Origin of the sequence: Clostridium sp. MF28 (assembly GCF_002969175.1) — a bacterium.
In the GTDB taxonomy this organism is placed as follows: Bacteria; Bacillota; Clostridia; order Clostridiales; family Clostridiaceae; genus Clostridium; species Clostridium beijerinckii.
This window is the reverse complement of sequence record NZ_CP014331.1, coordinates 1,151,545-1,612,917: the sequence shown is the minus strand read 5'-3', so window position 1 is coordinate 1,612,917 and position 461,373 is coordinate 1,151,545. Positions and strand designations below refer to the sequence as shown.

The following is a 461,373-nucleotide window of genomic DNA, read 5'->3' as shown; positions in this document are numbered from 1 at the left end:
GTTTTCTAATAAATTAATGGGCGAAGGCTTTGCAATAATTCCATCTAGTGGAGAACTATATGCTCCAATAGATGGTACAATTGAAATGGTCTTTGAAACAAAACATTCTTTAGCAATGAAGTCAGAAGATGGTACTGAAATTTTATTTCATGTAGGATTGGAGACAGTGAATTTAAAAGGAAAATATTTCAACCCAGAAGTTACTGTTGGAAAGAGTGTAAAGCAAGGGGATTTATTATTAAGCTTTGACTTAGATAAAATTATTGCAGAAGGATTTGATACAGTAACTTCAGTAATTATTACAAATAGACCAGATGCTAAGATAGAAACTATAGAAAGTAAAAAAGTTAATAAGAGCGATAAAGTATTTACAATAAATTAGATAGGAGTTGATGTATAAAATGTCATTTAGAGAAGATTTTTTATGGGGTGGAGCAATCTCAGCTAATCAAGTAGAAGGGGCCTTTGATGCTGATGGGAAAGGAATGTCTGTAGCTGATGTAGCAAGTTATAAGCCAAATCTTAGTGTAGAAGATTATGCTGGTCATAATAAGGTTACTACTAAAATGATTGAAGAAGCTATAGAAGATCAAACTACGAAATTCTTTCCAAAGAGAAGAGGAATTGATTTTTATCATCATTATAAAGAGGATATCGCTTTGTTTGCTGAAATGGGATTTAAGGCTCTAAGAATTTCTATTGCGTGGACAAGAATTTTTCCAACAGGAGAAGAAAGTGAACCTAATCAAGAAGGAATTAAATATTATGAAAATATGTTTAAAGAACTTAAGAAACATAATATTGAACCAATTGTAACATTATCACACTATGAAATGCCTTTGCATCTAAGTTTGAAATACAATGGCTGGGTAGAGCGAAAATTAATTGATTATTTTGTTAAGTTTGCAAAAGTGTGTTTTGAGTCTTTCGGAGAATATGCTAAGTATTGGTTGACCTTTAATGAAATAGACAGTGTTGGAAGACATCCATTTACAACAGCAGGAATTATTCCAGATAAATGTGCAGAAGGAAAGCTTAATGAAGCTGTTTATCAAGCTTTGCATCACCAATATGTTGCAGCAGCTTTAGCAACAAAGGAATGCAGAAAAATCATTAAAGACAGTAAAATGGGATGTATGTTAACAAAGCTTACAACATATCCTAATACTTGTAATCCAGAAGATGTATTGCTTTCGTTAAATAGTAATTTAGGAAATCATGTTCATGCTGATATTCAGATATTTGGAGAATATCCTAGATTATATAAAACCTTCTTGAAAAATAATGGAATTAAAATTAAAATAGAAGAAAATGATGAAAAAATTTTAAAGGAGAACACTGCTGATTATCTATCTTTTAGTTACTATATGTCTAGAACAGAGTCTGCGGATACGACTAAAGAAAAGGCATCTGGAAATACTATAATGGGAGTGAAGAATCCTTATCTGCCTTCTACAGAATGGGGCTGGCAGATAGATCCTGTAGGTCTTAGAATATCATTAATTGAACTATATGATAGATATAGAATTCCATTAATTATAGTAGAAAATGGTATGGGAGCTAAGGATGTAATTGAAGAAGATGGAACTATTAATGATTCCTATAGAATTGATTATTTCAGAGAACATATAAGAGAAATGAAGAAAGCTGTGGAAATGGGTGTTGATTTAATAGGATATACCAGCTGGGCACCTATTGACTGTATAAGTGTTTCAACTTCTCAGATGAGCAAGAGATATGGATTTATATATGTTGATCAAGATGATGAAGGAAATGGAACATTGGAAAGAAAAAAGAAAGATTCTTTTTTCTGGTATAAAAATGTTATAAAAACAAATGGAGAAATTTTAGAATAAAGATAAGGGATGTGAAAGAAAATAACAAGTCAAATATACTAGCATACTGACTTGGTATTTCTTTGAACATCCCTAGTAGGGGGAATGATTATGAAAATAAAAAAAGTACTTAATTCTAGTGTCATTTTAGCTATTGACGAGAATAACAAAGAATTCATTTGTTTAGGAAAAGGTATAGGCTACAATAAAAAAAATGGAGATATCGTTGAAAAAAAGAGTATAGATCAAATTTTTATGCCTGTAGAAAACATTCAAATAAATGAATACTTAAAATTATTGGATTCAATTCCCCCAATATATCTTGATATAACTCAAAAAATTGTTTCAAAAGCTGAAAAAGAGCTAGATTCTAAGCTTAATATGAGCATATATTTTACATTAAGTGATCATTTAAATTTTGCAGTAGAGAGAGCAAAGAAAAATATTAATATAACAAACCGTGTTTATTGGGAAATAAAAAATTATTATTCTGAGGAATTTAAAATTGGAGAATATGCTTTAAATCTTTTAAATGAATTGATAGGGATTAGACTACCTGAAGAAGAGGCTGCCAATATTGCATTTCACATAATAAATGCTCAATCGCAAAGTAATGACTCAAGAGATAGTATGAAATATGCTAAAATGATAGGTGGAATTGTTAATTTGGTAAGGTATTCAATTGGCAGTGACTTAAAGATGGAAGGAATTCACTATCAGCGTTTCATTACACATGTTAAATTTTTTACAGAAAGGTTTTTTAATAGTGAAATGTTGAGAGACGAAAATGATACTATGTTTGAACAAATAGCAACATTATATCCAGAAGCAATGGAGATTGCTTTTAAAATAAAGGATTATATAAAAAAGGTTTATGATGGAGTTATTCCTAAAGATGAATTAACCTATTTAGCTGTTCATATAAATAGATTACAAGCTTATAATGAAATAAATAAATAAGTATACAGTATTATTTGGATTCAACTTACGAAATAATTAAGGTGATTTTACGAAAAAATTATTGATATGTAGTATATGAAATAGCTTGTATAAAATACAGTAAAGTTTATAAATAAGGCTTTACTGTATTTTTATTATTAGATAAATATATTTACAAAGTTGCTAAAACTTTAAGTTCATATCTTCACTAGAAATCATAAATATATTTGTGGAGAAAACATTTGAAAATGAGCTGTTAAAGGTTCTTAGCTGTAGGTTGTTCCATTTTAGCTTGTCAAACTGAAAGTTGGAGCATGCTAAAGTGGATACAACCTGCTGCTTAGAACCTTCAGCGATATTTTCATAGCTTTTCGGAATCAAAATATTTATGATTTCGGTAAGTTACTACATAAGTCTAGTTTTAAAGTCGGATATTGATAAATAAATTTAAATTATTTTATTGTTGCAATGTTTTTTAATTTTTCAGTGGAGCTGGTTATTTCTCCAATGGAAGCAGTTATTTCTTCTGTAGCAGCAGCCTGTGAATCAGCAGCTAAGCTTGATTCTGATATTTCACTTTCTATATGTAAAATTGATTCTTTTATTTGAGACATAATGTCTGATATTTTCTTACCTGACTCACTACTAAGTAGTGCTAATTTTTTCATTTCGTTTGCAACTACACTAAATCCACGGCCAGCATCACTTGCTCTAGCAGCTTCTATAGCGGCATTTAACGCTAGCAAATTAGATTGAGAAGCAATATTTTGAATTGATATAAGTATTGAATCTATATCTTCTAACTTTTTATTAGTAGCTTTTGTATAATTTACTACGTTAGTTATAGTTGAGGCCAATTTTTGAGAAGAACTTGCTATTTCTTCAAGACCCGCATTAGTTTGCTCCATAGAATTGAAAATGTTTTCTGAAGAATCCTGAATAATTGCCTGCTTTTCAAGGCTTTTTGCAACACCAACAGCTCCAAAGACATTTCCATTATCATCAATAAGTGGATAGCATATACCCTGGAATACAAATCCAAATATCTCTTTTGGTAAAATATTTGAAGTAACTCTCTTAGTCCTCATAGCTTCAAGGTATGGATCACCTTCTTGGATCCTATCGTTTACACTTAATTTCATTGGTATTTTTTCATTAGGATAATAAGCTATAAATTTTTCAGTGTCTGTAATTGATATGGCTATATCTTCTCTAAGCATGTCTTTAAGTAATGGAAGTACATCTTTTAGTGAGTTGATTATTTCTCTGTTCATATTATCTCCCCTTATAATTAATTAGTTATTTCATATTATACAACATAATTATACAAATTCCATAAATAATGTAATAAAATGAAATTTTTTGTATAAAATGCAGAAATATTAGTTTTACATATAGATAAACTAATTATAAGTTAGATTTACACCAAGAAATATATCTCAACTAGAAATAAGAATTATGCTTTTGTGAAATGTTTCATTAGAAACTGGAATAACAGCATAATACCTATTTCGGCGAGCCATATACATAAGTTCAGCTCTTAGTTGGAATATTTACATATGATGCATTATTTGAAGTTCCATTAAATAGTCATACTTTGAGGAAACAGATAAATCTACCATCTTTGAGACTAAAAAAGCTGTATCATCAAGTTTCATATTTTTTATATCAGCATATTTAGTTATGTTGTTTATTGCAGACATAGTGTTTTCTTCTGAATAAATAAAACTTTGATTAATATAACGACCTTCACGCAAATTTTTAAATTTTAACTGAGGAATTTTTTTCTCAGAGAATACACCGAAACCTTTGACATTTAAATTTTTAGTCTTCATATATTCGGATAAGGAGAATAATAAACACATAGTATTATGTTCTGTAATATCTATATTAGTTATATTAGTTATATGTCTATTTACATATTTATCGATATCATAAATAGAGGTGTTGAGCTCAAGATAATAAAAGTTTCTGCTCATTAGATATTGTTCATATATTTCAATTTTTTTGGGAGATTTCTTTAATTCTTTTATATCAGATATCATACTATCTGTAAGCTGTTTTGAATATTCGATAGCAGCTATCTTTTTATCTAACTGTTCCTTATGAGACTCTAAAAATGTTAATAGTTTATCATAATCCTTATTTTCATCAAGTATATTTTTGATATCTTCTAATGGAATTAACAGAGTTTTATTTAAATATCGAATCACATCGATTATAAAAAGTTGATCATAACTAAAATATCTATATTTAGTGTCTGGTGAAATATAGCAAGGTTTTAGCAAATTTAAATGGTCATAATGACGCAATATCTTAGTTGATATATTCATATAGCGAGATACTTCTCCGATTGTATATAGATTTGTCATTTTTTTCACACTCCACTATTGACTTTACCATTATGGCAACGTTTATATTAATAGTATAAAGTAATTTTTGTACAAGAGTCAAGAAAATTGGAGGTTAACATGAGTAGTATAAAAGTCATAATAGATAATATAGAATTATGCGCTGATGAAAATAAAACAATTATGCAAGTAGCTGAAGATGCTGATATTTATATTCCACATCTTTGCCATCATCCAGATCTTCATGATGTTGGAGGATGCAAATTATGTGTAGTTGAAATATCAGGAAAAAATGATATACAAACAGCATGTACAACGAAAATTGAAGAAGGAATGATTGTTAAAACAAAATCAGAAAAACTTGATGAGATGAGAAGATTGTCAATGGAACTTATGCTTGCTAACCATGTAGACGATTGTACTACATGTCCAAAGTATTTAAAATGCGAATTGCAATCATTAATTCAATATTTAGGTGTCAGTACTTCAAGATTAAGAAGAACTCTTAATGCTGTTCCTGTTGAAACAGAAAACCCATTAATTATTAGAGACTTAAACCGATGTGTAGCATGTGGCAGATGTGTAAGAGCTTGCCATGATATCAGAGGTGTTGGAATTTTAGATTATGATAAAAATGAAGAAGATAGAATTTATGTTGGAGTTAAAAATGGATTATCATTATCAGATGCAAACTGCCGTTTTTGTGGGGCTTGTGTTGAAGTATGTCCAACAGGAGCTCTTCAAGATAAAAAAGGTGTATTCAAAGATGGAAATAGAGATGATGTATTAGTTCCATGTAAGCATGAATGTCCAGCAGGAATTAATGTTCCTAAATATGTTCGTTACATAAAGGACGGAAATTTTGATGAAGCAGCAGCAGTAATTCGTGAAAAAGCACCATTTCCAAAATCATTAGGTCTTGTATGCATGCGTTTTTGTGAATCTGCATGTAGAAGAAAAGATATAAATGGAGCAGTTTCAATACGTGAATTAAAAAGATTTGCAGCTGAAACTGATTCTTATAAGTGGAAAGATAAATCATTTAAAAAGGATAAAACTGACAAGAAAGCTGCAATTATTGGATCAGGGCCAGCAGGGCTTACAACAGCTTACTATCTTGCAAAACTTGGACATGCAGTAGATGTATATGAAAAGCTCCCAGTAGCAGGAGGGATGCTATCAGCAGGTATTCCAGATTATCGTCTTCCTAAAGAAGTTGTAGAATCTGAAATAGATGTAATTCGCGAAGCAGGAGTAAATATTATTACTAACAGTAAGGTAGAATCTTTAAAAGAATTAAAAGAGAATTATGATGCAGTTGTAATTGCTATAGGAACAGATAAAGGTGTAAGAATTCCAATCCCTGGGTCTGATTTGAAAGATGTATATGTAAATATTGATTTTTTAAGAAGAGATTTGATAGATATAGACATTGAAATGAAGAAATCAGTTGTTGTTTTGGGTGGCGGAAATGTGGCATTTGATTGTGCAAGATCAGCAAAGAGATTAGGAGCTGAAAGTGTTGCAGTTGTTTGTTTAGAAGGAAAGGGAAACATGACTGCTAGCGATGAAGAAATCGAAGAAGCAATTGAAGAAGGAATTCAAATTTACAATAGCAGAACTTTTGTAAAAATTGAAGATAATGATGGAAATGCTTCTGGGATAGTGTGTCAGGAAGTTGAAGATTTCCACTTTGATGAAAATAAGAAATTGATATTAAATATAAAAGAAAACTCAGAACATTCAATCAAAGGTGAAATGATAATTTTTGCAACAGGCCAAAGAGCGGACCTTGGAGTATTTAAAGAAATCGAGCTTAACGGAAGAGGCTTAGTAAATATTGACGATTGTTATAAAACTAATGAAGATGGAATCTTTGCTGTTGGAGATGCAGTGACAGGAACAGCATCTGTAATTCAGGCAATAGCAGGAGCAAGAAAAGCTGTATCAAGTATTGATAAATATTTAGGTGGAGATGGAGTTATAGATGAAGTCTTATCATCTGAACAGCCTTTAGATCCAATGATAGGAATGGAAGAAGATTTTGCTAAAAAGGAATGTAGTCATTATAAATGTGTTCCGGTTGATAAAAGAATAAATAATTTTAATTTAATGACAGTGGGATTTGATACAAAAACTGCACAATGTGAGGCTTCTAGATGTCTTCAATGTGATTTGCGTCCAAAACTTACAAAGGCAAAATTCTGGACTGAATATAAGGTGAAGTAAAGGTGGTGAAAAAATGCTAGCAGAAAATATAAAAATATCAGGACATGGAATAAAAGATACTAATCTCATAGATAGATGGCAAAGCAGGGAATGGGAAGAATTAGCGTGTCTTTTTATTGAAGATAATAGTCAAAGTGAAAATATGAGATATTTATTAGAACAGCACATAAGTAAGGTTATTGATGGAATTAAAAGATGCCAAAAGGAATTAGGAATAGAAAAAGTTAAAATTTATCTTAGTGAATGTTATAGTAATTTCAAAATGCAATTAGAATCATATGAAATAGAAGTAGTGCTAGTTGGGAATAAGAAAGCTTTTGAAAAAGATGTATTTAATGAAATAACATTAGTACATAATGCAGAAACAATGTAGCACTTAAGAATTCATTGGAAGAAAATTATATCCCTAAAAAGATTATTTCAATAACTGGAGATGTTAAAAACTCTGGAATATATGAAATTCCATTTGGAACATCTTTAAGGCAAATTATAAGTGAATATGGCGGCGGAACTGAATCTGAAAAAGCAATAAAATTTGTGCAGGTAGGCGGAAATACAGGTGCTGTTTTCACAGAAGAAGAATTAGACACTCCATTCTTATATTCAAACTTGATGGAAAATGGGACAATGTTAGAAGTATCAAAAATAGAAGTTTATAATATAGATACGTGTGTTGTGAATTGGGTAACTCAAAAAATGCTAGATAACAGCAAAGAGACATGCGGGAAATGCGTATATTGCAGGGAAGGGATTTACCAATTATACAAAATCATTAAGGATGCAACTGAAGGAAAAGGTAAAGAGAGTGACATTAATTTAGCTATCCAGTTAAGTGAAACAATCAAAATCGGAACCTTATGCGATTTCGGAAGAACTGCTTCTAATCCATTATATACAGCTATTAATAAATTTAGAGATGAATTTGAAAAACATATTGATAGAAAAATTTGTAGTACACTAAATTGTATAGCTTATGCTAATTATTTTATAGATCCAAAGGTTTGTAATGGGTGTGGCGATTGTATGGATTGTCCTCAAAAAGCAATCAAAGGTGGAAATAATTTAATTCATATAATTGATATGGATTGTTGTGATAAATGCAAAAAATGCGAAGAGATATGCAGCGTAAAGGCAGTAAAGAGATATAGCTCAGTAAAACCTAAATTGCCAGCAGAACCAATAGAAGTTGGGAGCTTTGATGAAGGTGCTTTAGGCGAAAAGAAAGGCCTTGGACTTGGAAGAAGACGAAGAAAATAGCTCATAATCAAAAATTAATATATATTTTTAATCAATAATTAAATTTGGGAGGTAACAAATATGCGTGAAATGGAATCAGATGTAATTATCGTAGGTGGAGGAGCATCAGGGCTTGCAGCAGCAATTGCAGCTGCAGAACAAGGAGCTGAAGTTATAGTATTTGAAAAAGCAAATACTACTGGTGGATGTGCTAATATGGCAATGGGTCTTTTAGGAGTAGAGACTAAAATGCAAAAGGAAAGACTTGTTGATTGCACAAGAGAGGGAGCATTTCAAAAATTCATGGATTATACTCACTGGAGATCAGATGCAAGGCTTGTAAAAAATTATATTTATAAATCAGCAAGTACAATTGAGTGGCTAGAGGCTATGGGTGTAAAATTTGCGCTACCATCAAAATATTTCCCAGGTTCAGAAGCAACTTGGCATATTGTTCAGCCAAAGACAGGAGCACCTGGACTTAGAGCAGCTGCAACAATGATTAAAGCAATGACAGACAGAGCAGAAGAATTAGGTGTTAAAATCTGTTTAGAATCACCAATTCAAAGTTTAATAAAAGATGATGGTGAAGTTATAGGAGTAGTTGCAAAGGATAAAGATGGTGAAATTGAAGCATATGGTTCAGCTGTAATTATTGCTACAGGCGGATTTGGAGACAGTCCTGAATTTATTAATAAGTATACAAAATTCGAATGGGGAAAAGATTTATTTTCGTATAGAATTCCAGGACTTACAGGTGATGGAATCAGCATGGCATGGGATGCTGGAGCTGCAAGAGATAGAATGGATATGGAATTAGTTTTCTTTGCACCTAATACAGGTGGATATGCTCCAATTGAACTTCCATTTAGACAACCAAATCTTTTCGTAAATCTAGATGGTGAAAGATTCTATGATGAAGCGGTAGTTGAAAATCCAGTATTCTCAGTTAATGCTATCTGTAGACAAAAAAATAGAACAGCTTTCTCTATTATAGACGAAAGTATAATGAAAGAATATGAGAAAAATGGCTTAGACTTAATCAATGTTGTTACTTCTAATATAAGTATGGATGATTTTAAACAAGAAATGAATGATCTTATTAAAAATGGAAATGATGTTTTATTTATAGCAGATTCAATTGAAGAATTAGCAGAAAAAGCAGGAATTGATAAAGAAGGTCTTGCAAAGACATTAAATGAATATAATGAATGTTGTAAATCAACTGATACATTATTTAATAAGAATCCAAAATACCTAAAACCATTAGTTGGTCCAAAATTCTATGCTTTAAAATTTGCTCCAAGTGCATATGGAAGCTTAGGTGGAATTAAAATCAATTATAAGACAGAAGTAATTGACAAAGAAGATAAAGTAATACCAGGATTATTTGCAGCAGGAACAGATGCAAACTCTATCTGTAATCCTGACTATGTGTTTGTACTTCCAGGAAATACTCTAGGATTTGCAGTAAATTCAGGTAGAATAGCAGGAGAAAATGCAGTTCAATATATAAAAGAACACTTTACAGAAGAATAGAAAAGCTTAACTGCTTTTGTGGTGGATTTGAAATAGTATAATTCATCTATTATAGATAGGCAACATATAGTTTAGAATCATGTGATGATTTACCGAAATCATAAATATTTTGATTCCGAAAAGCTATGAAAATATCGCTGAAGGTTCTAAGCAGCAGGTTGCACCCACTTTAGCATGCTCCAACTTTCAGTTTGACAAGCTAAAACGGAACAACCTACAGCTAAGAACCTTTAACAGCTCATTTTCAAATGTTTTCTACACAAATATATTTATGATTTGCTTAAAGTTCAAGCAATTTTGTAAATATGGTTATCTAATAAGTTAAATATTTAAATTGGATATCTATAAGCCCCATGAAAATCTAGAATTTAGATTTTCATGGGGCTTTCTTTTAAAAGATTTATAGAAATACTCTTATTGATAATATTGATTGATTCTGGAATGCCTAGTATTTCTTAAAGTCCAATTTAGTAGAGACTACATAAAAAGATCGTTGTACATAAGTAGTTAGTAAAAAGTATAAACTCTTAGATAAACATGATAAAAAAGTGAAAACATATGATATTTATTTTGCCACTTCTAGAGGTAAATAAGCGACTTTGTTTGCGAGATCTTATGTTATATAATACAGGTGTAAACGATAAGAGGAAGGAGGAAGAGATTAGATGGATAAAGAAAATAGGATAAAACCTAAGCATCATGTTGCACCCAAAACAGGTTTTTTAAATGATCCAAATGGATTAGTACAATTCAAAGGAACATATCATGCTTTTTATCAATGGTTAGAAGAAGTTACACCACAAGGGGCAAAATGCTGGAGACATTGTGTTTCTAAAGATTTAGTTCACTGGGAAGACAAAGGGATAGCATTAAAGCCAGATATGTGGTATGACAAAAATGGATGCTATTCTGGAAATGGAATTGTATTTAATGAAAAAATCTATCTGTTTTATACAGGAAATGTAAGAAAAGAAAATGGAGATAGAGAAACTTATCAATGTTTAGCAACTTCAGAAGATGGAATTACATTTCAAAAACATGGACCAGTTATCTATCTGCCAGAAGGATACACAGCACATTTTAGAGATCCAAAAGTTTGGAAAGATGAAGAAGAAGATATATGGTGGATGATAGTAGGGGCACAGACCAGTGAAAAGAAAGGAAATGTAGCACTTTTTTGGTCAGAAGATTTATACAATTGGAATTATAAAGGCAATTTGCTTCCAGAGACTATGAACTGGGGATATATGTGCGAATGTCCAGATATGATTCGCCTTGGAGAAGAATATATCTTAATTGTCAGCAGGCAAGAGAAGAAGATAGAAAATGGAATAGAAAAAGATAGCTGTCATGCAGTATGGATGAGTGGTGAATTTTCAAAAGAAAAAGGAACATTTACACCATATAAAGAAGGAATTAGAGTAGATGAAGGATTTGATTTTTATGCACCTCAATCTTTTGTAGATGAAAATAAACGAACATTATATATGTCTTGGATGGGGGGCGGTGAATATGACTATCAAATGTCACAGTTATCTGTAAACGATGGATGGCTTCACAGCTTTACATATCCAAGAGAGTTCATATATAAAAATAATTGGTTATATCAGAAACCAATTAAAGAATTACAATCTTTAAGAAATGATAAAATTGAGAAACATATAGAAAATGAAGAAATAAGTCTAGAAGTTAGGGATTACTATAAAGAGATTGAATTCATTTTAGATGATGAAAATGAATTTAATTGTACTATATTAGGAGCGCTTAAACTACATTACAATTCCAATGATAAGATATTAAATATTAAAAGACTTAATTGGCTTACAGGAGAGTTTGATGAAAAATACTTAAATGTTAACGAAAGTTTAAAAATGCTTAGGGTATTTATTGATAACTCATCAGTGGAAATATTTATAAACGAAGGGGAAAAAGTTATTTCTAGCAGAGTGTATTTTCAGGATAATGATATCCGAATAAATTCTAATGGAAAATTAAAACTAAATTTATGGAATTATAAGGGGGAAAATATAAATGAGTGATAATTATGAAAAGATCGCTAAAGAAGTTATTGAAGCAGTAGGAGGCGCAGATAATATTATTTCGGCGGCTCACTGTGCTACAAGATTAAGACTTATTCTTAAAGATAGACAAAAAGTTGATGATAAAGTAGTTGAAGAGATTGAGAAGGTAAAAGGATTTTTCTTTACTTCAGGACAATATCAAATTATTTTTGGTACAGGAACTGTAAATAAGGTATTTGAACAAGTAAGTAATCTTGGCATATCTGGGACATCAAAATCAGAACAAAGCCAAATGGTAGCAGAACAAGGTGACAATAAATTTAAAAGAGCAATTCGTATATTTTCTGATATATTTGTACCAATCATACCAGCAATGGTTGCTACAGGATTGTTTATGGGACTTAGAGGCGTTTTATTACAACAACAGATATTGGCGATTTTTGGATTAACACCAGAAAGCATTCCTAGTTCATTATTAACATTTACTCAAATATTAACAGATACAGCATTTGCATTTTTACCAGTTCTTATTTGCTGGTCATCATTTAAAAAGTTTGGGGGAACACCAATACTTGGTATTATGATAGGACTTATGCTTGTTAGCCCATCACTTCCTAATGGTTGGGCAGTAGCTCAAGGAACAGCTGAACCACTTGTGTTATTCGGTCTTAAGATGTCAGGATATCAGGCATCAGTATTACCAGCTTTCTTTGCAGGATTTATTGGAGCAAAATTTGAGATTTGGCTTAGAAAAAGAATATCAGATACATTTGATTTAATACTTACACCATTTTTGACATTACTTTTTACATTAATTTTTGGATTATTAATTATTGGGCCTATTGCTCATGAAATTGAGGTTTCTCTTGTATACGTTGTAACAATGTTATTTACATTACCTCTTGGATTAGGTGGATTAATTTGGGGAGGAATATCTCAATTAATAGTAGTTACAGGAATTCACCAAGCATTAAGTGTTGTTGAAATTCAGATGCTGGCTCAAACAAACTGGAATCTTGTAAATCCTATAGGTTCTTGTGCAATAGCTGCACAGGCTGGAGCAGCATTTGCAGTAGGTATGAAAACAAAGTCTAAAAAAATCAAAGCTTTATCTTTTCCATCAGTAATATCAGCACTTTTAGGAATTACAGAACCAGCTATATTCGGTGTCAATTTAAGATTTGTAAAACCGTTTATAATGGGACTTGTTGGCGGAGGCGTAGGTGGATTTTTAGCTTCATTATTTAAACTTAAAGCCACTGGTATGGGGATATCTGCTTTACCAGGAATGCTTCTTTATTTAAATAATCAATTTCCATTATATATATTAGTAATAGCGATTTCTTTTGGAGTAGCCTTTGCGCTAACATTCATGTTTGGATATAAAGATAAAGAAGAGCAGTAAGAGAGGAAGCTTATGAAAAATGAAGAGATAAAAACTCTGTTATCTAAGATGACATTGGAAGAAAAAATAGGACAATTAACACAAATCAGAACAAGTTATTATTATAATTCTAATACTTCAGCAACAGGAACGGTTTCTAAGCTTAAATTTACAAAAGAGCAAAAATGGATGATAGGAACTGTTTTAGGTAAATTAGATGCAAAGATGATGTTTGAAATTCAAAAAGAGTATTTAGACAATAACCGTTTAGGAATTCCTCTACTTTTTATGCATGATATTATACACGGATTTAAGACTATATTTCCTATTCCGCTAGCACTTTCATGTTCATGGGATGAGGAATTAATAGAAAAAACTGCAAGAGTTGCAGCAAGAGAAGGCAGTTCTTCAGGATATCAAGCAACATTTTCGCCTATGGTAGATATAGTCAGGGATCCAAGATGGGGAAGAGTTATTGAAAGTTTTGGAGAAGATACTCTTCTTAATAGTATATTCGGAGTAGCCATGGTTCGAGGATATCAGAATGGTGATTTAAAAGATCCAGATACCTTAATTTCTTGTGTAAAACATTTTGCGGCATATGGAGCTGCAGAGGGAGGAAGAGATTATAATACAGTTGATATTTCAGAATGCAGATTGAGAAATGAATATTTCCCACCTTATTATGAAGCTATAAAAGCTGGAGCAAAATCAATAATGTCTTCCTTTAATGTATTAAATGGAATACCAGCTACTGCTAATACATGGCTCTTGCGCAAAATATTAAGAGAAGAATGGGGATATGAAGGTGTCGTGATCTCCGACTGGGGGCAGTAAAGGAACTAATACCTCATGGCACAGCGGAAAATAGTATAGATGCAGCAAAATTATCATTAAAAGCTGGAATAGATATTGAAATGGCTACTACAGCATATTTTGAAGCTTTACCAGAACTATGCAAAGATAAGAGTATGGAAAAACTATTAGATGATGCAGTAGAGAGAATTCTTTTACTTAAAAATGAGTGCGGATTATTTGAAGATCCATACAGAGGGATTTCTTATGAAAAAGAAAAGGAAACATTGTTATGTAGTGATTTCAGAAAGGTAGCAAGAGAAGCAGCCTCTAAATCTGCAGTGTTATTAAAAAATTCCGATGTATTGCCTTTGGAGCGTAGTAAAAATGTAATATTAATTGGACCATATGCAAGTAGCTCATCAATATTAGGCCCATGGTCTTTAGATGGAGACCTTAATGATGTAATTACAATTGAACAAGGATTAATAAATAAGAATATCAGGCTTGAAGGCGTAGAAACGACATCCTTTAGTGAAATTTCGAAAGAAAAATCAGAGGAAATAATAGAAAAAGCTAAAAGAGCAGATGTTATTGTATTAGCATTAGGAGAAGAAGAAGAAAAGAGCGGAGAAGCAGGATGTGTTAGCAATATAACTCTTCCAGAAGCTCAAATAAGGCTTTTACGTTGTATGAAAAAGTTGAACAAGCCTTTGATAGTTCTTCTAATAAATGGTCGTCCACTAGATCTTACTAATGTAATAGACGAAGCCGATGCAGTTTTAGAGTGCTGGTTCCCAGGAACAGAAGGTGGAAATGCAATTGCAGATATTCTATATGGTGATTATAATCCAAGTGGAAAGCTTACTATGAGCTTTCCAAGAGGAGTAGGTCAAATTCCCGTTTATTATAATAATTTAGCAACAGGGAGACCAAAAGAATTGCTTAAGAACGAAAAAAGATATAAGTCCCAATATTTAGATGTCCCAAATGAGCCACTATTTCCGTTTGGATATGGGCTTGGATATTCGAAGTTTAAGTATGATAATTTAAATATAAGTAAAAAAGAACTAAGCAAAAAAGAGCGAATATCATGTAGTATTAATGTTACTAACATTGGAAAGTATACTGGTATAGAAACAGTACAATTGTATATGAGAGATAAAGTTGCAGATATTTCAAGACCAGTTAAACAGTTAATTAAATACAAACAAATTATGATTAATCCTAATGAAACAAAAACTGTAGAGTTTACCATCGATGAAAAAGATCTTCGCTATTGGAATGGTGAAAATCAATATAAAAGTGATGAAGGATTATTTGAATTTACATTAGGAAAGGATTCTTCAGAAGGAACTTCTTTTGAGATTAGATTAATTAATTAGAATTTAAGCATTTCCCTCATTATTTATGGTGAGGGAAATTCTTTAAAAAATATTTTTAAGAACTGTTAAAATATATATCTATTTTTTCATGTGACCTATCTTTCGTATATAATATAGTAAAGAGTCTTGTACAACAAATATATGGAGGAAAAAATGCATAAAACATATTATCTAATGTTGTAGCAAAAAAAGATGATTATATTATAAAAGTGGAGGATTTATGAAATCAAGACAAGTAATTATGCTTAGAGATTTATTACATAATGAATATGTGCGACCCAATGAATTTATGGAAAAGTTAGGTATCAGCTTAAGGACTGTCAGGATGGAAATACATGAGATAAATGATATATTAAGACATAAAGATATGAGGATAAACTCGTCTTCAGCTAGAGGTTATTTTATTCTTAAGGGAGAGAGAACTCAGTTTTATGAATTTTTAAATAATATGATTTTGAGTTTGAAGAAGGTAGAATTGCCAGAAACACCTGGAGAAAGATTTTTATTTACTTTTATATATTTGACATTTATAAAAGAGCCTATTTCAGTTCAGAACTTAGCAGATATTATGTATGTATCAAAAACAGTAATGATAAAAACTCTAAAGGAAATTGATGAATATTTACGAAATTTTAATGGACTTAATATTGAAAGAACAAAAAAAGGCATCTATTTCCGTGGAAAAGAAAGAAGCATAAGGCATATATTATCTGAAACATTAAATTATAAAACATTTGGATCTATTTTAATGTATAAAGTTTTGAAATTTCAGTTTGGAGAGTCATATAGCAAAATATATGAAATTTTGCAAAAGGAATTACCGGTTATTTTATATAAAAATAATTTGATTCTAATTGATAAATCGGTAGAAGGATTTTTGTTAGATTTATTTATAATGATATATCGTAATAAGGCAGGATTACTTTTAGAACCAGAAACTAGTAGACAGTATCCTCAAGTATTTGAAGATATTATAAATGAAATTGAGGGACTTTTAATTCAAAATGATATTAGAATATCTGAGTGTGATAGAAACTTTTTAAAAGATTGCCTTTTAACTAAAAGAGTATTATATGATGAATGTGTTAAATTGGAGCCAAGAAAAGAAATCGCGGAGTTAACAGAAGAATTTTTATCGATAGTAGATAAAAAATATAATTGTAGCTATTTAAAAAATCCAGAGTTAAAGAAAATGTTAAGCATACATATAGATAAAATGCTTTATCGTTCAGAACAAGGACATTTTGAGCACAATGCATCTATAAGAAATGCAAAGGAATTATATAAGCTTCAAACAGAAATGGCAGATATATTATATAAACTAATTTTTGATAAGTATGGTTATAAGATTCAAGAAGAAGAATTGGGTTTTATTATACTTTATATGGGAGCGTTTGCCCAAACAAAAATAAAAGCAATAATAATAAGTGATATTGGACAAAGTGCAGCTTCGAGCATGGCAAAACAAATCAATAATTACTGTGGTGATAAAATCGAAATCATAGGAAGTTTCTCCTTAAATTATATAAGACAGTATTCCATAGATGTAGATGTGATCTTTACGCCAATACGGTTATTTAATGTTACATTACCAAGTAAAACTAAGATCATTTATATTAACTATGTATTGCAGGAAGAAAATATCAAGAGAATACAGGAATTTTTAATAAACTATCATGGAGGTGTAAATGAAGATTAAACTTATAGCATTGGATTTAGACGGGACAGTATTAAACAGTTGTGGTTATATAAGTGACAAAACTCTTACTGCAATTAAAATGGCGATTGAAAAGGGAGTTCAGGTGGTTTTGGCAACTGGGAGAAGTGTTGGATTAATATGTGATGAGATAAAATCAATAGAGGAAATTACATATGCAATATCTTCAAATGGAGCGGCTGTAGTAAATTTAAGAAAAAATGAAATAGTTTTTTCTAACTTTATTACTATAGATATTTTAAAGAAGATAATTGAAATAATTAAGGATTATCCAATCGTTGTTGAGTTTTATTCTAACGGGAATGCTTATATAGATGAAGAGGTTTTTATAAATCCCGTTAAATATGGATTATCAGAAAAATGCTTAAATCTTATGTCAGACAGTCATAATTTAATAAAGAATATTTTTTCGGTAGTTGATGATAGATCAGAATGTGAATGGATAAAATGTGTAGAAAAAATAAATATTCCATTTTTAAAAGATGATATGAAAAATGAAGTATATAATAGTTTGGTATCTATAAATGATAAAGTTAAAATAACCTCATCTGTAGAGGATAATCTTGAGATTAACATTCATAGCGCAAATAAGGGGGCTGGTCTGGAGAAACTAACTGAATTGCTAGAAATAGATTTGAAGGAAATAGCTGCTATTGGAGATAATAATAATGATATAGAGATGCTTCAGATGGCGGGAATTGGCATTGCAATGGGAAATGCAAGTGAAGATATTAAAGCTAAAGCAGATTTCATTACACTAGACAATGATAAAAATGGAGCGGCAGAGGCAATATTGCGAATTTTAGATAAAAATTTGCAATTTAGTTAACTTATATATTGTATTTATGATTTTCTAAGTGGTGCAAAAGTCTAGAGATAGGAATTAGCGGTGCAATAAATATAGAAAAAAGTAGTTTATAAAAGGAAGGCTGGAAAATATGTTTAATTTATTTAATAGGACAAAGTTCAAAATAGTGTCACCAACGGAGGGAAAACTAAAGCCAGTAACATCTGTAATAGATGAGGTATTTGCGTCTAAAGCTTTAGGTGACGGTTTTGCAATTGAGCCTAAACAAGGTGTTGTGTATTCACCTATAGTTGGTGTAGTATCAATGATTTTTCCAACTTTGCATGCAATAGGTCTAAAAGCAAATAATGGAGCTGAAATTCTAATTCATGTTGGTATTGATACAGTCAAACTCAATGGTAAAGGATTCAAAACATTTGTTAGAGAAGGGCAAAAGATAAAAATAGGTGATAAGCTTTTGGAATTTGATATAGAAGAAATAAAAGATAAAGTTCCATCAACTGATGTGATAGTTATATTTACTAGTGGCGAGATATGTGAACTGGTTAATGGCGATATACAGGTTGATGCAGGACAAGCTAACATAGTCAATATTGTTAAGTAAGGTAATGAGGGATAAAAGTTCTGTGAAATAGAATGTTTATAACGGATATGGAACTAAATTATGCGTATTCGATTTTAAAGATTATGCTTTGGGCTGTAGATAAATTTGTGTAAAAACGAAATCTATCTACAGCCTCTTTTATTGATATATTTTTATTTTTGATTAGGCTTTAGTGCGTTTTCAATAGCCTTTAAAATTGTTTTACTGCTATTTGTTGCTCCTGAAATAGTATCTACTTGCAAACTTTGTGCTTTAACTACCATGTCTGGAATAACCTCTGCAGGCTTGCCTCTATCGGTTTTATGTTCTAGTAAATCTATATTTTCAATCTTGTGATTTTTAACTGTAACTGAAACTTTTGCGCTAATTAAATTAACATCGTATGAACCAATATATTTTCCATCGGGAATCTTCAATAAATCTACGTTGTTAATTGTTAATCCTTTAATTGTTTTTTGATAATTTCTAACAGAGATTAGATATTTTCCTCCAACTATGATACTTATGATAACAATAAGACAAACTACACCTAATAATATTTTCTTTACATTTAACATATAAAATACATCCTTTACTTTTTAATAGATTCTAATAAAAGGCTAATTCCATCTTCTGTTAAATTTATAATATTTCTTTTTCGCATAATAATATTTTATCATAAATTTCCAAATTATTGGGTTTGAGACTTTAAAGATAAATTATTGTTGCATTTTTTTATTATGATTAAGAATAGCTAGAAATTAGGGAATTAGTTAAGTTCTTATACAGTTTATTAGCTTATGGATTCTCTATACATAATATGAAATATTTAATTTATTTTCATGTGCCTTATATGATTCAGTTATAATATGATTAGTCTGAAAATGAAATAGAATTTGTACAAAAATGATAACAAATATATTTTGATATAACTTATAATCAAAGTGTAAATATTTACAAAGCGGTTATAGTATATCATGAAATGGGGGAAATATGAGTTCATATATTTTTGAAACAATTGAGCATGAAGAGAAATATCCAGCAAAGGTGTTTGTAACATCAATTGAACATTCTAGTTTTCATTGGCATTATGATTATGAATTAATTTTAGTTCTGAAAGGATCCCTAATAGTAAATGCAAGCCCCAAGATAACGGTTTTGGAAGCAGGGGATATTGTGTTATTAAATTCAAAAGCAGTACATGAATTACAACGTACTAAGGAAGAGAATTTATGCTTATTTATTCAGATGAATGAGAATTTATTCAAAAATACAAAAGATGATAATAGATCGTATTATTTTTACTTAAACAGCAAGCTTAATGATAAAAAGCCTAAGAACGGATATGATGCATACGTTGCTAATGCTGCTAAAATTGGACTTGAAAGTCAGAGTGATGAAATATTTAACACTTATAGGGTAAAATCTTTAGTTTATATGTTAATAGCGGACTTATTTGAATTCACATTATATGATATTCATCAAAAAGCTGTAGATTTGAAAGAAACAGAAAACACAGAATTGCTCATGCAGGTAATAAACTTTATCCAAAAAAACTGTACAAAAGATACAGTATTAGATGAACTATATAAATTTATAGGCTTGTGCGAGAAATCAGTTTATCGTTTCTTAAAGGCAAACATTGGATTATCACCTAAAGATTTAGTACTTAGCAGCAAAATAGAGGCTTCTAAATATATGCTTAAGTTTTCAAACAAGTCAATTAGCTTTATAGCAAATGATTGTGGCTTTTATTCTGAAAGTACTTTTTACAGAGCTTTTAAAAAAGAAATAGGTGTGACCCCTGCTGAATACCGAAAAAGTGGGGCAAGTTTAAATGCGGATCCTAATGTACAAGGCTATTTGCGTTTTGATTTTAAAGAATCTATTAATTTATTAGAAAAATATTGTAAAGGAGATATGTAAAAATGAAATGTACTAAATTAAAAAGATTATCTTATACTGAAAAGGCAAAGGAAATAGTTAACTCTTTAACTTTAGAAGAAAAGGTTTCCTTAATGGGTGGAAATGTTACTCTTAATGATATGCTCTCTGATTTGAGAGATGCTGATGAGCAAAAACATTATAATAGTTATCCTTATCCAGCAGGAGGAATAGAGAAGAATAATGTGCCTCCTATGCTTTTCTGTGATGGGCCAAGGGGTGTAGTTTGTAGTGCAGGAAAAAGCACATGTTTTCCAGTATCAATGCTTAGAGGTGCAACATTTGATACAGCATTAGAAGAAAAAATAGGTAATGCTATAGGTAAAGAAGTTCATGGGTATAAAGGTAACTTATTTGCAGGAGTATGTATTAATCTTCCGTATAATCCAGGCTGGGGAAGAAGCCAAGAAACTTATGGTGAAGAATCTTTTCACTTAGGGGAAATGGGACGAGCATTAGTTAAAGGTGTACAAGACGAAAATGTAATCGCATGTGTAAAACATTTTGCTTTTAACCAAATGGAAATTTCCAGATTTAAGGTAAATGTTGAATGTGATAAACGTACTGAGAGAGAAGTATTTCTTCCTCATTTTAAGAAATGTGTTGAAGCAGGTGCAGCAGCTATTATGAGTTCTTATAATTTATATAAAGGAACTCATTGTGGACATCATGATTACTTATTAAATCAAGTATTGAAAAAGGAATGGGATTTTGATGGATTTGTTATGAGTGACTTTATCTGGGGAGTCAGAGATACGGTTGAAGCAGCTAATGGCGGACAAGATATGGAAATGTGCTGTACTCAGTTTTTTGGAGATAAATTAGTAGCGGCAGTAAAAAACGGACAAGTAAAAGAAAGTAAAATTGATGAATCTGCATTACGTATCGTGCGTACATTGCTAGCATTTGAAGATGCTTATTCAAATGAATATGATGAGAGCGTAATTGGATGTGAAGATCACATTAAACTTGCACTTCAGGCAGCAAGAGAGGGGATTACATTAATTAAGAATGAAAATAATGTATTACCATTAAGCAAAGATAAAGCAAGAAAAATTGTTGTGTTAGGAAAGTTAGGCGATAAGGAAGTAATAGGAGATCACGGTTCAAGTCAGGTAAGACCAGCTTATGTTATAACACCATTACAAGGAATTGCAAATGCAGCACCTAAAGCGCAGGTTGTATATTATAATGGCGAAAATTTGGAACATGCAAAAGAATTAGCTAAAGATGCAGATGCAGTTATATTTGTAGTTGGATATAACTATGACGATGAAGGTGAATATATATCAGAAGATGAATTTGAATCTTACACAGGAGCAGTAGGTGGCGATAGAAAAAATTCGTTAGGTCTTCATGAAAATGAAATTAAATTAATACAGGAAGTAGGTCCTGTTAACACCAATTCTATAGCCGTGTTAATTGGTGGAAATATGATAATGATGGAAGAGTGGAAAGAAAGCGTTGGAGCTATAATGATGGCATATTATCCAGGTATGGAAGGCGGAACTGCAATAGGAGAGATTATATTTGGAGATGTTAATCCAAGTGGAAAACTACCATATGTAATTCCATTTAAAGAAAGTGATCTTCCACAAGTAAATTGGGATACAACATCTCAATGGTATGATTACTATCATGGATATACAAAGTTAGAAAAGGAAGGCATAAAACCATCTGTACCATATGGATTTGGACTATCTTATACTAAGTTTGATTTTAGTGATGCAAATTTTGATGCATCTGATGATAGTGTTATCGCTAAATGTACTGTTAAAAATATAGGAAAAATGGCAGGGGATGAAGTCGTACAAATGTATGTCGGATTCAAAAATTCATCTGTAGAGAGACCTGTAAAATTGTTAAGAGGTTTTGCTCGTGTAAATTTACAGCCAGGAGAAAGCAAGGAAGTTACAATAACTTGCCCTAAAGAGGAGCTTTGCTGGTATAATCCAAAAACAGAACAAATGGAATTAGAGAAAATGGAGTATGAGGCGTATATAGGAAGCAGCAGCGCAGATTCAGATCTACACATGGGAAAAGTTACATTGTAATTGTCTCAAATACAAATGAAATGACAGAGTGAAAAGTATTAGTTTAATGATAGTTAATATTAGTTGGTTGATTAGTTAATATTAACTGTACATAAAAATATAATTACTTTACTCTGCCATATCAAGTCATATTTTTATAATATATAAGTTTTAATTAGAATTCAATGCTTTTTGAATAGGAATTATTGAAAACTCAAAAAAATTTCAGCATTTATTATTTATTGATAAATGTGCATCATTAATTAGAACATATATATTCTTGGAGTAATCGTTTAATTACTTTATATATTGAGTACTATGAAAGGAATGAGTATTTTTATGGAAGAAAAAATTAATTTAAAAGAAAAGATTTCTTATTCAATAGGCGATGTAGGATGTAACTTTGTGTATGTGCCAATTACTTCCTTTTTGATGATATATTATACTAATAGCGTTGGACTTGGAGTAGCAGCAGTTGGGACACTAATGCTGATTGCGAGACTTTTAGATGGTGTAACAGATTTATCAATTGGAGCACTTATTGATAAAACTAATACAAGGTGGGGGAAAACAAGACCTTGGATTTTATGGAGTGCACCATTTATGGGGATTGGTTTGATATTATTGTTTAATGTTCCTATGGGGCTCAGCAATGGTGGAAAGCTGATTTATGCATATATCACTTATATATTTTTAGTGTCAATTGTATACACGGCCTCAAATTTGTCATATTGCACATTGCTATCAAGAATATCAAGTAACATACAAGAACGTTCAGTTTTGAGCTCAATTCGATTTGTTTTTGTTATTTCATTTACTATTATATTATCAATGATTACAAATCCATTGGTTGAAAAGTATGGATGGTCAAAACTTGCAGTTATTTATGGAATAATTTCATGTGCATTTCTATTCATAACATTTGCATTTACAAAAGAAAGAAATCAGGATGAAAAGGGAGAAAAATTCAAGTTAAAAGTAGGAATTGGTTCCTTGATGAAAAATAAATATTTTTTACTTATAGCGATTATGTTTATTATTATTTATACAGATATGGGGTTATTTTCAGGAGCTACTCTTTATTATACAACTTATGTATTAAATAATGCTAATTTAATGGGGATGCTTACTTTAGCACTTTATGCACCTATGATAGTTGGATTTGCACTTTTACCTAAGTTCATAAGTAAATTTGGTAAATGGAAAGTTATGATGTTTGGATTTCTAGTGAAATTAGTAGGTGTTATTATTATGGCAATTAATCCTGCTTCTTATGAGCTTGTTATGGCAGGAAGCATTATAAAAGGGTTTGGTATGGCGCCTCTAATAGTTGGAATTTTCGCAATTGTTGCAGATGCTGTAGATTATGGAGAATGGAAAACAGGAATACGTGCAGATGGATTAATTAACAGTTGTGTAAGTTTTGGAATGAAATTAGGGGGTGGCCTTGGTACTGCAATTCTCGGATGGATTCTTGACTTTGGAAAATATAATGGAACAGCTGCTGTACAGACAGGAGCTGCAATAAAGGCAATTAATATTTCATTTATATACTCAGGAATTGTATTTACCATAATTGGATTAATTGTAATGTATTTTATAAATATGGACAAGTTTTCAAATAAAATGGTAACTGAACTTAATATTAAGAGGACTTCTAAATTTGTAGGGGTAGACTAATTCTAATTATTTTAGATGGCGGACATATGAGAATATTTCCATACACATAATGTTCAGCAAGTAATAATCAAATTGTAGTGGCGGAGAAGTAGTTTATTAGCTTACCAAATGTCTTGACTAGATGTTTAGTTAAGTAAAAATATAAGTGTTATTGCTTAAAAACTTGTATATTAATAATTAATTTTCTTTTGAAATATTTATGTATAGACCCTTGTTTTCATTGCTGTTTACAAACGCAATTAAAACAAGGATTTATCATAAATATTTTTTTGTTTTTTAGGAACTCCTTATGAAGGCAAGATCTTCAAAAAATATAATGGAAATAATTTTATTTAATAAGTATTACCACAAATTTCAAGATAATGTCCCCTAATGTAAGGTTGACAAATTTTACTGATGAATATAAAATAAATACCGACAGCAAATGAAAAACATTATCATTTGAATATAAAAATCAAATAAATATTAATTCAATAAAATACATAACAATTAGGAGGATTATCATGAAATTAAAAGGAATAACTACGATTATTCTTGCTTGTACTTTATTAATAACGGGATGCTCAAGTGGAGCGGCTAAAAATGAAGATAAATCTAATGTGGGACAAAGTGCGACTGTAACGTATCCACTTACTATTAAACATGCTTTTGGTGAAACAGTAATTGAAAAACAGCCAGAAAAGGTCGTTACAATTTCTTGGGGAAATCAGGACGTACCATTAGCATTAGGAGTTGTACCAGCAGGTGTATCTAAAGCTAACTATGGAAAAGCAGATGAAAATGGTTTATTACCATGGACAGCAGAAAAATATAAAGAGTTAGGCGTGGACAAACCTGTTACTTTTGACGATGTAGATGGTTTAGACTATGAAGCTATCAGTAATGCTAAGCCAGATGTTATATTAGCTGCATATTCAGGAATAACGCAAGAGGAATATGATTTATTAAGTAAAATTGCGCCTGTTGTAGCATATCCTAAACTTCCTTGGCAAACATATTGGCGTGATCAAATATCAATTAATTCAACTGCAATGGGTAAAAAAGATGAAGGAGACAAATTGGTTTCAGATTTGGAAAAGCAAATAACAGAAAAAACTAGTAAGTATCCTAAGCTTAAAGGTAAAAAGGCCGTTTTCTGTTACTTTAATCCAGCTGACTTAGGTAAATTTTATATATATCTTCCAACAGATCCTCGAGCAGCATATTTAACTGATTTAGGATTAGAATTACCAGAGAGTGTTAAAAAGCTTGCGCAGACTTCAGATAGTTTTGCTCTTGAAATTAGTTCAGAAAATATTGATAAATTAACAGATGTAGATGTAATAGTAACGTATGGAAATGACACATTAGTAAAACAATTGCAATCAGATGCCCTACTTGGAACAGTTCCAGCAATAAAAAGAGGATCAGTTGCCGTAATAGAAGATGGATCAGCACTTGCAGCATCTTGTACTCCTACTGCCTTATCAATTCCAGCAACAATAGATGAATATCTAAAAATAATTGGAGAGGCAGCAGATAAAGCATAATGAGATTTAGAAAGACAGTAGGAATATATTTAGGTAGTATTTTTTTACTAGGTATATGTGTAGTAATATCACTGGCATTTGGGTCAAAAAACATAGGAATTAGTCAAGCAATAAATGCTTTATTAAATAGTGACGATACGTCTTTTGCTGCATTAGTTGTTCGAGAACGTGTTCCAAGAACAATTTTTAGTATTATGGCAGGAGCTTCTCTTGGAATATCGGGGGCTCTTATGCAATCAATCACTAGAAATCCAATAGCAGACCCAAGCATTTTAGGAGTTAATACAGGTGCATCTTTATTTGTTGTAATTGGAATAGCATTTTTTAATATAAATTCAGCTAACGAGTATATCTGGATTGCACTAGTTGGAGCAGGAATCACATCAATATTTGTTTATACTATAGCTTCCATTGGCAGCGGAGGTATGACACCAATAAAACTTGCTTTGGCAGGCTCAGCTACTAGTGCAGTTTTAACCTCTTTAGTAAGTGTAATAATACTTCCTAGAAGTGAGGTTATAGATGCATATAGATTTTGGCAGGTCGGAAGTGTAAGTGGTGCAACTTGGGAGAGTATTGACTTAATGTTACCATTTTTAATAATTGGATTAATAATAAGCATAATATCAGCACCAGCATTGGATATTTTAGCTTTAGGAGATGAGGTTGCAACTGGTCTTGGAGTAAATATAGGAATTATTAGGATTATATGTGCAATTGCAGGGGTTATACTATGTGGTGCAACCACAGCAATTGCAGGCCCCATAGGATTTGTAGGTTTAATGATTCCTCACAGTATACGTCTCATTTTTGGCTCAAATTTAAGAGGTTTAGTGCCCATGTCAGCTATTGGAGGAGCGGTGCTTTTAACAATTTCAGATGTTTTGGGAAGAGTAATTGGAAGTCCTGGTGAACTTCAGGTGGGAATTATTACTGCATTTTTAGGAGCACCAATTCTTATTATCATTGCAAGGAAAGCGAAGGTGAGGGCTATATGATAAAAACTACTCACTCTATGATAAAAGAAGGTTATATAAAAAGAAAAAAACGCATGATCAGCGTTAATATAATTCTCTTTGCTTTAACATTAGGTCTTTGCGGAGTTATGCTTTTATATGGAAAAACTAATTATTCATTAAGTACAGTTATAAGAGTACTTAGTGGGGAAGAGATACAAGGCGCTGCATTTACTATAGGAACCTTGCGTTTACCAAGAATGCTTTGTGGACTTTTAGCAGGGCTAGCCTTTGGAATTGCAGGAAATACATTTCAAACTATGCTTAGAAATCCACTAGCTAGTCCTGATATCATAGGAATAAGTTCAGGGGCTAGTGTGGCAGCGGTATTTTGTATATTAGTTCTTCACATGAGTGGAAGCGGTGTTTCTATTGCAGCTGTGATTTCAGGAATTTTGGTTTCAACACTTATATATATGTTCTCTAAAGGTTCAGGATTTTCAGGCGGCAGATTAATACTTATAGGAATTGGAATGCAAGCAATGTTAAATGCCCTTATATCATTTTTGCTGGTTAAGGCTTCAGAACACGATGTCTCAAAAGCACTCACATGGTTAAATGGTAGCTTAAATGGGATGAGTATGAAAGATGTCCCAGGCTTACTTGTGGTCGTTATTATATTTGGAGTTATTATTTTATGTTTAACTAATTATCTTCAAATATTAGAATTAGGAGATGAATTTGCAACAACACTAGGTATTAAAATAAATTTAATAAGAATCACACTTATCTTAAGTTCAGTATTTTTAATTGCTTTTGCAACGGCTGTTACAGGGCCTATAGCCTTTGTTGCATTTTTATCAGGTCCAATTTCAGCAAGACTTGTTGGGTTAGGTTCGCCAAATGTTTTAGCATCAGGTTTAGTTGGAGCATTATTAGTACTTGGAGCAGATATGATTGGCCAGTTTGTATTTAGTACAAGATTTCCTGTAGGTGTAATTACAGGAATTTTAGGAGCACCATATATGCTATTGCTTCTAATAACTATAAACAGAAGGGGGCAAGCATAATGAATGAAAAACAACAATTGCTTGAAGCAAAAAATTTAGTAACTGGGTATGAAAAAAAGATTATAGTTGATGGAATTGATATAACTATTCCAAGTAATAAAATCAGTGTTATTATTGGTGCAAATGCATGTGGTAAATCAACTTTGCTAAAAACACTTGCAAGGCTCATTAAGCCAATTTCGGGAGATGTTGTAATTGACGGCAAAAAAATAACTTCAATGCCTTCTAAAAAATTGGCACAAGTTTTGGGACTGCTTCCACAATCACCAGTAGTTCCAGAAGGTATAACAGTCTGGGACTTAGTTTCAAGAGGTAGATTTCCATATCAAGCATTTTTAAAAAGCATGGATAAAAGTGATTTTGATGCAGTAGAAGAGGCACTTGAAATAATGGGAATAACAGATCTTGCTAATCGTAGTGTAGATGAATTATCTGGAGGGCAGCGTCAAAGGGTTTGGATAGCTATGGCGCTAGCTCAGCAGACCGATATACTTCTTTTAGATGAACCAACCACATATCTTGATATTGCTTATCAAGTAGAAATCCTTGATTTATTGACAGATTTAAATCGCAAAAGAGGAACTACTATTGTAATGGTACTTCATGATATAAATTTATCTGCTAGATATGCAGATTATATATTTGCTCTTCGAAAGGGAAAATTAATTGGGAAAGGTGAACCATCAAAGGTTATAACTTCGGAATTAATCAATGAAGTATTTGGATTAGATTGTGTGGTAATACAAGATCCAGTATCTAATTCACCTTTTATAGTGCCAAGAGGAAGGCATCATGTTAATATATAAATAATTGAGATAGATTTGTGCTAATTGATGAGCAAGGCATTTGCAAACTAAGAGCTTTGAGGAGTTTTTTAGAGGAATTAAATCCAAATCTATCATGTAATGCATTGTATATCAAAACGATATAAAATTTATTTATGAATTTTAAGGGGCATGATTTGCCCTATACATAAAGCCCACGATAATTTTTGATTGTCGCGGGTTATTTTTATGAGAAATGTTTATCTATGAAATTTCATTTTATAGCTGAAGAAGAGTTAAAATAGCGTTTTAACTAGAGGTTTTCAGCTGGATAATGAAATGAATTATTTAGTTGGTAGGATGTATTATAAAATTACCTTTTAAAGCAAAGTGATAATAGTTTTGATGTAGTATATTTTAATCCTATGTTTAAAGAACCAAATAAAAAGCCGGCATCAGTAAATTCATTTAGGTATTTTGCGGATCACAAAGGATTAACAAAGGGGATTTTAATGAAAACTCTTAGGGTTTGTAAAAAAAGAGTTGTTATCAAAGAAAGGCAAGGTTCTAATGATTTTGAAAAGCTAGGAATAGAAAAATATTATGGAGGTAAGAAAAGCAGTTCAATTATTTATGGGGTAATTGAAAAAACAACCAATTTAGATATGAAGGATAAATGAGCTAAATAATTGATACCTATAGATCGGATTAGAAATGTAGAAAAATAAACATATATATGCGTATTGAGTACAAATAATGAGTTATATTAAAATATTTACAAAAATAAAGATATAAATTATGGAATAATAGAAGGGAAAATGAAAAAAAGAACGAATTTTATAATTAAAGTATGTATTTGTTGAAAAATAAATTTATTAAAAATAAAAGTTATCATAATGAAGGGAGGTATTTTTAATCCGTAATTTTAGAAAATTATAAATTATTATCGTCATTGATTAAGAACGCAAAATATAATACGATTAAATGCTTTTAAATTAGCTAAAGTATAAAGGGGGATAAGTCGATGAAGAAAATCTTTTACCCTGGAATTAAACTTATGAATAAATTAAAGTATTCAAAAAAGTTTCTACTAATACTTACAATATTTCTAATCCCGATTTTAGCAGTTCTTTCTTTCTTTGTTCATCAGCTAAATGGTGATGTGAAGATTAGTGAAAATCAGATTAAAGGATTGAATTATATTAATGCTACAACATCCTTTGTACGGCATGTTCAACAACATAGAGGATTAACGTCAGTGTTACTTAGTGGAAATAAATCCACTGAAGAACAAGTAATTCAAAAAGAACAAGAAATAAAAAATGATATAGTAGCTATAAACAAATTAGACGAAGATTATGGTAAAGAACTTGGTACAACAAATGAATGGGCAAGTATAAAAATTGATTGGTCTTCATTAGAAATAAAAGATAATAAGTCTGCACTCAGTGAATTAACAGCAAAACATACTGCTTTAATAAGTAAAATACTTGATTTTAATGGTAGCATTGAAGATAGTTCAAATCTGATATTACAAAAACAGTTAGACAGATATTATTTGGTAGATACCATCGTAAATAATCTACCAATGGTTACAGAAAATCTTGGATTGTCTAGAGCTGTTGGATCTGGAGTTGCAGGAAGAAAGTCAATAACAGATGATGAAAGATTTAAATTAGTATACGTGACTAAAGCAGCTACTATTAATTTGAATGCATCTATAAAAGGACTTGATGAAGTATATAAAACTAAGCCAGAAATAAAGGACAAATTAAGTGGAGAGATTACAGGAGCTTTTAACAATTCAAAGGAAATAATTGATATAGTTAATAAAGAACTTTTGGAAACAAATAGTATAACGATTGATTCAACAGAATATTATAATAGGGCTACAACGGCTGTAGATAGTATTTATACTTTAATACATGGTGAATCTACAGAGTTAATGAACATATTACAGCAAGATAATGCTTATACAGTTAAGATTAGATTTTTCGTTTTAGTTATTTCGGTGCTAACAATCTTAAGTTTAATTTATCTATTCGTAGCATTTTATTATGGAATAAGAGGAACTATAGAGTCAATTGAAGAATCAACACACAAAATTTCAGAGGGAGAGCTTAACGTACATATTACTCATGATGTAAAAGACGAGACGGTTTTGATAATTGATGCTCTAAATAATATGACAAAATCTTTTTCTCAAATTATTGTAGCAAGTAAAAATGTTTCAAGTGATGTAATCGATTCAGCAGAAAATCTAGCAAAAACTACAGAACAAACAGCTAAGGTTGCTAATATAATTACTAATTCTATTCAAAATGTTGCAACAAAATCTGAAGAGCAATTACAAATTTCAGAAGACGCATCTGTTGCGATAGAAAAAATGTCAAAAGACATAGAATATATCGCAAAAAATTCTAATGAGGTTTTAAAAGCTTCAAGGCAAGCAGACGAGTTTGCAGAAAAGGGAAATGTATCTATATTAGAGACAGCTAATATGATAAATAATATAAATAACTCAGTAATAGAATCTAATTCTACCATTTATGCGTTGGGAAAAAAATCAAAGAGCATAGGTGAGATTATTGACACTATTACATCTATTGCAGAACAAACAAATTTATTGGCTTTGAATGCATCAATTGAAGCGGCTAGAGCTGGCGAAGGAGGAAAAGGTTTTGCAGTAGTTGCAGAGGAAGTTGGAAAGCTTGCAGAACAGTCATCTAATTCTGCTAGAGAGATTTCTAAAATTATACATTCGATACAAAAAGAGAGCATGGAGTCCATAAACAATATGGATAATGTTACGAAAAATGTTCAGGAAGGACTAAAAGTAGTAAATGAAACAGGAGAGACCTTTCAAAAAATTATATCATCTGTAAGAAATATAACAAAACAGATTAGTGAAGTAACAGCGGCTTCTAAAAATATATCAAATAATTCAGAAAAGGTAACGGCTACTGTTAGGGCAGTAAGTCAAATAGCTGTTGAGTTCTCTGAGAGTGCACAAGAGGTAGCATCGGCTTCAGAAGAACAATTAGCTTCTATTGAAGAAGTATCTTCATTAGCAAGTTTACTTAATGAAAAAGCTGATGAATTAGAAAAGATTATTCAAAAATTTAAGGTTTAAGGTGCTTGGTACTTTTTAATTGTGCCTAAATAATAATTGAAACTCACGGAAATCAATATCTGATTTTCGTGAGTTATTTTTATGCGATATATACATCTTTTTATAATTGAAATACTTAAAAATTATCACTTATTGAGTTATTAGGTGAGATTAAAAAGCTTCTAAATTTTGGCATTAAGTTTCTTATAAATTTCTTTTAAAGCGTATCATATGATACGGAGTCTAGCGGGAAAGTGTAATATAATACTTATAAGAAGTAAATGAGAATGAATTTCAAAGGAGGGTGTTATGAATAAGTTAGGAATAGATATTGGTTATTCAACTCTTAAGTATGTTTACTTAGATAATAATGATAATTTAATTGAAAGTAATTATATATTCCATAAAGGAAATATTAATAAATATTATAGTGAGTTAATTGAGAAGGTTAAAGCAGTTAATAAAGAATCAAATATGGTTATTGGGATAACAGGAAGTTTATCATCAAGAATTAATTTAGATAAAAAATATCATATCAATAATAGTATTTCTCTTATTGAAGGAGCTTTATTTAAAAATAAGAATGTTAAATCTATTATTGAACTTGGTGCACAAGAAACAAAATATATTACAGATATAGACGTTAAAAATGTAAAATTCTTTATGAATACAAGCTGTGCAGCTGGTACAGGTTCTTTTTTAGAAGAGCAGGCTTCAAGATTATCTATAGATATAAAAGATATATCAGCCTACACAGAAAAAGCTACAGAAATTCCTAGAATAGCTGGAAGATGCAGCGTTTTTTCAAAGACTGACATGATACATCATATGCAGGATGGAGTGAAAGTAGAGGATATATTACAAGGATTATGCCATGCACTTGTAAGAAATTATAAAGCAAATGTTCTTCAGAAAAATAAACTTAATAAACCAATCATGCTTTCTGGTGGGGTAATACATAATAAAGGAGTAGTTAAAGCTCTAAAGGATGTATTAAAGTTAGAAGACGAAGACATTATAATTGAAGAAAATTTTGAGTTACTAACATGTTTTGGTGCTTGCAAGATAGCAGAAGAAAAAGGATTAATTATAGATGTAAATAAACTTAGCTCTTCTGAAAAATTAATTATAGAAAAGCCTAAAAATAGCTTATTTGAAAAATTAGATAAATTCGGAGTAAATGATAGCTTAAATAAGCATACTTGTATAAACAATAATTTAAAAGAAGGTTACTTAGGCGTTGATATTGGATCAACAAGTATCAATTTTGTTGTTATTGATGAAGCTAACAACGTGATTGATTATATTTATACAAAAACTAATGGAAAACCAAAAGAAGTTGTTACTGAATATTTTGATATATTAAAGGAAAGATTAGGACAAGACTTTAAATTCAAAGGAATAGGTACAACTGGTTCTGGTAGAGAGTTTATTGGAAAATTAATTAATGCAGATTTAATTGTAAATGAAATTACAGCTCAAGCAGAAGGAGCTATAAATGTATGTGGTGATGTTGATACCATATTTGAAATTGGTGGTCAGGATTCAAAATATATATGTATAGAAAATAAATTAGTAAAAGACTTTGAAATGAATAAAATATGCGCAGCAGGAACAGGAGCGTTTATAGAAGAGCAGATTAAGAAACTTGGAATAAGTATTAATGAGTTTGGAAAGGTTGCTTTAGAAGGCGATAGCCCTTGCAATTTAGGGGATAGATGTACTGTTTTTATTGAAGGAAACATAGGTAAAGCAATAGGAGAAGGCGAAAGTATTGAGAATATTTCAGCTGGACTTGCTTACTCTATAGTAAAAAATTATTTAAATAGAGTTGTTGGAAATAGACCCATTGGAAATAAAATATTCCTTCAAGGTGGAATTGCTCATAATCAAGCAGTAGTAAATGCATTTAGAGCTTTACTTAATAAAGAAATTATTGTTCCAGAATTCTTTAGTGTTACAGGTGCTTTGGGAACGGCGGTTTTAACAAAGGAAAGTATAAAGAATAACGAAAAAGATAATAAACAAAATAACAGTATAGATTATTCAAATAAAGGTGAAAAATTATTCTTAGACGGATATATAACTGATAAGGATGCTAATAAAAAAACAATAGGGATACCAAGAGTATTATTTCTTAATAAAATGTTCCCGATGTTTAATGAGATATTTAAAAAATTAGGATATAATGTTTTACTTTCAGATGCCACTAATGAAGATATAATCGGCCTTAGCCAAGAATATTCATTTGAAGAAACATGCTTTCCAGTTAAATTAATAAATGGACATGTAGCATGGCTTTTAGAGAAAAAGGTTGATTATATATTCTTGCCACATTTATATACTATGAAGCATGCTGGTTCAGATGTAAGAGAAGATTACGCATGTGTGTATATGCAGACTTCACCAAAGATAATTGAAAGCGTGTTTAATTTGGCAGAAAAAAATATAAAGTTAATATCACCAACATTATCATTTAATTTTGGTAAACAATATATGATTAAAACCTTATTAAGTATAGGAAAAGATCTTGGAAAAAACAAAATAGAAACAGCGGCAGCAGTAATGTCTGGTATGAAAAAGTTTATGGATTATGAGAAAAATCTTGAATCACTTGGATCTGATGTTTTAAAGAATATAGGTGAAGATGAAAAAGTATTTGTTATGATAAGCAGAGTGTATAACATAGTTGATCCAGCATTAAACATGGGCATAGAAAATGAATTGAAAAAGCGTGGATATAAAGTGCTTCATTTAACTCATCTTGAAGCCTCAGAAATGGACTTAGGAAAAGAATATTCAAATATGTATTGGCCTTTTGGGCAGCACATAATAACAGGAGCAAAAATTATAAGAAATCATAAAAATATATATCCAATATATATTACTAATCATGGATGCGGGCCAGATACAATTCTTACTCATTATTTTAAAAAGGAAATGGGAAGCAAGCCTTACTTGCATATAGAAGTAGATGAACACTCTTCAAAAGTTGGAGTAATTACAAGGGTAGAGGCATTTATAAATTCGATTAAAAATTGTGATAATAATGGCCTTTTAGAAAATAAAGTTGAAGAGGCAACTGAAGACAATTTGAGTAAAAAACTTGGAATGGTTAATGAAGTTAAATTTGATAATAAACTTCAAAACTCTAAGAATGAAATAGAAACTGAAAATGAAGTGATAATTCCATATATGTATCCATATAGCAATATACTAAAAGCTTTCTTAGAAAGAAAAAATACAAAGGTTACAATATTAGAACCTGTAAGTGAAAGCACAATTGAAATTGGAAAGCAATTTTCAAGAGGAAAAGAATATTTTTCATTAACCGGTTTGATATCAGAGGTCATAAGTAAAGTTAAAGAAAGTGAAAAAGAATATACATTATATCTTCCTACAGATGAAGGAAGTGAAACCTTTGGGCAGTATGGGAAGCTTATACAATATAAAGCCTTAGAATGTGGCAGAAAATTAAATCTCGAAGCACCATTTATAGAAGATTACTTAGGTGATAAAGATTTTGGCCTAGAATTCTTTAAAGCATTGGTAATAGGCGATCTAATTAATAGATTACATGAAGATAAAAAAGAAACATCCTTAGATGATTTAATTAAAGCAATAAAAAATAATAATATATCAGACTCATATTTTGATGAAAAATTAGAAATCCTAAATAGTGAGATATTAAAAGAAAATAAAAAGAAACTGCTTATAATTGGAGAAGCTTTAGTAGTGCATAAAGATTATTTAAATAATAATCTCATAAAAAGGCTAATGGAAAATTATGATGTTGTAAAGCAGCCATTTGCAGAAGAATTATATATGCTATATAAAGATTTTAGCAATAAGAGAAATAAGACTAATAAACAATATTTAAAATTAATAGATGAAGCCAAGAAGATTATTAATAAAGTTAATTTGATTCTAGAAGAAAAATCTCCATTTAATAGGGAAATTGATAGTCTTAATGAAATATTAAAAGATAAACTTCCAAACTATGCAGGAGGAAGCGGAAGATATAGATTTGCTAAATTATTAACAGCAGAAAATGTTGATGGGATTATTGTTGTAAGCTCTATGTATGAAAATACAGCTACAATATTAAAAATACTAAGAGAAAAATACAAAGAAGAAATAAAAATTCCTGTATTAGATCTATATTTTGATAGTAATATAAACAAAAATAATGAAGAACTAATAGAAACATTTACAGCTTATTTATAGATAAATAAACTATTCATCAGACTTATGTGATAACAACCGAAATCACAAATATTTTTATTACGAAAGACTATGAAAATGCCGCTGAAGGTTCTAAGTTGAAGATTGTACCCACTTTAGCATGCTCCAACTTTCAGTTTGACAAGCTAAAGTGGAACAATCTACAACTAAGAACCTTTAACAGCTCATTTTCAAATGCTTTCTTCACAAAAATATTTATAATTTCTAGTGAAGAATATATTACCTAAAAGTTTGTAAATATATTTATCTAGCAAGTAAAATATTTAATCTGTTTACCTACATATAAAAATGAAAAGGAGAATGTAATATGCAAGAATTAATTAAGAATATAGAAAAATCAAAGGCAATAGATTTTGACAGCTTAGTAAGCTGCAAGGAAGGTCAAATAGAAACTGTTACAATGGCTCAAAAGAAAGGTGTAGGACTTACTGCATTAGCATTTGGAAAAGGTGAAGGCGTTGGGCCTCATGCAGCTAAAGGCGATGCTATGATTGTTATTCAAGAAGGAGTTGCTACTGTAAAGATAGGTGATGAAGTAATGGAAGCTCACAAAGGTCAAGTGGTAGTTATGCCTGCAAATATTCAGCATCAAGTGACTGCAAAAGAAGATATGAAGATGCTATTAATAGTAGTGAAAGAGGATTAAGCTTATGAAATATTTAAGAAACATCAAACCATTTGAACCAATGAAAATGAAAGATATGATAAGTCATTCAGGAAATACAATAGCAAGTAAGGCTTTAGTAGATAATGAAAAACATGAAGTTAGATTCTTTTCATATGCAAAAGGAGAAAGCATAGATAAGGAATATTATCAGATGGAATCATTATTTATTGTAATAGAAGGAGAAGTTAAAGTTGTTTACAATGAAAATGACGAATCAATAATAAGCGAAGGCGATATTTTTGCATTGGAAGCTGATATTCAATATGGAATGGAAGCATTAACTGATGTAAAGTTATTGAACATATTAATAAAAGAATAATTTATATAAAAGATTATAGATAACCCAGCTAAGACCTGAACTTATGCATATTACTCATTTCTGGTTGGAAGATATTTCATAGTGTAAGTAGAGTTGATGATTGTGTTATCTATATGAATTAAAAAAGCAAGGCTAGATTTTAGTCTTGCTTTTTAATATTTAAATATTTACTTATAAATTGACAGAACGAAGAAGAATGTAGAACAACTGGTGTAAATTGAATATTTGGTATTTTATATAATTGGAAATTTTACTTCCGGTTATATTTTTGATGTGCCCGTATAGGTACGTGTTATAATCGGTGAAAGTTCGCAATGGGGACTGATAATGTCAACTATTAACTTTAATGGAGATATTCCATAATATATTTAAAGTTAGAATCTAAAATTATTATAATAATTGAACAAGAGACGTTGTAAAATAATACAAAATATATAGAAACTACCCCTGTGCCGTGAAACACGGTGCAGGGGTAATTATTTGAAGAAGTAAAAAACGAAGCCAATGGTTGAGTTAAATCATCTTGCTATAACATAACTTCAGCAGCAGATGAAGAGTTCTCGTTTAAAAATGCATATGAATATTTATGTAAGCCAATTATGTAATTTTTACTCCACTTCATTATTTCCTTTTGCATTAGAGGAGTAAACAATGATGAAACTCCTGGATTTTCAAATGAATATCTTAACTTTCTTATTTCCATATTAAGTTTTCTGTGACACATTTTAAGTTCAGAACAATTGTATTTTGTTTGGGTTATTTCTTCATCAAAATTATTATTTGCATAATATTCAACAGAGTCCAAAGCTTTTAAAATTTCATTACTATCCTTTTCCTTTTCTAAAGCATAAAGAAGTTTATTAACTCGATTAAATAATTCTTTATGCTTATTGTCAATAGCATCAAACTCCATAGAAAAACTAGTATTAAAATTAAAATTCATAAAAACACACCCCTCATAAATTAATATTTTTATATTTATTTACCTATAATTTAAAATTCTTAATAAATTCGAGAGTTCCTTCTTTCTTAAGAATATATTTTAATCTTAATTTCAACAAAATATGCCAATATAAATTATAAAATGTCTTTTATTCGAGCTGGAATACATAGAATTTTGAATTATGTAGATGTATTGTGTCAAAGAATGTAATAAATTTAATTGGAGTCTATTAAAAATGTATATTGTAATTAAGTTTCTAAATTTTAGTTTCAATCGAACATCTGGTTTGCTAAAGATTTAAGTAAAAAAATATAATTTCATATTTCAGCACATAGACTTAAACTTAATAAAATTTAAGTAATTTATAATTGTAATATATGTTATTATTTAGTTATAATGTCAGAATATCTTAGGAGAAAGAAAAGGCTGTAGCAATGCTAAATTTAGGTGATTTATAAAATATTTTTAATAGAAAGGACAAGGCAAAATGAATGAAATATTTAGGCAAATACCATTGTATAGGTTCATCATGTTCTGTAATGAAACAACTATGGATAAAGTGGTTCTAGATTGTGGTGCAGGAGGGAATTTTCCACCGTTAAGCTTATTTTCAGAATATGGATATAAAACACATGGAATAGAATTTGATATTAATCAATTAAAAAAGGCTAATATGTATGCAGATGAAAAAAATCAAGATTTAAATATTGAACAAGGAGATATGAGATATTTAAAATTTGAAGATAAAACATTTAGCTTTGTTTATTCGTATAATTCAGTATTTCACATGAGAAAAGAAGATGTTTTAAAATCAATAAATGAAATGAAACGCGTATTAAAGCCTAGAGGTTTACTTTTTGTAAATTTTCTTACGACAAAGGATTCTCGGTATGGAACAGGTTTAGATATTGGTGAAAATCAATATGAGCAAATGGAGAGAAACACTCCTGTAATACATTCATATTTTGAGGAATGTGAGCCAGATACATATTTTGAAGATATGGAAATATTGCATAAAGAAATTAGGGTATTAGAAAGAATGGATGAAGGTGAAAAAATAAGACAAGGATTTGTTGATTATATTGTTAAGAAATTATAGATTTAGTGGTTACTATTAATTTAATGATATTCTTAAGAAAATAAAAGATGATGGGGAGTTTAGTTATGAAGGATTTTGAAAGTATACTTAAATATTATAAAGAAGAATTGAAATGGAATCCGCCATTCGCTGATGCACTTTCTAAATATTCGCCAGATGGGTTAAGTGGATATTTGGCAATGCGTGAATCAATTGAAAATGGACACCTTCCTAAAAAAACAAGGGAATTGATTTTTACTATATTGGATAGTTTAGATGATGAAGTAAGTGGAGCAAAGGCACATGCTGTTGCAGCTGTAGAATCAGGTTTGACTATGGAAGAATTAGTAGAAGCATATTTAATTGTAACTATTGTTAAGGGAATAAATGTGTTGTGCAAAACAGGAACTCAGGCAATTAAAGCAGCTGAGGAAAGGTTAGAAGAGACAAAGCTAGTTAAAGGAGAGGAATAAAATGAAGTTTTCAAATCCAATGATAGTTGTTTCTAATATGGAGAAATCAAAGAAATTTTATTATGAAGTACTTGGGCTAGAGGTTGTTGTTGACTTTGGAGCAAATGTAACTTTAACTGGTGGTATTGCATTACAAACAAAAGATACTTGGTTATCATTTATATGCAAACAGAATGATGAAATTGCTTTTGGTGGAAATGCAGCAGAATTATATTTTGAGGAAGATGATTTTGACAGCTTTATCCAAAGGCTTAACAGTATCTCAGATATTAATTATGTACATCCTATGATAGAACATTCTTGGGGGCAGCGTGTTGTTAGATTTTATGATCCTGATAAGCATATTATCGAAGTTGGAGAAAATATGGTCATGGTCGTAAAAAGATTCTTAAATAGTGGTCTATCCATAGAAGAAACGGCTATTAGGATGGATGTACCAGTTGATTATATAGAGTCTTGTTTAAAATAGATATAAAGATAGCGATACTACTTATACAGTTAACTACCTATATTTTTTAGATAAACTAATATTTCACTAAAGCTAATTAATACTCTAGTAAAGTTAATTAATATGACATGATGCTGTCAAGTTTTATGCTGTATTATTATACAAAATAGGAGGTGTAGTTATGGAGCAATATGCGGATAAAGAAACTTTCATAAATGAAATAAAAAAGACATCAACACTTTTTATAAAGGAATTTGATGATGTAGCAGAAAATGATAAAAATCTTATTATAGAAGGAGTCGATAGAGCCCCTGGACAAATCATTGCATATCAACTTGGGTGGATGCAGCTGCTTAAAAGCTGGGAAAGTGATGAATTGGCTGGAAAGGAAGTAATAACACCGATAAAGATTTTAAGTGGAATCAACTAGGAAAGTTATATGAAAGATTTTATGCTAAATATAATGACTATTCGTTATCAGAGTTAAAGGAAATATATATTTCAAATGTAGAGGATATTATTTTATGGATAAAAGGTTTTGATGAGGATCAGTTATTTAATCCAGGAGGCAGAAAGTGGGCACAATCAACACCATCTAATTGGCCAGTTTGGAAATGGATTCATATAAATACTGTTGCGCCTTTTAAATCTTTTCGCAGCAAAATTCGAAAATGGAAAAAACTTCGTGCAGCATAATTATAGTGTATTAAGTAAGTATTGCATAATAATCATCAATAAAAATTGTTCTTGAATTTTGTGTATTTTTAAATAAGTTTAAGTCGAATGATATTCAAGTTTTCTTAATTTAAATGTGAATTAGCCTCTATTGTTTGTTATAAAAGGTAAACTTATAATAAATTTATCAAAAGGCATTTTGAAGCCTAAATATCGGAGGTATAGAATTGAACGAATTAAATATAGGGGAAACAATTTTAAAGTTAAGAAAAGAAAGAAAATTGACTCAAGAGGAATTAGCTCTTATGATTGGAATTTCAGCAGGAGCAGTAAGTAAGTGGGAAAATGGAAATTCAATGCCTGATATTTCAATATTAGCACCTTTAGCCAGAGCTTTAAACACATCTATTGATACATTATTATCATTTCATAAAGAACTTTCTGAAGAAGAAGTTAATAATATAAAATCAAAGCTCACAAAACTATTTCTTAATGAAGGGTATGCAGCTGGTGAGAAAGAATGTAAAAGATATTTAAGTGAATATCCAAACAGTATTCATTTAAAAGTCGAAGTTGCAGGGTTATTTAACACATATCTTATGATGTCTGAGGATGAGTCAGAAGAGTTTATAAAAGCAAAAAGACAAGAAGCTTTAGATCTGTTTAATGAGGTAGCTGAAAGTAAAGATCCTAAATATATGCAAACAGCTCTGTTTTTTATTGCTCATATAAATATGATTTTGGAAAATTATGAAGAAAGTGAAAGAGCACTTAATGAACTTCCCAAAAGCTTAGATCCAGTAACTTTATACCCAATTATTCTTGAAAAACAGGGAAAGAAAAAAGAAATTCAAAAATTTTGCAGCAATAAATTATTGAATTATCTAAATAATAGTATCCTTATGCTAATTATAATGGCAAAGACATCAAAGAAAGAAAAAGATTATGAAAAGGCAATACTTTATTTAGATGCGTGCCATAAGATTCAGAATATGTTTCATATTGGATTAGGTTCAGCTGCATATAAATATGTTGAATTATATATTGAAATTGGAGATAAAGAAGCTGCTGCCAAATGGTTTAAAACCTATATTGAAGAAGTAATTTCTATGGGATATGACTACAGCAGCAATCCTTACTTTAATAAAGTTGAATTAGAAATAAAACCTGAAGAACAAAAAATAATTAGAAAGAAAATGCTTAAATCAATTATTGACAATGAAGAATTTAAGATCTTAACTGGAATTAAAGAGTACGATATGGCTATTAAAGAAATTGAAAAAGCCATTCTTAGCAGCTTTCAATAGGATTATATTAGATTTTGGTGAGGATTCACATAAGTTCTATTGCCATTGCTGAATCATATAGATAGCACAATCATAAACTATACGTAAACTATGAAATATCTTCCAACCAGAAATGAGTAATATACTTTTGTGGAATGTTTCATTGGTAATTTTGATGGATGTGATTCTTTGGCTATAAGTTGTTCCAAATGTGCTAGTTCAAAGCTTGTTCTTTGAGACTAGCACTTTGGGTGCAACTTTATAGCCTTAGAATCACCCATCAGAATTACCTAGAAACTGGAACAAAAGTATATTATTCATTTCGGCGAGTTATACGCATAAGTATAGATCATAGTTGAGTTATCTGTAATAGAGCATTTTTATTAGGGGGATTTGAGATGAATTGGCTTGGTATATTACCAATTTTAATGGGAATAATCCATTTAATATATTCTATTTGGTGTAAAGATAAAATTACTTACTACAATAAAAGATTTGCAAGAAAAACAGCAATGACAATTATAAAGCCAAAAGAATTTTTTAGGATGCAGCTAAAGTTTGCGATATTAAATTCAGTGTATATTATTGTAGCTGGAATAGTAATAATCATTTTTAATATTGCTAATATTTTTGTTATATTATCAATTGGAGGATTTCATTTTGTAAATCTTGTATTAGTAATACAAAGTAAAATGAAAGGTTATACTTACTATGAATAATGCATAATTAGCAATTATATTAAAACGTAATTATGATGATTACAATATAAGGGTTTACCCTTAATAAGCATGTGAGAATTCTTGAGGAGGAGAAGTTTTGAAAGTATCATTTACTATTGGTTTAATTATTGCGATGGTTGCATATATGGCAGGATTTTTAATGAATGATTATAATATAACATTAAAAATATCTGGTTTCTTAAGTGCTTTTTGTATTGTTATATGTGGAATTTTAAATGGTTCCTTTATTAGTGGCGATAAATACTTAGCTAATTATCTAAGTGAAGGAAAAGATGAGAGGAATAAAAGAACAAAAATAGTAAGTAATTTATTGATTATATTAATACCTAATATTGTTGTTTGTATAATAGTATTGATGCTTATAAGTTTCCGTCACTAAGATATAAAATTATGAATAAATAAATTTTGAAATATAAAAAAGACACTATTTCTAGTGCCTTTTAGAAGAAGGTAACACTTGAATTACCAACAACTATGATTAAAGAGCCATAATCAAATGGCTTTAAAGTATGTTCAGTAGATTCGGCTTCTAACTTTACCATTTCCTTCATTGAATAATCAGAATCAAGTATAAAGACAATAGCCTTACCACTAGGAGAATCAATCTTAACCGTCATAGGAGTACCTATTAATAAATTTGAATCTCTTGCACTGTAGATCCCTTGAGAAAGAGTTTTACCAGATAGGCCATAAGTAGTGGAGGTTAATGTAGTAAATAATACTAATAAGAAAGCTAATAGCGCTATACGAAATTTATTCATTAAAATCATCCACCTTTCTTAATCAAAATGTATAATTAACATATTATTTTATTATGTGAAAAGTTAGTATATATATTCAGAATAAATACTTATTTATTAATACAAAAATAAGCCCTTAAAAATGAGGGCTTATTCTGGTGGTTCACTTTTAATGAAATTAAATTACTACTATCTTACGAGAATAGTATATGCGTTTTATAAAAAAATATTCGAAATTATAGTGTGATGCGAATAACCATAAGATTGAATAGATAATAAAAAAGAGATAGCAGGGTAATTTAAAATGCTATCTCTTTACCATAGTTGAAAGTTAATACTTCAATGATAATTATTTGCATAAGTTAAATGAAATATTCATCAATATTAAAATTTTTTCACAGATTGGATTTAATAAGTTTTATTTATTCCCCATTAAAGTTAATATTAAAATTTAATGAATTAATATAATCCTCGATTTTACTTTTTGAATCAAGACTTATTTTATATGAAACAGTAAAAACTTTTTCTAAAAAGGTATAATATATCTTTACAATGAAAACCTCATTCTTTTCTTCTATAAAGTCAAGGCTCCTTATATCTATATATTCAATGAATTTATTTCCAATAAAAATTCCATCTTCAAGAAAATACATTTTAGATACAACTTTGTCATATAAAAATAGACACAAAATAATAATAAATATAAGAATACAATTGCTTAGCAGTAAGTATAAAGAAAAGCTTTCTGCAATATTTCTTATTATAAGAAATACAATAAAGATATACATAAAATATGAGTGTTTATTAGAGCATAAATGTGAATCAATTACTAAATTAGCTTTTTTATCTCCAACTAACCTATGGTAGGATTGGATATAATTTATCATAAAAATTAATGAAATGCAGAAAAAAACAAGGAATAGAAGAATATCTAAATATTTAAATATTAAAATCATAAATCACCTCAATCTAAGTCTATTTAAATTATATTATACATAAATATATAACAAAAATAAACATAATAGCATTATGCTTGCACGAAAATAAAAGTATATAATCCATAAAGTTTAAAGATTATATACTTTTATTTTATATTATTAAATACTTTTTAATGCACATCTCAAAGAAATAACTGGATTATATATTAAGGAAATCTGAAAAATAAAGCTTAATTAATCTTAATTTTGATTTCATTTAAAGCTGAATTCATAGAATCTAAAAGATTTAATTTATCAGTAAGCTCCTTAATTATTTCCTGATAGTTTTTTTCTCTTTCTTCCTGTTTTAAGTCTCTGGTTTCCTGTGCTTTTAATATGTATACTATAAGCACACAACTAAGTAATGTCCAGATTCCTTGAGTCATAGCAACCTTTATAAGATCATCATACATAATATCATCCCTCCATATATAACTGAGTTTTTAGTACATTTAAAGAAACTCTTTTAGATTTATTTACAGATTGCCTAGATATTTTAAGAATTTTACCAATTTCAATATCTGAAAGCTGCATATAGAATTTATAATAAACAATTTGTTTTTGATTAGGTTTTAATGATGAAATTAAATCATTGAAGAATACATCTGAATAATCATTGCTAGAATTATTTTCATTAAATGATTCTAATGATTCATCATCACAATTAAAGGTGAGGAAGTTATTATCACGATTGACTTTATATGATAATGTAATTGCTTGATTTCTAAGACATCTTTTTATATACATTGAAGCATCTTCACCAGAAACAAATTTATCAAAATTTATCTTTGTAATTAATTCATAAAGAAATATGATAAGGTCTGTTTCAGCTTCAGGATATTTTAGTTTATAGATTAGGTATTTTATCTTTGAATTAAAATAAGATAAGATTTCCATAAAATTATTTTTATTTTTCTGAAAAATTATAAGTTTTTCTAATAAGTCTATATCCATATTCTAACCTCCAAGCGATTTATTTAGGCTTGCTTATTTCCTATTAAATAAAGTTAATGTCATGACATATATTAATTTTAACGGTTATATTGATAAAGTGAAACTGGCGATATCATAGAAACTGAATTATATTATGAGATAGTATATATGAGACTTATGTTTTCATCTGTTATCTTAAATTTTCTAAAAATATTATCTGTAATAATGATAAAATGTGAAAAGATCAGATTTGAAGCTAAAAATATCATGCATATAAAATATGGTATAATTAACTAATAATAAATTGTTGATTAAAAATTATATGTTTTTTAAGGAGATACTGTTTATGAAGAAATATGATACAGTTATATTTGATTTGGATGGAACGCTTCTTGACACGCTTGAAGATCTTGCTGATAGTGTAAATTTTGCATTAGTAAAATATAATTTTCCATCTAGAAAAAAGGAAGAAGTTAGAAGCTTTGTAGGAAACGGAGTTGGGCGTTTAATGGAGCTTTCTGTACCTGACGGCTTAAATAATCCTTATTATAAAGAATGTCTTACAGATTTTCGCAGTCATTATTCAAAAAATATGCAAAATAAAACTAAGGCATATGAAGGAATTATGGAGCTTTTAGATGTTTTATCAAAGGAAAACTATAAGCTTGCAATTGTTTCTAATAAATTTGATGTAGCAGTAAAAGAGCTTAATAAGATTTATTTTGAACAATATATAAAAGTTGCAATTGGAGAAAGTTCAAATATTGCTAAAAAGCCAGCCCCTGATACAGTAATTAAAGCTTTAAAGGAATTAGAGTCCACTACTGATAAAGCTATATATGTTGGCGATTCAGAAGTAGATGTAAAAACAGCTAGAAATGCTGGAGTTAAATGTGTAGGCGTAACCTGGGGATTTAGAGATAGAGATCTTCTAAAAGAAAAAGGTGCTGATTATATTATAGACAATCCTTGCGAACTTCTGGATATAATTAGTAATTTTGAAAACTAAGGACGAAGAAGCTAATTTTAAGAGAGTTTTTACTTAGTTTTTAATACAGAGATATTGGGCATATAATTAAAATTGGATTTAAGATAAATATATAAATTTTAGTTAGCAAAAAGTACATTTAACATAAATATATGTAGTTTTTGGCAAGAATAAAAAATGGTTGAATAATAAAAAATATTTTTAAATATAAAATTATGTTATGAGGAAGTGTAAATTATGGTTAATGAATATTGTCCTAAATGTCATGCATTAGAATACGTATAGTTCAATTTATTACAATAATATTTTGATATTGTTGAAATGGAAACAAAAGAGTAATATAATATTGTTAATGCGTTAAAAAGTGGGAGGATAGGCCATGAACAAACAAGAACAGGTCTTAATGGATTTTAGGAAAGTATTTAATAAGATGGCTTGGCTTAATAAACTTAAGATGGAAGATAGTCTTAAGGGATATAACCCATCAGAAGTACATTACATTGAATGTATTGGAAGAAACGTAGAGTCCAACGTGACAAAACTTGCAGAGTCTCTTTATATGACTAGGGGAGCTATAAGTAAAATGACAAAGAAGCTTATACAAAGAGGCATTATAGAAAGCTATCAGAAGCCAGATAATAAGAAAGAAATCTATTTCAAGCTCACTGAACAAGGGCAAAGAGTTTATGATGTCCATGAAAAGTTGCACAAAGAGTTTCAGGAGCGAGATAAAGTCGTATTTGAGCAGGTGACTGATGAACAATTTGACAGTATGCTTGGATTCATAGAAAAGTACAGCAGGCATTTGGACGCAGAAATAAAGAAACTTGGAATAGATACTAAGTCGGATAAATCTGAATAATTAAAATAAAACTATAAGCAGCCTAATTCCATTTGGAATGGGCTGCTTATAGTTTTATTTCTTTCAAATTATAGATAAGCAGACTTATGGGATACTACACCGAAATGAATAATATACTTTTGTTCCAGTTTCTAGGTAATTCTGATGGGTGATTCTAAGGCTATAAAGTTGCACCCAAAGTGCTAGCCTCGAAGAACAAGCTCCGAACTAGCACATTTGGAACAACTTATAGCCAAAGAATCACATCCATCAAAATTGCCAACGAAACATTCCACAAAAGTACATTACTCATTTCTGGTTGGAAGATATTTTATAGTCTAAGTATAGTTTATAATTGTGTTATCTACATATAGGGTTCCATATTGATAACAATACATATTCACTGTTTAAATTTCCTTAATAACAGCATATCGAAATTTTATAAGTTTGAATATCATTGTGGAGCCCTATAGATTAACAGAATTGAATTTAGATTTATATCTATAATGATTATCTGTTATTGTTAAAATTTTGTGTGGCTTATACCAGAGATTTCATAATTCCTTTGTAATAAAATTGTATGTAACGTAGTCTTACCAACGCAATGTCAGTAAAAAAATGTAATTAAAGGTAAATTATAATATTTAAAGTGAAATTAACTATAAGTTAACTGGTATTTAAAATAAAAGGAGTAACTTTATATAAGAACAAAATATTTAGAAGGTGGTAAGATTATATGAAAATTAGTAAAAAAGTTAAATTCATGCTTCCAATTGCTGTAGCTACAGTCATGGCTACGTCTGCCAGTATACCTTTTATAAGGAACGTTAATGCTGAAATTACTGGTACATCAGGTATTGAAAATTTCTCATTACCTAAGGTTACAGGACCTTATAATATTAATGCAAATGTTGGTTCTGATCCAAAAGAGCTTGATTTTGCTTGGTTCACACAATCTTCTGGAAAGACACAAATAAAAATTTCACGTACATCTAATATGAATGGTACAGAATTTCCAACTTCTGCAGATATTCAGGATGCTGAACAAACTGTTGTAAAAGCTACACAATCTATTAATCAGAGTGAGGCAGCCATTACAGATATTGATGGAAAGGCTACTCCTGCTAATAATGGGGATAATGTTTATAATGGAAAGAAAACAGCAGGTGCTCCAACTGGTGAATATTCAAATAAAGTGAAAGTAAAGGGGTTAGATCCAGATACACAGTACTCTTATTCTGTAAGTGATGGACAAGGTAATTGGAGTCCGATTTATACAATTACCACACTACCTACAGATAAAGTAACGTTTGCTGCTTTTGGTGATCCACAAATTGGTGCATTTGATAATTCTAAAGGTACTGCTAAATCTAATGCTACAGGTGGTCACAAGAACTTAAATGATGATAAAACAGGCTGGAATAATATGCTGAAACTAGTGACTCAAAATAAGGACTTAAACTTCCTTTTTTCAATGGGAGATCAAATTAACGACTATAATTACTTAGTTCAACCTTCAAATTCATCTGATGGACAATGGTATCAATATAGGGACTTCTTTAATCCTGATTCTACAGTGAATTACATGCAAAATATGCCTTTAGCTGCTTTTTGTGGTAATCATGATCATCAAATGGGTGAATATTATGGCTATCACTACAATCAGCCTAATATAAGTAAGTTAGGTGCTACGCAATATGGAAATGATGGTGACTATTGGTTTACTGCTGGTCCAGTATTATTTTTAGTATTGAATGCAAATAACTATGGTACTGCTGATCATGACCAATTTATAGCAGAGGCTATTAAAGCTAATCCAAATGTAAAGTGGAAGGTTGCTACATGGCACCAATCTGCATACAGCGAAGCTAATCACAATACTAAAAATGAACTTGATGATCCAGTTTTAACAATACGTAATACTTGGACAAAAATGATGGATAAATACAATATAGATGTTGTACTACAAGGGCATGATCACTACTATACTCGTACTGCACAAATGTTAAATGGAAGTGCTGTTGATCCTAATACTGGTGCTCCTGAAACTTTGAAAAATAGTAGCAACGCTTCTGTACCAGGCACTGCAAATCCAAATGCTACTTATGCAAAAAAAGAATATCCAGACAGTGTAACTAATCCTAAGGGAACAGTTTACTTTACTCTTGATTCAGGTACAGGAAGTAAATATTATGACTTCAACAAGGGTAATAATGATACAGTTGGCGGAAGTGCTGACCATTCATTTAGTGTTGTTGGATGGCAGGGGTATGTTCCATCGTACTCATATGTAAGTTTCACTGATGATACATTTACAATCAATACTTATGCAGCAAATGATTATACAATTGGTAATCAATTATTAATTGATAGCTACACTATTACAAAGAAATAATAAATAAGCATAACTTAGTAAAAGACAAAAGTTCAGTTTATATTGACTGGACTGTTTGTCATATAAAATTAAACTGCTTTTTATAAGGCAGTATAGAAGTAGGAGAATAGCATGAATATTATGAATATAAAATTAGGTTGGATTTCATCTATTAAAATAGGGGGCAAAATTATTGCATCTATTGCCATTTTGTCTGTTTACATTATACTGGCTATACTTTTTAGCTCACATACACCTATTTATAATCCATTTAGTTCAGGAGCTGGTGGAGAAGTACATTATGAAAAGGGTAAGGTTCTCTCAATTGATGAACAGGTAATAAATTCATCAGGGTTTTCTGGGCTTTACATTGGAAGGCAAATTGTAGATGTACTTATAGAAAGTGGGCAGTATAAAGGACAGACTTTTAAGGTTAATAATGCCCTTAATTATGATACTAATTTTATTCTTCATAATGGTCAGGATATTGTGGTGTCTGTTAATACATCTACTGATGATAAATCATACGTAAATGTTTATATGTTTGCACCATATCGTGTTGTTCCTTTACTTGTACTTATAGGGCTTTTTATTGGAGCAATCTGCTTAGTAGGTGGATGGCGTGGTTTTCATTCTGTTCTAGGGATAATATTTACTTTGACCACGGTATTATTTATTTTTGTTCCATTACTTTTCATGGGTGTATCTGATGTCTTGGCAACTATATTGCTTGTCATTGTAACTTCTTGCGTAACCCTCTTTCTAGTAGGGGGCTTTGATAGAAAAACTTTGTCCGCTGTATTAGGAACAGTGACAGGTGTTGTTGTATCAGTTGTAATTATGCTTATTTTTAGTAGGATTCTAGGTATATCTGGTTATACATCTTCAGATACAGATGCATTGCTTAACATTGCTGGACAAAGCAAGCTGCAGGTGAAAGATCTTTTATTTACAGGTATTATTATTGCTTCACTTGGAGCTGTAATGGATATTGCTATTTCTATTGCTACCTCAATCAATGAATTAAAGAAGCAAAATCAGGATGCTTCCTTTAGTGAATTATTCAGTTCAGGTATGAATATTGGACGAGATATGATGGGGACTATGAGTAATACTCTTATTCTAGCATTCTTAGGTGAATCCATTTTCTCTTTTATTTTAATGTACTCTTACCAAGTACAGTTTAAGCAATTGATTAACTCAAACGGTGTTGCAATTGATATTCTTAATGCTGTTTGCGGGAGCTTAGCAGTTATACTTACAGTTCCAATTGTATCGGCTATTGCAGCAAAACTGCTTCAAGGAAAGCAAAGTTCCGTTAAAGAACAAGAAACTAGTTCTAATGCACTTTAGATACCGGAACTTATGCATATAATTCACCGAAATGAATAATATACTTTTGTTCCAGTTTCTGGGTAATTCTGATGGGTGATTCTAAGGCTATAAAGTTGCACCCAAAGTGCTAGCCTCAAAGAACAAGCTTTGAACTAGCACATTTGGAACAACTTATAGCCAAAGAATCACATCCATCAAAATTACCAATGAAACATTCCACAAAAGTATATTACTCATTTCTGGTTGTGTTATCTATATAGACAAACAACTTGAAAATTAGACTTATTAGATGAACATATTTACAAAGTTGCTAAGAATTTAAGTTTGTATCTTCATTAGAAATCATAAATATATTTGTGGAGAAAACATTTGAAAATGAGCTGTTAAAGGTTCTTAGCTGTAGGTTGTTCCATTTTAGCTTGTCAAACTGAAAGTTGGAGCATGCTAAGGTGGATACAACCTGCTGCTTAGAACCTCCAGCGATATTTTCATAGCTTTTCGGAATCAAAATATTTATGATTTCGGTAAGTTATCACATAAATATAATTTTAAATTTGGATATCTATAATGAAACAACAGGCAGCCTAAAACTATTTGTAATAGGCTGCATTTTTATTGGTGATATTTTGTTGACAGGTAAACAAAATGATGTTAAGATGGTTTTGTTGAGAGGTAAACAAAAAAAGTATCTGCTACGAAAGGAGAATTTAAAATGAATTTAGAAAGTACAAAACAAATTATAGATATAAAAGATATGCAAGGAGGAAAAAGTATGAATATAATCGGAATTAGTGCTAGTTCACGAAAAGAAGGGAATACTGCCTGGATAGTAAATAAAATACTCGAAGGTGCGAAAGAACAAGGTGCTGAAACTCAATACTTTGATTTCAATAATCTTGATATCAAACCATGTCAAGGATGTTGGGCCTGCCATAAAGGTGATCAGGGGTGTGTTATCAAAGATGATATGCAAAAACTTAATGATGCAATTGACCGTGCAAATGTCATTGTTTTCGGTTCGCCGATTTATATGATGCAGATGAGTGCTCAAGGAAAGATCATCATTGACAGGATGTTTGCACGATTTTCTCCACGATACTCTCCATATTTCAAGGAAGAAAGCGCAGCTGAAAAAAGACTAGTTCTTACATTTAATCAGGGAAATCCAGATCCAGAACTGTTCAAGTCGTACATTGATTATACTAAGCATATGTTTGAGCTGCTTGAATTTGATGTTACAGAGGTACCGGTTGTTACTGGTTTGAGAAATGGACCAGCAAATGAAAGAGAAGATCTTAACATTATGTTAAAAGATGTAGGAAAAACAATTGTTTCGGAAGGGATCTCGAAGTAATAAGGATACTAGGTATCTTTGCTCATTCCTCCATTTTGGAGGGATGGTCAAAAATACCAAATTTGTTACACGGTAATAATAGTTCTTAATGAAACAAAATAACAACTATTAGCAGTAGGATTCACTCAGTTTATATCAACATCACTCATAAATCTTTACAAAATAACAAATATTGATAGGAGGGTTTAAATGTCCAAATTTAAATCAAATAATGAACAAAACTCAGAACAAATTATAGATAAACACGCTTTAATATTCGGTCTTATATCTGTATTTCTTTGTGGAATAGGCTTTACGATCATAGCACCAGTCGTTCCATTTTTAGTTCAGCCTTATACAAGCAATCCAGGAGAACAAGCTATAGTTGTTACACTCCTTACATCTGTTTATGCAGTTTGCGTGTTTTTGGCAGCTCCAGGTCTTGGTGCTTTGAGCGACAGATATGGACGTCGTCCAGTACTCTTAGTATGTCTATTGGGTTCAGCAATCGGGTACGTAGTTTTTGGTATAGGAGGAGCCTTATGGATACTATTTGCCGGGCGTATAATAGATGGTATAACAGGTGGGACTATAAGTACTATTTTTGCATATTTTGCAGACATAATTCCTAGTAATCAGAGAACTAAATACTTTGGATGGGTGAGCGCTATTGTAGGTATAGGTACTGTAATTGGTCCAACTTTAGGTGGATTACTTGCTAAGTTTGGTTATTCTGTACCTATGTATTTTGCGGCAATAATAACGTTACTAAATGTTGTTTATGGAATCTTTTTTATGCCTGAAAGTCTTCACAATGAAGATAGACTAGAGAAGATCACTTTTGTGAGACTAAATCCATTTACACAGCTTGCCAGCATACTTTCTATGAAAAGTATAAAGATGTTACTTATATCAGGATTCTTACTTTGGATACCAAATGGATCTTTGCAAGCAGTATTTTCACAATTTACAATAGATACTTTTAGCTGGAAGCCTACAGTAATCGGACTCATGTTTTCAATTATGGGCTTTCAAGATATCATTTCACAGAGCCTTATAATGCCAAAGCTTTTGCTAAAACTTAATGATAAACAAATAGCGATTCTCGGCATGGGTTCGGAGATTATGGGATATGCTTTTATTGCTCTATCGGCTTTGTTATCATTTTATCCGCTCTTTATCATTGGAATGTTTATATTCGGTTTTGGTGATTCAATCTTTGGACCTTCATTCAATGGGATGATTTCCAAGTCTGTGGATTCCAGTGAACAAGGAAGGATTCAAGGAGGCAGTCAATCTATTCAGGCTTTAGCAAGAATGATTGGACCTATCATTGGTGGACAAATCTATGTATCACTTGGTCATTCAGCACCTGCTTTTATGGGGATACTCCTTATAGCATTGGCAATACCAGTTTTATATAAAAGAACTCATGTAAATATATAAAATACATACTTTATTTTTAGGGGAGTATCCATTTTCATTTTGGATTGTAAGGAATATAAAAATGATAAAAAGTCCATGTCGCCTGAGATTTTGGTATAAGGCAAGGAGATGAATTGTACTCATATTATATAGAATCTGACAGCTTACATTAAATATGTAGGCTGTTTTTTGGCTTGCTTAAAAAGTATAAAACTTTTGAATTTTGAAAGACAATGATATAAATGGTTAAGTGGAAGAGGTTTATAAAAATAAAGATTATTAAAGAATTAATGAGGGCTAGAGAATATCTAACCCTTATTAATTTTACATATTTATCATATATACTGATAAATTAATTAGGAAGATTAAGGGAAAAAGAGAAAATATAAGCATGACTGATATAATTGATAAAAATATCATTATTGACGATAGAAACGGATTTTAATTTTATCGGAAAAACTGATAAAATATAAGTATAGTAAGACAGACAAGCAGCTAAGAAAGTCGATTGAATGGGGGAGAATATATGAAATTAACACCAATAAGATTAAGAAGATTAAACTCTGGTCTTGATAGTGAGGAGGTTATAGAAGCATTAAAAATAAGTAAAAGTACATTTTATAAGTTAGAGCAAGGGTGGACAAGACCATCGCCAGCACTGATAAAAAGACTTGCAGATATTTATAAATGCTCAACAGATGACATATTTAGAGATTTAAAGATAACAGGGTAGACAATAAAAGATTCATCAAAATTTATGAGTGCATTAGAAGAGGTGAAAAACAAAAGTTATCGAGATAGATATTTTATGTCAGGGGGAATTCAAATTGTTAATTAAGTGTAACTGGAGAACCTGTAAAAATTATAAAGATGGAGTATGCAAAGCAGATTCTATTGAATTAAAGAGCTTTGATTACGAAGAAGATAACGAAGAGTTAGAAGGTTTAAAATGTGCCACATATGAATATGATTCCTTTTGGATGTGCGATAAGGGAAGAGAAGTAGATGCAAGATGATATATAAAGAATACGAAAGCTATAAGATGGTATAGGAGTTGATAAGATGAGCGAGGGCTGGTTTAAGATTCACAGAGTTTTATTTGAAAAGGCTATTTGGTTAAATTCAACTTTAGAGCAGAAGGTTATATTGATTACGATTCTAAGTATGGCAAATCATGAAAAAAGAGAGTGGGAATGGAAAGGAACAAAGTTTAAAGCAGAAGCAGGTCAATTTGTAACTTCCCTGGAGGGAATAGTTAAGAAAAGTGGTGATGGTATATCACTTCAAAATGTAAGAACTGCCCTTAAAAAATTTGAAAGATATGATTTTTTAACACAAGAGGTAACAAATACTGGAAGACTTATAAAGATAGTAAACTGGGAACTTTACCAAGGAAAGCAAGAGAAAAATAGCAGTCATTCTAGCAGTGAATTAACAAGCATATCACAAACAGCTGACAAAGAGCTAACAACTAACAAGAATAATAAAAACTATAATAATCATAAGAATAATGTATTTATAGAAGAATTTACTAAAAATAAGCTGCTAATTGAAAGTATATTAGAATTTATAAAAATGAGAGAAAGAATCAAAAAAACAATAACGGATAAAGAATTAAAAATGTTATTGAATAAACTAAAAGATTTATCTCAAGACGAAGAAATACAAATTAAAATTTTAGAAAACAGCATAGAGCATTGTTGGCAGGGATTATATCCATTGAAGGAGGAAAAGTATATTTATGGAGGCTCTTCAAAGAATATTAAATCAGGTGAGAGAAAATTCAATATTAAAATCCCAGAACGGAAACCAAAAGCAGGTGCAGGCTGCACAAGAGACAGGCCATTTTAAATGTGAAAAATGCAAAGATACAGGTTATATTATAAAAGCTCAATTTCATGCACAGCCACTGATGACACCATGTTCGTGCTTAGAGATTGAAAATGTCAAAAGGCTATGGAAAAATAGTGGGATAAACCCAGAAAATTTAGAAAAGACCTTTAGCAATTTTGAAGAATGGTCAAGAACTTCTAAAAAAATGAAATTTATTGCAACAGATTATTATATGAGTTTTGACGAGATAAGATCAAATAGGAAAAATTCAATTCTACTTTGCGGTAATCCAGGAAGTGGAAAGACTCATATTGCCTTAGCTCTTGCAAATAACTTTTTGAAAAATAATATAAAAGTTGTTTACATGCCTTATAGAGATGTAGTTACAAGCCTTAAACAAAATATCCTAGACAAAGAATATTATAAAAAGACCTTAAGTAAATATAAAACCTGCGAAATTCTATTAATTGATGATTTATATAAAGGAAAAGTTAATGAAACAGACATAAATATAATGTTTGAATTGATAAATTATAGGTATTTTAATCACTTGCCATTTATTGTTTCAAGTGAGTTCACAGTTGAAAGACTGCTAAATTTTGATGAAGCAATAGGAAGCAGAATATATGAAATGACCAAGGATTTTATAGTTGAAATTCAAGGCACGGAAAATAATTATAGACTGAGGTGAGAATATGTCCAATATACATTGGTGCATATGCTTAAAAAGTAGCAATATGTCAGGAAAAATAATTTTTAAAAAACACGCCGAATTTGGGGATAAGATAAATAAAATCTTAGAGAAGAAAAGTGCTGAATCGATGGGGAGAGAGGTTTTGAAAGATGAATATAGCTATGCAGATGAAAAGAAATGTTTAGAGTGCGAAAATGATTTTGCTTTAATAAAAGAAATTAATGCATTAGATTATGAAAATAATGAAACAAGCAAAAATGATGAAAATATCAAGAATAAAGTTTTAATTAATAAAGTTGAGGGGAGAAATAATATGGATTCAAAAGGAATTATACAAAGATTAAATACATGTATCATAGCATTAAACAGGAGCAATACACAGTTAAAAACTTTGGGGCTTAAAAAGGCTCAGGCAGAGAAAGAATATAAAGTAAAACAAGCTGAAGAAATATTAAAACTTAGGGAAGATAAATATCCAGCTACCTTAATAATGGAATTAGTCAAAGGAAATAAAGAGGTTGCAGAATTAAGGCTTCAAAGAGATGTAGCAGAAAATGCTTATTTTACATGCTTAGATGGAATAGATAATTTAAGAATAGAAATAGAATTGATAAAGAATAAATTAAAATGGCTTAGAGCTGAACTTAATAGTCTATAAAAGAGACTTACATGGTGATTTTATTTATAGATATCCAAATTTAAAACTACATTTATGTGATAACTTACCGAAATCATAAATATTTTGATTCCGAAAAGCTATGAAAATATCGCTGAAGGTTCTAAGCAGCAGGTTGTATCCATTTTAGCATGCTCCAACTTTCAGTTTGACAAGCTAAAATGGAACAACCTGCAGCTAAGAACCTTTAACAGCTCATTTTCAAATGTTTTCTTCATATTATGACCCTTGTGGTTACAAATATATTTATGATTTCTAGTGAAGATATGAACTTAAAGTTTTAGCAAATTTGTAAATACATTCATCTAATAAGTTGAATTCTTAAAAATGATGAAACATTCCATATTATGACCCTTGTGGTTACAAAAGTATATGGCTCATTTCTGGTTGGAGATATTTCATAGTCTAATTATGGTTTATGATTGTGTTATCTATAAATCATAGTGTGAATATAAAACTTGATTAAATTGAGATCTATTTTGTGGAGATGTATGAGGAAACTTTGAAAGATTAGTAAGTAAGAGGGCTAATGAGTAAGGAGGAGTGATATATATGAATATCACTCTGCAAACAAGGAATTGGGAATGATTACAATTAAATCATAACATATAAATGCATCATTGTAATGGTTTTTAATAACCAAAATTGTGGCATCATTCCCCATTTCTCTTGAGCTAAATTAATCTAGCCATATATGTTGAAATAATATAGTGTTCAAAATCAAATTTACATAAATCTCAACCGAAATTGAATACATACTTGTTCTATAAAGCTATGAAAATTTCGCTGAAATGTTTTAAATTGAAGGTCGCACTTATTACTGCATGTTCCCACTTTCAATGTGACAAGCAGTAAATGGAATAATTTATAATTAAGAAGCTAAGCAGCTTATTTTAAAATGCCTATTTCATATTATGAACTTTGAGGTTACAAACATGTATCAAATTTTCAATGTGGAGACTTATTATATACAAAATGGATTTTAATTATTTTTAGAAATTTAGAAACTAGGGGTGGTTAATATGAACAGTACAATAGATAAAGTAAGAAGATATAGAGAGATTTTAGCAGACATACAAGATATAGAAATAAGAGTTCAGGAGCTTGAGGAAGAAATCATAGGAATAAGTGGAATAGAGATGGGAGAAAGAACAGGAAAAACTTATAAGATTACTTCAAGTGTGGAGCAGCAAGCAGAAAAGTTAATGGAAAGAAAAGAAGATTTATATAAGGAGCAAGCAAATAAGAAAAGAGAATTAAAAAGGATAGAAAATGCGCTTACTATATTGACAGAAGAAGAAAGCGACATTATAAAAATTGTTCATATAGAACATAGAAAATATTATGTCGTTCAGGAAAAATTAAAGCTATCTTATCAAAGGATCAAGCAGCTAGAAAAGCAGGCAGCCACTAAGATGGAAAAGTATATATCATAATGATTTTGGGAAAGGTATTTCCTCGGAAATATTTGTTGTAAAATTGAAAACTTCAAGGGGAATGTGGCTTGTGAATCGCAACATATATAATAATATTATAATCAATAGTCATATTCATGTATATAAAATACCCAAAATAGAGTCTACAGCATTTTACTGTAGACTCTTTGATTTTTCGAAGATCTTATTTCCTAAACTAACTATTAATGATAAGCTTATTACTTCTTTTCAATTATTGCAGTATATTTTAGTTCTTTTTTCTCATCATTAAATTCAAAATTTAATTTTAAGTTAGGGGGATAAGTGTAGCCAGACAAATATATTTCATATTTATTAGCTTCAATTTCATTCATTGTTGAATTTTTTTCAATTAATTGTTTATAGTATTCATAAGATTTTTCTGGAAGCGACCAAGACGCTGAAATTTTACTTGTTGTTTCAAATAACCCGTTATATTTTCTGTAGGAATATTCAATATTTTCAGCATCATCTGGTACTTTTTCAGGGAAGAAATTCTTATAAATGGCTTCATATTTACGCATATCATTACCAACATGTAAGTAATTCTTAGGTGAATTTGTATACGACTCTAATGGTGGAGTTACAAAAACTAACATAAATCCACTAGCCAAACTTAACATGATAGAAATTAATAGCGCTAAAACATTTAATATAATTTTCCATCCGTATGATTTAATATAATTCGTCTTACTTAAAATAATTTTTCCTAAGATACTGCAAAGTAAAGGAAGCATAAACATAATAAATAAGATACTATATGTTTTAAGCCCTAAACTTCCAAAATATAATCTTGGATATTCTAAATCATAACCTATTTTAATAGAAAGATATCCAACAATTATCCCTAATATATTAAGACCAATAATAACAGTATATATAACTTTAAATATTTTTTTTATGGTCTCAAATCGTATATTCTTTTTAGCGTTCAGTAATAAATCTTTCTCTTGGAGATTAGCATAAGTGTCACTATCATCATAACTTTTGGCCTCAACATTTTCTGTAGACTCTTTGAAAAGTTTGCTACACTGTGCACAATCATGTAAATGCTCTTCTACAAGAAGTTTGCTTTCAGGGCTGCATGTATTATCGATGTATGCAGGTAACAAGTCCATAATTACTTCACATTTCATATTTTCATCTCCTTTAGGCTTTTTTGTAACATTAGTTTTGCACGATGAAATGTAACTCTTGCCCAGGTTTCATTTTTACCATATTTTTTACCTATCTCTTTATAACTTAATTCTAAATATGTTCTACTAAAGAATACGGTTTTGTAAGGATCACACATTTGCATAACTATTTTTAAAATATAACTTAATTCATCTTTTTTAACAAAATCATCTTCTAAAAGATTTTCTGTATTAAACTCCATTTCTTGTATGTTTTCAATATCAACTATTTTAGATGTCTTTTTTAAATAATCAAAATATAAGTTTTTTCCTATTTGACACAGCCAAACAATCAATTTACTTTTTCCTTTAAAACTTTCAATTTTATTAAATGCCTTTACAAAAGTCTCTTGCGTTAAATCTTCTGCTAAATCATAGTCTTTAGTTAATTTTAGTAAGAACTTAAATACATTCTTAACATATAATTCATATATTATTTCAAAATCTGTTTTTTCCATCTGCCTCCCCTTTTACAATATAAATCTTAAAATAATTATTCAAAGATTTAGGTGAATTTTTAGTATTTATATATATGACTATCAAAAATAGATTTTGTTACAAAAAAATCAAAATTATTATTCTTTTAAATATATCATTAGAATTTTACCAGTAAAACAATCTAAAAAATTTTGGAGTAAAATTGTTTTCAATACAGATGAAGGATCTGATATTGTAATTAAGTTTTTTTTAATCTCATATAGAACTATAAAATGTAAACTATTTTTGTTAATCTCAATTTGAGCAATGCATGGTAGCTTAATATATTTAAAAGCTTCCACTGATTCTAAGATCACACCTTTAGACTCAAATCCTAAATTTATTGCAGTATCATATAGCTGAAATAAATTTACTCGCATAGTCCTATCGTATTTCATTATACCCTTCAATTTTTTAACTGAATAGTTCTTATTATGGTACATTAGTATTGTTGCTAATGCAGCTATTCCACAATCTTTTTTATCTTCTTGTTCAACAAAACAATATTTATTCATAATATTTACCATCCTTACGCAGTTAATTGATTTATACACTAAAAAGTTATTTATAAAATGATTATTAATTAAAACTTCAAAAAAAGATTTTGCCATATATATAGCAAAATCTTTTTAACTAATAATTTTTTTTATTGTTTAATCTAAATGTTGAAATTTAAAATTCGTCGCCCATAAAAGTCCAAATAGCACTATATGCCATTCTTCTTAGTGTAGTATCTCCACCATTAGCAATATCTACTACTTCAGCATGGTCAACTAGGTAATCTTTTATGCTTTCACCGATTCCAGGAATTTCTTCAAGAGTAGGAGCTGAATAATATGCCACAGCATGAGCAAAGATTTCTTGTGCAACTTGTTTTTGAGTCATACCAGTAACTCTTCCAGTGGAAACTAATCTACGTGCTGTTAGCATACAATTGCTTTTATTTCTGTAATAATCGCTCATATCTAAATGTGCGTCTCCACCGTATATTAATTTCATTTCGTCCTTTGCTAAAAATTGAATACCTTCTAAATTCTTCATCATTTTTCCTCCTAAAATATAATGTTGTACTATTTTTGAAGACTACTTTAACCGGTTGTTTTGTCTTACACTTACTAAAAGAAAATCTAACTTGATTTTGTAAACATAAAATTCAATAAAATTTATATAATTAATAATTGAACTTAATGTGCTTGACTCTTATTATTATTTACTGATAGTTTTTCGCTGAGATAATTTAACAATTAAGGTGAAGAATAATTGCACAGGCACCTTATGAATTTTATTTATATATTAACAACATAATCTGATTTAGTTGTATAGGACAAAATTTGAGAATAATTAAGAAAATACCTGATAGTGTAAAATGTCATATAAATATATTTTTTAAATTAATTTTTCTGAATATATTATTCACTTGGAGCAAAATAAAATTAATAGAAAAATTTTAGAAATCCTAAATAATATCTATAAAAAATTAATATTGAAATCATCTATAATAGTAGATGAACTAAAAACACTTACGGAAATGATATTGTCCCTTCATACTGTCAAGTTTATTATTTTAACTGACTATTATAAAGGGAGCATATCAAAAAGTAGGTGTTTTTATTATATAAAAATAACTAATAAAAGAGGTGTAGTAGAAAGGATGGTATATATGAAAGGCATAGACGTAAGTAATCATAATGGAAGCATAAATTTTGGACAGGTGAAAGATTCAGGAATAGAAGCTGTTTACATTAAAGCTACAGAAGGTACAACATTCAAAGATCGATGTTTAGAGGTTAATTATTCCAATGCACATTGCGAAGGATTAAAAACAGGATTTTATCATTTCTTGGTTGGGACTAGCGAGCCAGAAACTCAGGCTAATAGTTTCTATAATGCTATAAAGGATAAAGCAAATGATCTAATTCCAATGTTAGATGTAGAAAGTAATTTTGATGGATTAATGGACTTTGTATTAAGATTTATTGCTAAATTTAAAGAGATATCAAATATGCAAATTGGTATTTATACTTATACTAGTTTTACAGATAACTTGGATGATAGAATTGCTGGTTATCCACTATGGGAGGCGAATTATAATAATAATCCATGGAAATTAAATTCTAATTTCTTTGCTAATAGAGTGGGCCACCAATATTCTGAAACAGGATGTGTAAATGGTATAGATACTGATTGCGATATGAATGAGTTTAATGATGGAATAATAAATAAAACTAATGGATATGTAAGAACCAATTATCTTCCAATTGGATATAGAGGTGATGGAAGTTTTGCTGGAGTTGACATGGAATATGTGCAAGAATATTTTGAAGATATTCGTATCTATGCTAATTCAAATGAAAATGGAATCTGGGTTGAAACTCAAAATTTGCCTATGAGCAAATGTTTAGAATTAAAAGATACGTTAGGAAGTTGGTTTTGTGATATAAAATAGTTTAAAGGGCATGAGAGTAATCTTGTGCCCTCCATTTTTTTGTACTTTTCTGATATGTTCTTAGTAAAAGAATTATAGAGAGCTATCATATGAGCAGTTTATATGGTATTTTGAAATATATGTTATAATAATCATTATATGGAACAGAGATTTGGTTCAGAATAGTAATTAATATTATTAATCATAGATTTTTATACTGGGGGGAAGAATTTGAATGAGAGTAAAATATGGAAAGTGATTTTTTATTCAATGGGTATTATAAGTGTAATTGTTTTGGGGTTATACATATATGCTATGTCTACATTTTCTGAATCATTTTCATAGATATAAAAATGAAATTAATAGGGGTGGGAGTATAATATGAAAAGAGTTTTGCTTTTAATCTTTACTACCATAATTATGTTTCAATTTTTGATTGCATGCTCGACAAATAAAAATGTAGCATTTAAAGAATTTTATTCTAATGTAATTGGGTTTAGTAAAACTGATGAAGAACAAGCTATTCAGCAAGATACGATTCTAATGTTGACTAATGAAGAGTTTCAAAGGTTTAAAGATAAATATTTTACACCAAGAGAAATTCCAATGAAATCACCTGATAAAGAAATGGCAATTTTATACTTACAAATACCTTCCGTAAATAGTTCAGTACAAGGATATAGAGTTGAAAGTATAAATGTAGGCAATGATACTTTAACAGTAAACCTAAAACAATCATCAGTTGCACAAGTTGATGGAATAGAAGGTTTTGATGGTACATGGAAATGGGTTATATTAGTTCAAGTAGATAAAACTAATTTAAAAGATAATATGAAGATTGTTTTAAATAAATAAATTTAATCTAATACTTTTAAGATTAGAATAAGCCACAAAATAGGAGGTATTATGGAGATAGAGTTTAAAATTTCAAAGGATGAATTAATAGCTTTTAATATGAAGTATATTGTTAACACAAAAACTTACAAACAGCAAATTCGTGCATATGCTGTACTTGCTTTTTTTATACTGCTTGGATTGATGATTTTACTTAGAAGTACCTTATACACTGTAACTATTATTATTATGTACATTATATTCTTCTTTTTTAGAAAAAAAATATTTAACAGATCATTAAGAAGAAGATTTCTAAGAATATATGGAACAAATAAATTAACAGATACATTTGAGACAACGCATTTAAAATTTATAGAAAAAGGAATAAAAACTAATACTAGATTTTCAGAGAAAATTCATAATTGGAACTCCATAAAAGGTTTGTATTTATTAGAACAATATATTTTTATACCTACAATGAATGGTGAAAGTTTAGTAATACCTATATTGTCGTTTTCTTCAATGGACGATAAGAAGTTGTTTTTAGATACTATTATTAAGAATACAAATTTAGAATTAAAATATAGTTATCCTGATTTGGTTTAGTTTTAAATTCTATAAAACCTCCTCAATTTTGAGGAGGTTTTTGATATTTTATAAAGTAAAGTTATGCAATTGCAATGACTGCCGAAATTGCTTCAATTGCTTCTGAAAAAGCAGATATAATTGCAGCACCTAAAGCTGTTTCAGGAAGTGCAAGTAATATAGCAGCAACAACTGCAATGCATATTATGACACCTATAGCGGGATTTTCTTTAACAAAATCAACTACGCTGCTTGCAGCAAGTTTAAGATCTTCAAGCAATTTATCTTTATCTACTCTAAATTCAATTGATAAAGTTTCTGAAAGAGAAAATGTATCATGTTCAGGCACGTTAAATGAATTTTCAAGCTCAATCTTTAAACTAGTACCATTAGTTGATGTTTTAATTGATAGTTCCATATCTTTTGCTTTTGCAAGAATTGTTGACAATTCAATATTATCTTTATTTAAAGATGCTTTAAGATTATCAAGAGGCGTTTGTATATCGGCACCATCAAATTCACCACCTTTAAATTTTATAACTTTTGAGTCATCTCCTAAGGCAGCTTTTACTGCTGCTCCTATAGCGATTTTAACAAATGCATTATTAAATATTTCTATTTCTGCATCAGGGGTTGAGAATTCAACGCCAAATAGTTTGGCAAAACTGTTATCATTAAGTGCTCCTAAGATATCGACTGGAACTACGCTATTAACACCTGGATTCTTTCCAGAAGAAATATTATTATCAATTTCAATATCTGCATTGCCATGTAAAGTAACGGTTGAAATTTGGTCAAATGCCCAATCTTTTGGAAGTGGATATCCAAGATTTCCACTAAAGCCAGTAGACATATCACATACGAAACTACTGCAAGAATAACCGGCATTTTGCACTCTGCTGCATACATTTCTAGGTGCATATATACCTATTTTATAGATGGAATTTGCGTTAGTGAATTTTTCGCTTATTGCTTTAAAATAAGGTAATACATTAGATGTTACATCAGAATCTAGTGCATCAAAATCAACAGCAAAATATATTATTGTATCTTTAGTAAAACCTAATTGGGCTGCAGCAAATATAGCTGAGTCTGCATCGAAGACACCTTGCTCATATGAAAAATAACTTAATTTGTATCCTCCAACTTCAAAGATTGGAATAACTCTTAATCCATTATCAAATATAATTTTTAATTCAGATGAGGTCATTCTAAATTTTCCAGTAAGATATCTGCCAACTACTTCATATTTATTAGATTTAAGAGTAGCCGCAATTGCGTCTGTAATAGTAGTTGAACAATCGCAGGCAGTACCTTTTCTAGTGTTATCTCCAGTACTTACAAGCAGTGATGCAAAGGTTTGGCTTCCAGCAATTCCATCAGCATTTAAGCCGCAAAAACTTTGGAACTTTGTAACTGCATTTTTAACTCCATTTCCATAACCACCATCAAATCCATTAGGATCAAATTCTTTACCGTTACAATATAAAGCAAACTGTAGTAAATATATAAATTTAGTTTTAGTACTTCCTAATGATAAAACAGGACATTTACTTTTAGTTGAAGGTCCAAATACTCCATTTGGTGTAGAAATGCCTTCCTCAATCTGCAGAGCATAAATTAAGGCTTTATTAGTAGAACGGTCATAAATTCCATTGCATGGTACTAAGCCTATATCTATACTAAAAGAAGTATTTGAAATATAATTTTTGTTTAAGTATTGTTGAATAGTACGTATTTTTTGATCACATTTGTCCTTATATTCACCATAAGTAAGCATTTGAAAAGCATCCATAGATAATAAAGATTTCATTAAAATACTATCAACAACACCATTTGCATTAGATAATCCAGCATCAGTTTGAAGTTGTTTTATAGCAGCTTCTGTATTTGTACCAAATGTACCAGTAAATCCGCCGGGGTTATATCCTTTGCAGAATAATGCTCCTTGGAGAATAAATATTTTATGCTGATAAGATATAATAGCGGATTCAGACCAGTCATTTTGTGGCTGAGAGTCAATTGATAAATTTTCAAATGCACTTCTTGTTGCGGGGCCAAAGCTTCCGTTAGGGGTAGATATACCAAGTTCAATCTGCAGAGCAGTTGTTAGTGCTGTTATTGTTGTCCAGCCAGTAGCCCCATCCTCAGGAATTATTTTGTAATTAGAATTATCCTTGTAAATTCCATTTAACCATTGTTGGGTTTTTAATACCATTTGATCCAAGTGAATCACTCCTTTATTTTTGTTTTCATAATATATAAGAGAATAATTTAATAATATGTAAACCTAAAATTAAAGAAATATTTTTATTATGCTAGCAGTACCAAAAATAAAATCTACATGGATATTAGAAATATAGATATAAAATAATCTCAATGGCGTGAAAATAATTTTATGCTCTCCATTTTTTTGTAAAGAATCAAAGATATGCTATAATAAAGTAAACGTTAAAATAAAGATACAATACAAGCTGTTATTAAATTTTATGAGAATATTGTAAACTTAAAGGAGATTGATAATTTATGGTAGAGAACATTACAGAATATTCATTAAATGATGGGCTTAAAGTGCCAAGCATTGGGTTTGGGACATACAGTCTAAATGGTATAGAAGGAGCTAATAGCATCAAAGAGGCAATTGATTTAGGATATAGATTAATTGATTCAGCATTTAATTATGAAAATGAAGGCGCAGTTGGAGAAGCAGTAAGGAAATGCTCTGTTTCAAGAGAAAGGCTTATAATTACTTCTAAATTACCTGGTCGTCATCACTCATATAAAGAAGCTATTAATACAGTTGAAGAGTCATTATTTAGGGCTGGATTAGATTATTATGATTTATATCTTATTCATTGGCCTAATCCAAGAATTAATTTATATGTTGAAGCTTGGCAGGCAATGATTGAATTAAAGAAAAGAGGCTTAATTAGATCAATAGGTGTTTGCAATTTCATGCCAGAACATTTACAGACTTTAATAAAAGAAACTGGTGTAGCTCCTAGTATTAATCAAATTGAGCTTCATCCTTATTTTAATCAAGAAGAGCAACGTGCTTGTAATAAAGAACATGGTATACTTACAGAATCTTGGAGCCCTCTTGGAAGAGGTAATAGTATGTTAAAAGACGAGAAAATTGCTGGAATTGCTGAAGCACATAAAAAATCTATTTCACAAGTAATTTTACGTTGGCATATACAATTAGGGGCAATTCCACTTCCAAAAGCATCATCAAAAGAGCATCAATTAGATAATCTTAATATTTTTGATTTTGAATTATCAGAAGATGAAATGAAAATCATTTCTGGACTTTCTCGTGAAGATGGTCGTACAACTAATCAAGATCCTAGAGTTTACGAGGAATTCTAATAAAATAAGCAGTAGAAATGGGTAACCTGACTACTGCTTATTTTTATGTATATATATCACTTCTCGTGATAAAAGTTAGTAAAGCAGTAGAGAGGGAGGTCCTAACTACTGCTTTTGTCTTTTAGGAAACACAATGTTCTATATCATACATTAGTATGAGATTAAGAATTAATAATGAAAATATATCCACTCCATTAGTATATTATCTGGCAATAAAAATGTGATAAAAATTAGTAAGATAATTGATATTTTCATTATTTCTTTTATAGCAAATCATAAATTAATACATAGTATGGAATTGTAGAGAGATTCTTATGTACCATAACTTAATGATAGTGTAACTATGCTATGAAGAAATAGATATAAAAATAAATTTACACTGTCAAATATAAATGTTTAATTTTATTATTCATTACGGAGGAGAAAAAGATGAGTAACAAAGAGTGCTGTGATTGTGATGATCTTGGAATAATGTATACTATTAATTGCGAAGGAACTCTTAGCGACGATGCCGAGTGCTGTCCAAGAATGGATTACCCTGGAAAAGATGCATTGGAAGATGCGTATAATCAAGGACGTAATAAAGGGTATTGTGATGGTGTGGAAGCTGGACGTGAAGATGGATACTGTAAAGGATACGAGCAGGGAGCAAGGGAAGCATGCGAAAACACAAAGCAAAAAGCTTTAGATTGTGTAAGAAATATTAATTGTCGTTAATTGTTAAAAGAATATTTATTGTTTAGTAAATTTACTAAATAACAAAAATAAGAGATAGCAGAAGATCATGTGAATGATAATAAGGCTATCTCTTTATTTATTGAAAATAGGAAACGTATTTTAATTATTAGCATAATTTTAAAATAATATACATAAATAATAAAAATATTATTAATCTTTTTCGCTTTTGTATTGAATTAATTTTTTATTTATAAGCTTTGCTTCCCTTTCGCCATTTATGCTCATCATAGTATAAACTAAAAATTTTACTATAACTAATGCAAAGATATATGCTAGAAGTAAATTAATATTCATAACCTTACCTGGGCTAAAAAACAACAGCCATAATAAAATCATTAATTCTGAGAGAGTTAAGAAAACATTAAAAGTAATTAGTCGAACTTTTTTATTAATATCGTTTTTATTTATAAAAGCCAATTTGAAAAATACGTACGCCAATGAGAATAACATAATTTGAAAAAGTTGTGAAGTTTCAATTGTTTCCTTTGAATAAATCGCTGAAATCGTTGTAATAAGGATCATTAGGAATCCGCTAGATATAAAGAAATCTTTTAAAGAATTTTTTAAATAACCAATAAATTTCATAGTATAACCTCCTTATTTATAATCCTAATTTTTTCTTAAATACAGGAACATATTGTCTTGAAATGAATATCTTTTCTCCATTTTGTAGTAATGCTTCAAATTTACCATAGAAAATTGGGCTAACAGATTCTATTTTAGAAATATTAATAATTGTTGACTTTGATGCTCTAAAAAAATCACTGTTCTCATATTCAGACTCAATTTCGTAGAGCTTAAGTCTTGATTGGAAAATTTTTTGCTTGCAGTAGATGAAGACTTTATTATCTACAGATTCAAAATAAAATACATCTTTAGGATTGATAATATGCATTTGTAAATCTGTAAATCCAATAAGCTTTTTTGAAGATGATTTGAGAGAATAAATTAATTGTAGTAATGATTCGTCAGGCTCGTTACATTTTATTATTATTTCTGGTTCCGATCCAGCAGGGATATTTTCAATAATAATTTTCATTTCCACGTCCCTCCTTGCTTTATATTTATAGTATATGTCAGCGAATTTCACTATTCAATAGATTTGAAGTGAGATGCAAAGCTAGCTTTGTAAGTTGTATTTTTAGATTGATAGGTTGAAAAATATGCTAATCAAAAGAGAAATCAATTTGATGGATTAATCATTATAGAATATATTTCGCAAAAAATAATATATGTTATAATTTACTTAAGATGGGAAGCAATACTATATCATAAAATTTGAGAGATAATAAGATTTAGAGTCATTTGGATTTTAATAATGAAATTAGTACAATCTTAGAATTGTTAAGATTTATTATTCAAATATAATCAAGAGTGTTTCAATAAATGGAGGGGATTTTATTATGAATACTGAAAACTATACTTATGTGGCAAGCTGTGCTTTTACAAGAGAAGAACCAGAACTTAGCGGAAAAATTCAAGACTATTTAAAACAGAGATTTGATATGCCTATTATAAGGTGCTGTGTTCGAAATTATAAGGTCGAGGAATTTACGGCTGATATGCCGGAATGGATGCAACCACGTTGGAGAGCTACTCCACATTATAAGGAGTTTTCTGAGGATAGTACAATGGTATATGTTTGTCATAATTGTGCTGCTATTTTTCAGGAAACTATGAAGGAAGTGAAGAGGATTTCGCTTTGGGAACTTATTTTGAATGATGAAGAATTTAAGTTCCCAGATTATTCACATGAAAAAATGACATTACAAGATTGTTGGCGCTCTTATGATAACCGTTCAGAGCAAGATGCTGTCCGTGGGTTATTGAAGAAAATGAATGTAGATATTGTGGAGCAAGATGAGAACTATGAAAAAACACAGTTCTGCGGAGTATCTTTGCATGCACCAGCACCAAAACGAAATTTGAAGTTAGCACCGAAACGATTTGTTGAAAATGCAGATGGAAAATTTATTCCTACAACAAGTGAAGAGCAAGAGAGGTTGATGCGTGAACATTGCCAAAATATTACTACTGATAAAGTGGTCGCTTACTGTCATTATTGTGTCAAGGGACTTAAGATTGGTGGGAAGCAAGCAAAGCATTTAGCTAGCTTGTTATTTGATAATTAAGAATATTTAAAAAATCCTAAAGTATGGTTGGAGGGTATTATGAATTTAGAAGAACAGAGACAATTAATTTTATCTGGTAAAATGTATAATGATTTAACGACAGAATTAATTGAGGCAAGAGAGAAAACTGTATTTCTTACAAACGAATATAATAATAGTTTTGGTAAGCCTCAGCATGAAAGAGAAGAAATATTAAAAAGGTTACTGAAAGGTATTGGAAGAGGAGTCCACTTTGAACCAACATTTCGATGTGAATTTGGTTTTAATATTACAATTGGAGATAATTTTTATGCCAATTTCGATTGCGTAATGTTAGATGGTGGAGGGATAAACATAGGGAATAATGTTTTATTCGGTCCAAGAGTTGGAATTTATACATCTAATCATGCAACATATGCAAAAGAACGAGTAGCAGGAGGTTGTTATGCAAAACCTGTAAACATAGGCAGTAATGTATGGATTGGAGCAGGCGTTAATATAAATCAAGGGGTAACAATTGGAGATAATACAATTATAGGATCTGGTAGCGTTGTTACAAAAAGCATTCCAGCCAATGTAATTGCTGCGGGTGTACCATGTAAAGTAATTAGAGAAATTACAGAAGAGGACAAGACAGGATTTGAAATATGAAAAAACAAGTGATTTGATATATATTTTATCAGGTGTTATTGGAGCGCTAGGGATTTTATTCAATATATATCTTTTATCGAAAGAAAAATCCAGAAAAAATGAGTGAGGATTATAAATAAGAAATAGTATAATTCATCATAGATCATGTGATATAAAGAATTAATTTTGAAGCAAAATATTTTAATTGATATTAAGTTTTTAGGAAGAGAATATTCTAATATTCTTTACCATATTTATTCTCGAGAATATATATTCTTTAGAATATTACCAGAGAAGAATATATATTCTTCAGAATATGCTTGAAAAATGCGGGTTTGAAGCTAGTGGTGGTAATGGAGTTGTATGTTCGAAGAATTATTACAACACATATATTTAAAATTAATATTGAATTATTAGAGGTGGAGTATGGAGAGTATTATACATATATGCTTTTCGCAATCAGCGGGAGGAAGTTTAAGACAGGCTGTTAAAAAGAAAAAATTATTTGAAGGGAAAAAAGTTATAGTGTTTCCTGATGATATTTCCATTGGAATAATCCAAAATGGCATAAATTTAGGCGAGAGATTAGAATGGTTAGATAGTATTAATAAAGAAGATGAAAGAATTTACTTAGAAGAAATTGATTATCTTAAAAAAGCTTATAAGGAATTTTGTAAAGAAATTTCAAACATTAAGGATACAGAAGTAATTTATCTATGGTATGGGGAATGCAGCAGTGATATGTGTGGAATGATGTATACTTTAGAATTATTGAAAGATAAGATAGAAAATATATATTTTGTGAATGTTTCAGAAAAAATTTATGAGGATTATGGAATTATACGTACATATAGAGCGGCAGCAGAAATTAGTACTGAGGGGTTAAAAGGATTCATAGAAATAAGAAGGAAAATTGAATATCAAGAATATAGTGATTTAATTAATCAGTGGGAATCATTAAAGGATAATAATTCAATACTTCGTATTTTTAAGGATGGCAAGGTAGAAGCTGTAAGTGAAGATTATTTTGATATAAATATATTGAAGTATACTGAAAATGAATTTAGAAAATGTGCAAGAATTGTTGGAAGTGTAATGGGATATAGTGAAGAGAAAATTTCTGATGACTATATATTTTGGAGGATAGGAGAACTCACTAAGTCTGGAATGTTAGAATACAAAGGGAAATTTGGGATAATGAGAGAAATGGAAGTTAAAATAACACAAAAGGGAATTGAATATATGAGCACTGATTCAGAAGCAATATCATTTTGGAGAAGTAAAGAGACTGAAAAACAATTTGAAAGAGATAAAATAAATGAAGCTAAAAATCAGGGGAGAATGGAAGAAAGAATAAACATAGCTAAAAAGCTTATGGATATTTTAGATGCAGAAGTCATAGCAGAAAAAACAGGTTTAACAGTAATGCAGGTTAAAAATTTAATAAATTGAAATAAAACTCAAAGAATATATTAATTATCAGGTAAAGAAACAATGTATATTATAATTTATTTATAGAGGTTATAGGGTTCATCGATGAGAGTCGAACTTATGTGGATATAAGCCGAAATTGAATACAACTGGATGATTAGAACCTTCAGCGATAGTTTCATAGCTTTTCGGAATCAAAATATTTATGATTTCGGTAAGTTATCACATAAGTCTAAGTTATATATTGTTTATCTATATATGAACAATGAACATATGAATTGATCATGTGTAAGGAGGAGGTATTTGTTTGGAAAAATTAAGTCATTCATTTAGTGGAGCATTAAGAACTTTTTCATTTTGGATTGTAAATGGAACTGTAGGTTATCCGTTGTTAGATGGGATTGATTATTCGTGTATATTTGAAGAACCAAGTGCTATGGAACAAGCATATGCAATCTTTGCTAACGTAATTGAAATGGATGATGAAGGTAATGTGCTAAATGCAAAATATGCCGAGAAGAGAGCTGCGCAATTTATAAGAAGTTATGTTGACGAAAATTATGTAGTAGATCCACCTTTAGAAGGATGGGAAGTACAACTCTATTGTTGTGACAGCAAATTAAATGATATGTAATGGGCGTTACTTAGATATAAATATAATATTGTAGTGAGTAGACGTAGCTTGCATTTGCTGATCTTGTATATATTTTACTTATAAATTCTGTTTTCTATTTACAAAAGCGGTAGTCAGGAGGTCACCAACTACTGCTTTTTTATATTAAAAAATAAACATGAAAGGTGATAATATTTTCTGTTTATTTCTTTTAAGAAATAATGTGCATTGAGAAAATGTCAATTATATTAATTAATATATTGTAGACCAAGAGAAATGTTACAAAATAGAAAAGATAATAAATTAATATAGGAAGCTTAATTTATTGTGGCCGTATATAGATAACCCAACTAAGACCTGAACTTATGCATATAACTCGCCGAAATGAATTACATCCATCAAAATTACAAATGAAACATTCCACAAAAATATATTACTCATTTCTAGTTGGGATATATTTCATGGTGTAATCTAACTTATAATTGGATTATCTATATGTAATTAACAAATCTATGTTTGATAAGTTTTTTACGAGGAGGGATTATACATGATATATAATCCCTTAGGTATATATGATACAAAAGATATTCAGCTATTATAAGTATATTAAGCAGGCCTAAAAAAAGAACAAAAGACAGTAAACTATTAATTAATTTACTGTCTTTAGGCAACCTGCCAAGCTATAAAAGATTAGCATTTATAGCATTAGCAAATTTCCAGTATTTATACTATGGATTATTTTGGATTCATGTAATATAATATCTCATAATAACATCAAGGTGGTGATTTTATTTTATGAAAGATGTAACCATAGATACAATAAGAGATCTTCCAGAAGAAGAACAAGAAATAATACTACACTTGACAGAGATATTTGAAGGAGAAGAATATACTATTAATGAATATGTTAAGAAAGAATTGATTGATAGATAATATAGAACTTTTTATAGTAGTATGATAAAATAATATAAATCCATTGCAAAAGAAAAAATTATATATAAGGAATGCAGTCATTGAGTTGGCTGCATTTTATTTTTAAATGGGCCATAAGAAATGGTAATTAATACGTATTATTTTGCATAATTGAACACGATGATTTTTATATTAAAAAATACTATTAAGAAATGCAAATGAAGATAAATTAGGAAGGAATATTTAGAATATCTCTATTATTTAGCCAAAAATAGAGATAGCGAACACCCAGGAATGCTATCTCTATTTTCAGTAAGAATTTAATAATAATATTATTTTCTTAGGTTAAAAAGAATCTGTAGTTAAAATATAGATTCTTTATTAGTGTAATTCGAAAGACTGACAATCAGTACATTCTACACTTTTAGGACTAGATTCATGAGTACCTACTTTAATTTTGTCTAAAGTGCAGTAATCGTCTTCTTTACAATGATATTTGCAATCTGCTACAGAACATCCAATGCTTTCGTTATGTTTCATATTAATCACTCCTTAAGTTTATTTCTATAATATTATTTGATAAAATTTTTATTTTATACTTTATATATAAGATGCATCTTCAAACATTTTCTGAATATTATGGCTTTTGAGGTTATAAAAATATATGTATTTCTGGTATAAGTGTATACAGAAGTTTAACAATATATAGATATCCAAAACAAAACTTAGACTTATGCAATAACTTACCGAAAGGACAGGTACTCTGTTGTTTCGGTTACTGAGAATAAGTTGAGGCTTTCTAAGAGCATAAGTTGCACCATTTCAGCATGCTCCCGAGACAAGCTCGTGACAAGCAAAATGGAACAACTTATGATGAAGAAATGCTTGCAACATATTCTCTAATGTAACACTGCACAAAAGAGTATCTAATTTCGGTTTTGCCACACATAAATATAATTTTAAATTTGGATATCTATACAGTATAAAATTGAATTGATTTTTTTTACTAAAAATGTTATGGTTATGAATATAAATGTAAATTAGAAAAATTTTATAAATAAAATGTAGGTTTAATTAAAATCAATTTAATTGAATTTTTAAAATGATTTTTAATTAATTAAAAGGGAATTAGGTGAAATTCCTAAACTATCCCGTAGCTGTATTAGAGGAGTTTAAATACATTGGATGCCACTTAAAAATAGGGAAGGCGTATTTAAATGATGATTCTTAAGTCAGAAGACCTGCCTATGTTTTGCACCAAAGGGCACATTAAAGAAAATAGCAAGTCTAAGTGATGTATAATTTTTCGTCAGATGAGGAGATAGATGCATCTAATAGAGGAGTATTATGTGCATGTGACGATAAAGTATGATAGTAAATAAGCTATTATATTGAATTGTTATCTTTTTAATGTGACTAAACTCTACGAGTGATAGAGGGGGCGTTTTAATGAAAATTTATTTACATATTTTATATGAATAAATATGTTTTGTTATTATGTCTTTTTAACACTTCTGTTAGAAGGACTTTTTATTTTGCAGAAAAATATATGAAAATTACAGACAAGCTATAATAAATCACATATTATGCCGTAGTACGCATATATAACTAGCAAACTTTAATTGCTAATTTGTACATAAGCAAATATATATATTGCAAAAATAATTCTTCATCATAATTATAAAAGTATTGCAAGAATTTTAGCTGTAATTGTGAATTGCAACATATATAGATAGAAAATCGAAGGAGATGAGGTATGGAAAAAATAATTATTTTATGCGCTGTGTTTTTGGCGGCTATCTTCTTATTAGTATTTATATGGAAACATCAAAATATGAATGATAATAGGAAGCGAGTTCATAAACATAATCATAAAATTGGACATAAACATGGAGAGGGATATTCAATTGATTTTTATGCATATGCTTCAAAGATTAGACATTGGAATGCTGAATTTAAAGTGTATTTATCAGTTTTGACGCTTGTTCTTTGCATTGTATTTAACAATCCATATGTATCTGCTACCGTGATAATTGCAATGGCTTATCTTACAGTTATTAAAGGGAAAATTCCGGCAGCTGAATACCTGTCAATATTGGCAATTCCAATTACTTTTATTTTACTTAGCACTTTTACCATTGCTATTGATTTTTCAAAGCAGCCAATAGGGCAGTGCAATTTATATCTTGGGTTTGGCTATGTTTTTACTTCAACTGTTCAGCTTAAGAAAATGGTGTTTTTAATTTTGAAGATTTTTGCAGCTATAAGTGCTCTGCAGATGATGACCTTATCGACTCCAACTTCTGAGATTATTTATGTACTTAGAAAGGCACATGTGCCAAAACTTATTGTAGAATTAATGAGTCTTATTTATCGCTATATATTTATCTTAATGGATGTATTTACAAAAATGAAAAACTCTGCAAAGTCACGTCAAGGTTATTGTGATTTTAAAACTTCATGCTATACATTTGGGAGCATTGCAAGTAATATGCTTATTATTTCACTTAGGAAAGCAAATGCTTATTATGATGCAATGGAATCACGATGTTATGATGGGGACCTTGTATTTTTAGAGGAAGATAAAAATGTAGAAGTTATGCAGATTGTCTTAGCAGTAGTATTCATAATGTTTTTGGTTTTAATTTGGTATTTTACAAGGTAAGGCACATTCAAAAAATAATAAATCCACTTGCATCCTTGCCTAGCTCAAAGAAAAATATACACATTAAAAAAGGTAGCTATGCTACACATAAGATCATTTTTTTTTAGAAAAGGTAGCTATGCTACACATAAGATCATTTATCTAGAAAGCGTAGATATGTTTTATATAAGAACATTTTGTTAGAAAGATAGGTTATGCTGCATACAAGAAGATTTTTAAATTTTCTATGTATCTTCATATGCTTAGAAAGGAACGATTATGAGAAAATTAATATTAAAAATTGAAGATCTCCATTATGCTTACGGAAATGGAAAGTCTGCATTAAATGGGGTAAATGTAGATATTTATGAAGGTGAGAAAATAGCTGTCGTTGGTTCTAACGGCTCAGGAAAATCCACATTCTTCTTAAATGTAGATGGGGTACTTACCCCAGAACAAGGAAAAATCATCTATAGAGATACTGTTATAAATAAAAAGAATTTAACGGAACTTAGAAAAAATATAGGAATAGTGTTTCAAGATGCTGATAATCAAATTATTGCATCTACAGTTAGAGCAGAAGTTGGATTTGGACCTATGAATTTGAAACTTCCAAAAGATGAAGTATTAAAACGGGTGGATGAAGCACTAGAATATATGAATATTTCTCATTTAAAGGATCGTCCACCTCATTATTTAAGTGGTGGTGAAAAGAAGCGTGTAAGTATTGCTGACATTATTGCAATGAAGTCAGAAATTATAATCTTTGATGAACCAACAGCAGCTCTAGATCCATTAAATGCAATGATGTTAGAAGACGTTTTATTGAAACTTGGGACAGAAGGAAAGACAATGTTAATATCTACACATGATGTGGATTTTACATATAGATGGGCTGAAAGAGTTCTTGTTTTTAATGAGGGGAAAATCATTGCAGATGGGTCACCTATAGAGATTTTTACAAACATGGAAATTTTAAAACAAGCAAATTTGAAACAACCAACCTTGCTTGAGGTTTATGAATCTCTTATAGAAAAAAATATTTTAAAGGATATAAAATCATATCCTAAAAGTATAAAAGAATTTAAAGAAATGCTTTAAAAATAGAAATTTCCACACATATATATAAAGCAGCTATGCTGCAAATAAGATCATTTCACATATATATAAAGCAGCTATTCTGCAATACGGAACTTTCCTGCAAATAAGATTATTTGGCATATAAAAAAAGCAGATATATTACAAATAAGAATTTATATTATTTTATTATTTAGACTTTAATATTAGAAATATTAAAGTTTTATTGAGGGGGAGAAAAATGAATAAGAAAGAAAAGAGAATTGTCGCTCTAGCGGCAGCATTTGCTTTGAGTTTTGGAGTAGCTCCAGCAGCAAATGCAATGCACATTATGGAAGGTTATCTTCCGCCACAATTTTGCATTATATGGGGTGTTATTTGCATTCCATTCATAGCCATAGGCTATTTATCAATTAAGAAGACATTGGCTGAAAATCGTAGAGCAATTACAATTTTGGCTATGGCTGGAGCATTTGTTTTTGTACTTTCATCTTTAAAGATACCATCAGTAACAGGAAGCTGTTCACATATGACTGGTACTGGACTTGGTGCAATATTATTTGGGCCAAGCGCTGTTAGTATCTTAGGAATCATTGTACTTGTTTTCCAGGCAATACTGCTTGCTCATGGGGGAATCACTACTCTGGGTGCTAATACATTTTCTATGGCTATTGCAGGGCCATTTGTTTCTTATGGAATATATAGATTATGTAAGGCTTTAAAAGTTAATAAATATGTAGGCATTTTCTTGGCTGCATCAATTGGAGATTTATTCACTTATTGTGTAACAAGTATCCAGCTTGCACTTGCATATCCATCTGAAAACGGCGGATTTATTGTATCGGCAGCTAAATTCCTTGCAGTATTTGCACCAACTCAAGTTCCGCTTGCAGTTATAGAAGGTATTTTGACAGTTGTTATTATAATTGGCCTTGAAACATATGCAAAATCTGAATTAACAGGCCTTGGATTAGTGAAGGGAGGAGAAAATTAATGTCAAAGACTAAGAAAACAGTTATAATTCTGCTAATTATTGCGGCATTAATTGCTGTTATTCCATTATTCACATTAAGAGGAGCTGAATTTGGTGGTTCTGACGATGCTGGAAGTAAAGTAGTTTCTGAAATTACAGGTACTGAGTACAAGCCGTGGTTTAAGCCAGTTATGGAAACTTGGATTGGTGGAGAATTGCCAGGAGAGGTGGAGAGCCTGCTTTTCTGCGTGCAGACAGGTATTGGAGTTGGCGTAATTGCATTCCTAATGGGAAGGTTTGTAGAGAGACACAAAATAGAAAAAGATAAGAAAAAGTAATATTTCTTTTATCCATTATGAGATATTCTGTGGAGTATATTGGTGTCCTTATTTCTTAATTATAGGTTGGATAAAATAATTAGAAACATAAAATATAAAAATACCTAAGTAAGAGCTGATAAACAATACATAGTCAGCTCTTTTATTAATTTATTTGATGCCTAGCTATTATGACATTAGAGATAGAAGCTTTTATATGAAAGATTTAGCGTAGTAAATAATAAATACTCTTTTAAAATCGTGTAATGTGATATTTGTAAAATATGCTATAATACTAAAGTATGTTCGCTGGGATTAATATACAGGGGTAAGAAGAAATACTTAACTTGTTACTAGTACAAACGGACAAGCTTTTTCATGCAATTATGCACTTATGGGGGTATTGGAATGGATGTCGTCAGCATGTGAATAAAAGTGAGTGTTTAGTTGTAATTTGCTTAAGATTAACAAGATTATAGTTAATCTAGAAATAAGTGTCGGGAGGAATTTATGAATATAAAACAGCTTTGGAATAAAGCTATATCAATTTTAAAAACAGAAATAGTTTTTACTATATCATTATTTTTGGCACTAGGTACGTCTCTGATTTCTATGCCCAAAATAGATTATATAAATTTTGAGGTACTAATATTAATGTTTAATCTTATGATAGTAATAATTGCATTTGAAAAGTTAAAATTATTAGATAAGATAGCAGTTGAAATATTAATAAAACATAAAAACCTTAGAATGGTTTCATTAATATTAACATCTCTATGTTTTTTTTCTTCAATGTTTATAACAAATGATGTGGCTTTAATAACTTTTGTACCGCTTACTATGATTATTGCTCAAAAAGCGAAGTTTAACCCAATGAAAATAATAATTTTAGAAACTTTAGCTGTGAATATTGGTAGTAGTCTTACTCCAATGGGAAATCCACAGAACTTATATTTATTTTCTTTTTTTGATGTTGGAATGTTAGATTTTTTTAGGGATACAATATTTTTTGTGATAATTGGTGCAATATGGTTATTTGTTCTCAATCGCAGGATCTCAAATGTAAATTTGGAATATGATTTAGATAAAATAGAAATTAAAGATAAAAAAAGCGCAATTATTTATTGTAGTTTGTTTATTTTTATATTACTTTCAGTTTTCAATATAGTTGATTATAGAGTTGCTTTTATAATAACTTTAATTATTAGTTTTGTTATAGAAAAAAAGCTCTTTAAGGAAGTAGACTATTTTTTATTACTTACTTTTGTGTGCTTTTTCATAGCGATAGGAAATTTATCTAATATGACAACTATAGATGAATTAATGAAGAAAGCATTAACAAATAGTACAAGTGTATACTTTTATTCAATATTTTTTAGTCAGTTAATTAGTAATCTTCCTTGTGCAATTTTGCTATCAAAATTCACAAATTCTTGGAAAGAGATATTAGTCGGTGTAAACATCGGAGGTATGGGAACAATTATTGCCTCGCTTGCAAGCTTAATATCGTATAAATTTTATGCTAAAGAATATGATGGGAAAAAATATATGTTTAAATTTACCACATATAATTTTGCCAGCCTTATAATATTCACATTAATATTTTATATATTTTTGGTAATTTGATAAATCATAAATAAGATATTTAAAGAAGTATATAATAGAAAAGTTTTGTATTACTTATAATTTCAGTAACCTTTAATATAGGTATCCAATTTAAAATCATATTTATGTATGGCAGAACCGAAATTAGATACAAATTTGTTCCAGCGGACTAGTGAAATTTTAGCTGGATAGTTCTAAGTGAAAGGTTGAACCCATTTCTGCATGCTCCAAAAACAAGTTTAGGACAAGCAGAAAATGGAACAACCTTCAACTAAGAACTATCACAACTCAATTTCAAATGCCGCTTTCACAAACATGTATCCAATTTCTAGTATAATTCACAAAGATTAAAGTTTAGGTATATCTTTTGTTTTTGATACCTATATTATAAGCAATTAAGATCCGATATAAAAATTACTTAATATATATGTTGCAATTGAATTTCTACATTTTGGTCTTAACTTATGACTTGCCTAATTGGAATTTTCAATGTAAATTTATTATTACAACATATAGAATTGATTTCGAGAATTAAATATAGATATCCAATTTAAGAATTCAACCTATTAGATGAATGTATTTACAAAGTTGCTAAAACTTTAAGTTAATATCTTCACTAGAAATCATAAATGTATTTTCAGAGCTTTTCGTAATCAAAATATTTATGGTTTCGGTAAGTTATCACATAAATATAGTTTTAAAGTTTGATATCTATAATGGGGTATTTTAGAAATATTAAATTTGTTTGATAAGCAAGTATAAATTTATGAAAAAGGGGTTATAAATTATGGTTCTTGAGTTTTTTCAAAATGCATGTATTTTAATAGCGTTTATGAGTATTGCTCAGCATCTTCTTAGAAATAAAAGAATTTTTGAAGATATGTCATTGAAAAGTAAGTTTTTATGGGGACTTTATAGCGGGATATTAGGTGTGATACTGATGATAAACAGTGTACATATTACACCAGATACTTTTATTGATTTTAGGTACATACCAATTTTATTTTCTGCTATTTATAGTGGATTTTTCTCTTCAATTATTTCTTCTATTTTGATAGCTATTTTTAGATCTTTAATTTTGGGAGTGTCTGATATATCACTAATTGGATCAGCAATTGCTTTAGCTATGGGGATCGGATTTGGAATTATTTCTTTATTAAAGATATCAAAAAAACGTAAATATATTTATTCTATGATCTTCTTTGTTATAGCATCAGTTATTTCATCATTTACAGTACCTCAAAATATTACATTTGATTTTAAAACAGTGAGTTTATACTTTTCTGGATATTTAATAGTATCGTATATTTCAATTAAATACGCGGACTACATATTTGAAACAGTTAGAATTTATCAAAAGTTAAGAAATGAGGCAACAAAAGATTATTTGACTGGCTTGAATAATGTAAGGCAATTTGACAACAGTTTCAACAATATTTCTCAGAGGGCTGTACGAAAAGAAGAAGATCTATCTATGTTGTTTATAGATATTGATTTTTTTAAGAAAATAAATGATACTTATGGCCATAATGCAGGGGATACTATTTTAAAGAGTTTAGCCTTAATTCTTCTTGATACATGCAGGACTTATGATGTTGTATCTAGAATGGGAGGGGAAGAGTTTTCTGTAATATTATTAGATTGTTCAGACTCTGAAGCTGTTAAGATTGCGGAAAGACTAAGGGAGAAGATTGAAGAAAATGATTTTTATATTTCAGACAATAATTTTATAAAAATTACAATTTCAATCGGAATAGCATCGTATCCTAATACGACAACTCAAATTGATAATTTGCTTGAAATGGCTGACACAGCATTATATCAAGCAAAAAATACTGGAAGAAACAAAGTGGTTTTATTTAACAATGACGAACATAAAATATAAAAAATACCTAAGGAAGAGCTGATTAAATAATACATAGTCAGCTCTTTTTATTTGATGTTCAGTGACTACAACGCTAACGCTAAAAACTTCTTTATGTAAAATTCATCATATCTCTCTTTATGAACTTCTATGCATTTGAAATTTAATAATAACAATAAATCCTTTAAACATATAATTCTGAATATAATGGCTGACTATGAGTTAGCTTGATGTATTAACCTATAGAATAGTCTTTGTAAGTTGGTTAATGAGATATTTATAAGATATTTCATTAACCAATTTTAAACAGTAAAATTGACATACATATATTAAAATGATAAAATGTCTATTGAATTAATAGACAAGGAGAAGAAAATGAAAGAGCTTATTCGTGATGCAACTATTGACGATTTTAAAAGGGGTTACATATGGGATAGCAAAAAAGCAGAATTTATTTGTTTGATATGCGGGAAACATACAGGTAAAAATAGTAATGATATAAGTACTCATACAGCAGAGCATGGGAGCCCTATGGACAGAATACTGATGCTTGATAAGAAATATACTGGACTTACTGAAATTCAGAAAGAGCTTTTGGAAATGGTGTCAAACAAGTATAGTAATAAAGAAATTGGGATTAAGCTTGGATGTGCAGAATCAACAGTAAGAAATATGAGATTTGCACTAAGAGAAAGGGCTAGACAAGCAAGAGCTTTTTTAGCAGCTATAGAGTTAGTTGACGATGGAAATAGTAAAATAGCGAATCCAAAACTTAGAAGTTTTCCGGCTAAAGAGGAAAAAAGAAAAGCATTATTACCAAGGTTTGCTAATTTGTTTGAACCAAATAAAGAGTATACGGAAGCTGAAGTAAAGAGAATTATTAAGCCTATTTATGAGGATGACGCAATAATACGGCGATACTTAGTAGACTATGGATACTTGGGAAGAAATGATGATGGAAGTAAATATTATAAGAAATGTGAGGAAGTTATTATGGATAAAATGAATAAAAAAGAGATAATAAATAATTATAAGCAACAAGAAATAGAAATGGGAATAATTCAAATCTATAATACTGTTAATGGATATTCTTTCGTAGATATATGTACAAATTTATATAAGCCCTTTGAATCAATCAAATTTCAGCTAAATTTGGGGAGAGCTAAATCTAAAAAATTAAAGGAAGATTGGGCAGCTTATGGGGAAAGTGCCTTCGAGTTTAAAGTTGTTGAAAAACTCGAATCTAATGAAGGTGCTACAGATAAGGAAAAGGTTGAGGATTTAAAAGAACTTTTAAACTTGTGGATTGAAAACCAAGGAGACAATTTAAAATTATATAAATAAGCTGATTTCTGACGTTATAAATTAAGATAATAGATGATAGAAAATGAAATTGCACTGTATGGGAAAAGTGAATTTGTGATTTTTAGATATTTAATATCACTAAATCATGTATGAGTTTAATAATTACTTGAAATGAAATAAAGAGTAACATGTCATAACGGGGATATGAATGTTACTCTTTGACTTATATTTATAGGGGAAAAAATTTATGAAAAAAAGTTTTTATTATCTTTATAATATTATTATAATAGCCAAATGTGTCAGGATGGTGGCAAATTTAAATTACAATATGTAGATTTAACTAAGTAATTATAAAAAGCTTATTTGAAAATACAATAATGTAATATTAGAAAATATATTATAATTTACAGTATAAGTTTCATATAGGACAAAATAAGAAAAAAATTAGGAGAATAATATATGAGTGAAAGAATAGGCATGATTTACAAACTTGCACCACAAGAACTAAAAGGAATTTATACATTTGATAAGATAGATTCTAATGATATAGATGGATTAACAGTTTCTATGTTAGACGCATTTAAAGATACAGTAGACTTCAATGGCGAAACAATAGAAGAGTTAAATAAGGAGATTTATAGTATTATTGAAAGTACTTTCGGAACATTTATTCCCGATGCTTCATTTCAAATTAAACAAAATGGAGAAATTGCGGCTGTAGTTCTTATTAGTTTATTTAAAGGGAAACCATTTGTTTCAGAATTATTTACAGTTAAGAAATATTTGAAACAGGGGATGGCAAGTAATCTTTTGAAAAATAGTATAAATGTATTAATGAATTTAGGATACGATGATTTAATTTTATATGTGCACCCTGAAAATGCAGCTGCTGTAAATCTTTATAAAAAAATTGGGTTTATAGAATTATAATTTTATAACCATATTGCATTGGTTTTAAAACATATTGTAATGAGTTCGGTTGAAAGCGGATAGATTGTTTCATTATAAGGTATTCGTTAAGTATGGTGATAAAAGCCATACCACCAGAAACGTTCCGAATCTTATACGGAACACTTGAAGTAGCTTTAAATCCTCAATACTAATATTTAGCATAAAAATGCCCCAATAAAGGGGCGTATACATGTGTAAGTTAATATTTATTTGATATATATCTATACTATGTACAATATATTTTAAAAAATGCAAAATTAAAGTATCATATATTTCTATATTATATGTATCGAAAATTGAGTACTGGTTTAATTATAGATTTTCAATTTAAGAATTCAATTTATTAGATTAATATATTTACAACGTTGCTAAAATTTTAAGTTCATATCTTCACTAGAAATCATAAATATATTTGTAACCACAAGGGTTATAATATGAAGAAAACATTTGAAAATGAGCTGTTAAAGGTTCTTAAGCAGAGAACCCAAATCTTTGATTTGGTGAGAATCGCTTACTCAGTGAACGAACGTGAGCCGAGTTTCCGCTAATGGTTGTTCCATTTTAGATTGTGAAGTGAGAGTCCAAAATTTTATTTTGGGTTCTCGAACTTCCTCAGCGAATGTAATGAGTCGAGCTTCCCTAGGAAAGTTGGAGCATGCTAAAGTGGCTACAACCTGCTGCTTAGAACCTTCAGCGATATTTTCATAGCTTTTCGGAATCAAAATATTTATGATTTCGGTAAGTTATCACATAAATTTAGTTTTAAAGTTGGGTATCTATATATTCGCTCTAATTAGAAAATAAGCATTCAATTAATTCACTTCTTTTACAGATATACCTTATTGCCATTGCTTTAAAGAACTAATCATGAAATTTTTCACGTCTATATTGTATACATTTCTTAAGTTATCTTCTAGAAATACTTCTTTAGGTGTACCTTGGCTGAATATTTCGCCATCGCTTAGTAATATAATTTTTTCACCAAATAAATTAGATAAGTTCAAATCATGTAATACAGCTATTACAATTTTATTATTTTCTTTTGCCCAAAGGCTTAAATATTCTAGGATCTCAATTTGATACTTTAAATCAAGATGATTTGTTGGTTCATCTAATAAAATAATTTCTGGATCTTGGGCAAAGGCTTTTGCTATGAAGACCCGTTGAAGCTGTCCGCCAGATAATTCATTTATAAGTTTATCTTTTGAATCTATAAGGCCAACACTTTTTATAGCCTCCATTATGATTAAATCATCTTCCTTACTTAAAGAGGATAAAGCCCCTTTTAAATAAGCATATCTTCCTAAAGCAACAGTTTCATAAACTGTGTAAGGAAAGTAAACATTGTTACTTTGAGTCATAAGTGCAATGTGTTTTGCAAATTCCTTCACAGGTAAATTTTTTATATTCTTTGAATCAAATGTTAGTGTTCCTTTATATTCAATGAGTCTGCCTATAGCTTTTAAAAGCGTACTTTTTCCACATCCATTTGGACCAACTATGCAAAGAATTTCTCCTCTTTTAGCTTTAAAGTCAATATTCTTTATGATATCTATTTTGTCATATCCACAAGAAAAATTCTTAAGTTCTAACAAAATCATCACCTACTTTGATTTATTATTTTCTTTCATGTGCCTTATTAAAATATATGTATGCAAAAAATGGGGCTCCAATCAGAGCAGTAATAGCGCCAACTGGTAATTCGGATGGTATTATAATTATTCTTGCTACTAGATCAGTGATTACCATAAAGCAGCCTCCTAAAATTATGCATACAGGAATTACATATTTATGCTTTGCTCCAATGATTCTTCTTACTAAGTGAGGAATTATTAAATCCACAAAACCAATAATTCCACTTAAGGCTACAGCAGAACCCGTTAATATAGCAGAGAAAATAAGAAGTCTAGTCTTTATGGTATTAACATCTACTCCAACTGATTTTGCTTGATCTTCACCAAAAGATAATATATCCATTTCAGTGCAGTAGCGCATGACACCAATTATTCCAATTATAAAGAAGGGTATTCCCATTTGTACATATGACCATCCCTTCATAGAAAAAGAACCCATTTCCCAAAGAGCTATGCTTTTTATATCTTCACTATATAAGGCTGTTACAGTTGTAAGTATTGCACTGCAAAATAAAGAAAAAACCATGCCAGATAAAATTATAGTTGAAGTTGACATGCTGTTATCAACCTTGTAGGCAAATTTTATGATAATAAATACAGTCAGAAGCCCACATAAAAAGCCTGTTAAAGGAAGAGTAAGCCTGCCGAGCATAGGTATTGAAAAACCAGATATTATAAGAAATCCAACTCCAAGAGAAGCCCCAGAGGATACTCCTAAGGTATAGGGTGAAGCAAGTGGATTTCTAAGTAATGATTGAACCACAGCACCACTAACTGATAAGGAACTACCTACAAGAAAGGCTAAAAAAACTCTAGGCAATCGTAAATTCCAAATTATCGCCACATCATTAGGGTTAATCTCTTTAAGTAGCGGAATTCCTAAAACTTTATATCCAATTATCGATGCAATATGGATTAAGCTGGTATCAGAACTTCCAATAGAAGTTCCGATACATAAAATTAAAAATGTTAAGGGTATTAATAATATGATAATTTTTTTATACATTTGCATATTCCTCAGGATAAATAGCTTTTGCTATTTGTTTAAGTGCTTTTAGTATATTTTGTGATGGTCTGGAAGAGGAATTATTATCAATAGCAAAGACTTTATTGTTTTTAACTGCAGTAACCTCTTGGAAGCCTTCGCGAGTCTTGATATTATTGATAGAATTACTTGTAGGTTCATTTGTAAGTATTACATCAGGATTGGCTTTTACTACAGCTTCAGGACTTGGAGATATCCACGAATTTTCATTAGCAAAGATATTTTTGGCGCCTACAATTTCAATCATTTCATTTAAAAATGTATTATTGCCAAAACTATATAAACCTGAAGTTGACCCTATTTCAAAATATACATTTTTCTTATCAGTAATAGTATCTCCAATTTTTTTTATTGAACTGATTTCATCCTTTAAATTAGATGTCGTCTCATCACCTTTTTTCTCAGTGCCAGTGATTTTTGATATAAAGTCAATATCTTTATAAAGGTCTTCTATGCTTGAACTAGTAGGTATGTATACAACAGGAATTCCAGCTTCTTTAACAGCTGCAAAGGGGTCTTCACTCCCAGTTTTATTATGTCCTGAAGCTATTATTATGTCAGGCTTTAAACTCACAAGAGTTTCAGCATCTGGATTCTTAAAGTCAATTTTAGGTAAATCTTTATTGATACCATCCACATCTGACGAATATTTGTCTATAGCTACTAGCTTATCTGAAAGTCCCAGCCCAACTAATATTTCGGTATTTGATGGGGCTGTAGATATTATAGTTTTTACTTTTTCAGGAAGCTTAAAGCTGTTACCTTCTCTATCTGTCATTGTTGCAGTCTTATTACCACAGCCGAAAAGTGTACTCATAGCTAATATAACTATTAAAAAGAGTGATAAAAATTTATTTTTTAGTTTCATGATGCCCTCCTAAAATATAGTGTATTTAAGGGTAACAAAAAAAACATACCCATCGAGAGTATGCATAGATTCATAATAAACATGCCTATAAAAATCAGAATAAAACTTAAAAGTCTTATTTTCATAAAATGCATGATTACTTAAGTCACATTCAAAAAATAACAAGTTCATTTACCATCTTATTTTCAACTATCCTTCGGAAGTAGATTGAGATAATAGACCTAATATGATGAGATCAATTTACCTTCTTGACTGATGAAAAATATTCATGGTAGCGTTGTACTTGAAATTTATTTTCATGTGCCTAATATCCCACCCTCAGAGGATATTATCGTTGTATAAAAACAAGGTATCCCGACTTAACTTCATCCTAATTTCAAGCCTTCCCAATTTCTCAGTGGCACGTTAGACATAATCAAAAAATAAAAGATTGGACTTGTTATTTTTGATTATGCCTTTGATTTCGTCAGTTTCACGGTTACTGGGGTAGTTGAAGAATTTCACTCCATTCCCTTATTACTTAAATGCAGACTATAGTTTGCATTCATATAATTAAAGTATTTGACATAAAAAGATTATACTATTCATAGTAAGTTTTAGCAATAAACCACTTAAATAACTAAGGGGGACTAAGCCCTGAACTTATGCATATAACTCGCCGAAATAAGGATTATGCTGTTGTTCCAGTTTCTAAGGAATTATGATGGATGATCCCAAGATTACAAGTTGCACTCAAGATGCTAGCATCAAAGGCAAGCTTTGAACTAGCATACTTGAAACAACTTATAATCTAGGAATCAGAGCCATCAAATTCCTAATGAAACATTTCACAAAAGCATAATTCTTATTTCTAGTTGGGATATATTTCATAGTACAAATCTAACTTATAATTGGTTTATCTATATCGATAAACAAATCAAGAATTAGATTTATTAGATGAACATATTTACAAGTTTTCTAAAACTTTGAGTTCGTATCTTTACTAGAAATCATAAATATATTTGTGGAGAAAACATTTGAAAATGAGCTGTTAAAGGTTCTTAGCAGTAGGTTGTTCCCCTTTAGCTTGTCAAACTGAAAGTTGGAGCATGCTAAAGGGGATACAACCTGCCGCTTAGAACCTTCAGCGATATTTTCATAGCTTTTCGGAATCAAAATATTTATGATTTCGGTAAGTTACCACATAAATTTAGTTTTAGAGTTGATATCTATAAAATGCTAAATAAAAATATTACTTTATTGGAAAAAATTCTATAAAATCACTCTAAAATGATGTAAAATGTTTGGTAGGTTAATAAATTTATTAAAATGAATTATGAGGGCGATTAAAGTGATTAAAAAAATATCTATGTTAATGACATGTATACTATGTATTCTGATTTTTTCAGGGTGTTCAAAGAATCAGGAGATTATTACTAAAACGGCATTGAAAATGGATACTGTTTTTCAGCTAAAAGCATATGGTCCAAAAGCTAATGAATCTATAGAAGCATCTCTTTCAAGATTAGATGAGATTGAGCAAATGGCAAGTGTGACTATAGATAGCAGTGACATAAGTAAAATTAATCAAGCTGCAGGTAAAGAATATGTACAAGTACATCCTGAGATTATTAAAATGGTTGAAACAGCAGTTAAGTATTCTAAGTTGAGTAATGGGGTATTTGACATAACTGTAGGCCCACTTGTGAATCTTTGGGGAATAGGAACTGATAACGAAAGAATACCTACAGATGAAGAGATTAAATCAAAACTACCATTAGTGGGATATAATGATATCAGTATAAATGAAGAGAATAGTAGTATTAAGTTACTAAAAGAAGGTATGGCAATAGATTTAGGTGGAATAGCTAAAGGATTTGCTGCAGATGAAGTGTTGAAAATTTATAAAAACTACGATATTAAAGGCGGGATTATAAGTCTTGGAGGTAGTTCTATATATACAGTTGGTAAAAAGCCAGATGGAACACCATGGAATGTTGGAGTTAAGCATCCTAGAAAAGATAGCGATCAAGATTATGTAGGCATAATTAATTTATCAGAACAAGCACTTTCTACTTCTGGAGATTATGAAAGATATTTTATAAAGGATGGTAAGAGGTATCATCACATATTAAACCCAAGCACAGGTTATCCAACAGATAATGGTGTAATGAGTGTAACTATAGTCGTAGACAGCAGTATTCCTGATAGCAATATGCTTGCTGATATTTTAACCAAAACTGTTTTTATAGCAGGTGTAGATAATGGTTTGAAATTTATAGACAGTTTGCAAGGTGTTTCGTGCATGGCAATAACTTCTGATTATAATATTTACAAATCTTCAAGTTGGAATATAAAATTAGATAAATTAGATCCAGAATTTAAATTTGCCAATTAATTTTTTTTTTATTATGCCTCAGTCTAGTATAAATTTTACAATATGTTTACATACTGACAATATAGGAGGCTATAATATGAAAATGAAAACTAATCAAAGAGCCTTAATTTTATTAGTTATTATGTTTATAGGTTTTATAATTACTTTGTTTCCACAAAATACACCTATAATAACTATATTGCAAAGTGGATTTGAAGCTGGAGTGGTAGGTGGATTTTCAGACTGGTTTGCAGTAGTAGCACTTTTTCGGTATCCCTTAGGAATTCCAATTCCACATACTGCACTTCTGCCTAGGAATCGTAAAAGAATAACAGAAGGTTTAGTATCAATAGTTGAAAACAATTTGCTCAATAAATCAAGTATTATAAATAAAGTACATGAATTAGAAGTAGTGAAAAAAATATTAAATATATGCAAAAAAATTATATGTTCTAAGCAAGGAATAGAAGCAGGAATGTATGTTATTAAACGTGCCATAGAGCATATTCCTATAGAAAAAGTTTCTTCATCTTTACTTAAACTAATTCAAAAATATTTGAATACATTAGATTCTAAAAACTTTCTTGAAAAATTAATTGGCATATTCTTAAGAAATAATTATGAAGAGAAAATTTTAGATAATTTACTTATTAAGCTTGAAGAGATAGTAAAGCAAGATAAAGTAAAGAATGAACTTGGAAATATAGTATTCAATTCTATAAATAAACTAAAGATAAGTGGAATAATGCAATATTCATTAAATACAGTATTAAATGTTTTAGGAAAAGATAAAGTAGGAAAAATAGCTCGAGATTTAGTCGTTGTAATATTAAAGGATTTAAAAAAACATGATAATACCAGCAGAATTACACTGCTTGAATTAATGCAGAGCAATATAAGAAGCATAAGTAACAATGAAGAAGTTATACAAAAAATAGATGAATATAAAATGAGATTAGGTAGTAATGTTGAACTAAATAACTTTACAATAAAAATATTAGATGAATTAAAAAATACAATATTAGGTTATGTTAAAGAAGATTACATAAGGGATAATATACTCCCAATGCTAAATAATTTAATAGACAGTATATCAGAAGATATTAATTTAATAAATAAATTAGAGCAGCAGATACAGGAACGTGTATCAGGTTACATAAATTCCAATCATGAAAATATAGGCAGATTAGTTAGAGATAATATTGAAAGATTGGATACTGAAACCCTTATAAAATTGATTGAAGAGCGTGTAGGCGATGACTTGCAGTGGATAAGGATAAATGGTGCTATTTGTGGTTTTTGCGTTGGTCTGGTATTAGGGATAATTAGAGTTTTGTAAATATTAAAAACACATGATCAGTATTTGTTAATAAATAAAGAGTATCTATAGGTTGAAAATTTCACTGCTAAAAAATAGAGTTTCACAATGTTTTTTTAGTAGATTTTAGAGCAGATATTATTGCTGTAGAAGGCTGTAGAAGAATGTACTGAACTTATAAAAGAGAATTGCAAATAAAGAAGATCTATAAATGCAATTCTGTATTATTATATGTGTTGCAATGCACAATTCACAATTACAGCTAAAATTCTTACAATATTTTTAGAATTATGATGAAGAATTATTTTTGCAATATATATATTATTATTATTTACATTTCATGAACAAAATTTCTTTTACAGTCTCCTCAAAAGGTATTGAAACACTTTTAATATTTCCTGTGCTATCATAATTAAAGGTCACATCAATCAAGTAATATTCCATTATTGTCATGGTAAAAATGTCATAGCATTTATGATTAAGTGTATAGTCTATATTAGTATAAATTAATTTTAAGATATTATCTTTTACTTCGATTTTTAAAGAACCATATCCTGGATTTTCATATATGCCAGTATACTCTTCAAGGGAGTGAGATGGAGTTGAGTTATCTTTTTTTGAGTCTATTTTAGGCTTAGTAGCATCTTCCATTGCTTTCATCATCTTTTCAGCTTCATCCTCTAGTTTTTCACAAAAATCACTATGTTCATGGCCTAAAAGCTTGTCGTATATATGGTATGCTATAGGCAGTGCACAGACAGGATTATTTAAATTAGTAAGAATAACTACGCCAATATTCTCGTCTGGAAGAAAGCTTGTATAGGAGCAAAATCCATCTATATTTCCACCATGGTTAACATGTTTTCTTCCTCTATAGGCTTCAACAAACCAGCCTAAGGCATAAGATGAAAATTGTAATTCATCAAATTTTAAAGGAATTAGCTCACAAGGGAGCTGAGGTGAATGTAACTCATTTATAGTTTTTTCTGATATAATCTGTTTTCCATTTACTTTACCTTTATTTAAATGAAGGCTAAGCCATTTTAGCATATCAGTCAAACTTGAATTCATAGAACCAGCAGGAGCAACAGAATCTAGTTTTCTAAAGTCTATTTGATTAATTTCCTCGCCTTTTTGCGCATATGGCTTACTGCAATCAGAATACTCTTTTAAAGCATCTACTGAGAAATTTGTGCTGTTCATACCAAGAGGTTCAAGAATTCTTGATTTCACGAATTCTTCCCAGGTCATTCCTGTAACTAGTTCAACAAGGTAGCCAGCTGTGGCATACATCAAATTATTATATTGCCATGTTTCTCTGAAATCTTTACTAAATTCCAAGTATTTAATTTTATCTACCAGTTCTTTTCTGCTTAAAGAAGGATTTGTATACCATAAAATATCATGTCTAGGTAATCCAGAACGATGGCAAAGCATGTCCCTTAATGTAAGATGTTCTTCAGCATATTTATTTTGCATTTCAAAACTAGGCATGTATTTTTTTATAGGAGTATCAAGATCTAGCTTACCTTCATCAACTAATATACCTATTGATAGTGAGGTAAAAGCTTTACTTGCAGAACCTATAGCAAATAAAGTATCTTTTGTAACATTCAAATTTTTGTTAACATCGCGCAGTCCTAACCCATTGCAGTATATTATTTCATCATCTTTAATAATACCTACAGCCATTCCAGGAATTTTCCACTTATTCATATACTCAGATAAAAAGTCATTAAGATCTTGAGAGTTATTAGATAGAATATCATTCATAATTATTGTACCGCCTTTATTTATTTTTTATTTTCCTTCATTTCTCGCTCTATCAAATTCATTTAATGCTCTCTTTTGTATTTCAAGTGTATCTTCACCCATGTCAAATTCAGCTTCTTCTTCAAAACCGTCTTGTTCTTCGCCATCAAATCTATATAATTTCTTTAATAACGTCCATAAGATTTCCATTTCTTCAATGGAAAAGCCTTTAGAAAGCATCCCAAAGAACTCCATAGATTTTTCGGCACCTATCATCATGACATCTGTTCCGGCTTTAGTAATCTTTACATTAACTGCACGTTTATCATATTGGCTTGGCATAGTAAGGACATATCCTTTGTTCTCTAAATTAGTAATCAATTGTTTTACACTCTGTTTTGTTGTACCTAATTTTTTAGCAATATTATTTAGAGTTGTTTCATTTTCAGGTAAATGAATAATAGCAACCATTGCCATAAGCTGTCTGCTAGTTAAAGGCTTACAATATTCATCACCCTTAATTTGAATTTTATTAGTAAGAGAAAACAGAGTTGCGTATATTTGTTGTATTAAAAAAAGCGCTTTATAGTTATCCATAAAATATCTCCTCCTTAGTTTGACAATATACTGTCTAAAATTACAGTAGCATATTATTCCAATGTAGTCAATATACTGTCTATTTGTTTTTAGTTATACTTCATTATAAACAGAGAGGACTTGAATAAGAAAAAAGGAATAGGGGATATTGCTTAATACTAGTACTTGGTACTATAACTATAATATTTCTGAATCTTTTTTGTAGAAAGAATTATTTAATGATATTACCTGAAATAATGTTTTGGATAGGCAGTGCAGTTATATTGTTGGAATTATATTGAGGTGGATTCAGAAAAGATATTAGAAAATAACTTCAAGACACAGCATAAAGAGTACAAGAAGAATACTAAAAGGATTATTCTATTTATTTGGTGAAAAATATAGCTTAATGATATAAAAGCAAGAATATATTAATTGGATATTAATTATAGGCGTGTTAATAAATTAATCTTAATCTATTAATACTGGATTAGAATTCTTCTATATTATTTTTTATATCAAGTACAATTTCTTCAATTATATCTTTAATTTGTAGATTTCTAGTTCCAGGAATATAAATGCCATGTTTTTGTAATGGAAGTATATATTTAGTACAATCCATATTAAATATTGCATTGGAAATCATAGTAGTAATTTCTCCGTTTATACCACCACTACAGATTATTCCGATTGGTCCTATTATACTATCTATTTTAGTTGTCTTGCAAAATGAACTGATCGCCCTTTCACCGCTTATACCAACATTTGCACCAGCTTGTACCATCTTTGAGGTAGCAAATGAGTTGGTACCAAGTGCAATAATATAAACATCATTATCTATTTCTTTACGAATCCTCTTTATGATGTTTTGACCAAGGCCTGCCCCTTGTGCATCTATTACTGCAATTTTCATATTAATGATCATTCCTTTCGCTATGATTAAGAGATATAATTTAATAAAAGTAGTTAATGTATAAATAAACTAGTGCTAAACTATAAATAAGATTTTTATTTATAGTTTATGATATTATTCTATACCTTTGAGTTAACTACAAGTCAAGTGCTTTTTAATAATATTAAGTGATTGGTGGTCACATATTTCATAAAAATACTATATAATTTTAAATTGACTGAAATTAATCTGTGATTTTGTTCTTAACATATATTATTATAGAATAAAGAGAAGAGATTTTATATTATTATTGGAAGCACAAAATAACAAAGTTATTAAAAAATTGCAGATATGAGGTGAATGGATGAAAATTAAAGTTGTAAAACAGCTGCTAGAATTAAACGAAAATTTCAACAATGATATTAAAGAAATTTTAAGAAGAAAAAATGTATATTTAGTGAATGTGATGGGTTCACCAGGGACAGGGAAAACAAGTTTGATTATAGAGCTAATAAAACAATTAAAGGATAAATTTAATATTGCTGTAGTTGAAGGCGATATTGCTGGGCAAGTAGATGCTGAAAAAATTGATTCACTTGGAATTTCTGTTATCCAACTTAATACAGAAGGAGAGTGCCATATAGAATCAAAAGCAATTTATAATATCTTAGGATACTTTGATTTAGATGAAATTGATTTGATTTTTATTGAGAATATTGGTAATCTTGTCTGTCCTGCTGAGTTTGAACTTGGTGAAGATTTTAAAATTGCTGTTTTAAGTATTCCAGAAGGGGATGATAAGGTTGAAAAATATCCATTACTATTTTCTAAAGCTGATGCAGTTGTATTAAGTAAGTATGATATGATGGAATACTTTGACTTTGATGACAATAAAGTAGAAGAAAATGTTAAAGAATTAAATCCATTGGCAGTCACCTTTAGAATATCATCAAGAACTGGACAAGGATTAAATTCATTTGTTACATATATTGAAGAAAAAATAAAAACAAGAATTCAAGGGTAATTTAATATTTACAATTTTGGAATTGTATAGTATCATAAAATTGTATACTACGAGGGTATACAGTTTTCATACAATATATATTGCAAAAATAATTCTTCAGCATAATTTTAAAAATATTAAAAGAATTTTAGCTGTAGTTGTAAAATGTGCATTGTGAATTGCAACATATATAAATTAATAGATTAATTTGGATTATTAATAACCACGAAGGTTGATTGCTTTATTTGTAATCAGTTTTTGTGGTTTTGTTTTTATTAAAAATTGGGCATATTGAGGAAATAACAAGTGTAATTATCTTCACATGCTTTAAAGGAGGAATTAAAATGCATATTCCAGACAATTATCTAAGTCCAGCTACCTGTGCAGTTATGGGTGCGGCAATGATTCCAGTTTGGACAAGAGCTGTAACAAAAGTAAAAAAAGAGGTAACTAAAAAGAAATTGCCGCTTATGGGAGTGGGGGCATCACTATCATTTTTAACAATGATGTTCAATGTTCCGTTACCAGGTGGAACCACTGGACATGCTGTAGGAGGAACATTAATTGCTATTCTTTTAGGCCCTGAGGCGGCATGTATTTCAGTGACGATAGCACTTTTGATTCAAGCATTACTATTTGGTGATGGAGGTATTTTAGCCTTTGGAGCCAACTGCTTTAATATGGCATTCGTCATACCATTTGTAGGCTATTATATTTATAAGTTTTTAAAAGAGAAATTTAAGACAGAGAAAGGAGAATATATTGGGACATTTATTGCATCGTATATTGGAATAAATTTGGCCGCTTTATGTGCAGCAATAGAATTCGGAGTACAGCCATTACTTTTTAAAGATGCAGCAGGTATACCGCTATATTGTCCTTATCCTTTATCAATTACTATACCTTCAATGCTTATTCCACATCTTGTAGTTGCAGGAGTATTAGAAGGAATTATAACTGTTGGCGTATTAAGCTTTATAAAAAAAGTTTCACCAGGAATTATTTATGAGGGAGCTACTACAAAATCAAAGCCTGTATATGGATTAATAATAGCGCTAATATGCCTCTCACCATTAGGGTTATTAGCTACAGGTACAGCTTGGGGAGAATGGGGAACTGATGAAATAAGTTCTGTAGTAACAGGTGGTAATACGTTAGGATTTATACCTAAAGGCATGGAAAATGGATTTAGCTTTAATGCCTTAATGCCAGATTATTCCGTTTCAGGGCTTCCAGATAATTTTGGATATATTTTATCTGCAGTTGCAGGTGTTGCAATACTATTGTTAGTATTTAGAATAATAGCAAGTATGAAAAAGACAACAAAAGTATAAAGTGAAACTTGATTCAGGTGAGGTGATTTAAATCTGAATCTTAGTTTAACTTATATGTGCTCCATCAATTCAGCAATATGTAGTGAAACAAAAGTGAGAGTCCAAATTTTATATTTGGGTTCTCTTTTAAATGTGCCTAATATACGTTATAAGAAAGGAAGTTATTAATGCCAGAATGGCTTTTAAAGAAAGACAATTATACACCGCTAAAAGACAAGAATTCTTTTATAGATAAGAGCATTCTGTCAATATTTAATGTGCTTGCTATGTTTAGGCAGCAAACTAAAATAAGAAACTCTAAATTTGGAATTAACCCATTAACTAAATTAATATCAACGCTCATACTAATTATTTTTGTTTCCTTAAGCAGAAATTTTCACTTTATTGTAATTACAACTGTGTTTATGCTTGTGCTAATAAATCTTTTAAGTATAAAAGAAATAAAATATGTTGTCAAAGCAAGTATGGCGGCGGCAATTTTTACGTTTATTATTTTGTTACCAGCTATTTTTTTAGGGTATAGTAATAATACTTTAATGATCACATTAAAAGTATTAGTTTCAGTTGCTTCTGTCAGTATATTAACTTGCACTACCCAATGGAATGAATTAATAATTACTTTAAAAATATTTAGAATACCAGATATATTTATTTTGGTACTTGATATTACTATAAAATATATTATAATTTTAGGCGAATTTTCATTAAATATGGTTTATGCTCTTAAATTAAGATCAGTAGGTAAAAACAATCATAAAAGTACTGCACTTTCCGGAGTCGTAGGAACTATGTTTATAAAGTCTAAAGAGATGGCAGAAGAGATGTATGGAGCAATGGAATCTAGAGGATTTACAGGAACATATAAAGTATATACGAAATTTAAATTTAAGTTATTTGATTATATTTGTTTTATTCTTACAATAATTTTTGTGTTAACATATTTTTATTTTGATAGGTTGTGATTTAATGATTGATATAAAAGATGCGAATTATTCATATGATGCTGAAGTTACCGCACTAAAAAATGTAAACCTACATATTGATGCAGGTGAAGCCATTGCTTTAATAGGTGTAAATGGAAGTGGGAAGTCTACATTAATGAAATTAATAAATGGATTAATAATTGCTGATAGTGGAAGCTATTTATTTGAAGGTGAAGAAATTAATAATAAAAAAATGCAAAATGAAGAGTTCTCAAAGGCTTTTCATAAAAAAGTAGGTTTTGTTTTTCAAAATTCAGATGTACAGCTATTTTGTTCAAATGTATATGATGAAATCGCATTTGGGCCAAGACAGATGGGGATGGATGAAGAAGAAGTTAGAAAAAGGGTAGAAGACACTTTAAAATTATTGAAAATTGAAGAATTAAGAGATAGACAGCCATATCATTTGAGCGGTGGAGAAAAGAAAAAAGTTTCTATAGCTACCGTAGTAGTTTTAAATCCAGACGTTTATATATTTGATGAACCAATGAATGGACTTGATCCTAAAACTAAGAGATTTTTAAAAGAATTCATGATAGCTATAAATAATGCAGGAAAAACTATTTTATGTTCTACCCATGACTTTGAATATGTGAAAGGGGTATTTAAAAGAGCAATTGTTTTTTCAAGTAATCATGCAATTATTAGAGATGGTAATTATGAGGAGATAATGAACGATAGTGACTTTCTATATGACAATAACATTATATAATGTTTAAGCTATACTGAAAATAATAATATGAAGAAAGAACAATACAAGTTAAGAAAAGCAATATTATTATATGGAATAAAAATTGCAACTAATCTTATCAAATTAGAGGAAGGGTTAACATCTCTTTAAAGTCATTTTTCAAATTAATTATGTCATTAAATTAAATAACATTATTGAATATTAGCTCATGAAAGATTCATAAAAGTAAAAAAGCGGTAGTTAGAAATGAGAAATCCAACTACCGTTTATTTTTGTATGTACAATTTATTCTATATTAATTTCTGTTACTTTATCATTTGTAGGTAAGGTAAATGATAAAACTTGTTGGATGGATTCGAATGCCCAAATTGAAGTAGAAGTACATTTGTCTAGAGGCAATAGAAATATAGAATAAGAAAAAATAAATCTTAGCAATAATGTTATATATGTTAAAATAGATATATGTAAAACATTAGACGTAAATACAATTTCAGGTAGTGATAATCATGTCTATGCTAGAGGGGCCGCAAGAACTCCACGATGCTAGGAAAGTGGACATACACTGCCTCATCACAAAACGTATGGAAGATGAGTTATATCTCAAACTCATAGGTTTAGAAAAAAGCGTATTTACGTGAAGGTAGGCTAGTTCAAAATCAAAATTTAGATAAGAATATTAGTAAAGATCAGTGCGTTACTAATATTCATGTGGAGTAATATATGAATAAATATACTAAGATAGAGCTATTTTTAATAATTGGTTTTTTAGTGTCAACTTTTGCATTTAGTTTAACAGTAAGTATTGTATATTCAAATTATAATAGAGTTACAGAACAAAACCGATTTAATAAAGATTATAAGTATCTAAAAATAGATATAGTACATGAGACTAAATATGTTGATGGAGCTGAAGTTGTAAATAAAGATGAGGATAAAGAAAATCCAAGCTTATCAGAAATAGTAGATGCTGTTCAAGAGGCAGGATATAAGAAAATTATTTTAAAGCCATTTGAAGATCAAATACAAGTTGATAATAAGTTTTATATTAATGATATATGGCCTTGCTCTAATGGGATTGACATAGAAAGTAGAAATTTAATTAAAGGAAGATACTTAAGTCAAGAAGAGTTAATGAGTGATGAAAAAGTTGCTATTATAGGTTTTGGTTTAGAAAGATTAGTTGAAGAGAAAAATGGAGAACGTTATATAAAAATATTTAATGAGGATTACAAAGTTGTTGGGGTTCTTGGAAATACTGAAGTATTTAAATATAGCAGTATAATTCCTATAAGATCTCTATATTTTATAAACACTAAGGTTCCTAATGTTATTTTTTATGAGAATAATATAGGTAATATAGACATCAAAGAAATTAACTTGAAAAATATTAATGCTTCTGAAAAAGAGATTTCGAGAATTTCGGTTATAGAGTATTTATTCAAAAATGTTTACGAACTTAAAAATAGTTTATATCAAATAATACTTGGTATAGCAAATTTACTTTTATTTTCATATTTCTTTGCTAAAAATATACGTGAAAAAGTTGCGATTATGAAAGTATTGGGAGCTAAAAATTCTCATGTATTTAAAGAGGTTTTTGCAAAATTCATAAGAATATCTTCGATTGGAATTATTGCTGGACTAGCTTTATCAAAAATTACAATAGATTTTATGATGAAGTCTTTCCCATCTCAATATTCAGCTGTTAACATTCCAAATATTATATTAAGTTCAATGCTAATATTTATAATATCTATAATTGTATCTATACTAGTGTTGTTTAATGTAATTAGATTTAAAATAATGAAAGAAATAAGGTAAGTAGTATGAAAAGCAAATTTATCTTTTTTGATATAAAAAGAAACTTGATAGTTAATGTATTGATTATATTGGAAGTAGCTTTATGGATATTTTATGCTGCGTCTTTGGTTTCTTTAATTAACTTTGATAGGTCATATAGAAATAGGTATAATAGATCAATTTCCATAGATAATTCTAAGTTCATGACATTTTATAAAATGATCCTTAAAGAAAATAAAGATATTGAAGATTATAAAAATGATATAAAGGAAAGTCTTAAGTTGATATCAAAAAATAATTATACTTATGGTTTTATTCAAAGGGATTTGTATACGGATATTCCAACTGATGTTTTGGGATTAAATTCCAAAGACTTAGAATCAGATTTTACAAAAAAAGATGAAATGGATGAGTTAATACATCCAATTGGATTTAATTATGGAATGATAGAGCATTATCAAAATAATATAGTTCAACAAATTTCAAAAGAAGAATGGATTAGAAGTGAGGACTATATATCGGTAATTGTAGGAAATGACTTGGCCAAAAAGGTTAAGGTTGGTACTAGCTATGTAGTTAATAATATAACTTATAAAATTGTAGGGCAATTTAAGAAGGATGTATTAGCATTTGATTATACAAATAGTGTAGATAGCTCATTTTTATTAAATAAGTCATTTGTTATTCCACTAAGTGAGGAAACATTCTTTCAAAATTTTGGATATCAACCTATAACAATATTTTTCAATGGTGACAAAGAAAATAATTCAACTGAATTAGAATCAAATATAAGAAAAATTTCGGATGACATAGTTATTTCAGATTTTGGTGATGATTTAGACAAATTCTTAGAAGAAATAAAATCAAAAAAGTATTATGAAATATTTAGAATAATTATAATTACTATTATTGCATCTGCATCAATAATTACTACAATTAATTATAAAATAGCCGAAGATGTAGATAGGATTGGAATTCTTTATTCTTTTGGAATTAGTAAAAAAGATATATTTAAAACATTTTCTTCTGAATTTCTTATAAATATACTTGTTGGAATTATAGGAGGAAGCTTATTTTATTTAGAGAACTGTGGAAGTGTTTATGAATTTTTTATTAATGAAAACTTATTATTCAATTTATATATTTCCATGGGGATATTATTATTAACAATTATTTTAATTATGCTAATAAGCTTTAATGAAATAAACAAGTTGACTCCGAAAGATATGATGGGAGGATTTACAGAATGAGTATATTAGATTTAAGAAATATATATAAAACCTATGGAAAAGGTGATAACGAAGTTATAGCTGTAGATGGAATAAGCATAAAGGTGGATAAAGGTGACATTATAGCTATTATGGGGCCTTCTGGTTGTGGTAAAAGCACATTGCTTAATATATTAGGATGTATAGATACCCCAAGCCAAGGTGAATATTATATTGACGATTTTCAAGTAGACTTTAAGAAGCTTAATCAGTTATCTAAAATCAGAAATGAAAAGATTTCGTTTATATTTCAAAATTTTGCATTGATAAAAGATCTTAGTGTACTAGAAAATGTAATGCTTCCTCTTAAATTCAGGGGGATTGCGCGAAAAGAAAGAGTAAATAAAGCAATAAAGTATTTAAATGAATTAGATATATTTAATTTAAAAAATAAAAGTATTAGGCAATTATCAGGAGGGCAGCAGCAAAGAGTTGCCATTGCTAGAGCACTTACTCAAGAAAGCGAAATTATACTAGCTGATGAGCCAACAGGTGCATTAGATCAAGAAAATAGCATTAAAATCATGAAAATATTGCAAGAATTAAACCAAAAACATAATAAGACAATATTAGTTGTTACACATGATAATCTTGTTGCAAGGTTTTGCAATAAAACTTTAAAAATGAAAGATGGAAAATGGGATAGTATTAAATAAAGGAGTTATAATTTATGAAAAAAGTACTTTCAACTATATTACCGAGTGTATTAATATTTTTATTTATATTCATAGACTCTCATTTTCCATATAGTAAGTGGATTTTAATTGGAATTTATATTTTATTTCCGATAATGTTTATAATTCAGACTATTATTTCTTTCAAATCAATAAAAAATATGTTGGCTGGATTTTTGTTATTATCACTATCAATCATACTACCTATTGATCAATGGTATAAAATTGGCAGTATAATGCCAGCCATAATAGTTTATTTAGTATTGTCTTTAATAACATATTTACTGATAGAAGTTATAGATATTATTAAAAGAAATAAGAAAATTACTAAAAATAAATGAGGGTGTTTTCCTAGAAACAACTAAAAATAATAATTAGTGAGTTGGTACGAAGTTTGTTAAAAATATAGATTCTAGATAAGTTATTAAGAAATTTTGGAGTTTGGAGATGGACTTATTTGTGGGAAGTATTTTATTTGCGGGAAATGTTGGAGGAATGAAATGAAGGATACTTTAAGAAAAAATGTATCATAAGAGACACTATAAAAGTATCTCTTATGATATGATTAGTTCACCATCGCCAGTTATTATAATTTTATATCCAGCTTTGAGAGGAAATAAATTAAATTTTTGCGATTGGGGCCATATGCGAATAGCTTGAACAGGAGTTTCAGTAGAATCTAAAATAAATATGTAAATTCGCTCATTAAAAGAATTATTTTGAACTGTATGTGTAGCATCTAGAGATAAATTTAAATCTTCAACTTTGTAGAAACCACGCTTAAGAATTTTACTTTCAGCCATACAAGGTGAAATTATAATATTAGAAGAAATAAAGAAGAATATTAATGCATAAATAAATTTTTTCATAAACATAATCACCTCTAAATTTTTATAGATAACAAGAAAATGAATTGAGCATTTTATCTAGTTTATAATAATGCTACCTTTACTAGATACAATTATTTCAAATTCAGATTCTAAAGGTATTAAAATATACTTGTCTGACTGAGGATCTAATCGCATATATTGCCTAGTTACTTGATTTGAATCGAAAATGGCAATAAAGGCATAATCACTGGTTGAAGTATTTTGTACAGTATGAATGCCGTGGGATAAATTTAAATCTGGAGCTTTATAAAATCCTTCATGTAAGGTTTTGGGTTCAGCTCCAACAGGGATTGTAAAAATATGAAAGATTAATATTAAAAAAAATAAAAATGCCAGTGGGTACTTTTTCATTAGATCACTCACCTTTCTAAATTTAAATATTATGGAATTATAAACTTAATTTTATTATGTGAAAGTGAGGAGAATATATTCTGAAATATTAAAAATAAAAATTAAACTTGAAGAGAGGATAAGACAAGATTTGCAGTTTACTATTTAAAATGTAAAAAATGAATTTTACCAGAGAAAGAGGCATTTATAGAATCTTGGCAAAATTTGAATCAGCATGAGCGTAGAAATCTTAAGCATGGTTTTTCATGAGGTATTAACTTAAATAATTGAATCATTAGATAATAAAGATAATGAAAAAGGAAGCTTATCCACTACAAGATAAGCTTCCTTTTTTAGGTTACTTAAAACTTAAGCTACATCAAATTTAGTAACTTGTCTTTGAGTAACTTGAGCACCAGATTTCTTAACTAAATCACCAGAATTAGTTTTGAAAACATTTTTAGCAATTATAGTATCCATAAGTGCATTAATCTCGTCTTTTGTAAGACTTGGTTTAGCACCAGAAACACTTAAAGTACTTTTTTCACCAGTCGCAGTTAAGAAAGTCATAGATAAAGAATATTCCATTTAATTCACCACCTTTCTGTTTAGATTAGAGCTAAGGAAGCTAACTCATATACATGATTTAACTAAGTTCGAGAAACCAAATCATAGATTTGGACTCTCACTTATCTGCTTAAGCATTTGCTAAACTAGAAGATTCATTTATAAAGTAGTCCCTAGTATTAGCTTCCATAACAGCTTTAATTGCATCAGCAACAGCATAGATATTTTCTGGTGCTGCATCTGTTTTGATGCCTGAGAAAGTTTTCTTAGTATAAATTGGATCGCCAGTTTTATCTACTCCTTTTTCAACTTCAATACTAAGAGAAACAGAGTCAATAGTTTTAGTTACAGCCATATATTTTTACCTCCTTCATTTTGTTTTCGTATATGATATACGCATTAATTCCATAAGTTATATAAATATCCTAAAATTTTTTTAAGCAGCAAATAATAAAAAAGTTGAAGTAAAGACACAAAGAAAACTTTATAGTTGATCTATATGAATTCTAAAAGGTTTAATTCATTAGATCTTAGCGGACAAGCGAAAACTATAAAGTAAATAATTTTATAAAAAATTAATGATGTTATTTAGAATTTATATATTAAAGGAAAGTCAATTAGGTAAAAAAGTATTTCTTAGATTCAGAGAAGGCATCACCATTTTACTAGGAGTCCTTACTTTGATTTAACACGAAGAGGTTTAGTAAATTTAATGAATGTGAAAATCTTTATAATAAGTACTAAAATAGAAATATGTAAGACAAATAAAAATAAAATGAGAGAAAACATTTTTATTTACGTTATATAAAGTGTAAGAGCTTTTACGAAAATAATGGATTGGAGAAATTTCAATGAGGTGTACCGAAAAAAATTATATCAGTAGGCTGAAAAAGAGGAAAGAAGATGCCATAGAATTTATAGTAGATAAATATCTGGCATTAGTTAAATCCACAGTATATAAAGTACTTTCACCACTTAACAAGGATGGAATTATTGAGGAGTGTATAAATGATGTATTTCTTTCAGTATGGAATAATTCAGATAAATTTACAGGTGAAGAAGTTGATTTCAAGAAATGGATATTTAAGATAGCAAGATTTAAAGCTATTGATTATTACAGGAAAGAAGTTAAGAATTTGCATGTAAGCATAGAGGACAAGGAAATAAGCACAAATGAATTAGTGGAAGAAGAAATTATTAAGCTAGAAGAAAGAAATGAATTGATAAACTTAATTAACACTCTTGAGCCTATGGATAGGGACATATTTATTATGAAGTTCTTTCTAGGGGAAAAGTCTGAGGATATTGCTAGAAAGTTTGGAATTACCAGAGCTGCGTTAGACAATAGAATTTATAGGGGTAAGAAAAAACTTAGGCTAAATTTGGAGGTAGTATAATATGAAGGATATTTATGAAATTCTAAATGATATAGAAATAGATGAAGATGAAATGGAGATAATAGATGCAACTGATATTGAAAAAGCAAAGGTAAAAAAGTATTTAAAGAAGTCTATAAATAAAGATAAGTCATATAGAAATAAGGGAATAGCTATAGCAGTTTTGTGCTGTTTGTTAATTGGAGGTGCAGGAACTTTGGGATAGCCTATCCATCTTATGCAGCAGAAATTCCGATAGTTGGAGATATATTTAGGTTTATAGATAATGGTAGAACAGGTGCATATGATAAATATAAGGAATATGCAGATGTGGTAGGGGCTACACAAGAAAGTAATGGTATTAAAGTCACAATAAAAGAAGCAATATTTGATGGAAAAACCTTAACTTATACCTATGAAATAATAAGCGATAAAGATCTAGGCGATAATCCATTTTTCAATATGAATGGACCGAGAGTTACTATAAAAGATTATAATGGAGGGACAGGAGGAAGTTCTGGAGTAAAAAGGGTTGCTGAGGATACTTATGTGGGTGAAGAAACTATTACTATAGATGAAGAAAGAAAAGCCATAAACTTTGAATTAAATTTCACAGATATAGGAGATATGAGCTCTGAAAATTCTAAAGAAATAAGTGGAAATTGGAAGTTTAAAATTAATTTAAAAGCATTAGATAATGTTAAACAAATAGTAAATAAGACAACTGAAAAAAATGGAGTTCAATTAAATATAGAAAGTATTTCTAAAACATCAGCAACATTTACGTTAAATTATTCTCAAGAAACTTCAAAGGATTTACAGGAGAAATACTTTATTGTAGATATTCCTATAGAAGAAGTAAAAGATGATTTAGGAAATGTTTATAAAGCAACAAGTGTTTCAACAAATGAAGGTAGTGAAGGAAGATATGCCGGAAAATCCATGTCAAGTTTTGGGGAGTTAAATCCAAATGCAACTAAATTAATAATAACTCCTAAAGTGCATTTATCAAATAATGTACATCAAGAATCAGGTAATGGAGAGGGAAAAGCTGTTGATACAAGTCCTGCTATAGATGAGAATCACCCTAAAAATAATGAATTTGCATTAGATGATATAGTAATTGAATTAAAAAAATAGATACACTTTTTCTTATCAGAAATAGTTTAACTGAGATATAAGTAGATTTAAAGGTAGTAGAAGTAAATTAATAGTAGAGTATAATAGATACTAAAAAAAGTTCATCATTGTTGTATGGTGAACTTTTTTATTCTTCATAAAATTATAGTACGGTCAAATCTATGGATATTGTGTCATTCGTAAGTGTAGCTTATATATTTTAAATGGTAGAATCAATACTATATTTCTCCAAATTTAATTGGACGCCGTAACTTTCCTAGAGAGATTAGATGAGTACTTTCTTTATAGTTATCCCAAAGGCTTGCTCTTGTAATATTAGGATTATCGTAAGTTTTAAAGAAGTATTCACAAGTATTTGTATTAACAAAGGCAGTGTATTTTGTATAATCATAAGTATCTCTATTTGTTATTACTATCCCTTTTGGAATAGAAACACTTTCCATAATATGAAAGCATGTATTTATTGCTTCTAAACTGTCACTAGGCGCTTTAATATGTGTTTTTTGATATGCTGTTCTTACAAATCGTTCTGGAGATGTGTAGCCTCCAGGTAACTGCATAGTTCCTCCAGCCTGACCAAATGGCCTTAAATGAATGTTACCCCAGCATGCATCGCTAGTCTGAGTTGGAGATACATTCATGTAATTTCGTAAATTAGTCATGTGCCACTGAAGATCAGGACTATTGGCCATTACTCCAATTGAATTTTTGTATAAAGTTAGACCTCTTTCTGTTTGTTCAATGACGACACATTCTCCACTTTTATCTGTAGCAATCCAATGCAAAGGAGCCACTGTTTGCGTTACTGGATCTTCAAGACCTACAATATCTATTTCCATTAATATTTCTTTAAGATCTTTTACTGATTCACATCTTCCTAAAATATAATGAAGAAAATCTAATGAGGAAACAGCTTCCATGGTAATGGAATCTTTATGAGTCTTGTATTTAGCATAACCTGCAAAATATAATGCTGCAGCTGCAAATCCTTTTTCATTTACTCCATCAAAGAAACCAAGCATTTCACCTGCTTCTTGTCCAATTCCTATAAAGCTATAGTAATCGCAAATTTTACTCATGTTGAGAGTATTATTCCATACAAAATTTTTAGGTACAACATAAAGTTCTGGCTCAATATCATAAGAAAAATCCATAGTTCTCCCAAAAAAATTCTCCATCTTTTTTGATTGTAGTGTTATTGCTGTACACATTCTAGTCCTCATCCTCCTTATACTTTATTAACTTAGCACTTGAAATTTATCACTAATGTAAACTTATATTTAATCAATCTAAACCATAAACTGCTTGCTGCTTAAAACCTTTAACGATATTTTCATAGCTTTTTTGAATCAAAATATTTATGGTTTCGACCACATAAATCTAGTCTTAACGTTTGATAGCTATATAAAAGGCCTATAATTTATAGATATACTTACACATGGCATAAAGTTCCACTTATTAATGTGAAACTATGAATGGTTTAGATTTAATATCTTATATTTTGAGGAAGGATAAAAAGTATATAAAATTACAATAAACTTTGTAATGTATTGATTCTAGATAAATACAAATAAAGTAAATACAATATTAAAATATAGATTAAGGTTCAAGAAGAAATATATGATATTTTGAATTTATATGATTTTAAATTACTATTTTGAATAAAAATTATGTTCCTATCGGATACTATCATTATAACTAATGATTATCTAAAAATAGGAGGAACAATATGAATAAAAATTTTAAAAGGATTACAATCTTAACGATGCTGATAGTCAGCATTTTCTCATTTGCAGTGAACAACAATGCAATAGCTCAGGTACCGTCGGACAAGGATAATGGAGTACATCTAATTTTAGACTCAGTTAATTATAATAGTGTTTTACCAAAGCACTTCCGAAAAACTACTGATTTAGCAGTTGTAAAGGACAATAAAGATTTGGATCTTAAGGGGTTAGATAAGCTGAATATTTCTGGCAGTCAACAATTTTCAGGGAATAATATAGATCTTTTAACAAAGGCAATTGATACTTCTCTGCCTATGACAGTAATAGATTTAAGACAGGAATGTCATGGATTCATAAATGGATTTGCAGTTAGCTGGGCAGATGCAAGAAATAATGCTAATGTAGGACTCACAAGAGATCAAGTTATAGCTAAAGAAAAAGAGGATTTAAAAAGTATCAAATTAAATGAACCTATAACTTTTTATAATAACTCTAAACAAACCATGGATGTTAAAACAGTTCAAAGCGAAGAAGAACTTACTAAATCAAAAAATTTAGGATATGAAAGAGTAACAGTTAGAGATGGTGGAATACCTACTGATGATATGGTTGATTATTTTATGGAATTCATAAAAAATAAACCAAAAGATTCTTGGCTTCACTTTCATTGCAAAGAAGGCATAGGAAGAACATCTACTTTCATGATAATGTATGACATGATTAATAATTATAAAGATGTCAATGCTGATGGCATAATTAAAAGACAATTGGCATTAGCAAATTTTGAGGATACTACATTGAAGTCCTTTTATAATAATGAAAGAATGGGATTCTTAAATAAATTTTATGATTATTGCAAAGCTAATGGAGACTCATTTGATACTAAATGGAGTGAGTGGAATAGTAAAGCTTCTAGTATAGATGAAACAGATAAATCTAATGCTATCCAGGTATCAAATGTAAATTCTGTTTATATGAAAAATAATATAGTTCCTAAATCTTTATATGCGATTTCTTTAGATTCTATGACACCTGGTGAAAGAACAATGATAACTAGCCTTCAGGGGCTAGTTAATAATCATTGTTCTTTTCAAATATATACACTTAATTCTTCTCAGCCTGATTATAAAATATGGTTGGAAGATTTAAAAAGTAATCATAATGTACCTTATGAAATGATATCAGATCCTTGGGAGCTAATAAAAATATATAAAGACTATATAAAAGGGTACGTGCTTTATAATGGTGAAACTAAAGATCCTTCAATAAACAATGCTTGTTCCTTAGCAGGCATTAAAAACGCTATAGTTATTGATGAAAAGCTGGAACCTAAAATAAAAGAACTTGGTATAGAAAGTAAAGGAGATTGCAGAAGTACAGATGAAAATTGGGCCTATGATAATTTGTGGAATAAAGGACTAAATCATTCCATGGTAATGGAGCTTTCTCCTGATAGAATTGATGCATTAAGGGACTATGCCATAATGACTAAATCTTTAATATTTTATGAAGGAAGTGTAGATAAAACAGCTCTTAGAGATAAAATATTTTCTTCTGTGGATGATAACGCTACATGTTTGGGCTGGGGTCCAGATGAGTTTATTAACGTGAGTACAGCTTCAAAATATGGTGTAAGCATGGTTGCAGCAGATTGGTCCTATAATTTAACTACATTGAGTGCTTTCAAAGAACCTCATATTAATAAAAACTCTTCATTAAAAGTTCCTAAAGAAGAAAATGTTCATTATGTTACTTTTATAATGTCAGATGGAGACAATCAGCAGTGGAACCTTGGAACTAATTATGGTTCGTCTAAGTGGTTTGGGTATGAGAATAGAGACAAACTTTCTTTAGGTTGGTCTATGACTCCAGCATTATATTATTTAAGTCCTACTGTATTTGATTTATATAACAAAAGCATAAGCAATGAGGATCCAAGGAATAATTTCATAGTAGCTCCTTCTGGAAATGGATACATATATCCAAGCAAATTTCCTCGTAATAAGTTAGGTTCATATGTTGACTTATTAAATAATTACATGGAAAGAGTAAATGAAAATTGCGTATCAATAATAGATGATTCTGCGTTTCATGATATTGAGCTTTGGAATGAGTTTACTAAAAAATCAAATATCAAAGGTTTATTTTATCTTGACTATCATAGACACGATAATTATAAAGGAGAAATTTTATGGTCTAATAATAAACCTTTAGTGTCTTGCAGAGATCTACTTTGGAATTCACTTGAAGACGAAGAAGAGTTAGTAAAAAGGATAAATGATAGAGTTAGTTTAGGACAAACAAATATCCATAGTCCAGAAGCATACTCCTTTGTCTATGTGCACGTATGGACAAAAGAGACAAGTAACGTGGAGAAAGTTACGAAGATGCTAAAAGAAAACAAAAGCGTAAGAGTAGTTCCCCCTGAAACGTTTATGGAGCTTATAAGTAAGAATATTAAACATTAATATACAGAGCTAAACGTATTATCCTATTTGGTGACTAATATTTTAATTATTCAATGAGGAGTTAAGAAAATAGAAATATTACAATAAAAAATAGAATAAATCAAAAAGAGGAATGCTAAAAAGGCAAGTGCTAGGCAGTAATTTTAATGACATAAAATCAAATATGGAAACTCTAAAGTTATATAGTAGGTTTGAAGTGCATTCCTCAATTTGATCACTGGCTTAGAGATTTTCAATTAATTAATGTTATAAAAAAATAAATTATTACTAATTTATTTAGTAAAATTAGACATTATCTATTGACAAATAAAATAGAAAGATATAATATTGAATTAAGCTAAACGTTTCACTTAGGGAGGTGGTTATAATAAGTGCGACAATTAAAGATGTAGCTCGAAAAACAGGCTTATCAATAGCAACTATATCTAAATACATAAATGGTGGAAATGTTTTAGATAAAAATAGAGAAATAATTCAAGCTGCCATTGAAGAATTAAATTTTACGGTTAATGAAATGGCAAGAGGATTAAAGACTAATAAAACTAGAACAGTAGGGATCGCTCTACCAGATTTAAATAATCTGTTTTTTACATCAATTGTTTCAAAAATAGAAGATGTTCTTTTGAAAGACGGTTACGGAACTATAATATGTGACTACAAGCAAGATTATGACTTAGAAAAGAAGAAATTAGAATTCTTAGTAAATAAGTCGGTAGATGCAATAGTTTTAGTACCATCAGGGAAAGAAGTAAACGAGTTACGTGAGATATTAGAAAGTGGAATACCAGTAATACTTATTGATAGACTTTTAAAAGATATAGAATGTGATGTGGTACTTGGGGATAATTTAAATTCATCATATAATGCAGTAGAAACCTTATTTACCAAGGGACATAAAAGAGTTGGTGTAATTGTAGGGCCCCAAGAAATGTATACTGCTGAGCAAAGATTAAAAGGTTATTATAGAGTGCATGAAGATTATTCATTTAAAATTGATTCGAATTTGATAAAATACGGAGATTACAGAATGGATAGTGGATATGCTCTTTTCAAAGAATTATTGAGCATGGATGATCCGCCAACTGCTGTTTATGTAACTAATTATGAAATGACATTAGGTGCAGTAATGGCCATAAATGAAATGGGGATTAATATACCTGATGATTTATCTATAATAGGTTTTGATAATATGGAATTAATAAGGGTATTGAATCCGCCATTGTCAGTAGTAGTTCAACCTATGGAAAAGATAGGTGAAACGACAGCGAAATTATTGCTTAAAAGAATGAGTGGGGATAATAGCAATTTCCCATCAATAAATAGATTGAAATCAGATTTAATTGTTACTAAATCTATTGGAAAAGCTAAGTGAAAATACGTGTGTAAGAAATTACACATGATTTTTAAATAAAAAACAAAACGTTTCGCTATAATACAAAGTTAATAGACGAAACAATTAGGAGGAGCTAATATGTTAAAAGGAATTTCGAAAATATTATCACCAGAGCTTTTGAAAATTTTAATGGAAATGGGTCATACAGATGAAATTGTGATTTCTGACGGAAATTTTCCGGCTGGAACATATTCTCAAAGGTTAGTTAGATTAGATGGACACAATGTTCCAGAAGTTTTGGAGGCTATATTAAAATTATTCCCTCTTGATACTTATGTTGAAAAACCAGTGGCATTGATGGAAGTTGTAAAAGGTGATCCTATAGTTCCTACAATTTGGGAGGAATATAGAAAAATAGTTAAGAATGGTCATGATGATTTTACAGATTTTGAATATATGGATAAATGGGATTTTTATGAAAGATCTAAAAAAGCATATGCGGTTGTAGTTACCGGCGAATCAGCATTATATGCAAATATTTTGATTAAAAAAGGCGTTGTAACTGAGTAAAGTTAATAGAATTAGAAATATTAATCTATAAAGAGGTGAAACGATGGAAAAGTTGTTATTAGGAATAGATATTGGAACATCAGCTTGTAAAGTTGCAATATTTGATTTAGATGGACATGTAGTATCACAATCTAATAAGGCATACTCAGTGTATTATCCAGAAAAGGATTTTGTAGAACAAGATGCCGAAGAATGGTGGAATGCTGTGTGTGATGCAACAAAGGAATGCATTGAACAAAGTCATATTAATCCAGAACAAATAAAAGGTATTGGAATAGATGGACAAGGTTGGGCTGCACTCCCTGTGGATGTTGAAGGTAAACCTCTTCATAATGCAATGATCTGGATGGATAGAAGATCTACAAAACAATGTGAGGAAGTCATAAAAAAAATAGGAGAAGACAAAATATTTGAAGTTAGTGGTAATTCATTTGATGCCACATACACAACTCCTAAGATTTTATGGCTTAAAGAAAATAAACCTGATGTGTTCATTAAAACTTATAAATTCCTTCAAAGCAATAGTTACATAGCATTCAAATTAACAGGTGCTATGACACAAGATTTATCACAAGGATATGGACTTCATTGCTTTGATATGAAAACGGGAAAATATGATGCTAAACTATGCGAAGAATTAGGAATACCTATGGAAAAGTTACCAGACATAGTTCCTTGTGATCAAGTTGTCGGAACTGTAAACGATATTGCAGCAAAGCAGACTGGGTTAGCAATTGGAACACCGGTAGTAGCTGGTGGATTAGATGCAGCTTGCGGAACTTTAGGTGCTGGAGTTATTGAGTTTGGACAAACGCAGGAACAAGGTGGACAAGCTGGCGGCATGAGTATTTGTTTAGATAAGCCCATTGGCCATAAAAAATTAATATTAGGATTTCATGTGATACCAAATGCATGGCTGCTTCAAGGCGGAACAGTTGGTGGGGGAAGTCTTAAGTGGTTCAGAAATGAATTTGGAGAATACGAAAAGTATATTGAAGAACAAACTGGCGAAAATTCATTTGATGCATTAGTAAATAAAGCAAAGGGTGTAAATATTGGAGCAGATGGAGTGATATATTTACCGTACATGGCAGGTGAGAGATCACCTATATGGGATAAACATGCTAAAGGAGTGTTCTATGGTTTAGGATACGATAAGACAAAGGGGCACATAGTACGATCTATATTAGAAGGAACAGCATATTCATTAGAGCATAATTTACAAACTGCAAAAGAGGTAAATGTTGATGTTGAGGAACTGATTGCTATCGGTGGAGCTGCTAATAGTTTAACTTGGACTCAAATAAAAAGTGATGTAACAGGAAAACGAATTAAAGTTCCAACTTCAGATACAGCGACTACCTTAGGAGCAGCAATATTAGCTGGAGTTGGTACTGGTCTTTATAAGGATTATAGGGAAGCAGTTCAAAGAACTATAAAAATTACTAGAGTACATGAACCCGATATGAAGGCTCATGAAATATATAAGAGATATTATCCTATATATTTAGAAATATATGAAAATTTGAAAGACACATTCAAAAAAAGCGAGGTGTAGAAATGAAAGCATTAGTTATAACTGGTATTTCAAAGGTAGAATTGCAAGATTTAGAAATACCTAAATATAAGGATGACGAAGTATTGATAAAAGTTAAGTACTGTGGAATTTGTGGATCCGATCTTCCAAGAGCTTTAGATGGAGGTGTACATTCATTTCCTATAGTGGTAGGACACGAATTCTCTGGACAGATAGTTGAAGTAGGAGAGAAAGTAAAGAACGTTAAGGTTGGCGATAGGGTTACAGCAGGAGCATTACTACCATGTGGAAAATGTGAAGCTTGTCAGCAAGGTAGACCTGCAATGTGTAGTGATTATGGATTTATAGGCTCTAGGCAAAATGGAGCTATGGCAGAGTATGTAGCAGTTAAATCTCAAAATGTAGTTAAATTACCAGATGAAGTTGATTATAAAGAAGGAGCTATGATTGAGCCATTAACAGTAGCACTACATGGTATTCAAAGAATTAATATTAAAGCAGGAGCAACAGCTTTAGTCTTCGGTGCAGGAACTATAGGTCTTTTAGCACTTCAGTGTTTGAAGGCAGTAGGTGCAGGCAAAGTTTATATGGTAGATGTTGTTGACAAAAAATTAGAATTGGCAAAAAAATTAGGTGCGGATGATGTAATAAATTCAATGAAGGTGGATTTAAATGAGTATTTATCTGAACATGGTAAGCCAGAAGTAGTAGTTGAAAATTCAGGATCACCTATAGCTCAAGCCCAATGTTTAGAGATAGTAAAAAAATGTGGTTCAGTTGTATATATAGGAACTGCAACTAGAGATTTAACTCTTAAACCAGAGACTTTTGAAAAGATATTAAGAGGAGAATTAAATATAACAGGTTCATGGATGTCTTATAGTGCACCTTATCCAGGATATGAATGGACTACAGCAGTTGAATATATAAAAGAAAAGAAGATAGATTTAAAATCAATGATTACAAATGTATATAAATTAGAAGATGGTTTAGCACCATTTGAAGTAATGAGAGACAGAGAAGCTTGCGCTACAAAAGTATTGTTTGAGATTTAAAAGTTAATTATATAAAAATAAACAAGCTTAATTAATAGCTGATTAATAGCTATTTTAAGATAAATTATATTAAAGGAATTTATAAAAAATAAACTATAAGAAATAAATTAAAGAGGAGAGATAAATATGAATTTTACACCTATAGACCCAAATAAAGTGCCACAAAGAACATTATATACAGGGGCTAAAATGCCTGGAATAGGAATGGGAACTTTCGGTTCAGATCGTTTTTCAGCTGAAGATATTGCAAATGCAGTAAAAGGAGCAGCTAAATTAGGATTTAGGCTTTTTGATGGAGCTAGTGTTTATGGAAATGAAGATTTGATTGGTGAAGTTTATAAGGAAATATTAGCAAGTGGAATCAAAAGAGAAGAATTATTTATAACATCAAAAGTTTGGAATGATCAACATGATAATGTTATAGAATCTTGCAAGCAAACATTAAAAGATCTTCAATTAGATTACTTAGATTGTTATTTTGTACATTGGCCATTCCCTAACTTCCATGCTAAAGGAGTATCAGTAGATTCTCGTGATCCAAATGCAAAACCATATATACATGAAGATTTCATGAAGACATGGAGACAAATGGAACAATTAGTTGAAATGGGACTAGTAAAACATATAGGAACATCTAGTGTAACAATTCCTAAATTAAAATTAATATTAAGAGATGCTAAGATTAAGCCAGCTGTTAATGAAATGGAATTGCACCCATGTTTCCAACAACCAGAATTATATAAATTCTGTAAAGATAATGGTATAGAAGTAATTGGATTCTGCCCAATTGGATCACCAACTCGCCCAGATAGAGATAAAACTGATAGTGATATTGCAGATATTGAAGAACCTACAGTAGTTAAGATTGCAAAAGCACATAAAGTTCATCCAGCAGTAATTTGTGTTAAATGGGGAGTTCAACATGGACATACGCCAATTCCATTCTCAATTCACGAAAATGAATACTATAGTAATCTTTTAAGTGCAGTTGAAGATCCTTTAACTGATGAAGAAATGAAAGAGCTTGAAGAAGCAGATAAGAATTGTCGTCTAATTAAAGGACAAGTATTCTTATGGGAAGGTGCTAAAGATTGGGAAGACTTATGGGATCTTGATGGAACAATAACAACTCTTTAAGGATTTATAAGAATATATCAGGCACTCATGTTTTTAAGTAAATAGAATTTACCTATGAATATATACTATAAAGCTTTCATTAAATCTATAGAAGTTATATAAAGTAAAACTAGAATGCCCAACAAAACATAGTTGAAAAAAGTATATAGTAAACAGAGGTGAATACTTTGCGAATTTTAAAAACTATAAAAAGAGTGCCTGGTGGATTAATGATGGTTCCATTAATATTAGCTGCTGTAATAAACACTTTTACACCGGATATAATGAAAATAGGATCGTTTACAACCGCTTTATTTTCAGCACAAGGATCTGCTACGATAATAGGAATATGTTTATTTTGCTTAGGAACAAATTTTAAAATTAGAGATATCAAAGAATGTTTTAAAAGAGGATCCGTATTGTTAGCTGCCAAAGTTTTATCTGGAGCTATTATTGGAATTATATTAAATGCATATTTCGGATTTGATGGTATTCTAGGTATATCAACAATTGCAATTGTTGGAGCTGCTACTAATAGCAATAATAATTTGTATTTAACTCTAGTAAGTGAGTATGGTGATGAAAAAGATTTAGCCGCTCAGAATATACTAAATTTTAATACAGGTGCTTTTTTTACCCTTATAATTTTAGGTATAGGTGGCAAGGCTAATATATCGATAATTAGTTTTATTAGTGTAATGGGACCATTTTTAGTTGGAATGTTAATTGGAAATATAGATGAAGAGATAGGAGCGTTTTTTAAACCAGGAATAACTATGATAATTCCTTTAATGGGCTTTTGTATAGGCGCTTCTATAAACTTACAAAACGTTGTAAAAGCTGGACTAGGTGGACTTTTACTTGGACTAATTGTTCTTATAGGAACAGGAATACCTTTGGTGGTGATTGATAAGGTCATAAATAAAAGACCAGGATATGCAGGGGCTGCGCTATCTAGTGTTGCAGGTAATGCTATAGCAACGCCTTCGGCATTAGCATTACTAGATAATAGATTTCAGATTTATGTTGAATCTGCAACTACTCAAATCGCTGCTGCAGTAATAATTACTATAATATTAACTCCACTATTTACAATGTATGTAAATAAAAACTGGAGGTGAAAATTTCTATAATATTATGTAATTACATATTGTAAATGATACCATAATGTGATATCATTATATAAAATAACGGTTAGATGTTAATTGAATAAAAAAAGCTAAACGTTTAGCGAGAAAAATAATAGGAAGTGGTGAAGTATAAAATGGATGAATTATTAAGAATGGAAAATATAGAAAAATCATTTCCAGGAGTTAAAGCTTTATCAGGAGTTAATTTATTATTAAAAAAAGGAGAACTTAATGCTTTAGTTGGAGAAAATGGAGCAGGAAAGTCAACATTAATGAAAATATTAGCAGGGGTTCATCAAAAAGATGCTGGAAAGGTATTTATAGAGGGCCAAGAAATACAAGAACTAAATCCTGATATATCCTTAAAACTGGGTGTAAGTATAGTGTACCAAGAATTCAATCTATTTAAGGATCTAACTGTCGCGGAAAATTTATTTATTAAACGTGAGAAAATGAATAAAAGTTTTAAATTTATAATTGATGATAAAAGTCAAAGAGAAAGAGCTATAGAATTACTAGATAGTTTAAATCTTAAAATCAATCCAGATGAAAAGGTTTCAAATCTAAGTGTGGCTGAGCAGCAAATGGTTGAAATAGCAAAATCCCTACTAGTAAATTGTAAGATTCTAGTTATGGATGAGCCAACTGCTGCGTTGACAGAAAGCGAAACAGAAAATTTATTTAGAGTAATAGAAGAACTTAAAGAAAAAGGTGTAGGAATTATATATATATCACATAGATTAGAGGAACTTGAAAGAATATGTGATACTGTAACAATATTGAGAGATGGAAATTTTATAAAGACCTGTGCTTACAAAGACATAACGATGAAAGACATGATAGCATCAATGGTTGGACGTGATATGAGTAATAAATTTCCTACAGCTAAATATGAGGTTTCTGATAAAAAAGAAGTAATCTTAGAAATTAAAAAAGTCAAACAAGGAAAGAAGCTTGATATAGAAAATGTAAACTTATACAAAAATGAAATTTTAGGTTTCTATGGTTTAATGGGCTCTGGAAGAACAGAGTTAGCGAGAATTTTATTTGGAGCAGATAAAGCTGAGATTGTAGAATTTAAAATAGAAGGAAAAGATGTAAAGGTAAGATCAACACATGATGCTATGAGTCAAGGAATAGCATACCTAACAGAAGATAGAAAAAAAGATGGACTAGCTTTAGGTCAATCGGTAGAATATAATATCAATTTATCTAATCTAGAGAAAATTAGCAAATTTAAAGTTGTAAATGATAAAAAAGCTAGAGAAAATGCTGAATCTTATATAAAAGGTCTTAGAATAAAAACACCAAGTATGAATCAATTAGCTAAAAATTTAAGTGGTGGTAATCAACAAAAAATAATAATAGGAAAATGGCTAAGTAGAAACCCTAAAATATTAATATTTGATGAGCCAACTAGAGGAATAGATGTCGGTGCAAAATACGAAGTATATGAATTGATGCAAAGGCTTGTAGAAGGCGGAATAGGTGTAATAATGATATCATCAGAACTACCAGAAATTATTGGGGTTAGCGATAGAGTTATTATTTTCAGAGAAGGAAGTGTTGCAGGAGAGTTAGAGAAAAAAGATTATTCAGAAGAAAATATACTTTCTTATGCAATAAGTTAAAGTTTTGGAGGTATGGAGATGGAAAAAGTAGTTGTAAATTCAAAAGAAAAAACTGTAGATTTAAAATATTTAATAAAAAATTCAGGGATTCTTATCGGACTCTTATTAATGGGAATAGTATTCACAATATTAAGTGAAAATTTTTTAACTGTTAATAATTTACTTACAATAGCATTGCAGACATCGGTAATAGGTGTTTTAGCAATAGCAGAAACATATGCGATTATAACTTCGGGAATAGATTTATCTGTTGGATCAGTACTAGCGGTTTCAGGTGTTGTTTCTGGTAAACTTATGGTTTATGGAGTTCCAGTACCGATTTCTATACTAGCAGGTCTTGCAGTAGGAACTCTATGTGGATTATTAACAGGATTAGCAATAACAAAGCTTGAAATTGCACCATTTATAGCAACTTTAGGAATGATGAGTATTGCAAGAGGTGCAGCGTATATTATCACAGGTGCGCTACCTGTATCAGGATTACCAGAAAGCTTTTATGTAATTGGTGGAGGTAAAGTGCTTGGAATACCAGTAGCAGTACTTATTATGTTTGCTCTTGCATTTATATTCGGATTTATTTTAAGAAAAACTACTTTTGGAAGATATGTATATTGTTTAGGAAGTAATGAAGATGCAGCACAACTTTCAGGAATTAATGTTGATAGAACTAAAATTGGCGTTTATATGATTTCAGGATTATTAGCAGCTGCCGCAGGAATAATATTAGCATCTAGATTAGTATCAGCTCAAGCTACTGCTGGACTCAGCTATGAAATGGATGGAATATCAGCAGCAATAGTTGGTGGATGTAGTCCTTTAGGTGGTGTAGGTAAAATAAGAGAAACAATAATTGGAGCTTTTGTAATAGGAGTTTTAAGAAATGGTTTAAATCTATTAAGCGTTAGCGCATTCTGGCAACAAGTAGCAATCGGTCTTGTAATTATATTTGCAGTTGCATTAGATACTTATAGAAGAAAGAAAACAGCTAAAATAATGTAAGAGAAGTAAACGATATTATTAAAATTTTATTATGTAACTGATGCAATGATGAAACAGAAAATGATACGAGTAAGTATTTACTAAAGCATTATTATATCAAGATAAATAAAATTTTATAAATATAAAAATACTAAACACTATATTTTAAATAATTGAACAAATCAAGAAGGATGAAGGGAGAATTATTATGAAATTAAGAACTAAAAAATTAGCTTTAATTCTTGCATTAGCAATGGTTTCAAGTGTTGCTGTAATGGGGTGCGGAAGAGGTACATCATCAAATCAAGCAAGTAATGGTGGTAGTAGTAATGGGGGAAATAAGAAAATAACAGTTGTAGTTAAGACTGTGGAATCACCATATTGGCAAACAGTTAAAAAAGGAGCAGAAGAGGCAGCAAAAAAATATGGAGCTAGCATAGATTTTGTGGGAGCACCAGGTGGAGAATCTGATATTAATGGACAAGTTACTCTTGTTGAAAATGCAGTAAGTCAAAAGCCAGATGGTGTTGTATTGGCAGCGTCAGATTCAAAGGCAGTAGCGCCAGCAGCACAAAAATTAATAGATGCTAAAATTCCATTAGCTTTAATAGATTCAGCTTGTGATGTTAAAGATTATTTATCATATGCAACAACAGATAACGAACAAGCTTCTTATCAAGTTGGTAAAAAACTTGGAGAATTAACTGGCGGAAAAGGAAAAGTTGCAATAGTAAGTTTTAGTCCAGGAGCTGGATCAGCAATAGCAAGAGAAAAAGGATTTAAAAAAGCTATTAGTGAATTCTCAGGTATGGAAATTGTTCAAACAGTATATTGCGACAGTGATAAGGCTAAAGCATTGACACTTACTCAAGATATAGTTACAGCACATCCAGATATAACAGCAATTTATGGAGCTAATGAACAATCATTAGTTGGTGTTGCAAGAGGAGTTAAAGAAACAAATTCAAAAGCTATTGTAGTTGGATTTGATTCATCAGATGATGTTATTCCTTTATTACAAGATAAGACTATAAAAGCTACAGCTGTTCAAAAACCATATACAATGGGATATGATGCAGTAGAAAATATTATGAAAAGTTTAAATGGAGAAAAAATTGAAAAAAATGTTGATACAGGTTGTGTAATTGTAACACCAGAAAACTTTAATGATGATGAATCACAAAAAGTTTTATATCCATTAAAGTAGTATAAAATCCATAAATAAAATATATTTTAAAGGTCATTGCAGCGAAATTAAGAAAAATATTTTGAAATCTAGTTTAGTGAAATACAAAAAAGATATTTAAAATAGTCTGTGAGTAACTCATGATAATAAAGATATAACGCAGAGTTTTATCAAACTTCAAGTGCTCACAGACTATAAATTTACTATTCGCATCTAAATCAAATAATATAAATTTTAAATTTACAAAAATAACCTTGCATGAAAACTGTTTTTAGGAAATCACTGATAAATTATAATGTTATTACTGATAACAATTTTAACTTATTGTGAGGAGCGTTGATTCAAATGTATAAGATATTTAAATCAAAACTAGAGAATTACCCTATTAAAAGAAAAATAGGGATAGGATTCTCATTGATTATTGCACTAACAATTCTTTGCGTCATCACAACATTGATAAGTTTGAGAAGTGTAGCAAATAAAACTAACACTTTATATAATGGGCCTTATAATGTTACTAACATGATATGGGATATGAGAAATGACTTTATGATAATGGATAAAAATATGTATGAGGCTATGTTAGAAACAGATCCGCAAAAGATAAAAGATAATGTTGCAAATGCCAATTATGAAGCTGAAAAAATTGAAGAAAAAGTAGAGAGTCTCAGAAATTTGTTTTCTGAGCAAAAGAAATTAATAGATTCATTTGAAGTATATATGAGTGCCTCACAAGCATATAGGGATAAGATAAGTGAAGCTCTTCTAGAAAAAAACAATAATCAGGCAATAAGCATGATGAAAGGTACATACAAACAAAATATTGATGGTGCTTTAGATTGCTTAACTAATATTTCAAAGATTTCAGAAGAAACAGCAAGCGAATTTGTTAGTCAAACGAACCAATATAAAAATGTGGTTTTCATAATAGATATATTAATGATAATATTCATACTTGGAACAGCAATTTTAGTAGCTAAAATAATGCAAGAAATTATAATTAAAGGTATATATCATGTTATGAAGATATCCGCGGATATATCTCAAGGAAATCTAAAAGATGATGATACTTTTGTGTCAGAAGATGAACTTGGAATTATGGTTAAAAATTTAAATGAAACTGTGAAGACACTAAAATCATATATAATAGATTTATCTTCGATCTTAGAAAATATATCAGATGGAAAATTAGATATTGATATTGAAATGGAATATAAAGGTGATTTTATACCAATGCGAGATTCATTAGAAAAAATTATTTACAAGTTAAATGATATTTTTAATAATATCAATACTGCTGTCAATTTGGTTGCAAGTACTTCCATGAGCATTGCATTAACAACTCAAACTCTTTCAGAAGGATCTATAGAACAAGCCAATGTTATAGAGAAATTAGCTTTTAGCTTTAATGAAATATTAGATAAAGCAAGAAAAAATGAACAAAATGCAGAGCAAGCAAATAATTTTTCTAGTACGACTAAAGAGATAGTGGCTGAAGGTAGTAAGAGAATGAGTACACTAATGAGGTCAATGGAAGAAGTGAATAAATCATCTAGAGAAATAGCTAATATAATAAATACTATTGAGGATATTTCAAAACAAACAAATCTTCTTGCATTAAATGCCGCCATAGAAGCAGCAAGAGCAGGTGAAGCAGGTAAAGGTTTTGCGGTTGTTGCAAATGAAGTTAAGATATTAGCAGAAAAATCTTCAGAAGCAGTTAAAAATACAACGCAAATAATTGGAAAATCCATAAAGGCGGTAGATGAAGAAACTAGTTTAGCACAAGAAACCGTTGAATCATTACAAAATATAGTCACAAATATTGAACAAACAACTAATTTAGTTAAAGAAATTTCAATATCTTCTGAGAATCAAACCGTAGAAATAAGTGAAATTAATAGTGGGTTAGACAGAATATCTACTGTGGTTCAGATGAATTCAAATACATCTCAAAAAGTTGCAGCAGAAATTCAAGAGTTAGCATCTCAATCACAACTATTAAAAGAGCAATTGGAGAGATTTAGTTTAAAAAATTAGAAATAGAAAGATGCTTTAATAATCATAATTTTATTGCAAGAAAGATAAATCTAGATATAAAAAATACATTTTTAATATTTAGGAAAGATGTTAAATTAGACTTGAAGGCAATAAGTTTTTGATATATAATGAAAAAAACATATAATTTACCATTAAAGCTAAACGTTTCGCTTTTGTAAAGTTAAATAAGAAAAAACGCTTAGAAGTTTGAAGCTCATTATGTAATTCTTAAATGTAAATTAGAAATATTAATATAAAAAATTGTACATATTTAAATTAAGAGGAGGAGTAAAAATGATATTATCAACTAGAGAAATGTTAAAAAAAGCACAAAAGGATGGGTATGCAGTACCTGCTTTTAATATTCATAATTTAGAGACGCTACAAGTTGTAGTAGAAACAGCACACGAAATGAGATCTCCTGTAATTATAGCTGGAACACCTTCAACAATTACAGATTATGCAGGGCCAGATTATATAAAAGCTATGGCAGAAGTTGCAGCAGGGAAATATGACATTCCAATAGCTATTCATTTAGACCATTTTGAAGACGTTAATGAAATCAAAAAAGATATAGATATTGGTTTTAGATCATGTATGATTGATGCTTCAAAACATGAATTTGAAGAGAATATTGCAATTGTAAAAGAGGTAGTAGATTATGCTCATAAATTTGATACAACTGTTGAAGCTGAACTGGGAAAATTAGGTGGAAGAGAAGATGATTTAGTCGTAGATGAGAAAGATACGATGTATACAAATCCTGATGATGCAGCAGAGTTCGTAGAAAGAACTGGAGTAGATTCTTTGGCTGTTGCAATAGGAACAGCACATGGATTATACAAAGGAGAAGCAAAACTTGATTTCGAAAGATTAAAGGAAATTAGAAATAAAGTAAGTATTCCGCTAGTACTTCATGGAGCATCTGATGTACCGGACGAGCTTGTTAAAAAAGCCATTTCACTTGGAATATGCAAAGTAAATGTTGCTACAGACTTAAAGATTCCATTTTCAAGTGCTGTGAAAGAATTTTTTGAGGTACACCCAGAGGAAAGTGATCCAAGAAAATATATGACTCCAGGTAAAGAAGCTATGAAAAAGATAGTGAAGCATAAGATTGAAGTTTGTGGTAGCGCAAATAGATATTAATTTCTGTTTTATAAGAGATAGAAAATTAATACAAGATGGAGGAGAAAAAAGATGATATTAGTTATAAACCTTAATGCCTCTGTAGATAAGAGATATGAAATAGATGATATAAAAAAAGGACAAGTAATGAGGGCAAGGTATGTAGAAAATACACCAGGAGGAAAGGGCTTACATGTAGCTAATGTAGCAACTATCTTAAAAGAAGATTGTATAGCAACAGGTTTACTAGGAGGTAAATCTGGTGAGTTTATAGAAGAAAGTCTTAAGAAATATGGAATAAAACAAGATTTTGTAAAAATAAGTGGAGAAACTAGATCTTGTTTAGCATTTATTACTGATGATAATGTTCAGACAGAAATACTTGAACCAGGACCAGAAGTAAGTGAAATTGAACAACAAAATTTCTTAGATAAATATATAGACTTAATTGAGAAAGCTAGTGTTGTTGTAGCATCTGGAAGTGTTCCTAAAAATGTACCTAAGATTTTCTATAGGAAATTAGTGGAGATGGCTAATTCTCAAGGCAAGAAATTTTTATTAGATACAAGTGGTGATCTTTTACGAGAAGGTATTGAAGGCAAACCATACTTTATTAAACCTAATAAAGATGAAATAGAAGCACTAACAGGAAGAAGTATTAGGTCTGTAGAAGATGCTATAAGAGAAATAAAGGAATTTCAAGCTAAAGGAATATCACTTGTAGCTATATCCTTAGGAAAAGACGGTTCAATAGCTGGATTTGAAGGAAAATATTATAAAGTAAATGTGCCAAAAATTGAAGCAGTAAATCCTGTAGGTTCAGGCGACTCTTATGTTGCAGGAATAGCAGTAGCACTGCAAAGAAAATATGATATCAAAGATACTTTGAAATTTGCTTCAGCTTGTGGAACAGCAAATGCTATGGAAAAAGAAACAGGATTTGTAAGTGAATCTATAGTAAACGAACTTTTTAATAAGGTAACAGTTGAAGAAATTTAGATAAGTCCTACGTATGATATCCCCCTTAAGTTAATATATATATGTGAGAGTTAGGGAGACTTAAGAACCTAACTCTCATAATTTTTATTAAATATATATATATTGCAAAAATAATTCTTCATCATAATTCTAAAAATGTTGTAAGAATTTTAGCTGTAATTGTGAATTGTGAAATGTGCATTGTGAATTGCAATATATATATATATATCATAAATTTAATATCTATGAAAGGATGATTTATATGATTTACTCGATAGAAAATTCAAAAATAAAAATCACAGCAAGTACCCATGGTGCAGAGTTACATTCGATAACAGGACAAAAAGAAGGTACAGAATATCTTTGGAACGGAGATGTGAAGTATTGGAAATATCACGCACCACATTTGTTTCCTATAGTTGGAAAGGTGGTGGATTCTAAACTTAAAGTTGATGGAATTCAATATGAAATGCCCGCACATGGACTTGCTAGAATATCTGAATTTACCTTATTAATAGAAAGTAATAATTCACTAACTTTTGGATTAAATTACTCAGAGGACACATTAAAGATTTATCCTTATAGGTTTTCTTTATTTGTAACATATACATTAGAAGAAAATTCTATTATAGTCACGTATAAAGTAATAAATTTAGATGATAGGGATATAGTATTCTCAATTGGCGCTCATCCAGCATTTATGTGTCCTATAGAGAAAGGTGAAGAATTAGAGGAGTGTTATCTACAATTTAATAAAAAAGAGACAAGTTCTATTATTGAGATAACTAAGGATACATATCTTTCTCGTAAAAGGACAGAATGCCTTAGAGATACTCATACATTACCACTTTCTAGAGAACTCTTTAAAGATGGAGTATTAGTATTTGATGATCTAAAATCTGATAAGATATCATTGAAATCAAAAAATCATGATAAGTCTTTAAGTATAGAATTTAAAGGCTTTCCACACTTAGGAATTTGGGCACCTGAAACTGGTGCACCATTTCTATGTATAGAACCATGGTTTGGGCATGCTGATTATGAAGATTTCACTGGTGAATTTAGGGATAAAGAGGGTACGATCTCACTATCAACTGATAAGGTATTTGAGTGTAGCTATAAGATATCTATTGAGGAATAGTATAAATTTAAGTCAATTCCTATAGAGATAATATTTAAGGCAATAAACATCGATAAAATGTTTATTGCCTTTCTTCACGTGGCACTATATTGATTATATATAACTCGGTCTGTATCTATGATAGTTACAAATATCATTAATTTATTAATTTTAATTGCTCTCTATAGTCAGATGGGCTCATGCCGGTAATTTGTTTAAAAGTTTTACTAAAGTGGAATTGATCTGGATAACCAACTTTTTCACCAACTGTGCTAATTGGTAAAGAAAAATTCCATAATAATTGTTTTGAAATATTAATACGATACTCTTTAATAAATTTTGAGGGAGTCATATTCATGTATTTAGTGAATATTTTTGTTAAGTAAGAAATTGAAAATCCAAAATGTGATGCAAGTCCAGCTAGATCAATTGTTTCATGGTAATTATTTTTTATATATTCAGTCACAAGCTCCACAATTTCATTAGGCTTTTTGTAAGAAAATTCATCAACTTTAAAATCGTTTTGACTTGCCAGAAGATTTTTTTCTATTTTATCTAAGGTTGTAGTTAATTCGCCAAGATTAATAGGTTTCAATAAATAGTCGGACACCCCATATCTTATGGCAGTTTTAGCATAGGAAAAATCACTATGTCCACTAATTATTACACAATGGATAAAAGGATATTTTTCGAAAATAAACTTGGAGAGCTCAAGGCCATCCATTACTGGCATGCAAATATCAGTGAGTACAATGTTTGGAAGAAAGGATTCTATTAGTTCTAATGCTTCTTTACCATTACTAGCAGTTCCTACGACTTCAAAGCTCTCATTAGCTCTATATATGTTTTTAATTATGTTTTTAGCAATTAATCTCTCATCCTCTACAACAATAGCAGAAAAAGTAATCTTATGTGTCATAATTTAATCCCTCCCATAATAACAGTCGCCCCATTTGGAGTGTTATTGATTAATCTAAAAATTTGTTTTCCATTGTATAAAATTTTAAAGCGAATATAAATATTCATAAGACCCATTCCGTTTAATTCTAAGTTTGGAAGAACTCCATTTGCGTTAATTGAATCTATCTTTTCTTGCAATTGTTTTAAATTATCTTCTGCAAATCCACTTCCGCTATCTTTAATTTGTATTTCCCAGTGAGTATCAGTTACATAACCTGTAATATCAATATGCCAAGGAAGCTCAGTTTTTGTAGTGAATTTTACTGCATTTTCTACAATAAGCTGCAAACAAAGTTTCGGGATTTTAATGTTTTGCATCTCATCAGGAATGTTTAGGGTATACGTTAAATCGTTATCATAGCGAATCTGCATACACTGAAGATAATCAATGGTATGAGCTATTTCATCGGTTAAACTAACTAATTGTTGACTGTCTGATGAAATATATCTTAATATTCTTGAAATGCTTTGGCACATTATTATTATTTCTTCATTCATTTGTTCATCAGCCATAGCCTGAATGGTTGACAGGGCATTGTATAGAAAATGTGGATTCATCTGTGATTGAAGAGCCAACATTTTTGACTGCATTTCACGATTTTGAAGAATTAATTCATTTGTCATTGCTTTTTTTGCTTTTTGCTGCATTTTTAAAAAGGCTTTGAATAAAGTATTTAATTCAGTAATATGTGTATCTATTTCTTTAAAATTAGTAGATGCATCGTCAGTTATCTGAAAACCTTTAACTTGATTATATATTTTATTTAATGGAGTGGTAATAATTTTTGCAATGAAATAAGATAATGTTGCAGTAGCAAATGTAATTAATAACGATAGCACTATATTTGTTCTGATGTATTCATAAATAGGAGACATAAGCTTTGAGTTATCTATTGTAGCTACAATAGTGAAATCACTATATGAAGAGGTATCAAATAATACATATTCATTTTTATATTTAAATAAATTATTGCTTATATTTTTATCGACATTAGTAGAGATAAGATTATAATAATTAGTTGTAGATGAACTTTGATTTATAGGGTATATTGGTTGTCCATTTTTATAATAAATATAGACATTACTGCCATAAGCATCGTTAAAATCTTTAATAATAGTAAAAATATTTTTAAATGACTTTTTAACTTCAATAATTCCTTGTGGGACATTAAGTGTATTATAGTAAACGCGATATAATGAAAGGAAATACTGACCTTCCTCATAAGGTGAATATTTGCCTAGCCGATCATCTTTATTAAAGTAAATAACCTTATCGCCTTTAGAAGATAAAACATCATCATACCATGCTTTGTTATTCACTGAAATATAGGAAGAAGAATTATCTAAACCAACTCCTAATTCAAGATTATGCAAATCATAAAGATAAATCTGATCTATAGGATGGTTAGGTCCCATCATTGTAACCAATAAATCATATAAAATTTTTGTGTTCTGAATATTATCAATTTTTTGGTGTTCAGATAGATTGGACAAAGATTCAGAATTATAATTTATATATTTAATAAAATGATCCTTGATTAAATTAGAATAGATGATATTTTGAGATAGAGTATCTAAAGAATTAATCTCTACATCTAAATTATTATTAATATTTTTTATATTACTATTAAGAGTTGTAAGAGCATTTGTTTTAATTTTAGTAGATTCATTCATTACAAAATAAAACATAAGAAAATTAAAGATAATTATAAATAATATGGTATATGGGATAAAGAGAGTTTTTAATATGCTACGTTGTTTCAAAAGTTTCATGCGAAATCAATCCTTACAATAAATAATTTAGTCAAAAATATACATGGAATAGGAGAGATATGAACATTCAAAATCAGCTTAGTACAGATATATAATATAACCATAGCAACAAATAGTCAATAATATATAAATTGGGAGGAATTATTATGAAACATTTTAAAAAGTTATTGTCAGTTGTGACTTTAGCCGGATTAACTATGTCATTAGTAAGCTGTGGTAATAGTACTAGCACTACAGAATCAGGTTTAAAAAACAATGACGTTACTATTTCTTTTATGGCAAGTCAGGATTGGATTCAAGATGCTGAATTGAATTTAGCAAAAAAATTTACTGAAAAAACAGGAATCAAAATCGATTATCAAATTGTTCCATCAGATCAATATAATAACTTGTTAATGACAAAATTAAATTCTGGAGAAGCTACTGATATTTTTGCTGTGAATGCTGGAAGGTTTGATTTAGAAACACAAGTTAATGCAGAAAAAAATGCGTTGGATTTAACAAATGCCTCTTGGGCAAAAAATATAGATAAAGAAGTTGCTGATGAGCTAACTGTAAACGGTAAACTATATGGAGAACCTATTCAAGATGTATCATCTGTTTGGGCAATTGGTTATAATAAAAAGATTTTCAAACAGTTAAACTTACAAATTCCTAAGAATTATCAAGAATTTAAAAACATATGTGAGAAAATAAAGGCATCTGGTGTTACTCCTATTTATGAAAGCGTTTCAGATGGATGGCATCACACATTATGGTTCCCAGAAATAGCTTTAGCAGCGGATACAGCAGATTCGGGATTAGTAGATAAATTGAATAATAATACTGCAAAATTGGAAGGAAATAAAACATTTGAAACTATTTTAGGCCAAGTTAATGAAATGGTGAAACTAGGATATTGGGGAGACAATTATATGTCTAACAAATATGCTGATGCTCCAAAAAATATCGCTTCAGGCCAATTTGCAATGACAATCGCTAACCAAGGTTTTGGTACAGAAGTCAATAAGGCGGATTCTAGTTTTAGTGCAGATGATATTGGATATTTTGTAATTCCTTTAGCAGATAATCAAATATTAAATATAAATCCAGTAGGACCATCAAGACTTATATATTCGAAATCTAAACATGCAAAAGAAGCACAAGAATATTTAGATTTTCTTGCATCAGATGAAAGTCTTACTTATCTAACTGAAAACGTTTCTAAATTTAATAAGCTTCCATATAGTAATGCTCCAGTTAAATATACTGATACAGTCAAAGAATTTTATAAATCATATCCTAAGAATGCAGTTGTATTACAATCAGCAGTCAAGTATATAAATCCTCAATGGATGGAAATAGGCAAAGATATGTCTGCAATGTTAGTTGGAGAGATGGGGCCAGAAGAACTTCTAAAAAATATTGATAAAAATAGAGGAGATCAGGCAAAAGCTGCCGGAGATAAGGATTGGAAGTAAAATTCTAAATTATGTAACCAGATATACTTGTCTGGTTACAGTACTATAAAAATAAGGAGAAGTGTAAATGAATAAGAAAAAAATATATCCGAGTTACTTTATATGGGGAGCACTTATAATTTATGGAGTCTTATTTGTAATTCCGGGAATTATTGGCATTGCATATTCCTTTACAGACTGGTCAGCTTACAGTGATAAAATAAATTTTGTTGGATTTGATAATTTCAAAGTAATATTTTCAGGTAATGAGAATTATATGAAGATTTTAGGTAATACCTTGTGGTTTACAATAATTACAACAATATTAAAAAATGCTATAGGATTGTTATTGGCAGTGTTGCTAACAAAATCTATAAAATTCTTGAATTTTCACAGAGGGGTTATGTTTATGCCATCTGTGTTATCCACATTAATTATTGGTATGATTTTTACATCAATCCTTGATCCTAAGATAGGAATTCTAAACGTTTTTCTTAGAGGCATTGGTTTAGATACATTAGCAAAACAATGGCTTACTTCACCACAATTTGCTTTTGGATCCGTAGTTGCAGTTGATGTTTGGAGAGGGATTGGATACATTATGACTATCTTTATAGCGGGTATTTTATCTATCTCTAGTGAATATTATGAAGCGGCTAATATTGATGGAGCAACAGGACTACAAAAATTTCGATTTATTACATTTCCGTTAATACTCCCAACATTAGCTACTACTACAGTATTAAATGTAATTTATGGATTAAAAGTATTCGACATGATTTACGTATTAACAAATGGTGGCCCAGGAAAATCTACAACGGAAGTATTGTATACAATAGTATTTAAAAAATTTGGTATGGGTCAGTATGCTATTGGTACTGCATTATCATCTGTTATGTTTGTAATCATGGTATTTATTGGGGTCTTTATGATTAAAATAATGACTAAAAATGAGGTGATGGAATAATGAGAATAAAGAAAACATTACAAAATATATTTTCTAATGGAATTGCATGGGTTATAACGATTATATCTCTTATACCATTAGTGTTAATCCTATTTAATGCTCTTAAAACTAGCAAAGCAGCTTCTGATATGAATCTGAAACTTCCTACATTTCCAATACCAGTTGAAAATTTTTCTACAGTAATAGAAAGAGGAAAGCTTGCAACATCTTTTATTAATAGTTGTGTTTATTCTATAGGAAGTGTAATCTTATGTGCCATTTTAGCAGCAGCAGCTTCCTATGTATTATGTAGAAATAAAACAAAATTAAATCGCATCATTTACATGTTTATTATATTAGGAATTACAATGCCTATAAATTATGTAGCCTTAATGAAGGTAATGTCTGCGTTACACTTAATGAACTCAATGCTTGGAATAGTGCTACTATATACTGCAATGCAGCTTCCATTCTCGGTGTTTCTCCTTCATGGATTTGTGGCAAGAATTCCAGTGGAATTAGATGAAGCGGCTGTAATTGATGGATGTTCTCCAATTAGGATATTTATCTATATTATCTTTCCACTATTAAAACCAGCGTTAGCAACAGTTGTAGTTCTTACTTTTTTAAATACATGGAATGAATTTGTATCTCCATTATACTTTTTAAGTAGTTCTTCAAAATGGCCAATGACCCTTTCAGTATATAATTTCTTTGGAATGTATTTTAAAGATTGGAATTTAGTTTGTTCAGATATTATGCTAACTAGTTTGCCAGTTATTGTAGTTTATTTATTAGGTCAAAAATATATCGTTTCAGGAATGACAGCTGGAGCAGTTAAAGGTTAATGAGGGCGGTGATTAAATGGAGATTTTAGGATATCGTAAGGATAGCAGAATAGTAAATTTGAAATTAGAAGATGGAATAATTCAGTTATCTGCTGTGGGTAAAGAAATTATTCGTTGTACTTATACTAAAGAGAAAAATATAAAGAATTCATCAGTTATTGGGATTAATTATGAAATAGAGAAATTAAATGAATTTGTTGTGGAAGAGACACAAGATAGTATTATTTTAAGAACTGGATCAATTACTTTAACTATTAATAAGAAGACAGGAAAATTTGTATGGAAAAATGGTAAGAATGATGAAATATTGCTGCAAGAAAGAGATAAGGAACTTGTTTCAATCCCAGTTGAAAAATATTCTACAAATGGTGAAAAAGCTATTATTAAAAGAGTACAAACTGTTGATGGAGAAAGAAGCTTCGTTGAAAATTTAAAACCATATATTGATAGAATGGCATATAGAGCAAAATTATCCTTTGAGTGGCAAGAAAAAGAAGCAATACATGGACTAGGACAAGGAGAAGAAGGAATCTATAACTATAGAGGTAACTCTCAATACTTATATCAGCACAATATGAGAACTCCGTTTCCATGTTTGGTATCAAATAAAAATTATGGTATCTTATTTGATTGTGGATCATTGATGACTTTTAATGATGATTCAAGAGGAGCATATGTTTATTTAGATGTAGTGGAGCAATTAGATTACTATTTTGTTTTTGGTGAAAAGCTCGATGATATTGTAGGCGGTTTTAGAAAAATGACAGGACGAGCTGCCATGCTGCCAAAATGGGCGCTTGGTTATATTCAGTCGAAAGAAACATATAGAAACCAAGAAGAATTAGTTGAAGTAGTTAAAGAGTATAGAAAAAGAAATGTACCGATAGATTGCATTGTACAAGATTGGCATACTTGGGAAGAAGGTTTATGGGGGAATAAGCGATTAGATAAAAATAGATATCCTGATATAGGTAAAGCAAATAAAGAAATTCATGATTTAAATGTTCATACTATGGTTTCTATTTGGCCAAATATGAATGTAGGTGGAGAGGATTATGAAGAATTTTTACAAGCTGAATATTTATTAGGAGACAATTCTACATATGATGCTTTTAATGAGGATGCAAGAAAAATGTACTGGGAACAAGCAGAAAAAGAGTTATACAAGGGAGGCTTTGATGCTTGGTGGTGTGATTCAACGGAACCATTTAGTGGACCAGATTGGAATGGAGAAAAAATTAGAGAACCTTGGGAACGATTTATGTTAGTGGGAAATGAGCATAAAAAGTTTTTAGACCCAGCTAAAGCTAATTTATTTGCATTAATGCATGAGAAAGGCATTTTTGAAAATCAAAGAAAGGTATCGCCTGATAAAAGAGTTCTTAATCTGGCGAGATCTGGTTATATTGGCTCTCAAAAATATGGTGTTGTTTTGTGGTCAGGTGATACTAATGCAACCTGGGGAACTTTTAGAAAACAAATTACAGAAGGTTTGAATTTATGTTTGAGCGGTTTACCTTATTGGACATTAGATATTGGAGCATTTTTTACAGTAGGAAGTGAATGGAGAAACAGAGGATGCGGTTGCAACAATAACCCGAACCCACTTTGGTTTTGGCAGGGAGATTATAATGAGGGTGTAAATGATTCTGCTTATCGTGAATTATACGTAAGATGGTTTCAATATGGTGCATTTTTACCAATGTTCCGCTCTCATGGAACAGATACTCCAAGAGAAATATGGAACTTTGGAGAAAAGGGAGAAATGTTTTACGATTCCATTGAAAAGTTTATAAATTTACGATATAGCTTAATTCCATATTTCTACTCTTTGGCTGGGAAAGTAACGCAGAATCATTATACTATGCTTCGAAGTCTTTTGTTTGATTTTAGTAATGACGAAATAGCAAAAGAAATTAGTGACGAATTTATGTGTGGAGATTCTATATTGGTATGTCCAGTTACAAATCCGATGTATTATAAGCTGAATAGTATGTCAATTAATGAACCTAAAATAAGAAAATGTTATTTGCCCAAAGGAGCTGACTGGTATGATTTTTGGACGAAAGAACGATTAAGTGGGGGGAGCTATGTGGTTGCGGACGCTCCAATAGATAAGATTCCATTATTTATACGAGCAGGTTCTATTATTCCAATGGAAGAAGGGCTACAATATGCGGAGCAAGTGAGTGATAAACCATTTCAAATTCATATTTATCCTGGGGATGATTGTGAATTTGAATTTTATGAAGATAGTGGCGACGGTTATGAGTATGAGAAAGGAATTTATAATAAGATTTTAATGAAATGGGAAGATAAAGAAAGTAAATTTACTATTGGAAAAGCAGATTATGATTTCCAACAATCTATTAAAAATCGTTCTTGTACAATTTTTGTAAATGACAAGAGCATAGATTTTATTTATCGAGGTGAACCTCTAACTTTTGTTATAAAATAATAAAGAATATCATATAGAGAGCCAATTTCATATTTAAACCCTCTTATTTTTTATATAATACTCTTATAAATTTACTATAAGAAATCTCAAACCTATTTAAAATGTATCCTTTGTCAAGGACAGTTTAATTTGGTTTGGGACTTTTTTATTCTTAATGAATTTATAATAAAATCAAATTTATAAATAGGTTATGGGATAATATTACTTACAAATATATATTTGGAAAGGAAATAAAAAAGGAATTTGATAATTAATGACGAAATCAAGGAGTATAGAGTTAATATTATTTAACACCTAGAGAAGGTTAAAATTCTTTAAAGGGCAGGAGGGGGATAAGTATGAAATTTAATTCAATAAAGTTTAAATTGATTCTATTTATTTTTGGACTAACAATTTTACTGTTTAGTGCTAATATAGCTATCAGTACAATCAGCTTTAATTCTTATTCAGATCATAACAATAAGACGGAAGTAATGAATGCTAATGAAACAATAAGCGAAAAAATTAAGGAATTGAAAAATGAGTCTTTAAGTATTGGAAGTCAATTGGCCTTAAATCCTAGAATAATAAAGGGAATTGAAAATAAAGATAGTCAGGAGATTTTTAATGATTTAAAAGATATATTAAAAGATCTAGATGTAGAATTTGTTACAATAACTGATGAAAAAGGTAATGTAATTGTAAGATCTTATGAACCAGATAAAAAGGGAGATAGTATTTTAAATCAGGCAAATGTAAGAAATGCTCTTGCTGGTAAATTAAACTCCCAAGTTGAAAGTGGAACTCAGATTAAACTTGCAGCTAGAGCAGGTGCGCCAGTAAAGAACGAAAATGGAGATATTATTGGAGTTGTGTCTGTAGGATATAGATTAGATTCTAATAATCTAGTAGATTATGTTAAAAGTAAATTCGGGTGCGATGCCACTATTTTTATGGGAGATGTAAGAGTTGCAACAAGTATAATGAAAGATGGCGAAAGAGTTGTTGGAACTAAACTTGATGAAAAAATTGCAAAAGTTGTTTTAAGTAATAATGCATATTCCGGGGAGGCCAATGTTTTAGGAAGTAAATTTGATGCTTACTATTCGCCAATTACTGGAGATAACAATGAGGCAGCTGGAGTTATATTTACAGGTAAAAGTAAAGCTGAAAGTCAGCTATTTATAAAAAAATTTGTTATAAATAATATTATATCTTCTATTATCGTGTTAATCTTGGTTGGGATAGCAATATATTTATACATAGATAAAAAGGTATCAAAACCATTAGCAAGTGCAGTTACACACTTTAAACACTTATCAGAAGGTGATTTTACTAAAAAAACATTAGAAAAAGATTTAAAACGCAAAGATGAAATTGGAGATATGTCTAGAGGAATTGAGCATATGAGGCAGGATTTAATAAATCTAATTAAGAAAATAATGAACAATTCACAAGATATGAGTGCAGCGAGTGAAGAATTATTTGCCACAGTTGAAGAATTTTCAGCAATGTCTCAAAATATTAATTCTGGAATTGGTAATATTAATTTTGGTATTCAAGAAACTAGCTCAGCAGCAGAAGAAATAAACGCTTCAGTAGAAGAAGTTGAGGCAAGTATTAATGTATTAACTAATAAGGCAGTAGAAGGAAGTAATAATGCAAGTGCTGCAAAAACTAGAGTAGAAGATATGCAAAATAGATCTTTGGAATCCATTAAAGAAATAGAAATGGTGTTTAGTGAAAAAGAAGAAAAAATACTTCAAGCAATAAAAGAAGGACAAGTAGTAGAAAATATAAAAGTTATGGCGGATACTATTGCAGAGATATCAGAGCAGACAAATCTATTAGCACTAAATGCAGCTATAGAGGCAGCAAGAGCTGGTGAACATGGAAAAGGATTCTCAGTAGTTGCTGAAGAAGTAAGAAGGCTTGCAGAACAATCTTCAGATGCTGTAGAATCTATAAAAAGTACAATTTTAAAAGTTCAAGATGCATTTAGAAATCTTTCAAACAATAGTGATGAGGTACTAACTTTCATGAAGGAAAGAGTAAATCCTAAGTTTCAAGATATGATTGAAATTGGAAAAGAAAATTATAAGGATGCACAATTTGTAAGTAAAATGTCAAATGAAATAGCTGAAATGACTAAAGAAATTTCAATTACAATGGAACAGGTTACTAAAGCGGTGGAGAGCATGGCTGATACAGCACAAAAATCTTCACAAGAAACTGATGAAATAGTAAACAATATTGATGAAGTTAATAGAGCAACAGATGAGATAGCAAAAACGGCTCAAGAGCAGACACGTCTTGCTCAGGATTTAAATGAAATGATACAGAAGTTTCAGGTTTAGTATACGGCACAATGTAAATATAGATATTCAACTTTAAATCTAGATTTATGTGATAACTTACCGGTACGCCAAGCAAGGGCGTAAAAGATAATGAGGGCTAACCTTCCTCATTATTACTATATAGCAGGTGGGAATCCTGCATGACAAAGGCCAGCAACCAGTCATTAGTTAGTCTTGGGCTTATTATGGCGATGTAATAAGTTAAGTGTAGACAAACAAGGTACCAGGCCGCAAGCGAATGCTGAAACTACTAGCCACGAAATTATCACAAAGTCAGAAAGGACGATAATATCGGTAAATTAGAAGTCAGAACATAGATAATCATTATTGCAAGAATATCTGTGCTTTCTCGTGGTTTTAAGGTGTAGCATGGTATACATTGATATAGTACGTCAACTTGGGAGGACTCATTATTCTCTGACTTCAGAGTATGGAAAACAATGATTAGAAATCAGAGGTATTCAAATGATAATGAGTAGTCGGATTACACCATAGTACTGAAGAAATGAGTAATGACCATGGAGGGAAGGGTGTAACATATTATAGACCTTGAAAAGAGAAACAGAAATTCTCACACAGAGGAGGAAAAAAAAAATGTACACAAAACTTGAGAGGATAGCAGAAATAGCTGGAAATAATCCTAAAGAGAAATTTACATCACTAATGCATTTAGTTAACAAGGAAATGCTAATTTTATGCCATTATGAACTGAGCGGAAATAAGGCTACAGGAGTGGATAAGGTAACAAAGGAAGAATATGAAACTAACTTAGAGAATAATATTGATAATCTACTAATTAGAATGAAGACTTTTAAATATAGACCGCAGCCTGTAAGGAGAGTATACATAGATAAGTCTGGTTCAAACAAGAAAAGACCTCTAGGTATACCGGCATATGAAGACAAAGTTGTACAATTAGCCATTAATAAAATATTAAAATCAATATATGAACAAGATTTCATTGATAGTTCTTTTGGGTTTAGACAAAATAGAAGTTGTCATGATGCTCTTAAAATCTTAAATGTATATTTATCTGAAAAGAATGTGAATTATGTTGTAGATGCTGATATTAAAGGATTCTTTGAAATGTTGACCACAAGTGGTTGATGAAATTTCTTGAACACAGGATTGCAGACAAGAACTTACTTAGATATATAGGTAGATTTTTGAAAACTGGAATAATGGAAAACGGAAAGTTTTATAAAGTATATGAAGGAACTCCACAAGGGGGAATAATATCTCCAACATTAGCAAACATTTATTTACATTATGTTTTAGATATATGGTTTAATAACTTTATCAAAAAGAAGTGTAAAGGACAGGCGTACATAGTACGCTATGCGGATGATTTTGTTTGCTGTTTTCAGTATGAAGACGAAGCGAAAGCTTTCTATGAAGCATTGAAAAACAGATTAGACAAATTTAACTTGCAGGTAGCTGAAGATAAAACTAAAATATTATATTTCGGTAAGAATGCCTACTATGATAGAAAATTCAAGAGAGCATGAAAGTTAGAATCATATAAAGATAGAACTTTTGATTTTCTAGGATTTACACACTTCTGCAGTTGCAGAAAGAATGGAAGTTTTAGAGTTAAGAGGAAGACTAGCTCAAAGAAATTTGGAGCTAGCATAAAGAGATTGAATGAATGGTTAAAGAATAATAGAACAGTGCCGCTCACATTATTAATGGAGAAACTGACACAGAGACTAATAGGATATTATAGGTATTACGGAATCACTGACAACAGTTTAAGTCTCGCAACTTTCAGATATTTAGTAAGAAAACTAACTTTTAAATGGCTAAACAAAAGAAGTCAGAAAAGAAGTTATAACTGGAGAAGTTTTGACACTATGTTTGAGTGCTTCAAAATACCTAAAGCTAAAATATATGTTAATATTTTCAACTTAAAAGAAGATATATCATATATACTGTGAATTATAATGTGGGGAGCCGTATGCGGGAAATCCGCACGTACGGTTCTGAGAGGGGTTAGGGAAGTGATTCCCTAGTCTACTTACCAAATCATAAATATTTTGATTCCGAAAAGCTATGAAAATATCGCTGAAGGTTATAAGCAATAGGTTGTACCCACTTTAGCATGCTCCAACTTTCCTAGGGAAGCTCGACTCATTACATTCGCTGAGGAAGTTCGAGAACCCAAAATAAAATTTTGGACCCTCACTTCACAAGCTAAAACGGAACAACCTACAGCTAAGAACCTTTAACAGCTCATTTTCAAATGTTTTCTACACAAATATATTTATGATTTCTAGTTAAGATATAAGCTTAAAGTTCTAGCAATTTTGTAAATATGTTAATTTAATAAGTTGAATTCTTAAATTAGCTATCTATACACAAATTACAACTTAAAAATTAAAATAATTAAAGAGAATCAAACTCAGAATGAGGTGATTCTCTTTTTTCCATATTAAAGTAAACTAGTTTCATTCGCTTTATTATCAAACTAGTAGATTAGGAAATATGCTGATCTACCAGTTGTATGGCAATTGTTTATTGTGATCAAATATTTGTTCTCATTTAGCGAACGGCTTGTATGATTAGTGTCATAAACTAAATATTGAAATATGAGTTTTTCTAAAAAAGATCTCATGTCTCCAGTAACTGAATGCAGATATATTTGAGAGCCTAAAATAATTGCATCGGCATTTGAAACTTTTTCAAGAATAGGTATTAAATTACTTGTAATTAATTAGATGATCCATATAATAAATAAAAGATAACAATTAAGCGTTTGGCAAATTGGCTATTTTAAACAAATATGGATTTGAAACGATATTAAAAGAATGATACTATTATGTTTATAGTTAAATTTATTATACAGGTTTAGTTAAATAAGTAGTAATTTGGTTGGTGATGATATGCAACAAAGGATTTCAATTATAGAAGATGATTTAGAAATTTGTGATCTACTTAAGGAATTTTTAAAGGAAAGTGGATATGAAATAAAGATATCTAATAATGGAATAGATGGTATGAGAGAATTAAGAACTTTAACGTATGATTTAGTTATTTTAGATTTAATGCTGCCATATAAAAGTGGAGATGAGATTTTACGGGAACTGCGTAGCTTTTCTAATATACCTGTCATCGTATTATCTGCAAAGGATATGGTACATACAAAGGTAGATTTATTACGTTTAGGTGCTGATGATTATGTGACCAAGCCTTTTGATTTAAATGAAATATTAGCAAGAGTAGAGAGTAATTTAAGGCGCTGTAGTTCAGATTCAAATATAAAAAAATCAATTTTAACTTATAAAGATATTACATTATATGAAGAGGAAAAGAAAGTAATAGTAAACGGAAATACACTTGTATTAACTTCAAAGGAATATGGTATTTTATTTTTATTATTAAGTCATCCACAAAAAGTCTTTTCAAAGGCAAATTTATTTGAAAGTATATGGAATGAAGAATATTTTAGTGAAGATAATACACTAAATGTCCATATAAGCAATATTAGAAATAAGCTTAAAAGCGCAAATCCCAATGAAGAATATATAGAAACTATATGGGGAATGGGTTATAAGTTAAAATAATAAATAAAAAGAAATATATAAGCAGGAGTAAAGCCTGCTTTTTTGTTATGGAGAAAATATTTAAGGTTTTCTTTAGAATTGATTTAAGATTTTCTTTAAGTACGATTTTTACAATGTAAATATGGAAAAGCAAAGGAGATGTAATTATGACTTATGTTTTAGAAACTAAAAATTTGAAAAAGAAATACAAAAATACACAAGCATTAGATGGTGTAGATATAAAATTAGAAAAAGGTAATATTTATGGTTTTGTGGGACAAAATGGTGCGGGAAAAACAACATTAATAAGGCTTATTACTGGCTTATCATTTCCTACATCTGGTGAACTTTATTTATTTGGACAAACTGGAGAAAAGAAATTACAAGAACAAAGAAAGCGATTAGGTTGCATGGTAGAAACTCCTGCATTATATCCTAATATGACAGCATATCAAAATTTAGAGATTCAACGCATTCAAAGAGGAATTCCCGATAAAAGGGTTATTGAAGATACTTTAGAATTAGTTGGATTAAAAGATACAGGAAAAAAGAAAGCAAAGGATTTTTCTTTAGGAATGAAGCAGCGATTAGGAATTGCTCTAGCACTGATCAATGATCCAGAGTTTTTGATTTTAGATGAACCTGTAAATGGACTTGATCCTGTGGGAATTGTTGAAATAAGAGAACTTATTAAAAGATTAAATAAAGAAAAAGGAATGACTATTTTAATCTCAAGCCACATTTTAGAAGAACTTTATCATACTGCTAATCATTATATTATAATTTCTCATGGAAATATATTAGAAACGTTAACTCAAGAGGAACTTAATGAAAAGTGTAAAAAGCATATTGCAATCAATGTAGATGATATATCTCTTGCGGCTACTACATTAGAAGAGGAACTTCATACAAAAAACTTTCAAGTAATGCCGGATAAAACAATTCGTTTATATGATTATCTAGATGATATTAAATCTGTTTCAGTAGCATTATCAAGAAATAATTTAATAATAACTGGAATTTCTTTAGCGGGAGATAGCCTTGAAGATTACTTTATTAGAAGAATTGGGGGAGGTAAATGTGATTAATCTTTTTAGGACTGAGGTTTATAAATTATTCATAAGTAAAAGCTTTTGGTTAGTGTTTATCATGAGTACACTTTTTGGAATTACTATGACTTCAGATAGTCATACATTTATAACTGGATATGAAAATATAGGGGTAAGCTTTTACTATGCATGTTTATTAATGGTATTTCCAATATTACTTGGAGCAATTTCTTTTGGAAATGATTTTGGAGATAGGACTATAAATAACGGGGTGTGTGCAGGTCATAGCAGGTTTCAAATATTTATTTGCAAGGTGTCAGCATATTTCATTGGAGTTAATTTAGTTATTTTGTTTAGCCCAATTGTAAATGTAATTCTTAATATTATTTTACATAGATATACTGCGGTATATTTTATGAACGAGGGAAATATTTTAGCTAAAACAATAATAACAACATCATTATTGGGGATGGCTATGTCAAGTGTAAGTATATTTATAGCTTTTATGTTTAGAGATATTGGTAAAACAGTAGGAATTTCAGTTGGAATATACTTTATAAATATCTCTTTATTAAATTCAACAAATGATATAAGAACAACTATATTTAGGTATCTACCATTAGCACAGGCACGCCTTATCTTGTATAGGCCTTTAATTCCAAATCAATTTAAAGACGCAGGACTAATTGGTATTTGCATAATATTATTTTTCTTGAGCATATCATATTTTTTATTTAAAAAAGCAGAGTTACGATAAGAGGGAGTGTAATAAATGAAAAAATTATTAAAGATGGAAATTTACGAGGCTACCCATAACAATATTTATTTGCTTATGATAGGAATTGCGATTGTTTATGGAGTATATTCAGGTTATGGAGATTTAGAAATGAATTATTATAATTTAACTTTGGGAGGATATGAAGCATTAATAGCAATGCTCCATGATGCTCCAGGAACCTGCATGTTAATTTCAGCTTTTCCAGCATTGCTAATAGGAAAAAGTTTTTCAAATAGGACTTTAATTACTAAAGTTGCATCTGGAAATAGTAGAGGTATTGTTTTTTTTACAAAAGCTGCCTCAATACTTATTATTACAACTGTAGCAATACTTATCTATTCCTTTTCTGGTGCATTCGCTGTTACTATAAAGTATGGCTTTAATGCACCAAGTGGAGTAAATGTAATTACACTAATGAAAATTTTAATTTGTACAACATTATTATATTTAGCTATTTTTTCTGTAATAATACTTTTGGGAGTAATATTTAGGGATAATTTAAAAACTATTATAGTATCAGTTATTACAATTCTTATGAATGCTATATATTTGTTTGTTGCCAGAAGTATGAATTTGCCATTATATAGGCATCCAATGAATTTGCTTAGAGTGATTTTAAACAATAACTCAACATTTGAATTTATATCATTTTCTTTAGAAGGTATAATTTTATTAGGGTTTATACTAATGTTAAGTTATAATATATTTCGTAAATGTGAACTAAAATAAACTTATTATATAAGGATGGGTATAATGCTGATTATATTGATATTAAGCCTTACTGTTATTTTATTAATTTCTTATGCATTTCATTTAAAGATTCAAATAAAAAGTATAGGAAAACAATTAGAAAATATTTCAGAAGGCAAAACAGAAAAGAAGATAGATGTATCGTTGCTTGACAAAGATATTGAATACCTTGCAGGTAACATTAATAGAAATATAAATTCTCAAAAGCAGCTAAGAATAGAGGTGTTGAGAAATGAGCAAAAGCTTAAGGATTCTATCGCGAATATATCTCATGATTTAAGAACCCCTCTTACTTCTATAATTGGTTATCTACAATTGTTAGAAAAAAGTAAATTATCAGAAGACCAAAGAGAAAAGATAAATATTATAAAAAGGAAATCAGAGATTTTACATAATCTCATTACCAGTTTTTTTGAAATAACTATTATTGAAAATGATAGAATGCATATAAATTTAGAAAAAATTAATATGAATAATTTTCTTTGTGATGCCATGCTCCAAAATATAATTCCATTTAAAGAAGCTGGAATCGAGCCAATTTTTGATTTGCCAAATACAACAATATTTATTGAAGGAGATAAAATAATTCTACAGCGTATTGTTCAGAACCTAATATCAAATATATTGAAATACGGCTCAAGTTATGTCAAAATATCACTTGTGAAAAAGGAACATGTTGAGCTTTGCTTTGCCAATAAAATTGAAGATCCTAAAAAAATAGATGTAGATTTATTATTTGAAAAGTTTTATACAGGGGATAAATCAAGAAGCTCTGGCAGTACAGGTTTAGGCCTTTCAATTGTGAAGCTATTAGCTGAAAGAATAAATGCTAAAGCATTAGCAGAAATTAAAGAAGATATTTTAACATTGAAAATTGTATTTTAATAAAAAAATTTTATGGAATTAAAATGAAGGAACTAATATAAAAATTAATTTAATAGTATAATTGTTCATTTAAATTAGATACAATTACACAAAAAATTATATTATGTAAGTAAAATTGGGTATCTTATATTCTGTTAAATTTGTATATGATAAAAAATGCTAATGCTATTCGAATAGTATTGGCATTTTTTTTAGTCAAGGTAAGTTTTTTAAAACTTAAGATTTCGTAAGGTTTATTTATAATTCTTGTAAAGTCTATCTTCTACAATGAAATTATGACATTTGAAAGGAAGTAGAAGATATGAGAAAAGTATATAAAAAGATATCAGGATTTATAATAATGACGATGATAATAATTTGCGGATTTTGGTATATTGAAGGAAATACAAGTAATTATGGTTCAAATGATAAAGACAAGTTGTTTGAAGTAAACACAGCTAATGGAAGCGAAAAAATACTATTAGTAAATGAGAAGCATGGATTAAGTGGAAATTATGTACCAGAAGGATTAAGCATACCTAACATACCATTTTCAAATGGATCAGATGATGAAGAAAAACACGTAGCAGGAACTGTTGTAAAGCCATTAGAAGAATTAGTAAATGCGGCTAAAAAAGACGGGATAATATTACTTGGTAATTCGGGTTATAGATCTTATGAGTCACAAGAAGATATTTATGAAAATCGTGTGATATCTCAAGGGAAAAAGCTTGCAGATGCATATGTAGCTAAACCTGGATTTAGTGAGCATCAAACAGGGCTGTGCATTGATATTACTAATAAAAACGGATATTTTGCAAAGGGAACTAAGGAGGCAGATTGGCTTGCAAAAAATTGCTATAGATTTGGTTTTATTATAAGATATCCTTATGGAAAGAAAAGTGTAACAGGAATTGAATATGAACCATGGCATATTAGATATGTAGGAAAGGAAGCTGCTAAGTATATTCATGATAATGGAATTGCACTAGAAGAGTACTTACAAAAATAATTATAAAAATGGAGGAATAAATGAATAATATACTTGTAGTAGATGATGAAAAAGAAATAAGAAATTTGCTAGAAATAAATCTTAGAAATGAAGGATACAATGTATTTAAGGCAAGTTGTGGAGAGGAAGCCTTAGATATTTTGGAGAAGGAAGAAATTCATTTGATAGTTTTAGATATAATGATGCCCCACATGGATGGTCTGGAGGTTTGCAGAAGGGTAAGGGAAAAGTATAACATACCAATTCTTATGCTAAGTGCAAAATCAGAAGATATGGATAAGATTCAAGGGATTATGACTGGTGCAGATGATTATGTATGCAAACCTTTTAACCAATTGGAACTTATAGTCAGAGTGAAGGCATTAATGAGAAGATCATATTTTTTGAATTTAAAAATGCAAGTTTCAGAGGATCTAATAAGAATTGAATCAATGGTTATAGATAAGAGTAAGCATAAGGTGACTATAGATGATAAAGAAGTAGATCTAACAGCTAGAGAGTTTGAAATATTATATCTGTTAGCGACAAATAGAGGAAGAGTTTTTAGCGCGGAGGATATTTTTGAAAAGGTATGGAAGGAAAGATATTATCAATCTAATAATACTGTCATGGTGCATATGAGCAGATTAAGGGATAAAATAGAACATCATATGGAAGGAAATAAGATAATTCATACTATATGGGGAGTTGGATATAAAATTGAAAAATAAAAGATTCTATAAATATTGGCTGTCACCATTAGGTGAGATTGGAACTACGTTATTATTAACTTATATAAGCTTAATGATAGTTAGTAGAATATTAATATATTTATATTTAAATACTAAAATTCAACTCATCAATTATATTTTTAAATTTCGAAGACTCATTGATTCTGTAATGTTTGAAGGTGCAACCTATGTAATTGCTGGAATTTCATTATTTGTAGGAGTATATTTACTCATTACTTATAGAAAAACTAAAAGTTTGGTAGCTATTATAGATCAAACTGAAATAATGGCAAGTGGTGACTTGGACAGATTAATAGAAGTTGATGGAGAAAATGATATTAGGAATTTAGCAGAAAATATTAATAATATCTCAAGGCAGCTTAAGGAGATAACAATAGTAGAAAGAAAAGCTCAACAAACTAAAAATGACTTGATAACTAATGTTTCTCATGATTTAAGAACTCCATTAACGTCTATAATAGGTTATTTGGAAATAATTGATGCTGATAAGTATAAAGATGAAGTAAGACTAAGATATTATGCTAATATAGCATTTGAAAAGGCAAAAGCATTGAATTTACTTATTAATGACTTGTTTGAACTCACTAAAATGCAAAATAACACCATTAATTTAGATAAGGTTGATATTAATTTAGTAGAATTATTAGGTCAGGTAGTTGCGTATTTTGAATATCAATTTAAAAATGCAGAAATGCAATCAAGAATCAACTTTTCTGAGGATAAGCTAATAGTAAATGCAGATGCAGGAAAACTAGTTAGAGCATTTGAAAATTTACTATCTAATGCAATTAAGTATGGCAGAGATGGTTTTTATGTTGATGTAATAACAAAAATGGAAGAGAATATGGCAGTAGTTCAAGTTATAAACTATGGCCAGTCAATATCAGCAATAGATTTACCATACATATTTGATAGATTCTATAGGGTAGAAAAATCAAGAAATAGCGATATAGGTGGTTCTGGATTAGGGCTAGCTATCACAAAAAATATTATAGAGTTGCATCAAGGAACGATAAAGGCCTATAGTGATGATAATAGAACTATTTTTGAAGTAAGATTACCAGTTAAATGAAGAAATTGCATTAAAAGCTTATAAAGTTTTATGGTAAGTTACAATTTAAAATATCAATTCTATATGTATTTTTCTAAAAGAATTTGATATAATATAAATAAGAAAAGCTTAGTGCGTCAACACCAAGCTAATCATTAAAACATTTATTTTGTTTTAGGGCTATTGGACCTAAATTACAAATTTATGAAGAGACTAAAGCACTATTCTTGGTCGGATGGGTGCTTTTTCTCTTTGCTATTAATTTCTATGTGAATTCCAAGAAAATTAATCTTAATTATCAATTTAGAAATAAAAAGATTATGTTTTAAAACTAATCTAATAATATAAAGAGCAGCAAAACATTTTATAATCAATTCTAGCATATCCAATACCACCCCCTCAGCTACAGCGAAATAATTCACCAATAGCCCAAGGAGGAAAAAATGTTCAAAACCTCCACAGCCATCCATCTATGGTTGTTAAATTTTACTTGGATATTGTACCATAATTATCCGATTTTATATAGTAGAATATATTGGCAATAGTTGGAGCTATGAAATGTATAACCTAATATTATATATGAACTAGGATCATTGTAAATAAATTCTAAAGTGATATACTATATGCATATATAGAATTTCGTGAGGTAATTTTATGAGAGCAGAGTTAATGAATACTATGCATTTGTTTTTTGTTCTAGTGTTTCTTATAAGTATTATTACTTGCACAATTACATATTTAAGAAAATATAGAAAAAAGTTAAATTATAATGTTGTGAGTAGGATTTATATTAAATACTTGGATTATTCAAGATTTATGATAATAAATGATTATATATCATATGAAAAATATGATATTTGGCGGTATTGTGTACAGTTTTAAATGAAATGGTGTTTTTTATTTATTTTAAATTTTAGGAGGAATAATATGAACATCATTTCAAATTTACTAAACGTATCACTTAATTATTTTTTTAATATTACAGGAGACTTAGGAATAGCAATTATACTATTAACTATATTGGTTAAGCTAATTCTTATGCCAATATCATTTAAGCAAAAGTTAAGCATGTATAGTCAGCAGGAGTTTTCTAAGGGGCTTGAAGAAATAAAAGAGAAATATAAAAGTAATAAGGAAAAGCTAGAAATTGAGACTCAAAAGTACTTTAAGCAAAATGCAAGGGGAATGATAGGTATTTTATCAAGTTTACTTCAGATACCTATAGTTTTTAATTTGTATAGAGTGATTTTAAATATGCCTATGCAGGTTGGAACTGCGCTTATACCTTGGGTAGTTAGCTTGAAGATGTCAGATAGTTTATTTATAGTGCCTGCAATATATGCAGTTTCAATGCTTAGTCCCAATATATTACCTTATATACCTTTTCTTAGATTAAAAGCTCAAGCTAAACTAAGCAAAACCAACATCATAATAACAACTATAATAAGTGGATTGGTTACTTTTAAAGCTCCTATTGCTTTAGGAATATATTTTATAACCACAAGTTTATTCTCATTTGTTGAAGAAGTAGCTTTTAGGCTATATGCCAAAAGAAGAGGTTTGGTAGTTTAAAAAATTATGTTTGATACTACTAAGTAAAATTTATTTTAAAATTATAGATAAATTAAAAAGGTAGCTGAATCTAAATTAGATTTAGTTACCTTTAATAATTTATAATATGTATTTTTCAATTGAATTCTCATATTCTAATCCTGCACATATTTAAACAGTAGGGGCGCAGGTTATAGACTTAAAGTTTAAAATGAAAGGTAAATAAATACGCAGAAGGAAAGTGGCTTTTGCGTATTTATTAAGGAAATGTGCGAAAATGATCTACACAGTAAATTGATAATGTAAAGTATTTTTTATGATTGGGCTGTCAATTATGATGTATTATTCATTTGATAGAATATATTTTTTGTTTAAGCTTTTCTAATGTAGAAGGTGAAGCAGTATAAATCATCAATTTAAAATCAGGACAGTTTGATACTTGCAAATTCACATGTTCAAATTCCAAATCTCCAATCTCAGGGTGATTCCATAATTTATGACAGTCAGTGACAGTTTTAACTTCATAACGAGGCCACCATTTGCTGAAGAATTCACTTTCTTGCTTAAATTTCTCAATCATTTCATTTAATCTTGCATCCTGAGGATACCTAGCACAATCTGCTCTAAATCTTGCAATCATGATTTTAGCACGTTCTTCCCAATCTGAGTTGATTTCCTTTTTGAATGGATCAAATAAAAATTGATGTAATATATTTGGTTTTGAATCTATGCTGGTAGAATATGAAGGAAATTTAAATAAAAATTCTGCTGCACGATTCCATAATAGTACATCCCAGTATTTATCCATTATATATGCAGGATTAGGCTCCAATGCGAAAACAGTTCTTTCTAATCTTGTACTAATTTCTTTATAAATTTTTGATTCTTCCATTTCATCAGATTTAGATAATAAAAACAGATATCGGCGTTCATCTTCGGACAATCTTAAGGCATTAGCTAAACTTTCTAATATTTGATAAGAAGGATGTACGTCTTTACCTTGCTCTATAGATGTGTACCAAGAAATTCCTACATTGGCAAGCTGAGCGACTTCTTCACGACGAAGTCCAGGTGTACGGCGGCGTCCATGTGAGGGTAATCCAACCTGCTCTGGCGTAATGCGTTCTCTAATTGCACGCAAAAATTCACCTAACGACTGCTGTAATGTAATTTCTTTCATTTATTTTCCTCCTCTTATCCTACTACTCTCAATCGTAGGATAACCACAATGTGGTTGAATTATTTTAACTCTGATATATTAGCAATATAACATAAAAATAACTGATAAACAAAACTATTTAGATTGGAGTGAATTAATTTATGAAAATATTTGTAACAGGGGCAACAGGTAAGGTTGGAAGTCGATTTGTATCGTATTTACTTAAGAAAGGTCATGAGGTTCGTATTCTTGTAAGAAACTTAGAAGGTGCATCCACTTTAAAAGAACAGGGGGCAGAAGTAGTATTAGGAGATCTTTTAGATAATGAAAATCTAATTGAAGCCGTACGAGGTGTTGATGCTGTTGTACATATAGCAGCTCAATTTCGAGGTGATATTAGTGAAGAAATGGCTAAAGCTATCAATATAGATGCAACTATTACACTCGCTAAAGCAGCATTAGATGCAGGTGTCACAAGATTTGTTTTTACAAGCACAGGCAATGTATATAACAATTCTCTAGTAAATAGACCATGTATGGAAGATGATGTTCTTACAGCAACGGCATTATATCCTAAAACAAAAATGGCTGCAGAAAAAGCTCTACTTGAATTATATCATGAACAAGGACTAGATATTCGTATTATGAGACTAGGATTTGTTTATGGTGATAATGACCCACACATTCAAGAAATTTTACCGTTTCTAAGTAACTGGAACCCTTCAAAAGCGATGTCAGTAGTGCATCACCAAGATGTCAGTCAAGCATTACTGCTTGCTGTTAGTACACCTGGTATTGGGGGCGTATATATAATGTTGCTGATGATAACCCTATTACTGTAGGTGAATTTTATAAGCTACAAGGTGAACCAGAGCAGGTACCTCCAAATGGTGGTTGGCCAAGTTTTAACCAATGGGATATGATATTAGATACAGCGCGTATTAAAAGCGAACTAAATTTCAATGCTAAATATCCTTCTCTTTATATTGCTAGAGATATGGGAGCATTATAGTTGTAAGTTGAAAAAGTGGTATATTAAAATGTATGTAAACAACGATTATAATATTAGTTCTTTATAAAAAACCATGGCAAAATTATCAATGTCATAATTCTAATTGAACTATTTTTGATTGTAAATTCTTCATATATGAAAATTAAGAAAAAATAGTCGTATCAAAGCCTTTAGTACATGACTTTGCAGAAGTTACTGCTAGCTAAAGACTCATTGATATGACTATTTTTTGTTTAGTGATTTAGAGCTTATCTTAAAACTACATCAATTATACATCTTAATAAGAAAAATTCTAGTTTATAAATAGTTTAACTGTTGTCTTCAAATTTTCTTATTCTATCAGCAACTAATTGAGGAGGTAAATGTAAGTACAATTAATCCTCCTATAAAGGCATAAGTTCCGGGTATTTCACCAGTGAATAAAAATACCCAAAAGGGATTGAGCAGTGGTTCTAATACAGGAATTAGGATTGCTTCAATAGGAGAAATCTGCTTAACAGCTAATGTATAAAATATATAAGAAATTCCTAATTGGAATATTCCTAAGATTAATAATCCCAAAATACTATTTAAGTTTGGAACTGATTGAAAGAAAAAAGGTATAGATATAATAAATGTAATTATATTTCCCAGGAAAGTCATTTCAACAGGAGACCCATCTTTTATAAGTTTTAGAAATATAACAGTTCCAGCCATTGAAATACCGCTGAGTATTGCAATAAAATTTCCTATAATATTGCCAAGTCCTAAATCCCCTATAAAGAATAAAATCATTCCAAGTATGACAAAAATAATTACGGCTAAATCAGATTTTTTAATTTTTTCCTTTAGAAAACTTTTGAAAATAATAATACCCATATAGGCGCTGTAAACTGTAGAAGTATAGCGTTTGCCGATGTTGTGAGTTTATTAGCAGTAACAAAAAATATGAGAAGGGATGAATACGTGCATGCACCTAGCAGCTTTGTCTTTCCTAAGTGTATTGCTGGCTTTTTTAAGTATAATAACATAACTATTGCTGCTATACCGCTACGCGCTCCAGCAATAGCAATAGGATTCCAATTTACTAATTTAATAAATAGGCCTCCAATACTCCATAAAATTGATGCAATTACAAGATATAATATTGCTTTTTTTTGATACTTTTCCATACTTAACTCCTTTATGTTTGTTGTAATTTTATTAAAACATAGATTAAATAGTGTATATTGAAATTAAATGAGTAATTAATTTACAATTTATTATTTATTAACCATATAATGGAATTATAAGAATTTAGAGTATACAGTACAATCTTTAAAAAAGTATTTTGTACCGGTATAAAAGTGTTAAGATGCTTGAGAAATTAAGATAAATAGAAGGATGCGATTATGAAAAAGAAATATAAAATTATCATACAATATATTGAAGAACTTGCAGAAAGAAATGAGTTAAAGCAAGGGCAAAGGTTACCTCCAATAAGAACTTTGGTTGATAAGTTTGGATGTAATAAATCCACAATAATAAGAGGTTATAAAGAACTTGAAATGAATCATAGAATATACTCTATTCCTAAGAGTGGATATTACCTTGTGGAAAATAATTCTGAAGAGAATGCTGAAAATGACATTATTGATTTTTCTTTAGTAGTGCCTGATTCCAGATTACTTCCGTATAAGGAATTTAATCATTGTATAAATAGAGCGGTTGAGTTATATAAGAATGACTTGTTTATATATGGTGATACTGAAGGATTTAAATCTTTAAGAGCATCATTGGTTAACTTCTTTTCTGAATATCAAATATTCACCTCCATGGACAAAATATGTATTACATCAGGTTCACAACAGGCAATAAGTATTCTTTCAAAAATGTCTTTTCCAAATGGGAAAAAGAATATTTTAGTTGAGCAGCCAACATATAGTTTGATACACAAATTGGTAGAGATGAATGGAGAAAGATTAATAGGAATAAACAGAGATTTTAATGGCATAAATTTGGAAGAACTAGAGAATATATTTAAAAATCAAGATATAAAGTTTTTCTATACAATCCCAAGATTACATAACCCTTTAGGGACAAGTTATTCGGAAAAAGATAAGAGATGTATTGCAGAGTTAGCTGAAAAATATGATGTTTACATTGTTGAAGATGATTATTTAGCTGATTTAGATAAAAACAAAAAATCATTACCAATTTATTATTATGATATATGGGAACGGGTTATATATTTAAAAAGCTTTTCTAAAACATTTATGCCAGGGATAAGGCTAGGAGCAGTAGTACTTCAAGAAAAATTAAAAAGTGAATTTTTGAAACATAAGAGATATTATGATTTGAGTACATCAGCATTAGAACAAGGAGCTTTAGAAATTTATATTAATAGTGGAATGTATAAAAAGCATATTCAAAGAATCCAATTTGCATATATGAAAAAAATGAATTATTTAAAGGACTGCTTAAAAAACATAAATACAGAGGGCGTGGAACTATTTATTCCAGATACAGGATTTTTTATATGGATGCAGTTTACTAAGCATATTGATATGGAAACGCTAAATAAAAGATTAAATGAAAAAATGATTTATATAGCAGAGGGAAAGGCGTTTTTTATAGATAATAGTTCAAGAATAAGCTGTTTTAGATTGTGCATATCTAAACTTACAAAAGACAAGATAAAGTTAGGAATTCAGATATTATTTGAAGAGATACACAAATTGATTTAGTATATTATTAATTTAAGTATCAGAGGAGAACCAAATCCATATAGAGGAGGTTCTCTTAATTTTTGCAGATCATTAATGCATCTTATTTTATTTAAATTGCATCTTAAGCAAAATCTATGGTTTTAATTCATGTTTTCTAATAGAATGAAAATATAAAGAAGCGGAGGTATTGGTTATGAAAATAGTTGTTTTAAATGGGAGTCCGAAGTTTGAGAAAAGTGTTACAATGCAATCAATGAAGTATTTGGAACAAAATTATGAAAAACATGAATTTCAGTATATCCATATTGTTAAGGAAGTAAAAAGTTATGAAAAAGATACTGAAAAATTAAAAGCTTTATGCACAATGGTTCAGGAAGCAGATGCAGTTATATGGGCATTTCCGCTATATCATGCTTTAGTGCATTCTAATTATAAGAGATTTATTGAACTTATATTTGAAAAGAAATTAGAAAGCTATTTTAAGGATAAGTATACTGCTGCATTTTCTACGTCTATTCATTATGCAGATATTCATGCACATAATTATATCAGGGCAATTTCTGAAGATTTAGGCATGAACTATGTGGAATATTTATCTCACGAGATGCAGGATTTAACTAAGGAAAATAGAAGAAAAGAGCTTAAAGTGTTTTTTGAAAATTTACTTGATTTTGCAAATGAAGGTTTAACAACTAGTAAATTGTATAATTCAGTGAGTAAAAGTAACTTTGAATATAGTGCAGGAGCGACAGACAAAGTTATTAATACAAATAAAAAAATAATCATAATTACAGACGCTGCTAAAGAAGATAATAATCTTAATGAGATGATTGACAAATATAAAAGCTTTGTAAAAGGTTCTGTAGAGATCCTTAATCTTAATGAGGTTGATATAAAAGGGGCATGTCTTGGTTGCTGTAAATGTGGAGCTGAAAATAAATGTGTTTATGATGGTAAAGATGGTTATAGGGAGTTTTTAGACCATATCATTAATAATGCAGATATCATAATTTTTGCAGGAAGTATAAAGGATAGATATTTATCTTCACGTTTTAAGCTTATTTATGATAGAAGTTTTCGATATAACCATGTTCCTATATTCAGAGGTAAACACATAGGATATATAATTTCAGGGAAATTAAGTGAAGATCAAAATTTAAGACAGATATTAGAGTTTCATACACAAGGAGGCAATTTAATTGGATTTGTCACTGATGAAGCTGAAGATAACTCTCTTATAGACAATCAAATATATGCTTTTGCTAAAATGAGTATAAATTATTCTGAAAGAAACTATTTTAAGCCTGAAACATTTTTAAATATAGCTGGAAGTAAACTATTCGCAGATGCAATAGAAGGAGGGCTAGGAGCTATTTTCTTAGAAGATTATAAATACTATAAGAAAAATAGGCTAATTAAAAAAGTTCCTTTAAAAGAAAAAGCTCAAGGGAAAGTTATGAGATATCTTATGAAAAGAAAAAAATTCAAGGAGCATGTACAGAAAAATATGGTTGATTTCATGATCACAGGTCATAAAAAGGCACTTGAGAAAGATAGAGGGAAAAATAATGGGTAGTAGTTCAAAAGCGTTTCTCAATGTAACATTAAGTTTTCTGCCACTAATGCTCTTTTGGAGTATTTCGAGTAATTTATGCCTTGTTTTGGGATTTGCTTCTATACTGATGCTTTTTATAAGAGATATAATTAATAAAAATATAGGAATCATGTCGATAGTATTAGTAGCTTATTTTACTATTTCTAATATATTATATTTCTATTTAGGAATTAATTCCATTATGGAATATAAATATTTAACTTCATATACAGTATTAGCTTTAACGGGTTTCATTTCTATTATGATGGGAAGACCTTATACAATGTATGATGCTAGAAGAGGATATGAAAAGGAATTTGGAAAATCTTCTTTATTTATAGAAGTTAATATAGTAATAACAAAAATATGGGCTGTAATTCATTTAATTAATGCTATTATAGAATTATCAGGGCATAATATTATGACTGTTATAATTATGAATGGGCTGGTGATTTTAGGAATTATGCTATCAATTATAATTCCAGGGGTATTGCCTGAAGTTTAAAGTAGGGGATGTGAAGGAAAATAACAAGTAAAAGATGCAATGAGAAGTTCTTATATGCAGCATAACTGCTATTTTTAAGGTGTATATTTTGTGTTAGACAAGGATCTAAAGTTGCAGGCTATTAGTGAGATTTATAGGCGAATTATAGCACAAAATAGACTAGCATACTGATTTGTTATTTTTTTGAACATCCTCGAGAGGATAGAGTTTAAGTTTTTAATATATCCTTGTCAGAAAGGCATTGCTTAAAGTTTAAAGCAAAAGGGGAAATTACATGGAGTTAGATTTAATTTGCAGCGAAAATCTAAAAATAATGCTGGAAGAAATCCTTACAAATCGCAAAATAAAGATTAATGAAAATGCTGATGTATGTTTAATCGAAAAAGGATTTGATTTAAAGAGCGGCAAAATAGGGGTATACTTTGATATAGAAACCATAAATATTTTGATTGGTTATTTAGATTCTATTTCAGGCAGCAAAGAAGAAGCTAAAAATATAATCACAGGAAGATGTGATGAGGATGAGCTTAAAGTATTAAATTATAATGAGATATATTATTTCGAAGCTATGGGAAATGAGGTTTTTTGCATGACCAAGGATAAAAAGTATAAAGTAAAAGAAAAGCTTTATGAACTTGAAGAAAGATTGGAAGCAAAAGGTTTCATAAGAGTAAGTAAATGCTTTGTTGTAAATATAGTGAAAGTAGATAGAATAATTTCATGGTTTAACAGCAAGCTTATATTAAAGCTCATAGATATGGATGAAGAAGTATATGTCACAAGAAAATATCTAAATAACTTTAAGCAATATCTCGGATTGTGAGGTGCGTAAATTATGAAACAGAATTTAAAGGATTTTTTATTTAATCTTATTATATCCATGCTATGTGGTATAGTTGTTGGTATGACTCAGATGATTGTTAAAAATATAAATGTAGGAATTATAGAAGAATTAATTATGTTTTCTATTATTGGAGGAGTTATTGGTACTATTTCTAGATCTGTTTTTATTTATCTGGTTGGAATAAAACAAAAAAGTGCATTACTAGCTTTTGTTTGTGTATTTATAGTAATAGGGGGGATTTCCTGCTTACCATCTATTTACTACTATTTTGTATATAAAAAAATTGCTTCAATTATAGAGCTAATATCTATTTTAATAACTGCAGAGTTTTTGGGGATGAGTTTTTGCTATTATTCATATAAAAGAAATTTAGAATTTAATTCAAAACTTATGAGCAAAAAAAATCAGCTATTAAGAAAAAACTAAATATAAAATTGGGAGAGGTCGCAATATTCTGAGTGAAGTTGCGATCTCTCCAATTTTTTATTTGAAAAGTTGCATTTTATATGTAGATTTGACGTAGTAAATAAAAGACATGCTCTTTGGAAGTTGAATAATATGTGATGGATACTACTCAATGGTAAAGTAAACTGATCATTGATCTCGCTTTAAAGGCTAACATAAAAGGTAAAGTATTATTTTTAAAAGTTTGAATTTTTTCAAATGTGGATAATTTAAATTTAAATTCCAAATAATAATTTAAAGATATGTTTATCGTTTTAAAGGAGATTTTTATTTATGAAAAAAATATTTACTTCAATTGTTATTATAAATATTATTGGAATAATAATTGGATTTATGATAGCGCCTAGGGAAACTATAATGGCAAATAGCTCAATAGAAAAAGATAGATTGGAAATGATAAAAGAAAAAGGAATAATAACTATTGCTGCACCATCAAAGGAAATTCCATTCTTTTGGATAAATGCCGAAACAAATAAGATGAGTGGAATTGATGCGGATGTCATAACTGAAATTACACGGCGGCTTGGAATTAATAAGGTTGAAATTAAGGAAGTAACATTTGCAGATTTGTTAAATAAATTTAATGCCGATGATAGCATAGATATAGCAGTTGGTGGAATATTTATAACTCCTGAAAGTGAAAAACTAGTAGCGTTTACTAAGCCATTGTATAAAGAATCAGAAACTGTTATTGTACCAAGATTTTCAAAAATTAATTTTATGAGTGATTTAAAAAATGCAGTAATTGGAGTAGAAAAAGGAACAATATTTGAAGATCTAGCGAAAAAGTGGGAGAAAAATAACTTAATAAAAGATGCATTAAGTTTGGATAGTACAACTGATTTATTTAATGCTATAAGTAGTGGGAAAATTGATGCGGGCTTAGCTGATTCTATTATTATAAACTACTATATAAAGGAAAAAGATCCTTTGCTAAGGCAGTTAAAAGGCTATACTCCTGAGTTACAAGGAGTAATGGGAATAGCAGTTAAAAAAGATGATGTTTTTTTATTAAACGCATTAAATAAAGCAATTAATGATATGAAAGCAGATGGTGCGTTATATTCTATTCTTGTAAAGAATGGATTAGATAAAAATAATATGATTAGTAACTAAGTACATAATTCTAAAATATTATTAAGAAGATATATTCTTAACAATATTTATTCTTCAGAATACTAGAATATATATTCTAATATTCTGAAGAATATGCTTGTATAATGCGGGTTTGAGGATTATTTGCTTGAGAAAGTCCTAGGTTTTTACATAATTTTAAGATGGAAAAACAGATCTTCAGATTAGGAAAGAAAAATCTTTGGGTGATAATAAAATTATAGCGTTTTTTTTATTGGCTAAAATGTAAATCATTAAGATCAAATTCTCATTACTTAGAACATGTAGATGGAAACTTAAAATATATTGATACTTAATTATTGATCATTTTAGTGTAGTTTCTTAACCTCATTTGTATATCTACTTACATATAAAGTATTTTTGTATCGTAGCCAATAATTCGTAAAATACCCTATGGTAACTAAAATGCATAGAAGCATATCAAAACCAATGAGTAGTTGATAGCTCTTACTGATATCAAAGGAAACACCTCCGATTAAGCTACCAATGATCCCGCCTGCTTGATGGAATAGAAGGAGACTTCCAATGAACTTTCCTTTTTCTTTTGTATTCTCGTTAGCAATTAACATTCCTCCTGGTACAGCACCTAGGTAAGTAAATCCGAAGAAGACTGCAAACACAATTGGCGACCATGGCGAATGTACAAACAAAATTATAAACGCTAAGATGCGTATCCCGTATAACAACGACATCGCTGTAAATTTATTGATACGATCCAAAAGATATCCGAAAATAAAGGAACCGATTATTTCCATAATTCCTAAGGTACTCATGGATACGGCAATCAAAGCAGGCTTTACGCTAGACAATTGATAAATAGCCACTAAATTCATTTCTACAGTACCCATATTAAACCCACATGTAAATAATGCAAAACCAATAAATAGAAATAATAACATATGAGGACCTTTGAAAAGCATTTTCACTTTTGGTTGTTTGGATTCTTTTGCTTTCTTCTGTGGATTTTCAGGATTCCGAATAAGAAACTGAATAACTGGTAATGCAACAAAAAGGCTGAGCAGGCAAGAAATAAGAAATGCGTCCTTCCATGTTAACCAAGTGTTCGAGATAAAAATTGGAGTGCAAACGGCGAGACCAATAGATGATGAGCTTGCCAGAAGTGCAGTAGCTTTTGCTCGATGATGCTTAAACCAGTCAAATATTAGAATATATGTGGCAGAGGCTCCTATACCGTAAAAACCTGATATGACTCCATATCCGATAAAAAACAAAGTAGAATTATGCCCCACAAAAACGATACTTGTCCCTAAGATACTAAATATTGTACTTAGTAGCATTAATTTCTTAGGTCCATAGCGGTCCGCAATCCATCCTCCTATTGGGGTGCATAATGCTGCAATTAGTAGGTTGGTTGACCATGCCATAGAAATCAAACTTCTACTTATATTCAAATCTTGAGAAATTTGAACTTGATAAGTAGCCATAATGAAACGCAATAATGCGCCAATAAAGCCGATAATCCACAAAGCAGCCAAGCCGATCCAAGCATACTTACGTTCTTTAAACCATGTGTCGTTCATTTTCTTCACCTCATTTTAATATAATAAAAAGATACTGAACGATATCTTTTTTGCTATGTTAACACAACCATTAAGAAAGTGCAAATTTATATTCGTATTTCTGGTGCTTGGAATATTTTTTATTATTTATAATTATATAATTGGCATTTTGGATTAAAAGATCAGGTTCATCCAAGAAATAAACCCCGGCTTGCAATAACTATTTAAATTTTTGGAGATATGCTATAATAATTAAAAAAATAACATGTGCAATGAGGATGAAATTACGAAGAATTACATTCCTTGGAGGATAGATACTATGACTAAAGGAGAAAATACACGCAAGTATATAATTAAGAAATCGGCTGAACTTTTTAACCAGCGAGGTTACGCAGGATCTTCGCTCTCTGATATTACTGAAGTAACTGGAATCAAGAGAGGGGGGATTTATCGTCACTTTGCATGTAAGGATGAGATTGCGCTTGAGGCATATGATTACGCAGTAGGAATTGTTAATGAAAAATTTACCGAAGCTGTGGATAATCAACAGTCAGCGATTGATAAAATTCTAGCTATATTTAGGGTATATGAACAAGTTACGGAACATCCCCCATTTATCGGAGGATGTCCTTTATTGAACACGGCTATTGAAAGTGATGATACTCATCCTGAGTTACGAAAAAAAGCCCAAAAAAGCCTTGAAAGGATGTTGCAATATATTAAGGAAATTCTTTATCAAGGGATACAGAACTGTGAATTAAGGTCAAATCTTGACATCGATGCCCTTGCTACTTTCATTTTTTCAGCCTTAGAAGGTGGTATAATGCTAAGTAAACTTGAGGGTAATGATCGTCATATGCAATTTAATATTGAAAGTTTATCCAAGTATTTAGAACAATTTTCATTACAATCATCTTAGTTCTTTAATTCTAAATTGTAATGTTAGTGAATAAGAATCAGAACCACCGGTTAAGCCGGTGGTTTTTTAGTTCTTGCTTAAGACATGTTATTTTTAACTACAGGTATTAGGGGAGGATTAATTAAATTCTCAACATTTAGTCTAGAATGATTATATTTTTTAACAGTGGGAGTTGTGTATTAGGTATTAAAAGTGCTTAATTGAATCTAGGAGTAAGTCTTTAAATTTAAAATTGTTGACATGGAAGAAATAATATTATAATATAATATTACTTCTGAGGAAGAAATGTCGAGGGGGAAATTAATATGGATATCATTAATGAGATTATATTTTCATTAAAGAAAATACAAGAAAATAATGAAATAGATGTTCCTAATATAAAGAATAAACTTACTTTTTCACAAATTCATTGCATTGCAGCTATTGAATATATCGAAGATGCAAATATAACTAAGCTATCACAAGAATTAGGAATGACAACAGGTGCTATAACTAAAATGTGTAAAAAGTTATTAAACGAAGGCTATGTATCGAAGTATCAAAAGGAAGGGAATAATAAAGAAGTATATTATGATTTGACGGAATTAGGATTAAATGTGTGTGAAATTCATAATAGAATTCATGAGAAATCATATAATAAGAAAAAAGATATTATCGCTCAATATAATGATGAGGAGAAAGCTACTATATTAAAATTTTTACATGACATGAATTCAGTGACAAAGGATACGTTTATAGAAATTGCAGAAAAATATATTAAAAGTGATGATTAAATCTAATAAAATGTGAGGAGGACTTTATGAGTAATATTACTGTAGTTAGTTATATTTGGGGTATATTTTGGATTTACTGGATATTAGCAGCGATGAAAACTAGGTCAAATGTAAAGAAAGAATCAAGTGGTCAAAAGAGTATGCCAAGAATATTGCATTTAATGTTTGTAATAATTTCTTATGCTATTACCTTTTTTCAGTTTAAAAATATATTCTTATGGAATAGGATAATACCTAATTATGAATATGTTGAATACATAGGTATCGTAATTTTAGTATTCTCTCTTTTATTTGCAATATGGGCTAGAATAGTATTAGGTAGAAATTGGAGTGGAGCCATTCAGAAAGTAGAGGAGCAAAGATTAGTTCGTAGTGGCCCATATAAATATATAAGAAATCCCATTTATACAGGGATAGTATGTGGCTTTTTTGGAACTTTTCTTACATTTGGAAGTTTAGCTTCTATCATAGGATTTTGTATTATTTTAACTACTTATATTATAAAAATAAATAGGGAACAAAGATTTTTAGTATTAGAATTTGGTAAAGAATATGAGAAATATATAAAAGAATCATGGGCGTTAATTCCATATGTATTCTAAATTTATAATATTTATTACAGCGAGCTTAACTAAGTGAAATTCTTATGGTTAGTAAAGGTGTCATTATTAGAGATAGCTGTATCCAAGGTAGGTATAAAAATTAGGTTTACAATTACTGTTAATAATTAGACTTTAAAAGATAAGATATTGAGAGATTGTTATTATCTATAGTTCCAAAGTGTTTGTATTATTATATTAGAAAATTTTGAGGAATAGAAAATAAAGTTTAGAGGTGGAATTAGTGTCAATGGTTTATATTTTATTGATTTTTATAGTATTAAAGTTTTTAAGGATACTTAATGGAAAGAATAAAAGAATTAAGTTCCCTAATTTATGGTTGTTACCTATACTACTTATTCTAATGATTGTTGAAGATTATGCAAAAACATTAAGTTTTTCATTGAAAGAGATTATGATAATAATTATTTGTTCAATTATTGGTATAGGAGTGGGAATAATTCGTGGAAGAACATTAAAATATAGTAAGGATGAAGCTAAAGGTGAGGTTTATTATAATGAATCGTACTTAAGCCTTGGAGTCTATGTTTTCCTTATCGTTGTAAAATCGGCTTTTAGATATATTGGCGGAAATATAACTAGCTTTATAGGTATAGGAATTCTCGCATTTGGGTGTGCTTCAATGGTAGGAAGAAGTTTATGGCTATCATATAAGTACTTTAAAATATTAGGGGATGTTCAATAGTTATTTTATGAAATTAGGAGTATCCAGTTCTTGAAATAAACAAATGAGAAATTATGTTTAAGGAAATGTATCAACTAAAGTCAGCTCAGACTAGAAAGTGGGGAACTTTTTATGTAAATGCATTTCTATGATAATATTTTAGACATTGTATGGGAGGATGACTCCAATAATGCATTATTAATATATTCTTAAATTAGAGTTAAGTCAGTAGCGAATCTTTTTTATCCATTTCCCATACTTCGTATATATCTTGGATTTAATCAGAAATCTGTTAAGGTGATTCCAGCAATATGATTTGAAAGCCTATCATGAACAATTTCTGCCATCTTCTCGTCACTCTCTGTCATACCACTTTTGCACCAAATCATCAATACATTAAAAAATCCGCCTGCAATGAATCCAATATTATATTTTTCAAATTCAGGAGAGCAATCCATGGTGCATGTTATAGTTTTTGAGTATATATTAAGAAATTCAATAGATCGTTCAAGTATTAAGTGGGTTAATTTAGACCTTAGTAGGTTTTCAATAAATTTTTGATGTTGTCTAAAATAGTAAAAAAATAAACGTGTCATTTCATAATTACTTATTTCTTTATGATTTAAAAGGGTTGAATACTCTCTAAACATATCGTCTAGATGATCAATAAGGATATCTTCCATTATGCTGTAATTACGATAAAAAGCCATCCGTGATACACCAGCTTTTTGTGATACTTCTGTAATAGATATATTCTTGAAGTCCTTTTTCTCCATTAAAGACATAAGAGCACCTAAAATACTCTCTTTTGTAATCTTATTCTGTTCAGCATTGTATTTATTAGTCATAAACAATATTCCTCCTTTTGTAACAGCTAGCCTATATTCACTTGAATTATTTATGTTATCAAATTATACTATAGTCCATAAGGAGTTACAAGTGAAACATCTGAAAGGAGCGCATTATGAAAATATTTTATTTTACAGGAACTGGCAACAATTTATATGTGGCAAAGAGAATTGGAGGAGAAAGTTATTCTATTCCTAAGTTAATGAAACTAGGACAGTTTGAGTTTGAAGATGAAAAGATTGGTATTGTATTTCCGAGTTATTATGGAGGAGTTCCTAAAATTGTTGAGGAGTTTCTAAATAAAATTAAACTAAAAAGTAAATATATTTTTGCCGTAGTGTCTTTTGGATCTTTTTCAGGAGCAGTCATACCTGAGCTTTTAGAAATTGGAAAAAGAAATCAAATCCAGTTTTCATACATTAATGAAATACTTATGGTTGACAATTACCTTCCGGTGTTTGATATGGCTAAAGAGATAAAAAAAGAGCCAAAGAAAAAGATAGAAGAAAGCCTTGCACAAATAATCAATGATATCAAGGTTAAAAAAGTATATATCAAGAGACATTCGGCAGTTATAAAATGTATTGAAGCAATATTAAAAAATTTTCATTCTAAGACTAAGGCTAACGCTCAATATGATAAGAATTTCTATGTAGAAGATACCTGTAATAGCTGCAAAGTTTGTGAGAAAGTTTGCCCAGTAAATAATATTAATGTAGATACTAAACCTGTTTATAAAGGAAATTGTGAGCAGTGTTTAGCCTGTATTAATCATTGTCCACAGAATGCTATACGACTTAAACAGGAAAAAAGTAGAGCTAGATTTATTAATCAAAATGTTAAATTGAAGGAAATAATAGAGGCAAATAATTGATCCATTTTAATAGGCAAAGGGATGTTTAATTATAAGGGAAAAGTTACCTTGGTTACAGGAGCGTTATCTGGTGTTGGAAAAGCATATGCAGAAGAATTGGCTTCAAAGGGATGCCACGTTATATTAAGAGCAAGATCAAAAGAGAAATTAGATATAAACTCATTTAGTGAAGTGTTTTAGGCAGAAAATTGTAGGCTAGGGTAGGGGCTCTTGTGTTGTGCCAGGTAACTTTTCTTTCCAGCATGTAATGTGCGAAAATATAGGTACGATTAAGTATGTAAATAATTCTTGACCGATCGTTCTCAAAATGCTAATATTAATTCTATAAAGGAGGGAACTTGATGGGACGAAGCAGAGAATTTGATGAAAATGTAGTTCTTCAGAAAGCAATGGAACTATTTTGGAAACAAGGTTACGAAAAGACATCTTTAAATGATTTAGTTGAGCATATGGGAATCCATCGTAGAAGTTTATATGATACCTTCGGTGATAAACACACATTATTCTTAAGAACTGTAGATTTTTATGCAGAATTAATAAAAAATAAAATGCAGGCTGGAATTTCACATGCAAAAACAGCAAAACAAGCTATAAAATTTATCTTTGATTCTACTATAGAAGGATATGAAGATAAACAATGGGGTTGCTTAATTGTAAATTCAGCAACAGAGATGGCTCTTAGGGATAAAGAGATAGAAGAAAAAGTAGAAAAGATATTTATGCAAACAGAACAATTACTTGCTGATCTTGTTCGAAAAGGACAACAGACAGGTGAATTTTCTTGCAAGTATGATCCAGAAGTTTTATCAGAAATACTTCAAAATACATTGCTTGGAATTCGTGTGCAGTTAAGAATGTCAGCGAGCAAAGAAAAATTGCATCGTATAGCAGATTTTTTTATGGATTTATTAAATAGCTAATTTCTTTATACTAATTAGAATGAGCGTTCTCAAAAAATGTTCTGCTGAGCCATTTTACATAGTAGAAAAGTATAACCACTACTCAAATCAATAATATAAGAAATTTAGAGAATAAAGAAGAGTGCATGATATAGTGGATTTTTCTGATTTATTGAATATATAATTTTTTTATATCAATTAGAATGATTGTTCTCAAAAGGGTACTAAGCATAGCTAAGGGAGGTGATAATAAGATGTGATGCGTTCATAGGAAAGTATTGGAGATGATTTAAAATGAAAAATTAATGAGAAAAAGCAAGTTCTGGGAAAATTTTTTAACATGTATTATAAATCAAATAAAAATTGAGTGTATTCGTATTATTATGCGAGTGCAAAAATTAATAAGGAGTGAATAAAAATGAGTTTAATAACTGTAAGTAAAGAAAAATGTATAAAATGTGGAATGTGCGTGGTGGAATGTCCAACAGGAGTATTAAAACTAGAAGCGGATGGCCCAAAAGAAGTCAATCCTAATGCATGCATAGAATGTGGTCATTGTGTAGCTGTATGTCCAAAAGAGGCTATAGATAATAAGAAATCTCCATTAGCTATGCAAAGTGAGATAGGAGAAATCAAAAAGCTAAATTCAGAAGAAGCAAAGAATTTTATTAGATCACGAAGATCTATTCGTTCATATAAGAATATACCAGTTGAAAGAGAAAAGTTATTGGAACTTGTTGAGGTTGCACATTTGGCACCAACTGCAAGTAATTCACAAGGTATATCATATCTAATAGTAGACGATAAAAAAACAATTCAATTAGCAGTTGAGGAATGCATTAACTGGTTTGAAAATAATGAAACTTTGAGTAAGGTATTAGCAGGAATGATTAGTGGCTACAAGAATACTAAAGTTGACACTATCTTAAGAGATGCACCTAGTATAATTATAACTTTGGCTGATGAAGATTTTCGTAATGGTAGAGAAAATTCAATTCTTTCATTATCGTATCTTGAATTATATGCGCCATCTCTTGGGCTTGGATCATGTTGGGCAGGAGTATTTGAAATTTGTGCTCGTAGTGATAATTCACCAATGCACAAGATCTTTAACATTCCAGAGAAAAAGAAAATAACAGGAGTTGTAATGGTAGGATATCCTAAACATAGCTTTAAAAGATTTACAGAAAGACAACCGCTATCAGCTTCCTTTTTTGAAAACTAAATTATTAAATAGACCAAATAAGTGAAATTAGTTTTATTTCCTTTGGTTATATTTGTAATTATTCAAAAAGGATAAAAGAGCAATAACAAATTTATTATTGCTCTTTTATATCAAGTTTGTTTGTTGAAATAATCTTTAATGCTCATAACTATAAATTAAATTATACAAGCTGAGAAGTAAGTTCTTCTATAATAGAAGGATTGAAAGGTCTGTCAATAAGAGCTGTACCTTTATTTAAAACAACATTTCTTTCACTAAAGCTTTCCTTATCTTCTCTATATAGAATTCCAGTTGGAATCTTATCTCCAAACTCCATTGCTTTTTCTAGTGCAGCAAGTTTATTGCTAGGGTCGTAATTTTCATCTAAAGAATAAACTCTATTTTTATAGAAGGAGAAAGTGTTAATATGATTAAAAGTTACGCAAGGTTGAAAAATATCCACCATAGCATATCCTTTATAAGAAATTGCTTCCTTCATAATTGAAACAAGCTGATCCATATCTCCACTAAAGGCTCTGGCAACAAAGCCTGCTCCAAGTGTTATAGCTAAAGCTACAGGATTTAATGGGGCATTGATATTTCCAGTAGTTTGAGCCCCAGTTACTAGACCTATTCCAGAAGTAGGAGAGGCTTGACCTTTTGTAAGGCCATATATTTGGTTATCATGAACAAAATGAGTTATATTAGTGTTCCTTCTTATATTATGGATAAAATGATTTCCACCTTCTCCATAGGTATCACCATCACCAGAATCTACTATAACTGTTAGCTTATCATTTGCCATTTTAGCAGCAATTGCAGCAGGTATTGCTCTACCATGTAAACCACAGAAACTATTAGCACTTATATATTGAGGCAACTTAGCGGCTTGGCCAATTCCTGCAACCATTAAAACCTCATAAGGGTCCTTTCCTAATTCAGTTAACGCTCTTTTTAAACTTTCTAATATATTAAAATTACCACAGCCTGGACACCAAGCTGTTTCGTAAGTACGAAATTGTTCACTCATATCTTAAACCTCCTTTATAATTCTATCTACAATTTCATTTGCAGATATTTGTCTACCATCATATTTCAAAATTTTATAATCGCAGTTTATTCCTGTTTGTTCTCTTATAAGATCCGCTAATTGACCAGTAGCATTTTGTTCTATATCAATAATTTTTTTAGCCACTTTAGCCTTTTCGTTAAGTTTCTTTTGGGGCAATGGATACACATCTCCAAATAAAAGGGCTCCAAAACTGCCAACATTTCTTCCATTTAGCAATTTTACTGCTTCCTTTATAACACCATAGGTAGATCCCCAGCCTAGAAGCAAATTATCACAATTTTCATCACCAAAAAATTCTGGTTCTTCTAAATCAAGTTTTAAATTACTAAGTTTTCTCATACGCTTATCCATCATTTCATTTCTTACTTCTGCAGATTCAGTAATCTTACCCATTTCATCATGTTCATCACTATCTGCTGTTACAAAGTTTTTTGTTTTTCCTGGAATAAGTCTTGGAGATACACCATCTTCAGTTATTTTATATCTTAAATATTCTCCATCTTTTATATTTACTTCAGCAGGTTTATAAACTTTAACTTTATCTAAATCGAAAGACTTGACAGAAGCTATACCATCACCTAAGTATTGGTCACTTAAGATTATTACTGGAATTTGGTATTTCTCTGCCATGTTGAAAGCTCTAATAGTCTGATAAAATGCATCTTCAATCGTACGTATGGCGATAACCATTCTTGGAAATTCACCTTGTGATGCAGAAATGACAAACTTAAGATCGCTTTGTTCTGTTCTGGTTGGAAGTCCAGTAGTAGGGCCTGGTCTTTGAACATCAACTACTACTAAAGGTATTTCGGCCATACCAGATAGTCCAAGGGCCTCAACCTTTAAGCAAAATCCTCCTCCAGAAGTTCCGGTCATAGCTCTTGCTCCTGCAAAAGAAGCTCCTATAGCCATATTTATTGCTGCGATTTCATCCTCTGCTTGCTCAACTAGCACATCTGCTTTTTGTGAAATCGATGCGAGATATTCTAGAATTGATGTAGAAGGAGACATAGGATAAGCGGAATAGAATTTTAATCCTGCAGCTATAGCTCCTAAAGCTAAAGAAGTATTACCGTTTAATATCAAATAATCTGAGAAGGTCCCAGGTTGAGAGCTAAATTTAGATTCTACACTATCGTAACCTCTCATAGCAGCTTTTATATTAACTTCTAAAAATCTTTCTTTTACTGATGATTTTAGAGCTTCTTCTATATTTGTATTTTCAATTCCAAAAAGCTTTATAGCTGCACCAACAGCAATGGTACCAGTAACATTGGTATTTCCAAGTTCTTTAGCTATTTTCTTCATAGGAACTTTTATTGCTCTATCATCATCAATATTAAAATCGGAGTCACTCAATATAAAACCATTTTCCTTTAGCTTATCTTTATGAAGTTCAGCAGTATCTTCGTTCAATGCAATAATTCCATCAACTTCATAAGTATGGGAAAGTACTTCTTCAGTTCCGAAACGTATAAGTGAAAAATTATGACCTCCTCTTACTCTAGACATCAAATCTTTTACAGTAAAAACGCTATATCCTGACTTTTTTAACAATTTTTCAAGTATGGAAGCAGTGGTATCAACGCCTTGACCTGCAGCGCCTCCAATAAGAATATTATAATTCATAATAAAAACCTCCTTATTTATTAATTTATCTAAAATAATGTTATTATTTATATTCTTGAATTTATAATTATTATTAATTGATAATTATTATCGTTACATTAATATTAGCACTTATTTCTATTGTTGTAAAGAAAGTATTTTGTTAGTTAATGGATAAATATGTGGTATATTACCAGTGTAATATATTTGAGAATTTACTGAAAATGAGCAACTTTCATGAAATTAATAATGATTAATGGAAACAGGTTATTTGCTTTGAACTGGACTAATTTATGTTGAAGAAGAGTATGAGAAATTTGAAATAGCACATAATCTGGGTAAAAAAGCGTGGGCTTTGGCTACACAACAGAAGCAATGCAGGAATGGTGTCAAGTGCAATAGTTATGCATTTTATGTCAAATAGACTTGATGATGATAAGAATAATAATGGAAAGCTTTTGGTAGGTATAAATATATTTTATATATTATTTATGTTTATATTTGCTATTACAAAAAACTTTAGATTAATGTTAATGGCGTATTTAGCGACAAATACCTTTAGAACTATAAATGAACCTATATTTAGTGTATGGCTTAATGGACATATAGACGATAAGGCTAGAGCCACTGTACTTTCTATAAATGGACAAATAAATGCCTTGGGTCAAATTTTAGGCGGTCCAATTATAGGAATTGTTGCACACGTGGATGCTGGAAAAACAACTTATGATCCATTGAACAAAAAAGAGTATCTCCTTCATAAATTAAACACAATTAGAGATTAAATTTAAATGATAACTTAAATTCTTATATAAGATTTAAATATAAGAGTATAGAAGTCTTAAATGATTATTACAAATAAATGAAATTAGTTATTAAGTAAATTGGATTATGTTAAAATATAACGAACTAAATTAGAATAAAAAATATATGTTGCAAAAATAATTCTTCATAATAATTATTAAAGAATTGTAAGGATTTTTGACGCAATTGTGTATTGTGAATTGCAATATATATATTAATAATCTTGTGAAAAATGAATACTTAGAGAGATAAAAGCTTTGAGCATTCATTTTCTACTTTAAGGGGGTAATTATGATTAAACGAGAACGGATCAAAACATTCTTTTTATATGGTGTTTTCATTTGCTACATATTTTTATTAATTAAAATATTGTTTTTATCAAGAATCTCTAATTTGGATCATAGGTCAATCAATCTCATTCCTTTTTATAGTATAAAGGAATATCTATTTAGTAGCTCTGCCTCTATAAAAAAATTCGCTTTTGGTAATGTGGGTGGAAATATAGCTATATTTATTCCTCTTGGTGCATATTTGCTATTATTCAAAAATAATAAAAGAGTAATAACCAATTTATTATTTGTATTTATAGTAAGTTTGTTTGTTGAAATCATTCAGGGGATCTTTGGAATTGGAGCATCAGACATTGATGACATAATTCTAAATTGTTTGGGTGGATTAATTGGCATTTTAGGATATAAGTTTTTCTTGTTTATATTACGAGATGAGAAAAAAGTACATACTGCGATTGCAATACTATCTGCTATTGCATTGCCACGTATATTATTTTATTTATTCATAATGAAAATGAGATTCTAGATATCGTTATTAGATATTCAATAATATGCTCTATAAAAAAGAAACCCAGGAATTAACACAATCTGTAACATATATATGTTGCAAAAATAATTATTCATCATAATTCTGAAAATATTGCAAGAATTTTAGTCGTAATTGTAAATTGTGAAATGTGCATTGTGAATTGCAACATACATGATATTCTTATATTGTTAAGAAGATATATTCTGAAGAATATGCTTGTATAATACGGGTTTGAAGGCGTGGAATTAAAAAAGTTATTAAGATATGATTAATATGGCAAAAAAGGTTATAGGCTAAAAAATAGGACTGTTCTCAAAAAATAATGAGAACAGTCCTATCATATTTATCAATTCAAATAACTATATCAATTTCACACTAAGTCCAAGAAACTCCCAATTAAAAAAGTCAATTATATATTGGAATCTAATAAACTTGTCCACTTATTTTGTTTGTTATTTCTTTCCACCATAGTTTTTATATGTTTTATATACGCGTTTGCATATTGATCAGCTAGGATTGGTCGACCATATGAGTCTGTGCAACCTGGATACCAGTTTGGACCTCCATTATAATGCAATAAACCATTATATACACCACCAAATTGATCAACCATCTCCTTTATAATCAATCCACCTAATGCTACCTGATCTTGAAGATTTCCATGATCATAAGTTCGTCCATATGTTGATTTAAACTTTGCTGCATATGCATTTCTTGTACTTGGTTCCACTTGCATTAATCCATCACCAGATGAGGGACTGCCAGATAAGCCTGCACCAAAATTACTCTCTTTTTTTATAACTGCACATAATAATAATGCAAAATCTCCATTCTTACTAAATTTCTTATCTACATTATATGCATATTTCCATATGTTACTTGGAACTTCACTAGGCTTTGATACTGATGTCTCCGTTAGATTCGCAAGTTTTGCTGGATTTGTAGTTATTGTTGAATTTGTTGTTGCTGCCTTAGCAAGCATCGGCATTTCAGTTAATGTAAGTCCAATTACTAAAGTGAGAGCAACTAGTTTTTTTAATTTCTCGTGTTTCATAATACATCACTCCTTTAAATTTTAATGAAAATCCATAAGACACATTCACCCCATAGGGGAGAGTGCAACTCACAGGTATTTATTTCATGACTCTTTAGAGCCAAAAAATCATGTTAATACACTTACTTGGAATATAAAGATTTAATTTTGAAATTATTTTGATTAATAACCTCAAATTAAAACCTATATTATATAAATTCGAAAAGAGTAATTTTTTTCAGTGGGATAAATTTAGTTATTTTGCAATAAAATGTTTTTAGAGTCTAGATTAGTTTCGCATAATGTCTAGAATGGGTAGTTGATGTAATAGGATAAAAAGAATTAATATTAGAAGATGATTTAGGATAATGAATGGTGAACCTCATCATAAGTAAAAGATAGCATGTAAAAAAAGAAATATTATAAATATAAAAATAATTATAAGAAATAAATATTGACACTTGAAGGTCTAATTGTTAAACTATAAATAGTTAGAATTCTAAGTAAAGTTTAGGAGGAATTTGAATGACTAATTCTGGATACTCTGTAGAAACACCATATTCACAATTAATTAGAAGTATTGCGATAAAAATGAAACTCAGTTCTGATGAAAAAGTCAAAAAGTTAGGATTGAATTCTCAACAAGGACGTATGATAGGTTATATTTATGAACATCAAGACAGTGGTATTATTCAAAAAGATTTGGCAAAAGTCTTTCAACGTACAGAAGCAAGTATTACAAGTATGCTGCAAGGATTAGAGAAAAAAGGATATATTGAAAGAAGAATTCCTAAAGAAAATGAGAGACAAAAATATATATATGTACTGCCTAAAGGTGCTGAACTCATAGAAGATTTTAATAAATTGGTAGCTGAGGCAGAGGAAAATATTATTGCAAACTTGACGGAACAAGAGAAGGAAACTTTGTTAGCTTTGTTATTGAAAGTAGATAGAAATCTATAAGTTATTAATATAATAACTTATAACTAAAAACTTAGAATTCTAAGAATACGAATTCTAATAATACTTATTATGGAGGCTGAAATTATGAAACAAAAATTTTCAAACGAATATTATTTAGAAAGTGCACCGATTACTAAGGCAATTGCACATTTATCTATTCCCATGATGATCGGTATGTCAGTAGGTACAATATATAACGTTATTAATGCTTTTTTTATTGGACTATTAAACAATACAGATATGTTAACTGCTATCACTTTAGGACTACCAATCTTCACTATACTAATGGCTTTTGGAAATATGTTAGGGGCTGGAGGCGGAACATTTATAACTCGTCTTATTGCTAAACAAGATAAAGAGAAAGCTAAGAAGATAGCTGGATATTCTTTTTATAGCAGTATTATCATAGGAATTTTGCTTGGAATAATTGCTATAATAGCACTTAATCCTATTGTTAAGATTTTGGGGGCAGATACTTCTGCTATTATTAATTATACAAAAAGTTATTCTTTAACTATGTTTATTGGTGGTTTTGCAATTATAATGAACTTCGCATTGGAGCAAGTTGTGAGAGCAGAAGGAGCATCAAAAGAATCAATGTTCGGAATGGTTGTAAGTACAATTTTTGGTCTTATATTTGACCCATTATTTATACTAGTATTTAAATTTAATGTTATTGGAGTAGCAGTATCAATGATTTTGGCTAATATAGCTTCATCAATTTATTATATTTACTACTTGGAAACAAAAAGCGAGAATTTAAAAGGATTTATTAAGAATTTTAATATTTCCCTTAAAGATAAAATAGAGATATATAAAGTTGGGGTTTCTGAATTGTTCCTAGCTGGTTTTCTAATTATTACAACACTTCTTTTGAATAATTATTCAATTAGATATGGAGAAAGTGTAGTAGCTAGTTTTGGTATTGCCTTGAGACTTGTACAAGTACCAGAATTCCTTGCAATGGGACTCGCATTAGGAATTATCCCTTTAATTGCATATAATTTTTCTAATGAAAACTTTAAGAGATTAAAAGACAGTATAAAACAATCAGCTTTATGGATTTTAGGATTATCAGGTGGATTTGTTACTTTAGTTTTTATTTTTAGAAATGTAATTATTCGTCTGTTTTCTAATGATTCGGCAGTATTAAGTGTCGGAGTTTATATCATGGCAGCCATGCTTATTTCCGCACTTTTCAATGGATTTACTACATTATTTACAGGAATCTTTCAAGCATCAGGTCAAGGAATACCATCAACAATTATGGGAATTACACAAGGAATTCTTTTTATTCCTGTCATAATAGTATTGAATAATTTCTATGGATTGCATGGTGTTATATGGTCTATGACCATTACAGAAATAATTACCTTTTTAACTGGAGCAATACTATATATTATTTTTAATAATAAAATAAAAAATAATCAAGTAGTAGCAAACTAGGATTAATAAATATTGTGCCTAAATATAATAAGAGAGTAAGGAAAATGGAGTATCGCTTATTGCTGATACGGTGAACCATATCAGTAATAAGTGAGGTTTTTCCCGATCATTTGCTTTAAATATATAATAAGATAAACAGCTCATTAGCATATGAGCTGTTTATTATGCTGTATAAGGAATTTTATGGTATAATATTTAATAATACGCTGAATTATTGAGTTAGTTTATGGTGTTAATTTATTGATTAAACGCATATATAAACATACGTGGAATAAATAAGATAAAACGGTGGAAGGCGAAATATATGAAGTCTATTTTTGATTTTTTAATAAGAAAATTTGTTAAAGACCACAAAAATGTAAGTTCCCAATCAGTAAGGCAATCCTACGGGACTCTTGGAGGAAATGTTGGGATAATAATAAATTCTTCTATTCTTATTCTAGAAATTGTTATTGGTTTATTTCTAAACAGTATAGCCATTACGGCAGATGCTTTTCATAATCTAACAGATGCATTATCTTCGTTAGTTACAATATTTAGTTTTAAACTTGCAAATCGTCCGGCAGATGATAAACATCCTTTTGGTTATGGAAGAATAGAGTATATAACTGCGTTCTTATTTTCTTGTGCCATACTTGTAGTAGGATTTGAATTTCTAAGAAGCTCGTTTTTACGTGTTTTACATCCTGTAACTATACCTTTTGATAAAGTAAGTTTTATTTGCATGCTGTGTGCAATACCATTGCAAATTTTTCTTAATAGATTTACAAATTATATAGGTAATGTTATTGATTCCTCTGCACTCAAAGCATCAGCATTAGAATCATTTACTGATATCTTAGTTCTATCTATGGTTACATTTTCTTTACTTATTACAAAGTTTACAACTTTTCCTATTGATGGATATATAGGATTAATTGTATCTCTCTTTATTCTCCATTCAGGTATAGAACTTGGAAGAGAAATGCTTGGTACTATAATTGGAAAAGCACCAGAAAAGGAATTTGTAGAAGAGCTAAAAAGCAGCGTAATAAGTTATAAATATATATGCGGAGTACATGATCTTGTAATTCATAATTATGGACCAGGTAGATATATGGCTTCTTTGCATGCTGAGGTTCCAAGTAATATATCGATTATGGAACTGCATGATATTATAGATAAGGCCGAGAAGGAAATTGGTAAACGAATGAATGTATATCTTTCAATTCATATGGATCCAATTAATACAGACAGCCCTGAGATTACAGCCTTAAAAGAAGTAGTTTATGAAAAGATTAAAGTAATAAAAGGTATATTATCTATGCATGATTTTAGAGTTGTTGGAAAAAGTGAAGAAAAAACTATATTATTTGATGTGGTATTGGACAAGACTAGTTTTAAAGATAGTGAAAAAAAGGAGCTACAAGCTCAAATACAAGATATCATATATAGTATTAATCCTTCTTATAGGAGTATCATTACTTTCGATAGAGAGTTTTACTAAATGATATATAAAATAAATGCTATAGATAGCCTTAAACATTGATATAAAATGTTTAAGGCTATTTATAATTCTTTGGAGACGATGCTTCTACTCCTCAATGGAGATTATATCGACATACTCTTTATAAAAAACTACCTACTCCATTAAAAAGAGCACATAAATGAGTATTGCTTGAAATATGACTTCTGATGCTGACGTTAAGTGTATCAATTTATTGTTATACATATTAAAAGTATTTTGGCAAATAATAATTTTATTATAATTTAGTTAAAACTTAAGGGAGTAGATAGTTATTATGAATATACAGTATGTGTAGGGAGATTGTTTCTTTAGAAGAATTAATAAACTTAACATTGAATATTTCATCTATTATAATTTTTATGAAGAATTATAATAGATTTACATATGAATCATTTTATAACTTATTATATGTTTATAGGAGAATAGTTTCAAATATAAATATGTACTATTAAAACTGTTTTATAGTACATATGTAAATATTTAGAGGAAGCAAGAGGTTTAAGTGGAACAAGTTTGATTACTATAACAAGTTATTTTTACGTTTTTCATCATAAAATTTTTTCCTTTCTTCGTTAATAATTTGGACTGAGTCAGGAGATGAATACCTTTCTATTTTAAAATGAATAAGGTCTAAATTTTCATTGAGTTCATTTATTTGATTTAAAATTACTTCTTGATGTTCTAAAAGTAATTCTTTTCGTGAATCTATGGTGCTAGTACCTTCCATGCAGAAATCAATATACTTTTTTATATCCTTAAGTTGCATGCCAGTATTCTTTAGACAGCAAATTGTTCTAAACAGACTTACGTCTGATTCAGTAAAAACTCTGTTTCCAGACTTATTTCTCATGACAAATGGTAGAAGTCCTTCTTTGTCATAAAAACGAATTGTATATATAGAAATTCCAAACATTTTTGATATATCTTTTATTGTATAAGTCAATTTTAAAATCCCCTTTAAAATTTATTGAAAAAAGCTTGACCTAGAGATATCTCTAGGTATTAACATGAGTATAAATCATAGGAAATTAAATTTCAAGTAACTTATACCTTCTTGGATTAATATTAAAACTGATGACTAAGGAAATACTGTCTTTGAAATATAAGTAGCGGTATAAATAATGAGATATTAATTTCTAAATGGTTAATAAATATTTAAAGGAGAGGTTTTTATGAACCCAAATAATAAAATTGCATTAGTTACAGGTGGAAGTCGTGGAATTGGCAGAAATTCTGCAATATCATTATCTAAAAAAGGAATAGATGTAATTATCACTTACAATAATCAAAAAGAAAAAGCAGATGAAGTTGTAAAAGAAATTGAAGCAAATGGTGGTAAAGCTGCTGCTATTCAGCTTGATGTAAGTAATATATCTTCCTTTGATTCCTTTGCATATAAGTTATCAGATGTTTTAAAGGATAAATGGAATAGAGAGCAGTTTGATTTTTTAATTAATAATGCTGGGATCTCAAATCACACTCCTATTTTAGAAGTTACAGAAGAGGAATTTGACAAAATAGTTAATATACACTTTAAAGGAGTTTTCTTTTTGACACAAAAACTAATTCCGCTTATTGCTGACAAAGGTGGAATTGTGAACACTTCAACAGGATTAACTCGCTTTACATTCCCAGGTTCTGGACTTTATGCTTCTGCAAAAGGTGCAGTAGAAGTTTTTTCTAGATATTTAGCTGTAGAATTAGGAGCTAGAGGTATAAGCGTGAATACTATAGCGCCTGGAGCTGTTAACACTGAATTTAGTGGAGATACTTATATTAAAAATCCAGGTTTGAAAGATATTGTTGGTTCTCATGCTGCACTAGGAAGAATTGGAGAAGCTTCTGATATTGGAGGTGTTGTCGCTAGTCTATGCACGGATGAAATGGGATGGGTTACAGGTCAACGTATTGAAGCATCTGGCGGTACTTTACTATAATTAAAAGATACTATTCTTGATCAACAAGAGATTATAAGCTTGCGTTGATTAAGAGTGTATATATGGATTCTTTTTAGGATAAGAAATCCATAGTTACTCCGTTGGCATCTGTTTCGCTAAATACCGATGTAAAAGCTACAGATAATAATACTCTGATTGGACTAAAATCTATATTATGAGATTTTAGATAAAAGGAGTAATATGCGTTGACTAATTTGAAAAGTAAAGTGGCGCTGGTAACCTTTCGACACTTGATATTACGGAAGAACAATTTGGCAAATAAACATGCGGAAATATGTTTTAAAACCATATAATATATAATTCTAGTTGCTTAGGCAACTGGTATCACTATAATTTTATAATAGTTAAAAAATTAGTAGCTATCCATGAGTAATCATTGGGCTACTATTTTTTTGTTTGGAGTGATGAAGTCCAATTTGGGCTAATAACTTGATTGATAGTCATTGTTATAGATGGTAAATTCGTGAATTAACAGTAGATTGGATATACTCTAATTTCATTACTACATTTGATAAATAGCATGGGGTTTAATTAAATTTATGGTATTATATAGTATATGAGAAAATATTGGAGGAAATAAAATTGAAAAATATTATTATCATCGCCAAAGTAATAGTAGGGGCTAGACCAAATCCCTTTGGAATGGATGGAGGATTAAATATTTTTAAAAAATCTCTTTCTGAAACTCTGAAAGAAAAGTTAAATCAAAAATTAAAAGAAAAAAATATGGATTATAAAGTTCATGTTGATTCTACATATGATGACCTAAAAAATTTAATTCACGATGAAGATACCTTACTTTTAATATCTCCATATATAAAAGACAAGGCTGATATGGAGTGTATAAGTAAAGATAATTATTATATATTAAGCGAGACAGAGTTTAATGATGGATATGTAGAAGATATTATTACCTACCTAGAAAATAAAAAACGTTGAATGGTAAATTAGGTAGACTATTAATAATGATAGGCTCAATTTAGGGGAGTTATCCCAAGGATCTAAATATATAGTAGAAGAAAAATATAAAATTTGTAAGAATAAAAAATTGACGTATAGCTTAAGCATAACGTAAGTGATAAAATGAACCTACCAGAAAAGTCATATATTCTGGTGGGTAAAATTTTATATAGAAATATAGATATCCAATTCAATAATCAGACTTATTAGATGAATATATTTACGAATTTTCTAAAACTTTGAGTTCATATCTTCACTAGAAATCATAAATATATTTGTGGAGAAAACATTTGAAAATGAGCTGTTAAAGGTTCTTAGCTGTAGGTTGTTCCATTTTAGCTTGTCAAACTGAAAGTTGGAGCATGCTAAAGTGGATACAACCTGCTGCTTAGAACTTTCAGCGATATTTTCATAGCTTTTCGGAATCAAAATATTTATGATTTCGGTAAGTTACCACATAAATTTAGTTTTAAAGCTGTATATCTATAGTTATTGAATATTAAAATCTTTTCTCACCAATTCAATAAATAAAGACATTGCAGGGCTGATCCACTTATTCTTGTGATGAGCATATATTGCTGTGATTTTAGCATTTAAGTCGCCTGCTTTGAGTTCTTTTAATTTACCATTTTCAAGCTCCTCCTCTATTGTAAAACGAGGTAAAAACGAAATTCCAAGATTACTTGCAACACATTTTTTTATCGCCTCAATGCTGCCAAGTTCGATTGTGTTATCTAGGAATATATTTTTATCAAAAAAATAACTTTCAAGTATTTTTCGATAAATGGATTCAACTTCATTGATGATAAGGCTTGTATTTATTTTTTGGTTAGGGGTACTGAAATCTAATTTTTCTTGTTCAAATTGAGGGGAGCATACTAAAGCTACATCAAAATCAGAAAGCTTCACAGCATTTAAACTTTCATTTTTACTTCCCACATTATACATCAAGCCAAGGTCTATTTCACCACTGGCTAACATATTTTTTATGTCATAGCAATTGAGCGCAACCATAGAAAGTCTTACATTAGGGGCTTTTTCCTTAAACATAGCTAATACATTTTGTAATTTATAAGACATTAAAGATTCTGCAACAGCAATTTTTAATTCGCCTGTGATGTTATCGCCATATTTACCAATGCTTTCAATCTTTTTCACTGTATTAAGTAATTCATCGGCGTATGGTATTAATTCTTTTCCTAAAGGAGTTAATACCATATTACGCCCAATTTTTTCGAATAATTTTATTGAGAGTTCCTGCTCTAGTTGCTGAATTTGTGAGGTAACAGTAGATTGAGTATACCCTAATTTCATTGCTGCATTTGAAAAATTACCCTCTTCTATAATACTTTTAAAAGTTTTGAAATGTCTTATATCCATTAATTTCACTCCGATCTTTATGTTAATTCAATGATATATTGAAAAAATCGAATTGTCAATTCGAATATATCAATTTTACAAATATATAATCATCTGATAATATAAAGTCATAGAGCAGCTGCAAATTAAACTATTAAGTTTTATGAACATTATTAAATAATTAATGCGAATAAATTTTTTATATCAAAATTTGTTAAAAAAATAACAAATAAACTTTTCAATATGGGAGGAATAAGAAATGAAAGATGTAGTAATAGTAAGTGCAGTAAGAACTGCAATTGGAGCTTATGGGAAGACTTTAAAGGATGTACCAGCAGTTGAATTAGGTGCAATAGTAATAAAAGAAGCTGTTAAAAGAGCAAATATTAAACCAGAGGAAATTAATGAAGTTATCTTTGGAAATGTCCTTCAAGCAGGCCTTGGACAAAACCCAGCAAGGCAAGCAGCTGTGAAAGCTGGACTACCTATAGAAATACCTGCATTTACAATTAATAAGGTTTGTGGCTCAGGATTAAGAGCTATAAGTTTAGCAGCACAAATTATAAAAGCTGGTGATGCTGATGCTATCGTAGTAGGTGGTATGGAAAACATGTCTAGTGCACCATTTTTACTTGATAATGCAAGATGGGGACAAAGAATGGGACATGGAGAATTCATTGATGAAATGATAAAAGATGGTTTATGGGATGCATTCAATGATTATCATATGGGAGTAACTGCAGAAAACGTAGCTGAGAAATGGAATGTAACAAGAGAAGAACAAGACGAGTTTTCACTTTTGTCACAACAAAAAGCTGAAAAAGCTATCAAGAGTGGAGAATTCAAAGATGAAATAGTGCCTGTAGTAATCAAAACTAAAAAAGGTGAAATAATATTTGATCAAGATGAATTCCCTAGGTTTGGTAATACTATAGAAGCATTAAAAAAACTTAAACCTATTTTTAAGGAAAATGGTACAGTTACAGCAGGAAATGCATCTGGATTAAATGATGGAGCAGCAGCATTAGTAATTATGAGTGCAGATAAAGCTAAAGCTCTAGGAATAAAGCCACTTGCTAAAATCACTTCTTATGGATCAGCAGGATTAGACCCAGCAATAATGGGATATGGTGCATTTTATGCAACAAAAGCTGCCTTAGATAAAATCAATTTAAAAGCTGAGGATTTAGATTTAATCGAAGCAAATGAAGCCTATGCATCACAAAGTATAGCAATAGCTAGAGATTTAAACTTAGATATGAATAAAGTAAATGTTAATGGGGGAGCCATAGCTCTTGGACATCCTATTGGTGCATCTGGAGCACGTATTTTAGTAACTTTGCTACATGCTATGGAAAAAAGAGATGCAAAAAAAGGACTTGCAACATTGTGCATTGGTGGAGGTCAAGGAACTGCCTTAATAGTTGAAAGAGAATAATTATAATCATTAATTAGGATATGTGAAATAAATAACAAACAAGCATACTATATATGTTGCAATAATAAATTTACATTTATTATTCTAGTAAACACAGAGTTCAATAAAGAGTTAAATATAGAAATTAAATTGCAACATATATAATTTATTATCTTTTTACCTAACTTAAGAAAGGGTGTAGAGAAAATGACTTTATTAGCAGATAAAATAAAAAGTGCAGCATTAAATTTAGGATATGAAAAGTGTGGAATCATTAAAATATCTGATATAGATGGCTATAAAGAAAGACTTGATGAACGGGTTGAACGTGTTCCAGAGTCCAAAGGTTTTTATCAAGGTCAATATCGTTTTACACAATTGCAAGATACTTATCCTTGGGCAAAATCAATTGTAATATGTGTAAGAAGATATGGCAAATATCATATTCCAGAACATTTAAAAGGCATGATTGCAAAATACTATTTGGTTGATGCAAGAAAAGATAAGAATTCTAAAGATTTTCAAGATAGCGTAAAATTTGAAGAATATATGCAAGAGTTAGGGCTTAGAGCAGAAACTGAAAGAGGTTTTGGCCTTGTACCACTACGCTTTGCAGCTATGAAAGCTGGACTTGGAATAGTTCGAAAGAATAATTTCTTTTATACTGAAAATGGCTCATCAGTGTATTTGGATGCATGGCTTATTGATAAGGAATTAGAAGCAGTAGAAATACCAAATGTAAGACCTTGTTCTGATAAATGCAATCTATGTATAAAGGCATGCCCTTCAGCTTCATTATCAAAACCATATACAATGAATCCTATAGCATGTGTATCTTGTATAACTACATTTATGGGAAGAGATATGACTAATGAAAAATATAGAGAAGAAATAGGAAATTGGGTTTATGGATGTGATGCTTGCCAAGATGCATGCCCTATGAATAAAAATCGTTGGCAGGAAACAGAAGAATTTCCTAATCTGCAGGAGTTAAGTGAACAAATATCTCTAGAAAAAATAATCAAAATGGATTATAAATTTTTAGAAGAAGTTATGCAGCCTAAGTTTTGGTATATAGATAAATCAAGTGTTTGGAAATGGAAAGTTAATGCTATTAATGTAATGGTAAATGACTATAAAGAGCAATATAAAGAACATATACTGTATGCTTGTAATGATAGTAATTCAAAGGTACGAGAAATGGCAGAGTGGGCGATTGAAAAATTGAACTTAAAATAAGCAATTTTTTAGAATCAAAAAAGGTGATATAATGATGGTCGCTTACGCTGTTACTACTCAATAAATGTGCACAAGTTAAGTTTACTTTATAAATTGCAATTTAATAATATATTTAAGTAATGGAGGAGAACCAAGTCCGGATTGTGGATGTGGTTCTCCTTCTTATTATTTTGTTTATGCAAGAAAGTTTATGATAAATGTTGTGAATATGAAGGGATATATATATTTTGCAAAACTAATTCTTCATCATAATTCTAAGAATATTACAAGAATTTTAGCCGTAATTGTGAAATGTGCATCGTGAATTGTGGTATATATAAATTTTACTAAATTGTAGTTGAGAAAAGGCAATAATGTAGTGAGATTTTTATATTATTGTTCAATAAAGTACAATAAAATATAACAAAATACAATAAAATACTTGACGTAAGTAAAAAGAATTATTATAATTTGACCATAGATCAATTTTGAAAGGATAGATTTTTTATGGAAAATCAATTTTATACAATAGATAAAGTAGCAGAAATATTAGGCATGCATCACAAAACTATTAGAAAGTTTATAACAGAAGGAAAACTTGCTGCAAGTAAAGTGGGAAAGCAATGGAGAATTTCTGGTCATGATTTAAGTCTTTTTATGGAAAAGAATAATGTTAATATAAATAATAAAAAAACTAGTGATGAATCAAGTATTGATTTTCTTACTAATGGAGAAGTTAAAGAAGCAGAAAAACAAAAAATAAATGTATCTACTGTTGTTGATATAAATGATGTGGATAAAGAACAATACTTTAGAATATCAAATACGCTTATAGCAGTAATGAATTGTAAAGACCCTAAAATGGGGAAATCAACAATTAATATGAAATATGATGAAAAAGAAAACAGGCTAAGGGTTTTATTATGGGGGAATGTAAGCTTCATTGAAGAAATGCTAAAATCTATTTCTATGCTTGTGGAACAAACTAATATATAGAGGAGAGTGAATGTTTTGAATTATAAAGTGGTAAATAAAAATAATGTTAAATATATAGAATTTGCTTCTGAAGTATGGAAACTTTCTTCAGAGCAAGATGTGGTGGATTGTATATCTATTTGTATGGAAAATGACGTTTATACAATTATGTTTCATTCAAATGTATTATCTGAAGATTTTTTCAATCTTAAGACTAGGATTGCGGGTATGGCGTTGCAAAAATTTATAAATTATCACGTGAAAGTCGCAGTTATTATAGAAAATGAAGAAAAACTTAATGATAGATTTAAAGAAATGATCATGGAATCTAACAAAGGAAACAATTTTAGAACTTTTAAGGACACTGCAGAAGCTGAAAGTTGGATTTCGAAATTATGATACTAAGGAGAAAATAGATGGAGATGGGCAAAGTATTTAAAACAAATGAAGGAAAAAATGATGTTATAAAATTTTATGATAAATTCCTTCAAAAATTGGCACTATCATATGAAAAGTTTTATGTAGATACGAAATATGGAAAGACGTTTATTATAGCTAGCGGTGAAAAAAGTAATCCACCTCTTATATTACTGCATGGCAGTGGCATGAATTCTGTAATGTGGTTAAGAGATATAAAGGAGTATTCTAAAACTTACAGAGTGTATGCTATAGATATGTTGGGTGAGCCTGGGAAAAGTGATGAAAACCGTCCTTCATTAAGTGGGTCTTCTTATGCAGAATGGCTTAAGGAGGTTTTTGAAAATTTATCAGTTGAAAGAGCAAATATTATTGGGATTTCATTAGGGGCATGGCTGGCAATAAAGTTTTCAGTAAGTTATCCAGAAATGGCATCTAAACTTGTATTGCTTTGCCCCTCTGGCGTAGGCCCACAAAAGAAATCTTTCATTTTTAAAGCTATTGCTTATGGGATTTTGGGAGAAAAAGGCATAGATAAATTATATTATAAAGTTAATGGAAATCAGCCGATACCAGAAGAAATGTTAAAATATCAAAAGCTTATAGGAAAGAGCTTCAATTATAGAAAAGAGACAATTCCTATATTTTCTGATAATGAATTAAAGCTATTAACCATGCCAACAGTGTTATTTGTGGGAGCAAAGGATATAATGTTACATTCAGATAAGACTGCAAGACGTTTAGGTAATTTACTTCCACATGCGCAAATAAATATTTCACCTAAGGCTGGACATTCAAATGTTAATGATGTAAATAAGATAATAGAATGGTTTAATTTTAGTGATCAATAAATATTTTATTACATTAAAAATGAAGCAGGTGTATTTATATATATAATAATAATGAATATAAGAATACAAGTATTATAAAAAAACTTAAATTAGATTGAAAAAGTAAATATAAGCAAAAAGGCTCAGGGATTTAAACCTAGAGTCTTTTTATTTTAACCCTATAGATAGGCAAACTGCAACTTAGAATTAAATGAAAACAGTAATGATGAATTTTATTAAAAAATAATAAGAAATCTTAGGCTGGCTACGGAATACTTAAAGAAATATGACTTATGGGAGCAAATTCGACCATGTATAGAGATGCTTTTCCAATAATATAGAGAATAGCTTTAAAATAGCAAAATATTTCATGAAAACCAATGATGATAATAATACGAATTTTGATGAAAAGATGGTATAATAATATTATTAGGTCAAAAAATGTATAAAATATGAATTTGGGATTGATATTAAAGAGGATTAATCATCTTGAGTTAAAGTATTAATTATATTAAAGGGGGATATTATGAGAAGTATAAAAACAAAATTAACAGTATTCTTTGGGCTGATAATAGGAATTGTATGTATTGGATTAGGCATAGTTTCTGTTATAAGCTCGCTAAATGGTTTAAAATCAAATTTAAACAAGACTTTACCTAGAATTGCAGAGCAAACTGCAAGTAATATTCAAGGAAGAATTGAGGGGGAATTAAATTCACTAGAGGCTATTGCTGCAAGACCTGATATAAATAATCCTAATAGCTTATTACAAGACAAATTATCGATTCTTTTAGGTGAAGTTAAGAGGATTGGTTGCAGTAGACTAAGTTATATAGATAAAGAGGGAAATCTTACAAATACATTGGGAGCAACTTCTAATGTAAAAGATAGAGAATATTTTAAGAAAGCTATGAATGGTGTAAGCAGCGTATCAGATCCGTTAATAAATAAAACTGATGGAACTCTTCTAGTTATATATGCGGTTCCCATTAAATACAATAATGAGATTGTAGGAGTATTAGCGGAATCACAAGATGGTAATGACTTAAGTGATTTAACAGATCAAGTTAAGTTTGGGCAAACAGGCGCTTCATTTATGATAAATAACAGTGGAGTAGTAATAGCCCATAAAAATAGGGACTTAGTTACTCAAATGTATAATGGAATTGAGGCAGCAGAAAAGGATGCTAATTTACAGGGGTTAGCAAATATTGAAAGGAAAATGATCTCTGGAGAAACAGGATTGGGCGAATATCAATATGAAGGTGTAGATAAGTTTGTAAGCTATGCTCCAGTAAAAGAAACTAATTGGTCTGTAGGGGTAACAATAACAAAAAATGAAATACTATCAGAATTAAGCACTTTGGAAATTTCAGTTGCGATATCATCCATAGTATTCATATTAATTGGACTTGGGATAATATACATAATTTCAAATAGTATATCTAAGGGCATAAGGTCTACATCAAAGCATTTAAAATCATTAGCAGAAGGTAATTTATGTGAAGAAGTTTCTACTAGGTATTTGAATTCAAAAGATGAAATCGGTGTTATGACTAATGCAATGAAATCAATGCAAGAATCTTTAGGAACAATGATTAAAAAAATGAAAGAAAATTCTTCAAATATTAATTCGCAATCAGAAAATTTAGCGTCTATATCAGAAGAGATAGCAAGCGTATCACAAAATGTTGCAGAAGCAATATCTGAAGTTGCGAAAGGGACAAGTAATCAATCTGAAGAGTTAATAAATATAACAGATATTCTTGATGAATTTAGTAATAAGTTATCGAGAATGGTTAAAGAGATACAAGTTGTAGATTCGAATTCTAGAGAAATAAGTTTAATGGCAAATGATAGCAGTAGCGAAATGAAAGGATTAAATCAATCAGTAATAAATGTAAGTAATTCATTTAAAGAGTTTTATAGTAAAGTTATATCGCTTGGAAAAGACATAAACGAAATAAATGAGATTACAAGCCTTATAAATAGTATTGCAGAACAAACAGATTTATTGGCACTAAATGCAGCTATTGAAGCGGCTAGGGCAGGAGAAGCAGGAAGAGGATTTTCAGTAGTTGCTGATGAAATAAGAAAGCTTGCTGAACAATCAAAAGAATCATCTGAAAATATTAGTAAATTAATAAGTTTAATATCTAACAATGCTGATATTATAGTTCAGGAATCGACTACTATGGATGATGAAATGAGAAATCAAGGTAAAATTATAGATAATTCAATAGCATCTTTCAAGAAAATAATACAAGCAGTGGATGAAGTGATTCCTAAAATTGAAACAGTTAAAAGTTCTGCTGATAACATAGAAAATGATAAGAATGCAATTTTGAATAGAATAAATGGATTATCTTCAATTTCAGTAGAAGTCTCGGCATCAGCAGAAGAAATTTCAGCATCATCAGAGGAAGTGAATGCTTCAACAGAAGAAGTAGCATCTTCTGCACAAATGCTTAGTGATATGACTAATGAAATGATAGAAGAAGCAAATAAATTTAAAGTTTAAAATAAAGAATTCTAATAGTATATAATAGAATCTGAATTTGAGAAATCTATCTCTAAAGTTTTAAACACTTTGTTCATAGAATGAATCATTAAGATGTTCTTGAGTCTCTTAAATTAATAGACGCAAGAAATTATATATTTGATAATAATTTAATATTCTTAATAAAATGAAGCCTCACTATAATTTGGATACTATAGTGAGGCTTCATTTGTTTCAGTAATTATTATATGCTTAGATTTAGATTATAGATTTGATATATTTACTTGGATAATTGGATTTCATCTCCAACAGTAAATGCATTAATTAAACTTATGGTTGGGTCATAGTTTATTTGAGTATTTACATCTTTTTTTACATTACTAAATTCTACAATATAACCTAAAGAATCACTTGAGTCTCTGTAGAAAGTAGTGCGTTCGTTACCGTCGTAATAATCATGATCATAATAATCTTTTTTACTATTCTCATCTTTATAATCCATAAACAAACTACTTGCAAGTAATAAACTTTCTTTTTCATTTACTCCTTTTAGATAAACTTTTACGCTATTATCGTCTCTTTGAATATTATAGATTTCGCCTTTACTTCCATCAGAAAAATCAAAAGTCTTGGCATAACTTACATTATTGATAGTTTGCATGTCTTTATCATTATGTTCTTCTTTATATAAGTTTTTTTGATCCTTTGAGTTAATAGTAAAACTTATAGGTATTAAGCTTATAGCTGTCTTATCTTTGATCTTTTCATAAGTGGCTCCTTCTGCTTGATAAGTAGTTACTATTGACCTGTCATTTTCATCACTGCCAGATGAATAGCTATTAGAATGTCTCAACGAATACATTTTATCTCCAGCTTTTAAGATAAAGGAATGTTCTGTTAATATATCATTATTTCTCATTAAAGAAGTTTCTTCCGGTTCAGTAAAAGAAAGATGAGTCCCCAAAATATCGGATTCTAACTTATTAAATGTAGAATCAAATTGAGGAATATTAATTGAATAATCCTTTTCCATTGAATTTTTTAATGAGTCTGAAAAATCAACGTTTGCATCTAATCCAACATTAACCTTGTATTTTTGCATTACTACATCAATTCTTAAAGGGCCTTTTTCAGGTAATACAGATTTATTCAATCTATATTCAATGGTTATAACTAATGTCTTGTCATCTGTATGCCTAAATGACGTACTTCCACCATTAAATTTATTGTCACCATAATTTAATAAAACATTTGCTTCTTCTCTGTCATCTTTATCAAAAGGCGTTGGGGTTTGGATTGTGATTGTAGCTTTGAGGTCATTTTTTGTTCCAACAACACTATTTAGAGTTATTTTGACTCCATTTTGCTCAACAGAATTGTTACTTCCAATTAATCCAGAGTTAACTGCATAGGATGATTGAGCTTGTACATTATCAACGGCAAAGGCAGGCATTTGAATAAGTCCAACAATTAAAGCAGCTCCAAGCATGGAACTTAATGACCTATTTGTTTTTTTGTTTATCATAAAATCTCCTCACTTTAATAATTTTTTATATGGATATAATTTTCCATAAATTTAATATAGAGTTCATTAGTTTGATAGTTTTATTTCCTCACTCATTTTGTAAGTAGTAATTTCTTTTATCATAGGACTAATATTTAAAGTAGCAGCTTTATTTTTATCAACATTATCAAATTCTACAATGTAGCCAAGGGAATCTTTTGGATCCTTATAAAAGCTTGCAAACTTATTGTAATTATAAATAGTAGGATCATTTTGTCCTTTAAGATGGTTGTAGTTCAAAGAAATATTGCTTGCTATAATTAAACTTTCTAACTCAGACTGTCCTTTGCAATATACCTTTACACTATTATCATTTCTTTCAACATTATATATTGTACCCTTCAATCCGCTAGAAGAGCTGAACTCTTTTTCATAAGTTAAGTTGTTTGCAGAGTCGGTGGTAGTGTTTTTATTACTATTATTGGATATCATATCAGAGTCATCCATTGAAACTTTATAAAGTATTGGAATTACACTTATATCCCTTCCATTTTTAACATTATCATAAGCTGGCAATTTAGATGCATAATACCCAATAAATGTTCCATCGTCTCTAAGGCTACCCATTTTAGAATTTAATTTATAAAAATTGTTATCAACTTTTAATAATATTTGTGAATCCCAAAAATCATTATTGTCATCAATATCAGCCTCATTGTGTTTAGGCCGAGTGTAGCTTATGGTTGTCCCCATAGAATCTGAATCTAATTGTTTCAAAGTATAATTAATTTCAGGTATTGTTCCTGAAATATTTTTAGTAAATACTTTATTAATAGAATTAGTGAAATCTACAGGTATATCCATGCCAATATTAACTTTGTAATTTGAAAGAACTACATCAACTCTTAAGTTTCCACTTTCAGGATATTCACCTTCATAATTAGTTTTTTCTAAGGTTAAAAACATAGTTTTATCATCTGCATATTGTCTAGAAGAGGTAGAGTTAAAGCCGTAATCTTTGTCACCATATGATACTTCAAAAAGCGAATTATTATGTTCAATTGCTTTAGGATCAGTGATTCCTTCAATTTTAAGAGTTACCCTTAAATTATGTTTTGTAGCTAGTGCACTACTAACAGTCACCTTAATCCCATTTTCTTCTGAACTTTTATTTATAGCTATAGAATAATCTTTAATTGGTGTAGCTGTATTATCTGTATAAGTAGCACTCGCGCTAGTGGTTGTAGCAGTAGCGGGTGCCGTTGTTGCTATAGTATCATCAGCAAAAGCTGTAGTATAAGTTATGCTGGAAGCTAACATAAATGTCGTGATCCCAAATATAGGACCAAGGATTTTGATCAATTTTTTATTTATCATAAATATCTATCTCATTTACTATAGTTTGTATGTAAAACTTTGTAAGAAATTTTATCTTCAATGGTATTGTATACCATTTCTTCAAAATTTTCATCTTAAATTTACCATAATTCTCATAGTGAGCAACTAGAAAATAATAGATCAATATGCTACTCTATTTATTATTTATAGATAGATGTTAATTTAGATAAAATTACGGATATCACTGGTATAAATTGAAGGGATAAAAATTTTTTCTAAAAATGAACCAATTAATAACTTAATGTCTCTAATATATAGATGCATCGATAAGAATCGAAGGGAGAGAGCAAAGTGTCTGAAGAAGAACTTGTCATAAAAATCCAGTCTGGTGATATGAACGCATTAGGTGAATTGTTTGAAATATATAAAAATGAATCATTCAAATACTCATATCTTATTACAGGTAGCAAGTATACAAGTGAAGATATTGTACAAGAAGCATTTATAAGCTGTTATAAAAATATAAAAAGTCTTAAAAATCCTGAATTTTTTAAATCATGGTTTTTTAAAATGCTTACGAGAATTGCGTGGAGATATGCGAAAAAAGATAAAAAATCACTGCCAGTTGATAACATTTTTGAAAAATTAGATGAAAAAAATATTGATACTTCTATAGAGCAATATTTAAGAAAAGAGCAAAATAATAATCTTTATGCAGAAATTGAAAAGCTTGATTTAAAACAAAAAACAGTAATAGTTCTATATTATTTTAATGGTCTTACAGTTAGCGAAATTGCAAAAGTAATGGGCTGCTTTGAAGGAACGGTCAAATCCAGGCTTCATAGTGCAAGAAAAAAATTAAAAAGCAGTTTAATTAAATGTAACGATGAATATAATCATAGAAATTTAAAGAGGGTGGGACTTGATGGATAAAAATTTTGATGAAAATATAGATCAAAAAATTAGAGAAGCCTTAATTCATAAAGCAGATGATGCTTCAAATCCTGAAAATATGTTTTTCAGAATTAGAAATGAAATATTAAAAGATAAAGATAATAAAGGAGTTTTTACTATGAAACATAAATTATTAAATCCAAAGACATTCATAATTGCAGGAATGGTCATTATTGCAACAACCGTAACATGTGTTGCAGCAACTAATCTTTCTGGAATATTTGGTTCATCATCTCATCTAACTGAAATTAGAACTTTTCCAAGTAAAGATAAAGTAAACGAGACTGTTGGATTTACCCCTAAATATGTTGAATCCTTTAATAATGGATTTAAATTTGATACATTTAATTATGTAAACAATGAAGTCCGTAATGAAAAAGGAGATGCTACTGAAAAATACAAGAGCGCAGATTTTGATTATAAAAAAGATGGTTCTAAAAAGGGTCAAATTTTAGCCATGTCAGCTGAAAAAACAGATGACAAATATTTTTATGGAAACATGCCAAAAAATGCTTCTGAAGTAGAATATAATGGAGTTAAAATCATATATACTAGTAGTCAATACAAATCAGTTCCAGAAGGATATAAACCAACAGACGAAGAAAAAGACTTACAAGATAAAGGGCTTCTTGAAATTGGATATGGAAGTGAAAAAGATGAAATAAAGGTTAGTCAAAATCAATCAGTTATGTGGTATGAAGATGGACTATCTTATTGCATTATTAATATGGATTATACTGAACTAAGCAAGGATGACATGATCAATATGGCAAAGGAAGTTATAGGATAAAAATAAGATCTGAGGAATTACACGACGGGCTTTGCTTAGTGAATGTGTAAAGATAGGCTACATTGTGGATATAAATTCCAAAATGTAGCCTGGTTTATTTCAATATATTATTTTGAAATTTCTTTATTCTTTATATAATCCTCCCACCAAATAGTTAATTCATAAAGTAATGGTAACAGATTTCTTCCTTTATCAGTTAAGGTGTATTCTACTCTTACAGGCATTTCATTATATTGATTTCTAATAATTAATTCATCATTCTCGAGTTCACGTAATGAATTTGCTAGCATTGTATTTGTTATTCCTGATACGTCTCTTTTTAATTGATTAAAGCGACATACGTCTTTTCTTAGTAACTGCCCTAATATATTCAATTTCCATTTGCCTCCGATTACTTCCAATGCATCTTTTATAGGGCATTTTTCACTAAAATCTGATTCTCTCACTATATTTAAATATTTCTCTAATTCTTGTTTGCTTGCCATATCTATTCCTCCTAGGTAAGAAAAATAATACCTGATCATTAAATTCTGCGTTCTTGTTAATATAAATTTATTTAAGTACAATAATTATACCAAGTACTTTTATTTGAGTAAATATCAAATGAAGGAGAATAAATATGGTAAGTAGACAGTTAATCTAATTTAAGAAATATTTGTATTTAAAAGGAGAGATATTAAATGTCAAAAGTAGTTATTTTTAATGCTAGTCCAAGAAAGAATGGGTATAATTCAAAATTATTAGAACAAGTGGCAAAAGGTGCTGAGTCTAAAGGTGCTGAGATTATAGAATTTAATTTAAACGATGCTGGGATCCGTGGATGCCAAAGCTGCTTCTATTGCCGTACCCATGATGGTTGTGCTATTAATGATTATCTTAAACCAATGTATGAGGCTATTAATGAAGCAGATGCCATTGTATTTGGTTCTCCAATATATATGTACCAAATTACAGGACAAGCAAAAGTTTGGTTAGACCGTACATTTCCATTGATTGAACATGATGGAAGCAGCACTATTACACCTAGACATCCAGGTAAAAAGGTAGTAACGATATTTACTCAAGCTAATTCAAATCCTGAAGTAGGTGCAGAAAGTATTAAATATGTTACTAATATGTTTAACTTATATGGTTGGAAATTAGAGGATAATATCCACGTTTGCGGAGCTGAGTTTGTTCCAGATTCAAAAGCGTTAGAGGAGTTATCTTTAAGAGCATTTAAGGATGGGGAAAATCTAGTTGGATAAAATCCTAGAAAGATATAAAACTTATAAAAATTAAAGTGTAATGAAGATAGAACATTTAAAGCTAATTGTTCTATCTTTTTTATATTTAAACATAAATATTAAAAAGTCTTTTTTAATGTATCAAATTGCTTAAAGAATTCCATTATTTCTTGGAGGGGTTTTTGCTGTCCACTTAGAAACCATTTTCGCCAAACAGCATAAACGCCTGCTGACATGAAAGTTGTCCAGTATTCACCACTATCAGGAGCATAAAATTTGTTTATTTCTTCTATGAAAATCTGCTGAATGATTGGTTCATATCCACGGTCAACAGATGAAAGTAAATCATCACTAAAGGTGCTGAAGAACTTTAATTGGATATCAAATTTATCAGAGAAGGATGGATTTTGATGAATCGTATAAAATACAGCTGCAATCTTTGGCTGGTAGTACTCATACAAAATCTGCTCGAGATCGTTAAAATTTCGGTAAAAAGCCATGCGGCTTACCCCTGCCCGTTTACAAACTTGTGAAACTGTCAATTCTGACAACTTTTCTGTTGCAAGCAACTGCAGCATAGCTGTTGTTATAAAATCCTTTGTATCTTTTTTGATAGCTTGCGAGTGATTTGTTGCTGCCATTACAATACCTCCCTTATTGTCACATATGATCGTTTCTGTGTTGATTTCATCTTGATAATAGTATATGCTAATTGCACAGAGGTTACAAGTGAAACTTTAGTGAGGGGGATTTATTATGGAAAAAGAATTAGTTTTAGTAACAGGCGGAAGTGGCTTCATTGCCGTACACATAATATTAAAGCTTTTGAAACGGGGATATCGAGTTCGTACAACACTTCGTACATTGTCACGCAAAGATGAGGTTAAGTCAATGCTTGCAAAAGGCGGAGCAGTTGATTTTGAAAATCTTGAGTTTATACAGACAGATTTGACAAGTGATATAAACTGGATAGAGGCTGTAACTGATGCAAATTATGTTATTCATGTGGCATCACCAACACCAGCCACACGTCCTGATGATGGTGATGAAATGGTGAAAATGGCAGTTGATGGTACACTGCGAGTAATGAAGGCAGCGAAAGCGGCAGGTGTTAAACGTGTAGTCCTAACTTCTGCTTCAGGGGCAGTGCTTTCAGGCCATAAATCTCATCCGGAAATTTTCACAGAGGAAGATTGGACTGACTTGTCAGGCAATATTGATGCATACCAACGTTCAAAAACTATGGCAGAGCTTGCAGCTTGGGAATTTGCAAAGAAAGAGAATATTGAACTCTCAGCTGTTAATCCTGTGGCGGTCATGGGACCTGTACTTGGACAGGATTTTTCTCACTCTAATCAAATTATTCGTGCGATGCTAAAGGGGGATATGCCATTCCTCTTAAATATTGGATTTGATTACGTTGATGTGAGAGATGTTGCAGAATTACATTTGCTTGCGATGACATGTCCAGAAGCAGCTGGAGAGCGATTTATTGCTACTACGGGTGAAAATTTGACATATAAAAAGGAAGCGAAAATTCTGCAGAGATATTTAGGAAGTAAAGCAAAGAAAGTATCGATTAAGGCATTGCCGGATTTTATGATTAAATTTATGGCGATTTTTAAAAAGGATCTACGTATGCCAGCAACGTTTTTAGGACAAAGCACAGCTTGTAGCAACGCAAAAGCTAAAAAGTTACTTGGCTGGCAGCCAAGATCAGCAGAAGAAGCAATCGTGGCAACTGCAAAAAGTATGATTGAACTTGGATTAATTGATAAATAGACATTAAAATTATACTAAGTTTCTCTATATATCAGGCAATCATTAAGTGTCTTCCCTTAAGCAAAAATAGCACTTGACAGCGACACGGTGAATAGTATCGTAAATAAAGACGAAAAAACAGCCCAGAAGCAATATATTACAATGCTTCTGGGCTGCTTTATATTAAGGAATATTGGTGATAAGCAGAAAGGACCGATACTTGAGTTACAAAAAAGAGGCATCAAGCTTTTCAGGCAGGTTTTATTACAAGTATAATATTCATGGTGATAGGAATTATTCCAGCTTTGTTTCTAACCAACAAGGTGATGGAGGACAACAAAATATCAGCAATGACCGACAATGAATCAGAATAAAAAAGATGAGTTCTATTATTTGTTGATGTTATGGAGAACTGCATCATAAGCGAATAATAAAGCAGAGAATGTTTGATATTAAGATTACTTTTTTATTAAATGCAACTTTTGGTTGTCAACTGTGTTATATTTAGGTGGTAGAAATATGATAATATTGTAAGTATACTAATACCAGGAGGGATTAAACTATGAGTTTTCAGGAACAATTGCAAACACTTAGAAAAGCAAAAGGTCTATCGCAAGAAAAATTGGCTGAATTCTTGGGTATATCAAGACAATCAGTTGCAAAATGGGAAGTTGGGCAGTCCTATCCCGATATAGCTAGATTAATTGCATTAAGTGAGTTCTTTAAAGTAAGCATTGATAAATTAGTCAATGATTATGAAGAAAATTGTAGGTTATCAATAGAAGAAAATAAAGTTAATAATATAAATAGAAATATAATTGATTTTCTATGTAGGGCTAAAAAAGCTACGTATGCTGGAAATGGTGGAGAGTGTAAATCTTCAAGACCAAATTCGCATGATTTAGAATATGTAGAAGGAAACTTAAAATATATTGATACCTATTTAGGTGGAGAAAAATTTTCAGGGGAAGAAGGTTTGTGGCAAGATGATATTCCATTTTGGTCAATGAATTATACTGGAAGAGTTTTGGATGAAAGATTTTCAGGTAGTTTTTTAAAGGAAGCTTTGAGTTTAGTAACTGAAGAGAATCCATATAGAGGTCCTATTATTTATCAAAATGGACAGTATAAATATCATTGCATTATAAATGGTGAATTTAAGTGGTTTCAAGGGCATGAGGAAATATATTTTGGTAATGTTAAAGTTTATGAATGTTATTTTCATGGAGGATCAATTAAATAGTTAAAACAAGGAGTAATATTATGATATTAAACAGAAATGATTTATGTTGGTGTAAAAGTGGAGTTAAGTATAAAAATTGTCATTTAGAATTTGATAAGAAATTAAGTGACTTAAAAAGAAAAGGACATATAGTACCAACAAGAGATCTTATAAAAACAAAAGAGCAAATTGAAGGAATAAGAAAGAGTGCAGAGGTTAATAATGGTCTTTTAGATTTGATTAGTGAAAACATCAAAGAAGGCATGACAACAGAGCAGATAGATAAATTAGCATATGATTATACTATATCAAAGGGTGGAATTCCAGCAGACCTTAATTATGATGGATTTCCTAAAAGTATTTGTATATCAATAAATAATGAAGTATGTCATGGAATACCAAGTGACGATGTTGTCCTTAAAAATGGGGATATTGTAAATGTGGATGCTACTACTATATTAAATGGATATTATTCAGATGCATCAAGAATGTTTATGATTGGTGAAGTAAGTGAAGAAGCTAGGAAATTGGTTCAAGTAACTAAAGAATGCGTAAATAAAGGACTGGAAGCAGTTAAACCTTGGGCATTTTTAGGAGATATTGGAGCAGCAATTCAGGAACATGCAGAAAATAATGGCTATTCAGTAGTTAGAGAATTTGGAGGACATGGAGTTGGTTTAGATATTCATGAAGATCCATTTGTTTTCCATTTTGGAAAAAGAGGAACAGATATGGTTTTGGCGCCTGGAATGGTGTTCACAATTGAACCAATGATAAATGCTGGAAGTCATGAAATATTTATAGATGAGGATAATGGATGGACTGCATTGACAGCTGATGGTTCTCTTTCAGCACAATGGGAACACACAGTTCTTGTAACAGAAGATGGGGTAGAAGTTATTTCAAAATAATTATGTAATTTGATTTATTAGTGGGGTTGTCTACAGTTTCAAAGTAGTAACCAATCATGAAGGAAATTTGCTATTTAGATAAGCTAATAGATGAGTTAGCAAAAGAAAAAGCAGCAGATAAACCATTTAAAGTATATACTTTCCCAGTAAATATGAGCGGATTTTCAGGGCTCCCTTGCAGGGTGATTGCTGAAGTATAGTGGTGTGAGAGGATGGAAACAAAATAATTGTTTTCATCCTACTCGATTTATTATAAATTATTGTGCTATAACTTATTTTTAGGTTATAGTAATTAACTTGATTGATTATTTTCAGTAGCTTTCATTTCTTTATTAAGGATTTCAAAAATCTTTTTAATATCCAATACTGCACCTCCCTTATTAGAATACAGTTTACCCGTAAACACAATATTATAAACCAATTCCAAATCTCTTATTTCTCATACATTGAATAATTGTTACTTTAATCTCTCATCAAAACACAATTGAATTTTAATACCAAATGGGTCTTCAACAATACCATATGCTTTACTAAATATATTACTGGCTAATGGTACAATTATTCTAACTCTTTCATCTGCAATTAAGCTATTGTAGAATTGTTGGATTTCCTCCAAATCAGCACTTTGAATACATAGAGAAGTATTATTACCAGCTTGGTACTTTTCATTAGCATCCATTGGATTTTCATTAAGCATAATTTTAGTCTTACCTATTTTTAAAACAGAGTGAGAGATGTGATTTTTATTTTCGTCATTAATTTCTATTGATTTATCCCCCATCTTTACCAGGTCTGAATATGTTATAATCATTAACTGTTCTGCATTAAAGTGTTTCTTGTAAAAATTAATAGCATCTTGTGCTTTTCCATTCATTGAAAGGAAAATAGCAATTTCTAGCGTTGTACTCATAATATTAATCTCCTTTGTATAATAAATTAGATATCAATGACTATATTATTGATATAATTAGAGTATAATACTCAAAGGTGTCAAAATATGAAAACTTTATTCAGGAAAATTTTAAAACGGAGGATATATGAAAAAATCAGAAAGATTAAACCATATGATGATGTATTTGAATGACTTAGATTACTTTAATTTAAGTGATTTAATAAATAAATATAACATTTCAAGAAGTACAGCTTTGCGTGACATTGCCTCATTAGAAGAATTGGGAATGCCTATTTATGCAGAGCAAGGTAGGTACGGAAGATATGTTATATTGAAAAATAGATTATTGTCACCTATTATATTTACCATAGATGAAGTATACGCTTTATATTTTGCAATGCTCACACTGAAAGCCTATGAGTCTACGCCTTTTCATTTGAGTATAGAAAAATTAAATGAAAAATTTGAAAACTGCCTATCAGGAGAACAAATAAAAGAAATTAATAAGATGAAAAAGGTCTTAAAATTTATAAGGAAAACTATCCTTCTATGAAAATAGAATTAGGGACAAAGACAATTATAAAGGGATTTTTTAATGTGGGTGAAGAAGAATTCATATCTAATTATTTCCTTAGATATGGCACGTCTATTAAATCAGTGAAACCACAATCATTAAAATCTATTATTTATGAAAAAATTAAAAAGATTCTAAATCATTATGAAGAAATTTAAGACTTATATATACTAAAATATTAATTTTATTAAAGTCCTAATTTATAAGTTTTATATTGAGGATATTAAAAAATTATGAGCGATAAATTCAGATTTCTCATTAAGGTAATTTACAATCTGTAGATTTGACGTAGTAAATTATAAAAATGTTCTTTGAAAATTGAGTGATATAGCTTTTACAAGATATGTTATAATCGATTTGTAATGGTAAATTATTGCAATAAAACAAAATTTATATTTCGAATTGATTTGGAGGTGATACATATGGATATTACTATTGAATTTGGGGAAGTAAATGATATTGATAAATTAGAAAATCTTTATAATGATTTAAATGATTATTTGGCAGATGGAGTAAATTATCCGGGATGGATAAAGGGTATATATCCTGTAAGGCAAAATGCAATTGATGGCATTAAAAACGGAAATCTTTATGTAGCAAAGCATAATGGAACAAGCATTGGTTCTATTATTTTAAGCCATGAGCCTGAACCGGCATATTATAATGTTAAATGGGGATTTGAGTATGACTATTCAGATGTTTTTGTTATACATACATTTGCTGTTCATCCAAGATTTATGAAATGTGGTGTAGGTAAAGCACTAATGGACTTTGCTGATAAGCATAGTGTTAAGTCAAAAGTTAAATCAATTAGATTGGATGTTTTTGAAGGTAATATGCCTGCCATTAGGCTTTATGAAAAATGTGGATTTGAATATATTGATACTGTTGATTTGGGCCTTGGAAACTACGGATTGGATTGGTTTAAACTGTATGAAAAATTAATATGAAATAATATGTATAGTCCTATATAGTATTTGTTGAATATTTTCCATATAGTTATGAATCAGTAAAATTAAATAGCAAATTTTAAAATCGTATTATTCAACATTGGATTTACGATTTTTTTTACACAATTCTAAAAAAAGAAGTAATAAAGGTTTTATTACTTTCTAATTATGGGAGGATCATATTATAAGTAGAAAGTGATTTTATTGAATATTTGAAAGTAATTGGTATATAATTAGATTAATGTGAATAAATGCAAATAAACTCGCTATGGATTTTGAGGGGATAATTATGTATTATAATACTAAATTCAAAATTATTAATATAACAATATCAATAATAACTATTTTAACAGCAATATTTTCTATTTTGAAACCTAATCTAAGAATGATTATTATGCCAATTGTGCTTATGTTATTAGGAATACAACAATTAATAATGGGTATTAATTATTTCAAGTTAAATAAGAAAAAAGAATATACCTTATTAATAGGAGTTAGTATATTTTTGTTCTTATGTTCAATAGTTTCAATTAAACTTATAAATTCCTAATATTATTAGGAGGGGTTTTTAGTGAAAATTTCAGAGAAATGCTTTAAATATTATAAATAAAGAAAATTACATAAGTGAGGATGTATTATGACAAAACATAAGATTTATACAATGAGTGTAGCAAGTGTCTACCCCCTTTATGTTATGAAGGCAGAGAAAAAGGGACGTACAAAAACAGAGGTTGATGAAATAATCCTATGGTTGACAGGATATAGCAAAGAAGAGCTAGAAGCTGAGCTGGAAAAACAGGCTGATTTTGAGACTTTCTTTGCAGAAGCTCCTAAAATGAATCCTTTACGAACTTTGATTAAAGGAGTTGTCTGTGGTGTTCGAGTGGAAGACATTGAAGAACCAACTATGAAGGAAATTCGCTATTTGGATAAGCTAATAGATGAGCTAGCAAAAGGAAAAGCGATGGATAAAATTTTAAGAAAATAATTATTAAAAGCGAAGAAACACTGATTTTATATGAGAAATATAAATAATTGGTGTTTTTTGTTGACCTGATTAATTTTGAAACATCATGTAATGTATTTTTAGTTAGTATAAAGGTTAGTGAGGTTATGTGAAATAAGTTATATAAAAATGTTAAGAAGAAGATTTTGCATATAAATTATTTCTTTTGTAGAAATAATGTGCCATCACTTTGAAGTTCTCCATATATTATATCCGCTAAATTAGATATATTTTGAATTTTAAGTTGAGAATATAACCAATCTTCGCTTAAATTTAATTCTTTCAAATTATGTTTAACTATTTTTCCGTCAGAAATTATTTCAGATGGTAAGTATTTTGGTGTAGGAATATTAATGTTCATATCAGATTTAGTAATTTGCTGATCTTGTGGCTTTTTCATTACACTTAAGTTTCCATTGGGCTCTAATATAGCATATTCTACTTCTTTAATAGAGAATATATTTTGTTTCCTAAGTAGCATTAATAAGTCATCTAAATTAACACGATTAGATGTTAAAGAAGCTTTTAAAATTACCCCTCTTTTTATAACTATTGTAGGTTGACCATCAATTATTTGTCTTAATTTACTGAATTTTAAGCCAATGTATTCAACTAAAAGAGTTAATACACACCAAAAAATTAACCCTATAAAATCATCCCAAAAAGGTTCTTCGGTTTCACGAATCATATTAGCTGCTATTGAGCCAATTGTGATTCCAGTAAAGTAATTAAAAAAAGTTAGATGACTCATTTGTTTTTTTCCTAATATTCTGGTTAAAACTAGTAATGTTATAAAAAGTATAAATGTTCTTAGTAAGACGTCAGGTGTGTTTGTTGGGATCATTGGTATTACCTCCTAAAGTTATAGTGAAAATAATATTTATGCAAACAAAATATTGCAGTATAAAAAGTAATAAATATAAATGGATTATTGACTATTAATAACGTTTATATTCAAATAAATAGTCAATTATAATGATTAATGCATAAATTGTCCACATATTAAAAAAATGTATATAGAAAATTGATATTATTAGATGTGTGTAATATTGAGCCATATGTAGATTTTGCATAGCAATTAATAAAAATAGATTTTTGAAAATTGAATAATAGGATATTCAAAAGATATGTTATAATTATCCATAAATAAATTAAAATCATAAGTGGGTTTAATTTTTTATAGACTAGAATACTATATTGCTTGGGCAAGATATTTATTATTGGAGGTACCTATGGAAAAGATTATTACAGATCGATTAGTACTTAGAAGTTTCTCATTGGCTGACGCTAAAGGTTTACTGGGATATTTATCGAATCCTAGAGTTAACTGTTTTCGAGGTGAGAAAATAACAACACATGAGGAGGCTATATCAGAGGCTAAAAAGAAAAGTGAAGATGACTCTCATATTGCTGTTTTATTGAATGATGACGAGAATTTAATTGGAGAATTATTTTATTTTTATGAAGAACCAGACACCTATTCCATAGGATGGAATTTTAATGAACAATATGAGGGAAGAGGATATGCTGGCGAGAGTGCGAAAGCTTTATTTCAATACCTTTTCAACGAAAAAAGAGCTAGAAGATTATATGCATATGTTGAAGATGATAACTATCGATCACAAAAACTGTGTGAAAAATTAGGGATGCGTAAAGAGGGATGTTTTTTAGAATTTATTTCGTTTATAAAAGATGAAAATGGAATTCCTAAATATGAAAATACGTTTCAGTACGCATTACTGAAAAAAGAATGGGAGAAACAACAAATTTAATTCTGTTACAATTAATGTAATTTGAAACATAAAACTAAAAATGATATAATTAAAAATAAAATAAGAAAGCGGTGATAAATTTGGATAAAATATCGCTAGATAAAGAAACGATCCTTAATGCAACAGAAGAAATAATTCGCCGTTTCGGACCAGATAAAGCGAATATAACTGACGTGGCAAAATTATTAAAAGTAAGTCATGCTGCAATTTATAGATATTATAATGGAAAAACAGATCTATGGAACGCTGTTACCGAGCGTTGGCTTACACGTTTGCATGCTCCGTCAAATAACATATTAAAAGAAGATAGTCCTGCAGATGTTAAACTTAGTAATTTACTCGAAAGTTTTGTTGAAGCTAAGCATAACAGTGCTATTAATGATCCGGAAATGTTTGCGAACTACATAAAACTAGCTCAGAGATCAATGGAAGTAATAAAAAATGGTATAGAAGAGGGAATTAATTCTATTGAGAAGGTTATAGTGCAAGGAATTACAGAAGGTATATTCTTTACAGAATCTCCTTATCAAGAGGCGAGATCTGTATATCTTGCAACCAGCGTTTTTATTCATCCAAACACATTTGAAGATCCTGACAGAAAACAAAACATAGAATCTGTTATAAATCTTTTAATAAAAGGACTTAAGAATTCCAATAAGTAAATATTTTATATAAGAAATGGCCGACTATTATCGGCCATTTCTTATATGGTTATCTAAATCACAGTCACATTAAAATGTAGATTAATGCAAATCATACAATTTATTTCTTATTATTTTCCCCAGGTAACCTGCAATGGATTTCTATCTACCAAACGTTTATACGTGTATTTTGGAAAGCCGACCATAAGTCCTGCTGTAACCTTCATATTTTCTGGCAAATTCAAAATATCAAGTAATGGCTTATAACCAGAAGCAGCACAAGCGTCAAAAAATCCAGTAATGCAACTTCCAAGTCCCATTGAAGTCGCATAAAGTTCAGCATATGCTAGAGAAAAAAGCGTACTGTCATGTCCCATTGATGAAGAATTTTTATGAACTATTGGTATTACTAGACAAGGAGCATTACGTAATACAACATCCTCACCAGTCTCACGATAGTGTCTTACATGATTGGTAAATGGTGCTTCTAATGGTGATCCAGCATAAGGTGGGTGTTTCAATGCCTCTTCTAACCAATCAATTGCAACCGATGTGATTTTGCGTAATGTATCAGGATTATCAATTACATGATAGGAAACTCCTTGTGAATTACCACTTGTTGGCGCAAATCTGGCAATATTTAAAAGCTGTTCTATCTTTTCTCTAGGAACTGGTTTATTTTGAAATTCCCTAATAGAACGTCTGCTGCGGAGAAAGCGAGATGCAGTATCTTCGTCAAGAACTGGTGTTTTTTCTAGTTCTACTTGATTTGCTAAAGGCGTTTTTACATTGTCAAGTGCTGCCCAGTGACAAACAGCAACACAGTGACCACATGCGATACAAAACTGTCCTACTACCTTTGGTCCATTTTCATCCATACCTATAACACCAGTTGGACAGACTTTGGAGCAGCTTCCACACTTAGTACATTTAGATTGATCAACCTGTATCAAATTTCTATTATCCTTTTCCATATTATAATTCCTCCCCTTGAGATGATTATATAATTTAATCACGAGTTACAAGTACTTGATGATGTAACTTGTAATTGAATTTTATCATATAATAAAGCTAATTACAAGTTTATAAATATGTAACTTATAATTAGTTATGCCAGCTCCACATAAATTTGAATATATAAAACACCATCAGCCCTGTCTTTACTAATAAGGTAATTTTCATAATAGTAGATTTCTTATTTTTTGCGATAATCAAAAATTTAAAAATAATTTTTTAAAGTAGTTTTACTTTGAAAATTGAACAATGTGATGTTTACCAAATGTGTTATAATTGTTTTGCTGAAGTAAATTTATGTAAAACAATGATACAATAAAGCTTCATTGGAGTAGCATATAAATTTTATTTATTGGAGGAATAGAAAAAGATGAAAATAGGTTTTTTTGATTCAGGTATTGGCGGTATCACTGTATTATATGATACGTTAAAAGTGTTACCTAATGAAGATTATATATATTATGCAGATACATCAAATGTTCCATATGGACCAAAACCAAAAGATGAAGTTAAAAAGTATATTTTAAATGCTATAGATTTTATTGTTGAACAAGGAGTTAAGGCAGTAGTTATTGCTTGCAATACTGCTACAAGTGTAGCAATAGAGGCGTTGAGAAGTAAATATAGCATTCCGATTATTGGTATGGAGCCTGCAGTAAAGCCTGCCATTGAAAAAAACAAAGATATGAATAAACGAGTATTGGTAACTGCCACTGCTTTGACGTTAAAGGAAGAAAAATTACATAATCTTATTTATAAATTAGATAACGAACATGTTGTTGACTTACTTCCTCTTCCAGGATTAGTTCAATTCTCAGAAAGACTTGAGTTTGATGAACAAATAGTATTACCGTATCTTAAAGAGGAGTTATTTAAATTTGATTTAAATAATTATGAGGCTATTGTTTTAGGGTGTACCCATTTTTCTTACTATAAGGATATGGTTAGAAAATTAGTGCCTTCAAATGTTAGTATAATCGATGGAAACATTGGCACTGCAAAAAATCTTAAAAGAATTTTGAAAGAAATGAATTTATTAAATGAAGGGCATGGCAACATCACTTTCTATAATTCAGGAATTAGAGTTGGGATAAAGCAGAATTGGATAGATATAGCAGACTATTTGAAAGAATGGATAATATCAACGAATATAATATTTCTGAAAAGATTTAAGAGCCATTCATCAGAAATGACTACAGGAAATAGTAAAAACTAAAATGGAATCCTAATTGCTGATCATTATGATCATGATATTGAAGGCAGATTAAATTCACATATTCAATTCATAGGAGAGATAGTAGAGGTTAAGATTAGTGAAGAAGTAGTTGATGAAAAAGGGAATAGCGATATTGCAAAACTAAAACCTATTTCATTTGTAGGCAATGACCATGGTTATTATGGATTAGGTGATAAGCTTGGAAATGCATTTTCTATGGGGAAGGATTTTAAAAAATAATAACAGCTAGTGTAATTATTTTACTAATGAAACTGCTGAGTAAAAGCAAGTAATAAATAATAAACACATTATTCTAAAATGAATGGTGTGTTTTTTTATGCTCAAAGTTTTTTGGAAATGGGGGGATAATTTTAAAAGTCCAAGTTAAAACCGCCCCCCATATTATATAGTAAATAACTCATAAAATAAATTCTAAAATTTTATGTTAATGTTTTATTACTTAAATAAAAATAACATCTACAAATGAATTTATTAAATCAGTCGGATCATCTAATCCTTTTTCTGGTTCTAGATGACCAGTAGAGTTAAGCTCAACAAGACCAAGAATAAATGAAGATACCATTGCGGTTAATTGTTTCGGCGATTTATTAACAGTACATTTTTGTTCATGAGCTTTTTCCAAACATTCATACAAGAGTGCAAATACTTCAATGGCTGAAATGTGCAGGGTAGGATATTGCTCCTTATTCCATTGCTTGCGGAACATTAATGGATAATGCTCTTGATTCTTTATACCAAAATCATAAAATGCATATAAGACTTCATAAACAAGTTTTTTTGGATCATTTATTTCTCCAATTAATTTTGAAATACGGTTTTTTAGCGTATCAAAATTTTCAATTACAATGGCTGCAAGTAAATCATCTTTATTTTTAAAATATACATAAACTGCACTTCTAGATAAATTCGTTTCTTTTCCAAGGTCACGCATACTAACCGAATCAACACCACTTGTATCAATCATTTGCCTTGTGACATCAATCAATTTTTGTTTTGTATCATTACTATTTTTCATATGAACCTCTTTTACCAATATATTTATAAATAATTTTACAACACTATATTGACACCGTCAATGTTAGGGATTATAATAAATTCAAGTTGACAGTGTCAATGATAAAATATGTTAACGTTACTTGCAAAGAAGGAGTGTTATTATGTTAAATGAAATTAATTTAAATAAAAAAACAATTATTATAACTGGGGGGAACTCAGGATTAGGTTATGAATGTGCTAAAAACATTGCTAAAGCTAATATTAATAATCATGTTATACTAGCTTGCCGTAATGCAGCTAAAGCAAATGATGCAGTTAATTCACTAATTAAAGAAACAAACAATAACAACATAACTTCTTTGGAACTTGACCTTGCATCCTTAGAATCAGTAAGAAATTTTGTGAGCAAATTTTCAAAATCAAATTATCCACCACTATATGCTTTAGTTTGCAATGCAGGATTAATTATGGTTGATAAAACTCATTATACTAAAGATGGCTTTGAAAGTACCTTTGGAATAAATCATCTTGGACATTTTCTACTATCCAATATGCTGCTAGAAAAGATGACTGATTCAGGTAGAATAGTCTTTGTTAGTAGTGGAACTCATGATCCATTACAAAAAACAGGGATAGCTGAGCCTGTATATGAAAATGCAAGATTATTAGCTTATCCTAAGGATGCTCATGAAAGTAAAAATATGATGACAATTGGTCAACGTCGCTACACAACTTCAAAATTATGCAATATATACTGCGCATATGAGTTATCCGAAAGAATAAAAGAACAAACTAATAAAAATATTACAGTAAATGCTTTTGATCCTGGACAGATGCCAGGTACAGGGTTTTCACGCACTTTTCCTCCTTTAATGAAATTTGTTTGTGATTATATTCTCCCTATTTTTACTTTAGTTCGTCCAAGTGCTAATACTGCTAGCAAATCAGGTAAAGCATTAGCATTACTCATAATTAATCCTGAGCTTAATGAAATTACAGGTAAATATTTTAAAGGCACAAAGGAGATAAAAACTTCGAAGCTTTCCTATAATAAAGAAAATAGAAAAGATTTATGGAGGACAAGCATTGAATTATCAAAACTAAATAAAGATGAAACAATATTAAACTTAGACTAAGAATAATTCATAGATTTCAGCTTATATATGTAAGATGAGGAAAATATCATGGACAAAAAAGGACGTACAAAAAAAGAAGTTGATGAAATCATTCGCTGGTTGACAGGATATAGACAGGAAGAGCTAGAAGCACAAATGTAAAAACAGACAGATTTTGAGACTTTCTTTAGGGAAGCTCCCACAATGAACCCTTTAAGGATCTTGAGTAAAGGGGTTGTCTGCGGTGTCCGAGTGGAAGATATTGAAGAACCAATTATGAAGGAAATTCGCTATTTGGATAAGCTAATAGATGAGTTAGCAAAGGGAAAAGCGATGGATAAGATTTTAAGAAAATAATGATTAAAAACGAAGAAACACTGATTTTATATGTAAAATATAAAATCAGCGTTTTTTTGCCAGATTAATACTCAAATAAGAAATAATTATGTATATATTCAAAGATGTTGAATAACACATATATTTATGTTGACTTATTATTGGTATCTTTATAACGAAGTCCATCGATAACAATGGACATTAATTTATTGAATCGTTCGATATCCAAATCACCTTTACGTTGCTCTATAGCAAACAGAAGACTCATCATAAGGGTAATTAAATCCTTTATATCTATATCTTCACGTACAGCCTTGGTTTGCTGAGCACTGGTGAGGAGAGTAGCAAATGTTGACTGAAAATCCTGTAGCACATCAAAATCTGTCATTCCGGTATTTAAAGCATCTTTTAACGCCTTGTTAGTAAATCCATCTTCTATGATATGTATAAAGAAATTAAAAAAAGCTTCACCTGGATCAATATTATTAATTAGAGACTTAGCTCTTTTTGTAAGCTGCTGTTTATAATTAATATTTACTGCCTCAAATAGTGCTTCTTTGTTTGGAAAATGGCGGTATACTGTACCAATGCCTACACCAGCCTGACGAGCAATTTCACTTATAGGAATTGACGTCCCTTTTTCAGAAAAAATCTTATATGCCGCATCAAGTATCTGCTCTCTATTTTGTTTTGCATCCGCTCGCAAGGATTTTGAATTATTATCATCAGGCTGCGGAATATTCTCTGTCTTGTGTACATAGCACTCTTTATTTGTCATCCAGATAACCACCTTTCTTTTTTATTTTACTTCAAAGTTTGAATATTGACAACGGAATCACCATTCCGTATAATATTTAACATAAGCGGAATGTGAGTTCCGTTTAGTTAATATTAAAAGGCGGTGTGTATTATGAATGAAGAAAATAAAAATATCAGAAGTCCAAGGGAAATATTTGAACTTGCCCAAACTATGTTTCTAAATAAGGACTTGAGCAGTTTTTCTGACTTATTTGCAAGTGATGGTATATTGGAATTGCCGTTTCATATTCAAAAATCAATGAGGTTAATTCAGGGACGTGAGAATATTCGTAATTATCTTGCGATGATGCCAGCTGCACTTTTAAAACCAATAGGATATAAATCCATGACAATACATGAGACAAGCAATCCTGAAATTATTATAGCTGAGTATGATATGTACGGTGAAGTTACGGCTAATAACAAGCCTTTTCAGAGGAGGTATCTTCAAGTTGTTGAGGTTCGTAATGGCGAAATTATAACTTTACGCGACTATTGGAATCCAATTGATACATTCGAAATACTTGATCGTTTGCCTGAGCTTTGTACTATTCTTACACAAAAGTAAAAGTGATTATTATAAGGAGAGATGTAAAATGTCAAAGGTTGTTATTTTCAACGGTAGTCCAAGAAAAAATGGGTATACCACAAAATTGTTAGAACAAGTAGCAAAAGGAGCGAAATCTAAAGGGGCCGAAATAATTGAATTTGATTTAAATGATTCTGGAATTCGTGGTTGTCAAGGATGTTTTTACTGCCGTACACATGATGGTTGCGCGGTTAAGGATTATCTACAGCCAATGTATAAGGCTATTACTGAGGCAGATGCTATTGTATTTGGTTCTCCAATCTATTATTACCAAATTACAGGTCAAGCAAAAATTTGGTTAGATCGTACATTTCCAATGGTTGGAGATAATTTTGCACCGAGACATTCTGGTAAAAAGTTAATAACGATATTCACTCAAGGTAGCCAAAATCCTGAAATGGGTGCGGAAGGCATTAAATTTGTTAATAATATGCTTGCAGCATATGGTTGGAAATTAGAGGATAGTATTCTTTGCTGTGGAACTACTAATTTTCATTCAGAAAAGCTTGGAAGGTATGATTCTAATTTAGAGCAGTTTGAGGAACTATCTTTGAGAGCATTTAAGGATGGAGAAAATCTAGTTAGGTAAATTTCAAACACACAATATCATTATTAATCAATAAAAATAAATAATAGATTTTAAAGTCGCATTATTCAAATGAATTTGCGATTTTTTATTCTTTAGTCGCTTGCGATTTTGTTCACTCTTTTTCAAATTCAAGTTTTATATTTTGAATAAAAGCAAATAATAAATCAAGACCAAGTATAAATGCTAAGAAAAAAGTTATAGTTGACAATTAGTCTAATTAGACTATAATATGTAGTGATGTTAGTCTAATTAGACTGATGATAAATAGAAATGTATTGTCAATATCCGTTAATATATTAAATAAGTAAGTATTTAACATTTATTGAGAACTGTAAGCATTTCATAATAAAGATTAAACAAAAGAAAGGATGAAAAAAATGATTAAATCGTTTTTAATGATAGGACAGTCAAATATGGCTGGGCGTGGATTTATTCATGAGGTACCCCCAATTTATAATGAAAGAATACAAATGTTGCGTAATGGTAGATGGCAGATGATGACGGAGCCAATTAATTATGACAGGCCTGTTTCAGGAATAAGTCTTGCCGGTTCATTTGCAGATGCATGGAGTCGTCAAAATCAAGAAGATACTATTGGTTTAATTCCTTGTGCTGAAGGTGGAAGCACACTGGATGAGTGGGCTGTAGACGGAGTACTTTTTAGACATGCTGTAACTGAAGCTAAATTTGCTATGGAAAGTAGTGAACTCACAGGAATTCTATGGCATCAAGGAGAAAGTGATAGTGTTAATGGTAACTATAAAGTATATTATAATAAATTACTTTTAATTATTGAGGCTTTTAGAAAAGAGTTGAATGCTCCAGATATTCCAATTATTATTGGTGGATTAGGAGAATTTTTAGGTAAAGAAGGATTTGGGAAAAGTTGCACTGAATATAAATTCATTAATGAAGAGTTACAAAAGTTTGCTTTTGAACAAGATAATTGTTTCTTTGTTACAGCATCAGGTTTAACTTCTAATCCTGATGGTATTCATATTGATGCAATTTCTCAAAGAAAATTTGGTTTACGTTATTTCGAGGCCTTTTCTAATAGACAACATGTATTGAAGCCATTAATTAACGAAGATGAGTTGCTGAATTTAAATAATGCTAGAACACATACTAAAAATGAAAAGATATATATAAAAAGTATGGAGTTTGCATTAGGAAAAATATCATATGAGGAATTTGTATCTCAATTCATGCAAACCAACAATGATTAAATCTTATAATTATGAAATAATAGTTAATATAATTTTGATGAAGAGCATAAAGGAGGTGTTTTTTTGATACCATTACTAATTTTAGGTTTATTAAAACAAAACCCTGGTTCTTATGGATACGAATTATTAGCCTTAATGGAAGAGAGACACTATAAATATATAGCAAATTTCACTAAAGGCTCATTCTACTACAATCTTCAACAATTAGAAGAAAAAAAATATATTAAAAAAGTTAACAAATCAGACAATACTAGGGAGACTAATAATTACATTATAACTGAACTAGGAGATAAGGAATTTCAAAAATTAATGTATAAGTATGGATCTAAGACAGATTATATAAACTTATCTTTTTATGCAGCAATGCTATTTGCTGATGAATATAAAAGCGAGGATCTAACAAAACTAATAGAAATACAAATTGAACAAACTAAAAAGAAAATTTCTTTATTAGAACAATCTCTTGAGCATGATGAAACTATTTCTACATATTTTAGAAAAATGTTGGAGAATTCTCATTCGCATCATTTAGTAAATGTAAAGTGGTTTGAAGGACTATTAAAAGATATAAGAAATGAAAATTGATTTAAGGGGATATCTGTTATTTAGAAATTAGAGAGGAAAGAACGATAAACCAAGTATTTAAGGGATATTTTATAGAAAAGTATGGGTGTGTTTTCTGCTTGAAGGTCATTAAGGGAAACAGAAACACACTTATTTTTTTATCCTCGGGAATAAACCTTTTAGCATTTTGTATATATTAATATGCTCTCATAGATAATTTTTTAACGTTTAAGAAGAGAAGAATATTTCAAGACATAAATTTGAACATTAAGAACTTTTTCATAGAATTCTTTTATTTAACAGCTTTCATCCCATTCATAATAAAGCTAATCGTTTTTTCAATATTATATTCTTTATCATTCTTACTAAAATAGCAATATTGAGCACAACTATATACTGATGAGGAAATTAGTTTGACTAATATATTTGTGTCTTTAGAATCTAACTCATTTCTAGCTACCATACTATTTAATATTCTTTCAATAAGATTGTCTATTTTATATTTTAATAAATTATCTACAGTAGAAGCTATAGATGTAGAATCAATTTTACGCTTTTGATAAAATGAAATATTGTATTCATAAAGGAAGAAGATAAGTTCCTTTATAATTTCTTCATTTAAACACGTAGCGCTTAAAATTTCTATTGGTAACATTTCTTCAAAACAATCTATAACAAGTTCTTCTAGCAAAATATACTTATCTAAATAATGAGCATAAAAAGTTGCTCTATTTATAGTTGCCTTTGTTGTAATATCTTTAATTGTTATATATTTAAAATCTTTTTCTTCAAGTAATTGGACAAACGACTCTTTAATCAAACTTTTAGTTCTTACTGCCCTTGGATCTTTTTCATTCATAATTTATCATTAATCTCCTTTGACAAAACAACAGATTTAATAAAATGTTGTTTATACAACATAGCTAAAAATCTATTGGTTGTAGCTTTATGAGTAATCAAATATTATATTAACATACACTTATATTTTAAACAACACATGTTTAATAGGAGGAAATATAATGAAAATTTTAATGATAGGTAGAGGCGTAATTTCAACACAATATGGATGGGCTTTAGAAAAAGCAGGTAATGATGTGACATTTTATGTGCGCCAAGGAAGAATCAATCAGTATGGTGATATAGTGAATTTAAAAATATTAGATGGCAGAAAGAACAAAAAAGGTGATTTAGTAAATACCGCTTGGAAAATTAAAATGATAGAAGAATTGTCATCTAACCATGATTTTGATTTGATTATGATAAGCGTAAATCATAATCAATTAAGTACTATAATAAATTGGTTAGAACCACTTGTTAAAAATTCAACTGTTCTAATATTTAATAATATTATTAATGAGCCTTTAAACTCAATTGGATCAATTCCTAAAGAACAAGTTGTTTGGGGATTCCCAGGAGCTGGCGGATCTTTTATAAATAAAAACACGTTAGATGGTGGGTTCATGAAAAACATATTTATGGGCTTCATTGACAATACTACTAATAAAGCTAGATATGATATGGTAACTCGACTATTTAAAAATGCAGGTTTTGGTATTTCTGAACAGAAAGATATGCGTAATTGGCTATGGTTTCATGTAATTACTAACGCAAGCATGATGGCAGCAGCCTCAAAAGTAGGTTCGCTTAATAATCTATTTGATTCTGCAAATGCCCTTAAAGATTTTGCTTTAATATTAAGGGAACTTACACCATTGATGGCAGCTAAGGGCTCTAAGGTTAGTACAATAATAAATATCGCAGTGAATTTACCTGCAGGTATTGTGGCTTTTGTAATGAAATTAGCATTAGCTGAAGGTAATCTGCCAAGAGAAATAATGAGAAGTGCTAGTGGGAGTGAAAATCTAAAAGCTGAAAGTAATGTAATATTTGTGCGCGATACTCTTGCTGAAGCACGTAGACTTGGGATATCACTTCCTAGGCTTGAATCTTTAGAGTCACCTATTTATAAATAATTTTAGTGCTTTTTAAACAAAAATAACTAGACAGTTTTTTGGTTCATGTAAATTTTAAATTGAGGTATAAAATGTTTGAAGGATATGACGAAACTAAAATACCTGAATACTATAAATCTGGTAATCCTAATCAAGAATTAGATACGGCCGATTTTCCGTATTATATACTTGAATATAAATACGTATTAATAGAAAACACTGGAACTATTAAAGAAAAGAGCCTCTAATTGGTATGATTCATCTATATTACTTATTTATAAATTCAGAAATTGTCTTTGCCATATAGTCATCACTTTGCCCCATCCCACCTTTAGCCCATTCGATTAATACATTATATAATCCACCGGCCATATAATCAATCCAAAATTTATGCTGATCTGGAAGAAGTGAATCTTTGCAGAGAATCCTTTGGGATAGTTCATAAAAAGATTCAATACATTTTTCAAGAAGTATGTTAATTAAATTGGAATTAATTAAATTAGAAATTAACTTCTCATGTTTTCTAAAATAGGAAAAGTATAAGCGTAAATTCTCATAATTGTCTAGTTTTTCTTTCTGCATTACTTCCTTAGAATATTCTTTTAAGAGTTCATCAATGTATGTGGTAATAATATCTTCCTTTATATTATAATTTCTATAAAAAGCCATTCGAGAAACTCCAGCTTTTTTTGCTATTTCTGTAATAGAGATTTCTTTAAAATTCTTTTTTTTCATTAAAATCATAAGTGCAGTGAAAATACTTTCTTTTGTTATTATATTTTGTATATTAGCGGCTTTATTTACCATAACAATATCCTTTCTTTTGTAACGTTTGCTCTATCTTCTATTGAAATATTCTTTTGCCCCAATTATACTATACTCAAATAAGCGTTACAATTGTAACGGTGAAATTTGAGGAGGATATTATGAAAATTTTATATTTCACAGCAACAGGAAATAGTCTATATATAGCAAAAAGTCTTGGAAGCGATTATTATTCAATTCCTAAATTAATAAAAGAAGGTAAATATGATTTTGAAGATAAAAAAATTGGGATTATATTTCCAATTTATAATAGCGGAGTTCCTAAAATAGTTGAAGAATTTTTAAATAAAGCAAAATTTAAGAGTAAATATATTTTTGGAATAGCAACTTATGGAATGTATGCTGGTGCAGCAACAAGACACCTTTTAGAAATTGGTAATAGAAATAGAATTGAATTTTCTTATATTAACGAGATAGTTATGATTGATAACTACCTTCCAGGATTTGATATAAATAAGGAGCTAGAAAAAGAACCTAAGAAAAAGATAGGAGAGAACTTAGAAAAAATAATTAAAGATATTAATGAAGAAAAGAAATATATTAAAAAACATTCTTTTATTTCTAGTGGTCTTAGAATACTAAGTGAAAAATTATTTTATGATGATCAATTTGAAAAGAATTTTACTGTAGAAAATACTTGTACTGGCTGCAAAACTTGTGAAAAAGTGTGCCCTGTAAATAATATAAAAGTAGATAAGAAACCCTTATTTATGAATAATTGTCAGAGATGTTTAGCATGTACTAATAATTGTCCACATAATGCAATAAGAGTTAAAAAGGAAAAAAGTAAGACTAGATTTATTAATCAAAATGTTACATTGAAGGAAATAATAAATGCAAACAATTAATCTGTCTTCTTTCATTATTTTATTTTTAATATATTATATGTCATGAAAATTATTATGACTTATAATTAATTATATATCAAACAATAATAACAATAAAACAGGTGAAAATCAAAATGTCTTAGACAATTAGGGAGGCTTTAATGTGAAAAGAAAGATAATTTTAAATCTGGCAATAAGTCTTGATGGATATATAGCCTCAGAAGATGGTGGATATGATTGGATAGTTGGACATGGAGATAATACATTAAATACTGAAAATAAATTTGATTTTGATAAATTCCTAGAAGGTATAGATATAGTAGTTATGGGTAAAAATTGCTATGACCAAGATATGCATAATGATTATAGAAATAAAAAAGTATATGTAGCAACATCTCAAAAACTTCAAAATCAAGATAATCTTCATTTTATTAGCGGAGATATTGTTAAAATAATACAAGAAGAAAAAGAAAAGGACGGCAAAGATATCTACTTATTTGGTGGTGGAGGTCTTGTAGATAATTTTATTAAAGCCGATATTATTGATGGATTTATAGTAGGAATAATTCCAATTGTATTAGGAAAAGGAAGACCTTTATTTTTAGAAAATAATCCAACAATAAAGCTTCATCTAGATGGGTTTTTTGTGGAGAACGGTATTACTATATTAAAATATACAAAAAGAAAAACAGAAGATTGTTAATTGAAGATAAAAAACTATGAAGAGAGTTTTTAGATGTTATATTTACAAAAACAGGTTTTTATTGTAGAATGTATTAAAAGCAATGAAAAGAAGAGTAGATAAAATAATTCGTTTTCAGAGAGCTCTAGATGGTGGGATTGAGCAATGGATTTTTATTGAAGAAGGTCTTGGAGCTGCACACTGAGTCTATTTTATCCGATAGCTAGTAATCCGTAATACTCTCTCACATATAGGTGGAAGATAACGGCTACGTGCTCTTGGACAGGGTACCCATTGAGGGTATAAATTAAACTAGAATTCAGATGGGGATAAAAACCCAGCATGAATCAAGTTTTACTTAATAGAGGTAGGATGTGACGGAATACCCCGTTATAGGTATAGAGTATCTCATTTTTGATGTACTTGAAGAGGTGTATACGGCAACGCATACATAAACTGAGGTGGTACCACGAATTTATAACTTTCGTCCTCAAGATTAGAAATCTTGGAGGTGAAGGTTTTTTTATTTGTATTAAGGCAATATCAGAAGAATAACAAGTAAATCCGCTTTCTTGCCTGATAAAAAACTTAAGGCAAAATTGAAAGTGATATTTTCTTTTATATGCCTAAATTAATCAATAAATAAGTAAAGGTGGTAACAAAAATGTATGAGCAATATGAAAATTTAAATGAATTAGAAAATATAATGACAAATGCAAATGAATTTATAGTGGAGAGAATAAAAAAGTTAAATAAACTTAGTGAGTTAGGAATAAATCCATATCCTTATAATTACGATTTTAACAAAAAAACTTATACAAAAGAGATATGTGATAATTTTGATACTATTGATGAAAGTAAAGTATTTTCTTTAGCAGGAAGAATAATGTTTCTTAGAAGAATGGGAAATGCAACTTTTGCTAACATAGTAGATGAAAGAGGAAATATACAAATATTTTTTAGTAAAAAGTTAATTGGAAATGAAAATTATAATGTTTTAAAATTAATAGATGTCGGCGATATTATTGGGGTAGAGGGAAGTGTATTTAAGACTCAGACGGGAGAAATAACTATTAGAGCAAACAAATTTGAATTGTTATCTAAATCAATAAGAACCCTTCCTGAAAAATATCATGGAATTCAAGATTCAGATTTAAGACAAAGACATAGATCTTTAGATATGATAATGAATTCAGACGTTAAGGAAAGACTCATAAAACGTTCTAAAGCAATTACTGCAATTAGAGAATATTTGAATGATATGAATTTTATTGAATGCGATACTCCTGTACTTGATACTAAATATGGTGGAGGAGAAGCAAAACCATTTAAAACTTTTGTTAATGATTTAGATTGTGAAGTATATATGAATGTCTCTCCAGAATTATATTTGAAAAGACTTATTGTTGGAGGAATAGAAAGGGTTTATACATTTGCAAGATCTTTTAGAAATGAAGGAATTGATAGAACACATTATCCAGAATTTACTCTAATGGAATGTTATATGTCTTATGCAGACTATGAAGATATGATGAGAATTATGGAAGGAATATATGAATATGTGTTTATGTCTGTTAATGGCTCTACTAAAATAAAATATGGTGAAGAAGAAATTGATTTTAAAGCTCCATGGAAGAGAGAAACTATGTGTAATCTTGTAAAACAAGATACAGGTATTGATGTAGAGAATTTAACTAAAGAAGAAATTATAAGTAAAATAAAAGAGAATTCTCTTTTGATTGAAGAGCAAAATGAAGGTTTAAATATAAATGAAGTTTCTAAAGGAGAATTAATAACAAATCTTTTTGAAGCATATAGCGAGAAGAAATTAATACAACCTACTTTTGTTATAGACTTTCCAAAAGAATCATCACCACTTTGTAAAGTTCATAGGGAAAATCCAGATCTAATTGAAAGATTTGAACCATATGCCTATGGAGTAGAGCTTGGAAATGCTTATTCAGAATTAAATGATCCATTAAGGCAGCGTATATTATTACATGACCAAGCTGAAAAATTAAGAGGAGGACTAGAAACAGCAAGTCCAATGGATGAAGAATTTGCTATAGCTATTGATACAGCAATGCCACCAACTGGAGGTCTAGGTATCGGTATTGATAGAATGATAATGTTTCTAACTGGATCAAATACAATAAAAGATGTTATTGCCTTTCCTTTAGTTAAAAGATAAAAATAAAAATACTACAGATATCCAAACTTATGAGCATAGCTCGCCGAAATAAGAATTATGCTGTTGTTCCAGTTTCTAAGGAATTATGATGGATGATTCTAAGATTACAAGTTGCACGCAAGATGCTAGCCTCAAAGGCGAGCGCTCACAGAGAAAGTTCGAAGAACGAAATGTAAAATTTCGATTCTCACTTTTTGAACTAGCATATTTGGAACAACTTGTAATCTAAGAATAATAACCATCAAATTCCTAATGAAACATTTCATATTATGACCCTTGTGGTTACAAAAGCATAATCCTTATTTCTAGTTGGAATATATTTCATAGTGTGGATTTGGCTTATAATTAGTTTGTTTTATAGAGAAACAAGAATAAAAACAAGTATATATTATAATAATGGACTTAAATAATTAACTGGAATACTTAGAGCAATAAGAGCTTTGGGTATTCCTTTTTTTTATTTTTATGAATGTACTAAGCAATAGGGAGCAAGAATTTTCATAAGGCTTTGTAAAATTTAGAGAGATATTTAAAACAAGCTCAAAACATTTAGTCAATATTCTTATATGGTAAAGAATATATATTCTCCACCATATATATTCTTCAGAATACTAGAATATATATTCTGATATTCTGAAGAATATGCTTGAATAATGCGGGTTTGAAGGTTGGTTGGTTAAAAAGTTCGATTTTTATGTGGTTTAAGATAGGAAAATACGTCTTAAATATTAGTAGAGAAAAATTTTAATATAGTAATAAAATTATGGAATGCATTTGTTAAATGATTAGGGGTGAAATAAAAATTGAATTAAAAAGAGAAAAGACTTTTGTAAAAAGCAGATGGCTCTGTAATTTTTATTATAAAGTTGGATTGATAGCAATGGTTATTTTTTCAATAAACGTAGGTGGCGCACTGTCTTTGCATTACATTTTATTGGCATAGGGCTTATGATAGTGGAAAAAGTTTGTGAATTTAATTAGCATTGATATTATGAAAAAAGTAAATTATTGTATCAAGAATTAAGATATTCGTAGTTATTTGGGGAAACTGTCCGTAGTTAGTGGGCTCATCTATTTTTATTTTCAAAAATGACTTTGCATGAATTGGGAGTATAAAAAAGAAACCGCCATTTCTGGCGGAAGAGTATCTATTGATTCTGGTTTCTACATTTAGCTGGGAGTTTACCTTACACCTTACCATAGCAGGATACTATCAAAGAAACCAGATTAGAGTTTTATTTTACTATATTAAAAGTTCCTTCTTTTCTAGGTGCTGCTTTAGTTTCTTCTTTACTGTTATAGCCCAAAACAGCAGTACCAAACACCGCATAATCTTCAGGAACACCTAGTTCTGTAAGTACGCTTTTAACTTTAGGATCTTCTCCAGTAATAGCTAATATATGAATCCAGCAAGATCCAATATTAAGTGAATGAGCAGCTAATAACATATTTTCAAGTGCTGCTGCACAGTCAGATTCTCCTGAAGGCATTTTTTTATCATGTGATGTGATTACTATAGTAGGCGCATTATAAAATGGATTAAAATTAGGATTTTCTCCCATCTTTCTATATTGTTCTATAGAAGATTTTAACATAGCTTCTTTTATTGCAGAAATTAGCTTTTCAATCTTTTCTTTATTTTGAACTGCTGTGAAATGCCAGCCTTGTTTGCCCATAGCTGTTGGAGCAAATTGGGCAGCCTCTAAAACAGTATTTAAGTCCGCATCAGAAATTTGATCTTCTTTATAAGTTCTTATACTTCTTCTTGTTAAGATATTTTGAATTATTTCATTCATAGTTTTTCTCCTTTCAATTTAAAAGACATTTTAATTTAATCTTTATATTTACTAAATGGTAATGAATATATAAGATTTTTGCTTAATAAAAAAACATCATCACCTTTGACTAATACATAAATTAAATTTATAATTAATCTATAAAAAGTTAAATGTAATTTATAAAGTAATATAATGATATCAATATGTGTATCATATGTCTAATTAATATTTTTCATTGAATCAATAACTAAAAGTTATAGATTATTATTAATGCTTTATAACTTAAAATATTATAAATTAAGGAGTGCATTTATGAACTGGCAGCAATTAGAATATTTTAAAACTGTAGCGGAAACACAGAATTTTACATCAGCAGCTAATTTGCTTTCCGTAACACAGCCAGCCTTGAGTAAAGCTATTTCAAAATTAGAAGAAGAGCTAAATGTGCCATTATTTGAAAAAAATGGACGCAATATAAAATTAACTCGTTTTGGCAGTATGTTTTTAATACATGCTAACGCTGCAATAAATGAGATTAGTAAAGGAATTCAGGAATTACAGGATATAATTAATCCTATGGCAGGCACAGTTTCCATATCTTCACTTTACACTATTGGAACACATTTTATTCCTTCGATTATAAGTGAATTTTTGAAGGAAAGTCCAAATACAAAATTTGAATTTGGGATTCAATCAACTTTTAATATTTTAAAAGGCCTTAAGGATGGTAAGTTTGATTTTGGTTTTTATGATGAATTTGAAGATATTAAAAGGTATGAAGAAATAGAGTCAGTTCCTATAAAAAATGAGGAGCTTGTTCTCATAGTCCCTAAAAATCATCATCTTGCTGATAAAACAGAAGTATTTCTAAAAGGCTTAAAAGAAGAATCGTTTGTGTTTTTTTCAGAAGGAATCAAAGGAAAAATGTGTTCTATTTTCGAAAGCATTGGTTTTGTTCCAAAAACATCTATAGAATATAATGAAAGCAGTATGGTGGTAACAGGTTTTGTTAGTGCAGGTCTTGGTATTTCTATAGTTCCTAACACCCCAAATTTAATAACAGAAGAAGTATCAGTATTAAAAATAAAAGAACCCAATTGCTATAGAACTGTGCATATGGGATGGTTGAAGAATGGATATATGACTCCTTCAGCTAAAATATTTAAAGATTTTGTTATTGAGGCCTCCTCAAAAATCAATATTTAATAAGATTTGCATTAAAGTATAGTTATTAGACTTACGGTAACCATGTCATAAATAAAATACAATTTCTAATTATTAATATAATTGGATGTGCTGTAGTGGCTCCAAATTAGGCTAGTAATGATTAGATTGCAATGTTAAGGGGGAGGGGAGAATTTCTTATGGAAATACACAATCATAATTTGAATATTCATTACTCATCACCAGATTCTATATGGGATAAATTAGCTGAATTATATTCTGAAATGCCAGGATGGAGCGGTTTTATTGATGGAATTCCTCATTGGTATGCACAAGATAATGGCAAAAGAATAATTACTGCTTCAGTTGAACCTAGTGGGCTGCAATTCTATGCTGAAATGCAACAAGAAGAATGGGATAAATGGCTTGAACTATTTAAGATGAATGGTTCAGCAACATTAGGTTTTGAAATAGGGGAACCAGAAGATGGATTTGAGTTTCATAGCTATAGTTAATCAGTTTTGAAAAAGAGTGCAACGAAGGAAGTATTGGAGATATTAATGATAGTGATTGGACAGTAAATGCAGGTGCTTTTACGATGTTGAGTCCAATAGAAAAAGTATAAAATACGGGATAAATAGTATCAAAGAGATTATAGTACAAGATAAATGAATCTAAAACCCAAATATGATGAGTTAAAATTTTTAGTCCTTGACTTTCTGAGAAGAATTGTTGAGGACTTTATTTATTTGCAGTCTAATACTTTGACTATACTTTATAAAAGAATGGTTAAACTTAAAGAAGAAAAACATTCCTAGTATAAAATTTATAACAAGTTACATATTTAGTACATTGTAATTTATGGTGGAGTGTGGTATATTGACATCATAAGTTACAGAAATATATTAATGTAACTTGTAATGCTTGATCAGAACTTTAACAGAGTTTGAGCAAGTAATTACGATTAGCCATAACTATATTGGACATAGTTTGGGTGATTGGACATGATTTTTTGTTTAAAATGAAGCAACCATTAAAAGGTTTATATCTAAGATAAATAAAAAATATGATATGACAATGGATAAATTAAGTGAGGAGAATATGAAAGCTCCTTCAAGGAATAGCTAATAATAGTGATTTTTGATAATAACTATACAAAATAATCATATGGATCATATTGATTATAACAAATAAGGAGGTAATTGAAATTGAAAAGTGTTATTTATTATTTTACAGGAACAGGAAACAACTTACAGGTAGCTAAAAAAATAGCTGAGGCATTACCGGATTGCAAGTTGGTATCCATGGGTAAAGGTGAACATGACAGCAATGAAGTGTATGATTATATCGGTTTTGTATATCCTACATATGCCTTGAATTTGCCACGAAGAGTAACACAATTTATAAGCGAAATGTCGCTTGAAAAAAGTAAAAACGCATATTTTTTTGCTGTGACTGGATGCGGCAATATAAGTGGTGTTGCGTTAACTGTCCCTGCCAAAATTTTAGCAAAAAAAGGTGTGACACTTAATTTTGCAGAGAAAATTATTATGGTTGAAAATTATGTCGCGATGTATAAAATGAACGAGAGAAATCCAGAGAAATATCAAATTGCTACTGATAATATACCTGCATTAGTACAAAAGATAGTAGCTAAAACACAGCAGCCAGTGGGTAAGGTGAACGAGCCCCTTAATATATCGACTGCTATTGGTCAAAAATTAATATATGCCAGAAAAGACAAAGGTTTTAATGTTTCCGATGCTTGCACAGGCTGTAGAACATGTGAGGCAGTTTGTCCTGTTTCCAACATAGTAATGAAAAACAAAAAGCCGAGTTTTAAGCACAATTGCGAACAATGTATGGCGTGCGTTCAATGGTGCCCAAAGCAGGCTATTAACTATAAGAATAAGACACAAAGCAGGGGACGTTATACTAATCCTAGTATTAGTTTGAAAGAATTAATAGATGGCAATAAATAGAAAGTAAGAATTAAAACTGAGATATATTTTGAAAAATTAAGATTAAAATATGATTTGATATTTGCTTATAAAAATCTAATAAGAAATATATTGATATTGATTTTTGATATATAATAATTCGCGGTAACTCAATGAGTTACCGCGAATTTTAAAATACACTAATATTTCTATTCCAAACCAGTATAGTTTGGACTTAGACAGTAAAATCAGTGGAAAAAGCAAGCCTTTTTTGTGATTCAAGTTCTTTAAGACGATCAGATAGTGCTTGATGAATTGAATCATAGGCATCACTACCGATAGTAATTCTTTTTGGAGCATCTTGCTGGTCTACACTGTAAATCATGGCTTTGACCATTTTTGCTGGATCACCAATAGAAACAATTGATTCATCTTCAAGGATACGCCTTTTTAATATAAATAATAAGAAACTTTATTTAGGAGCGTTTGCAGGAAAAGCAGATGAGAAACTTCTGGATTTATTTATAAGGCTTTAAAAATGGAAAGCCACCACTTAGAGATATAAGAGATTTGAGAAAAGGCTTTGGAACTGATATATTAGAAAATGGTATATGAATGCAAGATAATTAGTAAAAATAGTGTCTTTTGAAAATTGAACAATATGATACTTGTAATATATGTTATAATTAGGAATATATTTGTTGGAATTGGGTTACGAGAATACCTTTTGAATTACTGGGGGGATTTGTATGCAAATTAATTCTACAGCAATTAATTTTATGTCAGTACTTATTAAGTTTATTTGTATTGCAGTGGTAGTAGCGATAGTAATGGCAATGATTAAAGGGGTAAAAGAGCTTCGGAAATCTATAAGTAGAAATAAACAAATGGATAAAGAGCTAGGTCATATTTTAAATGAAGTAGATAAAGAAAAGAATGGGAATATAATTATTAAGATTATAACAATAATTATTAATATGACATTTTGTTTAATATTTCCATTAAGTTTGCTTGGAGCAATGGTTTCACCTATGGCATTTGATTCACCAGGTTCGACGGAAAGCATATATACATGGATATTTTTCCTATCCACTTTCTCGCTTCCAGCAGTCATATTAATATCAGTAATGATATCATTTTTTCTTTTATTCAAATCAAAATTATATAATAAAGCAATTATAGTTAGCTTAGCGCCAATAATTTATTTTGCTGCTATTTTTCTTCTTTTTAACACATAAAATTTTTTTGTTAAATTTTTTTGTTAAATTTTCTTTATATTATGAATTTGTACAAATTTACGCAGTATAAGAAATTGTTATGAAGAAAATATATGAAAAAGAAAAATATTCAAAGAGTAAGTGCTTTAATTATATTAGCTCTTATTATATTTTTATTTAGACCTGAAATATACACCAGGCATAAATGGAAGTGAAAGTATTAGTAAATTAGTTAGTATTAGGGCTGGAGATTAAAATTAGACATTTTATATTAGATTACATATTAACTTAATTGAGGTGAAAGTTATGTTTAAATGCCCGCATTGTAAATTTAAAACCATTACTCTTTGGAAAAAGGTTGGTGGTGATTCTCGTTTCACAAAACGTATCACATGTCCATATTGTTTTCGTAAAAGTAAACTGCCATGGTGGAGCTTTTTTGTACAAATGATATTCTTTGCTTCTGCCATACCTATTTTTGAAGATAGTAATTTTCGTTTAATAAGTGCTTTTGGGATTGTGATTTACTCAATGATTGTTATTGTCGTAATACCTGCATTGTTTCCATTAAAAAAATTAAAATGATTAAGTAAGTTTCAATACTATAATCATGCTAATAACAAAATGTTACTTAAAAAGTGCTGCAATTGTAAATTTTAAATTACCAAATATAAATGGGATGGTGTACAAAATGAATCGAGAAAGTATAGAAAATTTAATTATCAAGGGATTGATATTAGTTGGAGTTCTAGCAATATTTCCAATGGGTGCAGATGCTGAATGGAAAAAAGATAATAACGGATGGTGGTATACAGAAGGAAGCTCATGGTCAAGTGGCTGGAAGTTTATTAATAATAACTGGTACTATTTTGATAGCAACGGATATATGAAAACAGGATGGGTAAAAGATAAAAATAATTGGTATTATTTATATAATAATGGAGTAATGGCTAAAAATACTAGTGTTGGCGGTTATGAAGTGAATGCTGATGGAGCATGGATTCAAATGAAAGAAAACAATTCGTCAAGCGATATTGTAAATTCAACAGATGTTAACAATAACAACACTACTGAAAATATTGACCAAGCTGTAAGCGAAGCCATAAAAAGTAGAGGGACAAATTATCTAAGGGGAGAAGCGGCTACAGAAGGGCACATAGTTTTAGATGTTGAAGAAAAAGATAATATCGCGAAAGTTTACACTATTTCAAGTTTTGGTTATTTTGGCTTTGAAAATGGGATTTTCACAGAAATCAGTGGAAGTGGAGCTATTCCTACGGTAATGACATTTTCTAAAAATTCAAATGGTGGCTATTCATTAATCGAATATAAAGAACCTGAAGATGGAGAAGAATGTGAAAATTCTATAAAACAGATGTTTCCAGAGAAGTTATGGGACAAGGTTTTAAAAGGTCAGGAAAGCTATTCGCAGCTTGTAGAATCAAAAGAGAAAGAGGCTAAAGAATACCTAAAACAAATTGGTAGAACTGCTGAGGTGAGCTCAAAATATGTTGAAAAGAAACGTCCTAATATTAATGTTACAGCAGAAAATAAACTATTTGTATACTGGGGGAAGAATGATTCATTTCTAAATCACTGTCCTTATTGGATAGGAACAAAAGAGCGTATTGAAAATGGTGTAAGGCTAATTTATGAAACATCTCAAAGTAAAAGCGCTGATGGATATGATGTAATCACTTTTAAAGAGACGAAATCAGATGGAACAGTTGTTGAAGAACGCAGCTATAAAATAGTAGGAGATGAACCAGAGCTTCAGTAGAAATTGTAGAATGCTCTGGCAAATAATAAGCTTGTAACACTATACAATAATTTTTAAAGCAAAAATTAAAAGTGGATTTTACAGAAATGTACTATAACTTATTCGTTATAGTAAATTAATGGTCTTAATATAGAGTATTGGGGTGTATTATATGAGTAAAGCTTTACTCTTTAACAAAGTTATTTATTTAGTGTTTTTTATATGTACAATAATTACATTTATTATTGTTTATAGCAACATAGATAATAGTATGGCCTCAAAATTTGTAATTGGCTATGCTGTGTTTGCTCTATTTATGTTATTGTATGTGCCTATAATCACTTTATTTAATGCAAGAAAACTGAAATGGGATTATCTTAGAAAAGTATTAAATAAATTTGTTATTATGTTTGCAACATTTTTTGTACTTAATTGCACTTTTGATTACATCTTTAAAAGTCCTAATGTAGACATACTTAATGCTGCTTCTCATGCAGTGGGTTTATCTTTTGGGTTAGCTTTTGTAGATGTTACATTTTTAGAAAGAAGAAAAAATACAGTGAAATTTAAATGAACTTGAGTAAATAATATAGATTTTTTTGTTAACAGGACTTAGAATTCGAAGAGATATTTAATAAACGAATTCGATTTTAGCGACAATTGTATAATCACGATTAGCTCATCAATGCTTTTTCTAAAGTCTGTTATTCCATATGCAATATAAATTATATTAACTTTATTAAAAATGAGCTACAATTTAGACTTTAATTATTATTTGGATAAATAAACGGCATTGTTAAAATCTACATTAATTTTAACAATGGCCGTTTGTACTTGTCTATCCGTTAATTTTTTATTATTATGAAATATTCCTCAAATTAGTGCAAAATACAATTCTATAATTTAATTGTTATCTTATGTAATAGTAAAAAGTACTTTGGGTAAGTACAAAATCAATTTTTTGAAGATATATTAATAATATTATATATTTAGATCACTAATTTAGTATATTAATTAGAGTACCCAAATTTTCAATTGAGATAACAACTCTATCTCCTGATTTTAGCCAGTTTTGTTTATCTTTTGGACGCCCTGCAATTACACCGCTCGGTGTTCCAGTAAAAATTAGATCACCAGGCTTTAATGTCATGAATTGAGAGATATAGCTTACTATTGTTGCACAATCAAAAATCATATTTTTAGTATTTCCTAATTGACATACCTTTTCATTTACTTCGCATCGAATTTCTAAATTGTTAGCATCAATTTCATCGGCTGTTACTAAATATGGTCCAATAGGCGCAAAATTATTACAAGTTTTGCCTAACAACCATTGACTTGTACGAAGTTGAAGATCACGTGCGCTTAAATCATTACCGATAGTATACCCAAAAACATAAGAAAGAGCCTCATCTTTCGCAACATTAAACGCTTCTTTACCAATAATAATAACTAATTCAGCCTCATAATCAAATTTTTCAGCATTTTTCGGAAGTTGGATTATTTGTTTATTGGCGGCGAGAGAATTATTAAATTTGCTAAATATGAGAGGGTATATTGGAAGTTCTAATTTACATTCCTTACCATGTTCTTTATAGTTTCCGCCTACACAGAGTATTTTTTCAGGGCTTAGTACGCATGGTGCATATTCAATATTTTCTTCTTCTATAGTCGGAGTTGATATTTCTAATAAATTTGATAATAACTTTAATTTGTTTTCTCCACTTTTAATAAGTTCTTCAATTGTAGTAGGTATATTTGTGTTATTATTTGCTAGTTTTTTTACATCGACAATGCCTCGACTAGTTTTTATTCCTAAAAGAATTTCATTATTAATCTTATAATTTATAAATTTCATTTATCTCATCCCCATTTCAAAATTATATATAATTATAATATAAAAATACAAAATTTGAAATAAAAGTTAAAATAATATAAAATCGATAATAATTAATTTTTAAGTTAATGGTTTTGCAGTTGAATAAAAAAACAGATTATTAGGATGTTTTCAATCTTAAAAAATGGTTCAATTGCCAAGTAGATGGGCATATTTATATAAACTATAGTAAAATATAACTTTTTCTTATTATAAAGTTAGATATGAGCAGCCATAGGAAAAGTATTAAGATTTTTGTATTTTTTTAGTACCGCCATAATACTCATAATCTTCATGTTTTAATAAAGTTTTTATCATATGAGCCCATTCTGTTGGTTCTTTGAATAATAATTCTTCATGATTGAGTCCTACAATTCCAATAATCTGAGAATTTGGGAAGTGTTGTTGATATCGCTTTACTAGTTTCCTCTCATTTTCTTCAGTTCCATAGATACAATAAATTTGAGTTTTTCTGGGTATGATATCCAAAGCAATTGGCGTGATTAAATCAGTATAAAACTCTGTATAAAGAGTTTCATATGTTATTTTATTATAAATTTTATCGTGTAATTCATTTAAGTATCTATCAATTTTTTTGAATTTCACAAACGGTGCAAAAGGTTTGCTTATTTTACCTGTTTTAGCAAACTTGTAGGCCATTGGTATTATAAGTTTACAAAAAATCATTGCTGGAAATTTTGCCATTTGATCAAAATCTGTACTTCCTGTTATAGCATAATCTATGCAGATATTTTCTCTTTCAAGCAATTTTCCTACAATAGATCCTCCAATAGAGGAGCCATAGATACCATATATTTTACCGTTATATTCCTTTTGAATATAGCCTTCTAGTTTGTGGGTTTCATCACTAATGGAAATCATTTCTGTAGGATCACTTTCGTCATGTCCATCCATAGCCACACAAATAATGTGATATTCATCGGTTAATTCTTTAATCACGTTCCCAAAGCTAAGTTGCCAATGGCTACCTGTTCCATGTATTAAAAACACAGTTGGATTTTTTGTGCTACCAAATTTATAATATTTCATGCTAGATTTCCTCTCATTTTTTTATACTATAATATTGGCTTAACACCAAATATGTTCATATATGTAATTTCGAATTTGATTTCTGTATATAAAAAACTACAATTCATTACTGATTATGAATTGATTAAGTTAAAATTAAATGAAGGTGCAGAAACTTAGAATGTATAAATATGTGTCTTCAATAAATTACTTTGGATTGATGTAAAAAGTATACTTAATAATAATCTAAAATTCTTTTTTATTACTATCAACTATTAAGGATTAAGATAAATTATGTCTTTTTAATAATTCATCTAATTTTAAATAGTCTACTATATTTGGGTATGTAATCCTTAAAGAAGTAATACGATGGCGTGCGTCCATTTTTTTTTTGAAGATCATACTAAGTGTTAAGCAATAATCTAATGATCTTGAAGCCTCTTTAAATTGTTTTAGATAATAATGACATTGAAATTTTGTGAAGTAAAAAGAGTCTAATATTCCTAATCCACTTCCTTTTTCAGTTGAGTATTTGATTGCTTTTTCAATAAAATCAAGAGCGATAGAGTATTCTTTTTTTTTGATATTTAAGTCTGATAAATTATTTAATATAGTGGAATATAATCTGAAAATAAATTTAGAATTTAGGCATTCAATATATGAGTCACTAAAAAAGTGATTAGTAATATTGTTATATAGTGTTAACATGATAGTTTCATATTTCTTAGTTTCTCCTAAAAAATAAAAACTGTAACCTATACAAGAAATTAGATTATATGTAGTATGAGAATAAATTTTTTCTAAAGATATATTGATAAAAATCTCGTCTATATTATTATAATCTAAGCCCTGAATACAATATTTCAGAGACTTTTCATATTTTTTATTAATTAAACAACAAAGAGCCTTGGCGTAATATATTAACTTTAAATTTTCTCCAGTTGAAAATGATGGTAGTTGCTCATATTCTCGATATAATATTTCAACTAATGAATAATCAGCTTTTTCAATCGCATTTCTTAATTTAGAAAATTGCATATAACTATCTAGGCAAATATCATTAATGAGTATTTTATAATATTGAAGTAAATTTATTTTATAAAATTCAGACAATTGTATAACTAGATCCATAGATGGAATACATTCATTTTTTTCTATTCGATGTAACTGTTTAGGAGTATATCCTATAAAAGTTGCTAAATCCTTTTTTGTTAGGTGATTTTTTGTTCTTAAATTTATTAATAAATCACCGAAACTTCTAACTGTAATAATAATCACTCCTCCAAGTAGGACATCAATGTCCGTTGACTATACTATAATTATAGTTGTAAAATAATGTGCATACAAGCTGGTTTATGTAAAAAATAATTATATGTGGAAAGGTAGTGTTATTATGGAAATTATGAAAAGAACTATGTTTGGAATTTTAGCTATTACACTTTTATTTTTAAGTGCAGTGGCATCAAATAAGGCTTCAGTTAGGCAAGTGAATCCATTGGAAATTGTGATGAATGCCTAAGAGCTGTACTGAAAATAAGTTATAAATTGATGAACATTATTTATGATTGTGGGAAAATTGTATTCTTAGAGAAAGGTAAATCTCAGAACCAAAAGATATGATTAATATTATTTTTCGATGAGGCATTCAAATATAAAAAAGCGATAATTTATGCTGGGAAGTTAAAAATATACGTTAATAGTATTTTGTAAAGAAACATTAGGATATAAGTTATTAAAAAGGAGTAATTATAATGATCACATTAAAAAATAAATGGTTAGCTTCTTACTATGTTCCAAAGGCAAAGGCAAGGGCTAGGTTATTTTGCTTACCATATGCTGGATCAGGAGCAACTCTTTATAGAAAATGGCAGTCAATATTTAAAGAGGATATTGATGTTTGCCCAATTCAACTTCCTGGTCGTGAAAATCGATTGTCTGAAAAGCAGTATACAGATGTGAAAAATTTGGCATTTGAAATTTATAAGCAGATATCAGATCTATTTGACAAACCGTATTTTATTTTTGGACATAGTATGGGGGGGGTTATAACATATGAATTAGCCAGAATTATAGAGGAGCATGGAGAGATAATGCCAAAGTGGATTTATATGTCTGCTTCGTCTGTATTTTCAGCAAATCGTGGTTCTAAACCCGTACATACGTTAGATGATAAGGAACTTAGATATTACTTAAAGAAATATATAACGGATATTCCTGAAGCAGACAATGAAATTTATCAAAAGATTTTTTTCCCACTAATAAGAAATGATTATCAGTTGATTGAAAATTACTATCATTGTCATGAAAAACAGTTATCATGCGGAATTCATACATTTGCAAGCATATCAGATAAGGTTTTTAACACTCAATTAATTGAAAAAATGAGTTTCTTTACTAAAGATTTTCAAATTAAATATATTGAAGGAGATCATTTATTTATTACTTCGAAATATGACCAAGTTTGTAACTTAATAGAAGAAGAAATTTTAAAAGCATGTAAAGTGAATGATTATAGACTTAATATTGATAGTATCGATTGACAATAAACATAAAGCAATTTAATGAAAGGAAATGAGCTAATTATGAGAGAAACACTATGGAATCCAATGTCTGCAGAGCAGGAACGTATGTGGTATATGTATAATTTGAATCCAGATACAAGTTATAATTTACAATTTTATATCGCATTAAGGGGAGAAGTAGATTTAGGAATAATTTATAAAACAATTAGAACTATAATTAATTGCCATGATACATTGAGAATGAAAGTTAATTATAAAAATGATAATTTGGGTTGTTCAGTCTTTGAGGATATGGAACCTGATATAAAAATGATAAATTTGTCAGGAACTTACCTAGAGAAAGAAATAGAAGTTACAAGTATTGCACAACAGGACATGAAAAAGGTGTTTGATTTAATAAATGAATTTCCATTAAGAATGTCCATTCTTAGATATGATGAAGAAAATTACAAAGTGATTTTTACTACACATCATATTTATTTCGATGGTTGGTCAGTCGGAGTATTTATTAATGAATTTAAGAAATACTATCTTCAATTTGAAAAGAATGAAAACACAAAAACTGAACGACTTAATTGTCAATTTGGTGATTTTGTATCTTATCAAAATAAGCATGATCACTCAAAGGATAAGGAATATTGGGAAAAATATTTAAATAAATCTGAAAAAGTTTTAAATTTACCATATTCTTATTTTGCAAAGACAGAAGATACTCATGATGGTAATTCAATTTCTATCTATTGTAGTGAAAATTTAAAGGTATTAGATTTATGCCGAGAAAATCAAATTACAAGTTCCTCATTTTTCTTGTCTATTTATTTTGTAACGTTGATGATTTGTTGCAAACAAGATGATATAACAATTGGTATTCCTTATATTAATAGGAATACAACTGAATTTCAAAAGATTATTGGATATTTTGCCAATACAATTCCAATTCAAGAATCTATTAATGATAATTTAACTTTTGTTGATTTAACTAAAAAAATTTGTGAAGATACAATCAATGGTATCATTCATGGAGAAATTCCATTTAATCAAGTAGTTGACTTATTTAGAGATTCTCATGTCACTAATAAAAATCCAATTTATCAAACTATGTTTTCTATGCGTAATGATACATTAACAAGTTCATCTAGTACAAAATTTAGTCAAATTAGTGAAAATGTACAAATTTGCTCTGGTATAATTAATGATTCAGATAAAGTTGAATTTGATTTAATTTGTACAGTAAATGAGAGAGTTGATGATTACAAAATTACTTTCGGTTACAATACCTCATTATTCTCTAATGATAGAATAGTTAAACTTAGCAATATATATAAAACACTTATGAATTCATTTCTATGTAATACTAATGTAAAAATTTTTGATCTAGCAAAGCAACATACAGTTGAATTTCAAGAGGAATATCTAGATGAAGCTATTGGATTACAGAATAAATTATTGGAACAAGAACCAAATATTTTAGATGTAAATATTAAATTACTAAATGGATGTGCTGTTGTTTTTTATGTTGCAGAACAGGACATAAAAAATAATATAATTTCAATATTATCCGATGAAATCTTAGATACAATTATTCCGATTCATCAATATAAACTTGCTAAGGATGATATTTTGCACGAAATGGCTGAAGATGTTGCAAATAGATCATATGATATAAAGAAAATATTGAGTCAAAAAGTTAATGTGAGAAATATGAAGTTTTACGCACGTAATCCAGAAGTTTCTAGCAGAACTTATAGTTCAAGTGAATTAGTATCAAATGTCTTAAAAAAATCAGCACTAGAAGATAAAAAGAAATTTGAGTGTAACGATTTATCTTTATTAGATGGCGGTGATTTACAACATACAGAGTTTAAAATACTATCTGATATTCTATATTCTCTTTCAGAAGAGGAAAAGCAACGTGAGATCTTAACAATTCAATTTGGTGATGTTAGAAAATATTTTACTTATGGTGAATTATTTAATTCTGCGAAAATAGTTGCGGGAAACTTGCAGGCATTGGGAATTAAAGTTGGTGATATCATAATTCTTCAAATTAATAACTTAGAAGATTGTCTGAAATTTTATTGGGGTGCAACATTTATGGGAGCAATTGTTTCTATTGTAGCAGTTCCACAAAATCAAGATTATACTGCAAATAATGCAGCAAGTGTTAAGGTAAAGAATATTTTGCAAATTACAGAACAAACATATGTAATTGCAGGAGAAAATGAAGCAGAGTCTATGCTAAAGAGCGGCATCCATGAACATCCAGAGCGTATTTTTACAACGTCATCACTTTTAAAATCTAATGAGAATATTTTTGAAAAACCCCAGCTTTCAGAAAATGATGTTAGCCTTATGCTTTTTACTTCTGGTAGTACTGGTTTACCTAAAGGGGTTACACTTAGTCATAGGAATATTATCTTAAGGACAGTTGGAGCAGTCCAACGCTTTGGACTTAATGAGTTAGATACTGCACTAAATTGGATGCCATTAGAGCATGTTGGCGGAATTATTATGTTTCATATGTCTGATATGTTTACAAGAAATAAACCAATTTATGTTGAGACAAGTGAAATTTTACGTAAACCTGCAAGTTGGCTGTATTTAATGTCTGAATATAAAGTAACCCAAACATGGGCACCAAATTTTTCGTTTAGTCTTCTTATGAAATATAAGCAAGAGATTCTTGATTCTGATATTGATCTTTCTAATATAAAGTACATTTTTAACGGTGGGGAGGCTATTAACTTCGAGTCTTGTGACAAATGGCTAAATATTATGTCGCATAAAGGACTGAAGTATAGTTCAATGGTTCCGGCATGGGGAATGACTGAAACTACTTCAGGAGTATTATTTTCTCAGAAATTTGGAGAAATTTTATATAAAAATACCGTTGGAACTGGTTCACCAGATCCAGGTGTAAAAGCGAGAATTGTTTCACCCGATTTGGAAATTCTACCATGTGGAACAGAAGGCTTACTTCAAATGGCAGGTGAGACTATTAATCAAGGATATTATAACAATCCAACTGAGAATAAAAAAGCATTTACTAGAGATAATTGGTTTGATACTGGAGACTTGGGAATTATCACACAGGGAGAAGTTGTAATTACAGGACGTGCAAAAGAAATATTAATCATTAATGGTGTAAATATTAGTTGCCAGGAAATTGAGAAAAATCTAGAAAAAATTGATGGACTTACTAGTGGGTCAGTAGCATGCTCAAGTGTAAGAATGGATAATTCGGATACAGATGAATTTATAGTATTCTATGGAGAAGCTGATTTGACTATAAGAGATGAGATGAAAAGTAAAATTAGTGAATGTTTAATTCAAAGTCTTGGATTTAATTGCCAGTACCTGGTTCCTGTGGATGAAAACAGTATACCAAGAAGTGCAATTGGTAAAATTGATAAGAAGCGTTTAGTTAAACAGTTCTTAAATGGAGAATTGAGATCTATAATTGAAAGAAACCAAATTCCAAATTGGTTCTACAAAGAGGAAATAGTAGAGAGTCACTTAACTAATAAAGTAAAGACGTTAAACAATCAGATTATAGTTTCACTTTTAGATGATGCAATTTCTGAAGATGCTACAATAAATGCTTCTAATATGTGTAGCAAAATTATTAATATTTTAGAAACAAAATTAAGTGGAAGAAAAGAAAATAGTCTTATTGTTTTGAATCAAAAGAGCAATATTGGTACAAGCAGTTTGTTAGAAGGATTTTTAGCTGCTGTTCCTTATGAGTATACAAATTTAAAAATTCGATTAATAGAGCTACAAGATGAAGTTTACCCATCTGATGAGTTATTACAAGATGAGTTCGCTTCAATTGAAAAATCAGTTGAAAATTTTTCAATAGTATATTATGAAAAAGATTATAAAAACAGAAAACAATCTGTGATTACTTTAGAAGATATGAGAAATGTTCCAATAATTAAGAGCCCTATTGTAAGTGGAGGCACATATATTCTTTTTGGGGGACTTGGTGGCATTGGTAAGATTTTAACAAAATATTTATTAAAACAATATAACTGTAATGTAATTGCAATAGGAAAAACAGATATTGAAAACTCCCCTGAGCGTAGATTACAAGTAGAACACTTTAAACGTATTGGAAATTTTAGCTTCAAACAAATTAATTTAGAAAATTCAAGTGTAGTTCAAGACGTACTAGAGGAATGTGGAGAATCAATAGATGGAATTTTCTATATGATAGGAGAAACGCCTTCCGAGTTAAGAAGAAAAAATATGAAAGACTTTCAAATTAAAAATTATTCAAAAGATTCTTTGCAAAAAGTGTTCGAGTTCCGTTGTAACATGATTGATGAGATTTATAAATTCGCAAGTAATAAAAAGAATCTAGATGTGATTGTTTTCTCAAGCATAACTTCATTATTTGGTGGTTCTTTGTATTCTGCATATAGTGCAACAAGTCGTTATTTGTGTGAAATTGGTAAGACTTATCCAAGTGTTTCATATCATTCAATTGCATGGAGCAAGTGGAAGGATACTGGTATGAGTGCAGGGGAAAGTGCAAATGAAGGTTTTGCGGCTGAAAATGCTGGATATCACATGATTGAAGAATCTAATGGTATTATAAGCTTAGAAGCAATACTTTCGAGAGATTGTAAGCAAGTTTTAGTAGGTATTAATCCAGACAAAAATTTATTGCATAGCCATAGATATTTTAAAGATGAAAATCCTCTTATGATTTTTGCACAGATATCTGAATCTGATTCTGAAAAGTTAAAAGAATGTAATAAACTTATGGATAAAGTACAACCGGCTCATGTAGAGACTTATTTGACGGATATTTATGATGTTGTGCATGGATATAACGATAAGGAAATTGAATCTAAAGTGGTGTCAGTTTTATCTAAAATTTTAGATATTAGTGATTTATCCATAAAAGACAATTTTTTTGATATTGGTGGAAATTCTTTAAATAGTATTCGCGTAGCAGAAGAATTGAGTAAGGCGTGTGAGTGTGAATTTAGCGTGGTAGATATATATAGTGTATCTACAATTAATGAAATTATTTTGTGTATTCAAAGCAGGTGTAATATAGAGGAGCGTGTTTATGATACATCTATTGAGGAAAAACTGATTACTTTACTTTCTAAAATTCTAGAAGTTAATAGTATCTCTGGAAAGGATAATTTCTTCGATATTGGCGGAAATTCTTTAAATAGCATAAGAGTTAGTGAAGAAATTAGTAGGGAGTTCCAATGTGATTTTTCTGTAGTGGATATTTATAATTGTTCTACAATTCATGAATTAGCACTAAATATAATGCAAAAAGTTCAGACTGTTTCATCCAAATCAAGTTTAAGTAGAGATGTTGATGAAGATATTATTATTGATATTTAATTTAAAGGAGGTTAAAAGATGAAGAATGCTAATAATCTTAGCATCTTGGATGGTGGAATCATAAGTGATTCCCACTATTCCAATATGCTTGAAATGTTTTTTGATTTTTTAGATGAAGAGAAGATGCGGGAACTAGTTTTTATTCATTCTGGAATTACAGAAATTATTACATATGGAGAACTTCAGAAGCAAGCAATTAAAGTAGCCACTAATTTGCAACAAAATCATGTGGCAGCTGGTGAAAATATAGTGTTCATTTCAGAAAATAAAAAGGAATTTCTTGTTTATTTTGGGGTATTATTTTAGCTGGTTGTGTAGCTGTTCCAGTTAGTGCAATTCAAAAAGGTATGTCTTATTCTGATGATAATATCATAGTATCAAATTTGAAATACAGTTATTCTGTCACAAAATCAAAAATACTCCTTGCTGGTAATAATGATTTTAATAAAATACGCAAAGCTAAAATTTTCAATAGCGAAGAGTTGTTTTCTTACTCTGATTTACTAAAAGATACAGATGTAGAGTATGACAAACCAATTATCAATAAAGAGGATTTAGCATTGATTATGTATACCTCTGGCAGTACTGCAAAGCCCAAAGGAGTAGTAATTAGTCATTCCAATGTAATAGGTTCCTGTATTGCATTAAAAAAAGTTTACAATTGTAATTCAAAAAGCTGTTTTGTAAACTGGATGGAGCTCACACATATAGCAGGATTAACAACTATGCACATTGCTATGTTGTGTAATCATACTAATCAAGTCCATATTGATGCAATTGATGTGACAAGAGATGTTTCATTTTGGATTGAAACTCTATACAAATATAAAGCAACCCATACATTCTCACCTAACTTTGGATATGCGCTAATTGTAGAGAATGAAGAAAAAATTAAATCTTTAAACACAAATCTATCTTCGCTAGAAATGTGCTTAACAGGTGGTGAAGGTGTTAGTTTAGAGATATCTAAAAAATTAATAGAGATTTTGCGATTACAAAAAGCGGATAAAGCTAATGTAGTTCCAGTGTACGGAATGACAGAATCAACAATACCTGTTGTTTTTAATTGCAAACTAGATTATATGCAAGACGAAGTTTTTGCATCTGTTGGAACACCAATAGCTGGGACTAAAGTTCGTATTACAGATGAAAATGGTAATATTTTAGAGAATGGAAAACAAGGATTTATAGAATTAAAGGGTCCAAGTGTAATGAGAGAGTATTATCAAGATATAGAAAATACAAATGTAGTATTTACAAATGATGGTTGGTATCAATCGGGAGATATCGGATATATAAAGGGTGGAGAATTAATTATATGTGGTAGAGAAAAAGATATGGCAATTATTAATGGTGTAAATTATGCTTGTTTGGAAATTGAAAATCTTTTAAAAAGAGTTAAAGGGGTAACAGGATATCTAACATGCATTCCATATCGTGAGTCTTCAATGCAAACAGATCAGATTGTTATTTTTTATAGTACTAATACACCAAATGATATTGATAATCACCAAAGGATTTCAGATTCAATGGCAGAACTTATGCTTAATTATTACGGTGTTTCATTTAGTTATGCTATACCTTTGAAAATATCAGACTTCCCTAAACTATCTTTTGGGAAAATGAATAAACGAAAATTAAAAGAACTATTTTTAAGCGGATTAATAAAACCATTAGAGGCAATTGAAGACAATTCTATTGAAGATTGTAACGAATCAGAAATGTTGGGAGTTTGGAAATCTATTTTACATACTTCTAATTTAAGTATAAATGATAAATTTTATAGTATTGGTGGAAATTCTTTAAATAGTGTTGCATTAGTAGAAGCTATTAATGGCAAATTTGGTTGCAAAATAGGATTAAGTGATTTATTTGCGAATCCAAGTGTTCGAGAAATTTTACAATATATCCAATAAGGGGTAAGGAGCTGTCATAATTATGGAAGAATTTGTTGTGAGCAAAAATGATGAATTAGAATATTCTCTACAAGGAATGTCCAATTTGATGTGGCAATTGGATTTAGCATCAGTAAAAGATGGGGAAAGAAATGGAATTGTTAATGTCGGTATAGGACTAAAATTAAGAGGCGATTTAGATGTATCTAAAATGGAGCGAAGCATTCAGAGATTAATTGATAATACTGATTCTATGAGAGGAATTATTGTAAATAGAGGAGAAGAATATTTTATAAAGATTAGAAAATACTATAAGGATTTTAAGTTAGAAGTACTAGAGGTTGAAGGAAATAGTGATTTAGAACGAGAACAAAATGCAATGCAAGTTATTCAGGGAAGTATGGATAGAGCAATTGATGTATTTAATAATATTCCAATAGATATAAAACTATATAGAATAAATGAGCAATATCATTATATGCTATTTAAAGTTCATCATTGTTTTACGGACGCAGTATCAGTATTACTGTCAGTAGAGACTATGTTAAAACTCTATGATAATGAAAGTTATGAATTTTCTACACTTAGGGAACCCTTTCAAAACTTATTACAAGAAGATTATGAATATATGATGTCTGAAAATGCTAAAAAGTCTATTCAATATTGGCAAGAAGAGTTTGAGGGATATTCTCCAAAACCACCACAAATTGATTATAATCGACAATGTATAAAGTCTGGAGATTTACCTCCAATTCAATTAAATTTGGAGAATATTACAAGTATTGCGACTTTAAATCGCACGAGCGATTTTAATGTTATTATGTTAATTTTGCATTTAGCACTTGCTAAAACAAATAATTCTAATGACATAGGAACGACTTATTTAATTTCAAATAGAATGAATGGATCTAAATATCAAGATACTATAGGAAGTATTGCAAGAATTATTGATACTAGATATATATTTGAAGAAAATGAGAAAATTTCATCAATGCATAAAAAAATAAGAAGTAAGATTTCAAAAGGATTAAATAATTGCAGAGTTGCTGGGGGAAGAACTCCTTACTTAATTACGTATCTTAATATTGTAAATGAAGTTAATCTTCCTAAATTTAATGGATTGCCTGTTGAAACATTTTTGGTTAAATCAAAACGTGAAGATTGCGGAATTTTATGCTTTGCAATTATAAAATCCAATGATTTTATTGAAATTGGATTTGAAACAGATACTAGACTTTTCAGTCTTGAATATTTAAATGATATAAAAAAGAATTGTATCTTAGCAGAACAATTTTTAAACAACCAAGCTGAAAGTACTTTTAAAGAATATATGGGTAAATAAAGGGAGGCAGAGAATGGTTTATAATGATATTGCTATTATTGGAGTAAGTGGTCGATTTACAGAATCAGATAATTTAGGGGAGTTTCACGAATTACTGGTAAAGGAAAAAGATTGTATAATTGATGTCCCACAGAATAGAGTGGATTTAATGAAATTAAATCCAGATAAGAAATATATCCAAGCTGGATATTTAGAACATATTGAATATTTCGATCATGACTTTTTTAATATTTCAAATCGAGAAGCGGATTTAATGAGTCCAGAGCAGCGCTTAAGTTTGGAACTGGTAGCGGAGACTATTTTAGATGCGGGATATTCTATTGAAGGTTTTCGCGGAACTAATTGCAGTGTGATTTGTGCAACTTCTGAAAATGAATACGGAAATTTAGTTAAAAATACTACCGCACCATCTGTTTTAGGAAGCTTAAAATGCATGTTAAGTGGTAAGATAGGATTCTATTTTGATTTAAGAGGCACAAATCTCACTTTGGATGCTGGGTGTTCATCTTCTTTAGTTGCAATACATGAGGCATGCATAAAATTAATGACTGGAGAAAGTGATTATAGCCTTGTAGGTGGAGTAGAGATATTTACAGAAATTTATGAATCTAAAAAGAATATTTATGATATCTTAGGAGTATTTTCTTCACAGTATAAGAGTAAATCATTTGGTGAAGGTGCTGATGGAGCAAGTGCTGGTGAAGGTGGTGGATTTGTTCTATTAAAGCGTCTTGAAGATGCCAAGCGTGATGGAAATAATATTTATGGTGTTATTAAAGGTGGGGCAATAAATGGTGATGGTGGTCGTTGTGGGATGGTTACATTACCAAGTTCTGAAGGACAAAAAGAAGTTATAGAAAAAGCTTGGAATGGGATTGATATTTCTAATCTGACTGAAATTGAGTCTCATGGAATTGGAAATCCAATAGGAGATTGTGTTGAGGCTATAAGCATTATTGAAAACCTTAGAAAGAGGAATGTTATTAATAAAGAAATACTTCTGAGCTGTGTAAAGCCTAATATCGGTCATCTGGCAATTGCAGCAGGAATATCAAGTCTTATTAAAGTGTTAGTTGGATTTAAGTATAATGAATCATATCCAATTGTAAACTTTGAAAAAACTAATCATATGATTGACTTTTCTAAATCAGCGTTAATTCCTGCAACTAAAATTAAGAAGTGGAATTCAAATGATAAAAGAATGGTGGGTATTGAAGCTTTTGGGTTAAGTGGGACAAATGCACATATAATTGTTGAGAATTACCCTCAAATTACCAAACCAAAAGAAGATCATAGAAATTTAATTACAATTTCTGCAAAATCGGAAACTTCATTTAATGCGTATAAGAAAGAATTGTTTAACTATTTATCTGAGCATAATTCCATTTCCTTTAACAGTATTGCATATACTTTGAACCATTGTAGAGATGATTATGATTTTCGTAGAATGGTTATTGCTGAAGATCTGGATGATTTTCTTGAAAAGTTAGACATGATGATGCCTATTTCAGAGCAAAAAAAATATAAAATTGTGTTTGCAATGAAGTTTAGTAATTGTTCTGAGTTAAATTTAGAACAATATAAAAATATAGCGCCAGGGTTAAATTTTAATTCCAATATTTTTAATCAAGATGCTTCATTCAAGTATGGTATGTACAAATACTTGAAATCTTTAGGGGTAAAGCCAGATTTTACGCTTGCTGATTATCAAAGTCGTGCTATTTTAGATTATATTTCAGGTAAAATTGATTTAGCATCTCTTGAAGAATCAATTGAAACTTCAGTTGATAATAACTATGAAAAATTAATTGCACAAATTAAAAAGATATCTGAAAATGATGATGTTATTATATTAGATTTTAATTATAGCAATGCTTTAAAAAATGAAAGTTTTGATAGAAAAGTAAAAGTGTTTAATTTGTTTTCTGTTCGCGATATAGAAAAGTTTATGATTGCTTATTATAACAGTGGAAATTCAGTTAATTGGAATTCTTACTATGGTGATGTAAGAGAAAATATTGTTTCGCTACCGGGGTATTGTTTTGATAAAGTATCTCATTGGACGAAATTAAAACATAATGAAGAAATTTATGAAATGAAGTTAAAAGAAGTGGCTCAAACTCAAGAAGAATTTCAAGAGGTTGAAAGTACACAAGAGAATACAAATACTTTTGATTTTGCTGAAGCAGAGAATTTCTTAGAGGGTTTATGGAAAAAAACTTTGAATTTCTCGGGAAGTATTGATCATGATGAAGATTTTTTTGATCTTGGAGGAAATTCATTACTTTTATTACAAATGTCGGAGGAAATTAATAATTATTTCAATATAAGCTTTGATATTTATGAGATCTATGATTATGAAAGTATTGAAAAGTTAACACAGAGAATTTCTGAATGGGAATGCTAATTTAAGAAATTGGAAAGGAGTGAAAATAAAATGGATACTCTTGTAGAAGCTATTGAACGCAATAGAGAAATAATCCCAGATAAAATTGCTTTACGTTATAAAAAAGATATCCTTACATATAGAGAGTTGCAAAATAAAATAGAACTTGTTTCAGGCTATCTTGAAAGTATTGGAATAGAAAAAGGAGATCGTATTATACTAGAAGCACTATCAAAATTTGATTATGTGATTACCTTTATTGCTGCGCAAAGGGTAGGTGCTATTACTATTCCTATAGAACGTGCTCCAAAGTTTGAAGTTCTTAATCATATTTACAATTTAACTGAAGCCAAGATATATCTCTCATCAAATGGAAAATCTGTAGATAGAATTTCTGCAAAATCGTATAAAACTGTTTTAGAACAAGCCAAATTAAAACAAATTAGAGGTGCTTACAAAAAGCCATCACCTGAGGATATTGGCGAATTAATTTTCACTACAGGTTCTACTGGTAAGCCGAAAGGAACTACACATACACTTAAGGGAATTAATTGTAATATGAAAAATACATGGCATGGTATCGGCATGTTAGATACAGATATAATTTTGCTACCACTGCCATTAAATCATTCTTTTGGTATGCGTGTTCTTAGATCAGCTTTATTGATAGGTGCAACAATTGTATTACAAAATGGGTCAGTATTTATAAAGGAAACAGAAAGTAATATTGAAAGTTATAGTTGCACCGCATTAGCATGTGTATCAACTGCTATGGAAATGATGTTACAACAAATTGATGAAACTAAGGTAGGTGATGTGTTTGGAAGACTGCGTTACATTGAATTTAGCGCTGGAGCAGTTCCAGTTCAATTACGCAAAAAACTTTTGAGATTATTGCCGAATACTGAAATTCATAATACGTGGGGATCATCAGAAAGTGGTGGTTGCTTATTTCTTAATTTAAAAGAATGTCCTGATAAGATTGAATCTATGGGAAAACCTCTTGATAATATTCAGGTTTGTCTGATTGAACAAGATAATAATAAGATTTTAGAGGGAATTGGTGAGAAGGTAATAGGAAAAATGGCCCTGAAGGGGGACATGCAGATGATAGGCTATTGGGGACAAGAAGATTTGTCAAAAGAAATCTTAAAAGATGGATGGCTTATTATGAGTGATTTAGTATGGAAAGATAGTGATGGATACTTTTACATGATTGGTAGAGCAGATGACATTATAAATACTGCTGGAGAAAAAGTTTCACCAAATGAAATTGAAACTGTAGTAAATCAATATTTAAATGTAAAAGAGAGTGCTTGTGTTGGTGTAAAAGATCCAGATGGAGTGCTTGGAGAAATTCCTATTATTTATATTGTTGCAGATAAGAACTTAATTAATCTGAATTCTTTAAAAGAATATCTTGCTCAAAAGTTATCAAGCTATAAAATTCCTAGTCATTTTATATTTTTAGATTCTTTGCCACGAAATGCAATGGGTAAAATCGAGCGAAAAAAACTTCGCAAAATGTGGGAAGATTCTAAGGGGATAGAAAGTTTAAATCCTGTACTACAAAATATTTTCCAACGTAGGAGCATTCGCAATTTTACAAATCAATCTATTCCTAAAGATATATTAGAATTATTGATAGAGGCAGGAAAAGCTGCACCATCTGGAAAGAATTTAAAGACAAGACGTTTCACAGTTATTCAGTCTGAAAATGAAATTCGAAGGTTAAAAGAAATTACTAAGGAAATATTAGTAAGGGAGAAAAAAACACTGAATGGCTTTGAAAATCCAAAAGTTTTGATACTAATATCAAATGATAGAAGAAATCAAGATGGAATTCAAGATTCAGCTTGTTCCGCAGAAAATATTATGCTTTCTGCTACCTCCTTTGGATTGGGGAGTGTATGGTTAAATGGTCTCATGACAATATGTGATATACCTGAAATTAGGATGAAATTAGACGAGTATAAAATTCCAAAGAATCATATTGTATGGGCGGCCATAGCATTAGGATATCCTGAAACTACTGGGATTCCACCAGAAGAAAAAGGAAATGTTGTTTGCTATATAGGAGAAGCTTAAACTTGATTGGTGAATTATACAATAGTATAAAAACAAAAATTTTAATATTAGATAATATTCAAGACATTTCAGAAGAACAATATGCAGATATATATGAGTTATTGTCAGAAGAGAGAAAGGAAAAAGTAAATAAATTACGTTTTATGAAAGACAAAGTTCAGTCTATAAGTGCATATTGTCTTTTGAAATATGGACTAAAAAGGTTTTATGATGTTGTAGAAATGCCTAATTTTTTATATCATAAGCAACACAAACCTTATTTTAAAGACAGTAATATATTTTTTAATTTATCACATTGTTTTAATGCTGTTTGTTGTGCAATTTCATATCAAGAAGTTGGAATTGATATTCAAGATAATAATGATTGTTATGAAAATATTTTGAATTATTCGATGAATTCAAATGAAATTGCTGTAATTGAAAACTCAACAAATCCAAAAGATGTTTTTTACCGTTATTGGACATTAAAAGAAAGTTATTTTAAATACATTGGGACTGGTATCAGTAATGATTTAAATAAGATAGATTTTTCAGCATTTCAACAGGAAAGATTTACTTATAAAGATCTTAAATTTTTAACGATTTCTCGACGAAGTTATTGTTTAGCATTTTGTGGAGTAGAATTGCCAGAAGTGATTGATGTATCCTACCAAGAGATAATTATATAAAATCATCTTTTGGTAGGAAAAATGATAAATAATTTTATAAAAATATTGAAAGGTTATTAGGTTTATATTGAGAATGAATCTTATTTTTATGATAAAGTTTATTTTTTAATATAAGGAATGGAGGATTAGAAAATATGAGTTTAATTGAATTTAAAGATGTTGTACGTACTTATGGGATTGGAGAAAATATACAATATGCAGTAAACAAAGTTAATTTCACAATTGAACAGGGGGAGTTTGTAGTAATTCTTGGACAATCAGGTGCGGGAAAATCCACAATTCTGAATATGTTAGGTGGAATGGATAAGCCAACAAGTGGAATTGTAACTATTGATGAACAAGTTGTATCTTCAATGAATGATAATCAACTTTCTGAATTTAGAGCAACTAGTATTGGGTTTATATTTCAGTTTTATAATTTATTACCCAGCCTTACTGCATATGAGAATGTAGCCTTAACAAAGGATATTGTGGGAAATGCCTTATCTGCGGATGATATGCTAAAAGCAGTAGGTTTATTACAGTATAAGAATAAGTTTCCAACACAACTATCTGGCGGTGAGCAACAACGAGTTTCTATTGCAAGAGCATTAAGTAAAGATCCTAAAATTATATTAGGAGATGAACCTACAGGGGCTTTGGATTCAGAAACAGGAATTACTGTATTAAAATTATTGAAGTCTATGTGTAAGGAACGTCATAAAACTGTCATTATAGTTACACATAATTCAGATTTTGCACAGTGTGCTGATAAAGTAATTCGTATGAAAAATGGTAAAGTGCGAGAAATTCAGATTAATGAGAATCCTATTCCAATTGAGGAGGTGGATTGGTAGATGTTATTCCGAAAAATGCTTCGAGATTTAAATCATAATAAAATGCAGTTTTTTTCAATCTTTATTATGTCTATGTTAGCTATGTATCTATATACTGGATTTGCAAGTGAAGTTTCAGGGATAGAAACCGCAAGAAAAAATTATCATGAATTATGTAACTTAGCAGATGGCTGGTTACAGGGAAATAATTTTTCGGAAAGTGATTTGAAAAATGTTTCGCAAATTAATGGAATTAAGAATGCAGAACGGCGATTTTTGATAGATGGAACTGGTGTAAATGAGACATATCTCAATGTATATTTTCAGGAAGAAAATACAATTAATAAGCCATATGTAATTGAGGGCGAAGAATATAATCCTAATAATAAACAATGCATATGGCTAGCTTACAGATATGCAAAGGAAAATCATTTGAAAGTAGGTGATGATTATTCATTTAAGGCAGATGACAGAGAGTTTACTTTAAAAATAGCAGGTCTTGTTTGGAGTTCTGAATATGAATACTATAAAGAAGATTCTGATATAGAGCCTAATTACGCACACACTGGTTATGCATTTTGTTCAAGTAAATTGTTAGATAATATTTCTTATAATCAGATTGTTTTTACAAGCAATGTTGAAAATGTGTATAGCTTAGATGATAGTATAGATAAAATTTTATCATATACATCATTTGCTGATAGAGATAGCCAGAACGGCATTTCTGCATTAAATGATGAAATAGAACAACATAAAGTGATGTCTGAGGTTTTTCCAGTTGCATTTATGTTAATCTCTTTGTTGAGTATTATTACAACTATGACTCGTTTAATTGATAAGCAGCGTACCGAAATTGGTACAATGAAGGCTTTAGGCGTTAAGAAAAGAAAGATAGTTATTCATTATTTAAGCTATAGTTTTTTTCCATCACTTTTAGGGGTTATGTTCGGCACAATTCTTGGGCCACTTACTATTACACCACTTCTTTTTAATATGAAGTACCAAATTGATTCTTCTAACGAATACTTGCTGCCTAAAGTAATGCCAGAATATCCAATTTCATTTTGGTTTATTGGAATTATTATTGTTATTGTGTGTACATTATCAACTTACTTTAGTTGTAAAAAGATTTTGAAAATTAATCCCTCAGAGACACTTCGGCCAGTACCTCCTAAAACTGCGAAAAAGTGCATATTTGAAAAGCTACCATTTTGGAGTAAGTTTACATTTAGCTTGCAATATAATTTAAGGGATCTAAGTAGAAATAAAGTTCGTACTGTTATGGGGTTAATTGGAACAATCGGGTGTATGTCTTTATTAGTTTGCGGATTTGCTTGTAAAGAAAATTTTTCAACAATTCCAGATTGGTATTTTGGAAAAATTAATAATTATCAAACCCAGATCCGATTTAATGATAAAATTTCGCTAGATGAAGCTAAAAAAATCAAAAATGAAGTAGATGGTGGAATGTGGATGGAAGAAAAAATCGAAATTAAATCTGCAAATAATGACACAAAATATACTTCAAATCTTGATGCTGTTGATGGAACTAACTTTTTTCAAATTACAGATGCAAATCAAAATCTTTTATCTTATAAGGATGGAGATGTAGCAATTAGCCGAAATTTAGCAAAGAAATTAGGTATTTCAGTTGGCGATACAATTAACTGGCATTTATCTGATAGTGATAAATGGGTAAAATCCAAGATTACAATTATTAATTGTATTCCTATGGGGCAAGCAGTTGTAATGACAAGAAATACTATAGAATCTCTAGGGTATAAATTTAAACCATCCGGTGTTATGACAAATAAAATATTGTCTGAATATAATTCAGAACATGTTGCATATGTATATGGGCATGATAAATTAAGAAGTGCAGCAGATTCAGCAATTGAAATGTCTAACATGATAGTTATCATAATGGTAGTGCTAGCTTGTATTTTAGCTATAGTTGTATTATACAATATGGGACTAATTTCCTATACAGAACGTAAAAAAGAATTAGCTACACTAAAAGTAATGGGATTTAAAACAGGTCAATTAAGAAGCTTACTTTTAAGGCAGAATTTGTGGTTATCTGTAGTTGGAGCAATTATTGGTACTCCAATAGGGGTTTGGTTACTACAAATTTTACTTGATTCACAAGGAGATTCTTTTGATATTACCGCAAAATGCTCTATTGGTTCTTTTTTAATTTCATTTGCTATTACTTGTGGTGTTTCGGCAGTTGTAAGCTTATTTTTTTCTGGAAAGGTTAAAGGGCTTGATATGGTAGAGACTTTGAAAGGAATGGAGTAAATTTTAAATAATATAAAAATCTTTTATAAATGAAAGGAAATAATAATATGTTGAAATTAAATAGGGGATTTAATGATAATATTTTAATTACTGGTGTAACTGGTTTTATTGGCAGACACGTATTATATGAACTCATAAATGATTTTCTTCAATTTAACTATTCTGGGGAAATAATTCTTTTAATTAGAGGAAATAGCAGAGCTGATAGTTTTAAGAGACTGAAAGCTATTTTGGAGCATGAATATATTCCAGATTATTTGAGGAAATTTACACTAGACGACATGTTGAGAAATATTAAAATTATTGATGGAGCATTAGGTGATGATGATTTATATGATAAAATCAATAATTCAATAACAAATGAAAAAAAATTATATGTAATTCATTGTGCAGGAAGTGTCAACTTATTCAATAATGAAAATGCAAAGTCAGAGATAATTAATAATAATTTCAATGGAACCCAAAAACTTTTAGATGTATTAAACAACTATACTTTTAAATTTACTTTTATAAGTACAGCTTTTTCTTGTGGTATTGTTGATGGAGAAATTGAAAATGACTATTCATCTTATTATGGAAAAAGTGATTTCAGGAATCATTATGAGCAGTATAAGAATACCATTGAAAAAATAGTGATAGATTATTGTTCTAGTAGGTTAATTGAATATCAAATTTTGCGTCCAAGCGTTGTTGTTGGTAGATTAATTGATACACCACTTTACTATACATCAAAATTTGATGTAATATATGGATGGACCAAGTTTTTTTGGCACATAAGAAATAATGTAGGTGAAGATACTATTAGGATACAAATGGAGAATACTTCAAAAATAAACGTTGTGCCTGTAGATTATGTAGCTAAAGTAATTAAAAATGTTTTTGATAGTGACATACAATTTTTAAACATAGTTTATCCTCGTTCAACTGTCAATCGTTATATGTATGGCCAAATGCTTAAAGCTATTGATTTGGATAAATTTGTTTTTGTCGATGATTTGCCAATTAATTTAAATAAACATGAAAAATTTTATTATCGCTTAACACATAAAGTTTATAGCCCATACTTAAATAATATTAAGAATGAATATGATACTAGTTATCTAAAAGAAATTATGGATGACGACTATATAAAGGAGATTGATTTCATAAATCTTGCTAAATTTGCAATTGAACATGATTTTGACGATAGTAAATTATCTAGAGTATAAAGAGGAGTGTATAGTATTATAAATAGAGAACTCATCTTGTTAGGATAAATAGAAATGAGTTTCTCAGACGCTGACAGTTTCTGTTTGCTTTATATATTTAACTATAATAGTGCAAAAATGCTTGGATAATTTTACAACTGAATAAAATAAAAAACATCTATGATAAATCCTTGTTATAATTGAGTTACCGTTACCACACAACAATGACAGCAAGAAGCCATACATAAATGTTTCAGAACACAATTATATTAGATGAGCTATCAATATACGATTTTTTAAAACAATTAAATTTTGATTTTTACTTAACTAAGCCTCATTTAAGACATTTAAAAAATATGATATCAAAAGGTTATAATGGTAAAATTTACGACATAGCGGAGCTTGCTCCTTCGAAACATCGAACTAGTATTATTAGATTTCTTTCAAGTAGTGATCGGAATGAAAAACTTTTAGAAAGGGCATTAAAAGCATATATCATAGAACTTATTTGTGCTAAATCAAGAGAATCCAGACAGCCAATATACTTTATTATGGATGACACTATTTCTGAAAAGACAAAGCCCTCGTCAAAGGCTAAAAATCCAATTGAAAAGTGTTCGTTTCATAATTCTCATTTAAAAGGTAAAAATGTATATGGTCATCAAATAGAAGGTTCTTTAACATCTTGTGACGGATTAGTGCTGACATACTCAATTGATATCTATCATAAAGAATATATGAGAAAAATAGAATTAACTCAAAAATTAATTACAATGTTTTCTAAACTTGAGAATAAAGGATATGTGTTAGTTGTAAGGATATTTTTAATGCTTATGAAAAAGCTGGCTATAGTTATATTAGTATTTTAAAAACTAATAGAGTTATTTTTCTATATGGCTATGACAGACTAGGAATAAAATTTCATAAGTTTGCTACATTATTAAAGATTGAAGACTTTGATCTCGTAACCGTCAAAGATAAGCAATACTACATTTACAATTATGTTGACAACTTCAATTTGATACTGTAAATTCAACAGATGTTAACAATAACAACACTACTGAAAATATTGACCAAGCTGTAAGCAAAGCCATAAAAAGTAGAGGGACAAATTATCTAAGGGGAGAAGCGGCTACAGAAGGGCACATAGTTTTAGATGTTGAAGAAAAAGATAATATCGTGAAAGTTTACACTATTTCAAGTTTTGGTTATTTTGGCTTTGAAAATGGGATTTTCACAGAAATCAGTGGAAGTGAAGCTATTCCTACGGTAATGACATTTTCTAAAAATTCAAATGGTGGTTATTCATTAATCGAATATAAAGAACCTGAAGATGGAGAAGAATGTGAAAATTCTATAAAACAGATGTTTCCAGAGAAGCTATGGGACAAAGTTTTAAAAGGTCAGGAAAGCTATTTACAGCTTGCAGAATCAAAAGAGAATGAGGCTAAAGAATACTTAAAACAAATTGGTAGAACTGCTGCAGTAAGCTCAAAATATGTTGAGAAAAAACGTCCTAATATTAATGTTTCAGCAGAAAATAAATTATTTATATACTTGGGGAAGCATGATTCATTTATAAATGACTGTCCTTATTGGCTAGGAACAAAAGAGCGTGTGGAAAATGGTGTAAGGCTAATTTATGAAACATCTCAAATTAAAAGTGCTGATGGATATGATGTGATCACTTTTAAAGAAACGAAATCAGATGGAACAGTTGTTGAAGAACGCAGTTACAAAATAGTAGGAGATGAACCAGAGCTTCAGTAGAAATTGAAGGATTCTCTAGCAAATGGTAAACTTATACCACTATATTATAATCTTTCAAATAAAATTAAACATGGATTTTACAGAAATATTTTATAACTTATTCGTTATAGTAAATTTATAGTCTTAATATAGAGTTGGGGGTATTATATGAGTAAAACATTACTCTTTACCAAAGTTATTTATTTAATATTTTTTATATGTACAATAATTACATGTATTATTGTTTATGGCAACATAGATAATAGTATGGCTTTAAAATTTGTGATTGGTTATGCTGTGTTTGCTCTATTTATGTTATTGTATGTGCCTATAATCACTTTATTTAATGCAAGAAAACTGAAATGGGATTATCTTAGAAAAGTATTAAATAAATTTGTTATTATGTTTGCAACATTTTTTGTACTTAATTGCGCTTTTGATTACATCTTTAAAAGTCCTAATGTAGACCTACTTAATGCTGCTTCTCATGCAGTGGGTTTATCTTTTGGTTTAGCGTTTGTAGATGTTACATTTTTAGAAGGAAGAAAAAAATAAGGATATGCACTTTTCTGTTTCAATTGCTACATGCTCACTTATCTTTTTGAAAACTGTTTATGGGAAAGTTGTTTGCTTCTCCGCGATGCTTTGGGAGAAACAAACATTTTCTGTAAGAATAAGGTGCTGGGTTGTTTTAAACTTGGATAGAAGTTTTGATGTGATTGGATGGTATGGTGATTTTCTTTTGTTTTACAACAATCAGTTTAGTTTTTGCCCTATTTCCTCAGCTTGTTTTAGCATTTCTTGTTGACTAAGAATATCATCCTTACTTTGCAAATTTCCTGCGATGATATTACCTGCATTCACCATTTGACTATAGCCGCCAAAAATTTGATTAAGATATTCTGTAACATTTTTAAATGCTTCAGCAGGTGCACCGCTACATGTAACAGTTATATACTTTTTCCCTGGTAAAAGTCTTGTGGTATGATTGGATTCTACAAAAAAAGTAAATAGTCTATCGAGGAAATTTTTTGTATAACCGCTCACGTGCACCATATAGACTGGTGTTCCAACTATAATGCAATCAGCATCAGCTATCTTAGGTAAAAGTTCAGTCATTTTGTCGTTAATAGAACAATATTCTACCTTGTTTGCTTGACATAAACCACAAGCCCTGCAGCCTTTATTATCAAGTTCTGATAAATTATAAGTTTCAACCTCATGTCCATTTTTCTTAATGCCGGAACAAATGGCATCAACTATTTTTGAAGTATTTCCGTTCTTTCTTGCACTGCCTACAAAAGCTATAACTTTCATTTTTATTACCTCCTAATATCAATTCAAAATTAAAAGAGTATTTGAACCAGCATGATATGCCAAAATGATAGGCTAGTACCGGTTCAAAGACTAAATTAATTATAAATGTTACATAACAAGAATATTTGCCTTTTTCAATTATCTTTTTGCCTTATTCTCCAGATCTTTATTTTTTCTCAGCCACATTAGAAAACTGAGGGGGTTAAACCAGCAGAATATTCTTCATTAAATAGAAAGAAAGCCCGCAAGCTCATAGGCAGCAGGCATGATAAAGCAGTGATTGGAGTCTCTTTTTTGTGGATCAAAAATCATATCAATTACTATAAACTCAAAGCTATATTTTAGATTAATATGTTTTTTGGGGTTGTCTATATAATTTGTCTATATCTTTTCTAGGGGGAGCTCCATAAAAAGCGCTGTAATCTCGGCTAAATTGAGAATTACTAACATAACCTACCATTCTGCTGGCAGTGGTCGCATCCATGTGTTGGGACAGCATTAAATTCCTCGCTTCATGTAGACGCAGAGCTTTTTGATATTGCATAGGGGACATCGAAGTGACCGCTTTAAAATGATTATAGAAAGAGGATTCACTCATATGTGTCAGTTTGGCTAAGTCTGAAACTTTAACTGACTGAGAAAAATTTTTACGGAGCCAAGCTATTGCATCTGACACTTGATGTACTCCTGAGTCTGCAAATCCCATGGCCGCAACATGAACTCCATCAGAACTGCGAAGTAGGCGGATTAGAATTTCGTCCATAATCAGTGGTGCAATGAATTCTACATCTCCTGGTTTTTGCAAGCACTCCAAAAGCCTTATCATTGCATCAATAATGCTTATATCTGCATTCATAACATGTCCAGCACACCACTGTTTTATTTCAGGCAGACCATGAGAATATACTTTCGGAACAATCTCAGCAATACGCTCGGGATTAAGATCCAGCCTTATAATAAGGAGAGGCTCAGATTTAGTTGCCTTCATAGTTTGCAGAGAAATTGGCAGGGTGATTGGATTCATTAACATTTGTGATCTATCAAGCTTGTATGTCTCGTGACCTATTGAGATAGACCTTGCTCCTTGGGCAACAATACTTAAAGAAGGTAAATAGGAAAGTCTTTGGACAATCTATCTCTGTTCCTGAATAGCGAACGATAGACAGACCAGAGATTGGCAGATCTAAAACACCATCCTGTGGAGCAAAGGTATATAGCAGGTGTGCTAATCGAGTCATTTTTGTTTTGAGTAATCTTTCAATGTCATCCGATTCTGGAATTACATACTCACGATATACATTCATGATTTGAAAACGCTCCTTATTATATAAATTTCATTATCATATTTCTAATTTAGATTATAAATATTTAGTTATCTATTTAAATATAATAGCAGTTTATCATTGAAATTTATATAGAATGTTTGGGACATCTTCGAAATGAAAAGTATCGAATTAATTAGTAAGATTCATTTATACTGAAAGTATACGTATCAAGCTAAAACGTATACTTTAAGTTTACATTTAGTAAAATATTGATTTGTGCTTAATTTAACGATTGGGAATGAGTTCGCTTACATTTATTTGAGGATTGTGATAGCGACCTCTCTTAACAGTAGTTTTTTTATATTGTATAGATTTTTGCGGGCACCATTGCATACAAGCAAGGCATGATTCACATTGATGCTCCCATTTTGGTTTTCCATCGTGCATAACTATATTATTTGCGGGGCAGACCTGAGAACATAAACCGCATCCTATACATTTTTCATCAGTCCAGAAATTCTTTCCCATACCTTTTGGCCTAAAGGTAGCAGTGTATAGTAAGTTGTAAACAGAACTCATAATAGCATTAGACTTATATTTAATATGTTGCTTGCTTTTTATAGCAAGAGCTATTGTACTTATCTGTTTTTCTTCATCGTTGAAAAGTTTATTTTGCTCTTCTTCAGAAACGGTAGGAAACATCAGCTGATCACTGCCAGGCATAAATACACAAAAAGATGAAGCTAAATTAATGTCTTTTTTGTTTAGTATTTTTTTTATTTGATTAAGAGCAGCACCTACCATTCCTCCACAAGTTGCTATAGCAAAAACATAGGTATGTTTACCAATCGGCAAGGTTTCTATAAAATTTTTTACAATCACAGGTAGTCCAAAATTATATACTGGAAATACAAAACCTATTTTATCTGATTGAGTGTCTTTTGATGTTGGAATGCTTTTTTTAGAGATTTGTATTATCTTAGTATCAGTTAATTGTTCGCTTAAATCCTTTGTTACTTTTAAACTATTTCCTGTAGCGGAAAAATAATAAATTGTTGTACTCATAGTTGTATCACTCCTTGATTTTCTTTGGTACGTTTATTATACTTAGATCATATATATAGCACAAGTACGCAGAATATACAGACTAAGTATATTTAAGCGTACTGACTTTTTAAAACCAAAGGAGAATAAAATAAATGATAGACATAACATTTAAGGAGTATCAAGAACAAATAAAAGATGTAAGAATTGATAAAAGTTGTGGGACATATAAAACATTAGAGCTTTTCCAAGGAAAATGGAATATTCGAGTGCTCTTTGAGTTAATGAAATGTGATTCTATTCGTTTTGGTGATTTAAAAAAACAAATAGGAGAAATAACTAATACAATGCTCACATCTACACTTCGAGATCTAGAAAACAAGGGCTTAGTTGATAGAACCCAATTTAACGAAATTCCACCACATGTTGAATACTCACTATCTCAGGCAGGAAAAGATTTATACCTTATTTTTGTTGAAATGATGCGATGGAATAATAAGCATCAGTAAGCACATATTTATAACAACGTTTAATTAGAGATTGTCAAATTGGGTACATATTATTGTAAATGGGAATGCATACAGTTAAAGTATGATCATTCTAACAATTTAGGCAACTTATCGATGTTTTTATGCAATATCTTCATATTTACGAAAGCAAATATAATTCCTATTGTTACCCAGATAGAAATTTCAATAACAGAGTATCCCAAGATATTCTGAGCAAGTTTTAAAATATAGCAACATGGAATAACTGTTAGCCATGCTGTTATTTCACCAGGGACATAATGACGGTAGGATAATGGTAATAATATAATATGAAATAAGATCAGATGAACGATATTTGCTACAAGTAAACCGTACCACAAACCATAAAATTCACTAATGTTGCCAATCATAGTAGCTATAATCCACAAAATCAATTCTTCAAATACACCTATTGCGAATCCAGCTGTATTTTTTGTGCCTCCAAAGGGAGTTATAGCTAGAGATATATATTGTTTTAAATTCTTTTTGCACCAGTGCTTTGCCATAATAATCTCTTCCATATCGTGTACAATAAATAATAAAGGAAAAACCCATACAAACCATTTTAATTCATTCATTTTTCATTCCCCCTTTGTTATTTATTTTACTCATTTACTTTAATGCTTCAAACATCAATATCTAAGTGTTTATGCACTTAAACTACAAAAATTATACAAAGTGTTGTTTATCTATATAAACTTCTTTAAAATAATGGTATGGAGGATCTACATATGAATGAAAATGATTTGCGTGTTATAAAGACAAAAAGAAACATAGAAGAATCTTTTATTTATTTACTTGGGCAAAAAGACTTTTACAAAATAACAGTACAAGATATATTGGACAAGGCTTTGATTAATCGCTCTACATTTTACAAGCATTATGCAGATAAATACAAACTAGCTGAAACTCTTTGCAATGAAGTATTTGACTTGCTAAAAACTGGTGTGAAAGATCGATTTGACTGTGCTAATGTAGAAGATGCAATTATGGTTATAAAACCTTTATATCACATATTATCTGTTAAACGAGAAGAAATTTTAGCTCTTTTTACCATTCATACAGATACGATTCATCTGTATGATGATATGTCTGATTTTTTAAAGAGAAGTTTTTATGACCAGCATAAAACAAAAAATAAAAAGTCACCTGAAATTTTAGATTATGTATCAGATTTATATGCAGCGCTTGTTATGACTGCAATTAAGTGGTGTCTGCAAAATGATGGATATGAAGAATTGACTAGTCATGCTCAGCTTGTTTTAAAATTAGGAGAAGTGTTTGATTATCCATGTAAATGAATAGTGCTATCTAGAAAAAACAGATAATCTATTAAAGTAGATAAGTTACGAGGAAAAATAGATGATTAGATATAAAATGAACGCTGGCAATAAGCAGTAGAAGCTTTTGTCGGCGTTATAATTTTATTTTGCTATATTATTTTCTATGTAAATTCTAAGAAAAGTAATGTTAAAAAATGTTATAATAGAAATGAAATTACAGCATGTTTATAAGATCTGCTGTTGGTCGTATATCATGAGCAAAGTATAAATATGATGGAACTGAGAGGGAGTTATGAATAAATTAGAGTTTTTAGGAAGAGGGTCAGGTTATCACATTAAAGAAGGAAATACTGCTGCCTATATAAGAAAAAATAAAACATTTTTACTAATAGATTGTGGTGAAACTGTATTTAAAAAGATTTTGGAAAAAGAATTACTTGAAGGAATTAAAGAGATACATGTATTAATCACTCATATGCATTCAGATCATATTGGTTCATTAGGTGGATTTATAGGATTCTGCTATTGGAAATATAAAATAATTACTAATGTTTATTTTAATGAAAAAGAAAAAATAAGTATGTTTTTAGAACTTCTCGGATTAAAAGAAGGTGAGAGTTTTATTGTAGATAATGCTGATAATAAGAGAATTGACTCGTTGGGATTGAAATTTTCAGCATCGATAACTAAGCACGTCAAGACATTGAATACTTATTCTTATAAATTAGAGTTTGATAAAGAAAATGATATTTTTTATAGTGGAGATACATATGAGACAAACTTTGATTTAATTCCTTATCTAGAGTCGGGAAATTTAGTTTATCATGATGCATGCCTTAATGATAATAAAGAGAATGTACACACTTCTTTAAGAGTGTTAAGTGAAAATATTCCTATCAAATATAGAAATCAAGTTTACTGTATTCATATTGATGGAGAAAATTTTATTGAGGAAGCACAGAAACAAGTTTTTAACGTAGTTGACCTAGTATAATCTAGGAAGAGTCATAGGAATTATAAAATATATTTGTATGAATGTACTAATTTTTCAGATGAAGCATGGAGTTCATGGAAATAGTAATTAGAGTTGTCAGCCATAAATGAAACTCGTGATAATTATGTTGAAAGATAGATGTGATTTATGTATTGATTTTAATGGAGTAATGGAGGGATAAATAATGATTCAATCAATTGTACATATTGCTTTAGTAGTGAAAGATTATGATGAAGCAATAGAGTTTTACACAAAAAAACTTCATTTTGAATTAGTAGAAGATACATACCAACCAAAACAACAGAAAAGATGGGTAGTAGTATCTCCGCCAGGTTCAAGTGGAACAACAATACTGCTTGCAAGGGCATCTAAGCCTGAACAAGAGGATTTTATAGGAAACCAAGCAGGGGGAAGAGTTTTTCTTTTCTTAGGAACTGATGATTTTTGGCGTGATTATAATGAAATGAGAGAAATAGGAATAGAATTTGTGAGAGAGCCTAAAGAACAGGATTATGGAATTGTTGCAGTATTTAAAGATTTATATGGTAACTTGTGGGATTTGGTTGAGTTTAACGAAAATCATCAAATGTTCAAAAGAGTTAAATAAATCACAATTTATCTACTTTAAAAATAAGAAGATTATAAAACAACAGAGTATCGTCTGAACATACTAATTTTTCAGGTGAAGCGTGGAGTCAATAGAAATAGTAAGTAGAGTGGTCAGCCATAAATGAAACTACATGTTAATTAGGCTGAAAGATAAATAGTAATTTGTAGAGGAGAAATTGTATGCTAGGAAGTTTAGGGTTTTCATATGTAGGTCTGATATATTTATTAATGTTATTTATTCCTAATATAATTTGGAGTAAGAATCAACCCATAGATTATAACAATGTTCAAGAAAACAAAATTTTATTATCATTTGAGCGTGTTGGTCAAGTTTGTTGTACATGCAGTGTGTTGATTTTTAGTGATTTTAACCTTTCTCCATTTTCAATATGGAGTTTGTGGCTTATAGTATCATTTTTGCTAATGTTATTATATGAGATCTGTTGGATTAGATATTTTATTAATGAGCATACAGAAGAAAGTTTTTATCGTAGTTTTTGTGGAATTCCTGTGCCTCTTGCGAGTTTGCCTGTCACAGCTTTTTTGTTATTGGGTGTTTATGGGAAAGTTATTTGGCTGATCGCGTCTGTTATCATACTTGGCATAGGACATATTGGTATACATATTCAGCATTTAAAAATAAAAAAATGAATACCACAAATTTTAATTTATCTCACTTAGAAATAAGAAAATTATAAAACAACACAGATAATCTATAAGCAGAAGTAGCTAAGTTAAGAAGGAAAAACAGATGATTAGGTATACAATTAACGCTGGCAATAAGCAGTAGCAGCTTTTGCCAGCGTTATAATTTTATTTCTAAGCAAAAACGATTCACAAGCACCATTGTATTCTAATATTATCTACCATAAATATGGTGAAGAATATATATTCTAAGCCATATTTATTCTGAAGAATACTAGAATATATATTCTTCAGAATATGCTTGAATAATGCGGGGTTGAAGGCTGCAACCTTAAGAAAACATAGATTTTTACGTTATTTAAAATAGGAGAACATGATCTAATATCGGCAGAGAAAAGTTTTGAGAGTATAATAAATTTATGGAGCGTGTTTTTAAATGATTGAGGATAAAATAAAAATTGAATTGAAAAAGAGAGAAGACTTTTGTAAAAAGCAAATTGCTTTAGATAGCTAGAAGATCTGATTATGATGATAGCATCGTTTGGCAGAATATAATCAAATAAATATCGAAAATATGGATGGAAAATAATAGAGGTAATAAATTATTCATATAAAAAGTTTATTAAGTATAAAATACTAGAATACTATATCATATATAAAAAGGAATGACTATTTATGAAAATTTTAATAGCACCTATGGCGGCAATGGCGGAGACAAGTGGCCCTTTTTCAAGAGCAGCAGCTTTATGTAATAAATTAATAGAAAGAAAACATGAAGTTGCATTTTGCGCGGCAGAAGATATAAATTATAAAAAAATAGAAAATGTAAAAAATTATTATGCGCCAATTCCATCACCATTTGGAATGCCTATGTCTTTGGGAAAAAGAATGTTTAAAATTGGACAATTACTTGGAATTCAACAGAAGAAAAAGGTTAATAGTTATGAACAGGTGCTTCATTTTGTTGGAGCAATTACGTACAAGCATTTTTCAGAAGATGTGTCTTGTATAAGAAAGGCAATACTAGATTTTAAGCCGGATGTGGTATATGCCGAATTTAGAATTGCGGCTATTGTTGCTTCAAAACTTGAAAATATTAAAGTTGTTACAGGATTCAGTTATCCTGCTTCGAAGTATTTTGCCTCTAATCCTGAATATAGCACAGGAGTTAAAAGATTTATTCAAGAAAATAAACTAACTCCAATCGAATCAGCACTTGATATATTTAATTGGGCCGATCTAAAAATAGTTCCAAGCTCTTATGAGTTAGAACCCATTAATGATGAAAATTTAGTTTTTACAGGTCCATTTTTTGTACCTAATTTTAGATCAGAAGATCATAATAAAAATAAAATTATAGCATACATGGGCAACGGGACAATTTTACCAAAGAAAGTTATATACACTTTAACGCAAGCATTTGAGCAAACTAATTTTCAAATATATATTGCAACAGAACAAGTGAAACCATACAAGAAAAATAATATTAATGTAGATAAAAGATTTGATTTTAGTAAACTTATGCCAGAAGCCATAGCTTATATGAACCATGGTGGTCAAAATAGTATTATGACGGGTTTAATATATGGCGTACCTCAAATTGTATGCCCTGGAAATGTATTTGAGAGAAAGTATAATGCGGCTTCAATATCTAATTTGAAGGCAGGTGTCTCATTAGAAACAAATATTTTTAATGCAGAAACGATTAAGAAAATAGTCAATGAATTTAGTACAAATAATATATATGCAGATAATTCTAAGAAAGCAGGAGAAAAATTATTAAATCTAGGAGGGACAAGTAAAGCAGTACAGGCTATAGAAAATATAATATAATTAACAATATTTTTAAGTATTAGTATAGCAAAATGAAAGATATAATTATTTGGCTGATTACGTCTGTTATCATATTATTATAAAAAATTATGCAATTTTAATCTGATTTTAATCTTTCTTATATTTTAGATTAATTTTCTCTAAGTACTATATAAACATGATAAGTCAATACAAAGTTTTGGAGGATGATTAATATGGAAAGAAATGAAATGATTAAAATTTTAATGGAAAAGACTAAAGTAAGTTATCAAGAAGCAGAAGAAGTGTTGCAAGAATGTGACTTTGATCTTTTAGATGCTATAATTTATTTAGAAAGACAAGGAAAAGTTGAAAATAATGGAGCCAATACAATTATAGAAGTGGCTATAGATAATAATGAAGAAAATAAAAAAGAAAATGAGAAAAATCATAAAAAGAAAAGTGGGGGCATTGGAGAAATTATTGGTAGAATGTTTAAGTTTATAGGAAAGGTTATAAGCAAAGGTAATGAAAACTATTTTGAAATGAAAAAGGAAAATAAAAAGCCAATAAAGATATCACTTACGATAGCAGCGTTACTGTTAATAATCGGTTTTTGGCCTGTTTCAGTATTATTATTAGTTGGTTTATTTTTTGGATATAAATATTCAATAGCAGGTCCTGATATTAATACTGATAAGGTTAATGATATTTTGGATAAAGCTTCAGAATCAGCAGATAATATAAAAAGTGATTTTAAAGAAAGCTATAAAGGATAGGAGTAGTCTAATAGTACAGCAATAGAGGTTTTGAAATTATTCGAAGCCTCTAATTTTGTGTATATAAAAGCATTAGATTAAATGGTATAATTTATCAGATAGCCATGGATATGGAGGGTTACTATGGAAGATTATAAGCTTGTAGAAAAATTAAAAAACGAAGCTAATATAAGTTATGAAGAAGCCAAAAGTGCGCTAGAAAAGTCGAACTGGGACATTTTAGATGCGTTTGTTTATTTAGAAGACATAGGTAAAGTTCAAAAGCCTTCTGTTAATATCTTTTATACTAATGAATATAAGGAAAATCATAAAAATGGCGTGATAACTAATAATAAGGATTACGGGAATAATTATAGTAATACAAAAGAGGATAATACCTTTGAAGGAATTTTTGTAAAAGTATGCAAAATAATAGACATATGTAATAATATTTTCTTTGAAATACAGAAAGGTAATAAGGTATTTCTTAGGATTCCTGTAACAGTGATTATACTTTTATTAATATTCTCCTTTGGTACTGTCATTCCCTTATATATAGTAGGACTTTTCTTTGATCTTGAGTTTTCACTATCAGGAAAAAGGAGAGAAGTGAAGAAGATTAATCATGTATTTAAGTTAATATCAGAAAATGTAAAAAAGGTAAAAGGTAAATTAAAGAGGGGATTTAAAAATGGTTAAAATTTTAATTGTTGAGGATGATGAGAAGCTTGCAAGATTTGTAGAGTTAGAATTGTTACATGAAGGATATGAAATCTTAAAAGCGGATAATGGAAGATTAGGCCTTGAAATTTCTGAGAAGGGTGAAGTAGATTTAGTACTTCTTGATATAATGATTCCGCAAATAAATGGATTAGAAGTGTTACGTAGAATTAGGAAAAATTCAGATTTGCCTGTTATAATGCTTACTGCAAGGGATGCTGTTATGGATAAGGTATCTGGACTTGATGCAGGAGCAGATGATTATATAACAAAGCCTTTTGCAATAGAAGAATTATTAGCAAGAATAAGAACAGCGCTTAAAAGAAGAACTGTTATTGAAAAAAGAGATACAGACATAATAAGCTGCGGATTATTGTCTCTAGATAAGATGAGACATAAGGTAATGTATGATAATACAGAAATAGAATTAACAAACAGAGAGTTTACTTTACTAAAAATTTTATTGGAAAATAAGAACATAGTATTAACTAGAGATATACTAATGGAAAAAGTATGTGGCTATGATTATATTGGAGAAACTAATGTAATAGATGTTTATATAAGATTTTTAAGAACTAAAATAGATGATGCATTTAAAACAAAGATAATAACCACAGTACGTGGAGTAGGATACGTTATTAAAGATGAATAAGATTAATAAATCAAAAAATGTTACATCTATTGCAATAAAATTGAATTCTATTTTTGTAAGAAAGCTATTTTTAAAGTTTCTTTGGATTGATATATTTTTAATACTCTTTCTTATTGGATATTGGTGCATTGATTTGGAAATTAATTTCTATGGAGAATTTTTGTTAAATGCCAAAAGAACATTTGTCTTTTTTCCCATAGAAAGTTCCACATATACAGTAGTTTTGGATAATGGTAAAACTATGATTAAAGATGCAAGTAGTTATTTATATATAATTCAAAGGGTAGCTCAATCTATAGCTATTATAGAGGGAATATTCCTATTGAAAGAAATCATCTTTGGAACAATGAAAATTAGAAGGGCGCTAAAACCCCTTGATGAAATAGCTGAAACTGCAAGCAGACTTAGTAATATGACATTTGATGAAGAAAAGTTCCAAAATCTTGAAGAGGCTATCTCTAAAATTAGCCCTGTAACCTCTGATGAAAGAATATATACAGGGGATAGTGAGCTTCATGGATTAGAGGAGGCAATAAATAATCTTTTGGAAAGAATGAGAGATTCTTATAAACAACAAGCAAGGTTTGTTTCTGATGCATCCCATGAACTTAGAACTCCAATTTCAGTAATTCAAGGTTATGCTAATATGCTGGATCGATGGGGAAAAAATGATGAAAGTGTATTAAACGAGTCTATTGAAGCCATTAAAAGTGAATCTGAAAATATGAAAAATCTAGTAGAACAGCTGTTATTTTTAGCTCGAGGGATTAATGGTAAAACACAGATTAACCCTAAAGAGTTTTTACTAAATGATATGATGAATGAAGTACTTGAAGAGTCGAAGATGATAGATGAAAAACACATATATAAATACTATAGTTCAGAAGAAATAATAGTTCATGGTGATATTGGTTTACTTAAGCAGGCAGCTAGAATATTAATTGAAAATGCAGCTAAGTATACTGAAGAAAATGAAGTTATAATGCTAAAAACAGGAATAAATGAAAAAGGGGAACCTTATTTTTCAATTCAGGATAATGGTATAGGAATGGATGAAAAGGACATACCACATATATTTGAGCGTTTCTTTAGAGCTGACACAGCAAGAGTTAGAAAGAACGGTGGTACTGGGTTAGGATTATCTATAGCAAAATGGATTGTTGATGGACATAAAGGATATTTCTCTGTACTAAGCAGAAAAGGCATTGGTACTAGGATAACAATATTCTTACCTAGCAGCTCGATAAATTTTTAACTGAAAGTATAAGTGAAGAAGAATACAGAAGAAGATATTTTAAAAATAAATCTATATAATAATATTTAAATTAAAATACTATTAACTATAATATATACGTTGCCAAAATAATTCTTCATCATAATTCTAAAAATATTGCAAGAATTTTAGCCGTAATTGTGAAATGTGCATTGTGAATTGCAATATATATATGAAAATAGAACAATTGAATATTTACAAAATATGTTATAATTGGTTTATAGTATATTTTGGGGAGGATATTAATATGAAAGTTTTATTAATCTATTCATCTATACATCATGGTAATACTGAAAAAATAGCAAAGGCAATGGGCGAATCTATAAATGCTGATATAATAGAAACAAGGGATTTAAAGATAAATACATTAAATGAATATGATCTAATAGGTTTTGGTTCTGGAATATATTATGGGAAGTTAGATAAAAATATTCTTGAGCTAATTGACAAGTTACCAACTTTGTCTAATAAAAAAGTATTTGTTTTTTCTACGAGTGGACAGGGTAAAACCAAATATAATGATTTTGTTGAACAAAAGCTAAAAGAAAAAGGGTTTAATGTTGTTGGTAGCTTTGCATGCAAGGGTTATGATACTTTTGGACCATTTAAATTAATTGGGGGAATCGCTAAAGGCAGGCCAAATGATAAGGATTTTCAAAATGCAAAAGATTTTGCTAAAAAACTTATATCTTTATAATATTTTATCATTATTTACGAGCAAAAATAAATAACAGATTGAAATATCGCATTTAGAAAATGTGGTATTTTTTTATGAAGCTTTAAAGTGCGACAATGGGAGTAGGATTATTATATTTATTATAAAGGATTAAGAGATTTATAGACAATTATTTATAGGAATGGTAAAATTTAATATATTATTAAATATTTATTAAGTTTTAGGGGATATAGGAGAGAAATATGAAAAAGTTAAAATTAACAAAAGTATTAGCTACTACATTAGTAGCAGCTTCAGTATTGGCATTAAATCCAATAGGAGCAAATGCAGAATGGAGACAAGATGCAAAAGGCTGGTGGTATACAGAAGGAAACTCATGGGCTGATGGTTTCAGAGTAATAGATGGGTATTTATATTTTTTTGATTCACAAGGCTATATGGATCATGGTAAGCCAAATGATTTTGGAGATAAAGTTGGATTAAATGATGATGGTCAATTTACAAATGTCACAATAAATGGGGCATGGGCTTTTTGCAAATTATCAGGTGAAATAGTAGCATATCTAGGTTCTGACAGCAATGTAGTAATTCCTGATAAAATTGATAATGTTGCAGTAACAGGTATAGGTAATAAGGCATTTTATAAACACAATAATATTAAAACTATAATTATTCCTAATAGTGTGACAAATATAGAAGACTCTGCATTTTATGGCTGTGCGAGTTTGGCAAGCTTAAATATTCCAGCAAGCGTTCAATCTATAGGGGAAAAAGCATTAATAGGTTGTAGTAGCTTAGCAAATATATCTGTAGATGATAATAATATAAGTTATAAAAGTGTTGATGGAGTGTTATATAGTAAAAACGGAACTAATATACTATGTTATCCGGCTGCAAAAGTAGATAAAAATTATACAATTCCGAGTGGTGTAATAATTATAGGAAATAGTGCGTTCAGTAAATGTACAAATCTAACAAGCATAGAAATTCCTGATAGTGTAAAAACTATAAATTACAGGGCATTTGAAGGGTGTACAGGCTTAACAGAGATAAAAATTCCTGACAGTGTAACAAGTATAGTAAATAGTGCATTTATCGGATGTTCAAACTTAACAAGTGCAAACATTCCAAGTGGTTTGACATCTATAGAACCTAGTATATTTGCAAGCTGCACTAACTTAACAAGCATGACAATTCCTAACAGTGTAACCCAAATAGGAATGAGTGCATTTGGTGGATGTAAAAATACCAACTTTTATGTAAAGAGTGAAGCAATGAAACAACTTTTACGTAGATCTGGTGTAAATCAAAATAAGATTGTAGTAAGCGTTTAGTCATAAACAATAATTAAATAAATAATTTTATAGAGTGGCTTAAAGTTACTCTATTTTTATAAACAAAATTTCTATTTGCCATAAAGAGTATTTATGAGGTAAGGTATAAAATGCTATTTAAAAATTTCGAAGTGTGGTATTTACAAGATATGTTATAATAAGTGAAAGAAAAAATAGTGATTTGTGGAGGAGAAAGACGATGGTTAGGGTTGCTACTATAGATGATATTTTGGAAATAGAAAATATATATAATGAGATTTTGGATTATGAAGAACAAACAGTGTCTTATACAAATTGGCAAAAGGGGCTTTATCCAACAGTTGATTATTCTAGGAGTGCTATTGATAATAATACAATGTTTGTTGGTGAAGACGAAGAAGGAGTATATGGATGCGTAGTGCTTAATAGTATTCAACCCAAAGAATATGACAACATTTCGTGGGTTACAAAGGCAAAACCAAGCGAAATTATGGTCATTCATACTTTGTGTATTCGACCTTCTGCAAGTGGCAAAGGTAAAGCAAAAATAATGATGGAATTCATTGAAAAATACTCAAAAGAGCAAGGATATAAAGTTATTCGCCTTGATACTTATGAAGGCAATATCCCAGCGGCAACGCTATATCCTAAGATTGGATATATTTATGTAGGTACAACAAAATTTCATTTTCAAAATGTGATATGGGAAGATTTGAAGTGTTTTGAAAAATCATTATAGGGCTGACTAGAGATTGATTAAGCAAAGGTGGGGATTTCTATTTTTCCAGATTTTATTAAGCATTATGATTTAATACGTTCAATACTTCGGGACGTTTTTTTATACGGATGTTTTTCAAAAGGTGACTTAGAAAGTAAAAATCATGGGAGCTCACGAAAAGTTAGTTATGAGATGCGCCGAATTAAACAATATATAGAGAATGATTTTATTAAGATAGATAAAGATGGTAAGAATAAACTTTTAAGTTTAAGCTATGATGATATTTCAAATACGAAAAACTTTTTAGTCAATACATATTTAAGCAAGAGTTTTACTAAAGCTGATATTATCTTATATTATTATTTGCTTTTAATTTTAAATTATAAAAATAAACCAATGGCCTTTTCAGATATTGAAAATGAGCTGGTAAGTGAAGAATTGATTGATTATGAAAATATAAGTAGTAAAACTATAGAAAGAAAGCTTAATGAATTAGTAAATTCTATGGAAATCGTATCAGTTAAGAAAAATGGACGAGTTAAAGAGTATTACATTTCAGAGGATATACTAAAAGAACTTGATAATGAAGAAATTCTAAAGCTTTATAATATAGTGGATTTATATAAAAATATTATTTTTCCTAATGTAAGTGGGCATTATTTTTTTGATACACTAAGAGATTATTTAGAATTTGAACGAAATGTAATACCAAAGGATAAGAATTGTTTTCAATATAAAAACCTGCATTTTCATCCTGTAATTGAAGAAGAATTGATTTTGAAAGTTATGAGAGCAATTGAAAATAGGAATGAGATAAGATTTAAAAATGATTGCAAAACCACTCGTGTCAAGATGTATGATAATGAAGTGATTAGGCCTTTTAAGCTTAGATACGATGTTGAATGTGGAAGGTTCTACGTCTTTTCGTTTACTAGCACTGGAAGATGTATTAGTGCTAGGCTTGATAGGAAAGATGATATTGAGGTTTTAAAAACAAGATTTAATTATGAGGAATATGAGGAAAAGTATAAATTAGCTATGGAAAAAAGTTTTTCAAGTGTGCCTCATAACACTGATACTCCATACGAAGAAGTTGAATTTGAAGTTAATATTGATTCTTTAAATGAATATTATATAGTTGAAAAGATAAAAGGGGAGCTTGGGGATTGCACTTTTGAGAAGATAAGTGATACTAAATATTTATTTAAAAAGATAGTAAATGATTCTTGTGAAATGATTCCGTGGATTAGAAAATATGGTGGCTATTTAAAGGTTATTTCACCTAGATATCTTCATAAGAAAATAAAAAAGGATTGGGAGGATATGCTAAATAATTATGGAGTTATTTCATGAATATAAAAATAAATATTTTCATTTAGTGTTTAGAATTTTAAATCTAGCAAAGAATGGACTTTATAAAGATGAAATTATAAGGCTTATTGAAGAAGAGGAGTACGATGAAAAAGTAATAGGAAAAGACTTTAAAACTTTTGAAGGGATGATTTTAAATCAATATGGTAAAGAAGATAATTTCAATTTTTTAGAAGAAAGAGAAGGAAAATATTATAGTATTTTAAATAGTGAAGATAATATACCTCTTAAAGTGAGATTTTCAAAGCTAGAAAAATCCTGGGTTAATGGAATGATTAAGGAACCAGTAGTACAAGCTTTACTTGGAAAAGAAACCTTAAAAAAATTAGAAACAGCTTTGACAGATATGAAAGAAAAGGGAAGTAATCAAATAATAGAACTTACAAATAAAGTACAAAATGGCTTTGATATTGATTTAGAAAAATTAAGTAAGGATTTCTATACTATTTTAGAAGGAATAATTAATGAGAAGCCTATATTATATTCTAATGTAGATAAAAATGGCAATGAATATAATAACCAATTAGCAATTCCAATTAGAATTGAGTATTCATTAAAAGATAATAAATTTAGAGCATCCCTATATTCTTTAGATGAGAAACGATCTATATTGGTTAATTTACATACCTTAAAGGAAGTTAAAATAGCCAATAATGTAGATTCGAATATAAAAAGAAAAGATGTTCTCAAGAAATTAAAGGAAAAGAAATACTCAGAAGTTCCAATTACAATTGAACTTGAAGATATCAGGGGAGCTATGGAAAGGTGTTTTATGAGTTTTTCTTCATTTGAAAGAAATTCTAGAACCATTTCAAAAAATAAATATGAAATAGATATTTATTATTATACCTTTGAAGAAGATGAGGTTATAAGGAAAATAATGTCCTTAGGTCCATATGTTAAAGTAAAGGCGCCTAATAGGGTTAGAGAGATTATTATTGATAAGATTAAAAGAGCATTTATGTATGAAACAACTTAAGGTATGGAAAATATAAATAAGTTATCTTAATTATATATAATCAAGAAATAGAGCTGGAAGTTAAAAAACTTCGGGCTCTTTTGCTTTTCAGTATATATGCTACTTAAGTGTATTTAGATTATTTTTATTGAGACAGGCGTTTAACATTTTATTGGTACTAATGGATTATAATTCAAAAGATGCAAAGTTTTTGTCTGTAAGAAAATTATAGAAATAATATAATAAGTATTGTAGTCGAGAGGGCAAAGCAATAAGGAAGTGAATATTTAAGTTACTTCGTTTTAAATATAGGTGTCACTGGTTCGATTCTAGTCTCATAATTCTTAAAAAAGTTGTGAGTAGCTCAGCAGGTAGAGCACTAATAGATTATACTTAAATAACTTTTCTCCTTATTAAATTGTTGTATTGATGAAAAAATATGGCAGTGTATATTTAAGTTACTTCGTTTTAGGGGTGGTAATATTGGTTCGAATCCAATTGCATATTTTAATATGTATAGTAGAAGGGATAACACACCACCAGAATACTTAAATAGCTTTTTTCTCCATATTAAATTAAGGGAAGTGCATGAAGGTGTTACTTCGGAGTAAAGATAATTGCAATAAAAGCAATGAACACTTTTAGGTTTTCTCCCTTATTGTTTTAAATTTTTTCTTCACAAGTAGGACGCAAAGGATATAATCAATTTAATTAAAATTGATTTAACATGATGATAAGAGTATTAGTATGGTGCAACTCCATAAGTCATCTGAAAAATATAACTTCATCATTGAAAGGAGCAAATTAAAATGTCAAAATTTAATTTTTTTAGAAACACAACAGTAAATACAGTAAATAAGGAAGGCCATGTGGCTTTTAAAATGGAACTGAAGGAAAAATTAATAACTGAAGTTTTAACAAGTTTCTTTAATGAAGGAAAGTTTTATGGAGATAATTCTTTAGAAATAGTTAACGATTTAAGAAATGTTATTAAGATAGATCCGAAATTTGTAGCAAATTTGGCCATATATGCTAGAAAAGAAATTCATTTAAGAAGTATATCTCATGTTATGGCTGCAGAGCTTGCTCATGATGTGCAGGGAAAGAAGTATGTTAGAAGAGTTTTAAGTGAAATAGTTGAAAGAGTAGATGATATGGCGGAAATTTTAAGTTATTACTTAAATGTATATGGTAAACCAATTCCAAATTCACTGAAGAAAGGTTTAGGTGATTCTTTCATAAGATTTGATGAGTATTCTCTTGCAAAATACAATAGAGCAAAGGAGATTAAACTTAAGGACATAGTAAATTTAGTTCATCCAAGACCAAGTACAGGTAAGCAAAGCGATATGTTTAAGAGATTACTTGAGGATAACCTAGAAACACCATTTACATGGGAAACAATGCTTTCAAGTGAGGGCAATAACAAGAATACTTGGGAAAAATTAATTGATAGCAATAAGCTTGGTTATATGGCTATACTTCGTAATTTGAGAAACATTATTAAAGCTGAACCAGATAATATAGAAAAGGTATATGAAATTTTAGAAAATGAGAATAGAGTTAAAAATAGCAAGCAGCTACCTTTTAGATATTATTCAGCATTTAATGTACTATCAAATGAAGGCCTTGGAACATCAAAAATTTATGATGTATTGGAAAATGCAATTAGATTGTCTACAAAAAATATAGGTAGATTAAGCGGTAAGACTTTTATATCTACTGATGTATCAGGTTCTATGAGAAGTACGCTAAGTAGAAAAAGTGATACTACTTGTGCTGAAATAGGTACTGTTCTTATGGCGATTGCAAATAGCATTTGTGATGAAGCTATAACAAGTACTTTTGATACAAGATTTAAAATAACTCCTTTTGCAGCTACAAATGGAATTATAGCTAATGCAAATTCTATAAGTGTTACAGGCGGAGGGACAAATCTTTCATTGCCAATATATCATTTGTTAGATAATAAAATTTATGTTGATAGAATAATAATTCTATCAGACAACGAAATAAATTATGGATATGCTAGAGTATGCCAAGATTTGATAAATCAATATAGAAAGCAAGTAAATCCTAATGTCTGGGTACATGCAATTGACCTTTTAGGTTATGGTACACAGCAATTTAAAGGAGACAAAGTAAATATAATTGCAGGATGGAATGAAAAAATACTAGAATTCATACCAAATGTAGAAAACGGTCTTAGCAATATAAAGGACAAGATTGAAGAGTATTATTTTAAGGAAAAATTAGAATCAATTATATAGACAAAAATAGTAAGGGGAAGTGTATATTTAAGTTACTTCGATGTTAACGATAGATGTCACCGGTTCGAACCCGGTCTTATAATTTGGAAAGATTATAAGTAGCTCAGGTGGTAGAGAACTAAATACTTAAATAGTTTTTCTCCCCTTATTTAAATTTTGGATTTAAGGATGGGTAATTCCTATGAAAAATATTTATGTTCTTGAAGGCAAAAATATATATGATTTAGATTCATTTTTTAATGAATTTGCTAAAGCGGTAAATGCACCTAATGGATATTTTGGAAGAGACTTAATGCAATTTGATGATTGTCTTTTTGGCGGATTTGGATTAGAAGCACCATGCGAAATTATTTGGAAGGAATCTAATTTGTCAAAAGAAAAATTAGATTGCAATATGCTTAGAGAATATTATGAAATAGAGAGAATTAATTGTGAAAAAGGATTAGTCAATGAACTGAAGGAATTGCATGAAGGTGGTAGAAAAGATGCAAAAGAAGATGAATGCTTTTTTTACGATATGTTAAATATATCAAAGTACATGATTGAAAAAGCCGAAAATGGAGAAATGACTATGTTTGATGAAATAGTAGAAACAATTAAAAGTGTTACAAATAGAGCACGTTTAGGATGGATAGTAGATTTAAAGTTAGAATAAATTTTGAAAGGAAGTGAATATTTAGTGAGTGGACATTTGTTGGGTTGCACATCACTAAAGATAATTCATGTTAGAAGTTAGAGGAAAATATAATACTGCAAAAGTATTTACAGATAATATAGAAATAGAAGCAATTGAACAATTAAAAGAATTATGTAATCAGCCTTTTGTAGAGGGCTGTAAGGTTAGAATAATGCCTGATACACATAAAGGGGCAAGCTGTGTTATTGGATTTACAGCTGATTTGGGTGATAAAGTCATTCCTAATATTGTAGGAGTTGATATTGGATGCGGGATGTTAACTGTAAATTTAGGAATAGTAGATGTTGATTTAGAAAAGCTAGATGAGATTATCCATAAATATATTCCATCAGGAATGAATGTCCATGAAGGAAGAGTAGTTAGATTCCCAGAATTGCAGAATTTAAAATGTTATAGAAGCTTGAAAAATACTAAAAGAATTGAAAGAAGTATCGGCACTTTAGGTGGAGGAAATCACTTTATTGAAATAAATGAAAGTGCTAATGGCATAAAGTATCTTGTGATTCACTCGGGAAGTAGAAATTTAGGAACACAAGTGGCTAGCATTTATCAAAATCTTGCAATAGATTTATGCAGTGGTAAAGGTGATTACTTTGTTAAAAGAGAAAAAATAATTAGTGAATATAAAGCTGATGGGCGTAGAAAAGAAATCCAGAAAGCTTTAAAAGATTTAGAAGCACTATATAATGACTTAATGCCAAGCTACCCAAAAGAGTTGTGCTTTTTAAGTGGAGATTATAGGAAGGATTATCTACATGATATGAATATCTGCCAAGAATATGCTGTCTTAAATAGAAACACAATGGCAGATATAATTTTGAAAAAGATGTTTGGAAAAGGCTTTGATGAATTTGAAGCATTTTCTACTACTCATAATTATATAAATTTCAAAGACAATATAATTAGAAAAGGAAGTATTTCAGCCTATGAAGGAGAAAAAGTATTAATTCCCCTTAATATGAGAGATGGAAGCATAATTGCAATAGGGAAAGGTAATCCAGATTGGAATTACTCAGCACCACATGGGGCAGGCCGTATTATGAGCAGGACTAAAGCTAAGGAAAAAGTCAATTTGGAAGAATTTAAGGCTTCAATGGAAGGAATTTTTACAACTTCAGTTACAGAAGCGACAATTGATGAAGCTCCAATGGTGTATAAGCCTAAGGAAGAAATACTTGAAAATATTTCTGAGACTGTTGATATTATTGAAATAATCAAACCAATTTATAATTTTAAAGCTCAGGGTTAGGAAAGCGAAAATTAATATATTGAGTAGGTGATGTGATTGTTAGATAAATTTGTTTCAGGTTTTCCTGAATATTTAGAGAAATATGTAAAGAATGTATTAAATATAATCGAATCAAAAGAACCCTATTATAATTGTTTTCCTATACTACAAAATTGCTTTGCAGATATCAGTTTAGACGGAGAAAAGCTTCAAATTCCATATCGTTTTTATAATAAAGAATTATTAGATGATGTTGTAAAAGAATTAACAGAAACTGAGCAAATTATTTTGCATTGTATTTATTCCAGAAATGATAATGGATTTATAAGACAAAAGCACATTGAATCAATTTTTTCATTCAACGAAATTCCTAAGTGGGTTATTCCATATATTGTAAAGCTTTGTGATGAATATGTGATGGAGATAATTGAATGCATCAATGATAATATTACAAAAATTTCTAAAGAGCAAATAGCTGAATTTGTTAATGAAAATGAAAGTTTTATTGCTTTGGGTTATGCACGTATGGGAAGTTACTGGGGTTGCTATTATAAAGGAATTAAATTTAAAAAGTATGTGGGATACAAATTTTATAGAAATGTATTGGGATATAATAAGACTTTTTTATATCCCAAATGAGGAAGGGGCGAAACTAGATTTATGGAGAAAATAATACAAGCTCAATTAAGAGATATAGAAGAAAAAAATAATGTAAAAATACTATATGCAATAGAGTCAGGAAGTCGAGGCTGGGGATTTGAATCTAAGGATAGTGATTTTGATGTGAGATTTATCTATGTACATCCAGTTGAATGGTATTTAAGTGTATTTGAAGGTCCTGATATTATTGAAATACCTGTAGATGAGGTGCTAGATGTTAATGGATGGGATCTTCGAAAAGCTTTAAAACTAATGTACAGGTCAAATGCATCTTTATTAGAATGGCTATCATCGCCAATTACCTACAGGCAAAATCAAGAGCTTGTAAAAGAATTAAGACAGGTGGCAGAAAAGTACTTTTCACCAATATCAGTCACATACCATTATATAAATATTGCAAAGAAAAGCTTTGAGGGATTGGAAGGCCTAAATAATGTTAACATCAAAAAGCTTTTTTATGTTATTAGGCCAATTTTATCATGTATGTGGATAGAGAATTTCAATACAATTCCACCTATGAATTTACAAGCAATGATGAAAGAAGTTAAAATGGATGACAAAGTCAAGACGATAATAGAAGAACTTGTTACTATCAAAGCTGATAGGATAGAGTCAGACACGATAAAACAACCTACAGAATTAATGGAATTCTTAAGAGACAAGCTAGAATATTATTATAGTTATGCAAAAAATATTAAAACTGAAAAAGAAAGAGATTCTAGTATCCTAAATGAATTTTTCCATAAGGCTATTAAAGAATATAGTGGTGATATAGAATGAATAAAGTAACAAAGGAAATTTTAAATAAAGAGGAATATAAATTTATACATTCAAATGAAAACTTAGGAGAAAACATAATATACTTAACACTTTCAGGGTCAATTGGATATGGTACTAATATAGATAATAGTGATGTAGATTTACGAGGAATTACAATTGAAAGAAAAGAAAATATATATGGATTTCAAAGTTTTGAACAATTTGAAGATACAGCAACTGATACTGTTATATATGGACTTAGGAAATTTGTTTCATTAGCATTAAAGGGAAATCCTAATATTCTTGAATTATTAGGTACTAAGGATGAGCATATTATATATATGAATAAATATGGGGAGGCATTACGTAAAAATAGAGGGTTGTTCTTATCAAAAAGAGTGATACACACTTTTGGTAATTATGCTACTGCACAATTAAGAAGACTGCAAAATGCCTTGGCAAGGGATGAGTATCCGAAGGAAGAAAAGGAGAAACATATACTTAATACAATAAATAATCAAATGAATCATTTTTCATCTAATTACACAGAGTTTCCAAAGGGTAGCATAAAATTATACATTGATAAATCTGATAAAAATGAAATAGAAACAGAGATATTAATGGACATTCATATAGATAAATATTCTTTAAGAGATTTTAAAAGTATATACTCAGAAATGAATAATATTGTTCACGATTATGATAAGCTTAATCATAGGAATAGAAAAAAAGATGAGGGGAAGCTTTTAAAACATGCTATGCACTTAATAAGGCTCCTAATTATGGGAACAGAAATATTAAAAACTCATGAAATCAACACTTATCGAGAGAAAGAACATGATTTATTAATGGATATTAGAAAAGGCAAATATAGTTATGATGAATTGTTTAAGTTAGTCGAGTTGTATGATTTTAATTTTAAAGAAGCATCAGTTAATACTACATTGCCTAAAGAACCTGATGAGAGGCAAGTTGAAGAATTATTGATTTCTTTGTATGAGAGATATTATAATGGTACAAGAAAAATTATTAAGTAGATTAGTTTAGGAGGTAAAATTCTATGGAAAAATACACAAGAGAAGAATTGGTAGATGCACTAAAAGTTGTATCGTCAACTATTAATAATTGTGAAAAAGCGCAGCTAAAATTTGCAGAAGGCACCTCACAACATACTCTTCTTAAAAATAGGCTAAAAGCTCTATATATTTCAAAATCATTAATAATAGATGAAGATATTGTGGATAAATATACAAAAGAAGAATTAATGGAAGCACTACCACCAGTAGCTTCTATTATCAGCAAATGTGAAAAAGCTAAACTAAAATTTGAGGAAGGTACATCTCATCATACTCGCCTTAAGAATATCATAAATGCAATGTATATTTCAAAATTGTTAATAACAGATGAAATTAATAAAAGAGAGAGCAAGATTTGATATTATTTTCATATGGTGGAGCGATCTGTAAAGCTTACATAACAAATAAAAATGTTTTTTGAATTGACTGATGTGTTACCTTAAATTGTGTTATAATAGGAATATATTTACAAGGGTGAATGTTAAATAGAACTTATAAAAGCACAAAGTTAGGGGAGAAATAAATACATGAAATATATAAACAATTGCAAAACAGTAGACAAACTGAAAAATATAATTTTTATAGCAATTATTTTCATCAGTTTTTTTATTATTTCATCTAATGTACAAGCAGCAACTCTTACAAATGATCAAACATCAAATTCTAAAATCGGATGGACAATTGATGGGAAGAAGATTAAATCTGGTAGTTTATCAACAGACTATAATACTGAACAAGTGCTAAATGATATAAATAAGTTTCAATTGAATACCTTAAATATACCTGTAATGATAGATATTGATAATATTTCTTCGAGTAATATGATAGTTGATAAAATAAGTGAAGAAAAGGCAATTGATTTAATTAAACAATTGAAGAATACAAATGCAAATATAAATGTAATATTAGAGCCATATCCTTGGATAGAGCAGGGGACAAAGGCTGAAACTGAATGGAAACCTAATAACATGAATGCTTTCTTTTTAAATTGGAAGACTAATGTATTAAAGACATTGATAACTGATATTGCAGTACCATATAATGTAACAGCCCTAAATATAGGAAGTAATCTAGTTAACATGGAATCAGAAGAAAACAATTGGTGTGATATTATAGATTACGTTAGAACAGATTATAAAGGATTTGTAACATACAGAACAAATAAATGGGATACTGCTTCATGGGCCCCTGACAGTATTACTGCATATAATAACAAGTTAAATAATAAGTTATTTTCAAAAGTAGATTTTATTTCTATAGCAGCTTATTTCGAACTTACAAATAATCCTACAAATACAGTTGAAAATCTTACAAGCGCAATAGAAAATTCACAGATAGATTTTGGTGGACAGGTTAGACATCAAAATATAAAACAAGAAATAAAAAACTTTTATGATAAATGGAATAAGCCTATTTTCTTTGGAGAACTTGGTTTTCCTAAATTTGATTACGCATCATATGAGCCATGGAATTGGAATCCATATAAGAATAATGGTATTAATAACGTTGAGCAAGCTAATTGCTTTGAAGCATATAGAAGAGAGTTTCAAGACGAACCTTGGTTTTTAGGATTTTCTATATTTGCAGTGGGTGAACAAAGCAATGATAAACATTATTATCCAAGTCAAGAAAGTACAGAAGTTATAAAAAAATGGTATAGCAATGAACAATGAATTATTCCGTGCAGTTATAAAAATAAATAGTAAATTGAAGTATCGCGTATCATATGATATGTGATACTTTTTGCTATATATTCAATTAAAATTTATGTTGAACAAGAGGTATAGACAATGGCAAATAAAACAGAAAGTATAATATTTAGAAGTCTAATAATATTATATTGTTAAAAAATGCTATAATAGAAATATAATTGCAATAGGTTTATAGAATTTGCTTCTATGGCATGTAATGAAAAAGGATCATTTTTTGATTACTGTAATGTTAGTTATAGCTAAATGTTATTTGAAGATTTAATAGTGCGGCGTCTATAGTGAGAAGCTAATATATTATGAATGGGGGAATTTACATGAAAATATTAGTTTATGGTGCAGGTGTTTTAGGAAGTTATTTGGCTCATGTATTGATACGCGGAGGCAATGATGTTACATTACTTGCTAGAAACGAACGTTTTAAAGAATTGAAGAATAATGGACTTGTTATTCGCCATTATATACAGTGTAAAACTACCACTGACAAAGTAAAAGTAATAGATTTTCTTCCTTCAAATGAAGTGTATGAAATAATATTTGTGGTAATGCAATATACGCATTTAAATTCAATATTACCGTGTCTTTCAAATAATCAAAGTTCTAATATTATATTTGTTGGTAATAATGCAGATCCCCATGCAATTAAGAATTATATGCTAAAAAATAGCTGTAATGAAAAACATATTGCTTTTGGGTTTCAAAGTACTGGCGGAAGACGTGAAAAAGGAAAAGTTATTTGCGTGCGTATAATCGGACAAATGGAGTTAGGCGGATTAGATGGTAACTTATCATGGAAAAACATTATAGATAGAGCTTTTAAAAACACAAAATATAAATTAACTTATTTTGATGATATGGATTCGTGGCTTAAAAGTCATATTGCTCTAATTATGCCTCTTTGTTATGCTTCATATGCATGTGATGGAGATTTACATAAAGTTGCTAAAAGCAAAAAACTTTTAAATCAAATTATTAAAGCAATTGATGAAGGATATAAAGTATTAGAATCACTTGGTTACTCCATTTTACCTAAAAATGAAGAAAATTTTGTTAGAAAGAAGTCATATATGTTCTATCTATTATTGAAAATTACTATGATAACACCTATGGGAAGACTAGCGATAAGTGATCATGCTATGTCAGCAGTTAATGAGATGTTCATGTTGAGTGATGCATTCAATATATTAAAGCAAAAATCAAATATTTCAACACCAAATTGGGATGAACTCCAAAGTCATTTAGAAAAAAATCGTAACAAAGAAACATTCATCGATTAATGATAGATATGGGGAGATCTGAGCATGAAGAAAAAAATACTTTTAATAACACCTGAGAATGAGGAAATAAATAGATTTAGAAAAAATCAATTTAATAATTTTATTCAGATAACTATGCCATACTTAGCAGCTTTCATAGATGAAAATAAATATGAAATAACTCTAGTTGATGAATATAATCAAAGAGTTCCTTTTGAAGAAAAATTTCATCTGGTTGCAATAACGGTAAACACATCTAATGCTGCCCATTGTTATGATATATCGAAGAAGTTTAGAGATAAGAATATTAAAGTTGTAATGGGAGGTCCTCATGCAACATTATTACCTGAAGAGGTGAAAAAACAGTGTGATTATATAATGGTGGGAGAAGGCGAAATTATATGGCCAGAATTTTTAGAAGATTTCTATGAGGATAAAGCAAAACCAGAATATATTTGCGAAGAAGTACCTAATCTAAAAAATATGCCAATAGCAAGAAGAGATCTAATTCATAAAAGATACTTTACAAAAGGGGCAGTTATTTCTTCGAGGGGATGTCCTTATAATTGTAGTTATTGCAATTTAAAGCAAATTTATTGTGAGCCGTTTAGAACAAGGCCTATTAAAGAAGTTATTTCTGAGATAAAGACCATGAAAATTAAGTTTTTTGTATTTTGGGATGATAATTTCTTTGGGGATATAAATTTTGTGAAAGAATTACTGTTGGAATTGAAAAAACTTAATAAAAAGTGGGCAGCACAAGTAACGCTAGAGAGATGTAAAGATGATGAATTATTAAAATTAGCTAAAGAGGCTGGCTGTGTATACTTTTTTGTAGGAATAGAATCTTTTTCACAGGATAGTTTAGGAAGCGTAAACAAAGGTATAAATGATGTAGATAAATATAAAAACATGATAGATAAAATCCATAATAATGGAATTTGTGTACAAGCAGGAATAATATTTGGATTTGATACAGATAAAAAGGATGTATTCAAGAAAACTCTTGATGCCTGCAATGAGCTAGGAATAGATGGATCTACTGTAAGTATATTAACTCCTCTGCCTAAAACACCAGTATATTCAAAGTTAAAAGAAGAAAATAGATTAATAACAGAGGATTGGAGCTATTACAATGGAAAAACTAGAGTAGCTTTTATTCCTAAAAATATGAGCGCAGAAGAGCTGTTTGAAGGCTATATGTGGTTTAGGAGAGAGTTTTATTCTTTAAAATCTATTTATAAGAGAATAAGAAAATCTAAAACAAACATATTATATAACTTAATTGTAAATTTAGGATATAAGATAAGTCTTAACGGTACAAAAAATAATTTTTAGTATATTAGAGAATTCTTTAAAGTAACTGGTTTATATGAATTATGAAGTTGGTTATAGTTTAAAATTTAAATTATTCATATATCAATTGGGTTAATAATGAAAAGATAGGATTTAGAATTATAAATGAAATATACTTTTTATAATTAAACAGAATGGTATTTATAAGATTTACTATCATTAGCTAAAAGATAAATTGTAATTTGTAGGGGAGTTTAAACTGCTAAATTATTTAGAAATAAAGAGGTGCAATTATGAAAATACATGATAAATGCTTGCTGTGTATGGTCAACCAAGTTATAAAAGTAGCAAATATTACAGGGGTTAACAATAAAGAAGAGTTATTGAAGGAAGTTTTTACATATCTCAGTAAAATGGATTTTGAGGCAACTACACCCGAAATTATTGGAGAAATTTTTGGCATGATAAAAAAACATACTAATAATCAAGATCCATATAAAGAAACTAGAAATTACTATAATACATTATTTTTAAAACTGTTACCTGAATTTGAGAGGAAGATTGAGCAAGCTGAAGATTCGTTTCAATTAGCAGTAAGGTATGCCGTTGTTGGTAATATCATAGATTTCAATCCTATTCACAATACATTATTAGAGGATATATTTGATTATTTTGAAAAAATGGAACAGTTGGAACTTGCAATAGATGATTCTAGAAAGCTAGCGGAAGATATTTTAAATTCAAAAATATTATTATACTTAGGTGATAATTGTGGAGAAATATGTATGGACAAGATTCTTTTGAAAAAAATAAAAGAACTAAATCCTAATGTTAAAATATTCTTTGGAGTACGAGGTAAACCTGTTGTAAATGACTCTATAGCTGAAGACGCACATGCAGTAGGAATTGATGAATATGCAGAGGTTATTGATAATAGAGATGGTTCTCTTGGGACTGTTTTAAAAAGGACAAGTCGTGAGTTTAAAGAAGTCTATAAAAAGGCTGATGTAGTAATTGCTAAAGGGCAAGCTAACTATGAATGCTTGAGTGAAGAAAAGAAAAATATCTATTTTCTTTTAATGACTAAATGTGATGTGATTGCAAATGATATTGGTGTTCCGGAAAAGAGAATGATTTGTATGAAAAACAAATTTTAATTACAGGAGGTGTGTCATGAGTGGTCTAATAGTACAAATAATCCCAGTGATTATATTTAGAATTTTAGTATTAATCTTATGTGTGCTAGGAATATATGCTCTTGTCTTATTAATTAAGGCTCTAAAGATCTATATTAAAAAGAATTCTTAGTTCCATACATAAATAAGACAAGCATTAATCAAGAAAGATTTAAAGATATCAAACTGAGAGTTTATCAGCTTTGAGATAAAGGATAAAATAAATTTATATACTAATGATGGAGAACAATGAGGAAAAGTCGCTAATGCAATTGATGGGGAATTAGTTAGTGATGTTTTATTATATAAAAGCAGAGATGTAAGGAGAAAGATATTATGGAAAATAAAAATGGAAATCTATTAATGGCTCCGCTATGGCTAATGTATCCTGAAATTCCAAATGGAAGCATTGGATGGAGAATGGGATATGGTGAAGGATATGCTATAGATTTTTACTTATGGTTTAATAAATTAGAAGAGGATGAGAAGAAAAAGTATAAAGAAATGTTTCCAGAGCCTAAAAGATGGGAAAGAGAAGATAATATTTATGAATATAATAATTATTGGACATACACTTGGCAAAAAGATGGCAAGCCTGAATATGATTTAAATAACCTTATTTCAGATTATAAAGATGGAAAGAACTTGGAATATATTTATTTCTGGGGGCATCATCCTAAAAAAGATGGCGGGATTACAAAGTCTTGCTTTAGCCAGTGGTGGAAGAGCAGGTTCAATATTGGACATACTGAATATTTATTTATGGAACAATATATGATGGCAGAAAAAGCTAGATTTTTTGGAGATAAAGAAATAGAAGAAAAAATTATGAATAGTTATGATCCTAAGGAAATAAAGAGCTTTGGACGTAAAGTAAGAGGTTTTGATGAAGAAATTTGGAATAGAGCTAAATATTCAATTATCATAAATGGAAATTATAATAAGTTCATGCAAAATGAAAGATTAAAAACATTTCTTATTTCCACAGGGGATAAAATATTAGTAGAGGCAAGTCCATATGATACTGTATGGGGAATACAGATGTCTGAGGAGGATGTTAATATCAAAAATCCAGAATTATGGCGCGGGGAAAATTTACTCGGATTTGCGTTAATGGAAGTTAGAAATGAAATAAAAAGAGTATGTAAAAATAGCAATATGATTGATTGGGTTTCGTTGAATAATAGATATAGTTAATGTAGTACAGATAGATGGTATATTTATTTTATAAAGCAAATTCTAACCAAAGTTTTTATTGACAAAATATAGGTTAGAGAATATACTGATAAAAAAGTAATCATATAAAATTAGTATGAATTAAAAAATAAATATAATTATAATATGTGCTTAATAAAAATAAATAAGAAATGATTGACTAGAAAGCTAGAGATCGTAGAAATTTAGGGTGGTTAAGTCTTTTTTTGGACTTTTCCTGCTTAGGGATTTTTGCGGTCTTTTTTGTTTTATTTTAGGCAATAGGTGCTATAAAAAAATCATTTGGCTGTGGGGCGTGTTTATGGATTTACAAAATTTTATTAAAAAGTTCCAGATACCTGAAGTAGCTTATCCGTTCATCAACAAGATATTTACTAAAGAAGAAATTGAATTTGTAGATAAGATGGACAAGGGTACATTTACTAAGAAGGATATAGAGAAAATTATAGATGAAAATTCAGATGAGTTTATAAAAAATAGTTATAGAAGAGGTATTATTTCACTTGTAGATGAAGAAACATCTACATATAAAATAGCAAATTTTTATAGTAGATTAGATATTTTTTCAATATCTGAGCAAGAGGTTTATAGAAGCATTCCAAAGGCAGATCAACTTTCTATGGATGCCTGGTATTTTAAAGCTTATTATGATGGGTTAGACCCTGATTTTAGTGTAAGGCCTACAGAGGATGAAATTTTACCACTTAACAAGGTGTTAGAATTCATTGACACTCAGGATAGACCTGTTTATCTAAATTACTGCGATTGTAGAAGCCTTAGAGGAGAATGTGGAAAACCAACTAAAACCTGTATTACGTATAGAAATGGAATTAATACATTTGCACATAGAGGTTTATCAGAAGAAATAGATAAAGAAAGAGCAAAAGAAATAGTAAAAAATGCTGATAAGAAAGGTCTTATGCATACAGTTAATTCAAATGGTATATGTAATTGCTGTGGAGACTGCTGTTATTTATTTAGAAGCCAGGCAAAAAGAAATAGCAGTGGATTTTGGCCAAAAACAAATCAAATCATTGAATTTAATTCACATAACTGCATTAAGTGTGGTGCTTGTATAAAAAGATGCCATTTTGATGTATTTACTAAGGTTGATGGAATCATAAAAACAGATATTTCAAAATGCGTAGGTTGTGGAATTTGTTCAAATTCGTGTCCTACAAAGGCACTTAAGTTACAGGAAAGAAAATAACATGCTTGAAGATACACCGTATATTTTGCGTTAGTAAAGAAAGTGATTTTGTTTATATAAGGAGCGATTAAATAAATATTGAGAGTATTGAGTTTGGTTCAAAAAGTTTAGGCATACGGTTTGATATATTTTGAATGTGATTAAATTAAAAGAGAGGGATTAAAATGAGTTACGAAGCATATAAAAATAATCAGTTAGGTTTTACTACAAGACAATTACATGCAGGTTATAATCCAGCAGAACATTATAGATCAAAAGCAGTTCCAATTTACCAAACAGCAGCTTTTGAACTTGGGGATTTTGAGAGATGTATTAGATTATTTGATTATTCTGAAGAAGGTCATTCTTACGTAAGATTTTCAAATCCAACTAATACGGTACTTGAAAGAAGATTAGCATCACTTGAGGGAGGAATAGAAGCAATTGCATTAGGTTCAGGAATGGCAGCAATATCTAATACTTTTTTGAATATCGCAAAATCAGGGGATGAAATAGTAGCTGTTAATACTTTATATGGAGGAAGTAGAACCTTATTAAATAACATTTTACCTGATTATGGAATTGTTGGGAGGTTTGTAGATGATGAAAATGATATAGAATCATACAGAAAAGTAATTACAGAAAAGACAAAGGCAATTTATATTGAAAGCCTTGGCAATCCTGGTATGAATATAATCGATATTGAAGCTGTGGCTAATCTAGCTCATGAACATGGAATACCATTAATTGTTGATAATACTTTTGCAACACCGTATTTATTACGACCATTTGAATATGGAGCGGATATTGTTTGCTATTCTGCAACCAAATATCTTGCAGGTCATGGGACAACAATTGTAGGAGCTGTAGTTGAAAAAGGTGGTTTTAATTGGTTGAATGGGAAATTCCCTCAGTTTGAAAAATTTTATGATGAATACAAAGATACGATAGGAAAAGATATTTTAGATAAAACAATGTTTACTAAGAGACTTAGAATCAGATACTTAACTGATTTAGGTGCACACTTAAGCCCAACTAGTACGTTTTATTTATTGCAAGGAATTGAAACTTTATCTTTAAGAATGAGAGAACATGCAGCTAATGCGCAAAAGGTGGCTGAATTCCTTGAAGGTCATCCGAAAGTTCTTTCAGTGGCATACCCAGGACTTAAAAGTAATAAGTATCATGAGTTAGCTAAAAAATATTTTCCTAAGGGTCCAGGCGCAATAATGTCTATAAGATTAAAAGGTGGAATAGAGGCAGCAAGAAAAGTCTTTGAAGAAGTTAAAGTATTTGATTACATGGTAAATGTGGGAGATGCAAAATCACTTATTGTACATTCAGCAACATCAACTCATTTTGGACAATCTAAAGAAGAAAGAGAAAAAGCGGGAGTATATGATGATACTTTAAGATTATCAATAGGTATTGAAGAGGCAGAGGATTTAATAGCAGATCTTAAGCATGCGCTTGATTCAATAGATGAATAGAGAATATTAAATAATCAATATTTTTCTATAAGCAAACCTACGTTCTGGGAACATAAGTTTGCATGAAAATATGTTATATGATATAATTACTGGAAGAAAAGAGGAAAGTTACTAATAATTAATGAGAGACTAAGCAATCAAAGATGGATGAATAGTTACAAATTTTATTCAATAATTACAATAATAATTTTGACTATGTCGTATATACTTACAAAGATAGGAATTATATATTATTATCTATTAAGCTTAAGCACAATTCCGTGTATCTTTGACTTAGGAGCGTATAGTATTTTTTTAGGAACGTTAACAATTTTGAAATTTTCACCAAAGGTTTTATAAGAACTTAGGGTTTTGGGGAATTATACTTTTTCAACAAGGGAAGTGAGAATATGTGGCAAAATATTATAGATTATTTTCAAAAGGACATGAATAATTATCTGCAGGCAATAGGGCAGCACTTAGAAATAAGTTTACTATCCTTACTTGTAGCAGCAATTATTGGAATTCCCTTTGGAATATTATCTACCAAAAACAAAGTATGGTATCGATGGGTAACAACTTCGTTTAACACTCTCAGAATTGTTCCAAGCTTAGCTGTTCTTATAATGTTCATTCCTATTGTAGGAACAGGTGTTAAACCAGCACTTATTGCATTGGCGTTGCTTGGAATACCACCAATATTATTAAATACAGCACTTGCCTTTAACACAATTCCTGAATTTATGATTGAGACTTCAATGGCAATGGGAATGTCAAAAGCGCAGAGTTTTTGGAAGGTAAAGGTGCCATTAGCTGCGCCTCTTATGCTAACAGGAATTAAAACTGCAATGGTCGAGATAATCGCTAGTGCTACACTTGCTGCTTATATTGGTGGCGGTGGAGTTGGGAACATTATTTTCACTGGATTAGGACTGAATAGAGCAGATTTGCTTCTAATAGGTGGTGTTACTGTAGCAATTCTTTCAATGCTTGCAAATGTAATTATGTTAGGTTTTGAAAAATATCTGCTTAGATATAAGTATATTAATTCAAATATATAGTTTTAAGTCGCTTAATCATTATAGATTAGTGAGAGTATGAAAAAATGACATATGAGCTTTAGATAAGATCATCAAAAGACAAATAATAAAGATTAATTCAGATTGGGGAGTGATAATTATGAATAAAAATATTAAAAGAATCATAGGAACGTTATTAATTACAGTTACACTTGGAGGGCTTGTTGCTTGCGGAAATAGCAAAGGTTCAAGTGGAGATAAAAATACAATTCGTATAGGGTCAAAGGACTTTACAGAAAACTCAATAGTAGGTGAAGTTTATGCATTAGCCCTTGAAGATAAAGGTTATAAAGTAGAAAGAGTACCTAATATAGCAAGCTCAGTTATTCATACATCACTTGTAAATGATGAAATTGATTTATACCCAGAATATACTGGCACTGGATTATTGGCGATTTTAAAGAAGGATTTAATTACAGATCCAAAGCAAGTTTATGACACAGTTAAATCTGAATATGAAAAGCAATTTAATTTAGAATGGCTTGACTATTCGCCTGCAAATGATGGACAAGGTTTAGTAATTCGTACCGATGTAGCAAATAAACTTGGAATTAAAACTATTTCTGATTTACAAAAACATGCAGGTGAAATTAGATTTGCATCACAAGGTGAATTTGATAAGAGAGAAGATGGTATTCCAGGATTAGAGAAGGTTTATGGAAAGTTTGATTTTAAATCTACAAAGGTATATGACAATGGATTAAAGTACGAAGTGTTAGCAAATAATGAAGCAGATCTTGCACCAGCATCTACAACAGAAGGTCAATTAGTAAAACCTGAATTTACTTTATTAGAAGATGATAAACACGTATGGCCTCCATATAATTTAGCACCAGTAATTAAAAAATCAGTATTAGATGCTCATCCAGATATTGCTGATATTTTAAATAAAGTTAGTGCAAGCTTAGATACTAAAAAGATAACAAAATTAAACGCAGAAGTTGATGTAGATAAAAAAGAATACGAAGAAGTAGCTAAGGAGTATTACGATTCTATTAAATAATAGATAGAAGGAGATATTCAAGATGAGTATAGCAATAGAGTTTAAGAATGTTTATAAACAATTTAAAGGAGCAGCATATAGCGCAGTTGATAATGTAAGTCTAAAAATTGAACATGGAGAATTCATTACAATTTTAGGATCTTCAGGGTGTGGAAAGACAACACTCCTTAAGATGATTAATCGCTTGTATGATCCACATAAAGGAAGTATTGAATTTTTTGGTGAGGATATTAGCGGTAAAGATCCAGTAGAGTTTAGAAGAAAAATAGGTTATGTAATTCAACAGGTTGGTTTGTTTCCACATATGACCATAGCAGGTAATATAGCGACAGTTCCAAAGATACTTAAATGGCCTAAGGAAAAAATAGAATCTAGAGTAGATGAATTACTTGAACTTGTTGGTCTTGAGCCAAAGGAATTTAGAAATAGATATCCAGCTCAATTATCTGGTGGACAACAGCAACGTGTAGGACTTGCTAGGGCTTTAGCAGTTAACCCTGATGTAATGCTGCTTGATGAACCATTTGGTGCTATTGATGCAATAAATAGAATAAATCTTCAAGATGAGTTATTAAAGATTTATAATACTTCAAAGAAAACATATCTGTTTGTAACTCATGATATCAATGAAGCATTTAAACTCGGTAGCAAAGTGTTAATAATGGATAAAGGAAAGATACAGCAATTTGATACACCAAGAAATATTGCTAAAAATCCTGCAAATGATTTTGTAAAATCACTAATTAAGGCACATGAAGGTAAATAACAAGTCCAAAGCTGGCATGAATATTTTTCATTAGGCGAGGAGGTAGATTGGCTTCATAGTGGGACTATTAAGACAATCTGCCGACGAAGGATGGTGGAAAATATGCTGGCAGATGAACTTGTTATTTTCTTGATTGTGCCCAATTCCGCGAATGGGCAGGAAGTATTTTTGGAGGATTAGAAATTTATGATTGACTATTTATTAAAATATCCTGATAAATTATTAAAAGCCTTTGTAGGACATATAGAAATTGTATTAATTACTTTAGTGATTTCTATAATATTAGCAGCATTATTAACGATATTAGCAGCTTATTCAAAAATAGCATCTAAATTGTTGGTTAATATATTTGCTATGATATATTCAATTCCTAGTTTAGCATTATTTGCGATTTTAGTGCCAATAACAGGGCTTGGTAAAGTTACTGCAATTATAGTTTTAGTACTTTATAATCAGTACATATTACTAAGAAACACAATAGATGGGCTTAATAATGTGGATGCTTCCATTGTAGAAGCAGCGACTGGAATGGGAATGAGCAAAAGCCAAATATTATTTCAAATCAAGTTACCTCTAGTTACTAAGCCAATCTTTGCAGGAATCCATCTTGCAGTAGTATCTACAATAGGTATTGCTACAATTGCAGCCTCTATTAATGCTGGTGGGATTGGAAGTGTCTTATTAGACGGACTTAGAACAGTAAATACAGCTAAAATACTATGGGGAACCTTAATGTCAGCAGGCTTAGCTATAGTAGTAAATGCAATACTTAATCTGATTGAGAAAAAGATTACTTAAAACCATATATATTGCAAAAATAATTCTTCATTATAACTTCAAAAATATTGCAAGAATTTTAGCCCTAATTATGAATTGAGAATTGCAACATATATATAAGCCTTTGAGAAATTATATTTTTAATAAACAATATCATATAATCAAAATGGGACTTAGCGCCTTAAAGTAAAAATATCAAAGAATTTAGAAAGATCTGTTAAAATTATTTTATGATTTTGATAGATTTTTCTTTTTTTATACGAATTAATATATGTAAGTACAAACTTACTAAATGCAAGCTTGCTTTACAGGAAGAGGTAGAAAATGAAGGTGAATGAAGATAATTATATTAAAGAATTGAGAAATAAGAATGAAAAAGCCTTAGATTATGTTATTGATAATTATGGTTGGATTATAAAATCTATTGTAGGAAAGCATCTATATGGGATCAATAGTGTTCAAGAAGAATGTATAAATGATATTCTTTTAGGGATTTGGAACAACATAAATAGCTTTGATGAAAGTAAAAGTGAATTTAAAAATTGGGTGGCTGGCATATGTAAGTTTAAATGCATTGATTATAAACGAAAATATTTAAAAGATCTACAACATGAAAATATTGATGATTTGAATATCAGTGAAGATGGTGTTGAATCGAAGAATTTAGAAAATGAATTAAGTAATGAAGTAGAATCGCTACTTGGATGTTTAAAGGAGAAGGACAGAAATTTGCTTTATAAGCTATATGTTGATGAAATTGACATTAATGAAATAAGTAACGAATATGGAATGAAAAAAGAAGTTATATACAATAGATTATCTAGGGCAAAAAAGAGAATAAAAGATATTTTTAATATTGATAATAGAAGAGGTGTTAAGCATGAAGAATAACATATATAGTCTGCTTAATGAAGCAAACATCGATTTAGATGAATACAAAAAAGAAGATTTTAATGATATTGAAAAGGAATCACTTAAAAAGAATATTAGGAAATCTATAAAAAAGAGTAGAAAACAAAATGTTGGAAGAAAAGTAATAGCTGCAGCTGCAATAATAGCAGTACTAGTTGGTATGTCTTTTGGAAATGCAGGAGTTTACGCCTTATCAAAAGTAAATTTACTAAGTGAAAGTATTTCAAGTTTCTTAGGAATAGAGAGGAATTTAGAAGATTATAATACAGTAATCAACAAATCTGTTACGGACAATGGAGTAACAGTTAAATTAAATGAGGTGGTGTTAGATGATAATGAACTACTCATATCTACTGATATAAGCTCAGATAGAATTCTAAAAGACAACGATACTTGGAATGGTGTAATGACTCTTTATATAAATAATAAGAAAGTTAAACTTACAGGGGCAGGTGGTGGTATGGAAAAAATAGATGATAATACTACACAAGCAGTAATTGGGTATGATTTAGATTCAATAAAAGACATGGATTTAAGTGGAGATTTAAATATAAAGATTGTATATTCCAAAATGATGGTAAATTATACTGATGATATAAATGGAACTTGGAAGTTTGAATTTAAAACTAATGGAGATAGGCTGAAAATTGATACTAAAACTGTAAAGCTTGGTTATGGATTTAATATTGAGAATGGAGATAAATATATATTAGAAAAGTATACAGATAATGCTTTAGGACAAAAAATATATGGTAAAATAATTAATAATTCAACCGAGAGAGGAACATACGCTATTTTATTAAAAGGATATGATGATTTAGGTAATAAAGTAATATTTGACTTAACAAAGGGAACAAAAGATGAGTTTTTACTAAAATACGAAAATGTATTAGTTGGAAATATGAGTGAAAAGGCAAATAAATTAATTTTGACACCTTATGCAGTAAAAATGCCAGAAGAAGGTGGTGAGGAACCTAAATTTGATGAATATAAAAAAGTTGGAGATGAATTTACAATAAATATTAAATGAAAAATAATGGGGGAGAACCAAATCTATGTAGAAAAGGATCTCCTTTTTAAGTAATATCTATTTAGAAAATAATCTAAATAGATATTGACTTTGAAGATAAGAATATAAAAGGGAGATGATAATTTGGGGGTTCCAGAAACTTTTAAAGCATTGTCAGATCCAGTTCGGCGAGAAATTTTAGTAATGCTGAAAAGTGGTAAAAAATCAGCTGGGGAGATTTCAAAGGAATTTGATATGACAGGTGCAACAATTTCATATCATATATCTCAATTAAAAAAAGCAGGTTTGGTTTTAGAGACAAAATACAAAAATTTTATATATTACGAAATCAATGTATCGGTATTTGAAGAAGTAATGCTTTGGTTTTCGCAATTTAGGGGGAATGAAGATGAAAAAAGATAATATTTTATGGATTACAACTATTATTTGTTTTTTGCCATTGATTCTTTCATTTGGAGTATATGATAAATTACCTGAAGTAGTGCCTATTCATTTTAATTATGCAGGTGTTCCAAATAATTATGTGCCAAAAGCAGTTGGAGCGTTTGGAATGCCGGTTTTAATGGCGATAATTAATATTTTTATACACTTTAAGCTTAATAACGACCCAAAGAAAATGAATTCGCCATCTGCATTGAAGTATTTAGGAAAGTGGTCTGCTCCAATTATTTCAGTCGTATTAGTACCAGTAACCTTATTTATTGCGCTTGGATATAAAATTCCTATTCAAATTATTACATCAGTAGTCGTAGGAGTTATTATTGTAGCAGCTGGAAACTATCTGCCAAAATGCAAGCAAAATTATACTGTTGGTATTAGATTACCATGGACATTAAATAGCGAAATGAATTGGAATAAAACTCATCATATGGCAGGATATCTTTGGATACTTGGCGGTATTTTTATGATAATCTTAGGTTGTATGCAGATGAAAAGTGCTTTATTAACTTTAATTATTTTATTAGTTATTGTAGTAATTCCATGTGGCTATTCATATTGGATATATAAAAAGGGGTTATAAGAAACCACTATGTTAATGAATGGGTACATAATATTACATCAGTAAAAATTTTTAGAGCACACATCTAGTTATTTCACATACACTATACGGATATTCAATTTAAATATTTAACTTATTAAATGAACATATTTCCATATTTACTATATATAAATGGTTATCTTAGCTAGAAATCATAAATATATTTGTGGAGAAAACATTTGAAAATGAGCTGCTAAGATTCTTAGTTGTAGATTGTTCCACTTTAGCTTGTTACACTGAAAGTGGGAGCATGCTAAAGTGGTGAAATCTGCTGCTTAGAATCTTCAGCGATATTTTCATAGCTTTTCGGAACAAAATATTTATGATTTCGGCAAGTTACCACATAAATATAGTTTTAAAGTTGGATATCTATAGTATGTATTCAATCTTATATTAGCTTAACAGTTAAATTATTCAACTGTTCTTTAATATCATCAGTAATGTTTGAGTCGGTAACTATAGCATCAAATTCATCTATAGTTGCAAATTTATAGAGACTATCTGTATTAAATTTTTCTGTTTCAACAAGCAAAAATGCTTCTTTACTTGTTGAAACTATAAGTTCTTTAAGATTACCATCTTCTAACATAGAAGTACCTACGCTGTTAGTAATTAAATTTACACCGGAACTTCCTAAAAAACCTTTATTAAAAGTATATTTAGAGATGCTCTTAATGGCTTCTGAGCCTAAGACTCCGCCACTTCTATTGTCATATACACCACCTATGCATATTAATACAACGGTTTCATTGTTATTGAAAAGCGGTGGAATTATAGACATATTAGTTATTAAAGTTATTTTTTTTGTGCTATTAGCTATTAGTTTTGCTAATAAAAAATTTATGCTTGAGGACTCTAAAAAAATAATATCTCCATCATCTATAAGTTCAAAAGCCTTTTTGGATATTAACTCTTTGCTATTTAAGTTAACTGTCATTCTGGTAGTTATAGAGCTTAATTTAGAAATTTTTCTATTTAATATAGCTCCACCATAGGTTCTTTGAAGATCTCCATTTTTCTCTAACCTTTGTAAATCCTTTCTTATCATACCTTCTGAAACATTAAATTGTTCACTTAGTTCTTTAACTTTTACTCTACCATGTTTATTAAGTATATTTAAAATCTGTTCTAGTCTCTCTTCAGTAAACATTTAGGCACCTCACCAATTATTATCATTTAGTATTGTTGTTGATTAATATTATAACATTATTCTTTTAATTTATAAAATATATTGAATAGATATTTAAAAAGGTATATAATGATACCAAAAGATAACAAATGATATATAATGATAAAAAGTAAACTTAGTTAATGAAATATTTTAAAAAAGATATAATTTAGCGTTATAGGGTAATGCCTAGCGTCATATTTTATATATTTAGGCATCTTCAAAGAATAGCCGCAATGTTAGCAATTTTTGAAGGTGCCTAATTCAATAGAGAACAAAGAAAGAGTATTATAAGGAAAAGAAGCATACATAATAGAATTTTTGGCTATTCTAAAATTGTAAGTCCCCACTTCTTAAGCTCTATAAATGCAGTTTCTAAACTCTTACCTTTGTCAGTTAATTCATATTCAACTTTTGGAGGAATTTCAGGATAAACTATTCTTTTAACTAACCCAAATTTCTCTAATTCACGTAGTCTAAGGGAGAGTGTTTTGGGGCTTATCCCATCTAAAGAGCGTAACAAATCTCCAAATCTTATTTTTCCATCTATCAATAAATCTCTTATTATTAGAAACGTCCATTTACTACCTATAATATCTATTGCCGCCTCAATAGGACATTTTTCATTAGGATTTCCTCGTTCAAGTTTGATTTCTGACATAAATAGAACTCCTTTCAACCGTTGATTTCTCACTATACTTACTTTTTTGAAATTATATGAAAAAAATATCACTACTTTTCAAAGTATAGTATAAATAATATAATGGCAATAAGCAAGAGATTTAAATAAAAAGGAGATTATAATTATGAATACTTTTAAAAATTATACTTTAAAAAATACAAACTTAAAGAATAGAATTGTTATGCCACCAATGTGCATGTACTCTTCGGACGAGACGGGTATGGCAAATGATTTTCACTACACTCATTATGTTACCAGGGCTATTGGTGCAGTAGGTCTCATAATACTTGAGTCTACAGGAGTTGTTGAAAATGGAAGGACAACAGATAATGATTTAGGAATTTGGGATGACAAGCATATAGATGGGCTGAAAAAAATTGTTAATGGTGTTAAAAAATATGGTTCTAAAATTGCAATACAATTAAATCATGGTGGAAGAAAATATACAGGAGCTGCTAGTCAAGCTGTAGCTCCAAGTGCAGTTAAATTTGATGAAAGAAGCACATTGCCTAAGGAATTAACTAGAGATGATATTAAAGAAATTGTATTAAATTTTAAAGAAGCAGCGAAAAGAGCAGATAAAGCGGGATTTGATGCTATAGAAATACATGGAGCACATGGTTATCTAATACATCAATTTCTATCACCATTATCAAATTTAAGAAAAGATGAATATGGTGGTGATATAAAGAACAGAATCAGATTTCTAAAAGAAATATTGGAAGCTGTGAAAGAAGTATGGCCAAAAGAGAAAGCAATTTTGCTTAGAGTATCAGCCTATGATTATAAAGAGGGTGGAATAACGCTAAATGATATGATTGAAATTATAAATGAAATTAAAGAATATATTGATATAGTGCATTTAAGTACTGGAGGATTAATTCCAGTAGAAATAAATGCATATCCAGGATATCAAGTAAATTATTCAAGCATAATCAAAGAAAAGTGTAACATTCCTACAATAGCTGTTGGATTAATTACAGATATTAATATGGCTGAGGAAATAATATCGAATGGCAGGGCAGATTTAGTTGCAGTTGGCAGAGAGCTTTTAAGAAACCCATACTTTGTGTTAAATGAAGCAAAATCTAGAAACATAGATTTTGATTATCCAGAACAATATAAGGGTGCTTTCAAATAATACTCTGAAGATGGAGAATCTACGTTATACTAGTCAATGTATTTTAAGCACATAAAGTTATATATCTAGCAAAGTTTGTGCGCTTATTATGAATATAAAAATCAAGGTTGGAAGCTTAAATTTTAAGCCCAACCTTGTTTTATATAGTATTTTTTTAGATTATACAAAGCTTTTGATTGTTCTATTTTTATGAAATAAAATTATTTTTGAGAAATACATTTTCTAGGGCAAGCTAATTGGCAAGCTCCACAGTCAACACAAGCAGATTCAGTGATTATTCTTTTTTTATCATTATCTTCTGTGATACATCCAACAATGCATACTCGCTCGCAATTTGCACAACCCACACAGTCAGATTTACTGATTATTCTAGGCATAATTTTCTCCTTACATTTAGAAAACTATAATGTTTGCTTACAAGATGTAACTGTAATTTCTAATGTTCTTGTTAAAAATGGACACTTTTCTTTCATTAGATTAAAATTATCTCCATCTTTTAAGAATTTAGCAGTTCCTTCAATTAAAAATCCGGTTCCCATATAATTGTATCCCATCACTTCTTTACTACCAAGAGTTAATTTAACTTTAGGATTAGCATTAACATTTTCTTCTGTTTTAATCATGGCAGCTGCAGGGATTAAGATTTTATTTCCTTCTGCAATGATTAAGTAACTGTTCCATGTATTAGCGACATGAGCTTCGTTATTTGAACAAGTTACAATAGAAACTACTCCCTCATGATTTAATACCTCAAAAAATTTTTCTGTAAACATTCTATATTCCTTCTTTCCTTTTAAAATAAAGATATGTATTATCGTCGATAAATGTTATCTATAATTATAATATTATTATTTCTTTTGTTTGTCAATATAAATATTTGGCAGGGAACATATGCTTCATACCATATGATTATCTTGAATGGGGATAAATAATAGGATATTATTAATAAAAGACTATAAACCAAAGGAGTATAAAAAATGAAATTTTCAGTAGGAGTAGAATATGCAATACATTGCTTATTATATATGGTAAAACTAGAGGAAGGTAAATCAGTAGGAATAAGAGACTTGGCAACATTTCAAGGTATTTCAGAAACTTACTTATCTAAAGTATATGCAAAATTAAGCAAAGCAGGAATTATAAAATCTATACCTGGTGTGAAAGGTGGTTATGCGTTAGCTCGTAGTGAGGAAGAAATAACATTTTGGGATATTGTTGAAGCAGTAGAAGGAAGCGAATCATTCTTTCAATGTGCAGAAATTAGGCAAAATAATATATTATTAGATAAAGATAATTTGCCAGATACACATACAAAATGTCCATGTTTAATAAAAGTTGTAATGTCAGAAGCAGAAGATGAGATGAGAAAATACTTAAGAAAAAAATCGTTGGCTTGGTTATACAATGAAGTATATAATAAAAAGCTTCCAAAAGAGTTTGAAAAAGCAACAATTGAATGGTTTAATAATAGCAAAAAGTAATTTAAGTAGTAAAAATTAAGAATATAATGGATTTAATACTACTCTCATTTAAAGGTTATATGGTGAAGCAAAAAACTATAACCATACTTTTAAATTTAACTGATCTATAATGCTATATATGTTGTAATTGGATTTCTACATTTTGGTTTTCACTTAGGCCTTACCTAACTGAAATTTTAAATGTAAATTTATTATTGCAACATATATATTCATATTTTCTATAAATTTAATAATGAAGATATGTTAGTAATTAATTTCTAACTTTAATAAACCTTCCTACATTAACTTTTTTCAAGATAATTAGGAAGGTATAAATTTCTTATTTTAGTATTAAATGTACTAACTGTTATTTTTAAATGTAGGTAGTTGTGTTACTATTTATAAGCTATAACATACGGATGCTTGTGTATCTAAGACACTGCCGATAAATTTAGCAACTTCTAAGTGATTTGGATGAATAAGATATTTATCTAAATCTTCTAATGATGCAAATTTTGTAATCAAAATTATATCATAATTACTTTCACCAGGACGAATATTTATTTCTGCCTGTATGTCTATCAGAACTTCTATTTTCCCTCTCATGCTTAGAAGAACTTCTTGAGTTTTTTTAATATTATCAGCATCTCTAATCTTTAATTTTAATAATAAATTGTTTATAACCATATTATTTTACCTCCTAAAATATTTAATGTAGTTTGTGCGATTTCATGACCATTGATTTAGAAAACAATTTTATTCATGATATATAAGCTATTACGAGTAGCAAGGACTACAAAGTTATTGATACTAATCTAGTGATTACTAAATAATACAATATGTTTATGTTGAATTATTTAGTATAGCGCCTTTATAGACTATATAGTCCTTATTATTCCGCCATCAATAATATGCTCACTACCAGTGATATAAGATGCTCTGTCTGATACAAGAAATGCAACAAGTTCAGCGATTTCTTCAGGTTTTGCTGGACGACCAAGTGGTATGCCGCCAAGGTTATCCATTAATTCTTGACGAGCGCTATTATAGTCAATTCCGGAATTTTGTGCCATTCTTTCAATAAGACGCTCAGCAGATTTTGTTTCTGTAAAACCTGGAGCAACTGTATTTATTCGTATTCCATCTATACCAAACTGCGTAGCTAGATTTTTGCTGTAATTTGTTAGGGCCGCTTTAGCAGCAGAGTATGACATAGTCATTATCCCAGGAAGTCTCCTTTGAATAGATGATATGTGAATTATTACGCCTTTCTGTTGTTTAATCATAGAGGGCAGAAAACCACGATCTAAGCGTACAGCTGAAAAAAGATTTTGGTTAAAGGCTTGCAACCAATCGTCATCACTTAAACTTAATGCTCCAGAAGTGGAGGATGAAGAACCACCTACATTATTTATTAAAATATCTAATCCACCGAGTCTTTCAAGAGTCTCTTTAATGATTCTCTCAGTACCCTCTGGTGTGCTAACATTTGCTTGAATGAACCCTATAGAATCTGGCAAATCATTAGGCATAGTTCGTGCAGTTGTTATTATTTTTGCACCCGCATTAAGCAAACGATCAACAATTGATCTACCAATACCTTTAGTTCCACCTGTTACAAGTACGCGTTTACCATCAAGTTCTTTGTTAATATCAAATGATAAAGTATTTTGCATAATTAAAAATACCTCCCTTTAAATAAGTTTATCTACTTAATCAGTATAATTAAGTAAACTTGACGACATCACGTCAAGTTTTGGAATGGTATTTATTTACTTAAGCAAAATCATTATAAGGAGATAGGTAATATCATATAATTTAATACTTTCATCTTTTGGAAATTAGGTAAATAGGAATTCTAGTCTGATAACATTATGTAATATTATGTGATTTTATTTTCTCAGTTATACAGTGGATTATATTCATTTTGATTCAGCGATTATAACTTGACATGATGTGGTCAGGTTATGCTTGTTATAGTTAGAAAGATCGATTATATGAAATAATTATTAGAGAATAGGATTATAAAGGAGAGATATTATGAATATGAAATTACAAGAACCTATTGAAACTTATTTTAATACATCCAATAAATCAGATCCAAAGAAATTTATATCAATTTTCACTGAAGATGCAATTGTAATTGATGAAGGTCAAGAATATATTGGGCTAGATAAAATACGAGAATGGAGTATAAAGCACCACTTTGCAGCTAAGCTTGAATTAAAGGTTATAGATATTAGTGAAAAAAATCTTATAACAATTGTTAAAGCTAAAATAGATGGTGATTTTGATAAAACTGGACTTCCAGATCCTCTATTATTAGATTTTCATTTTACTATATTAAAAGAAATGGTGGCTAGGTTAGAAATATTGTTTCCCCAAAATATATAAATCAAGTAAAACAATATAATGAAGGAGAGAATTGTATGAATAATTTTATTAAAGTTAATTCTGAAAAATGCACTAAATGTGGTCTGTGTGTGAAAATATGTAGAGGAACATTGGTGATGAGTGATTTAGGACCCAAAGTAGACAGGGATCTTTGTATTGAATGTGGTCATTGCGTGGCTGTTTGTCCCAATGGTGCTTTAGACAGCACAAAAACTCCATTAGATAATCAAGTGCAAATTCAAAAAGAAAAGTTAATGGATTCAAATATTGCGGCCACTTTTCTTAGATCAAGAAGATCTATTCGAGCATTTCAGAAAAGGGATGTATCTCGAGATATAATTAGTGAACTTCTTAATATAGCTAGATTTGCACCAACAGCTTGCAATTCTCAAGGACTTTCGTATCATGTTATTGATAATCATAAGATTCTACATGAAATTACTTCGATTATAGCTGACTGGACGGAGGAATCTATAGAAAATGGTGTGTTAAAGAATTCGCCGTGGGTACAGAATACTGTTTCGACAATAGCACAGTATCGTAATGATAACAAAGATACCATATTAAGAGATGCTCCATGTTTAGTGATTGCAACAGCTCCAAGAGAACAAAAAGAACTTGGTCGCGACAATACACACTTTTCATTAACATATGTGCAATTATATGCACAAACATTAGGATTAGGAACCTGTTGGTCAGGACTATTTGAATATTGTTCTATGGCAGAATATGAACCTCTTTTAAGATTGCTGAATATTTCTAAAGGTAGGGTAGTAACGGGTGCGCTATTAGTAGGATATCCACTTTATAATTTTAAAAGACTGGTAGATAGAAATCCTTTAGAAATCACATGGCAGTAAAAAGCAGTGATGTCTGTGAGTGAAGTGTTTTAATTTATAAAAAATAAACTATTCCCCTCAACTTTATTATACCATATGAAATTTTTAAATAACAGGCTTATAATATGTGCTTATTCTGTGTATCATAGGAACAGAATCACTTCGTAGAAATTGCTTCACTCGTATTTGGAAAAGGAATTAAAAGTCTAAATGTTTTTTAACGAGCAGTCTAAGAGTGCGAGCAAGTGAATTAAACTACTCAGGATTCCGACTTAAAAGAGGAAGGGGAATGTGTATGAATTCATATGTACTTAGCTTTCAGGAGATTGATAAAACAAAGATTTCCATGGTTGGAGGTAAAGGCGCTAATCTAGGAGAATTATCTAGAATTACTGAAATTTTAGTACCAGAAGGTTTTTGTGTTACAACAAAAGCGTATAAAAAGATAACTGAAAATAATGAAGAACTTAAAGGTTTATTAGATGAATTATCGCATTTTGGAGTAGAAGACATAGAAAAAATAAGAGAAATTAGCAGTGAAATTCGCAAGGTGATTGAAGGGATAACTATACCTGAAGTTATTAACGAAGAGATTGCAAGATTTATATTAAGACTTGGTGAAAAAGATTCATATGTCGTACGTTCTAGTGCAACCGCAGAGGATTTGCCGACAGCTTCTTTTGCAGGTCAGCAGGATACGTATTTAAATATTATTGGAAAGGAATCAATTTTAAAACATATCAGAAAGTGCTTGGCATCACTGTTTACAGAGAGAGCAGCAATTTATCGTATTCAAAACGGATTTGACCACAATAAAGTGCATCTTTCTGTGGTTGTTCAGAAGATGGTATTCCCTAAGGCGGCAGGAATTTTGTTTACTGCTGATCCTGTTACTTGTAATAGAAAAGTGGTATCCATTGATGCAAGCTTTGGGCTAGGGGAGGCCTTGGTTTCTGGATTAGTGAATGCTGATAATTATAGAGTATGCAATGATAAAATAGTAGATAAGAAAATATCCACTAAGAAGCTAGGTGTCTATTCTTTAAAAGATGGTGGTACCGAAAAGTTGGAGATTGAGTCTGAAATGCAAAATAGTCAAGTGCTGACAGATGAACAGATTTTGAGACTTACGCATATGGGGAGAAAGATTGAAGAGCATTTTGGCTGTCCACAAGACATAGAATGGTGTTTGGCTCACGATACATTTTATATTGTTCAGAGCCGACCAATTACTACTTTATATCCAATTCCTGAAGCTAATGATGAAAAAAAACATGTATATTTATCTGTGGGACATCAACAAATGATGACCGATCCTTTGATGCCACTCGGAATGTCTTTAAAGGAGTTAATATCTTTTGGTCGATGGTTTAAAGCTGGTGGAAGGTTGTTTGTTGATGTCGCACCAATGCTAGCTTCACCAGATGGCAGAAAAAACTTATTAAATAATATGAAACAACTTGAACCTCTCACAGAAGACGCAATTATGACCATAATAGAGCGAGATTTCATAAAATGTTTACCAAATGATAAAGAGGAACAGAGTGACATTAAAAGCAATAAAAGTATCTCAGCTGCAGGTTCAGAGCCACAAAAGGAATTGGATCGGACTATCGTTTCTGAGCTGATTAAGAAGAGTCAATCATCCATAGAGGAGTTAAAACAAAAAATCCAAACTAAATCAGGAGTAGATTTAATTGATTTTATTCTAGAAGATATAAATGAGTTAAAGAGGATTTTATTTGACCCACAAAGTACAGCCGTATTTATGTCTGCTATAAATGCTTCGCTTTGGATTAATGAAAAGATGAACGAGTGGTTAGGTGAAAAAAATGCAGCAGATATCCTTTCTCAATCTGTATCAAACAATATTACTTCGGAAATGGGTCTAGAATTAATGGATGTGGCAGATGTGATACGTCCTTATCCAGAAATAGTTGATTTTTTACAACATGTAAAAGATGATAACTTCTTGGAGGAAGTGATTAAATTTCATGGTGGAAAGGAAACAAGGGATGCAATATTGTCTTATCTTAGGAAATTTGGAATGCGCTGCAGTGGAGAAATCGACATTACTAGAACTCGATTCAGCGAAAAACCAATTACACTTGTCCCTATGATTTTAAGCAATATCAAAAACTTTGAGCCGAGTGCTGGCAAAAAGAAATTTGAGCAAGGGCGACAGGAAGCTTTAAATAAAGAGCAAGAGTTATTGAGTCGGTTGAGAGAGTTACCTGAGGGTGAAGAAAAGGCCAAAGAAACAAAACGAAATATCGACTTGATTAGGAATTTTATAGGTTACCGTGAATACCCAAAATACGGTATGATTAGCCGCTATTTTGTTTATAAGCAGGCTTTAATGAAAGAAGCAAAACGGCTAGTACAAGATGGCGTTATTCATAAAAAAGAAGATATTTACTACCTTACTTTAGAAGAACTTCGCGAAGTAGTACACACAAATAAACTTGATTATGATATTATAATTAAGCGTAAAGAAGAACATAAATTAAATGAAAAGCTAACGCCACCACGTGTTATGACCTCTGATGGTGAAATCATTACAGGTAAATATAAACGAGAAAATCTTCCAGCTGGTGCGATTGCAGGTCTAGCTGTTTCGTCTGGAGTAATCGAGGGAAGAGCACGTGTCATCTTAAACATGGAAGATGCTGTGCTAGAAGCAGGAGATATATTAGTCACCTCCTTTACAGACCCTAGCTGGACACCATTATTTGTATCAATAAAAGGTCTAGTGACTGAAATTGGTGGACTCATGACTCATGGAGCCGTTATCGCGCGTGAATATGGATTACCAGCAGTTGTAGGTGTAGAGAATGCTACTAAACTGATAAAAGATGGGCAGAGAATCCGAGTGAATGGAACTGAAGGATATATAGAAATTTTATAGTGATGTAGATAGTGTCAAATGAAATTACCAGACAGAAGGGTGGAAACTTGATAAAAATAATTACTGAGGACCAACCAATATTCATTTGACTATAATATTGATTCCAAAGAAGTCAGAAATTAAAAATAAAAGAACTGAAAGGGGTGAGTACTCTATGACAGGACCAGACAAGGAAAAGCTATATCCAAATACGAATATAAAGACGGTTTGTTATATAAGTAATCTACCTAAAAAACCTAATGTCGAGATTGGAGAATATACTATTATAGTGATAATAAAAAATCTCCTGAGAAATTTTATGATAATATAGAGCATCATTATGAATTCTTGGGAGATAAACTTATAATAGGCAAGTTTTGTGCAATTGCAGAGGGGATTAAGTTTATAATGAATGGAGCAAACCACAGAATGGATGGAGTTACAACTTATCCCTTCAATATCTTTGGATGTGGTTGGGAAAAGGTCACTCCAACAGTAGAACAGTTGCCTTTTAAGGGAGATACAGTGATTGGTAATGATGTATGGATAGGCCAAAATGTAACTATTATGCCAGGGGTTAAGATTGGTGATGGTGCGATCATTTCTACAAATTCAACTGTAGTGAAAGATGTTGAGCCGTATACTATTTATGGCGGTAATCCAGCCAAGTTTATTAAAAAGCGTTTTAGTGATGAAAAAATTGAATTTTTACTGAAGCTTCAATGGTGGAATTGGGACGAAGAGAAGATATTTAATAATATTGAAAAGTTAATATCAGAAGTTGGTTTAGATCAATTAATGAAAGAATATATATAAATCATAAGCTATGTATAGCTTGGACAATAATATAGGCTAACAAAATTTCATATATTCGAAAATGAATTTGCTGGAGGCCATATATCATTAGAAGACTACAAGTTAAAAATGTCAAATATAAATAATGATAATAAGGTTTTTTTAAGCTAAAAAGTATGGTAGAAAGTTAAATGAGGAAGTTTATTTTCCTCATTTAATACATAATATTAAAGGATTTCCTATTGGCAAGTAAGTTCAAAAATTTCTAATAGTCTAATTTAGTGCGTAGTTCATTTTTATATAATCAATCCATTCGTTATGAAGCTCATCTTCGGTTATTCCGAAAACATCTACAAAACTATTAGGTTCTTTTATCAAATTGCACAGCTTGTCATAGTCAAATAATTTGATTATTGATTCTACTATAGTATATGAGTATTGATATCCATCATATTTGAAAAAAGTTTCAAAATCATCGCCTGTATCTAAATCTTTAAATGTAGGAACAATATCATTTGCTAGTCCATTTTTAACAGTTTTTATTATCCAGTTTTCATTATTGTCTTTTGCTTCATAACATGCAATTCCTTCATCCAACCATCTTGGTGTATTCTCATTTATTTTATTTACTATGATTATGAACAAATTCGTGAACAGCTGCAGCGGATTATAAAATGCTGAGTTTTTTCTAAATAGGAATGATTTTATGTACTCGTATAATAAAAAAGGCTATAAATAAATAGTCATATTATTTTTTACCATAAATATTCTAAACAATATTTATGGTAAAGAATATTAGAATATATATTCTTCAGAATATGCTTGAATAATGCGGGTTCGAAGGCCACAAATTTAAGAATCCCTGGATTTTCACATAATTTAAGATAGGAAAATAGATTGTCATATTGGGAGAGAAAAATTTTGAGTTGATAATAAAATAAATAACTTCAACAGGCTACTAGAAATAAAAGACCTAGAAGTTAAAAACTTTACTATAATTAATGACAAAATAATATATTCGTCTCGATTTACTTTCCCGATGTTGATAAAACAATTATGCCTTGCTATTATGGATTAAAAGATTAAACCATTAACATATGCGAATGAATGAAGTTTGTATGGGGAAAAGCACTAATGATTACAATTTAATTAAAGGAGAGATATAATGAACGAACAAGATAAATTAAGGCAACTAGAAAATGAGTTCAAAGAATGTAGAGCAGTGCTGGCAGCTATTGGAGATGAGACAAGGCAATTAATTATTTTAAGCTTAATGAAAGGAACATATCCTGGAATAAGGGTTGGAGAAATAACTAAAAGGACACATTTGTCACGTCCAGCTGTTTCGCATCATTTAAAAATATTAAAAGAAGCAAAAATTGTAACTTTAGTCAAGCAAGGAACGATGAATTTCTATCATATAAATCCAGCCAAAAGCGATTTGATTCTGATGAAGAGGTTATTTTCTCATGTTGAAGAATTTATGTGTGATTGCTGGAAGGAGGACTAGAATAATGGCAGAATCTAAAGGCGATATTTAGTTGATTTGGTTTAAACTAATTTATTCTGGAGGGGATAAGAGATGAATCTAATAAATAAAGAAATAAAGGCAGTAAATGGCATTAAAATACCTCAGGTTGGTTTTGGGGTATATAAACTAAATAAAGGGGAAGATTTTGAAACTGCCGTGGGTGAAGCTATTAAAATTGGATATCGTCATTTTGATACTGCTAAAATTTATGGCAATGAAAAAGATTTAGGATTAGCAATTGAAAAAAGTCAGATACCAAGGGAAGAATTTTTTATTACTTCGAAGGTTTGGAATACAGATCATGGTTATGAAGCTACTAAGAAAGCTTTTGAACAAACTTGTAAAAAGCTGAACGTAGAGTACCTTGATATGTACCTAATTCATTTTGCTTCATCTTATTATTTAGAAACATGGCATGCTATGGAAGAGTTATATTTACAAGGTAAGATCAAAGTAATTGGAGTTGCAAATTTTGAGATACAACATCTTGAAGAATTAATGAAACACTCAAAGATTACACCGATGATTAATCAGATTGAGACTCATCCGGAGTTTACACAAAATGAGCTACATCAATATCTTACTAAACATAAGATTCTGCATGAAGCTTGGGCACCCTTAGGTCAAGGGAATAAAGCTTTGCTGGAAAATACAGTATTGAAAAAAATTGCAAGTCATCATGAAAAAAGAGTGGCTCAAGTAATCTTACGTTGGCATATACAAAGGGGAATTATTATTATCCCTAAATCGTCAAATTCCAAAAGAATCAAAGAGAACATTCAGTTGTTTGACTTTGAATTATCAAGTGAAGAAATGGAAAAAATTAATCAACTAAATACAGGGAAAAGGTATTCTCATAGTCCTACAGGCTATATGATTAATCCACTTTATAATAAACTGATGAAAATTTTCCTTAAATAAATTTTTAATCTATCTAAAATTAGCGATTGATATTCTAATGTTAAGATATAACTTAGAAAGTTCTACGTTATATCTGTTACAGTGAACCATATATAGGGAGAATCAAAATAAATAGGACATGATTAAATATTAAAATATGAACCAATGATATTAAAACTGTCATTGGTTTATGTTATAATTTTTTTAATCAAAGATATGTATTAAATAGAGAACTTATAATTAATTATACAAAATGATATAGTTACGCAAATTTATTTAGTAGGATTAAGTTATAAGATGTATTTTAAGACTACATCCTATTTCTTTATAAAAAATATAACTGAAAAAGAGGTATATAGTATGATAAAACCAATAGTAAAAGATATATTATTTTTAGGGCAAAAATCAGAAGAGGCAACTAAAAATGATATGGTAGTAATTGATGATTTAATAGATACATTAAGAGCAAACTTAGAGCATTGTGTTGGATTGGCTGCTAATATGATTGGAGTAAAGAAGCGTATATTAGTATTTACTGTAGGCAATCTTATTGTACCTATGATAAATCCAGTTATATTAAAAAAGGAAAAGCCTTATGAAACAGAAGAAAGCTGTTTATCTTTAATTGGATTTAGAAAAACAAAGAGATATGAAACGATAGAGGTTATGTATCTTGATAGAAACTTTAATAAGAAAAAGCAAGTATTTAATGGATTTACAGCACAAATAATTCAACATGAAATGGATCATTTTGAAGGCATAATAATCTAATTATCAAATTAAAAACGTAGCTTGATCATACTGAAAATAAATGCTTAAATGCAAAGGGAAAGCACAATATTCAATTTATATTTGCTTTTAATAACTGCATTTACATCAGCATATATGTATGTTAGAATTTGGTACAAAAATGAAATCTTTTAGAAAAAGTAAGATGGTTTGAGGTGTTAATAATGAATATAAAGATAGTTCCTGGCCTTAATAATTCTGGGCCAGAGCATTGGCAGAGTATTTGGGAGAAAAAATATGGATTTAAAAGAATAGCCCAAGAGGAATGGGATTATCCAGTATATAAAGAATGGGAAAAAAATTTAATAGAAAATCTTTCAAGAGAAAATAGCTGCGATGTAGTATTAGTTGCACACAGCCTTGGCTGCTTGCTTACTGTAAAAGCCATGCCTAAGATACGAAAGTACTTGAAAGCAGTCTTCTTAGTGGCTCCACCAGATCCAAACAAGGAACAATTTCCAAATTTTTTAGACTCATTTGAACATTTGCCAGAGGATAACCTGGAGTTGCCTGGAATGCTAATTTATAGTGAGAATGATCAATATTCCTCATCTCTGTTTTGTATAGAAAAAGGCAAACAGTGGGGCCTTGAAACAGTATCTGTGGGTAGAAAGGGTCATATAAATAGTGAATCCAATATAGATGATTGGAATGAAGGATTTAATTTATTTCAGAAACTATTGGAAAGAATTCGATAAGATTAATCACTTTTAATTGTTAATTGTACAGTGTTAATTTGAAGGGAGTTACGATTTTATGCATGATGTAGTGGCAAAAGGTATATTATCTAGTAGTAATGGAATGAATATTTATAGAGGATGTACTCATGGATGTATATATTGTGACGCCAGAAGTCATTGTTATGGAATGGATCATATATTTGAAGACATTGAGGTTAAGGCTAATGTGCTGCAGCTATTAGAGGACGCACTTAAGAAAAAAAGAAGAAAGTGCATGATTGGAACAGGTGCAATGAGTGATCCATATATTCATCTAGAAGAAAATCTTCAAAATACAAGAAAATGTTTGGAAATAATTGATAAGTATGGATTTGGACTCGCGATACAAACTAAATCAAATAGAATTTTAAGAGACTTAGAGTTGCTAAGAAGTATAAATAAAAAAGCAAAGTGTGTTGTGCAGATGACATTAACAACTTATGATGAAGAATTATGTAAGATTATTGAACCTAATGTTTCTACAACAAAAGAACGATTCGAAGTTTTAAAAATAATGAGGGATAACAAAATTCCTACGGTAGTTTGGCTAAGTCCTATTTTACCTTATATAAATGATACAGAGGAAAATATAAGAGGAGTTTTAGATTATTGTATAGAAGCTAGAGTTAAAGGAATTATAGTATTTGGTATTGGATTAACATTAAGAAATGGAAATAGGGAATATTATTATAAGAATTTAGATAAGCATTTTAAAGGTTTAAAAGAAAAATATATAAGAGAATATGGGAATAGTTATGAAGTGTTAAGTAAGAATCATGAAAAATTAATGAAAATTATTAAAGACACCTGTCAGCAGAATAATATTATTTTTGAAGTGAAAGAAGTTTTTAATTATATGAAAGCTTTTGAAGAGGAGAATAATGAAGTTCAAATAGGTTTTGATATATAGGAAATAATTTCTATGATAAAAAGGTGTTATCTACTTTGTATATAATATTCATATACAAAGTAGAATAAAGGGCTCTTATTTTTATTACAGCAAAACTATAACTGATTGAGCTTGCTTTCAGGCTCTTCACCATTCTCTACACGCTTTATATTATTCACGAAGAAATCATATCTTTTTTTATGGAATTTGAGACCATCAGGCAAGCCTGCTGTATGAGGAGTAAGTATCACATTTCTTAGATTTCGGAGTTCACTTTCAATTGGAAGAGGTTCAGATTCAAACACATCAAGGCATGCTCCTGAAATGTCCTTGTTTTTCAATGCATCTATCAAGTCTCTTTCATTGACAATTCCGCCGCGGGCTGTATTGACAAAAAGTGCGGTATTCTTCATTTTCTTGAATACATCTTTGTTGATTAGCTGTTTGGTTTGCTGATTTAGGGATACATGCACACTTACTATGTCTGATGCGCCTACAAGAGTATCGAAATCCGTCATTTTCACAAAATCGTCAGACTGTACAACGGGATTTCTAGCATAAACCAGAACATTCATATCAAAGACCCTGCAAAACTCAGTTACTTTTTTACCGACAGCGCCAAAGCCTATAATCCCGATGGTTTTGCCTTTTAATTCACTCCCTGTATACTGCAATTCATTTTCATCTATCCTGTTCTTCATGAAAGAATCAAGAAACGGTATGTTTTTATAATAAGATAATATTAGCGCCATTACGTGCTCGGCAACTGCTTGTGCATTCACTCCTGCAGCATTGGCCGCCCAAATGCCGTACTGCGTGCAGGCATCTATATCTACATTGTCAAATCCTGCACCCGTCTGTACCAACTTTAATTTTTTTGCTATAGAAAGCAGACCGCTGTCCACTTTAATATGTTCAGGTATGAGTACCTGACAATCTTCAATATGATGCAACATTTCTTTTCCAGGCTGGACAATTATAATGTCCCAGTCTTCTGGAAAATGCCTTACAATATTTGATTTTGAGGTCTCAGTAAAATATCCGACTATAAGAATTTTCATTTTTAAGCCACCTTTCATGCTCTATATCTATTTCGAAGAAAATCCGTTTGATGTTAGCAATTACAAGCCAGGCATCTTCTACATCATATACTGAGAGTGAAATCTCAGAATTTTTCATATTTTGTTCGTTATTATAATATACATAGTCCTTCTTATTGTCAAAGTAAGTTAAGCTCTATTTAGCATTAATCTTCTATGAATATTGCTATTCTCACTGCACTGCTACCTAGATAACAATTGCAGGATATTTGAAGTTATATCTTTACTGAATTGATACTTTTCTTTTGACACAACAGGATTAATTGCTGCTAAAGGTATTTCCCTTTCATAAAGGGAGCCGTGAGTTCGTACGTCTTTAGTATTTAAATAAATACCTTCAATTTCGGCAAATGCATAATCTTCAGAGGCAAAAATGACGTAGTCTCCTATACTATTTATTGGTAAATGATAAAGTTCAGCAGATTCTTTTTTGTTCAAAATTTTGTCAACTGATATTTGAGCAGACACAAATTGGAGATACTTTTCCATTTCATCTGCATTTTTCATATATACATAAAGTGTTCCGCCTTCCTGATATGCATGATTTTCAATATATCTATCTTTCATTGGAGGTATGCATACAACATGAAAACCTGCTTGTTCAGATAAATTTTGAAAATTTACAAGAGTAGTTTTTTTATTCATTCCATGATCAGCAGTAATATAAATCTGGCGGGTTGGCTCTAATTCGTGTATTTTTTTGATGCAGTTATCAATATCGCCTATTTGCTTTTTAGCCTGTTCAGAGTTTGGTCCATAATGATGCATAATATAATCATTAGTAGTACAGTACACTATTTCAGGAGATTCTTTTTGTATGCACGTATAGGCTGCATCTAAAATCCATTTGCTACTTTCTACACTTTGTATTTTTGGCGGTATAGAAATGCCTAGATGCTCTAAAAGGTTAAGGTCAGGCTTTTCAGCACTAATTCCTAAATCAACATCTTCTCCATATACTTCAAGAATCTTTCCTTTTACTGTCAATAAAGCAGTTTTACCACCAATACTTTTAATGTGCTGTAATATTGTAGTAGCTTTCATAAATCCTTTCTCTTGTATAAATCCAGACTTTCCTGTTATGTGATCATAAAAGAAATTTCCTACCATTTGTGTCTCATTTGGCCAAAGTCCTGACAGAATAGAGGCATGGTTAACGTTGGTTACCGTAGGAACTGCACCATAGATATTTTTTATGAATCCTTTTTGCTCACATAAACCATAAATATTTGGTGCATTTTCCAAAGTAAAATACTCTGGAGAGCACCCGTCAATGACAACAATCAATATTTTTTGCATAATTTACATCCCCTTTAATCAAGACACTTATTTGTTTTTAGATTATCACCTCTATAATGCTTTGTAAAATATGAATAATATTATATAATGATTAGTAAATACTTAACTATATGAAATGAGGGATTTCAATTGACAATTCGTGATTTAGAAATATTTGTAGAAGTTTGTACTCAAATGAGTATGAGTAAAGCCGCTCAAAAATTATATATATCGCCATCATCCGTTAGTCAGTCAATATCAGCGCTGGAGAATGAATATAATACAAAGTTATTTGAGCGATTATCTAAAAAACTATATTTGACTTCTAATGGAAAGGAATTGCTTTTCCATGCAAAACAATTATTATATGATTTAGGGCAAATGAACCTAAAAATGAGAAATCTGTCCTATCAAGGACTAGTACGCATTGGGGTTTGTACCACAATTGGTCATAAATTGATTTACCCAATATTAGAGAAATTCCAGAACCTTTATCCTTCTGTAAATATTCAAGTTGAAATTGGAAATAGCTCCTACATAGAACAAAAGATATTATCATATGATTTGGATGTAGCCATTATTCAAATGGAATCTCCTTGCAGTGAGTTAACATATGTTGATTTTTTAGATGATAAACTAATGCTTGTTTGCCATCCAGAAAATCCCCTTGCTGAACAAACAATTAAAATTAACCAATTAAGCTTAGAACCAATAATAGCCCGTGAACCTGGAAGTAGAACTCAAAAAATGCTTCAAGATATTTTTGATGGATCGCATATCATTCCTAATGTTACATGGGTTTGCAAGAGTATTGATTCTATAAAAGAAGCTGTAATTCATAATAAAGGAATAGCACTTTTATCTCAATACTTAATACAAGACGAATTAAAAAACAGAAAAATCGCAAAAATAAATTTAGAAGAATATAACTTTACAAGGAAGTTCTATGTTTCATATCATAAAAACAAGCATTTAACGGAATATATAGATAACTTTATAATGCTGTGTAGTACAATAAAGGATGAGAATCCCCTAAAGGTACGATAGCACTTTGGATATATTATGTATATGTTGAATTGTGCATTTATATAGAAAATTATTTTTGATAAGAAAAAAGCCCTAATTTATAATTTTACTAAAATTGGACAATAGGCACTAACATGGATAGTTTAAATCAACAATGAAACCAACTAAATTAGAATTTGATATGCTCCCTTTATAGAAACAGTTTTTTATTTTAACTGTCTGCTATAAGGGGAGCATATCAATTTAGTAGGGGATTTAACTAATAAAATACATGTGAAGTTTTAATTTAGATGTGTTAATTATATATCTAAGCTAATGCTTTTAAGTTTGAATAAGATTTATATGCTTGTAAAATACCTCCAATAAATAATCCAACGGAAAATCCAGATAATAATGAATAGAAAATATTAAAGAAAAGTGTACTGTATAGCAATGGATTAACAGCCATGGCAACATTTAATAGATATTTAGCAAAAAAATTAGTCATCATAATAGTTATTGGTAAATATGAGCCAGTTTTGTATAGAGAGCCATCCTTTATATATATTTTTCTATATCGAGAATATAAATAATATGATATTAAAGTACCAAAACACATACAAATAGTATAGAAAATCATAGAAATGCCTATATAGTTAAAGTTTGTTAGTAACTTTTCTAAGCCCCAAATAATAAAAATAGATGGCATAATGAACATTTTAGGAAGTGATAACTCACCATCCTTACTAGCTTTAATTCCACGCTTTAAAAGATAAATAAATATAACCCAAACATAAAAAGGAGTTTGGCTAAATACCTCTGAAATAATATTAATAATCATCATAATAATATAACCTTCTTTCTTAATTCATATCATGTTGTAAGAGTACAATACAAATTAAATAAGAACAATACGTATTTACGTAAGCGGTATATTTATATAACTAAGCGGTATTAAAACTAATATAAAAATAAGCAGAGGCCTACTGTTGGTTTTTATTTTTTCTATTTCTATCTAAAATCTCATTCATTTTCTTCACGTCTATTTTCTCATATTGATAATTAATAAGTCTTACGCATATGTAAATGAATATAACTTCAATAAATGTTGAGAGCATTAATGATAAGGACATATTCCAGTTAAAAAGATAATTTGATGCAGCAATCATTAACCAAATTATAACTATATATAATAATGGGTTAAATATTGAGTCCTTAGAAATAATATATTTATTGATAACTATTTTTATTAATGACAATGATAATGATAAAACTAATAATTCACAAATCTTTTCATTATCTAAAGATTGTTTTGTAATAAGCTGAAATAATGTTATTACTGTAAAAACTACTGAGGTTAATTTTAATATTTCTTTTAAATATTTAAAGCTCATTTGCTATCCCTCATTCCCAATTTGTTTTTTAAATTTGCAACATATCTTCTTGAAATTATTACTTTTTCATTATTAGTTAAAAGGGCCTCTAGATTTCCGCTTAACTTTGGATAAAAAGAGTGTATTTTATTAATATTGAGTAGCAAAGATTTAGAAATTCTAATAAAATCCATACTAGCTAATTGTTCCTCAAGAACATACAATTTCTCGGAAATTTCATATGTTTGAGTTTTGGTATAGATGAATACTTTTCTATCTATTGATTCTATATAAAAAATTTCATCCACGTTTACTTTGTAATATTTTTCTTCTTTTCTTCCAAGTAAGTGTTTAATAACCTCATTTGATGATGTCAGTAATTCTATGGCTTCAGTAATTTTTTCTTGAACATTGTGTACGTTAAAAATAACTTCTTCCTCTAATTCAGAAGAGATAATGTTTATACTAACCTTCATTTTTACACTCCTACAAATTAAATACTGTTAATATATAAAATCATATAGTACAGCTTCATGAATAATCATTATTTTTATTTAAACATTATTCTAAACAAAATATGATAATCATTTTCCATAAAGTACATACTTATTTATATATAAAATATCATATAGACTAAAATAAGTAAATTGCAGAAATTACTTCCTTAAGAATGGAAATTTAATATTTTATATAGTAAGTTTTTTTATATTACGTTTTAAATGTAAACTTATTATGGAAATATATATTTTATAAAAGCCTATGTTAGATTTAGTATAAATCCGACATAGGTTAAATTTAATAATGAAATAGAAGTTAATTTTAGGAAAAAGAAAACACAAAAAGGTTGATTAAAATTTATTATATTCCTTGACGATAAATAGATGGATTCTTATTCATTTTCTTTTTAAAGCAGGAACTAAAATAATATTGATTTACATAACCAACCTTTTCGCTAATTTCTTTTAAAGATAGATTTGTATTTTCTAGGAGTTTGCAAGCATTTTCTATTCGTATATTTGTTATAATAGTACTTATGTTTTCTCCAATTTGTTTTTTGAATAATGCACTTAAATATGCTGGACTAACATTTACATATAAAGCAATTTCATTTAAGGATAAATCTTTTTTGCTGTAATTATCTTTAATATATGTAATTACGTTATTACAAAGATATTCATGCTGATTTTTTATTGATTCATCAAGTCTATTACAAATAATCTTGAAAATATCAAAAAGCCAATTAATTATTTCGGAACTGTTGCAAATTGTACTTAAGTTACTGTATGTATTTACTATAATATTTTCAATATCATTAGTATTTATAGACATGTTATATAATAGTTTTAGCACATTACTTAAAATGGAATATATATTGTTAAATATTAAATACTTATTGTTACAATTTATTAGAATTTCTTCGTAAAAATCTTGTATCCAATTTTTTATGGAGTTTAAATCTTTTTTGTAAATAAGCTGAATTAGTTTATCTTCTTTGGCATAAATATAAACACTATTATTTGTATTATTTTTCCTAACAATATCATGAATATCAAATATGTTTTTTTGAGGAAAGAAAAAATTATATTCAAGTGCTTTACATGAATTATCATAAGAAATTTTCATGTTCCAAAAAGAATCAATAACGCTTCCTATGCCTATATTTAATTCAAATATATCACTTTTATAGTGTTCCGTGAATGAATTAAGTATATCGTGAACTTTATTCAGCAAGTAATTTCCATTCGGGTAATTTCCACCAATAATTGTGATTATATCGTCCCGTTCGATTAAAAAATGATATAATTGAAACTTAGAAAAAGCAGATTTAATATGATCACCTAAGTCTATTAATGAAATATGATATTTTTCAATCCCTAAATCATTTTTCAATGTTTTAGAGTTTGTTATTCTAAAATTTAATGTCACAAAATATTTTGAATTTAAATCTATATTTAAGTAATCAGGATATTTAGAAAGATTGTATTTTGCCTCATCACTGTTTAAATGGATTAATTCTGAAAAAAACTTACTTATCATTAATGGGCGACTTTCATTTAAGATTTTACGATTCCTTTTTTCTTTCTCTAATTGGACGAATGCATTATTAATAATTGTGCTGAGATAATTATAATCAATAGGTTTTTCTATGTAATCATAGACCCCAACTCTGATAGCTTCTCTTGCGTATTCAAATTTATCAAATGCGCTTATAAGTATAATCTTTATATTAGGATTAAATTTTAATATTTGCTTTGACATCTCTAATCCAGATATTATAGGCATTTCTATATCTGATATTATTAAATCAATATTAGCAGATTTAACGACATCAATAATAGATTGCGAATCATAAAACATATATGCTACTTCTGAATTTAAAGATTTCCAGTTTATATTTTTATAAATACCTTCAACAGATAAATGATTATCATCTACTATAATTACTTTTCTCAAAAATACGTCTCCTTACATATATATTTTAAATAATTTGATTTAATATCATTTGAATTTTGGTGCCACTGTTTAGAACGCTAGTAATTTTTATATATTCTTTAGATATCTTTGAGGAAGCTAACCTAGCATTTACATTACTTAACCCTAGATATTTATTATCGACACCATTATTTTTTAGGATAGATTGTATGTCAATAAGCTTGTCAGGATTAATACCAATGCCATTGTCTTTAATGGTAATTAAAATATAATTTTCATAATAAACAATAGATATATCTATACTAATTTTATTTTTACCTTGTCCAATTCCATGCTTAATGCAATTTTCAATAAGTGGTTGAAGTGTAAGTTTTGGAATTAGAAAGTTTTCGATACCTTCATCCAAATAAAAATTCCAAGCTATATTTCCAGCTTTGCATATGCTCTCCATTGATAAATATAATTTAGAAATTTCTAGTTCTTCTTTAATTGTTATTAAGTTTTCAGAGGTTCGAAGTACGTATCGATAGAACTTTGATAAGTCTATAATAATTTGATTTGCAATATCAAATTTGCCTATGGAGTTACATATGTGAATAGAATCCAGTATATTATATAAAAAATGAGGATTGATTTGTGTTTGTAGTAAATCATAATTCAATTTTTCTTTTTTTATTGATAAATCTAAGATGGTATTGAAATTATCATTTATTGTATTTATCATATCTTGAAAAATTAATGCTATATAATCAATATCGTCACAATGTACGGAGTTAGGATCTATCAATTCATTAAGATTGTCAATTTGTATGCTATTATTATTAAGCTTAGCAGATTTTATTATTGTGGATAGTTTATTAAGCCTTTTTGTCAGTTCTTTTCCAAGAGAGATAGCAATAAATATGAATACAGGAGTTAGCAGTAAAATAGAAAAGAAAATTAACTTAATAAGCGGAAAAGTGTTATATAATATATATTTTTGAGGAATATCAGTAACAATATACCACTTATTCACTAGTTTTGAAGATAGAATTTCTGAATCCTTATATGAAGATAAACCATTGTGAAGATCATTTTGTTTAATAATTGAAAGTTTTTCATTATCTAAAGTACTGCCTACTTTACTTTTATCAGAGTGAGCTACAACAACTCCATCATCATCAATAATATAATTAGATATTGAATTATCTACAGTAGAGTTTTTAAGTATGTCTGAAAATTCATCTGATTTAATACTTACAAAATATGCGTACAATAAAGAATCATTTTTATTGTATTTAACGCTCCTATAGCAAAATATAGAATCCACTCCTAAGTTAGTATTAGAAATCATATATGGGAAGACTTGTTTTGGTCTAAAAACCCACTTTGGGGAGATACCTAAATTTATCAATTCGTTTTCAGAAACCCCATATTTCTCAATTGTCTTTAGACTGTTAAAACTTAGCTTATTATTGCTTATAATTAAACTTGGATCTACAAAAGCATTTATATAAAATATATTAAAATTATTTTTTAATACATCTATATTATTAGAAGTATTGTTAAAAGTATTTAAATAATTTGATAGAGGAAAGACTGGAGTATTATTTAAAGAATACAAATAAAATTGAATGGAATCAGCAACATGTTCAATTTGCATCATACGATTATTAATATCAACTTTTAACTGATTATTTATAAGGAGATTACTATTAATTATCTTATCTCGTGCTATTTTTACAGATGTATGATAAGAAATTAAGCCAATAGCTAGAAGAGGAATAGTAGTACAGAGTATAAAACACACTATTATTTTATTTTGAAAATTAGAAAGATATTTTTTTATAAATTTATTTACAGACTTTAATTTATAAACAATCATCATCAAGTATCCCTCTCCTTTGGTTGTGTAATATTTTACCATTAATGTTATTATAGATAATAACTATGTACATTACAATATTTATGAATTGTAAAAATCAAAAACAAAAAAAATTATAAATTATAAGAAAAATAATATATTTAAATTTACTATTGGATTTAATAAAATGAATATGAAATTTAACTGAAAACGTTATATATTTAAGGGGGAAAGTTTATGAAATTAACTAAAATCATGTGTTTATTGACTTCGATAGTTATGGCAGTAACATTTTTTACAGGGTGTGGAAGCACAAAACCATCAAGTACTGAAACTTCAGCAAATAAAACTGAAAAAATAACATTAATGACAGTTGATACAACTTTTAATGAAGATTTTCAAAAGTATATTGAAAAAGCAGAAAAGGCTACAGGAATAAAAATAGATACTATTGCTTGCCCAACTAATACAGACGATAGACAAGCCAAAATTACGACTATACTTTCATCAAAAGATTCAAGTGTAGATGTTATAACAATCAATGATGAAATGATCAGTGCATTTAAAAATACGGGCTTCTTAGAGCCTCTACAAAATACTGTTATGAAAAATGATGTAGTATCACAATTTCCTAAAGGTTATATAAAAGATTTAATACAAGTAGGAGACAATATATATTCTGTACCTATGTATATGGAGATATTAGGCTTTTGGGTTGATCAGTCAAAAGTAAAAGCACTTGGTTTAGATGCAATAAAAACCAAAGAAGATTTTGAAAAGTATGTTAAGGCCTACAGCAAAGATGGGAAGTATGGATATGGTGGTGCATGGGAAAAAACTTATGTATTTAATGAAATCGGAACTTTTATAAATTTGTTTGGTGGAGACTATTATGATTGGACAAACCCTAAAACAAAAGAAGCAGTTAAATTCATGCATGATATGGCTAAAAATGGCGAAACTCCTATAGCTCAATTGGCTGATCAATATGATCCAATGATGCAAAAATTCTTTGATGACGACTATGCATCAATATTTATGTATACAGGTGCTATGAAGAATTTTGTTAATTCTGGTAGATATGGTGAAAAAGGAATAACTTTAGCGCCAATGCCTACTTTTGAAAAAAATAGTGCTTATATAGCTTGCTGGAATTATGTATTAAATTCAGCATCAGAAAATAAGGAAGCTGCAATTAAATTCTTGAATTATGCAGCAAGCCCACAAGGAGAAAAAGATTATTATGAGATGACTTCAAGATTGCCTGCAAGGTCAGATGTAATAAATGATTCAAACTTTAAAATAGAAGGGCTTAGTGCAATTAAGGGGTATTTACAAAATACTGAACTACACGGACGCCCAATGGCACCTCAAGCTATGGAATTTATAAGTTCTATGGGATCATTATTCCAAAGATATGTCTCTGATGAAATATCTCTAGATGAGTTCTGCCAAAAGGCGCAGGTAGAAGTAAATAAATATGCTAAAAAATAATTAGATCTAAATATTGAAAGATTCATACCTAAATTAAATAGTAGTAGCATTAAGAGTTGTTAGTTTATTTAGGTATGAGTTAATTATAAAAATACGCTATAATCTTATTTTTTAACAAAGGAGTTTATGGTAATAGAAAATTCAAATTATTATAGCAATTATCAATGATTGGAGGAGAATATGAGTAATAAACGTAATAAGATATGGATAGCTTGGATGCTAGTAGCACCTGTATTAATACTAAGAGGTTTTACAACAATATATCCAATATTCACTACCTTTAAGAATAGTTTTTTTGATATGAGCTTACTAAGAGGTGGAGAAGCGAAATTTATTGGTACTCAGAACTTCATACAAATGTTTACTGATGAAAAACTAGCTACATCAATAGAATTCACTGTTATATTTACAGTAGTTTCTATGATATTACACGTTGTATTAGGTGTAGGACTAGCATTAATGTTAAATATAAAATTTAGAGGTAGAAAGTTTTTAAGAACAATTGTCTTAATACCATGGGCAATGCCAATGGTTGTTGCAGGCCTTGCTGCAAGATGGGCTTTTAATGATACTTATGGTCTTATAAATGATTTAGTAAGGCGAATATTACCTAGTTTTCACTACGATTGGTTAATTAATGAATTATCTGCAAGGATAGCGGTAATTTCAGTTGATTTATGGAAGGATGTCCCTTTCTTTGCGATACTAGTATTAGCAGCATTGCAGTTTATACCATCAGATCTTTATGAAGCAGCTAAAATAGACGGAGCAGGAATAATTAAATCATTTTTTTCAATTACATTGCCAGGAATAAAAAACACAGTATTAACACTATGTATCTTTTTTACAATGTGGAGGCTCACTAGTTTTGATGTTGTGTATTCAATGACATCAGGAGGACCGGGAGACTCAACAACATTACTATCTTATAGAATAATGACAGAAGCATTTACAAATTTAAATTTAGGATATGCATCATCACTAGCAGTAGTTTTATTTGCGGCAATGGTAGTTTTAACATTAATTGATGTTAAATATATAAAGAAAATAAATAAATAGGGGTGATAATTATGAATTTTAAAATTAATAAGACTGTACCTTTTGTTGTAAAATGGGGGTTAACTGTTATTATATCTGCTGCTATATTAATACCTCTATATTGGATTTTTATATCATCCATTAAACCGTCAAATGAATTATTCACAGCACCTATAAAATATATTCCAACTAATATTACCTTTGAAAATTATAAAAAGTTATTTTTTGAGTTAAAGCTAGGAGAAAAAGCTTTAAATACATTATTTATAACTACAGCTGCATTAATAATATCTACTATTATTTGCTTAGTAGGAGCTTATTCATTTTCAAAATATAAGAGTAGAGGTCTAAAAATAGCTTATGGAGCTATAGTATCTTCAGCTTTAATACCAGGAATAGTAACTGCAAGACCATTATACGATTTTATGAACAAATTCAATTTGGTGGATACTTTTTTAGGGTTAATAATATTATATACAAGCGCATTAATACCATTCACAATTCTAATATTGAATAATTTCTTAAATGAAATACCGACATCAATATACGAAGCAGCAGAAGTAGATGGATGCAGAGCTATACAAAAAATGTTTTATGTGACACTACCTTTAATGAAGCCAGCTATAGCAACCATAAGCATAATTAATTTTATTACATGTTTAAATGACTTATTTACACCATTGTTTTTTGCAAGAAAAATAGAAGTATTAAGTGTTGGAATAACTACAATACCTAAAGAAACAACTTATAGTATGCCTTGGGATCTAATTAGTACAATGGGATGGATAATACTTATACCAATAATATTATTTGTATTATTATTTGAAAAGCAAATTATGGATGGTATAATGGCTGGCGGTGTAAAAGAATAATTGATTAGAGAGGAGAGTTTATTATATGAGTAATTATTTATTTGCAAATGGACTTACTAGTTTATCAGTGCTAAAAAATGCACGTTCTCGTGCTATCAATGCAGAAAATCCAAATGGAGAAAAAGGTAAAGGAGGAATGGCTGCAAGTTATTTAGGACCTTCAAGAAAAGGAAGCCCTTGTTTAAGAGATATAGAGCCAGGAAAAACGGTGACATTAGCTGAAGTAGATGGACCAGGGATTATAACTCATATATGGATTACGGTTGATAATAAAACAACTGATGCCGATTGTAATGTTTTAAGAGATTTAGTTTTAAGAATGTATTGGGATGAAGAAGAAGAACCTTCAGTGGAAAGTCCTCTTGGAGATTTCTTCTGCTGCGGATTTTCAAGAGAGTGTATTGTAAATTCAATGCCAATAGTAGTAGTTCCGTCTAGAGGGATGAATAGCTATTTTCAAATGCCTTTTCATAAAAAAGCTAAAATTACATTAGAGAATCAACATGATAATACAATACCAGCATTTTTCTATCAAATAGATTACTGCTTGTATGATGAATTACCAGAAGATATTGCTTATTTTCATGCTCAATGGAGACGTGAGCGTATAACAGAACTACAGAAAGACTATGTAATTATTGATAATATAAAAGGAAAAGGGCATTATGTAGGAACTTATATGGCATTAACTACATTAGAAAGATATTGGTGGGGAGAAGGAGAAGTTAAATTTTATATAGATGGCGATAAAGAATATCCTACAATTTGTGGAACAGGAATGGAAGATTATTTCGGAGGTTCTTGGAGTTTTGCATCACAGGTTGATGGCAAGACAGTAGAAAATACTTATTGTACTCCGTTTCTTGGATATCCATATTATTCAGCAAATGATGATTTAATACACAATCCATATCATAATAATGATTGTCCACCGATGCGAGGATTCTATCGTTGGCATATACCAGATCCAATTTATTTTCAAGATGATTTAAAGGTTACGGTACAACAAATAGGAGTATGTTATAAAGGATTATTTGAACGCCAAGATGATCTTGCATCAGTTGCATACTGGTATCAATCAGAGCCACACAATAAATTTGAAAAATTAATGGATAAGAAACAACGTTGGCCAAGATAAATAAAAAAATTAGAAAAAATCAGATTGATGTTAGAATTTTAAATATAGATAACCCAACTATAATCTATACTTATGCGTATCACTCACCGAAATGAATAATATACTTTTGTTCCAGTTTCTAGCCAAAGAATCACAGCCATCAAAAGTACCAATGAAACATTGTACAAAAGTATATCACTCATTTCTGGTTGGAAGATATTTCATAGTTTAAGTATAGTTTATGATTATGATATCTATATATAAAGGGGGGAATTATTATGAAATATGGTGCGATTGAAGCAGGTGGAACAAAATTTGTTTGTGCAGTAAGCAATGAAAATCTTGAAATTATAGAAAGAGTCAGCATACCAACGACAACACCTGATGAAACAATGAAATCTGTATTTGAGTTTTTTGACAAATATAATTTAGAAGCTATAGGTATAGGGTCATTTGGGCCTATTGATGTGAATAGAAAATCAAAAACTTACGGATATATAACAACCACACCAAAATTAGCTTGGGCGAACTATAATTTTGTTGGAATTATAAAAGATAGATATAATATTCAAATTGGCTGGACGACAGATGTAAATGCAGCGGCACTCGGAGAGTTAAAAAAGGGTGCGGCATTTGGGTTACAGAGTTGTGTTTATTTAACTGTAGGAACTGGAATCGGAGGAGGTGCAGTGATAAATGGTCAGCTCTTAGAAGGATATGGTCATCCGGAAATGGGGCATATTTTAGTTCGCATGCATAATAATGATAAATATGAAGGTGCATGTCCTTATCATTCAAATTGCTTAGAAGGAATTGCATCAGGCCCTGCTATAGAAGAGCGATGGGGGAAAAAAGCATATGAATTAGAAGAGAATAAAGAAGTATGGAAAATAGAAGCTTTTTATCTTGCACAAGCAGTAATGACATATACGTTAATATTAAGTCCAGAACGTATTGTTCTGGGTGGTGGAGTAATGAAGCAACGTCAATTATTTCCACTTATAAGAAAAGAAGTAGAACAATTAATGAAAAAGTATGTTGCAATGCCGAACTTGGACGAATATATTGTACCTCCAGCTCTTGGAGATAATTCCGCAATTATGGGATGTTTGCTTTTAGCTCAAAAGACAAATGAGAATGGATAGATTAGATTTTTTAGAGTTTTTTGAAATAAGAGTATTAATCTTCTATAGAAAGTGTTCTTTAAAACCTGAGTAGCTTAACTTGAAAGAAAATAATCTGCTGAATTAAAATCAGCAGACTATTTTTTTAAGGGGGTTAAGGTTCTATTGATTGTGGGAATCTAAAAACATTGTCATGGTCATAAATCTTTTTTATTATTCTAAGGGTTCCATAATTTTCACCATAGTATTCATAGCCATAATATTTAAGCCCAGCATAAGGGAAGTTTACATAAGAGCCATTTGTTATAGTTTCCACATATTTAAAAACTTGTGATACCCAGTTTTTAAATACATTGCCATCTTCATATTCTTCCCAATCTGCTGTTATTCCTATAATATAGCTGGCATCTCTATAGTAATAAGCTGAATAATCACTGGAGAAATCTTTTATCTTACCACCTAAAGTATAAAGTCTTATAAAACAATCATTTCCAGGGCTACAATCTATATACTTAATTAAGTTTCTGATATTTGTTTTACTTAGATGACAATAAACAAACCTTCCAGTAGCTTTAAATCTATCAGGAGGCCCATAAAAAGAACCAATGGCTTTAACAGCATCTATAAAAGGTACATATTCTATTAAAGAGCTATCTAGTAAACCTGGGAGCAGTAAGAACTCTTTTAAAATCTTTTCAGCTTCAGACTTAGGTCCATAGAAGAATCCATTTAAATATATGCCTTTTTTATTTAAACCGGCAAAACAGCTAATCCTTTTATCAGCAGTTCTTAGCCAACATTGCCATAGGTTAATAAATTTTTCCCTGGAAATATTATTCCATCTAAGCTGTATAAGAGTAATATAATTTACCTTATGAAGTCTAAAAGTATAGCTAGTTACAACTCCAAAGTTTCCACCACCTGCTCCTCGACAGGCCCAGAATAAATCACGGTGTATATGATTATTTGCAGTTATTAGATCACCTTTGGCATTAACCAATTGCAGCTCTATAAGGTTGTCCGATACTAAGCCAAAGTTTCTACAGGATAAACCTATTCCTCCACCTAATACCAAGCCAGAAATTCCAACTGTAGGGCATGTTCCGCCATTAAAGGCATACCCTTTTTCAGCAGTTATTGAGTATATATTTCCAAGTCTTGCCCCAGCTTGAATTTTTACAGTATCATTTTTAGTATTAACTTCAATCTTGTCCATAGGAGTCGTATCTATTACTATTACGCCATTATCTGTTGAATAGCCTTCATAATTATGCTTCCCTGTACGAATGCGAAGTTCTACATGATGTTTTCTAGACCATTTAATAGCGTTGGATACATCTACTGGTGCATAACAATAAACGATAGCTAATGGGAATTTATTAATAGATAGATTATATTCAAGTCTTAAAGTTGGATACTCTTTATCTGAGGGAGTTATTACCCTTCCTGTTAATCCATTTAATCTCATTTTCTTTCTCCTTTGTTAAAATGCATTTTTCTTTATTTTATGTTGTGAGCATCATAGAAGTGATATGTAGAAACTCAAAAAATACTAGTTATTATCATTATTTTGCATAAGAAGAATGTTAATGATAATCCTACAAATATAAGAAGTTGTATATTATAATGAATAAATTTAAGATTCTAAATAAAATATAAAATTGATAATAGGTAAAGTTGAAAAATCAAATATATTTTAAGAAAGCATATACATATATATCTAGACTAAAAATCATACCTATGTGAATATTTATAGAAATTATAAATATTCTAATTACGAAAAACTATGGAGATATCTATTGAGTACACCTAATAGTTCATTTTCAAATCTTTTTACACAAAAATATTTATAATTTTTAGTAACTATGTAAAGCCAAAGTTTTAGCAAATTTGTAAATGCGTTTATTGAATAAGTAAAATCTTTAAATTGGATATTTGCATGAATGATTAATTCAAAGAGTTTAGCATACTGTAAAACATTGTAAAAAGTAATGAGCTATTGTATAATAATGTTATATAATAAAAATATAGTGAATTTTATGTTATAAAAGTAAATAAAATCATATATTTCTATATTGAATAGTATTTGTAAATAAAATAAGGGTAGATTAGAGAGGGAAAATGAAATATTTTAACTATTTAACTGAAAAACAAAAAAGTTTATTTTATAAATTACCAAAGTATTTCGATAAAAATTACGATATAAATATATTAAGATACACAATAGGTGCGCTTTTATATATCCCAGCAATAAATAATGGAATGATATATAAAGCTATAGATGGAGATATTAAGGGTATAGGATCAGTAGCAATATGTTTAGAAGATGCAATTGGTATAGAAGGTGAAGCTGAAAGTATAAGAAATATAAAAGAGATATTTAGATATTTAAAACATAATGAAAAAACCAAAAATGAATTGCCATTAATCTTTATAAGATTTAGAAATATTGAGCAAATGCTGCGATGTGCCGATATAGTAAAAGAAAATTTTAATTTATTAACTGGAATTATAATACCTAAGGCTAATAGCGATATTATAAGTGAGTTTCTGAATAGCCTTGATGATTTAAAGTGCAAAAGTTTGTATTTAATGCCAATAATAGAGACTGCTGAATTTATAAATATTGAAACAAAACATAAAGCTTTCTCAGGATTGCATAAAGTTATTATGGAAAATCAAAATAGAATATTAAATATAAGAATTGGTGTAACAGATATATTGGGATGTTATGGAGTTCGTAGAAATAGAAAGATGACTATTTATGATAATATAGTTTTTAGTAAATTTTGTGCAGATTTAATGGGCACTATTGGTGGAAATTTGAATAGTGATATACCTATTAGTGGTGGTGTATCTGAATTTTATGATTTAAATAATAAAGAAATTTTAAATTCATATTTAAGAGAAATTGAGTTGGATAATTTAAATGGATTTGTTGGAAAAACCGTAATACATCCTCTTCAACTTAAAGTTGTACAAGCTATGAGCGTAATAAATTACGAAGATTATATTGATGCAAAGAGTATAATTGAAAATATTAATTCAAAATATGGTGTTAGTGCTAGTTTTTCAAATGAAAGAATGAATGAAGTAAATCCTCATTTGAAATGGGCAAAAAGGATTATGATTTTATCAGAAATTTATGGAGTTATTAGAGAAGGGGTAACCGTTAATGAGTTGTTTAAACTTTAATTGTAATATTAATATAGAAAATAATCCGTTGAATCTTAAAATAGAAGATTATTTAGATGTAGCTGTTAGAAATAATAATAAAAGGAGATTTTTATTTGTTTCAAAAAAATTGGGTAAGCATTTACCAGTGAATCCAGCTAAAGTTGATGAACTGGGATATTTATTGTCAAAAGTTTACAAGATGAGTGATAAGAATTATAAAAAAGAAAAGCAATTAATTATTGGATTTGCAGAAACAGCAACAGCATTATCACATTCTTTTTTTGAATATCTAGAAAGTGCAGAATTCTTTATTCATACAACTAGAGAAGAAATTCAAAGTGTGGAAAAAATCGAATTTAAGGAAGAGCACTCTCATTCAGTAGAACAAAATCTATATATTGATAATTTAAATGTATTAAAAAATATAGATACAATTATTTTAGTTGATGATGAAATTACTACTGCAAAAACTTGTATAAATATGATTAAACAACTTCAAAGAATTCATCACTGCAAGAAATTTGTAATAGCATCAATATTAAATTGGATTGATAAGGTTAAAAAGAAAGAGATAGATAAGAAGGCAGAGGAACTTGGATGCAAAATAGAATTCACGTATATTTTTAATGGGAATTTTGAATTTCAATTTGATGAAAAAAATGAATTAGAAGATAAAATTGAAAGTAATCTTGAAGCAAGTTCCAATATAGAAATAAAAAATATAAAGCTAGATTTTGAGGAATATGTTGGAGAAAAAAAATATTTAAAATATACAGGTAGATTTGGAATCACTAGAAATGATCAAGAAAAGTTAAAAAAAATTATAGAGAGAGAGGGAATAAAGCTACGGTGTGATTATGAAAATAAAAAAATTCTAGCTTTAGGAATAGAGGAATTTATGTACATTCCAATGATGCTAAGTAAAGAGATAAATGGTGATGTATATTATCATTCAATAACTAGAAGTCCAATAATACCATATGATAATCTTAAATATCCAATAAGGAAAAAGTATAACTTAGAAAGTTTTTACAACAAAAATATTAACTATGTATATAATCTTGATGCTAATGACTACGAAGAGTGTTTTTTATTTATGGAAATAGAAAAGAACGAGAAAAATATAAATAAACTTATTAACGTACTAAAAGGCATAGGTATAGAGCGAATTAATATAGTCAGATGTTAAATATTAAGGGGTGAACATATGGAGATAAAGGATAGGGAATTTAGTACATATTCTAAAGATGATGTGATTTTTTTATTAAAAGATATTTCAGAGATTCTGCTAGAGGAAAGTAATGAGGATAGGGAAAAAGCGATACAAGGTGGCAAGCATTATTCAGAAATGCTACCAATTGAATATCAAGTAAGTGATGATTATTTAAATTTATATAAAGAGAAGTTAGAAATACATAAGAAAAAACTGGCATATTGTGTTGGCGTAATGTCTGAAAAGATTTTTAAGCAAAAGGGAAATGATGTGATTTTAGTTTCTTTAGCTAGAGCAGGAACACCTATAGGAATATTAGTAAAGAGATATATTAAAAAAAGATATGGTTTAGATTTACCACATTATACTATTTCGATAATACGTGATAAAGGAATAGATAAAAATGCGATAAAGTATATATTAGAAAATCATAAAGATAGCAAAATACAATTTATAGATGGATGGACAGGAAAAGGCACAATATATAATGTTTTGAAAAACGCATGCGAGGTTTTATTTGAAAAATACAATATAAGATTAGATGAAAATTTAGCTGTTTTGGCAGATCCAGCAGGATATTCTAATGCTTTTGGTATAAGAGAAGATTTCTTAATTCCTAGCGCCTGTTTAAATTCTACAGTATCTGGACTTATAAGTAGAACTGTGCTTAGAGATGATTTGATTAGAGAAAATGATTTCCATGGAGCAAAGTATTATAAAGAATTAAGAATATTTGATGAATCTAATATTTATTTAGATAGAATCTCTCAAGAATTTGAAAATGCTTATGATGAAATAGATGAAAATATGAAATCTTGGACAAAGGATGAAATGACTAAATTAGGATATGAAGATGTATCTAATATAATGAAAGACTTAAATATAAAAGATATGAACTATGTTAAACCAGGTATAGGAGAAACAACAAGAGTTTTGCTTAGAAGAATTCCTTATAAAATATTGGTTAAAGACTTAAAGGATAGTGAATTAAATCATATTTTTGTGTTAGCTAATGAAAAAAATATACAAATAGAAGAATATCCACTAAAAGCATATAAATGCTGTGGAGTAATAAAAAATATTAAGGATGTATAACATGATTTATTTTAGTGATTTAGATAGAACATTAATATATTCTAATAAGTTTATAGGAAAAGAACAAAATGAAATTTGTATTGAAACTATAAACTGTGAGGAAATTTCTTATATGTCTTTAAAATCTATAGAATACTTAAGAGAAATTCTAAAGCATAAAAAGTTTATTCCAACAACTACTAGAAGTATCGAACAATATAGAAGAATTAATTTTGAAGAACAAGATATATATTTTGAATGGAGTATTGTATCAAATGGTGGGAACATTCTCTACAAAGGAGAAGTAGTTAAGGAATGGAATGAAATACTTAATGAAAAGATGAAGACTTGTGAAAGTTTAGAATTAGTTATGGAAAGATTTAAGGAGAATTATAGTAATGCATGTGGGATTAAAAAAATAAGAGATGTTGATGACATATTTTTTTACATTGTAATAGATAAAGAAGTGTTTGATGAAAATTACATTGAAAATTTCAAAGAATTTTTGTTGAAATTCAGATGGGACTTATATGTGAATGATAGGAAGATATATTTTTTACCCAAAGTTGTAACTAAGGAAGCTGCAATTGAATTTTTATCAAGTTATTTAAATGAAAAAAAGTTTGGTGTACTGGGGGATTCTATAATGGATTTAAATATGCTTAAATGTGCACAAAATGCGTATATACCGAGAGGTTCTTATATAGAAAGTTATGAGGTTAATGGTAATGCTTATATTAGTTTAAAAGGTGGTTTTGAAGGAATAGAAGAGATATTAAAAAGTATATTGATAGAAAAATTTTAAAAGGCAGGAGATAAAAATGGCAGTAACATTAAATAAAGGTCAAAAAGTTGATTTAACGAAAAAGAATCCTAATTTAAATAATTTAATTGTTGGAATTGGATGGGATGTAAATCAAAATTCAAGTGGATATAGTTTTGATTTGGATGCATCAGCATTTTTATTAAATAATTTTAGCAAAGTAAATAATGAGGGGGATTTCATTTTTTATAATAATCCCAATGGTGGACAAGGAGCTGTTATACATAGCGGCGATAATAAAACTGGTGTTGGAAATGGTGATGATGAACAAATTAAAATTAACCTTCGTTTAATGCCTTCAAATATAGAAAAAGTTGCTTTTACAATAACAATAAATGATGCGAAAGAGAGACGCCAGAATTTTGGACAAATATCTAATTCTTACATAAGAATTATTGATGCAGATACATCAGAAGTTATTCTACATTATGATTTAGGAAGAGATTTTTCAATAGAAACAGCCATTGTTGCGGCTGAGTTATATCGTTACAATAACGAATGGAAATTTAATGCTGTAGGAAGTGGATTTCAAGGGGGATTGGCAGCATTATGTAATATGTTTGGGGTAGAAGTGGAAGAAGAGCATTCAAATTCTTCTTCACCAGTTCCAGTATATTCTCAAAGTCCTATAATACATAATTCTTATGGACAAAATCAAGGATATAATTCACCCATAATAGACAGTAATAGGCAAATGCACAATTCACAATTACCTTATGAAAATAAACAATCTGGAATTGTTTGTCCATATTGTCATTCAACACAAGTGACAGCAGGAAAAAAAGGTTTCAGAGTAGGAAAGGCAATGGTAGGAGGTTTACTTTTAGGTCCAGTTGGTCTTTTAGGTGGATTTATAGGAAGTAAAAATGTTGAGTTTTTATGTATTAGTTGTAATAGGCGTTGGAGTGCATCGAATAATCCTAATGCAGCACAATGGCTACGGGAGCAATCAAATAATGCTAAAAATTTGGTGAGTAGATACTTAGATAATGATTTTGTTGAAGCATTAGTTGCTGGCAGTGCGTTGGTAGCTATGGCAGATGGTGTTATAGAATATTCGGAAAGAGAGAGCTTAATAAATTATTTTAAGACAAGTGAAGAAATGAAACATGTAGAGATAAATATGGTACTGTCTAAATTTGAGTATTACACTCAAAAATTGCAACGCGATTTTATGATTGGAAAAGCAGAGTTACTAAGAATAATATCAAAAATGAGGGCTAAAACAGATGCATCAAGATTTATTGTTAGATTATGTTGCGCAATAGGTTTTGCTGATGGTGAATTTAGTGGTGTAGAAAAACAGATTGTTAGTGAGATTTGTAGAGAACTAAGTTTAAACATTTCAGAATTTGTGTCATGAATGGAAGTTGAATATGAAATTTAATAAAAATATTATATTCTATATACATATTTATATATATTATGATAAAATTTATTTAAGTTACATAATTTATATATGTAAGCAATTATGTCTAAAAATGTAATATATTTATAAGGAGTAAAAAATATGGGTATAGTTTTAAAAAAAGGGCAAAAAATTGATTTAACAAAAGGAAATTCATCATTAAAGAAAATATTAATAGGATTAGGCTGGGATACTAATAGGTATGATGGTGGATATGATTTTGATTTAGATGCAGCAGCTTTTTGTTGTGGAGAAGATGGAAAGGTTCATAATGATTTAGATTTTATATTTTATAATAATTTAAAACATAGTTCTGGAGCTATAGAGCATTTAGGTGATAATTTAACAGGTGATGGTGATGGTGATGATGAAGAAATATTAATTGATTTATCATTGATTCCACAAAATATAAGTAGAATTAGTTTTACTGTTACAATTCATGATGCAGATGAAAGAAAACAAAATTTTGGACAAGTGTCGAATGCGTATGTAAGAGTAGTCAATTCAGATAATAATCAAGAACTTTTAAAATATGATTTGGGAGAAGATTTCTCAATAGAAACTGCAATAGTTGTGGCTGAAATTTACAGACATAATGGAGAATGGAAGTTTAATGCCATAGGCAGTGGATTTCAAGGTGGATTAGCAGCATTATGTAGAAATTTTGGATTGAATGTATAGAAAAATAAACTGGCAAGCTTAAACTCAAGGAGGATAATAATGAGTATAAATTTGGTAAAGGGACAAAAAATTGATCTAACCAAAAATAACAATACTTTAAAAAAATTAATAGTTGGTCTTGGATGGGATGCAGTAAAACAAACAAAAAGAGGATTATTTGGATTTGGTTCTTCTCAGCAGGATGTAGATGTAGATGCATCAGTATTTATGTTAAGGAATGATAGGTTGACAAGTAAAGAAGATTTGATATATTTTGGTAATTTAAAAAGCAGATGCGGCGGAGTTACACATACAGGCGATAATCTAACAGGTGATGGAGATGGTGATGATGAGCAAATTATAGTTGATTTATCTAGAATCCCTCAAGATGTAAATAAATTAATATTTGTAACTAATATCTATAAATGCATAGAAAGAAAACAAAATTTTGGAATGATTGAAAATGCGTTTATAAGAATAGCAGATTACAATAACAATCAAAATATTGCAATGTTTAATTTGACAGAAGATTATAATGGTAGAACAGCTTTGATAGTGGGAGAAGTATATAGACATAATGGTGAATGGAAGTTTGCAGCAATAGGAGAAGGTACACAAGATATAGGCTTAGGGAATATGGCTGAGAGATATCGTTAAAATAACTTTATAACAGTAGGAGGAATTTTTATGGGAATTGTATTGAAAAAAGGGCAAAAGGTAGACTTGACAAAAGGTAATGCATCATTAAAAAAAGTAATAATAGGACTTGGATGGGATGTTAATAAATATGATGGCGGACATGATTTCGATTTAGATGCTGTAGCATTTTGCTGTGGAGATGATGGAAAAGTTCATAATGAAGCTGATATGATATTTTATAATAACTTAAAACACAGTTCTGGTGCTATAGAACATCTAGGCGATAATTTGACAGGAGATGGTGATGGGGATGACGAACAAATATTAATTAATTTAGCATCAATCCCAGAGCATATAACAAAAATTGATTTTACTGTTACAATTCATGAAGCAGAAGAAAGAAAGCAAAATTTTGGGCAAGTTTCTAATGCTTATGTTAGAGTTGTTAATTCTAACACTAAAGAAGAGCTTATAAAATATGATTTAGGAGAAGATTTTTCAATAGAAACCGCTATAGTTGTAGCTCAACTTTATAAAAATGGGATAGAATGGAAATTTAATGCTATAGGAAGTGGATTTGAAGGCGGATTAGCATCTCTATGTAAAAACTTCGGATTAAACGTGTAGAATTGTTTGAAATATTAACTATAAGCTAGAAAAGCTTATAGTTAAATTCTGTAACTAAAGGAGTAAAGTAAGTATGTTACAAAGTATAATAGATAATTATAGTCAGTTTTTTTCAGTATCAAATTTTGAGGGGATATTTACAGTATCAGGCATATCAACCATATTGTTATTAATGCTATTAGAAGGCTTACTTTCAGCAGATAATGCATTGGTATTAGCTATGATGGTTAAGCATCTTCCGGAAAAGCAGCAAAAAAAAGCTCTAATGTATGGAATTTGGGGAGCATATCTTTTTAGATTTTTAGTAATAGGTATAGGTACATATTTAATTAAATTCACTTGGATAAAAGCAATTGGTGCACTTTATTTGCTTTATATGGCTTACAAGGGGTTGTTTGGAAACAGTGAAGAAGAAGATCCTGATATAGCTAAAATTGCTCAAAAAGGATTATGGGCAACGGTAGCTAGTGTAGAATTAATGGATATTGTTTTTTCAATAGATAGTGTTACAGCAGCACTTGCAGTAAGTGATAAGGTTTGGGTATTGTTCATTGGAGCAGTATTTGGAATTTTAATGATGAGAGGTGTTGCTCAGATATTCGTAGTTTTGATAGAGAAGGTTCCAGAACTTGAGAAAACTGCATATATACTTATTGCATTAATTGGTCTTAAATTAGGAGTAACACTAATAGGAATTGAAATTCCAGATATGTTATTTTTTGCAATACTAATAGTTGTATTTTTAGGAACATTTGTAGTTAGTAAGTTTAATAAGAAAAGTGAAAGTACAACTGCATAATTTATTTTAATGGGTTGAACTTAAGTTCAACCCATTTTTAAAATATAAAAATAAAGAGGAGAATTAGAGATGCCAATAGTATTAGAAAAAGGGTCAAAAATAAATTTGTCAAAAGAAAATAAACAATTAGGAAAAATCAATGTAAATTTAAACTGGAATTCGGGTACTCAAAAAGGGATATTTGCATCATTATTTGGTACTAAATCGATTGATTTAGATTTAGGATGTCTTTATGAGTTAAAGGATGGAAGTATTGGAGCAGTACAGGCGTTGGGAAATAGTTTTGGCAGTTTTGATAGTAAACCTTATGTGCATTTAGATGGTGATGATAGAACCGGAACTAATTCAGATGGAGAAAATTTATTTATAAATGGAAATAAAATAAAAGATATAAAAAGAATTCTTGTTTATACGTTCATATATGAAGGTATTACAAATTGGAAAGAAGCTAACGGCAACATTCGTATTAATGTGCCAGGACAAGAAGAGATTTTAATTAATATGGATGAGTACAGCAACAGTTATAGTATGTGTGCTTTAGCAATAATTGAAAATGTTAATGATAATAATTTTTCAGTAGAAAAGTTGGTTAGATTTTTTGACGGACATAGATCAATGGATAAAGCATATAATTGGGGATTAAAATGGGTTGCAGGTAGAAAGTAGGGATAACTTATGGGATGGGGATTTAGAAAAAGTGTAAATATAATGCCAGGAGTAAAGATTAATTTAAGTAGAAGTGGTCCATCAATTTCATTAGGACCCAAAGGACTTAAATACAATATAAATAGTAGAGGAAGTAGAGTTAGATGCTCAATTCCTGGTACAGGAGTATATTATACTAAAAATTTAAGTGATTCAGTAAATACGAATAGAAATAATATAAAAAATGCAGCAGTATATCAAAATTGTAATAAAACTAATATGCAAAATGACAATAGATTAAAAACGCTTGGATTCTTTGAAAAGTTATCACTCACAAATGATGAAAGGCAGTTTTTATATGGATTGAAGGAATTCATTAATGGCAATCTCAATAATGCTAAAGAGAAATTATTCAGATGTAATAATATTGATTCATATTTTTTAAGAGGATTTATAGAGCTTGGAAACGAAGAATTTGAAAGTGCTAAAAATAATTTTAAAATGTGTTTAGTGCACAAAGAGGAATTAGGAAAAACAATAAGTAAATTTGCTAATGAAATAGAACTTATTTTGGATGTAACGGAATATATTGAAATACCAATTATGCCGAATAAAAAAGGTCTATACTTATGTTTAATCGAATGTTATCAAAAAATAAATGATTTACGAGAAGGAATGAAATTACTTTATGAAATTCAAAGTGAAAATTCAAGTGATAAAGTAATACTTTTATCATTAATTGATTTTATTGCATTGGAAGATAGAATTGAAAAAGATGATTTAATGAACGTTATTAATTTGACTAATGAACTAGAAAATGAAAATGCAATAGAAACTAATATAAGTTATTTAAGAGGGTATTTATTTTATAGATTAGATAAAATATCATTGGCTATAGCGGAACTTACAAAGCTTACAAGAAAGACTAAAGATCGTCCAGAAAAATTGATTTTAGATATCAGATTCTTGAGAGGTCAGTTCTATGAGGAAGATGGACAATTGGCAAAAGCCAAAAAAGATTATGAGTTTATTTATATGAAAGACAATAATTATGATGGAATAAAGGAAAAGATTTTTTAAGAAATGTGGATAAAACAATATGGAGTTTATAAAAGGACAAAAAATAAAATTAGAGCAATTAGTGCCCAACATGAAAATTACTTTAAAATCAGATATTAATTTTAGTAAAGAGAATATAGATGTAGATATGTGTTGCTTTGGTGTAGATAAAGATAACAAGTTGTCTGATGATAGATATTTTATCTTTTATAATCAGCTGGTTTCACCAGAAAAATCAATAAAAAAGATTCAAGACAAAAACGTATTTGAAATAGATATTAAATTGCTTCCACCAACTATAAAGAAAATTATATTATGTGTATCTGTAGATGAAGAATATGCAATGAAAGATGTAAAAGATGGTAATTTGAAATTTATGGACGAGGGCCAGGAAGTTGGAATATTCAAAATTGAAGATAAGGATTATAGTAATGAAAAGTCAATTATTCTTGCTGAAATTTATGAAAAAGATGGAATTTGGAGATTAGGTATAGTTGCAAGCGGATTTAATGGTGGTTTAGGAGACATATTAAAAAATTATGGCGGAGAAGAAATCGAAGAAACAGAAGAAAGTAACTTAGTTGAATCAACAAAATCAATTAAGGAAGATTTCGAAAAAGAATTTATTTAGAGAAGAAAGAAAAAGTTCAAAAATTAGTACTAGAAAAGGCACCACATCTAATTGATTTGACTAAGAAAGTAACTGTGGTACTAGAGAAGAAGCAGATGGAAAAAGTCATAGCTAGAGTTGTTGTTGTGTTAGATAAGTCTGGATCTATGGAACATCAATATAAAAATGGTGATGTGCAAAGGGCCATGGATAAAATGCTACCTATAGCTTTAATGTTTGATGACGATGGTGAATTAGATACATGGGCTTTTGCAGAAAAAGCAATACATTTATCAGAAATATCTTTAGATAATATAAATGGTTATTTAACTAAAGAACATAAAGGGTGGAAAAAATGGAATATAGGCATAGTAAATAATGAACCATGCGTCATGCAAGAAATAATGGATATATATTATGGTAGTAAGTTACCAGTTTATGTTATTTTTATAAGCGATGGTGGAATTTATAAGAAAGCTCCGATTAAAAAAATAATTATAGAAAGCTCTAGGTATCCTATATTTTGGCAGTTTGTTGGAATTGGAGGTTCTAATTACGGAATATTAGAAGAGCTAGATGAAATGGAAGGGAGAATGGTGGATAATGCTAGTTTCTTTTCTATTGATAATATTAATTCTTTATCAGATGAAGAGTTGTATGAAAAATTATTAAATGAGTTTCCTATTTGGTTAAAAGAAGCTTCATCAAAAGGAATAATTAAAAAATAGTTATTAAATATGTGTAGTTTAGGTATGAATTTAGTTTAATAAATAGAAAAGAGGAAGAGTTAATATGGGAATTATAGTGGGAATAGACTTAGGAACTACAAATTCAGCAGTGGCGTGTTTAAGAAGAGGAAAAGTGCAGATTGTTCCTATAGATGGGAAGAATACTATGCCATCTGTTATATCAGTTAGAAATGATGAAATAATAGTTGGGCATCAAGCTAAATCGAGACTTTTAATTGATCCTAAGAACTCAGTAGCTTCGGCAAAACGTGAGGTTGGAAAAGATGTGCATTATAATTTAGATGGAAGAATTTTTACACCTGAAGATGTGGCAGTTAATATATTGAGGACCATAAAGATTAAGGCGGGTGAAGCTTTAGGAGAAGAAGTAGAACAAGCAGTTGTAACAGTTCCAGCCTATTTTACTTCAGAGCAGAGACAAATTACTAAATCAGCAGCTGAAAGAGCTGGTTTAAAAGTCTTAAGATTAATGCCAGAGCCAACAGCAGCAGCGTTAGATTATGGTATTGATCAAAACAAGAATCAAACTTTAATGGTATATGATTTAGGTGGAGGAACCTTTGATATATCAATAATGCAAGTTAAAGGAAATGATTTTGAAATATTAGCAGTTGATGGTGATGCAAGGCTTGGAGGTGATGATTTTGACCAAATAATATGCAATGTATTATTTAAGCAAATTAATAAAGATTTAAATATCTCGATTACCTTAGAGAAAGATAGAAAATATATATCAGCAGTAACAAAAATAAAAGAAGCAGCCGAAAAAGCAAAGATAGATTTATCAGATATGGATGAAGTTGAAATTATAATACCTAATTTAATTGGTGATTACTGCTTAGAAAAAACAATAACAAGAAGTGAATTCAATGAATTGGCAAAACCATTGATAGATAGAACTATAGAAAAGATGAATAAGGCTATGCAGAGTATAAATTATACTGAAGATGATATTGATAGAGTGATTCTAGTAGGTGGATCAACTAAGATGCCAATAGTTAGAGAAAGTGTAAAAAATAGAATTAAGGAACCTTATATGGCACCAAATGTAGACGAAGTAGTTGCAAGGGGTGCAGCTCTTATGGCAGCTTCACTAGCAACTCCTGATTATCAAATAAAAAGTGGAATTGATCTATCAAAAAAGATTGTAGTAAAAGAAAAAACCGTCTTTACATATGGTGTAGACATGTTGGATAGTAGGGATAAATTGATATTTAAGCCAATAGTAAGAAAAGGAACTCAACTCCCAACAGCAGATGGGGTTATTGGAGCAACATCAAGACCATATCAAGAAGGTGTTTTAATTAATGTATACAGAGGGGATAATCCGATCCCTAATGAAAATGAATACTTGGGTGAGTTATCTCTTGACATAATAAAGCCTATGAAAGATCAAATACCAATTTTGGCTTTATTTGAAATTGACGAAAATATGATAATTAGATTTAGAAGCGTTCAAATTCCTATGAATCGAGAATTTATGGAGCTTGTAGAAAATTACGATATAAAGAGATTAAAAGCTTATCTGGATATGGGTAGACTTGATGCTACAGAAATAATTATTGATGCTAAGGAAAATGGGAGGTAGGAAAAATGATAAATTTATCTAAAAGCTCATATGTGCTAGGAATAGATTTGGGAACATCAACAACTATTGCTTCAGTTTTTACAAAGGGTAAAAGCAGAATCATTAAAATAGAAGGTAATGATTATATACCATCAGTAGTTTCATTTTTAAATGATAATACTAAATTAGTAGGTTCACAAGCTAAGGGAAGAATGATGATAGATCCTGTAAATACAGTTGCATCTATTAAAAGACATATGGGTGAAGATGGCTATAAAGTAAGTATAAATGATAAAGAATATTCACCTGAAGAAATATCTGCAGAAATATTACGGAAGATAGTTGAAGCTACTAAGGAACAAGAAAACTTTGAACCTTTAGGAGAAATTGCTAATGCAGTAATTTGTATACCAGCAAATTTTACTGATAATGCAAAGCAAGCAACTTTGAAGGCAGCAGAACTTGCAAATTTGAATGTACTATATTTGCTAGAAGAGCCCGTAGCAGCAGCCATAATGTATGGGTTTAATGCAACTAAAAGTCAAAAGATATTAGTTTACGATTTAGGTGGAGGAACTTTTGATGTATGCATTTTGGATGCCAATACATCAGAAAGCGGGAATGCAAACTATGATATCTTGGCAAAGGAAGGAATAAATCAGCTTGGAGGAGATGATTTTGACCAAAAATTAATGGAAATGATTAATGCTAAGTTTTTAGAAGAAAATAGTATTGATATTTTAGATACAACTAAAGATCAAGGAATAAGCAAAAAGAAAATAAAACAAGCTATTCAAAAATTAAAAGAGGCTTCTGAAAAGGCTAAAATAGAATTAAGTGAGAATGATACTACTAATGTATTGATCCCAAACATTATTCAAAATGAAGAAGGCGATTTATTAAGTGTTGATGTAGAGATTACAAAAGAACAATTTAATGCTGCAATAGATCCTTTAATAGATAAGACTGAAGAAACTGTTAAATGTGCTTTAGAAAACGCTAAATTGACTGTAGAAGATATTGATAAAATCATTTTAGTTGGAGGGTCAACTTTAGTTCCAAGAATTAAAGAAAAAGTAAAAAACATTTTTGGAATTGAACCTTATAGCAACTTTAACCCAAGAACCATAGTATCCGAAGGTGCTGCTATATATGGAGCTACTTTATCAGTTCCATCAGATTGTGTGGACAATAATGAAGTAAAGCCAGAAGGAGATATAAATATATCTCAAATAGTAACTCATAACCTAGGTATTATGATTTCAGGAATGAGATTTTCAAGATTAATAGAAAAAGGAATTGAAATACCTAAGGGAGAAGTAATAAGTGAAGAAAAGGAATACTCTACCCAATCTGATAATCAAACAGAGTTAACACTATTAATTTACCAATGTGATGAAGATGTTGAATTTATTAATGAAAAGAATGCAGATGGCAAGGAAAAAGCTATTTGTATAGGAGAATTTAAATTAACTAATATTCCGTCTAAACCAAAAGGTGAAGAAAAAATAGTTGTTAAGTTTGAGGTTAACGAAGAAAATATTGTTAATGTAACAGCAAAATGCGTTAGTAATGGAAGTGAAAACAACGTTACATTGGATGTAAATAGATTGTAAAGTGAGGTGAAACTAATGAGTGAAATTAACAATAATAATATAAAGGTTGATAAGTTAAATAAAAGTGATTTAGAAAATGAAGTATCAAAGGAATTGGATAAAACGAAAAAGTGCGAAGATAGCATAATTATTGAAAAAAATATGGCAAATGTAGAGATAAAAGACCATATAGAAAAGCAAAGTGATGATACAGAAGCTTGTAATAATGAGGAAGTTCAACATGAAAATGAACAGCCAACATTAAATGTTCAAAAAGAGAGTAGTGAGAGTGAAGAAAAATCTTATTTGGATAAAAAAGAAGAAGTAGTAATTGATAATGAAATATTAAAAAGTGATGATGAAGTTCAAGTTGAAGATAAAGAAGAAATAAAATGTGAAGATAGTATATCTGATGAAAAGATTACGAATGAACAGCTGAAAAATGATATGGAAAATCAAAATGTGGATGTTGAAGTTTATAATAATCAGGAAGTCCAACTTGAAGATAAAAAGGAACAATCAATATTAAATGATCAAGAAGAAAGTAATGAGATTGAAAAAAAAGATTATTTGGATAAAAAAGAAGAAGTAGCATCTGATAATGAAATAGATAGGAAAAAAAATGAAGAGCCTAAAACAGAAGTAGTAATAGATGATGTTACAGAAAAAGTAAATGAAGAAGAATTAAACTCAAAGAATGGCTTAAACGAATATAAATATCAAATAGAGCAAGATGTTATTGCTTACGAAAGGAACCTGTTAAATTATAAGCAATGGGCTTTAGATGGAAAAGAATTGATATTAAACTCAAAGAAAGCTTTTCAAAAAATTGAGTTTATAGTTGAAAAATTTAATAAAGAAATGTCAGCTAAATTAGAACAATTAAGTGATGAGGATAAAAGGCTAGTTGAAAATAGAATAAAAGGCATTAATATGATTAATAAAATGAGCAAAAATGCTATAAATAATGGGACAAATAAACTATTAGAAAAGACAAATCAGGATTTTAATGATATAAGTATTATCAATGATATTAATGATAAAGATCAGGAAGAGATACGAAATATCTTAAATGAAAACTATAGCTGTATTACTCATATTGAATCAAAAAAGTCTAATTTAGTAGATACATATTTTAATTTTATAGAGGGAAGTTTACTTCCTATTTTGGACGGAATAGAATCTGGGATAAGCTTTGTTAAAAATTCGAATAAAGAAATTATTCAAAAAGAAATATTACCAGTTTATATAGAATTAAAGATGTATTTTGATGAATTATTATTAAGTATAAACGTAAAAAAAGTAGAAGTTGAGTTGAAAGAAAAAATAGATTTTTCTTATATTGAGGTTTTAGATATTGAGGATACGGAAGAAGAAGATTTAGATGAAACAATTGAAAGTGTTATTAGAAATGGTTACGAATATTTAAAAGATGTTTACGGAATAGGTCATAATCATATTATACGTCAAGCTCAAATTATAGCTTATAAATATAGTAAATAGGTGGGGAAAATAATGAAATATGATGCTCAAAATTCGCCAGTAATAGGCATTGATTTAGGAACAACTTATAGTTCGGTTGCAAGGTGGACAGGTAAAGATGCGGATGTTTATAGTCCAAAAGGTGAAAGATGTTTAAGATCAGTAGTTTATTATGATGAAAAAAATGATAAATATATATATGGAAACGCTGCTTTTATGAGTGGAATCTTGAATCCTGATAATGTAATTGTTGGAGTTAAGAGATTAATGGATGATAATAATATTAAAATTAAGTTAGGATCTAAGATACATTCACCAGTAGAAATATCATCAATGATATTGAAGAATATTTATGATAGCATACAAAATATGTTTCCAAGTGGAGTATATAATTCATCTGGAGTTGTGGTTACAGTACCATATTACTTTAAAGCACATCAATTTCAAAATACGGCAGAAGCAGCTAAATTAGCTGGATTAGATTTATTAGGAATAATTCAAGAGCCAATAGCAGCAGCATTTGCTTATGGTCTTCATCATTCAGAAACAGATAAGGTTAGAGATGAAAATATCTTAGTCTTTGATTTAGGTGGAGGAACGTTTGACTTAACAATTATTAATATAAAAGAAAATCAAGATGAACTTTTATTTAATGTAATTGGAATAGGAGGAGATGATCGGCTAGGTGGATTGGATTTTGATAAAGCATTTATGGATTACATAATACAAAAAGAAGGAATTGATTTTGAAAGTGTGCAGGTTGAAAAACTCAAAAAAGTCGGAAGACAAAAATTATTGGATACAGTAATAAAGAGTAAAGAAATACTAAGCTCTACAGATAGCACTTATATTGCAGTACCAGATGTAATTCCAGGAGTACATATAGATGCAGAGTATACAAGAGAAGATTTTGAAAAGGCAATTGAACTATATCTAGAAAAAATAAAAAGAATAACTAAAGAAACTATGATTAATGCAGGGGTTAAGGCTACGGATATCAACAAGGTAATAAAAGTTGGTGGATCAAGCAAAATTTCTATTATAGATGAAATAATTAAAGAAGAGTGTGGAGATGGCAAGACTTATTCAGATATAGATCCAAGTCTTTGTGTTGCTCAAGGAGCTGCTATATATGCAGCTTATCTATCAAAAAACTTAGATTTTAATAAAAATATTAAAATAGAAACAGCGGTAGCACATGCATTGGGAGTTGAAGATGCAGAAGGAAACTTTATTACATTAATTGAGCAAAATCAAAAGACTCCAGCGAAAGAAACTTTGACATTTACAACTGATGAAGATAATCAAACAGAAGTTGATGTAGAGGTTTATCAGGGGACCAAGGCTAAAGCTAGAGATAATGCACACGTAGGAACTGTTAGAGTTACAGGGTTAAAGCCATTTCCTAAGTACCAGCTTGAAATAATGATAACATTTGAAGTTGGAAGTTCACAGGAAGTTAAAGTAACCATTCAAGAGGCAATTAGTGGAATAAATAAGGTTGAAGTATTGAAATTAATATAATGCGTAATAGTTTCAATGGGAAAATTGTTAATAGATATTTATAAATAAGAAGGTGAAGAAAAATGTCTTTGATAGTCATTGCAGGAAGTTTAATATTAGGTACATCAGTATTTGGAATAATAAATAAAAAGTTGAAGTTTCTATCATTAAGTACTAAGAAGGTTGCTATGGTATGGGGAATTTGTTTTTTAGCGGCAATGATAGTTACAAGTATTGCTGTAAGTTTAATACATGGAGTTGTAAGTCTTATATTATTAGCAATAAAAATTGCACCAATAGTTTTAGCTATTTATGGGGTATATTATGTTAGAAAGAAGTTAAATAACAAAGGAGCTAATATAGAGTAGATATTGGGGATAATTAAAATCTATTTATAGTTTAAAAGATGAGTATCTTTTAAATCATTTAGTATATCATTTGCATTAGTGAAATTCTGCTCCTTTATATATTCTCTTAGTAATTCCTTTTACATGTTTCCCATAAAAATAACTCCTTCTTGTAATAAACTGTTATATCAATTATTGCCAAGAAGGAGTTCCTATTATTCAGTTTACACGAAATTTTTTACAGAGCTTATAAATTGTATATTAATGCTTTTTATATGCTAACTAGCACTATTCTATAAGAGTCAAAAATAAAATACACCATATAATAAATGCTTATATTACTTAGTTTTACTTAGATATAGGTTTATTTGCAATATGATTATAAAATTCAGATAGTGTCAACAGGTCATTCTAAAGTTATGATAGGTATTAAAAGTATTGAAATCCTAAATACATTGCAGCCAGATTATAATGCACTTTCTAAGTTAAGCGAGGTAATTAAATGTAATGGATATTATATTTTTACTACTGATTCAAAAGAAAGTGATATTTTAATACATGGAAGAATGTTTGCACCTTCAATAGGTATCAATGAAGATCCTGTTACTGGTAATGCAAATGGTCCATTAGGTGTATATCTTGTTCACCATAATCTTGTTAAGCATAATAATTCTTTATTTAGATTTAAAGCTAAACAAGGAGAGGCTATAAATAGGCCTGGTATCATTGAAGTTGAGGTAAAGATAGAAGACAATGAGCCTGTAGAAGCCAAAGTTTCAGGAAACGCCGTTATAATATTTAAATCAGAATTATTATTAAATGATTAAAAAAGTTTATTCTATAATAATCAAATTTTATGGCTGAGCCATTTTTGCAAAAATATTATTAATAAATTATATAAGCAGTCTAACAAAGAATCTGCAAGTTGAGAACATAGCTAAATTCTCAATTCAAAGTAGGCAATGATAATTTTAAAAGAATTTAATTAATTGGATAGTATGTGGAGCTATTAAAAGAGCTGTTATCGAAGTTCATTATAGATGGAGGAATTATATATGAAGATTGGTAAGTTCGTTAAAGCTAACAATTTAACTATTGATACTGTACGTCATTATATAAATATGACTTTGATAATACCTGAAAAACATGGAGGACAATATAACTTTGATGATAGATGCCAAAGTGATTTGGAAGATATACTATTACTTAAAGGGATGGGATTTTCATTAAGTGAAATTAAATCAATTTTCATGTTTAAAAGATTGGCAAAGCTTACAAAGTATGAGGAAAATGAATGTTTTAAATCATTTTTCGTAAACAAAGATAAAGAGATAGAAAATAAAATAAGAGAACTTAAATTAATGAAGCAAAAGCTTAAAACAAAACTAGAGTTGCTTTCAAATGTAGAAATTAAAGATAAATCTATTATAGGTATAGATTTGAAAGCTCTTGATCTTTTGAGATGCTTTAAATGTAAAAAGGATTTAAAGCTTCGTGAAGGAAATATAGCAAATAACCAAGTTATAAATGGGAAGTTGACTTGCTCTTGTGGAGAGGAATACATAATTGAAGATGGAATATTGAGAGTTTCTAATATAAAAATAGATTCAGATTTTAAGTTTGATTTTAATTACATCACAGATTATATAAATTCTACAGATACAATCTATCTTGATAATGTCTATCGTGGAATGGATTGGATTTACAAAAAGATTGATTTTCAAAATTTGCAACATAAAGTTTTGCTTGAATTAGGTTCAGGAATTGGATTTTTTCTAAGAAATGTTTATAGAAATCTACCCGATGATTCAATATACATTGCTGTTGATAATGATATAAATAAACATTTATTTTTAAAAAGTATATTGGAGAGTATAAATTTCAAGAAAAAAATATTATTTATTTGTTCTGATTTTGAGCAAATCCCTATAAAAGATAAATCTGCTGATATGCTTTTAGACATTTCGGGTACAAGCAATTACAGTTTTGATCATGAAGAGTTTTTATTGAATGTAGCTGATAGATATGTAAAGGATAGTTCAAATATAATAGGGACCTATATTTTATTCAAAAATTTTGCAGCAAACTGTTTAATTGAAGATAAATATCGGAAAAATTTTATTTTAAATAATATTAAAGAACAGATTTCAAAACTTGACTATAATATTTTTGAGGAAAATGTATCAAACTATATAGAAAAAGGTGGAAAATATGAAAGCTATTTTAGAGATGGAGAAAAAGTATATTCATATTTAATCTTTGGTAAAAGGTAGGGTTAACCCTATCTTTTATTTATTTTATCATTAAATTTTGTTAATTAATCTATTGATATGGTGATAACACTACTATTTAAAATTAAATTGAATTAAAAAAATAGATTATCATTAAGAGAAAGCGAGATTAACAATGTTAATAAAAGTTCTATCACTAAAAAATTTTTCGAGGAATAAAGAGTTATTAAATATAGGTTTATTTTCAATTGCAAGCTTTATATCTGTATTTGGAACATCTATATATAATTTTGCTATTAGTTTGTATGTATTAAATATTACTGGTTCGGGTCTAAATTTTGCCATGACTCTAGTAATAGGAGCATTATCTACTGTTATTGTAAATCCATTTGCTGGAGTGCTTGCTGATAAAATTAATAAGAAACTACTTGCAGTAATTACAGATACTTTAAATGGTATGCTATTGATTGTTCTATATATTCTAACAATTGGACATCCTTTGAGTTTATCTATGATTTATTTAAGTACATTTATATTGAATGTATTTTCTAATATATATGGGATAAGTATTGAAACTGCAAAACCAAATCTAGTATCAGAAAAAAAGCTTCTTCAAATAAATTCTATTAGTAAAATAATTGAATCCTCATCCTCTATACTTGGACCAATGATTGGTGGAATGATTTTCGCTTTATTAGATATAAGGCTTTTCATAATAATCAATAGCTTTTCTTTTGGGATATCCGCATTTCTTCAGTTATTCATGGATTTTCTATTTAATCACAACAATGAACAAAGGGAGGAAGAAAAAATTAATATTTTCACTGATATAATTCATGGAGTAACCTATTTAAGAAGTAAAAAAGATATAGTGAATATGTTTGGAATCTTTATTGTGTTAAATTTCTTCATAGGTCTTTCAATAAATGTACCAATGCCCTATATAGTAAATAATATTTTAAAATTGAGTTCTAATTTGTTTGGAATAATACAAGGTTTTTTCTCAATGGGAATGATTCTTGGTGCTCTTATAATAAGAAAAGCTCTGAATAAATTCTCGCATCAGAAAATCGTAAAATTAATGACTAATATATTATCAATTTGCATGATAGCAATAGGCCTCTCTGTTATAATGCAGTATAAAATCTATGATAATAATAACCTTTATGTAATATATTTTTGCTCAATAATGTTATTAACAGGCATAGCAATATCACTAATCGATATAGCTATATTTTATGAATTGCAACAAACTATTCCGGATGCCATTAGGGGGAGAGTACTTAGTATAGGAATCAGCATAGCAAAAATAACTTTACCTATTGCACTAATTATAGCAGGTAGTTTGATAAATCTTATACCAGCATATATTTTGCCTATAATAAGCGGTGTAGGGCTTTTGATTTTTACTATGCTATATGTTAAAAATGACTAATTTTATGTGATAAGAAAATGATATTAAATTTATCCGAGATTATGATGAGGATAAATGGAGATTAGCAGCAAGAACGATAACTATATTATTATATTTAAAGATTACGACTGAGTTATTCAAACAAGAATACAAAGATGCAAATTTTCTAAAGGATTCTATAAAGATATCCTTTAGAAATTGAATAATAGAATTTTATAAAATATGCTATAATTAAGTTACATAAAATGGCTGATTAGTTAATTATAGTATTAGTGTATTCAAATAAATAAATTAATTATGTAGAGAGGAAATTCTAAAATGTATATTGGGTGTAACTGGTCAAAAGCACTAAAATTTCTTATAGAGGAGAACTTGATAAGAGTAGACTATATTAAATCATTTGGATATGGAAATTTTAAAGAAGACTTCAAAACTATGCGTTCAATGCGACCAATTTTAGTACATGGTTTAGGCTATTATGAAAACACAGGAATGAATGATATAGAGAGGATTGATTTTAATTCTGCGAATAGTATCATAAGGAAATGTAATTCACCACATTATGGTCTTCATCTTGCTATAAGATCTAAGGATATGTTAACAGGTATGACAGAAGATGACATATATAAACGCATGTCTAATCAAATTCAGTTCTTTAAAAAGAGTTTATCAGTTCCATTATTACTTGAAAATTCTCCTGATACACCACATGACCGTAAAGTATTTGACCTTTATCCTTATGTAATGCCAGAACAGATTTATAATCTAGTTGTTGAAAATGATGTATCTTTCTTGCTTGATATAACCCATGCAAGGATTACAGCAAAATATCGAGGATGGGATGTTTATGAGTATATTGGAAGGTTACCACTTGATCATGTTGTAGAAATTCATACAAATGGTTCAGGTCATGATGAAAATGGTTTTCCAATGGATACACATCAGGCCATGGAAGAAGAGGACTACGAATTGTTAGAGTGGGTTCTTGATCGTACAAATCCGAAAATAGTTACATTGGAATTTAATGAAGTAGAAACAGAGGATTATAACAAAATCATTTATTCATTAGAAAAACAATTAAATCGAATATATGATATATGCAGTACGAGATAAGTAAAATTAATAAATAAGAATAAAAGTATAAGAGGTGTAAGAATAATTATTTCAAACCAAAGGAACGAGGCTTTAAATGAGTAAAAATGTATACGATGATTTATGGATAGATATTTTGAAAAATAATGGGATTTTCCTTAGTGAAAAAAACATAACTTTATTAAAGAAGATTTTTAAGCCAAAGCTATTAAAAAAAGATATGTTCTTTTTACAGGAAGGTGAGAAGTCTACTGAAATAGGAGTCGTTGTTAAGGGAGTTTTTCGTTCTTATTATATTGATAAAGCAGGCAAAGATACAACAAAATATTTTTACAAAGAGGGTGGGGGACTATTCTCATATGTAGCACATCTATCTCAAAAGGAATCTATGTATTATATACAAGCATTAGAAGATAGCGAAATTATTGTAGCTCAAATTTCTGATTTTGAAAAAATAGTTGAGGAAAACTATGAGCTACTTTTGTTTTACAAAAAGATGATTGATAATGTTCTTATTATGAAAGAAGAGCATGCAATTAGTTTTAAAGTATTAGATAGCATTGAACGTTATAAGCAGTTCCTCAATGCATATCCAGGATTAGAAAAGCGTATTAAACAATATAATATTGCTTCTTATTTAGGAATGACCCCTGTGTCACTTAGTAGATTAAGAAAAGATTTAAATATTAACAAATGATAATGCAGCTAACCTCCATGTGATTTATGATGTATATAAATTTTATTAATGGGGGTAATTTATATGAAAAATGAGACAGTTGTTTTAATTACAGGATGCTCAACGGGGATAGGACGAGAACTTTGCAGCATATTATCTGAGAGAGGATATATAGTTGTGGCAACAGCTAGAAATGTAGAAACTTTAAAAGATTTACCCGTATCATTAAAGCTATCACTAGATGTTACCCAAAAAGAATCTATTTCAGTTGCGATGGAGGAAGTGATAGCACGATTTAAGAAAATTGATATCCTTGTAAATAATGCAGGATACTCAACTAGAGGTGCTTTAGAAGAAATCGATGTAAGAAGTGCAAAAAGCATGTTTGACGTGAATGTATTTGGGATAATTAATATGATTCAGGTAGTTGTTCCGGAAATGCGTAAGAAACAATTTGGCAAAATTATAAATATCGGTTCAATTTCGGGGAAATTTGTTCAACCTATTAATGGTGCATATTGTGCATCTAAATATGCAGTTGAGGCAATAAGTGATGCATTGCGTTTAGAATTGCACAACAATAATATTCAAGCAACTGTAATAGAACCTGGACCAATAAAAACAAATTTTTTTAAAACTATGGCTAATAATTCAAATAATCTTATGACTAATCAAGATTCTTATTATTCAACTTTTTATGAAGCAGATGCTAAATATCGAAATGATCAAAATTTAACTGATCTTAAAGAAGCAGCGAAAACTATTGTTAATATAATTTCGAAAAGGAGACTTAAACCTCGTTATAAGGTTGCTGTTCCGCTTGCATATAATATAGCTATACACTTTCCTGACTTTGTAAGAGAATACTTTATGAAAAAGCGCTAGATTAATGAATAATTATAATTTATAGTAGCAGAATATGGAAGGGGATAAATCAATAATGACATTTTTAAAACAAGTAAAGCTCTATAGAGTAAAAATTACTGAACCTTGCGACAAGAAAAATATATTACAGAAAACATTGAATTTGAATTATACTCTCAATAATTCAGGGATATGTTATAGAGAGTTTAAAAGATTTTCTAAATAGAGTTCAGACTGCAGATATATTAATACCTTATAAGAGAATTGAAGGACATTATTGTAAAATTGATTAGCATTAATTTAGAGTGTTAAATAACCAATTTTTATAAATATGTATTTAAAAAAATATTAAAATATATTACAGAATTAGGTGAGAAGATATGGAATTAATAAATGGAAATTCTAATCAGATTGATAAAACAAGAGAAAGTATAAAAAAATTGATTGAAGATTATAAAATTGAACTTGAAGTTTTGAGTAGAATGATAAATGTGGATTATAACTGGCTAAAAGATTATATGGATGGAAAAAGAAATTTGCATGAGTTTTATGCTAATGCAATGGACTCTATTAAAAACAATAAAGAATTTGTGTGGAATCCAAAGTGTCCCGAGCCTTCATTATTATCAAATAAGATTTATATTCTATCTGAAGGGATACGTAGTATAAATGAAGATGACAGAGTCAAAGGAATAATAGATGTATTGATAATTGACGTTGGAATTAGATACGATACTTTAGCTATGTATGCAGGTATCAGCTTAGAAGATGTTAAGAATTTTATGAATGATACTAATTCTATTACATATGAAAATAAATATAAGTTAGCGGTAGCAAGCTTGTTTTTACATTTTTTGGTTAATGGAAACAAGTCAACTTTAGGCTAATTTATTAATAAATTTATTATGTGCTTATTACAAGATTTTAAAGCAAAAAAAGTATGCTTAATTAGGGGAGTACTTAATCTATATGATAACTCATGAGAAAGAAAAAGTCTATATTTTTGTTATCTTATACTCTATAATTTTCGTTGTTGCAACAAAATTATAATTAGATAGGAGAATAAATATGACAAAGAAAAAGATAGCTAATATTCCATTTGGACCATTTATCAGTGTTTTAGCAGGAGCTACTGTTAATGGAAAAACTAATTATGCTACAATTGGAGCATATGGAGTTGTAAGTCAAAAAAATGTACTTTATATATCGTTGAAAAACTCACATTATACAACAGCTGGAGTTTTAGAAAATGGATATTTTACAGTAAATATTCCTAAATCAGATGATGTTGAAAAAACTGATTATTGTGGAACTGTTTCTGGAAGCAAAGTAGATAAATCAAATGTTTTTGAATCTTTTTATGATTAAGCGGGAAATGCACCAATGATAAAGGAATGTTCAATAAATTATTTGTGTCAAGTGATACAAATAATTCCCATATTTGATTTTACAATGTTTCTTGGTGAGATTGTGGAAACATATGCAGAGGAAGATTGTTTGGAAAATGGAAGACCAAATGCCCTAAAAGTTAAACCAATAATATTAATGGATACAGGTTATTTTGCTTTAAATAATAGAGTTGGATCAATATTTAAAGCATGTGGAGGTAATATGTAATCTTGAAATGCAAAAAAGAGTAACAAACATATGGGGAATATGAATATTACTCTTTGTTTTATATATTTGGGGAAATATATATGAAAAAAAGTTTTTATTAAGTTTATAATTTTATTATAGTTATTTATTATGTCAGAATAATGTCAAATGTGAAGTATAAATTTATATTCCCCTACTATGTAGAACTTAATCAAAAGCGTTATCTTAGATTACATGTCCTCGTGTAAACACACAATTACCCATAAATGAGATTCTAGAAATAATACCGTATGAAAAAGTCAGTTTTAAATTAACTTTTATGAAAATATTACATTACCATCAGTAAAGATTATAATTGAAGAAGTGTATGTAAGTGGAGGTAAAACCTGTTGAGAAACTCGAGAATTTAATCTTAATAGAGCTTCCATAGTTTGATCTGAATCAATAACCATAACTATAGCTCTACTAGTAGATTCCCCAAGTTTTATAGTAATAGATGAATTGGCTGGTAAGCCTGTATCGCTCCAAGTGTAAATGCCTTGTTTAAATGTTTTAGGTGCGGCATATACACCTATAATATTAAAGAAAGTAGATATAAAGAAAAAAATTAAAAATATAGGAATAAATTTTTTCATTAGTTTAACCACCTTTAATGTTAAATTTTATATAATATATCATTTGTATTATGTGTATTTAAGGTTGAAATATTCAGCATATATATTAAACAAAAAATACCACTTGTAGAGGCATGTATGTATGTGATGATTAATTTAAAATTAAATAACACTAAAAAATAAAAAAATATATATCTAAAACAAACGCAAAAAAACAAGGAATATAGAAAGATTTATCGAATATATACCTATCATAGATTGAATTTACTGGAGGGTGTATATATGGAAAATAGACTTGAGGCATTTTTAGAGGTTATTCCTGAATTAAAGGAAATATTACAAGACGATATAGCAGTTGCTGTAGCAGATACTAAGAAATTTATATATTATCGTGATGGTGATTCCATTAACTTACCTATCAAAGTTGGACAAGAATTGAATCCTGAGGAACCATTATATAAAAGTATAAAAGGAGGTAAGGTACTAAGTGTGATAGTGCCAAAAGAATTATTTGGAGTATCATTTAAGGGGATTTCTTACCCTATTAAGGATTCAAGTGGAAATATTATTGGTGGAGTTGCAATAGGGAAAAGCTTAAATAAACAGTTTAAAGTAGAAGAAGTAGCAGAGAACATTTTTAGTTCACTGCAACAGACAAGCGCAAGTATTGAGGAAGTGGCTACTGATTCTCAAAGACTTTCATCTTCAATGAATAGTATTGTAAATGCAACACAAAAAACAGAAGAAAAAATAAAAGAAACGGATACGATATTAAATCTTATTACTAGTGTTTCTTCTCAATCTAATCTTCTAGCTTTAAATGCGGCTATTGAGGCTGCAAGGGCAGGTGAGGCAGGAAGAGGTTTTTCAGTTGTTGCAGGTGAAATGAGAAAACTTTCACAGATGAGCAGTGAATCGTCAAAAAAAGTATCACAATTGCTTCTTGAAATGAGAAATTCTATTGATGAAGTTATTAAGGAGATTAGTAATACAAACATGATAGCAGAATCACAAGCAGCAGCGACTGAAGAGATAACGGCTACTTTAGAAGAGATTACATCAAACTCTAAGGAACTGGTGGATATGTCAAAGGTAGTATGGTAAAGATGATTATGGCATTTACTTCAGATACATATAATTTTAGTAATTATCTTATTAGATTATTTAACAACCCTCATAAAATTTATTAGGAAAATTTAATAAGCTCATGGTATAAAATAAGCAGAAAATCGCATTGTTCAATAAAATATGAATATGCGATTTTTTTCTGCTCAATTTTAAAAAAGCATGTAGCTATGAAGTAGTATAAGTATATTATTCATGGTTGAAGAAAACTTTTGATTATTCATCACAAAGTTTTTTCTTTATGTTTATAAACTTCTTCTCCCCATTCGCCAAGATATTGTAAAGCAACTATGAGTTTTTGACTAAGTTCTGATAATTCATATTCTACTCTTGGTGGAATTTCATTGTATTGATGGCGAATAATCAGAGCATCTTCTTCAAGTTCTTTTAAGTTTTTTGAGAGCATAAGACTGGATATGCCATCAACTTTTCGCTGTAGTTCATTAAAGCGAAGAATTCCGTTTTGAGACATAATCCAAATTATTAATAGTTTCCATTTTCCGCTTATAATTTTTAAAGCATATTCTATAGAACAGTTTTCCATAAAAGCAACCTCCATTACTTATATAAATATTAGTAGCTAAACATTTTTTGCGTACTTGTTGATTTATATGTTACTTAATATAATAAAGTCAGTCAATAGATGATTGATTGACTTAAGAGAATTTTATATTTAAAAGGAGAGATAAGATATGTCAAAGGTAGTTATTTTTAAAGGCAGTCCAAGAAAGAATGGATATACTGCAAAATTATTAGAACAAGTTGCTAAAGGAGCTAAGTCTAAAGGTGCAGAAGTTATTGAATTTGATTTAAATGATTCTGGAATTCGTGGATGTCAAGGATGTATGTATTGCCGTACCCATGACGGTTGTGCAGTTAATGATTATTTGCAGCCAATGTATGAATATATTAAGGAAGCAGATGCTATCGTTTTTGGTTCTCCAATATATTATTATACAATTACAGGACAATCAAAAGTTTGGTTTGATCGTACATTCCCAATGATTGGGAATGATTATAAGGCAAAATATCCAGGGAAAAAGTTAATAACAATATTTACTCAAGGGAATCCTGATCCTAAGATAGGGGCGGAAGGCGTTAAATTTGCTAATAATATGTTAGAAGAATTAGGCTGGAAGTTAGAGGATAGCATTCATTACTGTGGAACTAGTCATAATCCTGATTTAGCAATGTTTGATGAGTTATCTTTAAGAGCATTTAAGGATGGAGAAAATTTAGCTTAATAAATTTATAATGCAATACCACTTGGACAGTATAACGAATAATACTGAATTTGAAAATTTGGAACTTAAAGACACACATAGTGTAATGTTAACTTGACATTAAATTTAAAGTGGAATATACTTTTATGTAAGGTAAACATGACAGGAGTGGTTCTTAATGAAAAATAAACTAAAAGAATTTCGTGAAGCTGTTGGATTAACGCAGGAACAATTGGGAGCTCTTGTAGGAGTATCAAGACAAGCAATAAACTCTATTGAAACAGAAAAATATGAGCCATCTATATGGCTAGCTTATGATATTTCTCAAATATTTCATTGTGCAATAGAGGAAGTGTTTCTTTTTGAACAAAGTGAAAGAAAATCAAGAGCACAATTAAGTAGAGGTGTAGTTTAAATGGCATTAAGGAAAATTAGATTATTTGGTGATGAAGTTTTAAGAAAGAAAAGTATAGAAGTTGAAGTGGTAGACGAAAAGATCAGGCAAATTCTAGATGATATGGCGGAAACCATGTATAATACAGAAAATGGAGGGGGCTTAGCGGCGCCGCAGATAGGAATACTTAAAAGGTTAGTTGTAATAGACATGGGACAAGGTCTGATAAAATTAGTCAATCCAAAGATTATCAAACAAGAAGGAAGTCAAGAAGTTATAGAAGGATGTTTAAGTAATCCACATGTATTTGGAAGATTATTAAGACCAGAAAAAGTTACAGTTCAAGCATTAGATGAAAATGGTAAAGAAATAATACTAACGGGTACAGGAGATTTAGCAAAATGTTTTTGTCATGAAATTGACCATTTAGAAGGTATTCTTTTTACCGATTTTGTTACTGAATATTTAAAATAGTATATTAAACTTTTTGTTACTGTATTATTTAATATATCATGCATTGTTAAATAAAAATGAAAATGTTAATTAATAATTTAATGCAATATTTATATAATCAAAAAATCATTAGGCAATGTCTAGTGATTTTTTGATGTCTAAATATAAGGAAAATCATTGATTTAGTAATATGAAGCAAAAGTGATGAAATTCAACTAAAGAATTAATAATATTCTTGTATTTATATATGTTACAAAAATAATTTTTATCATAATTATAAAAATATTGCAATAATTTTGGATGTGATTCTAAATTGTGGAATATGCAATGTTAATCATGATATAAATTAATATATTTTGCATTTACAGGAAAATATATAAAAAATGGTTGTATTTTACTTTTGGTAGTAGTAGTATCTAATTATAGTTCGTATATGGAACTATACTGAAATAGAACTATTATTATGGGAGTGATTTATGTGGAAGGTAATAATAAAAACATATTTAAGGAAAATTCGAAAATAAATTTTAATAGGACAGCTGAAGCTTACGATGAAAGCAGTGATGGAAAGTTTGTAGCCCCAATGTATGAGGAGATTGTTAGTAGGATAATAAGCGCAAATCCTAAAAAAATATTAGATGTTGGATGTGGGACAGGTAATGTATTAATAAAACTTAGCGCTAACTATAAGTTTGGTTTATATGGAGTAGATATCTCAGAAAATATGATTGGGATAGCTAAGAAAAATCTTGGGGATAAAGCGGAACTAAAAGTTGGTGATTCAGAGGATATACCTTGGGAGGATAATTCTTTTGATGTAATTGTATGTAATGCGTCCTTTCATCATTATCCAAGCCCAGAAAAAGTTTTATTAGAGATGAAAAGAGTATTAAAGAATTGTGGCTTATTAATTATAGGGGACCCAACGGCACCAGTAATTTGTAGACAATTTATAAATTTATATTGCAAGATATCTAATAATGGTGATTATAAAATATATTCTGAAAAAGAAATTAAGGCACTTTTAGTAAAATGCGGATTTGAGCCATTTGATTTTAAAAAGATTAATTATAAGAGTTTTGCAATTAGCGCTAAGATAAGAAAATAATCATTAATAGATTGGAGTGACAATATGGATAAAGATTGTAAAAAGCAAATAGATGAATTTAATATATTATGGCATCGTATGTTATTTGAATCAAGCTATAAAGATATTGAAGCTAAATATACTAGAATAAAAGGACTTAGTGATAATGAAATATCCATAATTAGAATTATTTCCGAGAAAGAAGAAGTTATTATTAGAGATATTTTAGAAATATTGAATATTCCTAAAAGTACATTGACTAACATGATCGATAGATTAGAAAAACGTAATCTTATAAGGAGATCTATTAGTAAAAGAGATAGAAGATCTTATAAATTAGAGCTTACGGAAGAAGGGAAAAAAGCGCAAGAGGAGCATATAAAATTTGAAGAAGAAGTTTATGGAAAGATAATGATTTCTTTAGATACTTATGAGGAGAGAGAAAATTTATTAAATATTATGAGAAAGATTGTTTGTAATATTTCTAGTAGATAATGAAAGTTAATAAAATATTGTAATTGAGTAATATGTAGATTTGACACAGTAAATTAAAAAAGTATTCTTTGAAAATTGAATAATGCGATGTTTACAAAATATGCTATAATTGATTGTGATAGTAAAATAGCAAACTAAATATTATGGAGGATTCATTATGGCAAAGTATGAAAATACTATTAGCGGTCAATTTGAGAAAGTACTTTATAGTTTAGAAAACGATATTGCTGGCAGTGGAATGACTATGAATTTAGTAGATAAAAGCAACTACACTTCTGGAGATACCAATGTAGCAGTTAGGGTATATGATAAATATTTTATGAGAAATGGCAACAGAGCAAGCTTAAGCCTTACAGTAGTAGGCAATGGTAGTAATATTTTTATTTCTGCAATTGGTTCTGGTGGAGGACAAGGTGTTATTTTTAACTTCAGTCTCGGTGCTGAAAGTGATATGGTGGCGATAGTAGAAAAAAGTGTAAACCGAATTGTAAACACTTATTAAGCTATTCGATCACAATCCTCGTAATAAAAATAAATAGCAGATTGAAATATCGTATTATTCATCTGAATTTGCGATATTTTTTGTACACAATACTAAAAATCAAAAAGAGCATTCCTAAATATATCCATTGTCTTGTGGAAAGCACAGCTGTTTTTAACATTGCATTATTCAAATGAGTAAGGCTGTATTTTCTTTGTATTACAGGTGGATTTTAATTTGGAAAACTGCATTTAGACTTAAAAGATAGAATTTCATTTTACAATTGAGGTTCTAGTTTTTAGATCAATCTCATTAGTGAAGTATTGTAATATATATTAATTATAATGCAATATATATTTGACATTGTGATTTATATATGTTACAACAATAATATAAGGAGGAATGCAGGTGAAAAATCTTAAAATGAAATCAGCAAGAGCCTCGATGGACTTATCTCAAGAACAGTTAGCAGATATAGTAGGCGTAACAAGGCAAACAATAGGAATGATAGAAGCTGGAAAATTTAATCCATCATTGCAATTATGTATCGCCATTTGCAAGGCACTCGGAAAAACATTAAATGATATTTTTTGGGAGGATGATGATAATGAATAAAAAAATTGATGAACGCCAACAGCAGGAATTCTATAAATGTGAGCATATGGCGTTTCGCATTATGTTTAGTGTATCAGTAATAGTGATTGTAATACAAATGTTATTTATGAAAGCTGCTTTTCAGCAAGTACTTGGTGAAACAGTCATACTTGCATGTGGGGGCATTTCGATGATTTGGAGTTGCTTGAAAAGTGGTCTATGGAGCTACAATAACAATGAACCTTCTGTAAAAAGTAATTTAATTTATAGTATTATATGCTCAGTTGTAGCTACGTTATTGTTTGCAATTATAATTTATACAAGGGCAGGAATCAAAGTGATGACCCCTACTATAATTGGTGGATTCTTTGGCGGAATTTTCATTCTTGGATTTATTGTTTTAACATTACTAGGACAGGTATCAAAGAATACAAAAAAGAAAATAGAAAATAAATATAAGGATATTTAAGTGATACTATAGATACCCAATGCAGAAGTTAGATTACGAATTAGCGCAGCTTAATTTCAAATATCTATGAAGATTCTAAGCTGTAGATTTCACCATTTTAGCATGATCAAACTTTTAGTATGACAAGCTAAAGTGGAACAATCTATAACTAAGAATCTTAGCAACTCATTTTTAAATGTTTTATCCACAAATATATTTATGATTTCTAGCTAAGTTAACCATTTATATAGGGTAAGTATGGAAATATGTCCACATAATAAGTCTAATTAATAATTTGGACATCTATAGTATTAGACAAGAATGAAGGTAAGATATATGGATATTGAAAAACTTATTAAGGAGCTTGGGAAATCCATTGGAAAGATTATTTGTAATAAAAAAGAAGAAAATAATGAGAAAATTGATATAGAGCAAATGAGTTCTATAGATATATTTAAAATAATTCTTAACAAAGTTGTTCACGAAGGAAATTATAATAAAGCGGAAGATTTAATATTTGATGAATTAGAAAAAAATAATTCACAAGAAGTTTATGAAATTGCAATTGACTTTTATAATTCACTCCTAAAAAAGAGTGATGAAATATTAAATCAAAGTAGCTTTCCAAGAGTGGAGATTTATCAGGGGTTAAAAGATATAGAAAAATTTAAAGTTAAATAAGTAGGTATTTGGGGAGGAATTTTTATGGTAGAAAGAGAAGAGATTCTTCCTGCATATCATATGAACAAAAAGCACTGGATTACAACTGCTTTGGACAGCCTATTTTCCAAGGAGGAAATATATAATTTAATTAGTTTAAGTTATGATTTGACAAAATAGAAGTTAATTATCAAAAATAATATAATGGTTGTAAAATCGCATCGTTCAAGAAAATTGAATTTGCGATTTTTTTTGTATAGTAAATTATAGACCTATAGAACGCTGAATATATGATTATATGAGGTAAGAGAATGTTTGTAAAAAAACATAACAGTATGATTTTTAGAAAGTATGTTACAATTAACTGGAAGATAAATGGAGATTTAGAGGTGTGAAAATGAAAGTTTTAATAATCGGTCTTGGTGTGATTGGGACAACTTATGGATATGTTTTTCAAAAAGAGGGACACAAGGTAGAGCATTTAATAAGAGACAGCAAAAAAGCATTTGTACCTGAAAATATAAATGTCAAGTTATTAGATGGAAGATTTAACAATAAAGGCGAAGAAAAAAATGATAATTATAAGATCCATATCGCAAATAAAAACAGTTCTTATGATTTTATATTAGTAAGTGTTCCAGCTGGAAAAATTGAAGGAGTAATAAGAACATTAAAAGAGAATGACATTAATGGTACTTTGATAATTTTCAACGGGATATGGGAAGATAAAAGTTATATTGAAAATTTATTCAAAGGATGGGAGTACATACTTGGTTATCCAGTAGCAGGTGGAAATATAAGTGATCATGAATTAAATTGCTGTATATTTGATCATATTATGCTTGAAAGCAAAGAAAAAACAAATATTAAAAATTATGAGAAGTTATTGGAATTATTATCTGATTGTCATATTAAAGCTGAAATACCTTTTGATATGCTCGAATGGATTTGGATTCATATGGCGATAAATGCAGCAGTTATAACAAACGCTGGAGAATATGGTGATATAAAAAATACGACTGAGGCAGCAGAAAAGTTGATGGATTCCTCTAAAATTTTATCAGAAACAATAGTAACTATAAGGGAAACTGTAAAAATAATTGCATCTAGAAATGTAAATCTAAAAAATTATAATAATGAATTATTTGCTTATAAAATGCCTTCAAAATTAGCAGGAATAGTTATGAAAAGAATGTTTAAAAATAATCAGCTGACTCGTAGAATTATGACACTTCATAATAATATAAATGATTTATTATATGTATGCAAGAATGTATATGACTGCGGTAAAAATAATCAAATAGATGCGCCGCTGTTTTCTAGAAAATACAATTTACTAGAAAAGAAGATAAATTGTTAAATTCAAGACCTAATCAATTCAATATAAAGAAGCGTATCAAATTTATTAAATTTCTTGTCTTATATGGCTTAATGCTTTCTCTTTTAAAGTCCCTACAATTTTATAAAGAATGAATTAAGTCATTTGAAAATTAATTCTCCAGCGTAACGAAAATCTACTATATCTTTGATTTATAGCTGATTCTAAGCAGAAAAATTTTTATTTTAAGTAATTTTATATAATAATTAACAGATGTATAAAATTGCTATAAATAAAAAGATTCAGGAAGCTAATAATAAAGTGAAATAAGCTTTAGATTTATGAGGCAAGTTACAAAGGAGGAAAACAAATTGAGAATTAAATCAAAACATATTTTATTTTTTTTGGCAAGTATATTTTTTATTCTAACTATATTTATAGACAATATAAATATTAATTCTAATTTATGTGATTTAGCATTCAATGAGGATGTTACTTTAAATGAAAAAATAAGTGGGCATAAGAAAAAAACAATTTATTTAACTTTTGATGATGGACCTAGTAGCAAAGTAACAAATGATGTTTTAGACGTATTAAAGGAAAATAAAGTAAATGCAACTTTTTTTCTAATCGGAAATCAAATTGAAGGAAAAGAAGATGTGGTAAAAAGAATTTATGATGAAGGAAACGGAATAGGACTTCATACATATACCCACAAAATAAGGAAAATTTATAGCAGTGAAGACGCATTTATAAAAGAAATGATTAAATGTCGAGATGAGATAAATAAGGCTATTGGAATTTCACCGAATATAATTAGATTTCCATGTGGAAGTCATAAACGATTGAACAAAAATTATTTAAAAAAACTGCATAATGAAGGATTTAAAATATATGATTGGGACTTAGATAATACTGATGGATTAAATTCAAAACTCTCACCAGATACTTTATATAGAAAAGCAATCAAAGGAAGTGAAAATCGCGAAAACATAATATTACTTTTGCATTGTACAGATATGCATAAGAATACATGCAAGGCTCTTCCTCAAATAATAAAATATTATAAATCTAAGGGATATGAATTTAAAGTTATTACGGAAGATACTCCAGAATTATATTTTCATATGAGAGGAAAATTATTTAAATAAAAATATATTTGCCTAAAAAATATAACATTAAAAAATAAAGGCAGCATGTTATTCATGAAGATTAAGCATGAGAAATCTAGAAAATAGTAAATACTAAATAAGAAAAATTATATAAATTAAGCCTAGAATGTAAATTCTAAGAACACCTATAGAAATATAGGTGTTTTTGTTGTAAACTTGTAATATATAGGAGAAAATTAGAAGGTTTTGTTTAATTACCTTAAAATGATTTATTAAAACAATAAAAAACGGGGAGGGGTTCTTTGAAGATTATAGTCAGACATGTACCTAATTTAATTACAATAGCAAGAATAATACTATCAGTATTATTTGTTCAAAATATAATTGAGCAATTTATATATGCGAAGGAAAGAAATGTGAATTTGAGCATTTTATTTTTATCAATATGTATTTCAGATTTATTAGATGGCAAAATTGCAAGAAAAACTAATTCAACTTCGCTAATAGGAGCAAAACTAGATGTATTTGCAGATTTGTTTTATATTATGATTTCATATATAGCGTTAATAAACATAAAAATTTTGCCTATATGGTATTTTGGATTCGTATGTTTGAAATTCATTGAATTTATAATAACGTCAAAGCATATCAAAAATATTAAAAAGTCGGACAAGTCCTTTGTTTTCGATAGAGCGGGTAGATTAGTTTCGGCTACATTTCTAGTAATTCCAGGCATTGTATGTATATATGGATATATTGGGGCTAATAGTGCAATAATTACAATAGATTATATTATATATATAACATTTATAATTGGCGTTTATTCTTCTTATTCAAGAATAAAACTTTGCTTTATGGAAAATAAACTTATATAAATATACAGAGTTAAGAAAGGATGATAAGTATGAGGAGTATATCGGGAAAATTAGTTATATTTATCAGTATGATAATAACATGGGTATTATGGTTATTTGTTGAACCTATAAGAGAAATATCTACAATGAGTGGATATTCTCAGTTAATAGCTGCATTTGCATTGGTAGCATTTGCATTTATTAATTTCATTTCAACTAGACACAAAATTTTAGATGTCTTATTTGATGGACTAGATAAATCATATATTTATCATAAGTATCTAAGTATTTGTGCGTTAGTTTTGGCTGTTGTTCATAATATAACAATAAGCATTGGGAAAAAAATTGAAAGGGCAAATGGAATAAAAATTCCTAAAGATCCTTATGCTATGTATGGGACTTTTAGTATGTATATATTTATAATACTTATATTAATCGCCCTTGTGGCTAAAAAATTAAATTATGAGAAGTGGAAAACAATTCATAAATTTATGATTATTCCTTATGCATTTGGAATTTATCACTATTATGGAAGTGCAACTTATGCTGTCTTTTCATTGGAACCTTTCTGTATATGGCTAGATCTTATAAACATCATAGGTATAATATCTGCAATTTATAGTGTATTCATTTATGAAAAAATTTCGTTTAAGTATAAATATAGAGTGAAAAAACTAGATATAGTAGCTAATGGTACTTTAGAGATTACAGGTGATTCTATTGGAAAAGAAATAAAATTCAAACCTGGGCAATTTGCTTTTTTGAAGATTTTAGATAATGAAAATGGGTTTGTTTCACATCCATTTACAATAAGTGATGCACCTAAGAATGGAGAATTGCAATTCACTATTAAAGCATTAGGAGATCATACAAAGGAGCTGTTAAATACACTTAAGGTTGGAGATGAATTTGTTGTTTCAGGACCTCATGGTAAATTTAATTATAAAACTGGTGTCAAGAATCAAATATGGATTGCAGGAGGAATTGGAATAACACCTTTTAGGAGCTTTGCTCAATCAGGTGTAGGGGAAGAATTTTCGGTAGATCTTTTTTATGCATACAATAATGAAGCTGAAGGAGCATATAAAGAAGAATTGCAACTATTAAACAGTAATAATTTAAGAGTGCACTTATTTAATTCAAAAGAAAAGGGATTTTTATCAGTAAACGAAATATCTAAATTTGTGAATACAAAAGATAGTGTTGATGTTTATTTTTGTGGGCCAGCTCCAATGAGAGAAAATTTAAAAAAGCAATTTAAAGATAGCAATTTTAATATCATAAATTTTAATTATGAGCATTTTCAATTTAAATAGATATAAATTTTTTTGAATTTAATATTTATTGATATAACTTGTAGTTGAGTCATTTCTTAAATGATGTAATTAGTTTCTAGAAAAACTATTATATCATAAAGAAATGGCTTATTTATTTTTCGTAAACTTTGTTTGTACAATAACTTACTAAAGATAAAAAATTTGTCGCGCTTGTTAAATTAGCTGGTGCTATTTTTAGATAGAAAAAATTCTAATGAGTTTATTGCTTTATTAATTAAGTTGTTTTTAAAAAAATATAATTTAAAATAAACAACGAGTGATAAATTAGGATAATTATTGAAAAAATAGGATTAAATTATGAAAAGAAAAAAGGTATATATCAATATTTGTAGAATAAATTATGGTAAGTAATAAAAGTTGCTAGTACATATACGATTAACATAGGGGGGGATTTTTATGGGAAAAAAGATTCTTTTTGTGGATGATGAAATTCAAATACTAAAAGCGTTTAAAAGACTTTTTATGGATACGGACTATGAGATAAGCGTGGCTGAGAGCGGTTTAGAAGCTTTGGATATTCTTGGAAATCAAGAAGTAGATTTAATTGTTAGTGATATGAGAATGCCAAATATGAATGGGTATGAACTACTAAGTATAGTCAAAAATAGATTTCCAGACATAATTCGCATAATTTTAAGCGGTTTTGCAGAGGAAAGAATCATACTAGATTCATTGCAAAAAAACATAGCAAAAGTTTATATTTTAAAACCTTGGGAAAATAATATTTTTATTGAGACTATAGATAACATATTTAAAGTAGAAAATATGCTAAAGGACAACATTAATGTTTTAAAATTGGTAAAGAGTGCTGATGAATTACCTACAATTAAAGAGTCTTATCAAAAAATTATTGATGAAATAGAATGTAATGCCGAAATATATGAAATAGTTGAAGCAATAGAATCCGATAATTCTATTGCAATAAAAATACTTCATGTTATAAATTCATCTCATTACGGAGTGAAGACAGGTTCAATTAAAAGAGCTGTCGCATACCTTGGGCTAGATAATATTAAAAATATAGTCATTTCATCTGCATTTATAGATAGTCTAGGATTTGATTCTAAGGGGAAAGAAAAATTGAAAATGTTGTGGAAGCAATCCTTTATTGCCAATAGGATTGTGAGTTTTATTTATAATGAATTTCTCAATAAGAAAATTCCAGAAACCGAAATGAATGCTGGATTATTGAGTAACATTGGGATGGCATTTATGATGTATCATTTTCAAGATAAATATAGCGAAATAATCGATGAAGTTAAGAATCACCATACTGCTATAGTAGAATTTGAAAAAAAATGTTTTGGGACAAACCATCAAGAAATAGGAGGGTATCTTTTAAGATGGTGGGATATACCATTTCCTATTGTTGAATCAGCAATATATCATCATGAACCTTTTCATGAAAATGTTATTAATAAGCAAATTGTATATGTAGTCCACATTGCAGGAAAATATGCTTGGGACATATTAAAAGAAACTAGCTTAATGGATTTGGACGAAAAAGTATTTTTGGAACTTGGGATAGATAAAGATATATTCGAAAAGAGGCTTGGGGAAGTGGCGGAATTAAATGGACTATTTGATGAGTAGTTTCATTTCAAAATAATTTATTTAGAGATATTATAGGGGGATTTGAGGATGGTTGTAGAGCAATTTGCATTTTATAAACTGAATGAGGTTGATAGCATTATTACGTTAGGTAAATTAGTGAAGGCCCAAGTAATATTTTTATTTGGTTCTAAAGAATTTATCTGCAATAAAGAAGTGTTTAATAAGATAAAAATAACATATCCTAATGCGGATATAATAGGCTGTACAACAGCTGGTGAAATATTTAATGACCAAGTAAATGATAATATTTTAACTGTAACAGCTGTTTATTTTGAGAGTACTGAAATAAAATTTTTGGTTACAGAATTAACTGACTTTAATAAATGTTATGAGAAAGGAATTGAAATAGCAAAAGCGATTCCAGTGGAAAATCTATCTCATGTATTTTTAATAGGTGAAGGTATAAACATAAATGGTAGTAAGTTAGTAGAAGGAGTTGTCGATGGATTACCAGAGAAAGTGAAGGTAACAGGAGGATTAGCTGGAGATTATGAAGGATATAAAGAAACTTTTGTAGTTGCGAATGATTATGGAAAAAAGAATTTAATAGCAACAATCGCATTTTATGGAGAAAAGATTAAGATTGGATTTGGATCGGTAGGTGGATTTGATACATTTGGAATAGAAAGAACAGTCACAAAATCAAAGGATAATATATTATACGAATTGGATGGAAAACCGGCATTAGATTTATATAAAGAATATTTGGGGGAATATGCAAGTAGACTACCAGTTAGTGGATTGTTATTTCCTTTAAATATAAGATCACGTGATAATAAATATAGCTATGTTAGAACGGTAGCAGGTATAGATGAAAAAACAAATAGTCTTAGGTTCGCAGGAGAAATACCAGAAGGTTACTATGGAAAACTTATGAGAGCAAATTTTAATAATCTAATAAATGGGTCAATTAAGGCAGCAGAAAATTCAATTACAAGTATTAATTGTGAAGATATTAAGTTGGCAATTTTGGTAAGCTGCAGAGGAAGACGTGTTGTTTTAAATCAAATTATAGATGAAGAACTTGAGGGAGTAAGAAGTATTTTAGGTAATGATGTTATATTTACTGGCTTTTATTCTAATGGAGAAATAGCGCCTTCAAATAAAAATAATGTGACTGAATTTCATAACCAAACAATGACAATTACACTCATAGGGGAGAAGTGAAAATATGAGAGATTATCATAAATTATTAAAAAGACAATTATCAAAGTATATTGGAGAAGAGAAAATTCCAGAAGAGTACAAAGCTTTTTTGGAGGCTGTAAATTCTGCTTATATTGAATTCGATAAGGATAGAATTCTGCTGGAAAGAAGCATCGAAATAAGTTCTAGGGAGTATAATGAGAACTTAGAAAAAATAGAAAAACTACAAGCGCAAATTGTTCATCAAGAAAAAATGGCTGGAATAGGTCAGCTTTCTGCCGGAATAGCTCATGAAATAAATAATCCTTTAGGATTTGTTAAAAGTAATATGTATATGCTAGAAAAGTATAAAGATAAGTTGAAAAATCTTTTGGAGTTATATAAGAATATTGAGGGAAATATAAAAATAACACATAAAGATTTATATGATTCAAATTTCTTTGAGATTGTTGAATACCGAAATAGAAATAAAATTGATTTTCTATTTGAAGATATGGATGATATAATATCAGAATCTGAAGATGGAATAGCTAGAATAGAGAATATTGTAAAAAGCCTTCTTGGATTTGCAAGAAAGGCATCTTCTTTAGAATATACCCAATATGATATAAATGACAATATAAAATCAACTATAACTATTGCTTATAACGAAATTAAATATTATGCAGTCATTGAAGAAAATTTTGAAGTGGTTCCAACAATAAAAGCAATTAATGGTGAAATAAATCAAGTATTACTAAATATATTAGTAAATGCTGCTCATGCAATAAAGTCAAAAGGAATTCAAGGTATAATAAAAATTCATACTTATTGTGAAAATAATTATGTAAAATGTGAAATAAGCGATAATGGAGTAGGAATTGCTGAAGAAAATATAAATAGTATTTTTAATCCATTTTTTACAACAAAACCAGTAGGTATGGGAACAGGATTAGGTTTAAGTATTTCACATGATATAATAGTAAATAAACATTCTGGAACTATAGATGTAAGTAGCAGGTTAGGAGAAGGCACTAAATTTACTATCTCATTACCTATAGGCGCTAAGGAAGATGATGATAATGTAAATGGAAAAATATCTTAATTTACATAAAAAATCTATACCATGATTCGAGAAAATAAACATTTTATAATTTACGGAGGTAAAAATGAGCAAAATATTAGTAGTATTTTATTCTTTTTCAAATACAACAAGAATGTTAGCAGAAGAAATAGCAAAACAAACGGGAGGAGATATTAGAGAGTTGATTCCTGAAAATTCCTATGCTTTCAATTATAATACAGCAGCAAAGGAAGTAAGGAATGAAATTGAAAATGGATATTGTCCAAAATTATTATCTGGAGAAGAACCAGTCAAGTCTTATGATTACATTTTTTTAGGTACTCCCAATTGGTTTAAATCATTTGCTCCACCAATACTAAGTTTTTTAAGAAACGTGGATTTGCAGGGAAAGACTATTATTCCTTTTTGCACTCATGGTGGGGGAGGTTTTGGGCAAATTCAAATCAATATTGCAAAAGAATGCCAGAAATCAACAATCCTTCCTGGTTTTGAAGCTATGAGTAATTTTAGTGAACAGCAGGTCAAAAACTGGATTGAGCAAATTGGTTTATAGGATAGAGAGAATTTGTTGATCATGGTCATAGGGTGGATGCAAAATCATTTGTAGCTCAAACAAAGTTCTTTTTAGATGATGATTTTCATAGGAGCATGCTTGAAAATCAATTAACTGGACTTTCTTACTATCTTTATGCAGCAGCAGAAATGTATGCTTCTTTAAATTAGTAAATACTTATAGGTAGTATATTTAAAGCAACAAAAATATTTTATGGTAGGTGAATTTATTTAGAATAGAATTTTATAAAACTATTATATTCTAATATGGTTTACCATAAATATTGTTCAGAATATATATTCTTAACAATATCTATTCTGAAGAATATTACCATATATATTCTTCAGAATATGCTTAAATAATGAGGGCTTGAAGGCTATACCTTCATAGTGTTTTTATTTCAATTGTATAATTAAGAAACAGATGAGAACCAAGTCCATGTGGAGGAGGTTCTCATTTTTTGCTAATAATAAAATTAACCATAAATCCCATGGTATAAAAAATCACTATGATCTATAAGCTATACTGTTAAAAATTAATTACTGAGAATTTAAAAGGTAGTCATTTGTTACATTAATAAAACTTTTAAGTAAAGGATTGATTTTTAAATTCTTACTTACTACAAATTTAATTTCTAATTCAGAAAAGTCATCTTTTAAATCATAAATGAAAAAATTATGATTTTTAGGCAAAATACTTTTTGGTAAAAGAGATATGCCAAGACCTTCATCTATGCCCCGAAGGATAGATTCTAGTGAATCAAATTCAATAATAGCAGCTCCTTTAGAGTTGTTATAACTCAACCATTTTTGTAAGAGTTTACGATAAGGGCAATCAGCATCTGAATTTACTATTATAGGAGATTGTAAAGCATTAATGGAATCAATGCTTATAGAAGATATTAGTGCAAGCTTTTCTTTAAATGTAATAACTTTTTTTATTTTTGAGGATGTAATTTCATCAGATATAAAAGCTCCATCTAATTCATTCTTTAAAATCATATCTAGAAGATTTTTTTGAGTTTCTGTTTTCAAGGTCAAAGATACTTCGGGATTTTCCTCATGAAATAAATAAAATAATTAGGTAAAACAGATGCAGAAATAGTTTGAGTAGCACCTATTTTAATAGTAGAAGAAATTTTAGGAGTAAGAAATTCATCATTAACTTCATCAATTAATTCAAGAATTTTATCTGCATACTTAAGAAATTTTTCTCCATTAGGTGTAATTACAGTTCCTTTATTGTTTCTTATAAATAAAGTAGTGTTTAATTTATTCTCCAGTAATTTAATTCGCATAGTTATATTTGATTGAGCATAACCAAGTCTTAAAGCAGCTTTTGATATAGATTTTTCATAAGCAACTATCTGAAATATTCTTAGATCATTAATTTCCATAGTATAGAAACCTTTCATTAAAATTAATTTACATTACCATCACTATTAGTGATATTAAAGATTATTTATAAGTATTATACAATTTTTATAATGGGAGTTAAACTGTAAGTGTAAAAGGAAAGGCATGAATTGAGCAATAATTTCATTTATGAATCAAAAATAAAGTTGGAACTAAAATTGAAAGGGAGGATAAAGAGAAATGATAGCAACTCAATATAAGATTATATTACCTAGCGATTATGATATGAGCATAATAAAGGATAGAGTAAAAAACAACGGATATAAAACAGATGGATTTGAAAATTTAAAGTTTAAATTATATCTAACAACAGAAAAAGGAAAAAATGAGAATTTGCAAAATAGTTATTGTCCTTTATATGTTTGGAAAGATAGTAATGGGTTAAATAAATTTTTGTTTAACGGTTTTTATGACAATATAATAACTTCTTTTGGATGGCAGAAAGTAAATGTGGGGATACCATTAATTGATACAATAACATATAAAATCAAAGATAGTAAATATGTATTTGAGATAGAAAGAGAAATAAAACCACATGAAAGCCTTAATAATTTTAAAGATGAAATAGAAAAAAATATTCCAAGTATTAAAGAAAGTGAATTCATAGTTATTTACAATCCTGATAAATGGAAATATCATGTATTTTTCTTCATAGATGATTTAAGCAAGATAAAATCAGTAGAAGGAACGACCTATGATATACTTCACATATCACAAGGAAAAATATAAATGCAAATTCATTTAGAATAATCTGGTGAAAATCTTCTTTTTTCAATAAGGTATATGGAGCTGTATGAAAGTCATATTTCAGAAGAAATCTTCATTTTTTATTTGGGAAAGTATAAAAACTTTCGATTTTTAAAGTGATATATATCAATAGTTATCAGGGAGTTGCCTTGTAAAAATATGATTAAGAATGAGCGTGACGTAGTTACATTATTTTTTATAAATTTATTGTTTCAGAACAAATGTTCTGATAAAATGTGTTTATAGTTCACTTTATAATTAAGAAAGTTAATAAACTCTAAGATTAGAAAATAAAGGAATGATTGTTATGAAAAAAGATGAAGAAAATCAAAAATACTCTGCTGAGCATAATAAGAAAATGGATGATAGTGACTTCCTACCATCAATAGAATTTCTCGAAAATATAGCCTGGGAGTACAACAGTAATGGCACCGAGAGAAATTTTGCTGAAAAGCTGGAAGCATGCAGACGTCAGAAATACAGATCTGCTGATGCATCAGCCCTCACAGAGGAGAGTGTGCGTATTGATTCTGAAAAATTAGATAGAGTTCCAGAAGGCAGATTCAATACAGAGGTTGATGGCGCACATTTTGAATGCTTTTATCAAGCCAGCGAATATGATTATCTTTACGTTGTACTCGATACCATGCGTGATGACAAGACAATTGCAAAAGGTCCACTTCCACGTTTTCATAAGTGGTCATGGTCTACGTTTCTGAAAGGACATTTATTAAGCATTGAAGATCCGATGTACTTTGAATCTGACATCTCTGTTGGATGGTTTTATGGGACAAAAGAACGAGATTACCGCGATGCTACGGCAAAGCTTGTTATGAGAGTGGCAAAACGCCTAGGCATCCCTAATGAGCATATCATTTTTTATTCAGTCTCATCAGGTGGAACATCGGGCTTATTCACTGCTGAAAAAATTTCTGGCAGCGTTGCAATAGCATCGAATCCACAACTTGATCTTACGCGTTTTCTTCCAAGTGCACTTGCTAATTTTAAAGAATGTACTGGCATTGATCTTGCCTATGAAAAGGAATATGGAGATGCAGGGCGTGTGGATTTTACTCATGTTTTATCTAGAAATAGCCTTTCTAAATACTTAGTTATTATAAATTGTCGCTCAAAGATAGACTTTAATGATCAGCTCATTCCATTCTGCAATGAACTTGGTATAACTCCTCGTTATGGTCTGCAAAAGGTAGGAAACTTAATTATATGGGTAATAGATGCCCCAGGTCCGCATCCGCATCTATATTATGAAAGTAAGACCATGTATTTTGCCATTGATTTCCTTGCAAAAACATTAGCAGAAGGTGGCGATATAGATAGGCTTAAATCACTATATATAATGTTCAGCGAGTTCTGGCATGAGAAGGCAGGGCTGATTGCGGGAGATCCTGAATGTTTAGATGATGCTGATTCAGTAGGAAAGTCGTTTGCTGAACAATTGAAAAGATAATAGTTGTTAAATTAAATAAGCTACAGGTCTAAATATCCCAAATTCATTATTAATGATGAATTTGGGATATTTTTTGTTTAATAAATACTATAGATAACCCAACTAAGACCTGAACTTATGCATATGACTCGCCGAAATAAGGATTATGCTATTGTTCCAGTTTCTAAGGAAATTATGATGGATGATTCTAAGATCACAAGTTGCGTCCAATATGCTAGCCTCAAAGGCAAGCTTTGAACTAGCATACTTGGAACAACTTTTAATCTAAGAATCAAAACCATCAAATTCCTAATGAAACATTTCACAAAAGCAGAATTCTTATTTCTAGTTACAATACATTTCATAGTATAAATCTAACTTATAATTAGGTTATCTATATATAGTTCCGCAATGAAATTTGCACTTATGCGTATACCTAACCGAAATGAATACGTATTTGTTCCATATGACTATGAAAATTTTACTGAAAAGTTATATATAAAAAGAATGAAGTTTTTATATAAAGTAGAAATATTTCTTTGAAAATTAAATATTAAATACTTACAAAATATACTATAATTAATAAAGGATGGCAAATGATTGCGAATGTATTGTTGGAGGAAACAAGATGGAGTATATGGGAAATAGAGAATACTGGGATAATAAATTTGCTAATAGAAGTGGTAATCCACTAAATCCAGAAAAATCGGTAACTGAAAATATTACATATTTCAAAAAAGGATCTGTTCTTGATGTAGCATGTGGAGATGGTAGAAATACTTTGTTTTTACTTAAAAATGGATTCGAAGTAACAGGTGTTGATTTTAGTAGTAAAGCTCTTGATAGACTTAAGACATTTGCTAAAAGAAATAATTATTTAGTTAATACAAAGCAAGTTGACTTAAGTATATCTAATTCTTTAAAGGATATTGGAATATTTGATAATATTTTAATCAATCATTACAGGTTAAGTAAAGAGCAGCTTGGAGACTTAGAAAATCATATAACTGATAATGGTATTTTATTTGTTTGTGGTTTTGGGCATAAGCATAAGGTTGATTCTAAAATTAGAAAAGAGGATCTTATTCAACCAGCAGATTTTGAAAATTTAAAGAAATCCTTTGAGTTAATTGAAAATATAGAAAATGAAGATGATAGAGGATTTCTTGTCACTTATATTTTCCGTAAAAAATCAGTGTAAGAAACAATATATAAATAGAATTAAATCATTATCTAACAAATTTAATACAGTAAATTAAGCAGATGTTTTCTGGAAAGTTGAATGATATATGTTTATATAATATTTTATATTTTGAATTTAAAAGAAAAATGTAAAAATAATATAGTTAATTTGTTTTAATTATCAGTAACTTGATAGCAATAATATTAAGATTATCCTTTGTAGAAAAGAGGTAACTATGACTGTTAAGAATTTTATAAGAAAAGATCCTGAAAAAGTATATATTATTACAGTTCTTTTAATTACATGGATTATTACAATTATGTTGTTTATTAATCCTACTATAGGTAAAAATGATTTTGCTTTAATCATGTTTATTCCTGCAATATTAGCTATTATCTTTAATAAGATTACAAATGATCATCAAGCAAATTTATTTAAAGACACAACTTTAAAATCAGTATTGTTTGGAATTTTCTACCCTATTGTTTTTATAGGTGTCTGCTCATTTATAGTTCAACTTACTGGTGTCGGAAATATCAGTATAAACAAGGAATTCACATTCAAAAGTATTATAATTCTAATACTGTCTGTAGTTATTGGTTTATTCTTAGCTTTGGGAGAAGAATATGGATGGAGGGGATATCTACTCCCTAGATTAACAAAAGATTATGGTAAAACGAAAGCAACTATAATTGTAGGTGTAGTATGGGGATTGTATCACATTCCTGCTGTTTTTCTTTTGGCAAAGGCAACTGGAATAGGTAATCCATTATTCCTATGTGTTATCCAAGCATTTGCTGCCTTTACATATAGTTTTCCTTCATCTTATTGTTACTATTCTTCAAGGAGTTTATTACCAGTACTATTTCTGCACTCGGTGTGGAATGTGGTTAATCCTTTGATGCTCGGTGATATTTATACAAACACATCTGGATTGATAGGTGGAGATATAATAAAAATAAATGGAGAAGGTGTACTTGGATGTATTTTAGGTGCAATGATGATTTTATATTTTGTAAAGCAATTTAGAAAAGAATATAAAGAGAAATATTAGTGGCATTTCAGCAAATGAAGCAGATGCAAAAGCTATAGATACAATTCAAAAAACAGGTAATTGGGGATATATTGGAAAATACATACCACATATGTCTGCTGATGGGATTAAACAGGTTGTATATATAACTCTAAACATTCAAACCCTTCTGAGCATAAGAATGCATCAGATTATATAAAGAACTAAATTTAATTGGGGGAAATAACCAGAAAGGGGGAAATGTAATTAAGAGGAAATATTTAATTATAGCAAGTATAATAGCTGTTCTAACTGGTATAGCATATATATTATTTCCAGAGAAATATCTTTTTGTAAAAAGTACAAATTTGAAAGATGATAGTTTGGCTGGAGTTTGCTTAATGGAACAAGTTGATATACAGGCTTTAGAAGAGAAATTTGGAAAATTGACAAATGATAATATTAATAAAAATGGATTAAGAGGTTTAGAATTTGATAATTATCCGTATTATGCATATTTCCAAATAGATAAAGATAATGAAGTTGCTTGGATATCAGTTGGATATCCTAATAAGTCAGATGATACAAAATTTGTAACAAGTAGAGGCATAGGCTCAGAGTCTAAATTTTCAGATGTATTAAAGGCTTATGGTGATAATTATGCAAAAAAAACTTATTCAGATTTTATGGGTAGCGGTGATGGATATGATGTCACATATATTGATAAGGAGCAAAAGACTTCAATTGAATTTGAGTTTAATGAAAGTGATCCTTATTCAAATAAAAAGGAAGAATTTCTTCACTATATTACTCTAAAAAAACTTATAAATTAATGGGATAAGAAATACGTTTCAATGGAAAAAGGAACAATGAGGTGATATATGAGTGCTATATGATAATATGTATATAAAGGAAATACGTCTCAAGAAAGAAATTCATAAAGATGATAGCTATATTAAAGAGTTACCTGTAGTTAATAACTTAACCAGCTTAGACATATCAAGAAATGTAACATTTTTTGTTGGTGAAAATGGTAGCGGGAAATCAACATTATTGGAAGCTATTGCTGTTAATAGTGGATTTAATGCAGAAGGAGGAACTAAAAACTTTTGTTTTTCATCAAGAGAAACACATTCAGATTTATATAAATATATTACTGTAGTTAAAGGTGTGCAGAGGCCTCGCGATGGTTTCTTTCTAAGGGCGGAAAGTTTTTATAATGTAGCTACAGAAATAGAGAAACTTGATTTAGAAAGCTCTGGGGGAGTTCCTGTTATAAAGAGTTATGGAGGTACATCATTACATAAGATGTCACATGGTGAAAGCTTCATTACACTAATGACAAATCGTTTTAGTGGAAATGGATTATATATCTTGGATGAACCAGAAGCTGCATTATCACCTCTAAAACAAATGGCTATGCTTACTATTATTAATGAACTAGTAAAGAAAAGATCACAATTTATTATTGCAACTCATTCACCAATATTAATGGCATACCCAGGTGCAGATATATTTGTTATTGATGATGATGGAATTACGAAAACTCCTTATAAAAAGACTGATAACTATATGATAACAAGAAAGTTTTTAGAAAATCCTGAAAAGATGATGGGTTATTTATTTGAATAGATTACATAGTAGAACTAAATAGCGTATTAGTAATATAAATTAGGGGGATGGGAAAGAAAAATGGATAAACAATATTTTATAAAAACCGCAGAAGACTTTGTTGAGAATTCACAAGATAACTATATAACAAAGGAAATAGCTATTTCAGAAAATGTTGTAGGAATGAAAATTTTTGATGCTCCAATTCTGGCATTTGGTTCTGATGATGATGAGTACTTTACATTATTGAAACAACCATCAGCAATTGGAAAACACTTCATGCTTCCAAAAGAGTGGTTACCACAATCAAAAACTGTGATATCATTTTTCTTACCATTTAGCGAAGCGGTTAAAAAAGGAAATAGAAGGAACATGTCATGGCCTTCTGAAGAATGGCTTCATGGACGTATTGAAGGTCAGGGTTTGTTAAATAAGTTGTGTATGCATTTAAAGTCTGAATTGATTAATGCAGGATATAACAGTATCGTACCTACTTTAGATGAAAGATTTTGGTCAAATGCTAATCATCCAAATCATGAAGAAAAATTTACAAGCAACTGGTCTGAAAGACATGCTGCTTTTGTATGTGGACTTGGAACATTCGGACTTTCTAAAGGACTTATAACAAAGAAAGGTATATCAGGAAGACTTGGTAGCATAATTACAGAATTATATTTATCACCTGATAAGAGAGAATACGAAAATATATATGAATATTGTTCAATGTGTGGTAAATGCGTAAAAAATTGTCCAGCTAATGCAATATCCATAGAAAATGGGAAAAATCATATCATATGCTCTGAATTTTTGGACAAAACAATGGAAAAACATAAGCCTAGATATGGCTGTGGAAAGTGTCAGATAGATGTACCTTGTGAATCTAGAATACCTAAACAGCATAATGTAAAATGAATATTATATTTATATTAATTTTTGGCATGAGCAACGTTACAATTAATTTGCTTTGATGATTTTATTCCATCTATATGTTTTCCTGAATTTTTAAATTACCTTAATATGTATTCAGTTATTTACTGGGAAATACAATTAATAGTTTTACTATATATTATCTTTAATTTCTAGTTATGAGTACTCTGGAATTGGAATATTGATCGATGACAAGCTACTTGTATCAAGATATTTAAAGCAAGTTCCAATTGCTGGAGTTGGTGTGTATAAACAGATAGGAGATTTACGGTCAAATTCAGCTCTTTGGGCTTCAACACAGAACTTTGATACATTAGGTTCTGGGGTTGCATTGAGGAATGAAACAAGCGAAAGTTTTGAAGGAAATTATAAGGTTAGGTACTTTATAAAAGAATATGAATCTCCTGTTTTTGATCTAAAAATTATAAGAAAGGATCAAAGTGATGATTTATATGACTTAAGTTGGTCCGTAAATAATCAAGTTCAATTACATGGAATTGGTACAACTCATGATAAACAGATGCTTTTGGCATATGGTGGAATAAATTTTGAATATGAAGTAGTTATTTTAAATATCGATAATCAAGGTAAATTAAGTGGAAAATGTGCTTCTGTAAGAAATAGTAGTGTTAATGAAGAAATATATATTAGATAATATGCTAAAATATTATTATTTAGGAGGTTAAATTTACATATTTCTTTATGCACAATATGTAGAATTGACATAGTAAAAAGTGGGTACCAATCTTTAATTCAGTATTATACATAATATGAAATATGTTATAACTTATTTGTGAAAAAACATGAATATTTATGTAGTCTTGTCATTAAATGCAGGAAGGAATATTTAGAATGAAAAAAATTACTAATATTATGTTAACTTGTATGATATGCATGCAGATGATTGGGTGTAATAATCAAAATGCAAATCTAAATGATAAATTAGTTGATAATAAAGAGAGTTTAACAAATTCGTCTACTAGTGAAAATTTTACAATAAAAGCTGTTGACTATAGCGAAGCCTTTAGTGGTATTCAAGGGTGTGCGATATTTTTAAATGATAATAAAAAAGAATATCAAATTTATAATGAAGAAGCATGTGAAAAAGAGGTATCACCATGTTCAACATTTAAGATAATTTCAACATTAATCGGTCTTAAGAAAGGTATATTAACTTCTGCTGAAACAAAAATGAATTATAATGGAACTAAATATCCTATAGATGACTGGAACAGAGATTTGAACCTAAAAGAGGCTTTTCAAGCATCCTGTATTTGGTATTTTAGATCTGTTATAGATAAAGTTGGCCAAGATAGCATGCAAGAAGAAATTAATAAAATTCATTATGGAAACTGTGATATAAGTGAATGGAAAGGTAGAAGTATTAATTCCTTTCCAGAATTAAATGGTTTTTGGTTAGAGTCTTCCTTGAAAATTTCACCTAAAGAACAAGTAAAGATTTTATCAAATATTTTTGATGGCAAAACTGATTTTTCTAACGAAAATATTGAAATACTTAAAGAAATAATGTTAGTAGATAAAATTAATAATGTTTTTGTATATGGTAAAACGGGTACAGGAGGCGAAGATAATGCCTGGTTTGTTGGAATGATTGAAAAGGGAGATGAAAAGTATTCATTTGCAGTTCATTTAAATAAAGGTAAGGGAAATGAAATTTCAGGACAAAAGGCAAAAGAAATTGCATTTAAGATTATAAACCAATATTACAAATAAGTATAAGTTTTATAAGATGAAAATGAATAGCAGATTTAGTATAAAAGTAATCAAGAGCAAAAGCGTAGTATGTAATTTTATTATACAATTTTAAAATTTTACGTAGTAAATTACAGTGATATTTTTTGAAAATTAAGTAATACTACCTTTACAAAATATATTACAATCAGTGAAGAATTAGGGATTTGAGCAGGATTTTTAGTCAAGAGTGAATTTTCACTTATAATATATATGAATAAAGAAAGGTGTGAATACTATAAATAACTTTTTTAAGCCAATGCTAACTTGTATAAGTAAATTAAGTCTATTTATAGGAAACTTATTAATGAGTATAATCGTCTTTTTCTATATGTCTTTTTTGCATGACTTAAGTCAATTATCGGCAGGGGTTTCACTATGGCATAGTACTGTTTTAGAGATGAGTACACTAGCGATTATTAGTTTTATTGGAACTATATTAGGTTTTATCACAAAACGCAATCACATGAAAAAGATTTGTACGTGTACAATTTTGGGATATTTATTATCAATTCTATCTACAAATGCCTATTACCATAAAAGAATCTACTTTAACTTTCCAATGCAAATGCCGGTAGGATTTATTTGTATAATTCCATTTATTATTTCTTTTCATTATATTTTAGATAGAAAGACATTTTAAAATAATAAAAACTTTTTAAGGTTATTTATTACAGGAATGCTTGGCTTTGAACTAATAATGTTAAAATAATAGTATGGAATATTAAAAGCATAATTCTAGTTCAAAATAATTAATTCACTGACAATGGTGAGCGAGTAAGACAAGCTAACCGCACAATTAATAATAGTAATTCATTGGAGAGTGATAATACATGAAAAGTGATAAAATGTTTCGAATAATATATTCTCTAACTATATTCGTATTATTTTTTTTAACTTTTTATATAGGATTTGAAATTATCAAATTGAAACACAATATAATTACTATATTATATTAACAATTATAAGCGGCTGTTTGCTACAGCTATGTGTAAAAATATTTAGTAGAAGAAATAAATGATACATTTCTTGAATTTTGGACAAATAAAAAAATAATTTACAGTATATGTTATAATAGAAATATAGAGGAAGAATAACTTCATTGCATTATTTGTATTATAAGGGGAATGATCTTTATGAATAGCTTGTTTTTAGGGTTTGTAGCTTGCTTTGTAGCATATTTTATAACGGACTTTTTTTGTCAAAAATTAGGTATAGAGAGATTAATAAATAGTAAAAGACATATGAGAATTAGCTTATTTCTAATTGCTGCAGTATTTAATATTATTGGCACATTAATTATTGAGAACTTTTCTTCAAGAGAATATCACTTTTTGCTTAAATCTTTTTTGGCTGGAGCAACTTTCTACTTTATTGTTTTTATATTGCCATTTAATAATAAAAAGATTAAGTAATAATATATTTACGATAACTATGAGGATAAAATCCAATATAGTGAAATAATTAAAGCTTAGTTTTATACAATAAATAAGCATAGAATTATTTTAGAAGTGAGATGTTCCTTTTAATGTAAACAGATTAAAATTAAAGATCTGTCCACATTAAAGGGAGTATTTTTGTGCCTAAAATACTAATAAATATTAGAAGAGTATATATCATATTTAAAATAAATAATGACAAAAAATGATATAATTTGAAAATCTAATAATAAAATTATTACAAATTATGCTATAATTGATTCATAATAGAAATTGAGTTTAAATTTACAGGAGAATGCAAGAGGAGAGCTTTTTTATGAATATAGTAAGTCTAGGCGTTACGATATAAAATGAAAACAATTACTTATAAAACTTTTTCATATACTTATTATGAATTCTATTGACTAACGGAACTACAGTATTTGTTGTATTTAATGACAATAAATTATAATGATCTGTATTAAAATCAAAGAACGGTCAATAAAATTGTATATATAAGTTAGATTCAAATTAACTGATTAATTAGTACAAGCTGTTGATTTTAGCATATATGAAGATAATAAATATATAATTTATAACAATTTACAGTAATTTTTAAAGTTAATAATTAATATAATCAAGAGTAATAATTTTGAAATTGAAAAGTATTATGGTGAAAAGATATCTGAATTTAAGTGAATTGAATACTCAATAGACTTTTTAAAATTAAGGAAAATTATAGTTAATTTATAGTATATAAACTAACTATATCAAAAATAAATTATAATAAAGAGAGGAAAAGAGATGAAAGTAAAGAAGATTATTTTATCAAGTTTAATATTATTATTACTAATGACAATTGGGGTGTATGCAGCAGGTAAGCATATAGTAGATGATGCCAAAGTTCTAAAACAAGATACTATTAATACTGTTGAAGAAAACTTAGCCAAAATAGAAAAGAATACAGATGTAATAGTTAAATTTGATGTAGTCAAAACATTGAATGGAAAAAGTATTGATGATTACTCGAAAGAATATGCAAAGAGCAATATAAGTGGAGAGCAATACATTTTATTTGTAACATCAATAGGTGATAAGAAAAATAAAATTTTAGTTGGCGATAAGGCAAATGACATTTTGTCTCAATCAGATATATCCAATATTGTTGCATTACCAAATTCAGACTTTAAAGCTAACAATTTTGATAGTGGAATTATGAAAGTTGGAAAGGCACTCGATGAAAAAGTTACAACTAAGGCAGTTAATACTGGCAAAGCTGAAGTGGTAAAGGATGGTTATTCAAAAACTGTATCCCATAAAACAAATTATTTTGGGGTATTTGTTATTATAATAGTTATTATATTAATTGCAATAATATTATTTAAAGTCATAAAAAATAAAATGAATAAAGATTATGAAGAAAGAAAAAGGAAATTCGCTGAGGAAAATAATTTAGAATCATATTTAGATTCTGATGATAACTCATTTCATTCAGGCAATATAAGTAAAAGTGAAACAAAACAAAATTATTCAAGTCATGGAAATGACTCGGATTATAGAAACAATAATGAGTCTTCTTCTAATTTTAATAACAATAATTCAGCTTTTAATAATAACTCAACAAGGACATCAGATAATGCATCAAATAATTATGATACATATCCTTCAGGCAGCCATGTAAATAATACTACTATAATAAATAACAACAATAGTAATAATGATTTTCTAGAAGGTATGATCGTAGGTGAAATGATATCTGAATCTTCACGTAACCATCATGAACATTATGATGAGCATTATCATGAAGAACATGGATATAGAGATGATAACGAACATTATAGGGAAACTTCATCATATAATTCTAATAGCTTGGATAACAACAGTTCTAAGGAGTCTAACTCATCATCAGATTCAAGTAGCGATTCAGTATATTTATCTGGTAATTGGGATTCAGATAATAGTACAAGCGGTTGGGACTCAGATAGTGATTCAAGTTCGGATTCAGATGGTTCATCATCTAGTTGGGGATCAGATGACGACTCAAGTTCAAGATCAGAAGAATCATCATCTAGTTGGGATTCAGATAGCGACTCAAGTTCAAGTTCAGATGACTCATCATCTAGCTCAGATTCTGGATCTAGTGATTGGTAAAATAAGATGGACAAAACCAATTTATTTAAAGTTATAACAGTGGAAGCATCTATAACAGCAAAGCCTTTTTTTGAAAAACGTGGCTATCATATAGTGAGGCAGCAAGAAGTTGAAAGAAAGGGGCAATTATTAACTAATTTTGTAATGAAAAAATTATTGTAAGTATTTATACTTACCTTATTGTTCAAAGAGAATTTGCGGTATATTTTATAGCTAAAATAACGCGTAATTTTAGAAAATTGAGCGTTAAAGTAAATTAAAAAGGCACTGCAGAAGTGCCTTTTAAGAAAAAGTCAAAAGAATATTATTATATATTATAAATTTATAATCATATTTAAGAGGGGCTATAGGAATTTCAGTGGAGTTAGCGGGTATTCGAATAAGTTGTTGTATTTTTCTATCAGAATCGACAACTATTAATAGCCCTTCAACATAAGGCTCATGATTCTGGACTTTATAGCTAACATTTTCTCTTAAATTCAGATCTTTCATGGCATAAAAGCCCTGGGAATACGTTTTTAACTGAGCGGTAATTGTTATTGTATTAAAGGTAAATAATAGGAGTAAAAAGATAGAAAGAGTATATATGAATTTTTTCATTTGATAAGCCTTCTTTCATAATTTTAAGGTATATACTATATAACTAAAATTATTATGTGAGGATGTAATAAAAATATTCATTAAAAGTTATGCTCTAAAAGTGAGAAGCCAAGTTTTATATTTGGGTTCTTAAGTTTAGAGCATTTTATATTGCGATGGAGGAATTTTACACATAAGCTTTTGAGTTTATTAAGTAGTCTATTTATAGTAGAGAGGGAATGTCGCAGATGCAAGCTATTTGATAAAAAATGTGCATGGTGTATTTACTACGCACTTTCCACATACTTCACTACCTATACTGTTTGGCTCATCACCAGATTCATCGGTGTAAGAACTTCCAAACTCTGTATATAATTCTGCATTTTTCATTAGCACCATATAGCATTTGTGTCTATCATATCCATCTAAAGTTAATGCACCTGATGGACAATGTTTTACACATACACCACAGCTTCCATTCTTTTTATACAAGCAAAGCTCTTCTTTTAAAGGAGAATCTGCTTTTACATCTAGATTTGTTACAATGGTGTTATACCTTCCACAGCATCCAACCTTAGTTATAAGCATATTATTGATACCAAAGGTTCCAAGACCAGCTGCTTTTGCAAAATGTCTATGGGACCAATTGCTTTTTAATATCTTCTGGTCAAATGTAGAAGCCTCAGGCGAAATATCTGCATGATATCCAAGTTTTCGCAGTTCTGATATCATATATTCATTAAGCTTAACAAACATTGCATTAGTTTCTTCATAAGCTAATGCCCATTCGGGAGAGGAAACATCACCAGGAGTTCCATTGGTTTTAGCCAATTCTTTAGTGAATGGGACAAAGTATGCTATGACAATTGATGCATCGGAAAGTACATCGGTTGGTAATTTATGAGTTGGTGTAATAAGCCCCTTAAAATTTAAAATGTAAGGATCATTAGCATCAGCAAAACCTACTAAAGGATCACCCCATCTTGTTGAAATATTATCTTGCCTTTCATATTCTTTAATAAAGCTTTTTATCAATTTAGTGATTTTTTCTTTCATAACTAAAGCAAATCCTCTCTTTATATAAGCTAATTCTTTTAACATTTATAATTTTAGATAAGTACGACTATTATTTTTGATATCTATATTATATCGCTTCTGTTAGGTAAATCTTTGCTAAAATACAGTTGTTTTTTAGTCTATTTTTTGATGTTTCTTCTAAACTCAGCAGGTGATATTTTTTCTGAGTTTTTAAATACCTTGGTAAATGATGAATTGTGTTCATAGCCAACCATTTGAGAAATTTGCAAAACTGTTAAGTTTGTATTTAAAAGGAGTTCTTTTGCTCTTTTTACTCTTAAATTTTGTATGTATTCAGTAGGAGAAACGCTCATATTATTTTTAAACCATTCACTATAATAACTGACGTTGTAATGCTCTATATCTGCTAGCTTTTTTAAATCAATATCTTCGGTAAAATTATCATTAATATATTTAATGGAATTAGGTGAATTTCCAGTAGTAATAAAATTATAAAAGTAGAGGAATAAGTTATTTATAGAGCTAGATGTTTTGTGAACATCAGCTTCATTTAACAATAAATATCTTATTGCTTTCCATTTTTCATCAAACAAAATATCCTGTCCACCACACATTTTTTCCATGTCATATTTGTTGAGCATTTTATCAGGTATATCTAATACTAGGAATTCATTAGTATTATCAGCATTAAAAGTATGTTTGCAATCTGGAGGAAGAAAGAATAATGAATCATCTTTTAAATCTAATTTCTTATAATCAGTTTCTATAGAAAGGGCACCTTTAAGTGGCAAGATAAGTTGTCCATATTCATGAGCATGAGTATCACTTTTAAAACTATATATTCTACGCTCACATTTTATATTATTCAAGAGTATTACTCCTTTCTTTTATTATAATTTACGATTTATATATTAAATTTATTATATCATAAATATGGAGGTGCTATTTTAGATACCATAACAAAATAAGCTATCATGATGATAGCCATATAGTTATTATTTACATTATTTTGTCATGAAAAATATAGGTTTCGATTAAGTTTATACATTTTAGCTTTAATTGAGAGCTTGGCTTTATAGATTTTTAATGTAGATTTATTATATTGAACATATACACTAATATTTTTTTGATTTTTAATCATATGTTATTAAATTTCTTTTTTCTGTATTGAGAAGGAGTACACCCTAGTGTTTTATGAAATATTTCCGTAAAATAGCTTGAACCTGTAAATCCACATTGAAGTGCTATTTCAGTAACTGAAAGGGAAGAAATCTTTAGGAGTTCAATGCTCTTTTCTAGACGATATTCTGTTAAATAGGAAACAGGAGTCTTATTCAAAATAAGCTTGAAAATATCACAACAGCTACTACGACATACATTTCCAGCAGCGGCAATCTCATTTAAAGTGATTCTTTTTTGATAATTTTTCTGTATATATCCCGTCATATTATGCATAGCTTCAAGTTTTTTGTCATCAGCTGTTTCTTGAATGGAAATGCTATCTTTTATATTGTTATAAAGGCTGAAACATATTGTATTAAAAAGGCTCATGACATGTAATTCAAATCCATCCTTTTCTTCATTACATAACTCATAAACGTTTTTCAAAAGTTCAATCAAGTTTCTTTGCCAAGTGATTTCGGGATTCAATATAAAAAATGGGTTGGAGGTATCTTCACATACCGGCAGTATATAAGTTTCCTTGATTCTTGTAATGCTAGAAATAATGGATGGTGGAAACAAAATACATATAAAATTACAATCAGAGCCATCAGTAGAATATCCATAATGCATTTGTTCAGAATTTATAAAAATTGCCTGCCCTTCTTGCAATTCATAGCTTTTTCCATTTACGGAATACGACATTTTACCCTTTAAAAGCAATGTGAATTCCCAATCGGTATGCCAATGATTAGCAGCAGCCATAGCTGGATAATCTGAAAGCAAGGACTTTTTCGCACGAACAGGAAAATCTGCGAAGTTATAAGATACAACTTCTGAGTTATCATTTAATAGTGTCATCTTTAGCATAGTTTCCCCTCCAAACGGTATGAATATCAATTAATATACTATTGTTATAAAAATATAGCTTATTCTTATATTTTTAGCAGTTATTATGGAATATTATTATAATATAAACAATGAAAGAAAGCAATTGAAGAAGAAAGTAATTTTCATGGAAAAACTAAACCTAGTATATCTATAGGGGGAACTGATTGTGAGAGGAATGAAGAGAATATTATATCAGAATTAAAATCTTTTCTGTAGTCATATTAATTTAAAAAGGTGGGAAAAGAGAAATGAAAGCCAAAAGACTAAACTTAGATAAAGCAAATATAGTATTTATTGGGCTTGTTATAATAAATATATGTGCATCCTACCTTGTTGGCAGCACAGGAATTTATGCGGCTACAGCTTTTCGTGAATATGGCAGGATAGATTTGTTTAATGCTATGTTTGTAATAGAACCACTAGCAAGAAGCATATCATTACTTATTTCTGGCAGAGCAGGAGAATATTTTGGACGTAAACAATTGTATATATGGAGTGTAGGTGCGTTCGCTTTAAGTGTTGGAATTAGTGCAGCAGCATCAAGTGGAACTGTATTTCTTATTGCTAGAGGAGCTTCAGGTTTCTTTTGGGGACTATTTTTTGCAAATGTATTTACTATGATAAACGACATAGTATGTGAAGAAGAGTATCCAGTTAGGATTGGAATTATGCAGACAGTTTATTCTTTGACGCTCATTTTGGGTCCAGTACTTTGTGGAATATTTACAGAGAGATGGAGTTGGAGAATATCCCTTGCTATACTATTTCCTTTATTTATAATCGGAATGATATTTGTGGGATTTTTTATGCCAAGAAGTAAAACAAAAAATAGAATCATTATAAAAAGCAGCATAAAGGAATATGATAAAGGAGAAAATCTTCATATAAATAGAAGCAATAAAGAAGAATTATTTATTGTAAAATTACTAAAACAAAAGGGATATTTAACAATTATTTTAATTACTTTTATAGCTACATGCATTTCATGTAGTGGTAATTATATACCACTTTATGCACAGACAGTTTTAGGAGCAAACACTACCATTAGTGCTGTTGTTCTTGCTCCTTGCAATATCTTTGTTATGATATTATCGAGTGCCTCTGGCATATATATTTCAAAGAAAGGTTGTACAAAGACGATTTTTATATTGATGTCGGGCGCTATTTTGATAGGAACACTTATTTATGTAGTAACATTGTTTATATCAAGTTACTTTGTGATTATATTATCTACTGCAATAATTGGTATTGGAGTTGGAATACATCAAGTTGTTCCATTTGCTTTTGCACAGAGGCATTTAGATGATAAACTAATTGCAGAAGGAATATCATTTATTAGCTTTGTACAAGGCATTGCAGGAGTTATTGCAGGAATGATATATTCAGCAACAATGAGAAATGGAATAGCATTTTCATTGGCATTTACAATTGTTTATAGTGTTTCTTTAATATTAATTGCTATATTTAAATACAAAGTACCTCAAGGTGAAAAATAAGTATTTTATACTAATGAAGTTTTGCAGATGTTAGATATTAATAAAATAATTATATAGATAAAGAAAAGGGGAATAGAAAGATGAATCAAAAGGAAAGAATGCTAGCAGGATTACCATATAAAGCTTGGTTAGATGGACTTAGTGAAGAAAGAATGGAAAATAAGCTAAAAATACATGAATATAATTTACTTAGTCCAGATGAAATGAATAGAATGGAGGACCTTATTAAAGATATTTTAGGTAAGACTGGTGATAAAGTTTGTATAGAGCAGCCATTTCACTGTGATTATGGTAAAAATATTGAAGTAGGCAATAACTTTTTTGCTAATTATAACTGCACGATATTAGATGTAGGAAAGGTAATAATAGGTGAGAATGTTTTGTTTGCACCTAATGTATCAATTTATACTGCTGGGCATCCAATTCATCCAGAGTCAAGAAATTCAGGTTATGAGTATGGAATTGACGTTATAATTGGTGATAATGTGTGGGTAGGGGGAAGTGTTGTAATAAATCCAGGTGTTAAAATTGGAAATAATGTTGTAATTGGTTCTGGAAGTGTAGTTACTAAAGACATTCCAGATAATGTGATAGCGGTAGGAAATCCATGTAGGGTTGTGCGTGAGATTACTGAAGAAGATCGTAAATATTATTATAAAAACAATGAGTTTGATGTTGATGATTACAACGTTTAATTAAATTTAATATATTAGCGTAGAAATTTAGAGTTAATACTAAAGGTAAAGGAAGTGTAAATATGAAAATTGAACATGTGGCTATATGGACTAAGGATATAGAAAAATTAAGAGACTTTTATGTTACTTATTTTGAAGGAGTTGCTGGAGATAAATATATTAATCATAAAAAACAATTTGAATCATATTTTATTAAATTTGATTCAGGAGCAAGACTTGAAGTTATGCAGATGCCAACAATTCCTTCAAATTTAAATGATACTATTAATCAATATATTGGGTTAATTCATATTGCCATTTCTGTAGGCAGTGTTAAAAAAGTTAATAATCTTACTGAGTCATTAAGGAATGCAGGTTATGAGGTAGTAAGTGAACCTCGTTATACTGGAGATGGATATTATGAAAGTTGTATTTTGGATCCAGATGGGAATAGAATAGAAATAACTGAGTAAGACTAATAACTTTAGGAGATATAATAATATAAAGAATATTTTACAGATGTAGTTTTCAATAAAAATATGTGTTTATTTTTTAGTGAAAATTGATATAATATAAGTAAGATTCTAAATCTATGATTTATTCAGTAAAACTTGCATATAGTGTAAGGAAATAGTATAAAAATGAAAATAGTGAAAAACATACTGCAATATGCTTTTCACTATAGTATATAATTCTAGTTGCTTAGGCAACTGGCATCACTAAGATTTTTATTTAAAAAATAGTAGCCTTCCAATTGAACCTGGGGCTACTATTTTTTTGAGATTTTTTCTATAAGAACCACTATCAATGTTAACAGCGATATTAAGAATAATCCACCTTGAAATAGTAATGTTAAAATGTCATTACTGATAAGTATCACCTCCCTTCAAAAAAGAGGTAAGTGATACCAGTAGCCCACAAAACTATTGAATTATACATGGAAATTATATCATAATATTTAAAAGGTTTCCATATAGATGGCGGTAAGAATATATAAAAATCTATTATTGTAAATGTTAATTTCTGAAATCATTGTAAATAAAAAGCTGAACAACATCATACAAGAACTATTTTAATTTCTATGATATTCTTAGAAAACAGACATAAGGAAAGGAGGAAAATAGATGTTAAACGAAGTTAGGAATGTTTGTTTTGATACAGAGCTAAGCATAGAGGCTTATAACTTTAAAGGTATCATGCAGAAGTTTCCAAATCACTTTCACGACTACTATGTCATTGGATTTATTGAGAATGGGAAAAGATATTTGTCTTGCAAAAATAAGCAGTACATTATAGAAACAGGGGATTTAATAGTGTTCAATCCTGGTGATATTCATACATGCGAACAAATTGATGACAGGACGCTTGATTATAGGTGCATTAATATTAAAAAAGATGTTATGAAAAAAATCACATTTGAAATAACAGGAAAAGAATATCTGCCTAATTTTATGGAATTTGTTTTATTCCGTAATGAACTTACATCTTCTTTAAAAGAGTTACATCTTATGATAATGGAGGAGGAGAAGGATTTAAAAAAAGAGGAATTGTTTCTATTCATAATTGAGCAATTGATAAGGGAATATTCAAATCCAGTTTCTGAAATGACTATACAGGAAGCTAGTGCAGAAATTAAGACAGTGTGCGATTATCTAGAAAATAATTATATGGAAAATATAACATTAAATCAATTAAGCAATTTAACTGGATTAAGTAAATATTATTTGTTACACTCTTTTACTAAACAAAAGGGAATATCACCATATAATTATCTTCAAACAATTCGTATTGGCAAGGCGAAAAAAATGCTGGAACAAGGAGTTGCTCCAATAGACGTAGCATTCAAAACAGGATTCACAGACCAAAGTCATTTTACAAACTTTTTTAAAAAGTTAATTGGATTAACGCCAAAGCAATATATGAATATTTTTATTAATAGATGTAGGAGTAAAGAAAATGAGTAGTAATAAAATTAAAGCAGGACATTTATCAGCAGTTATGACAATATTAATTTGGGGGACAACCTTCATTTCAACTAAAGTATTATTAAAAGATTTTACACCAATTGAAATTTTAATCTTTAGATTTGTAATTGGATATCTTACATTGCTTTGCATATGCCCATATCATATTAAAAAGGTTGAATTTAAACAAGAACTTTATTTTGCAGCAGCTGGATTAGCAGGAGTAACCTTGTATTTCCTTTGTGAAAATATCGCATTGAGCTATACCCTTGCAACTAATGTAGGTGTAATTATTTCAATTGCTCCATTTTTTACAGCTGTTTTTGCCAATCTGTTTTTAGATAATGAAAAGTTAACATCATACTTTTTTATTGGACTTACAATAGCAATAATAGGGATACTTCTTATAGAGTTTAACGGAAAATTTGTTTTAAAATTAAATCCATTTGGTGATATATTAGCAATACTTGCTGCTATTTTATGGGCGGTTTATTCTGTTGTCATGAAGAAAATTAGTCAATTTCAATATAATACCATTATCTGTACTCGCAAAGTATTTTTCTATGGATTAATTTTTATGATACCTGCCATATTTATTTGTGATTTTAAGCTTCAATTATATAGATTTACTAATGTATCAAATCTAATGAACATCTTATATCTAGGTTTTGGAGCATCTGCATTATGCTTTGTAACTTGGAATTGGTCAGTTAAGATTTTGGGAGTAGTGAAAACAAGCATATATATTTATATGGTACCTGTAATAACGGCTGCTTCATCTGCTGTTATTTTACATGAGAACATAACCTTTATTTCAATTATAGGAATTATTTTAACATTATTAGGGCTCTTTATTTCTGATGGAAAACAGATTATAAGATTTAGGAGAAAAGTAGAAACTGAGACAACAGCATAATCCTTATTTCGGAGAGCTATATGCATAAGTTTGGAACTTAGTTGTGACATCTATGCAGATAAACATATTTATAAAGTTGCTAAGACTTTAAGTTCGTATCTTCACTAGAAATCATAAATATATTTGTGGAGAAAACATTTGAAAATGAGCTATTAAAGGTTCTTAGCTGTAGGTTGTTCCATTTTAGCTTGTGAAGTGAGAGTACAAAATTTTATTTTGGGTTCTCGAACTTCCTCAGCGAATGTAATGAGTCGAGCTCCCCTAGGAAAGTTGGAGCATGCTAAAATGGATACAACCTGCTGCTTATAAGCTTCAGCGATATTTTCATAGCTTTTCGGAACAAAATATTTATGATTTCGGTAAGTTACCACATAAATTTAGTTTTAGAGTTGGATATCTACATGAAATTATATTTACATGCTTGTATAATAGTGGTACAATTTAATTCCTCAATATATAGTAATATATTGGAATTTTAAAGAAAGGTTTGGTAATGAAATATGATAGATGCAAAAGTATTGATAGAAAAAGCATTTGAGGCACAAAAGTTTTGTTATACTCCATACTCTAATTTTAATGTAGGTGCGGCTTTACTTTGTGATGATGGAACAATATATCAGGGCTGCAATATAGAAAATGCAGCATTTACACCAACAAACTGTGCAGAAAGAACAGCTTTCTTTAAAGCAATTTCTGAAGGGAAAAAAGAATTTACTGCAATAGCAGTAGTAGGAAATAAAAAAGGGGTGAAACCTGGCGAAGGAGATTTTTGTGCACCTTGTGCAGTATGTAGGCAAGTTATGGCAGAGTTCTGTGATCTAAAGACTTTTAAAATAATTATTGCTAAAAGCACAGAAGAATATTTAGAACATACATTAGAAGAACTTCTACCTTTAGCATTCACTGGTAAAAATTTGAAATAGATTATTAATAGTATAGATAAGTTATAAATAATATAGTTCATTCTTTATTTTTAATGAAATATGTATTAGAACTGCAAAATAATTATTTATATATAAAGCTGTACCCAACAGAGAATATAAGTTTTCTGTTGGGTTTATTTTATTGCTTAATATTTGATTTTTAACCGATTCTTTGATTATTATATAAGATATATTTTCTCCAATCGCAGCTAAGCTTAACAATTCAAAATTAAAAATAGAATTTAATAATTTAGCATTAAAATACGTTTGAAATACAGATTACAAGAAATAAGACAAGTTATAAAATAGTAGAGCCAATTAGTGGAGCTACTATTTTATAATTTATGTAACATGGAATATTTAATAAATGGTTCGATATAACTATTATGCATTAAGCTTTAAAGAGTATATTAAACTCGTAGTGTTTGTAATTATTTTTATTATTATGTAAAAAGTGGTATAATACGAGGATGGTCATGCTTATTATGATAAACGGGGGAATAGTATGAATATACCAATAATAAGAATAAAAAATTTAGTGAAAAAATATGATGATAGATTGATTTTTGATGATGTAAGTTTAGATATAATGAAAGGCGAAAGTATTGCTTTAACAGGGCATAATGGTATGGGAAAAAGCACATTAATAAAGATTTTGTGCGGTCTTACAAGAATAACTTCTGGAGAGGTTATTAGAGATAAAAATCTTAAATTTAATTATATTCCGGAAAATTTTTCACAGCTTAACATAAAAGCAGGTGAATATATTAAGTTAATAGGAGAGATAGAAGGAATATCAAAAGATGATTTTGTGAAGAAAACTAATTACTTATATAAGGAGTTTAACTTAGAAAATATGATAAACACTTCTATGAAAAACTTATCTAAAGGAACTCTGCAGAAGATTTCGGTAGTTCAGGCACTTTTGTCAAAACCAGATATTTTGTTATTAGATGAGCCATTATCTGGACAAGACAGTGATTCACAAAAAACGTTTATTAGAATGGTAAGAGAGCTTATAAAAGACGGCGTTACAGTAATAATGTCATGTCACGAAGTATTTTTAATAGATCAATTATCTAGTAGAATATTACAGGTTAAAGATTCTAAAATATTCGAAATTAAAAGGGCAGATATTAGCTCTGAGAAATATGCTTCAATGACTTTTTACAGAAAAGAAGCAGATAAATCCTTTGTAACTCCAAATATTAATGGGATCTACGAGTATCATGAAAATGAAGATTATATAGAATTCAAAACAAAAATAAGCGAAAGCAATAGGGTTTTAACAGAAATGATTAATAGTGGTTACACTTTAAAGTATTTTGAAAGGTAAAGGGAACGTAACTTATGTTAATATCAGTATTAAAATATAATTTTAAAATGTACATGAAGTCTCACAAATATATAATGCCTTTTTTTATTTTTATAATATATATGGTAATGGCTTATTCCATAAGATTACTTGATATTGTAGGCAGCATGGTATCTTCAGCAGCCTTTCTCTTTGCCTTAATGACATGGATTGGTTTTACTTATTGCAGCAATATAGAATTAATTGCGGAAGAAGTTTTAATATTAAAATTAAAGAGCCATACACGCTATTGGGTATCTAAAATTATTTTTATGGGTGTAGTAGGAGTATTTTTTTCTATATTATCTGTTGGACTTCCTATTATTTATAATTTAATTTGTAATGTTTTTAAATATCCTGTTACATTCAGCGATATAGTTGTTTCATTTATTATCCACATGTTTTTATCAATAATAGGAGCATTAATTGGTATGTTATTACAACCAAGAATAATATCAAATAGAAAAATGGCAATACTAGGTGCAATCTTTATTGTATTAATGAGCATAATTAAAGGACCAGTAATTAATGAGGTTCCATATTCAAAATATGTGATGTGGATTTTTCCTCCTATAAATGAAGTTTCAACAGCATATTTAGATCTTATGCATTTTAATATAGCTAATTTAATTATGCCATTAATTATTATGATAATTTATATTTTTATAGAGAGTTTTATATTAATAAAGAGAATGAAAAAAGTATTATTTTAAGATGAGGTGAAAAATATGCTAATAAATACAGAGAGATTAATTATTCGTGATTTTCAACATAAAGATAAAGAAAATTTAATGAAAATCATATGGCAAAAAGATGTAATAAGGTTTATGAAAGACTGGTCTGAAAATAGCACTGTTAAAGGAAGGCTTTCAGGCTATATTGATTGGCTTAAGACACAAAAGGATTCAAAGGATATTTATGAAAATAAAAGATATGCTGTGACATTAAAGGAAACAGATGAGTTAATTGGCATGGTTGGAATGGGATTAGAAGATACACTAAATGAAGTTGAAATGGCATATTTTATAGATGAAGATCATGCTGGAAATGGATATGCAACAGAAGCACTAAGAGCATTGTATGAATGGTGCATAAGCGTATCAGACATTCCATATATGATTCTTACTATCGATTGTGAAAATATCGCGTCATGTAAAGTGGCAGAAAAAGCGCAATTTAAATTGTTTGAGAAAAGAACTCCAATTGGTCACAAACAACCTAATATGGAGAGCGATAGTTACTTCTACTATCGCAAATATCGTTAAAGTTTTGATGATTCTTATTGTAATTAATTATTTTAACTTTGTATAGAAAGATAATTAGAAGGGGTATGAAACAAATATGCAATTCTATAATATTATTGAAAATTTAAAATTAATATATAGAGAAGTTGTATTATTATTGAATAAATATGATTGCTACATAAGGAGCTGTGTTTATATGTAAAAATATCATTAAAGGAGTAAAATTAAAATGGCAGGAAAAGTAGAGGAATACTTAGATAGTCTAGGAATTAAAAATGTTAATAGAGAGAAAGATTATAAACTGAATTTAAGAAAAGAAACTCAAAATTTCATAATTTGTTATACTCAATTTGATAAGAAATGCATAGATAAAGTGTATAATGTCCTTGAAGATAACTATAATAGGATTACTAATAACTTAAATAAGCAGCTTAACGAAAAATTAACTATAGAAATACACCCAGACCATAATGAACTTCATATGGCATTAGGATTTCCAAATGCGCCTGACTGGGTGAGAGGCGGAATTGGGGTGGGTAAAATTGTAATAGCATCACCTTTAAATCCACCACCAGGTTCTGATTTTTATAACGTATTAAATACAGCGGTTCACGAATTTGTACACATGATAGTAAATAAGATAAATGATAATACACCTAGATGGCTAAATGAAGGAATAGCGTGTTATGAAGCAAAAGACAATAATGAAAACTGGATAATAAAAACTGTCAAAAATGGATTAGAAAATAATATTATTCCTACATTTAAAGAACTAGATACAGGAGCGGATTTTGAAACCTTTTTTGCACGTAATGGATATCAATACTCATATACCATAGTAGAATCAATAATTAAACTATTTGGATATGAAAAGTTACGCAATTTAATAAAGCAACCCAATAGTATTGTAGAGATTTTTGGAATGACAGAAGAGGAGCTTCAAGATAAATGGATTGATTATATAAAAGTCAATTACCTGCAAAGTTAGTATAAATAAGAATTTATTTTTAGGAGATACAATGAAAATAAGAGAAGAATATACGTGTCCTTTAGAACTAGTACACGATATGATTAAAGGAAAATGGAAATCTATTATATTATGGCGATTGCGATTAGCCCCTACATCATTGGCTAAATTAGAAAGAGATATTGATGGAATTAATCAAAAAATGCTATTAGAGCAATTAAAAGAATTAATTGATTATGGGTTTGTGGAAAAGAAATCATTTGATGGTTATCCTCTTCGTGTGGAATACTCTTTAACAATAGATATGGGAATGAAGATTATAGATGCCCTAAAAATCATGCAATCTATTGGAATTGATTACTTAAAGGAACATGGTATGGAAAAGACATTGATTGAAAAAAAGGTTATTCCAGAGTAATACCCACAAAAAAGTTAGTAATTTACGTTATAAAAGCTCTTTGCTATAATTTGCCTATAAATAATAGCTTTGGGGGTAATATATGATAGCAACAAGTGCAGGTATTATAAATGGGATTATTCAAGATCAATATGGTAGTCGTGGAGAACATTTTAATGAGAATGGAGTCCCAACTTTTTCTCTTCCATTAAAAATTGCAAATGCTCCAGTAAATACTGCTTCATTTGCAATAGTATTAGAAGATAAAGATGCCTATCCAGTAACAGGAGGTTTTGCTTGGATACATTGGCTTGCAGCCAATATTACAAGGAGTGAATTGAAAGATAATGAGAGCCAGACAGCAGGGGATTTTATACAAGGCACAAATAGCTGGACTAGCTTGCAGGGTAATCAGCAATCAAAAGAACTTTCTTGTTATTATGGTGGTATGACACCACCAGATAAAGCACATGTTTATGAGTTTCATGTTTTTGCTTTAGATAAACTGCTAAATCTAAAAAAAGGATTTTTATTAAATGAATTATATCATGAAATGGATGGACATATTTTGGAGCGATATACTCTAAAGGGAATTTATAAGAATTAGTAAGTATAGAAATATAAGTGATATTGCTTTGCTGAAGTGAATATGCAATTTAGACAAAATATTGGAGGATAAATTAGAAATGACAATATTAGAGAGTGATAGATTGATTTTAAGACCTTGGAAAAATTCTGATTTAGATGATTTACATGAATTTATGTCAAATGAAAAAGTTGCAAATTTAGCAGGCTTTAGTGTGAAGAACAACAAAGAAGAGAGCCTAAAGATTTTGAAGCAATTTATCATAGATTCTTCCGATTCATTATGGGCAGTTGAATTAAAAAATATTAATAAAGTAATTGGATGGATTGAATTACATAAATATTCAGAAGGAATATATATAAATTCAAAAGAAATAGGATGTGTTTTATCACAAAAATATTGGGGGCAAGGTTTAATGCCAGAAGCGCTTAGACAAGTTCTTAGTTATGGATTTAATGAAGAAGAGCTTGATTCTATTGTGTGTTCTCATTTTGTAAACAATAATCAGTCTAAGAGAGCAATTGAAAAGTCTGGATTTAAGTATGCTAAAGCGAATGATAATAAAGTTTATTACTGCTTGAACAAAAGCGATTTTTAATTATACTTTATATTTCCAGAGTCATTAAGTATTAAAAATATATAATATATTGCCACAATATGATAAAATATTAGAGAATTTTGTTACTTGAGGTGATTTGATGGTAAAATGGAAGGCGGATTATGAAGTTGGGGTAAAACTCATTGATGAGCAGCATGAAAAATTATTTGAGATTGCGGATCGTGCTTATAAATTATTAACAAATGATTTTATACTTGATAAGTATGATAGAATTACTGAAATACTTGGGGAATTAAAAGAGTATACTATATTTCATTTTAAATCTGAAGAGGAATATATGTTGAGTGTAGGATATAAAAAATTCTTATCACATAAAGTAATACATGAAGATTTTATAAAATCTATTGATAATATTGATTTACACGAAATAGATTTAAATCAAGATGAGTCAGTAAAGAAGATATTAGAATTTGTTGTAGATTGGATAGATAAGCATATTTTAAATGAAGATAAGTTTATAGTAGAGAATTAATAAGAATATTTTAGCTGTTAAGCTAGTGTTCAGAAAACTATATTATAATAAATCTTGTAAAAAAGTTTTAATTAGTATACCTTAGTTAATTTTGCAGCCACTAGTTGGCTGTATTTTTTATTCTTCAGAAATTTATGATAAAGTAAAATATATAGAAAATTTATAGAAAAGCATATTCAAGTAGGTTCTATGTAGAAAAAGAATAAAAAAGAAAATATATTCGCCTGCCAAATTTTTCTCACATGCGTTCGAAAAGGCAGATGCGTAAAAAATCTACACCTATGAAAAGAGTGCGAAGCACAATACGGAACTTAACTAAAATCGCATGCGATTTTTTGTCGTAATTTTTGTTACGAAAAAGTAAAAGTAATTATATAAATTTACGAATATAGCCATATAGATAATTTGAAATAAAATTTATGGGGTGGTTTATATGGAAATAAAATTAAATGAGATTGAAATGTTAACAATATTACAAGCATTAGAAGTTCTACATGATCAAGCTACAGAATATAAAGACCTTATATATGAGGATAATAAAGATTTTCTAGTGGATATAAATAAAACTAGAATGGTACATAATAAGTTATTAGTTCAAGCTAAAAATGAAGGGATAATTAAGAAAAAAGTCAGCTTGATTTAAAAGAAGAGATGAAGGCAGGTTAAACAGAGGTGTTTAATCTGCCTTTCATTATATTAATTAAAATAAAAGTACTTTAGGATAAATAATTTCTATTTATAGTGAGATATATCTCCGTATAATAGTATTTTTGGCACTCCATTTTCTACGTGTATTTTTGAAAGGCTAGCTGATTCTATATCTGGATTTTCACAAATATCACAAATATTTTGACTCATGAAATGTGACATAATAACTTTTAAGGTAATTCTATGTGTAACAATAACAATACTTTTGCCTTGATTTAAATTAATAATTTCTTCAATTGAGGGTATGACCCTAGCTTTCAATTCTTCATAAGATTCTCCTTCATCAGTTGGAACATATACAGAAGGGTTATTCCAAAAATTTTCCCAAGTTTCGGGATATTTATTAATAATATCTGTTTGATTCATGCCCTCCCATTTTCCCATATGGATTTCTTTCAATTCTTTCCTTGCGTTTATAGGAATGTTTCGATTATGTTGGATGATTTTAGCCGTATCATAAGCGCGTTTACTTTCACTAGAGTATATTAAATCAACTTTTTCATTAATAAGTCTATCACGCAATTTTTTAGCTTGAGATATGCCAAATTCAGTTAAAGGGGAATCTTTATGGCCTTGCATTCGTTTTTCTAGATTCCATTTTGTTTGTCCATGTCTAATTAAATATAAAATAGTCTGTCCCATAGTTCACTCCTAAATATTTTATTATAAAAAATGCCGGCGATAATTTATAAAAAGAGTATATCAAAACAAAATCTATATGTATAATATATGTTATTATTATATTCATAAATAAAATATATGAATGGAGAAAATATGAATTTACATGGATTAAGATTGTTTTATATAGTAGCTAAAGTAGGAAGTGTAACAGTTGCAGCAGAGCAATTAAAAATCAGTCAACCAGCAATTACAGCACAAATTAAAAAGTTTGAAAGAGAAAATGATATTACATTATTCTTACCACAGGGCAGAGGCATTTGTTTAAGTGAAATAGGTGAACAATTGGTAAAAGAAGCAGATGCAGTTTTTAAAATAGAAAATAGAATGGAATCATTAATAGATAATTATAAAAAAGGCAAAAATGGTACATTAAAAATAGCAGGAAATTATCTTTCAACAAATTTTCTAATACCAATGTGGGCGGCTAAATTGAAGAAAGAGAATAAAGATATAAATGTTGAGATTAATACATTAAATACTGAAGAAGCCATTGACCATCTTATCTCATATAAAGTAGATGTTGCAGTTTTAGGGAGTGGAGCAATGAAATATATAGATAGAATTGATACCATTAAAATAATGGATGATGATTTATGGTTTGTAGCTTCACCAAATCATAAATATGCAAACAAAAAGGTTAGTATAAATGATATTATGTTAGAACCATTTATAATGCGGGAAAAAGGAAGTTATGCTAGAGTACTTTTGGAATCACTTTGCCACATTAGCAGCATTAAAGTTCCTGACATAGCTCTTGAATTTAATGGGCTACATGAAACTCTTATGGCATCTACGTCTGGATATGGTGTGAGTTTTTGTTCATCAATTGCTGCTAAAGAATTTATTGATATGGGAAAGTTAACTAGAATTTATGTAGATAATGTTGATCTAAAAAATGAAATTGTTATTTGTACGCGTAAGAATGAAAAGATATCTAATTTAACTGAGAAGTTTATTTCTGCCATTAATAATTAAATGCTTAATAAAAATTAAACTATATTTAAAGTTGAGATTATATATATGTTGCAATTCACGATGCACATTTCACAATTAAGGCTAAAATTCTTGCAATATTTTTAGAATCATTATGAAGGATTATTTTGTCAATATATATTATAAATTTAATGTATTATTGCTGTGGTATAAGTATCCTAATATTAATTAATATAAGTAAACTTCCCACTAAATGCCTAGTATAAATATTTTTACTGAAATATAAAATAAGATGTATTTAATTATGAGATTTAAATCTACAAATAAATATATTAAATTTATATGTTATTCAGATAAAGAATTATACGGAGGATAAAAATGAAAAGATTCAATGTTATATTACATAATATAATTATTACATTTATGATAACAATTATTATGTTATCTTGTACTAGAGAAATAGCTAATGCGAGCCAAATTTTCAGTAAAGACAGACCAATCAATGTTGCAGTATTATTATATAGCTTTGATGATATTTATATATCATTAATACGTCAAAACTTAGAAGAAATTCAAAAGGAGAATGAAGGAAAAATAAAATTTACTTTTTATGATGGCAAAAATGATCAATCAGTACAAAATTCAAGAATAGATGAATTAATTAAAAAAAGAGGTGTTGATCTATTCTTGGTAAATTTAGTTACAACACATAGCACACAAGAAGTTGTTGAGAAGGTTAAAAGAGTAAATATTCCGATAATTTTATTTAGCAGAGAGCCTGCTGCTATTGACTCCATAAAATCCTATAATAAGTGCTGTTATGTTGGAACTAGGGTAGAAGAAGCTGGATTATTGCAAGGAGGAATTATTTCTAATCTATGGAATGAGAAAAAATCATTTATAGATAAAAATAAAGATAATGTACTGCAATATATTATGTTAATGGGGCAGGAAAATAATTTAGATTCAGTTAAAGAAACCGAGTATTCTATTCTAAAAGTTAATAATTCTAAAATAAAAACTCAAGAACTTGCAGTAAGAGCCTGTAATTGGAATGAAGATGAGGCTAAAGAAGTTATTAAAGCATTATTTTTACAATATGGGAATAGGATTGAAGCAATATTTGCGAATAATGATCCTATGGCTATAGGCGCTATTAAAGCATTACAAGAATATGGTTATAATAAAGGAGAAAACACGCCAACAATACCGGTAGTTGGAATTGAGGCAATACCAGAAGCCAGAGAATTAATTGATACTGGCATGATGACTGGTTCCGTATTTCAAGACCCATCAGAGGTTGCTAAAGTTCTTTACAATGTTGGAATGAACTATGTTTATAACAGAAATCCATTATATGGTACAAATTACGAATTTGATGAAACAGGAATCTCAGTCCGTCTTCCTTATCAGGAATATTTGGGTAAGTAATAATGATACGTATTATGCAAAACATGTATGAGTTTAAGGTAAATCAGTTATAATAATCGTGGATAAATTAAACATATTAAAAATTATTAAAGGTAGATTGGGTAGGAATACTTAATCTATTTTTTGTTTTTAATAATTGGAGAAAAGCAGTAGATAAAAAACTACTGCTATATATTATATTTAAACTAACTGCAGAAAGTAGTGAAGGTACCATGATCAGATTGCAAATTAAATATGAGAAATATTCTCTATATTATATACTATATAAAATTATGAGAAAATAGTTACTTTAGATAGAAATAAAAATAAAAAGATTTAATTTAATATTGAATAAGATAATTATTATATTATTAGAAATATTTGAATAAGCAATGATAATGTCGTTATAATAATTATTTCGTGGTGATTAAATAGTAGCATGTTTATTAGCTATGTTATAATTGATTTAATATGGAATATGATTATGCAGCAAATTCATGAGTAAATCATAGTATTTCAAAAAGGGTTATAATGGGAGAAGAATTTTGTAATGTATAATCGTGCTTTGTGTTCTATTCATGCTTGTAATAAAAGAGAACTTGATAAGAGACCTAAAAATTGTCCGAGTCTTGATAAAAAAATAGAAGAAATTAATGAAGTCTACAAAGAAAAAGATAATCTTTATATAACTGTAATTTAATATAATTGCTTAGATAGAGGTGGATAATGAAAACAGTAGTAATCTATAAATCTAAAACAGGCTTTACAAAAAAATATGCGAAGTGGATTGCAGAAGAGCTATCAGCAGATGAAAAAGGAATGCTTGCTATTTATGATAAACCAATAGATTTTACAGATAAGAAGAATATAGGGAAAATAATAGCTTATGTTAATTCGTGAGAGTAAATAAATATAAGTAACTGTAGATTTATGATTCAAGTAAAAGTATTAAATTTAGGAGATTAGTATGGATGTAATAAGAGCAATAGAAGAGCGTAGAAGTATACGAAAGTTTAAAGATAATGGAGTACCAAAAGAAATAATAGAAAAGATCTTAGAATTAGCAACTAAAGCACCGTCAGGAAAGAATCGTCAACCATGGAAGTTTGTTGTTGCACAGGATAGCACAAAAGATGAGATGGTAAGAATTATGGAGAATTCACACATCAGAATAAAAAAGAGAATAAATCTACTGGCAGCTTGAAATTAAGTATGAATTCAATTAATGAAGCATCGGCAGTAATATTAGTATTTAACACTTTTTCTAATTTTGAAGAAGATTATAACCATCATAGATTACTTACTGATACTCAATCAATTGGGGCTGCAATACAAACACTACTTTTAGCAGCACAGGATTTTAAATTAGGAACTCTTTGGATTTGCGACATATTTTATTGTGACAGAGAAATATGCTCATGGTTAAATTGCAAAGATGAACTTGTAGCAGCAGTAGCAATTGGATATCCAGATCAATCACCATATCCAAGGCCACGAAAGCCATTAGAAGAGGTTGTAAGATGGATATAAATTTTGTGGGGCTAAGTAATAAGTGATTCTACGGTTATCTAAAAAATAATAAGTTAATATTTACAAATATGTTACAATTAGCTTATAAGGTTTCTATTGAATTATAATTAGTTTCTATAATGTTTTCATTTACCTTTTTAGGGGAGAAGAGTATTGGTGAAAATATATTGGCGGCTATCGGAATAAGGTTTCCAGTTATGGTTATTTCAATGATTCTATTTATTATTTCAGCTTTTATAGGTCATAAATACATAGAAAATTATGGAGCAAAGGTTGGAAGAAACATATTGGAGGTAGAAAATGATTAAATACGAAATTCCTGAGAATTTAAAAGCACGTGAAAATATAATAAAAAGAACTTTTAGGTATAGTAACGAGATAACTTTCAAATGTGAAGAAACAAAACCATGGGATAGTAAACTAGGAGGATGTCCTTATCTTAAAAATATTGAAGAGTACCCATTAGATGAAGATGGAGAACCTATGATATTTTTAGCACAGCTAAATCTATCAGAAATTAAAAATTTGAATGATCTACCAGAGAAAGGACTATTGCAGTTTTTTATTGTAAATGATGATATGTTTGGCTTAGAAAGCCCTATTGTCGTAAGGTATATAGAAAAATATGAAGAAGATGAAACGCAATTAATAAAGGAAAATCCTTATGAAAATAGTGAAGAATATAAAGAAGGCCTTCCTTTTTTAAATAATGGAAAAATGCATTTTGAAATAAGAGAGATGCCTATGTCTTCTTCGTTAGAGCTGTTTGAAACGACTTATAAGAATGAACTTTCAGAAGAAGAGTATGAGAAGCTGAGTGACGATTGCTATAGCTGTGACAGCAGAGTTGGAGGTTATCCATATTTTGTACAAAATGATTACCTAGGTTTTAGTGATGAGGATTTTCTTTTATTGCAGTTGGATATAGATGATGAGTGTGGAATTATGTTTGGAGATTCTGGAAATTGTGTTTTTTCTATTCCTAAGAATGCTTTGAAGGACAAGGATTTTTCGAAAGTAGTATATGATTGGCAATGCTGCTAGGTTATGAAAGATATATAAATAATGTTTTTACAAACTAGCTAATGATATAAGCAGCAGCAACAATATCTATAATATTCCATATAAATTTCACAGAGAATGTATATTATTTAGTTGTATTTTAAAATTTAAACAGAAATGTATTTTTCCACAGCAGGGAAGGGTATTCACTCTAAAAAATAGTGATGGTTATGAATTTAATAATGTACTATGTCCTGATGGAACAGATAATTTTCTTTCGTTAGAAGGAGACAAGACTACGAATATTCAGCTTGCCAATACAGATACTTCTAACGCAAAACAAGCCGCTATCTTAGGCAATGGAGTTAATGGGGATGCTGTCAAAATTGAATAGCATTATTCATTGACTTACAACAAATTTTTATATATAATTTATTTAAAAAATAAATTAGAGCTTATACTTTCATCACCGGATGATTGTATTATAAGGCATACAAAAGCCAGCCGTAGGTACGGTGTGTTTTCACACTATAAGGTTAGCTTTTGGATGCCTTTTGTTTTGAAGGGGAGGTCATAAAATGATAATTAAAGAGTATAACTATTTACCAGAAGAGGCTAAAAAAATAAGAGTAGAAGTGTTTGTAAAAGAGCAGGGCTTTGTTGAAGAGTTTGATGAAATTGATGGAATTGCTAAGCACATTGTTATGTATGACGGCGAACAGCCAATTTCAACCTGTAGAATCTATTTTAATAGTAAGAAAGAGTCATTTATCATAGGAAGAGTTGCTGTTGTAAAGGAATGGCGAGGGAAAAATATTGGGGCAAAAATCCTTAATGCTGCAGAAGATAGCATTGCTCGGGAAGGTGGAAAAAACGTAATGTTATCAGGACAGGCACGAGTTGCAGAATTTTATGAAAAACAAGGGTATGAAAAGCAGGGAGAACCTTATTTAGAGGAAGATTGTCTACATATATTGATGAGAAAGAATTTAGGTTAATATATGTACATGAAATAATCGCAATAAAAGGTGAAATAAACGAAAAGTAAGACGATTATACGATTCATACTAGAAGGTTATTGGGGAATGTAATCTTGCAATAATATACTATATGCTATTTAAGTTCAGATGTATAATTCATGAGAATACTTTGAAAGGGGCTTGATTCATGAATATTACATCTTTTCTTATTTACTGTATTATTGTTACAGTTACGCCTGGACCTACGAATATTGTAATATTGTCTACGGTAAATAATTGGGGGACAAAGAAGGCAATGGAGTATACATATGGAGCAACTATTGCGTTTGGTTTATTACTTATTATTTCAGCTATTTTAAATACTGCACTTATGGCGGTTTTGCCAAAAATTCTATGCATCATGCAGATAATCGGAAGTCTTTATATTCTCTATCTTGCTTATCAAATATGCAAGATGGATACATCAAAATCAACTGCAAAAGAAACGGCAACTTTTTTATCAGGGTTTCTTATGCAGTTTGTGAATCCAAAGGTCGTATTATTTACAATGACAGTAATTCCGAGTTTTGTTATGCCATACTATACTAAACTATCTACTTTAATGGTATTTGTTGCATATATAACAATTATTGGATTTGGTGCATTTATTACATGGGTACTTTTTGGTACAATCTTTAAGACATTTTTGCAGAAACATCAAAAAATTGTTAATATAATTATGGCATTATTTTTAGTTTATTCTGCAATAATAGTATCTGGTGTAGGTGAGCTGATTAAGGGGTGATTTATATGGATAAATTTATATATAAAAAATCAGCAGGTATTACCGCACTATCAGCAAGTTTTGCTGACTTTAAATATAAGAAGCACTGTCATAAAGAATATGCAATAGGTGTAACTTTGAGAGGCATTCAGCAGTATAACTTAGATGGTAGCTTGCAGTTATCTTATCAAAATGGTGTTATGCTTTTTAATCCTGAGCAGCCACATGACGGAATGGCACATGATGAGACAGGTCTTGATTATATTATGTTATATATTGAGCCAAAATTATTTTTAGAGAGTATTGAAAAAAAGGATATAGTCTGTTTTTCTTCTCCTATTATTTATAATTACAGACTTGAGCAGCAAATATTAAATCTTTCTAATGCAATATTAAGTGGAAAAGATGATGCATTGTGTAGTGAATTTTTTTTATCTTTTGCAGATAGTTTTGCACAAACGGATCTTTGTATAAGTTACAAGAAAGAAAATGATTTAATTAAAAAAGCAAAGAATATGATTTATTATAACTTAGAGAATGTATTAAGGCTTGATGATATTTGTAGAGAGTTTAATATGTCAAAATTTCAGTTTATTAGATTATTTAAAGCTAATACTGGAATTTCGCCATATCAATATTTTCTTAACTGCAAAGTAGAAATGGCAAAAAAGTTAATAGAGAAAAATAGAGATGTTTATTCAGCGATAGCAGAATGTGATTTTGTTGATTTAACACATTTAAATAAGTATTTTAAAAGCATATATGGAATAACAGCATTTGAATATTTATCGTATTTATAAATTAAGGTGATTTTTTAGAATGATTTTTGCTAAACATGAAAAATGCCCCAATAAAGGGGCATTTTTATGTATGTGATAATTAATATTTTATCGTGCCCTAATATATCTTAAATAATACATAATATAAACATCACATATTTAGAATTAAATAGATCAAAAATGGAGTTTTGATTTGATTATGAAGACATTCTAGTTTGTGGATATTTCATAAAATTATTCATAGAAAAATAATAAAAGCCCCTAAAATAAGGGGCTAAAAAGTGAATGGATTAAAACAAAAAAGTAACTATGAATGAAGGGTAACCAAGAGAACAAAAAATAACACTCAAGAGGTTTCCTTTAATTATATGAAGGATAAGTTTAAATAATTCTAGATAGTAATAAATAATTCTTTAAATAAAAAAGACCCCAATAATGGAGTCAAAATGGATTTCGTAAATAATAACATAATGAGAAGCAATCATAGTATATGCGAGTTAAAAATAATTATTCATATGGGGGGAACATTAGGCCATATATTTAATAGAATCTACTTTTTACATATTGGTTTTTCCCACCATCCAAATGCGACTACTACCTTATCAATTGCTAAATTTGATGATTTTATAATTAGAGTATAGTTTCCACCTGGAGCTTCTATAAACTTTCCATCTTCCTCACCTACTAATGTTGTATTAGGAGGTACTATTCTTTCATATACATTAACTCCATCTTTAGGAACAATTCTAGTAGATTCAATAAATCTAATATCTACCTTGTTTTTGGGCATTGGCTTTAACGCAGTGTTGGTTGGAGAGGTCTTACGGGATACACAAGCTTTTTCAGGAAAACTAGTATTTAACCATATTTGGGCAGTTAAATAGTCATTAGATAAATTTGAAATAGTAAATACATTTGCATATAAATTGACATCTGAATTACGTGGATTTACCAAACCAGCCCAGGCATTTGAACCATTACCCACCCATAAAGTTTCTGTCTGGCCTACAAAGTATCTTCCTCTCATTGATTTATATAAAGAAATAGGAATGCTAACTACTTCTTGTAATTTAGCACTTTTATTATCTAGTATATAATTACTATTATTTTCTAACATAAATTACATCTCCTACGGATTAATTTTTATAAATATTACTATAGAGTTTCTTTATATATATAATATTCCGTAAATGCATAAAATGCTCATGTTATTAATAAAAGTAAGCTATAGCGCCGTAGATATAGTATATATTTTATAATTACTTTACCTGCGGCAATATTTAGTTCTATATTCAGAGGGAGAACAATTCCTGTACTTTTTAAATACTTTTCCAAAGTAACTTATGCCATTAAAACCTACATCGAGAGAAATATTAGAAATGGAATCCTTATTTTTTAGAAGTAGCTCTGCTGCTTTTGAAACTCTATATTCCATTAAGTATTCAAAAGGAGTTACTTTCAAAATTCTTTTAAAGCTTCGACAGCACTCACTTTTGCTGATATTTGCAGTTCTTGCGATACTATCTAGATCAATATTATCTGCATAATTCTTTTGAATATATTGCATTGCCATTTTCACACGTTCATCATCATTTGATGCTGAAGGTACAGTTCTTTTAATATCTTCCTTTATTTCTTTAATTAAGTTTAACCAAACAATACTTAAATAATTTTTCATTTCCAACTCATATCCATATGATTTTTCATGAGATAATATAAAAACTTGTTCCAGATGCGATAAGATTCTTTTTTGCCAAGGAACGTCAGGTTTTAAAGAGATAAATTTCAAATTATTACTCTCAATAATTGGAGATAGGTACTTTTTTTCAATAAGGGATTCTTCACTTCCTCCAATTAAAGTTGAATCAAAATCAATGGAAAACATCATACAATCGATATTTTCATATGGTTTAATTTGATGAAGTACATTTGAATTTATCATAATTCCTTCACCTGGAGATAATATTATTTCTTCATCTTCAATAAAAACTACTACTTTATCATAAAGTGAATATGAAAATTGTACTTCCTTATGCCAATGCCATCTTATATATCCATCTTCAAACAGATTAAATTTGTCAGTATAAATTGCTAGTGGAAAATCATGAGAACCATGTTTTACTGTTTCTTGCAAATTATCATTTACTTCTATTCTTGTTGCTTGCATATTTATCATCTCGCTAATATAGTTTTAATTTCTGACAATATATTAATTGTTTAATGCCATAAATAATAATAAAATTATTACATATTTGTTATATTAAATCAATATAATTGCAATTAGCTAAAATATATATTGCAAATGATTATATATGTCCAATTCATAATTCAAATTTCACAATTACGGCTAAAATTATTGTAATATTTTTAGAATTATGATGAAGAATTATTTTTGCAATATATATAAGTTAATTAAGAATAAATACAAAAAGGAGGAAGTATAGTGAACTTTCAGCCAAGGATAAAAGGAATAATCCTGGTAATCATAGGAGCCATGTTATGGGGAATATCAGGTACTGCTGCTCAATACTTATTTCAGAAAAAGGGATTTAGTCCAGAGTGGCTTGTTGTAATACGTTTATTATCATCGGGAATAATTTTATTATTATATACTTTTATGAAAGGTGAGCAAAATATATGGAAAGTATGGAAAAGTAAGAATGATGCTTTGAGTCTTATATTTTTTAGTATATTAGGCATGCTAGGTGTACAATATACATATTTTGCAGCCATTAAATATGGGAATGCAGCAACAGCAACAATACTTCAATATTCATCACCAGTAATAATTACTTGTTATTTAGCCATTCGTAATAAAAAAATTCCAAAGCTTAAAGAAATTATTGCTATTGGACTAGCAATGCTAGGGACATTTTTTATAATTACAAAGGGGAATATTCATAGTATATCTATTTCAAGGTTGGCATTGTTTTGGGGAATTGCAGCAGCATTTGCAGCAGCCTTTTATACTTTACAACCTCGCTTACTTCTTAGAAAATGGGGATCCATATTAGTAGTTGGGTGGGGGATGTTAATAGGAGGAATAGCCTTCAGCTTTATTGAGCAGCCATGGAATTGCACTGGAATTTGGTCTACTAATTCAATATTAGCTATTATATTTGTAGTATTATTTGGAACGTTAATTGCTTTTACTTGCTTTTTAGAAAGTTTAAATTATATAAAGCCGACAGAGTCAAGTATATTATCATCAGCTGAACCTTTATCGGCTGCTATATTATCTGTATTATGGTTACATGAAGAGCTTGGAATAGCACAATGGATTGGAACGGCATGTATTATAACTACAATTATAATTTTGTCTCGTATAAAGCAATAAAAAGTTGTTTCAATATAGAATGAAAATTAGTTCAATATATCAGCATATTAATACAAAATGCTTAAGTAGATTAATAGATAGCTGGATGACAATGAGTCAGCAGGTATTGATAAAATCATAAGTATACTCATTAAGAGAATTCTAAATTACCCGTAGTAACTATTATAATTATATCCCCATAATTTAGCGGTTTCATGATATATTTGCGAGAATTAGGTTCAAAACGAATTAGCTCCTGTATTAATTGAGTGCTATCAACTATAAGAAGTATGGCTCTACCAGAAGAATTATTTTCAACATTATAATCAATGCCTGCTGATAAGCCTGAGTCTTTTAAGGTATACAGCCCTTGAGTTAAAGTTTTACTAGCAGCAAAAGCATTTACTGTATTTATGCTAAGTAATAAGAATAAAAAAATAGAAAATATAACAATAAATTTTTTCATTATACTCGCCACCTTTCATAATTTATAGTATTTGAAAGCGGTGAAAATATATTCAAAATATATTATAGCAAGTTAAGAAAAATAAATTATTACAAAATTCTAATAACTGATTTAGAAAATTATAGCTTGTCATACAAATGACATATTCATCCTGTATTATAAATTTATAAGATAGTTAATCATTATTTACCCCTTATTAAATAGATGATAACAAGTATTTAGAATGATCTATTACACCCTAGTAGATTATTCTTTTTTTTCGCATTCATTTACTATGTAATTATAGTAGTGAGCTATAGCCATGTCCACTATAGTACTTACATAGGTATTTAAGTCAGGATGCCTGCTCTTTAATTCATTAACTTTTCTAACAGTAGAAGATCTAAGCATATAAGTTCGTTTAGTATCTAGGAATTCACCATCAATAGGTGGAGCCATGCCATTTGCTAATGAAACTTTTCTATTATCTGCAAGAATATTAGAATTAGATGCTTTAACATTTTGGGTAGATGCTGCTTCATCATCATCAAATGAAAAAGATGAAATGCACTTGCCAGAAATGACTGGTTCAGGTGTAAAACCAATTATTTCTTCATTCTCATCTGGAGCAAAATCATTTTTTGGTAGTTCATTTTGTTTTCTTTTACTCATAAGTGTTCTCCTTTACTAAATATCATAATAAATTTTTTGTACATTCTTTCTATAAATGATAAAAGAAATGCATGCTTCTAAATATAAAAGATCAAATGAAAGAATTCTGTTAATCAAATGAAAAATTTGAGCTCTAACTTTTTGCAGGATAACTTTTTTGAAGAGATCTTTTGAATTTTCATTTATCTCACTTAGGATATATGCAGAAATAGAGAATATTCTAATATTCTTCACAATATTTATTCTGAAGAATAAATACTCTAGAGAATAAATATTCTAAAGAATATTACCATATACGAATATATATTCTTCAGAATATGCTTGAAAAATGCGGCTTAAGAAGAGGTTAGTATTTAAATTAACAACTTCTAGTGGAGTATAATATATGGTTGGATTTTTTAGAAGGTAATAAAAAATATTTAAGGCAATAACAAACTAATATGAAAATAAATTTGGGAGGAGAGTAAATTAAAAAAGTATTAGTTGAACCATTTAGAATTTAGTTAGATAGTGATACTGTAATTAGATACAGTTTATCAGGATAATATTCTATAACTATAAATATATATAGCACATATGTTAACATTTTTATTTTATGGTTTGATTTAATAAGACATGTAATAAAAAATAAGAGGCTAATAAATAATTGAGAGTGAATTCTAATTTAATATTAAAACTTGGTTAAATAAAATAATTAAGTTTTAATATTAGATTATTTATTAAGCAGTTTGATTACTAAAATTTCAAATATAAACTTATTATTGAAAAGCATTATACTCAACGAGATAGAAATTTAAATATATTTATAAATTTATATTAATTTAGCGAAGAAAAAAGTCAAGGCGTGTGATACTGCTAAGTGATAGGTTTACAAATACGGTGAATTTGCGGAAAAAAATACAATATTCAGCACTTTATTTGAAAAAAATAAATTTTTATGTTGACAACCTATAATCATGTAACATATAATAAACAAGCAGATTAGTTGCGGGTATCGTATATCGGTAATACTCCAGCCTTCCAAGCTGGAAAGGTGGGTTCGATTCCCACTACCCGCTCCAAAAAAAATTAAAGAGTTTGCAACATAATAAATAATATGCGTTTTTAGCTCAGCTGGATAGAGCAACGCCCTTCTAAGGCGTGGGCCAGGGGTTCGAATCCCTTAAAACGCACCATATAATGGTGAACGTAGTTCAGTTGGTAGAGCGCCAGTTTGTGGCACTGGTTGTCGTGGGTTCGAGTCCCATCGTTCACCCCATGTAAAAATATTAGTAGGCTGCAAGGCAATTGATTTAGCTTAATTATTTGTAAAAGCATTCTATTATAATTATTATTCTGGTTCACTAGCTCAGTCGGTAGAGCACATGACTTTTAATCATGGTGTCCCGGGTTCGATTCCCGGGTGAGCCACCAAATTGTTTAACCTAAGGTAGAAAAGGTATAGTTAAATATACTTTGATGCTTTAGGTTTTTTATTATTTAGTAAAAATTATATCAAGTCAAATTTACAGATGACTTTGTAGGCAGAGGAAATATATAGCCCAAGAATTAGTTTTTTTGTATTATTTAAGTTTATGCTATCTCTTGTAAAGGTTAAGAAAAATGATAACTTAGAATTAAAATGCGAAAATTTGAAATTCATGACAGCATATATAATAAAAATAACAGCTCTAAGGTAAATGTTAACCTTAGAGCTGTTAGATTTTAATAATATACTGGGATGCTATTAAATATTTTTCTTAAAATAGTTTTCTTTTTCAAAACGGCTGTAGAGTAGCACATATCTTTAAAATAAGCATATTCCTTAACAGTATGATTTTTGTAGAATACAAAATTTATAAGTTCAATTTCTTCTTCACTTAGATTTTTAAGAGCTAAATTTAAATCTTCATAATCACAGATTTCACATAATGAAGCTTCGATAGATATTTCTTGTGAAGGAATATCTTCTTCAAAGTTATCATGATAACTTAAAGCATCATTACTATCAGTAGAACTTCTGAAATTCATTTTCCTAATTAAATCATTTACATTATTCTTTATTGCATTAGTAGCATAAGCAACAAACCTATGCTTCTCCAAATCGTACATGGAAACAGATTTAAAAAGTGATTTATAACATTCCTGCTGAATATCATAAATGCTATATCCATCAACAAAAGTTTTCTTTGAAATATTATAGATTAAAGGCTTAAACTCATCAGTTAATTTTTCTTTTGCGGTTTCATCATTATTTTTACATCTTCTCACCAGATTTTCAATATAATCAAAATTCATATGAACCTCCTTCCTCACTTAATGGCTGCAAAATAAATTGATTAATTTACATATGTTGTGTTCATTGTTAAGTTAATTTCTACATGTAGATATACGGCCGAGAATGTACATTTTGCATAAAAATAGAAAATAAATTATATTAATTTATTTTAGATTAGGTTGAAGTAAGATTTTTATTAGAAATATCAGTATTTTATGTGTGATTTATTCATCTAAATACAATAATGCATTTATGGAAAGTTTTGTAATATGAATATAGTAACTATACTGAAAAGTTTTTTATAAAAAAATATTGACATACTAATCATATAGTATTAATATGAATTAAACACATTGTTTCCCGTAGAAACAAAAAATGGAGGTCTAAGTGGATAATTTTAGCATTATACTAGATGAGATGATAGGAAGAATGTTTTTTATCAGCGGTGAACTTGAAAAAAGACCAAAAGATTATGGAAATTGTGGGGTTCCATTGCATATGTCAGATATACATATGATTGAAGCAATACAAAAAAATCAGAGTGCAAATACAACTGAGATTGCAAAAATTATGAATACTACAAAAAGTACTGTTTCAAAGATTACAAAACGCTTAGAAAAAGAAGGCATGATTAAGAAATATAAATTTCTAGATAATAAGAAGGAAATTTACTTCAAATTGACTGATCTAGGATTAAAAGCATTCAATGGGCATTATGAGTACCATATATCAAGAACACAATCGTTTGATAAAGAATTTGATAATTATACAGAAGAAGAAAAAAAGCTTATTGTAAATTTTCTGAAGAAATACACTGAAGAATTAGAACAATATTTAAAATGAATGTATTTTATGAAAATACTATATTAATTTAATATTTTGCTGACCAGAAAGACTGGAGGCTAAGTTTTGAAAAGAAAGATTATTGACTTTCTTTTTAAAACTTAGCCTTTTTTATATCTGATGGTTTCATACAGAAACAATTTTTATACTAAACTATAGAGCAAAATAAGGAGGAAATAAATGGATAGAATTGAAGAAAAAATTATAGAAATCATTGATAACAACAGAGAAGAAATAATAAAATTTGCACGAGATATTTATAGAAATCCAGAGTTAGGCTACAAGGAAGTAAAAACGTCTAAAAAGGTAGCAGAAATATTAGGCCGAAACACAGAAGTTTTAAAAAAGGATGTAGCTATTACAGGTATTAAAGGCTATTTAAAAAAGGTAAATACTAAAGAAATAAATGTAGCACTGATTGGAGAACTAGATGCTATAGTATGTCCAAGTCATACATTTGCAGATAAAGAAACTGGTGCAAGTCATTCTTGTGGTCATCATGCACAACTGGCTGGAATAATAGGAGCCTCAATAGCTTTGGCGAATGAAGAGATAAAGCAACATATAGATGGAAATGTCATATTTTTTGCAGTTCCTTCTGAGGAGTATGGAGAGATTGAATTTAAAAATTCATTAAAAGAAAAGGGATCGATACAATATGGTGGGGGAAAAAGTGAACTTATTAGAATTGGAGAATTTGATGATGTAGATATAGCAATTGCTCATCATTCAAGGCCAGATAAAGAAGCTGTAATAGTTGGTGATACAACAACTAATGGATTTGTATCTAAACTTATTAAGTATAAAGGCAAAGAAGCTCATGCAGCTGGAAGTCCTCAGTTAGGGATTAATGCATTAAATGCAGCTAATATCGGGTTAAATGCATTAGCTTATCAACGGGAAACTTTTAAGGATGAAGATTCAGTTAGAGTTCACCCAATAGTTACAAAAGGTGGAGATTTGGTTAATGTTATTCCAGGTGAAGTTACTATAGAAACTTTAGTCAGAGGGAAAACAATTGAAGCTATTTTAGATGCTAATAAGAAAGTTGACAGAAGTTTCAAAGCAGGGGCTCTTGCTATTGGAGCACAAATAGAAATAAAAACTTTTCCTGGGTATTTACCAGTAATACCTATTGAGCCATCTGAAATTATATTAGATGTTTCTAAGGAAGTTGTGAAAGAGGGGGCAGTTAAGAAAATAGATTCTGGTGCACACTTGGCAGGTTCTACTGATGTAGGAGATTTAACACATATTATTCCTGTATTAAAATTTGAAACAGGCGGAGTAGAAGGGGCATTGCATTCAGAAAATTTTAAAATAATAAATGAAGAAATTGCATATATAGCTACAGCTAAAATAATGGCGTTGACAGCTTATAGACTTTTAAAGGAAAAAGCTCATGAAGCTAAAAAAATTAAAAATACCTTTAAGCCCAAATTTACTGTAGATGAATATAGAGCTTATATGAATAGTCTTGAAAATACGATTAAGGAGGATTATAGAAATGAGTAATGAAAACATTGAAAAAGATTATGCTATAGAGCAGGTTAGAACAGCGTGCAGGCATTTTGCAGATTTATATTTTTATTTTTCAAAAGTTCTAACTGATGAATTGGGAGGAGATAAAACAAAGGAAATATTAGAAAAAGTCCTATTTGAGAGGTCTATTGAAAGAGCAGAAAGGATGAGAGAAAAAGCAAAAAGTAATAATTTAGAATTGGTGCCAGACAATATAATTAAGCTTACTGATGTTCCTTTTTTGGGATGGGTACCTGAATTAAAAGAATCACATTGCCCATATGGAGAAGCTTGGATTTCAAGATTAGATGAAAACCCATGGTTTAAAGAACTTGCTTCCTTGTATTGCGATGTTACTGATACTACTGTTGCTGAAGAATTTACAGGAAACACTTCTCATAAAATAACCCAAAATGTCTTGTGGGGAGACAAATCCTGTGAAAGGATATATTTTCCTAAAGAAGAGCTTCTAAAGGGGGAATATACTTATGGAAAAAAAGAAAACAAATAAGAAAATAATATTAGGGCAGATTTTACTTTTAATATTGATTTTTGGATTAATTGAGTATTTGGTTTCTACTGGGAAAATAAATAAATTATATCTGGCTGCACCATCACAAGTTATAAAGGAATTAATAGAGGTGTTAAATGCAAAAATATTGATATCTAATATTTTTATAACAATATTGGAGTTCTTAACAGGTTATGGAATATCTATTATTTTAGGTATTGGATTAGGCTTAGTATTTGTAGCATTTCCAAAGGTAGATACTTTCTTTTCGCCTTTTATTTCCGCAATAATGTCAATACCAAAAGTCGCAATAATACCTTTACTTACTATTTGGTTTGGAATAGGTTTTTCAAGCAAGGTCATATTAGTATTTCTGTTTAGTTTTTTTACAATATTTTTTAATACTATATCTGGAGCAAAGCAGACTTCAAATAGTTATATAAAAGTAGCTAAAGTATTTAAGGCATCAAAGACTCAAACAATTTTTAAAGTGTTATTACCATCAGCAATACCAAGCATATTTGCTGGTCTTAGAGTAACAGCGGCTACGGGAATAACAGGAGTAATATTTGCAGAAATGCAGGCAGCTAAAAAGGGATTAGGTTTTTTGCTATCAGAGGCAGCATCTCTATATAATACTCCAAGACTTTTTCTTGTAATCATAATAGTGACTATAATATCAGTAATATTGGTGAAGATTGCAGATCTTATAGAAGAAAGGTTATTCATAAAATAATAAATTAAATAATTTAAACCAAGGGGGAAATATAATGAAGAAAATAAAAAAATTAATTTCTATATTAATTATAGGAGCACTAGCAGTAGGAACTCTAGGGGGATGCTCTAAAGAAAGTTCAGAGAAAGCCACAGCTAGTGCAAGTAGTGGAAATATAAAAGTTAGATACGCATCTTACCAAGGAATGACAGCAGTTGGATTTTGGTTTGGAGTAGAGAAAGGATTTTTTAAAGATGCTGGAATTGATTTGGAAACAGTTGACGTACAAGATAAAGTTGCGGCTGTTGCTTCAGATTCAATTGATATGGGAGATTTAAATACTTCACAGGCTATTACAGCTGCAAGTACAGGTGCACCGTTTAAGTTAGTATCATCTATGTTTAGAACAAAAGGAGCCTGGTATTTAATAAGTAATAAGTCAATTACAGATATAAAACAGTTAAAAGGTAAAAAGGTTGGAATAAATGTTGTTGGAAGTGGAACAGATGTAACTGTGAGAGAAATTTTAGAGAAAAATGGATTGGATCCAACTAAGGATGTTGAACTTGTAGCTAATGGTTCCTTTCAACAGGCTTATGCAAGTTTAGAAGCTAATCAAGTAGATGCAACAATAATACATCAACCATTTGTAGAAATAGGTTTAGAGTCTGGAAATGTTAATTTGTTATGCAATGGCTGGGATTATGTTCCGCAGTTTAATACTGGAGTATTAATTGCAAGTGATAAATTTATTAAAAGTAACCCAGAAGGAGTAAAAAGAGTTATAGCAGCTTATTTTAAAAGTAACGAATATGCAAAAGAACATCAAGATGAATTTTTAGACTTTGCTACAAAATATTTAAACACTCCAAAAGATACCTTAAAGAAAGCTCTTGATCCAGAAAGAGAGTTGTGGGAAAATGAGCCAAACATAGACCTAGAGACTTTAAAAACTACACAAGAATTACAAAAAAAGTGGGGATTTCAAAAAGAAATTTATGATGTAGATAAGATTGTAGATTTAAGTTTCATACCTAATAAATAAAATTGGTAAGGAGGTATATTATGCTAAAAATCACAATAGATAATGTAACTAAAACATATCCGGGAGTAGATGGAACTAATGCTTTAGAAAATATTAATTTAGAAATAGAAGAAGGAGAATTCATAACAATATTAGGACCAAGTGGGTGTGGTAAAAGCACCTTGTTAGAAATAATAGCAGGATTATTGGAACAAAGTAGTGGAAGTATATATTTAGGTAGTGAAAAGTTAAATGGTCCAAGCAGGGATATAGGTGTTGTATTTCAAGACTCATCACTTTTTCCATGGCGGACCATTAGAAAAAATATCGAATTTGGATTAGAAGTAGGTAAATGCCCTAAAGAAGAGAAAAGAAAAATAGTTGATAAGTATATAAACCTAGTTAATTTGAAGGGTTTTGAGGATAAATACCCACATCAATTATCTGGTGGGATGAAGCAAAGAGCTGGACTTGCTAGAACCATGGTAAATAATCCTGAAGTACTTTTAATGGATGAGCCTCTAGGTGCAGTAGATTATTTAACTAGGTTAACTATACAAGATGAGATAGTAGATTTATGGGAAAAGGAAAAGAAAACAATTATATTTATAACTCATGATATATCTGAAGCAGTTTATTTAGGAACAAAAGTTGTGCTTCTTTCACCAAGACCTGGAAAGATATTCAAAATATATGATCTTCCATTTTCAAGACCTAGAAATAGAAATGATGAAAATCTTTTGCATATCATTGATAAAATCCACAAGGATATTAATTCAATAAATGCACCTAAGCAAGAAGAAAAACTAGAATACATTTTATAAAATTTAAGGAGGACAAGTTTATGTCAAATGAAATATTAAAACAATTTAACTTAACAGATGAGGATTACTTAAAATTAGATGAAGTAGAATTTAGAGCAAGATTTCGTGAAAGAGTACATCATACTTTGGAAATTCAAACTTATGAAGCTGCTAATAGTGGCGAGAAATTAAAGGAAAGTCAAAGTGAAACAGCAAGAAAGTTTATTAGACTATGGGAAGAAAGAAAATTATCTAAGGAATTACCAGAGTATATCTATGCAAAAAAATTAATTAATTTCTCTGAGGTATTAGCGAATGGAGAAAAATTAGATTTATCAGGATTTGAACCATACAAGTTAGGAGATGCAGATCAAGAAGTATTTTTTAAAGTTATTAAAGAAAGAAGATCAGTAAGACATTTTAACGATACAAGAGTTTCAGAAGAAATTATAAATAAAATACTTGAAAGTGGATTGTGGGCAGCACATTCATGCAATTTACAATCAATAAAATATTTAGTTGTAAGAGAAGAGACTACACCGGGCTTATTTAAAGGAAGTGATGTACCAGGAGGACCAGTTCATCTAGTGATTTTACAAGATGAGAGAGTATATAGAGCAAATCCACTGAATCCTGTAAGAAACAGACTCATAGATGTTGGTGCTGCTGCTCAAAATATTGTATTATCAACTCATGCATTAGGACTCGCAGGAGTTTGGTTAACTTTTAATGACACAATGATAGAAAGAATAAATAACCATTTTAATTTACCAGAATATATAAAGCTTGTGACATATGTAGATATAGGATATCCAGATCAAACACCATATGCACCACAAAGAAAATCTTTAGATGAAGCTATAATAGCCAATGTTTAAAATTCCTTGTGCTAAGAAGGGGGCGAAATAAATGAAAGTACTTATAACTGGAGGAAGTCAAGGTATAGGACTTGCTATAGCTAAGGAACTTTATAAAAATGACCATGAACTATTTTTAGTTGCTAGAGATGAAGCGAGACTAAAATCTTCTATACAAAGTTTCCAAAATCAAGATAGAGTAAATGGATTTGCATGCGATATATCAGATTCTAAACAAATAGAAAAATTGTTAGAAAATGTAGCTGAAATAGATTTTTCTCCTGATGTTATCATTTTAAATGCAGCACATTTTGGCAGTCCAATAAGATCAGTCATAGAACCTTTAGAAGATGAACTTCGTAAAATATTAGAAGTTAATTTAATTTCTAACTATAGACTGGTTAAGGAATTTGTTAATATTATAAAAGAAAGTATGTATCCACGTATAATAATTATTGGATCAACAGCAAGTATAAGAGTAGATGATGGTTCACTTTATGGAATTTCTAAATGGGCGTTGAAATCTTATACTTATAATTTGAGAAATGAGCTTAAAGGTTTAGGAATTGGAGTGACGTTACTTAATCCAGGCGGAACATTTACAGAAAAAAGAATACCTGATGAAGAAATTTCACAAGATAGGCTTTTAGAAACTAGTGATATAGGGAAATTAGTTGCGGCAATACTTACACTAAGTCCACAGGCCGTAGTTGAAGAGTTAAACATTAGACCAATGCTAGGAGATACTTATTAGATAGTATTATGGCAGAAGAAATGCTTAAGAAAGAGTATGCTTATCTAAAAAGACTACTAATATTTTGAATGGTTTTACTTTCGAAAAATATAATAAAATAGAGGATTTATTAATTAAAGATATGTATAATTATTTTGTATCAATATAAACAAAAATAATAAATAAGTTGCTCCCTCTTATGGTAGGCACATAAAATAATAAAATGCCTACTATTAAGAAGGAGTATTTTCTATGTCAAAAAGAGTTTCTAAATGAAGTACATTTCATAATTCATCATAAATAAATATCAGAAAATTCTATCCTTGTATTTTGCACGAGTCGGTTGTCCAATAAATTTACTGGTTCTTTATCTATATAGTCCTCAATTATGGTTTTACTAGGAAGTAAAATAGTAAAAGCGCTTCCTTTGCCTAACTCACTTTTAACAGATATGCTGCCTCCCAGTGATTCAACAAACTTCTTTACCAGTGACAGACCAATGCCTGCGCCTTCTGCCTGTCTTGATAGAGAACTATCTACCTGTCCAAATCTTTCAAAGATAATGTTCGCCTTATCTTCTGGTATACCTATTCCTTTATCCTTAACTTCAATACATATCTTATCGTTTATAGAACTTAAAGTTACAATAATAGGCTTGCCTTCAGGAGTAAATTTAGTGGCATTAGAAAGAAGATTTAGAAGTATTCTTTCATATTTCTCATCATCAATGCCTATAATTTTCTTTTCAATTAAAGATACAAATGTTACATCAATGGACTTTAGAGCTACATAGGTATATATTGACTCTATGATAGACTTTGTCAAAAAAACAATATCTACATTCTTTTTATTAATTTTAATTCGTCCCGCATTTATTCTTGTGATATCCAGTAAATTATTAACCAGCCTTAGCTGTCTAAAGGTATTTTGCCTTATCATACGTAAGTACTTTTTAGCCTTATCTGATAATTCATTGCAACAAATATAGTTCATAGCTTGGATTGCTGAACTAATAACATTGAGAGGAGTTCTAAATTCATGTGATATTATGGAAAGAAACTCGTCCTTCATCTCTAATGTTCTTTCAAGTTCAAGATTCTTCTTATTGAGTTCGTCTTTTGTCTTTTTTAATGAAATATGTGTTCTTACTCTGGAAACTAATTCTTTTCTATTAAATGGCTTTGTTACATAGTCCACAGCTCCTAAATCAAATGCCTTTACAATATCATCTTTTTCGTCTTGTACAGTTAGAAATATTATGGGTATATCTTTATACTTTGAACTTTTTTTTAGGGTACTGCACACCTCAAAACCATCAATTTCTGGCATATCAACATCCAACAAAATGAGTTCTGGAATGTTTTCTTCAAGAAATTTATATGCTTCAATAGCATTCATTGCAATACCTAGTTCATATCCGTTTTCAGAAATAATTGTAGCTACTACTTGTATATTGTTTGGATTATCATCTACTATCAATATCAAGTCGCTATTAATGTTACTCATACAGTCCATCCTCCAAGGTTAGTCTTTTTATTTTACTTAAGCTTGATTTAATTTTTATTATATTGTAACTTTCTGCACTTCTAATCAGTTCTTCACCCTCATCGGATATAGACTTCAAATTATGCTGTTCTCCAAATGAAATTAATATTTGGGCTAAATCTTTTACATTACCTATAATCATTGAGTTTTCTAATTTTTTAATTAATGGTGTAACCTTATTTTTCAAATCAATAAGTTTATCAGACTCAATTGTAACTGATATCGTGTTTTCACTGTTAGTTTTATGCAAGACATGCATATCTTTTTCAGCCTTATTTCTAATATACTTAGATATTTTACTAAATATCTGGTCAGCGCTAACAGGTTTCATCAAATAATCATCAAATTTGTATCTATTAGGTATATCTTGTGTAGTTGAGGCACTTAGTGCAATAATCGGAACATCGCAAAATTCTGGATTTTCTTTAAGCATTGATGACAACTTCGTACCGTCCATTTCTGGCATAATCAAGTCTATAATTGCCAAGTCTGGTTTCTCTTGCTCAAATACTTTTATTGCTTCAAATCCGTTTTCGGCAGTTATAACTCTAAGACCAGCCTTTGAAAGTAATTCCTCTAATAAAAAGCGGTTAGTTTTTATATCATCTACAACAAGTATATTTTCATTAGAAAAATTGTACTTATTAAAATAAGCAGTACTTGTATCTTCAGGAAGTTCTTCAGTCGCAGCTATTGGAACATTATAAAATTCAACATAGAAAGTGCTTCCTTTTCCTTCAATGCTTTCAACAAAGATTTTTCCCTGCATTATTTCTGTAAGCTTTTTAGTAATGGAGAGTCCAAGACCAGTGCCGCCAAATTTCTTTATGCTTTGTCCTGATGCTTGTTTGAAAGCATCAAATATTTTCTCTCTTTCACCTTCAGCAATACCAATGCCTGTATCCTCAATTGAAATTCTAAAGTCCACACTACTCTTGTTTTGGGAAGTAGTTCCTTTTAGTGAAAGCTTCACATATCCCTTATCAGTAAACTTTACAGCATTTCCTACTAGGTTTAATAGTATCTGTCTAATTCTCACTTCATCAAGAAGAATACTCTCGTCAAAGTCCTCCTGAATATCTAGTAGAAATTCAATGTTTTTACTCTTAGTTTTTTGTTTAAATATGTTTTTAATTTCTCTAAAGATATTGCTAAGCTTTAGAGGCTTGTATTGCAGCTCTATTCTCCCAGCCTCTATTTTTGACAGATCGAGAATATCGTTAATTATAGTAAGCAAACTGTTTCCTGCCACATTTATAGTTTCAATATAACTTTTGTGTTTTTCATCTTTTATTGTATTTTTCAGTAATTCACTAAACCCAATAACAGCATTTAATGGAGTGCGAATTTCGTGGCTCATATTGGCAAGAAACTCGCTTTTAGCCTCATTAGCTTTTTCTGCTTCTATTTTTGCGTACTTAAGTTCTGTATTTGTTTTTTCTAATTTCTTAGTTCTTTCTTCAACTTTTTCTTCAAGATTGTCTATGAGTATATGTAATTCTTCTGCCATATTATTAAAAGCACTAGATAACTTTCCAATTTCGTCGTTTTTAAAGATTTTTGCTCTTTGATGTAAATCTCCCTTTGAAAACTTTTCTGAAATATTTATCAAATGATTAATTGGTCTTAGTACAATCTCAGTGCTCTTTAAGTAAATAATCAAGGATAGAAGAAGTGCAATAATTGAAAATAATATTGCAGTTTGAATATTTTTATTTATCTCAGCTGTAAACAGACTTTCAGGTATAGCCGTTATAATTAGCCAGTCTAAACCTTCTCTTTTGTATTCAGTTAGCTTTACATGCAGTTTATCTCCACCTGACTTCATGACGAAGCTAGTGTTTGAAGTCTTATTATAATTTTCATAAGCTTCAGCAATAGGCTTATCTTCAGTTTCATCGATTTTGATTCTTCTTATATTGCTTTCTGAAATAGTTTCAAAATTAGGCTTCTCAAGAGAATTAGCAACTATATCTCCTGAGTTTCTTTCAATAATATAGGCAATTCCGTTATTATCTTTAACAATATCATTTAGGTATTGGTTTAGACTTGAAAGAATGATATGAGTACCCAATACTCCTTGAAGAGTACCACTTTTATTGTAAATGGGATAAGCTGCAGAAAGCGCCAAATCATCCTTTACAAAGTGCTTATAAAGAGGTGAAAATATAGGCATCTTTTTTCCTTTTGCAATTTCATACCAGTCTCTTGTACGCGGGTCAAAAGATCCAAAATCTTCTACAAACTTTCCCTCGTGCAAGTCATCGGTTACAGAATAATAAAGAGAATGTCCATTTGTTTGTGGAGTACTCCTATATATCTCTATGTTGTTATCTTTATTTCTTCGAGCGCCATAATAACTACCATCCTCCATACCATAACTAAAACTATAAATTTCTTCGCTGCTTGATTTTACTACTCCGGCAAAGAATGCATCACACTTTTCTTTATTAGATATATCGATGGTATCATTTTCAATCAAATTATGATTTAGTTCATTTGTATTTAACGGAATTCTAACAAGTGCCTCAATTTTGTTTAATATATTATTGCTAGCTTCATTCTCCAATTTTTTTATAATATTATCTGATGATGTTTTCCAATTAGAAAATATAATGAAGCCTATAGTAGCAAGCGTACCAACCATAAGTATAATAAATAACGCACTTATTGTAATTTTAATAGAACTTTGTTTTTTAGTCATCTTTTGTACTCCGTTTCTAGTAAAATAAAAAGAAAAAGTCATAAAATATTTTGTCTAGACATAAGTACTACTTAAAACTTTAATTTGTAAAGTGCAGAACTTTTAAGTTATATTATACAGAGCATGTACTAAATCTGTATTTTTTAGCCTGTGAGCAATAATGGTTTGCTTAATTAATGCAAGAGGCATTATTGCATTATCATTATACATAATAAAATTTGGAAATGGCAAATATACAGGGATTTCATTTATAGGATTTTAGGGCCTTAAATGTATGTCATAATAGAATAATACATTCTCATAAAGTTTTTCGATTAATTGCAGAACGTGGTAAAATATAAATTAATTGGTTTTATAGGCGGAATTGTCAAAGAAGTAGTTAATGCTAGTTACCCATATATCAATTATTAATAATGAATTCTAGTTTGCTTAATAGATTCAAAAGAAATTGAAGTTTTCTTTTAATAGCTAATCAGAATAGTACTTGTTTATTTGTCTAAAATGGAGTTTGTAATAAAAGTATATAGATTTAGATAAGCTAATAGATTATAGAAAATGAGGTGTTAATCGATGATAAGTAATGAAGATATGAGAATTAGTAAATTTATAAGCCTTATACTAAGGCATAAACCAGAAGAAATTGGATTAACTTTAGATGAATATGGATATATTAGTACTTCTGATTTAATTAAAGAATTAAATAAAAAAGGATATAAGGTGACAATTTCAGATATTGAAAGAATTGTAGCTGAAGATGGTAAACAAAGATATTCATTTAATAATGATAAAACTAAAATTAAAGCGAATCAAGGCCATTCAATAAAAGTTAATCTTGAATTGCAAGCTATTAAGCCGCCTAAAGTATTATATCATGGAACTGCAACTAGGTTTATGGATAGCATATGCAGAGAAGGTATCAAAAAACAGAATAGACAATACGTTCACTTATCAGCTGATATAGAAACAGCCACAAAAGTAGGTAAAAGACATGGAGAATTAGTTATATTTAAAATTAACAGTGAGCAGATGAATAAAGATGGATATAAATTCTTCCTATCTGAAAACAAAGTGTGGTTAACTGATTATGTTCCAGTAAAATATTTTGATATTTTTAGAACTAATTAGAGCCCAGAATATAAAGGTGAATCGGTATATTTTGAAAATTATAATATCTAGAAGGGGAGTTTTTTGGAGATTAATAAAATTTTTTAGGCCAATTTTAATATTAGAAAGTTTAATTTATATCTAACTTCATTGAATATAATAACTTAATATAATTTGCAATTTAAGGTATTCTGAAGTTTTTTTGAATCCATATAATTCTATAAATAACCAAGAGTAGTCGCCAAAAATAAAAAATAATAACTAAAGCCAAAGAAAATTTAAATTTAATTGATTTTTATGTTTACAAAATGGAAGAAAAACTTCTTTAAGTATATGTAAAGCAAATGAGTTAGCTAACCTCAAAGGCTTAATTAAAATTATTTTTATATTTTAGGAGGAAAAAATTATGGGTTATTTAGGAATTAACATGTCAGGATCAAGTATACCAGTATATTCTACAAATATTGAGGATAACACAAGAATAGGAAGTTTGGGATACAAAGAACGATTTGCAGTTACAAGCAGTGGACCAATTGCAATAGTTATAAAGTTTGTAAATTCTTCAGGGAGCTGGGTTGATGGTAGATTAGATCCAGATGCTGATATTAGTGATTGGTGTGAATATTTATTTAGATCAAGCGCAATACCAGCTGGATATTTCCGCACTGATAGTACAGTAAGAATGTATGATTCATCAGGAAGTTTTCAAGCATCATATCCGGCAGGAACAGTAGTAGTACCATATACTGAAAGCAGATCACAAAATGGTACAAGTCACCCAGATTATCTTAGAATCAGAGCATTATATGATAGAAATGGAAATCAAATTTCTGATGATACTTATGGTATGTTCATAGATTGCAGGATAAGATATAATTCTGGTAATACTCCTGTTTATGGAAATTGGAATTAACAAGATATTTTATTAATTTAAAATAGAGGACTGTAGTAGATTTGTTATTATGCAAATCTTGCTACAGTCCTTCTTTATTGTTCTGTTATTTCTTTCATATAATCTATTCCAACGATAGTATTATTCTTGGAATTTGGGGTGAAACCAGAATTATGAGATTCGTCATAATCATATGCAAGACCTAATACAAAATTACCTTGATTAGAGGAGTAAACTATATGAGTTTTTCCAGTGGAATTATCATATTTATTTCTTATTTCTTTCATATCATTAGGCAACACGCTTTTAGCAAGTTTTATTGCATCCTCGTAGGTTATTTTTGTTGGATTTACTTCACGTGCATAGGTATAGTCAGATAATATATCTTTGTATTTTTTGTTATCTACACTAGGTATTCCAGCTTCACTGCCAACAAAGCTGTTTTCAGTTTCATAGTAAGTAAGAGAAGAATCAGTTTTATCGTAATTTAATTTAGATTTATCCACTTCTTTATATCTTTTATCTCTTTCAGTATTATCTCTTTCTTCGTTTTCTTCAAAAATTGACTGATCTCTTGGAGAGTTCCCACGAGTTTCAAAATTATCATTTTTATCTGTATCTTTATTTGATTCTTCAGTTTTATTTTCAACTGTAGCTTGGTTTTCAGCGGCATTTTCATTTTTACCTATTGATTTGCAGCCAATAGCTGTAAAAGATAATATTATTAGTATTGTTAGTGCAATGTAATTAAGTTTTTTCAATATATGTCCTCCTTATATAGCTTTAAAAAATAGTAATAAGAGATTCAAATATTAATAGTCAAACATTTAAAATGATATTAAAGCTTTATCATGTTAAGCTTTAAAGTAAAAATTTGTATAACAAAATGTTAACATATAATAATAATTGAAACAAGGATAGAAGGAAAGAGTTACGGAAATAGAAAAGGATATATCCATTGCTATTAAGCTTAAAAACCTCATTAAATAAAAATTATAAGAAAATTATAGGTAAACTAGAGAAAGTGTGTAAGAAATTAAAAAAAAGAAGGCTTATAATAGTAAGTGGGAACAGAAGATAAGTTCCCTCTCATAAACATTAAATCTTCTATATAAAAAGTATCTAGCTTGTAATTTTAGGCTGGGTACTTTTTTGTAATGGAAGTAATTTGTGAAAAGGTGGTGAGTGCTTGGCAATGAAATTTTAAAAAGCAAGCAGAAAATAAAATAGGGATTACAGGAGGAGGTTCATGATTAATGAATTAATTAATTCAATTAATGAAATGTTAGTTGAAAAATTCCCAAATACAAAAATATATACATCAAAGCTAGAGAAGGAAATTGTAAGACCTTCTTTTTTTATTCGCTACGTTACCAGCAGGCAAGCAGACTTAAATAGAAATAGTTATATGAATACCATAACTATGAAGATTATTTACTTTGGTCCGCTAGATGAGCTTATGAATGTTGATTTAATAGCTCAAAATGAAGTTTGGGATACAATGAGGGAAATCTTTAGTGATGGATATATAAAGGTACTAGGGAGAACTGCAAAGATAAGAAAGTTGAGAGGTAGAGCAAAAATGTCAGAAATACACTTGAAACTCAAGATAGATCTTGCACAAGACAGAAACTTTAATGCACCTCAAAGCCCTAAAGCAGGCACATTTAATTTTAAAATTTAAGGAGGAATAAAAATGGGAGAACCATCAGTAGACATTATTTTTAAAGAAGCAGGAATAACTGCAGCAAAGAGAGGAACAAGAGGCGTAGTTGCACTTATATTAAAGGATACAATGCCAGCAAATTATAGTAATCCAATAAAAATGGATACTATAGATGAAATTCCAGAAGCTTTATCAGGTTTTAATAAGGAACAAATAAAGCTTGCCATGATAGGATATCAAAATCCACCAAAACAAGTGATTGCTTATATAGAAGCACCAGATGCAGCTAATTATTCAGAAGCTCAAAATTACTTAGAAACTATTAAATGGGATTATGTAGTAGTTCCAAGCATTGGTCAGACTGCAGATGGAAAGGCTGATACGGAGGCAAATATTACTTCAAGAGCAACAGATTTTGCTACATGGATTAAACAATTAAGAAGTGCTAAGGATATTAGAGTTAAAGCAGTACTTCCACATTGTCCAGCTGACAGTGAAGGAGTAATTAACTTTGCTACAGACGACATAAAAACAGCAGCCAGAACTTATACTGCTGCAGAATACTGTTCAAGGATTGCAGGGATGCTAGCAGGAACTTCGCTAAATATTAGTGCTACTTATGCACCACTTGCAGAAGTAGTAGATGTTCCGCATCTAAAGAAAGAAGAAAGAGATGCGGCAATTGATTCAGGAAAATTAATTTTAATTAACGATGGAAAGAAAGTTAAAATTGATAGAGCTGTAAATAGCTTTGTAACTACTATTGAAAATAAAGGCGAGGATTTTAAAAAGATTAAGATAGTAGATATTATGGATTTAATACATGATGATATTAAATCAACAGCTGAAGATAATTATATTGGAAAATATCCAAATGATTATGATCATAAGTGCTTGCTCATTGCAGCTATTAATGGATATTTTGAAGGTTTAGAACTTGATGGATTGCTTGATAGCAGTATTGAAGGGCAAAATAGAGCAGAAATTGATTTAGATGCACAAAAAGCGTACTTAAAGAGCCAAGGTATAGATATTTCAACTATGAAAGATCAAGAAATAAAAGAAAGTAACACAGGTTCACAAGTTTTTGTTAAAGGACAAGTTGTTGTTTTAGATGCAATAGAAGATATTAAATTTCAAATATATATTTAGGAGGTAATTATTATGCCACAAGCAAAGGATATTATAAATGGGACTTGGGGAGAAGTCTGGATTAACGGAGAATATGTTTCAGAGGTGTCAGCTCTTCAAGCAAAGGTCACTTTAACAAAGGTAGATGTTAATTTTACAAGGGATTTATGGAAGAGAAGTAAAGTTACAGGTATAGAAGGAAAGGGAACATTGAAATTACATCATATATCATCAAGAATGGCAATTTTAATGAAAAATAACATAAAACAAGGAAAGCAAACTGTATGTACTATAATTTCTAAATTAGCTGATCCAGATTCAGTAGGAGCTGAAAGAGTGGTACTTAAAGATGTTACTTTTGATGAATTAACATTGGCAGACTGGGAAGTTAAAAAGAATGTTGAAGATACAATTGCATTTACATTCTCAGGCTATGATTTCTTAGACTTAATAGAACCACAATAAAACTATAGTTAAGCAATAGTCTGCCGAAATCGGAAATATTTTTGTTACGCAGTACTATGAAAATTTCGCTGGAAGGTTCTAAATGATATGTTGTACTCACTTTAGCATGCTCCAACAATTCGAATGGACAAGCTAAAGTGAGTACAACCTGTCACAAAGAACCTTCATCAGCTTATTTTCAAATGCCTGCTACACAAAAATATTTTCGATTTCTCAATGTAGATATTTGCTTAAGGTATGTAAAAATAAAGTAATGACAAGGAAATAAAAAATTACTGAATTATAGATATGCAATTTAATAATTGGACTTATAGTTAGAAAAACTAAGAAAAACGTTAATTGAATTTTAGAAAATTGCTACAGAGAAACCGGAATACAATATGTTACTTACTTTGCTTAGCTATTGAATAAGCTTAGATTACACATTGTTTATCTATAATTTTATTAAATTTGAAATGGAGATGAAAGTTATGAATTTAGTTGAACAATTATTAAAAATAGATGCTGGTAAAATTGAGGTGCCTTCTAAGGAGGTAAAACTTAAGCTTGCTAAACTTGGAAATATGGAGATTACATTTACATGCAATGCTATTTCTATGGAGCGATACAATGAAATTCAAGAAAGAGTGCTTCAAGTAGATAAGAAAGGAAATATTCAAGGATTTGCAACAGCACAGGCAAAAATAGAAACTGTTCTTGCAGGAGTGCCAGAGCTTAGATCAGAAGAGCTTATGAAACATTTCAAAGCGCCAACACCAAAGGAACTTATGAATAAGATCTTCTTACCTGGTGAAGTTGATATTTTAGCAGATACTGTAACTGAAATTTCAGGAGTAGAATCTACTAACCAAAAAGAAGATATAAAAAACTCATAAGCACTGATGAAACTGTTAATCTCCTATATTACTGCTGGAAACTTCATGGTAAGTGGCCAGCAGAAACAATTAATAGGGGATTTGGAGAGAAGGTTATCATCAGTGCTTTTGTTGAACAAGAAGTTGAAGATAAAAATAAGCAAATAGAATCCCTACAAGGGGGTGAGGTTTAATGGCGAATACAGTTAATATGAACCAAATAAATATGACTCAGATTAATACAGTAGTAAATCTTACGCAAAACGTTATTATCGGAGTTCAAAAGGCTCAAGAATCTATTGAGAGTTTAGGCGCAAAAGCTGTAGAAACTTCACAGAAGGTGAATGAAACAGTTAAATCAGCTGGATTCGGTAATAAAATAGCTAGTGGTTTAAATTCAGCTAGGCAGGCTATTGGAGAAGTTGGAAATTCAATGGCTGGTTTTCTAAAGGATTGTGTCGATGGAGCCGCAAAATCAGAAAAAATTAATAAAGATTTAGCACAAACAATTAAATCTACTGGTGGAGCAGCAGGATTCACAGCTGAAGAAGTAAGTAAAATGGCCTCGCAATTGAGTAATGCATCTACATTTGGTGCTGGAGCGATTAAAACAGGCCAGAGCATGCTACTCACATTTACTAACATAGGGAAGGATGTATTTCCAGCAGCCTCGCAAGCAATGGTAGATATGGCACAAAAAATGGGAACTGATCCTGTTGAAGCTAGCAAAGCATTAGGAAAAGCACTTAATGATCCAACTAGAGGACTTGCAGATTTAAACGGAATTGGCATTACATTCACAGATCAACAAAAAAAACAAGTAGAAGCAATGCAAAAAACTGGGGATACGGCTGGGGCTCAGAAACTAATTTTAAACGAATTAAATAAAGAATTTGGTGGGCAGGCAGCAGCGGCAGCAGATACTTATGCTGGTAAGTTGCAACAATTATCTAATACTATAAGTGGAATTAAAAGCAGTATAGGTGATGCTTTATTGCCTTATGCCAAAAAAGTAGCAGAAGTATTTTTGAGTGTTGCCCAATCAATAAAAAATATACCACAACCAATAATGGACATAATTGCAAAGGCTTTAGGTCTTACAGCTGTCTTTGGCACATTAATTGGTGGCTTTGGCATGTTTAAAAATATGATAGGGACATTTTTTCAACCTCTTTCAGGAGTAATGGGTTTGTTTACTAAATTTCCACTTCCAATTATGATTGTTATCGGCGTAATCGCATTATTGGCAACAGCATTTGCTACTAATTTTGGTGGGATAAGAGATTCTGTTGTATCTGTTTTTAACAAAATATCAAGTGCTGTAAAATCAGCAATTGATGTATTTAAGAAAACAGGAAGTGCAGCTCAAGGAATAACAACATTGTTTACAAATTTGTTTGGGCCAAAGGTTGGTGCAGTTGTATCAAGTACGATAAAGCTTGTAACTACAACAATTAAATCATTAATAACATTTATAAAATCACATATGCCACAAATACAAAGTATAGTGCAAAGTGTATTTAAAGGAGTCCAATCGGTTTGGAATTCAATTTTAAAACCTGTATTAATGTTTGTAATTCAAACATTTGGAAAAGTAGTAAATTGGGTATTAGCCAATTGGCCATTGATAAAGCAGACTATCGTATCAGTTATGACATTTATAAAAACTATCATATCAGCAAGACTAAATGAAATAAGGGTTTTTTGGAATAATCATGGGAAGGCTATAGAAACAACAGTAAGTATGGCTTTTAATATAATAAAAACAATAATTTCTACAACTTTAAGTGTAATAGGTAATACAATAAAGGCTGTGATGCAAGCTATAAATGGAGATTGGTTAGGTGCTTTTAATTCGATGAAGAATGCACTAAGTAGCGTTGTATCGGGAATAGGTAATATACTTAAAGATCTGGCTGAAACAGCAATTGCTTGGGGAAAAGATTTTATTGATGGGTTCATAAGAGGAATTGAAAATAGATTTCCAGGAATGACTAATGCAATTAAGGGCGTTACAAATATGATTAGGTCATATCTTCATTTCTCAGTTCCAGATAAAGGACCTCTTACAGATTATGAAACATGGATGCCGGACTTTTTAAAAGGCATGGGCCGTGGCATCAAGGTTAATACTCATTTAGTAACTGAACCAATTAAAGATCTTGCAGTAGGAATAAAAACTGGTGTAAATAAAAACTTATCATCAGGAAACAAAACTGGCAGCCAAGGATTTAAAGGCGCTTCTGGATCAACTAAAGATGATAGCACACAAAATGGATTTGCAATAACAATAGCAAAGCTTGCAGATTCTATAATAATCAGAGAAGAAAGCGATATAGATAAAATTGCGACAGCTCTGGCCAATAAATTGAGTCAAACAGCTCTTGGAATGAGTTAGGAGGTATTTTTAAATGATAGAATTTTGGTTTAATCAAGACGATACATGGTTACAACTTCCTGTACCACCTTCTAGTTATTCACTTAAATTAGCTAACAACAATTCAGTAGTTAGTGTAGAATCAATTGGAGAAATAAATATATTAGGAGATTCAAAGCTTTCAGAAATATCTTTTGAGAGCTTTTTTCCTGCTCATAAATATAAATTTTGTGCATATTCAGATATTCCTAAACCATTTGAGTGCGTTGCACAAATAGAAGCTTGGAGAAAAAGTAAAAAGCCAATAAGAGTGATACTTACAAACACAGATATCAATGATCTATTCTCTATAGAAACTTTTGAGTATGGAGAAAATGATGGAACTGGAGATATAAACTTTACTCTAGCATTAAAGCAGTATAAGGCATTGAAGTTAAATGAAAAAATTGTAGGTCAGTGGGGGGCAAGCTTTAGTTTAACTGATGTAAATAATATATTGGGTGGTAATATATGATTAAAATATACAGCTTATATGAAGGCTGGCTTTTAACAGATATAACTCCAGTTTGTAAAAGTATTGAATTATCAGCATCAATAGATCAGCCTGCAAGAAAATGTTCATTTAGTATGTTATATTCCTTATCAGATATAAATGAGCCTAGAGTTCAAATATGTCCAGGAACATTAATAAAGATTGTAGATGAAACTTATGGAGAAATTTTTAGAGGTGAAGTTGTAGATAGGACTTTAGGAAGTTCAAATCAGGAGGAAACTTTTACTTGCTATGATTATATGAGGTTTATCATGAGTTCATCAACAAGCATGAATATTAAGAATATGTCTCCAGAAAGCGTTGTATATAAAGCTTGTGAAGAATTAAACATCAAAGTTGGTGATGTAGTGGTAACTGGAATGCCGATAGGTAGACTATGTATAGATAAGAGTTATTATAGCATAATAATGCAGTGTTATAGTGAAGTTAGCAAGCAAAATGGAAAACAATATGTTCCTATTATGAAAGCTGATACGTTTAATGTAATTGAGAAGGGGCAAATAATATCAGATTATTTGCTTCAATCTGCTAATGTGGATTTGTACAATAACAATATAATAGATATGAGTTACAAAGATTCTTTAGAAAATATGATAAACAGAGTGAAAATTTTTGACGTTAACAATAACTACGTAGATCAAGTGGAAAATTCAGAGCTTGTAAAAAGATATGGTGTTTTCCAGACATCGTACACAGTGGAAGATGATAACAACACATATGAAGTAGCGCAAAATAAGTTATATGGCTTCAGTGAAGAAATAGAAATTGAAGCTATTGGTAATTATAGCTGCTTAACGGGGTATGCTGTTAAGGCAAAAATATGGTATTTAGACATATTGAAAGATGCAACTCTTTATATTAATGCTGATACTCATACCTGGGAATGTGGAACAGGAAAATATACAATGAAGCTTACAGTAAGCTTAAGTAACAAAATGGATTTACAGGAGGTTGATAGCTAATGGATCCATATGTAAAAATGTTAAATTTAATGAAAAGAAAAGGTGCAGAAAGTAATCCTCTTTCCATATGCATTGCTAAGGTTAATTCTCCACCTCCTGAAATAATAATTCAAACAAATGATTTGCAGCTATATAAGGAGGATCTTTATATAGCTGATTACTTATTATCAGGATATTCAAGACAAGCATCAGTAGCAAATACTGATGGTACTGCAGTAAGCTTTCTAGATACTATAAAAATAGGTGATGAGCTAGCAGTATTGCCTACTAAGGATAATCAAACATGGATAATACTTTGTAAGGTGGTGAAATGTAGTGGCTAGTATATTACCTGAAACAAATTTAAACATGGCAAATAAACTTGCGGCATTTTCACAAGAAGAGAAAGCTGCAGATATTCCTAAAGAATATGCTTGGGATTTTGAGAAAAATGATTTCAAACTTAAGGATGGAAAATTTCAAATTGTAGAAGGAATAGAAGCATTAAAAATATGGATATGGAAAGCTCTTAAAACCAGCAAAGGAAAGTATCCAATTTACAGCGATGCATATGGCAATGAATTTGAAAAAATAATTGGTAAAGGGTTCAGTAAAAGTTTAATTGATAGTGAGGCTAAAAGGTTAACTTTAGAATGCTTAAAGGAAAATCAGCACATATTAGGCGTAAAAAACTTTGAGGTGGATAAAAACAATGATATTCTAACCATAACTTTTACAGCAATAACTGATTGTGGGGAGGTGACAATTGATGTATGAAAATAATACTGAAGAAAATTTAAGATCACAAATGTTAGATAGTATTGATTCTGGAATATCTAAAAGTGAAGGATATTTTGTATATGATGCTATTGCTCCATCTGCTAAAACCATAGCAGATTATTATAAGGCCTTAGATACAATTTTGAAATTAGTATTTGGGAGGAAGCTCCAGAGATTCCTCAAGATGAATATGATAAATTTATAGATAAAGATGCAGCAAGACATGGCTTAGAGAGGAAGCAAGGTTTATATTCAGTGGGGCAAGTGACTTTTTTAGGGTTAGAAAATTCTATAATATATGAAAATAGCATAGTTCAAACTGTTGAAGGCTTGAAATATAAGGTGATATCTCAAGGAAAAATTAAAGATGGAAAATGCATACTAGGAATTAAAGCAATAGAAATAGGCTCTAAATATAATGTTCCAGCTAATGCTATTGTTGAAATACCTATTAAAATAAATGGGATAACTAGTGTGAAAAATGAAAGTGCGACTACCAGTGGAACTGATACTGAAACTAGTGAAAATTTATTAGAAAGAATCATATCTAAAGAAAGAGAAGAAAGCAGCAGTGGGAATATATATGATTATGAAAAATGGGCACTTCAGATATCTGGTGTTGAATATGTGAAAGTAAAGCCTCTTTGGGATAAAAGCAATGGAATGAACGGAAATGGCACTGTAAAGGTAATAGTTGCAGGAAATAATGGAATTCAGCTAGATGATACTATAGTACAAAAAGTTAAACAATATATAGATCCAGAAAATGGTCAAGGAAGTGGTAAGGCACCAATAGGGGCTACAGTAACTGTAGTATCAGTAAATCCATTAAAAATTGATGTTAATATACTTGGTCTTACTGCATTAGATGGATTTGATATAAAGGATGTTAAAGACAATATAAAAGAGTCTCTTGATAATTATTTAAAAACAATTCCAGTAGGCGGAGTTGTAAAAATAAATACTGTTGAGGCAAAGGTAGTAATGACGTTTGGAGTTAATGATATATCTTCAGTAAAAATAAACAATGATACTAAAAATATAATTACGGCTGATGAAGATAAGGCATCTTTGGGAGGGATAACTTATGAGTAATACAGCTGATTTAGAAGCATTTGAAAATGTTAAGATTGCAAGCAATTCAAGTGAAGATAGTGGAAACCAATCAGTAGATAATTTAAAAAGCTATGTTATTGATGAAGTGAAAAGTGGTTATATTTTCCAGGAAATATTTAATGCTTATGGAAATAGATTTGATAAATTAGGCTTGGATATTTCAGAGTTATTCCTGCAAATTTTGCCACAAACTGCAACTGAATGGGGCTTGAAACTATGGGAAAAAAGAGTTGGTATAACTACAAATAATGCTAAATCAATTGAAGAAAGAAGAGCAAGGGTATTAGCAAAGCTTAACTCTAAAGGCACAACAACAGTTGAAGTAATAAAGCAGATTTGTAAGAGCTTTGTTTCAGAAGCTGAAATAATTCAGAATAATCCAGAATACTATTTCCAAGTAAATTTAATAAGTGATACAGGCTTTCCTTATGCTTTAGATAGCTTGTACGACTCAATAGAAATAGCTAAGCCGGCACATTTAGGCGTTAAATATAAACTAATATCCGTAAATCAATCACAAATGTACTATGGCTTAGCATCAATTATGGGAGAGACTATGACAGTTTATCCATGGATTGCTAAAAATATTGAATCCAATGGGAAAATAGAAATTGGTATCAGCCAATGTGCAGGTTCAGAAAACATAACAATATATCCTAGTAAGGAGATGAATTAATTTGGTAGAAAAATTTTATACGATGTTAACAAAATTAGGAAGAAAAAAATTATCAGCTTCAGCAGTTTCGGGCAGTAAAGTGAATTTTGAAACCCTAAAAGTTGGAGATGGAAACGGCTCATATTATGAGCCTTCAGAAGATCAAACCTCAATTGTAAAAGAAGTTTGGTCAGGAAATATAAGTGCAATTTCAGTCGATGGATCAAATGAAAACTGGATAGTTGTAGAAACAGTAATACCAGCAGCTGATGGAGGCTTTTTCATCAGAGAAGCTGGTATTTTTGATGATGCTGGAGATATGATTGCCATCGCAAAGTTATCAGAAACCTACAAACCAGCAATTTCAGAAGGAAGCACAAAAGATTTATTCATAAAAATTGTATTAGAAGTCAGCAATGCAAGCAGCATAGATTTTAAGATAGATCCAAATGTAGTAGTTGCAACTAAAGGAGATATACAAATATTACAGTCAAAATTTCAAGAAGTCAGTGCTAAATTATCAGGGAAAATGCAATTGTATATTAATGAGACACTGCCAGCTATAGCTGATAGAGCAAGTGATACTTTGTATTTTAAAATAACAGATAAAATAACCAATGGCTTTGCAGACAATGTGAAGGTAAGTCCCAATATGGGTATTAAAATAGTTCAATAGGAAGCTAAAAATAATATATATGTTGAGATTGTAAATTTACGTTTGAATATCTAGTAAGCCAAGCGCGCTCAATTAAGTCTATAATGTAGAAACTTAATTACAAGATATATTAAAAATTAAATATTTATGTAAATGATAATTAAAACAGTCAATAAGAAAGGGTGATTATATAATGGCAAATTTAGATAAAGTAAGAGTTCAATTATTAGATGAAAGTACAGGTGCAGTATTAAAGGAAGTAAATGTATTAACAAGCGCAGATGCAGTTACATTTGCTGATGGACAAACATTTCAACAAAAGTTAGATGGAGGATTATTGAAAGGCCCTCAAGGGGTTCAAGGTATACAAGGTGTGCAAGGACCAGCTGGAGATCCTTTTACAATCGCAAAAGTGTATAGTTCAGTTTCAGCTATGAATACAGGATTTGCTACAGATGGATTAAAAATAGGGAGCTTTGTGTTAATAGACACTGGAAATGTTAATGATGCTGATAATGCAAAACTATATGTTAAGGGTTCAACAGCATACACATATATAACAGATCTTAGCGGAGCAACAGGTATGCAAGGACCACAAGGAATTCAAGGTATACAAGGCCCACAAGGAGCATTTGGAATTAGAGGATCTCAATGGTATAGTGGAACTGCAATAACAGGAACTAGCACATCAGCAACAGTTTTTATTGGAAGTGGTATAGCTTCAGCTTTAGTAAATGATCAATATTTCAATACAAGTACAGGAAATGTATATGTATGTACATCTTCAGGAGATGCAAGCACAGCAAAATGGGTATATTCAATATGTTTAAAAGGAGCCACAGGCGCAACAGGTGCTGCTGGACCAACTGGTGCAACTGGACCACAAGGGCCGGCAGGAGCAGACGGAGCGAGTATTAAAGTTGGTACTGATTATGCAAGTGGAACACAAGTCAAATTATTTCTAAAGACTATTTAAGGAGGAAAACAAATGGCAACAAAAAATATAGAAATACAAGATAGTACAGGAAATATATATTACCCACATACTGATGCATCAATTGTTAAATTTGGGGATTCAAATGTCAATGCAACATTGTCAGATTTAGTAAAGAATATCTCTAATGATGTCATATTAACACCGTCAATAGATTATGGAATGAACAATGTAATAAAAAATAATGGTAAAACATCCTCAGTGCCTAGTTTCACAATACAAGGTAAAAGTGTAGTAAATTTATTAGGTAAGGATGGTAATTGTGAAGATATAAGTAAGTGGACTGGTAATAATGGTACTTTAGTATTAGATTCTACTAATAAAATATTTGGCAATAATTCTATTAAGCTTACTACTACTACCACAACTAATACTTATATTCGTAAAAATTTAAATATACTTATAGATAATACAAAATATTATTGCCTATCAGCATATTTAAAAACCACATCAACTAGCAATCCTGTTTATATACGATCTGTTCTATCTTCGGTTAAATATAGCAATACTGTAACAAGTAATACATTCACTAAGGCTTTTGTAAAACTAAGTCCTACAGATCTAACAGGATACACATCACTAGGAATAGATATAGTTATGTTAAATAGTGTAATAGGGGATACTTTTAATGCAGACGGAATAATGTTAGAAGAAATAACACAGTCTCAATACAATGATTCTACATTTACACCTAGTCCATATGCAGATAGTTATACATGTTTGCGAAATCCATATGTTGAAGTAAGACATGAAAATTTGGTTAGAAATGGTAATGGAGAAGAAGGAACTGATTGGTGGACACCTATAGATTCTACTGCCACTATTACTTATATTAACGGAAAATTAAGAATGACAGGAACAAGTGCGTGGAGTGGAGTTAATTCAGCTAATATTTCAGTAAAGCCGAATACAAATTATTATATTAAATTTAATAAAACTGGTGGAGGTATATTTATTAATCCGACTGATAATTATAGTTCTTTAGCTACATCGGGTAGTGTTGGTGGTATTGGTTATTTTAATACTGGAAGCCTTTCCTCAATAAGGGTGAGTTTGAGTTGTAATGGAACAGCGGGCACTTATGATTTTGATTCTATAATGTTAGTTGAAGGAACTACTGCTCCATCAAGTTATAAATCATGTAGATTAGAAAGAACAGTATTAGAAACTAAATTAACCTCTGATGATTCTATTACTTATAAAAATGGAGAAGTTACAGGGCAAATATGGTGGAAGCATAAGACCTTATATGGTAAAGATTATGATTGGCAGTATTTTAATGATGGTACAGGTGGAAAATGTATAATAATACCTAGAAGCTCACTATTAGGACTCCAGATTAGAAATTCCTCAGATGTATTTGTAAAACACGATGGAACAATATTGAACGCTAAGACAAACTTTGTCTTAGATGCATATGATTCAGGTGATTACTTTTACTATAACCCTAAAGACACTGACACAGGATGGGCAGAAAGTATTAACCCTAATAATGATGAAGTTAAAGCTTTTATGAATGGTTGGAAAGCTTTAACATATAATGGTGCTATTAATAGGTATACAGGTTGGGTATCTGTTATTGATAATTCATATCCTTCAGGAACTGCAACAACAACTACTACATCGGCAGGTACATCTACAACAAATATTATAGTTTCAGATTCATCTAAATTTTCTGTATTAGACTATGTAATGATTCAAAATGGAACTTCGTGGAATTGGGGCTATATTACAGCAATACCAGACAGTACGCATATAACTATTCAAATAGCTATATCTTACGTGAGCGGAGCAATAGTTGTAAAATGCGACAATGGAACTACAAATACATCTTTGTTAAATTGGTGTAAAAATAATGTTGCTCCTAATTATGAAGGTTATCAGATCCATTATAAATTACAAGATCCAGAAACTATTACTGATGATAACTGTCATATTCATGGCGATATACCTTTATTTGATGTAGGGGACAACTATTTATATTTAGATAGTGGAATTGTATTAGGTGAAATTGCTAATCCTATAGTACTTGGTAATGTATGGCTTAATGACTATGATATAAGACCGTCATCATATTCTGCACCAAGTATATTCAAAAATAGAGATGAAACTATATATTCAATCTATAAAAATGGGATATATGATAGGAATAACTGGTCTGATTCTATATCGTTTTCTACTTACGGTAAATTAGCATTAGTTACATCTCAAGCCAACTTTGATACTAATGCAGTTTATACAGTGGATTACAAAATCCTAGCGACTCAAGCACCACAAATAGGTACAATAAGTTGTAGTTATTCTCAAGATATAAATAGTGCTATATCTAATATACAGGAGTCATTAAGCAGTAAACAAACACATGATAGTATATTTGATCAAATAGTAGATTTGAGTTTGTATGAAACATTTGACCAAGTAAGGGCATATGATTGGCATCAAACTACAGCAGGATTATATATATATATTGTTATAAATATGTTTCCTAAAAAGGTTATGCCTGTGGTTTCGTTTTCAAATTACAATATAATATATTATAACGGTTCTAGTATGATTAGTAGTAATACGATTGCATCTATTGCATATGTTGGTTATAAATATTCTGATAGGCAAATAATGATTGGTTTAAGAATAACCGATAGTACTGCTATAAATAATATGAAAACATATGGATTTGAAGCTGTAGTAAATAATGTCGTTGTGGATTGTAGAGGAAGAATATAGGAGGGATTTAGATGTTAAACTTAGATAAAACAGAATTAATAAATAATATATTAATAATAACTAATGATGATGGTTCAATCACATGTATACCTAGAGAAGGAGCAATAGAAAGTGAATTAGCTTTGTTTACAAAATTTGAAGAGGTCTTTCCGAATGGAAAGCCTATTGTAGCAGCAACACACCAACAATTGATTCCAACAACAGAAGATAGAATAACAGCGTTAGAAAGTGCATTAAGTGCATTAATGGAGATGCAATGATATGTATGATTTTATAAGGAATATGTGGATTATGAGAAAATATGCAGAAATTAACATATCTAATTGTGTTGATAAAGCATATATAACGCAAGAACAAGCTAATACAATTATGACTATGGAGCAAGTTACTACTACTTCATAGGAAAAAATTATCCACGAAATCAAATAAAAATCCAAGTAAAAGATTATTATTAAGTAATACAATCTTTTTTATTTTTATATGGAAAAGTATAAAAAATTGATTTTGAAAGCTAGCTATATCAATGTCTAAGTGGAAGCTAGTTTGTAAAAATATGATTAAGAAAGAGTGTGTTTTAACCACTTATGTCCTTTATAGTATATTATAACATTCAATAATGCTAGAAAATATTTTTAGTATCATATAGACAAAAGACTTAGCATTTATTTTTAAAAGAAAGGAAGTAATACATGAATGAAGAATTGATTAAGGATAAAATTGAAACGTATGAAAGAAGACTCAATAATCATGGAGAGAGATTAGATAAGCTTGAGCAAGATTCAAGAGAACTTAAGATAGAATTAAAGAATTTATGTGAGAACATTAAGTCATTAACCAATATGATGAAGTGGTTTATAACTGCAATAGGAGGAGCTTTGATAAGCTTCTTCTTTTTTGCAATTGAAACCAAGATCTTAAGATAAAGGAGTGTGATAAAATGAAACAAATATTAATTGATCAAATTTTACCTATAGTAGATACTTCAGTAGTGGCAATTTTAGCAGTTATAATCAAACAGGTTGGAAATTCAATAATAGATTTCTTTATTCAGAAGAAAAGTGAAATAAATCAAAAAATAAAGATTAATGAGCATCAGGAAGAAATAAATACTGCTAGAGAAGTATGGAATATAGTAGAAGAGAAATTTAGAATTACAGAAAATGCAACTGAGATTTTAACATCAAAGGCAGATGAATTTGATAAGGTTCTTATGGAGCGCATTCCAGGATTATCTAAAGAAAATTTAGAATTTTTAAGGCAAGCTATAGCAGGGGAAGTTAATAGAGGTAGAGATATGTTAGCAAAAGATTCGAAAGCACAATAAATCTTACAATAGAATATAGTTACAATTAGTAATACAAATTATTTAATAAATATGGCTTTAATAAGAATCATTTATTACTAATTATTTTCAGACCAGACTTAATGTTTATAGATATTATGTAAGCATTAAGTCTGGTCTTTTTTTTTGTTTGCATTAAATGAGATTTGGAAATTATATATTCGTGGATTTTAACCTTTTACTACACTCAATAACTAATAAATACTATTTGATTCTATAACTTGGAATATTTGACAAAGGGCAAAAGTAAGATAAAATTATATATGAGTTCCAAAAATTTGTTAATCAAAGTTAAACCTTTAAAGCAGAAGTATAAAGTGGAATAACTTCAATGATTAGAAAGTTTATTAAATGGAACTTATATATTATAAGAACTTAGGGGGAATAATAATGGTAAAATTAAAAAAATTAATAGCAGGATCACTAATAGCGGTATCAGTATTAGCGCTAACTCCAATAGGTGCAAGTGCAGAATGGAAGAATAATAGTACTGGATGGTGGTATACAGAAGGTGACTCATATTCTACAGGTTGGAAAAAGATAGAAGGAAAATGGTATTATTTTTATGCTAGCGGTTATATGGCTAAAAACACAGTTATTGATGGATATATTTTAAGCAATAATGGAGATTGGACAGGCTTAGAAACTAAATCTGATAAGATTTCAGTTTCATATCCTTCAAATTGGACTAAAACGACTTTAAAAGGAGATGATATTTACTATCTAGACAATCAAGGAACTAATGTGAATTTGGTTATAGATGGCATGGAGGGATATTCGGAAGAGGTTTATTTTAATTCAGCAGAAACTTATATAAAAAATCGCTCAGATATAAATAATTTACAAATTAAAGAGCGTAAATTTAATAATAATAATGCGTTAACTCTAAACTATTTTCATAATATTAATGGAATGGATGTGCAAGTAGAACAAGTAATGATTTGTAATAGTAACAAAGCATATTTATTTACACTTATGCAACGTGGAAAAATATCAGATGAAAATATGACATCTTTTGAAAGTATGTTAAATACAATAAAATTTGCATATTAATTCTTTAAATTAGGGGATAATCTTTAGTAAGGAGAGATATGCTTTTAATTATCTTACCTTGCTAAAGATAATACATGTAATAGAAAATAGAAGATTAGTTTAAAATAAGTGCGGAAATAATTCTAAAGGTTTAAAAATATGCCATAGTGATAAATTTATATTTATGATTTAAATAGATTACATTTTTAATTAATACTGAGATATGTGAAATAAGTTCCAACATAGTAATATTGTATTTAGGTAAAATTACACAACATAATAAACAATATATTTTAAAGATTAAATTATATGAGAAGGCGTATATATTCTTATAGAAAAGGAGAAAAAATGAGTACTACAAATGAGCAGAAAGTGTATGAAATATTAGATTTATTAGGTATTAAGTATACTAAATATGAGCATAATCCAATATATACAGTTGAAGAAGCTAAAAATTTAGATATCGATATTCCAGGAGGTCATTGTAAAAATCTTTTTATTAGGAACAGAAAAGGAGACACCCATTACTTAGTTGTTTTAGATGAAAATAAGAGAGTTGATTTAAAGGCTTTAGATAAGCAAATTGGAAGTACTAGGTTATCGTTTGCATCAGAAGAACGTTTATATAAATATTTAAATCTAACACCAGGATCAGTTACTCCTTTTGGATTAATAAACGATTCTAATAGAGAAGTTATAGTATTAATAGATAAAGATTTAGCTAATCAGGATATTGTAAATTTTCATCCTAATGTAAATACAGCGACAATAGGAATTTCTTATAAAGATTTTGAAAAATTTATTTTGTGGCGTAAAAATGGATTTAAATATATAGATATATAGCTTAAATGGAGGAAAGTTTTATGGAGATATTAGGTAGCCTAGGACTAAGTGTAGTATTTCTTATTTTTGGTGTAATATTAAAATTGTGGCCGCCGAAGGAGATAAATAGTTTTTATGGATATAGAACTCCTTTTTCTAAGAAAAATAATGATGTATGGAAAGAAGCAAATACCTATGGTGGAACAATGATGATATTAGGTGCAGTTATAGCTATAATTTTCTCGATTATAATAACTTCTTTATATGGGAACGATCCAGGCAGATCAAATATAATATGTGTTATGGGATCTTTAATAATTGTTTTAATATCAATATTTTATACAGAGGTTCATTTAAGAAAAGTATTTGATAAAGATGGTAAACGTAAATAAGAGTAATAATTCTACTTTTTACGTAGTTTTGTAGAAAAATATGTCATATTATGCTAAAATATCCCTATGCGAATATTATAACTAATGATAATTGTTATTAGCAATGGGGGTGTCATAAATGAAAGAAGAAAAGCTTAGTAAATACAAGAAAAGTCCAATTTTTTTAGTTATAGAAAATGGTTTGATTGTTGATGTTAGTGCACAGTTTATAGAATTAACAGAGTATAGGTATGAGGAATTATTAAATAGTAGCATAATTAATGTGTTTGAAAAATTAAGGGTTGGTCCAAACATTAATACTAGCGATATTGATGAGAAGATCAACTATTTTTTGTTCACGAAATCTTTAGGAGTTAAATTTGTTAATATAAAAGTAATATGTGAGAAAGAAAAAGAGATATATATCTTTAGTGAAAAAATGAATTCTAATATTGAAATTAAACATTCATTTTTAAATGAATTAATTTTAGATAATTATTATGGAGTAGGAGTATATAGTCTTCCAGATATGACGCTTCTTAAAACTAATGAGAAGTATGTAAGTTTTATGGATGCGCCTTTTAATAAAGTAGAAAATTGTATAGGAAAACATATATCTGAGTTCACGACAGGCTTTAAGGGAAGTGCATATGAAAGGCTGTGGGATAATTTACTTAGAACAAAGCGTGCATGCAACATAGATGAATATCAGTATGATGGTTTTAGTAGGGGAATTACTTATTGGAGAATATCATTAATACCTATTTTTGAAGATGGTGAAATAAAATATTGCGTTGCAATGCTTACAGAAACAACTGAACAGGTGGTATATAGAAAAAAAATTGAGGAACAGGCAGAAATAATTAAGCAGCAGAATTATACGTTAAAACGACAGGCAGACATGTTGAACTTATCAAGAGAAGCTATTTTTGCTTGGAAATTAAATGGAAGTATTACTTATTGGAATAAAGGTGCAGAGCTTATGTATGGCTATACCAGCGATGAGGCTGTTGGCTGCATAAGTCATGATTTATTAAAAACTGTTCGTTCGGTAGACATAAATACTATTAAGGAGAGTATACTGGAAGATGGTGTATGGAGCGGTGAAATAGAGCATACTAAAAAAGATGGAAAAAAACTTATCATTGAAACAAGTCATCAAATTTTTGTTGATGAATATGGGCAGCTAGTAGTACTTGAAACTAATCGTGATATAACTGAAAGGAAGAAGTTAGAAGAGGAAATTAGGCATCAAAAAGCTGAATTAGATGATATTATACAAAGTATAGATGATGCTTTGGTTATTTATGATAGTAATAAAAATTGCTATTTAACTAATAAATCTGCTGAAGAATATTTTAAGGGGACTAATCTTAGGCGGATAAGTAATCCTAATCATTTTAAATTTCATGATTTAAATGGAGATGAGATTCCTAAAGAAAAAATGACTATTTCAAAAGTATTTAAGGGAGAAGTAGTTATAAATGACATAATGACTCTAAAAAATGCTACTACAACAAAACATATTAGTTTAAATGGAAGACCTATTTATGATAGCAATGGAAATATAAAATTTGCAGTTCTTTGCTGTCACGATATTACACATGATATTGAAGCACAGATGCTTATAGAACAACAAAATAAAAAACTTGAAGCAATTATTAGCAGTGCATCAGATGGAATGTTTTTGTTTAATCCAGATAACAGTGTAACTTTATTAAATAAAGAATCAGAAAAATTTATATACGATATTAATGGATATAAAAGCATTGGTGATACGTGCAAAGATACTAAATACTATGATAAAGATGGAAATCTGCTTGAAGTAAATGATCTACCAGGTATTAAGTTAAAGAATAGTGAGAGTATTAAAAACTTCATTATTACAGCTAAAGGACCAGATAAAACTATTCATTATAGTGTAAGCGCTTGCCCAATATATGATGATAGGAAAAATTTAATTACAAAATTGATTTCTGCTCATGATATTACGGAGCGGTTTAATAATGAAAGAAAAATATTGGAGCAAAAAGAGCAGTTACAGGCCATTCTTGATAATATGCAAGATTCAGTTTATGTTTTTAATAAAGATGGCGAAATTTTCTTGAAAAATAAGATGGCGCAAAAAAGAATGAGTCATATTGGGGATTATAATCATCCAAATGATACAAACAAAAAGTTTTTAGATTTAGATGGATCTGAGATTATAGCAGAAGATATACCACATTGTAAGATTATACATGGAGAATACGTTAAAGAATACTTTATGAAGATAAAAATAGGGGAGTGTGAACAATATGTTTCCGTGAGTGGAACTCCTGTTTTTGATAAAGAAGGAAACTTTGCTTATGGAATTATTAATAGTAGAGATATAACAGATTTCATGGAAAATCAGAAAGCTTTAGAAAAAATTCAAATTAAGCTTTTGGAAGCTGAACGAGAAAAAAATGAGACTCTTGAAAAAGCATTAGAAATGAAAGATGAGTTTTTATCACTTATATCCCATGAGTTTAGAACACCTCTTAATGTTATAAATTCTGCTATTCAAGCGATAGATTATTTTTGCAGTGAAGAATTATCGGACAGGCTCAAAAAGTACTTAAGGATGATAAGATTAAATTCATTTAGGCAGCTAAGACTAGTAAATAATATATTGGATATTACCAGAGCTAATGCAGGAAGAATAAAAGTTAATAAAAGCAACATAGATATAATATTTATGACTAAGGCTATTGTTGATTCGGTATATACGTATGCTAGTCAAAAGAGCATTGATATAATATTTTCATCATCAGTTAAACAAAAGATAGTTGGGATAGATGATGAAAAGTATGAAAGAATACTGCTCAATCTCTTATCAAATGCCATTAAATTTACTCCAGAAGGAAAATCAATTAGTGTAAAAATACTCTCAAGAAGAGATGGCATCTGTATTAAAGTTAAAGATAAAGGTATAGGAATACCTCAAGAGAAAGCCGATATAATTTTTGAAAGGTTTGGTCAGGTTGATAGTTCTTTATCAAGACAAGCAGAAGGAACTGGAATAGGTTTATCTTTGGTTAAGAAATTTGTTGAAGCAATTGGAGGAACTATATCTCTTAAAAGTAAGGTCGGAAGAGGAAGTGCTTTCTCAATATTTCTTCCTAGTGAAAGCATAGTTCAAGAGAAGGGTGAAAGCGAAGTGGTAGAGTTTTCTGGAAATCGTCTAATACAAACTACACATGTAGAGTTTTCGGATATTTATTCATAGAAAATTACCGTAGATTTTTATTAAACTATCTCATTGCTAAATGCAATTTATAAAAATATATTGCTAGTATTTATTACATATTCCATTTGAATTTTTATAGATTCTATGCTATAATTTTGAAAGATTTAATAGAATATTTTTTTATCGGTTGGACAAGTTTGCACTTGATTCCAAGAAATTTGTTTCCAGGGTGGGAAACTCTTATTTGAGTTTCCCACTTTTTTTATTACTATATCTAGCTAAAGTGCTAAATTAAAAATGCCAGGAGATTAACTTTAAATCATTTGTAATTTTGTTAATTATGGTGAAAATCTAATAGGAATTAAGCAGTAATCAAGTCCATTTTATGAAGAAAGGGCAGTGTTGAAATTGTTTTATGTATTAATATTATTATTGGTAGTGACATTTGTATTACCAATAGTATCAAAGAAAGTTGAAAATAATCTTGAAATATTTTTATTTATAGTAGGAGTATTAGCATGTGTCACATCAGGAGCTATAAATAAAGAATTATTTTTAGGAATTATTCAAAATAAATTTATGTATACAATAGCTGTTGCAGTACTAATTGGTGGATTTATATTTAAATCTCTATCAACTCATATAGAAGGAGCACTTACATATATTCTTAAATATGTACCATTAAAATTTTTTGTATTTTTGTTAATAGTTATTATTGGGTTTTTATCAAGCATAATAACTGCCATTATTGCAGCTCTGCTTTTAGTAGAAATAGTTAGTATATTGCCGATAAGTAGAAAAAATAAAATCAATATTGATGTGGTTGCATGTTTTTCAATTGGAATCGGAGCTGTATTAACACCTATAGGAGAGCCATTGTCTACAATGATTGTTTCAAAACTTAATGTGAGCTTTTGGTATCTATTAGATAAGTATGGAGTCTATATAATACCTGCTATATTTATTCTTGGAATTATTGGTACATTTTACGGTATTCAAGAAAAAATAGAATCAAATAATACAGAAGAAATTATTATAGAAGAAACTAACAAGGAAATATTCATAAGAGCACTTAAAATTATTTTATTTATTATAGCTTTGGAATTACTTGGGGAAGGCTTTAAAACATTAATTGATACTTATGTAATAAATCTTCATACTGGCTATTTATACTGGTTTAATATGTCATCAGCCGTTCTTGATAATGCAACACTAGCAGCTGCTGAAATAAGTGTGAAAATGTCTGAGGTACAGGTTAAAGCGGTGTTAATGGGGCTACTCATTAGTGGGGGAATGATGATTCCAGGGAATATTCCTAATATCATTTCTGCCGATAAATTAAAAATTAACAGCAAGGAATGGATGAAGCTTGGGATTCCACTTGGAATGACTATCATGATAATTTATTATATTATTCTATTTAAAATATAGAATTTTTTGAAAAATGTAAAAATATTTAAAATCTATCAATAACGCTGATAATAAGAATCTAAAGCTAAAAAATGGTATTAATTTGCCATAATTTGAAAAAATGAGACTGTAAATAATTTCCGAAATATATTATAGTAGAATTATAATATATTAAGGGGGAACGTTGATAATGAGAGCAACAGGAATGGTAAGAAAAGTCGATGAACTCGGAAGAGTCGTAATTCCAAAGGAAACAAGGAAATTACTTTCAATTAATGAAAAGGACTCTTTAGAAATTTTTGAAGAAGAAAAGAAAATAATATTAAAAAAATATGCTCCTGGATGTATTTTTTGCGGCAATATAAAAAGTGTTACTAAATTTAAAGAAGTTGCTATCTGCGAAGAATGTATAAAAGAATTAAAGAAATTAAATACATAAGAAAATTCAATTCTCTTTTATGAAGTTTTAAGAAAATTACTAATGATGTAATTCTATTTAATCAAGGCTTAGATTTTTAGTATCAAAAAAATCTAAGCCTTGATTTTAATACCATCTATTGATTATAAATTATTCTTAAAAGGAAAAAGTTATATTAACGAAACTCATAAATCCTCAAGATTTTATTATAGAAGTAAGTTTATTAGTAATTTTATTTATTAAGAGGTTCCTATTTAAATGATAAAAGTGATAAAATTAGAGTATAATAACCATATTTTTTAATGAGTAATAATATGAATCATGGGTATTATATAATTGTGGTATTTTAGTGAATCTAAGTTAAAATATTTATATAAAAGGAAAGGAAGTGAGTATTTAGGCTAAGGAATTTATAGATTCTTATAGTGATATGCCTAAAGAAATGATATGAGTTTATTTTTTAATAAAAAATCAATAGTAATAATTGTTATGACCTTGTTTGTAACTATAATGGCAGGATGCTCGAATTCAAGTAAGCCTTCAGGTGATGCAGCAAATAATGGCAAAAACAGCAGTGAAACTAGTGAAAGCAGTGAAGACAAAAATTCAAAGTCAGATGCTCCTTCAGAAAATAGTAATGTTGAGACGTCAAATACTGAAAACAATGCACAGAAAGCCGTTCTTGATAATATTAAGAAATTATCTGAAGAGGGGAAGATTATTAACTGCGATTTCCCAGTAAAAACTTCAACTCTACAGGATATAGAAAAAAAGTGGGGAAAAGCAGATAAATCAGATTGGGTAGGAGAAGCAAAAGGAAATTATGCTACTTATTCAAGTAAGAATGTTGTCTTTGGTACTAATAAAGGTGATCAAGTTTTTGAAGTTAGATCATTTGACAGTCAGCTAAAACAAATTTCACTTTCAGATGTTAAAGACTTTTTTGGTCAGCCAGATCATGATGTTACATCAAATGGGGAAAGGATTATAGGCTATAAATCTGGAAGCGAGTTTAAGATTTTATTTGTTTTTAAGGACTCTGGAAATGATCCTAAATTGGACCATTACTCAGTATTATATCCTAGTGGAACTAAAAATAATATGTCTGGTGATAAGGGCAGAGAATGGTAGATTAGTAATAAGGATATGCTTTTGAATATTTATTTTGAGGCATATCCTTATTATGTAATAAAAAATATAGTAATTAGTAGATATCACTCCTAAAAACTCTAAGACAAATATCATAATATTTTTGCCTGCCACTAAGGCCATTTAATCCACCATTAACAGCTCTTGTTATAGTTTCAACAGAAGATCTGCTATCGCAAAGAGAATTCATATTATTAGTATACCACCAGAAACCTGCACTCATCCAAGGATAATTAGCTGCTACGTAGCTAACTCCATCCATAATATTTTTGTCGCGCATATAATTTGAAAAACTTTGGTAGTTACTTCGACCGGTTATTTGTATATAACCAGCACCCTTAAATTTTGGACCATCTCCAGGATATATGTTTCCTAAATCCTCACGACCTTCGTATTTATAACCAGGATCAACTTCTTTAGTGTAAAGTCCACATTCAGATTCATAACTGCATTGGCTTATAAAATGCCTTAATCTTGGAAAGGTTATTATAGCAAATGTTTTTAAGCAGCTATTTAGCTCATTGATTTGATTAATGGATACATTTTTCCAACCCACTTCATTAAGCTGATTTATTGAAACAATTTGTTCAGATGTTGAAGACGGCGGTGTACTTGGTGTTTGACTAACCAAAGCTGCTAATGTACTAGATCCAACCATTCCATCCGCCACAAGACCGTTTTCTCTTTGGAATTTTACTACTGTATTATAGGTATTAATGCCAGCAATACCATCAACAGTTAAGACATAGCCTTTGCTATTAAGTTGCTGCTGAATTAATTGAATATCTGTTTTTAAAATAGTCCAAGTAGTATCATCAACTACACCATTAGCAGTTAATCCCTTTGAATTCTGGTATTTTATCACTGCATTATATGTTGTAGTTGAAAATTCCCCATTAACTATATCAAAATAGTAACATTTGATTTTTAAGGCATATTGCAGATAAGTAACGTAAGAACCAGTAGAGCCTTTTTCCAGTAACATAATCATATCTCCTTTAAAATTGTTAAACTAATCAAAATTTAAAAATGCATGACTTTATTTTCATATTATGCTTTATATAAACTCAAAAACTAAGTTTCCGCTAAAGATTTCACTTTAGTTAATTAGATAATGTTACTAATAAATATATTATGGATTTAAGGTAGTTATACAAAAAATTAAGTGTTAACTTATACTAAATGTTGAATATTTTTTAGGAGAAATTCCAACTGCATTTTTAAAGGTTTTTAGAAAATTAGTATAATCATTAAAACCACATTTTTCACAAACCTCATTGACATTTGTGCCATTAGCTAACAATGACTTAGCTATGGTTATTCTTCGTGCTGAAATATATTTATTTATAGTAGTTCCAGTAGCTGATTTAAATATTCTACATATATAAGATGGACTTAAATAAAAATGATTTGCTAAATAGTCAATGGTAATAGGTTCAGTAATATTTTCATTTATATATGTTATAATTTCTTGGACTTGTTGATTGTATTTATAAGAGTGATCATCAATATGTAAGTTATTATTTGCAATATAAATTCCATTTAATAAAGTAATTAGTTCTAAAAAAGATGCATATTCAATTATGTCAGAGCCATATCCATTAGTAGCTATTATCTTATTGATAAAATAAAGAAAATGTTGTTGCTGTTCTTTATTTAAAGAGATCTTATGATTGAAATTCTCACTACGATTTGTGAAACAATAACTTAAATCTGTTTTATCACTTGATATAGATTTAAGAAATTCTGGATGAATCGATATAACAATTCGTTCATGAGCCCTATCAACCTTGGAAACGTGATGGCTTTCATATTGATTAATTACAAATAAGTCCCCAGGGCTAATATCATATAGCTTATTATGAATAAGTATTTGCTTTCCACCGGATATAGAGTAATATATTTCATAGCAATCATGTATATGTATGTCCATCGTTTTTTCTTCTTTATATAGGCGTGCAATAGAGAAATAGCGTTGTTCTAAGCAGTTCTTTATGGAAGCCTTACAAGAATTTTCTTCTTTCATAAATAAAACTTCTCCTTTCATTTTTAGTGTAAGTTTACTTTAAAAACATCAGTACCTAATATATAATGCATTCATTATAAATCTATGGTTCAAGATTTGCAATATTTTCGAAAGGATATAACAAGAAATTGATTATATGTAGTGATATACTGTAAATATAAAATGTAACACATAGAGGAGGATTTTAATTATGGGAATTATGGATGGATTTTCATTAAAGGGAAAAATTGCATTAGTAACAGGTGCTTCTTATGGTATAGGGTTTAGTATCGCAAAATCTTATGCTGAAGCAGGAGCTACTATTGTATTTAACGATATTAATCAAGAATTAGTAGATAAAGGACTAGCAGCTTACACAGAATCAGGAATAAAAGCTCATGGCTATGTTTGTGATGTAACAGATGAAGCTAAAGTAAATGAATTAGTTGAAAAAATTGAAAAAGAAGTTGGAGTAATTGATATTCTTGTAAATAATGCAGGTATAATCAGACGTATTCCAATGCTTGAAATGAAAGCAGAAGACTTCCGTAAGGTTATTGATGTAGATTTAAATGCACCATTTATTGTGTCTAAAGCAGTAATACCAGGAATGATAAAAAAAGGTCACGGAAAGATAATAAACATTTGTTCAATGATGAGTGAGTTAGGTAGAGAGACAGTTTCAGCATATGCAGCAGCAAAAGGTGGATTAAAGATGTTAACAAAGAACATTGCTTCTGAATATGGAGAATATAATATCCAATGTAATGGTATAGGGCCTGGATATATAGCTACACCACAAACAGCACCACTTAGAGAAGTTCAACCAGATGGTTCGAAACACCCATTTGATCAATTTATAATTGCAAAGACACCAGCAGCGCGTTGGGGAACAGCAGAAGATTTAGCAGGACCAGCTGTATTCTTAGCATCTGATGCATCAGACTTTGTTAATGGTCATATTTTATATGTAGATGGTGGTATCTTAGCTTATATAGGAAAACAACCTCAATAGGAAAGGAACGATAGTATGAAAATAGCATTAATAAATGAGAACAGTCAAGCAGCAAAAAATTCAATTATATATGAGTCGCTAAAAAAAGTTGTAGAGCCAAAAGGTCATGAAGTATTTAACTATGGAATGTATGGAGTAGAAGGGGAAGCACAATTAACATATGTTCAAAATGGTATTTTAGCTGCAATATTATTAAACTCAGGAGCAGCAGATTATATAATTACAGGATGTGGAACAGGGGAAGGTGCAATGCTTGCATGTAATGCATTCCCAGGTGTTTTATGCGGTCATATAGTAGATCCATCTGATGCGTACATGTTTGCACAAATAAATGATGGAAATGCAATTTCTCTTCCGTTTGCCAAAGGATTTGGATGGGGAGCTGAATTAAATTTAGAATACATCTTTGAAAAATTATTTGAAGGTGAAAGTGGTCAAGGATATCCAAAGGATAGAGTAGTACCAGAACAAAGAAATAAAAAAATACTAGATGAAGTTAAAAAGGTAACACATACAGATATGTTAACAATCTTAAAGAATATAGATCGAGATTTATTAAAAGGTGCTGTAAGTGGAACTAATTTTAAAGAATATTTCTTTGATAACTGTAAATGCGATGAGATCAAAGAATATATAAAAAATGTATTAGCTTAGTAGATTATAAATATATTTTTGTAACTTATATGTGAGTAATATATTAAAGAATAATGAGTATGTTTTGCTAAATGTTCAACTATTTTAAGAATGTAAACAAACATACTCATTGCGTTGCTAATTGAAATAATATGACTGCATAATAATTAAATGAGATTTATCTATAACGTAAGGGAGGATATGTAAAATGTTTTGTTTTAATAAAGATGTTGAATTTGAGATTCTAGATGAAAACACTAAAAGAAAGGTATTAGTACATGATGAAAAGATGATGGCTGTAGAAGTACATTTTAAAAAAGTAACTAATAACGTAGAGACTCATTCTCATGTACATGATCAGTTATCATATGTGTTAAAAGGTTCTTTTAAATTTATAGTTGGTGATAAAAGCGAGATTGTTAGAGAAGGTGATACAATCTTCATGCCATCAAATATTCCCCATGGATGCATTGTGCTAGAAGATAATTCTATTGTTTATGATGTATTTACGCCAGAAAGAAAAGATTTTTTAAAAAATAACTAAAAGAAACATTTAAAATTTCTACTATAGTAATACTTATAGTAGGAATTTTTTATTTAAATCAAAAACTCTAGCAGTACTACTAGAGTTTTTTGAAATAAAAGGGAGTATAAATAAAAGTATAATAGGAATAGCTATGTCTTATTTATTATAATGATCTAATAGTCATTTTGTTCCATAATTTTGAAATTATTAGATGTAAAATTTAATAGGAAATAATGAAAGTAGGTGTGTTACAAAAAATTTAGGTGTATATTTATTAGTGTTAGTATACTTATAAAATTAGAGTATCTATGAGTTTAGCAATATATAATAATTGGAAATTTAAATGTGAGAATTTAGGTTAAAAATTTGATTATATATTGAAATATCAAGTATTAAATTAAAATTAAGATTTGGCACAAATGGTTGAATATTACTATTTATTAATACATAATTATCATATAAACTAATTGTTTCGACTTTTCAGGAGGAAATTTTACATGAATAAATATTTGATTAATAGCAAGCTTTTAAAACAATTAGATATTACTATGTTTGTGACAGCTATTTTTATTACAATCTTTGGAATCATAAACATTTATAGTGTAACTCATATAAAGTTTGGATTCTATTATGCTGAACTGCAAATGTTGTGGCTAATTGTTGGACTAGCAATTGTATATTTTATTTTAGTATTTGATTATAATACTATAGGTGGTTATGCAAAACTAATTTATTGGGCAGGAGTAGGACTTTTATTATTTAATGATATAACAAGCAAAGCAGTAAAAGGTGCATCATCATGGATAAGGATTGGAAATAGAGCTATAGAACCTGGTGAATTTGTAAAGTTTGGATTAATACTAATCCTTGCAAAAAAGTTAGATGATCTAGATGGCGATATTAACAATCCAAAAAACTTTCTTATCTTATCTTTTTATGCCTTAATTCCAATGTTTCTAATTGTAATTCAACCTAATTTAGGAATGACTCTTATTTGTTTCTTTATTACGTTAGGAATATACTTCATTTCTGGATTAAACTTAAAGGTTCTTGTCGCAGGCTTTTTCTCAGTTGTCCCACTAAGTCTTATTATATGGTTTAGTGATATATTAAAACCATATCAAAGACAGAGAATATTGGTATTCTTGGATCCAGAATCATATCAGCAGAATGCTGGTTTTCAATTAATGCAGTCTATAACAGGTATTGGAGCTGGTGGGTTAATTGGCTCTGGATTTTTAAAAGGAGTTCGTGCATCCGGTGGCTTCATTCCTGAGGTCCATACTGATTTTATATTTTCTGCAGTTGGAGAGGAATGGGGATTTTTTGGGGCACTTTTTCTCATAGCTTTATATAGTATTTTAATATATAAAATGATTAAGCATGCAAAAGAATCAAAAGATATTATTGGACGTCTCATTTGTGTTGGAACTGCATCTGGTTTCTTATTTTCAATTTTTCAGAACATTGGTATGACTATTGGAATTATGCCAATTGCAGGAATTACTCTTCCATTTATGAGCTATGGAGGAAGCTCTATACTTGTAAATTTTATGTCATTAGGAATTGTATTAAATGTAGGAATGAGAAAAAGTAGACTTAACTTTTGTAGTTAAAATATATAGTCAATATATTTCATTTAATGAGTAATTATATATAAATTCTGTATAATTTATTAGTTATAAGACTATCTAACTTACATTCTCTGATAGTTTAGACAACACCTCAATGTAATAAAAGTTTAGAATAGATATTATATATTTCGAATAAATAAAGTTAAGTGTACAAAGGAAGATAAGTAATACTTATGGTAATTAATAAAATGGAACAATGTATGTTATTTAAAGCATACATTGTTCCATTTTACTTATAAAGATCTATAAATAATAAAAAGTATAATATATATTTTATTTCATAAGAATTTGTGCAGATTTATATAATTATGAAATAAGAGGCGATACAAATAAAATTATTGATAGAATTATAATAAATATAACTGTAGCCCAAGAAACAATATTTTGAGTCTTATTATTAACGTATTCACCCATTATACGCTTATCATTAATTAAAATTATCATAAATGTTAATATTATAGGAGATAGCAAACCAGCAATTTGCTGTGATACAAGTATAATTTGAATAAGCGATATTCCAGGAAGAAGTATAAATAATGCTCCAAGAACAATTATACCAGTATATATTCCAAAGAAAGCTGGAGCGTCCTTGTAATCATTATCCACACCACTTTCCCAGCCAAAAGCTTCACATATCGCATAGGACGTAGAAAGTGGGATGACAGCAGTAGCAAGAACTGAAGCACCAAAAAGTCCAGAACCAAAAAGTATAAATGCAGCTTCACCAGCAAGTGGTTTTAAAGAAATTGCAGCCTCTTCTGCACTAGTTATTGTTATTCCAGCTTTATAAAGTGTTACGGCTGTACATACAATTATGAAAAATGCTACTGCATTCCCCCAGAAAGCGCCTAAATAAACATCAAGTTTTTCGTATTTATACTCAGATATACTGATTTTTTTATCTACTATTGATGATTGGAGGTAAAACTGCATATAAGGTGTAATTGTTGTACCAATCATTCCTATAAAGGTAAGAAGAAAACCTGTATTTAATTCAATGGTAGGCGTCATCATTGATTTCATTACGTGTCCCCAATCAGGTTTAGTTAAAAAAGCTGATATAATATAAGTAAAAAATACAAGAGTAAACAATAGGAAGATATTTTCTACTTTTTTATATGAACCTTTAGTAACAAGTAACCAGATTACTACAGAAACAATAGGGATAGATATATATTTGCTTACATCAAATAATTCTAAGCTTGCTGCAATTCCTGCAAAATCACCAAAAACAACACCCATATTGGCAACTAGTAAAATGGTCATTGCAAAGAAAGTAAGCTTAACTCCGAATTTTTCTCTAATTAAATCAGACAAACCTTTACCAGTTACCACCGCCATTCTTGCATTCATCTCCTGTATAACTGCAAGACTGAAAGTGATTAAAAGTAATCCCCATAGCATTTTATATCCATAAGACGCACCAACAGATGCATAAGTTGTAATCCCACCAGCATCATTTCCTGCATTAACAGTAATTAATCCTGGGCCAATAATAGTCATAATGAAAAGTAGCTTTTTAAATCTACCGGATAATACTTTCTTCATAGTGCAACCCTCCTTAAGCGTGAATATTCATGGATACTGTCATTTAATGATACTACACCAACTAAATTATTATCTTCATCAATAATAGGAATTGAAACAAGATTATACTTATGCATTAAGCTTATAGCATCTTCTATTTCATCCGTATCCCTTAAACTTTCAGGTCTAGTTGTCATTATATTATAAAGTTTTGTATCTGGTTTTGAAGTAATAAGTGAGAATAAAGAAGTAACCCCAATAAGATTATCTTTATCATTTGTTATATATATATAATAACTTTCATCTTCATCAGGCGCATTTTCTTGAATCCACTTAAATACATCACTTACAGTTACATCAGGTAAGAAGGTTAGAAAATCTTTTGACATAATACTTCCTACAGTTTCTTTTTCGTATTCCATAAGCTCTCTAATTTCATCCTGACTTTCTTCGTCCATGTGTGTTAATAGTTTTTCAACTCTATCTTCATCCATCTCTTCTAAAATATCAGCTATTTCATCAGAAGGCATAATCTCAAGTATATCAGAAGCTTTTTCATCAGACATAGATTTTAATAAATTTACTTGAACATCAGTTTCGATTTCCTCGAGAACTTCAGCAGCTTTTTGATTGTTTAAGCTGTGAAACAATATATCTCTGCTTTTGGTATCAAGATCTTCGATTATATCTGCTAAATCTGCTGCGTGTAGAGTTTCAATTTTGCTTGCTGGCATTTGAAGTTGTAGATTGTTAACCCCAGTAGACAAAGTCTGCACATCATCCCATATAATTAACTTGTTTCTTAATCTATACTTTAAAGCTTCTGTTAATATTATAAAAGGATATTCTACACCAAGACGCCTGAGTAATCCTCTAGTTCCTATATCAACGGCAACAAGCTGCCATTTGGAATTTATATTTCCAAGTCGTACATCATTTACACGTTCTACTTTTTTGCCGTTTATGTCTACTATTTGTTTATCTAAGAAATCTCTTACTAAAAAAATATCATCTTCACCAGGAAACTTTATTGTAAGGCTCTCGCTATTAATTTTAATATGATACTTTTCTTTTTCATCTTTGAATATATCTAGCGCATCAGCAGATAGATAAAAAGATTTTTTCCAATTTGTAATTTGTATATATACTACAGTTGGTTTTTCTTGACTAAAATCAAGAATAAGGTCATTTAGTTTACCAATTATTTGGCCAGAAATATTATGAATTTCTTTATGAATAATTTTACTTACAAAGAAATTTGTTATTTTTTCCATGTTTTTCACCCTTTCAATTCAGGGCATAAAGAGAGTATCCAATTAATGCCCTAAAAATATTATTGCTTGAATTTAAATAAAAATGTATATTACAACTTTCCGTATCATGGTCATCCACTGGATACACCTCCTTTAAAAAATAATAAAAGCCCTTCACCATAAGTGAAGGGCACAATAATCAAACACAACATTATACAAATATACGGAATGCAGTAGCGCAAAGTACATTTGTTGTATTAACACCTTCACTCGTTGAGTTTTAGCACTATAGAGCATAGAAAACCATATGGTTTTCGGCTACATTAAGTAGAACCTTAATCCGGTAATACCTGTTGACCCATTGGCGTCTTTCGACGTTTCCGGGCAGCAGCATGTATCTATATAGGAGCCTCACCTAACAAAGTTTTTATTTAGCTTTTGTTTTCCGCCTTAATTTTACTACGACATGGTATAAGCCGTCAATAGTAGAAAAAAATTTTTTATATACATAGTAAGTGGAGTTTTATGCAGTTATATTTTTAATATGGAAGTTATAAAACACTAAAGTAAGAATTGATTATAATTGCAAAAAATTAGAATAAAATGTAATATTAATATGATATAATAATATTATTAATTGAATGGATAGGGGACGATAAAATGGTAAAAAGGTTAATAATATCATCATTACTGGCCATATCAGTGATAGGGATTATTCCAGTATCAGCTTCTGCGACTTGGAAGCAAGATAAATATAAACATTCTTATTGGGTAGAGAATGGTGTAAAAGCTAAAGGATGGAAACAAATCAATGGAGACTGGTATTATTTTAAGGAAGATGGTTCAATAACAAACCAATGGATGGAGTATAATGGAAATTGGTATTATTTTTGGACAAATGGAGTTATGGCATCAAATTCCTGGTTGAAGAATAACGGAATGTGGTATTACTTTGATGGAAGTGGAAAATTAGTGCAAGATTCAATTATTATTGGAGATAAAAAATATGATTTTACTACTTTAACATTTATATTCTCAAAATACTTAACTACTGGTCAAAATATAAATATTGTTGGTGCAGACAATAAAAATATTTCAGATAGTCAAAACACAGCAAATAATCAAGTAAATCAATCATCTGAAAACAATGAAACAAGTAAGAATTAAGGAAAATAACAATATTTAATATAATATTTTAGATCTGGAAGACTAACAGATTGAAGTTGAATTATTCTGTTAGTCTTCTTTATTTTAAAGAAAATTACAGAATTTCGTATAATGAAAGTTTAGTGTCATTTTGCTTTAGATTTATTTATAAAGAATGAATTATAATATTTAGGATTAGGTCGTAGTGACCTAATCCTAAATATTACATGTGCATAAAGATTAAGCATGTCCTAAAAAAATACTAGTAAATTCTAAGAATTAAGGAGTAAATGATTAAGCTCTTCAAAGGTAGAAATTTCATACTTAGGTGATATATTTGAATTATTCTCAAGTTTATTTGGATTGTACCAACAGGTATCTATACCGAAATTGATTCCACCCTGTATATCGGAAGTTAAACTATCTCCAACCATAAGTACTGTGTTTTTATTAGTGTGGCGTATGTTTTTTAAAGCATGTCCAAATATTTCTGGATTAGGTTTTGAGATGGAGATTTCCTCAGATATCACTACATCTTCAAAATATTTTGATATAGTTGACTTTCTAATTCTATTTTCTTGTACAGCTGTGAGACCATTAGTAATTATTGAGAGTTTATAGTTTTTAATCAAATGCTCTACAAGCTCTAGGCTACCATCAAATAAAAAGGAGCAGTTAGACAAGTTTTTCATATATGATTTAGCAAATTCAATCTCATCAAAAGAAATTTTAAGTTTATCCGCAAGTCTTTTAAATCTTTCTACCTTGAGTTTTTCCTGAGTAATTAAGCCTTGTTCAAACTCTTTCCATATAGCAGTATTTATATCGTGATATATTTTTAAGTGGTAATTTTCATCGTAATTGATATTAAATTCGAGTATAGTGTTTTTGAAAGCCTCTCTTTCAGATTTTTTGAAATCAAATAAGGTATCGTCTGCATCAAATAGTATAACTTCATAGTTCATAATATGTCCTCCGTATAGTTGTATATAAATTTGTAAAAATCAAAATTTAATTTTATTTACAATGTCCTGTTAATAAAATAATATATTTATAGGAATTTGAAAATGACATAAGTCATGTTAGGAGAGTCTATGAAAAAAATTTTAGATAATAAACTTTTAAATTATTATATTAAAAAGCATAACATACAAAGCATATTTGATGACACGATACTAAAACATTTTCAGCTTCATTTCTATGAAAAAGAAGAATATATAATGAAGTCAGAAGAAAAACTTGAATATTATTATCTAATTGTAGATGGGAAAATTAAAGTGTTTTATCCTTTTGAAAATGGTAAATCAATGCTATTAAAATTTTATAGAGATTTTAATACTGTAGGAGATTTAGAACTTTTAAAAAACATTCCTATACTTTGCAATATTAATGCAGTAGAAGATACTTATTTAATAGGAATTCCATCAGATATATTAAGAGAAAACTATTTCGATAATACAAAGTTTTTACATCATTTAGTAGATTCTTTAAGTGAAAAACTTTATGTAACTATTAATAATAGCTCATATAATTTTGTGTATCCACTTATTAATAGGTTATCTAGTTATTTGATGGAACATATAATAGATGAAAGTTACATAATTTTAAATTCATCTTATTTAGAGATTGCTGAATTTTTAGGAACGACTTACAGGCATTTAAATAGAACGTTTAAAGAATTGGAATCACAGGGAATCATAAAGTGTGAAAATAAGAAGATAAATATACTAGATATGAAAAAATTAAATGAGCTTTCAAAAAACATTTATGTAAAATCTCTTTAATATAAATAATGGATGACTTTTAAGACGTGTAAGGGTATAACTTAAGAAGATAAAGTATGAAGTTAGTTAGATTAATTATGCAAACAGAAAATACTTAGAGAAATACGAACTCTAAGTATTTTTTAGTGCCAAAATATATCATAAAATCTTAAGGGATAAAATAAGCTTATTTAAATATTTTAAACATTGTGAAAATTTAAGGGCTTAGGTCTATTATGAAGTAAGCATGATTTAGCTATCTTGAGTGAGTATATGAAATAAGGCTAAATTTATTTTACAACTATTTTGCAATTTCTTTGGAAGTTATGTTATATAATGGAGATGAAAGTTAAATTGAAGAATTTACTTTAAAATATCACGTTAGTTATTAGGGGGAAATACATAATTGAAGATAAATATTTTAATTGTAGAAGATGATGAAGCTATATCTAATTTAATACGGATAAGCCTAGGAATAGCTGGTTATGAATGCAAGCAGGTATTTGATGGAATGGAGGCTTTTAACTTAATTAAAAAA

Annotated in this window: 450 protein-coding genes, 4 tRNA genes, 15 pseudogenes, 3 riboswitches and 2 other annotated features (2 of these 474 cut by a window edge); of the genes and pseudogenes, 369 read left to right on the top strand and 100 right to left on the bottom strand. The window is 29.5% G+C overall.

Annotated features, from left to right (window positions below; translation table 11 throughout):
- From AXY43_RS07215 to AXY43_RS07205, 3 genes are all read left to right on the top strand, one after another.
- A protein-coding gene (locus tag AXY43_RS07215) for a beta-glucoside-specific PTS transporter subunit IIABC (RefSeq protein WP_105411291.1) crosses the window boundary here: on the top strand, positions 1-382 show its end. It extends 1,463 nt beyond the left edge of the window; the window shows 382 of its 1,845 coding nt (coding positions 1,464-1,845); the start codon falls outside the window, past its left edge; its stop codon occupies positions 380-382.
- Positions 383-401: 19 nt separating this feature from the next.
- Positions 402-1,856, top strand: a complete 1,455-nt coding sequence (locus AXY43_RS07210; protein WP_023975220.1) for a glycoside hydrolase family 1 protein — start codon at positions 402-404, stop codon at positions 1,854-1,856.
- 90 nt (positions 1,857-1,946) lie between these two features.
- Positions 1,947-2,795: a PRD domain-containing protein gene (locus tag AXY43_RS07205; RefSeq protein WP_105411290.1), complete on the top strand. Its 849-nt coding sequence runs from the start codon at positions 1,947-1,949 to the stop codon at positions 2,793-2,795.
- 431 nt (positions 2,796-3,226) lie between these two features.
- Here the strand turns inward: AXY43_RS07205 and AXY43_RS07200 are convergent, their stop codons facing one another.
- On the bottom strand, positions 3,227-4,048 hold the full coding sequence (locus AXY43_RS07200) for a methyl-accepting chemotaxis protein (RefSeq protein ID WP_023975218.1): 822 nt from the start codon (positions 4,046-4,048) through the stop codon (positions 3,227-3,229).
- Positions 4,049-4,327: 279 nt separating this feature from the next.
- On the bottom strand, positions 4,328-5,146 hold the full coding sequence (locus AXY43_RS07195) for a MerR family transcriptional regulator (RefSeq protein WP_077831129.1): 819 nt from the start codon (positions 5,144-5,146) through the stop codon (positions 4,328-4,330).
- 99 nt (positions 5,147-5,245) lie between these two features.
- Here AXY43_RS07195 and AXY43_RS07190 point away from each other — a divergent pair, with 99 nt between their 5' ends.
- The 11 genes from AXY43_RS07190 (at position 5,246) to AXY43_RS07150 (ending at position 18,843) form a co-directional block, all read left to right on the top strand.
- Entirely contained in the window at positions 5,246-7,354 is a 2,109-nt protein-coding gene (locus AXY43_RS07190) for an FAD-dependent oxidoreductase (protein ID WP_105411289.1), read from the top strand.
- A 13-nt stretch (positions 7,355-7,367) separates the two neighbouring features.
- Positions 7,368-7,727: a hypothetical protein gene (locus AXY43_RS27725; protein WP_243099184.1), complete on the top strand. Its 360-nt coding sequence runs from the start codon at positions 7,368-7,370 to the stop codon at positions 7,725-7,727.
- Positions 7,728-7,741: 14 nt separating this feature from the next.
- Positions 7,742-8,611 (top strand): NADH-ubiquinone oxidoreductase-F iron-sulfur binding region domain-containing protein, encoded by an 870-nt coding sequence (locus AXY43_RS07185; protein ID WP_243099183.1) that lies wholly within the window; start codon positions 7,742-7,744, stop codon positions 8,609-8,611.
- A gap of 60 nt (positions 8,612-8,671) precedes the next feature.
- Entirely contained in the window at positions 8,672-10,129 is a 1,458-nt protein-coding gene (locus AXY43_RS07180) for an FAD-dependent oxidoreductase (protein ID WP_023975214.1), read from the top strand.
- Positions 10,130-10,794: 665 nt separating this feature from the next.
- Positions 10,795-12,168 (top strand): glycoside hydrolase family 32 protein, encoded by a 1,374-nt coding sequence (locus tag AXY43_RS07175; protein WP_039773754.1) that lies wholly within the window; start codon positions 10,795-10,797, stop codon positions 12,166-12,168.
- Positions 12,161-13,555, top strand: a complete 1,395-nt coding sequence (locus tag AXY43_RS07170) for a sucrose-specific PTS transporter subunit IIBC (protein WP_039773755.1) — start codon at positions 12,161-12,163, stop codon at positions 13,553-13,555. Before AXY43_RS07175 ends, AXY43_RS07170 begins: the two co-directional genes overlap by 8 nt.
- A 12-nt stretch (positions 13,556-13,567) precedes the next feature.
- On the top strand, positions 13,568-14,371 hold the full coding sequence (locus tag AXY43_RS27720) for a glycoside hydrolase family 3 protein (protein ID WP_243099182.1): 804 nt from the start codon (positions 13,568-13,570) through the stop codon (positions 14,369-14,371).
- An 80-nt stretch (positions 14,372-14,451) separates the two neighbouring features.
- Positions 14,452-15,714 (top strand): glycoside hydrolase family 3 C-terminal domain-containing protein, encoded by a 1,263-nt coding sequence (locus AXY43_RS27715; protein WP_243099181.1) that lies wholly within the window; start codon positions 14,452-14,454, stop codon positions 15,712-15,714.
- Between the two features lie 220 nt (positions 15,715-15,934).
- Complete coding sequence (locus tag AXY43_RS07160; RefSeq protein ID WP_077868245.1) at positions 15,935-17,413, top strand: BglG family transcription antiterminator; 1,479 nt, start codon at positions 15,935-15,937, stop codon at positions 17,411-17,413.
- Positions 17,403-18,260 (top strand): Cof-type HAD-IIB family hydrolase, encoded by an 858-nt coding sequence (locus tag AXY43_RS07155; protein WP_039773757.1) that lies wholly within the window; start codon positions 17,403-17,405, stop codon positions 18,258-18,260. The genes AXY43_RS07160 and AXY43_RS07155 overlap by 11 nt, the downstream gene beginning before the upstream one ends.
- Before the next feature lie 109 nt (positions 18,261-18,369).
- Complete coding sequence (locus tag AXY43_RS07150; RefSeq protein ID WP_039773758.1) at positions 18,370-18,843, top strand: PTS sugar transporter subunit IIA; 474 nt, start codon at positions 18,370-18,372, stop codon at positions 18,841-18,843.
- Positions 18,844-18,995: 152 nt separating this feature from the next.
- Here AXY43_RS07150 and AXY43_RS07145 read toward each other — a convergent pair whose 3' ends face one another.
- Positions 18,996-19,400, bottom strand: a complete 405-nt coding sequence (locus AXY43_RS07145) for an FMN-binding protein (protein WP_105411288.1) — start codon at positions 19,398-19,400, stop codon at positions 18,996-18,998.
- Positions 19,401-19,815: 415 nt separating this feature from the next.
- Here AXY43_RS07145 and AXY43_RS07140 point away from each other — a divergent pair, with 415 nt between their 5' ends.
- From AXY43_RS07140 to AXY43_RS07085, 12 genes and pseudogenes are all read left to right on the top strand, one after another.
- Positions 19,816-20,748: a helix-turn-helix domain-containing protein gene (locus tag AXY43_RS07140; protein ID WP_023975208.1), complete on the top strand. Its 933-nt coding sequence runs from the start codon at positions 19,816-19,818 to the stop codon at positions 20,746-20,748.
- A gap of 2 nt (positions 20,749-20,750) precedes the next feature.
- The gene (locus AXY43_RS07135) at positions 20,751-22,820 is read left to right on the top strand and encodes a beta-glucosidase family protein (protein ID WP_105411287.1); all 2,070 of its coding nucleotides are present in this window, start codon (positions 20,751-20,753) and stop codon (positions 22,818-22,820) included.
- Between the two features lie 297 nt (positions 22,821-23,117).
- Positions 23,118-24,479: an MFS transporter gene (locus AXY43_RS07130; protein WP_243099180.1), complete on the top strand. Its 1,362-nt coding sequence runs from the start codon at positions 23,118-23,120 to the stop codon at positions 24,477-24,479.
- Between the two features lie 503 nt (positions 24,480-24,982).
- Positions 24,983-26,008: an iron-siderophore ABC transporter substrate-binding protein gene (locus tag AXY43_RS07125; RefSeq protein ID WP_023975205.1), complete on the top strand. Its 1,026-nt coding sequence runs from the start codon at positions 24,983-24,985 to the stop codon at positions 26,006-26,008.
- The gene (locus AXY43_RS07120) at positions 26,008-27,006 is read left to right on the top strand and encodes a FecCD family ABC transporter permease (protein WP_039773762.1); all 999 of its coding nucleotides are present in this window, start codon (positions 26,008-26,010) and stop codon (positions 27,004-27,006) included. Before AXY43_RS07125 ends, AXY43_RS07120 begins: the two co-directional genes overlap by 1 nt.
- Positions 27,003-28,034, top strand: a complete 1,032-nt coding sequence (locus AXY43_RS07115; RefSeq protein WP_105411286.1) for a FecCD family ABC transporter permease — start codon at positions 27,003-27,005, stop codon at positions 28,032-28,034. Before AXY43_RS07120 ends, AXY43_RS07115 begins: the two co-directional genes overlap by 4 nt.
- Positions 28,034-28,840: an ABC transporter ATP-binding protein gene (locus tag AXY43_RS07110; protein WP_023975202.1), complete on the top strand. Its 807-nt coding sequence runs from the start codon at positions 28,034-28,036 to the stop codon at positions 28,838-28,840. Before AXY43_RS07115 ends, AXY43_RS07110 begins: the two co-directional genes overlap by 1 nt.
- 329 nt (positions 28,841-29,169) lie before the next feature.
- Positions 29,170-29,478 (top strand): annotated as a pseudogene (locus tag AXY43_RS07105) (class I SAM-dependent methyltransferase); the annotation flags it as partial.
- 344 nt (positions 29,479-29,822) lie between these two features.
- Positions 29,823-31,931, top strand: a complete 2,109-nt coding sequence (locus AXY43_RS07100) for a methyl-accepting chemotaxis protein (RefSeq protein ID WP_105411285.1) — start codon at positions 29,823-29,825, stop codon at positions 31,929-31,931.
- 288 nt (positions 31,932-32,219) lie between these two features.
- Positions 32,220-36,137: an acyl-CoA dehydratase activase gene (locus AXY43_RS07095; RefSeq protein ID WP_105411284.1), complete on the top strand. Its 3,918-nt coding sequence runs from the start codon at positions 32,220-32,222 to the stop codon at positions 36,135-36,137.
- 325 nt (positions 36,138-36,462) lie between these two features.
- Positions 36,463-36,801, top strand: coding sequence for a cupin domain-containing protein (locus AXY43_RS07090; RefSeq protein WP_012059922.1), 339 nt, complete (start codon positions 36,463-36,465; stop codon positions 36,799-36,801).
- 4 nt (positions 36,802-36,805) lie between these two features.
- Entirely contained in the window at positions 36,806-37,141 is a 336-nt protein-coding gene (locus AXY43_RS07085; RefSeq protein WP_023975198.1) for a cyclic nucleotide-binding domain-containing protein, read from the top strand.
- A 526-nt stretch (positions 37,142-37,667) separates the two neighbouring features.
- Here AXY43_RS07085 and AXY43_RS07080 read toward each other — a convergent pair.
- Positions 37,668-38,084 (bottom strand): hemerythrin family protein, encoded by a 417-nt coding sequence (locus tag AXY43_RS07080; RefSeq protein WP_023975197.1) that lies wholly within the window; start codon positions 38,082-38,084, stop codon positions 37,668-37,670.
- A gap of 487 nt (positions 38,085-38,571) precedes the next feature.
- On the opposite strand from AXY43_RS07080, the gene AXY43_RS07075 reads away from it, so the two are divergent.
- The 7 genes and pseudogenes from AXY43_RS07075 (at position 38,572) to AXY43_RS07045 (ending at position 43,163) form a co-directional block, all read left to right on the top strand.
- Positions 38,572-39,183 (top strand): class I SAM-dependent methyltransferase, encoded by a 612-nt coding sequence (locus tag AXY43_RS07075; RefSeq protein WP_065419092.1) that lies wholly within the window; start codon positions 38,572-38,574, stop codon positions 39,181-39,183.
- A 65-nt stretch (positions 39,184-39,248) separates the two neighbouring features.
- A complete protein-coding gene (locus AXY43_RS07070; RefSeq protein WP_105411283.1) occupies positions 39,249-39,635 on the top strand; it encodes a carboxymuconolactone decarboxylase family protein in 387 nt (128 codons plus the stop codon).
- A 1-nt stretch (position 39,636) separates the two neighbouring features.
- Positions 39,637-40,104, top strand: a complete 468-nt coding sequence (locus tag AXY43_RS07065) for a VOC family protein (protein ID WP_023975194.1) — start codon at positions 39,637-39,639, stop codon at positions 40,102-40,104.
- Positions 40,105-40,264: 160 nt separating this feature from the next.
- Positions 40,265-40,779 (top strand): annotated as a pseudogene (locus AXY43_RS07060) (ClbS/DfsB family four-helix bundle protein).
- Positions 40,780-40,985: 206 nt separating this feature from the next.
- On the top strand, positions 40,986-42,065 hold the full coding sequence (locus AXY43_RS07055; RefSeq protein WP_105411282.1) for a helix-turn-helix domain-containing protein: 1,080 nt from the start codon (positions 40,986-40,988) through the stop codon (positions 42,063-42,065).
- 377 nt (positions 42,066-42,442) lie between these two features.
- Positions 42,443-42,763, top strand: coding sequence for a hypothetical protein (locus AXY43_RS07050; protein ID WP_105411281.1), 321 nt, complete (start codon positions 42,443-42,445; stop codon positions 42,761-42,763).
- A gap of 97 nt (positions 42,764-42,860) precedes the next feature.
- On the top strand, positions 42,861-43,163 hold the full coding sequence (locus AXY43_RS07045; protein ID WP_105411280.1) for a DUF5316 domain-containing protein: 303 nt from the start codon (positions 42,861-42,863) through the stop codon (positions 43,161-43,163).
- A gap of 61 nt (positions 43,164-43,224) precedes the next feature.
- Here the strand turns inward: AXY43_RS07045 and AXY43_RS07040 are convergent, their stop codons facing one another.
- From AXY43_RS07040 to AXY43_RS07025, 4 genes are all read right to left on the bottom strand, one after another.
- The gene (locus AXY43_RS07040) at positions 43,225-43,545 is read right to left on the bottom strand and encodes a hypothetical protein (RefSeq protein WP_105411279.1); all 321 of its coding nucleotides are present in this window, start codon (positions 43,543-43,545) and stop codon (positions 43,225-43,227) included.
- A 401-nt stretch (positions 43,546-43,946) separates the two neighbouring features.
- The gene (locus AXY43_RS27710) at positions 43,947-44,177 is read right to left on the bottom strand and encodes a hypothetical protein (protein ID WP_236886692.1); all 231 of its coding nucleotides are present in this window, start codon (positions 44,175-44,177) and stop codon (positions 43,947-43,949) included.
- A gap of 515 nt (positions 44,178-44,692) precedes the next feature.
- Entirely contained in the window at positions 44,693-44,914 is a 222-nt protein-coding gene (locus tag AXY43_RS07030; RefSeq protein ID WP_012059909.1) for a BhlA/UviB family holin-like peptide, read from the bottom strand.
- 4 nt (positions 44,915-44,918) lie between these two features.
- Positions 44,919-45,455 (bottom strand): sigma factor-like helix-turn-helix DNA-binding protein, encoded by a 537-nt coding sequence (locus AXY43_RS07025; RefSeq protein WP_105411277.1) that lies wholly within the window; start codon positions 45,453-45,455, stop codon positions 44,919-44,921.
- A gap of 325 nt (positions 45,456-45,780) precedes the next feature.
- On the opposite strand from AXY43_RS07025, the gene AXY43_RS07020 reads away from it, so the two are divergent.
- From AXY43_RS07020 to AXY43_RS06960, 12 genes are all read left to right on the top strand, one after another.
- Positions 45,781-46,443, top strand: a complete 663-nt coding sequence (locus AXY43_RS07020) for an HAD family hydrolase (protein ID WP_105411276.1) — start codon at positions 45,781-45,783, stop codon at positions 46,441-46,443.
- A gap of 358 nt (positions 46,444-46,801) precedes the next feature.
- Positions 46,802-47,284, top strand: coding sequence for a MarR family transcriptional regulator (locus AXY43_RS07015; RefSeq protein WP_105411275.1), 483 nt, complete (start codon positions 46,802-46,804; stop codon positions 47,282-47,284).
- A 715-nt stretch (positions 47,285-47,999) separates the two neighbouring features.
- Complete coding sequence (locus AXY43_RS07010) at positions 48,000-49,658, top strand: purple acid phosphatase family protein (RefSeq protein WP_105411274.1); 1,659 nt, start codon at positions 48,000-48,002, stop codon at positions 49,656-49,658.
- Between the two features lie 111 nt (positions 49,659-49,769).
- On the top strand, positions 49,770-50,990 hold the full coding sequence (locus AXY43_RS07005; RefSeq protein ID WP_242986358.1) for a YibE/F family protein: 1,221 nt from the start codon (positions 49,770-49,772) through the stop codon (positions 50,988-50,990).
- Positions 50,991-51,744: 754 nt separating this feature from the next.
- Positions 51,745-52,326 (top strand): flavodoxin family protein, encoded by a 582-nt coding sequence (locus AXY43_RS06995; protein ID WP_039773771.1) that lies wholly within the window; start codon positions 51,745-51,747, stop codon positions 52,324-52,326.
- Between the two features lie 189 nt (positions 52,327-52,515).
- Positions 52,516-53,751 carry an MFS transporter gene (locus AXY43_RS06990; RefSeq protein WP_023975182.1) on the top strand — a complete coding sequence of 412 codons (1,236 nt, stop codon included), beginning with the start codon at positions 52,516-52,518 and terminating at the stop codon, positions 53,749-53,751.
- Between the two features lie 505 nt (positions 53,752-54,256).
- Complete coding sequence (locus tag AXY43_RS06985) at positions 54,257-54,463, top strand: helix-turn-helix domain-containing protein (protein ID WP_012059900.1); 207 nt, start codon at positions 54,257-54,259, stop codon at positions 54,461-54,463.
- Between the two features lie 94 nt (positions 54,464-54,557).
- Positions 54,558-54,746, top strand: coding sequence for a DUF1540 domain-containing protein (locus AXY43_RS06980; protein WP_077831704.1), 189 nt, complete (start codon positions 54,558-54,560; stop codon positions 54,744-54,746).
- A 46-nt stretch (positions 54,747-54,792) separates the two neighbouring features.
- Entirely contained in the window at positions 54,793-55,581 is a 789-nt protein-coding gene (locus tag AXY43_RS06975) for a hypothetical protein (protein WP_077831703.1), read from the top strand.
- Positions 55,550-56,254 carry an ATP-binding protein gene (locus AXY43_RS06970; RefSeq protein ID WP_242986316.1) on the top strand — a complete coding sequence of 235 codons (705 nt, stop codon included), beginning with the start codon at positions 55,550-55,552 and terminating at the stop codon, positions 56,252-56,254. The genes AXY43_RS06975 and AXY43_RS06970 overlap by 32 nt, the downstream gene beginning before the upstream one ends.
- A gap of 46 nt (positions 56,255-56,300) precedes the next feature.
- Complete coding sequence (locus AXY43_RS06965; protein ID WP_242986313.1) at positions 56,301-56,915, top strand: hypothetical protein; 615 nt, start codon at positions 56,301-56,303, stop codon at positions 56,913-56,915.
- Positions 56,916-57,955: 1,040 nt separating this feature from the next.
- The gene (locus AXY43_RS06960) at positions 57,956-58,369 is read left to right on the top strand and encodes a hypothetical protein (RefSeq protein ID WP_023975178.1); all 414 of its coding nucleotides are present in this window, start codon (positions 57,956-57,958) and stop codon (positions 58,367-58,369) included.
- 218 nt (positions 58,370-58,587) lie between these two features.
- Here the strand turns inward: AXY43_RS06960 and AXY43_RS06955 are convergent, their stop codons facing one another.
- From AXY43_RS06955 to AXY43_RS06940, 4 genes are all read right to left on the bottom strand, one after another.
- Positions 58,588-59,523 (bottom strand): zf-HC2 domain-containing protein, encoded by a 936-nt coding sequence (locus tag AXY43_RS06955; RefSeq protein ID WP_039773773.1) that lies wholly within the window; start codon positions 59,521-59,523, stop codon positions 58,588-58,590.
- Positions 59,520-60,020 carry an RNA polymerase sigma factor gene (locus tag AXY43_RS06950; protein ID WP_039773774.1) on the bottom strand — a complete coding sequence of 167 codons (501 nt, stop codon included), beginning with the start codon at positions 60,018-60,020 and terminating at the stop codon, positions 59,520-59,522. The genes AXY43_RS06955 and AXY43_RS06950 overlap by 4 nt, the downstream gene beginning before the upstream one ends.
- A 117-nt stretch (positions 60,021-60,137) precedes the next feature.
- Positions 60,138-60,554 (bottom strand): cysteine peptidase family C39 domain-containing protein, encoded by a 417-nt coding sequence (locus tag AXY43_RS06945; protein ID WP_181246128.1) that lies wholly within the window; start codon positions 60,552-60,554, stop codon positions 60,138-60,140.
- A gap of 157 nt (positions 60,555-60,711) precedes the next feature.
- Positions 60,712-61,080 (bottom strand): hypothetical protein, encoded by a 369-nt coding sequence (locus AXY43_RS06940; protein WP_023975174.1) that lies wholly within the window; start codon positions 61,078-61,080, stop codon positions 60,712-60,714.
- Positions 61,081-61,699: 619 nt separating this feature from the next.
- Here AXY43_RS06940 and AXY43_RS06935 point away from each other — a divergent pair.
- The 3 genes from AXY43_RS06935 to AXY43_RS06925 all read left to right on the top strand — a co-directional run bounded on the left by AXY43_RS06935 (position 61,700) and on the right by AXY43_RS06925 (position 63,904).
- Complete coding sequence (locus AXY43_RS06935) at positions 61,700-62,485, top strand: GH25 family lysozyme (protein ID WP_065419074.1); 786 nt, start codon at positions 61,700-61,702, stop codon at positions 62,483-62,485.
- 360 nt (positions 62,486-62,845) lie between these two features.
- Positions 62,846-63,319, top strand: a complete 474-nt coding sequence (locus tag AXY43_RS06930; protein WP_023975171.1) for a hypothetical protein — start codon at positions 62,846-62,848, stop codon at positions 63,317-63,319.
- A gap of 51 nt (positions 63,320-63,370) precedes the next feature.
- On the top strand, positions 63,371-63,904 hold the full coding sequence (locus tag AXY43_RS06925; protein WP_023975170.1) for a YcxB family protein: 534 nt from the start codon (positions 63,371-63,373) through the stop codon (positions 63,902-63,904).
- Positions 63,905-63,965: 61 nt separating this feature from the next.
- On the opposite strand, the gene AXY43_RS06920 is transcribed toward AXY43_RS06925, so the two are convergent.
- A complete protein-coding gene (locus AXY43_RS06920) occupies positions 63,966-66,101 on the bottom strand; it encodes a glycoside hydrolase domain-containing protein (RefSeq protein WP_242986318.1) in 2,136 nt (711 codons plus the stop codon).
- Positions 66,102-66,409: 308 nt separating this feature from the next.
- Here AXY43_RS06920 and AXY43_RS06915 point away from each other — a divergent pair, with 308 nt between their 5' ends.
- On the top strand, positions 66,410-67,252 hold the full coding sequence (locus AXY43_RS06915; RefSeq protein WP_023974600.1) for an aldo/keto reductase: 843 nt from the start codon (positions 66,410-66,412) through the stop codon (positions 67,250-67,252).
- A gap of 429 nt (positions 67,253-67,681) precedes the next feature.
- The gene (locus AXY43_RS06910; RefSeq protein ID WP_012059888.1) at positions 67,682-67,969 is read left to right on the top strand and encodes a hypothetical protein; all 288 of its coding nucleotides are present in this window, start codon (positions 67,682-67,684) and stop codon (positions 67,967-67,969) included.
- A 171-nt stretch (positions 67,970-68,140) separates the two neighbouring features.
- On the opposite strand, the gene AXY43_RS06905 is transcribed toward AXY43_RS06910, so the two are convergent.
- Complete coding sequence (locus tag AXY43_RS06905; RefSeq protein WP_023974599.1) at positions 68,141-68,575, bottom strand: DUF3021 family protein; 435 nt, start codon at positions 68,573-68,575, stop codon at positions 68,141-68,143.
- Between the two features lie 16 nt (positions 68,576-68,591).
- Positions 68,592-69,029, bottom strand: coding sequence for a LytTR family DNA-binding domain-containing protein (locus AXY43_RS06900; protein ID WP_041898677.1), 438 nt, complete (start codon positions 69,027-69,029; stop codon positions 68,592-68,594).
- Positions 69,030-69,417: 388 nt separating this feature from the next.
- On the opposite strand from AXY43_RS06900, the gene AXY43_RS06895 reads away from it, so the two are divergent.
- The 5 genes from AXY43_RS06895 to AXY43_RS27705 all read left to right on the top strand — a co-directional run bounded on the left by AXY43_RS06895 (position 69,418) and on the right by AXY43_RS27705 (position 73,708).
- A complete protein-coding gene (locus AXY43_RS06895; RefSeq protein ID WP_242986314.1) occupies positions 69,418-70,122 on the top strand; it encodes a hypothetical protein in 705 nt (234 codons plus the stop codon).
- 39 nt (positions 70,123-70,161) lie between these two features.
- Positions 70,162-70,752 (top strand): sugar O-acetyltransferase, encoded by a 591-nt coding sequence (locus tag AXY43_RS06890; protein WP_017210179.1) that lies wholly within the window; start codon positions 70,162-70,164, stop codon positions 70,750-70,752.
- A 405-nt stretch (positions 70,753-71,157) separates the two neighbouring features.
- Positions 71,158-72,183 (top strand): DUF1835 domain-containing protein, encoded by a 1,026-nt coding sequence (locus AXY43_RS06885; protein WP_105411268.1) that lies wholly within the window; start codon positions 71,158-71,160, stop codon positions 72,181-72,183.
- A gap of 286 nt (positions 72,184-72,469) precedes the next feature.
- Entirely contained in the window at positions 72,470-72,796 is a 327-nt protein-coding gene (locus AXY43_RS06880) for a DUF7677 family protein (protein ID WP_023974594.1), read from the top strand.
- 774 nt (positions 72,797-73,570) lie between these two features.
- Positions 73,571-73,708, top strand: a complete 138-nt coding sequence (locus AXY43_RS27705; protein ID WP_170816510.1) for a hypothetical protein — start codon at positions 73,571-73,573, stop codon at positions 73,706-73,708.
- 360 nt (positions 73,709-74,068) lie between these two features.
- Here the strand turns inward: AXY43_RS27705 and AXY43_RS06875 are convergent, their stop codons facing one another.
- The gene (locus tag AXY43_RS06875; RefSeq protein ID WP_023974593.1) at positions 74,069-74,227 is read right to left on the bottom strand and encodes a DUF1540 domain-containing protein; all 159 of its coding nucleotides are present in this window, start codon (positions 74,225-74,227) and stop codon (positions 74,069-74,071) included.
- Positions 74,228-74,778: 551 nt separating this feature from the next.
- A riboswitch (cobalamin riboswitch) is annotated at positions 74,779-74,948 on the top strand.
- Between the two features lie 495 nt (positions 74,949-75,443).
- Here AXY43_RS06875 and cbiQ point away from each other — a divergent pair.
- From cbiQ to AXY43_RS06835, 8 genes are all read left to right on the top strand, one after another.
- Positions 75,444-76,352 (top strand): cobalt ECF transporter T component CbiQ, encoded by a 909-nt coding sequence (gene cbiQ, locus AXY43_RS06870; RefSeq protein ID WP_181246129.1) that lies wholly within the window; start codon positions 75,444-75,446, stop codon positions 76,350-76,352.
- A 258-nt stretch (positions 76,353-76,610) separates the two neighbouring features.
- Positions 76,611-77,432, top strand: coding sequence for an energy-coupling factor ABC transporter ATP-binding protein (locus tag AXY43_RS06865; protein WP_039773779.1), 822 nt, complete (start codon positions 76,611-76,613; stop codon positions 77,430-77,432).
- 217 nt (positions 77,433-77,649) lie between these two features.
- Entirely contained in the window at positions 77,650-78,402 is a 753-nt protein-coding gene (locus tag AXY43_RS06860) for an energy-coupling factor ABC transporter permease (protein ID WP_105411267.1), read from the top strand.
- Positions 78,402-78,719, top strand: coding sequence for an energy-coupling factor ABC transporter substrate-binding protein (locus AXY43_RS06855; RefSeq protein ID WP_012059874.1), 318 nt, complete (start codon positions 78,402-78,404; stop codon positions 78,717-78,719). The genes AXY43_RS06860 and AXY43_RS06855 overlap by 1 nt, the downstream gene beginning before the upstream one ends.
- Positions 78,720-79,208: 489 nt before the next feature.
- Entirely contained in the window at positions 79,209-80,324 is a 1,116-nt protein-coding gene (locus tag AXY43_RS06850) for an SLC13 family permease (RefSeq protein ID WP_023974589.1), read from the top strand.
- Positions 80,325-81,090: 766 nt separating this feature from the next.
- Positions 81,091-82,188, top strand: coding sequence for a GGDEF domain-containing protein (locus AXY43_RS06845; RefSeq protein ID WP_023974588.1), 1,098 nt, complete (start codon positions 81,091-81,093; stop codon positions 82,186-82,188).
- Positions 82,189-82,542: 354 nt separating this feature from the next.
- Complete coding sequence (locus AXY43_RS06840; protein WP_105411266.1) at positions 82,543-83,511, top strand: DUF2087 domain-containing protein; 969 nt, start codon at positions 82,543-82,545, stop codon at positions 83,509-83,511.
- A gap of 420 nt (positions 83,512-83,931) precedes the next feature.
- Positions 83,932-84,402, top strand: a complete 471-nt coding sequence (locus tag AXY43_RS06835) for a GNAT family N-acetyltransferase (protein WP_087702890.1) — start codon at positions 83,932-83,934, stop codon at positions 84,400-84,402.
- An 860-nt stretch (positions 84,403-85,262) separates the two neighbouring features.
- Here AXY43_RS06835 and AXY43_RS06825 read toward each other — a convergent pair.
- The 3 genes from AXY43_RS06825 to AXY43_RS06815 are packed head-to-tail and all read right to left on the bottom strand — an operon-like array spanning position 85,263 to position 87,970.
- A complete protein-coding gene (locus AXY43_RS06825) occupies positions 85,263-86,018 on the bottom strand; it encodes an ABC transporter ATP-binding protein (RefSeq protein WP_105411265.1) in 756 nt (251 codons plus the stop codon).
- Positions 86,019-86,040: 22 nt separating this feature from the next.
- Positions 86,041-87,063 (bottom strand): FecCD family ABC transporter permease, encoded by a 1,023-nt coding sequence (locus tag AXY43_RS06820; protein ID WP_081300676.1) that lies wholly within the window; start codon positions 87,061-87,063, stop codon positions 86,041-86,043.
- Positions 87,056-87,970 (bottom strand): ABC transporter substrate-binding protein, encoded by a 915-nt coding sequence (locus AXY43_RS06815; protein ID WP_105411264.1) that lies wholly within the window; start codon positions 87,968-87,970, stop codon positions 87,056-87,058. Before AXY43_RS06815 ends, AXY43_RS06820 begins: the two co-directional genes overlap by 8 nt.
- 329 nt (positions 87,971-88,299) lie before the next feature.
- Positions 88,300-88,528: riboswitch (cobalamin riboswitch) on the bottom strand.
- Between the two features lie 772 nt (positions 88,529-89,300).
- On the opposite strand from AXY43_RS06815, the gene AXY43_RS06810 reads away from it, so the two are divergent.
- Positions 89,301-90,347, top strand: a complete 1,047-nt coding sequence (locus tag AXY43_RS06810; RefSeq protein ID WP_105411263.1) for an FAD:protein FMN transferase — start codon at positions 89,301-89,303, stop codon at positions 90,345-90,347.
- Positions 90,348-90,423: 76 nt separating this feature from the next.
- Positions 90,424-91,665, top strand: coding sequence for a DUF445 domain-containing protein (locus tag AXY43_RS06805; protein ID WP_242986238.1), 1,242 nt, complete (start codon positions 90,424-90,426; stop codon positions 91,663-91,665).
- A gap of 306 nt (positions 91,666-91,971) precedes the next feature.
- Here AXY43_RS06805 and AXY43_RS06800 read toward each other — a convergent pair whose 3' ends face one another.
- From AXY43_RS06800 to AXY43_RS06790, 3 genes are all read right to left on the bottom strand, one after another.
- The gene (locus AXY43_RS06800; protein ID WP_105411262.1) at positions 91,972-93,417 is read right to left on the bottom strand and encodes a serine hydrolase; all 1,446 of its coding nucleotides are present in this window, start codon (positions 93,415-93,417) and stop codon (positions 91,972-91,974) included.
- A 27-nt stretch (positions 93,418-93,444) separates the two neighbouring features.
- Positions 93,445-93,993 (bottom strand): MarR family winged helix-turn-helix transcriptional regulator, encoded by a 549-nt coding sequence (locus tag AXY43_RS06795; protein WP_105411261.1) that lies wholly within the window; start codon positions 93,991-93,993, stop codon positions 93,445-93,447.
- Positions 93,994-94,462: 469 nt separating this feature from the next.
- Complete coding sequence (locus AXY43_RS06790; protein WP_077856487.1) at positions 94,463-94,885, bottom strand: DUF3842 family protein; 423 nt, start codon at positions 94,883-94,885, stop codon at positions 94,463-94,465.
- A gap of 343 nt (positions 94,886-95,228) precedes the next feature.
- Here AXY43_RS06790 and hypB point away from each other — a divergent pair, with 343 nt between their 5' ends.
- The 8 genes from hypB (at position 95,229) to AXY43_RS06750 (ending at position 102,958) form a co-directional block, all read left to right on the top strand.
- The gene (hypB, locus tag AXY43_RS06785) at positions 95,229-95,888 is read left to right on the top strand and encodes a hydrogenase nickel incorporation protein HypB (RefSeq protein ID WP_087702902.1); all 660 of its coding nucleotides are present in this window, start codon (positions 95,229-95,231) and stop codon (positions 95,886-95,888) included.
- 323 nt (positions 95,889-96,211) lie between these two features.
- Complete coding sequence (cbiM, locus tag AXY43_RS06780; RefSeq protein ID WP_077856777.1) at positions 96,212-97,201, top strand: cobalt transporter CbiM; 990 nt, start codon at positions 96,212-96,214, stop codon at positions 97,199-97,201.
- 167 nt (positions 97,202-97,368) lie between these two features.
- Positions 97,369-98,163 carry an energy-coupling factor transporter transmembrane component T gene (locus AXY43_RS06775; protein WP_077840785.1) on the top strand — a complete coding sequence of 265 codons (795 nt, stop codon included), beginning with the start codon at positions 97,369-97,371 and terminating at the stop codon, positions 98,161-98,163.
- Between the two features lie 4 nt (positions 98,164-98,167).
- Positions 98,168-98,896 carry an energy-coupling factor ABC transporter ATP-binding protein gene (locus AXY43_RS06770; protein ID WP_077868792.1) on the top strand — a complete coding sequence of 243 codons (729 nt, stop codon included), beginning with the start codon at positions 98,168-98,170 and terminating at the stop codon, positions 98,894-98,896.
- A gap of 699 nt (positions 98,897-99,595) precedes the next feature.
- Positions 99,596-100,696 carry an ABC transporter permease gene (locus AXY43_RS06765; protein ID WP_077868793.1) on the top strand — a complete coding sequence of 367 codons (1,101 nt, stop codon included), beginning with the start codon at positions 99,596-99,598 and terminating at the stop codon, positions 100,694-100,696.
- Between the two features lie 5 nt (positions 100,697-100,701).
- Positions 100,702-101,925 carry an FtsX-like permease family protein gene (locus tag AXY43_RS06760; protein WP_077868794.1) on the top strand — a complete coding sequence of 408 codons (1,224 nt, stop codon included), beginning with the start codon at positions 100,702-100,704 and terminating at the stop codon, positions 101,923-101,925.
- Positions 101,922-102,599, top strand: a complete 678-nt coding sequence (locus AXY43_RS06755; RefSeq protein ID WP_077868795.1) for an ABC transporter ATP-binding protein — start codon at positions 101,922-101,924, stop codon at positions 102,597-102,599. Before AXY43_RS06760 ends, AXY43_RS06755 begins: the two co-directional genes overlap by 4 nt.
- A 14-nt stretch (positions 102,600-102,613) precedes the next feature.
- Positions 102,614-102,958 carry a hypothetical protein gene (locus tag AXY43_RS06750; RefSeq protein WP_023974572.1) on the top strand — a complete coding sequence of 115 codons (345 nt, stop codon included), beginning with the start codon at positions 102,614-102,616 and terminating at the stop codon, positions 102,956-102,958.
- Positions 102,959-103,171: 213 nt separating this feature from the next.
- Here the strand turns inward: AXY43_RS06750 and AXY43_RS06745 are convergent, their stop codons facing one another.
- From AXY43_RS06745 to AXY43_RS06730, 4 genes are all read right to left on the bottom strand, one after another.
- A complete protein-coding gene (locus tag AXY43_RS06745; RefSeq protein ID WP_039773797.1) occupies positions 103,172-103,486 on the bottom strand; it encodes a hypothetical protein in 315 nt (104 codons plus the stop codon).
- Between the two features lie 57 nt (positions 103,487-103,543).
- Positions 103,544-103,858, bottom strand: a complete 315-nt coding sequence (locus AXY43_RS06740) for a hypothetical protein (RefSeq protein WP_039773798.1) — start codon at positions 103,856-103,858, stop codon at positions 103,544-103,546.
- Between the two features lie 348 nt (positions 103,859-104,206).
- Positions 104,207-104,425: a DUF2922 domain-containing protein gene (locus tag AXY43_RS06735; RefSeq protein WP_039773799.1), complete on the bottom strand. Its 219-nt coding sequence runs from the start codon at positions 104,423-104,425 to the stop codon at positions 104,207-104,209.
- 109 nt (positions 104,426-104,534) lie between these two features.
- Complete coding sequence (locus AXY43_RS06730) at positions 104,535-104,759, bottom strand: DUF1659 domain-containing protein (RefSeq protein ID WP_039773800.1); 225 nt, start codon at positions 104,757-104,759, stop codon at positions 104,535-104,537.
- 496 nt (positions 104,760-105,255) lie between these two features.
- On the opposite strand from AXY43_RS06730, the gene AXY43_RS06725 reads away from it, so the two are divergent.
- The 3 genes from AXY43_RS06725 to AXY43_RS06720 are packed head-to-tail and all read left to right on the top strand — an operon-like array spanning position 105,256 to position 106,920.
- Entirely contained in the window at positions 105,256-105,801 is a 546-nt protein-coding gene (locus tag AXY43_RS06725) for a sigma-70 family RNA polymerase sigma factor (RefSeq protein WP_105411260.1), read from the top strand.
- A 1-nt stretch (position 105,802) separates the two neighbouring features.
- Entirely contained in the window at positions 105,803-106,006 is a 204-nt protein-coding gene (locus AXY43_RS27700; RefSeq protein WP_243099179.1) for a hypothetical protein, read from the top strand.
- Entirely contained in the window at positions 105,967-106,920 is a 954-nt protein-coding gene (locus AXY43_RS06720) for a DUF4179 domain-containing protein (RefSeq protein WP_243099178.1), read from the top strand. The genes AXY43_RS27700 and AXY43_RS06720 overlap by 40 nt, the downstream gene beginning before the upstream one ends.
- Before the next feature lie 218 nt (positions 106,921-107,138).
- Here the strand turns inward: AXY43_RS06720 and AXY43_RS06715 are convergent, their stop codons facing one another.
- Positions 107,139-108,131 (bottom strand): linear amide C-N hydrolase, encoded by a 993-nt coding sequence (locus AXY43_RS06715; RefSeq protein WP_105411259.1) that lies wholly within the window; start codon positions 108,129-108,131, stop codon positions 107,139-107,141.
- A gap of 518 nt (positions 108,132-108,649) precedes the next feature.
- Between AXY43_RS06715 and AXY43_RS06710 the strand changes: the two genes are divergently transcribed.
- The 14 genes from AXY43_RS06710 to AXY43_RS06645 all read left to right on the top strand — a co-directional run bounded on the left by AXY43_RS06710 (position 108,650) and on the right by AXY43_RS06645 (position 126,938).
- Entirely contained in the window at positions 108,650-111,115 is a 2,466-nt protein-coding gene (locus AXY43_RS06710; protein ID WP_077856185.1) for a GxGYxYP domain-containing protein, read from the top strand.
- Positions 111,116-111,473: 358 nt separating this feature from the next.
- Positions 111,474-112,487, top strand: coding sequence for a LacI family DNA-binding transcriptional regulator (locus tag AXY43_RS06705; RefSeq protein ID WP_017210275.1), 1,014 nt, complete (start codon positions 111,474-111,476; stop codon positions 112,485-112,487).
- A 99-nt stretch (positions 112,488-112,586) separates the two neighbouring features.
- On the top strand, positions 112,587-113,018 hold the full coding sequence (gene fucU / locus AXY43_RS06700) for an L-fucose mutarotase (RefSeq protein WP_017210276.1): 432 nt from the start codon (positions 112,587-112,589) through the stop codon (positions 113,016-113,018).
- A gap of 43 nt (positions 113,019-113,061) precedes the next feature.
- Positions 113,062-114,576, top strand: coding sequence for a xylulokinase (locus tag AXY43_RS06695; RefSeq protein WP_077856184.1), 1,515 nt, complete (start codon positions 113,062-113,064; stop codon positions 114,574-114,576).
- A gap of 2 nt (positions 114,577-114,578) precedes the next feature.
- A complete protein-coding gene (locus AXY43_RS06690) occupies positions 114,579-115,610 on the top strand; it encodes a galactitol-1-phosphate 5-dehydrogenase (RefSeq protein ID WP_039773803.1) in 1,032 nt (343 codons plus the stop codon).
- A 126-nt stretch (positions 115,611-115,736) separates the two neighbouring features.
- Positions 115,737-116,747: an aldo/keto reductase family protein gene (locus AXY43_RS06685; protein WP_039773804.1), complete on the top strand. Its 1,011-nt coding sequence runs from the start codon at positions 115,737-115,739 to the stop codon at positions 116,745-116,747.
- 167 nt (positions 116,748-116,914) lie between these two features.
- Entirely contained in the window at positions 116,915-117,847 is a 933-nt protein-coding gene (locus AXY43_RS06680; protein WP_039773805.1) for a 2-keto-3-deoxygluconate permease, read from the top strand.
- Between the two features lie 143 nt (positions 117,848-117,990).
- Positions 117,991-119,487, top strand: a complete 1,497-nt coding sequence (locus AXY43_RS06675) for a sugar ABC transporter ATP-binding protein (protein WP_077856183.1) — start codon at positions 117,991-117,993, stop codon at positions 119,485-119,487.
- A gap of 18 nt (positions 119,488-119,505) precedes the next feature.
- Positions 119,506-120,486, top strand: a complete 981-nt coding sequence (locus AXY43_RS06670; protein WP_017210282.1) for an ABC transporter permease — start codon at positions 119,506-119,508, stop codon at positions 120,484-120,486.
- A 187-nt stretch (positions 120,487-120,673) separates the two neighbouring features.
- Positions 120,674-121,672 carry an ABC transporter substrate-binding protein gene (locus AXY43_RS06665; RefSeq protein ID WP_017210283.1) on the top strand — a complete coding sequence of 333 codons (999 nt, stop codon included), beginning with the start codon at positions 120,674-120,676 and terminating at the stop codon, positions 121,670-121,672.
- Positions 121,673-121,996: 324 nt separating this feature from the next.
- Positions 121,997-123,691, top strand: coding sequence for a methyl-accepting chemotaxis protein (locus AXY43_RS06660; protein ID WP_023974558.1), 1,695 nt, complete (start codon positions 121,997-121,999; stop codon positions 123,689-123,691).
- 294 nt (positions 123,692-123,985) lie between these two features.
- Positions 123,986-124,840, top strand: a complete 855-nt coding sequence (locus tag AXY43_RS06655) for a tagatose bisphosphate family class II aldolase (protein WP_017210285.1) — start codon at positions 123,986-123,988, stop codon at positions 124,838-124,840.
- A 51-nt stretch (positions 124,841-124,891) separates the two neighbouring features.
- On the top strand, positions 124,892-125,818 hold the full coding sequence (locus AXY43_RS06650; protein WP_039773807.1) for a 1-phosphofructokinase family hexose kinase: 927 nt from the start codon (positions 124,892-124,894) through the stop codon (positions 125,816-125,818).
- A 241-nt stretch (positions 125,819-126,059) separates the two neighbouring features.
- Complete coding sequence (locus tag AXY43_RS06645; RefSeq protein WP_039773808.1) at positions 126,060-126,938, top strand: aldose 1-epimerase family protein; 879 nt, start codon at positions 126,060-126,062, stop codon at positions 126,936-126,938.
- Positions 126,939-127,074: 136 nt separating this feature from the next.
- On the opposite strand, the gene AXY43_RS06640 is transcribed toward AXY43_RS06645, so the two are convergent.
- The gene (locus AXY43_RS06640; protein WP_039773809.1) at positions 127,075-127,836 is read right to left on the bottom strand and encodes a response regulator transcription factor; all 762 of its coding nucleotides are present in this window, start codon (positions 127,834-127,836) and stop codon (positions 127,075-127,077) included.
- Entirely contained in the window at positions 127,833-129,650 is a 1,818-nt protein-coding gene (locus tag AXY43_RS06635) for a sensor histidine kinase (protein ID WP_065419036.1), read from the bottom strand. The genes AXY43_RS06640 and AXY43_RS06635 overlap by 4 nt, the downstream gene beginning before the upstream one ends.
- A 146-nt stretch (positions 129,651-129,796) precedes the next feature.
- Here AXY43_RS06635 and AXY43_RS06630 point away from each other — a divergent pair, with 146 nt between their 5' ends.
- The 7 genes and pseudogenes from AXY43_RS06630 to AXY43_RS27695 all read left to right on the top strand — a co-directional run bounded on the left by AXY43_RS06630 (position 129,797) and on the right by AXY43_RS27695 (position 139,614).
- Entirely contained in the window at positions 129,797-131,110 is a 1,314-nt protein-coding gene (locus AXY43_RS06630) for an ABC transporter substrate-binding protein (protein WP_105411258.1), read from the top strand.
- Positions 131,111-131,177: 67 nt separating this feature from the next.
- Positions 131,178-132,056 carry a carbohydrate ABC transporter permease gene (locus tag AXY43_RS06625; RefSeq protein ID WP_017210291.1) on the top strand — a complete coding sequence of 293 codons (879 nt, stop codon included), beginning with the start codon at positions 131,178-131,180 and terminating at the stop codon, positions 132,054-132,056.
- A complete protein-coding gene (locus AXY43_RS06620) occupies positions 132,056-132,883 on the top strand; it encodes a carbohydrate ABC transporter permease (protein WP_077843150.1) in 828 nt (275 codons plus the stop codon). Before AXY43_RS06625 ends, AXY43_RS06620 begins: the two co-directional genes overlap by 1 nt.
- Before the next feature lie 16 nt (positions 132,884-132,899).
- Positions 132,900-135,341 (top strand): TIM-barrel domain-containing protein, encoded by a 2,442-nt coding sequence (locus tag AXY43_RS06615; RefSeq protein WP_105411257.1) that lies wholly within the window; start codon positions 132,900-132,902, stop codon positions 135,339-135,341.
- A gap of 338 nt (positions 135,342-135,679) precedes the next feature.
- Positions 135,680-137,677: a methyl-accepting chemotaxis protein gene (locus tag AXY43_RS06610; protein WP_105411256.1), complete on the top strand. Its 1,998-nt coding sequence runs from the start codon at positions 135,680-135,682 to the stop codon at positions 137,675-137,677.
- A gap of 594 nt (positions 137,678-138,271) precedes the next feature.
- A pseudogene (gene ltrA / locus AXY43_RS28635) lies at positions 138,272-139,185 on the top strand (group II intron reverse transcriptase/maturase).
- Between the two features lie 180 nt (positions 139,186-139,365).
- On the top strand, positions 139,366-139,614 hold the full coding sequence (locus AXY43_RS27695; RefSeq protein ID WP_238953652.1) for a hypothetical protein: 249 nt from the start codon (positions 139,366-139,368) through the stop codon (positions 139,612-139,614).
- Between the two features lie 614 nt (positions 139,615-140,228).
- On the opposite strand, the pseudogene AXY43_RS28630 reads toward AXY43_RS27695, so the two are convergent.
- Positions 140,229-140,375, bottom strand: a pseudogene (locus AXY43_RS28630) (NAD(P)H-dependent oxidoreductase); the annotation flags it as partial.
- A 184-nt stretch (positions 140,376-140,559) separates the two neighbouring features.
- Here AXY43_RS28630 and AXY43_RS06595 point away from each other — a divergent pair.
- The 8 genes from AXY43_RS06595 to AXY43_RS06560 all read left to right on the top strand — a co-directional run bounded on the left by AXY43_RS06595 (position 140,560) and on the right by AXY43_RS06560 (position 147,475).
- The gene (locus AXY43_RS06595; protein WP_105411255.1) at positions 140,560-141,240 is read left to right on the top strand and encodes a response regulator transcription factor; all 681 of its coding nucleotides are present in this window, start codon (positions 140,560-140,562) and stop codon (positions 141,238-141,240) included.
- Positions 141,241-141,386: 146 nt separating this feature from the next.
- Positions 141,387-142,307 (top strand): ABC transporter ATP-binding protein, encoded by a 921-nt coding sequence (locus tag AXY43_RS06590; RefSeq protein WP_105411254.1) that lies wholly within the window; start codon positions 141,387-141,389, stop codon positions 142,305-142,307.
- The gene (locus tag AXY43_RS06585; protein WP_026885619.1) at positions 142,300-143,025 is read left to right on the top strand and encodes an ABC transporter permease; all 726 of its coding nucleotides are present in this window, start codon (positions 142,300-142,302) and stop codon (positions 143,023-143,025) included. The genes AXY43_RS06590 and AXY43_RS06585 overlap by 8 nt, the downstream gene beginning before the upstream one ends.
- 15 nt (positions 143,026-143,040) lie before the next feature.
- The gene (locus AXY43_RS06580) at positions 143,041-143,775 is read left to right on the top strand and encodes an ABC transporter permease (protein ID WP_039773818.1); all 735 of its coding nucleotides are present in this window, start codon (positions 143,041-143,043) and stop codon (positions 143,773-143,775) included.
- A gap of 24 nt (positions 143,776-143,799) precedes the next feature.
- A complete protein-coding gene (locus tag AXY43_RS06575; protein WP_023974533.1) occupies positions 143,800-144,681 on the top strand; it encodes a sensor histidine kinase in 882 nt (293 codons plus the stop codon).
- A 301-nt stretch (positions 144,682-144,982) separates the two neighbouring features.
- Complete coding sequence (locus AXY43_RS06570) at positions 144,983-145,672, top strand: M15 family metallopeptidase (protein ID WP_023974521.1); 690 nt, start codon at positions 144,983-144,985, stop codon at positions 145,670-145,672.
- Between the two features lie 20 nt (positions 145,673-145,692).
- The gene (locus AXY43_RS06565; protein WP_023974520.1) at positions 145,693-146,382 is read left to right on the top strand and encodes a response regulator transcription factor; all 690 of its coding nucleotides are present in this window, start codon (positions 145,693-145,695) and stop codon (positions 146,380-146,382) included.
- A complete protein-coding gene (locus tag AXY43_RS06560) occupies positions 146,372-147,475 on the top strand; it encodes a sensor histidine kinase (protein WP_105411253.1) in 1,104 nt (367 codons plus the stop codon). Before AXY43_RS06565 ends, AXY43_RS06560 begins: the two co-directional genes overlap by 11 nt.
- Before the next feature lie 200 nt (positions 147,476-147,675).
- Here the strand turns inward: AXY43_RS06560 and AXY43_RS06555 are convergent, their stop codons facing one another.
- Positions 147,676-147,837, bottom strand: a complete 162-nt coding sequence (locus AXY43_RS06555; protein ID WP_167595021.1) for a hypothetical protein — start codon at positions 147,835-147,837, stop codon at positions 147,676-147,678.
- A 544-nt stretch (positions 147,838-148,381) separates the two neighbouring features.
- Here AXY43_RS06555 and AXY43_RS06550 point away from each other — a divergent pair.
- Positions 148,382-149,026 carry a YidC/Oxa1 family membrane protein insertase gene (locus tag AXY43_RS06550; RefSeq protein WP_012059827.1) on the top strand — a complete coding sequence of 215 codons (645 nt, stop codon included), beginning with the start codon at positions 148,382-148,384 and terminating at the stop codon, positions 149,024-149,026.
- A 325-nt stretch (positions 149,027-149,351) separates the two neighbouring features.
- Here the strand turns inward: AXY43_RS06550 and AXY43_RS06545 are convergent, their stop codons facing one another.
- Positions 149,352-150,185, bottom strand: a complete 834-nt coding sequence (locus tag AXY43_RS06545) for a helix-turn-helix transcriptional regulator (RefSeq protein WP_105411252.1) — start codon at positions 150,183-150,185, stop codon at positions 149,352-149,354.
- Between the two features lie 140 nt (positions 150,186-150,325).
- Between AXY43_RS06545 and AXY43_RS06540 the strand changes: the two genes are divergently transcribed.
- Positions 150,326-151,006, top strand: a complete 681-nt coding sequence (locus tag AXY43_RS06540) for an NAD-dependent epimerase/dehydratase family protein (protein WP_243099177.1) — start codon at positions 150,326-150,328, stop codon at positions 151,004-151,006.
- Positions 151,007-151,515: 509 nt separating this feature from the next.
- Here the strand turns inward: AXY43_RS06540 and AXY43_RS27690 are convergent.
- Both AXY43_RS27690 and AXY43_RS27685 read right to left on the bottom strand, forming a co-directional pair.
- Complete coding sequence (locus AXY43_RS27690) at positions 151,516-152,034, bottom strand: DMT family transporter (protein ID WP_242986297.1); 519 nt, start codon at positions 152,032-152,034, stop codon at positions 151,516-151,518.
- Positions 152,004-152,327, bottom strand: a complete 324-nt coding sequence (locus AXY43_RS27685; RefSeq protein ID WP_242986299.1) for an EamA family transporter — start codon at positions 152,325-152,327, stop codon at positions 152,004-152,006. The genes AXY43_RS27690 and AXY43_RS27685 overlap by 31 nt, the downstream gene beginning before the upstream one ends.
- Before the next feature lie 219 nt (positions 152,328-152,546).
- Between AXY43_RS27685 and AXY43_RS06530 the strand changes: the two genes are divergently transcribed.
- The 6 genes from AXY43_RS06530 (at position 152,547) to AXY43_RS06505 (ending at position 158,387) form a co-directional block, all read left to right on the top strand.
- On the top strand, positions 152,547-153,881 hold the full coding sequence (locus AXY43_RS06530) for a PLP-dependent aminotransferase family protein (RefSeq protein ID WP_023974516.1): 1,335 nt from the start codon (positions 152,547-152,549) through the stop codon (positions 153,879-153,881).
- A 175-nt stretch (positions 153,882-154,056) separates the two neighbouring features.
- On the top strand, positions 154,057-155,439 hold the full coding sequence (locus tag AXY43_RS06525; protein WP_039773823.1) for an NAD(P)H-dependent oxidoreductase: 1,383 nt from the start codon (positions 154,057-154,059) through the stop codon (positions 155,437-155,439).
- Positions 155,432-155,962, top strand: coding sequence for a hypothetical protein (locus AXY43_RS06520; RefSeq protein WP_105411251.1), 531 nt, complete (start codon positions 155,432-155,434; stop codon positions 155,960-155,962). Before AXY43_RS06525 ends, AXY43_RS06520 begins: the two co-directional genes overlap by 8 nt.
- Before the next feature lie 274 nt (positions 155,963-156,236).
- The gene (locus tag AXY43_RS06515; protein ID WP_039773824.1) at positions 156,237-156,785 is read left to right on the top strand and encodes a LytTR family DNA-binding domain-containing protein; all 549 of its coding nucleotides are present in this window, start codon (positions 156,237-156,239) and stop codon (positions 156,783-156,785) included.
- Between the two features lie 12 nt (positions 156,786-156,797).
- The gene (locus AXY43_RS06510; protein WP_012059820.1) at positions 156,798-157,232 is read left to right on the top strand and encodes a hypothetical protein; all 435 of its coding nucleotides are present in this window, start codon (positions 156,798-156,800) and stop codon (positions 157,230-157,232) included.
- Between the two features lie 312 nt (positions 157,233-157,544).
- Positions 157,545-158,387: an ABC transporter substrate-binding protein gene (locus tag AXY43_RS06505; RefSeq protein ID WP_105411250.1), complete on the top strand. Its 843-nt coding sequence runs from the start codon at positions 157,545-157,547 to the stop codon at positions 158,385-158,387.
- A 326-nt stretch (positions 158,388-158,713) separates the two neighbouring features.
- Here AXY43_RS06505 and AXY43_RS06500 read toward each other — a convergent pair whose 3' ends face one another.
- Positions 158,714-159,946: an MFS transporter gene (locus tag AXY43_RS06500; protein ID WP_023974200.1), complete on the bottom strand. Its 1,233-nt coding sequence runs from the start codon at positions 159,944-159,946 to the stop codon at positions 158,714-158,716.
- A gap of 298 nt (positions 159,947-160,244) precedes the next feature.
- Between AXY43_RS06500 and AXY43_RS06495 the strand changes: the two genes are divergently transcribed.
- The 4 genes from AXY43_RS06495 to AXY43_RS06480 all read left to right on the top strand — a co-directional run bounded on the left by AXY43_RS06495 (position 160,245) and on the right by AXY43_RS06480 (position 162,922).
- The gene (locus tag AXY43_RS06495) at positions 160,245-160,844 is read left to right on the top strand and encodes a TetR/AcrR family transcriptional regulator (RefSeq protein WP_012059817.1); all 600 of its coding nucleotides are present in this window, start codon (positions 160,245-160,247) and stop codon (positions 160,842-160,844) included.
- Positions 160,845-161,149: 305 nt separating this feature from the next.
- Positions 161,150-161,617, top strand: coding sequence for a MarR family transcriptional regulator (locus AXY43_RS06490; protein ID WP_012059816.1), 468 nt, complete (start codon positions 161,150-161,152; stop codon positions 161,615-161,617).
- Between the two features lie 26 nt (positions 161,618-161,643).
- Positions 161,644-162,219: a methyltransferase family protein gene (locus AXY43_RS06485; RefSeq protein ID WP_023974198.1), complete on the top strand. Its 576-nt coding sequence runs from the start codon at positions 161,644-161,646 to the stop codon at positions 162,217-162,219.
- Positions 162,220-162,466: 247 nt separating this feature from the next.
- Positions 162,467-162,922 carry a hypothetical protein gene (locus AXY43_RS06480; protein ID WP_012059814.1) on the top strand — a complete coding sequence of 152 codons (456 nt, stop codon included), beginning with the start codon at positions 162,467-162,469 and terminating at the stop codon, positions 162,920-162,922.
- Positions 162,923-163,182: 260 nt separating this feature from the next.
- Here AXY43_RS06480 and AXY43_RS06475 read toward each other — a convergent pair whose 3' ends face one another.
- Positions 163,183-163,749, bottom strand: a complete 567-nt coding sequence (locus AXY43_RS06475; RefSeq protein WP_012059813.1) for a TetR/AcrR family transcriptional regulator — start codon at positions 163,747-163,749, stop codon at positions 163,183-163,185.
- A gap of 116 nt (positions 163,750-163,865) precedes the next feature.
- Here AXY43_RS06475 and AXY43_RS06470 point away from each other — a divergent pair, with 116 nt between their 5' ends.
- The 4 genes from AXY43_RS06470 to AXY43_RS06455 all read left to right on the top strand — a co-directional run bounded on the left by AXY43_RS06470 (position 163,866) and on the right by AXY43_RS06455 (position 166,748).
- Complete coding sequence (locus AXY43_RS06470) at positions 163,866-164,624, top strand: EFR1 family ferrodoxin (RefSeq protein ID WP_012059812.1); 759 nt, start codon at positions 163,866-163,868, stop codon at positions 164,622-164,624.
- Between the two features lie 21 nt (positions 164,625-164,645).
- On the top strand, positions 164,646-164,804 hold the full coding sequence (locus AXY43_RS06465; protein WP_084670611.1) for an SDR family NAD(P)-dependent oxidoreductase: 159 nt from the start codon (positions 164,646-164,648) through the stop codon (positions 164,802-164,804).
- Positions 164,805-164,965: 161 nt separating this feature from the next.
- Positions 164,966-165,544 carry a TetR/AcrR family transcriptional regulator gene (locus AXY43_RS06460; RefSeq protein WP_105411249.1) on the top strand — a complete coding sequence of 193 codons (579 nt, stop codon included), beginning with the start codon at positions 164,966-164,968 and terminating at the stop codon, positions 165,542-165,544.
- A gap of 397 nt (positions 165,545-165,941) precedes the next feature.
- The gene (locus AXY43_RS06455) at positions 165,942-166,748 is read left to right on the top strand and encodes a nitroreductase family protein (protein ID WP_077869440.1); all 807 of its coding nucleotides are present in this window, start codon (positions 165,942-165,944) and stop codon (positions 166,746-166,748) included.
- A 160-nt stretch (positions 166,749-166,908) separates the two neighbouring features.
- Here AXY43_RS06455 and AXY43_RS06450 read toward each other — a convergent pair whose 3' ends face one another.
- Entirely contained in the window at positions 166,909-167,757 is an 849-nt protein-coding gene (locus tag AXY43_RS06450) for a 2-oxoacid:ferredoxin oxidoreductase subunit beta (RefSeq protein ID WP_012059809.1), read from the bottom strand.
- A 3-nt stretch (positions 167,758-167,760) separates the two neighbouring features.
- Positions 167,761-169,428, bottom strand: coding sequence for a 2-oxoacid:acceptor oxidoreductase subunit alpha (locus tag AXY43_RS06445; protein WP_105411248.1), 1,668 nt, complete (start codon positions 169,426-169,428; stop codon positions 167,761-167,763).
- 359 nt (positions 169,429-169,787) lie between these two features.
- Here AXY43_RS06445 and AXY43_RS06440 point away from each other — a divergent pair.
- Both AXY43_RS06440 and AXY43_RS06435 read left to right on the top strand, forming a co-directional pair.
- Positions 169,788-170,108 (top strand): annotated as a pseudogene (locus tag AXY43_RS06440) (MFS transporter); the annotation flags it as partial.
- 394 nt (positions 170,109-170,502) lie between these two features.
- Positions 170,503-171,027, top strand: a complete 525-nt coding sequence (locus AXY43_RS06435; RefSeq protein ID WP_105411247.1) for a VanZ family protein — start codon at positions 170,503-170,505, stop codon at positions 171,025-171,027.
- 412 nt (positions 171,028-171,439) lie between these two features.
- Here AXY43_RS06435 and AXY43_RS06430 read toward each other — a convergent pair whose 3' ends face one another.
- Entirely contained in the window at positions 171,440-172,084 is a 645-nt protein-coding gene (locus tag AXY43_RS06430; protein ID WP_243099176.1) for a transglycosylase SLT domain-containing protein, read from the bottom strand.
- 504 nt (positions 172,085-172,588) lie between these two features.
- Here AXY43_RS06430 and AXY43_RS06425 point away from each other — a divergent pair.
- The 3 genes from AXY43_RS06425 to AXY43_RS06415 all read left to right on the top strand — a co-directional run bounded on the left by AXY43_RS06425 (position 172,589) and on the right by AXY43_RS06415 (position 175,958).
- Entirely contained in the window at positions 172,589-173,026 is a 438-nt protein-coding gene (locus tag AXY43_RS06425; protein WP_012059807.1) for a MarR family winged helix-turn-helix transcriptional regulator, read from the top strand.
- Between the two features lie 84 nt (positions 173,027-173,110).
- The gene (locus AXY43_RS06420; RefSeq protein ID WP_012059806.1) at positions 173,111-174,472 is read left to right on the top strand and encodes an MATE family efflux transporter; all 1,362 of its coding nucleotides are present in this window, start codon (positions 173,111-173,113) and stop codon (positions 174,470-174,472) included.
- Positions 174,473-174,776: 304 nt separating this feature from the next.
- Entirely contained in the window at positions 174,777-175,958 is a 1,182-nt protein-coding gene (locus AXY43_RS06415) for a cation diffusion facilitator family transporter (RefSeq protein ID WP_012059805.1), read from the top strand.
- Positions 175,959-176,499: 541 nt separating this feature from the next.
- On the opposite strand, the gene AXY43_RS06410 is transcribed toward AXY43_RS06415, so the two are convergent.
- Entirely contained in the window at positions 176,500-176,922 is a 423-nt protein-coding gene (locus AXY43_RS06410) for a MerR family transcriptional regulator (RefSeq protein WP_012059804.1), read from the bottom strand.
- Between the two features lie 229 nt (positions 176,923-177,151).
- On the opposite strand from AXY43_RS06410, the gene AXY43_RS06405 reads away from it, so the two are divergent.
- Together AXY43_RS06405 and AXY43_RS06400 are read left to right on the top strand one after the other, a co-directional pair.
- On the top strand, positions 177,152-177,916 hold the full coding sequence (locus AXY43_RS06405) for an SDR family oxidoreductase (protein WP_105411246.1): 765 nt from the start codon (positions 177,152-177,154) through the stop codon (positions 177,914-177,916).
- A 603-nt stretch (positions 177,917-178,519) separates the two neighbouring features.
- Positions 178,520-178,876, top strand: coding sequence for a hypothetical protein (locus AXY43_RS06400; protein WP_012059802.1), 357 nt, complete (start codon positions 178,520-178,522; stop codon positions 178,874-178,876).
- A gap of 510 nt (positions 178,877-179,386) precedes the next feature.
- Here the strand turns inward: AXY43_RS06400 and AXY43_RS06395 are convergent.
- Complete coding sequence (locus AXY43_RS06395; RefSeq protein ID WP_012059801.1) at positions 179,387-180,277, bottom strand: LysR family transcriptional regulator; 891 nt, start codon at positions 180,275-180,277, stop codon at positions 179,387-179,389.
- A gap of 238 nt (positions 180,278-180,515) precedes the next feature.
- Here AXY43_RS06395 and AXY43_RS06390 point away from each other — a divergent pair, with 238 nt between their 5' ends.
- From AXY43_RS06390 to AXY43_RS06365, 6 genes are all read left to right on the top strand, one after another.
- Complete coding sequence (locus AXY43_RS06390) at positions 180,516-181,694, top strand: acetyl-CoA C-acetyltransferase (RefSeq protein ID WP_012059800.1); 1,179 nt, start codon at positions 180,516-180,518, stop codon at positions 181,692-181,694.
- 186 nt (positions 181,695-181,880) lie between these two features.
- A complete protein-coding gene (locus AXY43_RS06385; protein WP_012059799.1) occupies positions 181,881-182,912 on the top strand; it encodes an epoxyqueuosine reductase in 1,032 nt (343 codons plus the stop codon).
- Positions 182,913-183,398: 486 nt separating this feature from the next.
- Entirely contained in the window at positions 183,399-183,887 is a 489-nt protein-coding gene (locus AXY43_RS06380; protein ID WP_012059798.1) for a helix-turn-helix domain-containing protein, read from the top strand.
- Between the two features lie 15 nt (positions 183,888-183,902).
- Positions 183,903-184,265 (top strand): DUF4180 domain-containing protein, encoded by a 363-nt coding sequence (locus AXY43_RS06375; RefSeq protein WP_012059797.1) that lies wholly within the window; start codon positions 183,903-183,905, stop codon positions 184,263-184,265.
- Positions 184,266-184,282: 17 nt separating this feature from the next.
- Positions 184,283-185,134 carry an alpha/beta fold hydrolase gene (locus AXY43_RS06370; RefSeq protein WP_012059796.1) on the top strand — a complete coding sequence of 284 codons (852 nt, stop codon included), beginning with the start codon at positions 184,283-184,285 and terminating at the stop codon, positions 185,132-185,134.
- Between the two features lie 505 nt (positions 185,135-185,639).
- Positions 185,640-187,634: a methyl-accepting chemotaxis protein gene (locus AXY43_RS06365; RefSeq protein ID WP_012059795.1), complete on the top strand. Its 1,995-nt coding sequence runs from the start codon at positions 185,640-185,642 to the stop codon at positions 187,632-187,634.
- 259 nt (positions 187,635-187,893) lie between these two features.
- Here the strand turns inward: AXY43_RS06365 and AXY43_RS06360 are convergent, their stop codons facing one another.
- Together AXY43_RS06360 and AXY43_RS06355 are read right to left on the bottom strand one after the other, a co-directional pair.
- Positions 187,894-189,138: a hypothetical protein gene (locus tag AXY43_RS06360; RefSeq protein WP_105411245.1), complete on the bottom strand. Its 1,245-nt coding sequence runs from the start codon at positions 189,136-189,138 to the stop codon at positions 187,894-187,896.
- A 66-nt stretch (positions 189,139-189,204) separates the two neighbouring features.
- Positions 189,205-190,494, bottom strand: a complete 1,290-nt coding sequence (locus AXY43_RS06355; protein ID WP_105411244.1) for a DUF4179 domain-containing protein — start codon at positions 190,492-190,494, stop codon at positions 189,205-189,207.
- Between the two features lie 312 nt (positions 190,495-190,806).
- Here AXY43_RS06355 and AXY43_RS06350 point away from each other — a divergent pair, with 312 nt between their 5' ends.
- Positions 190,807-191,388, top strand: coding sequence for an RNA polymerase sigma factor (locus AXY43_RS06350; RefSeq protein WP_012059792.1), 582 nt, complete (start codon positions 190,807-190,809; stop codon positions 191,386-191,388).
- Positions 191,381-192,199: a hypothetical protein gene (locus tag AXY43_RS06345; RefSeq protein WP_012059791.1), complete on the top strand. Its 819-nt coding sequence runs from the start codon at positions 191,381-191,383 to the stop codon at positions 192,197-192,199. The genes AXY43_RS06350 and AXY43_RS06345 overlap by 8 nt, the downstream gene beginning before the upstream one ends.
- 107 nt (positions 192,200-192,306) lie before the next feature.
- Here AXY43_RS06345 and AXY43_RS06340 read toward each other — a convergent pair whose 3' ends face one another.
- Positions 192,307-192,684, bottom strand: a complete 378-nt coding sequence (locus tag AXY43_RS06340) for a winged helix-turn-helix transcriptional regulator (protein ID WP_038457786.1) — start codon at positions 192,682-192,684, stop codon at positions 192,307-192,309.
- Positions 192,685-192,879: 195 nt separating this feature from the next.
- Between AXY43_RS06340 and AXY43_RS06335 the strand changes: the two genes are divergently transcribed.
- A complete protein-coding gene (locus AXY43_RS06335; protein WP_012059789.1) occupies positions 192,880-193,446 on the top strand; it encodes a flavodoxin family protein in 567 nt (188 codons plus the stop codon).
- Between the two features lie 98 nt (positions 193,447-193,544).
- On the opposite strand, the gene AXY43_RS06330 is transcribed toward AXY43_RS06335, so the two are convergent.
- Entirely contained in the window at positions 193,545-194,066 is a 522-nt protein-coding gene (locus AXY43_RS06330) for a TetR/AcrR family transcriptional regulator (protein ID WP_012059788.1), read from the bottom strand.
- Between the two features lie 115 nt (positions 194,067-194,181).
- On the opposite strand from AXY43_RS06330, the gene AXY43_RS06325 reads away from it, so the two are divergent.
- The 4 genes from AXY43_RS06325 (at position 194,182) to AXY43_RS27680 (ending at position 197,519) form a co-directional block, all read left to right on the top strand.
- Positions 194,182-195,207 (top strand): SDR family oxidoreductase, encoded by a 1,026-nt coding sequence (locus AXY43_RS06325; RefSeq protein ID WP_181246115.1) that lies wholly within the window; start codon positions 194,182-194,184, stop codon positions 195,205-195,207.
- A 541-nt stretch (positions 195,208-195,748) separates the two neighbouring features.
- Positions 195,749-196,429 carry a DUF5680 domain-containing protein gene (locus AXY43_RS06320; protein ID WP_039771627.1) on the top strand — a complete coding sequence of 227 codons (681 nt, stop codon included), beginning with the start codon at positions 195,749-195,751 and terminating at the stop codon, positions 196,427-196,429.
- A 20-nt stretch (positions 196,430-196,449) separates the two neighbouring features.
- Positions 196,450-197,319, top strand: a complete 870-nt coding sequence (locus tag AXY43_RS06315; protein ID WP_039771630.1) for a methionyl aminopeptidase — start codon at positions 196,450-196,452, stop codon at positions 197,317-197,319.
- Positions 197,320-197,375: 56 nt separating this feature from the next.
- Positions 197,376-197,519, top strand: a complete 144-nt coding sequence (locus tag AXY43_RS27680) for a hypothetical protein (RefSeq protein ID WP_173712339.1) — start codon at positions 197,376-197,378, stop codon at positions 197,517-197,519.
- 257 nt (positions 197,520-197,776) lie between these two features.
- Here the strand turns inward: AXY43_RS27680 and AXY43_RS06305 are convergent, their stop codons facing one another.
- On the bottom strand, positions 197,777-198,229 hold the full coding sequence (locus AXY43_RS06305; RefSeq protein WP_039771632.1) for a VOC family protein: 453 nt from the start codon (positions 198,227-198,229) through the stop codon (positions 197,777-197,779).
- 127 nt (positions 198,230-198,356) lie between these two features.
- Here AXY43_RS06305 and AXY43_RS06300 point away from each other — a divergent pair, with 127 nt between their 5' ends.
- The 5 genes from AXY43_RS06300 (at position 198,357) to AXY43_RS06285 (ending at position 200,723) form a co-directional block, all read left to right on the top strand.
- On the top strand, positions 198,357-198,764 hold the full coding sequence (locus tag AXY43_RS06300) for a helix-turn-helix transcriptional regulator (RefSeq protein ID WP_338032041.1): 408 nt from the start codon (positions 198,357-198,359) through the stop codon (positions 198,762-198,764).
- The gene (locus AXY43_RS28625) at positions 198,761-198,943 is read left to right on the top strand and encodes a hypothetical protein (RefSeq protein ID WP_337250451.1); all 183 of its coding nucleotides are present in this window, start codon (positions 198,761-198,763) and stop codon (positions 198,941-198,943) included. The genes AXY43_RS06300 and AXY43_RS28625 overlap by 4 nt, the downstream gene beginning before the upstream one ends.
- A gap of 264 nt (positions 198,944-199,207) precedes the next feature.
- Positions 199,208-199,735, top strand: coding sequence for a GNAT family N-acetyltransferase (locus tag AXY43_RS06295; protein WP_039771634.1), 528 nt, complete (start codon positions 199,208-199,210; stop codon positions 199,733-199,735).
- 289 nt (positions 199,736-200,024) lie between these two features.
- Positions 200,025-200,285, top strand: coding sequence for a hypothetical protein (locus tag AXY43_RS06290; RefSeq protein WP_017210375.1), 261 nt, complete (start codon positions 200,025-200,027; stop codon positions 200,283-200,285).
- A gap of 87 nt (positions 200,286-200,372) precedes the next feature.
- Entirely contained in the window at positions 200,373-200,723 is a 351-nt protein-coding gene (locus AXY43_RS06285; protein WP_023974146.1) for a DUF2200 domain-containing protein, read from the top strand.
- Positions 200,724-200,898: 175 nt separating this feature from the next.
- Here the strand turns inward: AXY43_RS06285 and AXY43_RS06280 are convergent, their stop codons facing one another.
- Positions 200,899-201,585, bottom strand: a complete 687-nt coding sequence (locus tag AXY43_RS06280) for a YetF domain-containing protein (RefSeq protein WP_023974145.1) — start codon at positions 201,583-201,585, stop codon at positions 200,899-200,901.
- Between the two features lie 388 nt (positions 201,586-201,973).
- Between AXY43_RS06280 and AXY43_RS06275 the strand changes: the two genes are divergently transcribed.
- Positions 201,974-202,513, top strand: a complete 540-nt coding sequence (locus AXY43_RS06275; protein ID WP_023974144.1) for a GNAT family N-acetyltransferase — start codon at positions 201,974-201,976, stop codon at positions 202,511-202,513.
- Positions 202,514-202,584: 71 nt separating this feature from the next.
- Positions 202,585-203,175: a TetR/AcrR family transcriptional regulator gene (locus AXY43_RS06270; protein WP_242960303.1), complete on the top strand. Its 591-nt coding sequence runs from the start codon at positions 202,585-202,587 to the stop codon at positions 203,173-203,175.
- A 110-nt stretch (positions 203,176-203,285) separates the two neighbouring features.
- Here the strand turns inward: AXY43_RS06270 and AXY43_RS06265 are convergent, their stop codons facing one another.
- Complete coding sequence (locus AXY43_RS06265; protein WP_077867862.1) at positions 203,286-204,128, bottom strand: nitroreductase family protein; 843 nt, start codon at positions 204,126-204,128, stop codon at positions 203,286-203,288.
- 410 nt (positions 204,129-204,538) lie between these two features.
- Between AXY43_RS06265 and murI the strand changes: the two genes are divergently transcribed.
- Positions 204,539-205,384 carry a glutamate racemase gene (gene murI, locus AXY43_RS06260; RefSeq protein ID WP_105411242.1) on the top strand — a complete coding sequence of 282 codons (846 nt, stop codon included), beginning with the start codon at positions 204,539-204,541 and terminating at the stop codon, positions 205,382-205,384.
- 460 nt (positions 205,385-205,844) lie between these two features.
- Here murI and AXY43_RS06250 read toward each other — a convergent pair whose 3' ends face one another.
- Complete coding sequence (locus tag AXY43_RS06250) at positions 205,845-206,438, bottom strand: TetR/AcrR family transcriptional regulator (protein ID WP_146145463.1); 594 nt, start codon at positions 206,436-206,438, stop codon at positions 205,845-205,847.
- Positions 206,439-206,562: 124 nt separating this feature from the next.
- Between AXY43_RS06250 and AXY43_RS06245 the strand changes: the two genes are divergently transcribed.
- Both AXY43_RS06245 and AXY43_RS06240 read left to right on the top strand, forming a co-directional pair.
- Positions 206,563-207,537: an SDR family NAD(P)-dependent oxidoreductase gene (locus AXY43_RS06245; protein ID WP_105411241.1), complete on the top strand. Its 975-nt coding sequence runs from the start codon at positions 206,563-206,565 to the stop codon at positions 207,535-207,537.
- A 51-nt stretch (positions 207,538-207,588) separates the two neighbouring features.
- A pseudogene (locus tag AXY43_RS06240) lies at positions 207,589-207,873 on the top strand (DUF2200 domain-containing protein); the annotation flags it as partial.
- 124 nt (positions 207,874-207,997) lie between these two features.
- Here the strand turns inward: AXY43_RS06240 and AXY43_RS06235 are convergent.
- Positions 207,998-208,630: a TetR/AcrR family transcriptional regulator gene (locus AXY43_RS06235; RefSeq protein ID WP_051144830.1), complete on the bottom strand. Its 633-nt coding sequence runs from the start codon at positions 208,628-208,630 to the stop codon at positions 207,998-208,000.
- A gap of 132 nt (positions 208,631-208,762) precedes the next feature.
- Here AXY43_RS06235 and AXY43_RS06230 point away from each other — a divergent pair, with 132 nt between their 5' ends.
- From AXY43_RS06230 to AXY43_RS06215, 4 genes are all read left to right on the top strand, one after another.
- On the top strand, positions 208,763-209,218 hold the full coding sequence (locus AXY43_RS06230; protein ID WP_039771647.1) for a nuclear transport factor 2 family protein: 456 nt from the start codon (positions 208,763-208,765) through the stop codon (positions 209,216-209,218).
- Between the two features lie 28 nt (positions 209,219-209,246).
- A complete protein-coding gene (locus AXY43_RS06225) occupies positions 209,247-209,828 on the top strand; it encodes a flavodoxin family protein (protein ID WP_039771649.1) in 582 nt (193 codons plus the stop codon).
- A gap of 377 nt (positions 209,829-210,205) precedes the next feature.
- Complete coding sequence (locus AXY43_RS06220; RefSeq protein ID WP_087701342.1) at positions 210,206-211,054, top strand: sialate O-acetylesterase; 849 nt, start codon at positions 210,206-210,208, stop codon at positions 211,052-211,054.
- A gap of 63 nt (positions 211,055-211,117) precedes the next feature.
- Positions 211,118-211,639: a PadR family transcriptional regulator gene (locus tag AXY43_RS06215; RefSeq protein WP_077308214.1), complete on the top strand. Its 522-nt coding sequence runs from the start codon at positions 211,118-211,120 to the stop codon at positions 211,637-211,639.
- A 271-nt stretch (positions 211,640-211,910) separates the two neighbouring features.
- On the opposite strand, the gene AXY43_RS06210 is transcribed toward AXY43_RS06215, so the two are convergent.
- On the bottom strand, positions 211,911-212,477 hold the full coding sequence (locus AXY43_RS06210) for a TetR/AcrR family transcriptional regulator (RefSeq protein ID WP_087701343.1): 567 nt from the start codon (positions 212,475-212,477) through the stop codon (positions 211,911-211,913).
- 160 nt (positions 212,478-212,637) lie between these two features.
- Between AXY43_RS06210 and AXY43_RS06205 the strand changes: the two genes are divergently transcribed.
- On the top strand, positions 212,638-213,591 hold the full coding sequence (locus AXY43_RS06205) for a ketopantoate reductase family protein (RefSeq protein ID WP_105411240.1): 954 nt from the start codon (positions 212,638-212,640) through the stop codon (positions 213,589-213,591).
- A gap of 71 nt (positions 213,592-213,662) precedes the next feature.
- Positions 213,663-213,818, top strand: coding sequence for a hypothetical protein (locus tag AXY43_RS27675; protein ID WP_017210387.1), 156 nt, complete (start codon positions 213,663-213,665; stop codon positions 213,816-213,818).
- 19 nt (positions 213,819-213,837) lie between these two features.
- Here the strand turns inward: AXY43_RS27675 and AXY43_RS06200 are convergent, their stop codons facing one another.
- Positions 213,838-214,377: a TetR/AcrR family transcriptional regulator gene (locus AXY43_RS06200; RefSeq protein ID WP_105411239.1), complete on the bottom strand. Its 540-nt coding sequence runs from the start codon at positions 214,375-214,377 to the stop codon at positions 213,838-213,840.
- Positions 214,378-214,496: 119 nt separating this feature from the next.
- Here AXY43_RS06200 and AXY43_RS06195 point away from each other — a divergent pair, with 119 nt between their 5' ends.
- From AXY43_RS06195 to lysS, 3 genes are all read left to right on the top strand, one after another.
- Entirely contained in the window at positions 214,497-215,243 is a 747-nt protein-coding gene (locus tag AXY43_RS06195) for an EFR1 family ferrodoxin (RefSeq protein WP_105411238.1), read from the top strand.
- Between the two features lie 142 nt (positions 215,244-215,385).
- Entirely contained in the window at positions 215,386-215,925 is a 540-nt protein-coding gene (locus AXY43_RS06190) for a dihydrofolate reductase family protein (protein WP_105411237.1), read from the top strand.
- 73 nt (positions 215,926-215,998) lie between these two features.
- Positions 215,999-216,399, top strand: a binding site (T-box leader).
- 169 nt (positions 216,400-216,568) lie between these two features.
- Positions 216,569-218,095 carry a lysine--tRNA ligase gene (gene lysS / locus AXY43_RS06185; protein WP_105411236.1) on the top strand — a complete coding sequence of 509 codons (1,527 nt, stop codon included), beginning with the start codon at positions 216,569-216,571 and terminating at the stop codon, positions 218,093-218,095.
- A 1,235-nt stretch (positions 218,096-219,330) separates the two neighbouring features.
- Here the strand turns inward: lysS and AXY43_RS06180 are convergent.
- The gene (locus AXY43_RS06180; RefSeq protein WP_087701348.1) at positions 219,331-219,891 is read right to left on the bottom strand and encodes a nitroreductase family protein; all 561 of its coding nucleotides are present in this window, start codon (positions 219,889-219,891) and stop codon (positions 219,331-219,333) included.
- A 294-nt stretch (positions 219,892-220,185) separates the two neighbouring features.
- On the opposite strand from AXY43_RS06180, the gene AXY43_RS06175 reads away from it, so the two are divergent.
- The 3 genes from AXY43_RS06175 (at position 220,186) to AXY43_RS06165 (ending at position 223,019) form a co-directional block, all read left to right on the top strand.
- Complete coding sequence (locus AXY43_RS06175; protein ID WP_012059760.1) at positions 220,186-221,079, top strand: LysR family transcriptional regulator; 894 nt, start codon at positions 220,186-220,188, stop codon at positions 221,077-221,079.
- A 158-nt stretch (positions 221,080-221,237) separates the two neighbouring features.
- Positions 221,238-221,552: a hypothetical protein gene (locus AXY43_RS06170; RefSeq protein ID WP_105411235.1), complete on the top strand. Its 315-nt coding sequence runs from the start codon at positions 221,238-221,240 to the stop codon at positions 221,550-221,552.
- A gap of 693 nt (positions 221,553-222,245) precedes the next feature.
- The gene (locus tag AXY43_RS06165) at positions 222,246-223,019 is read left to right on the top strand and encodes an EFR1 family ferrodoxin (protein ID WP_105411234.1); all 774 of its coding nucleotides are present in this window, start codon (positions 222,246-222,248) and stop codon (positions 223,017-223,019) included.
- Positions 223,020-223,212: 193 nt separating this feature from the next.
- Here the strand turns inward: AXY43_RS06165 and AXY43_RS27670 are convergent, their stop codons facing one another.
- Positions 223,213-223,362 carry a hypothetical protein gene (locus AXY43_RS27670; protein ID WP_206608177.1) on the bottom strand — a complete coding sequence of 50 codons (150 nt, stop codon included), beginning with the start codon at positions 223,360-223,362 and terminating at the stop codon, positions 223,213-223,215.
- Here AXY43_RS27670 and AXY43_RS27665 point away from each other — a divergent pair.
- The 4 genes from AXY43_RS27665 (at position 223,361) to AXY43_RS06145 (ending at position 226,527) form a co-directional block, all read left to right on the top strand.
- A complete protein-coding gene (locus AXY43_RS27665) occupies positions 223,361-223,513 on the top strand; it encodes a hypothetical protein (protein WP_179207999.1) in 153 nt (50 codons plus the stop codon). The two genes, AXY43_RS27670 and AXY43_RS27665, sit on opposite strands and share 2 nt — an antisense overlap.
- A 213-nt stretch (positions 223,514-223,726) precedes the next feature.
- Complete coding sequence (locus AXY43_RS06160; protein ID WP_087701351.1) at positions 223,727-224,215, top strand: hypothetical protein; 489 nt, start codon at positions 223,727-223,729, stop codon at positions 224,213-224,215.
- 670 nt (positions 224,216-224,885) lie between these two features.
- Positions 224,886-225,974, top strand: a complete 1,089-nt coding sequence (locus tag AXY43_RS06150) for a cell wall-binding protein (protein ID WP_087701353.1) — start codon at positions 224,886-224,888, stop codon at positions 225,972-225,974.
- 151 nt (positions 225,975-226,125) lie between these two features.
- A complete protein-coding gene (locus AXY43_RS06145) occupies positions 226,126-226,527 on the top strand; it encodes a hypothetical protein (RefSeq protein WP_105411233.1) in 402 nt (133 codons plus the stop codon).
- 423 nt (positions 226,528-226,950) lie between these two features.
- On the opposite strand, the gene AXY43_RS06140 is transcribed toward AXY43_RS06145, so the two are convergent.
- The 3 genes from AXY43_RS06140 to AXY43_RS06130 form a co-directional block, all read right to left on the bottom strand.
- Positions 226,951-227,811: a fumarylacetoacetate hydrolase family protein gene (locus AXY43_RS06140; RefSeq protein ID WP_039771668.1), complete on the bottom strand. Its 861-nt coding sequence runs from the start codon at positions 227,809-227,811 to the stop codon at positions 226,951-226,953.
- Positions 227,812-228,075: 264 nt separating this feature from the next.
- The gene (locus AXY43_RS06135) at positions 228,076-228,879 is read right to left on the bottom strand and encodes an alpha/beta fold hydrolase (RefSeq protein WP_039771670.1); all 804 of its coding nucleotides are present in this window, start codon (positions 228,877-228,879) and stop codon (positions 228,076-228,078) included.
- Positions 228,880-229,140: 261 nt separating this feature from the next.
- Positions 229,141-230,136 carry a helix-turn-helix domain-containing protein gene (locus AXY43_RS06130; RefSeq protein ID WP_039771672.1) on the bottom strand — a complete coding sequence of 332 codons (996 nt, stop codon included), beginning with the start codon at positions 230,134-230,136 and terminating at the stop codon, positions 229,141-229,143.
- Positions 230,137-230,251: 115 nt separating this feature from the next.
- Between AXY43_RS06130 and AXY43_RS28395 the strand changes: the two genes are divergently transcribed.
- The 15 genes and pseudogenes from AXY43_RS28395 to AXY43_RS06060 all read left to right on the top strand — a co-directional run bounded on the left by AXY43_RS28395 (position 230,252) and on the right by AXY43_RS06060 (position 251,739).
- Positions 230,252-230,377 (top strand): hypothetical protein, encoded by a 126-nt coding sequence (locus AXY43_RS28395; RefSeq protein ID WP_274596473.1) that lies wholly within the window; start codon positions 230,252-230,254, stop codon positions 230,375-230,377.
- Positions 230,378-230,609: 232 nt separating this feature from the next.
- Positions 230,610-231,398 carry a thioesterase II family protein gene (locus tag AXY43_RS06125; RefSeq protein ID WP_039771674.1) on the top strand — a complete coding sequence of 263 codons (789 nt, stop codon included), beginning with the start codon at positions 230,610-230,612 and terminating at the stop codon, positions 231,396-231,398.
- A 21-nt stretch (positions 231,399-231,419) separates the two neighbouring features.
- On the top strand, positions 231,420-236,753 hold the full coding sequence (locus AXY43_RS06120) for a condensation domain-containing protein (protein ID WP_105411232.1): 5,334 nt from the start codon (positions 231,420-231,422) through the stop codon (positions 236,751-236,753).
- Positions 236,754-236,771: 18 nt separating this feature from the next.
- A complete protein-coding gene (locus AXY43_RS06115; RefSeq protein WP_105411231.1) occupies positions 236,772-237,059 on the top strand; it encodes a hypothetical protein in 288 nt (95 codons plus the stop codon).
- Positions 237,060-237,100: 41 nt separating this feature from the next.
- Positions 237,101-238,669: a non-ribosomal peptide synthetase gene (locus tag AXY43_RS06110; RefSeq protein ID WP_105411230.1), complete on the top strand. Its 1,569-nt coding sequence runs from the start codon at positions 237,101-237,103 to the stop codon at positions 238,667-238,669.
- 22 nt (positions 238,670-238,691) lie between these two features.
- Positions 238,692-239,990 carry a condensation domain-containing protein gene (locus AXY43_RS06105; RefSeq protein ID WP_039771679.1) on the top strand — a complete coding sequence of 433 codons (1,299 nt, stop codon included), beginning with the start codon at positions 238,692-238,694 and terminating at the stop codon, positions 239,988-239,990.
- 13 nt (positions 239,991-240,003) lie between these two features.
- Positions 240,004-242,397, top strand: a complete 2,394-nt coding sequence (locus tag AXY43_RS06100; protein WP_039771680.1) for a beta-ketoacyl synthase N-terminal-like domain-containing protein — start codon at positions 240,004-240,006, stop codon at positions 242,395-242,397.
- Positions 242,398-242,427: 30 nt separating this feature from the next.
- A complete protein-coding gene (locus AXY43_RS06095) occupies positions 242,428-244,464 on the top strand; it encodes an AMP-binding protein (protein ID WP_039771682.1) in 2,037 nt (678 codons plus the stop codon).
- 2 nt (positions 244,465-244,466) lie between these two features.
- Positions 244,467-245,132, top strand: a complete 666-nt coding sequence (locus AXY43_RS06090) for a 4'-phosphopantetheinyl transferase family protein (protein WP_039771684.1) — start codon at positions 244,467-244,469, stop codon at positions 245,130-245,132.
- Positions 245,133-245,266: 134 nt separating this feature from the next.
- Positions 245,267-245,968 (top strand): ABC transporter ATP-binding protein, encoded by a 702-nt coding sequence (locus tag AXY43_RS06085; protein ID WP_039771686.1) that lies wholly within the window; start codon positions 245,267-245,269, stop codon positions 245,966-245,968.
- Positions 245,969-248,248, top strand: coding sequence for an ABC transporter permease (locus AXY43_RS06080; protein WP_039771688.1), 2,280 nt, complete (start codon positions 245,969-245,971; stop codon positions 248,246-248,248).
- Positions 248,249-248,277: 29 nt separating this feature from the next.
- Positions 248,278-249,456 carry an SDR family oxidoreductase gene (locus AXY43_RS06075; RefSeq protein ID WP_039771690.1) on the top strand — a complete coding sequence of 393 codons (1,179 nt, stop codon included), beginning with the start codon at positions 248,278-248,280 and terminating at the stop codon, positions 249,454-249,456.
- Positions 249,457-249,683: 227 nt separating this feature from the next.
- Positions 249,684-250,447: pseudogene (locus tag AXY43_RS06070) on the top strand (IS701 family transposase); the annotation flags it as partial.
- 167 nt (positions 250,448-250,614) lie between these two features.
- Entirely contained in the window at positions 250,615-251,205 is a 591-nt protein-coding gene (locus tag AXY43_RS06065; RefSeq protein WP_243099175.1) for a transcriptional regulator, read from the top strand.
- A gap of 147 nt (positions 251,206-251,352) precedes the next feature.
- Positions 251,353-251,739 carry a hypothetical protein gene (locus AXY43_RS06060; protein WP_105411229.1) on the top strand — a complete coding sequence of 129 codons (387 nt, stop codon included), beginning with the start codon at positions 251,353-251,355 and terminating at the stop codon, positions 251,737-251,739.
- Positions 251,740-251,940: 201 nt separating this feature from the next.
- Here the strand turns inward: AXY43_RS06060 and AXY43_RS06055 are convergent, their stop codons facing one another.
- The 3 genes from AXY43_RS06055 to AXY43_RS06045 form a co-directional block, all read right to left on the bottom strand.
- Entirely contained in the window at positions 251,941-252,501 is a 561-nt protein-coding gene (locus AXY43_RS06055; RefSeq protein ID WP_087701355.1) for a flavodoxin family protein, read from the bottom strand.
- Between the two features lie 346 nt (positions 252,502-252,847).
- Positions 252,848-253,567, bottom strand: a complete 720-nt coding sequence (locus AXY43_RS06050; protein WP_243099215.1) for an AraC family transcriptional regulator — start codon at positions 253,565-253,567, stop codon at positions 252,848-252,850.
- Positions 253,568-254,051: 484 nt separating this feature from the next.
- A complete protein-coding gene (locus AXY43_RS06045) occupies positions 254,052-254,831 on the bottom strand; it encodes an EFR1 family ferrodoxin (RefSeq protein ID WP_087701357.1) in 780 nt (259 codons plus the stop codon).
- 134 nt (positions 254,832-254,965) lie between these two features.
- Between AXY43_RS06045 and AXY43_RS06040 the strand changes: the two genes are divergently transcribed.
- The gene (locus AXY43_RS06040; protein WP_039771700.1) at positions 254,966-255,319 is read left to right on the top strand and encodes a winged helix-turn-helix transcriptional regulator; all 354 of its coding nucleotides are present in this window, start codon (positions 254,966-254,968) and stop codon (positions 255,317-255,319) included.
- A gap of 86 nt (positions 255,320-255,405) precedes the next feature.
- Here the strand turns inward: AXY43_RS06040 and AXY43_RS06035 are convergent, their stop codons facing one another.
- Entirely contained in the window at positions 255,406-255,915 is a 510-nt protein-coding gene (locus tag AXY43_RS06035) for an HXXEE domain-containing protein (RefSeq protein WP_023974114.1), read from the bottom strand.
- 153 nt (positions 255,916-256,068) lie between these two features.
- Here AXY43_RS06035 and AXY43_RS06030 point away from each other — a divergent pair, with 153 nt between their 5' ends.
- From AXY43_RS06030 to AXY43_RS05855, 36 genes are all read left to right on the top strand, one after another.
- The gene (locus AXY43_RS06030; RefSeq protein ID WP_105411228.1) at positions 256,069-256,638 is read left to right on the top strand and encodes a TetR/AcrR family transcriptional regulator; all 570 of its coding nucleotides are present in this window, start codon (positions 256,069-256,071) and stop codon (positions 256,636-256,638) included.
- A gap of 274 nt (positions 256,639-256,912) precedes the next feature.
- Complete coding sequence (locus tag AXY43_RS06025; RefSeq protein WP_087701359.1) at positions 256,913-257,614, top strand: MBL fold metallo-hydrolase; 702 nt, start codon at positions 256,913-256,915, stop codon at positions 257,612-257,614.
- 184 nt (positions 257,615-257,798) lie between these two features.
- Positions 257,799-258,221, top strand: coding sequence for a VOC family protein (locus AXY43_RS06020; RefSeq protein ID WP_077841311.1), 423 nt, complete (start codon positions 257,799-257,801; stop codon positions 258,219-258,221).
- Between the two features lie 182 nt (positions 258,222-258,403).
- Positions 258,404-258,874: a hypothetical protein gene (locus AXY43_RS06015; protein ID WP_105411227.1), complete on the top strand. Its 471-nt coding sequence runs from the start codon at positions 258,404-258,406 to the stop codon at positions 258,872-258,874.
- Between the two features lie 669 nt (positions 258,875-259,543).
- Positions 259,544-260,701, top strand: coding sequence for a glycosyltransferase (locus AXY43_RS06010; RefSeq protein WP_017210417.1), 1,158 nt, complete (start codon positions 259,544-259,546; stop codon positions 260,699-260,701).
- A gap of 194 nt (positions 260,702-260,895) precedes the next feature.
- Positions 260,896-261,438, top strand: coding sequence for a DUF4342 domain-containing protein (locus tag AXY43_RS06005; protein ID WP_105411226.1), 543 nt, complete (start codon positions 260,896-260,898; stop codon positions 261,436-261,438).
- 123 nt (positions 261,439-261,561) lie between these two features.
- On the top strand, positions 261,562-262,116 hold the full coding sequence (locus tag AXY43_RS06000) for a ubiquitin (protein ID WP_105411225.1): 555 nt from the start codon (positions 261,562-261,564) through the stop codon (positions 262,114-262,116).
- The gene (locus tag AXY43_RS05995; protein ID WP_105411224.1) at positions 262,109-262,789 is read left to right on the top strand and encodes a response regulator transcription factor; all 681 of its coding nucleotides are present in this window, start codon (positions 262,109-262,111) and stop codon (positions 262,787-262,789) included. Before AXY43_RS06000 ends, AXY43_RS05995 begins: the two co-directional genes overlap by 8 nt.
- Complete coding sequence (locus tag AXY43_RS05990) at positions 262,782-264,044, top strand: sensor histidine kinase (RefSeq protein WP_105411223.1); 1,263 nt, start codon at positions 262,782-262,784, stop codon at positions 264,042-264,044. The genes AXY43_RS05995 and AXY43_RS05990 overlap by 8 nt, the downstream gene beginning before the upstream one ends.
- A gap of 265 nt (positions 264,045-264,309) precedes the next feature.
- Entirely contained in the window at positions 264,310-264,759 is a 450-nt protein-coding gene (locus tag AXY43_RS05985; RefSeq protein WP_105411222.1) for a flavodoxin family protein, read from the top strand.
- A gap of 221 nt (positions 264,760-264,980) precedes the next feature.
- Positions 264,981-266,072, top strand: coding sequence for a leucine-rich repeat domain-containing protein (locus tag AXY43_RS05980; RefSeq protein WP_105411221.1), 1,092 nt, complete (start codon positions 264,981-264,983; stop codon positions 266,070-266,072).
- A gap of 199 nt (positions 266,073-266,271) precedes the next feature.
- A complete protein-coding gene (locus tag AXY43_RS05975) occupies positions 266,272-266,790 on the top strand; it encodes a GNAT family N-acetyltransferase (RefSeq protein ID WP_105411220.1) in 519 nt (172 codons plus the stop codon).
- A gap of 27 nt (positions 266,791-266,817) precedes the next feature.
- Positions 266,818-268,122, top strand: coding sequence for a helix-turn-helix transcriptional regulator (locus AXY43_RS05970; protein WP_105411219.1), 1,305 nt, complete (start codon positions 266,818-266,820; stop codon positions 268,120-268,122).
- Positions 268,106-269,119: a WYL domain-containing protein gene (locus tag AXY43_RS05965; RefSeq protein ID WP_105411218.1), complete on the top strand. Its 1,014-nt coding sequence runs from the start codon at positions 268,106-268,108 to the stop codon at positions 269,117-269,119. Before AXY43_RS05970 ends, AXY43_RS05965 begins: the two co-directional genes overlap by 17 nt.
- Before the next feature lie 788 nt (positions 269,120-269,907).
- Complete coding sequence (locus tag AXY43_RS05960; RefSeq protein WP_105411217.1) at positions 269,908-271,368, top strand: TROVE domain-containing protein; 1,461 nt, start codon at positions 269,908-269,910, stop codon at positions 271,366-271,368.
- 181 nt (positions 271,369-271,549) lie between these two features.
- Positions 271,550-272,023, top strand: a complete 474-nt coding sequence (locus AXY43_RS05955; RefSeq protein ID WP_105411216.1) for a barstar family protein — start codon at positions 271,550-271,552, stop codon at positions 272,021-272,023.
- A gap of 67 nt (positions 272,024-272,090) precedes the next feature.
- The gene (locus tag AXY43_RS05950) at positions 272,091-273,314 is read left to right on the top strand and encodes an RtcB family protein (protein WP_105411215.1); all 1,224 of its coding nucleotides are present in this window, start codon (positions 272,091-272,093) and stop codon (positions 273,312-273,314) included.
- A gap of 36 nt (positions 273,315-273,350) precedes the next feature.
- On the top strand, positions 273,351-273,932 hold the full coding sequence (locus tag AXY43_RS05945) for a hypothetical protein (RefSeq protein ID WP_105411214.1): 582 nt from the start codon (positions 273,351-273,353) through the stop codon (positions 273,930-273,932).
- Positions 273,933-273,953: 21 nt separating this feature from the next.
- A complete protein-coding gene (locus AXY43_RS05940; RefSeq protein WP_105411213.1) occupies positions 273,954-274,733 on the top strand; it encodes a nucleotidyltransferase domain-containing protein in 780 nt (259 codons plus the stop codon).
- Complete coding sequence (locus AXY43_RS05935) at positions 274,730-275,749, top strand: nucleotidyltransferase domain-containing protein (protein WP_077830543.1); 1,020 nt, start codon at positions 274,730-274,732, stop codon at positions 275,747-275,749. Before AXY43_RS05940 ends, AXY43_RS05935 begins: the two co-directional genes overlap by 4 nt.
- 23 nt (positions 275,750-275,772) lie before the next feature.
- Entirely contained in the window at positions 275,773-276,147 is a 375-nt protein-coding gene (locus tag AXY43_RS05930) for a hypothetical protein (RefSeq protein ID WP_077843577.1), read from the top strand.
- Positions 276,148-276,315: 168 nt separating this feature from the next.
- A complete protein-coding gene (locus tag AXY43_RS05925; protein WP_105411212.1) occupies positions 276,316-277,461 on the top strand; it encodes a glycoside hydrolase family 113 in 1,146 nt (381 codons plus the stop codon).
- A 353-nt stretch (positions 277,462-277,814) separates the two neighbouring features.
- A complete protein-coding gene (locus AXY43_RS05920; RefSeq protein WP_181246068.1) occupies positions 277,815-278,774 on the top strand; it encodes a ketopantoate reductase family protein in 960 nt (319 codons plus the stop codon).
- A 24-nt stretch (positions 278,775-278,798) separates the two neighbouring features.
- Positions 278,799-280,091 carry a B12-binding domain-containing radical SAM protein gene (locus AXY43_RS05915; RefSeq protein WP_105411210.1) on the top strand — a complete coding sequence of 431 codons (1,293 nt, stop codon included), beginning with the start codon at positions 278,799-278,801 and terminating at the stop codon, positions 280,089-280,091.
- 251 nt (positions 280,092-280,342) lie between these two features.
- On the top strand, positions 280,343-281,206 hold the full coding sequence (locus AXY43_RS05910) for a damage-control phosphatase ARMT1 family protein (RefSeq protein ID WP_105411209.1): 864 nt from the start codon (positions 280,343-280,345) through the stop codon (positions 281,204-281,206).
- Between the two features lie 354 nt (positions 281,207-281,560).
- Entirely contained in the window at positions 281,561-282,421 is an 861-nt protein-coding gene (locus AXY43_RS05905; RefSeq protein ID WP_105411208.1) for an NADAR family protein, read from the top strand.
- Positions 282,422-282,740: 319 nt separating this feature from the next.
- The gene (locus tag AXY43_RS05900; protein WP_105411207.1) at positions 282,741-283,649 is read left to right on the top strand and encodes a 4Fe-4S binding protein; all 909 of its coding nucleotides are present in this window, start codon (positions 282,741-282,743) and stop codon (positions 283,647-283,649) included.
- A 164-nt stretch (positions 283,650-283,813) separates the two neighbouring features.
- Positions 283,814-285,118 (top strand): O-acetylhomoserine aminocarboxypropyltransferase/cysteine synthase family protein, encoded by a 1,305-nt coding sequence (locus AXY43_RS05895; RefSeq protein ID WP_105411206.1) that lies wholly within the window; start codon positions 283,814-283,816, stop codon positions 285,116-285,118.
- 389 nt (positions 285,119-285,507) lie between these two features.
- On the top strand, positions 285,508-286,158 hold the full coding sequence (locus AXY43_RS05890; RefSeq protein ID WP_012059714.1) for an ABC transporter permease: 651 nt from the start codon (positions 285,508-285,510) through the stop codon (positions 286,156-286,158).
- A 118-nt stretch (positions 286,159-286,276) separates the two neighbouring features.
- On the top strand, positions 286,277-287,179 hold the full coding sequence (locus AXY43_RS05885; RefSeq protein WP_012059713.1) for a glycine betaine ABC transporter substrate-binding protein: 903 nt from the start codon (positions 286,277-286,279) through the stop codon (positions 287,177-287,179).
- Between the two features lie 22 nt (positions 287,180-287,201).
- Positions 287,202-287,945 (top strand): ABC transporter ATP-binding protein, encoded by a 744-nt coding sequence (locus AXY43_RS05880; RefSeq protein WP_077830553.1) that lies wholly within the window; start codon positions 287,202-287,204, stop codon positions 287,943-287,945.
- 186 nt (positions 287,946-288,131) lie between these two features.
- Complete coding sequence (locus AXY43_RS05875; protein ID WP_012059711.1) at positions 288,132-288,743, top strand: ABC transporter permease; 612 nt, start codon at positions 288,132-288,134, stop codon at positions 288,741-288,743.
- Between the two features lie 303 nt (positions 288,744-289,046).
- On the top strand, positions 289,047-289,613 hold the full coding sequence (locus AXY43_RS05870) for a sigma-70 family RNA polymerase sigma factor (RefSeq protein ID WP_087701382.1): 567 nt from the start codon (positions 289,047-289,049) through the stop codon (positions 289,611-289,613).
- Positions 289,603-290,664: a DUF4179 domain-containing protein gene (locus AXY43_RS05865; RefSeq protein ID WP_105411205.1), complete on the top strand. Its 1,062-nt coding sequence runs from the start codon at positions 289,603-289,605 to the stop codon at positions 290,662-290,664. The genes AXY43_RS05870 and AXY43_RS05865 overlap by 11 nt, the downstream gene beginning before the upstream one ends.
- A gap of 123 nt (positions 290,665-290,787) precedes the next feature.
- Positions 290,788-291,066 (top strand): autorepressor SdpR family transcription factor, encoded by a 279-nt coding sequence (locus AXY43_RS05860; RefSeq protein WP_105411204.1) that lies wholly within the window; start codon positions 290,788-290,790, stop codon positions 291,064-291,066.
- Entirely contained in the window at positions 291,053-291,685 is a 633-nt protein-coding gene (locus tag AXY43_RS05855) for an SdpI family protein (RefSeq protein WP_087701384.1), read from the top strand. The genes AXY43_RS05860 and AXY43_RS05855 overlap by 14 nt, the downstream gene beginning before the upstream one ends.
- 406 nt (positions 291,686-292,091) lie before the next feature.
- Here AXY43_RS05855 and AXY43_RS05850 read toward each other — a convergent pair whose 3' ends face one another.
- Together AXY43_RS05850 and AXY43_RS05845 are read right to left on the bottom strand one after the other, a co-directional pair.
- The gene (locus AXY43_RS05850; protein WP_087701385.1) at positions 292,092-292,853 is read right to left on the bottom strand and encodes a DeoR/GlpR family DNA-binding transcription regulator; all 762 of its coding nucleotides are present in this window, start codon (positions 292,851-292,853) and stop codon (positions 292,092-292,094) included.
- 343 nt (positions 292,854-293,196) lie between these two features.
- Positions 293,197-293,532: a winged helix-turn-helix transcriptional regulator gene (locus AXY43_RS05845; RefSeq protein ID WP_012059705.1), complete on the bottom strand. Its 336-nt coding sequence runs from the start codon at positions 293,530-293,532 to the stop codon at positions 293,197-293,199.
- 145 nt (positions 293,533-293,677) lie between these two features.
- Between AXY43_RS05845 and namA the strand changes: the two genes are divergently transcribed.
- The gene (namA, locus tag AXY43_RS05840; protein ID WP_087701386.1) at positions 293,678-294,694 is read left to right on the top strand and encodes an NADPH dehydrogenase NamA; all 1,017 of its coding nucleotides are present in this window, start codon (positions 293,678-293,680) and stop codon (positions 294,692-294,694) included.
- Positions 294,695-294,894: 200 nt separating this feature from the next.
- Here the strand turns inward: namA and AXY43_RS05835 are convergent, their stop codons facing one another.
- Together AXY43_RS05835 and AXY43_RS05830 are read right to left on the bottom strand one after the other, a co-directional pair.
- Positions 294,895-295,071 (bottom strand): 4Fe-4S binding protein, encoded by a 177-nt coding sequence (locus AXY43_RS05835; RefSeq protein ID WP_012059703.1) that lies wholly within the window; start codon positions 295,069-295,071, stop codon positions 294,895-294,897.
- Between the two features lie 24 nt (positions 295,072-295,095).
- The gene (locus AXY43_RS05830) at positions 295,096-295,467 is read right to left on the bottom strand and encodes a pyridoxamine 5'-phosphate oxidase family protein (protein WP_077308118.1); all 372 of its coding nucleotides are present in this window, start codon (positions 295,465-295,467) and stop codon (positions 295,096-295,098) included.
- Between the two features lie 204 nt (positions 295,468-295,671).
- Here AXY43_RS05830 and AXY43_RS05825 point away from each other — a divergent pair, with 204 nt between their 5' ends.
- Complete coding sequence (locus AXY43_RS05825) at positions 295,672-296,175, top strand: Rrf2 family transcriptional regulator (RefSeq protein WP_077831178.1); 504 nt, start codon at positions 295,672-295,674, stop codon at positions 296,173-296,175.
- Between the two features lie 378 nt (positions 296,176-296,553).
- Here the strand turns inward: AXY43_RS05825 and AXY43_RS05820 are convergent, their stop codons facing one another.
- Complete coding sequence (locus AXY43_RS05820) at positions 296,554-296,841, bottom strand: Dabb family protein (protein WP_105411203.1); 288 nt, start codon at positions 296,839-296,841, stop codon at positions 296,554-296,556.
- Between the two features lie 191 nt (positions 296,842-297,032).
- Positions 297,033-297,830: an SDR family oxidoreductase gene (locus AXY43_RS05815; protein WP_105411202.1), complete on the bottom strand. Its 798-nt coding sequence runs from the start codon at positions 297,828-297,830 to the stop codon at positions 297,033-297,035.
- A gap of 364 nt (positions 297,831-298,194) precedes the next feature.
- Between AXY43_RS05815 and AXY43_RS05810 the strand changes: the two genes are divergently transcribed.
- The 4 genes and pseudogenes from AXY43_RS05810 (at position 298,195) to AXY43_RS05795 (ending at position 303,090) form a co-directional block, all read left to right on the top strand.
- Entirely contained in the window at positions 298,195-298,548 is a 354-nt protein-coding gene (locus AXY43_RS05810) for a nuclear transport factor 2 family protein (RefSeq protein ID WP_077867811.1), read from the top strand.
- A 35-nt stretch (positions 298,549-298,583) separates the two neighbouring features.
- Positions 298,584-299,408 carry a nitroreductase family protein gene (locus tag AXY43_RS05805; protein ID WP_087701389.1) on the top strand — a complete coding sequence of 275 codons (825 nt, stop codon included), beginning with the start codon at positions 298,584-298,586 and terminating at the stop codon, positions 299,406-299,408.
- Positions 299,409-299,682: 274 nt separating this feature from the next.
- A complete protein-coding gene (gene ppsA, locus AXY43_RS05800) occupies positions 299,683-302,295 on the top strand; it encodes a phosphoenolpyruvate synthase (protein WP_105411201.1) in 2,613 nt (870 codons plus the stop codon).
- 154 nt (positions 302,296-302,449) lie between these two features.
- A pseudogene (locus tag AXY43_RS05795) lies at positions 302,450-303,090 on the top strand (Vat family streptogramin A O-acetyltransferase).
- 252 nt (positions 303,091-303,342) lie between these two features.
- On the opposite strand, the gene AXY43_RS05790 reads toward AXY43_RS05795, so the two are convergent.
- Positions 303,343-303,714, bottom strand: coding sequence for a hypothetical protein (locus AXY43_RS05790; protein WP_242986128.1), 372 nt, complete (start codon positions 303,712-303,714; stop codon positions 303,343-303,345).
- 520 nt (positions 303,715-304,234) lie between these two features.
- Between AXY43_RS05790 and AXY43_RS05785 the strand changes: the two genes are divergently transcribed.
- From AXY43_RS05785 to AXY43_RS05765, 5 genes are all read left to right on the top strand, one after another.
- Complete coding sequence (locus AXY43_RS05785) at positions 304,235-304,579, top strand: ArsR/SmtB family transcription factor (RefSeq protein WP_077308105.1); 345 nt, start codon at positions 304,235-304,237, stop codon at positions 304,577-304,579.
- 72 nt (positions 304,580-304,651) lie between these two features.
- Positions 304,652-305,521: an aldo/keto reductase gene (locus tag AXY43_RS05780; RefSeq protein WP_105411200.1), complete on the top strand. Its 870-nt coding sequence runs from the start codon at positions 304,652-304,654 to the stop codon at positions 305,519-305,521.
- Positions 305,522-305,860: 339 nt separating this feature from the next.
- The gene (locus AXY43_RS05775; protein WP_041898304.1) at positions 305,861-306,271 is read left to right on the top strand and encodes a peptide deformylase; all 411 of its coding nucleotides are present in this window, start codon (positions 305,861-305,863) and stop codon (positions 306,269-306,271) included.
- Between the two features lie 182 nt (positions 306,272-306,453).
- Positions 306,454-306,987 (top strand): RBBP9/YdeN family alpha/beta hydrolase, encoded by a 534-nt coding sequence (locus tag AXY43_RS05770; RefSeq protein WP_041898302.1) that lies wholly within the window; start codon positions 306,454-306,456, stop codon positions 306,985-306,987.
- A gap of 58 nt (positions 306,988-307,045) precedes the next feature.
- Positions 307,046-307,918: an SPL family radical SAM protein gene (locus tag AXY43_RS05765; RefSeq protein ID WP_105411199.1), complete on the top strand. Its 873-nt coding sequence runs from the start codon at positions 307,046-307,048 to the stop codon at positions 307,916-307,918.
- 95 nt (positions 307,919-308,013) lie between these two features.
- On the opposite strand, the gene AXY43_RS05760 is transcribed toward AXY43_RS05765, so the two are convergent.
- Both AXY43_RS05760 and AXY43_RS05755 read right to left on the bottom strand, forming a co-directional pair.
- Positions 308,014-308,958: an NAD(P)-dependent oxidoreductase gene (locus tag AXY43_RS05760; RefSeq protein ID WP_181246067.1), complete on the bottom strand. Its 945-nt coding sequence runs from the start codon at positions 308,956-308,958 to the stop codon at positions 308,014-308,016.
- A gap of 222 nt (positions 308,959-309,180) precedes the next feature.
- Positions 309,181-310,296 (bottom strand): alkaline phosphatase family protein, encoded by a 1,116-nt coding sequence (locus AXY43_RS05755; RefSeq protein WP_105411197.1) that lies wholly within the window; start codon positions 310,294-310,296, stop codon positions 309,181-309,183.
- Between the two features lie 129 nt (positions 310,297-310,425).
- Between AXY43_RS05755 and AXY43_RS05750 the strand changes: the two genes are divergently transcribed.
- Entirely contained in the window at positions 310,426-311,322 is an 897-nt protein-coding gene (locus tag AXY43_RS05750; RefSeq protein WP_041898295.1) for a LysR substrate-binding domain-containing protein, read from the top strand.
- Positions 311,323-311,608: 286 nt separating this feature from the next.
- On the opposite strand, the gene AXY43_RS05745 is transcribed toward AXY43_RS05750, so the two are convergent.
- From AXY43_RS05745 to AXY43_RS05725, 5 genes are all read right to left on the bottom strand, one after another.
- Positions 311,609-312,124 carry a hypothetical protein gene (locus AXY43_RS05745; RefSeq protein WP_041898294.1) on the bottom strand — a complete coding sequence of 172 codons (516 nt, stop codon included), beginning with the start codon at positions 312,122-312,124 and terminating at the stop codon, positions 311,609-311,611.
- A gap of 139 nt (positions 312,125-312,263) precedes the next feature.
- Positions 312,264-312,674 (bottom strand): hypothetical protein, encoded by a 411-nt coding sequence (locus tag AXY43_RS05740; RefSeq protein ID WP_041898293.1) that lies wholly within the window; start codon positions 312,672-312,674, stop codon positions 312,264-312,266.
- Positions 312,671-313,129, bottom strand: coding sequence for a LytTR family DNA-binding domain-containing protein (locus tag AXY43_RS05735; protein WP_105411196.1), 459 nt, complete (start codon positions 313,127-313,129; stop codon positions 312,671-312,673). Before AXY43_RS05735 ends, AXY43_RS05740 begins: the two co-directional genes overlap by 4 nt.
- 382 nt (positions 313,130-313,511) lie before the next feature.
- Positions 313,512-315,107, bottom strand: coding sequence for a response regulator (locus AXY43_RS05730; RefSeq protein WP_105411195.1), 1,596 nt, complete (start codon positions 315,105-315,107; stop codon positions 313,512-313,514).
- Positions 315,108-315,132: 25 nt separating this feature from the next.
- On the bottom strand, positions 315,133-316,953 hold the full coding sequence (locus AXY43_RS05725; protein ID WP_039769080.1) for a sensor histidine kinase: 1,821 nt from the start codon (positions 316,951-316,953) through the stop codon (positions 315,133-315,135).
- Between the two features lie 213 nt (positions 316,954-317,166).
- On the opposite strand from AXY43_RS05725, the gene AXY43_RS05720 reads away from it, so the two are divergent.
- The 5 genes from AXY43_RS05720 (at position 317,167) to AXY43_RS05700 (ending at position 322,595) form a co-directional block, all read left to right on the top strand.
- On the top strand, positions 317,167-318,423 hold the full coding sequence (locus AXY43_RS05720) for an ABC transporter substrate-binding protein (protein WP_105411194.1): 1,257 nt from the start codon (positions 317,167-317,169) through the stop codon (positions 318,421-318,423).
- Between the two features lie 180 nt (positions 318,424-318,603).
- On the top strand, positions 318,604-319,482 hold the full coding sequence (locus AXY43_RS05715) for a carbohydrate ABC transporter permease (RefSeq protein WP_023974509.1): 879 nt from the start codon (positions 318,604-318,606) through the stop codon (positions 319,480-319,482).
- An 11-nt stretch (positions 319,483-319,493) separates the two neighbouring features.
- Entirely contained in the window at positions 319,494-320,333 is an 840-nt protein-coding gene (locus AXY43_RS05710; protein WP_023974508.1) for a carbohydrate ABC transporter permease, read from the top strand.
- A gap of 25 nt (positions 320,334-320,358) precedes the next feature.
- Complete coding sequence (locus tag AXY43_RS05705; protein WP_087701404.1) at positions 320,359-321,471, top strand: glycoside hydrolase family 172 protein; 1,113 nt, start codon at positions 320,359-320,361, stop codon at positions 321,469-321,471.
- Between the two features lie 257 nt (positions 321,472-321,728).
- Positions 321,729-322,595: an ROK family protein gene (locus AXY43_RS05700; RefSeq protein ID WP_105411193.1), complete on the top strand. Its 867-nt coding sequence runs from the start codon at positions 321,729-321,731 to the stop codon at positions 322,593-322,595.
- A 133-nt stretch (positions 322,596-322,728) separates the two neighbouring features.
- Here the strand turns inward: AXY43_RS05700 and AXY43_RS05695 are convergent, their stop codons facing one another.
- Positions 322,729-324,042: an FAD-dependent oxidoreductase gene (locus tag AXY43_RS05695; protein WP_105411192.1), complete on the bottom strand. Its 1,314-nt coding sequence runs from the start codon at positions 324,040-324,042 to the stop codon at positions 322,729-322,731.
- A gap of 653 nt (positions 324,043-324,695) precedes the next feature.
- On the opposite strand from AXY43_RS05695, the gene AXY43_RS05690 reads away from it, so the two are divergent.
- The 26 genes and pseudogenes from AXY43_RS05690 to AXY43_RS05560 all read left to right on the top strand — a co-directional run bounded on the left by AXY43_RS05690 (position 324,696) and on the right by AXY43_RS05560 (position 350,445).
- Positions 324,696-325,769, top strand: a complete 1,074-nt coding sequence (locus AXY43_RS05690; protein ID WP_105411191.1) for an HpcH/HpaI aldolase/citrate lyase family protein — start codon at positions 324,696-324,698, stop codon at positions 325,767-325,769.
- Positions 325,750-326,940 (top strand): phosphoribosyltransferase family protein, encoded by a 1,191-nt coding sequence (locus AXY43_RS05685; protein WP_105411190.1) that lies wholly within the window; start codon positions 325,750-325,752, stop codon positions 326,938-326,940. The genes AXY43_RS05690 and AXY43_RS05685 overlap by 20 nt, the downstream gene beginning before the upstream one ends.
- Positions 326,941-326,958: 18 nt before the next feature.
- On the top strand, positions 326,959-328,059 hold the full coding sequence (locus tag AXY43_RS05680) for a cysteine protease StiP family protein (protein ID WP_105411189.1): 1,101 nt from the start codon (positions 326,959-326,961) through the stop codon (positions 328,057-328,059).
- Position 328,060: 1 nt separating this feature from the next.
- The gene (locus AXY43_RS05675; protein ID WP_105411188.1) at positions 328,061-328,843 is read left to right on the top strand and encodes a hypothetical protein; all 783 of its coding nucleotides are present in this window, start codon (positions 328,061-328,063) and stop codon (positions 328,841-328,843) included.
- Between the two features lie 16 nt (positions 328,844-328,859).
- A complete protein-coding gene (locus AXY43_RS28390; RefSeq protein ID WP_105411187.1) occupies positions 328,860-330,224 on the top strand; it encodes a TerD family protein in 1,365 nt (454 codons plus the stop codon).
- Between the two features lie 147 nt (positions 330,225-330,371).
- Positions 330,372-330,950 carry a TerD family protein gene (locus AXY43_RS05665; RefSeq protein WP_105411186.1) on the top strand — a complete coding sequence of 193 codons (579 nt, stop codon included), beginning with the start codon at positions 330,372-330,374 and terminating at the stop codon, positions 330,948-330,950.
- Between the two features lie 39 nt (positions 330,951-330,989).
- A complete protein-coding gene (locus AXY43_RS05660) occupies positions 330,990-331,586 on the top strand; it encodes a TerD family protein (RefSeq protein ID WP_105411185.1) in 597 nt (198 codons plus the stop codon).
- Between the two features lie 30 nt (positions 331,587-331,616).
- Positions 331,617-332,195 (top strand): TerD family protein, encoded by a 579-nt coding sequence (locus tag AXY43_RS05655; protein ID WP_105411184.1) that lies wholly within the window; start codon positions 331,617-331,619, stop codon positions 332,193-332,195.
- 73 nt (positions 332,196-332,268) lie between these two features.
- Complete coding sequence (locus AXY43_RS05650; RefSeq protein WP_105411183.1) at positions 332,269-332,994, top strand: TerC family protein; 726 nt, start codon at positions 332,269-332,271, stop codon at positions 332,992-332,994.
- Between the two features lie 69 nt (positions 332,995-333,063).
- Complete coding sequence (locus AXY43_RS05645) at positions 333,064-333,660, top strand: TerD family protein (protein ID WP_105411182.1); 597 nt, start codon at positions 333,064-333,066, stop codon at positions 333,658-333,660.
- 9 nt (positions 333,661-333,669) lie between these two features.
- Positions 333,670-334,719 carry a DUF4236 domain-containing protein gene (locus AXY43_RS05640; protein ID WP_105411181.1) on the top strand — a complete coding sequence of 350 codons (1,050 nt, stop codon included), beginning with the start codon at positions 333,670-333,672 and terminating at the stop codon, positions 334,717-334,719.
- 19 nt (positions 334,720-334,738) lie between these two features.
- Positions 334,739-335,329, top strand: a complete 591-nt coding sequence (locus AXY43_RS05635; RefSeq protein WP_105411180.1) for a TerD family protein — start codon at positions 334,739-334,741, stop codon at positions 335,327-335,329.
- Positions 335,330-335,424: 95 nt separating this feature from the next.
- Positions 335,425-336,036, top strand: coding sequence for a vWA domain-containing protein (locus AXY43_RS05630; protein WP_105411179.1), 612 nt, complete (start codon positions 335,425-335,427; stop codon positions 336,034-336,036).
- Positions 336,037-336,100: 64 nt separating this feature from the next.
- Positions 336,101-337,645, top strand: coding sequence for an Hsp70 family protein (locus AXY43_RS05625; protein WP_105411178.1), 1,545 nt, complete (start codon positions 336,101-336,103; stop codon positions 337,643-337,645).
- A 5-nt stretch (positions 337,646-337,650) separates the two neighbouring features.
- On the top strand, positions 337,651-339,240 hold the full coding sequence (locus tag AXY43_RS05620) for an Hsp70 family protein (protein ID WP_105411177.1): 1,590 nt from the start codon (positions 337,651-337,653) through the stop codon (positions 339,238-339,240).
- 15 nt (positions 339,241-339,255) lie between these two features.
- On the top strand, positions 339,256-340,722 hold the full coding sequence (locus tag AXY43_RS05615; protein ID WP_105411176.1) for a hypothetical protein: 1,467 nt from the start codon (positions 339,256-339,258) through the stop codon (positions 340,720-340,722).
- Positions 340,723-340,734: 12 nt separating this feature from the next.
- Positions 340,735-342,225, top strand: a complete 1,491-nt coding sequence (locus AXY43_RS05610; RefSeq protein WP_105411175.1) for an Hsp70 family protein — start codon at positions 340,735-340,737, stop codon at positions 342,223-342,225.
- 62 nt (positions 342,226-342,287) lie between these two features.
- The gene (locus tag AXY43_RS05605) at positions 342,288-342,572 is read left to right on the top strand and encodes a hypothetical protein (RefSeq protein WP_105411174.1); all 285 of its coding nucleotides are present in this window, start codon (positions 342,288-342,290) and stop codon (positions 342,570-342,572) included.
- A 356-nt stretch (positions 342,573-342,928) separates the two neighbouring features.
- Positions 342,929-343,378, top strand: a pseudogene (locus AXY43_RS05600) (PhzF family phenazine biosynthesis isomerase); the annotation flags it as partial.
- Between the two features lie 228 nt (positions 343,379-343,606).
- On the top strand, positions 343,607-344,824 hold the full coding sequence (locus AXY43_RS05595) for a MerR family transcriptional regulator (protein WP_105411173.1): 1,218 nt from the start codon (positions 343,607-343,609) through the stop codon (positions 344,822-344,824).
- Between the two features lie 133 nt (positions 344,825-344,957).
- Entirely contained in the window at positions 344,958-346,217 is a 1,260-nt protein-coding gene (locus tag AXY43_RS05590) for an MFS transporter (protein WP_105411172.1), read from the top strand.
- A 297-nt stretch (positions 346,218-346,514) separates the two neighbouring features.
- A complete protein-coding gene (locus AXY43_RS05585; RefSeq protein WP_077869297.1) occupies positions 346,515-347,309 on the top strand; it encodes a multinuclear nonheme iron-dependent oxidase in 795 nt (264 codons plus the stop codon).
- 76 nt (positions 347,310-347,385) lie between these two features.
- On the top strand, positions 347,386-347,985 hold the full coding sequence (locus tag AXY43_RS05580) for a Crp/Fnr family transcriptional regulator (RefSeq protein WP_105411171.1): 600 nt from the start codon (positions 347,386-347,388) through the stop codon (positions 347,983-347,985).
- 63 nt (positions 347,986-348,048) lie between these two features.
- Positions 348,049-348,849, top strand: coding sequence for an SDR family oxidoreductase (locus AXY43_RS05575; RefSeq protein ID WP_105411170.1), 801 nt, complete (start codon positions 348,049-348,051; stop codon positions 348,847-348,849).
- Positions 348,850-349,208: 359 nt separating this feature from the next.
- Positions 349,209-349,715: an HTH domain-containing protein gene (locus tag AXY43_RS05565; protein ID WP_105411169.1), complete on the top strand. Its 507-nt coding sequence runs from the start codon at positions 349,209-349,211 to the stop codon at positions 349,713-349,715.
- Positions 349,716-349,896: 181 nt separating this feature from the next.
- Positions 349,897-350,445: pseudogene (locus AXY43_RS05560) on the top strand (flavin reductase family protein).
- A gap of 296 nt (positions 350,446-350,741) precedes the next feature.
- On the opposite strand, the gene AXY43_RS05555 reads toward AXY43_RS05560, so the two are convergent.
- A complete protein-coding gene (locus AXY43_RS05555) occupies positions 350,742-351,059 on the bottom strand; it encodes a hypothetical protein (RefSeq protein ID WP_105411168.1) in 318 nt (105 codons plus the stop codon).
- 261 nt (positions 351,060-351,320) lie between these two features.
- On the opposite strand from AXY43_RS05555, the gene AXY43_RS05550 reads away from it, so the two are divergent.
- Positions 351,321-352,142: a methyl-accepting chemotaxis protein gene (locus AXY43_RS05550; RefSeq protein WP_012059660.1), complete on the top strand. Its 822-nt coding sequence runs from the start codon at positions 351,321-351,323 to the stop codon at positions 352,140-352,142.
- Positions 352,143-352,386: 244 nt separating this feature from the next.
- On the opposite strand, the gene AXY43_RS05545 is transcribed toward AXY43_RS05550, so the two are convergent.
- Positions 352,387-352,707 (bottom strand): winged helix-turn-helix transcriptional regulator, encoded by a 321-nt coding sequence (locus AXY43_RS05545; RefSeq protein WP_105411167.1) that lies wholly within the window; start codon positions 352,705-352,707, stop codon positions 352,387-352,389.
- Positions 352,708-352,855: 148 nt separating this feature from the next.
- On the opposite strand from AXY43_RS05545, the gene AXY43_RS05540 reads away from it, so the two are divergent.
- From AXY43_RS05540 to AXY43_RS05450, 19 genes and pseudogenes are all read left to right on the top strand, one after another.
- Positions 352,856-353,407: a flavodoxin family protein gene (locus AXY43_RS05540; RefSeq protein WP_105411166.1), complete on the top strand. Its 552-nt coding sequence runs from the start codon at positions 352,856-352,858 to the stop codon at positions 353,405-353,407.
- Between the two features lie 157 nt (positions 353,408-353,564).
- On the top strand, positions 353,565-353,801 hold the full coding sequence (locus AXY43_RS05535) for a helix-turn-helix transcriptional regulator (RefSeq protein WP_012059657.1): 237 nt from the start codon (positions 353,565-353,567) through the stop codon (positions 353,799-353,801).
- Positions 353,802-354,254, top strand: a complete 453-nt coding sequence (gene def / locus AXY43_RS05530; RefSeq protein WP_039769109.1) for a peptide deformylase — start codon at positions 353,802-353,804, stop codon at positions 354,252-354,254. It abuts the gene before it with no gap.
- A 457-nt stretch (positions 354,255-354,711) separates the two neighbouring features.
- Complete coding sequence (locus AXY43_RS05525) at positions 354,712-355,341, top strand: class I SAM-dependent methyltransferase (RefSeq protein WP_105411165.1); 630 nt, start codon at positions 354,712-354,714, stop codon at positions 355,339-355,341.
- A 24-nt stretch (positions 355,342-355,365) separates the two neighbouring features.
- Positions 355,366-355,815 (top strand): MarR family winged helix-turn-helix transcriptional regulator, encoded by a 450-nt coding sequence (locus tag AXY43_RS05520; protein WP_105411164.1) that lies wholly within the window; start codon positions 355,366-355,368, stop codon positions 355,813-355,815.
- A 157-nt stretch (positions 355,816-355,972) separates the two neighbouring features.
- On the top strand, positions 355,973-356,317 hold the full coding sequence (locus tag AXY43_RS05515; protein ID WP_105411163.1) for a DUF6054 family protein: 345 nt from the start codon (positions 355,973-355,975) through the stop codon (positions 356,315-356,317).
- 387 nt (positions 356,318-356,704) lie between these two features.
- Positions 356,705-356,911 carry a helix-turn-helix transcriptional regulator gene (locus AXY43_RS05510; protein WP_012059653.1) on the top strand — a complete coding sequence of 69 codons (207 nt, stop codon included), beginning with the start codon at positions 356,705-356,707 and terminating at the stop codon, positions 356,909-356,911.
- Positions 356,904-357,359 (top strand): DUF6773 family protein, encoded by a 456-nt coding sequence (locus tag AXY43_RS05505; RefSeq protein ID WP_041898265.1) that lies wholly within the window; start codon positions 356,904-356,906, stop codon positions 357,357-357,359. Before AXY43_RS05510 ends, AXY43_RS05505 begins: the two co-directional genes overlap by 8 nt.
- A gap of 315 nt (positions 357,360-357,674) precedes the next feature.
- On the top strand, positions 357,675-358,019 hold the full coding sequence (locus AXY43_RS05500; protein WP_105411162.1) for a DUF6483 family protein: 345 nt from the start codon (positions 357,675-357,677) through the stop codon (positions 358,017-358,019).
- A gap of 24 nt (positions 358,020-358,043) precedes the next feature.
- The gene (locus AXY43_RS05495; RefSeq protein ID WP_242986126.1) at positions 358,044-358,178 is read left to right on the top strand and encodes an MmcQ/YjbR family DNA-binding protein; all 135 of its coding nucleotides are present in this window, start codon (positions 358,044-358,046) and stop codon (positions 358,176-358,178) included.
- A gap of 217 nt (positions 358,179-358,395) precedes the next feature.
- Positions 358,396-359,358 (top strand): ketopantoate reductase family protein, encoded by a 963-nt coding sequence (locus AXY43_RS05490; protein ID WP_105411161.1) that lies wholly within the window; start codon positions 358,396-358,398, stop codon positions 359,356-359,358.
- A 329-nt stretch (positions 359,359-359,687) separates the two neighbouring features.
- Positions 359,688-360,467 carry a polysaccharide deacetylase family protein gene (locus tag AXY43_RS05485; protein ID WP_105411160.1) on the top strand — a complete coding sequence of 260 codons (780 nt, stop codon included), beginning with the start codon at positions 359,688-359,690 and terminating at the stop codon, positions 360,465-360,467.
- A gap of 263 nt (positions 360,468-360,730) precedes the next feature.
- Positions 360,731-361,303 (top strand): CDP-alcohol phosphatidyltransferase family protein, encoded by a 573-nt coding sequence (locus AXY43_RS05480; protein ID WP_105411159.1) that lies wholly within the window; start codon positions 360,731-360,733, stop codon positions 361,301-361,303.
- Between the two features lie 29 nt (positions 361,304-361,332).
- Positions 361,333-362,598 carry a ferredoxin reductase family protein gene (locus AXY43_RS05475; protein ID WP_061114909.1) on the top strand — a complete coding sequence of 422 codons (1,266 nt, stop codon included), beginning with the start codon at positions 361,333-361,335 and terminating at the stop codon, positions 362,596-362,598.
- Between the two features lie 417 nt (positions 362,599-363,015).
- Positions 363,016-364,212, top strand: coding sequence for an HDOD domain-containing protein (locus tag AXY43_RS05470; protein ID WP_039769124.1), 1,197 nt, complete (start codon positions 363,016-363,018; stop codon positions 364,210-364,212).
- Positions 364,213-364,260: 48 nt separating this feature from the next.
- A complete protein-coding gene (locus AXY43_RS05465) occupies positions 364,261-365,400 on the top strand; it encodes an FIST signal transduction protein (RefSeq protein WP_023974483.1) in 1,140 nt (379 codons plus the stop codon).
- A 4-nt stretch (positions 365,401-365,404) separates the two neighbouring features.
- Complete coding sequence (locus tag AXY43_RS05460) at positions 365,405-366,463, top strand: ATP-binding protein (protein ID WP_023974482.1); 1,059 nt, start codon at positions 365,405-365,407, stop codon at positions 366,461-366,463.
- 64 nt (positions 366,464-366,527) lie between these two features.
- Positions 366,528-366,995 (top strand): flavodoxin, encoded by a 468-nt coding sequence (locus AXY43_RS05455; protein WP_105411158.1) that lies wholly within the window; start codon positions 366,528-366,530, stop codon positions 366,993-366,995.
- Positions 366,996-367,012: 17 nt separating this feature from the next.
- Positions 367,013-367,165: pseudogene (locus AXY43_RS05450) on the top strand (MerR family transcriptional regulator); the annotation flags it as partial.
- Between the two features lie 369 nt (positions 367,166-367,534).
- On the opposite strand, the gene AXY43_RS27650 reads toward AXY43_RS05450, so the two are convergent.
- Both AXY43_RS27650 and AXY43_RS27645 read right to left on the bottom strand, forming a co-directional pair.
- On the bottom strand, positions 367,535-368,029 hold the full coding sequence (locus tag AXY43_RS27650; RefSeq protein WP_243099173.1) for a LysR substrate-binding domain-containing protein: 495 nt from the start codon (positions 368,027-368,029) through the stop codon (positions 367,535-367,537).
- 2 nt (positions 368,030-368,031) lie between these two features.
- Positions 368,032-368,391: a LysR family transcriptional regulator gene (locus AXY43_RS27645; protein ID WP_243099172.1), complete on the bottom strand. Its 360-nt coding sequence runs from the start codon at positions 368,389-368,391 to the stop codon at positions 368,032-368,034.
- A 199-nt stretch (positions 368,392-368,590) separates the two neighbouring features.
- Between AXY43_RS27645 and AXY43_RS05440 the strand changes: the two genes are divergently transcribed.
- Both AXY43_RS05440 and AXY43_RS05435 read left to right on the top strand, forming a co-directional pair.
- Entirely contained in the window at positions 368,591-369,139 is a 549-nt protein-coding gene (locus tag AXY43_RS05440) for a DUF4865 family protein (protein ID WP_105411157.1), read from the top strand.
- A 325-nt stretch (positions 369,140-369,464) separates the two neighbouring features.
- Positions 369,465-370,625 carry a hypothetical protein gene (locus AXY43_RS05435; RefSeq protein ID WP_105411156.1) on the top strand — a complete coding sequence of 387 codons (1,161 nt, stop codon included), beginning with the start codon at positions 369,465-369,467 and terminating at the stop codon, positions 370,623-370,625.
- A 143-nt stretch (positions 370,626-370,768) separates the two neighbouring features.
- Here the strand turns inward: AXY43_RS05435 and AXY43_RS27640 are convergent, their stop codons facing one another.
- Positions 370,769-370,969, bottom strand: a complete 201-nt coding sequence (locus tag AXY43_RS27640) for a hypothetical protein (protein WP_243099171.1) — start codon at positions 370,967-370,969, stop codon at positions 370,769-370,771.
- 263 nt (positions 370,970-371,232) lie between these two features.
- Here AXY43_RS27640 and AXY43_RS05430 point away from each other — a divergent pair, with 263 nt between their 5' ends.
- The 10 genes and pseudogenes from AXY43_RS05430 to AXY43_RS05380 form a co-directional block, all read left to right on the top strand.
- Positions 371,233-371,805 carry a class I SAM-dependent methyltransferase gene (locus AXY43_RS05430; RefSeq protein ID WP_105411155.1) on the top strand — a complete coding sequence of 191 codons (573 nt, stop codon included), beginning with the start codon at positions 371,233-371,235 and terminating at the stop codon, positions 371,803-371,805.
- A 217-nt stretch (positions 371,806-372,022) separates the two neighbouring features.
- On the top strand, positions 372,023-372,841 hold the full coding sequence (locus AXY43_RS05425; RefSeq protein WP_105411154.1) for a type II CAAX endopeptidase family protein: 819 nt from the start codon (positions 372,023-372,025) through the stop codon (positions 372,839-372,841).
- A gap of 326 nt (positions 372,842-373,167) precedes the next feature.
- Positions 373,168-373,632, top strand: coding sequence for a hypothetical protein (locus AXY43_RS05420; RefSeq protein WP_236892009.1), 465 nt, complete (start codon positions 373,168-373,170; stop codon positions 373,630-373,632).
- A 52-nt stretch (positions 373,633-373,684) separates the two neighbouring features.
- Positions 373,685-374,431 carry an AAA family ATPase gene (locus tag AXY43_RS05415; RefSeq protein WP_012059635.1) on the top strand — a complete coding sequence of 249 codons (747 nt, stop codon included), beginning with the start codon at positions 373,685-373,687 and terminating at the stop codon, positions 374,429-374,431.
- Between the two features lie 60 nt (positions 374,432-374,491).
- Entirely contained in the window at positions 374,492-375,322 is an 831-nt protein-coding gene (locus tag AXY43_RS05410; RefSeq protein WP_105411153.1) for a 4Fe-4S binding protein, read from the top strand.
- A gap of 196 nt (positions 375,323-375,518) precedes the next feature.
- A complete protein-coding gene (locus AXY43_RS05405) occupies positions 375,519-375,992 on the top strand; it encodes a hypothetical protein (RefSeq protein ID WP_242976351.1) in 474 nt (157 codons plus the stop codon).
- Positions 375,993-376,189: 197 nt separating this feature from the next.
- Positions 376,190-377,071 carry a penicillin-binding transpeptidase domain-containing protein gene (locus tag AXY43_RS05400; protein ID WP_105411152.1) on the top strand — a complete coding sequence of 294 codons (882 nt, stop codon included), beginning with the start codon at positions 376,190-376,192 and terminating at the stop codon, positions 377,069-377,071.
- A gap of 1,154 nt (positions 377,072-378,225) precedes the next feature.
- Positions 378,226-378,504 carry a hypothetical protein gene (locus AXY43_RS05390; RefSeq protein ID WP_065416036.1) on the top strand — a complete coding sequence of 93 codons (279 nt, stop codon included), beginning with the start codon at positions 378,226-378,228 and terminating at the stop codon, positions 378,502-378,504.
- 807 nt (positions 378,505-379,311) lie between these two features.
- Positions 379,312-380,658 carry a TPM domain-containing protein gene (locus AXY43_RS05385; RefSeq protein ID WP_105411151.1) on the top strand — a complete coding sequence of 449 codons (1,347 nt, stop codon included), beginning with the start codon at positions 379,312-379,314 and terminating at the stop codon, positions 380,656-380,658.
- A 36-nt stretch (positions 380,659-380,694) separates the two neighbouring features.
- A pseudogene (locus tag AXY43_RS05380) lies at positions 380,695-380,820 on the top strand (GNAT family N-acetyltransferase); the annotation flags it as partial.
- 120 nt (positions 380,821-380,940) lie between these two features.
- Here the strand turns inward: AXY43_RS05380 and AXY43_RS05375 are convergent.
- The 4 genes from AXY43_RS05375 to AXY43_RS05360 form a co-directional block, all read right to left on the bottom strand.
- A complete protein-coding gene (locus tag AXY43_RS05375) occupies positions 380,941-381,258 on the bottom strand; it encodes a hypothetical protein (protein WP_039769158.1) in 318 nt (105 codons plus the stop codon).
- Between the two features lie 234 nt (positions 381,259-381,492).
- A complete protein-coding gene (locus tag AXY43_RS05370; protein ID WP_039769160.1) occupies positions 381,493-382,293 on the bottom strand; it encodes an epoxyqueuosine reductase in 801 nt (266 codons plus the stop codon).
- Between the two features lie 140 nt (positions 382,294-382,433).
- Complete coding sequence (locus AXY43_RS05365) at positions 382,434-383,144, bottom strand: AraC family transcriptional regulator (protein WP_039769161.1); 711 nt, start codon at positions 383,142-383,144, stop codon at positions 382,434-382,436.
- A gap of 268 nt (positions 383,145-383,412) precedes the next feature.
- Positions 383,413-384,306, bottom strand: coding sequence for an AraC family transcriptional regulator (locus AXY43_RS05360; protein WP_039769163.1), 894 nt, complete (start codon positions 384,304-384,306; stop codon positions 383,413-383,415).
- A gap of 269 nt (positions 384,307-384,575) precedes the next feature.
- Between AXY43_RS05360 and AXY43_RS05350 the strand changes: the two genes are divergently transcribed.
- The 3 genes from AXY43_RS05350 (at position 384,576) to AXY43_RS05340 (ending at position 386,970) form a co-directional block, all read left to right on the top strand.
- On the top strand, positions 384,576-385,823 hold the full coding sequence (locus AXY43_RS05350; RefSeq protein ID WP_105411150.1) for an MFS transporter: 1,248 nt from the start codon (positions 384,576-384,578) through the stop codon (positions 385,821-385,823).
- Positions 385,824-385,903: 80 nt separating this feature from the next.
- Positions 385,904-386,518, top strand: coding sequence for a sugar O-acetyltransferase (locus AXY43_RS05345; protein WP_039769167.1), 615 nt, complete (start codon positions 385,904-385,906; stop codon positions 386,516-386,518).
- Between the two features lie 62 nt (positions 386,519-386,580).
- On the top strand, positions 386,581-386,970 hold the full coding sequence (locus AXY43_RS05340) for a VOC family protein (RefSeq protein WP_039769169.1): 390 nt from the start codon (positions 386,581-386,583) through the stop codon (positions 386,968-386,970).
- Positions 386,971-387,266: 296 nt separating this feature from the next.
- Here AXY43_RS05340 and AXY43_RS05335 read toward each other — a convergent pair whose 3' ends face one another.
- Positions 387,267-387,377 carry a putative holin-like toxin gene (locus tag AXY43_RS05335; RefSeq protein ID WP_236892005.1) on the bottom strand — a complete coding sequence of 37 codons (111 nt, stop codon included), beginning with the start codon at positions 387,375-387,377 and terminating at the stop codon, positions 387,267-387,269.
- 244 nt (positions 387,378-387,621) lie between these two features.
- On the opposite strand from AXY43_RS05335, the gene AXY43_RS05330 reads away from it, so the two are divergent.
- The 13 genes from AXY43_RS05330 to AXY43_RS05275 all read left to right on the top strand — a co-directional run bounded on the left by AXY43_RS05330 (position 387,622) and on the right by AXY43_RS05275 (position 396,582).
- A complete protein-coding gene (locus AXY43_RS05330; RefSeq protein ID WP_039769171.1) occupies positions 387,622-388,461 on the top strand; it encodes an AraC family ligand binding domain-containing protein in 840 nt (279 codons plus the stop codon).
- Positions 388,454-389,377 carry a DMT family transporter gene (locus AXY43_RS05325; RefSeq protein ID WP_039769174.1) on the top strand — a complete coding sequence of 308 codons (924 nt, stop codon included), beginning with the start codon at positions 388,454-388,456 and terminating at the stop codon, positions 389,375-389,377. Before AXY43_RS05330 ends, AXY43_RS05325 begins: the two co-directional genes overlap by 8 nt.
- A 277-nt stretch (positions 389,378-389,654) precedes the next feature.
- A complete protein-coding gene (locus tag AXY43_RS27635; protein WP_171786217.1) occupies positions 389,655-389,822 on the top strand; it encodes a hypothetical protein in 168 nt (55 codons plus the stop codon).
- A gap of 55 nt (positions 389,823-389,877) precedes the next feature.
- A complete protein-coding gene (locus AXY43_RS05320; RefSeq protein ID WP_031275733.1) occupies positions 389,878-390,300 on the top strand; it encodes a cytidine deaminase in 423 nt (140 codons plus the stop codon).
- A gap of 505 nt (positions 390,301-390,805) precedes the next feature.
- Positions 390,806-391,636, top strand: a complete 831-nt coding sequence (locus AXY43_RS05315; protein WP_039769177.1) for an ATP-binding cassette domain-containing protein — start codon at positions 390,806-390,808, stop codon at positions 391,634-391,636.
- A gap of 14 nt (positions 391,637-391,650) precedes the next feature.
- Positions 391,651-392,367 carry a hypothetical protein gene (locus tag AXY43_RS05310; RefSeq protein WP_039769179.1) on the top strand — a complete coding sequence of 239 codons (717 nt, stop codon included), beginning with the start codon at positions 391,651-391,653 and terminating at the stop codon, positions 392,365-392,367.
- Positions 392,368-392,382: 15 nt separating this feature from the next.
- On the top strand, positions 392,383-392,919 hold the full coding sequence (locus AXY43_RS05305; RefSeq protein WP_077869119.1) for a GNAT family N-acetyltransferase: 537 nt from the start codon (positions 392,383-392,385) through the stop codon (positions 392,917-392,919).
- 208 nt (positions 392,920-393,127) lie between these two features.
- On the top strand, positions 393,128-393,886 hold the full coding sequence (locus tag AXY43_RS05300) for a peptidase MA family metallohydrolase (protein WP_039769181.1): 759 nt from the start codon (positions 393,128-393,130) through the stop codon (positions 393,884-393,886).
- 31 nt (positions 393,887-393,917) lie between these two features.
- Positions 393,918-394,283 carry a winged helix-turn-helix transcriptional regulator gene (locus tag AXY43_RS05295; RefSeq protein ID WP_023974446.1) on the top strand — a complete coding sequence of 122 codons (366 nt, stop codon included), beginning with the start codon at positions 393,918-393,920 and terminating at the stop codon, positions 394,281-394,283.
- Between the two features lie 82 nt (positions 394,284-394,365).
- Positions 394,366-394,869 carry a YbhB/YbcL family Raf kinase inhibitor-like protein gene (locus AXY43_RS05290; protein WP_039769184.1) on the top strand — a complete coding sequence of 168 codons (504 nt, stop codon included), beginning with the start codon at positions 394,366-394,368 and terminating at the stop codon, positions 394,867-394,869.
- Positions 394,870-394,948: 79 nt separating this feature from the next.
- Complete coding sequence (locus tag AXY43_RS05285) at positions 394,949-395,446, top strand: GNAT family N-acetyltransferase (protein WP_039769186.1); 498 nt, start codon at positions 394,949-394,951, stop codon at positions 395,444-395,446.
- Positions 395,447-395,546: 100 nt separating this feature from the next.
- Positions 395,547-395,939: a bacteriohemerythrin gene (locus AXY43_RS05280; RefSeq protein WP_039769188.1), complete on the top strand. Its 393-nt coding sequence runs from the start codon at positions 395,547-395,549 to the stop codon at positions 395,937-395,939.
- A gap of 433 nt (positions 395,940-396,372) precedes the next feature.
- Entirely contained in the window at positions 396,373-396,582 is a 210-nt protein-coding gene (locus tag AXY43_RS05275) for a hypothetical protein (protein WP_017210934.1), read from the top strand.
- A gap of 89 nt (positions 396,583-396,671) precedes the next feature.
- Here AXY43_RS05275 and AXY43_RS05270 read toward each other — a convergent pair whose 3' ends face one another.
- Entirely contained in the window at positions 396,672-397,289 is a 618-nt protein-coding gene (locus tag AXY43_RS05270; RefSeq protein WP_039769190.1) for a histidine phosphatase family protein, read from the bottom strand.
- Positions 397,290-397,421: 132 nt separating this feature from the next.
- Here AXY43_RS05270 and AXY43_RS05265 point away from each other — a divergent pair, with 132 nt between their 5' ends.
- The 10 genes and pseudogenes from AXY43_RS05265 to AXY43_RS05225 all read left to right on the top strand — a co-directional run bounded on the left by AXY43_RS05265 (position 397,422) and on the right by AXY43_RS05225 (position 404,746).
- On the top strand, positions 397,422-398,303 hold the full coding sequence (locus AXY43_RS05265) for a LysR family transcriptional regulator (RefSeq protein ID WP_039769192.1): 882 nt from the start codon (positions 397,422-397,424) through the stop codon (positions 398,301-398,303).
- Between the two features lie 336 nt (positions 398,304-398,639).
- A complete protein-coding gene (locus AXY43_RS05260; RefSeq protein WP_039769194.1) occupies positions 398,640-399,692 on the top strand; it encodes a galactose ABC transporter substrate-binding protein in 1,053 nt (350 codons plus the stop codon).
- A 529-nt stretch (positions 399,693-400,221) separates the two neighbouring features.
- Complete coding sequence (locus AXY43_RS05255; RefSeq protein ID WP_023974440.1) at positions 400,222-400,371, top strand: hypothetical protein; 150 nt, start codon at positions 400,222-400,224, stop codon at positions 400,369-400,371.
- 26 nt (positions 400,372-400,397) lie between these two features.
- Positions 400,398-400,508: pseudogene (locus AXY43_RS28725) on the top strand (flavodoxin domain-containing protein); the annotation flags it as partial.
- A 130-nt stretch (positions 400,509-400,638) separates the two neighbouring features.
- A pseudogene (locus tag AXY43_RS05250) lies at positions 400,639-401,201 on the top strand (nitroreductase family protein).
- Between the two features lie 119 nt (positions 401,202-401,320).
- On the top strand, positions 401,321-401,509 hold the full coding sequence (locus AXY43_RS05245) for a hypothetical protein (RefSeq protein WP_242986122.1): 189 nt from the start codon (positions 401,321-401,323) through the stop codon (positions 401,507-401,509).
- The gene (locus AXY43_RS05240; RefSeq protein WP_023974437.1) at positions 401,502-402,245 is read left to right on the top strand and encodes a YwqG family protein; all 744 of its coding nucleotides are present in this window, start codon (positions 401,502-401,504) and stop codon (positions 402,243-402,245) included. Before AXY43_RS05245 ends, AXY43_RS05240 begins: the two co-directional genes overlap by 8 nt.
- 536 nt (positions 402,246-402,781) lie before the next feature.
- Positions 402,782-403,201: a GNAT family N-acetyltransferase gene (locus AXY43_RS05235; protein WP_039769196.1), complete on the top strand. Its 420-nt coding sequence runs from the start codon at positions 402,782-402,784 to the stop codon at positions 403,199-403,201.
- Positions 403,202-403,370: 169 nt separating this feature from the next.
- Positions 403,371-403,967, top strand: coding sequence for a LysE family translocator (locus AXY43_RS05230; protein WP_017210944.1), 597 nt, complete (start codon positions 403,371-403,373; stop codon positions 403,965-403,967).
- A 5-nt stretch (positions 403,968-403,972) separates the two neighbouring features.
- Positions 403,973-404,746, top strand: a complete 774-nt coding sequence (locus AXY43_RS05225) for an AraC family transcriptional regulator (protein ID WP_039769198.1) — start codon at positions 403,973-403,975, stop codon at positions 404,744-404,746.
- A gap of 529 nt (positions 404,747-405,275) precedes the next feature.
- Here the strand turns inward: AXY43_RS05225 and AXY43_RS05220 are convergent.
- Positions 405,276-405,842, bottom strand: a complete 567-nt coding sequence (locus AXY43_RS05220; protein ID WP_039769200.1) for a DUF6143 family protein — start codon at positions 405,840-405,842, stop codon at positions 405,276-405,278.
- A 147-nt stretch (positions 405,843-405,989) separates the two neighbouring features.
- Positions 405,990-406,892: an AraC family transcriptional regulator gene (locus AXY43_RS05215; RefSeq protein ID WP_039769204.1), complete on the bottom strand. Its 903-nt coding sequence runs from the start codon at positions 406,890-406,892 to the stop codon at positions 405,990-405,992.
- 276 nt (positions 406,893-407,168) lie between these two features.
- Here AXY43_RS05215 and AXY43_RS05210 point away from each other — a divergent pair, with 276 nt between their 5' ends.
- Positions 407,169-408,062, top strand: coding sequence for a DMT family transporter (locus AXY43_RS05210; RefSeq protein WP_105411149.1), 894 nt, complete (start codon positions 407,169-407,171; stop codon positions 408,060-408,062).
- Between the two features lie 130 nt (positions 408,063-408,192).
- Here AXY43_RS05210 and AXY43_RS05205 read toward each other — a convergent pair whose 3' ends face one another.
- Positions 408,193-408,507: a hypothetical protein gene (locus tag AXY43_RS05205; protein ID WP_023974430.1), complete on the bottom strand. Its 315-nt coding sequence runs from the start codon at positions 408,505-408,507 to the stop codon at positions 408,193-408,195.
- A gap of 246 nt (positions 408,508-408,753) precedes the next feature.
- Positions 408,754-409,158, bottom strand: a complete 405-nt coding sequence (locus tag AXY43_RS05200; protein WP_087703310.1) for a hypothetical protein — start codon at positions 409,156-409,158, stop codon at positions 408,754-408,756.
- Between the two features lie 987 nt (positions 409,159-410,145).
- On the opposite strand from AXY43_RS05200, the gene AXY43_RS05195 reads away from it, so the two are divergent.
- The 4 genes from AXY43_RS05195 to AXY43_RS05180 all read left to right on the top strand — a co-directional run bounded on the left by AXY43_RS05195 (position 410,146) and on the right by AXY43_RS05180 (position 410,571).
- A tRNA-Gly gene (locus tag AXY43_RS05195) sits at positions 410,146-410,219 on the top strand.
- Positions 410,220-410,256: 37 nt separating this feature from the next.
- Positions 410,257-410,333 (top strand) — tRNA-Arg (locus AXY43_RS05190).
- 7 nt (positions 410,334-410,340) lie between these two features.
- Positions 410,341-410,416: transfer RNA gene (locus AXY43_RS05185), tRNA-His, on the top strand.
- A gap of 79 nt (positions 410,417-410,495) precedes the next feature.
- Positions 410,496-410,571 (top strand) — tRNA-Lys (locus AXY43_RS05180).
- Positions 410,572-410,862: 291 nt separating this feature from the next.
- Here the strand turns inward: AXY43_RS05180 and AXY43_RS05175 are convergent.
- Complete coding sequence (locus AXY43_RS05175; RefSeq protein WP_105411148.1) at positions 410,863-411,435, bottom strand: sigma-70 family RNA polymerase sigma factor; 573 nt, start codon at positions 411,433-411,435, stop codon at positions 410,863-410,865.
- A gap of 367 nt (positions 411,436-411,802) precedes the next feature.
- Here AXY43_RS05175 and AXY43_RS05170 point away from each other — a divergent pair, with 367 nt between their 5' ends.
- From AXY43_RS05170 to AXY43_RS05135, 8 genes are all read left to right on the top strand, one after another.
- The gene (locus AXY43_RS05170) at positions 411,803-412,258 is read left to right on the top strand and encodes a MarR family transcriptional regulator (protein ID WP_105411147.1); all 456 of its coding nucleotides are present in this window, start codon (positions 411,803-411,805) and stop codon (positions 412,256-412,258) included.
- Between the two features lie 180 nt (positions 412,259-412,438).
- The gene (locus tag AXY43_RS05165) at positions 412,439-413,773 is read left to right on the top strand and encodes an amidohydrolase (RefSeq protein WP_105411146.1); all 1,335 of its coding nucleotides are present in this window, start codon (positions 412,439-412,441) and stop codon (positions 413,771-413,773) included.
- Positions 413,766-414,290, top strand: a complete 525-nt coding sequence (locus tag AXY43_RS05160) for an L-2-amino-thiazoline-4-carboxylic acid hydrolase (RefSeq protein WP_105411145.1) — start codon at positions 413,766-413,768, stop codon at positions 414,288-414,290. Before AXY43_RS05165 ends, AXY43_RS05160 begins: the two co-directional genes overlap by 8 nt.
- A complete protein-coding gene (locus AXY43_RS05155) occupies positions 414,268-415,026 on the top strand; it encodes an ABC transporter permease (protein ID WP_105411144.1) in 759 nt (252 codons plus the stop codon). Before AXY43_RS05160 ends, AXY43_RS05155 begins: the two co-directional genes overlap by 23 nt.
- A gap of 34 nt (positions 415,027-415,060) precedes the next feature.
- Positions 415,061-416,050 (top strand): ABC transporter substrate-binding protein, encoded by a 990-nt coding sequence (locus AXY43_RS05150; protein ID WP_105411143.1) that lies wholly within the window; start codon positions 415,061-415,063, stop codon positions 416,048-416,050.
- A 20-nt stretch (positions 416,051-416,070) separates the two neighbouring features.
- Positions 416,071-416,853: an ABC transporter ATP-binding protein gene (locus tag AXY43_RS05145; protein ID WP_105411142.1), complete on the top strand. Its 783-nt coding sequence runs from the start codon at positions 416,071-416,073 to the stop codon at positions 416,851-416,853.
- Positions 416,854-416,873: 20 nt separating this feature from the next.
- Positions 416,874-417,710: a nitroreductase family protein gene (locus tag AXY43_RS05140; protein WP_105411141.1), complete on the top strand. Its 837-nt coding sequence runs from the start codon at positions 416,874-416,876 to the stop codon at positions 417,708-417,710.
- Between the two features lie 31 nt (positions 417,711-417,741).
- A complete protein-coding gene (locus tag AXY43_RS05135; RefSeq protein ID WP_105411140.1) occupies positions 417,742-418,443 on the top strand; it encodes an SDR family oxidoreductase in 702 nt (233 codons plus the stop codon).
- Positions 418,444-418,716: 273 nt separating this feature from the next.
- Here the strand turns inward: AXY43_RS05135 and AXY43_RS05130 are convergent, their stop codons facing one another.
- Positions 418,717-419,928, bottom strand: coding sequence for a hybrid sensor histidine kinase/response regulator (locus tag AXY43_RS05130; protein WP_241414824.1), 1,212 nt, complete (start codon positions 419,926-419,928; stop codon positions 418,717-418,719).
- On the bottom strand, positions 419,921-422,671 hold the full coding sequence (locus tag AXY43_RS05125) for a hybrid sensor histidine kinase/response regulator (RefSeq protein WP_181246089.1): 2,751 nt from the start codon (positions 422,669-422,671) through the stop codon (positions 419,921-419,923). The genes AXY43_RS05130 and AXY43_RS05125 overlap by 8 nt, the downstream gene beginning before the upstream one ends.
- A gap of 226 nt (positions 422,672-422,897) precedes the next feature.
- Between AXY43_RS05125 and AXY43_RS27625 the strand changes: the two are divergent.
- The 3 genes and pseudogenes from AXY43_RS27625 to AXY43_RS05115 form a co-directional block, all read left to right on the top strand.
- Positions 422,898-423,009 (top strand): annotated as a pseudogene (locus tag AXY43_RS27625) (transposase); the annotation flags it as partial.
- A gap of 232 nt (positions 423,010-423,241) precedes the next feature.
- Positions 423,242-423,796, top strand: coding sequence for an RNA 2'-phosphotransferase (locus AXY43_RS05120; RefSeq protein ID WP_031275728.1), 555 nt, complete (start codon positions 423,242-423,244; stop codon positions 423,794-423,796).
- A 385-nt stretch (positions 423,797-424,181) separates the two neighbouring features.
- The gene (locus AXY43_RS05115) at positions 424,182-424,688 is read left to right on the top strand and encodes a hypothetical protein (RefSeq protein WP_087703312.1); all 507 of its coding nucleotides are present in this window, start codon (positions 424,182-424,184) and stop codon (positions 424,686-424,688) included.
- A 74-nt stretch (positions 424,689-424,762) separates the two neighbouring features.
- Here AXY43_RS05115 and AXY43_RS05110 read toward each other — a convergent pair whose 3' ends face one another.
- The gene (locus AXY43_RS05110) at positions 424,763-425,428 is read right to left on the bottom strand and encodes a hypothetical protein (protein WP_105411137.1); all 666 of its coding nucleotides are present in this window, start codon (positions 425,426-425,428) and stop codon (positions 424,763-424,765) included.
- A 488-nt stretch (positions 425,429-425,916) separates the two neighbouring features.
- On the opposite strand from AXY43_RS05110, the gene AXY43_RS05105 reads away from it, so the two are divergent.
- The 26 genes from AXY43_RS05105 to AXY43_RS04990 all read left to right on the top strand — a co-directional run bounded on the left by AXY43_RS05105 (position 425,917) and on the right by AXY43_RS04990 (position 449,315).
- Positions 425,917-426,351 carry a phage tail terminator family protein gene (locus AXY43_RS05105; RefSeq protein WP_017210957.1) on the top strand — a complete coding sequence of 145 codons (435 nt, stop codon included), beginning with the start codon at positions 425,917-425,919 and terminating at the stop codon, positions 426,349-426,351.
- A 12-nt stretch (positions 426,352-426,363) separates the two neighbouring features.
- Positions 426,364-427,485, top strand: coding sequence for a phage tail sheath subtilisin-like domain-containing protein (locus tag AXY43_RS05100; RefSeq protein WP_105411136.1), 1,122 nt, complete (start codon positions 426,364-426,366; stop codon positions 427,483-427,485).
- 12 nt (positions 427,486-427,497) lie between these two features.
- On the top strand, positions 427,498-427,929 hold the full coding sequence (locus tag AXY43_RS05095) for a phage tail tube protein (protein ID WP_105411135.1): 432 nt from the start codon (positions 427,498-427,500) through the stop codon (positions 427,927-427,929).
- 470 nt (positions 427,930-428,399) lie between these two features.
- The gene (locus AXY43_RS05090; RefSeq protein ID WP_017210960.1) at positions 428,400-428,804 is read left to right on the top strand and encodes a phage tail assembly chaperone; all 405 of its coding nucleotides are present in this window, start codon (positions 428,400-428,402) and stop codon (positions 428,802-428,804) included.
- A 172-nt stretch (positions 428,805-428,976) separates the two neighbouring features.
- Complete coding sequence (locus AXY43_RS05085; RefSeq protein ID WP_105411134.1) at positions 428,977-431,181, top strand: phage tail length tape measure family protein; 2,205 nt, start codon at positions 428,977-428,979, stop codon at positions 431,179-431,181.
- Between the two features lie 13 nt (positions 431,182-431,194).
- Positions 431,195-431,674, top strand: a complete 480-nt coding sequence (locus AXY43_RS05080; protein ID WP_012059571.1) for a hypothetical protein — start codon at positions 431,195-431,197, stop codon at positions 431,672-431,674.
- A complete protein-coding gene (locus AXY43_RS05075) occupies positions 431,671-432,675 on the top strand; it encodes an XkdQ/YqbQ family protein (RefSeq protein WP_105411133.1) in 1,005 nt (334 codons plus the stop codon). Before AXY43_RS05080 ends, AXY43_RS05075 begins: the two co-directional genes overlap by 4 nt.
- Positions 432,675-432,998 carry a DUF2577 domain-containing protein gene (locus AXY43_RS05070; protein WP_105411132.1) on the top strand — a complete coding sequence of 108 codons (324 nt, stop codon included), beginning with the start codon at positions 432,675-432,677 and terminating at the stop codon, positions 432,996-432,998. The genes AXY43_RS05075 and AXY43_RS05070 overlap by 1 nt, the downstream gene beginning before the upstream one ends.
- Entirely contained in the window at positions 432,991-433,431 is a 441-nt protein-coding gene (locus tag AXY43_RS05065) for a DUF2634 domain-containing protein (protein ID WP_105411131.1), read from the top strand. The genes AXY43_RS05070 and AXY43_RS05065 overlap by 8 nt, the downstream gene beginning before the upstream one ends.
- Positions 433,424-433,639 (top strand): hypothetical protein, encoded by a 216-nt coding sequence (locus AXY43_RS27620; RefSeq protein WP_243099170.1) that lies wholly within the window; start codon positions 433,424-433,426, stop codon positions 433,637-433,639. Before AXY43_RS05065 ends, AXY43_RS27620 begins: the two co-directional genes overlap by 8 nt.
- Positions 433,582-434,529 carry a baseplate J/gp47 family protein gene (locus tag AXY43_RS05060; protein WP_347501437.1) on the top strand — a complete coding sequence of 316 codons (948 nt, stop codon included), beginning with the start codon at positions 433,582-433,584 and terminating at the stop codon, positions 434,527-434,529. The genes AXY43_RS27620 and AXY43_RS05060 overlap by 58 nt, the downstream gene beginning before the upstream one ends.
- The gene (locus AXY43_RS05055) at positions 434,522-435,226 is read left to right on the top strand and encodes a putative phage tail protein (protein WP_105411130.1); all 705 of its coding nucleotides are present in this window, start codon (positions 434,522-434,524) and stop codon (positions 435,224-435,226) included. The genes AXY43_RS05060 and AXY43_RS05055 overlap by 8 nt, the downstream gene beginning before the upstream one ends.
- A gap of 1 nt (position 435,227) precedes the next feature.
- A complete protein-coding gene (locus AXY43_RS05050; protein WP_105411129.1) occupies positions 435,228-435,881 on the top strand; it encodes a phage tail protein in 654 nt (217 codons plus the stop codon).
- 172 nt (positions 435,882-436,053) lie between these two features.
- Entirely contained in the window at positions 436,054-436,836 is a 783-nt protein-coding gene (locus AXY43_RS05045) for a hypothetical protein (protein WP_105411128.1), read from the top strand.
- Between the two features lie 12 nt (positions 436,837-436,848).
- On the top strand, positions 436,849-439,578 hold the full coding sequence (locus tag AXY43_RS05040) for a phage tail protein (protein ID WP_105411127.1): 2,730 nt from the start codon (positions 436,849-436,851) through the stop codon (positions 439,576-439,578).
- A gap of 11 nt (positions 439,579-439,589) precedes the next feature.
- Entirely contained in the window at positions 439,590-439,838 is a 249-nt protein-coding gene (locus AXY43_RS05035; protein WP_105411126.1) for a hypothetical protein, read from the top strand.
- 1 nt (position 439,839) lies between these two features.
- Entirely contained in the window at positions 439,840-439,980 is a 141-nt protein-coding gene (locus AXY43_RS27615; protein WP_181246090.1) for a hypothetical protein, read from the top strand.
- A 287-nt stretch (positions 439,981-440,267) separates the two neighbouring features.
- Positions 440,268-440,501 (top strand): hemolysin XhlA family protein, encoded by a 234-nt coding sequence (locus tag AXY43_RS05030; protein ID WP_023974402.1) that lies wholly within the window; start codon positions 440,268-440,270, stop codon positions 440,499-440,501.
- A 14-nt stretch (positions 440,502-440,515) separates the two neighbouring features.
- Positions 440,516-440,902 (top strand): cobalt ABC transporter permease, encoded by a 387-nt coding sequence (locus AXY43_RS05025; RefSeq protein ID WP_105411125.1) that lies wholly within the window; start codon positions 440,516-440,518, stop codon positions 440,900-440,902.
- A 408-nt stretch (positions 440,903-441,310) separates the two neighbouring features.
- A complete protein-coding gene (locus AXY43_RS05020) occupies positions 441,311-441,973 on the top strand; it encodes a PsbP-related protein (RefSeq protein WP_039769259.1) in 663 nt (220 codons plus the stop codon).
- Between the two features lie 327 nt (positions 441,974-442,300).
- Entirely contained in the window at positions 442,301-442,795 is a 495-nt protein-coding gene (locus AXY43_RS05015; protein ID WP_039769261.1) for a prolyl-tRNA synthetase associated domain-containing protein, read from the top strand.
- 20 nt (positions 442,796-442,815) lie between these two features.
- On the top strand, positions 442,816-443,166 hold the full coding sequence (locus AXY43_RS05010; protein ID WP_087703123.1) for an SdpI family protein: 351 nt from the start codon (positions 442,816-442,818) through the stop codon (positions 443,164-443,166).
- Positions 443,167-443,284: 118 nt separating this feature from the next.
- On the top strand, positions 443,285-446,395 hold the full coding sequence (locus tag AXY43_RS05005) for a PAS domain S-box protein (RefSeq protein ID WP_105411124.1): 3,111 nt from the start codon (positions 443,285-443,287) through the stop codon (positions 446,393-446,395).
- 146 nt (positions 446,396-446,541) lie between these two features.
- Positions 446,542-446,595, top strand: a sequence feature (sodium ion sensor (DUF1646 type); this cis-regulatory element may regulate processes involved in with the transportation of sodium ions).
- Between the two features lie 160 nt (positions 446,596-446,755).
- Entirely contained in the window at positions 446,756-447,787 is a 1,032-nt protein-coding gene (locus tag AXY43_RS05000; RefSeq protein ID WP_105411123.1) for a DUF1646 family protein, read from the top strand.
- 169 nt (positions 447,788-447,956) lie between these two features.
- Positions 447,957-448,205 carry an AbrB/MazE/SpoVT family DNA-binding domain-containing protein gene (locus tag AXY43_RS04995; protein WP_012059552.1) on the top strand — a complete coding sequence of 83 codons (249 nt, stop codon included), beginning with the start codon at positions 447,957-447,959 and terminating at the stop codon, positions 448,203-448,205.
- 426 nt (positions 448,206-448,631) lie between these two features.
- On the top strand, positions 448,632-449,315 hold the full coding sequence (locus AXY43_RS04990; protein WP_039769271.1) for a YjgB family protein: 684 nt from the start codon (positions 448,632-448,634) through the stop codon (positions 449,313-449,315).
- A gap of 73 nt (positions 449,316-449,388) precedes the next feature.
- Here AXY43_RS04990 and AXY43_RS04985 read toward each other — a convergent pair whose 3' ends face one another.
- Complete coding sequence (locus tag AXY43_RS04985; RefSeq protein WP_087703119.1) at positions 449,389-450,318, bottom strand: peptidoglycan-binding protein; 930 nt, start codon at positions 450,316-450,318, stop codon at positions 449,389-449,391.
- A 183-nt stretch (positions 450,319-450,501) separates the two neighbouring features.
- Positions 450,502-451,359, bottom strand: a complete 858-nt coding sequence (locus AXY43_RS04980) for an AraC family transcriptional regulator (protein ID WP_077837695.1) — start codon at positions 451,357-451,359, stop codon at positions 450,502-450,504.
- A 190-nt stretch (positions 451,360-451,549) separates the two neighbouring features.
- Between AXY43_RS04980 and AXY43_RS04975 the strand changes: the two genes are divergently transcribed.
- The 4 genes from AXY43_RS04975 to rodA all read left to right on the top strand — a co-directional run bounded on the left by AXY43_RS04975 (position 451,550) and on the right by rodA (position 455,128).
- Positions 451,550-452,353, top strand: a complete 804-nt coding sequence (locus AXY43_RS04975) for a gluconate 5-dehydrogenase (protein WP_023974393.1) — start codon at positions 451,550-451,552, stop codon at positions 452,351-452,353.
- A 15-nt stretch (positions 452,354-452,368) separates the two neighbouring features.
- Positions 452,369-453,007: an RpiB/LacA/LacB family sugar-phosphate isomerase gene (locus AXY43_RS04970; protein ID WP_105411122.1), complete on the top strand. Its 639-nt coding sequence runs from the start codon at positions 452,369-452,371 to the stop codon at positions 453,005-453,007.
- Between the two features lie 187 nt (positions 453,008-453,194).
- The gene (locus AXY43_RS04965; RefSeq protein WP_017210985.1) at positions 453,195-453,530 is read left to right on the top strand and encodes a cupin domain-containing protein; all 336 of its coding nucleotides are present in this window, start codon (positions 453,195-453,197) and stop codon (positions 453,528-453,530) included.
- A 479-nt stretch (positions 453,531-454,009) separates the two neighbouring features.
- The gene (rodA, locus tag AXY43_RS04960; RefSeq protein WP_039769276.1) at positions 454,010-455,128 is read left to right on the top strand and encodes a rod shape-determining protein RodA; all 1,119 of its coding nucleotides are present in this window, start codon (positions 454,010-454,012) and stop codon (positions 455,126-455,128) included.
- A gap of 324 nt (positions 455,129-455,452) precedes the next feature.
- Here rodA and AXY43_RS04955 read toward each other — a convergent pair whose 3' ends face one another.
- Together AXY43_RS04955 and AXY43_RS04950 are read right to left on the bottom strand one after the other, a co-directional pair.
- Positions 455,453-456,694, bottom strand: coding sequence for an Nramp family divalent metal transporter (locus AXY43_RS04955; protein WP_105411121.1), 1,242 nt, complete (start codon positions 456,692-456,694; stop codon positions 455,453-455,455).
- Positions 456,691-457,947 (bottom strand): magnesium transporter, encoded by a 1,257-nt coding sequence (locus AXY43_RS04950; protein ID WP_105411120.1) that lies wholly within the window; start codon positions 457,945-457,947, stop codon positions 456,691-456,693. The genes AXY43_RS04955 and AXY43_RS04950 overlap by 4 nt, the downstream gene beginning before the upstream one ends.
- Positions 457,948-458,184: 237 nt before the next feature.
- Positions 458,185-458,356, bottom strand: a riboswitch (M-box (ykoK) riboswitch).
- Between the two features lie 230 nt (positions 458,357-458,586).
- On the opposite strand from AXY43_RS04950, the gene AXY43_RS04945 reads away from it, so the two are divergent.
- Positions 458,587-459,093 carry a phage tail protein gene (locus AXY43_RS04945; protein WP_105411119.1) on the top strand — a complete coding sequence of 169 codons (507 nt, stop codon included), beginning with the start codon at positions 458,587-458,589 and terminating at the stop codon, positions 459,091-459,093.
- A 251-nt stretch (positions 459,094-459,344) separates the two neighbouring features.
- On the opposite strand, the gene AXY43_RS04940 is transcribed toward AXY43_RS04945, so the two are convergent.
- Positions 459,345-460,037, bottom strand: a complete 693-nt coding sequence (locus tag AXY43_RS04940; protein ID WP_039769282.1) for a YjjG family noncanonical pyrimidine nucleotidase — start codon at positions 460,035-460,037, stop codon at positions 459,345-459,347.
- A 129-nt stretch (positions 460,038-460,166) separates the two neighbouring features.
- Between AXY43_RS04940 and AXY43_RS04935 the strand changes: the two genes are divergently transcribed.
- Positions 460,167-460,856, top strand: coding sequence for a Crp/Fnr family transcriptional regulator (locus tag AXY43_RS04935; protein WP_017210991.1), 690 nt, complete (start codon positions 460,167-460,169; stop codon positions 460,854-460,856).
- Positions 460,857-461,241: 385 nt separating this feature from the next.
- Positions 461,242-461,373 carry the beginning of a response regulator transcription factor gene (locus tag AXY43_RS04930; protein WP_039769284.1) on the top strand. It continues 525 nt past the right edge of the window, so 132 of the gene's 657 nt are visible here — the first part of the coding sequence; the start codon lies at positions 461,242-461,244; the stop codon falls past the right edge of the window.

What these genes read in the sequence shown, in the direction of transcription:
- AXY43_RS07210 (WP_023975220.1), top strand. Translation starts at nt 402, where the DNA reads ATGTCATTTAGAGAAGATTTTTTATGGGGTGGAGCAATCTCAGCTAAT.
- AXY43_RS07205 (WP_105411290.1), top strand. Translation starts at nt 1,947, where the DNA reads ATGAAAATAAAAAAAGTACTTAATTCTAGTGTCATTTTAGCTATTGAC.
- AXY43_RS07200 (WP_023975218.1), bottom strand. Translation starts at nt 4,048, where the DNA reads ATGAACAGAGAAATAATCAACTCACTAAAAGATGTACTTCCATTACTT.
- AXY43_RS07195 (WP_077831129.1), bottom strand. Translation starts at nt 5,146, where the DNA reads ATGACAAATCTATATACAATCGGAGAAGTATCTCGCTATATGAATATA.
- AXY43_RS07190 (WP_105411289.1), top strand. Translation starts at nt 5,246, where the DNA reads ATGAGTAGTATAAAAGTCATAATAGATAATATAGAATTATGCGCTGAT.
- AXY43_RS27725 (WP_243099184.1), top strand. Translation starts at nt 7,368, where the DNA reads ATGCTAGCAGAAAATATAAAAATATCAGGACATGGAATAAAAGATACT.
- AXY43_RS07180 (WP_023975214.1), top strand. Translation starts at nt 8,672, where the DNA reads ATGCGTGAAATGGAATCAGATGTAATTATCGTAGGTGGAGGAGCATCA.
- AXY43_RS07175 (WP_039773754.1), top strand. Translation starts at nt 10,795, where the DNA reads ATGGATAAAGAAAATAGGATAAAACCTAAGCATCATGTTGCACCCAAA.
- AXY43_RS07170 (WP_039773755.1), top strand. Translation starts at nt 12,161, where the DNA reads ATGAGTGATAATTATGAAAAGATCGCTAAAGAAGTTATTGAAGCAGTA.
- AXY43_RS27720 (WP_243099182.1), top strand. Translation starts at nt 13,568, where the DNA reads ATGAAAAATGAAGAGATAAAAACTCTGTTATCTAAGATGACATTGGAA.
- AXY43_RS27715 (WP_243099181.1), top strand. Translation starts at nt 14,452, where the DNA reads ATGGCTACTACAGCATATTTTGAAGCTTTACCAGAACTATGCAAAGAT.
- AXY43_RS07160 (WP_077868245.1), top strand. Translation starts at nt 15,935, where the DNA reads ATGAAATCAAGACAAGTAATTATGCTTAGAGATTTATTACATAATGAA.
- AXY43_RS07155 (WP_039773757.1), top strand. Translation starts at nt 17,403, where the DNA reads ATGAAGATTAAACTTATAGCATTGGATTTAGACGGGACAGTATTAAAC.
- AXY43_RS07150 (WP_039773758.1), top strand. Translation starts at nt 18,370, where the DNA reads ATGTTTAATTTATTTAATAGGACAAAGTTCAAAATAGTGTCACCAACG.
- AXY43_RS07145 (WP_105411288.1), bottom strand. Translation starts at nt 19,400, where the DNA reads ATGTTAAATGTAAAGAAAATATTATTAGGTGTAGTTTGTCTTATTGTT.
- AXY43_RS07140 (WP_023975208.1), top strand. Translation starts at nt 19,816, where the DNA reads ATGAGTTCATATATTTTTGAAACAATTGAGCATGAAGAGAAATATCCA.
- AXY43_RS07135 (WP_105411287.1), top strand. Translation starts at nt 20,751, where the DNA reads ATGAAATGTACTAAATTAAAAAGATTATCTTATACTGAAAAGGCAAAG.
- AXY43_RS07130 (WP_243099180.1), top strand. Translation starts at nt 23,118, where the DNA reads ATGAAAGGAATGAGTATTTTTATGGAAGAAAAAATTAATTTAAAAGAA.
- AXY43_RS07125 (WP_023975205.1), top strand. Translation starts at nt 24,983, where the DNA reads ATGAAATTAAAAGGAATAACTACGATTATTCTTGCTTGTACTTTATTA.
- AXY43_RS07120 (WP_039773762.1), top strand. Translation starts at nt 26,008, where the DNA reads ATGAGATTTAGAAAGACAGTAGGAATATATTTAGGTAGTATTTTTTTA.
- AXY43_RS07115 (WP_105411286.1), top strand. Translation starts at nt 27,003, where the DNA reads ATGATAAAAACTACTCACTCTATGATAAAAGAAGGTTATATAAAAAGA.
- AXY43_RS07110 (WP_023975202.1), top strand. Translation starts at nt 28,034, where the DNA reads ATGAATGAAAAACAACAATTGCTTGAAGCAAAAAATTTAGTAACTGGG.
- AXY43_RS07100 (WP_105411285.1), top strand. Translation starts at nt 29,823, where the DNA reads ATGAAGAAAATCTTTTACCCTGGAATTAAACTTATGAATAAATTAAAG.
- AXY43_RS07095 (WP_105411284.1), top strand. Translation starts at nt 32,220, where the DNA reads ATGAATAAGTTAGGAATAGATATTGGTTATTCAACTCTTAAGTATGTT.
- AXY43_RS07090 (WP_012059922.1), top strand. Translation starts at nt 36,463, where the DNA reads ATGCAAGAATTAATTAAGAATATAGAAAAATCAAAGGCAATAGATTTT.
- AXY43_RS07085 (WP_023975198.1), top strand. Translation starts at nt 36,806, where the DNA reads ATGAAATATTTAAGAAACATCAAACCATTTGAACCAATGAAAATGAAA.
- AXY43_RS07080 (WP_023975197.1), bottom strand. Translation starts at nt 38,084, where the DNA reads ATGAATTTTAATTTTAATACTAGTTTTTCTATGGAGTTTGATGCTATT.
- AXY43_RS07075 (WP_065419092.1), top strand. Translation starts at nt 38,572, where the DNA reads ATGAATGAAATATTTAGGCAAATACCATTGTATAGGTTCATCATGTTC.
- AXY43_RS07070 (WP_105411283.1), top strand. Translation starts at nt 39,249, where the DNA reads ATGAAGGATTTTGAAAGTATACTTAAATATTATAAAGAAGAATTGAAA.
- AXY43_RS07065 (WP_023975194.1), top strand. Translation starts at nt 39,637, where the DNA reads ATGAAGTTTTCAAATCCAATGATAGTTGTTTCTAATATGGAGAAATCA.
- AXY43_RS07050 (WP_105411281.1), top strand. Translation starts at nt 42,443, where the DNA reads ATGAATTGGCTTGGTATATTACCAATTTTAATGGGAATAATCCATTTA.
- AXY43_RS07040 (WP_105411279.1), bottom strand. Translation starts at nt 43,545, where the DNA reads ATGAATAAATTTCGTATAGCGCTATTAGCTTTCTTATTAGTATTATTT.
- AXY43_RS27710 (WP_236886692.1), bottom strand. Translation starts at nt 44,177, where the DNA reads ATGTATTTTCTTGAAGATGGAATTTTTATTGGAAATAAATTCATTGAA.
- AXY43_RS07030 (WP_012059909.1), bottom strand. Translation starts at nt 44,914, where the DNA reads ATGTATGATGATCTTATAAAGGTTGCTATGACTCAAGGAATCTGGACA.
- AXY43_RS07025 (WP_105411277.1), bottom strand. Translation starts at nt 45,455, where the DNA reads ATGGATATAGACTTATTAGAAAAACTTATAATTTTTCAGAAAAATAAA.
- AXY43_RS07020 (WP_105411276.1), top strand. Translation starts at nt 45,781, where the DNA reads ATGAAGAAATATGATACAGTTATATTTGATTTGGATGGAACGCTTCTT.
- AXY43_RS07015 (WP_105411275.1), top strand. Translation starts at nt 46,802, where the DNA reads ATGAACAAACAAGAACAGGTCTTAATGGATTTTAGGAAAGTATTTAAT.
- AXY43_RS07010 (WP_105411274.1), top strand. Translation starts at nt 48,000, where the DNA reads ATGAAAATTAGTAAAAAAGTTAAATTCATGCTTCCAATTGCTGTAGCT.
- AXY43_RS07005 (WP_242986358.1), top strand. Translation starts at nt 49,770, where the DNA reads ATGAATATTATGAATATAAAATTAGGTTGGATTTCATCTATTAAAATA.
- AXY43_RS06995 (WP_039773771.1), top strand. Translation starts at nt 51,745, where the DNA reads ATGAATATAATCGGAATTAGTGCTAGTTCACGAAAAGAAGGGAATACT.
- AXY43_RS06990 (WP_023975182.1), top strand. Translation starts at nt 52,516, where the DNA reads ATGTCCAAATTTAAATCAAATAATGAACAAAACTCAGAACAAATTATA.
- AXY43_RS06985 (WP_012059900.1), top strand. Translation starts at nt 54,257, where the DNA reads ATGAAATTAACACCAATAAGATTAAGAAGATTAAACTCTGGTCTTGAT.
- AXY43_RS06975 (WP_077831703.1), top strand. Translation starts at nt 54,793, where the DNA reads ATGAGCGAGGGCTGGTTTAAGATTCACAGAGTTTTATTTGAAAAGGCT.
- AXY43_RS06965 (WP_242986313.1), top strand. Translation starts at nt 56,301, where the DNA reads ATGTCAGGAAAAATAATTTTTAAAAAACACGCCGAATTTGGGGATAAG.
- AXY43_RS06960 (WP_023975178.1), top strand. Translation starts at nt 57,956, where the DNA reads ATGAACAGTACAATAGATAAAGTAAGAAGATATAGAGAGATTTTAGCA.
- AXY43_RS06955 (WP_039773773.1), bottom strand. Translation starts at nt 59,523, where the DNA reads ATGAAATGTGAAGTAATTATGGACTTGTTACCTGCATACATCGATAAT.
- AXY43_RS06950 (WP_039773774.1), bottom strand. Translation starts at nt 60,020, where the DNA reads ATGGAAAAAACAGATTTTGAAATAATATATGAATTATATGTTAAGAAT.
- AXY43_RS06945 (WP_181246128.1), bottom strand. Translation starts at nt 60,554, where the DNA reads ATGAATAAATATTGTTTTGTTGAACAAGAAGATAAAAAAGATTGTGGA.
- AXY43_RS06940 (WP_023975174.1), bottom strand. Translation starts at nt 61,080, where the DNA reads ATGAAGAATTTAGAAGGTATTCAATTTTTAGCAAAGGACGAAATGAAA.
- AXY43_RS06935 (WP_065419074.1), top strand. Translation starts at nt 61,700, where the DNA reads ATGAAAGGCATAGACGTAAGTAATCATAATGGAAGCATAAATTTTGGA.
- AXY43_RS06930 (WP_023975171.1), top strand. Translation starts at nt 62,846, where the DNA reads ATGAAAAGAGTTTTGCTTTTAATCTTTACTACCATAATTATGTTTCAA.
- AXY43_RS06925 (WP_023975170.1), top strand. Translation starts at nt 63,371, where the DNA reads ATGGAGATAGAGTTTAAAATTTCAAAGGATGAATTAATAGCTTTTAAT.
- AXY43_RS06920 (WP_242986318.1), bottom strand. Translation starts at nt 66,101, where the DNA reads ATGGTATTAAAAACCCAACAATGGTTAAATGGAATTTACAAGGATAAT.
- AXY43_RS06915 (WP_023974600.1), top strand. Translation starts at nt 66,410, where the DNA reads ATGGTAGAGAACATTACAGAATATTCATTAAATGATGGGCTTAAAGTG.
- AXY43_RS06910 (WP_012059888.1), top strand. Translation starts at nt 67,682, where the DNA reads ATGAGTAACAAAGAGTGCTGTGATTGTGATGATCTTGGAATAATGTAT.
- AXY43_RS06905 (WP_023974599.1), bottom strand. Translation starts at nt 68,575, where the DNA reads ATGAAATTTATTGGTTATTTAAAAAATTCTTTAAAAGATTTCTTTATA.
- AXY43_RS06900 (WP_041898677.1), bottom strand. Translation starts at nt 69,029, where the DNA reads ATGAAAATTATTATTGAAAATATCCCTGCTGGATCGGAACCAGAAATA.
- AXY43_RS06890 (WP_017210179.1), top strand. Translation starts at nt 70,162, where the DNA reads ATGAATTTAGAAGAACAGAGACAATTAATTTTATCTGGTAAAATGTAT.
- AXY43_RS06885 (WP_105411268.1), top strand. Translation starts at nt 71,158, where the DNA reads ATGGAGAGTATTATACATATATGCTTTTCGCAATCAGCGGGAGGAAGT.
- AXY43_RS27705 (WP_170816510.1), top strand. Translation starts at nt 73,571, where the DNA reads ATGAAAGATGTAACCATAGATACAATAAGAGATCTTCCAGAAGAAGAA.
- AXY43_RS06875 (WP_023974593.1), bottom strand. Translation starts at nt 74,227, where the DNA reads ATGAAACATAACGAAAGCATTGGATGTTCTGTAGCAGATTGCAAATAT.
- cbiQ (WP_181246129.1), top strand. Translation starts at nt 75,444, where the DNA reads ATGGAAAAAATAATTATTTTATGCGCTGTGTTTTTGGCGGCTATCTTC.
- AXY43_RS06865 (WP_039773779.1), top strand. Translation starts at nt 76,611, where the DNA reads ATGAGAAAATTAATATTAAAAATTGAAGATCTCCATTATGCTTACGGA.
- AXY43_RS06860 (WP_105411267.1), top strand. Translation starts at nt 77,650, where the DNA reads ATGAATAAGAAAGAAAAGAGAATTGTCGCTCTAGCGGCAGCATTTGCT.
- AXY43_RS06855 (WP_012059874.1), top strand. Translation starts at nt 78,402, where the DNA reads ATGTCAAAGACTAAGAAAACAGTTATAATTCTGCTAATTATTGCGGCA.
- AXY43_RS06850 (WP_023974589.1), top strand. Translation starts at nt 79,209, where the DNA reads ATGAATATAAAACAGCTTTGGAATAAAGCTATATCAATTTTAAAAACA.
- AXY43_RS06845 (WP_023974588.1), top strand. Translation starts at nt 81,091, where the DNA reads ATGGTTCTTGAGTTTTTTCAAAATGCATGTATTTTAATAGCGTTTATG.
- AXY43_RS06840 (WP_105411266.1), top strand. Translation starts at nt 82,543, where the DNA reads ATGAAAGAGCTTATTCGTGATGCAACTATTGACGATTTTAAAAGGGGT.
- AXY43_RS06835 (WP_087702890.1), top strand. Translation starts at nt 83,932, where the DNA reads ATGAGTGAAAGAATAGGCATGATTTACAAACTTGCACCACAAGAACTA.
- AXY43_RS06820 (WP_081300676.1), bottom strand. Translation starts at nt 87,063, where the DNA reads ATGTATAAAAAAATTATCATATTATTAATACCCTTAACATTTTTAATT.
- AXY43_RS06815 (WP_105411264.1), bottom strand. Translation starts at nt 87,970, where the DNA reads ATGAAACTAAAAAATAAATTTTTATCACTCTTTTTAATAGTTATATTA.
- AXY43_RS06805 (WP_242986238.1), top strand. Translation starts at nt 90,424, where the DNA reads ATGAAAATGAAAACTAATCAAAGAGCCTTAATTTTATTAGTTATTATG.
- AXY43_RS06800 (WP_105411262.1), bottom strand. Translation starts at nt 93,417, where the DNA reads ATGAATGATATTCTATCTAATAACTCTCAAGATCTTAATGACTTTTTA.
- AXY43_RS06795 (WP_105411261.1), bottom strand. Translation starts at nt 93,993, where the DNA reads ATGGATAACTATAAAGCGCTTTTTTTAATACAACAAATATACGCAACT.
- AXY43_RS06790 (WP_077856487.1), bottom strand. Translation starts at nt 94,885, where the DNA reads ATGAAAATTGCAGTAATAGATGCACAAGGGGCAGGCCTTGGTCAAAAC.
- hypB (WP_087702902.1), top strand. Translation starts at nt 95,229, where the DNA reads ATGAAAATTAAAGTTGTAAAACAGCTGCTAGAATTAAACGAAAATTTC.
- cbiM (WP_077856777.1), top strand. Translation starts at nt 96,212, where the DNA reads ATGCATATTCCAGACAATTATCTAAGTCCAGCTACCTGTGCAGTTATG.
- AXY43_RS06775 (WP_077840785.1), top strand. Translation starts at nt 97,369, where the DNA reads ATGCCAGAATGGCTTTTAAAGAAAGACAATTATACACCGCTAAAAGAC.
- AXY43_RS06770 (WP_077868792.1), top strand. Translation starts at nt 98,168, where the DNA reads ATGATTGATATAAAAGATGCGAATTATTCATATGATGCTGAAGTTACC.
- AXY43_RS06765 (WP_077868793.1), top strand. Translation starts at nt 99,596, where the DNA reads ATGAATAAATATACTAAGATAGAGCTATTTTTAATAATTGGTTTTTTA.
- AXY43_RS06760 (WP_077868794.1), top strand. Translation starts at nt 100,702, where the DNA reads ATGAAAAGCAAATTTATCTTTTTTGATATAAAAAGAAACTTGATAGTT.
- AXY43_RS06755 (WP_077868795.1), top strand. Translation starts at nt 101,922, where the DNA reads ATGAGTATATTAGATTTAAGAAATATATATAAAACCTATGGAAAAGGT.
- AXY43_RS06750 (WP_023974572.1), top strand. Translation starts at nt 102,614, where the DNA reads ATGAAAAAAGTACTTTCAACTATATTACCGAGTGTATTAATATTTTTA.
- AXY43_RS06745 (WP_039773797.1), bottom strand. Translation starts at nt 103,486, where the DNA reads ATGAAAAAATTTATTTATGCATTAATATTCTTCTTTATTTCTTCTAAT.
- AXY43_RS06740 (WP_039773798.1), bottom strand. Translation starts at nt 103,858, where the DNA reads ATGAAAAAGTACCCACTGGCATTTTTATTTTTTTTAATATTAATCTTT.
- AXY43_RS06735 (WP_039773799.1), bottom strand. Translation starts at nt 104,425, where the DNA reads ATGGAATATTCTTTATCTATGACTTTCTTAACTGCGACTGGTGAAAAA.
- AXY43_RS06730 (WP_039773800.1), bottom strand. Translation starts at nt 104,759, where the DNA reads ATGGCTGTAACTAAAACTATTGACTCTGTTTCTCTTAGTATTGAAGTT.
- AXY43_RS06725 (WP_105411260.1), top strand. Translation starts at nt 105,256, where the DNA reads ATGAGGTGTACCGAAAAAAATTATATCAGTAGGCTGAAAAAGAGGAAA.
- AXY43_RS27700 (WP_243099179.1), top strand. Translation starts at nt 105,803, where the DNA reads ATGAAGGATATTTATGAAATTCTAAATGATATAGAAATAGATGAAGAT.
- AXY43_RS06715 (WP_105411259.1), bottom strand. Translation starts at nt 108,131, where the DNA reads ATGTGTACAGCAATAACACTACAATCAAAAAAGATGGAGAATTTTTTT.
- AXY43_RS06710 (WP_077856185.1), top strand. Translation starts at nt 108,650, where the DNA reads ATGAATAAAAATTTTAAAAGGATTACAATCTTAACGATGCTGATAGTC.
- fucU (WP_017210276.1), top strand. Translation starts at nt 112,587, where the DNA reads ATGTTAAAAGGAATTTCGAAAATATTATCACCAGAGCTTTTGAAAATT.
- AXY43_RS06695 (WP_077856184.1), top strand. Translation starts at nt 113,062, where the DNA reads ATGGAAAAGTTGTTATTAGGAATAGATATTGGAACATCAGCTTGTAAA.
- AXY43_RS06690 (WP_039773803.1), top strand. Translation starts at nt 114,579, where the DNA reads ATGAAAGCATTAGTTATAACTGGTATTTCAAAGGTAGAATTGCAAGAT.
- AXY43_RS06685 (WP_039773804.1), top strand. Translation starts at nt 115,737, where the DNA reads ATGAATTTTACACCTATAGACCCAAATAAAGTGCCACAAAGAACATTA.
- AXY43_RS06675 (WP_077856183.1), top strand. Translation starts at nt 117,991, where the DNA reads ATGGATGAATTATTAAGAATGGAAAATATAGAAAAATCATTTCCAGGA.
- AXY43_RS06670 (WP_017210282.1), top strand. Translation starts at nt 119,506, where the DNA reads ATGGAAAAAGTAGTTGTAAATTCAAAAGAAAAAACTGTAGATTTAAAA.
- AXY43_RS06665 (WP_017210283.1), top strand. Translation starts at nt 120,674, where the DNA reads ATGAAATTAAGAACTAAAAAATTAGCTTTAATTCTTGCATTAGCAATG.
- AXY43_RS06660 (WP_023974558.1), top strand. Translation starts at nt 121,997, where the DNA reads ATGTATAAGATATTTAAATCAAAACTAGAGAATTACCCTATTAAAAGA.
- AXY43_RS06655 (WP_017210285.1), top strand. Translation starts at nt 123,986, where the DNA reads ATGATATTATCAACTAGAGAAATGTTAAAAAAAGCACAAAAGGATGGG.
- AXY43_RS06650 (WP_039773807.1), top strand. Translation starts at nt 124,892, where the DNA reads ATGATATTAGTTATAAACCTTAATGCCTCTGTAGATAAGAGATATGAA.
- AXY43_RS06645 (WP_039773808.1), top strand. Translation starts at nt 126,060, where the DNA reads ATGATTTACTCGATAGAAAATTCAAAAATAAAAATCACAGCAAGTACC.
- AXY43_RS06640 (WP_039773809.1), bottom strand. Translation starts at nt 127,836, where the DNA reads ATGACACATAAGATTACTTTTTCTGCTATTGTTGTAGAGGATGAGAGA.
- AXY43_RS06635 (WP_065419036.1), bottom strand. Translation starts at nt 129,650, where the DNA reads ATGAAACTTTTGAAACAACGTAGCATATTAAAAACTCTCTTTATCCCA.
- AXY43_RS06630 (WP_105411258.1), top strand. Translation starts at nt 129,797, where the DNA reads ATGAAACATTTTAAAAAGTTATTGTCAGTTGTGACTTTAGCCGGATTA.
- AXY43_RS06625 (WP_017210291.1), top strand. Translation starts at nt 131,178, where the DNA reads ATGAATAAGAAAAAAATATATCCGAGTTACTTTATATGGGGAGCACTT.
- AXY43_RS06620 (WP_077843150.1), top strand. Translation starts at nt 132,056, where the DNA reads ATGAGAATAAAGAAAACATTACAAAATATATTTTCTAATGGAATTGCA.
- AXY43_RS06615 (WP_105411257.1), top strand. Translation starts at nt 132,900, where the DNA reads ATGGAGATTTTAGGATATCGTAAGGATAGCAGAATAGTAAATTTGAAA.
- AXY43_RS06610 (WP_105411256.1), top strand. Translation starts at nt 135,680, where the DNA reads ATGAAATTTAATTCAATAAAGTTTAAATTGATTCTATTTATTTTTGGA.
- AXY43_RS27695 (WP_238953652.1), top strand. Translation starts at nt 139,366, where the DNA reads ATGGAGAAACTGACACAGAGACTAATAGGATATTATAGGTATTACGGA.
- AXY43_RS06595 (WP_105411255.1), top strand. Translation starts at nt 140,560, where the DNA reads ATGCAACAAAGGATTTCAATTATAGAAGATGATTTAGAAATTTGTGAT.
- AXY43_RS06590 (WP_105411254.1), top strand. Translation starts at nt 141,387, where the DNA reads ATGACTTATGTTTTAGAAACTAAAAATTTGAAAAAGAAATACAAAAAT.
- AXY43_RS06580 (WP_039773818.1), top strand. Translation starts at nt 143,041, where the DNA reads ATGAAAAAATTATTAAAGATGGAAATTTACGAGGCTACCCATAACAAT.
- AXY43_RS06575 (WP_023974533.1), top strand. Translation starts at nt 143,800, where the DNA reads ATGCTGATTATATTGATATTAAGCCTTACTGTTATTTTATTAATTTCT.
- AXY43_RS06570 (WP_023974521.1), top strand. Translation starts at nt 144,983, where the DNA reads ATGAGAAAAGTATATAAAAAGATATCAGGATTTATAATAATGACGATG.
- AXY43_RS06565 (WP_023974520.1), top strand. Translation starts at nt 145,693, where the DNA reads ATGAATAATATACTTGTAGTAGATGATGAAAAAGAAATAAGAAATTTG.
- AXY43_RS06555 (WP_167595021.1), bottom strand. Translation starts at nt 147,837, where the DNA reads ATGCTAGAATTGATTATAAAATGTTTTGCTGCTCTTTATATTATTAGA.
- AXY43_RS06550 (WP_012059827.1), top strand. Translation starts at nt 148,382, where the DNA reads ATGAACATCATTTCAAATTTACTAAACGTATCACTTAATTATTTTTTT.
- AXY43_RS06545 (WP_105411252.1), bottom strand. Translation starts at nt 150,185, where the DNA reads ATGAAAGAAATTACATTACAGCAGTCGTTAGGTGAATTTTTGCGTGCA.
- AXY43_RS06540 (WP_243099177.1), top strand. Translation starts at nt 150,326, where the DNA reads ATGAAAATATTTGTAACAGGGGCAACAGGTAAGGTTGGAAGTCGATTT.
- AXY43_RS27690 (WP_242986297.1), bottom strand. Translation starts at nt 152,034, where the DNA reads ATGGGTATTATTATTTTCAAAAGTTTTCTAAAGGAAAAAATTAAAAAA.
- AXY43_RS27685 (WP_242986299.1), bottom strand. Translation starts at nt 152,327, where the DNA reads ATGGAAAAGTATCAAAAAAAAGCAATATTATATCTTGTAATTGCATCA.
- AXY43_RS06530 (WP_023974516.1), top strand. Translation starts at nt 152,547, where the DNA reads ATGAAAAAGAAATATAAAATTATCATACAATATATTGAAGAACTTGCA.
- AXY43_RS06525 (WP_039773823.1), top strand. Translation starts at nt 154,057, where the DNA reads ATGAAAATAGTTGTTTTAAATGGGAGTCCGAAGTTTGAGAAAAGTGTT.
- AXY43_RS06520 (WP_105411251.1), top strand. Translation starts at nt 155,432, where the DNA reads ATGGGTAGTAGTTCAAAAGCGTTTCTCAATGTAACATTAAGTTTTCTG.
- AXY43_RS06515 (WP_039773824.1), top strand. Translation starts at nt 156,237, where the DNA reads ATGGAGTTAGATTTAATTTGCAGCGAAAATCTAAAAATAATGCTGGAA.
- AXY43_RS06510 (WP_012059820.1), top strand. Translation starts at nt 156,798, where the DNA reads ATGAAACAGAATTTAAAGGATTTTTTATTTAATCTTATTATATCCATG.
- AXY43_RS06505 (WP_105411250.1), top strand. Translation starts at nt 157,545, where the DNA reads ATGAAAAAAATATTTACTTCAATTGTTATTATAAATATTATTGGAATA.
- AXY43_RS06500 (WP_023974200.1), bottom strand. Translation starts at nt 159,946, where the DNA reads ATGAACGACACATGGTTTAAAGAACGTAAGTATGCTTGGATCGGCTTG.
- AXY43_RS06495 (WP_012059817.1), top strand. Translation starts at nt 160,245, where the DNA reads ATGACTAAAGGAGAAAATACACGCAAGTATATAATTAAGAAATCGGCT.
- AXY43_RS06490 (WP_012059816.1), top strand. Translation starts at nt 161,150, where the DNA reads ATGGATATCATTAATGAGATTATATTTTCATTAAAGAAAATACAAGAA.
- AXY43_RS06485 (WP_023974198.1), top strand. Translation starts at nt 161,644, where the DNA reads ATGAGTAATATTACTGTAGTTAGTTATATTTGGGGTATATTTTGGATT.
- AXY43_RS06480 (WP_012059814.1), top strand. Translation starts at nt 162,467, where the DNA reads ATGGTTTATATTTTATTGATTTTTATAGTATTAAAGTTTTTAAGGATA.
- AXY43_RS06475 (WP_012059813.1), bottom strand. Translation starts at nt 163,749, where the DNA reads ATGACTAATAAATACAATGCTGAACAGAATAAGATTACAAAAGAGAGT.
- AXY43_RS06470 (WP_012059812.1), top strand. Translation starts at nt 163,866, where the DNA reads ATGAAAATATTTTATTTTACAGGAACTGGCAACAATTTATATGTGGCA.
- AXY43_RS06465 (WP_084670611.1), top strand. Translation starts at nt 164,646, where the DNA reads ATGTTTAATTATAAGGGAAAAGTTACCTTGGTTACAGGAGCGTTATCT.
- AXY43_RS06460 (WP_105411249.1), top strand. Translation starts at nt 164,966, where the DNA reads ATGGGACGAAGCAGAGAATTTGATGAAAATGTAGTTCTTCAGAAAGCA.
- AXY43_RS06455 (WP_077869440.1), top strand. Translation starts at nt 165,942, where the DNA reads ATGAGTTTAATAACTGTAAGTAAAGAAAAATGTATAAAATGTGGAATG.
- AXY43_RS06450 (WP_012059809.1), bottom strand. Translation starts at nt 167,757, where the DNA reads ATGAGTGAACAATTTCGTACTTACGAAACAGCTTGGTGTCCAGGCTGT.
- AXY43_RS06445 (WP_105411248.1), bottom strand. Translation starts at nt 169,428, where the DNA reads ATGAATTATAATATTCTTATTGGAGGCGCTGCAGGTCAAGGCGTTGAT.
- AXY43_RS06435 (WP_105411247.1), top strand. Translation starts at nt 170,503, where the DNA reads ATGATTAAACGAGAACGGATCAAAACATTCTTTTTATATGGTGTTTTC.
- AXY43_RS06430 (WP_243099176.1), bottom strand. Translation starts at nt 172,084, where the DNA reads ATGAAACACGAGAAATTAAAAAAACTAGTTGCTCTCACTTTAGTAATT.
- AXY43_RS06425 (WP_012059807.1), top strand. Translation starts at nt 172,589, where the DNA reads ATGACTAATTCTGGATACTCTGTAGAAACACCATATTCACAATTAATT.
- AXY43_RS06420 (WP_012059806.1), top strand. Translation starts at nt 173,111, where the DNA reads ATGAAACAAAAATTTTCAAACGAATATTATTTAGAAAGTGCACCGATT.
- AXY43_RS06415 (WP_012059805.1), top strand. Translation starts at nt 174,777, where the DNA reads ATGAAGTCTATTTTTGATTTTTTAATAAGAAAATTTGTTAAAGACCAC.
- AXY43_RS06405 (WP_105411246.1), top strand. Translation starts at nt 177,152, where the DNA reads ATGAACCCAAATAATAAAATTGCATTAGTTACAGGTGGAAGTCGTGGA.
- AXY43_RS06395 (WP_012059801.1), bottom strand. Translation starts at nt 180,277, where the DNA reads ATGGATATAAGACATTTCAAAACTTTTAAAAGTATTATAGAAGAGGGT.
- AXY43_RS06390 (WP_012059800.1), top strand. Translation starts at nt 180,516, where the DNA reads ATGAAAGATGTAGTAATAGTAAGTGCAGTAAGAACTGCAATTGGAGCT.
- AXY43_RS06385 (WP_012059799.1), top strand. Translation starts at nt 181,881, where the DNA reads ATGACTTTATTAGCAGATAAAATAAAAAGTGCAGCATTAAATTTAGGA.
- AXY43_RS06380 (WP_012059798.1), top strand. Translation starts at nt 183,399, where the DNA reads ATGGAAAATCAATTTTATACAATAGATAAAGTAGCAGAAATATTAGGC.
- AXY43_RS06370 (WP_012059796.1), top strand. Translation starts at nt 184,283, where the DNA reads ATGGAGATGGGCAAAGTATTTAAAACAAATGAAGGAAAAAATGATGTT.
- AXY43_RS06365 (WP_012059795.1), top strand. Translation starts at nt 185,640, where the DNA reads ATGAGAAGTATAAAAACAAAATTAACAGTATTCTTTGGGCTGATAATA.
- AXY43_RS06360 (WP_105411245.1), bottom strand. Translation starts at nt 189,138, where the DNA reads ATGATAAACAAAAAAACAAATAGGTCATTAAGTTCCATGCTTGGAGCT.
- AXY43_RS06355 (WP_105411244.1), bottom strand. Translation starts at nt 190,494, where the DNA reads ATGATAAATAAAAAATTGATCAAAATCCTTGGTCCTATATTTGGGATC.
- AXY43_RS06345 (WP_012059791.1), top strand. Translation starts at nt 191,381, where the DNA reads ATGGATAAAAATTTTGATGAAAATATAGATCAAAAAATTAGAGAAGCC.
- AXY43_RS06340 (WP_038457786.1), bottom strand. Translation starts at nt 192,684, where the DNA reads ATGGCAAGCAAACAAGAATTAGAGAAATATTTAAATATAGTGAGAGAA.
- AXY43_RS06335 (WP_012059789.1), top strand. Translation starts at nt 192,880, where the DNA reads ATGTCAAAAGTAGTTATTTTTAATGCTAGTCCAAGAAAGAATGGGTAT.
- AXY43_RS06330 (WP_012059788.1), bottom strand. Translation starts at nt 194,066, where the DNA reads ATGGCAGCAACAAATCACTCGCAAGCTATCAAAAAAGATACAAAGGAT.
- AXY43_RS06325 (WP_181246115.1), top strand. Translation starts at nt 194,182, where the DNA reads ATGGAAAAAGAATTAGTTTTAGTAACAGGCGGAAGTGGCTTCATTGCC.
- AXY43_RS06320 (WP_039771627.1), top strand. Translation starts at nt 195,749, where the DNA reads ATGAGTTTTCAGGAACAATTGCAAACACTTAGAAAAGCAAAAGGTCTA.
- AXY43_RS06315 (WP_039771630.1), top strand. Translation starts at nt 196,450, where the DNA reads ATGATATTAAACAGAAATGATTTATGTTGGTGTAAAAGTGGAGTTAAG.
- AXY43_RS27680 (WP_173712339.1), top strand. Translation starts at nt 197,376, where the DNA reads ATGAAGGAAATTTGCTATTTAGATAAGCTAATAGATGAGTTAGCAAAA.
- AXY43_RS06305 (WP_039771632.1), bottom strand. Translation starts at nt 198,229, where the DNA reads ATGAGTACAACGCTAGAAATTGCTATTTTCCTTTCAATGAATGGAAAA.
- AXY43_RS06300 (WP_338032041.1), top strand. Translation starts at nt 198,357, where the DNA reads ATGAAAAAATCAGAAAGATTAAACCATATGATGATGTATTTGAATGAC.
- AXY43_RS28625 (WP_337250451.1), top strand. Translation starts at nt 198,761, where the DNA reads ATGAAAATAGAATTAGGGACAAAGACAATTATAAAGGGATTTTTTAAT.
- AXY43_RS06295 (WP_039771634.1), top strand. Translation starts at nt 199,208, where the DNA reads ATGGATATTACTATTGAATTTGGGGAAGTAAATGATATTGATAAATTA.
- AXY43_RS06290 (WP_017210375.1), top strand. Translation starts at nt 200,025, where the DNA reads ATGTATTATAATACTAAATTCAAAATTATTAATATAACAATATCAATA.
- AXY43_RS06285 (WP_023974146.1), top strand. Translation starts at nt 200,373, where the DNA reads ATGACAAAACATAAGATTTATACAATGAGTGTAGCAAGTGTCTACCCC.
- AXY43_RS06280 (WP_023974145.1), bottom strand. Translation starts at nt 201,585, where the DNA reads ATGATCCCAACAAACACACCTGACGTCTTACTAAGAACATTTATACTT.
- AXY43_RS06275 (WP_023974144.1), top strand. Translation starts at nt 201,974, where the DNA reads ATGGAAAAGATTATTACAGATCGATTAGTACTTAGAAGTTTCTCATTG.
- AXY43_RS06265 (WP_077867862.1), bottom strand. Translation starts at nt 204,128, where the DNA reads ATGGAAAAGGATAATAGAAATTTGATACAGGTTGATCAATCTAAATGT.
- murI (WP_105411242.1), top strand. Translation starts at nt 204,539, where the DNA reads ATGAAAATAGGTTTTTTTGATTCAGGTATTGGCGGTATCACTGTATTA.
- AXY43_RS06245 (WP_105411241.1), top strand. Translation starts at nt 206,563, where the DNA reads ATGTTAAATGAAATTAATTTAAATAAAAAAACAATTATTATAACTGGG.
- AXY43_RS06235 (WP_051144830.1), bottom strand. Translation starts at nt 208,630, where the DNA reads ATGACAAATAAAGAGTGCTATGTACACAAGACAGAGAATATTCCGCAG.
- AXY43_RS06230 (WP_039771647.1), top strand. Translation starts at nt 208,763, where the DNA reads ATGAATGAAGAAAATAAAAATATCAGAAGTCCAAGGGAAATATTTGAA.
- AXY43_RS06225 (WP_039771649.1), top strand. Translation starts at nt 209,247, where the DNA reads ATGTCAAAGGTTGTTATTTTCAACGGTAGTCCAAGAAAAAATGGGTAT.
- AXY43_RS06220 (WP_087701342.1), top strand. Translation starts at nt 210,206, where the DNA reads ATGATTAAATCGTTTTTAATGATAGGACAGTCAAATATGGCTGGGCGT.
- AXY43_RS06210 (WP_087701343.1), bottom strand. Translation starts at nt 212,477, where the DNA reads ATGAATGAAAAAGATCCAAGGGCAGTAAGAACTAAAAGTTTGATTAAA.
- AXY43_RS06205 (WP_105411240.1), top strand. Translation starts at nt 212,638, where the DNA reads ATGAAAATTTTAATGATAGGTAGAGGCGTAATTTCAACACAATATGGA.
- AXY43_RS27675 (WP_017210387.1), top strand. Translation starts at nt 213,663, where the DNA reads ATGTTTGAAGGATATGACGAAACTAAAATACCTGAATACTATAAATCT.
- AXY43_RS06200 (WP_105411239.1), bottom strand. Translation starts at nt 214,377, where the DNA reads ATGGTAAATAAAGCCGCTAATATACAAAATATAATAACAAAAGAAAGT.
- AXY43_RS06195 (WP_105411238.1), top strand. Translation starts at nt 214,497, where the DNA reads ATGAAAATTTTATATTTCACAGCAACAGGAAATAGTCTATATATAGCA.
- lysS (WP_105411236.1), top strand. Translation starts at nt 216,569, where the DNA reads ATGTATGAGCAATATGAAAATTTAAATGAATTAGAAAATATAATGACA.
- AXY43_RS06180 (WP_087701348.1), bottom strand. Translation starts at nt 219,891, where the DNA reads ATGAATGAAATAATTCAAAATATCTTAACAAGAAGAAGTATAAGAACT.
- AXY43_RS06175 (WP_012059760.1), top strand. Translation starts at nt 220,186, where the DNA reads ATGAACTGGCAGCAATTAGAATATTTTAAAACTGTAGCGGAAACACAG.
- AXY43_RS06170 (WP_105411235.1), top strand. Translation starts at nt 221,238, where the DNA reads ATGGAAATACACAATCATAATTTGAATATTCATTACTCATCACCAGAT.
- AXY43_RS27665 (WP_179207999.1), top strand. Translation starts at nt 223,361, where the DNA reads ATGGCTTTGACCATTTTTGCTGGATCACCAATAGAAACAATTGATTCA.
- AXY43_RS27670 (WP_206608177.1), bottom strand. Translation starts at nt 223,362, where the DNA reads ATGATTTACAGTGTAGACCAGCAAGATGCTCCAAAAAGAATTACTATC.
- AXY43_RS06160 (WP_087701351.1), top strand. Translation starts at nt 223,727, where the DNA reads ATGCAAATTAATTCTACAGCAATTAATTTTATGTCAGTACTTATTAAG.
- AXY43_RS06150 (WP_087701353.1), top strand. Translation starts at nt 224,886, where the DNA reads ATGAATCGAGAAAGTATAGAAAATTTAATTATCAAGGGATTGATATTA.
- AXY43_RS06145 (WP_105411233.1), top strand. Translation starts at nt 226,126, where the DNA reads ATGAGTAAAGCTTTACTCTTTAACAAAGTTATTTATTTAGTGTTTTTT.
- AXY43_RS06140 (WP_039771668.1), bottom strand. Translation starts at nt 227,811, where the DNA reads ATGAAATTTATAAATTATAAGATTAATAATGAAATTCTTTTAGGAATA.
- AXY43_RS06135 (WP_039771670.1), bottom strand. Translation starts at nt 228,879, where the DNA reads ATGAAATATTATAAATTTGGTAGCACAAAAAATCCAACTGTGTTTTTA.
- AXY43_RS28395 (WP_274596473.1), top strand. Translation starts at nt 230,252, where the DNA reads ATGGAAATTATGAAAAGAACTATGTTTGGAATTTTAGCTATTACACTT.
- AXY43_RS06125 (WP_039771674.1), top strand. Translation starts at nt 230,610, where the DNA reads ATGATCACATTAAAAAATAAATGGTTAGCTTCTTACTATGTTCCAAAG.
- AXY43_RS06120 (WP_105411232.1), top strand. Translation starts at nt 231,420, where the DNA reads ATGAAAGGAAATGAGCTAATTATGAGAGAAACACTATGGAATCCAATG.
- AXY43_RS06115 (WP_105411231.1), top strand. Translation starts at nt 236,772, where the DNA reads ATGAAGAATGCTAATAATCTTAGCATCTTGGATGGTGGAATCATAAGT.
- AXY43_RS06110 (WP_105411230.1), top strand. Translation starts at nt 237,101, where the DNA reads ATGTCTTATTCTGATGATAATATCATAGTATCAAATTTGAAATACAGT.
- AXY43_RS06105 (WP_039771679.1), top strand. Translation starts at nt 238,692, where the DNA reads ATGGAAGAATTTGTTGTGAGCAAAAATGATGAATTAGAATATTCTCTA.
- AXY43_RS06100 (WP_039771680.1), top strand. Translation starts at nt 240,004, where the DNA reads ATGGTTTATAATGATATTGCTATTATTGGAGTAAGTGGTCGATTTACA.
- AXY43_RS06095 (WP_039771682.1), top strand. Translation starts at nt 242,428, where the DNA reads ATGGATACTCTTGTAGAAGCTATTGAACGCAATAGAGAAATAATCCCA.
- AXY43_RS06085 (WP_039771686.1), top strand. Translation starts at nt 245,267, where the DNA reads ATGAGTTTAATTGAATTTAAAGATGTTGTACGTACTTATGGGATTGGA.
- AXY43_RS06080 (WP_039771688.1), top strand. Translation starts at nt 245,969, where the DNA reads ATGTTATTCCGAAAAATGCTTCGAGATTTAAATCATAATAAAATGCAG.
- AXY43_RS06075 (WP_039771690.1), top strand. Translation starts at nt 248,278, where the DNA reads ATGAAAGGAAATAATAATATGTTGAAATTAAATAGGGGATTTAATGAT.
- AXY43_RS06060 (WP_105411229.1), top strand. Translation starts at nt 251,353, where the DNA reads ATGAGTAAAACATTACTCTTTACCAAAGTTATTTATTTAATATTTTTT.
- AXY43_RS06055 (WP_087701355.1), bottom strand. Translation starts at nt 252,501, where the DNA reads ATGAAAGTTATAGCTTTTGTAGGCAGTGCAAGAAAGAACGGAAATACT.
- AXY43_RS06045 (WP_087701357.1), bottom strand. Translation starts at nt 254,831, where the DNA reads ATGAGTACAACAATTTATTATTTTTCCGCTACAGGAAATAGTTTAAAA.
- AXY43_RS06040 (WP_039771700.1), top strand. Translation starts at nt 254,966, where the DNA reads ATGATAGACATAACATTTAAGGAGTATCAAGAACAAATAAAAGATGTA.
- AXY43_RS06035 (WP_023974114.1), bottom strand. Translation starts at nt 255,915, where the DNA reads ATGAATGAATTAAAATGGTTTGTATGGGTTTTTCCTTTATTATTTATT.
- AXY43_RS06030 (WP_105411228.1), top strand. Translation starts at nt 256,069, where the DNA reads ATGAATGAAAATGATTTGCGTGTTATAAAGACAAAAAGAAACATAGAA.
- AXY43_RS06025 (WP_087701359.1), top strand. Translation starts at nt 256,913, where the DNA reads ATGAATAAATTAGAGTTTTTAGGAAGAGGGTCAGGTTATCACATTAAA.
- AXY43_RS06020 (WP_077841311.1), top strand. Translation starts at nt 257,799, where the DNA reads ATGATTCAATCAATTGTACATATTGCTTTAGTAGTGAAAGATTATGAT.
- AXY43_RS06015 (WP_105411227.1), top strand. Translation starts at nt 258,404, where the DNA reads ATGCTAGGAAGTTTAGGGTTTTCATATGTAGGTCTGATATATTTATTA.
- AXY43_RS06010 (WP_017210417.1), top strand. Translation starts at nt 259,544, where the DNA reads ATGAAAATTTTAATAGCACCTATGGCGGCAATGGCGGAGACAAGTGGC.
- AXY43_RS06005 (WP_105411226.1), top strand. Translation starts at nt 260,896, where the DNA reads ATGGAAAGAAATGAAATGATTAAAATTTTAATGGAAAAGACTAAAGTA.
- AXY43_RS06000 (WP_105411225.1), top strand. Translation starts at nt 261,562, where the DNA reads ATGGAAGATTATAAGCTTGTAGAAAAATTAAAAAACGAAGCTAATATA.
- AXY43_RS05995 (WP_105411224.1), top strand. Translation starts at nt 262,109, where the DNA reads ATGGTTAAAATTTTAATTGTTGAGGATGATGAGAAGCTTGCAAGATTT.
- AXY43_RS05990 (WP_105411223.1), top strand. Translation starts at nt 262,782, where the DNA reads ATGAATAAGATTAATAAATCAAAAAATGTTACATCTATTGCAATAAAA.
- AXY43_RS05985 (WP_105411222.1), top strand. Translation starts at nt 264,310, where the DNA reads ATGAAAGTTTTATTAATCTATTCATCTATACATCATGGTAATACTGAA.
- AXY43_RS05980 (WP_105411221.1), top strand. Translation starts at nt 264,981, where the DNA reads ATGAAAAAGTTAAAATTAACAAAAGTATTAGCTACTACATTAGTAGCA.
- AXY43_RS05975 (WP_105411220.1), top strand. Translation starts at nt 266,272, where the DNA reads ATGGTTAGGGTTGCTACTATAGATGATATTTTGGAAATAGAAAATATA.
- AXY43_RS05965 (WP_105411218.1), top strand. Translation starts at nt 268,106, where the DNA reads ATGGAGTTATTTCATGAATATAAAAATAAATATTTTCATTTAGTGTTT.
- AXY43_RS05960 (WP_105411217.1), top strand. Translation starts at nt 269,908, where the DNA reads ATGTCAAAATTTAATTTTTTTAGAAACACAACAGTAAATACAGTAAAT.
- AXY43_RS05955 (WP_105411216.1), top strand. Translation starts at nt 271,550, where the DNA reads ATGAAAAATATTTATGTTCTTGAAGGCAAAAATATATATGATTTAGAT.
- AXY43_RS05950 (WP_105411215.1), top strand. Translation starts at nt 272,091, where the DNA reads ATGTTAGAAGTTAGAGGAAAATATAATACTGCAAAAGTATTTACAGAT.
- AXY43_RS05940 (WP_105411213.1), top strand. Translation starts at nt 273,954, where the DNA reads ATGGAGAAAATAATACAAGCTCAATTAAGAGATATAGAAGAAAAAAAT.
- AXY43_RS05935 (WP_077830543.1), top strand. Translation starts at nt 274,730, where the DNA reads ATGAATAAAGTAACAAAGGAAATTTTAAATAAAGAGGAATATAAATTT.
- AXY43_RS05930 (WP_077843577.1), top strand. Translation starts at nt 275,773, where the DNA reads ATGGAAAAATACACAAGAGAAGAATTGGTAGATGCACTAAAAGTTGTA.
- AXY43_RS05925 (WP_105411212.1), top strand. Translation starts at nt 276,316, where the DNA reads ATGAAATATATAAACAATTGCAAAACAGTAGACAAACTGAAAAATATA.
- AXY43_RS05920 (WP_181246068.1), top strand. Translation starts at nt 277,815, where the DNA reads ATGAAAATATTAGTTTATGGTGCAGGTGTTTTAGGAAGTTATTTGGCT.
- AXY43_RS05915 (WP_105411210.1), top strand. Translation starts at nt 278,799, where the DNA reads ATGAAGAAAAAAATACTTTTAATAACACCTGAGAATGAGGAAATAAAT.
- AXY43_RS05910 (WP_105411209.1), top strand. Translation starts at nt 280,343, where the DNA reads ATGAAAATACATGATAAATGCTTGCTGTGTATGGTCAACCAAGTTATA.
- AXY43_RS05905 (WP_105411208.1), top strand. Translation starts at nt 281,561, where the DNA reads ATGGAAAATAAAAATGGAAATCTATTAATGGCTCCGCTATGGCTAATG.
- AXY43_RS05900 (WP_105411207.1), top strand. Translation starts at nt 282,741, where the DNA reads ATGGATTTACAAAATTTTATTAAAAAGTTCCAGATACCTGAAGTAGCT.
- AXY43_RS05895 (WP_105411206.1), top strand. Translation starts at nt 283,814, where the DNA reads ATGAGTTACGAAGCATATAAAAATAATCAGTTAGGTTTTACTACAAGA.
- AXY43_RS05890 (WP_012059714.1), top strand. Translation starts at nt 285,508, where the DNA reads ATGTGGCAAAATATTATAGATTATTTTCAAAAGGACATGAATAATTAT.
- AXY43_RS05885 (WP_012059713.1), top strand. Translation starts at nt 286,277, where the DNA reads ATGAATAAAAATATTAAAAGAATCATAGGAACGTTATTAATTACAGTT.
- AXY43_RS05880 (WP_077830553.1), top strand. Translation starts at nt 287,202, where the DNA reads ATGAGTATAGCAATAGAGTTTAAGAATGTTTATAAACAATTTAAAGGA.
- AXY43_RS05875 (WP_012059711.1), top strand. Translation starts at nt 288,132, where the DNA reads ATGATTGACTATTTATTAAAATATCCTGATAAATTATTAAAAGCCTTT.
- AXY43_RS05870 (WP_087701382.1), top strand. Translation starts at nt 289,047, where the DNA reads ATGAAGGTGAATGAAGATAATTATATTAAAGAATTGAGAAATAAGAAT.
- AXY43_RS05865 (WP_105411205.1), top strand. Translation starts at nt 289,603, where the DNA reads ATGAAGAATAACATATATAGTCTGCTTAATGAAGCAAACATCGATTTA.
- AXY43_RS05855 (WP_087701384.1), top strand. Translation starts at nt 291,053, where the DNA reads ATGAAAAAAGATAATATTTTATGGATTACAACTATTATTTGTTTTTTG.
- AXY43_RS05850 (WP_087701385.1), bottom strand. Translation starts at nt 292,853, where the DNA reads ATGTTTACTGAAGAGAGACTAGAACAGATTTTAAATATACTTAATAAA.
- AXY43_RS05845 (WP_012059705.1), bottom strand. Translation starts at nt 293,532, where the DNA reads ATGTCAGAAATCAAACTTGAACGAGGAAATCCTAATGAAAAATGTCCT.
- namA (WP_087701386.1), top strand. Translation starts at nt 293,678, where the DNA reads ATGAATACTTTTAAAAATTATACTTTAAAAAATACAAACTTAAAGAAT.
- AXY43_RS05835 (WP_012059703.1), bottom strand. Translation starts at nt 295,071, where the DNA reads ATGCCTAGAATAATCAGTAAATCTGACTGTGTGGGTTGTGCAAATTGC.
- AXY43_RS05830 (WP_077308118.1), bottom strand. Translation starts at nt 295,467, where the DNA reads ATGTTTACAGAAAAATTTTTTGAGGTATTAAATCATGAGGGAGTAGTT.
- AXY43_RS05825 (WP_077831178.1), top strand. Translation starts at nt 295,672, where the DNA reads ATGAAATTTTCAGTAGGAGTAGAATATGCAATACATTGCTTATTATAT.
- AXY43_RS05820 (WP_105411203.1), bottom strand. Translation starts at nt 296,841, where the DNA reads ATGGTTATAAACAATTTATTATTAAAATTAAAGATTAGAGATGCTGAT.
- AXY43_RS05815 (WP_105411202.1), bottom strand. Translation starts at nt 297,830, where the DNA reads ATGCAAAATACTTTATCATTTGATATTAACAAAGAACTTGATGGTAAA.
- AXY43_RS05810 (WP_077867811.1), top strand. Translation starts at nt 298,195, where the DNA reads ATGAATATGAAATTACAAGAACCTATTGAAACTTATTTTAATACATCC.
- AXY43_RS05805 (WP_087701389.1), top strand. Translation starts at nt 298,584, where the DNA reads ATGAATAATTTTATTAAAGTTAATTCTGAAAAATGCACTAAATGTGGT.
- ppsA (WP_105411201.1), top strand. Translation starts at nt 299,683, where the DNA reads ATGAATTCATATGTACTTAGCTTTCAGGAGATTGATAAAACAAAGATT.
- AXY43_RS05785 (WP_077308105.1), top strand. Translation starts at nt 304,235, where the DNA reads ATGAACGAACAAGATAAATTAAGGCAACTAGAAAATGAGTTCAAAGAA.
- AXY43_RS05780 (WP_105411200.1), top strand. Translation starts at nt 304,652, where the DNA reads ATGAATCTAATAAATAAAGAAATAAAGGCAGTAAATGGCATTAAAATA.
- AXY43_RS05775 (WP_041898304.1), top strand. Translation starts at nt 305,861, where the DNA reads ATGATAAAACCAATAGTAAAAGATATATTATTTTTAGGGCAAAAATCA.
- AXY43_RS05770 (WP_041898302.1), top strand. Translation starts at nt 306,454, where the DNA reads ATGAATATAAAGATAGTTCCTGGCCTTAATAATTCTGGGCCAGAGCAT.
- AXY43_RS05765 (WP_105411199.1), top strand. Translation starts at nt 307,046, where the DNA reads ATGCATGATGTAGTGGCAAAAGGTATATTATCTAGTAGTAATGGAATG.
- AXY43_RS05760 (WP_181246067.1), bottom strand. Translation starts at nt 308,958, where the DNA reads ATGAAAATTCTTATAGTCGGATATTTTACTGAGACCTCAAAATCAAAT.
- AXY43_RS05755 (WP_105411197.1), bottom strand. Translation starts at nt 310,296, where the DNA reads ATGCAAAAAATATTGATTGTTGTCATTGACGGGTGCTCTCCAGAGTAT.
- AXY43_RS05745 (WP_041898294.1), bottom strand. Translation starts at nt 312,124, where the DNA reads ATGATGATTATTAATATTATTTCAGAGGTATTTAGCCAAACTCCTTTT.
- AXY43_RS05740 (WP_041898293.1), bottom strand. Translation starts at nt 312,674, where the DNA reads ATGAGCTTTAAATATTTAAAAGAAATATTAAAATTAACCTCAGTAGTT.
- AXY43_RS05735 (WP_105411196.1), bottom strand. Translation starts at nt 313,129, where the DNA reads ATGAAGGTTAGTATAAACATTATCTCTTCTGAATTAGAGGAAGAAGTT.
- AXY43_RS05725 (WP_039769080.1), bottom strand. Translation starts at nt 316,953, where the DNA reads ATGATGATTGTTTATAAATTAAAGTCTGTAAATAAATTTATAAAAAAA.
- AXY43_RS05720 (WP_105411194.1), top strand. Translation starts at nt 317,167, where the DNA reads ATGAAATTAACTAAAATCATGTGTTTATTGACTTCGATAGTTATGGCA.
- AXY43_RS05715 (WP_023974509.1), top strand. Translation starts at nt 318,604, where the DNA reads ATGAGTAATAAACGTAATAAGATATGGATAGCTTGGATGCTAGTAGCA.
- AXY43_RS05710 (WP_023974508.1), top strand. Translation starts at nt 319,494, where the DNA reads ATGAATTTTAAAATTAATAAGACTGTACCTTTTGTTGTAAAATGGGGG.
- AXY43_RS05705 (WP_087701404.1), top strand. Translation starts at nt 320,359, where the DNA reads ATGAGTAATTATTTATTTGCAAATGGACTTACTAGTTTATCAGTGCTA.
- AXY43_RS05700 (WP_105411193.1), top strand. Translation starts at nt 321,729, where the DNA reads ATGAAATATGGTGCGATTGAAGCAGGTGGAACAAAATTTGTTTGTGCA.
- AXY43_RS05695 (WP_105411192.1), bottom strand. Translation starts at nt 324,042, where the DNA reads ATGAGATTAAATGGATTAACAGGAAGGGTAATAACTCCCTCAGATAAA.
- AXY43_RS05690 (WP_105411191.1), top strand. Translation starts at nt 324,696, where the DNA reads ATGAAATATTTTAACTATTTAACTGAAAAACAAAAAAGTTTATTTTAT.
- AXY43_RS05685 (WP_105411190.1), top strand. Translation starts at nt 325,750, where the DNA reads ATGAGTTGTTTAAACTTTAATTGTAATATTAATATAGAAAATAATCCG.
- AXY43_RS05680 (WP_105411189.1), top strand. Translation starts at nt 326,959, where the DNA reads ATGGAGATAAAGGATAGGGAATTTAGTACATATTCTAAAGATGATGTG.
- AXY43_RS05675 (WP_105411188.1), top strand. Translation starts at nt 328,061, where the DNA reads ATGATTTATTTTAGTGATTTAGATAGAACATTAATATATTCTAATAAG.
- AXY43_RS28390 (WP_105411187.1), top strand. Translation starts at nt 328,860, where the DNA reads ATGGCAGTAACATTAAATAAAGGTCAAAAAGTTGATTTAACGAAAAAG.
- AXY43_RS05665 (WP_105411186.1), top strand. Translation starts at nt 330,372, where the DNA reads ATGGGTATAGTTTTAAAAAAAGGGCAAAAAATTGATTTAACAAAAGGA.
- AXY43_RS05660 (WP_105411185.1), top strand. Translation starts at nt 330,990, where the DNA reads ATGAGTATAAATTTGGTAAAGGGACAAAAAATTGATCTAACCAAAAAT.
- AXY43_RS05655 (WP_105411184.1), top strand. Translation starts at nt 331,617, where the DNA reads ATGGGAATTGTATTGAAAAAAGGGCAAAAGGTAGACTTGACAAAAGGT.
- AXY43_RS05650 (WP_105411183.1), top strand. Translation starts at nt 332,269, where the DNA reads ATGTTACAAAGTATAATAGATAATTATAGTCAGTTTTTTTCAGTATCA.
- AXY43_RS05645 (WP_105411182.1), top strand. Translation starts at nt 333,064, where the DNA reads ATGCCAATAGTATTAGAAAAAGGGTCAAAAATAAATTTGTCAAAAGAA.
- AXY43_RS05640 (WP_105411181.1), top strand. Translation starts at nt 333,670, where the DNA reads ATGGGATGGGGATTTAGAAAAAGTGTAAATATAATGCCAGGAGTAAAG.
- AXY43_RS05635 (WP_105411180.1), top strand. Translation starts at nt 334,739, where the DNA reads ATGGAGTTTATAAAAGGACAAAAAATAAAATTAGAGCAATTAGTGCCC.
- AXY43_RS05630 (WP_105411179.1), top strand. Translation starts at nt 335,425, where the DNA reads ATGGAAAAAGTCATAGCTAGAGTTGTTGTTGTGTTAGATAAGTCTGGA.
- AXY43_RS05625 (WP_105411178.1), top strand. Translation starts at nt 336,101, where the DNA reads ATGGGAATTATAGTGGGAATAGACTTAGGAACTACAAATTCAGCAGTG.
- AXY43_RS05620 (WP_105411177.1), top strand. Translation starts at nt 337,651, where the DNA reads ATGATAAATTTATCTAAAAGCTCATATGTGCTAGGAATAGATTTGGGA.
- AXY43_RS05615 (WP_105411176.1), top strand. Translation starts at nt 339,256, where the DNA reads ATGAGTGAAATTAACAATAATAATATAAAGGTTGATAAGTTAAATAAA.
- AXY43_RS05610 (WP_105411175.1), top strand. Translation starts at nt 340,735, where the DNA reads ATGAAATATGATGCTCAAAATTCGCCAGTAATAGGCATTGATTTAGGA.
- AXY43_RS05605 (WP_105411174.1), top strand. Translation starts at nt 342,288, where the DNA reads ATGTCTTTGATAGTCATTGCAGGAAGTTTAATATTAGGTACATCAGTA.
- AXY43_RS05595 (WP_105411173.1), top strand. Translation starts at nt 343,607, where the DNA reads ATGAAGATTGGTAAGTTCGTTAAAGCTAACAATTTAACTATTGATACT.
- AXY43_RS05590 (WP_105411172.1), top strand. Translation starts at nt 344,958, where the DNA reads ATGTTAATAAAAGTTCTATCACTAAAAAATTTTTCGAGGAATAAAGAG.
- AXY43_RS05585 (WP_077869297.1), top strand. Translation starts at nt 346,515, where the DNA reads ATGTATATTGGGTGTAACTGGTCAAAAGCACTAAAATTTCTTATAGAG.
- AXY43_RS05580 (WP_105411171.1), top strand. Translation starts at nt 347,386, where the DNA reads ATGAGTAAAAATGTATACGATGATTTATGGATAGATATTTTGAAAAAT.
- AXY43_RS05575 (WP_105411170.1), top strand. Translation starts at nt 348,049, where the DNA reads ATGAAAAATGAGACAGTTGTTTTAATTACAGGATGCTCAACGGGGATA.
- AXY43_RS05565 (WP_105411169.1), top strand. Translation starts at nt 349,209, where the DNA reads ATGGAATTAATAAATGGAAATTCTAATCAGATTGATAAAACAAGAGAA.
- AXY43_RS05555 (WP_105411168.1), bottom strand. Translation starts at nt 351,059, where the DNA reads ATGAAAAAATTTATTCCTATATTTTTAATTTTTTTCTTTATATCTACT.
- AXY43_RS05550 (WP_012059660.1), top strand. Translation starts at nt 351,321, where the DNA reads ATGGAAAATAGACTTGAGGCATTTTTAGAGGTTATTCCTGAATTAAAG.
- AXY43_RS05545 (WP_105411167.1), bottom strand. Translation starts at nt 352,707, where the DNA reads ATGGAAAACTGTTCTATAGAATATGCTTTAAAAATTATAAGCGGAAAA.
- AXY43_RS05540 (WP_105411166.1), top strand. Translation starts at nt 352,856, where the DNA reads ATGTCAAAGGTAGTTATTTTTAAAGGCAGTCCAAGAAAGAATGGATAT.
- AXY43_RS05535 (WP_012059657.1), top strand. Translation starts at nt 353,565, where the DNA reads ATGAAAAATAAACTAAAAGAATTTCGTGAAGCTGTTGGATTAACGCAG.
- def (WP_039769109.1), top strand. Translation starts at nt 353,802, where the DNA reads ATGGCATTAAGGAAAATTAGATTATTTGGTGATGAAGTTTTAAGAAAG.
- AXY43_RS05520 (WP_105411164.1), top strand. Translation starts at nt 355,366, where the DNA reads ATGGATAAAGATTGTAAAAAGCAAATAGATGAATTTAATATATTATGG.
- AXY43_RS05515 (WP_105411163.1), top strand. Translation starts at nt 355,973, where the DNA reads ATGGCAAAGTATGAAAATACTATTAGCGGTCAATTTGAGAAAGTACTT.
- AXY43_RS05505 (WP_041898265.1), top strand. Translation starts at nt 356,904, where the DNA reads ATGAATAAAAAAATTGATGAACGCCAACAGCAGGAATTCTATAAATGT.
- AXY43_RS05500 (WP_105411162.1), top strand. Translation starts at nt 357,675, where the DNA reads ATGGATATTGAAAAACTTATTAAGGAGCTTGGGAAATCCATTGGAAAG.
- AXY43_RS05495 (WP_242986126.1), top strand. Translation starts at nt 358,044, where the DNA reads ATGGTAGAAAGAGAAGAGATTCTTCCTGCATATCATATGAACAAAAAG.
- AXY43_RS05490 (WP_105411161.1), top strand. Translation starts at nt 358,396, where the DNA reads ATGAAAGTTTTAATAATCGGTCTTGGTGTGATTGGGACAACTTATGGA.
- AXY43_RS05475 (WP_061114909.1), top strand. Translation starts at nt 361,333, where the DNA reads ATGAGGAGTATATCGGGAAAATTAGTTATATTTATCAGTATGATAATA.
- AXY43_RS05470 (WP_039769124.1), top strand. Translation starts at nt 363,016, where the DNA reads ATGGGAAAAAAGATTCTTTTTGTGGATGATGAAATTCAAATACTAAAA.
- AXY43_RS05465 (WP_023974483.1), top strand. Translation starts at nt 364,261, where the DNA reads ATGGTTGTAGAGCAATTTGCATTTTATAAACTGAATGAGGTTGATAGC.
- AXY43_RS05460 (WP_023974482.1), top strand. Translation starts at nt 365,405, where the DNA reads ATGAGAGATTATCATAAATTATTAAAAAGACAATTATCAAAGTATATT.
- AXY43_RS05455 (WP_105411158.1), top strand. Translation starts at nt 366,528, where the DNA reads ATGAGCAAAATATTAGTAGTATTTTATTCTTTTTCAAATACAACAAGA.
- AXY43_RS27645 (WP_243099172.1), bottom strand. Translation starts at nt 368,391, where the DNA reads ATGGAAATTAATGATCTAAGAATATTTCAGATAGTTGCTTATGAAAAA.
- AXY43_RS05440 (WP_105411157.1), top strand. Translation starts at nt 368,591, where the DNA reads ATGATAGCAACTCAATATAAGATTATATTACCTAGCGATTATGATATG.
- AXY43_RS05435 (WP_105411156.1), top strand. Translation starts at nt 369,465, where the DNA reads ATGAAAAAAGATGAAGAAAATCAAAAATACTCTGCTGAGCATAATAAG.
- AXY43_RS27640 (WP_243099171.1), bottom strand. Translation starts at nt 370,969, where the DNA reads ATGAAATGTATTGTAACTAGAAATAAGAATTCTGCTTTTGTGAAATGT.
- AXY43_RS05430 (WP_105411155.1), top strand. Translation starts at nt 371,233, where the DNA reads ATGGAGTATATGGGAAATAGAGAATACTGGGATAATAAATTTGCTAAT.
- AXY43_RS05425 (WP_105411154.1), top strand. Translation starts at nt 372,023, where the DNA reads ATGACTGTTAAGAATTTTATAAGAAAAGATCCTGAAAAAGTATATATT.
- AXY43_RS05410 (WP_105411153.1), top strand. Translation starts at nt 374,492, where the DNA reads ATGGATAAACAATATTTTATAAAAACCGCAGAAGACTTTGTTGAGAAT.
- AXY43_RS05400 (WP_105411152.1), top strand. Translation starts at nt 376,190, where the DNA reads ATGAAAAAAATTACTAATATTATGTTAACTTGTATGATATGCATGCAG.
- AXY43_RS05390 (WP_065416036.1), top strand. Translation starts at nt 378,226, where the DNA reads ATGAATAGCTTGTTTTTAGGGTTTGTAGCTTGCTTTGTAGCATATTTT.
- AXY43_RS05385 (WP_105411151.1), top strand. Translation starts at nt 379,312, where the DNA reads ATGAAAGTAAAGAAGATTATTTTATCAAGTTTAATATTATTATTACTA.
- AXY43_RS05375 (WP_039769158.1), bottom strand. Translation starts at nt 381,258, where the DNA reads ATGAAAAAATTCATATATACTCTTTCTATCTTTTTACTCCTATTATTT.
- AXY43_RS05370 (WP_039769160.1), bottom strand. Translation starts at nt 382,293, where the DNA reads ATGAAAGAAAAAATCACTAAATTGATAAAAAGCTTTATTAAAGAATAT.
- AXY43_RS05360 (WP_039769163.1), bottom strand. Translation starts at nt 384,306, where the DNA reads ATGCTAAAGATGACACTATTAAATGATAACTCAGAAGTTGTATCTTAT.
- AXY43_RS05350 (WP_105411150.1), top strand. Translation starts at nt 384,576, where the DNA reads ATGAAAGCCAAAAGACTAAACTTAGATAAAGCAAATATAGTATTTATT.
- AXY43_RS05345 (WP_039769167.1), top strand. Translation starts at nt 385,904, where the DNA reads ATGAATCAAAAGGAAAGAATGCTAGCAGGATTACCATATAAAGCTTGG.
- AXY43_RS05340 (WP_039769169.1), top strand. Translation starts at nt 386,581, where the DNA reads ATGAAAATTGAACATGTGGCTATATGGACTAAGGATATAGAAAAATTA.
- AXY43_RS05330 (WP_039769171.1), top strand. Translation starts at nt 387,622, where the DNA reads ATGTTAAACGAAGTTAGGAATGTTTGTTTTGATACAGAGCTAAGCATA.
- AXY43_RS05325 (WP_039769174.1), top strand. Translation starts at nt 388,454, where the DNA reads ATGAGTAGTAATAAAATTAAAGCAGGACATTTATCAGCAGTTATGACA.
- AXY43_RS27635 (WP_171786217.1), top strand. Translation starts at nt 389,655, where the DNA reads ATGCTAAAATGGATACAACCTGCTGCTTATAAGCTTCAGCGATATTTT.
- AXY43_RS05320 (WP_031275733.1), top strand. Translation starts at nt 389,878, where the DNA reads ATGATAGATGCAAAAGTATTGATAGAAAAAGCATTTGAGGCACAAAAG.
- AXY43_RS05315 (WP_039769177.1), top strand. Translation starts at nt 390,806, where the DNA reads ATGAATATACCAATAATAAGAATAAAAAATTTAGTGAAAAAATATGAT.
- AXY43_RS05310 (WP_039769179.1), top strand. Translation starts at nt 391,651, where the DNA reads ATGTTAATATCAGTATTAAAATATAATTTTAAAATGTACATGAAGTCT.
- AXY43_RS05305 (WP_077869119.1), top strand. Translation starts at nt 392,383, where the DNA reads ATGCTAATAAATACAGAGAGATTAATTATTCGTGATTTTCAACATAAA.
- AXY43_RS05300 (WP_039769181.1), top strand. Translation starts at nt 393,128, where the DNA reads ATGGCAGGAAAAGTAGAGGAATACTTAGATAGTCTAGGAATTAAAAAT.
- AXY43_RS05295 (WP_023974446.1), top strand. Translation starts at nt 393,918, where the DNA reads ATGAAAATAAGAGAAGAATATACGTGTCCTTTAGAACTAGTACACGAT.
- AXY43_RS05290 (WP_039769184.1), top strand. Translation starts at nt 394,366, where the DNA reads ATGATAGCAACAAGTGCAGGTATTATAAATGGGATTATTCAAGATCAA.
- AXY43_RS05285 (WP_039769186.1), top strand. Translation starts at nt 394,949, where the DNA reads ATGACAATATTAGAGAGTGATAGATTGATTTTAAGACCTTGGAAAAAT.
- AXY43_RS05280 (WP_039769188.1), top strand. Translation starts at nt 395,547, where the DNA reads ATGGTAAAATGGAAGGCGGATTATGAAGTTGGGGTAAAACTCATTGAT.
- AXY43_RS05275 (WP_017210934.1), top strand. Translation starts at nt 396,373, where the DNA reads ATGGAAATAAAATTAAATGAGATTGAAATGTTAACAATATTACAAGCA.
- AXY43_RS05270 (WP_039769190.1), bottom strand. Translation starts at nt 397,289, where the DNA reads ATGGGACAGACTATTTTATATTTAATTAGACATGGACAAACAAAATGG.
- AXY43_RS05265 (WP_039769192.1), top strand. Translation starts at nt 397,422, where the DNA reads ATGAATTTACATGGATTAAGATTGTTTTATATAGTAGCTAAAGTAGGA.
- AXY43_RS05260 (WP_039769194.1), top strand. Translation starts at nt 398,640, where the DNA reads ATGAAAAGATTCAATGTTATATTACATAATATAATTATTACATTTATG.
- AXY43_RS05255 (WP_023974440.1), top strand. Translation starts at nt 400,222, where the DNA reads ATGTATAATCGTGCTTTGTGTTCTATTCATGCTTGTAATAAAAGAGAA.
- AXY43_RS05245 (WP_242986122.1), top strand. Translation starts at nt 401,321, where the DNA reads ATGTTTTCATTTACCTTTTTAGGGGAGAAGAGTATTGGTGAAAATATA.
- AXY43_RS05240 (WP_023974437.1), top strand. Translation starts at nt 401,502, where the DNA reads ATGATTAAATACGAAATTCCTGAGAATTTAAAAGCACGTGAAAATATA.
- AXY43_RS05235 (WP_039769196.1), top strand. Translation starts at nt 402,782, where the DNA reads ATGATAATTAAAGAGTATAACTATTTACCAGAAGAGGCTAAAAAAATA.
- AXY43_RS05230 (WP_017210944.1), top strand. Translation starts at nt 403,371, where the DNA reads ATGAATATTACATCTTTTCTTATTTACTGTATTATTGTTACAGTTACG.
- AXY43_RS05225 (WP_039769198.1), top strand. Translation starts at nt 403,973, where the DNA reads ATGGATAAATTTATATATAAAAAATCAGCAGGTATTACCGCACTATCA.
- AXY43_RS05220 (WP_039769200.1), bottom strand. Translation starts at nt 405,842, where the DNA reads ATGTTAGAAAATAATAGTAATTATATACTAGATAATAAAAGTGCTAAA.
- AXY43_RS05215 (WP_039769204.1), bottom strand. Translation starts at nt 406,892, where the DNA reads ATGCAAGCAACAAGAATAGAAGTAAATGATAATTTGCAAGAAACAGTA.
- AXY43_RS05205 (WP_023974430.1), bottom strand. Translation starts at nt 408,507, where the DNA reads ATGAAAAAATTTATTGTTATATTTTCTATTTTTTTATTCTTATTACTT.
- AXY43_RS05200 (WP_087703310.1), bottom strand. Translation starts at nt 409,158, where the DNA reads ATGAGTAAAAGAAAACAAAATGAACTACCAAAAAATGATTTTGCTCCA.
- AXY43_RS05175 (WP_105411148.1), bottom strand. Translation starts at nt 411,435, where the DNA reads ATGAATTTTGATTATATTGAAAATCTGGTGAGAAGATGTAAAAATAAT.
- AXY43_RS05165 (WP_105411146.1), top strand. Translation starts at nt 412,439, where the DNA reads ATGGATAGAATTGAAGAAAAAATTATAGAAATCATTGATAACAACAGA.
- AXY43_RS05160 (WP_105411145.1), top strand. Translation starts at nt 413,766, where the DNA reads ATGAGTAATGAAAACATTGAAAAAGATTATGCTATAGAGCAGGTTAGA.
- AXY43_RS05155 (WP_105411144.1), top strand. Translation starts at nt 414,268, where the DNA reads ATGGAAAAAAAGAAAACAAATAAGAAAATAATATTAGGGCAGATTTTA.
- AXY43_RS05150 (WP_105411143.1), top strand. Translation starts at nt 415,061, where the DNA reads ATGAAGAAAATAAAAAAATTAATTTCTATATTAATTATAGGAGCACTA.
- AXY43_RS05145 (WP_105411142.1), top strand. Translation starts at nt 416,071, where the DNA reads ATGCTAAAAATCACAATAGATAATGTAACTAAAACATATCCGGGAGTA.
- AXY43_RS05140 (WP_105411141.1), top strand. Translation starts at nt 416,874, where the DNA reads ATGTCAAATGAAATATTAAAACAATTTAACTTAACAGATGAGGATTAC.
- AXY43_RS05135 (WP_105411140.1), top strand. Translation starts at nt 417,742, where the DNA reads ATGAAAGTACTTATAACTGGAGGAAGTCAAGGTATAGGACTTGCTATA.
- AXY43_RS05130 (WP_241414824.1), bottom strand. Translation starts at nt 419,928, where the DNA reads ATGAGTAACATTAATAGCGACTTGATATTGATAGTAGATGATAATCCA.
- AXY43_RS05125 (WP_181246089.1), bottom strand. Translation starts at nt 422,671, where the DNA reads ATGACTAAAAAACAAAGTTCTATTAAAATTACAATAAGTGCGTTATTT.
- AXY43_RS05120 (WP_031275728.1), top strand. Translation starts at nt 423,242, where the DNA reads ATGATAAGTAATGAAGATATGAGAATTAGTAAATTTATAAGCCTTATA.
- AXY43_RS05115 (WP_087703312.1), top strand. Translation starts at nt 424,182, where the DNA reads ATGGGTTATTTAGGAATTAACATGTCAGGATCAAGTATACCAGTATAT.
- AXY43_RS05105 (WP_017210957.1), top strand. Translation starts at nt 425,917, where the DNA reads ATGATTAATGAATTAATTAATTCAATTAATGAAATGTTAGTTGAAAAA.
- AXY43_RS05100 (WP_105411136.1), top strand. Translation starts at nt 426,364, where the DNA reads ATGGGAGAACCATCAGTAGACATTATTTTTAAAGAAGCAGGAATAACT.
- AXY43_RS05095 (WP_105411135.1), top strand. Translation starts at nt 427,498, where the DNA reads ATGCCACAAGCAAAGGATATTATAAATGGGACTTGGGGAGAAGTCTGG.
- AXY43_RS05090 (WP_017210960.1), top strand. Translation starts at nt 428,400, where the DNA reads ATGAATTTAGTTGAACAATTATTAAAAATAGATGCTGGTAAAATTGAG.
- AXY43_RS05085 (WP_105411134.1), top strand. Translation starts at nt 428,977, where the DNA reads ATGGCGAATACAGTTAATATGAACCAAATAAATATGACTCAGATTAAT.
- AXY43_RS05080 (WP_012059571.1), top strand. Translation starts at nt 431,195, where the DNA reads ATGATAGAATTTTGGTTTAATCAAGACGATACATGGTTACAACTTCCT.
- AXY43_RS05075 (WP_105411133.1), top strand. Translation starts at nt 431,671, where the DNA reads ATGATTAAAATATACAGCTTATATGAAGGCTGGCTTTTAACAGATATA.
- AXY43_RS05070 (WP_105411132.1), top strand. Translation starts at nt 432,675, where the DNA reads ATGGATCCATATGTAAAAATGTTAAATTTAATGAAAAGAAAAGGTGCA.
- AXY43_RS27620 (WP_243099170.1), top strand. Translation starts at nt 433,424, where the DNA reads ATGTATGAAAATAATACTGAAGAAAATTTAAGATCACAAATGTTAGAT.
- AXY43_RS05055 (WP_105411130.1), top strand. Translation starts at nt 434,522, where the DNA reads ATGAGTAATACAGCTGATTTAGAAGCATTTGAAAATGTTAAGATTGCA.
- AXY43_RS05045 (WP_105411128.1), top strand. Translation starts at nt 436,054, where the DNA reads ATGGCAAATTTAGATAAAGTAAGAGTTCAATTATTAGATGAAAGTACA.
- AXY43_RS05040 (WP_105411127.1), top strand. Translation starts at nt 436,849, where the DNA reads ATGGCAACAAAAAATATAGAAATACAAGATAGTACAGGAAATATATAT.
- AXY43_RS05035 (WP_105411126.1), top strand. Translation starts at nt 439,590, where the DNA reads ATGTTAAACTTAGATAAAACAGAATTAATAAATAATATATTAATAATA.
- AXY43_RS27615 (WP_181246090.1), top strand. Translation starts at nt 439,840, where the DNA reads ATGTATGATTTTATAAGGAATATGTGGATTATGAGAAAATATGCAGAA.
- AXY43_RS05030 (WP_023974402.1), top strand. Translation starts at nt 440,268, where the DNA reads ATGAATGAAGAATTGATTAAGGATAAAATTGAAACGTATGAAAGAAGA.
- AXY43_RS05025 (WP_105411125.1), top strand. Translation starts at nt 440,516, where the DNA reads ATGAAACAAATATTAATTGATCAAATTTTACCTATAGTAGATACTTCA.
- AXY43_RS05020 (WP_039769259.1), top strand. Translation starts at nt 441,311, where the DNA reads ATGGTAAAATTAAAAAAATTAATAGCAGGATCACTAATAGCGGTATCA.
- AXY43_RS05015 (WP_039769261.1), top strand. Translation starts at nt 442,301, where the DNA reads ATGAGTACTACAAATGAGCAGAAAGTGTATGAAATATTAGATTTATTA.
- AXY43_RS05010 (WP_087703123.1), top strand. Translation starts at nt 442,816, where the DNA reads ATGGAGATATTAGGTAGCCTAGGACTAAGTGTAGTATTTCTTATTTTT.
- AXY43_RS05005 (WP_105411124.1), top strand. Translation starts at nt 443,285, where the DNA reads ATGAAAGAAGAAAAGCTTAGTAAATACAAGAAAAGTCCAATTTTTTTA.
- AXY43_RS04995 (WP_012059552.1), top strand. Translation starts at nt 447,957, where the DNA reads ATGAGAGCAACAGGAATGGTAAGAAAAGTCGATGAACTCGGAAGAGTC.
- AXY43_RS04990 (WP_039769271.1), top strand. Translation starts at nt 448,632, where the DNA reads ATGAGTTTATTTTTTAATAAAAAATCAATAGTAATAATTGTTATGACC.
- AXY43_RS04985 (WP_087703119.1), bottom strand. Translation starts at nt 450,318, where the DNA reads ATGTTACTGGAAAAAGGCTCTACTGGTTCTTACGTTACTTATCTGCAA.
- AXY43_RS04980 (WP_077837695.1), bottom strand. Translation starts at nt 451,359, where the DNA reads ATGAAAGAAGAAAATTCTTGTAAGGCTTCCATAAAGAACTGCTTAGAA.
- AXY43_RS04975 (WP_023974393.1), top strand. Translation starts at nt 451,550, where the DNA reads ATGGGAATTATGGATGGATTTTCATTAAAGGGAAAAATTGCATTAGTA.
- AXY43_RS04970 (WP_105411122.1), top strand. Translation starts at nt 452,369, where the DNA reads ATGAAAATAGCATTAATAAATGAGAACAGTCAAGCAGCAAAAAATTCA.
- AXY43_RS04965 (WP_017210985.1), top strand. Translation starts at nt 453,195, where the DNA reads ATGTTTTGTTTTAATAAAGATGTTGAATTTGAGATTCTAGATGAAAAC.
- rodA (WP_039769276.1), top strand. Translation starts at nt 454,010, where the DNA reads ATGAATAAATATTTGATTAATAGCAAGCTTTTAAAACAATTAGATATT.
- AXY43_RS04955 (WP_105411121.1), bottom strand. Translation starts at nt 456,694, where the DNA reads ATGAAGAAAGTATTATCCGGTAGATTTAAAAAGCTACTTTTCATTATG.
- AXY43_RS04950 (WP_105411120.1), bottom strand. Translation starts at nt 457,947, where the DNA reads ATGGAAAAAATAACAAATTTCTTTGTAAGTAAAATTATTCATAAAGAA.
- AXY43_RS04945 (WP_105411119.1), top strand. Translation starts at nt 458,587, where the DNA reads ATGGTAAAAAGGTTAATAATATCATCATTACTGGCCATATCAGTGATA.
- AXY43_RS04940 (WP_039769282.1), bottom strand. Translation starts at nt 460,037, where the DNA reads ATGAACTATGAAGTTATACTATTTGATGCAGACGATACCTTATTTGAT.
- AXY43_RS04935 (WP_017210991.1), top strand. Translation starts at nt 460,167, where the DNA reads ATGAAAAAAATTTTAGATAATAAACTTTTAAATTATTATATTAAAAAG.